At 71.0% G+C, this 461,373-nt stretch carries 397 protein-coding genes, 8 tRNA genes, 2 rRNA genes, 10 pseudogenes and 1 riboswitch (2 of these 418 cut by a window edge); of the genes and pseudogenes, 287 read left to right on the forward strand and 130 right to left on the reverse strand.

Annotated elements, in window-relative coordinates; genetic code table 11:
- The 4 genes and pseudogenes from OG210_RS26040 to OG210_RS26055 form a co-directional block, all read left to right on the forward strand.
- Window positions 1–2,288, forward strand: a 23S ribosomal RNA gene (locus OG210_RS26040); it begins 837 nt to the left of the window's first position.
- Between the two features lie 111 nt (window positions 2,289–2,399).
- Window positions 2,400–2,516, forward strand: a 5S ribosomal RNA gene (gene rrf, locus OG210_RS26045).
- Between the two features lie 99 nt (window positions 2,517–2,615).
- Window positions 2,616–3,554: pseudogene (locus tag OG210_RS26050) on the forward strand (hypothetical protein); the annotation flags it as partial.
- Window positions 3,555–4,064: 510 nt separating this feature from the next.
- The gene (locus OG210_RS26055) at window positions 4,065–4,781 is read left to right on the forward strand and encodes a tetratricopeptide repeat protein (protein ID WP_328325211.1); all 717 of its coding nucleotides are present in this window, start codon (window positions 4,065–4,067) and stop codon (window positions 4,779–4,781) included.
- Between the two features lie 116 nt (window positions 4,782–4,897).
- On the opposite strand, the gene OG210_RS26060 is transcribed toward OG210_RS26055, so the two are convergent.
- Window positions 4,898–6,220, reverse strand: coding sequence for a DUF1015 domain-containing protein (locus tag OG210_RS26060; RefSeq protein WP_328325209.1), 1,323 nt, complete (start codon window positions 6,218–6,220; stop codon window positions 4,898–4,900).
- Window positions 6,221–6,286: 66 nt separating this feature from the next.
- Between OG210_RS26060 and OG210_RS26065 the strand changes: the two genes are divergently transcribed.
- From OG210_RS26065 to OG210_RS26080, 4 genes are all read left to right on the forward strand, one after another.
- The gene (locus tag OG210_RS26065; protein ID WP_328325207.1) at window positions 6,287–7,315 is read left to right on the forward strand and encodes an HAD hydrolase-like protein; all 1,029 of its coding nucleotides are present in this window, start codon (window positions 6,287–6,289) and stop codon (window positions 7,313–7,315) included.
- A 79-nt stretch (window positions 7,316–7,394) separates the two neighbouring features.
- Entirely contained in the window at window positions 7,395–8,441 is a 1,047-nt protein-coding gene (locus OG210_RS26070; protein WP_328325205.1) for an iron chelate uptake ABC transporter family permease subunit, read from the forward strand.
- Window positions 8,438–9,475, forward strand: coding sequence for a FecCD family ABC transporter permease (locus OG210_RS26075; RefSeq protein WP_371538918.1), 1,038 nt, complete (start codon window positions 8,438–8,440; stop codon window positions 9,473–9,475). The genes OG210_RS26070 and OG210_RS26075 overlap by 4 nt, the downstream gene beginning before the upstream one ends.
- A 20-nt stretch (window positions 9,476–9,495) precedes the next feature.
- Entirely contained in the window at window positions 9,496–10,311 is an 816-nt protein-coding gene (locus OG210_RS26080; protein WP_328325201.1) for an ABC transporter ATP-binding protein, read from the forward strand.
- Here the strand turns inward: OG210_RS26080 and OG210_RS26085 are convergent.
- A complete protein-coding gene (locus tag OG210_RS26085; RefSeq protein WP_328325199.1) occupies window positions 10,295–10,642 on the reverse strand; it encodes an SCP2 sterol-binding domain-containing protein in 348 nt (115 codons plus the stop codon). The two genes, OG210_RS26080 and OG210_RS26085, sit on opposite strands and share 17 nt — an antisense overlap.
- Before the next feature lie 42 nt (window positions 10,643–10,684).
- Between OG210_RS26085 and OG210_RS26090 the strand changes: the two genes are divergently transcribed.
- The 6 genes from OG210_RS26090 to OG210_RS26115 all read left to right on the forward strand — a co-directional run bounded on the left by OG210_RS26090 (window position 10,685) and on the right by OG210_RS26115 (window position 16,758).
- Window positions 10,685–10,993: a hypothetical protein gene (locus tag OG210_RS26090; protein WP_328325197.1), complete on the forward strand. Its 309-nt coding sequence runs from the start codon at window positions 10,685–10,687 to the stop codon at window positions 10,991–10,993.
- 7 nt (window positions 10,994–11,000) lie between these two features.
- A complete protein-coding gene (locus OG210_RS26095; protein ID WP_327298416.1) occupies window positions 11,001–11,816 on the forward strand; it encodes a TlyA family RNA methyltransferase in 816 nt (271 codons plus the stop codon).
- 71 nt (window positions 11,817–11,887) lie between these two features.
- Window positions 11,888–12,805 (forward strand): NAD kinase, encoded by a 918-nt coding sequence (locus OG210_RS26100; protein ID WP_328335364.1) that lies wholly within the window; start codon window positions 11,888–11,890, stop codon window positions 12,803–12,805.
- 102 nt (window positions 12,806–12,907) lie between these two features.
- Entirely contained in the window at window positions 12,908–14,626 is a 1,719-nt protein-coding gene (recN, locus tag OG210_RS26105; protein WP_328335363.1) for a DNA repair protein RecN, read from the forward strand.
- Between the two features lie 94 nt (window positions 14,627–14,720).
- Window positions 14,721–15,491 (forward strand): hypothetical protein, encoded by a 771-nt coding sequence (locus tag OG210_RS26110; protein WP_328325195.1) that lies wholly within the window; start codon window positions 14,721–14,723, stop codon window positions 15,489–15,491.
- A 148-nt stretch (window positions 15,492–15,639) separates the two neighbouring features.
- The gene (locus tag OG210_RS26115) at window positions 15,640–16,758 is read left to right on the forward strand and encodes a glycosyltransferase family 4 protein (RefSeq protein ID WP_328325193.1); all 1,119 of its coding nucleotides are present in this window, start codon (window positions 15,640–15,642) and stop codon (window positions 16,756–16,758) included.
- A 39-nt stretch (window positions 16,759–16,797) separates the two neighbouring features.
- Here OG210_RS26115 and OG210_RS26120 read toward each other — a convergent pair whose 3' ends face one another.
- Together OG210_RS26120 and OG210_RS26125 are read right to left on the reverse strand one after the other, a co-directional pair.
- Entirely contained in the window at window positions 16,798–18,387 is a 1,590-nt protein-coding gene (locus OG210_RS26120; RefSeq protein WP_328325192.1) for a PucR family transcriptional regulator, read from the reverse strand.
- 36 nt (window positions 18,388–18,423) lie between these two features.
- The gene (locus tag OG210_RS26125; protein WP_328325191.1) at window positions 18,424–20,226 is read right to left on the reverse strand and encodes a glycoside hydrolase family 15 protein; all 1,803 of its coding nucleotides are present in this window, start codon (window positions 20,224–20,226) and stop codon (window positions 18,424–18,426) included.
- Window positions 20,227–20,674: 448 nt separating this feature from the next.
- Between OG210_RS26125 and OG210_RS26130 the strand changes: the two genes are divergently transcribed.
- The 16 genes from OG210_RS26130 to der all read left to right on the forward strand — a co-directional run bounded on the left by OG210_RS26130 (window position 20,675) and on the right by der (window position 38,246).
- Entirely contained in the window at window positions 20,675–22,333 is a 1,659-nt protein-coding gene (locus tag OG210_RS26130; RefSeq protein ID WP_328335362.1) for a CTP synthase, read from the forward strand.
- An 83-nt stretch (window positions 22,334–22,416) separates the two neighbouring features.
- Window positions 22,417–23,043: an NUDIX hydrolase gene (locus OG210_RS26135; protein ID WP_328325189.1), complete on the forward strand. Its 627-nt coding sequence runs from the start codon at window positions 22,417–22,419 to the stop codon at window positions 23,041–23,043.
- A gap of 214 nt (window positions 23,044–23,257) precedes the next feature.
- Entirely contained in the window at window positions 23,258–25,255 is a 1,998-nt protein-coding gene (locus OG210_RS26140; protein WP_371538925.1) for a tetratricopeptide repeat protein, read from the forward strand.
- A gap of 190 nt (window positions 25,256–25,445) precedes the next feature.
- On the forward strand, window positions 25,446–26,561 hold the full coding sequence (gene ald / locus OG210_RS26145) for an alanine dehydrogenase (RefSeq protein ID WP_328335360.1): 1,116 nt from the start codon (window positions 25,446–25,448) through the stop codon (window positions 26,559–26,561).
- A 328-nt stretch (window positions 26,562–26,889) separates the two neighbouring features.
- Window positions 26,890–28,059, forward strand: coding sequence for a ParA family protein (locus OG210_RS26150; RefSeq protein WP_327298425.1), 1,170 nt, complete (start codon window positions 26,890–26,892; stop codon window positions 28,057–28,059).
- The gene (locus tag OG210_RS26155; protein WP_328335359.1) at window positions 28,056–28,610 is read left to right on the forward strand and encodes a hypothetical protein; all 555 of its coding nucleotides are present in this window, start codon (window positions 28,056–28,058) and stop codon (window positions 28,608–28,610) included. Before OG210_RS26150 ends, OG210_RS26155 begins: the two co-directional genes overlap by 4 nt.
- Before the next feature lie 77 nt (window positions 28,611–28,687).
- Complete coding sequence (locus tag OG210_RS26160; protein ID WP_328325186.1) at window positions 28,688–29,842, forward strand: segregation/condensation protein A; 1,155 nt, start codon at window positions 28,688–28,690, stop codon at window positions 29,840–29,842.
- Window positions 29,839–30,450 (forward strand): SMC-Scp complex subunit ScpB, encoded by a 612-nt coding sequence (gene scpB, locus OG210_RS26165; protein WP_371538928.1) that lies wholly within the window; start codon window positions 29,839–29,841, stop codon window positions 30,448–30,450. Before OG210_RS26160 ends, scpB begins: the two co-directional genes overlap by 4 nt.
- On the forward strand, window positions 30,450–31,634 hold the full coding sequence (locus OG210_RS26170; protein WP_371538931.1) for a pseudouridine synthase: 1,185 nt from the start codon (window positions 30,450–30,452) through the stop codon (window positions 31,632–31,634). The genes scpB and OG210_RS26170 overlap by 1 nt, the downstream gene beginning before the upstream one ends.
- 198 nt (window positions 31,635–31,832) lie before the next feature.
- Window positions 31,833–32,570, forward strand: coding sequence for an NUDIX domain-containing protein (locus tag OG210_RS26175; protein WP_328325182.1), 738 nt, complete (start codon window positions 31,833–31,835; stop codon window positions 32,568–32,570).
- Entirely contained in the window at window positions 32,567–33,631 is a 1,065-nt protein-coding gene (locus OG210_RS26180) for an ADP-ribosylglycohydrolase family protein (protein WP_328325180.1), read from the forward strand. The genes OG210_RS26175 and OG210_RS26180 overlap by 4 nt, the downstream gene beginning before the upstream one ends.
- Window positions 33,632–33,784: 153 nt before the next feature.
- Window positions 33,785–34,147 (forward strand): chorismate mutase, encoded by a 363-nt coding sequence (aroH, locus tag OG210_RS26185; protein WP_266858461.1) that lies wholly within the window; start codon window positions 33,785–33,787, stop codon window positions 34,145–34,147.
- Window positions 34,144–35,229 (forward strand): prephenate dehydrogenase, encoded by a 1,086-nt coding sequence (locus OG210_RS26190; protein WP_328325177.1) that lies wholly within the window; start codon window positions 34,144–34,146, stop codon window positions 35,227–35,229. Before aroH ends, OG210_RS26190 begins: the two co-directional genes overlap by 4 nt.
- 157 nt (window positions 35,230–35,386) lie before the next feature.
- A complete protein-coding gene (cmk, locus tag OG210_RS26195) occupies window positions 35,387–36,091 on the forward strand; it encodes a (d)CMP kinase (RefSeq protein WP_371538936.1) in 705 nt (234 codons plus the stop codon).
- Between the two features lie 53 nt (window positions 36,092–36,144).
- A complete protein-coding gene (locus OG210_RS26200; protein ID WP_371540492.1) occupies window positions 36,145–36,732 on the forward strand; it encodes a lysophospholipid acyltransferase family protein in 588 nt (195 codons plus the stop codon).
- A gap of 65 nt (window positions 36,733–36,797) precedes the next feature.
- On the forward strand, window positions 36,798–38,246 hold the full coding sequence (gene der / locus OG210_RS26205) for a ribosome biogenesis GTPase Der (RefSeq protein WP_328325173.1): 1,449 nt from the start codon (window positions 36,798–36,800) through the stop codon (window positions 38,244–38,246).
- A gap of 41 nt (window positions 38,247–38,287) precedes the next feature.
- Here the strand turns inward: der and OG210_RS26210 are convergent, their stop codons facing one another.
- Both OG210_RS26210 and OG210_RS26215 read right to left on the reverse strand, forming a co-directional pair.
- Window positions 38,288–38,596 carry a hypothetical protein gene (locus tag OG210_RS26210; protein ID WP_328325171.1) on the reverse strand — a complete coding sequence of 103 codons (309 nt, stop codon included), beginning with the start codon at window positions 38,594–38,596 and terminating at the stop codon, window positions 38,288–38,290.
- Between the two features lie 178 nt (window positions 38,597–38,774).
- Window positions 38,775–39,566, reverse strand: a complete 792-nt coding sequence (locus tag OG210_RS26215; protein WP_328325170.1) for a hypothetical protein — start codon at window positions 39,564–39,566, stop codon at window positions 38,775–38,777.
- Window positions 39,567–39,829: 263 nt separating this feature from the next.
- On the opposite strand from OG210_RS26215, the gene OG210_RS26220 reads away from it, so the two are divergent.
- From OG210_RS26220 to OG210_RS26235, 4 genes are all read left to right on the forward strand, one after another.
- Window positions 39,830–40,405: a transglycosylase family protein gene (locus OG210_RS26220; protein WP_328325169.1), complete on the forward strand. Its 576-nt coding sequence runs from the start codon at window positions 39,830–39,832 to the stop codon at window positions 40,403–40,405.
- 126 nt (window positions 40,406–40,531) lie between these two features.
- A complete protein-coding gene (locus OG210_RS26225) occupies window positions 40,532–41,815 on the forward strand; it encodes a glycosyltransferase family 4 protein (RefSeq protein WP_328325168.1) in 1,284 nt (427 codons plus the stop codon).
- Window positions 41,812–42,636: a transferase gene (locus OG210_RS26230; RefSeq protein WP_371538940.1), complete on the forward strand. Its 825-nt coding sequence runs from the start codon at window positions 41,812–41,814 to the stop codon at window positions 42,634–42,636. The genes OG210_RS26225 and OG210_RS26230 overlap by 4 nt, the downstream gene beginning before the upstream one ends.
- A 330-nt stretch (window positions 42,637–42,966) precedes the next feature.
- The gene (locus OG210_RS26235; RefSeq protein ID WP_328325166.1) at window positions 42,967–43,182 is read left to right on the forward strand and encodes an I78 family peptidase inhibitor; all 216 of its coding nucleotides are present in this window, start codon (window positions 42,967–42,969) and stop codon (window positions 43,180–43,182) included.
- A 120-nt stretch (window positions 43,183–43,302) separates the two neighbouring features.
- Here OG210_RS26235 and OG210_RS26240 read toward each other — a convergent pair whose 3' ends face one another.
- Window positions 43,303–44,334, reverse strand: a complete 1,032-nt coding sequence (locus OG210_RS26240) for a phosphatase PAP2 family protein (RefSeq protein WP_328325164.1) — start codon at window positions 44,332–44,334, stop codon at window positions 43,303–43,305.
- 427 nt (window positions 44,335–44,761) lie between these two features.
- Here OG210_RS26240 and OG210_RS26245 point away from each other — a divergent pair, with 427 nt between their 5' ends.
- Together OG210_RS26245 and OG210_RS26250 are read left to right on the forward strand one after the other, a co-directional pair.
- Window positions 44,762–46,492, forward strand: a complete 1,731-nt coding sequence (locus OG210_RS26245; RefSeq protein ID WP_328325162.1) for an MFS transporter — start codon at window positions 44,762–44,764, stop codon at window positions 46,490–46,492.
- A 78-nt stretch (window positions 46,493–46,570) separates the two neighbouring features.
- Window positions 46,571–47,761, forward strand: a complete 1,191-nt coding sequence (locus OG210_RS26250) for an acyl-CoA dehydrogenase family protein (RefSeq protein WP_371538944.1) — start codon at window positions 46,571–46,573, stop codon at window positions 47,759–47,761.
- 88 nt (window positions 47,762–47,849) lie between these two features.
- Here OG210_RS26250 and OG210_RS26255 read toward each other — a convergent pair whose 3' ends face one another.
- Complete coding sequence (locus tag OG210_RS26255; RefSeq protein WP_371538947.1) at window positions 47,850–48,296, reverse strand: cell division protein SepF; 447 nt, start codon at window positions 48,294–48,296, stop codon at window positions 47,850–47,852.
- 296 nt (window positions 48,297–48,592) lie between these two features.
- Between OG210_RS26255 and OG210_RS26260 the strand changes: the two genes are divergently transcribed.
- Entirely contained in the window at window positions 48,593–49,795 is a 1,203-nt protein-coding gene (locus OG210_RS26260; RefSeq protein ID WP_328325156.1) for a DUF5685 family protein, read from the forward strand.
- 108 nt (window positions 49,796–49,903) lie between these two features.
- Here OG210_RS26260 and OG210_RS26265 read toward each other — a convergent pair whose 3' ends face one another.
- On the reverse strand, window positions 49,904–50,848 hold the full coding sequence (locus OG210_RS26265; RefSeq protein ID WP_328325154.1) for an ABC transporter substrate-binding protein: 945 nt from the start codon (window positions 50,846–50,848) through the stop codon (window positions 49,904–49,906).
- 602 nt (window positions 50,849–51,450) lie between these two features.
- Here OG210_RS26265 and OG210_RS26270 point away from each other — a divergent pair.
- The 8 genes from OG210_RS26270 (at window position 51,451) to OG210_RS26305 (ending at window position 59,792) form a co-directional block, all read left to right on the forward strand.
- Window positions 51,451–52,302 (forward strand): amino acid ABC transporter permease, encoded by an 852-nt coding sequence (locus OG210_RS26270; protein WP_328325152.1) that lies wholly within the window; start codon window positions 51,451–51,453, stop codon window positions 52,300–52,302.
- Window positions 52,299–54,062 (forward strand): FAD/NAD(P)-binding protein, encoded by a 1,764-nt coding sequence (locus OG210_RS26275; RefSeq protein ID WP_328325150.1) that lies wholly within the window; start codon window positions 52,299–52,301, stop codon window positions 54,060–54,062. Before OG210_RS26270 ends, OG210_RS26275 begins: the two co-directional genes overlap by 4 nt.
- A gap of 68 nt (window positions 54,063–54,130) precedes the next feature.
- Entirely contained in the window at window positions 54,131–54,883 is a 753-nt protein-coding gene (locus tag OG210_RS26280) for an amino acid ABC transporter ATP-binding protein (protein WP_328335357.1), read from the forward strand.
- Between the two features lie 14 nt (window positions 54,884–54,897).
- On the forward strand, window positions 54,898–55,950 hold the full coding sequence (locus OG210_RS26285; protein WP_328325148.1) for an LLM class flavin-dependent oxidoreductase: 1,053 nt from the start codon (window positions 54,898–54,900) through the stop codon (window positions 55,948–55,950).
- A gap of 17 nt (window positions 55,951–55,967) precedes the next feature.
- Window positions 55,968–57,248, forward strand: coding sequence for an NtaA/DmoA family FMN-dependent monooxygenase (locus OG210_RS26290; RefSeq protein WP_328335356.1), 1,281 nt, complete (start codon window positions 55,968–55,970; stop codon window positions 57,246–57,248).
- Between the two features lie 4 nt (window positions 57,249–57,252).
- The gene (locus OG210_RS26295) at window positions 57,253–58,080 is read left to right on the forward strand and encodes a DUF1684 domain-containing protein (RefSeq protein WP_328325146.1); all 828 of its coding nucleotides are present in this window, start codon (window positions 57,253–57,255) and stop codon (window positions 58,078–58,080) included.
- Between the two features lie 190 nt (window positions 58,081–58,270).
- A complete protein-coding gene (locus OG210_RS26300; protein WP_328325144.1) occupies window positions 58,271–59,170 on the forward strand; it encodes a S1 family peptidase in 900 nt (299 codons plus the stop codon).
- A 142-nt stretch (window positions 59,171–59,312) separates the two neighbouring features.
- Entirely contained in the window at window positions 59,313–59,792 is a 480-nt protein-coding gene (locus OG210_RS26305) for a hypothetical protein (RefSeq protein ID WP_328325142.1), read from the forward strand.
- A gap of 90 nt (window positions 59,793–59,882) precedes the next feature.
- Here OG210_RS26305 and OG210_RS26310 read toward each other — a convergent pair whose 3' ends face one another.
- Window positions 59,883–60,767 (reverse strand): DUF4231 domain-containing protein, encoded by an 885-nt coding sequence (locus tag OG210_RS26310; RefSeq protein ID WP_328325140.1) that lies wholly within the window; start codon window positions 60,765–60,767, stop codon window positions 59,883–59,885.
- A gap of 429 nt (window positions 60,768–61,196) precedes the next feature.
- Between OG210_RS26310 and fxsB the strand changes: the two genes are divergently transcribed.
- The 4 genes from fxsB (at window position 61,197) to fxsT (ending at window position 69,501) form a co-directional block, all read left to right on the forward strand.
- A complete protein-coding gene (gene fxsB, locus OG210_RS26315) occupies window positions 61,197–63,407 on the forward strand; it encodes a radical SAM/SPASM protein FxsB, inactivated metallohydrolase extension form (protein WP_328325138.1) in 2,211 nt (736 codons plus the stop codon).
- Window positions 63,397–64,164 carry an aminoglycoside N(3)-acetyltransferase gene (locus OG210_RS26320; RefSeq protein WP_371538958.1) on the forward strand — a complete coding sequence of 256 codons (768 nt, stop codon included), beginning with the start codon at window positions 63,397–63,399 and terminating at the stop codon, window positions 64,162–64,164. The genes fxsB and OG210_RS26320 overlap by 11 nt, the downstream gene beginning before the upstream one ends.
- A gap of 71 nt (window positions 64,165–64,235) precedes the next feature.
- On the forward strand, window positions 64,236–65,570 hold the full coding sequence (gene fsxC / locus OG210_RS26325; RefSeq protein ID WP_328325136.1) for an FxsC protein: 1,335 nt from the start codon (window positions 64,236–64,238) through the stop codon (window positions 65,568–65,570).
- Window positions 65,554–69,501 (forward strand): FxSxx-COOH system tetratricopeptide repeat protein, encoded by a 3,948-nt coding sequence (fxsT, locus tag OG210_RS26330; RefSeq protein ID WP_328325134.1) that lies wholly within the window; start codon window positions 65,554–65,556, stop codon window positions 69,499–69,501. The genes fsxC and fxsT overlap by 17 nt, the downstream gene beginning before the upstream one ends.
- Window positions 69,502–69,531: 30 nt before the next feature.
- Here fxsT and OG210_RS26335 read toward each other — a convergent pair whose 3' ends face one another.
- Window positions 69,532–70,398, reverse strand: a complete 867-nt coding sequence (locus OG210_RS26335; RefSeq protein WP_328335354.1) for an alpha/beta hydrolase — start codon at window positions 70,396–70,398, stop codon at window positions 69,532–69,534.
- 429 nt (window positions 70,399–70,827) lie between these two features.
- Between OG210_RS26335 and OG210_RS26340 the strand changes: the two genes are divergently transcribed.
- Window positions 70,828–71,913, forward strand: coding sequence for a S1 family peptidase (locus OG210_RS26340; protein ID WP_328325132.1), 1,086 nt, complete (start codon window positions 70,828–70,830; stop codon window positions 71,911–71,913).
- Window positions 71,914–72,044: 131 nt separating this feature from the next.
- Here the strand turns inward: OG210_RS26340 and OG210_RS26345 are convergent, their stop codons facing one another.
- Complete coding sequence (locus tag OG210_RS26345) at window positions 72,045–73,076, reverse strand: DUF3533 domain-containing protein (protein WP_328325130.1); 1,032 nt, start codon at window positions 73,074–73,076, stop codon at window positions 72,045–72,047.
- 151 nt (window positions 73,077–73,227) lie between these two features.
- On the opposite strand from OG210_RS26345, the gene OG210_RS26350 reads away from it, so the two are divergent.
- The 5 genes and pseudogenes from OG210_RS26350 to OG210_RS26370 form a co-directional block, all read left to right on the forward strand.
- Entirely contained in the window at window positions 73,228–76,716 is a 3,489-nt protein-coding gene (locus tag OG210_RS26350; RefSeq protein ID WP_328325128.1) for a DNA polymerase III subunit alpha, read from the forward strand.
- Window positions 76,713–77,708 carry a hypothetical protein gene (locus OG210_RS26355; RefSeq protein ID WP_328325126.1) on the forward strand — a complete coding sequence of 332 codons (996 nt, stop codon included), beginning with the start codon at window positions 76,713–76,715 and terminating at the stop codon, window positions 77,706–77,708. The genes OG210_RS26350 and OG210_RS26355 overlap by 4 nt, the downstream gene beginning before the upstream one ends.
- Window positions 77,709–77,905: 197 nt before the next feature.
- Complete coding sequence (locus OG210_RS26360; protein WP_328325124.1) at window positions 77,906–78,766, forward strand: alpha/beta fold hydrolase; 861 nt, start codon at window positions 77,906–77,908, stop codon at window positions 78,764–78,766.
- An 11-nt stretch (window positions 78,767–78,777) separates the two neighbouring features.
- A complete protein-coding gene (locus OG210_RS26365) occupies window positions 78,778–78,999 on the forward strand; it encodes an FAD-dependent oxidoreductase (RefSeq protein WP_328325122.1) in 222 nt (73 codons plus the stop codon).
- A gap of 62 nt (window positions 79,000–79,061) precedes the next feature.
- Window positions 79,062–79,640 (forward strand): annotated as a pseudogene (locus tag OG210_RS26370) (class I SAM-dependent methyltransferase); the annotation flags it as partial.
- A 132-nt stretch (window positions 79,641–79,772) separates the two neighbouring features.
- Here the strand turns inward: OG210_RS26370 and OG210_RS26375 are convergent.
- Complete coding sequence (locus tag OG210_RS26375; protein ID WP_328325120.1) at window positions 79,773–80,255, reverse strand: DUF402 domain-containing protein; 483 nt, start codon at window positions 80,253–80,255, stop codon at window positions 79,773–79,775.
- A gap of 155 nt (window positions 80,256–80,410) precedes the next feature.
- Between OG210_RS26375 and OG210_RS26380 the strand changes: the two genes are divergently transcribed.
- A complete protein-coding gene (locus OG210_RS26380; protein WP_328325118.1) occupies window positions 80,411–80,785 on the forward strand; it encodes a GntR family transcriptional regulator in 375 nt (124 codons plus the stop codon).
- A 26-nt stretch (window positions 80,786–80,811) separates the two neighbouring features.
- On the opposite strand, the gene OG210_RS26385 is transcribed toward OG210_RS26380, so the two are convergent.
- Window positions 80,812–81,906 carry a DUF5925 domain-containing protein gene (locus OG210_RS26385; protein ID WP_328325115.1) on the reverse strand — a complete coding sequence of 365 codons (1,095 nt, stop codon included), beginning with the start codon at window positions 81,904–81,906 and terminating at the stop codon, window positions 80,812–80,814.
- Between the two features lie 276 nt (window positions 81,907–82,182).
- Between OG210_RS26385 and OG210_RS26390 the strand changes: the two genes are divergently transcribed.
- Together OG210_RS26390 and OG210_RS26395 are read left to right on the forward strand one after the other, a co-directional pair.
- Window positions 82,183–82,992 (forward strand): SGNH/GDSL hydrolase family protein, encoded by an 810-nt coding sequence (locus tag OG210_RS26390; RefSeq protein WP_328325113.1) that lies wholly within the window; start codon window positions 82,183–82,185, stop codon window positions 82,990–82,992.
- Window positions 82,993–83,229: 237 nt separating this feature from the next.
- The gene (locus OG210_RS26395) at window positions 83,230–83,493 is read left to right on the forward strand and encodes a hypothetical protein (protein WP_164267539.1); all 264 of its coding nucleotides are present in this window, start codon (window positions 83,230–83,232) and stop codon (window positions 83,491–83,493) included.
- A gap of 240 nt (window positions 83,494–83,733) precedes the next feature.
- Here the strand turns inward: OG210_RS26395 and OG210_RS26400 are convergent, their stop codons facing one another.
- From OG210_RS26400 to hmgA, 5 genes are all read right to left on the reverse strand, one after another.
- Window positions 83,734–84,957: a type ISP restriction/modification enzyme gene (locus tag OG210_RS26400; RefSeq protein ID WP_328325111.1), complete on the reverse strand. Its 1,224-nt coding sequence runs from the start codon at window positions 84,955–84,957 to the stop codon at window positions 83,734–83,736.
- A 66-nt stretch (window positions 84,958–85,023) separates the two neighbouring features.
- Complete coding sequence (locus tag OG210_RS26405; protein WP_328325109.1) at window positions 85,024–86,184, reverse strand: hypothetical protein; 1,161 nt, start codon at window positions 86,182–86,184, stop codon at window positions 85,024–85,026.
- Between the two features lie 13 nt (window positions 86,185–86,197).
- Window positions 86,198–87,340, reverse strand: a complete 1,143-nt coding sequence (locus OG210_RS26410) for an SPFH domain-containing protein (protein ID WP_328325106.1) — start codon at window positions 87,338–87,340, stop codon at window positions 86,198–86,200.
- A 93-nt stretch (window positions 87,341–87,433) separates the two neighbouring features.
- A complete protein-coding gene (locus OG210_RS26415; RefSeq protein WP_328325104.1) occupies window positions 87,434–88,183 on the reverse strand; it encodes a GntR family transcriptional regulator in 750 nt (249 codons plus the stop codon).
- Window positions 88,184–88,256: 73 nt separating this feature from the next.
- On the reverse strand, window positions 88,257–89,648 hold the full coding sequence (gene hmgA, locus OG210_RS26420) for a homogentisate 1,2-dioxygenase (RefSeq protein WP_328325102.1): 1,392 nt from the start codon (window positions 89,646–89,648) through the stop codon (window positions 88,257–88,259).
- A 102-nt stretch (window positions 89,649–89,750) separates the two neighbouring features.
- Here hmgA and OG210_RS26425 point away from each other — a divergent pair, with 102 nt between their 5' ends.
- The 3 genes from OG210_RS26425 (at window position 89,751) to OG210_RS26435 (ending at window position 93,004) form a co-directional block, all read left to right on the forward strand.
- On the forward strand, window positions 89,751–90,356 hold the full coding sequence (locus OG210_RS26425; protein WP_328325101.1) for a TetR family transcriptional regulator: 606 nt from the start codon (window positions 89,751–89,753) through the stop codon (window positions 90,354–90,356).
- Between the two features lie 153 nt (window positions 90,357–90,509).
- Window positions 90,510–91,904: an aldehyde dehydrogenase family protein gene (locus OG210_RS26430; protein WP_328325099.1), complete on the forward strand. Its 1,395-nt coding sequence runs from the start codon at window positions 90,510–90,512 to the stop codon at window positions 91,902–91,904.
- A 17-nt stretch (window positions 91,905–91,921) separates the two neighbouring features.
- Complete coding sequence (locus OG210_RS26435) at window positions 91,922–93,004, forward strand: Zn-dependent alcohol dehydrogenase (RefSeq protein WP_328325097.1); 1,083 nt, start codon at window positions 91,922–91,924, stop codon at window positions 93,002–93,004.
- Between the two features lie 69 nt (window positions 93,005–93,073).
- On the opposite strand, the gene OG210_RS26440 is transcribed toward OG210_RS26435, so the two are convergent.
- A complete protein-coding gene (locus OG210_RS26440; protein WP_328325095.1) occupies window positions 93,074–93,730 on the reverse strand; it encodes a TetR family transcriptional regulator in 657 nt (218 codons plus the stop codon).
- A gap of 113 nt (window positions 93,731–93,843) precedes the next feature.
- Between OG210_RS26440 and OG210_RS26445 the strand changes: the two genes are divergently transcribed.
- The 3 genes from OG210_RS26445 (at window position 93,844) to OG210_RS26455 (ending at window position 96,090) form a co-directional block, all read left to right on the forward strand.
- Complete coding sequence (locus tag OG210_RS26445) at window positions 93,844–95,001, forward strand: acyl-CoA dehydrogenase family protein (protein WP_328325093.1); 1,158 nt, start codon at window positions 93,844–93,846, stop codon at window positions 94,999–95,001.
- 85 nt (window positions 95,002–95,086) lie between these two features.
- Window positions 95,087–95,374: a YiaA/YiaB family inner membrane protein gene (locus tag OG210_RS26450; protein ID WP_266858548.1), complete on the forward strand. Its 288-nt coding sequence runs from the start codon at window positions 95,087–95,089 to the stop codon at window positions 95,372–95,374.
- A gap of 92 nt (window positions 95,375–95,466) precedes the next feature.
- Complete coding sequence (locus tag OG210_RS26455) at window positions 95,467–96,090, forward strand: TetR/AcrR family transcriptional regulator (RefSeq protein WP_328325091.1); 624 nt, start codon at window positions 95,467–95,469, stop codon at window positions 96,088–96,090.
- A gap of 63 nt (window positions 96,091–96,153) precedes the next feature.
- Here OG210_RS26455 and OG210_RS26460 read toward each other — a convergent pair whose 3' ends face one another.
- Entirely contained in the window at window positions 96,154–96,615 is a 462-nt protein-coding gene (locus OG210_RS26460; protein WP_328325089.1) for a MaoC family dehydratase, read from the reverse strand.
- A 161-nt stretch (window positions 96,616–96,776) separates the two neighbouring features.
- Between OG210_RS26460 and soxR the strand changes: the two genes are divergently transcribed.
- Window positions 96,777–97,253, forward strand: a complete 477-nt coding sequence (gene soxR / locus OG210_RS26465; protein ID WP_328325086.1) for a redox-sensitive transcriptional activator SoxR — start codon at window positions 96,777–96,779, stop codon at window positions 97,251–97,253.
- Between the two features lie 28 nt (window positions 97,254–97,281).
- Here soxR and OG210_RS26470 read toward each other — a convergent pair whose 3' ends face one another.
- The gene (locus OG210_RS26470; protein WP_328325084.1) at window positions 97,282–97,893 is read right to left on the reverse strand and encodes a hypothetical protein; all 612 of its coding nucleotides are present in this window, start codon (window positions 97,891–97,893) and stop codon (window positions 97,282–97,284) included.
- Window positions 97,894–98,107: 214 nt separating this feature from the next.
- On the opposite strand from OG210_RS26470, the gene OG210_RS26475 reads away from it, so the two are divergent.
- Entirely contained in the window at window positions 98,108–100,885 is a 2,778-nt protein-coding gene (locus OG210_RS26475) for a penicillin acylase family protein (RefSeq protein ID WP_371538979.1), read from the forward strand.
- A gap of 92 nt (window positions 100,886–100,977) precedes the next feature.
- Here the strand turns inward: OG210_RS26475 and OG210_RS26480 are convergent, their stop codons facing one another.
- Complete coding sequence (locus OG210_RS26480; RefSeq protein ID WP_328325080.1) at window positions 100,978–102,228, reverse strand: DUF1343 domain-containing protein; 1,251 nt, start codon at window positions 102,226–102,228, stop codon at window positions 100,978–100,980.
- Window positions 102,229–102,346: 118 nt separating this feature from the next.
- Here OG210_RS26480 and OG210_RS26485 point away from each other — a divergent pair, with 118 nt between their 5' ends.
- From OG210_RS26485 to OG210_RS26495, 3 genes are all read left to right on the forward strand, one after another.
- Complete coding sequence (locus OG210_RS26485; RefSeq protein WP_371538983.1) at window positions 102,347–103,108, forward strand: SDR family oxidoreductase; 762 nt, start codon at window positions 102,347–102,349, stop codon at window positions 103,106–103,108.
- Window positions 103,105–104,778, forward strand: a complete 1,674-nt coding sequence (locus tag OG210_RS26490) for a class I adenylate-forming enzyme family protein (protein ID WP_371538986.1) — start codon at window positions 103,105–103,107, stop codon at window positions 104,776–104,778. Before OG210_RS26485 ends, OG210_RS26490 begins: the two co-directional genes overlap by 4 nt.
- 147 nt (window positions 104,779–104,925) lie before the next feature.
- Entirely contained in the window at window positions 104,926–105,522 is a 597-nt protein-coding gene (locus tag OG210_RS26495) for a TetR/AcrR family transcriptional regulator (RefSeq protein ID WP_328325076.1), read from the forward strand.
- Between the two features lie 101 nt (window positions 105,523–105,623).
- Here the strand turns inward: OG210_RS26495 and OG210_RS26500 are convergent, their stop codons facing one another.
- Together OG210_RS26500 and OG210_RS26505 are read right to left on the reverse strand one after the other, a co-directional pair.
- The gene (locus OG210_RS26500) at window positions 105,624–106,838 is read right to left on the reverse strand and encodes an acyl-CoA dehydrogenase family protein (RefSeq protein WP_328325074.1); all 1,215 of its coding nucleotides are present in this window, start codon (window positions 106,836–106,838) and stop codon (window positions 105,624–105,626) included.
- A 7-nt stretch (window positions 106,839–106,845) separates the two neighbouring features.
- Window positions 106,846–107,868, reverse strand: a complete 1,023-nt coding sequence (locus tag OG210_RS26505; RefSeq protein ID WP_328325072.1) for a phosphotransferase family protein — start codon at window positions 107,866–107,868, stop codon at window positions 106,846–106,848.
- Between the two features lie 357 nt (window positions 107,869–108,225).
- On the opposite strand from OG210_RS26505, the gene OG210_RS26510 reads away from it, so the two are divergent.
- On the forward strand, window positions 108,226–109,161 hold the full coding sequence (locus OG210_RS26510; RefSeq protein WP_328325070.1) for an NADP-dependent oxidoreductase: 936 nt from the start codon (window positions 108,226–108,228) through the stop codon (window positions 109,159–109,161).
- A 108-nt stretch (window positions 109,162–109,269) separates the two neighbouring features.
- Here OG210_RS26510 and OG210_RS26515 read toward each other — a convergent pair whose 3' ends face one another.
- Together OG210_RS26515 and OG210_RS26520 are read right to left on the reverse strand one after the other, a co-directional pair.
- Entirely contained in the window at window positions 109,270–109,806 is a 537-nt protein-coding gene (locus OG210_RS26515) for an NUDIX domain-containing protein (protein WP_328325068.1), read from the reverse strand.
- Window positions 109,803–110,690 (reverse strand): DMT family transporter, encoded by an 888-nt coding sequence (locus tag OG210_RS26520; RefSeq protein ID WP_328325066.1) that lies wholly within the window; start codon window positions 110,688–110,690, stop codon window positions 109,803–109,805. Before OG210_RS26520 ends, OG210_RS26515 begins: the two co-directional genes overlap by 4 nt.
- Window positions 110,691–110,849: 159 nt before the next feature.
- On the opposite strand from OG210_RS26520, the gene OG210_RS26525 reads away from it, so the two are divergent.
- Window positions 110,850–112,523 (forward strand): FAD-binding dehydrogenase, encoded by a 1,674-nt coding sequence (locus OG210_RS26525; RefSeq protein WP_328325064.1) that lies wholly within the window; start codon window positions 110,850–110,852, stop codon window positions 112,521–112,523.
- Window positions 112,524–112,621: 98 nt separating this feature from the next.
- Here the strand turns inward: OG210_RS26525 and OG210_RS26530 are convergent, their stop codons facing one another.
- Window positions 112,622–113,044 carry an ASCH domain-containing protein gene (locus OG210_RS26530; protein WP_328325062.1) on the reverse strand — a complete coding sequence of 141 codons (423 nt, stop codon included), beginning with the start codon at window positions 113,042–113,044 and terminating at the stop codon, window positions 112,622–112,624.
- Window positions 113,045–113,188: 144 nt separating this feature from the next.
- Here OG210_RS26530 and OG210_RS26535 point away from each other — a divergent pair, with 144 nt between their 5' ends.
- The 4 genes from OG210_RS26535 (at window position 113,189) to OG210_RS26550 (ending at window position 117,139) form a co-directional block, all read left to right on the forward strand.
- Entirely contained in the window at window positions 113,189–114,184 is a 996-nt protein-coding gene (locus OG210_RS26535; protein WP_371538994.1) for a hypothetical protein, read from the forward strand.
- A gap of 26 nt (window positions 114,185–114,210) precedes the next feature.
- On the forward strand, window positions 114,211–115,764 hold the full coding sequence (locus OG210_RS26540; protein ID WP_328325060.1) for an APC family permease: 1,554 nt from the start codon (window positions 114,211–114,213) through the stop codon (window positions 115,762–115,764).
- A gap of 123 nt (window positions 115,765–115,887) precedes the next feature.
- Window positions 115,888–116,553 (forward strand): molybdopterin-dependent oxidoreductase, encoded by a 666-nt coding sequence (locus OG210_RS26545; RefSeq protein ID WP_328335351.1) that lies wholly within the window; start codon window positions 115,888–115,890, stop codon window positions 116,551–116,553.
- Entirely contained in the window at window positions 116,495–117,139 is a 645-nt protein-coding gene (locus OG210_RS26550) for a cytochrome b/b6 domain-containing protein (protein ID WP_328325058.1), read from the forward strand. Before OG210_RS26545 ends, OG210_RS26550 begins: the two co-directional genes overlap by 59 nt.
- A gap of 84 nt (window positions 117,140–117,223) precedes the next feature.
- On the opposite strand, the gene OG210_RS26555 is transcribed toward OG210_RS26550, so the two are convergent.
- The 4 genes from OG210_RS26555 to OG210_RS26570 form a co-directional block, all read right to left on the reverse strand.
- The gene (locus OG210_RS26555; RefSeq protein WP_371538997.1) at window positions 117,224–118,249 is read right to left on the reverse strand and encodes an L-idonate 5-dehydrogenase; all 1,026 of its coding nucleotides are present in this window, start codon (window positions 118,247–118,249) and stop codon (window positions 117,224–117,226) included.
- Window positions 118,249–119,016, reverse strand: coding sequence for an SDR family oxidoreductase (locus tag OG210_RS26560; protein WP_328325054.1), 768 nt, complete (start codon window positions 119,014–119,016; stop codon window positions 118,249–118,251). The genes OG210_RS26555 and OG210_RS26560 overlap by 1 nt, the downstream gene beginning before the upstream one ends.
- Before the next feature lie 105 nt (window positions 119,017–119,121).
- A complete protein-coding gene (locus tag OG210_RS26565; protein WP_328325052.1) occupies window positions 119,122–120,516 on the reverse strand; it encodes a gluconate:H+ symporter in 1,395 nt (464 codons plus the stop codon).
- A 72-nt stretch (window positions 120,517–120,588) separates the two neighbouring features.
- Window positions 120,589–121,098 carry a gluconokinase gene (locus OG210_RS26570; RefSeq protein ID WP_328325050.1) on the reverse strand — a complete coding sequence of 170 codons (510 nt, stop codon included), beginning with the start codon at window positions 121,096–121,098 and terminating at the stop codon, window positions 120,589–120,591.
- A gap of 153 nt (window positions 121,099–121,251) precedes the next feature.
- Between OG210_RS26570 and OG210_RS26575 the strand changes: the two genes are divergently transcribed.
- The 4 genes from OG210_RS26575 (at window position 121,252) to OG210_RS26590 (ending at window position 125,539) form a co-directional block, all read left to right on the forward strand.
- Window positions 121,252–121,953, forward strand: a complete 702-nt coding sequence (locus tag OG210_RS26575; RefSeq protein ID WP_266858596.1) for a FadR/GntR family transcriptional regulator — start codon at window positions 121,252–121,254, stop codon at window positions 121,951–121,953.
- Between the two features lie 120 nt (window positions 121,954–122,073).
- On the forward strand, window positions 122,074–123,501 hold the full coding sequence (locus tag OG210_RS26580) for an amino acid permease (RefSeq protein WP_328325046.1): 1,428 nt from the start codon (window positions 122,074–122,076) through the stop codon (window positions 123,499–123,501).
- Window positions 123,502–123,812: 311 nt separating this feature from the next.
- Window positions 123,813–124,910, forward strand: coding sequence for an S-(hydroxymethyl)mycothiol dehydrogenase (locus OG210_RS26585; protein ID WP_328325044.1), 1,098 nt, complete (start codon window positions 123,813–123,815; stop codon window positions 124,908–124,910).
- On the forward strand, window positions 124,910–125,539 hold the full coding sequence (locus OG210_RS26590) for an MBL fold metallo-hydrolase (RefSeq protein WP_328325042.1): 630 nt from the start codon (window positions 124,910–124,912) through the stop codon (window positions 125,537–125,539). The genes OG210_RS26585 and OG210_RS26590 overlap by 1 nt, the downstream gene beginning before the upstream one ends.
- Window positions 125,540–125,593: 54 nt before the next feature.
- Here the strand turns inward: OG210_RS26590 and OG210_RS26595 are convergent, their stop codons facing one another.
- From OG210_RS26595 to OG210_RS26605, 3 genes are all read right to left on the reverse strand, one after another.
- On the reverse strand, window positions 125,594–126,400 hold the full coding sequence (locus OG210_RS26595; protein WP_328325040.1) for an SAM-dependent methyltransferase: 807 nt from the start codon (window positions 126,398–126,400) through the stop codon (window positions 125,594–125,596).
- A 91-nt stretch (window positions 126,401–126,491) separates the two neighbouring features.
- On the reverse strand, window positions 126,492–126,728 hold the full coding sequence (locus OG210_RS26600; RefSeq protein WP_328325038.1) for a DUF397 domain-containing protein: 237 nt from the start codon (window positions 126,726–126,728) through the stop codon (window positions 126,492–126,494).
- Complete coding sequence (locus OG210_RS26605; protein WP_328325036.1) at window positions 126,729–127,589, reverse strand: helix-turn-helix transcriptional regulator; 861 nt, start codon at window positions 127,587–127,589, stop codon at window positions 126,729–126,731.
- A 203-nt stretch (window positions 127,590–127,792) separates the two neighbouring features.
- On the opposite strand from OG210_RS26605, the gene OG210_RS26610 reads away from it, so the two are divergent.
- Together OG210_RS26610 and OG210_RS26615 are read left to right on the forward strand one after the other, a co-directional pair.
- Complete coding sequence (locus tag OG210_RS26610; protein ID WP_328325034.1) at window positions 127,793–128,251, forward strand: ATP-binding protein; 459 nt, start codon at window positions 127,793–127,795, stop codon at window positions 128,249–128,251.
- Complete coding sequence (locus OG210_RS26615) at window positions 128,227–128,583, forward strand: hypothetical protein (RefSeq protein WP_371539006.1); 357 nt, start codon at window positions 128,227–128,229, stop codon at window positions 128,581–128,583. Before OG210_RS26610 ends, OG210_RS26615 begins: the two co-directional genes overlap by 25 nt.
- Before the next feature lie 136 nt (window positions 128,584–128,719).
- On the opposite strand, the gene OG210_RS26620 is transcribed toward OG210_RS26615, so the two are convergent.
- Both OG210_RS26620 and OG210_RS26625 read right to left on the reverse strand, forming a co-directional pair.
- On the reverse strand, window positions 128,720–131,125 hold the full coding sequence (locus tag OG210_RS26620; protein ID WP_328325032.1) for a glycoside hydrolase N-terminal domain-containing protein: 2,406 nt from the start codon (window positions 131,123–131,125) through the stop codon (window positions 128,720–128,722).
- A gap of 255 nt (window positions 131,126–131,380) precedes the next feature.
- Window positions 131,381–131,689, reverse strand: a complete 309-nt coding sequence (locus OG210_RS26625; RefSeq protein WP_371539009.1) for a hypothetical protein — start codon at window positions 131,687–131,689, stop codon at window positions 131,381–131,383.
- Between OG210_RS26625 and OG210_RS26630 the strand changes: the two are divergent.
- Together OG210_RS26630 and OG210_RS26635 are read left to right on the forward strand one after the other, a co-directional pair.
- Window positions 131,647–131,913 (forward strand): annotated as a pseudogene (locus OG210_RS26630) (formylglycine-generating enzyme family protein); the annotation flags it as partial. The gene OG210_RS26625 and the pseudogene OG210_RS26630 sit on opposite strands and share 43 nt — an antisense overlap.
- Window positions 131,900–133,846, forward strand: coding sequence for a sulfatase-like hydrolase/transferase (locus OG210_RS26635; protein ID WP_371539012.1), 1,947 nt, complete (start codon window positions 131,900–131,902; stop codon window positions 133,844–133,846). The pseudogene OG210_RS26630 and the gene OG210_RS26635, both read left to right, overlap by 14 nt.
- Window positions 133,847–133,949: 103 nt before the next feature.
- On the opposite strand, the gene OG210_RS26640 is transcribed toward OG210_RS26635, so the two are convergent.
- A tRNA-Leu gene (locus OG210_RS26640) sits at window positions 133,950–134,037 on the reverse strand.
- Window positions 134,038–134,225: 188 nt separating this feature from the next.
- Between OG210_RS26640 and OG210_RS26645 the strand changes: the two genes are divergently transcribed.
- The 3 genes from OG210_RS26645 (at window position 134,226) to OG210_RS26655 (ending at window position 136,922) form a co-directional block, all read left to right on the forward strand.
- Complete coding sequence (locus OG210_RS26645) at window positions 134,226–135,560, forward strand: M20/M25/M40 family metallo-hydrolase (RefSeq protein ID WP_328325024.1); 1,335 nt, start codon at window positions 134,226–134,228, stop codon at window positions 135,558–135,560.
- A 160-nt stretch (window positions 135,561–135,720) separates the two neighbouring features.
- A complete protein-coding gene (gene chpH / locus OG210_RS26650; RefSeq protein WP_328325022.1) occupies window positions 135,721–135,954 on the forward strand; it encodes a chaplin ChpH in 234 nt (77 codons plus the stop codon).
- A gap of 167 nt (window positions 135,955–136,121) precedes the next feature.
- On the forward strand, window positions 136,122–136,922 hold the full coding sequence (locus OG210_RS26655) for a chaplin (RefSeq protein WP_328325020.1): 801 nt from the start codon (window positions 136,122–136,124) through the stop codon (window positions 136,920–136,922).
- A gap of 69 nt (window positions 136,923–136,991) precedes the next feature.
- On the opposite strand, the gene OG210_RS26660 is transcribed toward OG210_RS26655, so the two are convergent.
- Entirely contained in the window at window positions 136,992–137,180 is a 189-nt protein-coding gene (locus OG210_RS26660) for a DUF5703 family protein (RefSeq protein ID WP_030907692.1), read from the reverse strand.
- A gap of 47 nt (window positions 137,181–137,227) precedes the next feature.
- Between OG210_RS26660 and OG210_RS26665 the strand changes: the two genes are divergently transcribed.
- On the forward strand, window positions 137,228–137,944 hold the full coding sequence (locus OG210_RS26665; RefSeq protein WP_328325018.1) for a hypothetical protein: 717 nt from the start codon (window positions 137,228–137,230) through the stop codon (window positions 137,942–137,944).
- Window positions 137,945–138,029: 85 nt separating this feature from the next.
- Here the strand turns inward: OG210_RS26665 and OG210_RS26670 are convergent, their stop codons facing one another.
- Together OG210_RS26670 and OG210_RS26675 are read right to left on the reverse strand one after the other, a co-directional pair.
- Window positions 138,030–140,372, reverse strand: coding sequence for a helix-hairpin-helix domain-containing protein (locus OG210_RS26670; protein WP_371539017.1), 2,343 nt, complete (start codon window positions 140,370–140,372; stop codon window positions 138,030–138,032).
- Window positions 140,369–141,352: an aldo/keto reductase gene (locus tag OG210_RS26675; protein ID WP_328325014.1), complete on the reverse strand. Its 984-nt coding sequence runs from the start codon at window positions 141,350–141,352 to the stop codon at window positions 140,369–140,371. The genes OG210_RS26670 and OG210_RS26675 overlap by 4 nt, the downstream gene beginning before the upstream one ends.
- A gap of 129 nt (window positions 141,353–141,481) precedes the next feature.
- Here OG210_RS26675 and OG210_RS26680 point away from each other — a divergent pair, with 129 nt between their 5' ends.
- Window positions 141,482–142,531 carry an LLM class F420-dependent oxidoreductase gene (locus OG210_RS26680; RefSeq protein ID WP_328325012.1) on the forward strand — a complete coding sequence of 350 codons (1,050 nt, stop codon included), beginning with the start codon at window positions 141,482–141,484 and terminating at the stop codon, window positions 142,529–142,531.
- Between the two features lie 238 nt (window positions 142,532–142,769).
- A complete protein-coding gene (locus tag OG210_RS26685) occupies window positions 142,770–143,564 on the forward strand; it encodes a ferritin-like domain-containing protein (protein WP_371540495.1) in 795 nt (264 codons plus the stop codon).
- Window positions 143,565–143,688: 124 nt separating this feature from the next.
- Here OG210_RS26685 and corA read toward each other — a convergent pair whose 3' ends face one another.
- The gene (gene corA / locus OG210_RS26690) at window positions 143,689–144,681 is read right to left on the reverse strand and encodes a magnesium/cobalt transporter CorA (RefSeq protein WP_371539021.1); all 993 of its coding nucleotides are present in this window, start codon (window positions 144,679–144,681) and stop codon (window positions 143,689–143,691) included.
- A 159-nt stretch (window positions 144,682–144,840) separates the two neighbouring features.
- Here corA and OG210_RS26695 point away from each other — a divergent pair, with 159 nt between their 5' ends.
- The 4 genes from OG210_RS26695 to mshC all read left to right on the forward strand — a co-directional run bounded on the left by OG210_RS26695 (window position 144,841) and on the right by mshC (window position 148,365).
- Window positions 144,841–145,527 carry a histidine phosphatase family protein gene (locus OG210_RS26695; RefSeq protein WP_328325008.1) on the forward strand — a complete coding sequence of 229 codons (687 nt, stop codon included), beginning with the start codon at window positions 144,841–144,843 and terminating at the stop codon, window positions 145,525–145,527.
- Between the two features lie 73 nt (window positions 145,528–145,600).
- Window positions 145,601–146,191: a DUF3090 domain-containing protein gene (locus tag OG210_RS26700; RefSeq protein ID WP_266858628.1), complete on the forward strand. Its 591-nt coding sequence runs from the start codon at window positions 145,601–145,603 to the stop codon at window positions 146,189–146,191.
- Complete coding sequence (locus tag OG210_RS26705) at window positions 146,155–146,973, forward strand: SCO1664 family protein (protein WP_328325006.1); 819 nt, start codon at window positions 146,155–146,157, stop codon at window positions 146,971–146,973. The genes OG210_RS26700 and OG210_RS26705 overlap by 37 nt, the downstream gene beginning before the upstream one ends.
- A gap of 162 nt (window positions 146,974–147,135) precedes the next feature.
- The gene (mshC, locus tag OG210_RS26710) at window positions 147,136–148,365 is read left to right on the forward strand and encodes a cysteine--1-D-myo-inosityl 2-amino-2-deoxy-alpha-D-glucopyranoside ligase (protein WP_328325004.1); all 1,230 of its coding nucleotides are present in this window, start codon (window positions 147,136–147,138) and stop codon (window positions 148,363–148,365) included.
- A 145-nt stretch (window positions 148,366–148,510) separates the two neighbouring features.
- Here the strand turns inward: mshC and OG210_RS26715 are convergent, their stop codons facing one another.
- A complete protein-coding gene (locus tag OG210_RS26715) occupies window positions 148,511–149,533 on the reverse strand; it encodes a PAC2 family protein (protein WP_328325002.1) in 1,023 nt (340 codons plus the stop codon).
- A gap of 287 nt (window positions 149,534–149,820) precedes the next feature.
- Here OG210_RS26715 and OG210_RS26720 point away from each other — a divergent pair, with 287 nt between their 5' ends.
- From OG210_RS26720 to OG210_RS26740, 5 genes are all read left to right on the forward strand, one after another.
- Window positions 149,821–151,146, forward strand: coding sequence for an enolase C-terminal domain-like protein (locus tag OG210_RS26720; protein ID WP_328325000.1), 1,326 nt, complete (start codon window positions 149,821–149,823; stop codon window positions 151,144–151,146).
- Window positions 151,143–151,922 (forward strand): SDR family NAD(P)-dependent oxidoreductase, encoded by a 780-nt coding sequence (locus OG210_RS26725; protein WP_371539027.1) that lies wholly within the window; start codon window positions 151,143–151,145, stop codon window positions 151,920–151,922. The genes OG210_RS26720 and OG210_RS26725 overlap by 4 nt, the downstream gene beginning before the upstream one ends.
- A 98-nt stretch (window positions 151,923–152,020) precedes the next feature.
- Window positions 152,021–153,058 (forward strand): sugar ABC transporter substrate-binding protein, encoded by a 1,038-nt coding sequence (locus tag OG210_RS26730; RefSeq protein ID WP_328324996.1) that lies wholly within the window; start codon window positions 152,021–152,023, stop codon window positions 153,056–153,058.
- Window positions 153,059–153,060: 2 nt separating this feature from the next.
- Window positions 153,061–154,596, forward strand: a complete 1,536-nt coding sequence (locus tag OG210_RS26735; protein ID WP_328324994.1) for a sugar ABC transporter ATP-binding protein — start codon at window positions 153,061–153,063, stop codon at window positions 154,594–154,596.
- On the forward strand, window positions 154,593–155,627 hold the full coding sequence (locus OG210_RS26740) for an ABC transporter permease (RefSeq protein WP_328324992.1): 1,035 nt from the start codon (window positions 154,593–154,595) through the stop codon (window positions 155,625–155,627). Before OG210_RS26735 ends, OG210_RS26740 begins: the two co-directional genes overlap by 4 nt.
- 99 nt (window positions 155,628–155,726) lie before the next feature.
- On the opposite strand, the gene OG210_RS26745 is transcribed toward OG210_RS26740, so the two are convergent.
- Complete coding sequence (locus OG210_RS26745; protein WP_328324990.1) at window positions 155,727–156,398, reverse strand: FadR/GntR family transcriptional regulator; 672 nt, start codon at window positions 156,396–156,398, stop codon at window positions 155,727–155,729.
- A gap of 186 nt (window positions 156,399–156,584) precedes the next feature.
- Between OG210_RS26745 and OG210_RS26750 the strand changes: the two genes are divergently transcribed.
- Window positions 156,585–157,139, forward strand: a complete 555-nt coding sequence (locus tag OG210_RS26750; RefSeq protein WP_371539031.1) for a MarR family winged helix-turn-helix transcriptional regulator — start codon at window positions 156,585–156,587, stop codon at window positions 157,137–157,139.
- On the opposite strand, the gene OG210_RS26755 is transcribed toward OG210_RS26750, so the two are convergent.
- From OG210_RS26755 to OG210_RS26810, 12 genes are read right to left on the reverse strand one after another with little or no spacing between them, the layout of a single operon-like run.
- The gene (locus OG210_RS26755; RefSeq protein ID WP_371539034.1) at window positions 157,052–158,338 is read right to left on the reverse strand and encodes an MFS transporter; all 1,287 of its coding nucleotides are present in this window, start codon (window positions 158,336–158,338) and stop codon (window positions 157,052–157,054) included. The two genes, OG210_RS26750 and OG210_RS26755, sit on opposite strands and share 88 nt — an antisense overlap.
- Complete coding sequence (locus OG210_RS26760) at window positions 158,335–159,351, reverse strand: aromatic ring-hydroxylating dioxygenase subunit alpha (protein ID WP_328324983.1); 1,017 nt, start codon at window positions 159,349–159,351, stop codon at window positions 158,335–158,337. Before OG210_RS26760 ends, OG210_RS26755 begins: the two co-directional genes overlap by 4 nt.
- A 1-nt stretch (window position 159,352) precedes the next feature.
- Complete coding sequence (locus OG210_RS26765; protein WP_266858651.1) at window positions 159,353–159,577, reverse strand: recombinase-like helix-turn-helix domain-containing protein; 225 nt, start codon at window positions 159,575–159,577, stop codon at window positions 159,353–159,355.
- Between the two features lie 55 nt (window positions 159,578–159,632).
- Window positions 159,633–160,580, reverse strand: a complete 948-nt coding sequence (locus tag OG210_RS26770) for a PDR/VanB family oxidoreductase (RefSeq protein ID WP_328324981.1) — start codon at window positions 160,578–160,580, stop codon at window positions 159,633–159,635.
- Window positions 160,581–160,590: 10 nt separating this feature from the next.
- A complete protein-coding gene (locus OG210_RS26775) occupies window positions 160,591–162,216 on the reverse strand; it encodes a thiamine pyrophosphate-binding protein (RefSeq protein WP_328324979.1) in 1,626 nt (541 codons plus the stop codon).
- 10 nt (window positions 162,217–162,226) lie between these two features.
- Entirely contained in the window at window positions 162,227–163,015 is a 789-nt protein-coding gene (locus tag OG210_RS26780; protein ID WP_328324977.1) for an SDR family oxidoreductase, read from the reverse strand.
- A 17-nt stretch (window positions 163,016–163,032) separates the two neighbouring features.
- Entirely contained in the window at window positions 163,033–163,773 is a 741-nt protein-coding gene (locus tag OG210_RS26785; protein WP_328324975.1) for an SDR family oxidoreductase, read from the reverse strand.
- Window positions 163,773–164,294, reverse strand: coding sequence for a cupin domain-containing protein (locus OG210_RS26790; protein WP_328324973.1), 522 nt, complete (start codon window positions 164,292–164,294; stop codon window positions 163,773–163,775). Before OG210_RS26790 ends, OG210_RS26785 begins: the two co-directional genes overlap by 1 nt.
- A gap of 35 nt (window positions 164,295–164,329) precedes the next feature.
- Window positions 164,330–165,124, reverse strand: a complete 795-nt coding sequence (locus OG210_RS26795) for an alpha/beta fold hydrolase (RefSeq protein WP_328324971.1) — start codon at window positions 165,122–165,124, stop codon at window positions 164,330–164,332.
- Complete coding sequence (locus OG210_RS26800; protein ID WP_328324969.1) at window positions 165,121–165,909, reverse strand: aspartate dehydrogenase domain-containing protein; 789 nt, start codon at window positions 165,907–165,909, stop codon at window positions 165,121–165,123. Before OG210_RS26800 ends, OG210_RS26795 begins: the two co-directional genes overlap by 4 nt.
- A complete protein-coding gene (locus OG210_RS26805) occupies window positions 165,906–166,886 on the reverse strand; it encodes a VOC family protein (protein WP_371539041.1) in 981 nt (326 codons plus the stop codon). Before OG210_RS26805 ends, OG210_RS26800 begins: the two co-directional genes overlap by 4 nt.
- 23 nt (window positions 166,887–166,909) lie before the next feature.
- Window positions 166,910–168,412, reverse strand: coding sequence for an aldehyde dehydrogenase (locus tag OG210_RS26810; RefSeq protein ID WP_328324965.1), 1,503 nt, complete (start codon window positions 168,410–168,412; stop codon window positions 166,910–166,912).
- A gap of 276 nt (window positions 168,413–168,688) precedes the next feature.
- Here OG210_RS26810 and OG210_RS26815 point away from each other — a divergent pair, with 276 nt between their 5' ends.
- On the forward strand, window positions 168,689–170,089 hold the full coding sequence (locus tag OG210_RS26815) for an MFS transporter (protein ID WP_328324963.1): 1,401 nt from the start codon (window positions 168,689–168,691) through the stop codon (window positions 170,087–170,089).
- A gap of 95 nt (window positions 170,090–170,184) precedes the next feature.
- On the opposite strand, the gene OG210_RS26820 is transcribed toward OG210_RS26815, so the two are convergent.
- From OG210_RS26820 to OG210_RS26835, 4 genes are all read right to left on the reverse strand, one after another.
- The gene (locus tag OG210_RS26820; RefSeq protein ID WP_328324961.1) at window positions 170,185–171,792 is read right to left on the reverse strand and encodes a glycerol-3-phosphate dehydrogenase/oxidase; all 1,608 of its coding nucleotides are present in this window, start codon (window positions 171,790–171,792) and stop codon (window positions 170,185–170,187) included.
- Between the two features lie 5 nt (window positions 171,793–171,797).
- The gene (gene glpK, locus OG210_RS26825; RefSeq protein ID WP_328324959.1) at window positions 171,798–173,327 is read right to left on the reverse strand and encodes a glycerol kinase GlpK; all 1,530 of its coding nucleotides are present in this window, start codon (window positions 173,325–173,327) and stop codon (window positions 171,798–171,800) included.
- A 45-nt stretch (window positions 173,328–173,372) separates the two neighbouring features.
- Complete coding sequence (locus OG210_RS26830) at window positions 173,373–174,149, reverse strand: MIP/aquaporin family protein (protein ID WP_328324957.1); 777 nt, start codon at window positions 174,147–174,149, stop codon at window positions 173,373–173,375.
- A 283-nt stretch (window positions 174,150–174,432) separates the two neighbouring features.
- Complete coding sequence (locus OG210_RS26835; protein ID WP_328324955.1) at window positions 174,433–175,197, reverse strand: IclR family transcriptional regulator; 765 nt, start codon at window positions 175,195–175,197, stop codon at window positions 174,433–174,435.
- A gap of 239 nt (window positions 175,198–175,436) precedes the next feature.
- On the opposite strand from OG210_RS26835, the gene metH reads away from it, so the two are divergent.
- From metH to OG210_RS26850, 3 genes are all read left to right on the forward strand, one after another.
- On the forward strand, window positions 175,437–178,952 hold the full coding sequence (gene metH, locus OG210_RS26840; protein WP_328324953.1) for a methionine synthase: 3,516 nt from the start codon (window positions 175,437–175,439) through the stop codon (window positions 178,950–178,952).
- Window positions 178,953–179,102: 150 nt separating this feature from the next.
- A complete protein-coding gene (locus tag OG210_RS26845; RefSeq protein WP_328324951.1) occupies window positions 179,103–179,816 on the forward strand; it encodes an HAD family phosphatase in 714 nt (237 codons plus the stop codon).
- A 487-nt stretch (window positions 179,817–180,303) separates the two neighbouring features.
- A complete protein-coding gene (locus OG210_RS26850) occupies window positions 180,304–181,905 on the forward strand; it encodes an ABC transporter substrate-binding protein (protein ID WP_328324949.1) in 1,602 nt (533 codons plus the stop codon).
- 138 nt (window positions 181,906–182,043) lie between these two features.
- Here the strand turns inward: OG210_RS26850 and OG210_RS26855 are convergent, their stop codons facing one another.
- Window positions 182,044–182,718: a response regulator transcription factor gene (locus OG210_RS26855; RefSeq protein ID WP_164263912.1), complete on the reverse strand. Its 675-nt coding sequence runs from the start codon at window positions 182,716–182,718 to the stop codon at window positions 182,044–182,046.
- A 127-nt stretch (window positions 182,719–182,845) separates the two neighbouring features.
- Window positions 182,846–183,697 (reverse strand): RecB family exonuclease, encoded by an 852-nt coding sequence (locus tag OG210_RS26860; protein ID WP_328324946.1) that lies wholly within the window; start codon window positions 183,695–183,697, stop codon window positions 182,846–182,848.
- Between the two features lie 165 nt (window positions 183,698–183,862).
- Here OG210_RS26860 and OG210_RS26865 point away from each other — a divergent pair, with 165 nt between their 5' ends.
- The 3 genes from OG210_RS26865 to OG210_RS26875 all read left to right on the forward strand — a co-directional run bounded on the left by OG210_RS26865 (window position 183,863) and on the right by OG210_RS26875 (window position 186,832).
- Window positions 183,863–185,101, forward strand: coding sequence for a site-2 protease family protein (locus tag OG210_RS26865; RefSeq protein ID WP_328324944.1), 1,239 nt, complete (start codon window positions 183,863–183,865; stop codon window positions 185,099–185,101).
- An 18-nt stretch (window positions 185,102–185,119) separates the two neighbouring features.
- Window positions 185,120–186,079 (forward strand): tRNA (adenine-N1)-methyltransferase, encoded by a 960-nt coding sequence (locus OG210_RS26870; protein ID WP_371539049.1) that lies wholly within the window; start codon window positions 185,120–185,122, stop codon window positions 186,077–186,079.
- A gap of 165 nt (window positions 186,080–186,244) precedes the next feature.
- On the forward strand, window positions 186,245–186,832 hold the full coding sequence (locus OG210_RS26875) for a hypothetical protein (protein WP_371539052.1): 588 nt from the start codon (window positions 186,245–186,247) through the stop codon (window positions 186,830–186,832).
- A gap of 55 nt (window positions 186,833–186,887) precedes the next feature.
- On the opposite strand, the gene OG210_RS26880 is transcribed toward OG210_RS26875, so the two are convergent.
- Window positions 186,888–187,199: a ferredoxin gene (locus OG210_RS26880; RefSeq protein WP_266858698.1), complete on the reverse strand. Its 312-nt coding sequence runs from the start codon at window positions 187,197–187,199 to the stop codon at window positions 186,888–186,890.
- A 241-nt stretch (window positions 187,200–187,440) separates the two neighbouring features.
- On the opposite strand from OG210_RS26880, the gene arc reads away from it, so the two are divergent.
- From arc to prcA, 5 genes are all read left to right on the forward strand, one after another.
- A complete protein-coding gene (arc, locus tag OG210_RS26885) occupies window positions 187,441–189,207 on the forward strand; it encodes a proteasome ATPase (RefSeq protein ID WP_266858700.1) in 1,767 nt (588 codons plus the stop codon).
- A gap of 235 nt (window positions 189,208–189,442) precedes the next feature.
- Window positions 189,443–190,954: a depupylase/deamidase Dop gene (dop, locus tag OG210_RS26890; protein WP_328324937.1), complete on the forward strand. Its 1,512-nt coding sequence runs from the start codon at window positions 189,443–189,445 to the stop codon at window positions 190,952–190,954.
- A 192-nt stretch (window positions 190,955–191,146) separates the two neighbouring features.
- The gene (locus OG210_RS26895; RefSeq protein ID WP_164263898.1) at window positions 191,147–191,365 is read left to right on the forward strand and encodes a ubiquitin-like protein Pup; all 219 of its coding nucleotides are present in this window, start codon (window positions 191,147–191,149) and stop codon (window positions 191,363–191,365) included.
- A gap of 147 nt (window positions 191,366–191,512) precedes the next feature.
- Window positions 191,513–192,358 carry a proteasome subunit beta gene (prcB, locus tag OG210_RS26900; protein WP_266858704.1) on the forward strand — a complete coding sequence of 282 codons (846 nt, stop codon included), beginning with the start codon at window positions 191,513–191,515 and terminating at the stop codon, window positions 192,356–192,358.
- Between the two features lie 46 nt (window positions 192,359–192,404).
- Window positions 192,405–193,151: a proteasome subunit alpha gene (gene prcA, locus OG210_RS26905; protein ID WP_328324935.1), complete on the forward strand. Its 747-nt coding sequence runs from the start codon at window positions 192,405–192,407 to the stop codon at window positions 193,149–193,151.
- Window positions 193,152–193,304: 153 nt separating this feature from the next.
- On the opposite strand, the gene OG210_RS26910 is transcribed toward prcA, so the two are convergent.
- On the reverse strand, window positions 193,305–194,402 hold the full coding sequence (locus OG210_RS26910) for a LacI family DNA-binding transcriptional regulator (protein ID WP_371539058.1): 1,098 nt from the start codon (window positions 194,400–194,402) through the stop codon (window positions 193,305–193,307).
- A gap of 63 nt (window positions 194,403–194,465) precedes the next feature.
- On the opposite strand from OG210_RS26910, the gene OG210_RS26915 reads away from it, so the two are divergent.
- From OG210_RS26915 to OG210_RS26970, 12 genes are all read left to right on the forward strand, one after another.
- The gene (locus OG210_RS26915; protein ID WP_371539061.1) at window positions 194,466–195,725 is read left to right on the forward strand and encodes an MFS transporter; all 1,260 of its coding nucleotides are present in this window, start codon (window positions 194,466–194,468) and stop codon (window positions 195,723–195,725) included.
- A gap of 9 nt (window positions 195,726–195,734) precedes the next feature.
- Window positions 195,735–197,096: a Pup--protein ligase gene (gene pafA, locus OG210_RS26920; protein WP_328324929.1), complete on the forward strand. Its 1,362-nt coding sequence runs from the start codon at window positions 195,735–195,737 to the stop codon at window positions 197,094–197,096.
- 138 nt (window positions 197,097–197,234) lie between these two features.
- Entirely contained in the window at window positions 197,235–198,236 is a 1,002-nt protein-coding gene (locus OG210_RS26925) for an FKBP-type peptidyl-prolyl cis-trans isomerase (protein WP_328324927.1), read from the forward strand.
- A gap of 42 nt (window positions 198,237–198,278) precedes the next feature.
- Window positions 198,279–198,650 (forward strand): FKBP-type peptidyl-prolyl cis-trans isomerase, encoded by a 372-nt coding sequence (locus tag OG210_RS26930; protein WP_328324925.1) that lies wholly within the window; start codon window positions 198,279–198,281, stop codon window positions 198,648–198,650.
- Window positions 198,651–198,830: 180 nt separating this feature from the next.
- Window positions 198,831–199,787, forward strand: coding sequence for a WYL domain-containing protein (locus OG210_RS26935; RefSeq protein WP_328324923.1), 957 nt, complete (start codon window positions 198,831–198,833; stop codon window positions 199,785–199,787).
- A gap of 7 nt (window positions 199,788–199,794) precedes the next feature.
- Window positions 199,795–200,751, forward strand: coding sequence for a WYL domain-containing protein (locus OG210_RS26940; RefSeq protein ID WP_328324921.1), 957 nt, complete (start codon window positions 199,795–199,797; stop codon window positions 200,749–200,751).
- 23 nt (window positions 200,752–200,774) lie between these two features.
- The gene (locus tag OG210_RS26945; RefSeq protein ID WP_266858723.1) at window positions 200,775–201,020 is read left to right on the forward strand and encodes a hypothetical protein; all 246 of its coding nucleotides are present in this window, start codon (window positions 200,775–200,777) and stop codon (window positions 201,018–201,020) included.
- A gap of 9 nt (window positions 201,021–201,029) precedes the next feature.
- Entirely contained in the window at window positions 201,030–201,224 is a 195-nt protein-coding gene (locus OG210_RS26950; RefSeq protein WP_328324918.1) for a hypothetical protein, read from the forward strand.
- Between the two features lie 213 nt (window positions 201,225–201,437).
- Window positions 201,438–201,728: a Sec-independent protein translocase subunit TatA gene (tatA, locus tag OG210_RS26955; protein WP_328324916.1), complete on the forward strand. Its 291-nt coding sequence runs from the start codon at window positions 201,438–201,440 to the stop codon at window positions 201,726–201,728.
- Window positions 201,729–201,789: 61 nt separating this feature from the next.
- Complete coding sequence (gene tatC, locus OG210_RS26960) at window positions 201,790–202,752, forward strand: twin-arginine translocase subunit TatC (protein WP_328324913.1); 963 nt, start codon at window positions 201,790–201,792, stop codon at window positions 202,750–202,752.
- A gap of 18 nt (window positions 202,753–202,770) precedes the next feature.
- The gene (locus tag OG210_RS26965; RefSeq protein WP_328324911.1) at window positions 202,771–203,775 is read left to right on the forward strand and encodes a diacylglycerol kinase family protein; all 1,005 of its coding nucleotides are present in this window, start codon (window positions 202,771–202,773) and stop codon (window positions 203,773–203,775) included.
- A 58-nt stretch (window positions 203,776–203,833) separates the two neighbouring features.
- The gene (locus tag OG210_RS26970) at window positions 203,834–206,662 is read left to right on the forward strand and encodes a DEAD/DEAH box helicase (RefSeq protein ID WP_328324909.1); all 2,829 of its coding nucleotides are present in this window, start codon (window positions 203,834–203,836) and stop codon (window positions 206,660–206,662) included.
- A gap of 60 nt (window positions 206,663–206,722) precedes the next feature.
- On the opposite strand, the gene OG210_RS26975 is transcribed toward OG210_RS26970, so the two are convergent.
- Both OG210_RS26975 and OG210_RS26980 read right to left on the reverse strand, forming a co-directional pair.
- A complete protein-coding gene (locus OG210_RS26975) occupies window positions 206,723–207,664 on the reverse strand; it encodes an RluA family pseudouridine synthase (protein ID WP_371539068.1) in 942 nt (313 codons plus the stop codon).
- Between the two features lie 134 nt (window positions 207,665–207,798).
- The gene (locus tag OG210_RS26980; protein WP_328324906.1) at window positions 207,799–208,437 is read right to left on the reverse strand and encodes a fasciclin domain-containing protein; all 639 of its coding nucleotides are present in this window, start codon (window positions 208,435–208,437) and stop codon (window positions 207,799–207,801) included.
- 278 nt (window positions 208,438–208,715) lie between these two features.
- On the opposite strand from OG210_RS26980, the gene OG210_RS26985 reads away from it, so the two are divergent.
- From OG210_RS26985 to OG210_RS27005, 5 genes are read left to right on the forward strand one after another with little or no spacing between them, the layout of a single operon-like run.
- The gene (locus tag OG210_RS26985) at window positions 208,716–209,987 is read left to right on the forward strand and encodes an NAD(P)/FAD-dependent oxidoreductase (RefSeq protein ID WP_371539071.1); all 1,272 of its coding nucleotides are present in this window, start codon (window positions 208,716–208,718) and stop codon (window positions 209,985–209,987) included.
- Window positions 209,984–210,703 (forward strand): DUF1365 domain-containing protein, encoded by a 720-nt coding sequence (locus OG210_RS26990; RefSeq protein WP_371539074.1) that lies wholly within the window; start codon window positions 209,984–209,986, stop codon window positions 210,701–210,703. Before OG210_RS26985 ends, OG210_RS26990 begins: the two co-directional genes overlap by 4 nt.
- Window positions 210,700–212,028 carry a class I SAM-dependent methyltransferase gene (locus OG210_RS26995; RefSeq protein ID WP_371539077.1) on the forward strand — a complete coding sequence of 443 codons (1,329 nt, stop codon included), beginning with the start codon at window positions 210,700–210,702 and terminating at the stop codon, window positions 212,026–212,028. The genes OG210_RS26990 and OG210_RS26995 overlap by 4 nt, the downstream gene beginning before the upstream one ends.
- Window positions 212,025–213,332, forward strand: a complete 1,308-nt coding sequence (locus OG210_RS27000) for a cyclopropane-fatty-acyl-phospholipid synthase family protein (RefSeq protein WP_328324902.1) — start codon at window positions 212,025–212,027, stop codon at window positions 213,330–213,332. The genes OG210_RS26995 and OG210_RS27000 overlap by 4 nt, the downstream gene beginning before the upstream one ends.
- Window positions 213,329–214,135 (forward strand): DUF1295 domain-containing protein, encoded by an 807-nt coding sequence (locus tag OG210_RS27005; RefSeq protein ID WP_328324900.1) that lies wholly within the window; start codon window positions 213,329–213,331, stop codon window positions 214,133–214,135. Before OG210_RS27000 ends, OG210_RS27005 begins: the two co-directional genes overlap by 4 nt.
- 177 nt (window positions 214,136–214,312) lie before the next feature.
- Here the strand turns inward: OG210_RS27005 and OG210_RS27010 are convergent, their stop codons facing one another.
- Complete coding sequence (locus OG210_RS27010) at window positions 214,313–215,155, reverse strand: siderophore-interacting protein (protein WP_328324898.1); 843 nt, start codon at window positions 215,153–215,155, stop codon at window positions 214,313–214,315.
- 47 nt (window positions 215,156–215,202) lie between these two features.
- Entirely contained in the window at window positions 215,203–216,108 is a 906-nt protein-coding gene (locus OG210_RS27015) for a 5'-3' exonuclease H3TH domain-containing protein (protein WP_371540498.1), read from the reverse strand.
- Between the two features lie 222 nt (window positions 216,109–216,330).
- On the opposite strand from OG210_RS27015, the gene OG210_RS27020 reads away from it, so the two are divergent.
- The 4 genes from OG210_RS27020 (at window position 216,331) to OG210_RS27035 (ending at window position 221,964) form a co-directional block, all read left to right on the forward strand.
- A complete protein-coding gene (locus tag OG210_RS27020) occupies window positions 216,331–217,413 on the forward strand; it encodes a glycine betaine/L-proline ABC transporter ATP-binding protein (RefSeq protein ID WP_328324896.1) in 1,083 nt (360 codons plus the stop codon).
- Entirely contained in the window at window positions 217,406–220,033 is a 2,628-nt protein-coding gene (locus OG210_RS27025; protein ID WP_371539081.1) for an ABC transporter permease/substrate binding protein, read from the forward strand. The genes OG210_RS27020 and OG210_RS27025 overlap by 8 nt, the downstream gene beginning before the upstream one ends.
- 283 nt (window positions 220,034–220,316) lie before the next feature.
- Window positions 220,317–220,892, forward strand: a complete 576-nt coding sequence (locus tag OG210_RS27030; RefSeq protein WP_371539084.1) for a cupin domain-containing protein — start codon at window positions 220,317–220,319, stop codon at window positions 220,890–220,892.
- A 55-nt stretch (window positions 220,893–220,947) separates the two neighbouring features.
- Window positions 220,948–221,964, forward strand: coding sequence for a DUF2510 domain-containing protein (locus OG210_RS27035; RefSeq protein ID WP_371539087.1), 1,017 nt, complete (start codon window positions 220,948–220,950; stop codon window positions 221,962–221,964).
- Between the two features lie 75 nt (window positions 221,965–222,039).
- Here the strand turns inward: OG210_RS27035 and OG210_RS27040 are convergent, their stop codons facing one another.
- Entirely contained in the window at window positions 222,040–223,242 is a 1,203-nt protein-coding gene (locus tag OG210_RS27040) for an amino acid deaminase/aldolase (RefSeq protein ID WP_328324888.1), read from the reverse strand.
- Between the two features lie 588 nt (window positions 223,243–223,830).
- Between OG210_RS27040 and OG210_RS27045 the strand changes: the two genes are divergently transcribed.
- The gene (locus tag OG210_RS27045; protein ID WP_328324886.1) at window positions 223,831–224,655 is read left to right on the forward strand and encodes a hypothetical protein; all 825 of its coding nucleotides are present in this window, start codon (window positions 223,831–223,833) and stop codon (window positions 224,653–224,655) included.
- Between the two features lie 109 nt (window positions 224,656–224,764).
- Window positions 224,765–225,973 carry a type VII secretion-associated serine protease mycosin gene (mycP, locus tag OG210_RS27050; protein WP_328324884.1) on the forward strand — a complete coding sequence of 403 codons (1,209 nt, stop codon included), beginning with the start codon at window positions 224,765–224,767 and terminating at the stop codon, window positions 225,971–225,973.
- Here mycP and OG210_RS27055 read toward each other — a convergent pair.
- Window positions 225,948–226,658: a serine hydrolase gene (locus OG210_RS27055; protein WP_371539091.1), complete on the reverse strand. Its 711-nt coding sequence runs from the start codon at window positions 226,656–226,658 to the stop codon at window positions 225,948–225,950. The two genes, mycP and OG210_RS27055, sit on opposite strands and share 26 nt — an antisense overlap.
- A gap of 118 nt (window positions 226,659–226,776) precedes the next feature.
- Here OG210_RS27055 and OG210_RS27060 point away from each other — a divergent pair, with 118 nt between their 5' ends.
- Window positions 226,777–227,502: an SseB family protein gene (locus OG210_RS27060; RefSeq protein ID WP_328324880.1), complete on the forward strand. Its 726-nt coding sequence runs from the start codon at window positions 226,777–226,779 to the stop codon at window positions 227,500–227,502.
- An 87-nt stretch (window positions 227,503–227,589) separates the two neighbouring features.
- Window positions 227,590–228,414 (forward strand): MIP family channel protein, encoded by an 825-nt coding sequence (locus tag OG210_RS27065; RefSeq protein ID WP_328324878.1) that lies wholly within the window; start codon window positions 227,590–227,592, stop codon window positions 228,412–228,414.
- On the opposite strand, the gene OG210_RS27070 is transcribed toward OG210_RS27065, so the two are convergent.
- Complete coding sequence (locus tag OG210_RS27070; RefSeq protein WP_328324876.1) at window positions 228,405–228,785, reverse strand: DUF1844 domain-containing protein; 381 nt, start codon at window positions 228,783–228,785, stop codon at window positions 228,405–228,407. The genes OG210_RS27065 and OG210_RS27070 overlap by 10 nt on opposite strands.
- Before the next feature lie 362 nt (window positions 228,786–229,147).
- Between OG210_RS27070 and infC the strand changes: the two genes are divergently transcribed.
- The 10 genes from infC (at window position 229,148) to OG210_RS27120 (ending at window position 240,134) form a co-directional block, all read left to right on the forward strand.
- Window positions 229,148–229,834 carry a translation initiation factor IF-3 gene (gene infC, locus OG210_RS27075; protein ID WP_328324874.1) on the forward strand — a complete coding sequence of 229 codons (687 nt, stop codon included), beginning with the start codon at window positions 229,148–229,150 and terminating at the stop codon, window positions 229,832–229,834.
- Window positions 229,835–229,956: 122 nt separating this feature from the next.
- Complete coding sequence (gene rpmI, locus OG210_RS27080; protein ID WP_164266672.1) at window positions 229,957–230,151, forward strand: 50S ribosomal protein L35; 195 nt, start codon at window positions 229,957–229,959, stop codon at window positions 230,149–230,151.
- 105 nt (window positions 230,152–230,256) lie between these two features.
- Window positions 230,257–230,643 carry a 50S ribosomal protein L20 gene (gene rplT, locus OG210_RS27085; protein ID WP_266858771.1) on the forward strand — a complete coding sequence of 129 codons (387 nt, stop codon included), beginning with the start codon at window positions 230,257–230,259 and terminating at the stop codon, window positions 230,641–230,643.
- A gap of 184 nt (window positions 230,644–230,827) precedes the next feature.
- Window positions 230,828–231,685, forward strand: a complete 858-nt coding sequence (locus OG210_RS27090) for an RNA methyltransferase (RefSeq protein ID WP_328324872.1) — start codon at window positions 230,828–230,830, stop codon at window positions 231,683–231,685.
- A gap of 54 nt (window positions 231,686–231,739) precedes the next feature.
- The gene (locus OG210_RS27095; RefSeq protein ID WP_328324869.1) at window positions 231,740–232,882 is read left to right on the forward strand and encodes an ATP-binding protein; all 1,143 of its coding nucleotides are present in this window, start codon (window positions 231,740–231,742) and stop codon (window positions 232,880–232,882) included.
- A gap of 122 nt (window positions 232,883–233,004) precedes the next feature.
- Window positions 233,005–234,132, forward strand: coding sequence for a phenylalanine--tRNA ligase subunit alpha (gene pheS, locus OG210_RS27100; RefSeq protein WP_164266676.1), 1,128 nt, complete (start codon window positions 233,005–233,007; stop codon window positions 234,130–234,132).
- Entirely contained in the window at window positions 234,132–236,657 is a 2,526-nt protein-coding gene (gene pheT, locus OG210_RS27105; protein ID WP_328324866.1) for a phenylalanine--tRNA ligase subunit beta, read from the forward strand. The genes pheS and pheT overlap by 1 nt, the downstream gene beginning before the upstream one ends.
- Before the next feature lie 184 nt (window positions 236,658–236,841).
- Complete coding sequence (locus OG210_RS27110) at window positions 236,842–237,897, forward strand: PP2C family protein-serine/threonine phosphatase (RefSeq protein ID WP_328324864.1); 1,056 nt, start codon at window positions 236,842–236,844, stop codon at window positions 237,895–237,897.
- Window positions 237,898–238,211: 314 nt separating this feature from the next.
- Entirely contained in the window at window positions 238,212–239,552 is a 1,341-nt protein-coding gene (locus OG210_RS27115) for a transcriptional regulator (protein ID WP_328324862.1), read from the forward strand.
- 51 nt (window positions 239,553–239,603) lie between these two features.
- On the forward strand, window positions 239,604–240,134 hold the full coding sequence (locus OG210_RS27120) for an NUDIX domain-containing protein (protein ID WP_328324860.1): 531 nt from the start codon (window positions 239,604–239,606) through the stop codon (window positions 240,132–240,134).
- Window positions 240,135–240,235: 101 nt separating this feature from the next.
- Here OG210_RS27120 and OG210_RS27125 read toward each other — a convergent pair whose 3' ends face one another.
- Entirely contained in the window at window positions 240,236–241,096 is an 861-nt protein-coding gene (locus OG210_RS27125; RefSeq protein ID WP_328324858.1) for a 3-hydroxybutyryl-CoA dehydrogenase, read from the reverse strand.
- 142 nt (window positions 241,097–241,238) lie between these two features.
- Window positions 241,239–242,186, reverse strand: a complete 948-nt coding sequence (locus OG210_RS27130) for a DMT family transporter (RefSeq protein ID WP_328324855.1) — start codon at window positions 242,184–242,186, stop codon at window positions 241,239–241,241.
- Here OG210_RS27130 and OG210_RS27135 point away from each other — a divergent pair.
- Together OG210_RS27135 and OG210_RS27140 are read left to right on the forward strand one after the other, a co-directional pair.
- Window positions 242,185–243,621: a PLP-dependent aminotransferase family protein gene (locus OG210_RS27135; RefSeq protein WP_328324853.1), complete on the forward strand. Its 1,437-nt coding sequence runs from the start codon at window positions 242,185–242,187 to the stop codon at window positions 243,619–243,621. The genes OG210_RS27130 and OG210_RS27135 overlap by 2 nt on opposite strands.
- A 154-nt stretch (window positions 243,622–243,775) precedes the next feature.
- Window positions 243,776–244,351: a histidine phosphatase family protein gene (locus OG210_RS27140; protein WP_328324851.1), complete on the forward strand. Its 576-nt coding sequence runs from the start codon at window positions 243,776–243,778 to the stop codon at window positions 244,349–244,351.
- 39 nt (window positions 244,352–244,390) lie between these two features.
- Here the strand turns inward: OG210_RS27140 and OG210_RS27145 are convergent, their stop codons facing one another.
- Window positions 244,391–245,545: an FAD-dependent monooxygenase gene (locus OG210_RS27145; protein ID WP_328324849.1), complete on the reverse strand. Its 1,155-nt coding sequence runs from the start codon at window positions 245,543–245,545 to the stop codon at window positions 244,391–244,393.
- 157 nt (window positions 245,546–245,702) lie between these two features.
- Here OG210_RS27145 and OG210_RS27150 point away from each other — a divergent pair, with 157 nt between their 5' ends.
- Window positions 245,703–246,290, forward strand: a complete 588-nt coding sequence (locus OG210_RS27150; RefSeq protein ID WP_328324847.1) for a TetR family transcriptional regulator C-terminal domain-containing protein — start codon at window positions 245,703–245,705, stop codon at window positions 246,288–246,290.
- A 24-nt stretch (window positions 246,291–246,314) separates the two neighbouring features.
- Here OG210_RS27150 and OG210_RS27155 read toward each other — a convergent pair whose 3' ends face one another.
- The gene (locus OG210_RS27155) at window positions 246,315–246,788 is read right to left on the reverse strand and encodes an SRPBCC domain-containing protein (protein ID WP_328324844.1); all 474 of its coding nucleotides are present in this window, start codon (window positions 246,786–246,788) and stop codon (window positions 246,315–246,317) included.
- 236 nt (window positions 246,789–247,024) lie between these two features.
- On the opposite strand from OG210_RS27155, the gene OG210_RS27160 reads away from it, so the two are divergent.
- The gene (locus tag OG210_RS27160) at window positions 247,025–247,381 is read left to right on the forward strand and encodes a VOC family protein (RefSeq protein WP_328324842.1); all 357 of its coding nucleotides are present in this window, start codon (window positions 247,025–247,027) and stop codon (window positions 247,379–247,381) included.
- Window positions 247,382–247,511: 130 nt separating this feature from the next.
- Window positions 247,512–249,893 carry an ATP-binding cassette domain-containing protein gene (locus OG210_RS27165; RefSeq protein ID WP_371539103.1) on the forward strand — a complete coding sequence of 794 codons (2,382 nt, stop codon included), beginning with the start codon at window positions 247,512–247,514 and terminating at the stop codon, window positions 249,891–249,893.
- 80 nt (window positions 249,894–249,973) lie between these two features.
- Here the strand turns inward: OG210_RS27165 and OG210_RS27170 are convergent, their stop codons facing one another.
- Both OG210_RS27170 and OG210_RS27175 read right to left on the reverse strand, forming a co-directional pair.
- Window positions 249,974–250,708 (reverse strand): trypsin-like serine protease, encoded by a 735-nt coding sequence (locus OG210_RS27170; protein ID WP_371539106.1) that lies wholly within the window; start codon window positions 250,706–250,708, stop codon window positions 249,974–249,976.
- Window positions 250,709–250,893: 185 nt separating this feature from the next.
- Window positions 250,894–251,301, reverse strand: a complete 408-nt coding sequence (locus OG210_RS27175; protein ID WP_328324836.1) for a YciI family protein — start codon at window positions 251,299–251,301, stop codon at window positions 250,894–250,896.
- 324 nt (window positions 251,302–251,625) lie between these two features.
- Between OG210_RS27175 and argC the strand changes: the two genes are divergently transcribed.
- From argC to OG210_RS27200, 5 genes are all read left to right on the forward strand, one after another.
- Entirely contained in the window at window positions 251,626–252,654 is a 1,029-nt protein-coding gene (gene argC, locus OG210_RS27180) for an N-acetyl-gamma-glutamyl-phosphate reductase (RefSeq protein ID WP_328324834.1), read from the forward strand.
- Window positions 252,655–252,781: 127 nt separating this feature from the next.
- Complete coding sequence (gene argJ, locus OG210_RS27185; RefSeq protein WP_328324832.1) at window positions 252,782–253,933, forward strand: bifunctional glutamate N-acetyltransferase/amino-acid acetyltransferase ArgJ; 1,152 nt, start codon at window positions 252,782–252,784, stop codon at window positions 253,931–253,933.
- Window positions 253,930–254,853, forward strand: coding sequence for an acetylglutamate kinase (gene argB, locus OG210_RS27190; RefSeq protein ID WP_328324830.1), 924 nt, complete (start codon window positions 253,930–253,932; stop codon window positions 254,851–254,853). The genes argJ and argB overlap by 4 nt, the downstream gene beginning before the upstream one ends.
- On the forward strand, window positions 254,850–256,034 hold the full coding sequence (locus tag OG210_RS27195) for an acetylornithine transaminase (RefSeq protein ID WP_328324828.1): 1,185 nt from the start codon (window positions 254,850–254,852) through the stop codon (window positions 256,032–256,034). Before argB ends, OG210_RS27195 begins: the two co-directional genes overlap by 4 nt.
- Window positions 256,035–256,053: 19 nt before the next feature.
- On the forward strand, window positions 256,054–256,611 hold the full coding sequence (locus OG210_RS27200; RefSeq protein ID WP_266858807.1) for an arginine repressor: 558 nt from the start codon (window positions 256,054–256,056) through the stop codon (window positions 256,609–256,611).
- Between the two features lie 47 nt (window positions 256,612–256,658).
- On the opposite strand, the gene OG210_RS27205 is transcribed toward OG210_RS27200, so the two are convergent.
- The 6 genes from OG210_RS27205 to OG210_RS27230 all read right to left on the reverse strand — a co-directional run bounded on the left by OG210_RS27205 (window position 256,659) and on the right by OG210_RS27230 (window position 262,878).
- Window positions 256,659–257,360 carry a L,D-transpeptidase gene (locus tag OG210_RS27205; protein WP_371539110.1) on the reverse strand — a complete coding sequence of 234 codons (702 nt, stop codon included), beginning with the start codon at window positions 257,358–257,360 and terminating at the stop codon, window positions 256,659–256,661.
- A gap of 141 nt (window positions 257,361–257,501) precedes the next feature.
- Window positions 257,502–258,389 carry a bile acid:sodium symporter family protein gene (locus tag OG210_RS27210; protein ID WP_371540501.1) on the reverse strand — a complete coding sequence of 296 codons (888 nt, stop codon included), beginning with the start codon at window positions 258,387–258,389 and terminating at the stop codon, window positions 257,502–257,504.
- 250 nt (window positions 258,390–258,639) lie between these two features.
- Window positions 258,640–259,614: a PfkB family carbohydrate kinase gene (locus OG210_RS27215; protein ID WP_371539113.1), complete on the reverse strand. Its 975-nt coding sequence runs from the start codon at window positions 259,612–259,614 to the stop codon at window positions 258,640–258,642.
- Entirely contained in the window at window positions 259,611–261,074 is a 1,464-nt protein-coding gene (locus OG210_RS27220) for a cytosine permease (RefSeq protein WP_328324821.1), read from the reverse strand. The genes OG210_RS27215 and OG210_RS27220 overlap by 4 nt, the downstream gene beginning before the upstream one ends.
- A gap of 86 nt (window positions 261,075–261,160) precedes the next feature.
- A complete protein-coding gene (locus OG210_RS27225; RefSeq protein WP_328324819.1) occupies window positions 261,161–262,159 on the reverse strand; it encodes an ADP-ribosylglycohydrolase family protein in 999 nt (332 codons plus the stop codon).
- Entirely contained in the window at window positions 262,156–262,878 is a 723-nt protein-coding gene (locus tag OG210_RS27230) for a GntR family transcriptional regulator (RefSeq protein WP_328324817.1), read from the reverse strand. The genes OG210_RS27225 and OG210_RS27230 overlap by 4 nt, the downstream gene beginning before the upstream one ends.
- 158 nt (window positions 262,879–263,036) lie before the next feature.
- On the opposite strand from OG210_RS27230, the gene OG210_RS27235 reads away from it, so the two are divergent.
- The 3 genes from OG210_RS27235 (at window position 263,037) to OG210_RS27245 (ending at window position 266,860) form a co-directional block, all read left to right on the forward strand.
- Entirely contained in the window at window positions 263,037–264,230 is a 1,194-nt protein-coding gene (locus OG210_RS27235) for an argininosuccinate synthase (protein ID WP_371539117.1), read from the forward strand.
- 107 nt (window positions 264,231–264,337) lie between these two features.
- Window positions 264,338–265,765 carry an argininosuccinate lyase gene (argH, locus tag OG210_RS27240; RefSeq protein WP_328324813.1) on the forward strand — a complete coding sequence of 476 codons (1,428 nt, stop codon included), beginning with the start codon at window positions 264,338–264,340 and terminating at the stop codon, window positions 265,763–265,765.
- A gap of 123 nt (window positions 265,766–265,888) precedes the next feature.
- The gene (locus tag OG210_RS27245; protein ID WP_328324811.1) at window positions 265,889–266,860 is read left to right on the forward strand and encodes an aldo/keto reductase; all 972 of its coding nucleotides are present in this window, start codon (window positions 265,889–265,891) and stop codon (window positions 266,858–266,860) included.
- Window positions 266,861–266,891: 31 nt separating this feature from the next.
- On the opposite strand, the gene OG210_RS27250 is transcribed toward OG210_RS27245, so the two are convergent.
- Window positions 266,892–267,836, reverse strand: coding sequence for a ribose-phosphate pyrophosphokinase (locus OG210_RS27250; protein WP_328324809.1), 945 nt, complete (start codon window positions 267,834–267,836; stop codon window positions 266,892–266,894).
- Window positions 267,837–267,975: 139 nt separating this feature from the next.
- Here OG210_RS27250 and OG210_RS27255 point away from each other — a divergent pair, with 139 nt between their 5' ends.
- Both OG210_RS27255 and OG210_RS27260 read left to right on the forward strand, forming a co-directional pair.
- On the forward strand, window positions 267,976–268,527 hold the full coding sequence (locus tag OG210_RS27255; RefSeq protein ID WP_328324807.1) for a TetR/AcrR family transcriptional regulator: 552 nt from the start codon (window positions 267,976–267,978) through the stop codon (window positions 268,525–268,527).
- On the forward strand, window positions 268,524–270,053 hold the full coding sequence (locus OG210_RS27260; RefSeq protein WP_328324805.1) for an MFS transporter: 1,530 nt from the start codon (window positions 268,524–268,526) through the stop codon (window positions 270,051–270,053). The genes OG210_RS27255 and OG210_RS27260 overlap by 4 nt, the downstream gene beginning before the upstream one ends.
- 118 nt (window positions 270,054–270,171) lie before the next feature.
- On the opposite strand, the gene OG210_RS27265 is transcribed toward OG210_RS27260, so the two are convergent.
- Window positions 270,172–270,846 carry a lysophospholipid acyltransferase family protein gene (locus OG210_RS27265; RefSeq protein WP_327298611.1) on the reverse strand — a complete coding sequence of 225 codons (675 nt, stop codon included), beginning with the start codon at window positions 270,844–270,846 and terminating at the stop codon, window positions 270,172–270,174.
- A gap of 225 nt (window positions 270,847–271,071) precedes the next feature.
- Between OG210_RS27265 and OG210_RS27270 the strand changes: the two genes are divergently transcribed.
- The 3 genes from OG210_RS27270 (at window position 271,072) to OG210_RS27280 (ending at window position 273,359) form a co-directional block, all read left to right on the forward strand.
- Window positions 271,072–272,220, forward strand: coding sequence for a glycerophosphodiester phosphodiesterase (locus OG210_RS27270; protein WP_328324803.1), 1,149 nt, complete (start codon window positions 271,072–271,074; stop codon window positions 272,218–272,220).
- Window positions 272,221–272,324: 104 nt separating this feature from the next.
- Window positions 272,325–272,819, forward strand: a complete 495-nt coding sequence (locus OG210_RS27275; protein ID WP_328324801.1) for a sigma-70 family RNA polymerase sigma factor — start codon at window positions 272,325–272,327, stop codon at window positions 272,817–272,819.
- Between the two features lie 36 nt (window positions 272,820–272,855).
- Window positions 272,856–273,359 carry a GNAT family N-acetyltransferase gene (locus OG210_RS27280; protein ID WP_328335345.1) on the forward strand — a complete coding sequence of 168 codons (504 nt, stop codon included), beginning with the start codon at window positions 272,856–272,858 and terminating at the stop codon, window positions 273,357–273,359.
- Window positions 273,360–273,383: 24 nt separating this feature from the next.
- Here the strand turns inward: OG210_RS27280 and OG210_RS27285 are convergent, their stop codons facing one another.
- Window positions 273,384–273,797, reverse strand: coding sequence for a hypothetical protein (locus tag OG210_RS27285; RefSeq protein WP_328324799.1), 414 nt, complete (start codon window positions 273,795–273,797; stop codon window positions 273,384–273,386).
- Window positions 273,798–273,799: 2 nt separating this feature from the next.
- Complete coding sequence (locus OG210_RS27290) at window positions 273,800–274,159, reverse strand: hypothetical protein (RefSeq protein ID WP_328324797.1); 360 nt, start codon at window positions 274,157–274,159, stop codon at window positions 273,800–273,802.
- A 611-nt stretch (window positions 274,160–274,770) separates the two neighbouring features.
- Between OG210_RS27290 and OG210_RS27295 the strand changes: the two genes are divergently transcribed.
- The 8 genes from OG210_RS27295 (at window position 274,771) to OG210_RS27330 (ending at window position 285,942) form a co-directional block, all read left to right on the forward strand.
- The gene (locus OG210_RS27295; protein WP_328324795.1) at window positions 274,771–275,808 is read left to right on the forward strand and encodes an ATP-binding cassette domain-containing protein; all 1,038 of its coding nucleotides are present in this window, start codon (window positions 274,771–274,773) and stop codon (window positions 275,806–275,808) included.
- Window positions 275,805–276,476: a methionine ABC transporter permease gene (locus OG210_RS27300; RefSeq protein WP_328324793.1), complete on the forward strand. Its 672-nt coding sequence runs from the start codon at window positions 275,805–275,807 to the stop codon at window positions 276,474–276,476. The genes OG210_RS27295 and OG210_RS27300 overlap by 4 nt, the downstream gene beginning before the upstream one ends.
- 81 nt (window positions 276,477–276,557) lie before the next feature.
- Window positions 276,558–277,418, forward strand: coding sequence for a MetQ/NlpA family ABC transporter substrate-binding protein (locus OG210_RS27305; protein WP_328324791.1), 861 nt, complete (start codon window positions 276,558–276,560; stop codon window positions 277,416–277,418).
- Between the two features lie 142 nt (window positions 277,419–277,560).
- The gene (locus OG210_RS27310) at window positions 277,561–278,208 is read left to right on the forward strand and encodes a GNAT family N-acetyltransferase (protein ID WP_328324789.1); all 648 of its coding nucleotides are present in this window, start codon (window positions 277,561–277,563) and stop codon (window positions 278,206–278,208) included.
- A gap of 171 nt (window positions 278,209–278,379) precedes the next feature.
- A complete protein-coding gene (gene cbiE, locus OG210_RS27315) occupies window positions 278,380–279,558 on the forward strand; it encodes a precorrin-6y C5,15-methyltransferase (decarboxylating) subunit CbiE (protein WP_328324787.1) in 1,179 nt (392 codons plus the stop codon).
- A 310-nt stretch (window positions 279,559–279,868) separates the two neighbouring features.
- Window positions 279,869–283,528: a nicotinate-nucleotide--dimethylbenzimidazole phosphoribosyltransferase gene (gene cobT, locus OG210_RS27320; RefSeq protein WP_371539124.1), complete on the forward strand. Its 3,660-nt coding sequence runs from the start codon at window positions 279,869–279,871 to the stop codon at window positions 283,526–283,528.
- A 170-nt stretch (window positions 283,529–283,698) separates the two neighbouring features.
- Window positions 283,699–284,931: a uroporphyrinogen-III C-methyltransferase gene (cobA, locus tag OG210_RS27325; RefSeq protein WP_328324783.1), complete on the forward strand. Its 1,233-nt coding sequence runs from the start codon at window positions 283,699–283,701 to the stop codon at window positions 284,929–284,931.
- A 114-nt stretch (window positions 284,932–285,045) separates the two neighbouring features.
- On the forward strand, window positions 285,046–285,942 hold the full coding sequence (locus tag OG210_RS27330; RefSeq protein WP_328324781.1) for an RNA methyltransferase: 897 nt from the start codon (window positions 285,046–285,048) through the stop codon (window positions 285,940–285,942).
- A 125-nt stretch (window positions 285,943–286,067) separates the two neighbouring features.
- On the opposite strand, the gene OG210_RS27335 is transcribed toward OG210_RS27330, so the two are convergent.
- The gene (locus tag OG210_RS27335; RefSeq protein ID WP_371540504.1) at window positions 286,068–287,288 is read right to left on the reverse strand and encodes a protein kinase; all 1,221 of its coding nucleotides are present in this window, start codon (window positions 287,286–287,288) and stop codon (window positions 286,068–286,070) included.
- A gap of 648 nt (window positions 287,289–287,936) precedes the next feature.
- Here OG210_RS27335 and OG210_RS27340 point away from each other — a divergent pair.
- From OG210_RS27340 to OG210_RS27350, 3 genes are all read left to right on the forward strand, one after another.
- Window positions 287,937–288,143 (forward strand): hypothetical protein, encoded by a 207-nt coding sequence (locus OG210_RS27340; RefSeq protein WP_328324779.1) that lies wholly within the window; start codon window positions 287,937–287,939, stop codon window positions 288,141–288,143.
- 211 nt (window positions 288,144–288,354) lie between these two features.
- A complete protein-coding gene (locus OG210_RS27345) occupies window positions 288,355–289,329 on the forward strand; it encodes a phosphotransferase family protein (protein WP_371539127.1) in 975 nt (324 codons plus the stop codon).
- 38 nt (window positions 289,330–289,367) lie between these two features.
- A complete protein-coding gene (locus tag OG210_RS27350; RefSeq protein WP_328324777.1) occupies window positions 289,368–289,661 on the forward strand; it encodes a zf-TFIIB domain-containing protein in 294 nt (97 codons plus the stop codon).
- 71 nt (window positions 289,662–289,732) lie between these two features.
- On the opposite strand, the gene OG210_RS27355 is transcribed toward OG210_RS27350, so the two are convergent.
- From OG210_RS27355 to OG210_RS27375, 5 genes are all read right to left on the reverse strand, one after another.
- Window positions 289,733–289,804, reverse strand: a tRNA-Val gene (locus tag OG210_RS27355).
- A 60-nt stretch (window positions 289,805–289,864) separates the two neighbouring features.
- Window positions 289,865–289,936: transfer RNA gene (locus tag OG210_RS27360), tRNA-Val, on the reverse strand.
- Between the two features lie 32 nt (window positions 289,937–289,968).
- Window positions 289,969–290,040, reverse strand: a tRNA-Val gene (locus OG210_RS27365).
- Between the two features lies 1 nt (window position 290,041).
- A tRNA-Cys gene (locus tag OG210_RS27370) sits at window positions 290,042–290,115 on the reverse strand.
- A gap of 37 nt (window positions 290,116–290,152) precedes the next feature.
- Window positions 290,153–290,225, reverse strand: a tRNA-Gly gene (locus tag OG210_RS27375).
- Window positions 290,226–290,371: 146 nt separating this feature from the next.
- Between OG210_RS27375 and OG210_RS27380 the strand changes: the two genes are divergently transcribed.
- From OG210_RS27380 to OG210_RS27390, 3 genes are all read left to right on the forward strand, one after another.
- Window positions 290,372–291,436 carry a chorismate-binding protein gene (locus OG210_RS27380; protein WP_328324775.1) on the forward strand — a complete coding sequence of 355 codons (1,065 nt, stop codon included), beginning with the start codon at window positions 290,372–290,374 and terminating at the stop codon, window positions 291,434–291,436.
- The gene (locus OG210_RS27385) at window positions 291,433–292,254 is read left to right on the forward strand and encodes an aminodeoxychorismate lyase (RefSeq protein ID WP_328324773.1); all 822 of its coding nucleotides are present in this window, start codon (window positions 291,433–291,435) and stop codon (window positions 292,252–292,254) included. The genes OG210_RS27380 and OG210_RS27385 overlap by 4 nt, the downstream gene beginning before the upstream one ends.
- A 77-nt stretch (window positions 292,255–292,331) precedes the next feature.
- Entirely contained in the window at window positions 292,332–293,171 is an 840-nt protein-coding gene (locus tag OG210_RS27390; RefSeq protein WP_328324771.1) for a GNAT family N-acetyltransferase, read from the forward strand.
- Between the two features lie 171 nt (window positions 293,172–293,342).
- On the opposite strand, the gene OG210_RS27395 is transcribed toward OG210_RS27390, so the two are convergent.
- Complete coding sequence (locus OG210_RS27395; RefSeq protein ID WP_328324769.1) at window positions 293,343–293,858, reverse strand: DsbA family protein; 516 nt, start codon at window positions 293,856–293,858, stop codon at window positions 293,343–293,345.
- A 154-nt stretch (window positions 293,859–294,012) separates the two neighbouring features.
- Between OG210_RS27395 and OG210_RS27400 the strand changes: the two genes are divergently transcribed.
- From OG210_RS27400 to OG210_RS27410, 3 genes are all read left to right on the forward strand, one after another.
- A complete protein-coding gene (locus OG210_RS27400; RefSeq protein ID WP_328324767.1) occupies window positions 294,013–294,501 on the forward strand; it encodes a hypothetical protein in 489 nt (162 codons plus the stop codon).
- Window positions 294,502–294,677: 176 nt separating this feature from the next.
- A complete protein-coding gene (locus tag OG210_RS27405) occupies window positions 294,678–295,691 on the forward strand; it encodes a LacI family DNA-binding transcriptional regulator (RefSeq protein ID WP_328324765.1) in 1,014 nt (337 codons plus the stop codon).
- Window positions 295,692–295,806: 115 nt separating this feature from the next.
- Complete coding sequence (locus tag OG210_RS27410; RefSeq protein ID WP_328324763.1) at window positions 295,807–295,965, forward strand: hypothetical protein; 159 nt, start codon at window positions 295,807–295,809, stop codon at window positions 295,963–295,965.
- A 9-nt stretch (window positions 295,966–295,974) separates the two neighbouring features.
- Here OG210_RS27410 and OG210_RS27415 read toward each other — a convergent pair whose 3' ends face one another.
- Window positions 295,975–296,532: a CGNR zinc finger domain-containing protein gene (locus tag OG210_RS27415; protein WP_328324761.1), complete on the reverse strand. Its 558-nt coding sequence runs from the start codon at window positions 296,530–296,532 to the stop codon at window positions 295,975–295,977.
- A 194-nt stretch (window positions 296,533–296,726) separates the two neighbouring features.
- Window positions 296,727–297,140, reverse strand: a complete 414-nt coding sequence (locus OG210_RS27420) for an SsgA family sporulation/cell division regulator (RefSeq protein ID WP_003959770.1) — start codon at window positions 297,138–297,140, stop codon at window positions 296,727–296,729.
- A gap of 211 nt (window positions 297,141–297,351) precedes the next feature.
- Here OG210_RS27420 and OG210_RS27425 point away from each other — a divergent pair, with 211 nt between their 5' ends.
- The 3 genes from OG210_RS27425 (at window position 297,352) to OG210_RS27435 (ending at window position 298,314) form a co-directional block, all read left to right on the forward strand.
- Window positions 297,352–297,816, forward strand: coding sequence for a TIGR02611 family protein (locus OG210_RS27425; protein WP_328324759.1), 465 nt, complete (start codon window positions 297,352–297,354; stop codon window positions 297,814–297,816).
- A 72-nt stretch (window positions 297,817–297,888) separates the two neighbouring features.
- A tRNA-Val gene (locus OG210_RS27430) sits at window positions 297,889–297,960 on the forward strand.
- 282 nt (window positions 297,961–298,242) lie between these two features.
- A tRNA-Val gene (locus OG210_RS27435) sits at window positions 298,243–298,314 on the forward strand.
- A gap of 83 nt (window positions 298,315–298,397) precedes the next feature.
- On the opposite strand, the gene OG210_RS27440 is transcribed toward OG210_RS27435, so the two are convergent.
- A complete protein-coding gene (locus OG210_RS27440; protein ID WP_328324757.1) occupies window positions 298,398–299,123 on the reverse strand; it encodes a 3'-5' exonuclease in 726 nt (241 codons plus the stop codon).
- A gap of 182 nt (window positions 299,124–299,305) precedes the next feature.
- On the opposite strand from OG210_RS27440, the gene OG210_RS27445 reads away from it, so the two are divergent.
- The 3 genes from OG210_RS27445 (at window position 299,306) to thrS (ending at window position 303,448) form a co-directional block, all read left to right on the forward strand.
- Window positions 299,306–299,872, forward strand: coding sequence for a DUF4365 domain-containing protein (locus OG210_RS27445; RefSeq protein ID WP_327298636.1), 567 nt, complete (start codon window positions 299,306–299,308; stop codon window positions 299,870–299,872).
- Window positions 299,872–301,131 (forward strand): hypothetical protein, encoded by a 1,260-nt coding sequence (locus OG210_RS27450; protein WP_328324755.1) that lies wholly within the window; start codon window positions 299,872–299,874, stop codon window positions 301,129–301,131. Before OG210_RS27445 ends, OG210_RS27450 begins: the two co-directional genes overlap by 1 nt.
- Before the next feature lie 340 nt (window positions 301,132–301,471).
- A complete protein-coding gene (thrS, locus tag OG210_RS27455; protein ID WP_328324753.1) occupies window positions 301,472–303,448 on the forward strand; it encodes a threonine--tRNA ligase in 1,977 nt (658 codons plus the stop codon).
- Window positions 303,449–303,477: 29 nt separating this feature from the next.
- Here thrS and OG210_RS27460 read toward each other — a convergent pair whose 3' ends face one another.
- Complete coding sequence (locus tag OG210_RS27460) at window positions 303,478–304,143, reverse strand: potassium channel family protein (protein ID WP_328324751.1); 666 nt, start codon at window positions 304,141–304,143, stop codon at window positions 303,478–303,480.
- A gap of 67 nt (window positions 304,144–304,210) precedes the next feature.
- Between OG210_RS27460 and OG210_RS27465 the strand changes: the two genes are divergently transcribed.
- Window positions 304,211–304,768: an HIT domain-containing protein gene (locus tag OG210_RS27465; RefSeq protein WP_328324749.1), complete on the forward strand. Its 558-nt coding sequence runs from the start codon at window positions 304,211–304,213 to the stop codon at window positions 304,766–304,768.
- Between the two features lie 102 nt (window positions 304,769–304,870).
- On the opposite strand, the gene OG210_RS27470 is transcribed toward OG210_RS27465, so the two are convergent.
- Window positions 304,871–306,526 (reverse strand): hypothetical protein, encoded by a 1,656-nt coding sequence (locus OG210_RS27470; protein ID WP_328324747.1) that lies wholly within the window; start codon window positions 306,524–306,526, stop codon window positions 304,871–304,873.
- A 224-nt stretch (window positions 306,527–306,750) separates the two neighbouring features.
- A complete protein-coding gene (locus OG210_RS27475; RefSeq protein ID WP_371539137.1) occupies window positions 306,751–308,985 on the reverse strand; it encodes an elongation factor G-like protein EF-G2 in 2,235 nt (744 codons plus the stop codon).
- A 280-nt stretch (window positions 308,986–309,265) separates the two neighbouring features.
- On the opposite strand from OG210_RS27475, the gene pgsA reads away from it, so the two are divergent.
- From pgsA to OG210_RS27550, 15 genes are all read left to right on the forward strand, one after another.
- Window positions 309,266–309,940: a phosphatidylinositol phosphate synthase gene (gene pgsA / locus OG210_RS27480; RefSeq protein WP_328324743.1), complete on the forward strand. Its 675-nt coding sequence runs from the start codon at window positions 309,266–309,268 to the stop codon at window positions 309,938–309,940.
- Complete coding sequence (locus OG210_RS27485; RefSeq protein ID WP_328324741.1) at window positions 309,937–310,839, forward strand: phosphatidylinositol mannoside acyltransferase; 903 nt, start codon at window positions 309,937–309,939, stop codon at window positions 310,837–310,839. Before pgsA ends, OG210_RS27485 begins: the two co-directional genes overlap by 4 nt.
- Window positions 310,836–311,996, forward strand: coding sequence for a glycosyltransferase family 4 protein (locus OG210_RS27490; protein ID WP_328324739.1), 1,161 nt, complete (start codon window positions 310,836–310,838; stop codon window positions 311,994–311,996). The genes OG210_RS27485 and OG210_RS27490 overlap by 4 nt, the downstream gene beginning before the upstream one ends.
- 130 nt (window positions 311,997–312,126) lie before the next feature.
- Window positions 312,127–312,675 (forward strand): hypothetical protein, encoded by a 549-nt coding sequence (locus OG210_RS27495; RefSeq protein WP_328324737.1) that lies wholly within the window; start codon window positions 312,127–312,129, stop codon window positions 312,673–312,675.
- A gap of 131 nt (window positions 312,676–312,806) precedes the next feature.
- On the forward strand, window positions 312,807–313,727 hold the full coding sequence (gene pdxS, locus OG210_RS27500; protein WP_328324735.1) for a pyridoxal 5'-phosphate synthase lyase subunit PdxS: 921 nt from the start codon (window positions 312,807–312,809) through the stop codon (window positions 313,725–313,727).
- Complete coding sequence (pdxT, locus tag OG210_RS27505; protein ID WP_328324733.1) at window positions 313,727–314,317, forward strand: pyridoxal 5'-phosphate synthase glutaminase subunit PdxT; 591 nt, start codon at window positions 313,727–313,729, stop codon at window positions 314,315–314,317. Before pdxS ends, pdxT begins: the two co-directional genes overlap by 1 nt.
- A gap of 62 nt (window positions 314,318–314,379) precedes the next feature.
- Complete coding sequence (locus OG210_RS27510) at window positions 314,380–315,132, forward strand: YebC/PmpR family DNA-binding transcriptional regulator (protein WP_328324731.1); 753 nt, start codon at window positions 314,380–314,382, stop codon at window positions 315,130–315,132.
- A 184-nt stretch (window positions 315,133–315,316) separates the two neighbouring features.
- The gene (gene ruvC, locus OG210_RS27515; protein ID WP_328324729.1) at window positions 315,317–315,850 is read left to right on the forward strand and encodes a crossover junction endodeoxyribonuclease RuvC; all 534 of its coding nucleotides are present in this window, start codon (window positions 315,317–315,319) and stop codon (window positions 315,848–315,850) included.
- Window positions 315,847–316,467, forward strand: a complete 621-nt coding sequence (gene ruvA / locus OG210_RS27520; protein ID WP_328324727.1) for a Holliday junction branch migration protein RuvA — start codon at window positions 315,847–315,849, stop codon at window positions 316,465–316,467. The genes ruvC and ruvA overlap by 4 nt, the downstream gene beginning before the upstream one ends.
- 13 nt (window positions 316,468–316,480) lie before the next feature.
- Window positions 316,481–317,572: a Holliday junction branch migration DNA helicase RuvB gene (ruvB, locus tag OG210_RS27525; RefSeq protein ID WP_328324725.1), complete on the forward strand. Its 1,092-nt coding sequence runs from the start codon at window positions 316,481–316,483 to the stop codon at window positions 317,570–317,572.
- A gap of 165 nt (window positions 317,573–317,737) precedes the next feature.
- A complete protein-coding gene (yajC, locus tag OG210_RS27530) occupies window positions 317,738–318,229 on the forward strand; it encodes a preprotein translocase subunit YajC (RefSeq protein ID WP_328324723.1) in 492 nt (163 codons plus the stop codon).
- A 151-nt stretch (window positions 318,230–318,380) separates the two neighbouring features.
- A complete protein-coding gene (secD, locus tag OG210_RS27535; protein WP_328324721.1) occupies window positions 318,381–320,126 on the forward strand; it encodes a protein translocase subunit SecD in 1,746 nt (581 codons plus the stop codon).
- Between the two features lies 1 nt (window position 320,127).
- Complete coding sequence (secF, locus tag OG210_RS27540; RefSeq protein ID WP_328324719.1) at window positions 320,128–321,237, forward strand: protein translocase subunit SecF; 1,110 nt, start codon at window positions 320,128–320,130, stop codon at window positions 321,235–321,237.
- Complete coding sequence (locus tag OG210_RS27545) at window positions 321,234–321,782, forward strand: adenine phosphoribosyltransferase (protein WP_371539144.1); 549 nt, start codon at window positions 321,234–321,236, stop codon at window positions 321,780–321,782. The genes secF and OG210_RS27545 overlap by 4 nt, the downstream gene beginning before the upstream one ends.
- Window positions 321,783–321,966: 184 nt before the next feature.
- Window positions 321,967–324,531 (forward strand): RelA/SpoT family protein, encoded by a 2,565-nt coding sequence (locus OG210_RS27550; RefSeq protein ID WP_328324715.1) that lies wholly within the window; start codon window positions 321,967–321,969, stop codon window positions 324,529–324,531.
- Window positions 324,532–324,621: 90 nt separating this feature from the next.
- Here OG210_RS27550 and OG210_RS27555 read toward each other — a convergent pair whose 3' ends face one another.
- Together OG210_RS27555 and OG210_RS27560 are read right to left on the reverse strand one after the other, a co-directional pair.
- The gene (locus tag OG210_RS27555) at window positions 324,622–325,851 is read right to left on the reverse strand and encodes a DUF349 domain-containing protein (protein ID WP_328324713.1); all 1,230 of its coding nucleotides are present in this window, start codon (window positions 325,849–325,851) and stop codon (window positions 324,622–324,624) included.
- A gap of 222 nt (window positions 325,852–326,073) precedes the next feature.
- Window positions 326,074–326,856, reverse strand: coding sequence for a peptidylprolyl isomerase (locus tag OG210_RS27560; protein WP_328324711.1), 783 nt, complete (start codon window positions 326,854–326,856; stop codon window positions 326,074–326,076).
- Between the two features lie 157 nt (window positions 326,857–327,013).
- On the opposite strand from OG210_RS27560, the gene OG210_RS27565 reads away from it, so the two are divergent.
- From OG210_RS27565 to rpsD, 5 genes are all read left to right on the forward strand, one after another.
- Window positions 327,014–327,700 (forward strand): MBL fold metallo-hydrolase, encoded by a 687-nt coding sequence (locus OG210_RS27565; protein ID WP_328324709.1) that lies wholly within the window; start codon window positions 327,014–327,016, stop codon window positions 327,698–327,700.
- A gap of 10 nt (window positions 327,701–327,710) precedes the next feature.
- On the forward strand, window positions 327,711–328,973 hold the full coding sequence (gene hisS, locus OG210_RS27570) for a histidine--tRNA ligase (RefSeq protein ID WP_328324707.1): 1,263 nt from the start codon (window positions 327,711–327,713) through the stop codon (window positions 328,971–328,973).
- 536 nt (window positions 328,974–329,509) lie between these two features.
- Entirely contained in the window at window positions 329,510–330,136 is a 627-nt protein-coding gene (locus OG210_RS27575; protein ID WP_328335342.1) for a vitamin K epoxide reductase family protein, read from the forward strand.
- 115 nt (window positions 330,137–330,251) lie between these two features.
- Window positions 330,252–331,619, forward strand: a complete 1,368-nt coding sequence (locus tag OG210_RS27580; RefSeq protein WP_328324705.1) for a replication-associated recombination protein A — start codon at window positions 330,252–330,254, stop codon at window positions 331,617–331,619.
- Window positions 331,620–331,908: 289 nt separating this feature from the next.
- On the forward strand, window positions 331,909–332,523 hold the full coding sequence (gene rpsD, locus OG210_RS27585) for a 30S ribosomal protein S4 (RefSeq protein ID WP_164265384.1): 615 nt from the start codon (window positions 331,909–331,911) through the stop codon (window positions 332,521–332,523).
- Here rpsD and OG210_RS27590 read toward each other — a convergent pair.
- Window positions 332,511–334,670: an AAA family ATPase gene (locus OG210_RS27590; protein WP_328324703.1), complete on the reverse strand. Its 2,160-nt coding sequence runs from the start codon at window positions 334,668–334,670 to the stop codon at window positions 332,511–332,513. The two genes, rpsD and OG210_RS27590, sit on opposite strands and share 13 nt — an antisense overlap.
- 170 nt (window positions 334,671–334,840) lie before the next feature.
- On the opposite strand from OG210_RS27590, the gene OG210_RS27595 reads away from it, so the two are divergent.
- From OG210_RS27595 to OG210_RS27620, 6 genes are all read left to right on the forward strand, one after another.
- Window positions 334,841–335,269 carry a DUF948 domain-containing protein gene (locus OG210_RS27595; protein WP_328324701.1) on the forward strand — a complete coding sequence of 143 codons (429 nt, stop codon included), beginning with the start codon at window positions 334,841–334,843 and terminating at the stop codon, window positions 335,267–335,269.
- A 7-nt stretch (window positions 335,270–335,276) separates the two neighbouring features.
- On the forward strand, window positions 335,277–335,591 hold the full coding sequence (locus OG210_RS27600; RefSeq protein ID WP_266858937.1) for a DUF6167 family protein: 315 nt from the start codon (window positions 335,277–335,279) through the stop codon (window positions 335,589–335,591).
- Window positions 335,591–338,260 carry an alanine--tRNA ligase gene (gene alaS, locus OG210_RS27605; protein WP_328324697.1) on the forward strand — a complete coding sequence of 890 codons (2,670 nt, stop codon included), beginning with the start codon at window positions 335,591–335,593 and terminating at the stop codon, window positions 338,258–338,260. Before OG210_RS27600 ends, alaS begins: the two co-directional genes overlap by 1 nt.
- Window positions 338,260–338,724: a Holliday junction resolvase RuvX gene (ruvX, locus tag OG210_RS27610; protein ID WP_327298667.1), complete on the forward strand. Its 465-nt coding sequence runs from the start codon at window positions 338,260–338,262 to the stop codon at window positions 338,722–338,724. The genes alaS and ruvX overlap by 1 nt, the downstream gene beginning before the upstream one ends.
- Window positions 338,725–338,825: 101 nt before the next feature.
- Window positions 338,826–340,742: an endolytic transglycosylase MltG gene (gene mltG / locus OG210_RS27615; protein WP_328324695.1), complete on the forward strand. Its 1,917-nt coding sequence runs from the start codon at window positions 338,826–338,828 to the stop codon at window positions 340,740–340,742.
- A complete protein-coding gene (locus tag OG210_RS27620; RefSeq protein ID WP_371539152.1) occupies window positions 340,735–341,562 on the forward strand; it encodes a shikimate dehydrogenase in 828 nt (275 codons plus the stop codon). The genes mltG and OG210_RS27620 overlap by 8 nt, the downstream gene beginning before the upstream one ends.
- 43 nt (window positions 341,563–341,605) lie before the next feature.
- On the opposite strand, the gene OG210_RS27625 is transcribed toward OG210_RS27620, so the two are convergent.
- Complete coding sequence (locus OG210_RS27625) at window positions 341,606–341,980, reverse strand: hypothetical protein (RefSeq protein ID WP_328324692.1); 375 nt, start codon at window positions 341,978–341,980, stop codon at window positions 341,606–341,608.
- Window positions 341,981–342,249: 269 nt separating this feature from the next.
- On the opposite strand from OG210_RS27625, the gene aroC reads away from it, so the two are divergent.
- The 9 genes from aroC to OG210_RS27670 all read left to right on the forward strand — a co-directional run bounded on the left by aroC (window position 342,250) and on the right by OG210_RS27670 (window position 350,293).
- Window positions 342,250–343,434 (forward strand): chorismate synthase, encoded by a 1,185-nt coding sequence (gene aroC / locus OG210_RS27630; protein ID WP_328324690.1) that lies wholly within the window; start codon window positions 342,250–342,252, stop codon window positions 343,432–343,434.
- Window positions 343,431–343,988 carry a shikimate kinase gene (locus OG210_RS27635; RefSeq protein WP_328324689.1) on the forward strand — a complete coding sequence of 186 codons (558 nt, stop codon included), beginning with the start codon at window positions 343,431–343,433 and terminating at the stop codon, window positions 343,986–343,988. The genes aroC and OG210_RS27635 overlap by 4 nt, the downstream gene beginning before the upstream one ends.
- The gene (aroB, locus tag OG210_RS27640) at window positions 343,985–345,079 is read left to right on the forward strand and encodes a 3-dehydroquinate synthase (protein ID WP_328324687.1); all 1,095 of its coding nucleotides are present in this window, start codon (window positions 343,985–343,987) and stop codon (window positions 345,077–345,079) included. Before OG210_RS27635 ends, aroB begins: the two co-directional genes overlap by 4 nt.
- The gene (aroQ, locus tag OG210_RS27645; RefSeq protein WP_328324685.1) at window positions 345,076–345,516 is read left to right on the forward strand and encodes a type II 3-dehydroquinate dehydratase; all 441 of its coding nucleotides are present in this window, start codon (window positions 345,076–345,078) and stop codon (window positions 345,514–345,516) included. Before aroB ends, aroQ begins: the two co-directional genes overlap by 4 nt.
- A 101-nt stretch (window positions 345,517–345,617) precedes the next feature.
- Entirely contained in the window at window positions 345,618–346,469 is an 852-nt protein-coding gene (locus tag OG210_RS27650; protein ID WP_371539157.1) for a Pro-rich N-terminal domain-containing protein, read from the forward strand.
- A 61-nt stretch (window positions 346,470–346,530) separates the two neighbouring features.
- Complete coding sequence (locus OG210_RS27655; RefSeq protein ID WP_328324681.1) at window positions 346,531–347,637, forward strand: aminopeptidase P family protein; 1,107 nt, start codon at window positions 346,531–346,533, stop codon at window positions 347,635–347,637.
- 51 nt (window positions 347,638–347,688) lie between these two features.
- Window positions 347,689–348,255 carry an elongation factor P gene (gene efp / locus OG210_RS27660; RefSeq protein ID WP_328324679.1) on the forward strand — a complete coding sequence of 189 codons (567 nt, stop codon included), beginning with the start codon at window positions 347,689–347,691 and terminating at the stop codon, window positions 348,253–348,255.
- A 2-nt stretch (window positions 348,256–348,257) separates the two neighbouring features.
- Window positions 348,258–348,686, forward strand: a complete 429-nt coding sequence (gene nusB, locus OG210_RS27665; RefSeq protein ID WP_266858958.1) for a transcription antitermination factor NusB — start codon at window positions 348,258–348,260, stop codon at window positions 348,684–348,686.
- A 101-nt stretch (window positions 348,687–348,787) separates the two neighbouring features.
- On the forward strand, window positions 348,788–350,293 hold the full coding sequence (locus OG210_RS27670) for an aspartate aminotransferase family protein (RefSeq protein ID WP_371539161.1): 1,506 nt from the start codon (window positions 348,788–348,790) through the stop codon (window positions 350,291–350,293).
- Between the two features lie 148 nt (window positions 350,294–350,441).
- Here OG210_RS27670 and bldD read toward each other — a convergent pair whose 3' ends face one another.
- Window positions 350,442–350,942 carry a transcriptional regulator BldD gene (gene bldD, locus OG210_RS27675; protein WP_014157378.1) on the reverse strand — a complete coding sequence of 167 codons (501 nt, stop codon included), beginning with the start codon at window positions 350,940–350,942 and terminating at the stop codon, window positions 350,442–350,444.
- A gap of 217 nt (window positions 350,943–351,159) precedes the next feature.
- Here bldD and pyrR point away from each other — a divergent pair, with 217 nt between their 5' ends.
- The 13 genes from pyrR to metK all read left to right on the forward strand — a co-directional run bounded on the left by pyrR (window position 351,160) and on the right by metK (window position 365,733).
- Window positions 351,160–351,828 carry a bifunctional pyr operon transcriptional regulator/uracil phosphoribosyltransferase PyrR gene (pyrR, locus tag OG210_RS27680; protein ID WP_328324675.1) on the forward strand — a complete coding sequence of 223 codons (669 nt, stop codon included), beginning with the start codon at window positions 351,160–351,162 and terminating at the stop codon, window positions 351,826–351,828.
- 108 nt (window positions 351,829–351,936) lie between these two features.
- A complete protein-coding gene (locus tag OG210_RS27685; RefSeq protein ID WP_328324673.1) occupies window positions 351,937–352,914 on the forward strand; it encodes an aspartate carbamoyltransferase catalytic subunit in 978 nt (325 codons plus the stop codon).
- A gap of 2 nt (window positions 352,915–352,916) precedes the next feature.
- Window positions 352,917–354,203: a dihydroorotase gene (locus OG210_RS27690; RefSeq protein ID WP_371539169.1), complete on the forward strand. Its 1,287-nt coding sequence runs from the start codon at window positions 352,917–352,919 to the stop codon at window positions 354,201–354,203.
- Entirely contained in the window at window positions 354,200–354,838 is a 639-nt protein-coding gene (locus tag OG210_RS27695) for a hypothetical protein (RefSeq protein WP_371539172.1), read from the forward strand. The genes OG210_RS27690 and OG210_RS27695 overlap by 4 nt, the downstream gene beginning before the upstream one ends.
- Window positions 354,835–355,986, forward strand: coding sequence for a glutamine-hydrolyzing carbamoyl-phosphate synthase small subunit (gene carA / locus OG210_RS27700; RefSeq protein ID WP_328324668.1), 1,152 nt, complete (start codon window positions 354,835–354,837; stop codon window positions 355,984–355,986). The genes OG210_RS27695 and carA overlap by 4 nt, the downstream gene beginning before the upstream one ends.
- Window positions 355,979–359,290, forward strand: coding sequence for a carbamoyl-phosphate synthase large subunit (gene carB, locus OG210_RS27705; RefSeq protein WP_328324666.1), 3,312 nt, complete (start codon window positions 355,979–355,981; stop codon window positions 359,288–359,290). Before carA ends, carB begins: the two co-directional genes overlap by 8 nt.
- Window positions 359,291–359,385: 95 nt before the next feature.
- Window positions 359,386–360,492, forward strand: coding sequence for a quinone-dependent dihydroorotate dehydrogenase (locus tag OG210_RS27710; protein ID WP_371539175.1), 1,107 nt, complete (start codon window positions 359,386–359,388; stop codon window positions 360,490–360,492).
- Complete coding sequence (gene pyrF / locus OG210_RS27715; protein ID WP_328324662.1) at window positions 360,489–361,337, forward strand: orotidine-5'-phosphate decarboxylase; 849 nt, start codon at window positions 360,489–360,491, stop codon at window positions 361,335–361,337. The genes OG210_RS27710 and pyrF overlap by 4 nt, the downstream gene beginning before the upstream one ends.
- 315 nt (window positions 361,338–361,652) lie before the next feature.
- Window positions 361,653–361,976 carry an integration host factor gene (locus tag OG210_RS27720; protein WP_266858973.1) on the forward strand — a complete coding sequence of 108 codons (324 nt, stop codon included), beginning with the start codon at window positions 361,653–361,655 and terminating at the stop codon, window positions 361,974–361,976.
- A 38-nt stretch (window positions 361,977–362,014) separates the two neighbouring features.
- Window positions 362,015–362,608 (forward strand): guanylate kinase, encoded by a 594-nt coding sequence (gene gmk, locus OG210_RS27725; RefSeq protein WP_328324660.1) that lies wholly within the window; start codon window positions 362,015–362,017, stop codon window positions 362,606–362,608.
- Window positions 362,609–362,633: 25 nt separating this feature from the next.
- Window positions 362,634–362,906 (forward strand): DNA-directed RNA polymerase subunit omega, encoded by a 273-nt coding sequence (gene rpoZ, locus OG210_RS27730; protein ID WP_003970369.1) that lies wholly within the window; start codon window positions 362,634–362,636, stop codon window positions 362,904–362,906.
- 157 nt (window positions 362,907–363,063) lie between these two features.
- A complete protein-coding gene (gene coaBC, locus OG210_RS27735) occupies window positions 363,064–364,275 on the forward strand; it encodes a bifunctional phosphopantothenoylcysteine decarboxylase/phosphopantothenate--cysteine ligase CoaBC (RefSeq protein ID WP_371539185.1) in 1,212 nt (403 codons plus the stop codon).
- 240 nt (window positions 364,276–364,515) lie between these two features.
- Complete coding sequence (gene metK / locus OG210_RS27740; protein ID WP_328324656.1) at window positions 364,516–365,733, forward strand: methionine adenosyltransferase; 1,218 nt, start codon at window positions 364,516–364,518, stop codon at window positions 365,731–365,733.
- A gap of 94 nt (window positions 365,734–365,827) precedes the next feature.
- Here the strand turns inward: metK and OG210_RS27745 are convergent, their stop codons facing one another.
- From OG210_RS27745 to OG210_RS27765, 5 genes are all read right to left on the reverse strand, one after another.
- Window positions 365,828–366,535: a DUF4097 family beta strand repeat-containing protein gene (locus OG210_RS27745; protein WP_328324654.1), complete on the reverse strand. Its 708-nt coding sequence runs from the start codon at window positions 366,533–366,535 to the stop codon at window positions 365,828–365,830.
- Window positions 366,536–366,638: 103 nt separating this feature from the next.
- Window positions 366,639–367,322, reverse strand: coding sequence for a hypothetical protein (locus OG210_RS27750; protein WP_371539188.1), 684 nt, complete (start codon window positions 367,320–367,322; stop codon window positions 366,639–366,641).
- 53 nt (window positions 367,323–367,375) lie between these two features.
- Entirely contained in the window at window positions 367,376–368,233 is an 858-nt protein-coding gene (locus OG210_RS27755; protein ID WP_371540508.1) for a biotin-dependent carboxyltransferase family protein, read from the reverse strand.
- A gap of 59 nt (window positions 368,234–368,292) precedes the next feature.
- A complete protein-coding gene (locus OG210_RS27760; protein WP_328335340.1) occupies window positions 368,293–368,967 on the reverse strand; it encodes an allophanate hydrolase subunit 1 in 675 nt (224 codons plus the stop codon).
- Between the two features lie 83 nt (window positions 368,968–369,050).
- Window positions 369,051–369,800: a 5-oxoprolinase subunit PxpA gene (locus tag OG210_RS27765; RefSeq protein WP_328335339.1), complete on the reverse strand. Its 750-nt coding sequence runs from the start codon at window positions 369,798–369,800 to the stop codon at window positions 369,051–369,053.
- Window positions 369,801–369,979: 179 nt separating this feature from the next.
- Here OG210_RS27765 and OG210_RS27770 point away from each other — a divergent pair, with 179 nt between their 5' ends.
- From OG210_RS27770 to OG210_RS27790, 5 genes are all read left to right on the forward strand, one after another.
- Complete coding sequence (locus OG210_RS27770) at window positions 369,980–370,699, forward strand: GntR family transcriptional regulator (protein WP_328324651.1); 720 nt, start codon at window positions 369,980–369,982, stop codon at window positions 370,697–370,699.
- Between the two features lie 155 nt (window positions 370,700–370,854).
- The gene (locus OG210_RS27775; RefSeq protein WP_328324649.1) at window positions 370,855–371,586 is read left to right on the forward strand and encodes a DUF969 domain-containing protein; all 732 of its coding nucleotides are present in this window, start codon (window positions 370,855–370,857) and stop codon (window positions 371,584–371,586) included.
- Window positions 371,583–372,551 carry a DUF979 domain-containing protein gene (locus OG210_RS27780; RefSeq protein WP_328324647.1) on the forward strand — a complete coding sequence of 323 codons (969 nt, stop codon included), beginning with the start codon at window positions 371,583–371,585 and terminating at the stop codon, window positions 372,549–372,551. Before OG210_RS27775 ends, OG210_RS27780 begins: the two co-directional genes overlap by 4 nt.
- A 120-nt stretch (window positions 372,552–372,671) precedes the next feature.
- Window positions 372,672–373,757, forward strand: a complete 1,086-nt coding sequence (locus tag OG210_RS27785; protein WP_328324645.1) for a DUF2891 domain-containing protein — start codon at window positions 372,672–372,674, stop codon at window positions 373,755–373,757.
- 194 nt (window positions 373,758–373,951) lie between these two features.
- Window positions 373,952–376,093, forward strand: a complete 2,142-nt coding sequence (locus OG210_RS27790; protein ID WP_328324643.1) for a primosomal protein N' — start codon at window positions 373,952–373,954, stop codon at window positions 376,091–376,093.
- Window positions 376,094–376,366: 273 nt separating this feature from the next.
- On the opposite strand, the gene OG210_RS27795 is transcribed toward OG210_RS27790, so the two are convergent.
- A complete protein-coding gene (locus tag OG210_RS27795; RefSeq protein ID WP_328324641.1) occupies window positions 376,367–376,945 on the reverse strand; it encodes a hypothetical protein in 579 nt (192 codons plus the stop codon).
- 236 nt (window positions 376,946–377,181) lie between these two features.
- On the opposite strand from OG210_RS27795, the gene fmt reads away from it, so the two are divergent.
- From fmt to OG210_RS27815, 4 genes are all read left to right on the forward strand, one after another.
- Entirely contained in the window at window positions 377,182–378,114 is a 933-nt protein-coding gene (gene fmt, locus OG210_RS27800; RefSeq protein WP_328324640.1) for a methionyl-tRNA formyltransferase, read from the forward strand.
- 130 nt (window positions 378,115–378,244) lie between these two features.
- Window positions 378,245–379,711 carry an RsmB/NOP family class I SAM-dependent RNA methyltransferase gene (locus OG210_RS27805; RefSeq protein ID WP_371539193.1) on the forward strand — a complete coding sequence of 489 codons (1,467 nt, stop codon included), beginning with the start codon at window positions 378,245–378,247 and terminating at the stop codon, window positions 379,709–379,711.
- 143 nt (window positions 379,712–379,854) lie between these two features.
- On the forward strand, window positions 379,855–380,541 hold the full coding sequence (gene rpe / locus OG210_RS27810; protein ID WP_328324639.1) for a ribulose-phosphate 3-epimerase: 687 nt from the start codon (window positions 379,855–379,857) through the stop codon (window positions 380,539–380,541).
- 123 nt (window positions 380,542–380,664) lie between these two features.
- Window positions 380,665–381,681 (forward strand): sugar-binding domain-containing protein, encoded by a 1,017-nt coding sequence (locus tag OG210_RS27815; RefSeq protein ID WP_328335337.1) that lies wholly within the window; start codon window positions 380,665–380,667, stop codon window positions 381,679–381,681.
- A gap of 95 nt (window positions 381,682–381,776) precedes the next feature.
- On the opposite strand, the gene OG210_RS27820 is transcribed toward OG210_RS27815, so the two are convergent.
- Complete coding sequence (locus OG210_RS27820) at window positions 381,777–383,150, reverse strand: deoxyribodipyrimidine photo-lyase (RefSeq protein ID WP_371539196.1); 1,374 nt, start codon at window positions 383,148–383,150, stop codon at window positions 381,777–381,779.
- Between the two features lie 72 nt (window positions 383,151–383,222).
- A complete protein-coding gene (locus OG210_RS27825) occupies window positions 383,223–384,749 on the reverse strand; it encodes an SDR family oxidoreductase (protein WP_371539199.1) in 1,527 nt (508 codons plus the stop codon).
- Between the two features lie 151 nt (window positions 384,750–384,900).
- On the opposite strand from OG210_RS27825, the gene OG210_RS27830 reads away from it, so the two are divergent.
- The 3 genes from OG210_RS27830 to OG210_RS27840 all read left to right on the forward strand — a co-directional run bounded on the left by OG210_RS27830 (window position 384,901) and on the right by OG210_RS27840 (window position 388,955).
- The gene (locus OG210_RS27830) at window positions 384,901–386,145 is read left to right on the forward strand and encodes an NAD(P)/FAD-dependent oxidoreductase (RefSeq protein ID WP_328324634.1); all 1,245 of its coding nucleotides are present in this window, start codon (window positions 384,901–384,903) and stop codon (window positions 386,143–386,145) included.
- A 227-nt stretch (window positions 386,146–386,372) separates the two neighbouring features.
- On the forward strand, window positions 386,373–387,818 hold the full coding sequence (locus OG210_RS27835) for a GuaB1 family IMP dehydrogenase-related protein (protein ID WP_371539202.1): 1,446 nt from the start codon (window positions 386,373–386,375) through the stop codon (window positions 387,816–387,818).
- A 267-nt stretch (window positions 387,819–388,085) separates the two neighbouring features.
- Entirely contained in the window at window positions 388,086–388,955 is an 870-nt protein-coding gene (locus OG210_RS27840; protein WP_371540512.1) for an RNA polymerase sigma factor SigF, read from the forward strand.
- An 88-nt stretch (window positions 388,956–389,043) separates the two neighbouring features.
- Here the strand turns inward: OG210_RS27840 and OG210_RS27845 are convergent, their stop codons facing one another.
- Window positions 389,044–389,403 (reverse strand): ATP-binding protein, encoded by a 360-nt coding sequence (locus OG210_RS27845; protein WP_328324630.1) that lies wholly within the window; start codon window positions 389,401–389,403, stop codon window positions 389,044–389,046.
- Window positions 389,404–389,761: 358 nt separating this feature from the next.
- Between OG210_RS27845 and OG210_RS27850 the strand changes: the two genes are divergently transcribed.
- On the forward strand, window positions 389,762–390,559 hold the full coding sequence (locus tag OG210_RS27850; protein ID WP_328324628.1) for a carbon-nitrogen hydrolase family protein: 798 nt from the start codon (window positions 389,762–389,764) through the stop codon (window positions 390,557–390,559).
- Window positions 390,560–390,662: 103 nt separating this feature from the next.
- Entirely contained in the window at window positions 390,663–392,372 is a 1,710-nt protein-coding gene (locus OG210_RS27855; protein WP_328324626.1) for an NAD(P)/FAD-dependent oxidoreductase, read from the forward strand.
- 140 nt (window positions 392,373–392,512) lie between these two features.
- On the opposite strand, the gene OG210_RS27860 is transcribed toward OG210_RS27855, so the two are convergent.
- The 3 genes from OG210_RS27860 to OG210_RS27870 form a co-directional block, all read right to left on the reverse strand.
- Window positions 392,513–393,445, reverse strand: a complete 933-nt coding sequence (locus tag OG210_RS27860) for a TIGR03619 family F420-dependent LLM class oxidoreductase (RefSeq protein ID WP_328324624.1) — start codon at window positions 393,443–393,445, stop codon at window positions 392,513–392,515.
- Between the two features lie 42 nt (window positions 393,446–393,487).
- Window positions 393,488–394,192 (reverse strand): DUF5995 family protein, encoded by a 705-nt coding sequence (locus tag OG210_RS27865; protein WP_328324622.1) that lies wholly within the window; start codon window positions 394,190–394,192, stop codon window positions 393,488–393,490.
- Between the two features lie 81 nt (window positions 394,193–394,273).
- Window positions 394,274–395,707, reverse strand: coding sequence for a solute carrier family 23 protein (locus tag OG210_RS27870; RefSeq protein ID WP_328324620.1), 1,434 nt, complete (start codon window positions 395,705–395,707; stop codon window positions 394,274–394,276).
- A gap of 291 nt (window positions 395,708–395,998) precedes the next feature.
- On the opposite strand from OG210_RS27870, the gene OG210_RS27875 reads away from it, so the two are divergent.
- Window positions 395,999–397,315: an alginate lyase family protein gene (locus OG210_RS27875; protein ID WP_328324618.1), complete on the forward strand. Its 1,317-nt coding sequence runs from the start codon at window positions 395,999–396,001 to the stop codon at window positions 397,313–397,315.
- A 98-nt stretch (window positions 397,316–397,413) separates the two neighbouring features.
- On the opposite strand, the gene OG210_RS27880 is transcribed toward OG210_RS27875, so the two are convergent.
- A complete protein-coding gene (locus tag OG210_RS27880; protein ID WP_328324616.1) occupies window positions 397,414–398,643 on the reverse strand; it encodes an MFS transporter in 1,230 nt (409 codons plus the stop codon).
- A 128-nt stretch (window positions 398,644–398,771) separates the two neighbouring features.
- Between OG210_RS27880 and OG210_RS27885 the strand changes: the two genes are divergently transcribed.
- From OG210_RS27885 to OG210_RS27935, 11 genes are all read left to right on the forward strand, one after another.
- Window positions 398,772–399,947, forward strand: a complete 1,176-nt coding sequence (locus OG210_RS27885; protein ID WP_328324615.1) for an ROK family transcriptional regulator — start codon at window positions 398,772–398,774, stop codon at window positions 399,945–399,947.
- A 114-nt stretch (window positions 399,948–400,061) separates the two neighbouring features.
- Window positions 400,062–400,192: riboswitch (FMN riboswitch) on the forward strand.
- Between the two features lie 182 nt (window positions 400,193–400,374).
- Window positions 400,375–401,439, forward strand: coding sequence for a bifunctional diaminohydroxyphosphoribosylaminopyrimidine deaminase/5-amino-6-(5-phosphoribosylamino)uracil reductase RibD (gene ribD, locus OG210_RS27890; RefSeq protein ID WP_328335335.1), 1,065 nt, complete (start codon window positions 400,375–400,377; stop codon window positions 401,437–401,439).
- Window positions 401,440–401,444: 5 nt separating this feature from the next.
- On the forward strand, window positions 401,445–402,068 hold the full coding sequence (locus tag OG210_RS27895) for a riboflavin synthase (RefSeq protein ID WP_328324613.1): 624 nt from the start codon (window positions 401,445–401,447) through the stop codon (window positions 402,066–402,068).
- 1 nt (window position 402,069) lies between these two features.
- On the forward strand, window positions 402,070–402,723 hold the full coding sequence (locus tag OG210_RS27900; protein ID WP_328324611.1) for a nicotinamide mononucleotide transporter family protein: 654 nt from the start codon (window positions 402,070–402,072) through the stop codon (window positions 402,721–402,723).
- On the forward strand, window positions 402,720–404,003 hold the full coding sequence (locus OG210_RS27905) for a bifunctional 3,4-dihydroxy-2-butanone-4-phosphate synthase/GTP cyclohydrolase II (RefSeq protein WP_328324609.1): 1,284 nt from the start codon (window positions 402,720–402,722) through the stop codon (window positions 404,001–404,003). The genes OG210_RS27900 and OG210_RS27905 overlap by 4 nt, the downstream gene beginning before the upstream one ends.
- A 54-nt stretch (window positions 404,004–404,057) precedes the next feature.
- The gene (ribH, locus tag OG210_RS27910; RefSeq protein WP_328316403.1) at window positions 404,058–404,543 is read left to right on the forward strand and encodes a 6,7-dimethyl-8-ribityllumazine synthase; all 486 of its coding nucleotides are present in this window, start codon (window positions 404,058–404,060) and stop codon (window positions 404,541–404,543) included.
- Between the two features lie 34 nt (window positions 404,544–404,577).
- Window positions 404,578–404,850: a phosphoribosyl-ATP diphosphatase gene (locus tag OG210_RS27915; protein WP_164266345.1), complete on the forward strand. Its 273-nt coding sequence runs from the start codon at window positions 404,578–404,580 to the stop codon at window positions 404,848–404,850.
- Window positions 404,851–404,976: 126 nt separating this feature from the next.
- Window positions 404,977–405,825: an ATP phosphoribosyltransferase gene (hisG, locus tag OG210_RS27920; RefSeq protein ID WP_328324607.1), complete on the forward strand. Its 849-nt coding sequence runs from the start codon at window positions 404,977–404,979 to the stop codon at window positions 405,823–405,825.
- Between the two features lie 23 nt (window positions 405,826–405,848).
- The gene (locus OG210_RS27925) at window positions 405,849–406,316 is read left to right on the forward strand and encodes a PH domain-containing protein (protein WP_328324605.1); all 468 of its coding nucleotides are present in this window, start codon (window positions 405,849–405,851) and stop codon (window positions 406,314–406,316) included.
- Between the two features lie 214 nt (window positions 406,317–406,530).
- Complete coding sequence (locus OG210_RS27930) at window positions 406,531–407,874, forward strand: hemolysin family protein (RefSeq protein WP_371539213.1); 1,344 nt, start codon at window positions 406,531–406,533, stop codon at window positions 407,872–407,874.
- Window positions 407,871–408,971 (forward strand): hemolysin family protein, encoded by a 1,101-nt coding sequence (locus OG210_RS27935; protein ID WP_328324601.1) that lies wholly within the window; start codon window positions 407,871–407,873, stop codon window positions 408,969–408,971. The genes OG210_RS27930 and OG210_RS27935 overlap by 4 nt, the downstream gene beginning before the upstream one ends.
- Window positions 408,972–408,997: 26 nt before the next feature.
- Here OG210_RS27935 and OG210_RS27940 read toward each other — a convergent pair whose 3' ends face one another.
- Entirely contained in the window at window positions 408,998–410,899 is a 1,902-nt protein-coding gene (locus OG210_RS27940) for an AAA family ATPase (RefSeq protein ID WP_328324599.1), read from the reverse strand.
- 430 nt (window positions 410,900–411,329) lie between these two features.
- Complete coding sequence (locus OG210_RS27945) at window positions 411,330–411,911, reverse strand: hypothetical protein (RefSeq protein ID WP_328324597.1); 582 nt, start codon at window positions 411,909–411,911, stop codon at window positions 411,330–411,332.
- A gap of 172 nt (window positions 411,912–412,083) precedes the next feature.
- Between OG210_RS27945 and OG210_RS27950 the strand changes: the two genes are divergently transcribed.
- Complete coding sequence (locus tag OG210_RS27950; protein WP_328324595.1) at window positions 412,084–413,475, forward strand: peptidase C39 family protein; 1,392 nt, start codon at window positions 412,084–412,086, stop codon at window positions 413,473–413,475.
- Between the two features lie 339 nt (window positions 413,476–413,814).
- On the opposite strand, the gene OG210_RS27955 is transcribed toward OG210_RS27950, so the two are convergent.
- The 3 genes from OG210_RS27955 to OG210_RS27965 form a co-directional block, all read right to left on the reverse strand.
- Window positions 413,815–414,564, reverse strand: coding sequence for a sulfite exporter TauE/SafE family protein (locus tag OG210_RS27955; protein WP_328324593.1), 750 nt, complete (start codon window positions 414,562–414,564; stop codon window positions 413,815–413,817).
- 145 nt (window positions 414,565–414,709) lie between these two features.
- Window positions 414,710–416,074: an MBL fold metallo-hydrolase gene (locus tag OG210_RS27960; protein WP_328324591.1), complete on the reverse strand. Its 1,365-nt coding sequence runs from the start codon at window positions 416,072–416,074 to the stop codon at window positions 414,710–414,712.
- A gap of 250 nt (window positions 416,075–416,324) precedes the next feature.
- Window positions 416,325–417,014 (reverse strand): rhodanese-like domain-containing protein, encoded by a 690-nt coding sequence (locus tag OG210_RS27965; protein WP_328324589.1) that lies wholly within the window; start codon window positions 417,012–417,014, stop codon window positions 416,325–416,327.
- A 306-nt stretch (window positions 417,015–417,320) separates the two neighbouring features.
- Between OG210_RS27965 and OG210_RS27970 the strand changes: the two genes are divergently transcribed.
- A complete protein-coding gene (locus tag OG210_RS27970) occupies window positions 417,321–418,373 on the forward strand; it encodes an NAD(P)/FAD-dependent oxidoreductase (RefSeq protein WP_371539218.1) in 1,053 nt (350 codons plus the stop codon).
- A gap of 18 nt (window positions 418,374–418,391) precedes the next feature.
- On the opposite strand, the gene OG210_RS27975 is transcribed toward OG210_RS27970, so the two are convergent.
- A complete protein-coding gene (locus tag OG210_RS27975) occupies window positions 418,392–418,964 on the reverse strand; it encodes a helix-turn-helix domain-containing protein (protein ID WP_328324585.1) in 573 nt (190 codons plus the stop codon).
- 404 nt (window positions 418,965–419,368) lie between these two features.
- Here OG210_RS27975 and OG210_RS27980 point away from each other — a divergent pair, with 404 nt between their 5' ends.
- From OG210_RS27980 to OG210_RS28050, 15 genes and pseudogenes are all read left to right on the forward strand, one after another.
- Entirely contained in the window at window positions 419,369–419,614 is a 246-nt protein-coding gene (locus tag OG210_RS27980; RefSeq protein ID WP_371539220.1) for a hypothetical protein, read from the forward strand.
- Window positions 419,614–421,908: a heavy metal translocating P-type ATPase gene (locus OG210_RS27985; protein WP_371539223.1), complete on the forward strand. Its 2,295-nt coding sequence runs from the start codon at window positions 419,614–419,616 to the stop codon at window positions 421,906–421,908. Before OG210_RS27980 ends, OG210_RS27985 begins: the two co-directional genes overlap by 1 nt.
- Window positions 421,905–422,486: a copper chaperone PCu(A)C gene (locus OG210_RS27990; RefSeq protein ID WP_328324579.1), complete on the forward strand. Its 582-nt coding sequence runs from the start codon at window positions 421,905–421,907 to the stop codon at window positions 422,484–422,486. Before OG210_RS27985 ends, OG210_RS27990 begins: the two co-directional genes overlap by 4 nt.
- A 13-nt stretch (window positions 422,487–422,499) precedes the next feature.
- Complete coding sequence (locus tag OG210_RS27995; RefSeq protein WP_328324577.1) at window positions 422,500–423,195, forward strand: hypothetical protein; 696 nt, start codon at window positions 422,500–422,502, stop codon at window positions 423,193–423,195.
- Window positions 423,196–423,429: 234 nt separating this feature from the next.
- On the forward strand, window positions 423,430–424,035 hold the full coding sequence (locus tag OG210_RS28000; protein WP_371539226.1) for a sigma-70 family RNA polymerase sigma factor: 606 nt from the start codon (window positions 423,430–423,432) through the stop codon (window positions 424,033–424,035).
- Window positions 424,036–424,528: 493 nt separating this feature from the next.
- Window positions 424,529–424,974: pseudogene (locus tag OG210_RS28005) on the forward strand (AMP-binding protein); the annotation flags it as partial.
- A gap of 232 nt (window positions 424,975–425,206) precedes the next feature.
- Window positions 425,207–425,686 (forward strand): annotated as a pseudogene (locus OG210_RS28010) (phosphopantetheine-binding protein); the annotation flags it as partial.
- A 181-nt stretch (window positions 425,687–425,867) separates the two neighbouring features.
- On the forward strand, window positions 425,868–427,007 hold the full coding sequence (locus OG210_RS28015; RefSeq protein WP_328324573.1) for a thioester reductase domain-containing protein: 1,140 nt from the start codon (window positions 425,868–425,870) through the stop codon (window positions 427,005–427,007).
- Between the two features lie 93 nt (window positions 427,008–427,100).
- A complete protein-coding gene (locus OG210_RS28020) occupies window positions 427,101–428,138 on the forward strand; it encodes an ABC transporter substrate-binding protein (protein WP_328324571.1) in 1,038 nt (345 codons plus the stop codon).
- Between the two features lie 56 nt (window positions 428,139–428,194).
- Window positions 428,195–429,160, forward strand: coding sequence for an iron ABC transporter permease (locus OG210_RS28025; RefSeq protein ID WP_328324569.1), 966 nt, complete (start codon window positions 428,195–428,197; stop codon window positions 429,158–429,160).
- 4 nt (window positions 429,161–429,164) lie between these two features.
- Window positions 429,165–429,995 (forward strand): ABC transporter ATP-binding protein, encoded by an 831-nt coding sequence (locus OG210_RS28030; protein ID WP_328324567.1) that lies wholly within the window; start codon window positions 429,165–429,167, stop codon window positions 429,993–429,995.
- Window positions 429,996–430,216: 221 nt separating this feature from the next.
- Entirely contained in the window at window positions 430,217–430,420 is a 204-nt protein-coding gene (locus OG210_RS28035; protein ID WP_328324565.1) for a helix-turn-helix transcriptional regulator, read from the forward strand.
- Between the two features lie 129 nt (window positions 430,421–430,549).
- A complete protein-coding gene (locus OG210_RS28040) occupies window positions 430,550–431,092 on the forward strand; it encodes an RNA polymerase sigma factor (protein WP_328324563.1) in 543 nt (180 codons plus the stop codon).
- Window positions 431,093–431,094: 2 nt separating this feature from the next.
- Entirely contained in the window at window positions 431,095–431,790 is a 696-nt protein-coding gene (locus OG210_RS28045) for an alpha/beta hydrolase (RefSeq protein ID WP_371539231.1), read from the forward strand.
- Window positions 431,791–432,067: 277 nt separating this feature from the next.
- Window positions 432,068–433,002: pseudogene (locus OG210_RS28050) on the forward strand (IS5 family transposase).
- A 180-nt stretch (window positions 433,003–433,182) separates the two neighbouring features.
- Here the strand turns inward: OG210_RS28050 and OG210_RS28055 are convergent.
- A pseudogene (locus OG210_RS28055) lies at window positions 433,183–433,527 on the reverse strand (IS701 family transposase); the annotation flags it as partial.
- A 32-nt stretch (window positions 433,528–433,559) separates the two neighbouring features.
- Between OG210_RS28055 and OG210_RS28060 the strand changes: the two are divergent.
- A pseudogene (locus OG210_RS28060) lies at window positions 433,560–433,730 on the forward strand (YceI family protein); the annotation flags it as partial.
- 36 nt (window positions 433,731–433,766) lie between these two features.
- On the opposite strand, the gene OG210_RS28065 reads toward OG210_RS28060, so the two are convergent.
- Window positions 433,767–434,480: a TetR family transcriptional regulator gene (locus tag OG210_RS28065; protein WP_328324559.1), complete on the reverse strand. Its 714-nt coding sequence runs from the start codon at window positions 434,478–434,480 to the stop codon at window positions 433,767–433,769.
- 99 nt (window positions 434,481–434,579) lie between these two features.
- On the opposite strand from OG210_RS28065, the gene OG210_RS28070 reads away from it, so the two are divergent.
- From OG210_RS28070 to OG210_RS28080, 3 genes and pseudogenes are all read left to right on the forward strand, one after another.
- Entirely contained in the window at window positions 434,580–435,392 is an 813-nt protein-coding gene (locus OG210_RS28070; protein ID WP_328324557.1) for an SDR family oxidoreductase, read from the forward strand.
- A 410-nt stretch (window positions 435,393–435,802) separates the two neighbouring features.
- Window positions 435,803–435,943: pseudogene (locus OG210_RS28075) on the forward strand (peptidase C39 family protein); the annotation flags it as partial.
- 219 nt (window positions 435,944–436,162) lie between these two features.
- On the forward strand, window positions 436,163–436,873 hold the full coding sequence (locus tag OG210_RS28080; RefSeq protein WP_371539235.1) for a restriction endonuclease: 711 nt from the start codon (window positions 436,163–436,165) through the stop codon (window positions 436,871–436,873).
- Here the strand turns inward: OG210_RS28080 and OG210_RS28085 are convergent.
- The 4 genes from OG210_RS28085 to OG210_RS28100 are packed head-to-tail and all read right to left on the reverse strand — an operon-like array spanning window position 436,826 to window position 442,286.
- Window positions 436,826–437,740: an ABC transporter ATP-binding protein gene (locus OG210_RS28085; RefSeq protein ID WP_371539237.1), complete on the reverse strand. Its 915-nt coding sequence runs from the start codon at window positions 437,738–437,740 to the stop codon at window positions 436,826–436,828. The genes OG210_RS28080 and OG210_RS28085 overlap by 48 nt on opposite strands.
- Window positions 437,737–439,668, reverse strand: a complete 1,932-nt coding sequence (locus OG210_RS28090) for a dipeptide/oligopeptide/nickel ABC transporter permease/ATP-binding protein (protein WP_371539240.1) — start codon at window positions 439,666–439,668, stop codon at window positions 437,737–437,739. The genes OG210_RS28085 and OG210_RS28090 overlap by 4 nt, the downstream gene beginning before the upstream one ends.
- A 3-nt stretch (window positions 439,669–439,671) precedes the next feature.
- A complete protein-coding gene (locus OG210_RS28095; RefSeq protein WP_371539242.1) occupies window positions 439,672–440,679 on the reverse strand; it encodes an ABC transporter permease in 1,008 nt (335 codons plus the stop codon).
- Window positions 440,680–440,684: 5 nt separating this feature from the next.
- A complete protein-coding gene (locus OG210_RS28100) occupies window positions 440,685–442,286 on the reverse strand; it encodes an ABC transporter substrate-binding protein (protein ID WP_371539244.1) in 1,602 nt (533 codons plus the stop codon).
- Between the two features lie 666 nt (window positions 442,287–442,952).
- Between OG210_RS28100 and OG210_RS28105 the strand changes: the two genes are divergently transcribed.
- From OG210_RS28105 to OG210_RS28120, 4 genes and pseudogenes are all read left to right on the forward strand, one after another.
- Complete coding sequence (locus tag OG210_RS28105; protein ID WP_328324547.1) at window positions 442,953–443,279, forward strand: DUF5132 domain-containing protein; 327 nt, start codon at window positions 442,953–442,955, stop codon at window positions 443,277–443,279.
- A 141-nt stretch (window positions 443,280–443,420) separates the two neighbouring features.
- Window positions 443,421–443,618: pseudogene (locus OG210_RS28110) on the forward strand (HMA2 domain-containing protein); the annotation flags it as partial.
- 138 nt (window positions 443,619–443,756) lie between these two features.
- A complete protein-coding gene (locus OG210_RS28115; RefSeq protein WP_371540514.1) occupies window positions 443,757–445,778 on the forward strand; it encodes an ABC transporter ATP-binding protein in 2,022 nt (673 codons plus the stop codon).
- Window positions 445,779–445,991: 213 nt separating this feature from the next.
- Window positions 445,992–461,373, forward strand: the 5' portion of a protein-coding gene (locus tag OG210_RS28120) for a non-ribosomal peptide synthase/polyketide synthase (protein WP_371539247.1). 8,708 nt of this gene lie beyond the right edge of the window; 15,382 of the gene's 24,090 nt are visible here — the first part of the coding sequence; its start codon is at window positions 445,992–445,994; its stop codon lies off the right edge, out of view.

Here is a 461,373-nt window from a genome sequence, read left to right on the forward strand (position 1 = left end):
GAACCCACCAGGGTTGAAAACCTGGGGGATGACCTGTGGTTAGGGGTGAAAGGCCAATCAAACTCCGTGATAGCTGGTTCTCCCCGAAATGCATTTAGGTGCAGCGTCGTGTGTTTCTTGCCGGAGGTAGAGCACTGGATAGGCGATGGGCCCTACCGGGTTACTGACCTTAGCCAAACTCCGAATGCCGGTAAGTGAGAGCGCGGCAGTGAGACTGTGGGGGATAAGCTCCATGGTCGAGAGGGAAACAGCCCAGAGCATCGACTAAGGCCCCTAAGCGTACGCTAAGTGGAAAAGGATGTGGAGTCGCAGAGACAACCAGGAGGTTGGCTTAGAAGCAGCCATCCTTGAAAGAGTGCGTAATAGCTCACTGGTCAAGTGATTCCGCGCCGACAATGTAGCGGGGCTCAAGCGTACCGCCGAAGTCGTGTCATTCATACACATAGGGCTAACGCCTGTATGGATGGGTAGGGGAGCGTCGTGTGCCGGGTGAAGCAGCCGCGGAAGCGAGTTGTGGACGGTTCACGAGTGAGAATGCAGGCATGAGTAGCGATACACACGTGAGAAACGTGTGCGCCGATTGACTAAGGGTTCCTGGGTCAAGCTGATCTGCCCAGGGTAAGTCGGGACCTAAGGCGAGGCCGACAGGCGTAGTCGATGGACAACCGGTTGATATTCCGGTACCCGCTTTGAAACGCCCAATACTGAGCCCATTGATGCTAAGGCCGTGAAGCCGTCCTGGAGCCTTCGGGCAAAGGGAAGTGGTGGAGCCGCTGAACCAAGGTGGTAGTAGGTAAGCGATGGGGTGACGCAGGAAGGTAGTCCAGCCCGGGCGGTGGTTGTCCCGGGGTAAGGGTGTAGCCCGTTGTGTAGGTAAATCCGCACAACATTGAGGGTGAGACCTGATGCCGAGCCGATTGTGGTGAAGTGGATGATCCTATGCTGTCGAGAAAAGCCTCTAGCGAGTTTCATGGCGGCCCGTACCCTAAACCGACTCAGGTGGTCAGGTAGAGAATACCGAGGCGTTCGGGTGAACTATGGTTAAGGAACTCGGCAAAATGCCCCCGTAACTTCGGGAGAAGGGGGGCCATTCCTGGTGATGAGTCTTGCACTCTGAGCTGGGGGTGGCCGCAGAGACCAGCGAGAAGCGACTGTTTACTAAAAACACAGGTCCGTGCGAAGCCGTAAGGCGATGTATACGGACTGACGCCTGCCCGGTGCTGGAACGTTAAGGGGACCGGTTAGTGATCTTTCGGGGTTGCGAAGCTGAGAACTTAAGCGCCAGTAAACGGCGGTGGTAACTATAACCATCCTAAGGTAGCGAAATTCCTTGTCGGGTAAGTTCCGACCTGCACGAATGGCGTAACGACTTCTCGACTGTCTCAACCATAGGCCCGGTGAAATTGCACTACGAGTAAAGATGCTCGTTTCGCGCAGAAGGACGGAAAGACCCCGGGACCTTTACTACAGTTTGATATTGGTGTTCGGTTCGGCTTGTGTAGGATAGGTGGGAGACTTTGAAGCGGCCACGCCAGTGGTTGTGGAGTCGTCGTTGAAATACCACTCTGGTCGTGCTGGATGTCTAACCTCGGTCCGTGATCCGGATCAGGGACAGTGTCTGATGGGTAGTTTAACTGGGGCGGTTGCCTCCTAAAGAGTAACGGAGGCGCCCAAAGGTTCCCTCAGCCTGGTTGGCAATCAGGTGTTGAGTGTAAGTGCACAAGGGAGCTTGACTGTGAGACCGACGGGTCGAGCAGGGACGAAAGTCGGGACTAGTGATCCGGCAGTGGCTTGTGGAAGCGCTGTCGCTCAACGGATAAAAGGTACCCCGGGGATAACAGGCTGATCTTCCCCAAGAGTCCATATCGACGGGATGGTTTGGCACCTCGATGTCGGCTCGTCGCATCCTGGGGCTGGAGTCGGTCCCAAGGGTTGGGCTGTTCGCCCATTAAAGCGGTACGCGAGCTGGGTTTAGAACGTCGTGAGACAGTTCGGTCCCTATCCTCTGCGCGCGTAGGAATATTGAGAAGGGCTGTCCCTAGTACGAGAGGACCGGGACGGACGAACCTCTGGTGTGCCAGTTGTCCTGCCAAGGGCATGGCTGGTTGGCTACGTTCGGAAAGGATAACCGCTGAAAGCATCTAAGCGGGAAGCCTGCTTCGAGATGAGTATTCCCACCCCCTTTGAGGGGTTAAGGCTCCCAGTAGACGACTGGGTTGATAGGCCAGATGTGGAAGCCCGGTAACGGGTGGAGCTGACTGGTACTAATAGGCCGAGGGCTTGTCCTCAGTTGCTCGCGTCCACTGTGTTGTTCCCAGGCCACGAACTATCGTGTCGGCGGAACTTGTTTCACTTACTTAACTGAAGAGTGTGCTTGTTCGCTAGAGCCCAAATAGGGTTTCGGTGGTCATAGCGTTAGGGAAACGCCCGGTTACATTCCGAACCCGGAAGCTAAGCCTTTCAGCGCCGATGGTACTGCAGGGGGGACCCTGTGGGAGAGTAGGACGCCGCCGAACAATCTTTGAAGGACCTTTGGTCCCAGCGTTCAACGCTGGGACCAAAGGTCCTTTTTTTATTTCCCGAAGCGCGTCGGATCGCCGACTGCGTGAGAATGACTGCGGTACCCGAAGACAGGAGCCCCACCCATGTCCACCAACTCTCCCGACGACCGACCGGAGCGCGAGCCGCGTCGCCGGGACGGCGGTGACCAGGGCGGATTCCGCGGTGGTCGTGACAATCGATCCAGTGGTCCGAGCCGGGACAACGACCGTGGTGGCTTCCGTCGTGACGACAACCGCGGTGGCAGCGGTGCCAGTCGAGGCAGCGGCGCCGGTGCTGGTGGGTTCCGTGGCGGTCGTGACGACCGCTCGTCCGGCGGTCCGCGCCGGGATGACCGTGGTGGGCGCCCGGCCGGTGCCGGTGGTGGCTTCCGCGGTGGTCGTGATGACCGGCCGTCGGGTGGTCCCCGTCGTGATGACGATCGTGGTGGACGTCCCGGCAGCGCCGGCGGATACCGCGGTGGCCAGCGTGACGACCGTGGCGGCCGCCCTTCCAGCGGTGACCGTGGTGGGCGTCCGGGCGGCAGTGGCGGTGGGTTTGCGCGTCGTGATGACCGGCCGTCCTTCCGGCGTGATGACAGCCGTGGTGACCGTCGTGACGATCGTCGTGATGACAGCCGTGGTGGGCGTCCCAGTAGTGGTGGCGGTTTTGAGCGTCGCGACGATCGCGGTGGCCGTCCGTCCGGCGGTGACCGTGGTGGGTTCCGTGGCGGTCGTGATGACCGTTCGTTCGGCGGCCCGCGCCGTGACGACCGTTCCTCCGGTGCTCCGCGTCGGGATGATGAGCGCGGTGGCGGCTTCCGCCGCGACGACCGTCCCACCGGTGGCGGCTACGGCCGCCGCGACGACCGGGGCAGCGACCGCGGTGGGTTCCGTGGTGGCCGGGACGACCGGCCGTCCGGTGGTCCGCGCCGTGACGACGACCGTGGTGGGCGTCCGGGCGGCAGTGGCGGTGGGTTTGCGCGTCGTGATGACCGGCCGTCCTTCCGGCGTGATGACAGCCGTGGTGACCGTCGTGACGATCGTCGTGACGACAGCCGTGGTGGGCGTCCCAGTAGTGGTGGCGGTTTTGAGCGTCGCGACGATCGTGGTGGCGACCGTGGTGGCCGTCCGTCCGGCGGTGACCGTGGTGGGTTCCGTGGCGGTCGTGATGACCGTTCGTTCGGCGGCCCGCGCCGTGACGACCGTTCCTCCGGTGCTCCGCGTCGGGATGATGAGCGCGGTGGCGGCTTCCGCCGCGACGACCGTCCCACCGGTGGCGGCTACGGCCGCCGCGACGACCGGGGCAGCGACCGCGGTGGCCGCCCCACCGGCGGTGACCGTGGCGGGTTCCGCGGCGGCCGTGACGACCGGGACCGCGGTGGATACCGGGGTGGCCAGCGTGACGAGCGTGGCGGCGGTTTCCAGCGGGACGACCGCGACCGGGACCGCGAGCCCGTCAAGCGGCTTCCCATTCCGGAGGACGTCACCGGCCAGGAGATCGACAAGGACGTACGGCAGGAGCTCATGAGCCTGCCCAAGACCCTCGCCGAGGACGTCGCCAAGAACCTGGTGATGGTCGCCCGGCTGATCGACGAGGACCCCGACGAGGCGTACGAGTACTCGCGTATCGCCCTTCGGCTGGCCTCCCGGGTCGCCGCTGTGCGTGAGGCGGCCGGGTTCGCCGCGTACGCGACGCAGAAGTACACGGAGGCGCTCGCCGAGTTCCGTGCCACGAAGCGGATGACCGGCACAGTCGACCTCTGGCCCGTCATGGCCGACTGCGAGCGCGGTCTGGGCCGGCCCGAGCGGGCGATGGCGATGGCCGGAGAGCCCGAGGTGCAGAGGCTCGACAAGGCCGGACAGGTCGAGATGCGTCTGGTCGCCGCCGGTGCGCGCCGCGACATGGGACAGATCGACGCGGCGATCGTCACGCTGCAGAGCCCGGAGCTGGCGTCCAACTCCGTACAGCCGTGGACCGCGCGGCTGCGCTACGCGTACGCCGACGCGCTCCTCGCCGCGGGACGCGAGGACGAGGCGCGTGAGTGGTTCGCCAAGACCATCGAGTCCGACAAGGACGGCTCGACGGACGCATCGGACCGGCTCGCGGAGCTGGAGGGCGTCGAGTTCGTCGATGTCGAGGACGAGTCGGATGACGAGTCCGGCGACGAGTCCGGCGAGCACCGGGGCGAAGCACCGGACCGGAGTGCGGGCGACGACGGCGCGGCCGACGGCCGGGACTGACTGACAGCCCGCCGTCCGACCCTGGCCGATGGGTCAGTGAACTGACACGAGAAGGGCCGTACTCCGGGAAGCCGGGGTGCGGCCCTTCTCCGCGTGGTGCGGGGGCCGTGCGGTCCTCAGTCGATGGTGAGGCTGCGCAGCACGAGCCCGGTCGCCGGTTTCGGGCCGAACGAGGTCGACTTGCGGGGCATCGTCACCCCCTGGCGGGCCAGCTCCCGGACGACCTCCTCGCGTACCGGATGCATCAGGACCGCTGTGCCACCCTGCCGCTCGGCCTGTTCGACGGCCGCGTCCGTGGCATGGATGTACGCGATGTGCTCAGGCGCGTCGGGGACCGACCAGACCGTGTCCAGGAGCGTGTGGTGCAGGACGGTCGCGTCGAGGGTCTGCCAGGCCGCGGGGTGGTCCGTGGGGACCGTGCGGGCCAGCAGTTCCTCCGACGGACGGTCGATGAGATGGAACCGGCCGTCTCCGGCGAGCAGGAAGGCGTTGCCCGCGGCCGCCGCGTCGGCGAGGGCGGTCAGTGCCTCCGGGAGCGCCTCGATCGTGCGGACCCGGAAGGAGCCGTCGAGCGCCGTCAGCGCCTCGTGGACCGGCAGCCGGCGCAGTACCCGGTGGATCGCCCGGACCTGCAGCGGATAGTGGACCGTGTCGATGAGGAGCACCAGGCCGTACCCCCACGGGCCCGGCCCCGGGTGTTCGCCGCGCAGCCGGAGATAGGTCGCCCACCGGTGGTGCCCGTCGGCGATCAGGGCCTGGCGGTCGGCCAGGTCAGCCTGCGCCTCCGCGATCTCCGCCGGGTCGGTGACGGCCCACAGCCGGTGGCTGAAGCCGTCCTCGGTGGTCGTCGCGAGCAGTGGAGGGCGGGCTATGGTCCGCTCGATGACAGCCGTCGCGCCCGTCGAACCCGGTGTGTCCGGTGTCCCCGATGCGTCCGGTGTCCCCGTCGCGCCGCCGTCGGTGCGGTAAGTCAGCAGGAGCGGTTCGAAGTTGACGGCCGTGGTCCGCATCAGCGCCGCCCGGTCCGCGACGATGTCGGCCATCACATCCTCGTGCGGAAGGACCACGCCCTCCTCGGGTGTGGAGAGGGCCAGCGCGCCGATGAGACCGCGCTGGAGCACAGCTCCCTTGCTCTGCTCGTACACATACAGGGCGGCCTCGGGGTCGGCGGCCAGGATGCCGTCCCTGAGCCAGTCCGAGAGGGTCGCCGCGGCCTGCTCATTGCGGGCGGCCGGAGTGTCGGCCTGCGGCAGGATCAGCCTCACGATGTTGTGCGGATCGGCGGACTCCAGGTGCAGCAGCCCGTCCGGCCTGACGACGACGTCGTACGGCGGAGACGTGACGGCCGCGAGGCTGCCGACGCGTTCGGGAACGTAGCGCACTCCGCGGAAGGGGAAAAGACGCAGCCCGTTGTCCGCATGCCGACCACTTGAAGTCATTGGTGCATGGTATGTGGGGATCCGTCATACGGGATGATCGGGAGAGAACAGCTATCGAGGAGTGCGATGACCCGGCAGACCAGGACCAGCCCGGACGGTATGAGGACAGCGCTGAGTGAGACGTACGACACAGCCCTGCTCGATCTGGACGGGGTGGTGTACGCGGGCGGTGAGGCGATCGTTCACGCTGTCGCCTCGCTCGGGACCGCGCGGGACGGCGGGATGCATCTCGCGTACGTCACCAACAACGCGCTGCGGACGCCGGATGCGGTGGCGCGGCACCTCACCGAGCTGGGGGTGCCCGCGGAAGCCGCCGATGTCATCACCTCGGCCCAGGCGGTGTCCCGGCTGATCGCCGATCAGGTTCCGCGGGGAGCCAGGGTGCTGGTCATCGGCGGGGAGGGGCTGCGGGTCGCGCTGCGCGAACGCGGTCTGGAACCGGTGGACTCCGCCGACGACTCGCCGGTGGCGGTGGCTCAAGGGTACGGCGGTCCCGACATGACCTGGGCGCGGTTCGCCGAGGCGGGGTACGCGATCAACAGCGGTCTGCCATGGTTCGTTTCCAACACGGATCTGACCATTCCCAGCGCACGCGGGATCGCGCCCGGTAACGGCGCCGCGGTCGAGGTCGTCCGGATCGCCACCGGGGCCGAGCCGCAGGTGGCCGGGAAGCCGCTGCCCCCCATGCACCGCGAGACCGTGCTGCGGACCGGGGCCGAGCGGCCGCTGGTCGTCGGGGACCGGCTGGACACCGACATCGAGGGCGCGTTCAACGGAGGTGTGGACTCCCTGCTCGTACTGACCGGGGTGACGGACGCGGCGCAGCTGCTGGCCGCCCCGCCCGAGCACCGGCCGACCTATGTGGACGCGGATCTGCGCGGGTTGCTCACCGGTCAGCCCGAAGTGACGGGCGAGGGCGGTGAGTTCGGCTGCGGCGGCTGGACCGCTTCGGTACGCGGCGGAGAGCTGGCCGTGGACGGTGACGGGGGTGCGCTGGACGGGCTGCGGGCGCTGTGCGCGGCGGCCTGGACGCAAGCGGGCGACGGTACGTACGCGCGGGACGCGGGCAAGGTGATCTCCCGAGTCGGGCTCTGACGCCCGTCGGCACTCGCGTACGCCGGTACTGGCGAAGCCTCCTCATTGAAAGGTTGCCAGGGTAGGCTAACCTAACCACGTGTTGGTCGACAGTCCCTCCAGACAGAGCGCGGAACAAGCCCCCGCGCCCCCCAAACGCAACGCGGCGCGCGCGGCCGGGCTGCTGCTGTCGCTCGGATTGCTGCTCCTCGTCGTCGTGGCGAGCATCGCCCTCGGCGCCAAGGCGATGCCGCTCGGCGATGTGTGGCACGGCCTGGTGCACAGCTCGGGCACCGCCGACGACGTCCTGATCCGGGACGTGCGAATACCGCGCACCCTGCTGGGGGTTCTCGTCGGAGCCGCGCTCGGGGTCGCGGGAGCGGTGATGCAGGCACTCACCCGCAATCCGCTCGCCGAGCCCGGCATCCTCGGTGTCAACGCGGGCGCCTCCGCCGCCGTGGTCTCCGCGATGGCCTTTCTCGGCGTCAGCTCCTTCACCGGCTATGTGTGGTTCGCGTTCGCGGGCGCCGCGGTGGTCTCGGTGCTCGTCTACGTACTGAGCGGGAGCCGCGGCGCCACCCCGGTACGGCTCGCGCTCGCCGGCACGGCCGCCACGTACGCGATGTTCGGATACGTCAACGCCGTGGAGCTGCTGAACTCGGCCGCGCTGGACAAGATGCGCTTCTGGACGGTCGGTTCGCTGGCATCGGCGACATCGGGGACGGTCTCGCAGGTGTGGCCGTTCGTGGCGGCCGGTCTGCTGGTCGCGCTGCTGCTCGGCCGCCCTCTCAACGCCATGGCCCTCGGCGACGACACGGCCAGGTCGCTCGGCACGCATCTGACGCGCACCCGGGTGCTCGCGATGACCGCCGTCACGCTGCTCTGCGGTTCGGCGACCGCCGCCTGCGGGCCGATCGTCTTCATCGGGCTGATGGTTCCGCACATCGTCCGGGCCATCACCGGACCCGACATGCGCTGGACGCTGCCGTACGCGGCGGTCCTCTCGCCCGTCCTGCTGCTGGGCGCCGACGTCGTCGGCCGGATCGTCGCCCGGCCCGCGGAACTCCAGGTCGGCATCGTGACCGCGCTCATCGGGGGTCCCCTCTTCATCTTTCTCGTACGCCGCCGGAGGATGACTCAGCTGTGAAAGCGATCCACGTGATACGGACCCCGGGCGGGCTCTCCCTGCGGGTCGAGGCCAGGACGGCGGTCGTCGTCGTACTGCTGGCCGTGGTCGCCCTGGCGGCCGCTGTCGTACTCATCGGGAGCGGCGACTACCCGATCGCACCCGCGGACGTGATCCGGACCCTGCTGGGCAGCGGCACCACCGCCCAGGAGTTCATCGTCAGCGACCTGCGGCTGCCGAGAGCGCTCGTCGGCCTCCTCGTCGGGGCGGCGCTGGGCGTCGGGGGAGCGGTCTTCCAGTCCATCTCCCGTAATCCGCTCGGCAGTCCGGACGTGATCGGCTTCGGGCAGGGGGCCAGTGTCGGCGCGCTCGGAGTGATCGTGCTGTTCCACGGCGGGGCGACCGCGGTGGCCGGCGGAGCGATCGTCGGCGGTCTGGCCACCGGCATCGCCGTGTACATGCTGGCGTGGAAGCGCGGTGTGCACGGCTACCGGCTGGTCCTCGTCGGCATCGGCGCCGCCGCGATGCTCACCGCCTGCAACAGCTACCTGCTCACCAAGGCCAATCTGGTCGACGCGACCCGCGCCGTCGTCTGGATGACCGGCTCGCTCGACGGCCGCGACTGGTCGCAGGTCTGGCCGCTGCTGGTCACCTGTGTGGTCCTGATGCCGCTCGTCCTGGGGCACGGGCGCAACCTCAGGATGCTGGAGATGGGCGACGACGCCGCGTACGCCCTGGGCGTACGGGTCGAGCGGACCAGGCTGGTGCTGATGCTGGCCGCGGTCCTGCTCACCGCCGTGGCTACCGCCGCGGCGGGACCGATCGCCTTCGTGGCGCTCAGCGCGCCCCAGCTGGCCCGGCGGCTGACCCGCTCACCGGGCGCCAACCTCCTCCCGTCGGCCTTCATGGGCGCGGCCCTGCTGGTGGTCGCCGACTGGATCGCCCAGCGTGCCTTCGGGGACCGGCAGCTGCCGGTGGGGGTCGTGACGGGGGTGCTCGGCGGCTGCTATCTGCTGTGGCTGCTGGTCTCCGAACGCAAGGCAGGACGGATCTGATGACAACCAGGAGTACCCCCATGCAGCGACTCACCGCCGAATCGGTCACCCTCGGCTACGAGCAGCGGGTCATCGCCGAGAACCTCTCGGTCGAGATCCCCGACAACTCCTTCACCGTCATCGTCGGACCCAACGCCTGCGGCAAGTCGACCCTGCTGCGCGCCCTGTCGCGCATGCTGAAGCCCTCGCAGGGGCGGGTACTCCTCGACGGGCAGGCGATCGGCTCGCTGCCCGCCAAGAAGGTGGCCAGGACGCTGGGGCTGCTCCCGCAGTCCTCCATCGCCCCCGACGGCATCACGGTCGCCGCCCTGGTGGCCCGCGGCCGCTACCCGCATCAGGGCCTGCTGCGCCAGTGGTCGCCCGACGACGAGCGCATCGTCGAGGAGGCGATGGCCGCCACCCGGATCGGCGAGCTCGGCGACCGCTATGTTGACGAGCTGTCCGGCGGCCAGCGCCAGCGCGTGTGGATCGCGATGGCGCTCGCCCAGCAGACCCCGCTGCTGCTCCTCGACGAGCCGACCACCTTCCTCGACATCCAGCACCAGATCGATGTGCTCGACCTCTGCGCCGAACTGCACGAGACGCAGGGGCGCACGCTGGTGGCCGTACTGCACGACCTCAACCACGCCGCGCGCTACGCGACGCACCTCATCGCCATGCGGGACGGCGAGATCGTCGCCGAGGGAACGCCCGCCGACGTGGTCACGGCCGGTCTTGTGGAGAAGGTGTTCGGGCTGCGCTGCCAGATCATCGACGACCCCGAGACAGGGACACCGCTGGTGGTGCCCGCCGGGCGCCGGGCGCGTACCGCGGTGACGGCTACAGCAGTGTCCTGAGGCGCAGCAGATCGCGGAAGCCCGCTTCGAGCCGCACCCGGCCCGAGCCCCAGGCCTTCGCGAAGTTCAGCTCGCCGGCGACCAGGGCCACCAGATCGTCGCCCTTCATCGCGAGCCGGATCTCCGCCTTCGCGGGCGGCGGCCCTTCGACGGTGTCGAGCACCTGGATCCGGCCATCCACCAGACGCCCGGTGAAGGTGATGTCCAGGTCGGTGATGTGGCAGCTCAGCGAGCGGTCCAGTGCCGCCGCGCTGCGTACCTGGCTGTTCGCCTCTGTCATGTTGTCCGAGAGCCTGTCGAGGGCGCTGCGGCACTCTTCTGTCGTCGCCATCGTGATCGACCGTACCGCAGCGCTTCGGGGTAGCGTCTGGGCATGAGTGACGCGATGCCGGAGCCCTCCGGGGCGCAGGCCGGGAGCCAGGACGGTACGGAACACGCCCCGGCGCCGCTGGGAGTCGTCCGCACACCCACCGGGAACGGCGGGGTGGACCGGGTGCTCGGCCGGCTGGCCGACGCCGACCACCTCGCTGCCGACGGACATGTCGAGGTGTACGAAGATGTACACCGTGGGCTGCGTGACGCGCTGGACGCGCTGGACGCACCGCCCGGACCTCCGGTCCCGGCCCGTGGCCCCGCCCCGCACGACATCCCTCATAACGTCCCTCACAACAGCAGGAGCTGAACCGAACGTGGCAGGAGTGGCACGCCGGCGTCTCGACGCCGAGCTGGTCCGCCGGAGTCTCGCCCGCTCGCGGGAGCACGCGAGCCAGCTGATCGCGGCAGGGCGGGTGACCGTCAAGGGCGCCACCGCGACCAAGGCGGCCACCCAGGTCGAGACGAGCGCCGCCGTTGTCGTACGCAAGGACGACACGGATCCCGACTACGTCTCGCGCGGCGGGCACAAGCTCGCGGGCGCCTTCGCGGCCTTCACCCCGCTCGGCCTGCGGGTCGAGGGGCGTCGGGCGCTGGACGCGGGCGCGTCGACCGGCGGCTTCACCGACGTACTGCTGCGGGCGGGCGCCGCACAGGTCGTCGCGGTGGACGTCGGGTACGGGCAGCTCGCCTGGTCGCTGCAGAGCGACGACCGCGTCACCGTCAAGGACCGTACGAACGTACGCGAGTTGACGCTGGAGGACATCGGCGGAACACCCGTGGACCTCGTCGTCGGAGACCTCTCGTTCATCGCGCTGGGTCTGGTGCTGCCCGCTCTCGCGCGGTGCGCGGGGCCCGGCGCCGACCTGGTGCTCATGGTCAAACCGCAGTTCGAGATCGGCAAGGACCGGCTGGGCAGCGGAGGCGTGGTCCGCAGCCCCCAGCTGCGGGCGGAGACCGTGCGGACCGTGGCCGGGCAGGCGGCCGGGCTCGGACTCGGCGTACGGGGTGTCACCGCCAGCCCGCTGCCGGGGCCCTCGGGAAACGTCGAGTACTTTCTGTGGCTGCGGGCGGACGCGCCCGCGCTCGATCCGGCGGATGTGGAGCGTGCAGTGGCGGAGGGGCCGCAGTGACGGAGACAGCATCACCATCGGCAGCTGAACCGGCGGTACGGGGAGCGGCACCGGCAGAGGCGGCGGAGCCGCTGGAACCGGCGGCGGCGCCCCCCGGGGACCGTACGGTCTTCCTGCTCGCGCACACCGGGCGGCCCGCCGCCATCCGCAGCGCCGAGCGCGTCGTGGAGGGCCTGCTCAAGAACGGCCTGCGCGTCCGGGTCCTGGCGGCGGAGGCGGCCGACCTGCCGGTGCCGCCCTCGGTGGAACTCGTCGCCGAGGCGACACCCGCCTGCCTGGACGGCTGCGAGCTGCTGATCGTCCTCGGCGGCGACGGAACGCTGCTGCGCGGCGCCGAGTTCGCCCGCGCGTCCGGGGTGCCGATGCTCGGCGTCAACCTCGGCAGGGTCGGCTTCCTCGCCGAGGCCGAGCGCGACGACCTGGACAAGGTCGTCGACCGGGTGGTCACCCGGTCGTACGAGGTCGAGGAGCGGATGACCGTCGACGTCCTCGTACACAACAACGGCGACGTCGTGCACCGGGACTGGGCGCTCAACGAGGCCGCGGTGCAGAAGACCGAGCCCGAACGGATGCTGGAGGTCGTCCTGGAGATCGACGGCCGTCCGGTCACCGGATTCGGCTGCGACGGCGTCGTCTGTGCGACCCCGACCGGCTCGACCGCTTACGCCTTCTCGGCCGGCGGGCCGGTGATCTGGCCGGAGGTGGAGGCGCTGCTGATGGTCCCCATCGGCGCACACGCGCTGTTCGCCAAGCCGCTGGTGACCTCACCGGCCTCCGTCCTCGCGGTCGAGGTGCAGCCGAACACCCCGAAGGGCGTCCTGTGGTGCGACGGGCGCCGCTCGATCGGGTTGCCCGCGGGGGCGCGGGTCGTGGTGCGCAGGGGGGCCGTGCCCGTACGGCTGGCGCGGCTGCACCACGCGTCGTTCACCGACCGCCTGGTGGCCAAGTTCGCACTGCCGGTAGCGGGCTGGCGCGGCGCTCCGCACTGAGCTCCGTACTGAGCTCCGCACGCCCGGCCGGCGGCCCGTCCGGCCGGGGCACGTCGCACGGGACCCGGGAAACCTCGTATGGTCATGTGCGTGTTGGAGGAGATGCGGATACGGTCGCTCGGAGTCATCGACGATGCCGTGGTGGAGCTTTCACCCGGTTTCACCGCGGTGACAGGTGAGACGGGCGCGGGCAAGACCATGGTCGTGACCAGCCTCGGGCTGCTGCTCGGGGGGCGCGCCGACGCCGCCCTGGTGCGGCTCGGTGCCAAGTCGGCGGTGGTCGAAGGGCGGATCGCGCTGCCCGCGGGCGCGCCGGCCGCGGTACGGGCCGAGGACGCGGGCGCCGAACTCGACGAGGGCGCGCTGCTCATCAGCCGGACGGTCTCGGCCGAAGGGCGCTCACGGGCGCACATCGGCGGACGTTCCGTACCGGTCGGGCTGCTCGCCGAGATCGCCGACGAACTGGTCGCCGTGCACGGGCAGACCGACCAGCAGGGGCTGCTGCGCCCGGCCAGACAGCGCCAGGCCCTCGACCGGTACGCCGGTGAGGCGGTGGCGGGCCCGCACACCAAGTACGCGGCTGCCTACAAGCGGCTGCGTGCCGTCGCCGCCGAGCTGGACGAACTGACCACCCGGGCGCGGGAACGGGCCCAGGAGGCGGACCTGCTCCGCTTCGGGCTCGACGAGATCGCCGCGGTCGAGCCGCTGCCCGGCGAGGACGCCGAACTCGCCGCCGAGGCCGAGCGGCTGGGCCACGCCGAAGCGCTCGCGTCCGCCGCGTCCTCGGCGCACACCGCGCTCGTCGGCAACCCGGAGGACCCCGAGGGGATCGACGCGACGACCCTGGTCGCCGGGTCGGGGCGGGCGCTCGACGCGGTACGCAGCCACGACCCGGCGCTGGCCGCGCTCGCCGAACGGATCGGCGAGATCGGCATCCTGCTCGCCGACGTGTCGGGGGAGCTGGCCGGTTACGCGGACAACCTCGACGCCGATCCGCTGCGGCTCGCCGCCGTGGAGGAGCGCCGGGCCGCCCTGACCCAGCTGACCCGCAAGTACGGCGAGGACATCGCGGCCGTACTGGCCTGGGCCGAGGAGGGCGCGGCGCGCCTCACCGAGCTGGAGGGCGACGACGACCGGATCGGCGAACTGACGGCGGAGCACGAGGCGCTGCGCTCGGAGCTGTCCGGCCTCGCGCAGACGCTCACCGACGCGCGTACGGAGGCGGCCGAACGGTTCGCGGGCGCGGTCACCGCCGAACTCGCCTCGCTCGCCATGCCGCACGCCCGGGTGACGATCGACATCCGGCAGACCGACGACCCCGAAGGGGTGGAGGTCGGCGGGCGGACCGTCGCCTACGGCCCGCTCGGCGCCGACGAGGTGGAACTGCTCCTCGCCCCGCACCCCGGTGCGGCGGCCCGCCCCATCTCCAAGGGGGCGTCGGGCGGTGAGCTCTCCCGGGTGATGCTCGCGGTCGAGGTCGTCTTCGCGGGGTCCGATCCCGTACCGACGTATCTCTTCGACGAGGTCGACGCCGGGGTCGGCGGCAAGGCAGCCGTCGAGGTGGGCCGGCGGCTCGCCAGGCTCGCCAGGTCCGCGCAGGTCGTGGTCGTGACACATCTGCCGCAGGTGGCCGCCTTCGCCGACCGGCAGCTGCTCGTCGAGAAGACCAACGACGGCTCGGTGACCAGCAGCGGTGTCACGGTCCTGGAGGGCGAGGACCGGGTACGGGAACTGTCGCGGATGCTCGCGGGCCAGGAGGACTCGGAGACGGCCCGGGCGCACGCCGAGGAACTGCTGGCCACGGCACGGGCGGACGGCTGAACGGACAGCGGGGACGGCCGGGCGGTCAGCTCGTCCTGCCGTCTCGCCGGGGCTGCCCCCGGGCCCCCGCGGTACGCCGCCTAGGGTGGACCGTATGACCAGACACGGCGCCCGGACCACCGCACTTCTCGCCTCGTTCGGTGCGACCCGCGCTGCCGCGACGGAGCTGCGCCGCCGGTTTCCGGGCGGCGCGGCGCGCTGGGAGCGCACCAACTACGCCGGGCGCACGGTCGATCTCTGCGCCGGTCCCGCCACCACCGTCGGCGCGGCGCTCGGTGCGGTCGTCGGTACCCTGCCGCCCCGGGCGCGCGGGGCGGCCGCGCTGGCCGTGCTCACCGCGGGGGCCTGCGGGGCCTACGACGACACCGCCGGTGCGGGCGATCCGCGCCGCGGATTCCGTGCCCATCTCAGCGCGCTGGGCCGGGGCGAGATCACCAGCGGCACGGTGAAGCTCCTGGGTATCGGAGCGGCAGGTCTGGCCGCGGGCACGCTGCTCAAGGACCGCCCCGTCGACCGGGTTCTCGCCGGGGTCGTCGTCGCGGGCACCGCCCACTTCGTCAACCTGGTGGATATGCGCCCGGGGCGGGCCGCCGTCGCGGTGCTCGGTCTCGCGGCGCCCGGTCTGCTGCGGCGTGGTCCGGCCGGGGCGCTCGCCGCCGCACCGCTCGGAGCCGCGGCGGCGGTCGTCATCGACGACCTGGCCGAACAGACCATGCTCGGCGACGCCGGAGCGCACGCGCTCGGTGCCGCACTCGGCGTCGCGATCGTCGCGGGCAACGGGCGGGCCGGACTCGCCGCACATGCGGCAGCGGTGGTCGCCGCCGCCGCGTACGGTGACAAGGTGAGCCGCGCGGCAGCCGGTTGAGCCGCACCTCACCCATGCGGGTGACAGCTCAGGCGCGTTGACGCCACCGCACAGGGGCTCGGTCCCCCGGAGAGTGCCGGAACCCGTGTGCGGGCTGGCATCCTGGGGCGCACACATCCGTCCGACGCCGACTCAGGAGCTCCGGTCAGTGAGCAGCACCCAGGTCCCGCCGTACGGCCGTTCACCTCTCTGCGCCGTCCAGGTGCTGGGCGGCGGCAGCGCCGGCAGCAGCGCACATGTCCGGTCGATCACCGGGGGCCTGATCGAGCGGGGCGTGCACGTCACGGTGTGCGCCCCCGCCGAACTGGAGCGGACTTACGGCTTCAGCGAGGCAGGCGCGCACTTCGTGCCCGTACCCCGGCGCAGCGATCCGTCGTCCGTCGCCGCGCTGCGCGCCGCCTGTCTGCGGGCCGACATCGTCCACGCGCACGGGCTGAACGCCGCCGTGCGGACCTCACTGGCGCTCGGCGGACTGCGGCGGCCGCTCGTCGTCACCTGGCACACCCGCCCGCACGCCGAAGGCGCTCGGAGCCGCCTGCTGCGGCTGATGGAGCGAAGGGCCGCCAGAGCGGCGGCAGTTGTGCTCGGTACGTCGTCCGAACTGGTCGACAGGGCACGCAGCCGGGGGGCGCGCGACGCGCGGCTCGCGCCGGTCGCTTTCCCCGCACCCCGAGTGGCCGCGGACGGCACCGAGAGCAAGGCGCGCGCGGAACTGGGCGCGGTGGACCGGCCGTTGGTGATGACGGTGGGCAGCCTCGTCGCGCACCACGGTTACGGGGCGCTGCTGGACGCGGCCCGGCTCTGGCAGCACCTCGACCCCGTACCGCTGCTGGTGATCGCGGGCGAGGGCCCGGAGCGTGCCGCACTGCAGAGCCGGATCGCGGCCGACGCGCTCGCGGTCCGGCTCATCGGCAGCCGCGAGGATGTGACGGAGCTGCTCGCGGCCGCCGATGTCGCCGTACTGTCCAGCCGTTGGGAGGCGCGGTCCCTGCTGGCGCAGGAGGCGCTGCGGCTGGGGGTGCCCCTGGTCGCCACGGCGGTCGGCGGGGTGCCCGAGCTGGTGGGCGAGGCGGCCGAACTCGTTCCGTACGGCGACCCGGAGGCGCTGGCCGCACGGGTCACCGCGCTGCTGGCGGACCCCGCACGCCGGGACGGACTCGCCGCGGCGGGCCTGGCCCAGGCCGCAAACTGGCCGACCGAGGACGACACGGTGGCGCAAGTGCTCAGCGTCTACGACGAGTTGACCGAGCCCGCCGGCGGCAGCTGAGAACGGGCAGCGGAGCGCTCTGTGCCACAGGGCGGCCCGTCACGGGGTGTGCCTGCGGGCCCGCAGCGCCAGGCTCAGGGCGAGCACCGTCTGCGGGTCGTCCAGGTCGGTACCGAGGAGCTCGGCGATCCGCGCCAGCCGGTTGTAGAGCGTCTGGCGGTTGAGATGCAGCTCGCGTGCCGTCTCGGCCTTGCGGCCCGCGTGTGCCAGATAGGTCTGGAGCGTGGGGAGCAGCGCGGGCCGCGACGTGCGGTCGTGCTCGCGCAGCGGGCCGATCGCCCGGTCCACGAAGGCCGCCAGGTCCGGCTGGTCGCGCAGCCGCCAGAGCAGCAGGTCGATGTCCAGGCGCCGAGCGTCGTACCAGGGGCGGTCGGGCAGCCCCTGTGCGGCGGTCGCTGTCTCGGCGGCGTGCCGCAGCCCGGCCGATGCCGCGGCCCAGCCGCCCGCCACCCCCACCACGACGATCGGCGGATGCGCGCCGGCCCGCTCAAGGCCCGCGCGCGCCACACCGGCCCGCAGTGCGACGGCCACCCGGTCGGCCACGGTGGTGCGTTCCGACTCCGTACGCAGACCGAGGAGCAGCGGGACCCGGCCCTCCACCGGGCGTACGCCCAGGAGCACCGGCACCCCGACGGAGCTCAGTTCCTCCAGGACGGCGCGGGCCAGTACCGCCCAGTTGCCCGACGGCGACAGTTCGGCCGCCAGCCGCATCACCACGGGCAGCAGCGGACCCTCGCCCGGCCGGAAGCCGAGGACCCGGGCCTGGGCGGGAGCGTCGTGGGCGGACACCCGCCCCTCGGCAAGATCGGTCAGGAAGTCACCGCGCCCGCGAGCTGCCAGCTCCTCCTCCTGCCGGGCCTGCATCAGCACGACCGCGAGGATCCCCGCGGTCCGCTCGGCTGCCATCCGGTGTACCTGGGCCAGCGGCGCCGACACCGGGAGGAGCGCCAGCCTGGCCCGTACCGAACCGGTGCCCGAGCCGCCGCCCGCCACGTCCACCAGGACCGCGCCCGCCGGGCGGTGGCCGCGCAGCCCCTCCCACACCTGGAGCGGCTCGCCCTCGCCGGCGGCGTACAGCAGCTGCCCGTCGGGGGTCTCAAGGAAGACCGGGTTGGCGGTGAACTCGGCGAGGATGGAGAGTACTTGAGGCACCCCGCCGCCGCCGAGCAGCGCCTGGGTGCACCGCCGGTGCACCTCGTCGGCGCGCTGCACCAGGGCGTAGTGACCGTTGACGATCTCGGTGTGGACCTCCTCCGTCACCGAGACGAACGGAACCTCGCGGTGCAGCTGGACCAGCGGCAGCCCGGCCGCCCGAGCGGTCTCCACGAGCGTCGACGGCAGCCGCGAGAAGCGCGGGCCCAGCTCCACCACGAGGGCGGCGATCCCGCGGTCGGCGAGCCGGCGGACGAAGGCCCGCTGCTCGGCGGGGCGGGTGCCGAGACCCAGCCCGGTGGTGAGCAGCAGCTCGCCGCCCTTGAGCAGCGACGCGATGTTCGGCACCTCACCGGCGTGCACCCACCGGACCGTGCGGCTGAGCCGGTCGCCGCCCGCGACGACCTCGGGCAGTCCACCGCGCAGCCCCGGCAGCTCAAGCGCCCGCTGCACTGTGATTCCGCCCTGGTTCTCCATGAGGCCGGACGCTACCCGAAGCCGTCCGGCCGCAGGTCACCCTCCGTAGGCCCCCGAGGCCGTGAGCCGCAGCGCGGTGTCGATCAGCGGCACGTGGCTGAACGCCTGCGGGAAGTTGCCCACCTGGCGCTGGAGCCTGGGATCCCACTCCTCGGCGAGCAGCCCGAGGTCGTTGCGGAGCCCGAGCAGCTTCTCGAAGAGCTTGCGCGCCTCGTCCACCCGCCCGATCATCGCCAGGTCGTCGGCGAGCCAGAACGAGCAGGCGAGGAAGGCGCCCTCGTCGCCCTCCAGGCCGTCGACGCCCGCGGCGCCGCCGGTCGTCGGATAGCGCAGGACGAAACCGTCCGGTGTGGACAGTTCGCGCTGGATGGCCTCGACGGTGCCGATGACCCGCTTGTCGTCCGGCGGCAGGAACCCCATCTGCGGGATGAGCAGCAGGGACGCGTCCAGCTCCTTCGAGCCGTAGGACTGCGTGAAGGTGTTGCGTTCCTTGTCGTAGCCCCGCTCGCAGACATCGCGGTGGATGTCGTCGCGCAGCTCGCGCCAGCGCTCGATGGGCCCGTCGGCATCCCCGGACTCGATCAGCTTGATGGTCCGGTCGACGGCGACCCAGGCCATCACCTTGGAGTGCACGAAGTGGCGGCGCGGCCCGCGCACCTCCCAGATGCCCTCGTCGGGCTGGTCCCAGTGGTCCTCCAGATACCGGATCAGCTTGAGCTGGAGCAGGGACGCGTAGTCGCTGCGGGCGAGCCCCGTCATATGGGCGAGGTGCAGGGCCTCGGTGACTTCGCCGTACACATCCAGCTGGAGCTGTCCGGCTGCGCCGTTGCCCACCCGGACGGGGAGTGAGTTCTCGTAGCCCGGCAGCCAGTCCAGCTCCGCCTCGCCGAGCTCGCGCTCCCCGGCGATCCCGTACATGATCTGCAGGTTCTCCGGGTCGCCCGCGACGGCCCGCAGCAGCCACTCGCGCCAGGCGCGGGCCTCCTCGCGGTAGCCGGTGCGCAGCAGCGACGAGAGCGTGATCGCCGCGTCACGGAGCCAGGTGTAGCGGTAGTCCCAGTTGCGGGAGCCGCCGATGTCCTCCGGCAGTGAGGTCGTCGGCGCGGCGACGATGCCGCCGGTCGGCGCGTAGGTGAGTGCCTTGAGGGTGATCAGCGAGCGGACCACGGCCTCGCGGTACGGGCCGTGGTACGTGCACTGCTCGACCCAGTCGCGCCAGAAGTCCTCGGTGGCCACCAGCGAGTTCTCGGGCTCGGGCAGCGCGGGCGGGGCCTTGTGCGAGGGCTCCCAGCTGATGGTGAAGGCGATCCTGTCGCCCGGTCCGACGGTGAAGTCGGAGTACGTCGTGAGGTCCTCGCCGTAGGTGTCGGCCGAGGTGTCCAGCCAGACCGAGTCGGGTCCCGCGACCGCGACCGTGCGCCCGTCCACCTTGTGGACCCAGGGCGTCACCCGCCCGTAGCTGAACCGCATCCGGAGTGCGGAGCGCATCGGGACGCGCCCGCTCACCCCTTCCACGATCCGGATCAGCTGGGGTGCGCCGTCACGCGGCGGCATGAAATCCGTCACACGGACGGTGCCGCGTGGCGTGTCCCACTCCGATTCGAGGATCAGTGAATCCCCGCGGTAGCGGCGCCGGTCCGCGACCGGCGGACATGCCGAGGGGGCATGTGCGGGTCCCAGCCGCCAGAAACCGTTTTCCCCGGTCCCCAGCAGGCCGGCAAAGACGGCGTGCGAGTCGAAGCGGGGCAGGCACAGCCAGTCGGCCGTCCCGTCCCGGCAGACCAGGGCGGCGGTCTGCATGTCTCCGATGAGTGCGTAATCCTCGATGCGCCCGGCCACGTGCAATCTCCAGTCGAACGGCCACGTCGCCCCTCAGGGCGCTTGTGTTGCAGTCAGGGGCTTTTTGAACAGCGCTGACGAGCGCCGGCGGGCGCAAGTTCCGGAGAACGGGCGGGGGTGGTGCCGGCTTCCGGCCGTCTCGGCAGCGAGTGTCCGAGCAGGATACGACGCACCCAGGTGATCCGCATGACCTGCCAGGCACCGTGACTGGACCGAACGGGTGAGTGTTGGGTGACCGGGTTGCGGCCTTTCTGTGAAGGTTGAGCTGTGTGTGGCGGAGGGGGTGCTGTGCGTGGCCGGGAGCAGTCTCCCGCCGTCGCTGATACCCTGGTGGCCCGTGGACCGGTGGTCATTACGCCCCGAACCGCAGCGACGGCACCCCCGGAAATCTCCGGGCTCCGTGTCGGCACGCACTCCAGATCGCGACCACGGGAGCCCCCTCTTGGCCATGCAGGCCCGCAACTCAACATCCGCGACGACCAAGCACATCTTCGTCACCGGGGGTGTCGCCTCCTCCCTCGGCAAGGGTCTGACCGCCTCCAGTCTCGGTGCGCTCCTCAAGGCCCGCGGCCTGCGGGTCACGATGCAGAAGCTCGACCCGTACCTGAACGTCGACCCGGGCACGATGAACCCGTTCCAGCACGGTGAGGTGTTCGTCACCAACGACGGCGCCGAGACCGACCTGGACATCGGCCACTACGAGCGTTTCCTCGACGTGGACCTCGACGGTTCCGCCAACGTCACGACGGGCCAGGTCTACTCGACGGTCATCGCCAAGGAGCGGCGCGGCGAGTACCTCGGTGACACGGTGCAGGTCATCCCGCACATCACCAACGAGATCAAGCACCGCATCCGCCGGATGGCCACGGACGACGTCGACGTCGTCATCACCGAGGTCGGCGGCACGGTCGGCGACATCGAGTCGCTGCCGTTCCTGGAGACCGTCCGCCAGGTCCGCCACGAGGTCGGCCGGGACAACGTCTTCGTGGTGCACATCTCGCTGCTGCCCTACATCGGCCCCTCGGGCGAGCTGAAGACCAAGCCCACCCAGCACTCCGTAGCGGCCCTGCGCAACATCGGTATCCAGCCCGACGCGATCGTGCTGCGCGCCGACCGCGACGTACCGACCGCCATCAAGCGCAAGATCTCGCTGATGTGCGATGTCGACGAGGACGCCGTGGTGGCCTGCGTCGACGCCAAGTCGATCTACGACATCCCGAAGGTGCTGCACACCGAGGGGCTGGACGCCTATGTCGTCCGCAAGCTCGACCTGCCGTTCCGCGACGTCGACTGGTCCACCTGGGACGACCTGCTGGACCGCGTCCACAACCCCGACCACGAGGTCACCGTCGCGCTGGTCGGCAAGTACATCGACCTGCCGGACGCCTACCTCTCGGTCACCGAGGCCATCCGGGCCGGCGGTTTCGCCAACCGGGCCCGGGTCAAGGTCAAGTGGGTCACGTCCGACGACTGCCGGACGCAGGCCGCCGCGAAGAAGCAGCTCGGCGACGTCGACGCGATCTGCATCCCGGGCGGCTTCGGCGAGCGCGGGGTCGACGGCAAGGTCGGCGCGATCCAGTACGCCCGCGAGAACCGGGTCCCGCTGCTCGGCCTCTGCCTGGGCCTCCAGTGCATCGTCATCGAAGCGGCGCGGAACGTCGCGGGCATCCCCGACGCCAACTCCACCGAGTTCGACGCGGCCACCGGCCACCCGGTGATCTCCACGATGGAGGAGCAGCTGGCCTACGTCGAGGGCGCAGGCGACCTGGGCGGCACCATGCGGCTCGGCCTCTACCCGGCGAAGCTCGCCGAGGGCTCGCTCGTCCGTGAGGCGTACGAGGACCAGCCGTATGTCGAGGAGCGCCACCGGCACCGCTACGAGGTCAACAACACCTACCGCGCCGAGCTGGAGACGAAGGCCGGTCTGGTCTTCTCGGGCACGTCCCCCGACAACAAGCTCGTCGAGTACGTCGAGTACCCCCGCGAGGTGCACCCCTACCTCGTCGCCACCCAGGCCCACCCGGAGCTGCGCTCCCGGCCCACCCGGCCGCACCCGCTCTTCGCGGGCCTGGTGAAGGCCGCTGTGGCGCGCAAGACGGGCAAGTAGCACGCGGACACGGGCGTTACGGTTGACCGGGGCGGGGTTCTCATGAGCCCCGCCCCGGTTTCCGCATTTGAGAGGACGCTTCCATGGCCATCAGGGACACCGCAGAGGAGTGGCAGGTCACCGCGACCACCACCCCCTTCACCGGGAACAAGACCAGCGTCCGCACCGACGACGTGGTGATGCCCGACGGGACCGTCGTACACCGCGACTACCAGGTCCACCCCGGCTCGGTTGCCGTCCTCGCACTGGACGACGAGGGCAAGGTCATCGTCCTTCGCCAGTACCGCCATCCCGTACGGCAGAAGCTCTGGGAGATCCCGGCGGGGCTGCTCGACATCCCCGGCGAGAACCCGCTGCACGCCGCGCAGCGCGAGCTGTACGAAGAGGCACACGTCAAGGCCGAGGACTGGCGGGTGCTCGCCGATGTGTACCCGACGCCGGGCGGCTGCGACGAAGCCGTACGGATCTTCCTCGCCCGTGAGGTCTCCGAGGCCGAGGGCGCGCGCTTCGAGGTCTCCGAGGAGGAGGCGGACATGGAGCACGCCCGGGTCGAGCCCGCGGAGCTCGTACGGGGCGCGCTCGCCGGAGAGCTGCACAACACCTGCCTGGTCGTCGGGGTCCTGGCGCTCACCGCCGCCCTCAACGGCGACGGCCTGGACGCGCTGCGCCCCGCCGACGCCCCCTGGCCGGCCCGGCCCTTCGATGCGTAGAACCCTGGAACCCGTGGAACCCGTGGAACCCGTGGCACCCGATGCCGGGTCGGCATCCTTCGGCTTCTGATCTGATGATCTGTTGACCCGATTGAGGGACATGCCTACTGTGCTCGCCCCGCCCCACCTGGTTCGTCTGGATACGTGAACTACGCTCGGCACCGTCCCGTCCGGGCCCCCGGCGGGCCGGTGCGCAGGCGGACGGAGCGAGCCCGTGACGGATCAGGCGGTGGACGCGGTCGACCGGGTCACGACATCGGACGCCGACCGGACGGCTGGTCACTTCTTCGGCAGACAGCGGGAGTTGAAGGCGCTGCGCGCCGACATCGAGCGGGCAGGTCTGGACACCATGGCCGGCCGCAAGGGCGCCCGCCCCCGGGTGCTGCTCATCGCGGGAAAGCCGGGATCGGGGCGGAGCGCACTCGCCGCCGAACTGGCCGGACAGCTCACCGCCGACTACCCGGACGGGGTACTGAGCGTCCGGCTCACCACACCCGGGGGCGACCGGGTGCCCGACGGGGACACCGCACGCCGGCTGCTCGGCGCGCTCGGCGTCCCGGCCCCCGCGGGCGCCGCCGACGACGATCTCACCGAGCTGGTCCGCGAGGCACTGGCCGGGCGCCGGGTCCTGCTCGTCCTGGACGACGCGGCCGACGCCGGACAGGTCGATCCTTTCCTTCCCGATGTCTCGGACTCACTGGTCGTGGCCGTCTCCACCGGCCCGCTGACCGGTATCCCGGACGTCAGGCCCTGCACACTCGGCGGTCTGGACACCGGGTCCGCCGTCGGACTGCTGGGAGATTTCACGGGCGCTGTCCGCATCACCGTGGACCCGCGGACCGCCGAGGCGCTGTCCGAGGAGTGCGGCGGACAGCCCGCGGCGCTGGTGCTGCTCGGCGGCTGGCTCGCCGCCAGGCCCAAGCTGTCGGTCGCGGACGTCGCCCAGCAGTTCCGGAACCTGCCCGACGAAGCCGACGAGCCCGCGGCCGCCCGCCCGCTGGCCCGTGCCTTCCGCTTCGTCTACGGCTCCCTCCCGCAGCCGGCCGCCCGGATACTGCGGCTGCTCACCCTCGCCCCCGCCGGACTGGCCGACGCGCACACAGCCTCCGCGCTGGCCGGCTGTTCGGTGTCCGCCGCCCGGTCCACCCTGGAGGACTTCGCCGGGCTCGGCCTGTTGCGTGCCTGCCCGGAGGGGCAGTTCGAGGTGCCGGGCTGCCTTGCCCCGCTGCTCCGCGCGCTGATGGAAGCCCAGGACCGGCCCGCCGAGGTGCAGCTGGCCAGGGCGCGGCTGCTGGAGCGGACCGTGCGGCTGCTCCAGTCCTGCCGGGCGGTGACCGACCCGGACGGCTCGCCTTCCCGTAAGAAGCTGGCCGGGCTGCCTCGCACGCTGCGCTTCGCGAACGTTCCCGCCGCCGCCGAGTGGCTCCGGCTGCGGGAGCCCGCGCTGCTCGCGAGCGCACGGCTGGCCGTCGCGGACGGCGAGCTCGACACGCTGGCCAGACGGCTGGTCGCCGCGTTCGTACGGGCCCTGACCGCGCACCGCGGCGCCGAGGCGGCCGCCGCCGAGCTGTACGGGCTCCACCAGCTGGTCCTGGGCGTCGCCGAGCGTCGCGGGCTGCACCGGGAGCAGGCGGCGGCGCTGCTGAACCTCGCCGATCTCGACGCAAGGACCGGCCGCACCCGCGACGCCCTGACCCGCTACCGGGCCGCGCTGGACGCGGGACGCGCGGCGAACGACCCGTACGCGATCGGCCGGGCGACGGAATCCGTCGGCGGCGCCTACCAGGAGCTGGGGGACTGGCAGCGGGCCTGCGACTGGTACGGGCGGGCGCTCTCCCAGCGGCAGGCGCGGGGGGAGCCGGCGGACGAGTCCCGGCTCCACGGACGGCTCGGCACCGTGCACACGTACGCGGGCCACTACACCGAGGCGCTGCGCAGCTGGCGGGCCGCCGTGGCCGGGTACCGCAGGGCGGGGGACCTGCCGGCCCAGGCGCGGGCGCTCAGTGAGGTGGCCCGGGTGCAGGAGTACGCGGGGCGCCCCGACGAGTCGCTCCGCACCTGCACGGAGGCCGTGGAGTGGGCCCGGCGCGCCGATGACGTGCGGCTTCAGGCGGCGCTGCATCTGCGGCTCGCCGACACCCTGGAGCGGCTGGGCGACTCGGCGGCGGCGCAGCTGCACCGCGGTTCGGCTGAGAGATTGCTGGCTGATTAGAGATCTGCCTACGAAATCCGTGGTCGCTCGACTGAAGATTATTGCTTTGAAAGGCTAGACAGCGCGAAGTCCTTCATTAACACTGGTTTTCGTCGCGTCCATCCGGGATGCTTCCAGCTCTGCTGTGCACCGCCGGATATGTGCGTCATCTCCAGAACATCACCCCCCAGATTCAAGGACCGTGATCGACGTGCTGGTCGGCATCCCCCGCGAGGTCAAGAACAACGAGTTCCGGGTGGCCATCACCCCGGCAGGCGTCCACGAGCTGGTGCGCCATGGACATCAGGTCGTCATCGAGCAGAGCGCGGGCGTCGGCTCGGCGATCCCCGACGAGGAGTACGTGGCCGCAGGCGCGCGCATCCTCCCCACCGCCGACGAGGTGTGGGCCGCCGCCGATCTGCTGCTGAAGGTCAAGGAGCCGATCGCCGAGGAGTACCACCGCCTCCGCAAGGACCAGACGCTCTTCACGTACCTGCACCTCGCCGCTTCCCGCGCGTGCACGGACGCCCTGCTGGAGTCCGGCACCACGGCCATCGCGTACGAGACGGTCGAGACCGCGAACCGCCAGCTGCCGCTGCTCGCCCCGATGTCGGAGGTGGCCGGCCGGCTCGCCCCGCAGGTCGGCGCGTACCACCTGATGCGCTCGGCGGGCGGCCGCGGTGTGCTGCCCGGCGGTGTGCCCGGTACGGCGGCGGGCGAGGCGGTCGTCATCGGCGGCGGCGTCTCCGGCTGGAACGCCACCCAGATCGCCATCGGCATGGGCTTCCACGTCACCCTGCTGGACAAGGACATCAACAAGCTCCGCGAGGCGGACCGGATCTTCGGCACCAAGGTGCAGACGATCGCCTCGAACGCCTTCGAGCTGGAGAAGGCCGTCGTCGCCGCCGACCTCGTCATCGGCGCCGTGCTCATCCCCGGTGCCAAGGCGCCGAAGCTCGTCACCAACGCGCTCGTCGCCAAGATGAAGCCCGGAAGTGTACTTGTCGACATTGCGATTGATCAGGGCGGCTGCTTCGAGGACTCGCGTCCGACCACGCACGCCGAGCCGACCTTCCAGGTCCACAACTCGGTGTTCTACTGTGTGGCGAATATGCCGGGCGCAGTGCCGAGTACGTCGACTTATGCCCTCACCAACGCCACGCTCCCGTACATCGTGGAGCTCGCGAACCGGGGCTGGGAGGACGCCCTGCGCCGTGACCCCGCGCTCGCGCTGGGCCTCAACACGCATGACGGGCAGGTCGTTTACCGCTCGGTCGCCGAGGACCTCGGTCTTCCGCACATCGAACTGAGCACCTTGCTCGGCTGACCCGTCAACACGCGTCGTCAATCTCACGCAACCGGCCGGACCTTGCTCGCCGAGGTCCGGCCGGTTGCACGTCTGCCCCCTTTGCGCCCCTCGTTCAACTCGCCGCGAACGTAACCCTTTAGCCGTTTCGTACACCCGTGAAACCCGCCGAGTGATCCCTGTACGCCCTTGACACCGGGGTGTTCCGTTGCCGACACATCGGGCCGGGTCCGGCGGATTGTGTTGCTGAGGACCGGTGACACGCCATAGAGTCGCCCATCGTCGGCATGGTGCCACGCTGACCTATCGATAAAGTTTCCTGGTCACGTCCAAGGAGGTAAGACGACTTGTGAATGAGTCGACATTTACTCCCGGGGGTGGTCGATCAGGAACGCCTGCTCGGGGCCACGGCCCTGCGGGGCACGAGGCTGTCGGCTCCGTCGCTGTCCGTGCCTCCGTGAGCCACCAGACCCACCCGCACATGACGACAGCCCACCAGAGTATGGACGGCCTACACGTGAACGCCAGGGCCGGCGACCGGAGTGGCGATACGACCACCCATCTCGCCGTCTACAACGAGGTACCCGAGGGTCACTTCTACGACCCCGACGCCGAGTACGAGCCCGACCCGGAGTACGCGGCCACGCTCGCCCCGGACGCTGCCCGCCAGCGCCGCGAGCGGATCGGCCCGACCGGACGGCCGCTGCCGTACTTCCCGATCCCAGGACCGCTGACCGATCACGGTCCCGCCAAGATCATCGCGATGTGCAACCAGAAGGGCGGCGTGGGCAAGACCACGTCGACCATCAACCTGGGCGCAGCCCTCGCGGAGTACGGACGGCGGGTGCTGCTGGTCGACTTCGACCCGCAGGGCGCGCTCTCCGTCGGTCTCGGTGTGAACCCGATGGAGCTCGACCTCACCGTCTACAACCTGCTCATGGAGCGGGGCATGGCGGCGGACGACGTCCTGCTCAAGACCGCAGTGCCCAACATGGACCTGCTGCCCAGCAATATCGACCTGTCGGCCGCCGAAGTGCAGCTCGTCAGCGAGGTGGCCCGGGAGTCCACGCTCCAGCGCGCGCTCAAGCCGCTGATGCAGGACTACGACTACATCGTGATCGACTGCCAGCCGTCGCTCGGTCTGCTGACCGTGAACGCGCTGACGGCCGCGCACAAGGTCATCGTGCCGCTGGAGTGCGAGTTCTTCGCGCTGCGCGGGGTGGCCCTGCTGACGGAGACCATCGAGAAGGTCCAGGAGCGGCTCAACCCCGACCTGGAGCTCGACGGGATCCTGGCCACGATGTACGACTCCCGTACGGTGCACAGCCGTGAGGTGCTCGCCCGTGTCGTCGAAGCCTTCGACAATCACGTGTACCACACAGTCATCGGCCGGACCGTGCGCTTCCCGGAGACCACCGTCGCCGGTGAGCCCATCACGACGTACGCCTCCAACTCGGTCGGCGCGGCCGCCTATCGTCAGCTCGCCAGGGAGGTGCTCGCCCGGTGTCACGCCGAGTGAGTCTGCCGGGGGCCGACGAACTGTTCCGTACGACCGGGGGGATGGCGCTCCAGTCGTCGTCCCCGCGGCGGCCGGTCAACGGCGAGGCGCGGATCCCCGGACCCGCGGGCGAGAGCGACCCGGCCGCACCGGCCGCGCCGTCCGCCGAGCGGGCCGAGTCCGCGGCGGGGGAGCACTCCACCGCCGCGGCGGAGACCACCGAGTCCCGCAGCAGGACCGCCGAAGCGGAGGCGGCCGCGGGCCGCAGACCGCAGGAGGCGCGGCCCATGACCGCGCCGGCGGCCCCGGCAGGCCAGCAGCGCCGCCGGGGCGGCGGCAGGGGGGCCAACCGGCGCCCCACCGGGCGTGAGCGGCACGACGAGAAGATCACGGTCTATGTCTCGGCCGAGGAGCTGATGGACCTCGAACACGCGCGTCTGGTGCTGCGCGGCGAACACGGCCTCGCCGTGGACCGCGGGCGCATCGTCCGGGAGGCGGTCGCCGTGGTGCTCGCCGACCTGGAGTCGCGCGGCGACGCCAGCATCCTCGTACGGCGGCTGCGCGGGCGCTGATACGACGGCTGCGCGGGCGCTGAGCGGCTGCGCGCCGGTGGCCTTCCCGCGCCCGTACTTCCGTACCCTGGACCGCAATGCCTGCCGCCGACGATTCAGCCCCGACCCGCCGCCGCGCCCTGGGGCGTGGCCCGGGGGCCCCTTCCGCGGGGCGGGGGATGCCGGAGCCCGGCGGGGCGCCGGCGGAGGACGTCCGGGAGGCGCCCGTACATGCGCCGGATCCTGAGCCCGCGCCCGAGCCCGTTCCCGATCCTGAGCCTGCACCTGCGCCGTCCCCCGTTCTCGACCCCGTACCTGTGCCGGTGTCGGGGGCCGTGCCCGAGCCGGAGCCTGCGCCCGATCCCGGCTCTGTGCCCCTGCCCGATCCCGAACCCGGCCCCGTGCCCCTGTCCGCTCCGGCTTCCGCTCAGGCGGCGGCCGGTGATCCCGACGAGCCGCGCGACGGCCGGTTCACGGTGCGGCTCACCAACTTCGAGGGGCCTTTCGACCTCCTCCTCCAGCTGATCTCCAAACACAAGCTCGACATCACCGAGATCGCTCTGTCCAAGGTCACCGACGAGTTCATGGCGCACATCCGGGCCATGGGCGCGGAGTGGGATCTGGACCAGACCACGGAGTTCCTGGTGGTCGCCGCCACCCTGCTCGACCTGAAAGCGGCGCGGCTGCTGCCCGCGGCCGAGATCGAGGACGAGGCCGACCTCGCGCTGCTCGAAGCGCGGGACCTGCTCTTCGCCCGGCTGCTCCAGTACCGCGCGTACAAGCAGATCGCGGACATCCTCAGCGACCGGTTCGAGGCCGAGGGCAAGCGGTATCCGCGGACCGTGGGCCTGGAGCCGCACCACGCGGCGCTGCTGCCCGAGGTCGTCATCAGCATCGGCGCCGACGGCTTCGCGAAGCTCGCCGTAAAGGCGATGCAGCCGAAGGCCGCACCGCAGATCTACATCGACCACATCCACGCCCCGCTGGTCTCCGTGCAGGAGCAGGCCGAGATCGTGGTGGCCCGGCTGCGCTCGTGCGGCGAGGTGAGTTTCCACACCCTCACCGAGGACGCGGCTGACACCCTCACCGTCGTCGCCCGCTTCCTGGCCCTGCTGGAGCTCTACCGGGAGAAGGCGGTCGCCCTCGACCAGCCGGAGGCGCTCGGTGAACTGCTGGTGCGCTGGACCGGCGGTGACGGCGCGGAGCCCGTGGTGACCGACGAATTCGATCAAGTGGTGGAGGAGACGGCATGAGTGATCTCAAGCCCGAACTCGAAGCGGTCCTGATGGTCGTCGATGAGCCGGCCACCGAAGAACACCTGGCCAAGGTCCTGGACCGGTCCAGACGCGAGATCGCCGACGCGCTGCGGGCGCTGTCCGACGAGTACACCGTGCAGGGCCGGGGATTCGACCTGCGGCTGGTCGCGGGCGGCTGGCGGTTCTACACCCGCCCCGAGTACGCGGCGGCCGTCGAGAGCTTCGTCCTGGACGGACAGCAGGCCCGGCTCACCCAGGCCGCGCTGGAGACCCTCGCGGTGGTCGCCTACCGCCAGCCGGTCAGCAGGTCCCTGGTCTCCGCGGTCCGCGGAGTCAACTGTGACGGGGTCATGCGGACCCTCCTGCAGAGGGGTCTGGTGGAGGAGGCGGGCGCGGAACCCGAAACAGGTGCGATCCTGTACAGGACGACGAACTACTTTCTGGAGCGGATGGGCCTGCGAGGCCTGGACGAGCTCCCGGAGCTCGCGCCCTTCCTTCCGGAGGCGGATGCGATCGAGGCCGAGACACAAGAAGGTGTGCCGTCGTTCGATCCGGATGCACCGTACGGTCCGGACACCGACGCAGACGACAAGACGGAACTTTGATGCGAAGCAACGGCAGGAACAGCGGAACCGGCAGCCGGGACAACCGGGGTGCGGGCGGGAAGCCGCCCCGTCGGACGTCCGGCGGTGCCGGCGGTGCCGGCGGAGGGCGCGGCGACAAGCAGGAGGAGCGTCCGCGCCGGCCCCGCCCCGAGGAGCGGCGTTACGACGTCGGCACTGGTTCCTCCGACGACCAGGGCCGCAAGCCCGCGGGCGGCGGCCGGGGCGGCCCCGCCGGCGGCGGCAAGTCCGGCGGCAAGACCGCGGGCAGCCGGGGTGCGGCCGCGCGCGGCGGCGCCAAGGGCGGCCCGAAGAAGAGCCCGCAGAGCCAGCCCCCGCGCCGCGGCCCGCACGGCCAGCGGGAGCCCTCCAGGCCGCGCGAGCTCGACGCCAAGATCGAGGAGCGCAACCGGGAGCGGCACAACAAGCCGCAGGTGAAGACCCCCAAGACCTTCCCCGGTGCCGAGGAGGAGGGCGAGCGCCTGCAGAAGGTGCTGGCCAGGGCCGGTATGGGCTCGCGCCGCGCCTGCGAGGAGCTGATCGACCAGGCCAGGGTCGAGATCAACGGCGAGATCGTCATGGAGCAGGGCCGCCGGGTCCTGCCGAAGGACGAGATCAAGGTCGACGGCCTGACCGTCGCCACCCAGTCGTACCTCTTCTTCGCGCTGAACAAGCCGGCCGGTGTCGTCTCCTCGATGGAGGACCCGGACGGCCGCCAGAATCTGGGCGACTACGTCAACAACCGCGAGACGCGGCTGTTCCACGTGGGCCGTCTCGACACGGAGACCGAGGGCATCATCCTGCTCACCAACCATGGCGAGCTGGCCCACCGGCTGACCCACCCCCGGTACGGCGTGAAGAAGACCTATCTCGCCGCGATCCAGGGCCCGTTGCCGCGCGACCTCGGCAAGCGGCTGAAGGACGGCATCGAGCTGGAGGACGGCTACGCACGCGCCGACCACTTCCGCGTCGTCGAGAACACCGGCAAGAACTACCTGGTCGAGGTGACCCTCCACGAGGGCCGCAAGCACATCGTCCGCCGGATGCTGGCCGAGGCCGGATTCCCGGTCGAGAAGCTGGTGCGGGTCAGCTTCGGCCCGATCGCGCTGGGCGACCAGAAGTCCGGCTGGCTGCGCCGCCTCACCAACACCGAGGTCGGCATGCTGATGAAGGAAGTCGGCCTGTAACAGCGGCCGCAGACGTACCCGGAACCCGGTCCCCGCTCCGTGCGGGGGCCGGGTTCTCTCTTGTCACGCTCCACCCGGCTGCTTTATGGTCAAGATGACCATAAAGAGGGTGGGCGCGCGGCCGCCCGGTGCACCGGGCCCACGGGGGTGGACCGGAATCCGGGAGGCCGTGCGCCGGCGGTGCCGGAGGGGGCGCACATGGAGGAACACCAGCTCCGCGCCCCGTACGACCCCTATGCCTTCACGCCGTTCGCGGTCGCCGTCGACCTGGCCGTCTTCACGGTCCGGGAGGGCGCGCTGCACGTCCTGCTGATACGGCGCGGTGCGCACCCGTACCTGGGCGCCTGGGCGCTCCCCGGCGGGTTCGTCCTGCCGGACGAGTCGGCCGAGGAGGCCGCCAGGCGCGAACTGGCCGAGGAGACCGGGCTGTCCGGTGAGACCGCCGCCGCGCTCCATCTGGAGCAGCTGCGGACGTACAGCGAGCCCGGCCGCGACCCCAGGATGCGGGTCGTCTCCGTCGCGTACGCCGCGCTCGTACCGGATCTGCCGGAGCCCCGGGGGGGCGGCGACGCGGCTCACGCCCAGTGGATGCCCGCCGGCCCGGAGCGCGCCCTCGCCTTCGACCACGCCCGGATCCTGGCCGACGCCCACCGCCGGATCGGCGCCAGGATCGAGTACAGCTGCCTCGCGACCTCGTTCTGCCCGCCCGAGTTCACCCTCGGCGAGCTCCAGCAGGTGTACGAGACGGTCTGGGGCACCGTGCTCGACCGCCCCAACTTCCGCCGCAAGGTCCTCGCCAGCCCGGGTTTCGTCGAACCGGTGCCAGGGGCCGCGCGTCTGACGGGCGGCCGGGGCAAACCGGCCGCCCTCTACCGGGCGGGCCCCGCCACCGCCCTGCACCCACCTCTGCTGCGCCCGGAAGGACGATCCGAATGAGCCCTGTCAGCCGTACCAGCCGAAGCCCCGTCAGCCGTGCCGGCACCGTCACCGGTCAGGCCGCGACAGGCGCCCTCATCGGGCTCGCCCTCGGGGACGCGCTGGGCTACCCCACCGAGTTCGACGACATTCCGTCGATCCTCGCCAAGTACGGTCCCTGGCGGCAGTTGGAGCTGCCCCGCCGGGCTCTGGTCAGCGACGACACCCAGATGACGCTGGCTCTGGGGCGGGCCCTGCGGACCGTGATGGACCGCGGGCTCCTCGAACCGTCGGCGACGGCGGCGGCGGTCCGGCAGGAGTTCGTCGGCTGGTACCACTCACCTGAGAACAACCGCGCGCCCGGACGCACCTGCCTGACCGCCTGCGGGCTCCTCGACAGCGACCGGCCCTGGCAGCGGGCGAGCCAGCCGCAGTCCAAGGGGTGCGGGGCGAACATGCGGGTCGCGCCGCTCGGCCTCGTACCCGGACTGAGCACCGAACAGCGCGCGGGCGCAGCCCAGTTGCAGTCCGCGCTCACCCATGGCCACCCCACAGCCCTGGCCGCGAGCGACCTGACGGCGCACGCGGTGTTCCTGCTGGCACACGGGGCCGAGCCGACGGGTCTGGTGGGGCAGCTGCGTTCGTACGCCATCGAGAACCGCACGCGCTACCACGAGCGGTGGCTCGGCGACCTCTGGACGTACGCGGGAGCCGCCGGGAGCGCGACCCCCGCCCACTTCATGGCACGCGGCTGGGACGACTGCCTCGCCGTCCTGGACCGGCTCGTCGACGCGCTGCGCGCACCCTCGCCCGAGACGGACCCCTGCCTGGCCACGGGCGACGGCTGGATCGCGGAGGAGGCCCTGGCCACCGCGCTGCTCTGCTTCCTGCTCTTCCCGGACGAACCGCTCCTGGCGCTGCGCAGGGCCGCCTGCACCCAGGGCGACTCGGACTCGATCGCCTGCCTGGCGGGCGCCTTCGCCGGAGCGCGCCTCGGCCCCGGCGCCTGGCCGCGGGAGTGGGCGGAACGGATCGAGTACCACGGCGAGCTGCTGGCGCTCGGGGCGCTCTGGGACGCCTGAGCCGGCAGCCAGGACAGCACAGTGGGGCCGCCGGTGCCCGTCCCCGTCTCGCAGGACGGGCGCGGGGGCCGGATGTCCGTACGGCTGACTACTCTGGACGGAGCCGGTGCGGCAGACGCGCGGCGGACGTTTCACGGGAGCAGGGAGCAGGACGTGGCGGTACGAGCGGTCAGGGGAGCGGTCCAGCTGGAGCGGGACGAGGCCGGACACCTGGAGGACCAGGTCGCCGCCCTCCTCACGGCCATCCTGGAGCGCAACGGCCTCGCCGTCGACGACCTGATCAGCATCTGGTTCACCGCCACCCCCGACCTGCACAGCGCCTTCCCGGCGGCTGCCGCGCGCGGCCTCGGCATCGTGGACGTCCCGCTGATCTGCGCCCAGGAACTGGACATCGCCGGGGCCATGCCGCGCGTCGTGCGGATCCTCGCGCACATCGAGAGCGACCTGCCCAGGTCCGGGATCAACCACGTCTACCTCGGCGCCGCCGGGGCCCTGCGCAAGGACATCGCCCAGTGAGAACCGCCCTCGTCATCGGGACCGGGCTGGTCGGTACCTCCGCGGCCCTCGCACTCGCGGGCCGGGGGATCACGGTCCACCTCGTCGACCGCGACGAGGCCCAGGCCCGTACCGCGGCCGCGCTCGGCGCCGGAACCGACGAACCGCTCGAAGGGCGGGCCGACCTCGCGATCATCGCCGTACCGCCCGCCCATGTGGCGACCACGCTGGCCGACGCGATGCGCCGCGGCGCCGCCCGTGCCTACCTCGACGTGGCCAGCGTGAAGAGCGGGCCGCGCCGCGAGCTGGAGGAGATGGGCTGCGACCTGGCCCCGTACATCGGTACGCATCCGATGGCGGGCAAGGAGCGCTCGGGCCCGCTGGCCGCGACCGCCGACCTCTTCGAGGGGCGGCCCTGGGTGCTCACCCCGACCCGGGACACCGAGACCGAGGTGCTGAACCTGGCCCTGGAGCTGGTCGCGCTCTGCCGGGCGGTGCCCGTGGTGATGGACGCCGAGGCGCACGACCGGGCCGTGGCCCTGGTCTCGCACACCCCGCAGCTGATCTCCTCGATGGTCGCGGCGCGCCTGGAACAGGCCGACGAGACGGTCGTACGGCTCTGCGGCCAGGGCATCAGGGACGTGACCCGGATCGCCGCATCGGACCCCCGGATGTGGGTGGAGATCCTCTCGGCCAACCCCGGTCCTGTGGCGGACGTCCTGACCGGGGTCGCCGAGGACCTGGACGAGACGGTACGGGCACTGCGCGCCCTGCAGTCCGCCGACGACGAGAAGCGGTCCACCGGGGTCGCGGGCATCGAGGACGTGCTGAAGCGGGGCAACGCGGGCCGGGTCCGGGTGCCGGGCAAGCACGGGGCCGCGCCGGCCGCGTACGAGGTCGTGGCGGTCCTCATCAGCGACCAGCCGGGCGAGCTGGCCAGGATCTTCGCGGACGCCGGCCGTGCCGGGGTCAACATCGAGGACGTACGGATCGAGCACGCGACGGGACAGCAGGCCGGCCTGGTGCAGCTGATGGTGGAGCCGAGCGCGGCCCCCGCCCTGGCCGCGGCGCTCCAGGAGCACGGCTGGGCGCTGCGCCAGTAGCGCCGCCCCCGGCACCGCCTCCAGCAGCGCCCGGCGGCCGGGCGCGGCGCCGCCGCCGGACGGCGTAACGGGACGGTCGCCCCAGCCAGTAACCTTGTGCGGGGCGCACCGGCGTCCCGCACATACCGCCCCGTGAAGCAGGAAGGTGTCCGTCACCGTGGAAACCGCCGCCCGGAAGACTCCGGCAGCAGTGATTGTCGCCATCGACGGCCCCTCCGGCACGGGCAAGTCCAGCACGTCGAAGGCCGTCGCCGCCAAGCTCGGGCTGAGCTACCTGGACACGGGCGCCCAGTACCGCGCGATCACCTGGTGGATGATCAGCAACGGGGTCGACGTGCAGGACGCCGCCGCCGTCGCGAACGCCTCGGCCAAGCCCGACATCGTCTCGGGCACCGACCCGGCAGCCCCGACCATCACCGTCGACGGCGCCGACGCCTCGGGGCCCATCCGCACCCAGGAGGTCACCGCCAAGGTCAGCGCGGTGAGCGCGGTCGCCGAGGTGCGGACCCGGATCACGGAGCTCCAGCGGGAGATCGCCGCCGCGGCCGAGGGCGGCATCGTCGTCGAGGGCCGCGACATAGGGACGACCGTCCTCCCGGACGCGGACCTCAAGGTCTTCCTGACCGCTTCCCCCGAGGCGCGGGCCGCCCGCCGCAGCGGCGAGCTCAAGGGCAGCCAGGCCGCAGGCCTCGCCGCCACCAGGGACGCCCTCGTCAAGCGGGACGCGGCCGACTCCAGCCGTAAGACATCGCCCCTCGCCAAGGCGGACGACGCGGTCGAGGTGGACACCACGGAGCTGACCCTTCAGCAGGTCATCGAGTGCGTCGTCACCCTCGTCGAGGAGAAGCGGGCCGCCAGGTGACACCACCCGGGCCACGCGGTGCCGCGGTCGGGCGGGGCATCGGCATCGGGCTGATGTACGGCCTGTGGCGGCCCCGCGTCCTCGGTGCGTGGCGGGTCCCGGCGAGCGGGCCGGTCATCATGGCCGTGAACCACTCGCACAACATCGACGGGCCCATGCTGATGGGAACGGCGCCCCGGCCGGTGCACTTCCTGATCAAGAAGGAGGCGTTCACCGGTCCTCTCGACCCGTTCCTTCGTGGCATCGGGCAGCTGAGAGTGGACCGTGCGACCGCCGACAGGGCAGCGGTCACGGACGCCCTCGGGGTACTCGCCGGCGGGGGTGTGCTCGGGATCTTCCCCGAGGGCACCAGGGGCGAGGGCGACTTCGCCTCGCTGCGCGCGGGACTCGCGTACTTCGCGCTGCGGGCGGGGGCACCGATCGTCCCGGTGGCCGTCCTGGGCAGCACCGGGCGCGGCGGACGCCTCGTGAGGGCGCTGCCACCGCTGCGCACCCGGGTCGACGTCGTGTTCGGCGAGCCCTTCGACGCGGGGGACGGCAGCGGACGGCGTACGCGCAAGGCGCTGGACGAGGCCACCGTACGGATCCAGCAGCGGCTCACCGGCCACCTGGAAAGTGCCAGGCGCCTCACCGGGCGCTGAGCGAGACTTGAGTAGTGGACCGCGCAACCGCGGTCCATCGATGACGCAACAGAGGAACGGACTTCATGAACGACCAGCACGACCACGGAGCACTCGGCGACGCCGAGTACGCGGAGTTCATGGAGCTCGCCGCGGAAGAGGGCTTCGACGTCGAGGACGTCGAAGGCGCTCTTGAGGAGGCCTCGCACGGCCCCCTGCCCGTCCTCGCCGTCGTCGGCCGGCCGAATGTCGGCAAGTCGACCCTGGTGAACCGCATCATCGGCCGCCGCGAGGCAGTCGTCCAGGACAAGCCCGGTGTCACCCGCGACCGCGTCACGTACGAGGCCGAGTGGGCCGGCCGCCGCTTCAAGGTCGTCGACACCGGCGGCTGGGAGCAGGACGTCCTGGGCCTGGACGCCTCGGTCGCCGCGCAGGCCGAGTACGCCATCGAGGCGGCCGACGCCGTGGTCTTCGTGGTCGACTCGACGGTCGGCGCGACCGACACCGACGAGGCCGTCGTCAAGCTGCTGCGCCGGGCGGGCAAGCCCGTGGTGCTCTGCGCCAACAAGGTCGACGGGCAGAGCGGCGAGGCCGACGCCAGCACGCTCTGGTCGCTCGGCCTCGGCGAGCCGCACCCCGTCTCCTCGCTGCACGGCCGCGGCACCGGCGACATGCTGGACGCCGTACTCGAAGCGCTCCCCGAGGCGCCGGCGCAGACCTTCGGCAACACGGTCGGCGGCCCGCGCAGGATCGCGCTCATCGGCCGTCCGAACGTCGGCAAGTCCTCGCTGCTCAACAAGGTCGCGAACGAGGACCGTGTCGTCGTCAACGAGATGGCGGGCACCACCCGCGACCCGGTCGACGAGCTGATCCAGCTCGGCGGCATCGTCTGGAAGTTCATCGACACGGCGGGTATCCGCCGCCGGGTGCACCTCCAGGAGGGCGCGGACTACTACGCGTCGCTGCGTACCGCCGCCGCCGTGGAGAAGGCCGAGGTCGCGGTCGTCCTGATCGACGCCACCGAGTCCATCAGCGTCCAGGACCAGCGCATCGTCACCATGGCCGTCGAGGCGGGCCGGGCGATGGTCATCGCGTTCAACAAGTGGGACAACCTCGACGAGGAGCGGCGCTACTACCTGGAGCGGGAGATCGAGACCGAGCTCGGCCAGGTCGCCTGGGCACCCCGGGTGAACGTCTCCGCGCGCACCGGGCGCCACATGGAGAAGCTGGTCCCGGCGATCGAGACGGCCATCAAGGGCTGGGAGACCCGGGTCCCGACCGGCAGGCTCAACGCCTTCCTCGGCGAGATCGTCGCCGCGCACCCGCACCCGGTCCGCGGTGGAAAGCAGCCGCGCATCCTCTTCGGTACCCAGGCCGGGACGATGCCGCCGCGGTTCGTTCTCTTCGCGTCCGGCTTCCTGGAGGCCGGTTACCGGCGCTTCATCGAGCGCCGGCTGCGTGAGGAGTTCGGCTTCGACGGCACGCCGATCCACATCTCGGTCCGGGTGCGCGAGAAGCGCGGCCGCAAGAAGTAGTCAGCCGCCGGGCCGGTGGCGTTCCGCTGGCCCGGCAGCCGTCACAGGCCTCGGCGCGGGCCCGGCGGCAGCGCGGGCCGCGCCTGCCCGGTGTTGTACTGGCGCTGCCAGGACCCGGGGTTCTCCGGCGGACGCTGCGCGCCGCCGCCCGTGTGCATCCCGCCCCCGTGCATCCCCGTGCCATGCGTACCTGAGCCGTGCATCCCGGTGCCGAAGGCCGTGAAGCCGGTGTGCTCCTCGTTGTTCCGGTCGCCGGGGAGCGTACGGAACGATCTGCGGTACTCGGAGTAGAGCGCGTCGTAGATCGGTGTGGCGGAACGGTTCCTCGTCGGCTCCTGCGACGGGCGCATCGCGGGAATCGGAGTCTGGTACGGCTGGCGGCTCGGCTCGTATGGGTGCACACAGGGGCCAACGACCCCGGGGCTCATCGGATGCGGGTCGGAAGTAACGGAATTTCCCCCGCAAACATGCCGGTAACCCCCGAACCGGAAATGGCTGGGGGTTTACCGGCGTCCGGTCATCCGGGTCTCAGGTACCGGCCAGGGGAAGAGCGGCCGCCACCAGCGCGCCCCGCATCGCCGCCCGCTCCAGAGCGTCACGCAGCAGGTCCTCGCGGCCCTGCTGACCGATCGAGCCCACCGGGGCCGCGAAGACCAGCACCGTGTGCGACTTGTTGGCCGCCGTGCGCCAGCCGTCGGTGACATGGAGCGGCTGGTGCGCCTGCCACCAGGAGACGGGGCTGCCACCGCCCGTACCCGGCTGGAGGATGGCGTGCAGCTGGCCCATGGCGAGCAGTACGGACCAGCCCGGCAGGGCGCTCGGCACCTGCTCCAGATCCGCCACGGGCCGGAACCCCTGCTCGGTGAGGAGCTCCAGGAAGTCGTCGCCCGTGCCGGTGGAGCCGGGCCGGACGACCGGCGCGGTCGGCTCGACGACCAGCGCCGGGCAGAGCTCGCCCTGGATCAGTACGAGACCGCTGGTGATGCCGAGCACGGCCTGCTCAGGACCTGCCGGGACCGGCGGGGCCTGCTGCGCGTCGGCGCCCTCGCCCGTGATGCTCCGTACGGCGCCCTGGAGCTGTGTCTCGGAGACCTTGACGACCTGTGAGGGGATGCAGGTGGCGTGGGCGAAGGCGAGCACGGCGGTCTCGTCGCCGACGAACAGCACCGTGCTGGTGCGCTCCTGCTCGGAGTCCCCGGGGGTACGGCAGGAGGTGCAGTCGTAGCTGCCCGGGGCGTTGTCCCCGGCGAGCAGGAGATCGGCTTCTTCGTCGCCGATCTCGGCACGTACGTCCTGGCTGACGTCGAGCATGCGCGGCACGGGTGGCTCCTCGAACTCGGTTCGTGCGCCGGGCAGTTCCCGGCCAACAAGAGAACAACGGGAGACCGGCTTCCGGGGTCACGCGTAAAGGCGGACGGAAATAGACAGGGGGACAGGGAGACAGGAGGGACAGGGGCGAGGCCCCGGGCGCCGGACCGGAGGGGGCGTCCGGGAGGGGCGCGTGGGCCGCCGACCGGGTGGGACGGCCGCTGTCCGACGCGCGGCACGATCATCATCTGACCTGTTCTGCTTAGCGTGGCCCGATGCCGACCCCTCGCGTGTGGCCCGCCGCCCTGCTGGCCCTGCTGATCGCCCTGGCCCCGTCCGGTGCGCGGGCCACGGTGCCGCGAGTCGCCGCGGCCCCCGCCGGGGCTCCGGGTCCCGGGCCGGCGGCCTGCACCGGTGACCAGCGGCCCTGGGGGTGCATCGCGGAGTGCGAGAGCGGCGGCCACTGGGACGCCAACACCGGCAACTCCTTCTACGGCGGCCTGCAGATCCTCCAGTCGACCTGGGTCGAGTACGGCGGCCTCGCGTACGCCCCACGGGCCGATCTGGCCACCCGCGAGCAGCAGATCACCGTCGCGGAGCGGATCCTCGCCACCCAGGGCTGGGCGGCCTGGCCGGTCTGCTCCAAGCGGTACGGCTTCGACGGGCCCGGGGACCGGGTCCATGTCGTGACGGCAGGCGAGACCCTCAGCTCCATCGCCAGGCGCTACGAGGTCAAGGGCGGCTGGTCCGCGCTCTACCGGACCAACGCCCGCTCCGTCGGGGCACACCCGGACCGGCTCACCGTCGGCACCAGGCTGGCCCTGCCGGCCACGGCCCGGGGCTCCGGCTGAGGGACCCGCGGGCGCCGAGTAGAGTCCCTTCGCACGGCAGTCACGGGGGGATATCCGGGACACCGGGGGCGCCGGGGTGCCGCGGCCCCGGGCACACGGCGGCAACGCGGGGGACACGACGGCGACATGCACATCACTTTCATGCTCCACAACGCCTACGGCATCGGCGGCACGATCCGGACCACCTTCACGCTGGCCGGGACGCTGGCCCAGCAGCACGACGTGGAGATCGTGTCCGTCTTCCGGCACCTCGACCGGCCGACGCTGGGCGCTCCGGACGGCGTACGGATGAGCCATCTCCTCGATATGCGCAAGGGCAGCGCGGACTACGCCGGGGACGATCCGGAGCACGCCGGGCCGGCCACCGTCTTTCCCCGGGGCGACAACCGGTACCGCCAGTACAGCCGGCTCACGGACACCCGGATCGCCGGATATCTGAAGTCCCTGGAGGCCGACGTGATCGTCGGCACGCGTCCGGGGATCAATGTGCAGATCGCCCGCCAGGCACGGCGCGGACCGGTCCGGGTCGGCCAGGAGCACCTCACGCTCGACAGCCACAACGCCCTGCTGCGCCGCGAGATCAGGTACCGCTACGGTCTGCTGGACGCGGTCACCACGGTCTCCGAGGCCGACGCACACGCGTACCGCACCGGGCTGGCCCTCCCCGGCCTGCGGATCGACGCCATCCCCAACAGCGTTCCCGAGCCGCTTCTCCCGGTCTCCGACACCACGGCGAAGTGGGTCGTGGCAGCGGGCCGGCTGACCGAGACCAAGCGGTTCGACCTGCTGATCCGGGCCTTCGGGCAGGTGGTGGAGGTCCGCCCGGACTGGCGGCTGCGGATCTACGGCAGCGGCGACGCCAGCGGCAACGAGAAGAAGGCCCTGCGCGCCCTGATCGATGAACTCGGTCTGTACAACCACGTGTTCCTGATGGGCCCGGCCAACCCGATCGAGTCCGAGTGGGTCAAGGGTTCGGTGGCCGCCGTCACTTCGCGCCTGGAGTCCTTCGGTATGTCGCTCGTCGAGGCGATGCGCTCCGGGCTGCCGGTGGTCTCCACCGACTGCCCGCACGGTCCCCGCGAGATCATCAGCGACGGCGTCGACGGGCGGCTGGTGCCCGTGGGCGACACCAAGGCCATCGCGTCGGCCCTGCTCGAACTGATCGAGGACGACGCCCTGCGGGCCGGGATGGGCAGGGCCGCGCGCGACAGCTCGGCGCGCTTCGACCCGGCGCCGGTCGCGGCACGGCACGAGGCCCTCTTCACCGAACTGGCCGCCGGGCACGGCGGCGGGCCGTCCCGCGGCGCGCTGGGCGAAGGACTGCTGCGCGCCCGCGGCACGGCCGGGAGCAGGGCGTACGGACTGCGGCACCGGATCTCCGGTGCGGTGCGAAGGAGGAGGGCCGCATGACAGGGACCAGCGAGGACCGGCTGCCGTACGCGGTCGACTGCACGGCCGGCGCCGACGGAACCATCGGCTTCGCCGTCGCGGCGGCCGGCCCGACCGGACTGGTACTGAAGCGGCGCAAGTCCGGCGACCGGGTCCGGCTGGCGCTCACGGAGTCCCCGGGCGGACGGCCGTCCGCGGTCCTGGAGGCCGCCGCTGAGCTCGCCGAGGGGCGCTGGGACGTCTTCGCGGAGGGCGGACCGGCCGGCGAGCAGCGTGTCGAACCGGGTCTCAGGGACCTGCGGAAGCTGACCGACCGCACACCGCCTGCGGCGGCCACGACGGTGGTCGCCCGCGTCCCGTACCGCACGGCCGACGGGACGCTCGCGATCCGCAGCTGGTCCCGCTCACCGCACGCGGAAGCCGGTGAGCTCACCGTGCGGGCGGGTGCGCTGACCGTGCGGGGGCAGCTGTACGGGGCGGAGCTCGGTGCGGACGCGGTGGTCGAGGCGAGACTGCGCGGCGCACCGGGACAGGTGCACCGGGAGCCCGCGCGGGCCGGCGGGGACGGAGCGTTCAGCTGCACGCTGCGTTACGAGCCGCTGGCCGCGGGCGACGGCGAAGGGGCCCGGCTCTGGGACCTGTGGCTGCTGCCGGCGGGTGCGGAGGGGGGCGTTCCGGGCGTCCGGATCAGCCGGATCCTCGACGACATCGCCGACCGCAAGTCCGTCTTCGTCTACCCCGGTTCGCCGTGCGGCGACGGCGCGGTGCGGGCTGCCACGGCCACGCCGTACTACACGGTGGACAACGACCTCAGCGTGCGGCTCGACGCGCCGAAGGGCTGAGGGGCACGGATCCCGGTGGTGCGGATTCTGTAGGGAATTCGTGAATCAAACGGGTTCCTGCTATTTTCCTCCCCGCTCTATTCACCGGAAATTCGGCGCCCGTGTGCGGTCCGGTTCCCGCACAATTCGGGGGCGGTAATCAGCCCGCGGATCACCTTGAGTGCAATGAAGATTCGGCATGTACGGAACACCCCTTCGGGTGACGGACCACGGCCGAACAGGTGTGTTGTCGCTGTGACAGAAATGTGACAGCAGCCCGATGCCGGCGTGGTCCTGACACCGGCCCCGCCGGCCTTCCGCCACCCCGGCACGGGGCCTACGGTGGGTGTCATGGCACCCATTCCGACCCCTCCCGTACAGCCCGACGACGCCCCCGACAGCTATGTCGGCCTCGACGAGGAGCTCGCCCGGCAGCTGGCCAGGGAACGCGGCTGGTCCACCGTGAGAGCGCTGCCCACGGGCACGGTCATCACCATGGAGTTCCTGTCGGGCCGGCTCAACTTCGAGGTCGACGGGGGGAAGGTCGTCCGCTGCTGGCCGGGCTGATCCCCGCGTCCGCCGGTGCGGCGGCGCGCCCGTCCGCACGTACGAAGGCCCCGGCCGGGGAGACGATCCCGGGCCGGGGCCTTCGTACTGCGGGGGAGTCCGTGCGTACCGCCTCCGCTGTCAGGTGGAGCCGCCCGGGACCGGCCGTGTCTGGCCGGTGCGCGGGGTGCGGTCGGCGTGCGGGGGACGGCGGCTGCCGGCCGGAGTGACGGGTGTGCGGTCCGAGCGGGGGCCGTGCGCCCGCTGGAGCGAGGTGGGGTGTGTGCTGCTCCTCGGCGCACCGGAGGAGCGTCCCGCGATGCCCACAGGCTCCAGCGGCTGGCTCTCCTCGTCGGAGCCCTCGGCCCGCGGATGGCCGTGCGGGAACAGCGCGGGCTGGACGTCGACCGGTACGGGCGCGGGCGCGGCGGGCCTGCGGCGGGCGGCGCGCAGCTTCTCGCGCACCGCGAAGACCGCGGCCTCGGTGCGGCCGATCAGCGGCTCGAACCAGGGGAGGCCCAGCAGGACCAGCAGCCCGGCGGCCCAGCCGAGCAGCACATCGCTCAGCCAGTGCGTACCGAGGTAGACCGTGGTGGCCCCGACGCCCAGGGCCAGTGCGGCCGAGCCCACCGAGAGCCAGCGCCTGGCCAGCGGGGTGGTGGCCAGATAGGCCAGGATTCCCCAGGTCACGACGGCATTGGCGGTGTGACCCGAGGGAAATATATCGCCGCCGGCGAAGAGCTCGGCCGAGCCGATCTGGGTGGCGTAGTGCGGGCCGAGGCGGCCGAGGCCGAGCTTGACCGCGCCCACTGTGATGTTCAGCAGCAGCAGGGCTGCGCCGAGGGTCAGCAGGGGTCTGAGGGTGTGCTGCCGCCAGGAGCGCCAGCCTAGCCAGGCCGCGACCATCACCGCGGTGGGTCCGCGCTGGCCGAGCACCACGAAGTAGTCGAGGAAGGCATGCAGCTGGGGCCACTGCTGGTACGGCCGGAAGAGCATGACCTTCCAGTCCAGTGCCACGAGCCAGGACGTGGACAGCACTGCGACGACGATGGCCAGGTAGAAGGCCAGCGTCGAGCCGAGCAGGGCGATCCGGGTCCGGCTCATCCGCGGAATCTCTAGCTTCGGCGGTTCCGGCTCCCGGTCCAGGCGGGTAAAGATTCGGTCGATACGCACTCAATCGACGTTACAGCGAGTGAGTGACAAGGCTGGCCGATCCGGTCTCTTTGTGATGACGATGTGATGTGGACTATGTCTCACCCGCTTGTTTATTCCAACGAAATGTCGAATAGCGGTTCGGGGGTCTCGTTATATGCAAGAAGGCCCTTACGCTCGTGTTATCGGCCCTCTGGTAAAGAGTTTTGCGGTATGCGTTCGGTATTTACTTCCGGCTGCCGCTGCCGCGCCGTCGCCCCCGGAAGATCGTTTGAGCGGGTACCGCGCGGGCACGGACCAGTGCCCCGGGAGGTGACATGGGCCACGTGACCTGCGCGAGGTGTCGCGTACTCTGACGGCTCACTCGCCCGTCGAAGCCGGGCCCCGGAGTCGTACGCCCCCCGGGTCCGCCGAGCGCGAGGGACACACTGTTGTGGGAGGTACGCGCATGTCAGGGACGTCCACAGTCGGCAGGCGCCCCCGCGTCGCCGTCGCGGCCGGCGCCAACCGCTGGGTCGTTCTCGTCGTCCTGTGCGTCAGCCTGCTGCTCGTCGCGCTCGACGCGACCGTCCTGCATGTCGCGGTCCCCGCGCTCACCGAGGACCTGCGCCCCGGCGCCGTCCAGCTGCTCTGGATCGTCGACGCCTATCCGCTGGTCTGCGCCGCACTGCTGATCCTCTTCGGCACGCTCGGCGACCGAGTGGGCCGCCGCCGCGTCCTGCTGATCGGATACGGGCTGTTCGGCGCGGCCTCGGCCGTCGCGGCTTTCTCCGCCACCCCCGGGATCCTGATCGGGGCCCGCGCCCTGCTCGGTGTCGGCGGCGCGATGATCATGCCCGCGACGCTGTCCGTCCTCCGGGCCGTTTTCCCCGACCGCCGTGAACGCGCCGTCGCGATCGGGGTCTGGACCGCGGTCGCCGCGGTCGGCGCCGCCATCGGCCCGGTCCTCGGCGGATTCCTCGTGGAGCACTTCTGGTGGGGCTCGGTCTTCCTGATCAACCTCCCGCTGATGGCGGTGCTGCTGCCGCTGGCCCGCTGGGTGCTGCCCGAGTCGCGGGGCGGCACGGACGGTCCCTGGGACGTTGTCGGCGCGCTGATGGCGGCCGTCGGCGTACTCGGCGTCGTCTTCGGCGTGAAGCGCATCGGTGGCGGCGAAGGGGTCATCGGCGTCGAGACGCTCGCGCCGCTCGTCGCGGGCGCCGTGCTGCTGGTGCTCTTCGTCCGGCGGCAGCGGAGCCGGGAGCATCCGCTCATCGACATCCGGATGTTCTCCCGGCCCACCTTCACCACGGCGGTCGGCTGCATCGTCCTGGCCATGCTGGCGCTGGTCGGCCTGGAGCTGATCGCCGTCCAGTACCTGCAACTGGTGCTCGGCCTCAGCCCGCTCGCGACCGGCCTGCGGCTGCTTCCGCTCACCTTCGCCGCCATCACCTCCGGGGCGATGGGCTCTTCCGTGCTGCGCCGCGTCGGACCGCGCCGGATGGTCGGCTCCGGGTTCGTACTGACCGCGGTCGCCGTGCTCTGCCTGGTCGGGATGGGATCCCACGACGATCCGCCGCTGCTGACCGTCGCCTTCGTACTGCTCGGCTTCGGACTGCAGGCCACGCTCTTCGGGGCGTACGAGTCGATGCTCAGCGAGGCGCCCGCCGACCGGGCGGGCGGTGCGGCGGCGATCGGCGAGACCTCGTACCAGCTGGGCGCCGGTATGGGTATAGCGCTGCTCGGCAGTGTCATGAACGCGGCCTACGGACCGTCGCTCCGTTCGGTGTCCGGGGTTCCGGCGCGGGCGAGCCACCAGGCCGCCAACTCGCTGGGGGAGGCGTATCAGGTGGCCGCCCGGCTCGGCGGCCCCGCCGGGGCGGCGCTGCGCAGGGCCGCCCGCGACGCCTTCGTCCACGGGCTGCACGTCACCCTCCTGGTCAGCGCCGGACTGCTGCTGCTCGGTGCGGTCGCCGCGCTGCGGCTGCCCCGGGTGATGGAGTGCGCGGCCCTGCCAGGGGAGTGCGAGCGCGCCGACGGGTCACGCGTGCAACAGCCGGAACAGGAGGAAGAGGGCCGCGCGGCCGTCGGGCAGCCGGCGGACGGGCGGGCCCGGGAGGCCCTGCCGAAGGTGCCCGCCCCCGCCCTGGCGCGCCAGGTGTCCGCCGATGCGGCCGGGTCTGGACGACCGGGACGCTGAGCCGTAACGTCAGCGGCATCCCGTAGCTAACACTGCTAGTTTTATCCGTTGTCCGTGCGAGCCGCCGGAGGCACCCCCATGTCCGCACCGTCCAAGCTGCCACCCTTCGACGCCGCCGACCCCATCGGCCTGGACGACCTGCTCGGCGACGAGGATCTCGCGATCCGCGGCACCGTCCGCGCCTGGGCCGCCGACCGGGTCCTGCCGCACATCGCGGAGTGGTACGAGAAGGGGGAGCTGCCCGGCATCCGTGAGCTGGCCCGCGAACTGGGCTCTCTCGGCGCGCTGGGCATGTCGCTCGACGGGTACGGCTGCGCGGGCGCCACCGCCGTCCAGTACGGCCTCGCCTGCCTGGAGCTGGAGGCCGCCGACTCCGGTATCCGCTCGCTGGTCTCCGTACAGGGATCCCTCGCGATGTACGCGATCCACCGCTTCGGCTCCGAAGAGCAGAAGCAGCGGTGGCTGCCCGGCATGGCGGCCGGTGAGGTCATCGGCTGCTTCGGCCTCACCGAGCCCGACCACGGCTCGGACCCGGCCGGAATGCTGACGTACGCGAAGCGGAGCGGCGGCGACTGGGTGCTGACCGGCCGCAAGATGTGGATCACCAATGGCTCGGTGGCGGGCGTCGCCGTGGTCTGGGCGCAGACGGACGAGGGTGTACGCGGTTTCGTCGTCCCCACCGACACCGCCGGGTTCTCGGCCCCCGAGATCAAGCACAAGTGGTCGCTGCGTGCCTCGGTCACCAGCGAGCTCGTCCTCGACGAGGTCCGGCTCCCGGCCGACGCGGTACTGCCGGGGGTCACCGGACTCAAGGGACCGCTGAGCTGTCTGAGCCACGCCAGGTACGGGATCGTCTGGGGCGCGATGGGCGCCGCCCGCGCCAGCTTCGAGGCCGCGCTCGACTACTCCAGGACCCGCGAGCAGTTCGGCAGGCCGATCGGCGGCTTCCAGCTGACCCAGGCCAAGCTGGCCGACATGGCGGTCGAACTGCACAAGGGCATCCTGCTCGCGCACCACCTCGGCCGGCGGATGGACGCCGGCAGGCTCCGGCCCGAACAGGTCAGCCTCGGGAAGCTCAACAACGTGCGCGAGGCGATCGGGATCTGCCGCACCTCGCGGACGATCCTGGGCGCCAACGGGATCTCGCTGGAGTACCCGGTGATGCGGCACGCGACCAACCTGGAGTCGGTGCTGACGTACGAGGGCACCGTCGAGATGCACCAGCTGGTGCTGGGCAAGGCGCTCACCGGTCTCGACGCGTTCCGGTAGATCCGGACCCGCCGGCCGGCCCCGCCCGGTCCCGGTCGCTCCGTGCTCCGGGGGTGGTCCCCGGAGCACTGCCGGGCCCCGTCCCGGCTCAGCTCTGGTTGAAGAAGCCGCCCTCGGTGGACCGGCCCGCGGCCTCTCCGCTCACGATCTTCGTGTCGGACGGGGTCAGCAGGAAGACCCGGTTGGCCACGCGGTCGATCGAGCCGCGCAGCCCGAAGATCAGCCCGGCGGCGAAGTCCACCACGCGCTTGGCGTCGGCGGGCTCCATGGACGTGAGGTTGACGATCACCGGGACCCCGTCCCGGAACATCTCGCCGATGGCACGGGCGTCCCGGAAGCTGTCGGGCGTGATCGTCGCGATCCGCCGGCTCCTCGCCTCCCCCGCTTCGGCGGCGACCCTGACCCTGGGGTCGGTCACCCATGCCTCGGCCGGGGCCGGGGAGTCGGCGCCCTCCGTGTAATCGTCGTCGTAGTAGCGGTCTTCGTTGTCCTCGACGAGCCCCAGCCAGGCACTCGCCTTGCGTACCGATCCCATGGACGCCTCCTTTCGCCGCGGTCCTTCTGCGTTCCGCACCCCTATCGTCGTCCATGATGTGGATCGTTCGCCAAGTGGATAGTCGGCGTGCAGGGCATTCGTGACGTTACTGGTGCAGAAGTTGTGGCGGTTCGTCAGGATTCTTCCTACGTACGACTGCTGACAGAATGAAAATAGGATGTCTCCAGCCGTATGGGTGACGGTGGGGTCGTACGGGTGAGAGAGCCGCTCGCTACGATGCCTGAGGCGCCGTCACGCACCGTCCGGCACCGGTGAACGAGGCTCGGGGGAGCGCTGTGTTCGGAATCGTCAGGCCCTGTACGCACCGCCTCTCCGAGGGCCTGAAAGCGGAGTGGATGGCACATCTCTGCGGGCTCTGTCTGGCGCTGCGCGGCGATCACGGCCAGTTCGCCCGGGTCGCCACCAACTACGACGGCCTGATCGTCTCCGTGCTGACGGAGGCTCAGACGGAGCGCTCCACCGGCCAGCGGCGCACCGCCGGCCCCTGTCCGCTGCGCGGGATGCGCACCGCACCTGTCGCGCGGGGCGAGGGCGCCCGGCTCGCGGCCGCCGTATCCCTGGTGCTGGCATCGGCGAAGATGCGGGACCATGTCGCCGACCGCGACGGGCTCCTGGCGCGCAGGCCGGTCGCCGCCGCGGCCCGCCGCGTCGCCGCCCGCTGGGACCGCGCCGGTGCGCGGACCGGCGCCGATCTCGGGTTCGACACCGCGCTCCTGGTCGACGCCGTCGACCGGCAGAGCGGGATCGAGGCGCTCGCCGGACCCGGCACACCCCTGCTCACCGTCACCGAGCCGACCGAGACCGCCACCGCTGCGGCCTTCGCGCACACCGCCGTACTCGCCGGGCGACCGCGGAACGGGCCGCCGCTCGCCGAGGCCGGCCGGCTCTTCGGGAGACTGGCCCATCTGCTGGACGCCGTGGAGGACAGGGAAGCTGACGCCGCGTCGGGCGCCTGGAACCCGCTGGCCGCGACCGGCACCTCCCTCGAAGAGGCCCGCAGGCTGTGCGACGACGCCCTGCACGGGATACGTCTCGCGCTGCGGGATGCCGAATTCGCGGACGACCGGCTGGCACATGTGCTGCTCGCCCATGAACTCAGGCGCTCGGTGGACCGGGCGTTCGGCGGGAGCTGCGCGCACCAGGCGCCCGGACCGTTCGGCCCGCCGCCGCCGGGATTCGGCCCCGATGCGCCGGAACACGGCGGTCCGGGCGGGCCCGGCGGCCACGACGGGCACGGTCACCAGGGCGGCCCCAAGCGGGGCTTCCTGGCGGGGTGCGCCGTCGCAGCCGGGCTCTGCTGCACCTGCCGGGTCTGCTGCTCATCCGAGTTCGAGGGCCCTTGGTCGGGCCGCAAGCGCGAGGGCTGCTGCAACGACTGCGACTGCGGTGACTGCAGTGGCTGTGACTGCGGTGGGTGCGACTGCAGCGGCTGCGACTGTGACGGCTGTGACTGCTGCTGCCCCTGCGACGGCTGCTGACCTCGGCCGCCAGTGGTGTGGGCGGACAGTAGTGCGGCGCCGTCAGTGGTGTGCGTCGCCAGCAGTGAGGCGCCGTCAGTGGTGTGCGCCGTCAGCGGTGCGGCGCGGCTATCTGATCTCCGGCGGTGAGATCCGCGACTCCTTGATCCCGGACGGGACGGTGCCCCACTTCTTCAGAATGCGCCGGTATGTACCGTCCTTGATCAGCTGGTTCACCGCGGCCCGGAAGGCAGGCGCCAGCGGGGTCCCCTTCTTGAAGGCGAATCCGACATCGAGCCGGTGGAACTCATTGAGGAACTTCAGCCCCGGCTGCTGTTCGACGGCGAAGCGCAGGCCGTTGATCGTCGACATCACCACATCGCTGCGGCCCTGCTGGAGCGAGCCCCAGAGCGCGGCGGAGTCCGCATACGTCTGGACCTGGTAATCCTTCTTACCCGCCGCCGCGCACCGCTTCTTCGCCGCATCGAGTGTCGCCTCGAACGTGGTGCCCGCGCCGGTCGCCACCTTCAGGCCGCACAACTGCGTCAGATCGGTGACCTTGCCCAGACCGCTGTCCTTGCGTACGGCGAAGCCCTGGCCGTCGTTGATGTACGTGACGAAGTCGATCACCTTGCGGCGCTCGTCGGTCACCCCGAAATTGCCCACGCCCAGGTCGAATTTGCCGCTGTCGAGCGCGGGCAGAATCGTCTCGAAACCGGCGGCCTGGCGTTTCAGCCTCAGACCGAGCGTCCTCGCGGCGGCGTCCGCGAAGTCGATGTCCTGGCCCACCATGGTCCTGCCGTCGGGCAGATAACTGGTGCCGGGCGGGGCTCCGCCGACGGCGGTCGCCAGGGTGAGCGTGCCCCCTTTCCGTACGTCGGCGGGGAGCAGCGCGACGGCCGCCCGGTCCGGGCGGACGTCCGACACCACGTCGCGGGTCGGGAGTGCGGCCGACTTCGCCACGGACTTCGAGCCGCCGCCGGTGGCCGCCGGGTCGCCCGATCCGCAGGCCGTCAGGGCCAGGGCGGCCGCGGTGATCAGGGCTGAGGCAGCGCCTCTTCGGGTCTTGCTCATGACGTCGGTTTCTCCAGATGCGCACGGCACGACCGCCGTTCCGGCCCTGGTCCGCGAACCGCGCATGATGGAGTCACGGGTTCACGAAACCACCGGATCGCCGGCGCGACAGGGCAGGAGGGAACGGCGGAGGGGCCCACAGGGACAGGTGGACAGGGGAAAACGCGAGGGGAGTGGTGGGGAAAGCGCTGCGCGGGTGAAGGCGTGAGGGATCAGCGCGATGCCGCGGCGCGGGCGCGGGACGAGATCGCGTGAAAGAGGCCCGGAAAGGGCGCGGAAATGAGACCGGAGACGATACGCGGAGGAAGCACGCGCAGCGGGAGAGCGCGGGGGTCAGCTCAACAGGAGGAGGACCACACTCGACCGAAGTCGATGTGGGAGCGCGTGACCAGCCACTGCTGCGGATGCATGGCCTCAGTGGAACAGGCATCCGTAACCCCGTCAACTGCCGCCGGACGTAACGCCCACAGTGTGGACACCCTTGACAGCGCACCTGAACAGCGCCGTAATCTCGGCAGCGGACCGTGCTGAGGGGCTCGGTCCGCTGCTGCACCGCGTGAAGGCATCACCGTGTTCGATCTCTGTATCCACGGAGCCTTCTCATGTCCGCGTCGTCAGACACCCTTCCCCAGCTCTCCCAGGCACCACCGGCCGACGACGGCCCGGTGCCGCGCATCGTGCCGGTCCGCCGCACCGGCCAGTGGGCGGCGGCCGCCGTCGTGCTGGTGCTGCTCGCCGGCGCCCTCACCTCCGTCGTCCGCAACGACGCCTTCCAATGGGGCGTCGTCGGTGACTACTTCGCCACCACCGCCGTACTGCGCGGTCTCGGCCTGACCCTCTGGCTCACCGCCGCCGTCATGGTGCTCGGCTTCGCGCTCGGCACCCTGGTCGCCGTGGCACGGATGTCCGCCAACCCCGTTCTGCGCGCGGTCGGCTGGGGATACATCTGGCTCTTCCGGTCGACACCGATCCTGGTGCAGCTGCTGTTCTGGTTCAACATCGGAGCGCTCTACCCGCAGATCCTGGGCGTCCGGACCGTCGACCTCCTCGGCCCGGTCACCGTCGCCATCGTCGGACTGACCCTGCACGAGGCGGCGTACGCGGCAGAGGTCGTACGCGGCGGCATCCTCTCCGTCGGACGCGGCCAGACCGAGGCGGCCGAGTCGCTGGGGCTGGGCCGTTGGCGCAGGCTGCGGCGGATCGTACTGCCGCAGGCCATGCGGTCGATCGTGCCGCCCGCGGGGAACATGCTCATCGGCACGCTCAAGGGCACCTCGATCGTCTCCGTCATCGCCGTCCAGGACCTGCTCTACTCCGTGCAGCTCGTCTACCACCGCACGTACCAGGTCGTCCCGCTGCTGCTGGTCGCCACCCTCTGGTACGCGCTCGTCACCTCGGTGCTCAGCGCCGGGCAGCACTACATCGAGCGGTACTACGCGCGCGGTGCCCGGTGAGGGCGTCCGTTGCGGTGGTCGGAGCCGGTCCGCGCGGCACCGGATTCCTGGAGCGGCTCGCCGCCAACGCCCCCTCGCTGTACGGGAACCGGCCGCTCGACATCCATCTGATCGACCCGTACCCGCCGGGCGGCGGACGCATCTGGCGCCAGGACCAGTCCCCGCTGCTGTGGATGAACTCCATGGCGGCCGACGTCACCATGTTCACCGACGCATCCGCGCAGCCCCTGGAAGGCCCGGTACGTCCGGGCCCTGACTTCGCCGAGTGGTCCGGGGCCGACCCACGGTCCTTCCCCACCCGGCAGCAGCAGAGCGGCTATCTGCGCTGGGTGTACGAGGAGGCCGTGGCCGCGCTGCCGCCGGGCTCCGCCGTACGCCGGCACCGGACGCGCGCGGTACGGATCAGCGGCCCCGCCGACGGCCGCCAGCAGGTGTGGCTCGACGGGGAGGCCGAGCCGGTCATCGCCGATCTGGTGGTGCTGACCATCGGCCACCTCGACGCGGACCCCGACGAGGAACAGCGTGAACTGGCCAGGTTCGCCCGGCGGCACGGGCTCGTCCACCTGCCGCCCGCCTTCACCGCGGACACCGACCTGTCGGTGCTCGGCGCAGGTGAGCCGGTCGTCGTCCGCGGCTTCGGCCTCGCCTTCGTCGACCTGATGGTGCTCCTCACCGAGGGGCGCGGCGGCCGGTACGACGCACGGGGGGAGTATCTGCCCTCAGGCCGGGAGCCGGTCCTGTACGTCGGATCGCGGCGCGGAGTGCCGTACCACTCCAAGATCGGCTACGGCTGGACCGGTGAACGCCCGCCGCTGCCGCGGTTCTTCGGCCCCGAGCAGGTGGACGCCCTGCTCGCCGGGCCGGGACCGGTCGACTTCGACCGCGACGTACGGCCGCTCATCGACCGGGAGCTCGGATTCGCCCACTACCACCGGCTCTTCACCGCGCACCCCGGCCGCACCACCGTCGACTGGCCGGTCTTCGAGGAGAAGTACGCCGCCGCCACCGCGCCGGAACTGGCCGCGCTGGCCGAGGACGCCGTCCCGGACCCCGCCGACCGCTTCGACCCCGCGGCGCTCGACCGGCCGCTGGACGGCGTACGCCATGACTCCCTCGACGCGCTCCAGGAGAGCCTGCGCTGCCACATCGAGGCCGGCATCACCCGCCGCCACGACCCGGCGCACAGCCCGGACCTGGCGGTGTTCCTCGGACTGCTCTCGGTCTACGGGCAGTTGACCCGCCTCGGCGACACCGGTGAGGGCGGCGCCCGCTGGCACGGATTCTTCAGCTATCTGGCGTCGGGCCCGCCCGGCCCGCGGCTGCGCCGGCTCCTGGCCCTGTCCCGTGCCGGTGTGGTGCGGTTCCTCGGCGCGGGCATCACCGTCACCGCCGACGAGAGCCGCGGTGTGTTCAGCGCGGGCAGCGCGAGCGTTCCGGGGGAGCGCGTCGAGGCCCGCGCCCTGGTCGAGGCGAGGCTGCCCGCGCCCTCGCCCGCACGCACCCGCAGCGCCCTGCTGAACGGGCTGTACGAGGACGGGGCACGGTCCAGCGCGGCGGGACTGCTCGTCGTGGACCCGGCCGACGGGCGGGTCGTGGAGCGCGGCACGGGGCCGCATCCGCGGCGTTTCGCACTCGGCCCGCACACGACGGCCCGTTCGGCCGGCGCCTTCGCCAGGCCGCACACGAACGCCCCCGCATTCCGGCAGAACGACGCCACCGCGCGCGCCGCCCTCACCTTGCTCAAGGAGTCCGCACGATGACAGCGAGCCCGACGAAGGCCGGCCCGACGAAGGCCGGCCCGGCGAACGCATCGGACCAGGCCCCCGCCATGGTCGAGATCAGGTCCGTGCACAAGAGTTTCGGTCCTCTCGAAGTGCTGCGCGGGATCGATCTGACGGTCCGTACCGGTGAGGTGGCCGTCGTTCTCGGCCCGTCCGGTTCGGGGAAGTCGACCCTGCTGCGGACCATCAACCACCTGGAGAAGGTGGACCGCGGCTGGATCAGCGTGGACGGCGCCCTGGTCGGCTACCGCCGCTCCGGCGACCGCCTCCACGAACTGCCGGAGCGCGAGGTGCTCAAGCAGCGCACCCGGATCGGCTTCGTCTTCCAGAACTTCCATCTCTTCCCGCACCTGACCGTGCTGGAGAACATCACCGAAGCCCCCGTGGCCGCCCTCGGGAGGCCACGGAAGCAGGCCGAGGCGGCCGCGGCGGAGCTGCTGGCCCGTGTCGGACTCGCCGACAAGGCGTCCGCCCACCCGGGCAGGCTCTCCGGCGGACAGCAGCAGCGGGTGGCCATCGCCCGCGCGCTCGCCCTGGAGCCGAGCCTGCTCCTGTTCGACGAGCCCACATCCGCTCTCGACCCCGAGCTCGTCGGTGAAGTCCTCGATGTCATCAAGGACTTGGCCGCACGGGGCACCACGATGATCGTCGTCACCCATGAGATCGGCTTCGCCCGGGAGGCCGCCGACACGGTGGTCTTCATGGACGAGGGGCGGATCGTGGAGCAGGGCCCGCCCGCCGCCGTACTCGACCACCCCGAGCACGAGCGGACCCGCGCCTTCCTCTCCAAGGTCCTGTGAAAGGACTCCTGACCATGCCAGTGTCCCGACCCCTCCACCTCGCCGCCGAGATCGGCGGACGGCCGCAGTACGACGCCGGGTACTACACCGGCCTCGCGCGCCTCGCCGAGCGCGGCACCCTCGACTTCATCACCCTCGACGACTCCTTCGCACGGCCGGGACCCGACGCCCCGGCCGTGCTCGCCCGCGTCGCGCCGGCGACCGGACGGATCGGCCTCGTACCGGCCGTGACCACCACCCACACCGAGCCGTTCCACGTCTCGTCGGCCGTCGCCACCCTGGACTGGGTCAGCCGCGGCCGGGCCGGCTGGCGCGCCGCGGTGTCGGAGACCGCGGCCGAGGCCGCCCTCTTCGGACGGCGTGACGCCGCACCCCGCGCCGACCTCTGGCACGAGGCGGGCGAAGTCGCCGACGTGGCGGCCAGGTTGTGGGACAGCTGGGACGACGACGCGGAGATCCGCGATGTGGCCACCGGCCGCTTCATCGACCGCGACAGGCTGCACTACACCGACTTCACCGGCCGTACGTTCTCCGTCCGGGGACCCGCCATCGTGCCCAGGCCGCCCCAGGGCCACCCCGTCACGGTGGTCGACGGAACCGGTGCGGCGGCCCGCGAGGCGGCCGTCCGGCACGCCGATGTCGTACTCGTACGCGCCGACGACCCGCTCACCGCCCGTACGTTCAGGGAGGAGATCAGGAACCGGGCGGCCGCCCACGGCCGCAGCCCCGACCAGCTGCGCGTCCTGGTCTCGCTCCCGGTCGAACTGCACACCGGCGCCGACGCGGTGGGCCTCGCCCGGCTGATCGCCGACTGGTACGAGCAGGACGCGGCCGACGGCTTCCATCTGCTCCCGGCCGATGTGGAGCGCGACCTCCCGCTGATCGTCGACGGCACGGTCCCGGTGCTCCAGCACCACTGCCTGCTGCGCCGCTTCTATCCGGGCGCGACGCTCCGCGAGCATCTGGGGCTGGCGCGCCCCGCGGGCCGGTACGCACAGAACCCCGCGGGCCGGTACGCACAGAACCCCGCGGGCCGGTACGCACAGAACCCCGGGGGACGGCCGTGACCGCACAGCAGAAGCAGATGCATCTCGCCGCCCACTTCCCGGGCGTCAACAGCACCACCGTATGGACCGATCCCCGCTCGCGGAGCCAGATCGAGTTCTCCTCCTTCGAACATCTCGCCCGGACCGCCGAGCGCGGCAGGTTCGACTTCTTCTTCCTCGCCGAGGGGCTGCGGCTGCGCGAGCACCAGGGGCGCATCCACGATCTGGACGTGGTCGGCAGACCCGAGTCGATCACCCTGCTCAACGCACTGGCAGCCGTCACCGACCGGCTCGGTCTGGCCGCGACCGTGAACGCCACCTTCAACGAGCCGTACGAACTCGCCCGCAGGCTCGCCACCCTCGACCACCTCAGTGGCGGCCGGGCCGCCTGGAACGTGGTCACCTCGTCCGACGCCTTCACCGGCGAGAACTTCCGGCGCGGCGGCTATCTCGACCGGGCCGACCGCTACACCCGCGCCGCCGAGTTCGTCGCGGCGGCGCGTGAACTGTGGGACTCCTGGACCCCCGACGGCAGCCCGCGGCCCTTCGCCCACAAGGGCCCGCACTTCGACATCGCGGGCGAGTTCACCGTCCCGCGCTCCCCGCAGGGCCATCCTGTCGTCATCCAGGCAGGAGACTCGGACGAGGGCCGGGAGTTCGCGGCGTCGTCCGCCGACGTGATCTTCACCCGGCACGGCACGCTCGACGCGGGACGCGCGTTCTACGCCGACACCAAGCGGCGGCTGGCGAAGTACGGCCGTGAGCCGTCGGAGCTGAAGATCATGCCGGGTGTCAGCTACGTCCTGGGCGACACCGCGGCCGACGCGGAGGAACGGGCGGCGGTCATCCGCGAGCAGCAGGTCTCGCCGCAGAACGCGATCCTCGCCCTTGAGCAGATCTGGGGCCGGGACCTCTCCTCGTACGACCCGGACGGGCCGCTGCCCGAGATCGATCCCGATCCCGGTTCTGCTGTCGTGCAGGGGCGTGTCAGGGTGGCCGATCCGGTGGCCGTCGCCGCGAAGTGGCGGGCGCTCTCGCAGGAGAAGGGGCTGTCCATCCGGCAGACGGTGATCGAGACCACCGCGCGCCAGTCCTTCATCGGCACCCCGGACGCGGTGGCCGCCGAACTGCACGCATTCGTCCGGGCGGACGCGGCCGACGGGTTCATCCTCGTCCCGCATCTCACCCCGGGCGGACTCGACGACTTCGTCGGCCGGGTCGTACCGCTGCTCCAGGAGCGCGGGGTGTTCCGCACCGAGTACACCGGCCCGACGCTCCGCTCCCACCTCGGTCTCGCCGAGCCGGTATGGAAGGGTTGATCCCATGACAGAAGGAACGGGCAGTACCGATGGCCCCACGACTGCCGAGGACGCAGGACCGGCCGGCTGGCGGGCGTGGCACGAACAGCGCACGGCGACGGTCTCCGCGCCCTACGGTCCACTGGCCCTGACCGGCACCCACTGGCTCGACGACGCGCCCGACGGACGGATTCCGGGCGTGGCCGGCCACTGGGAGGCGGCCGGCGACGAGGTGGTGCTGACGGCCACCGCCGATGACGGGCTCTCCCTCGACGGGAAGCCGTTCACCGGACGCGCCGCGCTCACCGCCGACCACGCCCCGCCCGCGCAGGCCCGCATCGCCCAGGGCGGCCGGCGTCTGGTCGTGGTGCGCAGGGAAGGGCTGTGGGCGGTCCGGGTCTGGGACCCGGACTCCGCGAACCGGCGGGCGTTCGCCGGGATCGAGGCCACGCCGTACCACCCGGAGTGGGTGCTTCCGGGCCGCTACCGGCCGTACGGCGCGAGCCGCACCGTCCAGGTGCCCAACGCCGACGGCCGCGACCGCGGTCTCGGTCTCTCCGGCGAACTCGCCTTCCACGTGGAGGGCGACGAGCACACCCTCCAGGTCGCGCAGGAGGAGGACGGCTCGCTGTGGGCGGTCTTCGCCGACACCACCAGCGGGACGAGCAGTTACCGGTTCCGCTTCCTGCGGCCGTCCGCACCGGCGGCCGACGGCACGGTGAGTGTGGACTTCAACCGCACGCTGCTGCCGCCCTGCGCCTTCGCCGAGCACTTCATCTGCCCCTTCCCGCCGCCGGGCAACACCCTCCCGGTCGCGGTCACGGCGGGTGAACGCACAGCGCGTACACGCTGATCCGCCGCCTGGGGCCTCTCGCGCCGGCGGTGCCCGGCCGGGAGGCCCTCTTGCGCCCGACGGCCGGGGCACGTTGTACTCCGGGCAGCGCGTTTGTCAGGGACACGGCGGGAGTTCCGCCGTGTCCCGGCCTGCGCCTCATGGGTCCCCCCACCGAAGGACCCGCGGATTCCCCTCCGGAGGAACTGATATGAGGATCAAGCGCACCACCCCCCACAACGGCCCCGCGAGACGCGGCCGGCTGATCGCCGTGGCGTCGGGCCTGCTGGTCGCGGCCGCACTCACGGTCCCGACCGCCCACGCCGAGCAGTCCACGGCGTACAGCCCCCAGCAGCTGACAGCCGCGAGCAACGCCGTGCAGGGCGCTGATGTCGCGGGCACCGCCTGGTACGTCGACAAGGCGACCGGCACCCTTGTCGTCACCGCGGACAGCTCGGTCTCAGCGGCGGAGATCAGCCGGATCAAGCAGCGGAGCGGGGCCAACGCGGGCGCGATCCGCGTCGAGCGCACCTCCGGCACCTTCAGCAAGCTCCTCAAGGGCGGTGACGCCATCTACACCTCGCAGTGGCGCTGCTCCGTCGGCTTCAACGTACGCAGTGGCTCGACCTATTACTTCCTCACCGCGGGGCACTGCACCGAGGGTTCTCCCGCCTGGTACACCAACTCGTCGGACACGACGAGCATCGGCCCGACGGCCGGCACCAGCTTCCCCGGCAACGACTACGGCATCGTCAAGTACACCAACTCCGCCGTGCCGCACGACGGCACCGTCGGCAGCCAGGACATCACCAGCGCGGGCAACCCCACGGTGGGCCAGACCGTGACCAGGACCGGCTCCACCAGCGGTACCCACAGCGGCAAGGTCACCGCGCTGAACGCCACCGTCAACTACGGCGGTGGGGACGTCGTCTCCGGACTCATCCAGACGACGGTCTGCGCCGAGCCCGGTGACAGCGGCGGCCCGCTCTACTCGGGCACCAAGGCCCTGGGTCTCACCTCCGGCGGCAGCGGTGACTGCACATCGGGCGGTACGACCTTCTTCCAGCCCGTCACCGAGGCACTGAGCGCCTACGGGGTCAGCGTCTACTGACGGCCGGGCCCCCTCGGGTGGCTGTCGCCGCCCCCGCCGACACAGCGGCGCAAGAGCCTTCGTCCGGATTCCGGGCGGGGGCTCTTGCGTACTTTTGAGAGGATGTCAGGGGGAGCGGGGAGCTCACAGAAGGCGGGGGCGTATGAAGCGCATCGGAGTGACCGGACACCGCAGTATTCCGCCCGACGCCATCGCCCATGTGCGGGAGGCGCTGCGCACTCTGCTCGGCGGCCACCAGGGGCCCCTGGAGGTCCTCTCCAGCCTGGCCGCGGGCGCCGACCAGCTCTTCGCGTGCATCGCGCTCGAATGCGGCGCCGAGCTGACCGCGGTCATCCCCAGCGGGGACTACGAACTGGGCTTCTGCGACCCGGGCGAGCTGGCCGGCTACCACCGGCTCAGAGGCAGGGCGACCCAGGAGGTCCGGATGGACTTCCCGCACTCCACGGACGAGGCGTACTACGCGGCCGGCGCCTATATCGCCGACAACTGCGACCGTCTGGTGGCCGTCTGGGACGGCCTGCCCGCCCGCGGCCTCGGCGGTACGGGCGACATCGTCAGCTACGCACGGGAAGCGGGCAAGCCGGTGACCGTCATCTGGCGCGAGGGTGTGAAACGTGACTGAAAACGATCGCTGCCTCGAATCCGTACGGCGGTGACTGCGCGACGTCCGGCCGACTGCCGTGCGGCCGGGTCAACTGCCGTAGGTGTCGGGTCAACTGCCGTGCCGGGCAAGCCAGTCGGTGTACTGCGGTGAGACGACCCGCTCGGTCTCGTACACCGCGGCCGACCACTGCTTCTCGGTGAGGGGGCTCTCCATCTCCAGATGCAGCGCCTTGAGCTTCTCCTCCACCAGCGCGTGCGCCGCTATCAGCGGCTGGTGCCGGCGGAATTCGCTCCAGGCCACACCGGAGGCCGCGGCGGCCGACACCACCGCGGCGACCTCGGTGTTCTCGCTCAGCGAGAGGGCGCGCAGCACCCCGAAGGCCAGGGCGACCAGGGTGAGCAGGGCGAAGGCGCTGGACCACAGGAGGGTGGCACCGCGGGAGACTTCCTGCTTGCGCCGGTACCAGTTGCGCTGCTCGATCAGCCGGTCCCGTACGTAGGTCTCCTTGCGGACCTCGAACGACTTGGCCCGCAGCGAACGCATCTGAGGGGTGATCAGGTCGGTGCCCGGTGTCTCCTGGTCCCAGCCCACCGTGCGCAGTTCTTCCAGCTGCTCCCCGACGCGGCCGATGAACAGCTCGTCCACATCGGCCGATCCGGCGTCGAAGGGGGCGCCGTGGACGGCGTAGCGCCAGCACATGGACTTGATGAAGTCGGCTGCCGAGCGGTTGAGTTGCCACTGTGCCTTGGCCTTGCGGCGGGAGGTGCTGAAGGTCAGCAGCAGCACCCCGGCGTAGGCCAGCGTGCTCAGTACGCCGATGGCCTGGAAGCCGCCCCCGAGCTCCGCCCGCCAGGGCAGGGAAGCCGTCGCGGCGCCCACCACCAGGAGCACCAGCTGGGCCCGGGTGGAGCCCACGGCCTCGCCCTGTCTGGCGATGGCGTGGGCGTCGGCCCGGTGGAACAGCTCGGGCAGATCGGCACTCCGGAAGACCAAGCTGCGTTCTGGGCTCTGCCCTGGACCGGGAAACGCCGTCACATGAACCCCCGTCTGCGACTTCTGTCTTCACTCTTTAGGTGGAATGGCGTGTTCCGGAATTCTGGAGCACACTCTGTGCGACGTTCTTCCTGGCGTCCGGTCGCGCTCAGTTGCCTTCGGTCTGGTTGAGGGTAAAGTCGACCCGCCGACACTGCAACGGTGCAAGTATCGGCATTCCTGCCCATGTCCAGAAAACATCCCTCAAGGCGGCCTCACATGTCCGTAACTTCAGCCTCTCCCGCCGCTGTCAAGAAGCCGCGTGTCCCCCTGGCCGAGATCGATGTTCGCGGTACCGAGGCTGTCAAGCAGCTCGGCCGGGTTCTCTCCGCTTCGACCGGTCGCCCGATGAGGGCATCGACCTTCAATTCGGCGCTCTAGACTGGTGGAATGACAGGACCCCTGGTCCCATTCCGCGAGATCGTCCTCAAGGTCCACAGCAGATGCGATCTTGCCTGTGACCACTGCTATGTCTACGAACATGCCGACCAGAGCTGGCGCACCCGGCCCAAGACCATCTCTGACGAGGCGATCCACTGGACAGCTCTGCGACTGGCGGAGCACGCCAGAACCCATGACCTGCCCTCCGTGTCAGTGATCCTGCACGGAGGGGAGCCACTGCTGGCAGGTCCCGCACGACTGCGCCGCGTCTGCGAGGAGCTCACCGGGGCCCTGGAAGGGACCGCCGAGCTCGACCTCCGGATCCACACCAACGGCCTCCAGCTCAGCCCCCGGTACCTCGACCTGTTCGACGAGTTCCACGTCCGGGTCGGTATCTCCCTCGACGGGGACCGTGCGTCCAACGACCGGCACCGCCGCTTCGCCGACGGCCGCACCAGCCATCCGCTCGTCCTCAGGGCCGTCGAACTGCTCCGCCAGGACCGGTACGCCCATCTCGACCTCGGTCTGCTCTGCACCATCGACGTGCTGAACGACCCGGTCGCCGTCTACGACGCGCTGACCGAGCTGGGCCCGCCGCGCATCGACTTCCTGCTGCCGCACGCGACCTGGGACGACCCCCCGCACCGGCCCGCCGGATCGCCGACCGCCTACGCCGACTGGATCCTGACGGCCTTCGACCGCTGGGACGCACAGGGGCGGCAGCTCCCGGTGCGGCTCTTCGAGTCGGTCATCTCCACGCTGGGCGGCGGTCCCAGCCTCACCGAGTCGCTGGGTCTGGCCCCCACCGACCTGGTCGTCGTGGAGACCGACGGCACGCTGGAGCAGGTCGACTCCCTCAAGAGCGCCTACGAGGGCGCCGCGTTCACCGGGTTCGACGTCTTCAGCCACGCCTTCGACGAGGTCGCCGCCCACCCCGGGGTCCGCGCCCGCCAGCTCGGCCTGGCCGGGGTCGGCGAGAAGTGCCGGGAGTGCCCCGTCGTACGGTCCTGCGGAGGCGGTCTCTACACCCACCGCTACCGCGCGGGCTCCTTCGACCAGGAGAGCGTCTACTGCGCCGACCTGGAGGCGCTGGTCCGCGGCATCGAGACCCGCACCGCGGCGGCCGCCACCTCGCCCGCGCTCACCGATCCGCGGGAGCTGGACGCCGGACAGCAGGAGCTGACCCGCACTCTGCTCGCCGCGCTGCACACGGAGCTGGCGGGCCGCGGCGGCGAGGAGTGGGCGCGGGCCTGGGAGCTGGCGGGCGAGGTCGAGCAGCGGTCCGACGGGCTCGACACCGTGCTCGCCCACCCCTATGCCCGCAGCTGGCTGCTCAGCTCCCTGGACGCCCTGCGCCAGGGCCGGACCGGCGCCCCCGGCAGGCTGGCCGCCCATGTCGCGGCGGGGGCCCTGCGCGGCGGGCTCGACCTGCCCGTCACCGTGGCGTACACGGGCGGTCTGCTGCACCTGCCGACCTACGGGGCCTTACGTCTCACCGGGTCCGCCGCGAGCGGCAGCGCCGAGGTCCGCCGCGCCGAGAAGGGCTTCCTGGTCAGAAGCGCGGGCGCCGAACTGCGCGTGCCGCGCCCGGACGAGGCCACCGCCGACTGGCAGCCACTGCGCAGGACCGACTGCGACGGGGCCCCCGATCTCGCGCTGGACGACCTCGACCCGTACCGCGACTGCTTCGGTACGCCCGTCGCGGAGCGCCTCACCCTGGCCGGCGCCGCCGACTGGAGCCGGCGCTTCGCGCACACCTGGTCGGCGCTGCGCGCCGCCGTCCCCGCGCACGCCGAGGACGCCGCCGCCCGGCTCACCACGGTGACCCCGCTGACCGCAGGCGAGCCGGCCGTCGGCCGGCACGGACACGGAGCCATCGGTGTCTCGCCGGCCGGTCTCACCCCCGAGGGCCTGCTGCGCGCCCTGCGCCGGGCGAAGCTGCGCGCGCTCCTCGATGTCACCGATCTCTACGCCCAGGACGGCTCCTGGCCGCACCGGGTGCCCTGGCGGCAGGAACCGGTGCCGGTCTCGGAGGTACTGGCCGGCGCCTACGAGGGCGTGGCGCTCGCCGCGTACCCGGGAGAGAACCGTGCGCGCACCCTGGCGCACACCCGGCAGGCGCTGGAAGCTCTGGAGGGCGCGGCCGAACTGACCATCAGCGGCAGGAGCCTGGTCGCCGCCCTGTGGGACGAGTGGGAGGAGACAGCGCGTGGCCGATGAAGCCGGGCCGGCCGCCGAGCTGAGGGCGCTCGGAGTCATGGAGGGGATGACACTGCTGGTGCACTCCGCGCTCGGCGGCACCGGGCTGGACGCGCGGACGCTGCGGGACGCGCTCCTCGGCGTACTGGGCGAGGACGGGACGCTGGTGGTCCCGGCCTTCACCCCGGAGAACTCCACGACATCGGCGGCCCATCTGCGGCAGACCGCCGGACTCACCGAGGACGCCAGGGCCCGCTTCCTCGCCTCGATGCCCGCCTTCGATCCCGCCCGTACGCCGTGTCCCGGCATGGGCCGGCTGGCTGAATGTGTCCGGCTCTCCCCGGGCGCGGTACGCAGCAGCCATCCCCAGACCTCGTTCGCCGCGCTGGGCGCGCGCGCCGAAGAGCTGGTAAAGGACCATCCCGCCGACTGCCACCTCGGTGAGGAGTCCCCGCTGGGCAGGCTCGCCGCCGCCGGCGCGGAGGAATTGATGATCAATGTGGGATTCGGTGTGTGCACCTCGTTCCATCTCGCTGAATACCGGATTCCGGATAGCCCGACGCAGCTGTACCGCTGCGTGGTCGGTACGGGCGGGCGGCGTGAGTGGTTCGAATACCGGGACATCGAACTCGACGACAGCGATTTCGAACTGATCGGTGCGGATTTCCCCCGCGAGAGCCTGCGAGAGGGGAAGCTGGGGAACGCGGCCGCCATGGCGTTCCCGATCAAGGAAGCTGTGGCGCATGCGATGAACTGGATGACCGAAAAACGACGTTGATTGACCGAACGTCGACGGGGTGGGGACTCTTCGCTCCGGAATGATGTCTTCATGGACGACGGGGGGCCGAGTTGGCAGCATCGGAACAGCCGAGAGCGGCGAACCACAGGCCGTATTTTTTTCTCAGCTATGCGCACACTCCGAAACACGGAGCCGTAGGGCCCGACCCGGACATGTGGGTCGAGCGGCTCTTCCGTGACCTCTGCGCCCATGTGATGGCCATGACCAACCTGCCCGCGGGAGCGCCCGCGGGCTTCATAGACCGGGAGCTGCGCTCGGGGGAGGGCTGGTCGGAGCGGCTCGGCGAAGTCCTCGCCACCTGCCGGGTCTTCGTACCGCTCTTCTCGCCCCGCTATTTCGGCAGCGAGATGTGCGGCAAGGAGTGGTACGCCTTCGCCCAGCGCGCCATTCAGGAACAGGTCCGCAACAACCGCACGGCCGACGCGATAGTCCCCGCCCTCTGGGTCCCCGTGCCGCCGCACCAACTGCCGGGCCCGGCAGCCCGGTTGCAGTTCAACCACCGCGCCTTCGGCGAGCGCTATGTGACCGACGGGCTCTACGGACTCGTCAAACTGCGGATATTCGCCGAGGAGTACGAGCGGGCCGTCTACGAACTGGCCAAACGCATTGTGAGCGTCGCCGACGCATCGGACATCGGCCCCTGCCGCCCCGTCGACTACCGGGCCATACCCAGCGCCTTCGGCCCGCCCAGCGCGGGCCCGCGCCCGATGAAACTGACCGTCGCCGCACCCACCCGCCACGACCTTCCCGACGGCCGGCATTCCGAGTACTACGGAGACACCCCGCTGGACTGGAATCCGTACCACCCCGTCTCCGCGCAGCCGCTGTCCCGGCTCGCCGAGGACCTGGTCCGCTCGCTCAACTACCAGGCCACCGTCACCTCGTTCGACGAGGAAGTACTCCATCTCGACGGGAAGCAGCCTCCGTCACGCCCCGAGGTCCTGCTCGTCGACCGCTGGGCCCTGCACGACGACGAGCGGCGCCAGCGGCTCTCCGCCTTCGACTCCGAGCACCGCCCCTGGGTGAGTGTGGTGGTCCCCTGGAACCGCGACGACCACCAGAGCAGAGCCTCCGAGGCCGAACTCACCGGCCGTCTGGAGGACACCATGCCGTCCAAGATGCGGGAGGGGCGCGCCGCGTCGAGAGCCGCGGCCAAGGGCGTCCCCAGCATGGAGGCCTTCGGCCAGATCCTGCCCCAGGTGGTGGAGGCCGCCGCCCAGCAGTATCTGAAGCACGCAGCCGTCTACCCGCCGGGCGGCGGCGGCCACCACGAACGGCCCCGGCTCATCGGCCCGATGGCGACCGAACAGGCCGCCACCCGCTACATACCGGCTACTCAGGATCTCGCGCTCGATGCGGAGGACACGGATGACGGCAGGTCGTGACGGACGCATCGTCACCTTCTACTCGTACAAGGGAGGTACCGGCCGGACCATGGCCCTGGCCAACACCGCCTGGATCCTGGCCGCCAACGGCAAACGCGTCCTCGCGGTCGACTGGGACCTGGAGGCGCCGGGCCTCTACCGCTTCTTCCACCCCTTCCTCGACCCGTCCACGCTCGGCGCCACCACCGGGATCATCGACCTGATCACCGAGTACGCCTGGGCGGCCACCAGCCCCGTCCCGCGCCCCGACGACTGGCACCGGGACTACGCCCGTATCCAGCAGCACGCCGTCTCGCTGACACCGGAGACGCTGGGCTGGGAGTTCCCCGACGGCGGCACACTCGACTTCGTGTCGGCCGGCCGGCAGAACCGCGAGTACTCCGCCACCGTCTCCACCTTCGACTGGGACAACTTCTACGACCGGCTCGGCGGCGGCCACTTCTTCGACGCGCTGCGCGACGACATGAAGGCCAACTACGACTACGTCCTCATCGACAGCAGGACCGGCCTCAGCGACATCGCCGACATCTGCACCGTCCATCTGCCCGACGCCCTCGTCGACTGCTTCACCCTCAGCGACCAGTCCATCGACGGCGCCGCCGCCGTGGCCCGCCAGATCGACAAGCACGACGGCGGCCGGGGCATCCAGATCCTGCCCGTCCCGATGCGGATCGACGAGGGCGAGAAGGAGAAGGCGGACGCCGGACGGGCCCTGGCCAGGCTCCGGTTCGACGGGCTGCCGCGCGGGCTCACGGGCGAGGAGCTCACCGCGTACTGGGGAGCGGTCGAGATCCCGTACCGCCCCTACTACGCCTACGAGGAGACCCTGGCCACCTTCGGCGACGAGGCCGGGCTCACCAACTCGCTGCTCTCCGCCTTCGAACGGCTCGCCTCCGTGGTCACCGACCGGCAGATCACCTCGATGCCGCAGATCCCCGAAGAGGTCAGGCTGCGCATCAGGGACGCCTTCACCCGGCGCCGCCCCGCGCTCCCCGCCGATCTGCTGCTCAGCTATGTGGCGGAGAACCGGATGTGGGCCGACTGGATCGAGTCGGTGCTCACCCGCGCCGGATTCCGGGTGGTGCCGCGCGACGTGTCCGCCGAGGCGCCGCCGTCCGACGCGGAGACCGCGGCGGCCGACGGCGCGGCCCGTACCGTCGTCGTCCTCTCCAGCGCCTATCTCAAGTCGGCCCGCGCGGTGGAGGTCTGGCAGCGTTCGGCTGCCGAGGACCCCTCCGGGACCCGCAGGCATCTGCTGCCGCTGCGCGTCGGTGACGTACGGCTGACCACGCCGTACATCGACCGCAACCCGGTCGACCTGTTCCGTCTTGACGAGGTGCACGCCACCGCGGCGCTGCTGCGGTCGGTCGACCGGCCGGGCGGCCAGGCCGTCGACGGGGTGGCGCCGGGGCCGCGGTTCCCCGGCACCGTTCCGAAGATCTGGAACGCACCGGCCCGCAACTCCGGCTTCACCGGGCGTTCCCTGGTGCTGGAGCGGATGCGCGACCAGCTCGGCGGCGGGATGGCCGTGGTCCTGCCGCAGCCCCAGACGCTGTACGGCCTCGGCGGCGTCGGCAAGACCCAGGTGGCCCTGGAGTACGTGCACCGCTTCATGGCCGACTACGACCTGGTCTGGTGGATCTCCGCCGAACAGACCGACGACGTGATCGCCGGCCTCGCCGAACTCGCCGTCCGCCTCGGCACCCAGGGCGCCGACGACATGGCGTCCGCCTCGCAGGAGGCCATCGACCTGCTGCGCCGCGGGGTGCCCACCTCGCGCTGGCTGCTGGTCTTCGACAACGCGGACGACCCCGAGCAGCTGAAGCGCTTCTTCCCGCCGGGCGGCCCCGGCCATGTGCTGGTGACCTCGCGGAACCAGACCTGGTCGCAGTACGGGGACGCGCTGCCCGTCGACGTCTTCATGCGGGAGGAGTCCGTCGAGCACATCCAGCGCAGGGCGCCGGGGCTCTCCGCCGACGACGCGGCCCGGGTCGCCGAGGCGGTGGGCGACCTGCCGCTCGCCGTCGAGCAGGCGGCCGCCTGGATCGCCGAGACCGCCACCCCCGTCGACACCTATCTGGAACAGCTGGCCCAGGAGGCCGAGAGCGTCCTCGCCCTCAACCAGCCCGCCGGATACCCCGAACCGGTGGCCGCCACCTGGAACGTGTCCATCGCCCGCCTCAAGGAGCGCTCGCCCGCCGCGGTCCGGCTGCTCCAGCTCTGCGCGTTCTTCGCACCCGAACCGATCTCGGCGAAGCTCCTCTACAGCCGGGAGATGATCGACGCGCTCAAGCCGTACGACGCGACGCTCCAGGAGAAGCTGGTGCTCGGCCGGGTCATCCGGGAGATCGGCCGCTTCGCGCTCGCCAAGGTGGACCCGGTGGGCGGCTCCATCCAGGTGCACCGCCTGGTGCAGGCCGTGATCAAGGCACAGCTCAGCCACGCGGAGCGGGACGACGCACGGCACGCCGTCCACATGATCCTCGCGGGCGCCAGGCCCGACGGTGACGAGCCCATAGACAACCCCGGCACCTGGCCCGACTTCGCCCCCATCTGGCCGCACCTGGGCCCGTCGGAAGCCAGGCTCTGCAAGGAGCCGGAGACCCGCCGGCTGATGATCGACCGGGTGCGCTACCTGTGGAAACGCGGCGACTTCGTCACGGCGGCCGCGCTCGCGGGCGAGCTGCGCGAGGTATGGCGCGAACGCCTCGGCAACAACGACCTCCAGTACCTCTACCTCCGCTTCCACCTCTCCAACATCCTCCGCTCACGCGGCCGTTACGTGGAGGCCATGGAGCTGGACGAGGAGACCCTGCGGCGCCAGCGCGAGCAGCTCCCGGAGCTCGGCCCCTCGCATCCGCACACCTTCATGACCACCAGCGCCCTGGCCATGGACCTCGGGGCGGTCGGTGAGTACAGCAGGGCCATGACACTGGCGATCGAGGCGTACGAGGGGTTCAAGGAGATCTTCGACGAGTCGCATCCGAGGACCCTGGCCGCGGCCAACAACCTGGCGCTGAACCTGCGGATCGCCGGCCAGTACGCCCGCGCGCGCGAGATGGACCAGGACGTCTACGACCGGCGCACCGAAGTGCTCGGCCCGGAGCATCCGTACACCCTCTCGTCCGCGCAGAACCTCGCCCGCGACCTGCGCGAGGTCGGCCGGTACGAGGACTCCGTCGTGCTGCTCTCGCGGACGTACCAGATCTTCAAGGAGCAGCTGGGCCGGGCCTTCCCCGGTACGCTCGCGGCGGCCAAGAGCCTGGCCGTCTCGCTGCGCAGGGCCGGCCGCCCGGAGGACGCCAGGCGGCTGACCTCGGCCACCCGGGACCGGTACCGCATCAAGTACACGGTGGCGAACCCGGACTGGCTGGCCTGCGACCTCAACTTCGCGGCCGACCTGTTCGCCGCCGGGGACGCGGTGGGGGCGCGGGACACCGCGCAGGCGGTGGTCGACCAGTACATGAAGATGCCGGGGGAGCGGCATCCGTACACCCTCACCGCCATGAACAACCTCGGTATCTACCAGGGGGCCTGCGGGGCGCTGGACACCGCCGAGTCGGTGCTCGCCAGCACGATCAGGGCGATGAGCGACGTACTGAACCCCCGTCATCCGCATGTGCTGTTCGCGACCGTCAACCTCGCCAATGTCACGGCCGAGCTGGGCGATCTCCCCAAGGCCCTGGAGATCGAGCGCCGGGTGGTCGCGGCGCTGCGCGAGGTCGTCGGCGCCCATCATCCGGAGACCCTGGCCTGTGCGTCCAACATGTCGGTGACGCTGGACGCACTCGGGCGCAAGGAGGAGGCGCAGCTGCTGAGGGCGGAGACCGTCACCGAACTGCAGCGGCAGCTCGGTGACGACCACGACTACGTCGGGATCGCGGGCGACGCGCGGCGGTTCAGCCGGGACCTGGAGCCGCTCGTGGTGTGACGGTCCGGAAAGCGCCGCGCGCCCGGGTCCTCACTCGTCCAGCAGCCAGTTGAGGATGCGGGGGAGCGCGTGCAGCGCGTCGAAGTGCGCGGCGGCCGGTTCGAGTACGGCCGTCGCGCCCGGGATGCGCCGGGCCAGCCAGCGCGAGTGGCCGACGGGCGAGAAGACGTCCTTCACCCCGTGCCACAGCATGATCGGGCTGCGGATGTCGGCGGGGTCGAAGCCCCAGGGGCGGGAGAACGCCAGCGCGTCGTCGATCCAGCCGTACGGTGAAGTGCGCAGCGCCTCCTGGTAGTTGCGCAGCAGCATGGCCCGTACGCCCGCGTCGTTGACGACTCTGCGGTCGGAGTCGGTGAGGTCGCTGAACAGCTGGTCGAGCAGGCGGACGGGGTTCTTCCTGATCTCCGCCGAGCGCGGGATGAGCCGGGCCGCCAGCCCGTCGGGGTCGTCGGACGCGGTGGTGTACTCCCGGACGTTGGACGCGGCCATGCCATCGAACCAGTCGAGTCCGACGGCGTCCCGCGGGGCGAGCGTCACCAGGGCGGCCGCTCTGGTGACCCGGCCGGGGAGCAGGGCCGCGCAGGCCAGCGCGTGGGGTGCGCCGCCCGACCGGCCCGCGACGGCGAACTTCTCGATTCCCAGCGCGTCCGCGATCGCCCCGACGTCCTGGGCGACATCGGCGACGCTGCGTCCCGGCAGCCGGTCACTGCCCCCGTAGCCGGGGCGGTCGAAGGCGATGAGCTGCATTCTGCGCTGGTAGAGCACCATGCCGCGCGGGGCGGGCCCGAGTCTGCTGCCCGGGGTGCCGTGCAGCAGGAACACCGGCCTGCCGCGCGGATCGCCGAGGCGTTCCACTGTGAGATGACGTCCGTCCGGCGCGCGAACCCGCCCGCGCAGCCCCGGTCCCTCTGTGCCGTATGCATGCATCGTGTGCACTGGCATCCCCCTTCGTTCCGATGATTACCCATCAGCGCGCCTTCTGGGGTGGTGAGTTGCTGGGAAAGTGCGGATACGGCCGAGGGCGTGCCCGCAATCCGCCCGCAATCCGGTCGCAATGCGGTCGCAATGCGGTCCTCCGGCGGTGGATAGCGGACGGCGGCCGTCGGGCAACGGCTCTGATTTGTCGTCCGAAGCGGCATATCTCCGCTTGCGTCCCTCCGGGAGGTGCCCCATTCGTGAACGGAGTGCGGGTGCCTTGTTGGTGTCGTGTGCCCGTCCATGAGTCGACCTTGTGTGCGAGCTGTGACTGTCGGAATAGTGGGCGGCTCCATCCTCCGCTTCCGGTCACCCCACATGGCCGGAAGCGGCCCCCACAGGAGGTCGAAGTTGAAGCACCGACGCATACCCAAGCGCCGAGTGATAGCGGCGGCGACCGGCGCCGCCGCGCTGGTCGCCGCAGGCGTCACCTTCCAGACGGCCAACGCCAGTGAGGCAGCACCGGCCTCCCCGTTGAAGACGCTGTCCGTGACCGCGGCCGGGGACCTGGCATCGACGCTGACCCACACACTGGGCGCCGGCGCGGCCGGCTCGTACTACGACGCCAAGAGCAAGCACCTGGTGGTGAACGTCGTCGACGAGGCGGCGGCCCAGGGTGTGCGCAAGGCGGGCGGCCGGGCGAGAGTCGTCCAGAACTCGATGGCCGCGCTGACCGGTGCGCGCAAGACCCTGGCCGACAAGGCTTCGCTGCCGGGTACCTCGTGGGCGGTGGACCCGGTCAGTAACAAGATCGTCGTCACCGCCGACCGCACCGTCTCCGGTGCGAAGCTCTCGAAGCTGGACAGTGTCGTCAAGGGCCTCGGCTCCAAGGCCGAACTCAAGCGCAGCGCCGGGGAGTTCAAGCCCCTCATCGCGGGCGGCGACGCCATCTGGGGCTCCAGCGCCCGCTGCTCGCTCGGCTTCAACGTGGTCAAGGACGGCCAGCCGTACTTCATCACCGCCGGGCACTGCACCCAGGCCGTCAGCAGCTGGTCGGACTCGCAGGGCGGCTCCGAGATCGGCACCAACGCGGCCTCCGACTTCCCGGGCCACGACTACGGCCTGGTGAAGTACACGGCGGACACCCCGCACCCGAGTGAGGTCGACCTCTACAACGGCAAGACGCAGCCGATCACCAAGGCGGCCGACGCGACGGTCGGCATGGCGGTCCAGCGCAGCGGTTCCACCACGCAGGTGCACGGCGGCACGGTGAAGGGGCTCAACGCCACCGTCAACTACGGCAACGGCGATGTCGTCAACGGTCTCATCCAGACCGATGTCTGCGCCGAGCCCGGCGACAGCGGCGGCGCGCTCTTCTCGGGCGACAGCGCGATCGGTCTGACCTCGGGCGGCAGCGGTGACTGCTCCGCCGGCGGTGAGACGTTCTTCCAGCCGGTGCCCGCGGCGCTGGCTGCCTTCGGGGCGACGATCGGCTGACGCTCCCTCTCGTAAGGCGCTCCCTTTCGTAAGGCGTGTTCTGAAGTACACGTCCTGCGAACAGCAGCAGGGCCCGGCCCGTCCTCGTGACGGGCCGGGCCTCTGCCGTGGGGCCGCCCCCGGATCCGCCCTCAGCCCCGGGGCGTCTCCCGCGTCTCCTGGGCGGCGGCCGGCCTCCCGCGGAACATGGACATGCCGAGCGTGATCACCGTGCCCACCACCGCCCAGCCGGAGAGCACCAGCAGCGGCCCGGTGACGGAGCTGCCCCTGAAGTACGCGATGGAGCGCGCCGTCCAGGTGCCCGCGCCCGGGGGCAGCCAGGGGCCGATCGCGTGCCAGAACGGCGGCAGCATCGGCAGCGGGAAGGCGCCGCCCGCGCTCGGGTTGCCGGCGACCACCACCAGCAGGACGGCCAGGCCGATCCCCACGATGCCGGTGAGCGCCTGCAGGGCGAGAGTGATCGCGCCGACCCCGAAGACGACCAGCGCGCCGAGACCCCAGAGACCCAGGACGCTGCCGGGCAGCGCGCCGAGCACCGGACCGACGATGACCGCGCCCCCCAGCCCGCCCAGGACCGAGTAGAGCGCCATGGTGATGAGCCTGAGTGCGGCGCGCCGTCCGTTGGCGGCCCGGGAGCCCGCGCTGATCGCCAGGATCGACGCGCAGAGGTAGCCGCCGACGCACCATCCGACGACCAGGTAGAACGCGGAGAGCCCGTCGAAGTCCTGGGCCGAGGCCGGCGCCACGTCGACGGTCCGCACGCTCCGGCGCTGTGACTTCTCCACAGCGGTGATGATCCGGTCGAGCGATGCGGACAGTACGGTCCCGCCGCCGGACGCGACCAGGAGCGTGTCCTTCGAACCGTTGGGGCTGATGATCAGGGCGCCGTCGAGATCACGGTTCAGGATCTTGTTCCGGGCGTCGGCCGCGCCGGCGACCGTACGCGGGTCCAGCGGTCCGCCGGGGAGCCCCTTGAGTTCGCCGACCAGCCGTGGGGCCACCTGCGCCGGGGCGACGACCCCGAAGGGGACGTCCTTCGGCCTGGGATTGTGCAGAGCCCCCACATAGGACGCGATGAACAGCAGCTGCAGCACCAGCGTGCCGATGACCAGCAGCGCCGCTCGCGGAGTGACAGCGGTCTTCATCTCGTCCAGGAAAGTCATGGCCCCACGGTCCGGTAGAGGGGGTGTTTGCGCAGGTGGGACGGGCCCGAATGGCTGACACACCGTTAATCGCACAAGTATTCGAAAGTGGTCTATGGTGGAGCAAGGGGGTCAGGAACGGACTGGATCAGCGGAGCAGGAGGTGCGGCGGATGCCCGGTTTCACGCATCTCCACGCCGTCTCGGGGTTCTCCCTGCGGTACGGGGCCTCCCACCCGGAACGGCTCGCCGAGCGGGCCGCCGAGCGGGGTATGGACGCCATCGCGCTGACCGACCGGGACACCCTCTCGGGCACCGTCCGCTTCGCCAAGGCCTGTGCCGCGGCCGGGGTGCGGCCGCTGTTCGGAGCGCGGCTCGCGGTCGGCGGGCGGGCGCGGGCCGAGGGGCCCACGCACCGGATGCGCGCCCCCGTGCGCGGCGGGGTGTTCGTCGACGAGTCCGTGCCCCGCGTGACCTTCCTCGCCCGGGACGGCGCGGAGGGCTGGGCGGCCCTGTGCCGGCTGGTCACCGCGGCCCACGCGGGCGGGGAGCGGCCCCTGCTGCCCTGGGACGAGAACCACGGGGACGGTCTCGCCGTCCTGCTCGGCCCGGACTCCGACGTCGGCCGGGCACTCGCCGCCGGGCGCCCCGACCGGGCCGCTGTCCTGCTCGGACCCTGGCGGGAGGTGTACGGCGACGCGCTGTGCCTCGAAGCGGTCCACCACGGGCTGAGCGGCACCGGACCCGGCTCGCTCAGGCTCGCCGCCCGCACGCTCGGCTTCGCCGCCGAGCAGGGCGTACGCCCCGTGCTGACCAACGCCGTCCGCTACGCCGACCAGGGGCAGGGCCCCGTCGCCGACGTCCTCGACGCCGCCCGCAGACTGGTGCCCGTGGACCCGCGCAAGGGCCTCGACAGCGGTGAGCGCTGGCTCAAGGACGCCGGTGAGATGTTCCGCACCGCCGAGCGGATCGCCGAGGCGGCGGGCTTCCGCCGGGACACCGCGCACCGGCTGATCGACGAGACCCAGGCCCTGGCCGCCTCGTGCGGCGTCGACGCCGAGGACGACCTCGGCATGGGCACCGTCCACTTCCCCGAACCGCGTCTCGTCGGCGCCGTCCACCGCACCGCCCAGCGGGTGCTCGCCTCCCGCAGCGCCGCCGGCATGGTGCTGCGCGGCTACGACCGCAGGCGCGAGTACTGGGAGCGGATGCACCACGAGCTGGACATCATCGCCTTCCACGGCCACGCCTCGTACTTCCTGACCGTCGCCCGGGTCGTGGACGACGTGAAGGAGATGGGCATCCGGGTCGCGGCCCGCGGCTCCGGCGCGGGGTCCCTCGTCAACCATCTCCTTGGCATCGCCAGCGCGGACCCCGTCGAGCACGGGCTGCTGATGGAGCGCTTCCTCTCCCGGCGCAGGCTCGCGCTGCCCGACATCGACATCGACGTCGAGTCGGCCCGCAGGCTCGATGTCTACCGCGCGATCATCGGCCGGTTCGGCGCCGAGCGGGTCGCCACCGTGGCCATGCCGGAGACCTACCGGGTGCGCCACGCGATACGGGACGTGGGCGCCGCCCTGTCCATGGACCCGGCGGAGACCGACCGGCTCGCCAAGGCCTTCCCGCACATCCGCGCCCGCGACGCCCGTGCGGCGATGGCGGAGCTGCCCGAACTGCGCGCCGTGGCCGAGGAGTCGGAGCGCGGCGGCGGGAAGTACGGACGGCTGTGGGAGCTGGTCGAGGGGCTCGACGCGCTGCCGCGCGGAATCGCCATGCACCCGTGCGGGGTGCTGCTCTCCGACGCCTCCCTGCTGCGGCGCACGCCGGTGATGCCGACCAGCGGCGAAGTCCCCCACAGCCTTGAGGGCGTGGGAGGTGCCCCCATTCCCATGTCCCAGTTCGACAAGGAGGACGTGGAGGACCTGGGGCTGCTCAAGCTCGACGTGCTGGGGGTGCGGATGCAGTCCGCGATGGCCCACGCCGTCGCCGAGATCGGCCGGGCCACCGGGGAGCGCCTCGACCTGGACGATCCCGCACAGGTGCCGGCGGGCGACCCCGCGACGTACGAACTCATCCGCTCCACCGAGACGCTGGGTTGCTTCCAGATCGAATCGCCGGGCCAGCGCGACCTGGTGGGACGGCTGCAGCCCGCCACCTTCGACGATCTGGTCGTCGACATCTCGCTGTTCCGGCCGGGGCCGGTCGCGGCCGACATGGTGCGGCCCTTCATCGAAGCCCGGCACGGCCGCGCGCCGGTGCGCTTCCCGCACCCCGATCTGGCGGAGGCGCTGAGCGACACGTACGGGGTCGTCGTCTTCCACGAGCAGATCATCGAGATCCTGCGGATCATGACGGGCTGCGGCCGGGACGAGGCGGACCAGGCGCGGCGCCGGCTGTCCGACCCCGAGTGGCAGGGGCGCATCCGCGCCTGGTTCGCCGCGGCGACGGCGGAGCGCGGCTATGCGCCCGAAGTCACCGCGCGCACCTGGGAGATCGTCGAGGCGTTCGGCGCGTACGGTTTCTGCAAGGCGCACGCGGTGGCCTTCGCCGTGCCGACCTACCAGTCCGCCTGGCTCAAGGCGCACCATCCCGCGGCCTTCTACGCGGGGCTGCTCACCCACGACCCGGGGATGTACCCGAAGCGGCTGCTGCTGGCGGACGCGCGGCGGCGCGGGGTCCCGGTGCTGCCGCTGGACGTGAACCGGTCGGCGGTCGCTCACCGTATCGAACTGGTGTCCGGTAAACTCGGTGTCCGGCTCGCGCTCTCCGACGTCCACGGCATCAGCGAGGCCGAGGCCGAACGGATCGAGGCCGGCCGGCCCTACTCCTCCCTGCTGGACTTCTGGCAGCGCGCCCGGCCGGGGAAACCGGTCGCCCAGCGGCTCGCCCAGGTCGGCGCGCTGGACGCGTTCGGCGCGAACCGCCGGGATCTGCTGCTGCACATCTCCGAACTGCACGCGGGCCGCAGCGGATCCGCGCACAGCGGCCAACTCGCCCTGGGTGAAGGGCGGAAGACCGCATCGGCCGGACTGCCGGACCTCAGCGACACCGAGCGGATCAGCGCCGAACTCGGCATCCTCGGCATGGACTCGTCGCGCCACCTGATGGAGGACCACTACGCCTTCCTGAAGGAACTGGGCGCGCTCTCCGCTCGGCGGCTGCGCTCCGCCGAGCACGGGCAGAGCGTCCTGGTCGCGGGTGCCAAGGCTGCCACCCAGACCCCGCCGATACGCTCCGGGCGCCGGGTCGTCTTCACCACCCTGGACGACGGAACGGGCCTGGTCGACCTCGCCTTCTTCGACGACAGCCATGCCGCGTGCGCGTACACCGTCTTCCACTCCTGGCTGCTGCTGGTGCGCGGAGTGGTGCAGCGGCGCGGGCCGCGCAGCCTCAGCGTGGTCGGCTCGGCGGCCTGGAACCTGGCCGATCTGGTCGAACTGCGGCGTACCGGCGGTCTGGATGCCGTCGCCGCAGCCCTGGCGGCGCCCGCACCGGACGGAGGAGACGGGGCGGACGGAACGGAGGAACCGGGCGGCAACGGCCGCCGTATCCAGCTCTCCACCGGCTACGAGATGAACCCCTGGGCGGACCTCAAACCCGCCGGGGACCCGAACGCCACCGGGCGCAAGCTCTGGCACTCCAGCCAGGGGAGCGCGGGATGATCCTCTCCGTACGGTTCACGCCCGAGGCCCTGCCGCTCGGCCTGATCGAAGACCTCACCCCGGTGGTCCAGGCCTTCCCGCCCGACTCCGCGCTCATCGATGTGGGCGGCGCCCAGCGGTACTTCGGGCGGAGCGCCACCGAACTCGCCGCGCTGCTGCGGGTACGGGCGCTCGCGCACCACGGTCTCGACTGCGCGATCGGGGTGGGCGCCAATCCGCTGCTGGCCCGGATGGCCGCACGGGAGGCCCGGCCGGGAACGACCCTGGTGGCCGGTGACGGCAGGACGTTCCTCGCGGATAAACCCGCCGCCGCGCTCCAGGGGGTCGGGCCGAAGCTGGCCCGCACCCTCTGCTCGTACGGACTCGACTCCATCGGCAGGATCGCCGCCGCGCCCCTCGCCACCCTCCAGCGGATCGCCGGAGCACGCGCCGGGCGCGAACTCCAGGAACGGGCGCGCGGCATCGACCGTACGCGGGTCGTGCCGAACGCCGCCGCCCGCTCCATCTCGTCCGAACGGTCCTTTCCCCGCGACGAACTGGACCGCGACCGGCAGCGCGGGGCCCTGCTCTCGATCACCGAGGAACTGGGCGCCCGGATGCGCCGCGAGGGGCAGGTGTGCGGCTCGCTGACGCTCACCGTGCGGTACGCCGACCGGTCCACCACCACCCGCGGCCGCACCCTGCACGAGCGGACCGCGCACTCTGCGGCCCTCACCGCCGCGGCGTACGCGATCCATGACTCGCTCGGGCTCCAGCGCGCCAGGGTGCGCGGGATCGCGCTGCGCGCCGAGGGGATGACACCGGCCGGGCGCGCCGCCCATCAGCTGATGTTCGACCCCACCGACGACAAGGCGCGCCGCATCGAGGCGGTCGCCGACCGGGCGCGGGCACGGTTCGGACCCGGGGTGATCGTGCCGGGGACGCTTGCCGCGCAGGACCGGCGACACACGCGCCGTGCGGGCAGGCCGGTACGGCGGACCGCTGTACCGTGAGCCGCGAAGACCAGCGGACCGCGAAGGCCGGCTCCTGATCCTTCATCAGTTTTTACTGACGCGTAACTTCCCCCGCTACCTTACTCGTGCGTAATTTGGCGTGAGCAGTACACGCAGTACACGTAGAACACTCTGGTGGTCCGGGCCACAGGGCGAACATCCGTCGTCACTCCCTTGAGTCGCAAGGAGATCACCCGATGATGCCCTGGAAGCGTGCGCTCGGAGCCCTCCCCGCGCTGGCACTGGCGGTCACCGCCGCAGCGGTACCCGCTGCCACGACGGCACAGGCTGCCGCCCCCAGCAGCGGATGGAACAACTACTCCTGCAAACCGTCGGCTGCTCATCCCCGGCCGGTCGTCCTCGTCCCCGGCACCTTCGGGAACGCGGCCGACAACTGGCTGGTACTCGCCCCGTACCTGGTCAACCGCGGCTACTGCGTCTTCTCGCTCGACTACGGCCAACTGCCGGGCGAGACCCTCTTCGACGGGCTCGCCCCGATCGAGCAGTCGGCCGCCCAGCTCTCCACGTTCGTCGACAAGGTGCTCGCGGCGACCGGCACCCCGAAGGCCGACATCGTCGGCCACTCGCAGGGCGGCATGATGCCGAACTACTACATCAAGTTCCTCGGCGGAGCGGCCAAGGTGAACTCGATGACCGGCATCGCCCCCGACAACCACGGCACCACCCTGTCGGGGCTCACCAAGCTCCTGCCGTACTTCCCCGGCGCCGCAGACATCCTCGAGAAGGGCGCACCGGGCCTCAGTGACCAGGTCGCCGGCTCGCCCTTCGTCACCAAACTCAACTCGGTGCCCGACACGGTGCCCGGCGTGCACTACACCGTCATCGCCACCAAGTACGACGAGGTGGTCACCCCCTACAAGACACAGTTCCTCAGCGGCCCGGACGTCAACAACGTGCTGCTCCAGGACAAGTGCGCCGCCGACATCTCCGAGCACGTCACCATCGGCCTGACCGACCGGATCGCGTACCACGAGGTCGCCAACGCCCTCGACCCCGCGCACGCCACCCCCACCACCTGCGCCTCCGCCGTCAATTAGGAGGAGCGGGCGTGAAGCGGCCTGCACGCGTCGCTGTCATCGGAGTGGGCGTCATCGGAGTCGGCGTGGGCTGGAACCTGTCCCGGCACGGCGCCGAGGTGGTCCTCATCGACGAGGGCCGGCCGGGCGAAGGTGTCACCAACTGGTCCTTTTGTATACGAAGGCGCCGACGCGGGAGAACCGGGCCCCGCGTCCGCCGTACGGCTGTGAACTCCCCGAGCGGAGCCGGGTGATACACGTGTGTTTCGCCGGGCATGTGATCAGCCGGATTGTCGGTGGGAGCTGAGAGCATCGGATCATGACGATCAACTGGGATGCCGCCGCCGACACCTTCGACGAGGAGGCCGACGACCACGGCCTGCGCGACCCCGGGGTGCGCAACGCATGGGCGGCACGGCTGAGGAGATGGCTGCCGGGGGAGGGGACCGAGGTCCTCGACGTGGGCTGCGGCACGGGCAGCCTCTCCCTGCTCGCCGCGGAGCAGGGGCACCGGGTCACCGCGGTCGACCTCTCGCCCCGGATGGCCGAGCAGGCGCGCACCAAACTGGCCGGTGCGGACGCCGAGGTACTGGTGGGCGACGCGGCGCTGCCACCTGTCGGCGCGCGGACCTTCGACGTGGTGCTGGCCCGCCATGTGGTGTGGCTGCTCCCCGATTTCGAGGCGGCGCTCAAGCACTGGTGCTCACTGCTCAACCCGGGCGGCCGGCTGGTCCTGGTGGAGGGCGTCTGGGGCGGGGTCGGGCTCTCCGCGGGCCAGTTGATGGCGGCCCTCGACCCGCTCACCGCGTCCGTGCACCACGAACTGCTCTCGGCCGACCCCGCCCTCTGGGGCAAGGAGGTCGACGACGAGCGCTATGTCCTGGTGGCGCTGGCCTGAGGCACCTTCGGACCGAGACGCCTGAAGACGCCTGAGGTGCCTGAGGTGCCTGAGGTGCCTGAGGTGCCTGGGACAGCTGGGAAGTGGTGGTGGGGCCGGGTGAACACCGGCCCCGCTCCGCCGTACCGGTCAGTCGTGCGGCAACTGGCCGCGGGAGGCGAGCAGTTCCAGCTCGTCCAGTGCCTGTACGGCCTGCCGTACCGCCTCCGGGTCGCGCCCGGCCAGACCACTCGCCTCGAACTCGTCCTCGTCCAGCCGGAGGATCTCGGCCCCGTCCACCGACACCCACAGATCGAGATCCAGATCCTCCACGACCAGTTCGCCTTCCCGCAGCTCGGCCGGCCGGGTCACATCGCAGTACCAGCCCTTGAGTTCCCCTGCTCCGGTGCGGACCTCCTTGACGGCGTACCACCGGTCGCGCCAGTAGTGCTCGGTGAACACGTCACCGGGTTCGAACCGTACGAACCCGAAGTCCCGTACGCCCGCACCCGCCCACTCCGCCCGGACGGTCACCCGGGTGCCGTCGTCGGAGAGCAGCGTCGCCGGATAGCTGATCTTTGTGCTGCCCGTCTTCCGCAGGACGACCGTCACCTCGGCCGGACTCCCTGACATGCCGTACCTCCGTCGAGCACTCTCGTAGCAGGACCGTGCGGCGGCCGGCCGGTGCCCGGCCGCCGCCGCAGATTACGTGCGGCCCGGGCGGGCCGCCTCCCCTTTTCGGCCGGGCGCCGCCGGAGCGGTGGCCCTCCGTGGGGGAGAATCGCGGGGTGACTCTGAAGATCGCCATTGACACGGACGCCGCCACCGCCCCGTACGAGCAGCTGAGGGCCCAGATCGCCGGACAGGCACGCTCGGGGAAGCTTCCCGCGGGGTACCGGCTGCCGACGGTGCGGGGCCTGGCCGAGGAGCTCGGCCTCGCCGCGAACACGGTCGCCAAGTCGTACCGGGCGCTGGAGGCGGACGGTGTGATCGAGACGCGCGGACGCAACGGCACTTTCGTGGCGGCCGCCGGTGACGCGGCGGAACGCGAGGCGGCGGAGGCCGCGCAAGCCTTCGCCGAGCGCGCCCTGCGGCTGGGCCTCGCTCCGGACGCCGCCCGCGCCGCGGTCGACGACGCGCTGCGGGCGGTCTACGGGAAGTAGCTCCGGCAGGGGGCCCGCGCGGCCCCCTACAGGTACAGCCCCGCGTCCGCGCCCCGTTCCTGCGCCGGGACGGACGCCGGTCCCGCACCGCGCCGCAGCGCGTACAGCTCCGCGAGCGTCGTGCCGTCCCGGCCGACGCCCTCGTCCGTGCCCAGCCACGCCGTCGACTCCTTGCGGGTCAGCGGGCCGACCTCGATCCGGGCCAGACAGCGGCCCGGACGCACCACGGCGGGGTGCAGACGCTCCAGGTCCTCATTGGTGGTGACGCCCACCAGGACATTGCGGCCCTGGCCCAGCAGCCCGTCCGTGAGGTTCAGCAGCCGCGACAGCGCCTGCCCCGCGGTGTGCTTGGCCTCGCCGCGGATCAGCTCGTCGCAGTCCTCCAGGAGCAGCAGCCGCCAGCGGCCCTTCGCCGAACCGTCGTCCTCGCCGATGGCGATGTCCATCAGATAGCCGACGTCGTTGAACAGCCGCTCCGGGTCGAGCACACAGTCCACCTGGCACCAGTCGCGCCAGGACCGGGCCAGTGTGCGCAGCGCCGACGTCTTCCCGGTGCCGGGCGGACCGTGCAGCAGGAGCAGCCGGCCCGAGATGTCGTCCGGGGTGACCTTCATCAGGCCGTCCAGCGCATCGGCCACCGGCGCCGTGTAGTTGGCCCGCACCTCGTCCCAGGTGCCGGCCGCGATCTGCCGGGTGGTGCGGTGCGGACCGCGGCGCGGGGAGACGTACCAGAACCCCATCGCGACGTTCTCGGGCTGCGGTTCGGGCTCGTCCTGCGCATCGTCCGTCGACTGCTTCAGTACCTTCGTTGCCAGCTCCTCGCTGACCGCCGTGACGGTGACGTCGGCGCCGCGGTTCCAGCGCGAGACGAGCAGCGTCCACCCCTCGCCCTCGGCGAGCGTCGCGCTGCGGTCGTCGTCCCGGGCCGCCCGCAGCACGGTCGCGCCGGGCGGCAGCAGGGTGAGCCCCTTCTTGACGCGGTCGATCGAGGAACTGTGCGAGTACGGCTGCTCGCCCGTGGCGAAGCGGCCGAGGAACAGCGCGTCCACGACATCGGACGGCGAGTCGCTGTCGTCGACGTTGAGCCGGATCGGCAGGGATGCCTCAGGGTTTGCGGACATGCGCACATGATCCGGCACGGAGGCGGCGGGTGCACGCCCTTTGTGTCACGCGTTCTCCCCGGGCGGGGCCGCCGTACGGCCGTCCGGACCACTGAGGACATGTCACCGAAGGTGTGAATCAGGGCCGTTCGCGCCCGGAGCCGCCGAGTGCCGGGCTTCACTGACGACCAGGCGACTGTAAGCCGTCGATCCTCCGAATAGTTGGCATGAACACTTCCAGGAGAAGTTACGAGCTGGTACGACAGACGTGGCGGAAATCCCGCTCAAGGAGGTTCCATGAAATTGTCCAGATTTGTGACTTTCTCATCCTCTGTTCTGCTCGCCGTCGGACTCGCCCTCACCGGGGCGGGCGCGGCGCAGGCTGCCCAACCGGCCGCATCCACCAGCTATGTGGCCCTCGGTGACTCGTACTCGTCCGGTGTCGGATCCGGCAGCTACGACAGTTCGAGCGGGAGCTGCAAGCGCAGCAGCCTCGCGTACCCGAAGTTGTGGGCGGCGGCCCACTCGCCCTCGTCGTTCGCCTTCGTCGCCTGCTCGGGTGCCCGTACGAGTGATGTTCTCTCCAGTCAGCTCTCCGCACTGAATTCCTCGACCGGTCTGGTCTCCCTCACCATCGGCGGCAACGACGCGGGCTTCGCGGACACCATGACCACCTGCGTGCTGAAGTCCCAGGCGACCTGTCTCGCCGCCCTGGCGACAGCCAACACGTACATCGACTCGACGCTGCCCGGCCTGCTGGACAAGGTCTACTCGGCGATCACCGCCAAGTCCCCCTCCGCACATGTGGTCGTGCTCGGCTATCCGCGCTTCTACCAGCTGAACGGCACCTGCATCGCCGGGCTGAGCGAGACGGAGCGCAGCGCCATAAATTCGGCGTCCGACCACCTCAACGCGGTGACCGCCAAACGCGCCGCCGACCACGGCTTCGCGTTCGGCGACGTCACCTCCGCCTTCTCCGGACATGAGATCTGCTCGTCCGACAGCTGGCTGCACAGCGTGAACATCCTCGATCTGACCGAGTCCTACCACCCCACGGCAGCCGGCCAGTCCGGCGGCTATCTGCCCGTGCTCACCGCACAGGACTGACGCTCGCCGTCGGGTGAGGAGGCCCCGTGTCCGGGGCCTCCGTCCGGTTCCGTTCCCCCGTCCGGCAGGGCGGAACGGAACCGGCCAACTCTCCCCGGAACCAGATATATTCGGAGAGTTACCGTCAACCTCCGTATGGCAGAGGTGAATCCGGCGCCCGGGATACACGGGTGCCTCCGAGGGGCGATAGGGTTACTGTGCCCCGGGCCGGGTGCCCTCGTACGGGTGGGGAGTGACATGGAACAGATAACAGTGCGCAGCAGGCCACGAGTGCCTGCGATTACGTGCGGAAGCGGTGCGACCAGTTCGCGCCTCGACCGCCATCTCTCGGTGCTCGGCGGCCCTGTGGTCCCGCAGCGCGAGTCGGCAGAAGCGACATCCCTGATGCGTGAGCTCACCTCACGTGACGTCGCCCACTCCAGGACGGGCAGGGGCGCGCGGGTGAAGCTCTTCGCCCCGTTGCGACGGCTGCGCCGCTCGCTCTTCGGCAGCCGCGGCTGAAGCCTCGAACCAGCACGACCGGTCCACGACCGGGCGACCACACCGTCCCGGTGCGACGCTGCTCACGCCCCGCCCGTCATTCCCGGGGCGCACAGTGGCGCGCCGGTGTGCCCGTCGGGTCTGCGGCCGCCCTGACTCTCCGTAACCCTGCTGGCAGGCCCTTTTCGTCAGTAACCGGCTCGTCAGTATCCCGGCCCGTCAGTAAGCCCCCGGATCCCGCCCGGCAGCGTCGAACCAGCGTCACACCAGAGCGAACTGGCCTTCAGGGCCCTCCTCGTGGTGGTCGAGCACCGACGCGGGACGGCGGGCCGCCGCGGGTACCGGAAGGACGCCTGCCGCTTCCAGCTCGGTCCGCCCGATGCGCGGGCCCGACTCCAGCTTCCGCCGCAACTCGCCCTGCCCGGCACGGAGTCCGGCCAGCAGGGCCAGCACGGTGATCAGCTCCAGCAGCTCGGAGCTCCACTCCGGGGGCCAGTCGGCCGGCCGCAGAGCCTCCAGTGTGCCGGGCTGCGCCGCAGCGGTCCTGCGCCCGAACCAGAGGTCGAGCACCCGGACACCACCCACCGTGAAGTCCCAGGCCTCGGCCGGTACCGGCGAGATGCGCCCGGTGCCGAGCAGCAGAGCCTCCTCGCCGGGGTCGTACGCGAGTGTGCCGGGCCGGGGCGGGACCGCGGCCCGCACATAGGGGCGGCGGCCACCGGGCAGCCGGGGCCGTTCACCGCCGCGCGCCCCGCGCAGCTGGATCCGCAGCAGTCGCCGCCCCAGTTCGGTCCCGGACGACCAGAGCTCCCGGTCGGCGGTCAGCGGTACGGCGCACCCGCCGGGCGCCGGCCCGGCCGCCGCTACCGCCCAGGCGAGTATCTGCCCGGGGGTGACCTCCTGCCCGTACCGCGCGCCGAGCAGATCCGCCAGCCCCGGCGCGATGTTGGGCTCGGCCCCGCCGGGCCTGCGGTGCAGCGGCCTGATCCGGCCGGGCCGGCCCACCGGGGAACGGCCGTCCGGGAGCACGGCGGAGACCAGCAGCGCCGGGCCGCTGTCCTGGGCCGCGCTGTCTTCCGCGGCCCCGGCCTGTTCGACGACGAAGAGCTGGTGCTCGTCGGCGACCCGCCACAGCTCCGGGCGGGCGGCGTCCAGCAGCCGGTGGTCCGGGATCAGCCACTGCTCGTCGAACGGGCCGCATCCGAGCCGTACCGGTGCGGGGCACGGGCCCGACTCACGGCTGAAGCGGCCCGTCCCGGTGGGCTGTCCCGGCAGTGCGGGTACGGAACTCTTCGGCGTCCTGGCCCTGGTGGGGCGGAACAGCCGCTCCCGTTCCGGCCCGTCGGCCCGAACCAGGGTGTCCCAGCGCGCCTTCAGCGAACGGGCGTCGGGCGCCACTACCCAGTCGCGCCCCAGCCGCGGGGACCCCACCGACCAGGGCATCAGATCGTCGAGCAGGGGAGCGTCATCCGTCACGGTCCGCATGCTAGTGCCGCCGCGGCAGGCAAGGCTGCCCCGTCGCGACGGGGCAAGCACTCGCCGGCAGGACGATCACCGCTGTCTGACCACCACCAGGACGATCGCCGCGATGACGACCAGGGCGGCCACCACCGCGGCGGCGATCTTGCCCTTGCTGTACGGGCGTTCGCCGATGACCTCGGCGGTCCGTGCGTTGACCATGACCTGCCAGCTCTTGCCGGCGTAGAGATAGGTCAGGAACCACACGGGCAGCAGCATCAGCTTGAAGGTGAGCCCGGAGTACCGGGTGTCCACCGAGTGCACCCGCTGCTCGTCCCCGCCGATGTCGGACTTGCAGTCGCGCGTGATGACGTCGGCCATCCGCTCCTTGGCCGTCACCAGCCCGTCCTCGGGCTCCACGTCGTACCGCACGGTCTGGAAACCGGCCAGGTACTCCGGCTGGAAGGGCTTCGCCTCCTCCAGCGGCCAGGGCGTCAGCTTGTCCAGCTGCTTCGTGGCCACGTGGTTGGTCCCGGCGACCAGCACATCGTCGAAGTCGCGGCTGACCGTCCCGGACGCCGGGAACCAGCGCGTGCGCCGCACCTGACGGGTCTTGGTGACGGTCTGGCCGTTCTCCTCCGTCGTGTACGTCTCGGTCACGTAGTAGTACTCACCACGCTGGCCCCGGTAGTCCGAGACCGTCTCCGCGTCATACGTCCAGTGCGGCAGATAGCTGCCCTTGAACGTCTCCGCCTCGCTGACCTTCTTCAGGCTGGAAGGGGCGAACCAGCGGGACGACGTCCACTTGCGCAGCGCCTCGCGGGCGTTGTTGCGGTCCAGGCCGAAGGGGACCACCGCCTCCGGAGTCACACGTTCGGTGGCGTCCGGCTCCGCGACCAGTGCGGTCGCGCAGAACTGGCAGCGGGCGGAGAGGTCGTCGGTCTCGGTGTGGGCGCCGCAGCCGGGGCAGACATAGGCCCGCACGCCCGCGGGCACGGAGCCCCGCGGCTTGGCGGGCAGCGCCGCCAGCTCGTCCCAGCTGTGCTCGCGCACCTGGCGGGGTACGGAGGTGACCGCCTGCTCCTGACCGCAGTACGGGCAGCGCATCGCGTCGGAGCCGGGAGCGAACTCCACGGTGGCGCCGCACGCCTGGCACGGGTAGGCGAGGGAAGCGGTACCGGACGCGGCGGCCCCCGTGCCCGGATCAGCGGCGGGTCCGGTGGGTGCGCCTGAGTACTGATCGTCGGTCGTCATCGTCGTCCCGGCCTCAGCCCTGCTGCGGGAACGGCGGCGGAACGGACCCGAAGAGTCCGCTGACCCCGGGCACCTGGTCGGCGGGGAGCCAGCCCGGCATCCCGTCCTTCCAGACGAGCGTCTCGCGCGTCAGGGTGCCCGCGCCCACCAGGCCGCTCAGCGCGGCGCTGTCGTACGGCCCCTGCTGGGCGCCGTTGACGCCGACGAACCACTGCTCCTGCGCGGGCAGCGGCGGCGGACCTGCCGACGGCGCGGGAGCCGCGGCCGGTGCGGGCGCTGCGGGAGCCGCCGCGGGCTGCTGCGGGGCGAGCCCGGCGGCCATCCGCTGCCCGGCGGCCATCCCGAGGCCGAGCCCCATGCCCTCGCCGACACCGCTGCCGGGGGTCCGCGCACCCGCGCCGAGCGCGTCGGCCGCCTGGAACTGGGTGTACTGGTCGAGATTGCCCGCGATGCCCATCCGGGAGCGGGTGTCGATCGCCTGCTCCACCTCCGGTGGAAGCGAGATGTTCTCGATGATGAACTTGGGGACCGCGATACCGACCGACGTCAGCTCCTGGGTGAGCACACCCGCCAGCTTCACGCCGATGGCCTCCTGCTGGGTCGCCAGATCCAGCATCGGCACGCCCGAGTTGGCCAGCGCGCTGCCCAGTTTGCCGACGATCAGCTGGCGCAGGTACTCCTGCACCTCCTCGGTGCGGAACTGCGGGTCGGTGCCCGCCAGTTCGCGCAGCAGCGCGGCCGGATCCACCACCCGCGCGGCGTAGGCGCCGAAGGCCCGGAGCCGCACCATGCCGAACTCGGCGTCGCGGACGATGACGGGGTTCTGCGTGCCCCACTTCATGTCGGTGAACTGGCGGGTGGTGACGAAGTACACCTCGGCCTTGAACGGCGAGTTGAACCCGTACTTCCAGCCCTTCAGCGTGGAGAGCAGCGGCAGGTTCTGTGTCTCCAGTGTGTAGGTGCCGGGCTGGAAGACATCGGCTATCCGGCCCTCGTTGACGAAGACCGCCGTCTGCGACTCGCGCACGACGAGCCTGGCACCCATCTTGATCTCGTTGTCATGACGCGGGAATCGCCACACGATGGTGTCCCGGCTGTCGTCGGTCCACTCGACGATGTCAATGAATTCTCCGCGGATGCTGTCGAACAGCCCCATGGAACCTCCCCCGCTCTCGGTCGCACGCCTTTCCTGACACGCCTGGGAACGATAGCAACCGGTTCGGACACCTGGTCGGGCCCCCGCAACAGGTCAGGGGGCTTCCACCGTCACGGAGAAGGAGAACCTGTCGCCCCGGTACCGGATCCGGGCCACATCCACGACCTGCCCCGCCTCGTCGTACGTCACGCCCGTGTAGTGCAGGATCGGCGAGAGCAGCGGAACCCGGAGCAGCTCGGCCGTCACCGGGTCCGCGAGCCGGGCCTCGACCGTGTCGGTGATCCGGCTGATCCGCACCCCGACCCCGTCGCGCAGGACCTTGGTCATCGGCCAGCGCTCCAGATCGCTGATCCGGACTGCGGCGGCGATCTCCGGACGGAGCGCGTTCTCCGCCCAGTTGGTCGGCTCGCCGCTCTCGCCGTCACAGCGCAGCCGGGTGTAGTCGACTATCTCGTCCAGACCGGGGAAGTGCTCGGCGAGCTCGCCCGGTACCGGGGCGGGGCCGTGGCTGAGTACGGTCGTCCGCTCGCCCGACTGCTGGGCGACGATCGCGTCGATCGACCCCAGCAGGCGGCGCGGAGCGCTCGGCCGAGCGCCGGGGTCGATGAAGGTGCCGCGCCGCCGGTGCCGGGTGATCAGGCCCTCCGTCTCCAGCTCCTTGAGGGCCTGGCGCATGGTGAGCACGCTGACGCCGTAGTGCCCGGCCAGCTGCTCCTCGGTCGGCAGCCGCAGCGGATCCTGCGGACGGCGGCCCAGTATCGAGGCCCGCAGCGACTGCGAGACCTGGTACCAGAGGGGCAGCCTGCGGTTCAGGACCAGCGAGTCGGGCGCGAAGGCGGTCACGTGGTCCTCCGTACGTACGACAGTCGGCCGTACTGGCACCGGACGGCGGCCGACCGCGGTGTCCGAGTATCCCTCAGCCCTCCCAGTGCCTGGCCAGCCCCTGCCACACGTTGTCATAACCGGTCTGCAGATGCCCGGCCTCCGCCGCCTGCGCGGTCGCGGTCACCGGCCAGCGCGTCTCGAACATGAAGGCGAGCCCGTCATCGATCTTCTGCGGTTTGAGCTCGGCGGCGCCGGCCCGCTCGAAGGTCTCCCGGTCCGGCCCGTGCGCGGACATCATGTTGTGCAGGGAGCCGCCACCCGGTACGAATCCGCCCTTGCCCGCCGTCTTCGCGTCGTACGCGCCCTCGATCAGCCCCATGTACTCGCTCATCACGTTGCGGTGGAAGTACGGCGGCCGGAACGTGTCCTCACCGACCAGCCAGCGCGGCGCGAAGACCACGAAGTCGACACCGGCGAGACCCTCGGTGTCGGACGGGGACGTCAGCACCGTGAAGATCGACGGGTCCGGGTGGTCGTAGCTGATGGACCCCATCACATTGAACCGGTGCAGGTCGTAGACGTACGGCGCATGGTTGCCGTGCCAGGCCACGACGTCCAGCGGCGAGTGGTCGTACTCCGCGGCCCAGAGGTTGCCGCAGTACTTGTTGACCACCTGGACCGGGCGCCCGTCGGCCCCGTCGTCCTCGAAGGCGGCCACCGGGGCCAGGAAGTCCCGTGCGTTGGCGAGGCCGTTGGCCCCGATCGGGCCGAGGTTGGGGAGCTGGAAGGGGCGGCCGTAGTTCTCGCAGACATAGCCGCGGACCACCTCGTCCAGCAGCTCGACGCGGAACCGGACCCCGCGCGGGATCAGCGCGACCTCACCGGGCCGCGCGCTCAGCAGCCCCAGCTCGGTACGGATGAGGAGCCCGCCGCTCTCCGGGACGATCAGCAGCTCGCCGTCGGCGTCGCTGAACACCCGGTCGGTCATGGGGGAGTCGGCGTGGTAGAGGTGCACCGCCATCCCGGAGCGCGTGGTCGCGTCGCCGTTGCCGCCCAGGGTCCACAGGCCGGCCAGGAAGTCCGTGCCGGGGGCGGGCTCGGGCATCGGGTCCCAGCGCAGCCGGTTGGGGTCGGGGACCATCTCGGTGAACGGCGCACCGCGCACCGTGCCGTTGTCGATCCGTGCGAAGGGCGGGTGGGCGGCGGACGGCCTGATCCGGTAGAGCCACGAGCGGCGGTTGTGCGCGCGGGGCTCGGTGAACGCGGAGCCACTGAGCTGTTCCGCGTACAGCCCGAGCGGGGCGCGCTGCGGCGAGTTCCGGCCGTGCGGCAGGGCGCCGGGCACCGCCTCCGTGCTGTGCTCGTTGCCGAAACCCGACGAGTACGTCAGCGCCCCGGCCGTCTCCCTGGCCTGCTCGACTGCCCCGGCCCGCTCAGTCTCCCCGGCCCGCTCGATCTCTCTGGCCTGCTCGGTGGTCGTCATCGCTAGCTCCCCGGTGCCGAAAGAATCCTATGCTCAACAGTAGGATTGCGCTTACCGCGCGTCAACGGGGGGAAACCGGGGGCGACACCGCGTCGGGGCATCATGGAGCGCATGGCCGATCCGAACGCGCTCCGGCGCGTCCCCGTACAGCAGCGCAGTGCCGAGCGGCTGACCCGGATACTCGACGCCTGCGCGGAAATCCTCGACGAGGACGGCTACGAGCGGCTGACCACCCGCGCCGTCGCCGCGCGGGCGGCCGTCCCCATCGGCTCCGTCTACCGCTTCTTCGGAAACAAGCGCGCGATGGCGGACGCCCTGGCACAGCGCAATCTGGACGGCTACGCGGCCCGGATCACCGAGCGGCTCACCGGGCTCCCCGCGGCTGACTGGCGCGGGGTGATCGATGCCGTACTCGACGAGTACCTCGCCATGCGGCGGACCGTCCCCGGGTTCGCCTTCGTCGACTTCGGCGGCCCCGCGCCACTGGACGAACCCAACCCGAAGGTCGCCGACCGCCTCACCGGACTGCTCGCGTCCCACCTCGGCAGGGCCGCCGACGACACGCTGCGCCGCAAGGTACTCGTCGGTGTCGAGGCGACCGACGCACTGCTCCAACTCGCCTTCCGCACCGAGCCGTCGGGGGACGCGGGGCTGATCGGGGAGGTCCGGGAGCTGCTGCACGCGTATCTCGGACCCGTACTGGACTGAGCGCGTCCGGGGTGCGCGTCCGTTCCCGCACGCCTGTGCCGGGGGCCCTGGCGCCGGAAAACTAACGGCGCTAGTTTGGCTGGTGACGGTCACCGCCCGGCCCCGCACGGCGCCGTGCCGGTGCGGCGACACCGCAGGCTCTGGAGGAGTGCGATGAAGGCCCACGACGGCATGTACATCGGAGGCGAGTGGCGGCCCGCGGCGGGCCCGGACACCATCGCGGTGGTGAATCCGGCCGACGAGCAGGTCATCGGCCATGTCCCGGCCGGTACCCCGGAGGACGTCGACGCGGCGGTACGGGCGGCCCGTGCGGCTTTCCCGGCCTGGGCGGCGACGGCGCCCGCCGAGCGCGCCGCCAGGATCGGGGCTCTGCGCGACGTGCTGGTCGCGCGCCGGGACGAGATCGCCGAGACCGTCACCGCGGAGCTGGGTGCGCCCCTGCAGTTCTCCCGGCTCGTGCACGCGGGCGTGCCCGCGCTGGTCGCGGGTTCGTACGCGGAACTGGCCGCCACCCACCCCTTCGAGGAGACGGTCGGCAACTCCACCGTCCTCTCCGAACCGGTCGGCGTCGTCGGCGCGATCACCCCCTGGAACTACCCGCTGCACCAGATCGTCGCCAAGGTGGCCCCAGCGCTCGCCGCGGGTTGCACGGTCGTCCTGAAGCCGGCCGAGGACACCCCGCTGACGGCGCAGCTGTTCGCCGAGGCGACCGCGGAAGCGGGGCTGCCCGCCGGGGTCTTCAACCTGGTGACCGGCGTCGGTTCGGTCGCGGGCCAGGCGCTGGCCGGGCACGACGGCGTCGACCTGGTCTCCTTCACCGGCTCCACCGCGGTCGGCCGCCGGATCGGCGCGGTCGCCGGAGCGGCGGTCAAGCGCGTCGCCCTTGAGCTCGGCGGGAAGTCCGCCAACGTGATCCTGCCGAGCGCCGACCTGGCCAGGGCGGTGGGTGTCGGCGTCGCCAACGTCATGGGCAACTCCGGCCAGACGTGCAGCGCCTGGACCCGGATGCTGGTCCACCGCGACCAGTACGACGAGGCGGTCACCCTCGCGGCAGCCGCCGCCGCCAAGTACGCCCCGGGCGAGCGGATGGGACCGCTGGTCAACGCCAAGCAGCTGGAGCGGGTCCGCGGTTACATCGAGAAGGGCGTCGAGGAGGGGGCCAGGCTCGTCGCGGGTGGCCCCGAAGCGCCGCTGGAGCGGGGGTACTACGTCAGCCCGACCGTCTTCGCCGATGTCACCCCCGATATGACCATCGCGCAGGAGGAGATCTTCGGCCCGGTCGTCTCGGTCATCGCCTACGAGGACGAGGAGGACGCCCTGCGGATCGCCAACGGCACCGTCTACGGCCTCGCGGGCGCGGTCTGGGCCGGTGAGAAGAGCGAGGCGGAGGCCTTCGCACGGCGGATGGACACCGGCCAGGTCGACATCAACGGCGGCCGTTTCAACCCGCTCGCACCCTTCGGCGGTTACAAGCAGTCCGGCGTCGGCCGCGAGCTCGGCTCGCACGGCCTCGCCGAGTACCTCCAGACCAAGTCCCTGCAGTTCTGAGCCCGGGAGTACCGCACATGGTCCGCGCAGCTGTCCTGTCCGCCGTCGGTTCCCCTCTGGAGATCACCGGCATCGACCTGCCCGAGCCGGGCCCCGGCCAGGTCCGGGTCCGTCTCGCCGCAGCCGGGGTCTGTCACTCCGACCTCTCGCTGGCGAACGGCACCATGCGGGTGCCGGTCCCCGCGGTCCTCGGCCACGAGGGCGCGGGCACCGTCGTCTCCGTGGGTGAGGGCGTCACCCATGTCGCCCCCGGTGACGGTGTCGTCCTCAACTGGGCGCCGTCCTGCGGGACATGCCATGCCTGCTCGCTCGGGGAGGTGTGGCTCTGCGCCGACGCGCTGTCGGGGGCCGGCCGTATCCACGCCCGTACCGCCGACGGCACCGAGCTGCATCCCGGCCTGAACGTCGCGGCGTTCGCCGAGGAGACGGTCGTCGCCGCGAACTGCGTCCTGCCGGTGCCCGACGGTATCCCGCTCACCGACGCGGCGCTGCTGGGCTGTGCGGTCCTCACCGGGTACGGCGCGGTCCACCACTCGGCTCGGGTACGCGCGGGGGAGACGGTCGCGGTCTTCGGGGCGGGCGGCGTCGGCCTCGCGACGCTGCAGTCCGCACGGATCGCGGGCGCGTCGGTGATCATCGCCGTGGATGTCTCCCCGGCGAAGGAGGAGCTGGCGCGGGCCGCCGGTGCCACCGAGTTCGTGGTGGCGTCCGGGACGACGGCCAAGGACATCCGCCGGCTGACGGGCGGCCAGGGCGTGGACGCCGCGGTCGAGTGCGTGGGCCGCGCGGCGACGATCCGTACGGCCTGGGAGTCGACGCGGCGCGGCGGCCGCACGACGGTGGTCGGCATCGGAGGCAAGGACCAGCAGGTCACCTTCAACGCTCTGGAGCTCTTCCACTGGGGCCGTACGCTCTCCGGCTGCGTCTACGGCAACTCCGACCCGGCGCAGGACCTGCCGGTGCTCGCCGGGCACATCAGGGCGGGCCGGCTCGACGTCGGGTCGATGGTGACGGAGCGGATCGGTCTGGAGGGGATTCCCGGGGCGTTCGAGAACATGCTGGCGGGCAAGGGCGGACGCGCGCTGGTGGTCTTCGAGTAGGGCCTCCGGGCACCGGGAGGGTGTCCCGGGCGGCCCCGGACAGCAGCCGGCGTACGCGCACCGGGTGCGTCAGCTGCCGTCCGGGACCGGCCGGACGGCCGCGAACTGGAGCGCCAGGCCGTCCACCAGGGCCCTGAGGCCGGTCTCGAAGGCGCCGTTGTCGACCTTCTGCCGGCGGTCGGCGAGCAGATGCGCCTGCCCGAGGTGCGGATAGTCGGCGGGGTCGTAGGCGGCCTCGTCGTCGACGAAGCCGCGCGCGAACGAGCCGAGCGCCGAGCCGGTGATGAAGTACCGCATCAGCGCCCCGATGTACGTCGCCTGGGCGGGGGGCCATCCCGCGCGGACCATCGCGCCGAAGACCGCGTCGGCCACCCGCAGCCCCGCCGGGCGCCTGCCGGGGCCGCGGGCCAGCACCGGGACGATATTGGGGTGGTCGCTGAGGGCCTCCCGGTAGGAGACGGCCCAGTCGTGCAGCGCGGTGCGCCAGTCGCGGCCGTCGGTCTCGTCGAACATCGACAGGTCGATCTGCGCCGAGACAGCGTCGGCGACCGCTTCGAGGATCTCGTCCTTGGTGCGGAAGTGGTTGTACAGCGAGGGCCCGCTGACCCCCAGCTCGGCGGCGAGCCGGCGGGTGGAGACGGCGGCGAGCCCCTCGGAGTCCACGAGCGCGCTCGCGGTGGTGACGATGCGCTCCCTGCTGAGGAGGGGCTTGCGTGGGCGGGCCATGGCGCACATAGTAGGGCCTGCCACCCAGAAACTAGCAGTGCTAATTTAATTGATCCGGCTGCCGGGCCGTCCGGCTGATCCGGGTGATCCGGCTGATCAAAAAGAGGTGCCCCATGAATCTGGAGCTCAGTGAGGAGCAGTCCGCGGTACGGCGGCTCGCCGAGGACTTCGTCGCCCGGGAGGTCACGCCGCACGTCGCCGAGTGGGACCGGGCGGAGAGCGTCGACCGCTCCCTGGTGCGCAAGCTCGGCGCGCTGGGCTTCCTCGGACTGACCGTGCCCGAGGAGTACGGCGGCTCCGGCGGCGACCACCTCTCGTACTGCCTGGTCACCGAGGAGCTCGGCCGCGGGGACTCGTCGGTGCGCGGCATCGTCTCGGTCTCGCTGGGCCTGGTGGCCAAGACCGTCGCGCACTGGGGCGACGAGGAGCAGAAGCGGCGCTGGCTGCCCGGCCTCACCTCCGGCGAACTCATCGGCTGCTTCGGCCTCACGGAGCCCGGCACCGGCTCCGACGCGGGCAACCTCACGACGAAGGCCGTCCGGGACGGCGACACCGGTGACTACCTCGTCAACGGCTCCAAGATGTTCATCACCAACGGCACCTGGGCCGATGTGGTGCTCCTGTTCGCCCGCTCCACCGATGCCCCGGGCCACCGGGGGATCTCGGCGTTCCTGGTCCCCACCGACACCCCGGGGCTCACCCGCCGTGCCGTCCACGGCAAGCTCGGGCTGCGCGGCCAGGCGACGGCCGAGCTGGTCTTCGAGGATGTACGGGTCCCGGCGTCCGCGATGCTGGCGCCCGAGGGCAAGGGCTTCTCGGTCGCCATGTCGGCGCTGGCCAAGGGGCGGATGTCGGTCGCCGCGGGCTGCGTGGGCATCGCGCAGGCGGCGCTGGACTGCGCCGTGAAGTACGCGACCGAGCGCGAGCAGTTCGGCAGGACGATCGCTCACTACCAGCTCATCCAGGAGCTGATCACCGACATCTCGGTGGATGTGGACGCGGCCCGGCTGCTCACCTGGCGGGTGGCCGATCTGATCGACCGCGGCGAGCCCTTCGCCACCGAGTCGTCCAAGGCGAAGCTCTTCGCGTCGGAGGCCGCGGTACGGGCCGCGAACAACGCGCTCCAGGTCTTCGGCGGCTACGGGTACATCGACGAGTACCCGGCGGGGAAGCTGCTGCGCGACGCCCGGGTGATGACGCTGTACGAGGGCACCAGCCAGATCCAGAAGCTGGTCATCGGCCGTGCGCTCACCGGGGTTTCCGCCTTCTGACCCGTCGGCGGACGCACGGGATGAGTACCCGCGCTGAGTAGCTGTGCGGATGTGGCCGGTGCCACATCCGCACGATGCTGTCCCCATGAGTGACACACCGGTCAGACAGCAGAACACCGCCGCCTACTACGGCCAGGCCGTCGCGTCCTTCGCGGTCGCACTGGCGGCCATGGCCCTGGGCATCCTCAACCTGGACGTCAATGTCTGGGTCCGGGCCTTCCTCGGGCTCGGGCTCCTCTACCTCACGACATCCGCCTTCACCCTCGCCAAGGTCATCAGGGACCGCCAGGAGGCCGGCCAGATCGTGACCCGGGTCGACCAGGCCCGGCTGGAGAAACTGCTCGCCGAGCACGACCCGTTCCAGAAGCTCTGACAGCCGCTGCCGACGTTCTAAGCGCTTGCTCACCCTCGGGGTATGGTGTGCGTCCTGCAGCAGCGCTGCGTCATGGGCGGAAGGGGCGAGCAATGAGCACGGCGGAGGAGACGGCGGGCGGCGATGAGCCGTGGGCGGAGGTCGGCCCCGAGGCCGCCAGGCGGCTGCTCGTCGCCGCGGTCGAGGCCTTCGCCGAACGCGGCTACCACGCGACGACGACCCGCGACATCGCGGGCCGCGCCGGCATGAGCCCGGCCGCGCTCTACATCCACTACAAGACCAAGGAAGAGCTGCTCCACCGGATCAGCCGGATCGGCCACGAGAAGGCCCTGGAGATCCTGGAGACGGCGGCCGACGGCCCCGGCACGGCCGCCGAACGGCTCGCGGCGGCCGTCCGCTCCTTCGTCCGCTGGCACGCCGGGCACCACATGACGGCCCGGGTCGTCCAGTACGAACTCGACGCGCTCGGCGCCGAACACCGCACCGAGATCGTCGGACTCCGCAAGCGCAGCGACGACGCCGTGCGCCGCATCATCGACGACGGTGTGCTCACGGGGGAGTTCGACGTCCCGTACGTCGCGGGGACCGCGCTGGCCGTGCTGTCGCTCTGCATCGACGTGTCGCGCTGGTTCAACGTGGAGGGGCGCAGCACGCCCGACGAGGTCGGCGTGTTCTACGCCGACCTCGTCCTGCGGATGGTCTCCGCCCGCACGTAGCGCGGACCCTGCGGCGGCCCGCCGCCGTAGTGGTTCAGTGGTGCGGCAGCTCAGCGGCCGGCATCAGAAGTAGTAGCGGGAGACCGACTCCGCCACGCACACCGGCTTGTCCCCGCCCTCGCGCTCCACCGTGACGGCGGCCGTCACCTGCACGCCCCCGCCCGCCTCGGACACGTCCGTGAGGACCGCCGTGGCCCGCAGCCGGGAGCCGACCGGCACCGTGGCCGGGAAACGCACCTTGTTGGTGCCGTAGTTGATGCCCATCTTCATCCCCTCGACCCGCATGATCTGCGGGACCAGCGTGGGCAGCAGCGACAGGGTCAGATAGCCGTGCGCGATGGTCGTGCCGAACGGTCCCGCCGCGGCCTTCGCCGGGTCGACATGGATCCACTGGTGGTCGCCCGTGGCGTCCGCGAAGAGATCGATCCGCTTCTGGTCGATCTCCAGCCAGTCGCTCGGCCCCAGCGGCTCGCCGATTCCGGCGCGCAGCTCATCGGCGGATGTGAAGATCCTCGGCTCTGCCATGCGTGATCCTGCCTTTCCCAACAGTCCCGGCGGCCGGCGGCGCTCCGGCGGCCCCAGTGAAGTGTCCAAGCGCTTGCTCAGCATTGTCGGGTGCGCCCGTCCCTGTCAACGACCGGCCTCACCAGGGACCGTTGAGCGGGACGGGCAGTAGGCTTCGCGGAGTGCCGCACATTCCAGAGACGATCCATGAGCTCACGGTCGGCCAGCTCTCCGCCCGGAGTGGCGCCGCCGTCTCCGCCCTGCACTTCTACGAGAGCAAGGGCCTGATCACCAGCCGCAGGACGAGCGGCAACCAGCGCCGCTACACCCGGGACGCGCTGCGCCGCGTCGCCTTCGTCCGCGCGGCGCAGCGGGTGGGCATCCCGCTCGCCACGATCAGGGGCGCGCTCGCCGAACTGCCCGACGAGCGCACACCCAACCGCGAGGACTGGGCGCGCCTCTCCGCCACCTGGCGCTCCGAGCTCGACGGACGCATCGGCCAGCTGGCGCGCCTCCGCGACCATCTCACCGACTGCATCGGCTGCGGCTGCCTGTCGCTGGAGAACTGCGTCCTGTCCAACCCGGACGATGTGTTCGGCGACCGGATGACCGGTTCGAGGCTGCTCCCCGGTCCGGCTCCGGAGAGCGGGACCGGCTGACGGCCGCGCCGGTTCCCCGGCCCGGTTCTCAGGCCGCCGGTGCCAGGGGTGAGTGCCGGGCGCTCCTCGCGCGGGCCAGCGCGGTGGAGGTGAGGACCGGCTGCGGCACGAGGATCCCGCAGCGGCTGCAGACCGGGCCCGACCACGGCTCCCGGCCGCCTCGTGAGGTCCAGGTGATTGTCTTCTCGGTACATACCGGGCAGGCGCCGGCCGGTTCGGTCCTGAGGGCGGAAATCAGCCGCTGCAGAACCTCCGCCAGGGGCCGGGACGGGTGCACGGCGGGGTCGCCGCACCAGGCGACACCGCAGCCGCCCCAGGTGCGCCGGTGCCAGTCGTCGAAGGTGCCGGGACGCCGTATCCCGTCGTGCTTCTCCCGCTTGCGCCGCTCCGCGAACTCCGCCTCGTAGGCGAGCCAGACGGTCCGCGCCTCTTCCAGTTCGTCGAGCGCGGCCACCAGCCGCGCCGGGTCCGGGGCCCGGTCCTCGGGCCCGATGTGATGTCTCGCACACAGATGATCCCAGGTCGCCCTGTGTCCGTACGGGGCAAACCTCTCCAGACACTTGCGCAGCGAATACCGCCGCAGGGCAAGGTCGTGGTGGGGATCGCGCACCTGTCTCGCGAGACTCCGGAAACCGGCCATCGCACTGCCACCTCCGTCGCTGAATACTCCTGCGTCAGTGAATGGACGTACGGCTACCCGATCCGGCTCCATCGAATTCCCGATGGGTGCCATCACTCATGCGGCAGCTCCCGCACCTGTGTGGTGATTCGGAAAAGGTGACGCATGTTCACCTTACTGACGGGTTGCCTCGCCAGTAACGTCCGTCTCATCGGCTTCCCCCTCAGGAGCATTCATGCGACGACGCACCGGAAAGCTCAGAACTGCCATCGCCGTAGCGGTGTTCGCGCTCGGCGCCGGCCTCATCACACCCGCGCCGCAGGCGACCGCCTCGGCCGCGGACCCCGTCACCGACTACTGCGGGAGTCAGTGCAACGACATCCTGCCGCCGGGCGAGAACGGCAACGCCACCCTCGCCCAGATCCTCGCGCACCGTGCGCTGGGCACCCGTCCCGAACACAGCGCCGACCAGCTCGGACCGTACGACGCGCTGCCCGCCGGGGCCCCGTCGCTCACCGACTCCACCCTGAACAACTTCTTCAACGACGCCTCGTTCGGCGTCCCCGACGACCAGGTCGCCTCGGTCACCAAGCCCCGCGACGACGTCAGCATCACCCGGGACAAGAAGACCGGCGTACCCCACATCAAGGGGACCACGCGCTACGGAACCGAGTTCGGCGCCGGATACGCGGCGGGCCAGGACCGGCTCTGGCTGATGGACCTCTTCCGGCACATCGGCCGCGGTGAGCTCACCTCCTTCGCCGGCGGCGCACCCGCCAACCAGGGCCTGGAGCAGGAGTTCTGGCCGCAGGCCCCGTACACCGAGCAGGACCTCCAGGACCAGGCCGACCGGATAGCGGCCCAGGGCGCGCGGGGCAAGCAGGCCATGGACGACGCACAGGCGTACGTCGACGGCATCAACGCCTACCGGCAGAAGTCGAAGGACGGCCGCTACTTCCCCGGCGAGTACGTACTCACCGGGAAGATCAACGCGATCACCAACGCCGGTGAGATCGAACCGTTCAAGATCACCGACATGATCGCGCTCGCCTCGGTCGTCGGCGGCCTCTTCGGCGGCGGCGGTGGCGGCGAGGTCCAGGCCGCGCTGTCGCTGCTCTCCGCCCAGCAGAAGTACGGCGTCACCGAGGGCAGCAAGGTCTGGGAGTCGTTCCGGGAGCGCAACGACCCGGAGGCGACCCTCACCGTCCACGACGGCACCAGCTTCCCGTACGCGGACAAACCCGCGGACCCCAAGGGCACCGCGATGCCCGACCCGGGCTCGGTGAAGGCCGAACCGCTGGTCTACGACCGGACCGGCGGCGCCAAGACCGAGGCGAAGACCCCGGTCAAGGCCCCCGAGAAACTCAAGCCCATGCAGGGCATGTACGACAACGGGGTGCTGCCCGCCGACCTGTTCAGCAGCAAGAAGGGCATGTCCAACGCCCTCGTCGTCTCGGGCCAGCACACCGCGAGCGGAAACCCCGTCGCCGTGTTCGGACCGCAGACCGGGTACTTCCTGCCGCAGCTGCTGATGCTCCAGGAACTCCAGGGGCCGGGCATCAGCGCCCGCGGTGTCTCCTTCGCCGGTGTCGGCATGTACATCCAGCTGGGCCGCGGCCAGGACTACGCGTGGAGCGCCACATCGGCGGGCCAGGACATCACCGACACCTACGCGGTGGAGCTCTGCCAGGACGACACGCACTACCTCTTCCGGGGCGTCTGCACCCCGATGGAGAAGATGGAGCGGACCAACTCCTGGACGCCCACCGTCGCCGACTCGACGGCGGCCGGCTCCTACCGGATGCAGGTCTACCGCACCAAGTACGGCATCGTGACGCACCGCGCGACCGTCGACGGCAAACCCGTCGCCTACACCTCGCTGCGCAGTACGTACGGCCATGAGGCCGACTCGATAGTCGGCTTCCAGATGATGAACGACCCCGGTTACGTGAAGGACGCCAAGACCTTCCAGCAGGCGGCCAGTCACATCGGCTACACCTTCAACTGGTTCTACGCCGACTCCCGCCAGGCCGCCTACTTCAACAGCGGCATGAACCCGGTGCGCGCGGCCGGGGTGGACGCCTCGCTGCCCGTCAAGGCCGAACCGGCCTACGAGTGGAAGGGCTTCGACCCCGACCACCACACCACCGACGTGACCCCGTCCACCGAACACCCGCAGTCCGTGGGCCAGGACTACTACGTCTCCTGGAACAACAAACAGGCCAAGGACTACTCATCGGCCGGGTTCGGCAACGGCTCGGTGCACCGGGTCGACCTGCTCGGCGACCGGGTGGCGAAACTGGTCGCCAAGGGCGGTGTCACCCGTGCCGCACTGACCCGTGCCATGGCCGAGGCGGCCGTCACCGATCTGCGCGGCGAGGACGTCCTGCCCGAACTGCTCGACGTCGTACGGAGCAAGCCGGTCACCGACCCGGCCGAGGCCAAGGCCGTCGAGCAGCTGGAGGCCTGGGTGGCCGACGGCACCCAGCGCAAGGAGAACGCCCAGAGCTCGCACGTCTACACCCACCCGGACGCCGTGCGGATCATGGACGCCTGGTGGCCGCTGCTGGTGGAGGCCGAGTTCAAACCGGGGCTCGGTGACGACCTCTACTCGGCGCTCACCGCCAACCTCTCCATCGACGAGTCGCCGTCGGCGGGCCACGGACCCACCGGGGCGCACGCCGGATCCGCCTTCCAGTACGGCTGGTGGAGCTATGTCGACAAGGACATCCGTACGGTCCTGGGGCGCCCGGTGCAGGGCAAGCTGGGCAAGACGTACTGCGGTGGGGGAGACCTGAGCTCCTGCCGCGACGCCCTGCTCTCGACCCTGGGCCAGGCCGCGGCCAAGACCCCGGCGCAGGTCTATCCCGGCGACGCCAGCTGCGCCGCCGGTGACCAGTGGTGCTCGGACGCGATCATCCACCGTCCGCTGGGCGGGCTGCAGTTCTGGCCCATCCAGTGGCAGAACCGGCCCACGTACCAGCAGGTCGTGGAGTTCCCCTCGCACCGGTAGACGGAGCAGGGGTAACAGAGCAGGGGTAACAGAGCAGGGGTACGGGGCCGCGGGCCGGAACGGGCAACTCCGTTCCGGCCCGCGGCGGTTGTTCAGCGGTACGCCAGATACCGCTCGCGGACAGCCCGGAAGGCGGCGAGTTCGCCCTGCCAGGCCGCCACCACCTCGTCCGTGCCGGCGCCCTTGTCGATCATGGTGCGGACCTGCGCGGACCCGGTCAGCTTGTCGATCCAGTCGTCGGAACGCCAGGCGAACCCGGACCAGACGCGCTTCGCCGTCACCAGCAGCCCGATGGCGGTCCGTACTGGGTCGAACGCCGCACGGTCCTGGACATGGAGCTGCACACCGCCCGCGGTCTTCCCCTCGAACTTGGAGAACACCGGCGCGAAGTACGCCTCGCGGAAGACGACGCCCGGCAGACCGAGCGCGTTGGCCGCCTCGGCCCACCGCCGGTCGATCCCCTCGGCCCCCAGCAGCTCGAACGGCCTGGTGGTACCCCGCCCCTCGGAGAGGTTCGTCCCCTCGAACAGACAGGTGCCCGAGTAGACGAGAGCGGTGTCGGGGGTCGGCATGTTCGGGCTCGGCGGCACCCAGGGCAGTCCCGTCGCGTCGAAGAAGTCGCCGCGCCGCCAGCCGGACATCCGGACGGTCTCCAACTCGACCGGCTTCGGGAGGAATTCACCGTTGAAGAGCCGTGCGAGCTCCGTCACTGTCATCCCGTGCGCCTGGGAGACGGGCTGCCGCCCGACGAAGGTCGCGAACTCCTTGTGCAGCACCGGGCCGAGCGCGGCCCGCCCGGTGACCGGGTTCGGCCGGTCCAGCACCACGAAGCGCAGGCCCGCCATCGCCGCCGCCTCCATGCAGTCGTACAGCGTCCAGATGTACGTGTAGAAGCGGGCCCCCACGTCCTGGATGTCGAAGACCACCGTGTCCACGCCGGACTTGGTGAAGATGTCCGCGAGGGGCTGCCCGCTCCTGGTGTACGTGTCGTACACCGGAAGCCCGGTCGCCGGGTCGTCGTACCGCCCCTCCGAACCGCCCGCCTGCGCCGTGCCGCGGAACCCGTGCTCCGGGCCGAAGACGGCGGTGAGGTTCACGTTCCGGTCGGCGTGCATGACATCGACGATGTGCCGGACGTCCTGGGTGACGCCGGTCGGGTTGGTGACGATCCCGACGCGTTCCCCGTGGAGCAGGCTGTATCCGTCGGCGGCCAGCCGGTCGAATCCGGTACTCACCCGGGCGCGCTTCCCGTGCGCGGCGGCCGGCCCGGCCGCGGCGCCCACGGCTCCCAGCGCACCCACGGCTCCGCTCGCGGCCAGCAGTCCCCGTCTGGACAGGTTCATCGGGCTACCTCCATGATCTCGCCGAGTGTCATGGCCACGCAGGCTAACTCTCGCCCCTTCCCCTGCCACATACCGACTGGTTAGTCTGCTCGTGCATTCAACGGAGAGGCAGGTCCTGATGGGTACGGTCGACGGCGCGGGTGTAGTGGTCACAGGGGCGGGCGGCGGTATCGGCGCGGCGCTGGCCCGGCGGTTCGCCGCGGAGGGAGCGCGTGTCGTCGTCAACGACCTGGACGGCGGCAAGGCCCGTGCGGTGGCCGACGGGATCGGCGCGACCGCGGTGCCGGGCGACGCCTCGACGATCGTGGACGCCGCCCGTGAAGCCCTCGGCGGACGCGTCGACGTCTACTGCGCCAACGCCGGTCTCGGCTCACCCGGCGACCCCTTCGCCGACGAGGACGTCTGGGCCGCCGCCTGGGACGTCAACGTGATGGCTCATGTCCGCGCCGCCCGCGCGCTGCTGCCCGACTGGCTGGAGCGCGGCGAGGGCCGGTTCGTCTCCACCGTGTCCGCCGCCGGGCTGCTCACCATGATCGGTGCGGCGCCGTACAGCGTCACCAAGCACGGCGCGCTCGCCTTCGCCGAATGGCTCTCGCTGACCTACCGCCACCGCGGGCTGAAGGTCCACGCGATCTGCCCCCAGGGCGTACGGACCGACATGCTCACCTCGGCGGGGTCCGCGGGTGAACTGGTGCTCGCGCCAACGGCGATCGAGCCCGACGATGTCGCCGACGCGCTCTTCGCCGCCATCGACGACGACCGGTTCCTGGTGCTGCCGCACCCCGAGGTCGCCGGGTACTACCAGGCGCGGGCCGCCGAGCCCGACCGGTGGATCGGCGGGATGAACCACCTCCAGCAGAAGTGGGAGGCCGGGCGGTGAGCACCTCGATCTACGCGGCCAAGCCCTGGCTCGGCGTGCTCAGCGAGGCCCAGCGCCGCCCGGTGCACCCGCACGCCAGCCTGGTGCACGCCTTCCGCGACGCCGTGGCCCGTGCACCCGAACACCCCGCCCTCGCCTACTTCGACGGGCGGCTCACCTACCGCGAGACCGACACGCTCTCCGACTCGGTCGCCGGACACCTCGCCGCCAGGGGGGTGGGCCGCGGCGACCGGGTCGCGGTCATGCTGCAGAACTCGCCGCACTTCGTGCTGGCGCTGCTCGGCGCCTGGAAGGCGGGCGCCACGGTCGTACCGCTCAATCCGATGTACAAGTCGGCGGAGGTCGGCCATGCCCTGCGGGACGCCGGTGTCACGGCACTGGTCTGCTCCGACCGCGCCTGGGAGTCGTATCTGCGGGAGGTGTCCACGAGCATGGCCGGCTCCCCGCTGCGGTTCGCACTGACCGCCTGCGAGCGCGATCTGCAGAGCCGCGACGACGAACGGGTCCTCGGCTTCGAGCGGCTCCCGTGCCCCGCCGACACCGACGATCTGGTGGCGGTCGCCCGGCAGGGGCTCCCGGCCCCGGCGGACCGCGTTCCGCGCGCCACCGACGTGGCACTGATCAGCTATACGTCGGGCACCAGCGGGACTCCCAAGGGCGCGATGAACGCGCACGCCAACATCATGGTGAACGCCGAGCGTCAGCGCACCGGCCACTCCGTCGCGGAGGGCTCGGCGTACTTCGCGCTCGCTCCTCTCTTCCACATCACCGGGATGGTCTGCGAACTCGCCGCGTGCGTCGCCAACGCCGGAACTCTCGTCCTCGCCTACCGGTTCCACCCCGGAGTGGTCCTCGACGCGTTCGCCGAACACCGTCCCGCGTACACCGTCGGTCCCTCCACGGCTTTCATGGCGCTCGCAGCCGACCCGTCGGTCACCCCGGACCACTTCGCCTCCTTCAAGGTGATCTCGTCGGGCGGCGCACCACTGCCGCCCGCGCTGGTGGAGGGCTTCCGCGAGCGGTTCGGCCCGTACATCCGCAACGGCTACGGACTCACCGAGTGCACCGCCCCGTGCGCCTCGGTGCCGCCCGAGCGGGAGGCGCCGGTCGACCCGGTGTCGGGCACGCTCTCGGTCGGTGTGCCGGGACCCGACACCGTGGTGAGGATCGTGGACGCCAAGGGCGACGAGGTGCCCTTCGGGGAGCAGGGCGAGATCGTGGTGAGCGGGCCGCAGGTGGTCTCCGGTTACTGGGAGCGTCCGGAGGCCACCGCCGACACGTTCCCCGGCGGCGAGCTGCGCACCGGGGACATCGGTTTCATGGACCGGAACGGCTGGCTCTATGTCGTGGACCGGATGAAGGACATGATCAACGCCTCCGGTTTCAAGGTGTGGCCGCGCGAGGTCGAGGACGTCCTCTACACCCATCCCGCCGTACGGGAGGCCGCTGTGGTCGGGATCCCCGACCCCTACCGGGGCGAGTCGGTCAAGGCCTATGTGAGCCTGCGGCCCACGGAGTCCGGGGCCGCGGCGACACCGGAGGAGCTGGCGGCCTACTGCAAGGAGCGGCTCGCCGCGTACAAGTACCCGCGCGAGGTCGAGATCCTGCCCGAGCTGCCGAAGACAACCAGTGGGAAGATCCTGAGGCGGGAACTGCGTTCCCCGCAGTGAACGCCGCGGGCCCGGGCACGCACAGCCCGCATGTTTGCAGGGCTGCTACGTGCACGGCCCGCATGTTCACAGGGCACACGTGCACGGCCCGCACGTAGCAGCCCGCACACGTACAACGAGCTCATGAACGGACGGAAGGTGGCGGCGATGGCAGCCAGAACGACCGACGGGAACGGTGTCCCCGTCCCGCAGAGGCTGCTGGCCGCCGCCACCCGGCTGTTCGCCGAGCGCGGCTACGACCGGACCTCCGTCCAGGAGATCGTCGAGGCGGCGGGGGTCACCAAGGGCGCCCTCTACCACTACTTCGGCTCCAAGGAGGATCTGCTCCAGGAGGTCTACTCCCGGGTGCTGAGGCTCCAGCAGGAGCGGCTCGACGCGTACGCGGACGCCGACGCGCCCGTCGAGGAGCGGCTGCGCGAGGCCGCGGCGGACGTCGTCGTCACGACCATCGACAACCTGGACGACGCTTCGATCTTCTTCCGCTCCATGCACCATCTGAGCCCCGAGAAGAACAAGCAGGTACGGCTGGAACGGCGCCGCTACCACGAGCGCTTCCGGGCCCTGGTGGAGGAGGGCCAGCGAACCGGGGTGTTCTCGACGGCCACCTCGGCGGATCTGGTGGTCGACTACCACTTCGGGTCCGTGCACCATCTGTCGACGTGGTACCGCCCGGACGGCCCGCTGACTCCGCGCGAACTGGCCGAGCAACTGGCCGATCTGCTGCTGAGGGCACTGCGGCCGTAGGGCCCGGCTCCGCCGGTCCCGGCCGGGGCTGGGACGTACCCCGCCCCGCCCTGCCCCGGCCCGGCCCGGCCGGGACCGCCCCGGCGACATCATCCCGCCCGCTACAGGTACTTCTTCAGCTCGCGCCGCGCCAGGGACCGCTGGTGCACCTCGTCCGGCCCGTCGGCGAGCCTCAGTGTCCGTGCCCCGGCCCAGAGTTCGGCCAGCGGGAAGTCCTGGCTCACCCCGCCAGCGCCGTGCAGCTGCACCGCGTTGTCGATGATGTCGATCACCGCGCGCGGGGTCGCGATCTTGATGGCCTGGATCTCCGTGTGCGCACCGCGGTTGCCCACCGTGTCCATCAGCCAGGCTGTCTTGAGGACCAGCAGCCGCAGCTGCTCCACAGTGACCCGGGCATCCGCGATCCAGTTCTGTACGACACCCTGCTGGGCCAGCGGCTTGCCGAACGCGGTGCGGGACACCGCCCGCCTGCACATCAGCTCGATGGCGCGCTCCGCCATACCGATCAGCCTCATGCAGTGGTGGATCCGGCCCGGTCCGAGGCGGGCCTGGGCGATGGCGAAACCGCCGCCCTCCTCACCGATCAGGTTCGACGCGGGGACCCGGACGTTGTCGAAGACCAGCTCGGCGTGACCGCCGTGGGAGTGGTCCTCGTATCCGTACACCTGCATGGCGCGGCGGACTTCGAGTCCCGGGGTGTCACGCGGGACCAGGATCATCGACTGCTGGCGGCGGGCGTCGGCGCCGTCCGGGTCGGTCTTCCCCATCACGATGAAGATCTTGCAGTCGGGGTTCATCGCCCCGGAGATGTACCACTTGCGGCCGTTGATGACGTACTCGTCGCCCTCGCGCGCGATACGGGTCTCGATGTTCGTCGCGTCGGACGAGGCGACCTCCGGCTCCGTCATGGCGAAGGCCGACCTGATCTCACCGGCGAGCAGCGGCTCCAGCCACTGCTTCTTCTGCTGCTCGGTCGCGAACTGGAACAGCACCTCCATATTGCCCGTGTCGGGGGCGGCGCAGTTCAGCGCGGTGGGTGCCAACTGCGGTGAGCGTCCGGTGATTTCGGCCAGCGGCGCGTACTGGAGGTTGGTCAGTCCCGCGCCGTACTCCGCGTCCGGCAGGAAGAGGTTCCACAGGCCCTGGCGGCGCGCCTCCGCCTTCAGGTCGCCGACCACGGCCGGGGTGTCCCAGGGGGAGGCGAGCCGCGCGCGCTGTTCGTGGGCGACGGCCTCGGCGGGCAGGACGTGCTCGTCCATGAAGGCGAGGAGCTTGCCGCGCAGCTCTTCGGTGCGCGCGTCGAATGCGAAGTCCATGGGGTGTTCAGCCTTCCTGGAGGGTGGTGAGACCGTGCTCGATGAAGACGGGGACCAGTGAGCCGATCTGGTCGAAACCGGCTCCGACGGTCTGGCCGAGGGTGTAGCGGTAGTGGATTCCTTCGAGGATCACGGCGAGCTTGAACCAGGCGAACGCCGTGTACCAGGCGATGGCGGAGGTGTCCCGGCCTGAGCGGGCCGCGTAGCGCTCGACCAGCTCGGCGGGCGAGGGGTGGCCCGCCGCACCGCTGGTGGTGGAGACCGGTGACTCGGGGATGCCCAGATCGGAGCTGTACATCACGAGCAGCCCCAGGTCGGTGAGCGGGTCGCCGAGCGTCGACATCTCCCAGTCCAGGATCGCGTTGATTCTTTCGTCGTCACCGAGCAGCACGTTGTCCAGGCGGTAGTCGCCGTGCACGACGGTGGGAGCCGGGGAGCGGGGCAGGTCACGGCCGAGAGTGGCGTGCAGCTCGTCGATGCCGGCCAGTTCGCGGTTGCGCGAGGCGTCCAGCTGCTTGCCCCAGCGGCGCAGCTGCCGGTCGAGGAAGCCCTCGGGGCGCCCGAAGTCCGCAAGACCCACCGCCTCCTGGTCCACGGCATGCAGATCCACGAGCGTGTCGACCAGTCCGAGCACCGCCGCACGGGTCCGCTCGGGGCCGAGGGGTGCCAGCTGGGCGGCCGTACGGTACGGAGTGCCCTCGACGAACTCCATGACGTAGAACGGCGATCCGATGACCGACTCGTCCTCGCACAGCAGCACCGGGGCCGGCACCGGAACCCCCGTCGGGTGCAGCGCGCTGATCACTCGGTGCTCGCGCTTCATGTCGTGCGCGGTGGCGAGGACATGGCCCAGCGGGGGCCTGCGGACGACCCACCGGCCGGTCCCGTCGCTCACGGTGTACGTCAGATTCGACCGCCCGCCCTCGATGAGCCGCGCGCTGAGCGGTCCGCTCACCAGGCCGGGCCGCACCCGGTCGAGATGACCGCGCAGCGCCTCGGGGTCGATTCCCGGTGGTTGGACTGCGCTCATGGGGCACCTCCGTGTGTAGGGGCGGACCGTCCCGGGTGGACCGTCGCGCTGTTGTCTGCTGGAACGCTCGCGGTGACGTCCGCGTCCATCATGCCGACCAGTCGGTATGTCGTCCACCCCCGGCCCGGTTCCGGCAGCCGGTGCGCGGTCGGCACCTCGGTGGTCGTCGCGGCCGGCACCTCTCTGGTTGTCTCTGGTCGTCTCTGTGCGGTCGTCACATCTCTGATACACCGCCCGGAGGCTCCCGGTTCCCGTCCGGCGGCTTCCGGTTCCCGCCCGGCCGGGCCGGTACCGCCGCCCTCCCGTTTGCACGGGGTCCGGTTGCGCGAGGCTGGGCCTGACCAGAGGCTCGTAGGCATGAAGGCGATCAGCTACAGCCGTTACGGCGGCCCCGAGGTCCTGGAGTACGGCGAGCGCCCCGAGCCCAAGGTCGGGCCCGACTCCGTGCTGGTGAAAGTACGCGCGGCAGCCGTCAACCCGGTCGATGCGCACGCCCGCGAGGGGCATCTCGACGCGGGACTCGACGCCGTCTTCCCGGTCGTGCCCGGCTGGGACGTCTCCGGTGTGGTGGTGCAGCCGGGGGTGGCCGTCACCGAGTTCGCCGTCGGGGACGAGGTCATGGGGTACGTACGGGAGGACTTCCTCTCCCGCGGCACCTTCGCCGAGTACGTGGCGGCCCCGGTGCGCACCCTGGCCCGCAAGCCGCTGCGGCTGAGTTTCGAGGAGGCCGCCGGGCTGCCGCTGACCGGACTGACCGCCTACCAGGCCCTGCGCGCGCTCGAAATCCGTTCCGACGACACCGTTCTCGTGCACGCGGCGGCGGGCGGGGTCGGTTCGATGGCCGTACAGCTCGCCCTGCACTCGGGAGCACGGGTCATCGGCACCGCGAGCACCCACAACCACGACCATCTGCGCACGCTGGGCGCGGAACCGGTGGCCTACGGCGACGGGCTCGCCGACCAGGTGCGGGCCCTGGCGCCCGACGGGGTGGACGCGGTCCTCGACACGGTCGGCGGGGACACCCTGCGGCTCTCGGCGAACCTGCTCGCCCCGGAGGGCCGGCTCGCGTCGATCGTGGACGGCGACGTCGTCGAGTTCGGCGGCCGCTATGTCTTCGTACGGCCGGACCCTCTCGATCTGCATGTCCTGGGCGAACTCGCCGACCAGGGGGAGATCTCGGTCCACGTCGACCGGGTCCTCCCGCTGGAACAGGCGGCAGAGGCGCAGCGGCTCAACTCCGAGGGCCACACCCGCGGCAAGATCGTCGTCACGGTCGACTGGGACGCGGCCTGACCCGGACCCGCACCGGACACCTCCGTGGGAGGCCGTCGGCGGCGAACCCGGCCTGATCCAAACGAAAAGCCCTGACCGACGCGCCGGCGGGAGGACCGCCGGCCGCCGTCACCCCGGGTGCGGAGCGGTCAGCCGGCGGTACGCCGCGAGGCCGTCGGGAACCCACTCCCAGGTGCCGATACGGAGCGCCAGCTCCTCGTCGGAGAGGAAGCCGTGCCAGGCGACCTCCTCCACCTGCGGGTTCACCGGAAGCGTGCAGCGCACCTCGTACACCCAGGACCACCAGCCCTGCCCGGCACCCTCGTACAGGAACTTGAAGAGCGGTACGGGCGCGGGCAGCCCGGAGACGCCCAGCTCCTCCTCGGCCTCCCGCAGCGCCGCCGCGTCGTAGGACTCGCCCGCGCCGACCACCCCGCCGACGAACATGTCGTACAGCGAGGGGAAGACCAGCTTCACCGGTGTCCGCCGGTGGACGAAGATCCGGTCTTCGGCGTCCCGGGCGAGGACGAAGACGCAGCGGTGCCGCAGACCCTTCGCGTACACCTCGCCCCGCGGGGCCTGCCCGGTCACCCGGTCGGACGCGTCCACCACATCGAGGATCTCGTCGGCGGGGGACGCGGGGGGTTCAGGGTTCGCAGCGGTCATGCGGCCATCTTCTCGCGCGGCGTCCGCGCCGAACCGGAGGGCATCGCCGGATGCCGCCCCAGCAGCACGATCCCCACGACGATCGCCGCGAGTCCGGCCGCCTGCCAGGCCAGGGCCCCGGTGTCGGTACGCAGCCGGTCGCCCAGGAACCCCACGCCGCAGGCGATGCCCGCGAGCGGCTGTGCCGCGGTGAGCGCGGGCAGCGAACTGCGCAGCGGCGCGGCCTCGAAGGCGCTCTGGACCAGGACCAGGCCGGTCACCCCCAGCACGATCACGGCGTACGGCTCCCAGCCCGTCACCAGCGCCGGCCAGCCGCCGTGCTCCAGATGCTGGCCGCTGACCCGGGTCAGGGCGTCCTGGAGCCCGTAGAGCAGACCCGCGCCGAGTGCGAGGAGCGCGGGCCCCACGGTCAGCCGGGTCCGTTTGGCGCAGACCGCCAGCAGCATCGCGGTACCGGCCACCACGCCGATGATCAGCCAGTGCCGCAGTTCGTTCACCGAAGCGGCACCGGCCTTCGGCTGGCCCGCCAGGATGAAGGCCGCGACTCCGCCCGCCAGCAGCGCGAGACCGCCCCAGCCCTGCCGCCCCAGCGGCTGTCCGGTCTGGTGCCGGGAGAGTGCCATGGCGAAGAGCAGGTTCGTCGCGAGCAGAGGTTCGACCAGCGAGATCTCGCCGTGCCCGAGCGCCAGGGCCCCCAGCACCATGCCGCAGACCATCAGCGCGATGCCGCCCAGCCAGAGTGGCACCCGCACCAGGTCCAGCAGCAGCCGGAAGGAGAGGAAGTCCTTCATCGGGGCGTGCCGGGCCGCTCTCTGCTGGAGCACGAAACCGAAGCCGAGACAGCAGGCCGCGGCCACCGAGAGCGCGACGACGAGTACCGACACGTGATCAACCTCAAGACCGGCCAGAAGGGGCGGGGTCCTGGCGACGATAGCGCCTGGGGGTGCACCTGTACCCGTTGAGTGCACCGAACGGGACGGTTGACGCAGCTTCGGGACGAACTGAAGATGTGACCCACAAGTAACCTGGCAGGGATGGGGCTCATGGCGGACGACGCTGACGTGATCGTGATCGGGGCCGGGCTCGCCGGTCTGGTGGCCACCGCCGAGCTGGTGGACGCGGGGAAGAAGGTGATCCTCCTCGACCAGGAGCCCGAGCAGTCGGCGGGCGGGCAGGCCCACTGGTCCTTCGGCGGTCTCTTCTTCGTCGACTCGCCCGAACAGCGGCGCTTCCGCATCAAGGACAGCCGTGAGCTGGCGATGCAGGACTGGCTGGGCACCGCCGGTTTCGACCGGCCGGAGGACCACTGGCCGCGGCAGTGGGCCGAGGCGTACGTGGACTTCGCGTCGGGCGAGAAGCGGGCCTGGCTGCGCGCCCAGGGGATGCGTTTCTTCCCGGTCGTCGGCTGGGCGGAGCGCGGCGGGTACGACGCGACCGGCCACGGCAACTCCGTACCGCGTTTCCACATCACGTGGGGGACCGGGCCCGGTGTCGTGGCGCCCTTCGAACGCCGGGTGCGGGAGGGCGTGGCGCGCGGTCTGGTGCAGCTCAGGTTCCGCCACCGGGTCACCGGCCTCGCCCGCAGCGCCGGCGCGGTGGACACGGTGACCGGTGAGGTGCTGGAGGCGAGCGGGGCCGAGCGGGGCACCGCCAGCAGCCGCGCGGTCACCGGCGAGTTCACCTACCGGGCGCAGGCGGTCATCGTCACCTCCGGCGGGATCGGCGGCAACCACGACCTCGTAAGGGCCCAGTGGCCGGAACGGCTCGGCACCCCGCCCGCGCACATGCTGTCGGGGGTGCCCGCCCATGTGGACGGGCTCATGCTGGGCATCGCGGAGGCCGCGGGCGGCAGCCAGATCAACCGGGACCGGATGTGGCACTACACGGAGGGCATCCAGAACTGGAACCCGATCTGGGCGAAGCACGGCATCCGCATCCTGCCGGGGCCCTCGTCGCTCTGGTTCGACGCGCGCGGCAAGCGCCTGCCGGTGCCGCTCTTCCCCGGCTTCGACACCCTGGGCACGCTCGACCACATCATGAAGTCGGGCCACGCCTACACCTGGTTCGTCCTCGACCAGCGCATCATCGGCAAGGAGTTCGCGCTCTCGGGCTCCGAGCAGAACCCGGACCTCACCGGGAAGTCCGTCCGTGACGTCATCGGGCGGGCGCGGGCCGACGTACCCGCGCCGGTGAAGGCGTTCATGGACAACGGCGCGGACTTCGTCGTCGAGAAGGACCTGGCGTCGCTGGTTCGGGGGATGAACAAGCTCACCGGGCAGCCGCTGATCGACGAGGCCGGGCTGCGCCGGGAGATCGTCGCCCGCGACCGGGAGATCAGCAACCCCTTCACCAAGGACCTCCAGGTGATGGCGGTCCGCGGCGCCCGGAAGTATCTGGGCGACAAGCTCATCCGTACGGCCGCGCCGCACCGCATCCTCGACCCCGCGGCGGGTCCGCTGATCGCGGTGAAACTGCACATCCTGACGCGCAAGTCACTGGGCGGCCTGGAGACGGACCTGTCGTCCCGGGTCCTCGCGGAGCCGGCCGGCGGTACGGACAGGGGCGCGCCCGTGCCCGGTCTGTACGCGGCGGGGGAGGCGGCCGGGTTCGGCGGTGGCGGGGTGCACGGCTACCGGTCGCTGGAGGGCACGTTCCTGGGCGGCTGCATCTACTCGGGGCGGGTCGCCGGGCGGGCAGCGGCCCGGGCAGTGGGGTAGCGGGACAGTGGGAGGCGCGGTTCAGCGGGCGGCGGTGCGGTTGAGCGGGCGGTGCGGTTCAGCGCGCGGCGGGGCGGCCCGGCCCGGTGCGGCCCGTCCTACAGCCGTTCCACCACCCGGAACCTCTCGGCCACGATCATCGTGTCGTCGTCCACGGTGAACTCCGGGTCCCGCAGCGCCTCCCGCATGTCGTCCCCGTGCCAGAACCGCTCGTGCCCCGCGCGCCACCCGGCGACCGACGTATATCCCTCGCCCTCGTCCAGTGCGTGCTGGAGGCCGACGTCACCCAGCCGCAGCACCCGTACCTCGGTCACCTCGACCACCGCGACCTCGCGGCCGTCCGAGTCGATCAGCGCGGAGCGCTCGCCGACGGGGGGCAGTTCCTCCTGCTCCGCCTCGTACTCGGCGAGCAGTCCGCTGGTCGAGACCTTCTCCCCGCGCAGCACGGCGTCGACGAGCTGATCGCGGAGCGGGCCGGGAAAGGCGAGCAACAGGGGCTTGAGGGGTTCGGGACCGGTCATGGCACCAGCGTACGCACACGGGCAAAGCGTGGCGGTGCAAAGGGAGTTGGGGAGGATATGGCGTCTGTGCGGCCTTGACGTGGAGCCATCAGTACCGGTTTGCTGGGCGTGATCATTGCTCCCGGCGCCCTGAGGATCCCGCGGATGCCCCCACTCCTCGGCCGCTCCCGAAGACGGGCCGGCCAACTCGCCGACCCGGCCCTCGACGACGTCGAACTCGCAGAAGTACGGACCCAGTTGGCCCAGGGCCGCTGGGCAAGCGTCAGTTCCCTGCTCACCGCGACCGCTGACGACTGGGACCGCCGGGGCCACCGTCTCGTCGTACTCGCCGAGGGTTCGGGGTCGGCGGCCTGGGCGGAGGACTGGCTGCTCGCCGAGCCGGATAGCGCGGACGCCGCCGCCCTGCTGGCCTGCGCCAAGGTCCTGCGGTCGCTGCACGGCAAGGACGGCAGGGGAGGCAGGACGGACAAGGTGGGCAGGGCGGGCAGGGCCGCCAAGGACGAGGAGGACGCGGCCCGCGAGGCCTGCCGGGCCGCTGCCCGGCTGGCGCCATCGGACCCGACGCCCTGGCTCGGTCTGCTGATCCTCGCCCGCAGCCGCGGCACCGAGGAGGAGGTCAGCCGCCTCTTCGACGAAGTGCGCTCACGCCACCCCGAGCACCACCATGCCCACCATCTGATGGCGGCGCGGCTCGCCGAGCGCCATCCGGGAGCCGGCCAGGACCCGCTCCACGAGGTGTACGACTTCGCGGCCTGGGCGGCCGAACAGGCGCCCGCCGACTCACCGCTCGCGGTGCTGCCGGTGGTGGCCCATGCGGAGCGCTACCGGGTGCTCGCCGTCGCGGGCAGCGAACCGGACGATCCCGCACGCTCCGCGCACTGGACGGGCCGGCGGGCCCGCCAGGTGATGAAGGCCGCCTTCGACTGGTGGCTGGAGTGGGAGCGCGAGGACCATCCGCGCAACCGCGTCGACCTCAACTTCCTGGCTCACGCGAAGTTCTGCGAGGGCCGGCCGGCGGAGGCCGCCGCACTGTTCCACCGCATTGGAGAGCACTTCACGCCAGCCCCCTGGGCGTACCCCGACCGGGACCCGTACCAGGCGTTCAGCGCCGCGCGCGGTGCCGCGCTCGGCTCCGTCTAACTCCTCACCGAAGGGACCGACCCGCCATGCCGCCGGGCAGTTCGAGCACGAGCGAGATCAACAAGATCAGCACGTTCAAGGGCCAGGACCAGGCACTGCGCGCCGGCCGTCTGGGGACGGCGGGCCTGCTGCTCTCCGTACTCGCGGCCAGTGCTCCCCTGATGGTCGTCGCGGGCGTCATGCCGACGATCTTCGGACTGATGGGGATCGTGGGACAGCCGATCCTCTACGTCATCCTGGCGGTCGTCCTGGCGCTGTTCAGCGTCGGTTACGCGGAGATGAGCCGGCACGTCCACAACGCCGGGGCCTTCTACGCGTACATCGCCCGCGGCCTGGGCTCCACCGCGGGAGCCGGTGCCTCCTTCGTCGCCCTGGTCGCCTACAGCGCCATGCAGGTCGGCATCTACGGCATCTTCGGCTTCGAGGTCTCCGGCCTCTTCGACACCTATCTGAGCACCGAACTGGCCTGGTGGGTGCCGGCGTTGGTGGCCGTCGCGGTCGTCGGGGTGCTCTCCTGGCTGAAGATCGACCTCAACGCGAAGGTCCTCGGGGTGCTGCTGCTCATCGAGTGCGCCCTCGTGGTGATCTTCGACATCGCGTCGGTCGCGAGCCCCGCCAAGGAGGGGCTCTCGCTGCACGCCTTCAACCCCGGCACCCTCACCGGTGCGGGCTTCGGCACCGCGCTCTGCTTCTGCATCGCCGCGTTCGTCGGTTTCGAACAGGCCCCCGTCTACGCCGAGGAGACCAGCAGGCCGCAGGTGGTCGTCCGCCGGGTGATGTTCCTCGCCGTCGGCTTCGTCGCACTGTTCTTCGCCGTCAGCTCCTGGGCGCTGACCGTGGCCGCCGGACCGTCGGCGATCAGCGCCCAGGCCGGCAAACTCGGCCCGGGTCTGCTCTTCGGCCTCAGCGAGGGCGTACTCGGCAAGTCCTTCACCGATGTGCTCCACGTCCTCTTCGTCACCGGCATGTTCGCCGCGATGCTCAGCTTCCACAACGTGGTCGCCCGCTATGCCTTCGCGATGGGACGCGAAGGGCTGCTGCCCGCCGCTTTCGGCCGTACCAACAGGTCCAGCGGCGCGCCCGGCACCGGCTCGCTGCTCCAGACCGTGATCTCCCTCGTCGTCGTCATCGCGTTCGCGGTGACCGACAGCAAGCCGCACGGCGACCCGACGGCGCCCGTCCTGCACCTCTTCACCTGGATGGGGAACATCGGCGCCCTCGGCATCATCCTGCTGATGGCCGCCGCATCGGTCGCGGTGATCGCCTTCTTCGTACTGCGCGGGGCGGCCCGTGCGCAGATCTGGCGGCTGACCGCTTCGGGCCTCGCCTGCCTCGCCCTGCTCACCATCGCCTTCATGACGGTCAAGGACTTCGACGTGCTGGTCGGCGCGGGCCCCGGGTCGGTGCTGAGCTGGCTGTTGCCCGGGATCATCGGGCTCGCGATGATCGGCGGTCTGGTCTACGGACTGGTGCTGCGCTCGGGCCGGCCCGATGTGCACGCCAGGATCGGGCTGGGCAACGAGGCGTTCCAGCTCGACAAGGCCGCCGAGGCGCGGGCCGGAGCAGGCGCGGACATATGACGGAATTCTGACGGGCACCCGCGGTTGCTGGCTTCTGGCGCCCGCGGGTGTTCGAATCGTTGGGTGAAACATGAACCATCCAGCCAGGACGGCGCGCCGGTCGGGCGCCGCCTCGTCCTCGGGATGCTCGGCCTGGGCGCGGCGGGTCTGGTCACCGCGCCCTACATCCAGCGCGGGGTCGACTCGGCGCTGGGGGCGGTCTCGGGCAAGGACCCCACCGGCCTGACCGGTCTGCTGCCCAACGGCGGCGGATTCCGCTACTACTCGGTCACCTCGTCGGTGCCCCGCAAGGACGCCGGGAACTACCGGCTCACCGTGGACGGCATGGTCGAGCGGCCCACCTCGTACACCCTCGGCTCGCTGCGCAGGCTCCCGCAGACCAGGCTGGTGCGCGATGTGCAGTGCGTCACCGGCTGGCGGGTGCCCGGCACGCCCTTCGAAGGCGTCCGGCTCTCCCGGCTGCTCGACGCGGCGGGCGTCCGGCCCGGGGCCGGTGCGGTCCGCTTCACCTGCTTCGACGGCGCGTACAGCGAGAGCCTCACCCTGGACCAGGCGCGCCGTGCGGACATCCTGGTGGCACTGCGGATGCAGGACCAGCCGGTGAGCCACAACCACGGCGGACCCGTCCGCCTCTATGTCGCGCCCATGTACTTCTACAAGTCGGCGAAATGGCTGTCGGGGATCACCGTCACCCGTGACGTGCGACGCGGTTACTGGGAGGAGCGCGGCTATGACATCGACGCCTGGGTCGGCAAGTCCAACGGACGCGATGACCACCCCACGGTCTGAGCTGCGCCGCTTCACCCGGCCGGTGCGGTGGGTGCACCGCACGACGTCGGCCCTGATGCTGGTGTGCATCGCGTCGGCGGGCTGCCTGTACGTCCCGCAGCTCGCGGAGCTGGTCGGCCGCCGCTATCTGGTCGTGACCGTCCATGAGTGGTCCGGGCTGCTGCTGCCGGTGCCGGTTCTGGCCGGCCTCGTCTCGCGTGCGCTGCGGGCGGACCTGGGCCGCCTCAACCGCTTCGCGCCGTACGACCGCGCCTGGCTGCGGTCGGCGCTGCGCAGGGACGGATCACCGCGCACGGCGGGCAAGTTCAACGGCGGCCAGAAGATCTACGCGGGGTGGATCGCGGGCGCCACGCTGGTGATGCTCGGCACCGGGCTGCTGATGTGGTTCACGCATCTGGCGCCGCTGGTCTGGCGGACGAGCGCCACCTTCATCCACGACTGGCTGGCGCTGGCCGTCGGCATCGTGATCGCCGGACACATCGGGATGGCGCTCGGCGACCCGGAGGCCCGGCGGGGGATGCGGACCGGCCTGGTCGGGCGCGGCTGGGCGCGGCGGGAGCACCCGCTGTGGCTGGACGAGGAGTGAGGCGCCGGGCCGGGCTCCGCGAAGCCCCGGCCGCACGGGCGGCCGGAGGCGGCTCCGCGGACCGGGCCCGGCGCCGCGCGGCCGTCAGCCGCCGAAGTCCAGCAGCACCTTGCAGGACTGCGAGCGGTCAGCCGCGAGCGCGAACGCCTCCGCGGCCCGCTCCACCGGCACCACCGCACTGACCAGCGCGTCGAAGGAGTCCTCCCGGGCCAGCAGCTCGATCGCCGCGTCGAACTCCACGTCGAAGCGGAGCGCCCCGCGCAGCTCGATCTCCCGGCTCACCACCAGATTCCCGGCGAACGGGCTCATCCCCGGTGGCAGCATCCCCAGCTGCACGACGGCCCCGCCCCGCCGCACCGACCGCAGACACGTGTCCAGACCGGCCGCCGACCCGGACGCCTCGATCGCGGTGTCGACCTCGTCCGGCAGGCCGGGACCGGCCGGGTCGCCGACCGGTACGAGCGTCGTCGCGCCCGCGGCGGCCGCGAACTCCAGGGCCTTCGGCAGCAGATCGGTGACCGTGACGGCCGCGGCGCCCGCGGCCCGCAGCGCGGCCACCACCAGGGAGCCGATCGGCCCCGCACCCGTGACCAGGACGTGCCTGCCCTCGACGGGACCGGCCCTGCGCACCGCGTGCAGCGCGACCGCCAGCGGTTCGGCCAGTGCGGCCCTGCGCAGCCCGAGACCCGCAGGGAGTGCCCTCAGCTGACCGGCGGGCACCGCGATCCGGGCCGCGAAACCGCCCTGCACGTGCGGGGTGCGGGCCGCGCTGCCCAGATAGCGGGTGTCCCGGCAGACGTTGGCCCGCCCGTCCAGGCACTCCGGGCAGGTGCCGCACGGCGTCGCCGGGTGCACGGCCACCGGGGTGCCGGGCGCGGGGCCTTCCGCGCCCTCGCCGTACGCGACCACGGTGCCGACCACCTCGTGGCCCAGCACCATCGGCTCGCGCAGCAGGAAGTCACCGACCCCGCCGTGCCGCCAGTAGTGCAGATCCGAGCCGCACACTCCGCCGTACCGCACCGCGACGACGGCCTGGCCGGGCCCGGCCACCGGCTCGGGCAGCTCGTCGACCCGCAGGTCGTCCACTCCGTGGATCACACATCCGCGCATCACAGCACACTCGTCATTCCGCCGTCGACGTACAGGATCTGGCCGCTCACGAAGTCCGCGGCCGGTGAGGCGAGGTAGAGCACGCCGCCCACCAGGTCGTCGGTGCGCCCCCAGCGCCCGGCCGGGGTACGGCCGCGCACCCAGGAGCTGAACTCCTCGTCCTCCACCAGCGGCCGGGTCAGCTCTGTCTCGATGTAGCCCGGCCCCAGGCCGTTGACCTGGATGCCGTACTGACCCCAGTCGGCGCACATGCCCTTGGTGAGCATCTTCAGGGCGCCCTTGGTGGCCGCGTACGGAGCGATACCGGGGCGCACCACCTCGCTCTGCAGCGAACAGATGTTGATGATCTTTCCGTGACCGCGCGGGACCATCCGCCGGGCGGCCTCGCGGCCCACCAGGAAGGCGCTGGTGAGGTTGGTGCCGACGATCCGGTGCCAGTCGTCGTCGGCGAAGTCGAGCAGCGGGGCGCGCAGTTGCATTCCGGCGTTGTTGACCAGGATGTCCAGCGGGCCCGCCTGCTCCTCGGCCGCGGCGATCCCGGCGGCGACCGAGGGTCCGTCGGTGACGTCGAAGGCGGCGGTGAGCACCGTGCCCCCGGTGTCGGCGAGTCCGGCGGCGGCCGCCTTCAGCCGGCCCTCGTCCCGGCCGTTGATGACGACGGTGCAGCCCGCCTCCAGCAGACCGCGGGCGAGCGCGTGCCCGATGCCGCGGCTGGCCCCGGTGACCAGCGCCGTACGGCCGCCGATCTCGAACAGTGGATGTGCCATGAGATGTGTCCTTCTCCCGTGCGGGCGGCGGGCCGTCCTCCTCGGGCCGCTGCTGGTGCCTGTCGTCAAAGCGCCGCAGCGGGCCGTACTCCTGAGTCCGCGGTACTAGACAACCAGCGAGAGCAGCAGGATGAAGAGCAGCGAGACCACCGAGATGATGGTCTCCATCACCGACCAGGTCTTGATCGTCTGGCCGACGTCCATCCCGAAGTACTCCTTCACCAGCCAGAACCCCGCGTCGTTCACATGGCTGAAGAAGAGCGAGCCGGCGCCGATGGCGAGCACCAGCAGTGCCACGTGCGCCGTCGACATGTCCGCGGCCAGCGGCGCGACCAGACCGGCGGCGGAGACCGTCGCCACCGTGGCGGAGCCGGTCGCCAGGCGCATCACCACGGCGATCAGCCAGGCCAGCAGCAGCGCGGGGATCGACCAGTCCTTGGAGATGTCCAGCACCATCTGACCCACACCGGAGTCGATCAGGGTCTGCTTGAAGCCGCCGCCGGCGCCGACGATCAGCAGCACACTCGCGATCGGGGCGAGCGATTTCTCGACGGTCGCCGACATCCGGCCCTTGCTGAATCCGGCCGCCCGGCCCAGCGTGAACATGGCGACGATCACCGCGGCCAGCAGGGCGATCAGGGGCGAGCCGATGACGTCGAACGCGCGCTGGACCGTGTCCGTGGGGTTGTCGATCACGATGTCGACGAGCGCCTTGGCCAGCATCAGCACGACGGGCAGCAGCACGGTCGCCACGGTGGCACCGAAACCGGGCCGCTTCTCCAGGTCCTCCGACGGGCGCTGCGGCACCATCCGGTCGGGCGCCTGGATGTCCACCCAGCGGGCCGCGTACCGGGAGAAGACCGGACCGGCGATGATCACGGTCGGAATGGCCACCAGGACACCCAGCGCGAGCGTCACACCGAGGTTGGCGTGCACGGCGGCGATGGCCACCAGCGGACCGGGGTGCGGCGGAATCAGACCGTGCATCACGGACAGGCCGGCCAGCGCCGGGATACCGATCCGCATCAGCGAGAAGTTGCCGCGCTTGGCGACCAGCAGGACCACCGGGATCAGCAGCACGATGCCGATCTCGAAGAAGAGCGGCAGGCCGACGATCGCCGCGATCAGCACCATCGCCCACGGCATACCGCGCCGGCTCGCCTTCGAGAGGATGGTGTCGACGATCTGGTCGGCGCCGCCGGAGTCCGCGAGGAGCTTGCCGAGGATGGCACCGAGCGCGATCAGGACACCCACGCTCGCGGTGGTGGAACCGAGGCCCGTGGTGAAGCTGGTGATGACCTTGTCGAGCGGAGCACCCGCAACCGCTCCCAGGACGAGCGATCCGATGGTCAGCGACAGAAACGCGTGGAGCTTGGTCTTCGTGATGAGCAGGACGATGACGGCGATGCCCGCGAGGACGGCGATCCCCAGCTGGGCATGGCCGGCCGACGATATCGGCGCTACGTCCGCTGCCAGCATCTCGACACTGAGACTGGACACGGTGGATTCCTTCGGTTCGTAAGAGTGGTTCGTCAGGCGGTGAGCGGTGTGCGGTAAGGCGTGACGGTGGAGCTACTTGCCGATGCCGCGCAGTGCGGCCACGGCCCGTCCGGTGATCTCCTCGGGGGTTCCGGAGATGTCGACGGCGGCGCCCGCCTCGTCCCGGCCCAGCGGCTGGAGCGTGGCGAACTGCGAGTCGAGGAGCGCGGTGGGCATGAAGTGCCCCTTGCGCTCCGCCATCCGCTTCTCGATCAGCTCCCGGTCGCCCGTCAGGTGCAGGAAGACGACGCCGGGGGCCTCGGCCCGCAGCCGGTCGCGGTAGGAGCGCTTGAGCGCGGAACAGCTGACGACGCCGCCCCGGTCGGCGCGGTCGTGCGCCCACCGGCCGATCGCGTCCAGCCAGGGCCACCGGTCGGCGTCCTCAAGGGGCGTCCCGGCCGACATCTTGGCGATGTTCGCCGCGGGGTGGAAGTCGTCCCCCTCGGCGTACGCGACGCCCAGTGCGGCGGAGAGCAGCGGACCGATCGTGGTCTTGCTGGTCCCTGCCACGCCCATCAGGACTACGACTCGGGGGGTGCTCATCGGTGGTGCCTCGCTGTCTTCTTCGACATGACTTCGACGGGGCTTTCATGAATCCGTCGCGCTACTGAAACCCATTAGGTACGACTTATTCAAGAGTCTGTGACCTAAAAGTCATACGTAATAGCTCCGGCGGATGCCCCGTAGGGTGATGCCATGACCACTCAGGGCCCGGGGCTCCACGCCCACGTGCTGGAAAACCTCGGTCCCTCGATCACTTCGGGGGAGTACCCGCCGGGCAGTGTGCTGCGCACCGACGAGCTCGCCCAGCGCTTCGACGTGTCCCGCACGGTGATCCGTGAGGCCGTCCGGGTCCTGGAGTCGATGCACCTGGTGGAGTCGCGGCGCCGGGTCGGCGTGACCGTACGTCCCACCGAGGAGTGGAACGTCTACGACCCGCAGGTCATCCGATGGCGGCTGGCCGGCGCCGACCGGTCCAGGCAGCTCCGCTCACTGACCGTCCTGCGGTACTCCGTGGAGCCGGTGGCCGCCGGGCTGGCGGCCCGGCACGCCACCGCCGAGCAGTGCGCCGCCCTCACCGAGCAGGCGCTCGGCATGGTCGCCACGTCCCGCGGCCACCAGCTGCCCGCGTACCTGGTGCACGACATCGCCTTCCACCGCCTCGTCCTGCGCGGCTCGGGGAACGAGATGTTCGCCCGGCTCGGCGACGTGGTCGCCGAGGTCCTCGCCGGACGCACGGAGCACCAGGTGATGTTCGACGACCCCGACCCGGCCGCCGTGACCTTGCATGTGCAGGTGGCGGAGGCCGTACGGGAAGGCGATGCCGACCGGGCGGAGGAACTGACCAGAGAGATCGCGGTCGGCGCCCTGAAGGAGCTCGACGTTCTGGCGCCCTGACCGGTGCAGTTCCAAACCTTTTTGTGACATAGATTTCATTCGGTTCACGTGCCCGACGTGTCCGCTTTACGCTGACGCCTTGATCGGCCGCCACCTCCCCCACGTAAGGCGACGCACCCCATGACCAACCCCACCATCACTGCGGCAGAACCCACACCGCACGTCGATGCCGGTGACGAGGGCTACAGCAAAGACCTGAAGTCCCGCCACATCAACATGATCGCCATCGGTGGGGCCATCGGTACCGGCCTCTTCCTCGGCGCCGGCGGCCGGATGGCAGGTGCGGGCCCCTCACTCGCCATCGCCTACGCCGTCTGCGGAGCCTTCGCCTTCTTCGTCGTACGGGCCCTGGGCGAACTCGTCCTCTACCGCCCCTCGTCCGGCGCCTTCGTCAGCTACGCCCGTGAGTTCATGGGGGAGAAGGGCGCCTACACGGCGGGCTGGCTGTACTTCCTCAACTGGTCGACCACCGCGGTCGCCGACATCACGGCCGCCGCCACCTACGCCCACTTCTGGTCGATGTTCAGCTCGGTCCCGCAGTGGGTCTGCGCGCTCGTCGCCCTGGCCGTCGTCCTGACCGCCAACCTGATCTCGGTCAAGTACTTCGGCGAGACCGAGTTCTGGTTCTCGATCATCAAGGTCACCGCGCTGGTGGTCTTCATGTGCATCGGCATCTACCTGGTGGTCACCCAGCACTCGGTCGACGGCCACACCCCCGGGATCGCCACCATCGGTCACAACGGCGGCTTCTTCCCCAAGGGCGTGATGCCGATGCTGCTGGTCATCCAGGGCGTCGTCTTCGCGTACGCGTCCGTCGAGCTGTGCGGTGTCGCGGCAGGCGAGACCAAGAACCCCGCGAAGATCATCCCCAAGGCGATCAACTCGATCATGTGGCGGGTCGGCATCTTCTACGTCGGCTCCGTGGTGCTGCTCGCGCTGCTCCTCCCGTACACCGCGTACTCCGACGGCGAGAGCCCCTTCGTCACCGTGCTGTCGAAGATCGGCGTCCCCGGCGCGGCCGGCGTGATGAACCTGGTCGTCCTGACCGCGGCGCTCTCCAGCCTCAACTCCGGCCTGTACTCAACCGGCCGCATCCTGCGCTCGATGGCGCTCGCCGGGTCCGCCCCGCGTTTCACCGGCCGGATGAACAAGGGCCACGTGCCCTACGGCGGCATCCTGCTCACCGCGGCCTTCGGGGTGCTGGGCGTCGTGCTCAACTACCTGGTCCCCGGCAAGGCATTCGAGATCGTCCTCAACTTCGCCTCCATCGGCATCCTCGGCACCTGGGGCATGGTCATGCTCTGCTCGCTGCTCTTCTGGCAGCGGTCGAAGGAGGGCCGGGTCACCCGTCCCTCCTACCGGCTGCCGTGGGCGCCGTACACCCAGATCGTCACCCTCTGCTTCCTGGTGGCCGTCGCGTTCCTGATGTGGTGGGGCGGGGGAGTGGGCCGTACCACCGTGGAATGCCTGCCGCTGATCGCCGCCCTGCTCGTCGGCGGCTGGTTCGTAGTGCGCGGCCGGGTCGCGTCCATCGCCGCGGAGCGCTAGGGCCTTCCGTTTGGATCGGGCCGGGCTCGCGGGGTCTGGCACGCGCATCTGCGGCGTTGTCGTCAATCACCATGGCTCCTTCCCCAAGTTCTCGGCTTCGCTCGAACAGGGGAGGCCCCAGTTGCCTCAATCCTCCGCCTTGCAGCTGCGCTCGGCATCCAAAGGGCAATCAAAGAGCCGAGACGAAGTGAGCGAAGCGAACGCAGTGCACCAGACCCCGCTCCCTGATCCGGCCTGATCCAAACGAAAGGCCCCGGAGCCTGGAAGACTGAGCCGACACACCGCTCGGTTACAGGAAGGCTGTTGACGGCATGGCGCAGCAGGTTCAAGGGGTCGTGGCCCCCGGCAGGAACCAACCCGTCCGCGTGGAGACGATCCTGGTCCCGGACCCGGGGCCCGGCGAGGCCGTGGTGCGGATCCAGGCCTGCGGGGTCTGCCACACGGACCTCCACTACAAGCAGGGCGGGATCAACGACGACTTCCCGTTCCTGCTCGGCCACGAGGCCGCGGGCACCGTGGAGTCCGTCGGCGCGGGCGTCACCGATGTCGCGCCCGGCGACTTCGTGATCCTCAACTGGCGTGCCGTGTGCGGCCAGTGCCGGGCCTGTCTGCGCGGCAGGCCGCAGTACTGCTTCGACACGCACAACGCGAAGCAGAAGATGACCCTGGCCGGAGGCCCAGGGGGAGGGACGGAGCTCTCCCCGGCGCTGGGCATCGGTGCCTTCGCCGAGAAGACCCTGGTCGCCTCCGGCCAGTGCACCAAGGTCGACCCCGCGGTCTCCCCGGCCGTCGCCGGTCTGCTCGGCTGCGGAGTGATGGCGGGGATCGGCGCGGCCATCAACACCGGACAGGTCGGCCGCGGCGACTCGGTGGCGGTCATCGGCTGCGGCGGCGTCGGTGACGCCGCCGTCGTCGGGGCCCGGCTGGCCGGGGCCGCGAAGATCATCGCCGTCGACATCGACGACAAGAAGCTCGCCACCGCGCGGCGGATGGGCGCCACCCACACCGTCAACTCGCGTACCTCGGACCCGGTCGAGGCGATCCAGGAGCTCACCGGCGGCTTCGGCGCCGACGTGGTGATCGAGGCGGTCGGCCGCCCCGAGACGTACAAACAGGCCTTCTACGCCCGCGACCTGGCGGGCACGGTCGTCCTGGTGGGCGTCCCGACGCCGGAGATGCAGCTGGAACTCCCGCTCCTCGACGTCTTCGGCCGCGGCGGAGCGCTCAAGTCCTCCTGGTACGGGGACTGCCTGCCCTCACGCGACTTCCCGATGCTCATCGATCTGCACCAGCAGGGGCGGATCGACCTCGCCGCGTTCGTCACCGAGACGATCGGGCTCGACGAGGTCGAGAAGGCCTTCGAGCGGATGCAGGACGGCGATGTGCTGCGCTCGGTGGTGGAGTTCTGATGGCGGCCCGTATCGACCATCTCGTCACCTCCGGCACGTTCTCGCTCGACGGCGGCAGCTGGGACGTCGACAACAACGTCTGGATCGTCGGCGACGACAGCGAGGCGATCGTCATCGACGCCGCCCATGACGCCGCCGAGATCGAGGCCGCCCTCGGTGGCCGTACGCTGCGCGCCATCGTCTGCACGCACGGGCACAACGACCACATCGACGCGGCGCCCGCCCTGGCCGCGGCGACCGGGGCGCCCGTCCTGCTGCACCCGGACGATCTGCCGCTGTGGCGGATGACCCACCCCGGCTGCCTCCCGGACGGCGAACTCAAGGACGGGCAGACCCTGACGGTGGCGGGGACCGCGCTGACAGTGCTGCACACGCCGGGCCACGCGCCGGGCGCGGTCTGCCTGTACGCCCCCGGCCTGGCCACGGTCTTCACCGGCGACACGTTGTTCCAGGGCGGCCCCGGTGCGACCGGCCGGTCGTTCTCGGACCACCCGACGATCGTCGCGTCGATCCGGGACCGGCTGCTGACGCTGGACCCGGAGACCGTGGTCCGTACCGGCCACGGCGACTCCACCACGATCGGCGCCGAGGCCCCCGGCCTGCCGGAGTGGCTGGCGCAGGACAGCTGAACCGCAGCGGGGTGCTCCCTCCGGAAGAGAAACCGGCCGGAGCACCCCCAGGGCTCAGTGCTTGCGCGCGACGCCCACCCAGCCGGGGATCGGCTCGTCACCGGGGACAGGCACCCGTTCACCGAGCTCGGGCCGCCACTCGGCGGCCAGCGAGACCTCGGGGGCGAGGAGCTCGAAGCCCTCGAAGAACCGGGCGGTCTCGGCGCGTGAACGGGGCCGCAGGGTCAGACCGCGGCCCCGGTACATCTCGACGGCCTTCGCCGACCCCTCCGGGTCGAAATCCCCGGTGACATGCGAGAGGACGAGGCAACTGCCCGGCGCCAGCGGCTCCATCAGCCGGTTCACCAGCTCGTACGCTTCCTCGTCGGCGACGAAGTGCAGCAGAGCCACCAGCGAGAGCGCGACCGGCCGGCCGAAGTCCAGCAGCTTCCCCGCCGCCTCCAGAATGGTGGAGGGCTCCCGCGCGTCCGCCTGGATGTAGTCGGTCGCGCCCTCCGGCGTCGAACGCAGCAGCGCGGCGGCGTGCGCCAGCACGATCGGGTCGTTGTCGCAGTAGACGACGCGGGAGTCCGGCGCCGACCGCTGGGCGATCTGGTGCAGATTGGGTTCGGTCGGTATACCCGTGCCGATATCCAGGAACTGGCGGATGCCGCTCTCCGCCAGACAGCGGGTGGCGCGGTGCATGAACGCCCGGTTGACGCGCGCCATCTCCCGGCCCCGCGAGTCGAGGGCGAGCAGCTGCTCGGCCATCTCCTGGTCGACCGGATAGTTGTCCTTGCCGCCCAGGAACCAGTCGTACATGCGGGCGGGGTGCGGCTTGCTGGTGTCGATCTGGATGTGCGCGGGGTCTGCTCCGGTCATGGGACGCTCCAGCTGGTAGGTCGACAACGACGGCAGTGACAACGACGGCAATGACAACGACGGACGACGGCGCAAACGGCAACGGTGCTGGTCAGGTGAGGAGGAAGTCCGCCTGGCCGGACTTCGCCCCCTGGATGAAAGCGGCGATTTCGCCGGTGGAGTAGATGAGTGCGGGGCCGTCAGGGTCTGCGGACTGGCGTACGGCGACCCTGCCGTCGGCCAGTTTCATGGCCTCGATGCAGTTGCCGCCGTTGCCGCCGCTCCACGGCTTGTGCCAGCCCTCGGCGCCGAGGTCCGTGGCAGGCATGCCGTTGTATATGCGATCCATTTACAGCTCCTTGCGGAAATCCTTGAGGATCTCCTTCGTGCGTTGTGCAGTTGCGGCCTGAGCCGCCATGCGGTCCATGACTTCGAGGTGGGCGGCAACCTCGGGGCGCGCGTCCAGATAGACGGCGCCAGTCAGGTACTCGCTGTAGACCATGTCGGGCAGTTCGGGCATCGCAAAACGGAAGAGGACGAAGGGGCCGTAGGTCCCCGGGTGGTGACCGCTGGAGAACTCCGCGATCTGCAGCGTGACATGCGGCAGATCGGCGGCCCGCAGCAGGCGGTCGATCTGGCCGCGCATGACGTCGCGGCCGCCCGCGTGCCGCCGCAGCACCGTCTCGTCCATCACGACCCAGAGCGTCGGTGCGTCGGGCCGTGTCAGCAGGGACTGCCGTTCCATCCGCAACGCGACGTGCCGGTCGATGTCCTCGGGGCTGGTCTCGCCGACCGCGCCGCTCATCATGATCGCGCGCGCGTACTCCTCGGTCTGCAGCACGCCCGGCACGAAGTGCGGCTCGTACTGCCTGATGAGCGAGGCGGCGCCCTCCAGGCTGACGTACATGCTGAACCAGTCGGGCAGGATCCCGTGGAACCGCTGCCACCAGCCTGGCTGGTTGGCCTCCTCGGTGAGTTCGACGAAGGCGTCGTTCTCGGCCTCGGTGATCCCGTATGCCTTCAGCAGCAACTGCACATAGGGGATCTTCAGCGCCACCTCGGCGGTCTCCATCCGGCGGATGGTGGCCTGGGCGACCCTGAGCACCTTGGCAGCCTGTTCGCGACTCAGGCCGGCTCGCTCGCGCAGTTCTTGCAGGCGCTTACCGAGCACGACCTGGCCAACGGTCGGGGCGGACCGCGGCTCACTCAACTGAGACCTCCACTTGGGCAGTTGTCCAGCAGTGTGCCATGCCCGCCCCATCGGTGAAACGCCACTCTGAACTTTACAAAGTGCCTCTTGCCAAGGTGTCTGTTACGGAGGACAGTAGACGCGTGAACCAGTTCACGCGACTGGCGCATACCCATGGGGGATGGTGTGGCAGTCGCGGTACCCCCACCGTGAGGATTTCGGCTGTGGCTCCAGGCACCGCGCTCATCCCCCAGCTCATCGATCAGTGTCCCGGCAGTGACGTACGGCGGTACGCGTTCGAATTACCGGCACGTACCGATTCCGTGGCACGCGCCCGCCGCCTGACCCGGAACCGGCTCGCCTGCTGGGACTTCTCGGAAGACGTCTGCGACACCGCGCTGCTGATCGTCTCGGAACTGTTCACCAATGCGGTCGTCCATACGGCGGGCGACCACATCGCCTGCGAACTGCGCGACGACAAGGGCCAGTTGCGCATAGCGATACAGGACCAGGGACACGCGGCCGTGGGCCCGCAGCTGTGCCGTTCCCCGCAGGGGGAGCACGGCCGCGGACTGCTGCTCGTCGACGCTGTCAGCAGCGCCTGGGGCGTCCGCGAGGCGACGCACGGGCCGGGACGGCTGGTCTGGGCGGAGCTGGAGTGCCACGCGGGGCGGCCGTGCTGAGGAACGCGCTCGCGCGCGTCCCTGCCCTCTCGACACCGCTGGGCTGCGATGCGGTGGGTGTGCCCGAACACCACGGCTTCCGGCTGCTCGCCAGGCTGCCCAAGCCCGGCTGCGTCTTCGTGGACGACGACTGGTGGTGGTGGATCGTCCCCGCCGGATCCGACCACGAACTCGCCTGGCCGGACCGGGTGCGCTACGCCCCCGGCGCGTATGTGCCGACGGCCCGTCCCCGGCTGCTCCACTGGCCGCAGGACTCCTTGCCCTACACCCCGCCGATCCCGCTCTACCTCATGGTGTGCCAGCTCATGGGCGAAGTGCCGGAGTGGGCGTAGGGCCTTTCGTCTGGATCAGGCCGGATCAGGGCCTCAGGGCCGGCCGTCCGGATCATGCCGGGCCCACTCCGGAGGGCGCTGCGGATCCCCGCACCGCCCTCCGGAGTTAGCTGTCCATCCGCGGGACGCGTGACCGCTACGGTCGGAGCGTGACCGCCCGGCCCGGCCTCAGCCGCACCGTCCGGTGCCAGTCCCCGGCCCGCACCTCGGTCGTCGTGCTCACCGTCGAGCGCAGCACCGCGCTGGTGACCTTCCCGGCGCGCCACTCCAGATCGACGGTGACACCGCCGCGCGCGCCGACCCCGGTGATCCGGCCCGCCGCCGCCCAGGCGCCGGGCAGCGCCGGAAGCAGCTCGATCACGCCCGGTCTGGAGTAGACCAGCATCTCGATCATCGCGGTCGGGGTGCCGAAGTTCGCGTCGATCTGCAGGGTGGCGCGTGACCCCAGGTCGTACATGTCGAAGAGGTTCTGCGAGGTGCCGTTGCTGGCGCCGGTGGACGGCGCCATGACCGTACGGACCAGCTGGTACGCCTTGTCGGCGTCCTTGAGCCGTGCCCAGCTCGCCGCGCGCCAGGCGCAGCCCCAGCCGAAGCTCGACATTCCGCGGGCCGTGAGCAGATTGCGCGCGCCGGTGACCAGCTCGGCCGGGCTGTCCTCCGGGGTGATCCGGTCGCCGGGGAAGAGGCCGATCAGCGGTGACAGATGCCGGTGCGTGGTCTCGCCCAGGTTCTTGGGGGTCATCCACTCCTCCAGCCAGCCGGTCTCCGGGCTGACCTGCGGGAGGTAGAGGCGGGACTGGAGTCCGGCGATGGTCTTCGCGTATCCGGCGTCCGTGGCGAGCAGGGCGGCCGCCGTGCGGTACGAGGCGAAGAGGTCCCGCACGAGCTCCTGCGCGTAGGTGATGCCCTTGGCGTCGGTCGGCCCCTGCTCGGGCGACCAGTCGCTGTCGTCGATCAGGACCTGCCGGGACGCGCCGGTGGCCGGGTCGGTGACGGTCGTGGTGACCAGCCGCGCCTCCCAGAACTCGCAGGCGCCCTTGAGCAGTGGGTAGATCTTCTTCAGCTCGGTGCGGTCCTGGGTGTACTCGTAGTGCTGCCAGAGCGAGTTGCACAGCCAGGCGTTTCCGGCCGGGTGCCACCACCAGCCCATCCCGCCGTGGACGTTGGTGGAGATGGCCGTCGTCCAGCCCGCGACCTTCCCGCTGGAGTTGCGGAATCCGTTGCGCGGGTCGTTGAACCGCGCGGCGGTGGTGCGGGTCCAGGACGGCACCTGGGCGAGGCAGTAGTCCAGGAAGGCGCCGAAGCAGTCGGAGAGGCCGGCCCGATCGGCCAGCCAGTAGTTCATCTGGACGTTGATGTCCGTGTGGTAGTCGCCCATCCAGTCCGGGTCCGTGCGGTCGATCCACAGACCCTGGAGGTTGAGCGGCACACTGTCGCGCGAACCGCTGATCATCAGATAGCGGCCGAACTGGAGGTAGGCGGCCTCCAGTTCGGGGTCCGGCGGCGCGCCGGCCGCGCCCAGAGCGGTGAGCCGGGACCAGGTGTCGAGTGAGCGCTGCGCGTCGGTCGACTTCCCGAGCTCGACCGTCATCCGGTCGTACAGCGGCTGGTAGTCGGCGAGATGGGTGCTGAGCAGCGCGGGGCCGCCCGCCTTCGCCGCGGCGCGCAGCCGGCCGGCCGCGATGGCGTGCGGGTCCGCGCCGGGGTTCCGGTAGCCGGTCGCGGGGTCCAGCGCGTAGTTCGTACCGCCGGCTATGACCACCAGTACCTCGGAACACCCGGCGAAGGTGACGTCGGCGCCCTTGACGGCCACGGTGCCGGTGCGGCTGGTGACACCGGCCGCCGCCGCGTACGTCAGCCCGTTGGGGAACGCACCCGTGAACGAGGCGGTACGGGTGGCGCCGTCCGCCGCGGCCGTCTCACCGTGCCATCCGGCGAGCGAGAGCGAGCCGGTGTAGGTGCCGCCGCCGCTCTGGGTGAGGCGTACGACGACGACCTCGTCGGGGTGGCTGGCGTACACCTCGCGGCGGTAGGTCACCCCGCCGAGCCGGTAGGTGACCGTGCTGAGCCCGTTGCTGAGATCGAGGGTGCGGCGGTAGCCGGTCACGGCGGACAGCTCATGGCCCGGGAGGTCGACCGACGCCTTCGCGAGCAGTGTGAAGCTGCCGAAGTCGTCCGCCCCGTAAGGGAACTGACCGTCGCTCTGGAGGCTGTCGTTCAGCCCGCCGGTCCACAGGGTGGCATCGGTGAGATAGAGCACATCGTGCGCGGGGTCGCCGGTCAGCAGGGCGCCCATGCGGCCGTTCCCGATCGGCAGCCCCTGCTGGATGATCAGGCTCTCGCTCGCGGGCGCCGGGTAACGCAGCTCGGTGGCGGCAGATTCGGGTACGGGACGGGCTCCGTGGTCTCCCCGGCGCGGCACGGCGGCGGCAGCGGTGAAGGGACGGAACCCACCCAGCGCGATGCCTGCGGCGAGGGTTCCACCCGCTGTTCCCAGAACGCTGCGACGCGACGGTGCGGGTTGTTCCGGGGCATGGGTCATCTACCGGTCCCTTCGATGTGGTGTGCCATGACGGCACCTCAGGAAGCGACGGAAACGTACGATGTCTGCTGGGGTGTGTCAACGTTCTGGGCGGATTTCACGCTCGGTAGAGGCCCTGTGGTGCTGCAACATCCGATGTGTGGCCGCTGTCGGGCACCGCAGCGCTACATATCACTGCCGACGAAGGCCCGACGGATGGTCAGGTCGACGACCGTGGTGTCGAATTGGACGACGGAGTAGACGACGGGGGCGCCGTCAGCGGTGAAGCAGGTCTGCGCGATCTGCACCAGCGGGAACGGCTGCGCCGGTCCGCCCCTTGGTGAAGACGTCGTCGGCGAGCGCGGCTTGGATCTTCCCCTCCAGCCGCTGGAGCGTCTCGCCCGTCTGGGTCCTGACGAGGCTCCTGAGGTCGACTTCGACATCGTGCAGCGGTTCGAGGTCCACCGGTTTCCCGCCGATCACCTTCAGGCTCCAGTCGCGCTTGCCCGCGACGTTGTAGAGGCCGTAGCCGTTGGGGCGGGTGGGAGTGGTGCGCGGACCGGTGGAGCACCAGTTGGCACGCACAGGACACACCGCGGACCCGGGAAGACCCCCAGGGCCCGGACAGCGGCGACGCCCGGGTCATCCGCGGCGGCTCGTATCTGTGCCACGCCTCGTACTGCAACCGCTACCGCGTGGCGGCCCGCACCTCCAACACCCCGGACACCAGCACCGGACACACCGGTTTCCGGTGCGCCGCCGACACAGACACCACCAGCACTACTGGAGGCAACCATGACACCGGCTGACGCCACACCGCCCGGGCGCACCGCCGCGGAATCGACCCCGTGGTGGCCCGCACCGCCGACCGGCGCCTCGCCCAGCATCCTCACGGTGATCCTGGACGACACCGGCTGGTCCGACTTCGGCTGCTTCGGCTCGGAGATCCGGACGCCCACCATCGACGCGCTGGCGGAAGGCGGGCTGCGGTACACCAACTTCCACGTCACGCCGATGTGTTCACCCACCCGGGCCTGTCTGCTCACCGGCCGCAACAACCACAAGCTCGGTATGCGCTTCATCGCGGACACCGACACCGGATTCCCCAACTCACGCGGCAGGATCGACCCCGGCGTCCCCCTGCTCCCCAGCCACCTGCGCCCCTCCGGCTACGGCTCGTACCAGGTCGGAAAGTGGCACCTGGCCCCCGGACACGAAGTCACTCCGGCAGGACCGTTCGACAACTGGCCGCTGCACCGCGGCTTCGACCGCTTCTACGGCTTCATGGGCGGGGCCACCGATCAGTACGCACCCGAGCTGTACGAGGACAACCACCAGGTCCAGCCTCCGCGCAGCCCCGACTACCACCTCTCGGCCGACCTGGCCGACCGGGCCATCGACTACCTGCGCGACCACCGCACCTACCGGCCCGGCAGCCCCTTCTTCCTGAATCTCGCACTGGGTGCGACCCACGCACCCTTCCAGGCACCGAGGGCGTACATCGAGCGCTACCTTCACCCACCTGCAGGCCGTCTACGCCGGCTTCCTGGAACACGCCGACGCCCAGCCGTCGACGTGAACGCCCCCTACAACGGCATCCCCCAGACCATCGCTCAGGAGCTGGCCCGCCTGAACCGGCTCGGCGGCCCCCAGGGACCGGCGCACTACCCGGAAGGCTGGGCAGCTGTCGGCAACACCCCCTTCCGCCTGTACAAGCAGTACACCGACCTCGGAGGCGTACGCGTCCCGCTGGTGGTGCACTGGCCCCGCGGCATCACCGACCCCGGCGGTATCCGCGAGCAGTTCGCCCACGCGATCGACATCGCATCGACCCTCCTGGACGCGGCCGCAATCCCTTACGACGAGGGACAGTTCGACGGCCGTACCATCGCCGGCACCTTCGCCGATGCCGCGGCCCCGCACCACGGAACACCCAGCACTTCGAAATGCTGGGGCACCGGGGGCATCCTGCACGAAGGCTGGAAAGCCGTGACGACCCACCTCCCCGGCACCCCCTACGAGGACGACGTCTGGCGTCTGTACGACACCAACCGGGACTTCTCCGAATGCCACGACCTGGCCGCCGGAGAGCCGGAGCGCGTCGCCGCGCTGTGCGAACTCTGGGAGGAACAGGCCGCGGAACACGGTGTCTTCCCCCTCGACGACCGCCCGCTCAAGGACCTGCTCTCCCTCGGCACCGGGCAGGGGCTGCACAGCGCCGAGCGGGTCGTGCTGGAAGCAGGGGCCGGCCACATGCCGGCAGCCTGCCGTACGACGGGCAGTAACAGGTCGATGCGGGTGACGGCGCGCCTGCGCCGCAGGGCCGACGGAGTCATCCTGGCCAGCGGCACCAGCGCGGGCGGTTACGTCCTGTACACCCACCACGACCACCTGGTCTTCGAGCACCATCTGCTCGGCCGGCGCATCTGCCGGACCTCGCCCCAGCCGCTCCCTTCTGGGCCGGCCACGGTCGGCTTCCGCCTCCAGTGCCGCGCCGACCGATCCGCACGGTTCACGCTCGAAGTGGAATCACAAGCCGTCGCGGAGGCCGACATCCCCAGGACCGCCTCCCGGCTCTCCGGGTTCGGCCTCGATGTCGGGCGGGACACACAGAGCCAGGTCTCCACCGCCTACACAGATGAATTCCCGCAGCCCGACGGAGCACTGATCGACGTGGAGCTTCAGTTCACCGGCCCGGAAGACATCGGCGAACTCGCCGACGCCCTGGAAGCCACGGAGTGACAGTCCGCCCACGCTGCCTCTGCCTCCCGGAGGGGCCGGCCGCGTGGGTGGTCACGCCACTGCCCGGAAACGCAGAAGACCCCTGGTGAACAGGGGTCTCAGCTGGTGTCCGAGGGGGGACTTGAACCCCCACGCCCGATAAAGGGCACTAGCACCTCAAGCTAGCGCGTCTGCCATTCCGCCACCCGGACAAGGTGTCTGTCTCGCGGCCCTGGGCCGTTCCGACGTGGAAAACCATAGCAAACATTGGGAGGTGCTCGATCACGCGCCGGAGTCTGTGAACCGTGTATGACGACCGGTCCCCGCGCTTGGGTCCCGGGGGTGGCGAGGGCGAGTATGGGGCAGGGGACCACCAGCAGCGACAGCGGGAGGAAACAGCGTGAGCGAGCCCAACAGGACAGGCACGGAACGGGGCGTCTCCGGTGAGGACGAGGTCGTCGACCTCTGTCGTGACCTGATCCGGATCGACACCAGCAACTACGGTGACCACTCGGGGCCGGGTGAGCGGGCCGCTGCCGAGTACGTGGCGGAGAAGCTCGCCGAGGTCGGTCTCGAACCGCAGATCTTCGAGTCCCACCCCGGGCGCGCGTCCACAGTGGCCCGGATCGAGGGGGAGGACCGGTCCAGGCCCGCGCTCCTCATCCACGGCCACACCGACGTCGTCCCGGCGAACGCCGACGACTGGACGCACCACCCCTTCGCAGGGGAGGTCGTGGACGACTGCGTCTGGGGCCGCGGCGCGGTCGACATGAAGGACATGGACGCGATGACCCTCGCGGTCGTACGGGACAGGCTGCGCACCGGCCGCAAGCCCCCGCGCGACATCGTCCTCGCCTTCCTGGCCGACGAGGAGGCGGGCGGCACCTACGGCGCGCGCCACCTCGTGGACAACCACCCTGATCTCTTCGAGGGCGTCACGGAGGCGATCGGCGAGGTCGGCGGCTTCTCGTTCACCGTCAACGAGAATCTGCGGCTGTATCTCGTGGAGACGGCGCAGAAGGGGATGCACTGGATGCGCCTCACCGTGGACGGCACCGCCGGCCACGGCTCCATGACCAACACCGACAACGCCATCACCGAGCTCTGCGAGGCGGTGGGACGCCTCGGACGCCACCAGTGGCCGGTGCGGGTCACCAAGACCGTGCGGTCCTTCCTTGACGAGCTGTCCGACGCGCTCGGCACCCCGCTGGACCCCGAGGACATGGAGGCGACGCTCGCCAAGCTCGGCGGCATCGCGAAGATGGTCGGTGCGACACTGCGCAACTCGGCCGCGCCCACCATGCTCGGCGCCGGTTACAAGGTGAACGTCATCCCCGGACAGGCGACGGCCCATGTCGACGGCCGCTTCCTGCCCGGCTACGAGGAGGAGTTCCTGACCGACCTCGACAAGCTCCTGGGCCCCCGGGTCAGGCGCGAGGACGTGCACGGCGACAAGGCGCTGGAAACGGGCTTCGACGGGGACCTGGTCGATGCCATGCAGGTGGCGCTGAAGGCCGAGGACCCGATCGCGCGGGCGGTGCCGTACATGCTCTCGGGCGGTACGGACGCCAAGTCGTTCGACGACCTGGGAATCCGCTGCTTCGGCTTCGCGCCGCTGAAGCTGCCGCCCGAGCTGGACTTCGCCGGAATGTTCCACGGGGTCGACGAGCGGGTGCCGGTCGACGGTCTGAAGTTCGGCGTACGGGTACTCGACCGCTTCCTGGACAACTGCTGACCGGACAAGTGCTGAAACGACTTTCCAATTAATCGGCCGTACGTGCGTATGCGACCGGAAAGAGTGAATGGGGCGACTGGTTCGTAGCCCCGCCGGGTTCTCCTCGTTACACGTGGTGCGGTCCGCAGTCTGGACCGCATTTGCCGACTAGGAGGAACTAATGATCAAGAAGGTCGTCGCCGCTGCGGCAGTCACCGGTGGTCTCGTGCTCGCGAGTGCGGGCATGGCCGTCGCCGACTCTGGCGCTGAGGGTGCCGCTGTGCACTCGCCCGGTGTGATCTCGGGCAACGTTGTTCAGGTGCCCGTTCACATCCCGGTGAACGTGTGCGGCAACACGGTCTCTGTGATCGGGCTGCTCAACCCCGCCTTCGGCAACACCTGCGTCAACGCCTGATGTTGTGCCTCTGACCCGCGAGGGTCGGAGCCCCGCCGGCCCGCGAGGGTCGGAGCCCCGCCGGCCTCGGAGCGCGCGCCATGCGCTCCGGGGCCGGAGAGGCATTCGGCCCAAGGGCAACGACGTCCGCGGGCATTTCCGGAAGGTAGAAGGCAGGAAACGAACCTATGCGCCAGGTCACGAAGAAAGGCCTGATCACCGTTGCGGCCGCGGGTGGAGTACTCGCCCTGAGCGGTGGCTACGCGTACGCGGACTCGTCGGCTGACGGGACCGCAGCGAATTCGCCCGGAGTGCTCTCCGGCAATTCGATCCAGGCACCGGTGCACGTGCCGGTGAACGTCTGTGGCAACACCGTTGACGTGGTCGGACTGCTCAACCCCGCGTTCGGCAACAGGTGCAGCAACGGGCCGTCCGGCTCCGGAACGTCCCACACCGGGAGCCGGCACGAGGGCCGGGACAGCGGCCGCCACCGCGCCCCCGGCGAAAACGGCGGCAGCCACGACAGCGGCACCGGCAGCCACAGCGGCGGCGGAGCGACGGCAGAGGGTCACACGAGTGGCTCGCCCGGCGTTCTCTCCGGCAACAACGTGAAGCTTCCGCTCGACGTACCCGTGAACGCCTGCGGCAACAGCGTCGATGTCGTCGGCCTGCTCAACCCGGTCTTCGGCAACCACTGTGCCAACGACGAGAGCGTCCCGCCGCCGGTCCACGTCCCGCACCACCCGGTCCACCCCGGTCACCCGGGTCACCCGGCGCAGCCGGGAACGCCGCGCGGCCACACGCCGAGCGCTCCGAAGCCCGCGGCGCCGCACGCCCCGGCCCCGGTCACGCAGGCCGTCTCGGTGCCCTCGGGCACCGAGCAGCTCGCGCACACCGGTTCTGCCCCGCTCGGGCTGATCATTCCGGCGAGTGCCGGGATGGTGCTCGGAGGGATCATCCTGTACAGGCGGTCCCGGGCAGCCGCGTAACGGGCTGTTGAGCCCTGCGCGTACGCATGGAAGGGAGCGGGTTCCGCAGTCGCGGGACCCGCTCCCTCTTCACCATGTGGCGCGCACTTGGCGAATGATGCGCCGGCGCAGCCGCACTCTGCGGCTGCCGTCCCGGTGCAGACTCAGTCGGTCCAACTCCCAGTGTCCGTACTCGGCATGGTCGGTGAGCAGGCGCGTCGCGTCCTTGCGGGAGACCCCGCGCGGTACGTACACGTCGACAAATTCGTATTCCGGCATCGCATCTATTGTGCGGGCAGAGGCCCGGTACGGATAGCGTCTGCCCTATGTCTGATGCTGCGCAGCCCACGGCTGCCGAGGTACGCGCCGCCGCCGAGGCGGTCAAAGCCGCGCTGGACCGTCACCTCGACGCGGTCGAAGCCCGTACGGGAGAGGACGACCCGGCCGTTTACGACGCGTTCAACGCGCTCGCCGCGGCCGCCGAGACGTACGACGAGAGGCTCTACGACCGGTACGACGAGGTCACCCCCTTCGAGATCCCCGCTGCGGACGACGCACTGCCGCCGTACGCGGGCCCCGACGACCCGCACGCGCTCACGGTGCTCATCCGCCGCGACTACGCGGTGGCCCAGCCGCAGCGGCTGCTCGGGCAGGCGCAGCGCATCGTGGACCTCGACCCGGAGGCGGACGGCGGACCGGGCGTGGGGGCTGTCGTGGGCAGCAGTGTGCACGCCGCTCTGGGGGTGCTGTTCGGTGAGTACGAACCGGACGAAATCGCCTCACGGCACAAGGAGTTCGGCCTTGAGGAGGGCGACTCCACGCTCTGGGTCTCGGCGGCGGACGACCTGCCCGAGCCGGGGGAGTGGCTGAGCACTCCGTTCGACCAGGCGGACCCGCAGCAGATCGTGTGCCGGTTCGACGTCAGTTCCGTCTTCGACGACGAGGAACTGCTCGATGGTGATGAGGAAGACGACGACGGCGCCGACGACGACGTCGCTGACGAATCCTCCGCGCACGGGGACCCGGAGGACGAGCGGGTCTGATCGGGCGCGGGACATCCGGGATGCGGTACGGCGGCGGCCGGGGCTCCTGCCCCGGCCGCCGGCCGTTGCCAGTCCGCCGGTCTTGCTAGTCCGCTGCCGGCCGCAGCAGGGTGCGCAGCCGCGTGGTGCGTGGCTGTGCGGGGACTTCGGCCACCGCGTGCGGCAGTGCCTGATCGACTCCGTGCACCACCGAGAGATGCCGTTCGCCGCGGCCGAACGCGGTGTAGACCCACGGCCTGCTCAGCCCGCCCGCCGCGTCGCCGGGCAGCACCACGACCACCGCGGGCCACCGCAGCCCGGCAGCCTGGTGCGCGGTGAGCGCCCAGCCGTGCCGTACCGACGCCTCAACACGGTCCCTCGGTACGACGACGGGCGTGCCTGCACAGTCCAGATGCAGGCCGTCGCCGTCGGCCGAGACGACCGTGCCGGGCAGGGTCCTGCCGGGCGCCGGGGTGTACGCGGCCCGGTCGCCCGGATCGAAACCGCCGAAGCGGCCGGGGCCCGGGTTGAGGCGCTCCTTCAGCGCAGCGTTGAGCGCGCGGGTACCGGCGGGGCCGCCGTGTCCCGGGGTGATGACCTGGGTGTCGGACACCGGCACGCCGATGGCTCGGGGTACGGAGTCGGCGACGAGCTGCACAGCGCGGTGCACCGCCTCACCGGGGTCTTGGACGGGGACGATCACGACTTCCTTGCCGGGCGCCGCGACCTGGTTCAGCTCGCCGATCCCGATTCCCGAGACCAGCTCGCCGATGGGGCCGGGATCGGGGGTGCGGGAGGCCAGTTGCGGGCAGGCTCGCGCGGCGAGGACATCGGTGAACACCTGCCCGGCGCCGGCGGAACCGAGCACCCCGGGATCCCCGCTGAGGATCAGGCGGCCCCCGTCGGCCAGCGACTCGACCAGCATGGCCGCGCTCTCGACATCCAGCTGAGGGGCGTCCACGACGGCCAGCAGATCGAGCGCCAGAGCGCCCTCGCCGTCCCGTCCCGGCCCCTCCGAACCGGTCAGCAGCCCGGAGACGGTGACGGCCGCCGCCGGATCGTCCAGGGCGGCGGCCAGCCGCCGCCTCCCGTCGGGGGTGTGCGCGGCCGCGTACGCCCGCAGGCCCAGCGCGCGCGCCGCCGTGACCACCGCGGCCGGTTCGTCGCGGGCGGCCTCGCCGCCGGTGTGGGCGACCAGGCCGTTGCGCGCGACCGTCCGGATCAGTTCGGCGGCCGACGGGGACGGGGCGTCCGCCGCTGCCTGTTCCCAGTCGGCCTGTTCGCCGCCGGGGGCGAGGGTGCCCGCGTTCACCAGCCGGGCGAGCCCGTCCGCCAGGCTCTCCTCCGCGAGTGCGTACCGGTCGAGACCCAGCAGGACCCGCACGGGCTGCGGCGCCGCTTCGGCCTCGTTCCCGGAGCCGTCGTCGTCCTGCGGGGCTTCCTGCGGGGCTTCCTGCGGGGCGGGTGCCCCGGATGGGGTGTCCAGCGCGTCCTGGAAGACCAGCACGGCGCCGTCCGCGACCGCGCTCTGCAGCGCCTCGTCGGGGTCCGGCACGGAGCGCTCCGCGAGCGCCGCACGGACCGTGTCCGACTCCAGTGCGGTGTGCCCCTGGAGCGCGGCCCGCTCAAGGAGCCAGCTCACCAGCGCGGCAGCCCGCCGCTCGTCGGCGGGTCCGCACTCCGCGCCGAGCAGTGCACGGGCGAAGCCGTCCGCCTGCTCCGGCCGCACCCCGGGAACCGACAGCAACTGCCAGGGGTCATCGCGCAGGGCGTCGGCCGCCTGCTCGCCGAGCGTCTCGGCGGTCCGTACGGCCAGTGACTCGGGGGCGCCGCCCGCGGCCAGGACGGCCCGCACGGACGACACGCTCTCCGGCGCCGCGCCGGTGGGCGCGGCAGCCGGACGGACCGCGGGGCGTGGCTCGGCCTGAGGGGCGGGCGCGGGGCGGCGCGGCTCGGGTGCCGGGGGAGGGAAGTGCGCGGACGGCTTCTCGCCGCCCTCCACCGCCCTGACCGCGGCGAGCAGATCGGCGGCCCGGCCGCTCAGCTTCGTGCCGGCCTGGATGGGCCCGTCCTTCTCGGCCTTGCGCTGCTCGATTCTGGCCCGCAGCTCGCGCTGGGCCGCCAGTTCGGCTTCGGCCTCCGACAGGACGGGTGCCCCGGCCGTCCCGGCGCCCTCCGCCGCAGCCGCCTCGGCCCCGGTCCCGGCCTCAGCCTCGGCGTTGGTCTCGATATCGGTCCCGGCCTCAGCCTCAGCCCCGGCACAGACCTCAGCGTCAGCCCCGGCACCGACCTCGGCGTCAGCCTCCGCCCCGACCTCCGCGTCAGCCCCGGCCTCAGCCCCGGTGTCGGGCGCCGTTTCCGTTTCCGATTCCGTCTCCGGTGCGGCTTCGGCGCCGGGAGCGGCCTCGGCCTCGGTGCTGGCCTCGGTGTCGAGGCGATCCGTACTCACAGCTCGGTCCAGTCCTGGTCGGGATAACGGTGAACGGGCTCCGACACATCGTCGAGCGCCCGGCAGATCTCGTCAGGAAGACTAAGCGTCTCCACTGACAATGCCGCCGCGAGCTGCTGCGCGTTGCGCGGGCCGATGATCGGGGCGACCACCCCGGGCCGGTCGCGGACCCAGGCCAGCGCGACCTCCAGCGGCGTGGTCGCGAGCCCGTCGGCCGCCGTGGCGACCGCGTCGACGATCCTGCTCGCGGCGTCGTCCAGATAGGGCGCGACGAAGGGCGCCAGCTGCTCCGACGCCCCGCGCGAGTCCATCGGAGTCGCATGGCGGTACTTGCCGGTGAGCACCCCGCGTCCCAGCGGTGACGACGGCAGCAGCCCCACCCCCAGGTCCACCGCGGCCGGCAGTACCTCACGCTCCACCCCGCGCTGGAGCAGCGAGTACTCCATCTGCGTACTGGCGACGCGGGTCCGGACCCCCGGCGCCGCGAGCTGCCAGGTGGCGGCCTTGGCCAGCTGCCAGCCGGAGAAGTTGGACAGCCCCGCGTACCGCACCCGCCCGCTGGAGACCGCGATGTCCAGCGCCTGGAGCGTCTCGTCCAGCGGGGTCTCCGGGTCGAAGGCGTGCACCTGCCACAGATCCACGTAGTCGGTCCCCAGCCGCTCCAGCGACGCGTCGAGCGCCGCCAGCAGATGCCCGCGCGAGCCGTCGAACCGGCGGTAGGGGTCGGGCACGCTGCCCGCCTTGGTGGCGATGACGAGATCGCGGCGGGGTATCAGCCGTTCGCAGAGCTGCCCGAGCAGATACTCGGCGTCTCCGTCGCCGTACACATCGGCCGTGTCGACGAGTGTGCCGCCGGCCTCCCAGAACACCTTCAACAGGTCGGCGGCGTCATGCTCGTCGGTACTCCGCCCCCAGGTGAGGGTGCCGAGTCCGATCCGGGATACGCGCAGGCCCGTGCGGCCGAGATGCCTCTGCTCCATGGGCGCTGACAGTACTGGCCACGGGGCCGCCCGGTGGAAGCCTGTGGACAACCACCCCCTGACGGATGCCGCCGGCGCGCGCTAGAGTCCCCGGAAACAGGGACGTTACTCATTGGTAAGGGAGCGGTCATGCGGCTCGGAATCAACCTCGGCTACTGGGGTGCCGGGATGGACGGCGACAACCTCGCCGTGGCTCAGGAGGCCGACCGGCTCGGCTATGACGTCTGCTGGGCGGCCGAGGCGTACGGCTCGGACGGGCCGACCGTGCTCTCCTGGGTAGCCGCCAGGACCGAGCGGATCGATGTGGGCTCCGCGATCTTCCAGATCCCCGCGAGGGCGCCCGCGATGACGGCGATGACCGCGGCCACCCTCGACTCGCTCTCCGGCGGCCGCTTCCGGCTCGGACTCGGCGTCTCGGGGCCGCAGGTCTCCGAGGGCTGGTACGGCGTCAAGTTCGACAAGCCCCTCTCGCGCACCCGTGAGTACGTGGAGATCGTCCGCAAGGCGATGTCGCGCGAGCGCCTCTCGTACGAGGGCGAGCACTGGACGCTGCCGCTGCCCGGGGGCCCGGGCAAGCCCATCAAGCTCACCGTCCACCCGCAGCGCGAGCACATCCCGCTCTACATCGCGGCGATCGGCCCCAAGAACCTGGAGCAGACCGGTGAGATCGCCGACGGCGCACTGCTGATCTTCCCCTCGGCCGAGCACCTGGAGTCCACCGCGATCAGCCCGCTGCGGGCCGGCCGGGAGAAGGCCGGGCTCACGATGGAGGGCTTCGATGTCTGCCCGACCCTGCCGCTCGCGGTGGGCGACGACGTACACGCGCTGGCCGACACGTTCCGGCCGTACACCGCCCTGTACGTGGGCGGTATGGGCAGCCGCAAGCAGAACTTCTACAACAAGCTCGCGCAGCGCATGGGGTACGAGAAGGAGGCCGCCGAGATCCAGGAGAAGTACCTGGGCGGCGACAGGGACGGTGCGGCCGCCGCCGTACCGCACGAGCTGATCGACCGGACGACGCTGCTCGGGTCCGTGGAGCGGATCGCCGACCGGATGCAGGCCTACGCCGCGGCCGGGGTCACCACGCTGACGCTGGCCCCGGCCGGGTTCACGCTCGACGAGCGGGTGGCCGGACTGCGGGCCGGTACGGAGGCGCTGGAGCGGGCCGGGCTCGCGTAGCCGGGTCACAGCAGCCACCGGGATTCCCGGGAGAGGTCTGCGGCCGTGGTGGGGGCTCGGGGGGTCTTCCCCGCCACGGCCGTCGTGCTGAACAACGCCTCAGGGGCCCCTCGGTTACGCCTCCGGGCCGTGGGCGGGCGTTCCGCCTTTCGGCCGAACAGGTCAGGGGTACACATTGCCGGTCAACCGATATCGCATTTGACTCATAACGTCAGATATCGGCATGGAGGTGGCAGTGATGCTTTCGGCGCGGAGCATTTTCCAGGAGATCGTCGACAGCGACGACGCCTTCCGGCTCTTCTGCTCCATCGCGGCCGGCGGGGAGGCCCAGGGCGGCTGGGAGAACGGCCGGATCTCCGCCCTCGCCCCGGAGAGCATGAGCGCCCTCGCCCCGAAGATCGCCCGGCACGGTGCCGATGAGGACAAGCACGGCCGGATCTTCCGCGCCCTGCTCAAGAAGCGCGGGCTCGACCTGGTGGAGGTGCCCGAGGCGACCGACTACACGATGCTGCTCGAACGCCGGGGCATCGGCCTGAGCCACCGCAGGCTGCGCGGCAGCGAGCGGCTGACCGAGCGGGAGATCGTCGTCTACCTCGCGCACAGCAGGGTCACCGAACAGCGCGCTTCGGAGCAGATGAACACCCTGGTGCGGTACCTCGGCGACCAGCCGGACATCGGCCGGGCCGTGCGCATGATCTGCCGGGACGAGGACAACCACCTCGCCTACTGCCACGAGGAACTGCTGCGCCTGGCCGCACAGGGCCACGCCCGCACCATCCACTCGGTCCTGCGGGAGAGCGCGCTGGAGGAGATCCGCGTCTACCGGGAGGTGGGTCTTGCCGTGATGGAGCGGATGGGCGCCATCCTCGGCTGGCCGAGGGCCAAGTCGGCGGTGCTGGCCGCGGGCGTGCAGGGGCTGTACGGGTACGAGCGGGCAGGCGGCTGGCGCCGGTCGGTGAGCCTGGCCATGCCCGAACGGCGCGACGCGCTCGGCGGGCCGCCCCCCGCGCCCCACGCGGCGGAGTTCGCCTGAGCCGTCCCCGCCCGCCGCGACAGCCGCTGGAGCCGTCCTGTCCCGCCTCGGAGCCGGCCGGACGGCGGTGCCCCGCCCGTCCCGTCTCAGAGCCGGCCGGACAGTGGCACCCGCCCGTCCCGTCTCAGAGCCAGCCGCGCCGTTTGAACTGCCGGTGCAGGGCGAAGACGACCGCGACCATCAGCGCGATCACCGCCGGATAGGCCCAGGTCCACTTCAGCTCCGGCATGTGCTGGAAGTTCATGCCGTAGATACCGGCGACCATGGTCGGCACCGCCGCCATCGCCGCCCAGGCCGAGATCTTGCGCATGTCGTCGTTCTGCCGGACGCCCATCTGCGCCAGATGCGCGGAGAGGATGTCGGACAGCAGCCGGTCCAGCCCTTCCACCTGCTCGTTGGCGCGGGTCAGATGGTCGCCCACATCCCGGAAGAACGGCTGCGAGTGTTCGTGCACGAACGGCACCCCCGCCCCCGCCAGCCGGGCCATGGGAGCCGCCAGGGGGCCGCTGGCACGGCGGAATTCGAGTACCTGCCGCTTGAAGGTGTAGATCCGCGACGCGATGTTCTTCGAATCGCCGCCGTTGGGCGCGAAGACCTCGGCCTCCAGCTCCTCCAGGTCGGTCTGGAGCTCCGCCGCCACGTCGATGTAGTGGTCGACGACGGTGTCGCTCACCGCGTACATGATGGCGGTGGGGCCGTGCTTGAGCACATTGTGCTCCTCCTCCAGCCGCTTGCGTACGGCGGCGAGCGGGGCGCCCGCACCGTGCCGCACCGTCACCACGAAGGAGTCGCCGAGGAAGAGCATCAGCTCGTCGGTGGTCACGGTGTCGCTGTCCGCGTCGTACATCACCGGCTTCAGCACCATGAAGAGCGTCTCGTCGTAGACCTCGAGCTTGGGCCGCTGGTGGGCCCGCAGGGCATCCTCCACCGCCAGCTGGTGCAGCTTGAACTCGCTGCTGACCAGGTCGAATTCCTCCTGCGTCGGCTCGTGCAGCCCGACCCAGAGAAAGGCGTGCCCGTCCGCGCGTGCCTCGGCGAGGGCGTCGGAGAGGTCCGGCGGCCCCTCTATGCGGCGTCCGTCCCGGTAGATGGCGCAATCGACAATCACGGCGCGCATTCTTCCCTGACCGGGCCGCCCGCGCACGCGCGGGGGGCCGCATCCGCGCCGCACCGGGTGCCACCGGCCGGCCGGTGAGCCCCGGGGACTTCCGCCCGGACCGGGCCAGGACCCGGCGGCCCCGGCCCGATCCGAACGCACGGCATTAGGCTGGCCGCCATGGCCACGCTGATTCTTGTACGGCACGGACGCTCCACCGCCAACACCTCCGGAGTGCTCGCGGGCCGGACGCCGGGCGTCTCCCTCGACGAGCGGGGTGCCACCCAGGCGGCCGGGCTGCCGGACCGGCTGGCCGGGCTGCCGCTCACCGCCGTCGTCACCAGCCCGCTGCAGCGCTGCCGCGAGACCGTCGCACCGCTGCTGGCCGCCAGGCCGGAGCTGACGCTCCACACCGAGGACCGGATCAGCGAGTGCGACTACGGCGACTGGGCGGGGCGCAAACTCGCCGAACTCAACGACGAGCCGCTGATGAGGACCGTGCAGCAGCACCCGTCTGCCGCCGCGTTCCCGGGCGGCGAGTCGATGCGCGCTATGCAGGCCCGCGCCGTCGACGCCGTACGGGACTGGAACGCCCGGATCGACGCCGAGCACGGCGAAAACGCGGTGTACGCGATGTGTTCGCACGGCGACATCATCAAGTCGGTGATCGCCGACGCCCTCGGGATGCATCTCGACCTCTTCCAGCGGATCCACGTCGACCCGTGTTCCCTCACGGCCATCCGCTACACCGAGGTGCGGCCCTTCGTCCTGCGGCTCGGCGACACCGGCGAGTTCGGCTCGCTGGCGCCGCGCGAGAGCGCTCCGGGATCGGACGCCGCCGTCGGTGGTGGCGCGGGCGCGCCGTGATCGCTCCGCGCAGTAGGGTGGGCGGGCCGTAAACCGGACCACCCCGCAGCCGAACCCCCATGGAGATCAGGACGTGTCCCGTCAGGTGTACTTCTACGACCCGCCGGACCGCTTCGTTGCCGGTACGGTCGGGCTGCCTGGGCGCCGTACGTTCTTCCTGCAGGCGTCGTCCGGCCCCCGCACCACCAGCGTCGCGCTGGAGAAGACCCAGGTGGCCGCGCTCGCGGAGCGCATCGACGAACTGCTCGACGAAGTGGTGCGCAGGACCGGGGGCAACTCCCCGGTGCCCGCGGTCGCTCCGTCCGACGCCGGCGACACCGCCCCGCTGGACGCCCCGGTCGAGGAGGAGTTCCGCGTCGGCACGATGGCGCTGGCCTGGGACGGCGACGAACAGCGCATGATCATCGAGGCTCAGGCCCTCGTCGAGCTGGACGCGGACACCGACGAAGACCTCGCGGAAGCCGAGGAACGGCTCCTCCAGGACGACGAGAACGGCCCGCCGATGCTCCGCGTGCGGCTGACCGGCGCGCAGGCCAGGGCCTTCGCCAAGCGCGCACTCGACGTCGTGAACGCGGGACGGCCGCCGTGCCCCCTGTGCAGCCTGCCGCTCGACCCGGAGGGACACGTATGCCCGCGCCAGAACGGATACCGCAGGGGGGCGTGACGGCCACCCGGCTCCTCCTGGAGGGGGAGCTGACGGTACGCGGACGGGTGCGTGAGGCATCCAACGCGGTGCTGTACTGCTCGGTCGCGTACGAGGGCCGGGAAGCGGCCTGCGTGTACAAGCCGGTCGCCGGTGAACGGCCGCTGTGGGACTTCCCCGACGGGACGCTCGCCCAGCGCGAGGTGGCGGCATACGAGGTCTCCGAGGCGACGGGGTGGGGATTCGTCCCGCCCACGGTGCTGCGCGACGGTCCGTACGGCGAGGGCATGTGCCAGCTGTGGATCGAGTCCGCCGCCGAGCCGTCGCTGCTGGGCCTCGTCGAGGAGGAGGAGCCCGCCGACGGCTGGAAGGCCATCGGCTTCGCCGAAGTGGGCGAGGGCAGGACGGCGCTGCTGGTGCACGCGGACGACGAGCGGCTGCGGCGGCTCTCGGTGCTCGACGCTGTGATCAACAACGGCGACCGCAAGGGCGGTCATCTGCTGCCGACCGACGAGGGGCGGCTCTACGGCATCGACCACGGAGTCACCTTCAACGCCGACGACAAACTGCGGACGCTGCTGTGGGGGTGGGCGGGTGAACCGCTGACGCCCGAGACGGCCGGGGTACTGGACAGGCTCACCGTGGAGCTGGCGCCCGGTACGGGGCTCACGGAGCGGCTGGCGGGGCTCATCACCGGCACGGAGCTGGAAGCGCTGCGGGGGCGCGTGGGGGCGCTGCGGGAGGCCGGCCGGCACCCCGTACCCAGCGGTGACTGGCCGGCGATCCCCTGGCCGCCGGTGTAGGGGGCACGGATCCGGCCGCAGGTCCCGCGGGACCGGATCATTCAGCCCCGGATCACGCAGGCCGGTACCACTCAGATACCCCACTGACGCAAGAGTGCCGATTCGGCCAAGGTGGGCACTCCGGTTCGTTGTCGGAACTGACGTCCGGTTACGCTCGTGTACATGTATGCCTGGCCCGCTTCTGAGGTTCCCGCCCTGCCCGGCAAGGGCGCCGACCTTGAGATCCACTCCACCGCGACCGGCGGACGAGTCACCCTCGACCCCGGCCCCGTCGCCCGCATCTACGTCTGCGGCATCACGCCGTACGACGCGACGCACATCGGTCATGCGGCGACCTACAACGCGTTCGACCTCGTTCAGCGCGTGTGGCTCGACACCAAGAGGCAGGTCCACTACGTCCAGAACGTGACCGACGTGGACGATCCGCTGCTGGAGCGGGCCGTGCGCGACGGTGAGGACTGGGCCGAGCTCGCGGCGCGCGAGACGGCGCTCTTCCGCGAGGACATGACCGCGCTGCGGATGCTCCCGCCGAAGCACTTCATCGGAGCGGTCGAGGCCATACCGGGCATCGTGCCGCTCATCGAGCGGCTGCGGGACTGCGGTGCCGCCTACGAACTCGAGAACGACATCTACTTCTCCGTGGAGAGCGACCCGCACTTCGGTGAGGTGTCGAACCTGGACGCGGAGGCGATGCGGCTGCTCTCGGCCGAGCGCGGCGGCGACCCCGAGCGGCCCGGCAAGAAGAACCCGCTCGACCCGATGCTCTGGCTGGGGGCCCGCGAGGGCGAGCCGAGCTGGGACGGCGCGTCCCTGGGCCGCGGCAGGCCCGGCTGGCACATCGAGTGCGTGGCCATCGCCCTCGACCACCTCGGGATGGGCTTCGACGTCCAGGGCGGCGGCTCCGACCTCGCCTTCCCGCACCACGAGATGGGTGCCTCGCACGCCCAGGTGCTGACCGGCGAGCACCCGTTCGCCCAGGCCTATGTGCACGCCGGCATGGTCGGCCTGGACGGCGAGAAGATGTCCAAGTCGAAGGGCAACCTGGTCTTCGTGTCGAAGCTGCGCCACGACGGCGTGGACCCGGCCGCGATCCGGCTCGCCCTGCTGGCCCACCACTACCGCTCGGACTGGGACTGGACGGACGAGGTCCTCCAGGACGCCGTGGAGCGGCTCGGCCGCTGGCGCGCTGCTGTTTCCCGGCCCGACGGACCGTCCGCCGACGCCCTGATCGAGGAGATCAGGCAGGCGCTCGCCGACGACCTCGACGCGCCCGCCGCGCTGCGTGCCGTCGACCGCTGGGCGGCCCTCCAGGAGTCCGGCGGCGGTACGGACGAGGGCGCGCCCGGCCTGGTGTCGCGCGCCGCCGACGCCCTGCTCGGAGTGGCCCTGTAGGGCGCCCCGCTTTCCCTGTCGCCCCCGGACCCCGCAGCGGAGTCCGGGGGCGATTCTCTTCCGTCCTGAGGGACACGGCCTGAGTTCCAGGACGGACACGCCCTGGGTTCCCGGACGGACACGGCCCGGGTTCCCGGAGGCCCGGTCACTCCTCGGGGGAGTCCTCCGGGCCGTTCTCGTCGTCCGTCGGCTTGTCGTTCCCCGGGTCGGGCCGCTGCGGCTTCGGTGGCCGTGAGCGGCTGCCCGGACCGGAGCTGTCCCGCCGGTAATTGCTGCCCTCGCCGCCGTCCGTGGCATGTCCGCCGCCGGCCTGGCCCGGGCCGGGACCGCCGTCGCGGCGGCGCAGATAACGCTCGAACTCCCGCGCGATGGCTTCGCCGGACGCCTCGGGAAGCTCCGCGGTGTCGCGTGCCTCCTCCAGCGTCTGGACGTACTCCGCCACCTCGCTGTCCTCCGCGGCCAGTTGGTCCACGCCGACCTGCCAGGCCCGTGCGTCCTCGGGCAGTTCGCCCAGCGGGATCCGCAGATCGATCAGGTCTTCCAGCCGGTTCAGCAGAGCGAGCGTCGCCTTCGGGTTGGGCGGCTGCGACACATAGTGCGGGACGGCGGCCCAGAGGCTCACCGCGGGCACACCGGCGTGGGTGCACGCCTCCTGGAGGATGCCGACGATGCCGGTCGGCCCCTCGTACCGGGTCTCCTCCAGATCCATCGTCCTGGCCAGATCCGCGTCCGACGTGACTCCACTGACCGGCACCGGCCTGGTGTGCGGGGTGTCGCCGAGCAGTGCGCCCAGGATCACCACCATCTCGACGCCCAGCTCATGGGCGAAGCCCAGGATCTCGTTGCAGAACGAGCGCCAGCGCATGGACGGTTCGATCCCCCGGACCAGCACCAGGTCGCGGGGCTTGTCGCCGGTCACCCGGATCACGGAGAGCCGGGTCGTCGGCCAAGTGACCTTGCGTACCCCGCCGTCCAGCCACACCGTGGGCCGGTTGACCTGGAAGTCGTAGTAGTCCTCGGCGTCGAGCGCCGCGAACACCTCGCCCTTCCACTCCCGGTCCAGATGGGCGACCGCGGTGGAGGCTGCGTCGCCGGCGTCGTTCCAGCCCTCGAACGCGGCCACCATGACCGGGTCGATCAGCTCGGGAACTCCCTCGAGCTCGATCACCCAGTGCCTCCCTCCGAAGTTCTTCTCTTACGCACCAACCTTACGGCTTTCCGGGTACCCGGACGCAGCCCTTCTGCACGCCCTCCTGTACATCCTGGCGGCAGCCCGGCGTGCGTCCCGGCGGCCGGCCGAGCCGTTCCGACAGTCTGCCCATATCGAACCTATTCATCCGAGCTGTACCGGCAAATTTCGTCTCACCCCTGGACGGTATGGCATGTGCGGGGCTATACATCGGATGACAAATTAAAGGTCCGATGTTCTTACCAGTTCTTACCAAGGGAGTGTGGATGAGTCCGACCGTCACGGGGTTCGAGGTCCACGACATCCGATTCCCCACCTCGGAACAGCTCGACGGCTCGGACGCCATGAACCCGGACCCCGACTACTCAGCGGCCTATGTGGTGCTCAGCACCGATGTGCCGGGCGGTGTCGCGGGACATGGCTTCTGTTTCACCATCGGGCGCGGCAACGACGTCATCGCCGCCGCCATCGAAGCGCTGCGGCCCTACGTGGAGGGGCGGCCAGCGCCGCTCACCGCCGCCGGGCTCGCGGAGCTCCACCACGATCTCACCCACGACTCGCAACTGCGCTGGCTCGGCCCCGAGAAGGGGGTGATGCACATGGCGGCGGGCGCGGTCATCAACGCCGCCTGGGACCTGGCGGCCACCGCCGCCGGCAAGCCGGTCTGGGAGTTCCTGGCAGGTATGACACCGGAGGAGCTCGTCTCGCTGGTCGACTTCCGCTATCTGACCGACGCCCTCACCCCCGACGAGGCCCTCGCCATCCTGCGCGCCGCCGAACCGGGCCGCGCCGAACGGGCCGCCCTGCTGCGTACCGACGGCTACCCCGCGTACACCACGTCGCCCGGCTGGCTCGGCTACTCCGACGAGAAGCTGGTGCGGCTCGCCCAGGAGGCGGTCGGCGCCGGCTTCGGGCAGATCAAGCTGAAGGTCGGCGCCGACCTGGACGACGACGTCCGCAGAATGAAGCTGGCCCGCGCGACCGTCGGCCCCGGCATCCGGGTCGCCGTGGACGCCAACCAGCGCTGGGACGTAGCGGACGCGCTGCGCTGGATGGAGGCGCTCGCCCCGTACGACCCGCACTGGATCGAGGAGCCGACCAGCCCCGACGACATCCTCGGCCACGCGGCGGTCAGGTCCGGACAGCCCGTGAAGGTCGCCACCGGTGAGCACGTCGCCAACCGGGTCGTCTTCAAGCAGCTGCTCCAGGCGGGCGCCGTCGACTTCGTACAGATCGACGCGGCCCGGGTCGCCGGGGTCAACGAGAACCTCGCGATCCTGCTGCTCGCCGCCAAGTTCGGCGTCCCGGTCTGCCCGCACGCGGGCGGCGTCGGGCTGTGCGAGCTGGTCCAGCACCTGGCGATGTTCGACTTCGTCGCCGTGTCCGGCAGCCGGGACGACCGCGTCATCGAGTACGTGGACCATCTGCACGAACACTTCACCGACCCCGCGGTGATCGAGGGCGGACGCTACCGTGCGCCCAGCGCGCCGGGCTTCTCCGCCCGTATGCACCCCGCTTCCCTCGCCGCACACCGCTACCCCGACGGGCCCGTCTGGCAGGCCCGCCGCACCACCGAGGAGGTCAACTCGTGACCACTGCACGCGACTTCGAAGGGCTCGGCGCCCTGGTCACCGGCGGAGCTTCCGGCATCGGAGCCGCCATCGCCACCGAACTGCTCGCCCGGGGCGCCCGGGTCGCCGTACTCGACCGCGAGACCGACGGAGCGCCGGACGGCACCCTCGCGCTCAAGGCGGACGTCACCGACGACGGCGCGGTACGGGAGGCGGTCGACGCGGCGGCGGCCGAGTTCGGCGCCCTGCACACGGTGGTCTCCAACGCGGGCATCGGCGCCGTCGGCACGGTCGCCGACAACCCCGACGACGAGTGGCAGCGGGTCCTGGACATCAACGTCCTCGGCATGGTCCGCACCGCCCGCCACGCACTGCCGCATCTGCGCCGTTCGGCCGCCGAGCGGCCGGGCTGCGTCTCCGTCACCCACACCTGCTCGATCGCCGCGACCGCAGGCCTGCCGCAGCGCGCGCTCTACAGCGCCAGCAAGGGCGCGGTCCTCTCGCTGACCCTGGCCATGGCGGCCGACCACGTACGGGAGGGCATCCGGGTCAACTGCGTCAACCCCGGCACCGCGGACACCCCGTGGGTCGGGCGGCTGCTCGGTCAGGCCGACGACCCGGCCGCCGAGCGCGCGGCGCTCAACGCCCGCCAGCCCACCGGCCGGCTTGTCACCGCCGAAGAGGTGGCGGCGGCCGTCCTCTACCTCGCGAGCCCCGCGGCGGCGGCCGTGACCGGTACGGCACTCGCGGTCGACGGCGGAATGCAGGGACTGCGCCTGCGCTCCGCCGCCGGCTGAGCGGACGCACCGGGCCCACGCACCGAACAGACGCACCGAGCACACCAGGCCGCACGGCCGACAGAGCATCAAGCGCCACTATCAAGGACGGGACACCAATGAGAGTGCGTACAACGAGTGCGGCGGCCTGCGCCGTACTGCTGGCCGTGACTGCGCTCGCGGGCTGCAACCGCGACTCCGGCAGCGGCTCGGAGGACAAGAAGGTCGGCATCGACCTGCCGCGCAGCGACAGCGACTTCTGGAACTCCTACCAGCAGTACATCAAGCAGGGCGTCGCGGCCGGTGAGGTCAAGGCGCTCCCGCTGACCAACTCGCAGAACGACATCGGCAAGCTCGTCGCCAACGTGCAGACGTTCAGCGACCAGGGCGCCAAGGCCGTCGTGATGGCGCCGCAGGACACCGGGGCCATCGCCTCGACGCTGCAGAACCTCAACAAGAAGAAGATCCCCGTCATCAGCGTCGACACCCGCCCCGACAAGGGCGACGTCTACATGGTGGTGCGCGCCGACAACCGTGCGTACGGCGAGAACGCCTGCAAGTACCTCGGGCAGCAGCTGAAGGGCAAGGGCAAGGTCGTCGAGTTCCAGGGCGACCTGTCGTCGATCAACGGCCGGGACCGCTCCGTCGCCTTCAAGTCCTGCATGACCAAGAACTTCCCCAAGATCAAGCTCTTCGAGCTGGCCACCGACTGGAAGGGCGACGTCGCGTCGGCCAAGCTCCAGTCCACGCTGGCCGCCAACCCCGACATCAACGGGATCTACATGCAGGCGGGCGGTGTCTTCCTGCAGCCCACGCTCGCGCTCCTGGAGCAGAAGAAGCTGCTGAAGCCGGCCGGCACCAAGGGCCACATCACGATCATCTCCAACGACGGCATCCCGGAGGAGTTCGACGCGATCAAGGCAGGGAAGATCGACGCGACCATCTCCCAGCCCGCCGACCTCTACGCGAAGTACGCGCTGTACTACGCCAAGGCGGCCGTCGACGGCAAGAAGTTCAAGGTGGGCCCGACCGACCACAACTCCAACATCATCAAGATCCCGAACGGCTACGAGGACCAGCTCCCCGCGCCGCTCGTGACCAAGGACAACGTGAACGACCCGAAGCTGTGGGCCAATCAGCTGGGGAAGAAGAACTGACGATGCCCGATGCACCCGCGGTTCATGCGCAGGGCATCGTCAAGCGCTTCGGTCCCACCGTCGCACTCGACGATGTCCGCCTGACAGTCCAGCCCGGTGAGTCGCACGCCCTGGTCGGGCGCAACGGCGCCGGAAAGTCCACCCTCGTCAGCGTCATCACCGGGCTCCACAAGCCGGACGCGGGGACGGTCACCTTCAGCGGTGAGCCCGCGCCCGCCTTCGGCGACACCATGGCCTGGCAGTCGAAGGTCGCCTGCGTCTACCAGAAGTCCATGGCCGTCCCCGATCTCACCGTGGCCGAGAACCTCTTCCTGAACAACTTCGGCACCGGCCGCGGTGCGGCGGGCGGCCGCTGGATCAGCTGGTCCGGACTGCGCAAGCGGGCCGCGGCGCTGCTCGCCGAGTACGGGGTGAACATCGACCCCAGCACCCGCGCGAAGGACCTCTCCGTCGAACAGGTGCAGTTCGTGGAGATCGCCCGCGCGCTGTCCTTCGGCGCCCGGCTGATCATTCTCGACGAACCCACCGCGCAGCTCGACGCACGGGGGATCCAGAGCCTGTTCACCAAGCTCAGGGACCTCCAGAGCCAGGGCGTGGCGTTCCTCTTCATCTCGCACCACCTCCAGGAGGTGTACGAGCTGTGCACCGCGGTCACGGTCTACCGCGATGCCCGGCACGTGCTGACGGCGCCCGTCGCCGAACTGGGCAAGGCCGATCTGGTCGCGGCCATGACCGGCGAGTCCGCGACGGGCCCGGTGGCCTGGCACGCGGCCTCCGGTGCGGGGCCGGCGGCCGTGACCGGGGCGGCCGAGCCCGTCCTGCGGACCGAAGGGCTCGCCGTCGACGGCGAGTTCGAGCCGCTGGACATCGAGGTGCACCCCGGTGAGGTGCTCGGTATCGCGGGTGCGGCGGCCAGCGGCAACACCGCGCTGGGCGAGACGCTCGTCGGTATGCGCAAGGCCACATCCGGGCAGGTCTCGGTCCGCGGCCGCGCCGTCAGACCGGGCAGCGTGCCGCACGCCCTGAACGCGGGGATCGGCTATATCCCGGAGGACCGGCACCGCCAGGGCCTGGTCCTGGAACGCAGTGTGGCGGAGAACGCCACCCTGACGGTCGCCGACCAGCTGGGGCCGTGGGGGACAGTACTCCCCTCCCGTACCCGGGAGTTCGCGAGGACCATGATCTCCTCGCTGGACATCAAGACCACCGGACCCGACCAGAAGGTCTCCGGGCTCTCCGGAGGCAACCAGCAGAAGGTGGTGGTCGCGCGGGCGCTGGCCCGCAACCCCAGCACGCTGGTGGCGGTACGGCCGACGGCCGGTGTGGACATCAAGTCCAAGGACTCGCTCCTGGGCGTGGTGCGGCAGGTCGCCGACGAGGGCAACGCCGCCGTGATCATCTCCGACGAACTCGACGACCTGCGGGTGTGCGACCGGGTGGTCGCGCTCTTCCACGGGCGGGTCGTCGCCGAATACGACAGTGGGTGGACGGACGGGGAACTGGTCGCCGCCATGGAAGGTGTGGGGGAGCGGGCATGACCGACACGATCCGGCCGGCAGCGGCCGAGGGGACCAAGGGGCAGGTGAGCCCGGTACGCGCCAGGCTGGCGCTGGTCCGCTGGAGCGACTTCTCGCTCGTGCCGGTGATCCTGGTGCTGATGGTGATCGGATTCATCGTCTCACCGGTGTTCCTGACGTCCCAGAACCTGATCAACGTCATCCAGCAGTCGTCCGAACTCAGCCTGCTGGTACTGGCCCAGGCCTTCATCCTGATCTGCGGGCGGATGGACCTGTCACTGGAGTCGACGATCGGTATCGCGCCGGTCATCGCGCTGTGGCTGGTCCTGCCCTCGTCGGGCGACCGGTTCACCGGCCTCGGGCTGCTGCCCTCCTGGACGGCGATCCCGCTCTGCCTGCTCGCGGGTCTCGCGATCGGCGCGTTCAACGGCTTCCTGATGCTCAAGCTGCGCGTCAACGGCTTCATCGCGACGCTGGGCATGCTGATGATGCTCCGCGGGCTGCACATCGGGATCACCGAGGGGAAGTCGATCATCGACGTCCCGTCCTCGTTCAGCTACCTGGGCGGGGCCTCCTGGCTCGGCGCCCCCGCCGCGGTCTGGATCTGCCTGGCGCTGTTCGCCGTCGGCGGGGCCGCGCTGGCCTGGACCCGGCACGGCCGGTCGCTGTACGCGATCGGCGGCAACCCGGAGGCGGCCCGCGCGGCCGGTATCCGGGTGGACCGGGTCACCTGGATCGTGCTGGCGATCGGCGGGCTGCTCGCGGCCTTCGCCGGGATCCTCTACACCGGCCACTACGGTTCGGTCGGTGCCGCCCAGGGCAAGGACATGATCTTCCAGGTCATGGCGGCCGCGGTCATCGGCGGTATCGGGCTGAAGGGCGGCCGGGGCACCATCTTCGGCGCGCTCACCGGTGTGCTCGCCCTGCAGCTGGTGGTCAACGTGATGACGCTCGCCGGGGTGCCCGGCCAGTGGGAGACGTTCCTCAACGGCGCGATCATCATCATCGCGCTGATCGCCTCCCGCTTCGCGAGCGGTGAGGAGCAGGACTGACGGACGCGCCCCAGGCTCCATGACACGGGGCCCAGGGCGCGCGGCTCCAGGACACGGGGCCCAGGACCGGTCCCGGCGGCCCGGTCCTGGGCCCCGTACTCACAGGGTCGAGCGCAGCCACTGCTCGACGCTGGCGATGTGCACCGTCGCCCAGGACCGGGCCGCTTCGGCGTCCCGGTCCCTGAGCGCTGTCAGGATGGCGCGGTGCTCGTGGAGCGTACGGCTCACCGCGTCCTCCTGGGTCAGTCCCCGCCATACCCGGGCGCGGGTGGTGGGCCCGGAGAGGCTGTCGAGCAGTGAGCAGAGCACCGAGTTCCCCGAGCTCTGCACGATGCCCCGGTGGAACTCCAGGTCGCAGGCGACCAGTTCCTCCACGGAGGGCTGCGGGCCGAGCGCGTCCAGCTGGGCGCTGAGCGTCTCCAGCTCCTCCTCGCCGATCCGGTGCGCGGCCATCGCCGTCGCGGCCGGCTCCAGGATGCGGCGTACGGCCAGGAACTCCAGCACGGTGTCGTCCCGGTGGAAGTCCACGACGAAGCTCATCGCTTCGAGCAGCAGCTGGGGATCGAGACTCGTGACGTACGTGCCGTCGCCCTGCCGCACGTCGAGGATGCGGATCAGCGAGAGCGCGCGCACCGCCTCGCGCAGCGAGTTGCGCGACAGACCGAGATCCGCGGCGAGTTCACTCTCCTTGGGCAGCCGGTCGCCTGGCCGCAGTGCGCCCGAGACGATCATTTCCTTGATCTTCTCGATGGCCTCGTCGGTCACAGCCATGGGAACCTCGCCTCAACAGACATCCGATGTATCTGCTGATTATGGCTCCTCCGGGGCCTCTCGCGCACGCGGGTCCGGGTAACCCGCCGGACCGGGCCGTGCGACACCTGTGCGGAGCGATATATTTCAGGGCTAAGGTTTCATCCTTGTACGACTTTGTGAGCGGTGACAGGGAGGCTGCGGCGCATGGCCGGGAAGAAGACGGTGGGGGCACATCAGGATGCTGTCGCGTCCATTGTGGGGGACTGGGCGAGGGAGCGTCCCGAGCTGGACACCGCGCCCCTGGAGGTCCTCGCCAGACTGCACCGCACCTTTCTCAGGTACAGCACCAGGCTCACCAGCGCGATCGACCAGCACGGGCTCTCGGTGGCGGGCTTCGACGTACTGACCGCGCTGCGCAGGGCCGGTGCGCCCTACCGGCTGACGGCGGGCCAGCTCGCCGACTCGGGCCTGGTGTCGTCGGCCGGGGTGACGCTCCGGATCGACCGGCTGGAGAAGGACGGCCTGATCGTCCGGGAGCGCGACGCCGAGGACCGCCGCGTCGTCTACTCGCGCCTCACCGACGCCGGACTCGCCAAGGTGGACGAGGTGTTCGCCGAGCATCTCGACAACGAACGCCGGATGCTCGGCGGCCTCACCCCCGCGGAGTGCCGTCAGCTGGCACGATTGCTGTCCAGGCTGGAGCGGTCCATCACCGGATCGGACGCCGATGAGCCGGAACCGGACTCCGCCTCGGGCTGAGGGACCGGCCGGAGCAGCAGCCGGACGCCGCACACCAGCGTCACGGCCTGGGTGGCGGCCAGCAGCGCGTAGCCGGCAGCGAACCCCTGACCCCCGAGCAGCCCCATCACGGCGCCCATCGCCATCGGCATGAACGCCGAGACGAGATTGCCGATCCCGTTCACCACCCCGTAGGCACTGCCGACGGAGCCGGCGGGCGCCCCCTGCTGCACCAGCGTCGGGATCGCCGGACCCTGCAGACCCCAGAATCCGTTGGCGAGCACAAGACCGGTGGCGGCGAGCCAGGCGGAGTCCGCTCCGATGACCAGCAGGACACAGCCCCCGGTCCCGATACTGCCCACGACGAACAGCAGCGGGAGACGGCGCGGGGGCAGCCGGTCCAGCAGCCAGCCGCCCAGAAAGCCGGAGGCGAGGCTCAGCAGGAACGGCAGGGACGCCACCGCCCCCATCTCGGCCAGCGAGAAGTGGCGTTCCTGGAGCAGGTACGACGGCAGCCAGGCGCTGCTTCCCCAGAGATACGCGAGGGTGGCGATCTCTATCAGCAGGATGCTCCCGAGCCGCGGGGTGCGCAGGGCCTGTCCGAGCGTCGCCCGGAAGGACTGCCGCTCCGCCGTCCGCCGGATGCCCCGTCCCCGGACGAAGAACGCGATCAGCGGCAGCCCCACCACCGCGTTCAGGGCGGCGAGCAGCAGGAACGAGCTGTGCCAGTCGAAGCGGTTGACGAGATACGTGATCAGCGGCAGCCCCACCGCGGTCCCCAGCGAGACCCCCATCGAGGTCACCGCGTTGGGCTTGCCCACGGCTCCGGGCGTGAAGTGCTCACTCACATACATCGTCTTGAGCGAGAACAGCGGTCCCTCCGCCGTGCCGAGAAAGGCGCGCAGGACGACCAGCACGACCGCGCCCAGTGCGTACGGCGAGACCAGGGTGAGCACCGACCAGAGGGCGACGCTCACCAGGAGACCGCGGCGCACACCCAGGAGGGACTCGTACAGCGGGGTGAGGAAGAACGCGGCCAGCCCGTACCCGACGAGGAAGGCCGTCATCAGGGCGCCCTGCGCCACCCGGTCGCCAGTGATCCCGAAATGACCGGTGAAGGCCCGGTCGGTGATCAGCACCGACACATTGACCCGGTCGATGTACGAGATCAGCACGATGACCAGGAGGCTCAGGACACCCAGCCAGCGGCGGGTGATCACCGCGGCAGCGCCTGTTCCGCCGCCTGTGCCTCGGCCTCCGCCCGGTACATCCGGCGGAGCCGGACCACGCCCAGGTCGTGCTGGTACAGGTTCTCCCGCTGGTCGGCGTCGGCCGGCATGGCCTCCAGCATCACCCGGTCCTGTTCGAGCACCTCCCAGTGGCGCTTCTCGATCAGGGTCCGGTAGAGGAAGCGCCAGCTGTCCCGCTGCCAGCCCTCGACCTTGCGGTAGCGCCAGAAGAAGACACCCGTACGGTTCTCGTCCACCGGGCAGACCATCCCGACGATGCCGAACGGGCCGCCGGGGCCGGCCGACGGGGGATAGGGGATCGACAGGTCGACCCAGTCGACGCCGGTCCTGCACAGCTCGACCCAGTCGAAGTTGACGCCGCGCTGGTCGGTCTTCTCGAAGAAGTAGCCGCGCCCGGTCTCCCGGATGCGGAACTTGGCCGTGGTGTCGCCGTCGAACATCGTGTGCGACTCGTGGTGCAGGAACGCGCCGTGCATCGGGTCGAGCAGGTTCTCCACCGCGTACCGCCAGGGGCCGTTCCACTCCGCGTAGCAGAGGAACGAGTCGGTGCCCGGGTCGGTGAGCGGCTCCGGCAGCGTCAGCGGCGCAGGTTCGGGGTGCTCGTCGTCGCCGAAGTACGCGAGCACCGCCCCGCCCACCTCGCGTACCGGCAGGCTCCTGACGAGCTTCTTGCCCTCCAGGTTGCAGCCGGGCAGTCCCGGCACCGAGGAGACCGTGCCATCGGTCTCGATCTCAAGGCCGTGGTACCAGCAGGCCACCCGGTCGCCCAGGTGCTTGCCCAGCGAGAGCGGCGCGCCGCGGTGCGGACAGCGGTCGGCGAGCATGCTCAGCGTCGAGTCGGAGCGGCGGAACAGCAGCCACTCCTCACCGAGCACGGTGACCTTGCGCATCGCGCCCGGCGCCACGAAGCGGGAGGGCACGACGGGGTGCCACTGGTTGCGCAGTCCGGTGGCGTAGATGTGGTCGGCGGTCAGAGTGGTCATGTCACGCTCCCAGTCGGTTGATCTCGTCGCGGAAGGACTGCTCGGTCCACGGGGCGCCGTCGGGGGAGTGCACCTGGCGGGCGTTGAGCCCCCGTACGACGTCGGCCAGTTCATGGCCCTCGTGGGTGAAGACCTCTTCGAGCGCCGAGGCGAGCCGGTACTCGTAGGGGGTGGGCTCATGGGTGCGTGACTGATGTACGTCCAGGTAGGGCCAGTCGGTGGTCACAGTGCCTCCAGGAGGGGTTCGGGGTTTTCACGGCCTCCGCCGCGACAGGGGGTCATCAGAGGTCGAGTACGAGAGGTCCCGAGGCACAGCGCGACACGCAGATCATCATGGTCGCGTTCGACGCGTGCTCGGTCTCGCTGAGTACGAAGTCCCGGTGGTCCGGGGTGCCTTCGAGCACCCGGGTCTCGCAGGTCCCGCAGATGCCGTCCCGGCAGGAGCTGCCGACGCGGATGCCCGCGGCCTCGACGGCCGCCAGGACGGAGGTGCCGCTGCCGACCGCGACGGTGACACCGGACGCACGGCACTCCACGTCGAAGGCCGTGTCGTCCCCGGCCGGTTCGACGGCCGGTGCGGCGAACCGCTCCACCCGCAGCAGCCCGGCGGGGCAGACCGCCTCCACGGCATTGAGCAGCGGCTCCGGCCCGCAGCAGTACACCAGCGTGCCGGGGCCCACACCGTCCAGCGCCGCCGCCAGGTCGATGTGCCCCAGCTCGTCCTGCGGATGACGGAGCACGTCCCCGCCGCCGAGCGCCGCCAGCTCGGAGCCGAACGCCATGGATGCCCGCGTCCGGCCGCCGTGCACCAGGGTGTACGGAACGGACCTGCGCCCGGCCTCCCGGGCCATCGGCAGGATCGGGGTGATGCCGATGCCGCCCGCGATGAAGACGTAGCGCTCCGCTTCGTCCAGCGCGAAGTGGTTCCTCGGCCCGGCGGCGGTGACCCGCTGGCCGGGGCGCAGCCGGGTGTGCACATACCGTGAACCGCCGCGCGACGACGGCTCGTCGAGTACGCCGATGCGGTACCCGGACAGGTCGTGCGGGTCCCCGCAGAGCGAGTACTGCCGGGTCAGCCCGCCGACCTCCAGATCGAGATGGGCGCCGGGCTCCCAGGCCGGCAGTGGTTTGCCGTCCGGGTGGACGAGACCGACCGAGAGGACCCCGTCGGCCTCCAGGGTCATGGTGCGGACAAGAAGTTCGAGCCGGGATTCGCCGGTCGTGTCCATGGTGGCCTCCCTACGCCGTGGGGATCGTGACGGGCGGGGTGAACGGGTTCTTCATCGGGCCGAGTTCGGCCAGGTCGACCTCGACGAGCACCGGCCCGCCGGACGCCACCGCGTGCTCGAGCACCGGGAGCGCGTGCTCGGCGGCCGCTATCCGGGCGTACGGGAGGCCGCAGGCGCCCGCCAGTTGCTCGAAGTCCGGGGTGGTCAGATCGACGCCGGACCGCCGCTCGCTGTAGCGGTCCTGCATGTTGCGGAGCACGCCGTAGCCGCCGTCGTTGAAGACGACGAGGGTCAGGGCCGGGCGCTCCTGGGCGAGGGTGAGCAGCTCGCCGAGGTGGACGGCGAGGCCGCCGTCGCCGGCCAGCACCACGGTGGGGGTGTCCGGCCGGGCGAGCGCCGCCCCTATGCCCATGCCGAGGCCCTGGCCGATGCCGCCGCCGCGCGGGAAGACATTGGACCGGGGGTCGTACATGTCGAGGAGCCGGTTGCCCCAGCTGCTGGAGGCGATGGTGACATCGCGGGCGACGACCGCCTCGCGGGGCAGCACGGCCCGCAGCGCGTCGCAGACCGCGGCCTGCGGGCCGATGGAGTCGTGCAGCAGGGCCCGTACCTCCTCGCGTACGGCCGTGACCCGGTCCGTCCACTCCGGCTCCACCCGGCGCGCGTACGGCAGCAGGGACTCCAGCACATCGGCCGCGCGCCCGTGCAGGGCGTGCCGCGCCGGGTAGACGCGGCCCGGTGCGGCCGGGTCGACATCGAGCTGGATGTGGGCCGCGGGCAGTTCGAGGGTGTAGTCGGCGGTCTCGTTGGACCGGAAGTGCGTGCCGACGGTGAGCAGTACGTCCGCGTCGGCGAGCAGGGCGCGCCCGGCCGGCGTGGTGGCGAAGTTGCCGATGACCGCCGGGTGGTCCTCCGGCACCGCTCCCCGCCCCGAGTTGGACGTCAGCAGGCCCGCGCCGGTCGCCGCGAGCAGCGCCGTGAGCTGCGGTCCGGCTCCGGTCGCCCCGCCGCCCGCCCAGATCAGCGGGCGCCGCGCGGACGCCAGCAGCGCGGCGGCGGCGGCGAGTGCGGCCGCGTCGGGCACCGGATGCGGGACCTCGGTGGGCGCCGCACCGGAGTCGGTCTGCGCCGCGTACTGGAGATCCACCGGCCACTCGACGCTGCCGGGCCCGCCCGGAGCGGTCAGCGCGGCGCGGGCCGCCTCGCGCAGCAGCCGCCCCGCGTCATCGGCCGATGTGACGGTCGCGGCGTACGCGGAGACCGCACGCAGCATCGACAGCTGGTCCTTGGTCTCATGGATGAAGCCGCGCCCGCTGCCCAGGTAGGCGCTGTCGATCTGCCCGGTGACGTGCAGGACCGCGGTGCCCGAGCTGAGCGACTCGATGAGCGAACCGGCCGCGTTGCCCGCGCCGGTGCCCGTGGAGGTGAGCGCGCAGCCGATCGAGCCGCGCGCCCGGCCGTAGGCATCGGCGGCGCTGACGGCGGTGGCCTCGTGCCGCACGGGCACGAAGCGCAGCTCCCGGTCGACGGCCTCGACCAGCGGCAGGTTGTGCACGCTGACGATGCCGAAGACCGTGTCGATGCCGAGTTCACGCAGGACGGCGACGAGGAGATCGCCTCCGGTGGTGTAACGCATGGTGGTCTCCTCAGAGGATGGAGCGGCCGACGCCGCCGCAGACGTCGATGCCGGTGCCGGTGATGTACGAGGCGCGGGGCGAGAGCAGGGACACCACCGCGTAGGCGACCTCCTCGGCACGGCCGAGCCGGCCGAGCGAGATCCCGCGGTCGGCGGCCAGCTCCGCCTGCCACCGCTCGTACGGCAGCGAGGTGCCGGACGACGCGTGGCGGCGGGTCCACTGCCCGGTGTCGACCAGGCCCAGGCAGACGGAGTTGACCCGGATGCCGTCCGGGGCGAGCTCCTGCGAAAGGGACTTGGAGAGGTTGAGGATCCCGGCGCGGGCGGCGCTGGTGGTGATGAGCCGGGGTTCGGGCTGCTTGGCGAGTACCGCGTTGATGTTGACGACCGATGCGACCGGCGAGGCACGCAGCAGGGCGAGCGCCGCGTGCAGCGGGTTGAGGACGCCGGCGAACTTCAGCTCCAGCTCGTCCCGCCAGTCCTCCGCCGTGCTCTCGGCGAAGCCCTTCATCCGCGACTGGCCGGCGTTGTTGACGAGCCCGTCCAGCGCGCCGAAGTGCTCGGCCGTGCGCTCGGTGAAGCGGCGGACCGCTTCGGCGTCCCGGACGTCGCAGACCCCGGTGAGCAGCCGGTCGCCGCCCGCGCCGAGACCTGCGGCGGCCGCCGCGAGCCGGTCCGTGTCACGGCCGCAGGTGGCGACGTTGGCGCCCTCGTCGAGCAGGGCGCGGACCGTGGCCAGGCCGACGCCCGAGCTGCCGCCGGTCACCAGTACGGTGCGGTCGGCGAGGCCCAGATCCATATCAGTTGCTCCGATGGTCAGTTCATGGTGAAGCCGCCGTTGACGGCGATCACCTGTCCGGTGAGGTAACGGGACTCGGCGCCCAGCAGGTACGAGACGAGCCCCAGCAGATCGTCGGGGCGCTGCGGGCGTGAGATGGCCCGGTTGGCGCGGTACAGCTCATGGCGCTCGGCCGGTACGGACTCGGTGGCCTCGCCCTCGGTGATGCCGGGCGCCACCGCGTTCACGGTGATGCCGCGGTCGCCGAGTTCCCTGGCCATCGCCCGGGTGAGCGCGATCACGGCGCCCTTGGACGTGACGTAGTGGGCGAGCCGTGCGGAGCCGTACAGGGCGGCGTCGGACGCGAGATGGACGATGCGCCCGCCGTCGCCGTGCGCGAGCAGCTGGGGCAGCAGCGCTCGGGAGACCAGCCAGGGGGAGCGGGCGTTGACGGCCATCAGCCGGTCCCACTCCTCGACGGTGATGTCCTGGAACTCCTTGCCGCCCACGCCGTTGGCGAGCGCCGCGTTGTTGACGAGGCCGTGCAGCGGGCCGAGTCCGGCGACGGCCGACGCCAGGGCGTCGACCGATGCGGGGTCCGCCACGTCGCACTGTACGAAGTGGGCGTCCAGGCCCTCGTCGCGGAGCGCGCGGACCGCGGACTCGCCGCGTTCCCGGTCCAGTTCGGCGACGACGGCGCGGAAGCCGTCCCGGGCCGCCCGGCGGGCCATGGCCAGTCCCAGGCCACGGCCGGCGCCGGTGATGACGACAGTGCGCATCAGTCGCGGGTCACGCCGTGCATCGGCGAGTGCTCGGGGTAGGTCGGGACCTGCGGCTTCTGCGTGCCGATGACGACGCAGAACAGCGCGTCGGTGTCGCCCTCGTTCTTCAGCGAACGCGCCACGCCCGCCGGGACCACGATCATGTCGCGGTAGCCGAGCGTGCGGTACTCCGCCTCCTTGTCGCCGCGGTGGATCCCGACGCGGACCTTGCCCTCCAGGACGAAGAAGGCCTCCTCGACGTCGTGGTGGGTGTGCTCGGGGCCCTCGGCGCCGGGCGGCAGCAGCATGTTGGAGAAGGTGAACCCGCCGGACGGCAGGATCCTGTTGTCGCCGTCGTGGTTGCCGGTCGCGCCGGAACCGACGTAGCGGATCTGCGCGCGCCGGTACTGGTCACCGGCCTTGGCCTGGAACGCCAGGGTGTCCCAGTCGGGCTCGCGGGAGTCCTTCGTGGCGATCAGGGAGTCGGTGTAGCCGGCGAGGTCGCCGCCGTTGTCGTACTCGGTGGTGGTGACGGGCATGACGTGCTCCTTCTGCGCGGTACTGCTCGGGTGGGTCATTCGGGGATCTGTGCGGTGATCCGGAGGTGGGAGAGGACCCAGGCGTTGAAGGCCCGGGGCTGCTCCTGGTTGGCCAGGTGACCGGCGTCCTTGACGATCACGTAGGCGGACTTGTGGAGGGAGCCCGCGATGAGCTGGCTCGCCTCGACGCCGGTGACCCGGTCATGGTCGCCGCAGATGACCAGGGCGGGGGCGGTGATCGCGGTGAGTTCGGTACGGAGGTCGGCTGCGGCCATCGCCTCCGCCGCGTAGCCGTAGCCGGGCAGCCGGACGGCGCCGGCCATGGTGTCGACGACCCGCCGCACCAGGTCCTTCGGCGCCGCTCCGGAGACGAGCCGCGGTCCGCGCTGCTCGGCGAAGGCCCGCGGCCCGGCGGTCGCGAGCTCCGCCGCCCGTCCGCGCATGGCTGCCGCCTTCGCCGGGTCGGTGCCCGAACCGGCGCTGGAGTCGGCGACGATCAGCGAGGCGACGAGCCCCGGGTGGCGGGCGGCCAGCCGCAGTGCGATGACCCCGCCCCAGGAGACGCCCAGCACATGGGCGCTGCCGCCGCGCTCCTCGATGAGCGCCGCCGCCGCGTCCGCGTAGCCGTCGAGCGTCAGCGGGCCCTGCGGGTCGGGTGACGCCGCGTAACCCGGCGCGTCCCAGGCCACCACCCGTACGTACGCGGAGAGTTCCGCGAGCTGCGGGGCGAAGGCGGCGGACGACGAGCCGATGCCGTGCAGGCAGAGCAGCAGCGGTCCTTCGGTCCCGGCCTCCGTGACATGCGGGGCGGCCGACGGCGCGGCGGTCACAGGATCTGCCCCGTCCGCCCGGCGACGGCCGCGATGCTGCGCAGCACCGCGTACGGCACGATCTGGCTGGTGGCTGGGTTGCCCGGGTCCGGCAGATGTGTGACCTCGAAGCGGTACGCCCCCTGCGGGCCCTCCGCCTCGATCAGATGGCGGGTACGGTCGGCGCCCGGGTCGGCGACCACCCGGACCCGTACCGCGTCCAGGTCCCCCACGGCGAGGGCCACCGAAGCGGCCACATTGGTCGACTTGGGGAATTTCACCGGGATGTCGCGTGCGGTGCCCGACATGACCTCGACCGGACCGGTCGCCGTCCGCATCCGGGTCAGCAACTCCTCGTCCATCCAGGGCTGTTCCAGGGTGGACGGCAGTTTGGTGGTGGTCAGCCGGATGTCGTGCAGCGGTCCGAGGCCCCGGGCGGCCTGGAGCAGGTCGAGACCCCCGACGGCGCCCGATGTGAAGTACACCCGGCCGGGGCCCGCTTCCAGCAGCCGTTTCGCCAGCTCCTCGTCGGTGAGTGCCCCGGTCGACGCGATCAGCAGATCGGTCCCGGACCGCAGGATGCGCTCGGCCCACTCCCGTACGACGCCCTGGCCCGCGGCCTCCACGATCAGATCGCAGCGCTCCAGGGCCTCCTCGAACGTCAGCTGGGGGGCGGGTGCTTCGCCGATCACGCGGTTGTCCACCACACAGACCAGCTCGGCGCCTTCGACGGTGCCTGCGGCGAGTGCGGTGCCCACGGTGCGGCCGATGGCGCCCCAGCCGACGAGTCCCACGCTGCGGGTCATACCGGAATCTCCTCGGTGTCGGTGTCGGTGTCGGTGTCGGTGCTGGTGTTGGTGCCGGGGGCCGCGGGGGCGGCGAGCGGGCCGGGGTCGGGGGTGCCCGCCATCCGGTCGCGGATCTCCGCCGACGGCGGCCCGGCCGTGCCCCAGAGATCGGACAGTTCGGGGGTCCGCCGCCAGACCCGCGCGATCCAGGCGTCCTCCACGATCTGCGCGACCTCCGACGTGTACTCGCAGACGAGCCCCGACGGGTCGGTGAAGTACGAGAAGGTGTTGTCGCCCGGGCCGTGCCGGCCGGGGCCCCACTGCGGGACGATGCCGTGGTGACGCAGGCGGCCGAGCCCGCGCATGAAGTGGTCGACCGAACTCATCTCGTACGCCACGTGGTTCAGCGACGCCCACTCGGCCTGGTTGAAGGCGATGCAGTGGTGGTCGGCGTTGCACCGCAGGAACGCCATCTGGTGCTCGGACCAGTCGGAGACCCGCAGGCCGAGCACATCGCGGTAGAAGGCGACGGACGCGTCGATGTCGGTGGTGTTGAGCACGGTGTGGGTGATGCCGACCGGCACCGAGCCGTCCCGGCCGCGCGGTGCGACCGCCTCGACCTCGGCGCTGATCTCGATCAGCCGGTGCTCCGGGTCGGTGAAGCGCAGCCCGTAGCCGCCGCCCACCTGGTCGAGCGGTCCCGGGCCCGCGACCGGGGTGATGCCCCGGGCGAGCAGCCGCCGGGCGGCCTCGTCCACCTCGGCGGGTGTGGCCACGGCGAAGGCGATCCGACCGAGGCCGGTGCGGTCGGCGCGGGTGAGGTGCAGGACGTGGTGCTCGGTGCCGGTGCCGCGCAGCCAGCGCGCACCGGGGCCGGACTCGACGCTCTCCAGACCCCAGACCTCCTGGTAGAAGTCGGCGGTCTCGGAGAAGGCGGGGGTGAAGAGCTCGACGCTGCGCAGTGACCGCAGCCGGCCGATGGGGGGTTGGGGCATGACTGTCTCCAAACGAAAGACCCCTAGGGGGCGGCCCAGGGGAGGGGGGCGTCCGATGTGCCCCAGTACAGGGACTTCTGACGCTGGTAGGCGCGGATGCCGTCGCGGCTCTTCTCCCGCCCCAGACCGCTGTCCTTGAGGCCGCCGAAGGGGGTGGCGATGCTGAACTGCTTGTACGTGTTGATCCAGACCGTGCCGGCCTCCACCCGTCGGGCGATCCGCCAGGCGGCCCGGTGGTCACGGGTCCAGATGCCGCAGGCCAGCCCGTACACCGAGGCGTTGGCCCGCCGGACGAGGTCGTCCTCGTCGTCGAACGGCAGCGCGGCGAGCACCGGCCCGAAGATCTCCTCCTGGCAGGTGCGCGAGGAGTTGTCCAGTCCGTCCAGGACGGTCGGCAGGTAGTAGGCGCCGTCCCGGTACTCGTCGCCCGGCGGGACCGAGCCGCCGCAGAGCACCCGGGCCCCCTCGGCGCGCGCCAGGTCGACCCGGGCCGCGACGGAGTCCCGGTGCCGGTGGTGCACCAGCGGCCCGACCTGGGTGTCCGGCGCGGTGCCCGGGCCGACCCGCAGTTTCCGGGTGCGCTCGACGAGTTCACCGACGAAGGCGTCATAGATCTCACGCGCCACGAAGAGCCGCGAACCGGCGATGCAGGACTGGCCGCTGGAGGAGAAGACCCCGAACATCACGCCGGCCAGGGCCTGTTCGATGTCGGCGTCGGCGAGCACGATGGTCGGTGACTTGCCGCCGAGCTCCAGCGAGACGGGCATGATCTTCTCGGCCGCGGCATGCGCGATCGTCCGTCCGGTGTCGGTACCGCCGGTGAAGCTGACCTTTCCGGTACGGGGATGGCGCACGATGGCGTCGCCCACGACGCTGCCGCGCCCGGGGAGCACCGAGAGCAGCCCGGCGGGCAGTGCGAGTTCACCGAGGGCGCGGCTGATCAGCCGGCCGAGCGCGAGCGACACCAGCGGGGTCCACTCGGCGGGCTTCAGCAGGACCGCGTTGCCCCCGGCGAGGGCGGGCGCGAGCTTCTGCGCGTCGCTGGCCACCGGGGAGTTCCAGGGGTTGATCGCGCCGACGACGCCGATCGGTTCGTAGGTGCTCATCGTGAGGTAGTCGCCGCGCGAGGGGGTGATCGCCTCCTCGGCGGTCTCCAGCGCGGCGGCCGTGTACCGGAAGGTCCCGGCCGCGCTGGCCACCAGGGCGCGGGTCTCGGTGAGGGCCTTGCCCGTGTCGGCGGTCTGGAGCGCGGCGAGGTGTTCCGCTGCGCCCTCGGTCAGCTCGGCGATCCGGTACAGCAGCCGGGCGCGCTGGTGGGGGAGGAGTGCGCGCCAGGCAGGGTCGACGGCGGCGCGGGCGGCGCCTTCGGCGGCCTCGTCGACCTCCGCCGGGGTCACGGCGTGCACGGTGGCGAGCACCTGGCCGGTGGCCGGGTCGACGGTCTCGGCCGGCGCACCGGCGCCGCGGCGCCACACGCCGGCCACGAGCGCTTCGTCGGGTACTTCGGCAGCAGGGGACCGGGGCATTCGGGAGCCTCCTGGCTGAACGGGGTTGGGTGGGGGCTGCTTTGGGTGAGGGCTAGAAATCTAAGGGCTTAAATATCTCGACGCAACCCCTAATTGTTTGGTGATTTACCTGTGCAGACCCTTGACGCCGTCCGGTGCGCAGGCGATACAACTTAAGCGCTAAGAAACTTTGGCCTAACGCGCTTCGTAGTCCGGGTTGCGGACAACCTCCGTGGGACACCGCGTTCTTCTCGCCTCGCCCTCGCCCCTCAGCCGTGGAGTCGGAGGACCCTGCATATGACGATCGACGCTTCAGCGGACCGAGCGGTCCGGGCGGCCGTAGCCGCCCGTTTCGAACGGCTCCCGATGAGCCGCTGGCATGTCACCGTCCGGCTCATCGTGGGCGCCGTCACCTTCTTCGAGGCGTTCGACCAGCTTCTGATCGCGTACGCGATGCCCCAGCTGCGCCACGAGTGGCACCTGACCGATTCCGCCTCCACCTGGCTGCTCACCGTCGGCTCGGTCGGGATGCTGATCGGTGCGGTGCTCTCCGGCCGGCTCGCCGACCGGATCGGCCGTGTCAAGGTCATCGCCCTGTGCGTGGCCGTCTCCAGCCTCGCCAACCTCGCCCTGGCCGCGACCCAGTCGTCCGGCTCTTTCATGGCGGTGCGCTTCGTCCAGGGACTGGCCATCGGCGGCGAGGTCCCGGTGGCCGCCACCTTCATCGCCGAGATCACCCGCAGCCACCGGCGCGGGCGGTTCGTCCTGCTCTACGAACTGGTCTTCCCGGCCGGACTCACCGTGGGCGCGCTGGTCGCCGCCTGGGTGGTGCCGCTGCTCGGCTGGCGCTGGATGTATGTGCTGGCCGCCGTGCCCGGGGTGCTGTGCGTCCTGGTGCAGCGCGCCGTACCGGAGTCGCCGCGCTGGCTCGCCGAACACGGCAGGGTCCAGGAGGCGGCCGATGTGATGGCCAGGATCGAGGCCGCGGTCCAGCACGCCACCGGGAAACCGCTGCCACCGGTCACCGACCCGCCGGCGGACGAGGCGGGCACGGCGCCCCGAGCGGTCCCGGAAGCCGGGACGAGCGGTCTGCGCGGGCTGTTCACCGGCCGCTACCGCCGCCGCACCCTGGTGATCGGCGCCCTCTGGTTCACCGGCTACTTCGTCAACTACGGCATCACGTCCTGGCTGCCGACGATCTACCAGAACCGCTACGGCCTCTCGCTCTCCGACGCGCTCCTCTACTCGACCGTCACGGCCTGCGCGGGACTCGCGGGCTGTCTGGCCGCGGCCCTCACCGTGGACAGCGCCGGACGCAGGCGCGTCATCACGGTCTGCCTGTCCGGAGCCGCCGTGATGCTCTTCGTACTCGCGTACCTCGGCGCCCGGACACCCGTCCAGGTGCTGGTGTGGACCTCGCTCGCCGCGGTCTTCTTCTTCGGCTCCAACATCTGCCTCTACCTCTACACACCCGAACTCTTCCCGACCCGGATGCGGGCCCTGGGCAGCAGCATGGGCGGCGCGATGAACCGGCTGGGGGTGATCCTCGGCCCCATCGCCGTCGGCATGGTGTACGCGGGGGGCCATGTCTCCCCGGTCTTCGTGGTGCTGGGAGCGGTGGCCCTGGCGGGCGCCGCCGTCGCGGTGGTCGGCGCGGAGGAGACGGCGGGGCGGCGCCTGGAGGAGGTCTCGCCCTGAGGCGCTGCCGCACCGGGCAACCGGATGACACGAGTGAGGGGCGGCCCGCCAGGACCGCCCCTCACCGCTGTGCTGCTTTCACCGCAGCGCAGTCACTACTTCTTGCCGAGCACGTCCTCGACCTTCGCCCGGACGTCGTCCGTGGCCAGACCCCGGATCGTCAGCGTCGTACGGCGGCGCAGCACGTCGTCGGCCGTCTCGGCCCACTCGTGGTCGCGCGCGTAGACGACCTGCGCCCAGATCTCCGGGGCGTCCGGGTGGACCCGCTCGGCCAGCGCCGGGTCCTCGTTCGCCAGCCGCGCGATGTCGAAGGAGAGCGAGCCGTAGTGCGTGGCCAGGTGGCGGGCGGTGTCCGCCGCCATCCGCGGCCCCGGCGTCCCGCCGTCCACCAGCAGCCGGTGCGCGACCGCGTGCGGGTTGGCGATGCCGGGCAGCGGCTGCTTCTTCGGCAGGTGCGAGATCGGCTCCATGTCGTCGCCGAGCGGGTGGCCGGGCAGTGCGGCCAGCTTGTTCATGACCGTACGGCCGATGTGCCGGAAGGTCGTCCACTTGCCGCCCGCCACCGACAGCATCCCGCCGCGCCCCTCGGTGACGACCGTCTCGCGCTTGGCCTTCGAGGTGTCACCGGGGCCGCCGGGCAGCACCCGGAGCCCGGCGAAGGAGTACGTGATCAGATCACGCGAGAGCTGTTGGTCCCGTACCGAGAAGGCGGCCTCGTCCAGGATCTGCGTGATGTCCTTCTCGTTGACCGAGACATCGGCCGGGTCGCCCTCGTACTCCTCGTCGGTGGTCCCGAGCAGCAGCTGGTCCTCCCAGGGGAGGGCGAAGGTGATCCGGTACTTGTCGATCGGCGTCGCCAGCGCGGCACGCCAGGGCGCGGTGCGCTTGAGCACCAGGTGTGCGCCCTTGGAGAGCCGGATGGAGGGCGCCGCGTTCGGGTCCTCCAGCTTGCGCAGGTGGTCGACCCAGGGGCCGGTGGCGTTCAGTACGAGCCGGGCGCTGACGCCGAACTCGCTGCCGTCGAGCCGGTCCTTGAGCTCCGCGCCGGTCACCCGGCCCTGCGTGAAGCGCAGCCCGGTGACCTCGGCGTGGTTGAGCACGGTGGCGCCGGACTCGACGGCGGCGCGCACCGTCATCAGGGCCATCCGGGAGTCGTTCATCTGGTCGTCGCCGTAGACCGCGACGGCCTTGAGGTTGTCGGTGCGCAGCTCGGGCACGTCGCGCTGCGCCTTCGCCGCGGAGATGACGTGGCCGACACCGTCGCCGAAGGCGGAGAGCGCGGAGTAGGCGAAGACGCCCGCACCGAGCTTGGCCGCGCCGTGCGGGCCGCCCTTGTACACCGGCAGGTAGAACGTCAGCGGGTTGGCCAGGTGCGGGGCCACGTCACGGGAGACGGCGCGGCGCTCGAAGTGGTTCTCCGCGACCAGCTTCACGGCCCCCGTCTGGAGGTAGCGGAGGCCGCCGTGCAGAAGCTTGGAGGAAGCGGACGAAGTGGCGCCGGCGAAGTCACCGGCGTCCACCAGGGCCACCCGCAGCCCGGACTGCGCGGCGTGCCAGGCGGTGGAGATGCCCAGGATTCCGCCGCCGATCACCAGGAGGTCGTACGTCGCCTTGGAAAGCTGCTCCCGAGTCTCGGCGCGGCTCGGAAGGGAGCCGGAGGCCGGGTGCGTCCCGAGGGCCGGGACGCTCTGCAGGGTGGTCATATTGGTTACTCCTCGTCTTCGAGCCAGCCCATGGTCCGCTGTACGGCCTTGAGCCAGTTCTTGTACTCGCGGTCACGGACGGCCGCGTCCATCCGGGGTGTCCACTCGGCGGCCCTGCGCCAGTTGGCGCGCAGTGCGTCGGTGTCCGGCCAGAAGCCGACGGCGAGACCGGCGGCGTAGGCAGCGCCGAGGCAGGTCGTCTCGGCCACCATCGGGCGCACCACGGGTGCGTCGAGGAAGTCGGAGAGCGTCTGCATCAGCAGGTTGTTGGAGGTCATACCGCCGTCGACCTTGAGCGAGGTCAGCTCGACGCCGGAGTCCTTGGTCATGGCGTCGCTGATCTCACGCGTCTGCCAGGCGGTGGCTTCGAGCACGGCACGGGCGATGTGCGCCTTGGTGACGTAGCGGGTCAGACCGGCGATCACGCCGCGCGCGTCGGGACGCCAGTAGGGGGCGAACAGACCGGAGAAGGCCGGCACGAAGTACGCGCCGCCGTTGTCCTCGACCGATGAGGCCAGGGTCTCGACCTCGGCGGCACTGTTGATCATGCCCATCTGGTCGCGCAGCCACTGGACGAGCGATCCCGTGACGGCGATCGACCCCTCCAGGGCGTACACCGGCTTCTGGTCGCCGATCTGGTAGCCGACGGTCGTCAGCAGGCCGTTGTACGAGTTGACGGGCGTGCCACCGGTGTTCATCAGCATGAAGGTGCCGGTGCCGTACGTCGACTTGGCCTCGCCCTCGGAGAAACAGGTCTGGCCGAACAGGGCCGCCTGCTGGTCGCCGAGCGCGGAGGCGACGGGGACCCCGGCGAGCACGCCCGCGCCGGCCGTGCCGTACACCTCGGCGGACGAGCGGATCTCCGGCAGCACGGCCGCCGGGATGTCGATGGAGGCGAGGATCTTCGGATCCCACTTCATCGTGTGCAGGTTCATCAGCAGCGTGCGGGAGGCGTTGGTGACGTCCGTGACGTGGACGCCGCCGTTCACCCCGCCCGTGAGGTTCCAGATGACCCAGGAGTCCATGGTGCCGAAGAGGATGTCGCCGGCCTCGGCGCGCTCGCGCAGCCCCTCGACGTTGTCCAGCAGCCAGCGGATCTTCGGCCCGGCGAAGTACGAGGCGAGCGGCAGGCCGGTCTCACGGCGGAAGCGGTCCTGGCCCACGTTGCGGCCGAGCTCGCGGCAGACCGCGTCGGTGCGGGTGTCCTGCCAGACGATGGCGTTGTGGACGGGCTCACCGGTGTTCTTGTCCCAGAGCAGCGTGGTCTCGCGCTGGTTGGTGATGCCGATGGCCTTGACGTCGGCCGCTGTGATCCCGGCCTTCCCGACCGCGCCCGCCACGACTTCCTGGACGTTGGTCCAGATCTCCGCGGCGTCGTGCTCGACCCAGCCCGGCTTCGGGAAGATCTGCTCGTGCTCCTTCTGGTCGACGGCGACGATCCGTCCGTCCCGGTCGAAGACGATGCAGCGGCTGGAGGTGGTGCCCTGGTCGATGGCCGCGATGAACGGCCCGGTGGTGTGAGCGTCAGTGGTCACGGTGTGCTCCGAGAGTCTGAGGGGGTGGTCGTCGGTGCCGGGAGCTCACGCGAAGGCGAGGTTGTACAGACCGCCTGCGAGAGCGCCGCCTATGAGGGGGCCCGCCACGGGTATCCACGCGTAGCTCCAGTCCGAGCTGCCCTTGTGGGGGAGCCGCAGCAAGGAGTGGACGATACGCGGGCCGAGGTCACGGACCGGGTTGATGGCGTAACCGGTCGGACCGCCGAGCGAGAGGCCGATGGACACGACGACCAGCGAGGTGATCAGAGCGCCGATGATGCTCAGGCCCTTGCCGTCCGCGCTCAGACCCTGGGTCAGGATCGCCAGGACGAGGACCATGGTGCCGATGATCTCGGTGGCCAGGTTCTGCACGACGTTGCGGATCTCGGGCGCGGTGAAGAAGACACCGCCCACCGGGCCGGGGCCCGGCTCGCTCTTCCCGGTGCTCTTGGCCGGCGCCGCGATCTCCGGGTCCCTCAGGTGGGCCTGGAAGTGTCCGTAGTACGCCACCCAGACCAGCGTCGCGCCGATCATGGCGCCGAGCAACTGCGAGCCGAGGTACAGGGGTACATCGCCCCACGGGGTGTCGCCCTTGATGGCCAGGCCTATGGTCACCGCCGGGTTCAGATGAGCGCCGGAGACACCGGTGGAGATGTAGGCGGCGGTCAGTACGGCGAATCCCCAGCCGAACGTGACGGCCAGCCAGCCCGCGTCCTTGGCCTTGGAGCGCTTGAGTGTTACGGCGGCGCACACACCGGCGCCGAGCAGTACGAGTACGGCGGTCCCGATGGTCTCGCCGATGAAGATGTCGGAGCTGGACACCCGCGACTCCTTTGTCCTTCGTCCAGGGGAAGCCGGACACCGGTTTCCTCCGGTCGTCCGCGCCCTCAGGTGAGGGCGTTGCCGGCCCTTGGCACTGTCACACCTTAACGCGTATTTCCGTTAAGTGTTCGACAATGCCGACCGATGAACGGCAGTTTTGTCCTGAGGTCGGTAAAACGTCAAGGGGCTGTGACGTGAAACTCGAAGAGGACTTCCCGTGGGGCCGTGCCGGGGCCGGGCCGGGACCTTGCCGGGGCCCCGAGGCCGTACCCCCGGCGACGCCTCAGAAGCGGCCGGCGCCCAGATCGCGCGAGACGGAGCGGGCGCAGTCGCGCACCGCGGCCACCAGCTCCGGACGCAGCTCCCCGTCCACGCAGACCCGCTCGACCGCACCGGTCACCGCGATGGCGCCCAGCGGCATCCTGCGCCGGTCGTGGATGGGGGCGGCCACCGATGCCACGCCCTCCCAGGTCTCCTCGACATCGGAGCCCCAGCCGCGCGCCCTGGTGAGGTCGAGCACCGACTCGAACTGCTCCGGGTCGCTGATCGTGCGGGGGGTGAAGATCTGCCGCTCGGTCTCCATGGCCTCGCTGTGCGCCACCGGGTCGTACGCCGAGAGCACCTTGCCGAGGGCGCTGGAGTGCAGTGGCTGCATGGCTCCGACCTCCAGCACCTGCCGGCTGTCGTCGGGGCGGAAGACATGGTGGACGATCAGGACGCCCCGCTGGTGCAGGACGCCCAGATAGACGCTCTCACCGCTGGAGCGGGCCAGGTCGTCGGTCCAGACGAGGGCGCGCGCCCGCAGCTCGTGCACATCCAGATAGCTGTTGCCCAGGCGCAGCAGCTCGGCCCCCAGCTGATAGCGCCCGGATGCCGGGTCCTGCTCCACGAAGCCCTCCTGCTGGAGGGTCCGCAGGATGCCGTGGGCGGTGCCCTTGGCCAGGTCGAGGGAGGAGGCGATGTCGGACAGGCCGAGCCGCCGCTCGCCGCCCGCGAGCAGCCTCAGCATCGCAGCCGCCCGCTCCAGGGACTGAATGTTCTTCGCCATTGCTGGGCCACCCTCCACGCTGTTCGGCAATGCTGAACACTATCGGTCCATGTCGACCAAGTGTCACGCGGAGTGCGGCCGGGTGACACCGGACGCCACCCGCGGAGCCGTGGTGGCAGAGGTGTCCGTCCCGTGGAACACCCGCCCCGATCGGCGCCGTCCCCGTTACCCTGGCCTGGTGCGCCATCCTGCCGGAAGGCGCAAAGCCGACAGCCGTCGCATCCCAGGGAGTACATTCCATGGCCTCGTCGCCGACCCCTTCCGCTGACAGCCGGACCCGAGCCGACGCACTCCGAGAGGCACTCGCCACCCGTGTGGTGGTGGCCGACGGTGCGATGGGCACGATGCTGCAGGCGCAGGATCCCACTCTCGAGGACTTCCAGCAGCTGGAGGGCTGCAACGAGATCCTGAACGTGACCAGGCCGGACATCGTCCGCTCGGTGCACGAGGAGTACTTCGCTGTCGGCGTCGACTGCGTGGAGACGAACACCTTCGGTGCGAACCACTCGGCGGCGAACGAGTACGAGATCGCCGACCGGATCACCGAGCTGTCCGAGGCGGGCGCCCGCCTCGCCCGCGAGGTCGCCGACGAGTTCGGTGCGAAGGACGGCCGCCAGCGCTGGGTCCTCGGCTCGATCGGCCCCGGCACCAAGCTGCCGTCCCTCGGCCACACCACGTACGACGTCCTGCGGGACGGCTACCAGCAGAACGCCGAGGGGCTGCTCGCCGGCGGTGCGGACGCCCTGATCGTGGAGACCACCCAGGACCTGCTGCAGACCAAATCGAGCCTGATCGGCGCCCGCCGCGCGATGGACGCGCTCGGCGTCAGCGTTCCGCTGATCTGCTCGCTCGCCTTCGAGACGACCGGCGTCATGCTGCTCGGCTCCGAGATCGGCGCCGCGCTGACCGCCCTGGAGCCCCTGGGTATCGACCTGATCGGTCTGAACTGCTCGACCGGCCCGGCCGAGATGAGCGAGCACCTGCGCTATCTGGCCCGCCACTCGCGTACGCCGCTGATGTGCATGCCGAACGCGGGCCTGCCCGTGCTGACCAAGGACGGCGCGCACTTCCCACTCGGCCCCGAGGGTCTGGCGGACGCGCAGGAAGCATTCGTGACCGACTACGGTCTGTCCCTGATCGGCGGCTGCTGCGGTACGACGCCCGAGCATCTGCGACAGGTCGTCGACCGGGCCCGCGCCCTCACCCCCACAGCCCGCGAACCGCGCCCCGAGCCGGGCGCCGCCTCCCTGTACCAGAGCGTGCCGTTCCGCCAGGACACCGCGTACATGGCGATCGGCGAGCGCACCAACGCCAACGGCAGCAAGAAGTTCCGCGAGGCCATGCTGGAGGCGCGCTGGGACGACTGCGTGGAGATGGCGCGCGACCAGATCCGCGAGGGCGCGCACATGCTCGACCTGTGCGTCGACTACGTGGGCCGCGACGGGGTGGCCGACATGACCGAGCTGGCCGGCCGCTTCGCCACCGCCTCGACCCTGCCGATCGTGCTGGACTCCACCGAACTGCCCGTGCTGCGGGCGGGGTTGGAGAAGCTGGGCGGCCGGGCCGTCCTCAACTCGGTCAACTATGAGGACGGCGACGGTCCCGAGTCACGCTTCGCCAAGGTCACGGCGCTGGCGGTCGAGCACGGCGCCGCGCTGATCGCGCTGACCATCGACGAGGAGGGCCAGGCCCGTACCGCCGAGCACAAGGTCGCCATCGCCGAGCGGCTGATCGAGGATCTGACGGGCAACTGGGGGATCCATGAGTCGGACATCCTCATCGACACCCTGACCTTCACGATCTGCACCGGTCAGGAGGAGTCGAGGGGCGACGGCCTCGCCACCATCGAGGCGATCCGCGAGCTCAAGCGCCGTCACCCGGACGTCCAGACCACGCTGGGCCTGTCCAACATCTCCTTCGGCCTCAACCCCGCCGCCCGCGTCGTCCTCAACTCCGTCTTCCTCGACGAGTGCGTGAAGGCGGGACTGGACTCGGCGATCGTGCACGCCTCCAAGATCCTGCCGATCGCCCGGCTGGAGGAGGAGCAGGTCAAGGTGGCCCTCGACCTGATCTACGACCGCCGCGCCGAGGGGTACGACCCCCTGCAGAAGCTCATGGAGCTCTTCGAGGGCGTCAACATGAAGTCCATGAAGCAGGGCAGGGCCGAGGAACTCATGGCCCTCCCGCTGGACGAGCGTCTGCAGCGCCGGATCATCGACGGCGAGAAGAACGGCCTGGAGGCCGACCTCGACGAAGCACTCCAGGACCGGCCGGCCCTGGAGATCGTCAACGACACCCTCCTGGAGGGAATGAAGGTCGTCGGCGAACTCTTCGGCTCCGGCCAGATGCAGTTGCCGTTCGTGCTGCAGTCGGCCGAGGTCATGAAGAGCGCGGTGGCCCATCTGGAGCCGCACATGGAGAAGACCGACGCCGACGGCAAGGGCACCATCGTGCTGGCCACCGTCCGCGGCGACGTCCATGACATCGGCAAGAACCTCGTCGACATCATCCTGACCAACAACGGCTACAACGTCGTCAACCTCGGCATCAAGCAGCCCGTCTCCGCGATCCTGGAAGCCGCCGAGGAGCACAAGGCCGACGTCATCGGCATGTCCGGCCTCCTCGTCAAGTCCACAGTGATCATGAAGGAGAACCTGCAGGAGCTCAACCAGCGCAAGATGGCGGCCGACTTCCCCGTCATCCTCGGCGGCGCGGCGCTGACCAGGGCGTACGTCGAACAGGACCTGCACGAGATCTACGAGGGCGAAGTCCGCTACGCCCGCGACGCGTTCGAGGGCCTGCGCCTGATGGACGCGCTGATCGGCGTCAAGCGGGGCGTCCCCGGCGCCGTACTGCCCGAGCTCAAGCAGCGCCGGGTACCGAAGCGGGACACGGCCGCCGTCCTGGAGGTGGACGAGCCCGCGGGTTCCGTGCGCTCGGATGTGGCGGTCGACAACCCGGTCCCGGAGCCGCCGTTCTGGGGCACCCGCGTCGTCAAGGGGATCCAGCTCAAGGAGTACGCGTCCTGGCTGGACGAGGGCGCCCTCTTCAAGGGGCAGTGGGGGCTCAAGGAAGCCCGCAAGGGCGAAGGCCCCACCTACGAGGAGCTGGTGGAGACCGAGGGGCGTCCGCATCTGCGCGGCTGGCTGGACCAGCTGCACACCAAGAACATGCTCGAAGCGGCCGTCGTCTACGGCTACTTCCCCTGCGTCTCCAAGGGCGACGACCTGATCCTCCTCAACGAGGACGGCAGCGAGCGGACCCGCTTCACCTTCCCCCGCCAGCGCCGCGGCCGCAGGCTCTGCCTGGCGGACTTCTTCCGCCCCGAGGAGTCCGGCGAGCGGGATGTGATCGGTCTTCAGGTGGTCACTGTCGGCTCGCGGATCGGCGAGGCCACGGCCGAGCTGTTCGAGGCCAACTCCTACCGTGACTACCTCGAACTGCACGGCCTGTCGGTGCAGTTGGCGGAAGCACTCGCCGAGTACTGGCACGCCAGGGTCCGTTCCGAGCTCGGCTACGCCGGCGAGGACCCCTCGGACGTCCAGGACATGTTCGCGCTGAAGTACCGCGGTGCGCGCTTCTCGCTCGGCTACGGTGCCTGCCCGGATCTGGAGGACCGGGCGAAGATCGCCGAGCTGCTCCAGCCCGAGCGGATCGGCGTACACCTCTCCGAGGAGTTCCAGCTGCACCCCGAGCAGTCCACCGACGCGATCGTGATCCACCACCCCGAGGCGAAGTACTTCAACGCCCGGTAGGTCCGGCAGTCCGCCACCGGACCACGGGTGCGCCGCATCGCAGCGCGTGCCGGACCGTCCCGACGTACACTGGTCGGTCCGGTGCAGGCCGGTTGTCCTCCCAGCAGGATGGGCGACCGGCCTTCGTGTCCCTCCAGGAGGTGTCCCCGTATGACCAGTACGGTCGCCGCGCTCAACACCCGTATGGCCGAAGGCGCAGCCCTGCAGGCAGTCCTGCTCGACATGGACGGCACGCTGGTGGACACCGAGGGCATCTGGTGGGACGCCGAGGTGGAGGTATTCGCCGACCTCGGCCACCGGCTCGACGAACGCTGGCGCGACACCGTGGTGGGCGGGCCCATGACCCGCAGCGCCGGATACCTCATCGAGGTCACCGGTGCGGACATCGCGCTCCCCGAGCTGACCACGCTGCTGAACGACCGGTTCGAGGAGCGGATCTCGGGCGGGGTGCCGCTGATGCCCGGGGCGCTGCGGCTGCTCACCGAACTGGCCGCCCACGGTGTACCCACGGCCCTGGTCTCCGCCTCGCACCGGCGGATCATCGACCGGGTCCTCAAGTCGCTCGGCCCCGACAACTTCACCCTGACGGTCGCGGGCGACGAGGTGGCGCGGACGAAACCGCACCCGGAGCCCTATCTCGCCGCCGCGGCGGGCCTGGACGCCGATCCGGCGCGCTGCGCGGTCATCGAGGACACCGCGACCGGGGTGGCGGCGGCGGAGGCCGCAGGCTGCCGCGTGGTGGCCGTGCCGTCCGTGGCGCCGATCGCCGCGGCTGCCGGCCGGGTGGTCGTCGGATCTCTGGAAGAAGTCGATCTGGGCTTTCTCAGGGCACTGGTCCACGGAATGCACCGGGCCGGATACTGACCGTGTTCCTTTCGTTCTGAAGGGAATCGGCGTCCGTCATCCACCTGTATTTACGTGAGCATGAAGAGAGTGCTTCCTGCTTTACGAAAGGCGGGACCGGAGTGACGTTCATCACCTGACGAAACGTCGACACGGGGGCATATGCGTGCTGCGACCGGCGTGCCACGGCTCCGCACATGCCCATGTGTCCCGATTGGTGAAGCGGTGTACGAATCATTTCGGTGGTCGGATATTGACGCTCCGCTATTCGTGAAGATGGTGTGGATCCCACCCAAGTCGCCCCCGGTCCAGGTTTCCTGACGTTCCCCACTAATCTCATGGCGAGAACTTCGCCGTACACTTCTGTGCCCCCGGTGCCCACCAAGCGGCCGGGATCACTGGACTGATCGCTCTGTACCCGGCCCGATCGCCCCGCCCCGATCGGGCGGTAGCGGCGGAGTGTCTGTACATCGCTGTATCCCAGTGCCGGATGAGGAGAACGTCCAGAATGAACCGCAAGACTCTGGTGCTGCCGGCGATAGTTTGCCTGCTCGCTCCGGTACTCGCCGCGTGCGGCGGCACAGGCAGCGGCGGCGACGGCGGCAAGGCCATCGTCGTGGGCACGACGGACTTCATCGAGTCGGGCAAGAAGGCTCCGGCTCCTCTCGACCCCGCCTACACCTATGACACCGGCGTCTGGAACTTCCTGCGCCCGACCCTCCAGTCGCTCATGGCGATGCCGCGTGGTGGCGGCCTGCCCATACCGGACGCCGCCAGCGACTGCCGTTTCACGGACACCGAGAACGAGAGCTACCGCTGCAAGCTCCGCAGCGGGCTCCAGTTCGCCAACGGCGACCCCCTCACGGCCGCCGATGTGAAGTACTCGATGGAACGCGTCACCAACATCGACGACCCGAACGGCCCGGCCGGTCTGCTGGAGAACATCGACACCATCGAGGCCGTGAGCTCTCACGAGCTGGTCTTCCACCTCAAGACGCCCGACGCCACCTTCCCGTACAAGCTGGCCACGCCGGCCGCGGGCATCGTGGAGAAGAAGACGTACGCGCCGAAGAAGCTGCGCAAGGGCTTCGTGATCGACGGCTCCGGCCCGTACACCTTCAAGGCGCAGGTCAGCAACAACCGCCTGCAGAAGGCCATCTTCACCAAAAACCCCCACTACAAGGGGGCGCTGAAGCTGCAGAACGACAAGGTCGAGATCGATTCCTTCGCGGATGCCGCGGGCATGGGCTCCGCGCTGAAGTCCGGGAAGATCGACATGATGGGCCGGACCCTCTCCCCGCAGCAGATCAAGCAGTTCTCGGACGGTTCGTCGCCGAGCATCAACTTTGTCGAGAGCCCCGGCCTCGAGATCCGCTACCTCGCCTTCAACACCAATGACCCGGCGGTGAAGAACAAGGCGGTCCGGCAGGCGATGGCCGCGCTCGTCGACCGTGGTCAGATCGCCAGCCAGGTGTACGGCGCCACGTCCGACCCGCTCTACTCGCTGATCCCCACCGGCATCGGCGGACACACGAATTCGTTCTTCAACAAGTACGGCGACCCGAGCAAGACCGAGGCCGCCCAGATCCTGCACGACGCCGGGATCACCAACAAGGTCCGGCTGACGCTGGATTACACGAGCGACCACTACGGGCCGGGTACGGCGAAGGAGTTCGCGCTGCTCAAGCAGCAGCTGAACGCCTCCGGGCTCTTCGACGTGAAGACCCAGGGCCACAAGTGGGCGGAGTTCCGCCCCGACGCGGTGAAGGGCGACTACGCGGTCTACGGCATGGGCTGGTTCCCGGACTTCCCCGACGCGGACAACTTCATCTCGCCGTTCCTCAGCAAGGGCAACTTCCTCAACACGCCCTACGCGAACACCACCATCCGCGACAAGTACATCCCGGAGTCCCGGCGCGCCGCGGACCGCACCACGGCGGTGGTCCCGCTCCAGAAGATCCAGGACATCGTCGCGGACGACGTTCCCGTGCTGCCGCTCTGGCAGGGCAAGCAGTATGTGGCCGCCCGGGACGACCTGACCGGTGCGGAGTGGGCGCTGAGCAACTCGTCCGCCCTGCAGATCTGGGAGCTCGGCCGCGGCGTCAGCTGACGACCGGCGGACGACAGCGCACCGGCCGGACGTCCGGCCGGTGCGCTGCCGCCCGGAGCCGACGCGGTGGATGCCGCGGGGCGATGCCGCGGGTCGATGCCGCGGAGTGGCGCCGGAGTACGGGCGGGGGCCCGGGAACTACTGCTGGGCTCCCGGGCGTACCAGACCGCTCTCGTAGGCGTAGACCGCCGCCTGGACCCGGTCGCGCAGCCCCAGCTTGGTCAGTACATGGCCCACGTGCGTCTTGACCGTGGTCTCGCTGACGAACAGGTCGGCGGCGATCTCGGCGTTGGACAGGCCCCGCGCGACCAGCTTGAGCACTTCCACCTCGCGCTCGGTCAGCGTGTGCAGCGTGTCGGGAACGGGATCCTCGCCGGACGGCAGGTGGTCCGCGTACTTGTCGAGCAGCCGGCGGGTGATGCTCGGCGCGAGCATCGCCTCGCCCCCCGCCACCACCCGGATCGCCTGGACCAGCTCATTGGCGGGCGCGTCCTTGAGCAGGAAGCCGCTCGCCCCGGCCCGCAGGGCCTCCACGACGTACTCGTCCAGGTCGAAGGTGGTCAGCACCAGGACCTTCGCCGGGCCGTCCCGGCCCGGGCCGGTGATCTGGCGGGTGGCCTCGACCCCGTCCATCCGGGGCATCCGGATGTCCATCAGCACCACATCGGGCTGCAGCGCCCGGACCTGGTCGAGGGCCTGCAGACCGTCCCCGGCCTCACCGACCACCGCGAGGTCCTGCTCGGCCTCCAGGATCATCCGGAAACCGGTGCGCAGTAGCGGCTGGTCGTCGACCAGTAGGACGCGGATCGCCACGGGAACTCCTTAGCTAGACCGGCCCCATTCTGCCCTGACCGGCGCCCCGGGACGCCGCGGGGCGTACCGGGGGAGTCCCGGACGGATCAGGCGCTGCGGGGGTGGCGGGGACGGAGCCCGCCGGATCTCACTGCTCCCCGGCCCCGCGCACCGCTTCGGCCCCGCGCACCACTTCCAGCGGGTAGACCGGCGGGGTGCCGCCGAATTCCGGACAGACCGCCTGGTGGTCGCACCAGCCGCAGAGCTTCGTCGGCCGCGGCTGCCAGTCGCCGCTCTCCGTGGCCTTCCTGATCGCCTCCCACAGCGCCAGCAGCTTGCGCTCGACCCGCTCCAGATCGCCCTCGACCGGGTCGTACGTCACCACCTCGCCGCTCCCCAGGTACACCAGCTGGAGCCGGCGCGGCACGATCCCCTTCAGCCGCCACACGACCAGTGCGTAGAACTTCATCTGGAACAGCGCGCCCTCCGCGAACTGCGGGCGCGGCGCCTTGCCCGTCTTGTAGTCGACGATCCGGACCTCGCCGGTCGGCGCCACATCGACCCGGTCGATGATCCCGCGCAGCCGCAGCCCCGACGCCAGCTCCGTCTCGATGAACAGCTCCCGCTCGGCCGGTTCGAGCCGCGTCGGGTCCTCCAGCGTGAACCACCGCTCGACCAGCGACTCGGCCTCCGCGAGCCACTTCGCCAGCTGCTCGCCCCCGGGGTCGTCCGCGAACAGTTCACCCAGCTCGGGCTTGGCCGACAGAAGCCGGTCCCACTGGCCGGGGACCATGCCCCGGGCTCGCGGAACCGTCCGCTCCGCCGCCGGGTCGTCGAACATCCGCTCCAGCACCGCATGCACCAGAGTGCCGCGCGTCGCCGCAGGACTGGGCTTCTCCGGCAGCTTGTCGATCACCCGGAACCTGTACAGCAGCGGACACTGCATGAAGTCGCTCGCCCGCGACGGCGAGAGTGAAGTGGGCTGCTGGGCGGTAGTCATGTCCCAGACCCTACGACCCGCCACTGACACCGAGCCGCATACCATCGACGGTAGACCTCCTCGCACTGCATGATCAGGACACCGTGGAAAGCGGTGCCGGACCGGCGGTGGTGCGGAACGCATACCGAACGGCATGAACGACACGGAACGACACGAAGGGACACCGTGAACGAGAGCGGCGACAGCGGGCGCCCGCAGCCCGGCGCGGACGGGTCGGGGCCCGGCCCCGCGCCCGATGGCGGCAAGCCGCAGCGCCGGGACTCACCGGGCGGCGGCATCCTGATGGGCCGCCCCTTCGGCGTTCCGGTGTACGTCGCCCCCAGCTGGTTCCTGGTGGCAGCCCTCATCACCTGGGTCTTCGGCGGCCAGCTCGACCGGATCCTTCCCGAACTGGGCAACGCCCGGTATCTGGTCTCCCTCTTCTTCGCGGTCGCCTTCTACGCCTCCGTACTGGTCCACGAACTGGCGCACACCGTCGCCGCACTGCGGTTCGACCTCCCGGTGCGCCGCATCCAGTTGCAGTTCTTCGGCGGTGTCTCGGAGATCGAGAAGGAGTCCGAGACCCCGGGCCGTGAGTTCGTCCTGGCCTTCGTCGGACCGCTGCTCTCGCTGATCCTCTCCGGCCTCTTCTACCTCGGGATGAAGGCGGTGGAGCCCGGCACGGTCCCCGGAGTGCTGCTGGCCGGCCTGATGATCTCCAACCTCATCGTGGCGGCCTTCAACCTGCTGCCCGGGCTGCCGCTGGACGGCGGCCGGATGCTCCGCGCCGTCGTCTGGAAGATCACCGGCAAGCCGATGAGCGGCACCATCGCCGCCGCCTGGTTCGGCCGGGCGCTCGCCGTCTCGGTCCTGATCGGCCTCCCGCTGCTCACCCACACCGGCTCCGACGCCGACGTGGGCGGCATGGAGACGGTCATGGACGCGCTGCTCGCCGCGATCCTCGCCGCGATCATCTGGACCGGCGCGGGCAACAGCCTGCGGATGGCCAGGCTGCGCGAACACCTCCCGGAGCTCCGCGCCCGTACGCTCACCCGGCGCGCCGTCCCCGTGGAGACGACGACACCGCTCTCCGAGGCGCTGCGCAGGGCCAACGACGCCGGTGCCCGCGCCCTGGTCGTCGTGGACAGCCAGGGCGACCCGACCGCCCTGGTCCGGGAGGCGGCCATCGTCGGAGTGCCGGAGCACCGGCGCCCCTGGGTCGCGGTCAGCGGACTCGCCCAGGACCTCACCGAGGGGATGCGGGTCCCGGCCGAGCTGGCGGGCGAGGCGCTCCTCGACAAGCTGCGGGCCAGTCCGGCCACCGAGTACCTGGTCGTCGAGGAGACCGGCGCGATCTACGGAGTCCTCTCCACCGCCGACGTCGAACGGGCATTCGTCCAGGCGATGGCGCGACCCGGTTCCTGAGGCCGGTAGTCTGCTCGTATGTCCGAACCGACCGGTGCCGCCCGCCGACGTGGGCCCTTCAAAGTCGGGGACCAGGTCCAGCTCACCGACCCCAAGGGACGCCACTACACCTTCACGCTCGAAGCCGGGAAGAACTTCCACACCCACAAGGGTTCTTTCCCGCACGACGAGCTGATCGGTGCTCCCGAGGGCAGTGTTGTCCGTACCACGGGAAACGTCGCCTACCTCGCGCTGCGCCCCCTGCTCCCCGATTTCGTCCTGTCCATGCCCCGCGGCGCCGCCGTGGTCTACCCGAAGGACGCGGGCCAGATCCTGGCCTTCGGGGACATCTTCCCCGGCGCACGGGTCGTCGAGGCGGGTGTGGGGTCCGGCGCGCTCAGCAGCTTCCTGCTGCGTGCCATCGGCGAGCAGGGGATGCTGCACTCGTACGAGCGCCGTGAGGACTTCGCGGAGATCGCCACGCAGAACGTGGAGCGCTACTTCGGCGGTCCGCACCCCGCCTGGCAGCTCACCGTCGGCGACCTCCAGGACAACCTCTCCGACACGGATGTCGACCGTGTGGTGCTGGACATGCTCGCTCCCTGGGAGTGCCTGGACGCCGTCTCCAAGGCGCTCGTCCCCGGCGGCATCCTCTGCTGCTACGTGGCCACCACCACCCAGCTCTCGCGCACCGTCGAGTCGATCAGGGAGATCGGCTGCTTCGCCGAGCCGCAGCCCTGGGAGTCCATGGTCCGCAACTGGCACGTCGAGGGGCTGGCCGTCCGCCCGGACCACCGGATGATCGGCCACACCGGCTTCCTCGTCACCGCCCGCCGTCTCGCCGACGGTGTGGAGGCCCCGCTGCGCCGCCGCCGGCCGTCCAAGGGCGCGTACGGCGAGGACTACAGCGGTCCCGGAAAGAGCACCGTCCAGCCGAAGGCCGGAACCGGGGACGACTCGGCCGGGGACGACTCGACCGGGTCCGACGAGACCGCCTGACAGCGACAACGCACCGACGCCGCCGCGGAGTTCCCCCAGCACACCGGGGAACTCCGCGGCGGCTTCTTTACGTTGGCCTTACGGACCCCGGCGTTCCGATCCCCTGTGACGTGTGGCACTATTCTGGCCACCCCCTCCGGCACTGCCCCACAGGAGACCTCTCGCGTGCAGCCCTCCGCGCTCCCGGACCTCGTACTCCCGGACCTCGCGCACAACAGGACCAGTCCGGTCCACTGGCTGGCCACGGCCACTGCGATGGCCGGCGTCATCGCCCTGGCGGGCGTTCTCACGCCCGATCCGGCCACCGCGTCCCAGCCCGGCGGGAAACCGGCACGCCCGCATGTGGCCGCACCGAATCCGGCGGCCGTCACCTTCCCGCTGAAGTGCGGAGGCGCGGGCACCACCGTCACCAGGAAGGCGTCCGGCGATCTCGACGGGGACGGCAGCTCCGAAACGGTGGCAGCGGTGCGCTGCGACGCCGGATCGGGCACACCGCCCAGCGGGATCTACGTGCTCACCCGGCCCGGGACCGGTGAAGGCCCGCCCCGGATCGTCGCGACACTGGTGAGCCCGGCGGATCAGCAGAGCGTGGGCGCCCTCGCGATAGGGGACGGCGCGGTGACCGCGACGCTCCTCGGCTACTCCTCGCCCGATGTGCCGCGCTGGAATCCGGACGTGCGGCAGCAGGTCAAGTGGCGCTGGCAGGGCGGCAAGTTCGTACGCTCGGTGCCCTCGCAGGCGCGGAGCGTATGACGGCGGTGGGCGTATGCCGGCGGCGCGTACACGCGCACGCCGGGCGCGGGACGTCCTACTCGGCAGCGGGGCCGTAGACCTCGACGCTGTCCGAAACGCGACGCACATGGATGCAGTCGCCCGGGCACTCCTTCGCCGAGTCCACCACGTCCTGGAGGAGCGGCAGCGGCACGGGCGTTGTGGCGCCGACCGCCTGGAGCAGCTCGTCGTCCGCGCTCTTCACATAGGCCAGCCCGTCGATGTCCAGCTCGAACACCTCGGGCGCGTACTGGGCGCAGATGCCGTCCCCGGTGCAGAGATCCTGGTCGATCCAGACCTCCAGCGCCTGGGCGCCGTCGCTGGTGGGAGCCTCGTCCTGCACGGTCATTTCTCCTGCCGTTCCTGCGCGGTTGAGCCAATTGAAGCCACCCCTGACGGGTGTTGAACACTTCGACGATACAACCGGCCGCTTTCCGATGTTGTTGGGTGGGTATTCCCAAGGCGTGAGGGAGTACGCAAGGGTGAAGATCAGACACACCCCGACGGTCTTTGTGATCTAGGGGTTTCAATCACCAGCCGCCCAGGTAGGGTCAGGAAGCGTCCAGCTCCCCTTGGAGGAGGTGAGGACCGTGGCAGCCCACGACGACGACATCAACCGCGGCACCCGGCCCGCGCGAGGGTCCGAGGACCCCGCCGGCCAGGTTGCCTATCTCGAGCAGGAAATCGCCGTCCTGCGCCGCAAGCTCGCCGACTCTCCGCGTCATACGAGGATTCTCGAAGAGCGGATCGTCGAGCTGCAGACCAACCTGGCAGGCGTGTCCGCGCAGAACGAGCGGCTCGCCAATACACTCCGTGAGGCCCGCGACCAGATCGTGGCTCTCAAGGAGGAGGTCGACCGGCTCGCACAGCCGCCGGCCGGCTTCGGTGTCTTCCTGCAGGCCAATGAGGACGGGACCTGCGACATCTTCACCGGGGGCCGCAAGCTCCGGGTGAACGTGAGTCCCAGCGTCGAGCTCGAAGAGCTCAGGCGTGGCCAGGAAGTCATGCTCAATGAGGCGCTCAACGTGGTCGAGGCCATGGAATTCGAGCGCGCCGGGGACATCGTCACCCTCAAGGAGATCCTTGAGGACGGCGAGCGCGCCCTGGTGATCGGGCACACCGACGAGGAACGGGTGGTGCGGCTCGCCGAGCCGCTGCTGGACATCACCATCCGCCCCGGCGACGCCCTGCTGCTCGACTCCAGGTCCGGTTACGTCTATGAAGTGGTGCCGAAGAGCGAGGTCGAGGAGCTCGTCCTCGAAGAGGTCCCGGACATCGACTACGACAAGATCGGCGGCCTGGGCGACCAGATCGAGCTGATCCGCGACGCGGTCGAGCTTCCGTACCTCCACCCCGACCTCTTCAAGGAGCACGAACTGCGGCCGCCGAAGGGCATCCTGCTCTACGGCCCGCCCGGCTGCGGCAAGACTCTCATTGCCAAGGCCGTCGCCAACTCCCTTGCCAAGAAAGTCGCCGAGGTCACCGGCCAGCCCGCGGGGAAGAGCTACTTCCTCAACATCAAGGGTCCCGAGCTCCTCAACAAGTACGTCGGTGAGACCGAGCGGCACATCCGCCTGGTCTTCCAGCGTGCCCGGGAGAAGGCGAGCGAGGGCACCCCCGTCATCGTCTTCTTCGACGAGATGGAATCCCTCTTCCGCACCCGTGGATCAGGCGTCAGCTCGGACGTGGAGAACACCATCGTCCCGCAGCTGCTCGCCGAGATCGACGGTGTGGAGGGCCTGGAGAACGTCATCGTCATCGGCGCGTCCAACCGCGAGGACATGATCGACCCGGCGATCCTGCGGCCCGGCCGGCTCGACGTCAAGATCAAGATCGAGCGTCCGGACGCGGAGGCGGCGAAGGACATCTTCGCCAAGTACCTGCGGTCGTCGCTGCCGCTGCACACGGACGACCTGGCCGAACACCGGGAGAACCCCGACGTCACGGTCAGCGCCATGATCCAGTCCGTCGTGGAGCGGATGTACACGGAGTCCGAGGAGAACCGCTTCCTCGAAGTCACGTACGCCAATGGCGACAAGGAAGTCCTCTACTTCAAGGACTTCAACTCCGGCGCGATGATCCAGAACATCGTCGACCGGGCCAAGAAGATGGCCATCAAGGCCTTCCTCGACCAGGGACAGAAGGGTCTGCGGGTCTCCCACCTCCTCCAGGCATGCGTGGATGAGTTCAAGGAGAACGAGGACCTGCCGAACACCACCAACCCCGACGACTGGGCCCGTATCTCCGGTAAGAAGGGCGAGCGGATCGTATTCATCCGCACCCTTGTCACCGGAAAGCAGGGCGCGGACACCGGGCGCTCCATCGACACGGTGGCGAACACCGGTCAGTACCTGTAAAAGACAGGGCGGCTGCGGGTCCCCCGGCGGGCACCCGCAGCCGCTGTGTTTTCCGGCCTTCGGCCGCAAGGACAGCAATGCCTGTAATGATCTCCCCAGCGGCGCAAAGGCGTTCTACGCTCTTCGGTATCACCGAGTCGCGCGGTGCGGGGAAGGGCAACCGCACACGCACCGGAGAAGCAGCGGTACTTGAGCGACGTTCCCGCGAGGGGCGCTGCCGGGCAAGGAGGGCCGCATGACCGTACGGCGGGTAATGGGCATCGAGACGGAGTACGGCATCTCTGTTCCGGGCCACCCGAACGCCAATGCCATGCTCACCTCGTCCCAGATCGTCAACGCCTACGCGGCGGCGATGCACCGGGCGCGCCGCGCCCGCTGGGACTTCGAGGAGGAGAATCCGCTGCGGGACGCGCGAGGCTTCGACCTCGCCCGGGAGACCGCGGACACCAGCCAGCTGACCGACGAGGACATCGGCCTGGCCAATGTGATCCTCACCAACGGGGCACGCCTCTACGTCGACCACGCCCACCCGGAGTACAGCTCCCCGGAGATCACCAATCCGCGCGACGCCGTGCTCTGGGACAAGGCGGGCGAGCGGATCATGGCGGAGGCCGCAGAACGGGCCGCGGAGATCCCGGGCGCCCAGCCGATCCATCTGTACAAGAACAACACCGACAACAAGGGTGCCTCGTACGGGACGCACGAGAACTACCTGATGAAGCGGGAGACCCCCTTCTCGGACATCGTGCGCCACCTGACCCCCTTCTTCGTCTCCCGCCAGGTGGTGACCGGGGCCGGCCGGGTCGGGATCGGCCAGGACGGCCACGAGCACGGCTTCCAGATCAGCCAGCGCGCGGACTACTTCGAGGTCGAGGTCGGCCTGGAGACCACGCTCAAGCGGCCGATCATCAACACCCGCGACGAACCGCACTCGGACGCCGAGAAGTACCGCCGCCTCCATGTGATCATCGGCGACGCGAACCTTTCGGAGATCTCGACCTACCTCAAGCTGGGCACGACCTCGCTGGTGCTCGCGATGATCGAGGACGGGTTCATCAATGTGGACCTCGCGGTCGACCAGCCGGTGCGCACGCTCCACCAGGTCTCGCACGACCCCGGCCTGCAGCAGCTGATCACGCTGCGCAGCGGCCGCACCCTCACCGCCGTACAGCTCCAGATGGAGTACTTCGAGCTGGCGCGGAAGTACGTCGAGGAGCGGTACGGGGTGGACGCCGACGAGCAGACCAGGGACATCCTGGGCCGCTGGGAGGACGTGCTGAACCGGCTGGAGAACAACCCGATGAGCCTGTCGGGGGAGCTGGACTGGATCACGAAGCAGGAGATCCTGGAGGGCTACCGCCGCCGGGACGGTGTCGACTGGGACGCGGCCAGGCTCCATCTGGTGGACCTGCAGTACGCGGACGTACGGCCGGAGAAGGGGCTGTACAACCGTCTGGTGGCCCGCGGGAAGATGAAGCGGCTGCTGGACGAGCCCGCGGTCGTACGGGCCGCCGCGAACCCGCCGGAGGACACCAGGGCCTATTTCCGGGGCCGCTGTCTGGAACAGTACGCGGACGATGTCGCCGCGGCCTCCTGGGACTCCGTGATCTTCGATCTGCCGGGCAACGACTCGCTCCAGCGGGTGCCCACGCTGGAGCCGCTGCGCGGGACCCGCAACCACGTCAAGGAGCTGCTGGACCGCTGCCGGACGGCGGAGGACCTGGTCCGGGTGCTGCAGGGCGGCTGAAAAGCCCCGGCGGTGGGAATCATCAGGGTAGGTCCCGGACGTTGAGGAAAGTGCGGGGCCAATGTCGGACCCCGCTTGTAGTGTCTGATCAAGCGGATCCGATCATGCTTCTGACCGGGTCGGGCCGATTCGGTCCGGTCAGCTCCAGTCTGTTTCAGCTTCAACAACATCGAACCGAGCGGGGTGAGGTAGATGGCGACCAAGGACACCGGCGGCGGGCAGCAGAAGGCGACGCGCTCCACCGAGGAGACCGAGGAGCAGGCGCCTGAGGCGCAGGGCTCCGAGGACCTCAAGGAGCGTCAGGAGAAGCTCTCGGACGACGTCGACTCCGTTCTGGACGAGATCGACGACGTGCTTGAGGAGAACGCCGAGGACTTCGTTCGGTCCTTTGTGCAAAAGGGTGGCGAGTAGCCCCTGTTGTCCGTAGCCGGTGCGGCCGGCGGAAGCCGATCGCACCGGGGCGGATGACCGGCGCGGGCACGGGTAAGGTCCGTTCACAGTCCGCAAGATCGGCCCGGCCTCCAGAAGGCGGGCCGCCGCCCATCCGGAAGGAAACGCGTGGAAGCCAACCCTCGTAGCACCGGGCGTCTGCCGGCCGCTTTCCTGACGCCGGGGTCCTCCTCGTTCATGGACTTTCTGTCCGACCACTCGCCGGAAATCCTGCCGGGCAGGCGGCCGTTGCCGCCCACCCAGGGGCCGGTCGAGGCGCCGCACGGGACGACCATCGTCGCCGCGACCTTCCCCGGCGGGGTCGTCCTCGCCGGAGACCGGCGCGCGACCATGGGGAACATGATCGCCCAGCGCGACATCGAAAAGGTCTTCCCGGCCGACGAGTACTCGGCGGTCGGGATCGCGGGTACGGCCGGTCTCGCCGTCGAGATGGTCAAGCTGTTCCAGCTCGAACTGGAGCACTTCGAGAAGGTCGAGGGCGCCACGCTCTCCCTGGAGGGCAAGGCCAACCGGCTCTCCACGATGATCCGCGGCAACCTCTCCATGGCGATGCAGGGCCTCGCCGTGGTCCCGCTCTTCGCCGGGTACGACGTCGACCGGGAGGAGGGCCGGATCTTCTCCTACGATGTCACGGGCGGCCGCTCCGAGGAGCGCGGCTACGCCTCCACGGGCTCCGGCTCGATCTTCGCGCGCGGCTCCATGAAGAAGCTCTACCGCGATGACCTGACGGAGCAGCAGGCCACCACCCTGGTCGTACAGGCGCTGTACGACGCGGCCGACGACGACTCGGCGACCGGGGGGCCCGACGTGGCCCGCCGGATCTATCCGATCGTCACGGTCATCACCGACGAGGGCTGCCGCAGGCTCACCGATGAGGAGGGCTCCGAGCTCGCCCGTTCGATCCTGGCGCGGCGTCTCGAACAGCCCGACGGCCCGCGCGCCGAGCTGCTCTGAGGCCCTTCCGATGCACTCGTCACTGACAGAAAGGGACGGATAGCCGGTGTCGACGCCGTTCTATGTCTCACCTCAGCAGGCCATGGCCGACCGGGCGGAATACGCCCGGAAGGGCATCGCCCGTGGTCGCAGCCTGGTCGTGCTGCAGTACGCCGACGGCATCGTCTTCGTCGGCGAGAACCCGTCCCGTGCGCTGCACAAGTTCAGCGAGATCTACGACCGGATCGGCTTCGCGGCCGCCGGTAAGTACAACGAGTACGAGAATCTGCGGATCGGCGGTGTGCGCTACGCGGATCTGCGGGGCTACACCTACGACCGCGACGACGTGACGGCCCGCGGGCTGGCGAATGTCTACGCGCAGACACTGGGCACGATCTTCTCCAGTGCGGCCGAGAAGCCGTACGAGGTGGAGCTGGTCGTCGCCGAGGTCGGGTCCGAGCCCGACGGCGACCAGATCTACCGGCTGCCGCACGACGGATCGATCGTGGATGAGCACGGTTCGGTCGCGGTCGGTGGCAACGCCGAGACGATCAGCACCTTCCTGGACCAGCAGCACCGCGAGGGGATGACGCTCGCCGAGGCGCTCAAGCTGGCCGTGCAGGCGCTGTCCCGCGACACCAACGGAGGCGAGCGGGAGATCCCCGCCGAGCGCCTCGAAGTGGCGGTGCTGGACCGGACCCGGCCGCAGCAGCGCAAGTTCAAGCGCATCGTCGGCCGCCAGCTGGCCAGGCTGCTCGACGCGGACGACGCGGCGGCCGCCGAGACGGACGCGCCGTCGGACGAGGACGAGTAGCCCTGGCTGCCGCCCGGTCCAGTCCGTGCCCCGGTCCGCCTGTGCGGTCCGGGGCACGCGCATGTGGCTCAGCGGGGCACCCGCAAACCGGAGCACGCACGAGCGTGCACCCGCAAGCCCCGGTGCCACGCGGTTCCGCTGGGGGCCAGGCCCTCAGCCCGGTACGGCTGCCGGGGCCGTCGAGCCGCGTACGAGGAGGTCCACCGGCAGATCGCCGCCCTCGGGCCTGCGGCCGTCGAGGACGGCGAGCAGGGCCGCCATTCCGCGCCGGCCGATCAGTTCCGCGGGCAGGGCCACCGTCGTCAGCTCCGGTTCGATCGCGGTCGCGAGCGCCAGATCGTCGAAACCGGTGACGGAGAGGTCCTGGGGGACCCGCAGTCCCAGCCGCCGCGCCGCCTTGCAGGCACCCGCGGCCAGGATGTCGTCGTCGCAGATCACCGCCGTCGGCCGGGGGCCGGGGCCGGTGAGCGCGTCCTCCGCCGACTGCCGCGCGGCATCCACCGCCAGCGGGGCGGTGACGGTGCGGACCTCCGCACCCCGCAGAGCCGACCGCAGGGCGGCGGCCCGGACATCGAAGGTCCAGGAGTCGATCGCTGGTGCGAGATGGACGAATCTGCGGTGTCCCAGCGCGAGCAGATGGTCCGTCACCTGGCGCATACCGTCCGCGATGTCCAGATTCACATGGGCCGCCGCCCCCGACTGGTCCGGATCGCTGTCCAGCATGACCAGCGGCAGACCGGACTCCTGGATCGCGGCCAGCGCGCCGACAGCCATCGACGAGGCGATGACCCCGTCCAGTGCGGTCCGCGCCGAGCCGAAGGGATCCCGGGCCGGCCCCACGCCGTCGGGGGAGGGATAGAGCACCACCCCGAAGCCGTGCTCGGCCGCCGTCGCCGCGGCGCCCGTGTAGACGCGGGCGAAGAACTCGGTGGTCAGCGCGGGGACGACCAGCAGCACGGTCCGGGTGCTGCCCAGACGCAGATCGCGGGCGGCGAGATTCGGGCGGTAGCCGAGCTGCCCGGCCGCGTCGCGCACCAGCCCCGCCGTGCGCTCGGAGACCCGTCCACGCCACTTGTCGCCGAGGACCAGCGAGACGGTGGCCTGCGAGACACCTGCGGCGCGGGCCACGTCGCGGCTGGTGGGGCGGGCCGGCACCACTGGTTCCGGGCTCGTCGCTCGGGCGTCCACTCGGGCCTCCGTCCGGCCTGTTCCCCCCGACCGCGGCCATCTGGACTCACGGTCTGCGCACATGGTACGTATGAGCTGCAGGTTATACGTAACACTCCGGTCAGGGCCGGGAGACAAGGGGCGGACATGGCCGCGGGATACGCGGAACTCTTCGGCACCAGGCATGTGACACGGCTGCTCACCGGCACCCTCGTCGGCCGGCTGCCGAACGCGACAGCCGCCATCGCCGTGGTGCTCTTCGTCCGCGCCGAAGGCGGCAGTTACTCGCTCGCCGGGGCGCTCTCCGCCGTCTACGGGCTGGCCACCGCCGTCGGCCAGCCGCTGCTCGGCCGCGCCGTCGACCTGTACGGACAGCCCCGGGTGATGCTGCCATCGGCGCTGGTGTCGGCCCTCGGCATGGCGCTCTTCGCCGCCGTCGGCACCGGTCCGCTCGCGCTCGCCGTCACCGCGATGCTGATCGCCGGGCTCTTCACACCGCCCCTGGAGGGCGGGCTGCGCGCCCTGTGGCCCAGCGTCCTGAAGCGCGAGGACCGGGTGCACGCCGCGTACGCGATGGACGCGGTGGCCCAGGAGGTGATGTTCACGGTCGGCCCGCTGCTGATCACCCTGGCGGTCTCGCTGTGGTCGGCGGCGACCGCCCTGGTGGCCGTCAACGCACTCGGGGTGCTCGGCGCGCTCTCCGTCGTCGTCTCGGAGCCCTCGCGCAACTGGCGCTCGGCGCCCCGCGAGGCCCACTGGCTGGGCGCCCTGCGCTCGCCCGGACTGCTCGCGCTCCTCGGGGCCTTCTTCTTCGTGGGCCTCGCCCTGGGCTCGATCACGGTGGCCGCGATCGCCTACTCCGACGGGCACGGCGGCGACTCGGCGTACGGCGTGCTGATGGCGGCCATCGGACTCGGCGCGCTCATCGGCGGGCTGCTGTACGGCGCGCGGCAGTGGCCGGGCGCCGCGGAGAAGCGGCTGCGCGTCATCGTCGGCGCGCTGGCGCTCTGCTACCTGCCGCTGATGCTGGTGCCCGGGGTGACCGCGATGTCCGTGCTGATGACGGTGGCCGGTGTCTTCCTCGCTCCCGCCATCGCCTGCGCCTTCATCGTCGTCGACCGGCACGCCCCGCGGGGCACGGTCACCGAGGCGTTCTCCTGGCTGGTGACGACCTTCGGCGTCGGCGCCGCACTGGGTACGGCTGTCGCCGGACCGGCCGTCGAGGCCGGCGGGGCGCCCGCCGGGTTCGCCGCCGCGGGAGGCGGGGGGATCGCCGCGCTGCTCGTCCTGCTGGCCACTCAGCGGGTCCTCGCAGCTCCCGGCGGTACCGGCTCCGTCGTGGCCGGTTCCGAAAATGATCGGAACGGGGCCGTCGAACCCGGTTTCAGGACAGGCCATCAGGCGTAATGTTCAGTCATGGACCGCCGCATTTTCGGGCTGGAGAACGAGTACGGCGTCACGTGCACATTCAGGGGACAGCGCCGACTGTCACCTGACGAAGTGGCGCGCTACCTCTTCCGCCGTGTTGTGTCATGGGGCCGCAGCAGCAACGTCTTTCTGCGGAACGGCGCCCGCCTCTACCTCGACGTGGGATCGCATCCGGAATACGCAACTCCCGAATGCGACAACGTGGCTGAACTGGTCACACACGACAAGGCGGGCGAGCGCATTCTCGAAGGCCTGCTCGTCGACGCCGAACGCCGCCTGCACGAGGAGGGAATCGCGGGCGACGTCTATCTCTTCAAGAACAACACCGACTCGGCGGGAAACTCCTACGGCTGCCACGAGAACTATCTCGTCGCCCGCCATGGGGAGTTCTCGCGGCTCGCGGACATTCTCATCCCCTTCCTCGTCACCCGCCAATTGCTCTGCGGTGCCGGAAAGGTGCTGCAGACACCGCGCGGAGCGGTCTTCTGCGTGAGCCAGCGGGCGGAGCACATCTGGGAGGGCGTCAGTTCCGCGACCACCCGTTCCCGTCCCATCATCAACACCCGTGACGAACCGCACGCGGACGCCGAGCGCTACCGCAGGCTGCACGTCATCGTCGGTGACTCGAACATGTCCGAGACGACCATGCTGCTGAAGGTCGGCGCGACCGACCTCGTCCTGCGCATGATCGAGGCGGGCACGGTGATGCGCGATCTGACCCTGGAGAACCCGATCAGGGCCATCCGCGAGGTCAGCCACGACACCACGGGCCAGCGCAAGGTGCGCCTCGCCAGCGGGCGGGAGGCCTCGGCGCTCGAAGTCCAGCGCGAGTACTACGAGAAGGCCGTGGACTTCGTGGACCGCCGCGGCATCCGTACGGGTCAGGTCGAGCAGGTCCTGGAGCTCTGGGGCCGCACACTCGACGCGATCGAGGAGGAGGACCTCGACAGGATCGGCACCGAGATCGACTGGGTCATGAAGTACAAGCTCATCGAGCGGTACCGGGACAAGCACAACATGACCATGTCGAATCCGAGGGTCGCTCAGATAGACCTCGCCTACCACGACATCCACCGCAGGCGCGGGCTGTACTACCTGCTGGAGAAGCGCGGGCAGGCCGCGCGCATCTGCGACGACCTGAAGATCTTCGAGGGCAAGTCGGTGCCCCCGCAGACCACCAGGGCGCGGCTGCGCGGGGACTTCATCCGCCGGGCCCAGGAGCAGCGCAGGGACTTCACCGTCGACTGGGTCCATCTCAAGCTCAACGACCAGGCGCAGCGCACCGTGCTCTGCAAGGACCCGTTCCGGTCGGTCGACGACCGGGTGGAGAAGTTGATCGCCGGGATGTGACCGTCCTCACCCCGGTCGCGCGAGGGCCCCGCACACGATCTGGTGCGCGGGGCCCTCGCGCATGCCGTGAGCCCACATGGGGGACGCGGAGTCGTAGAGTGGCGGCCACTGACACCCCCACTACCCCCGAGGACCACTGTGCGACGCCGTTTTGCTGCCTTGCTCATCGTGCCGGCCCTGGTGCTGACCGCCTGCGGAGGTGGGTCGTCCAAGAAGACGGATGACTCCTCCTCACCGCCAGACCAGTCCGCCGCCACGGCCGTGCCCAAGCCTGTCGATTCGGCGTCCCCGCTGCCGACGGTCTCGGGCGCCGCGGGCAAGAAGGCGACCATCACGGTTCCCAAGAAGGACCCGAGCGGCAAGTTCGTCATCCACACTGTCTCCGAGGGCAGTGGCGCCGTGGTCAAGAAGAACGACCTGGTGATGGCCGACTTCACAGGCAAGGTCTGGAAGAGCGGCAAGGACATCGGCAGCTCGTTCGACAAGGGCGGCGCCCCGCAGCTCATCACCGCCGGTTCCAAGACGATCATCCCGGCCTTCGCCGACGCCGTCACCGGCCAGAAGATCGGCAGCCGGGTCCTGGTCGTCGCTCCGCCCAGTGCGGCCTTCGGCAGCCAGGGCCAGCAGCAGCTCGGTGTCACCGGCAAGGACACCCTGGTCTTCGCGCTGGACATCCAGAAGGTGATCCCGAAGAAGGTCGAGGGCACCCAGGCCCCCACCTCGTCCGACCTGCCGCAGATCAAGGCGGACAAGGAAGCGCCGGCCACCATCTCCGTACCGAAGAGCGACCCGCCGAAGGACCTGGTCGACAAGGAGCTCATCCAGGGCAAGGGCGCCACGGTCAAGAAGGGCCAGACCGTTTACATGCAGTACAGCGGTGCTGCCTGGAAGCCCAACGAGGGCAAGCCCACCGCGACCCTGTTCGACTCGTCCTGGAAGAGCGGCACGCCGTTCCAGACGGCCATCGGCGAGGGCGCCGTCATCAAGGGCTGGGACCAGGGAATCGTCGGCAAGAAGGTCGGCAGCCGAGTCATGCTGGTGATCCCGCCGTCGCTGGCGTACGGCTCCAAGGCCCAGGGCACGACCCTGCCGGCCAATTCGACGCTGGTGTTCGTCGTCGACATTCTGGCGGCAGTGTAAGACTGTCCCGGTTGCCCAGTACCAAGAAGTAGGAGCAGTTACGTGAGCATCGAGAAGCCCGAGGTCGACTTCCCGGGCGGCGAGCCGCCGGCCGACCTGGAGATCAAGGAGATCTGGGAGGGCGACGGCGCCGTCGCCAAGGCCGGGGACAAGGTCAAGGTCCACTATGTGGGCGTGGCCTTCTCCACCGGTGAGGAGTTCGACGCGAGCTGGAACCGCGGCACCCCGCTGGAGTTCCAGCTCGGCATCGGTCAGGTCATCGCCGGCTGGGACCAGGGTGTCCAGGGCATGAAGGTCGGCGGACGTCGTCAGCTGACCATCCCCGCGCACCTCGCGTACGGCGACCAGGGCGCCGGCGCCCGTATCAAGCCGGGCGAGGCGCTGATCTTCGTCTGTGACCTGGTCTCTGTCTGACCGGAACTGATCGTTTCCGAGGGTCCATGCCTGCCGGCATGGGCCCTCGGCTTTTGACCGGGCACTCCGGAGCGGTACGGTCGGCGGTCGTGGAACGTGCTGTGTTCTGCGTGCTGTGTTCTGCGTTTCTTCCCGGGGAATCGCCCCGGCGGACACTCCCGGACCCCAGAGAGGGCGTCGATGGCGATTGCCAAGGCCGAGCGGCTCATGAATCTGGCGCTGTGCCTGCTCGGAACCAGGCGACCCCTCAGCAAGCGTGAACTGCGGGGGTCCATCGAGGCGTATCTGGAAGCGGGATCGGACGAGTCCTTCAACCGGATGTTCGAACGCGACAAGGACGATCTGCGTGAACTCGGCCTGGTCATCGAGACGGTCGAGAGTCTGGACGGGGACACCGGGTACCTGGCCCGCCGCGACAGCAACAGGCTTCCCCCGGTCGCGCTCGACGCCGAGGAGGCGGCGGCGCTCGGGCTGGCCGCCAAGGTCTGGCAGCAGGCGCGGCTGGCCGGCGCCGCCAGCGGCGCCCTGCAGAAGCTCCGGGCCGCCGGAATGCCCGAGGCAGAGGACCCGTACGCCGTGCAGCACGGCGCGCTGGAGCCGCGCATCCCGGTGCACGAGGCCGCGTTCGAGCCGCTGATGCTGGCCTGCCGCGACCGCCGCCCGGTCGTCTTCGACTACCGCAAGGCCAACGCGGCCCGCCCCGAGGCCCGTCAGGTCGAACCCTGGACGCTGGAGTGCTGGCGCGGCCACTGGTATCTCGCGGGCTGGGACCGCGAGCGCGGCGCCGAGCGGGTGTTCCGGCTCTCCCGTATCACCGGCAAAGTCCGTTCCAGGCCCGGCGCGTTCACCGCCGACGTGCCGGACGTGGTGACCGTACGCGAGACCGTGGAGACCTGGGCGGGCGAGACGGCGACCCGCAGCGCGCGGATCCGGCTGCGCTCGGGCGCCGGATACCCGCTGCGCTCACGCGCCACCGCCGTCCGGGAACTCGGCGACGGGTGGGACGAGTTGGAGATTCCGTACGGACACGGCCTGGATGCCTGGCTGGTGGAGTTCGGCCCCGACGTGATCGTGCTGGGCCCCGCGGACCTGCGGGCCGATGTGGTGGACCGGCTGCGCGCCGTGGCCAAGGACTGAGGAACACGTGGCTACGAACGCGATCGACCAGACCCGCCGGATGCTGTCCCTGGTGACCTATCTGCGCGAGCGCCCCGGCGCCCGTGTCGGGGATGTCGCGCGCGCCTTCGGCATCACCGAGGACGAGCTGATCTCGGACCTGGACGTACTGCCCATGTGCGGGACGAGCTTCCGCGGCGGCGACCTCCTCGACATCGACACCGACGGCGAGTCCATCTGGTGGCACAACGCCGACGACGTCGCCGCGCCGCTGCGGCTCGCCGCCGACGAGGCCACGGCCCTGCTGGTGGCCGCGCGCGCCGTGGCGACCCTGCCGGGGCTCCGCGAGGGCGACCGGCAGGCGCTGCTGCGGGCCACCGCGAAGCTGGAGGCCGCGGCCGGCGAGGTGGCGGGCGCCAGCTCCCGGCTCTCGGTGACCTTCGAGTCCGAGGGCGGTGTGTTCGCCGATGTCGACCGGGCCATCTCGGAGCGGCGCAGGCTCTGGCTGCGGTACTACTCGCCGGCGCGCGACGAGCTCACCGAGCGCGAGGTCGACCCGATCAGGCTCTTCGCCGTCGGCCATACGTACATGGAGGCGTGGTGCTACCTCTCCGAGGCCCGGCGCACCTTCCGGCTGGACCGGGTCGCCGAGATCAGGCTGCTCGACGAGCCCTCGGCCCCGCCCGAGCTCGAACTGCGCGACCTGTCGGCGGGGCTCGTCCAGCCCGCGGCCGAGGACCCGGAGGTCGTGGTCGAGACCGGCCCCGGCGGCCGCTGGGTCGCCGAGTACTACCCCCACGACAGCGCGGAGGAACTCGCCGACGGCGGGCTGCGCATCACTCTGCGCACCCCCGACCCCGCCTCGCTGCGCAGGCTCGCCCTGCGGCTCGGCCGGGACGGGCGCATCGTCTCGCCGGGTGACCTGGCAGCCAGCGCACAGCTCGCGGCCCGTGAGGCGCTCGCCGCCTATGACGGGCAGGAGTAGAGGAGTTGAGGAATATGTCGGTTATGCCCGGATTCTCCGCGCAAGTGGGCCCGGTCATCTTCCGGGCCGCCTGCCCGGACTGCCGCAGCCGGTTCGAGCTGGCCGCGGGCGCGCTCCGGCTGGCGATCGGCGCCAGCCGGCGTACCACCTTCTACTCCTTCACCTGCCCCGACTGCGGGTCGTCGGTGCGCAAGCCGGCCGGTGAGCGGATCGTCGAACTCCTCACCGGCGGAGGCGTGCGGACGCTGCGCCTCCACTCCACTGTCTAGGGTGCTCACATGTTCTGGCCGATGACCGCGATCGTTCTGGGGTTCCTCGGAATCGCCGTGCTCGGTGTGCTCGCCATCAGGGTTTTCGTCGAAGCTCAGCGCCTCGGCAGCCAAGTGGCGCGCGCCACACAGCAGATCAGCCAGGCCGCCGACGGGCTGGAGCGCGCGGCGACCGGGCTCGCGCGGAGCGGTGAAAGTTTGTGATAGAGGCCCTCGGCACTGCTGCCGGGGCGTTTCGAGCGGTACGCTGCTGGTCGCGGGCCCGGGAGCGAGGTGCGGGCCGCCAGCGCGAGTCCGCACAGGGATTGCCCTGCGTTTACCCCCGCGGGTTACGATCGCTGCCAGCACGACTACCGGACGCCTGTCCGATCGGTCGGGCAGCCCCACCCCAGCCGCCTCGGTGAGAAGGTACAGCTTATGTTCGGAAGGCTCGGCGCCCCCGAGATCATCCTGATCCTCGTCGTCATCGTCCTGCTGTTCGGTGCGAAGAAGCTTCCGGACATGGCCCGTTCGCTGGGCAAGTCCGCCCGCATCCTCAAGAGTGAGGCCAAGGCGATGAAGTCGGAGGGCCAGCAGACCGCCCCCACCGACCCGCCCGCGCAGGACACCAACGCCCAGACCGGCGTCCCGCGTACGATCCAGGCCGCTCCGGGAGACGTGACCAGCGCCCGTCCTGTGACCGAGCCGTCGGACTCGACCAAGCGCTGACAACCGGGCCGGAGCGGGCAGCGCGGTGAGCGGCTGCCCGCCGCACAGATGAGGACGTGGGTTGCTCGTGTCTGCCCGCAATAAGGAGAAGGACTCCGAGGGGCGCATGCCCCTGGTGGAGCACCTGCGTGAGCTGCGCAACCGGCTGGCCAAGGGCCTGCTGGGGATCGTTGTCGTCACGATCGCCGCTGCCTTCTTCTACAGGCACATCATTGAATTCTTCACCAACCCGGTGCTGCACGCGGTGGGCTGCGAGTCGAGCTTCTCGGAGCTCGCCCACAAGCGGGACGGGACCTGCGCACGGATCGTCCTGAACGGCCTTCTCACGCCGTTCACACTCGCCCTCAAGGTCTCCTTGATGTCGGGTGTGGTGCTCTCCTCGCCGATCTGGCTCTACCAGCTCTGGGCCTTCATCGCGCCGGGCCTGCACAAGCACGAGCGCAAGTACACGGTCGGCTTCGTGGCCGCGGGCTTCCCGCTCTTCCTGGCCGGCGGCTTCTTCGCGTACAAGACGCTCCCCACGATGGCGAAGGTCCTTCTCCAGCTCTCCCCGGCCCATCTCGACAACCAGCTGCCACTCGACGACCTGCTCGACTTGATCACCCGGATGGTGGTCGTCTTCGGGCTCTCCTTCGAACTGCCGCTGCTGCTCGTCATGCTGAACTTCGTCGGGATCATCACCGGCAAGCGGATGGCCGGCTGGTGGCGCGGCATGATCATGGGCATCACGGTCTTCGCCGCGGTCGCCACGCCCAGCACCGACCCGCTGAGCATGCTGGCTCTCGCCGGGCCCATCTGGGTCCTGTACGGCTTCGCCACGGTCATCGCCCTGCTGAACGACCGCCGCAAGGCGCAGCGTGCCGCAGCGGGCCCGGGCGACGACGAGGCATCCGACATCGACCTCACTCCTGAGGCCATAGACGAGGTCGAGACCGTGCCCGCCTCCCGGGTACCGGGGCAGGCCGGCAGTGAGACGGACAGTTCCAAGGCCAGTGGTCCGGTCGGTTACGACGACGTGACCTGACCTTGTAGGGTCCGGCGGGTGACCAGCGAGATCACCCTCTTCGTCAATCCCACCGCAGGACGCGGCCGGGGCGCGCACGCCGCGCAGCCGGCCGCTTCCGCGTTGCGGGACGCAGGTTTCTCCGTACGCACGGTGCTCGGCAGCGACGCGCCCGACGCGCTGCGCCGGGCACGGGAGGCGGTGCGGGGCGGGACCGGCGCCCTGATAGCCGTCGGCGGGGACGGCATGATCAGCCTCGCCCTCCAGGCCGTGGCGGGCACCCGCACCCCGCTGGGCGTGGTGGCCGTCGGAACCGGCAACGACTTCGCCCGCGGGCTCGGGCTGCCGGTGCGGGACCCGGCCGCTGCGGGCCGCTCGGTGGCCGGCGCGCTCAAGGGCGGGAACATCAGGGAGATCGACCTCGGCCGGGTCGTCCGGGGCGACGGTGCCGGGCCGGTCGGTGGTGCCGGGCCGTGCGATGGTGCCGGGCCGGGAAGCGGTGCGGATCCGGCGGACCGCGCGGACGGCACCGGCGTCCGGCCTGCCGGGGAGCGCTGGTTCGGGAGCGTGCTCGCCGCCGGATTCGACTCGCGGGTCAACGACCGCGGCAACCGGATGCGCTGGCCCTCGGGCCGGCTGAAGTATGACCTGGCGATGGTCGCCGAACTGGCCGCCTTCCGGCCGCTCCCGTACCGGCTGGTGCTCGACGGGGGACCGGCGCGCGAGATCGAGGCCACGCTCGTCGCCGTCGGCAACGGGCCGTCCTACGGCGGCGGCATGAAGATCTGCGCAGGCGCGGAGCTGGACGACGGTCTCCTCGACATCACGGTGGTCGGTGCCTGCTCCCGCACCACCCTGGTCAAGGTCTTCCCGAAGGTCTACCGGGGCACCCACCTCGGCCATCCCGCGGTCACCTCGTACCGGGTGCGCAGGATCGAGCTGCGGGCCGCCGGGGTCACGGGGTACGCGGACGGGGAGCCGCTGGGCGCGCTGCCGCTGACCGCCGAGTGCGTGCCGCGGGCGGTCCGGGTCATCGGCTGTTGAAATGCTGAAATAAAGATCGCGCTGACTGTCGGAGGCGGCGGGTAGGCTCGTTGACAAGATGACCGAGGACCTTTCGCCCGCTGAGCGTTATGCAGCCGCCCGCATCCGCGCCGTCGAAGAGGCCACTTCGCTGGCCCCCTTCCGCGGCATGTACGACTTCGATCTCGATCCGTTCCAGATCGAGGCGTGCCGGGCCCTGGAGGCGGGCAAGGGTGTGCTCGTCGCGGCACCCACCGGCTCGGGCAAGACGATCGTCGGCGAGTTCGCCGTGCACCTGGCCCTGGAGCAGGGCCGCAAGTGCTTCTACACCACCCCGATCAAGGCCCTGTCCAACCAGAAGTACGCGGACCTGGCGAGGCGGTACGGGGCGGACAAGGTCGGCCTGCTCACCGGTGACAACAGCGTGAACGCGGACGCCCCGGTGGTCGTCATGACCACCGAGGTCCTGCGGAACATGCTGTACGCGAGCTCGCAGGCGCTCCTGGGGCTCGGCTATGTGGTGATGGACGAGGTGCACTACCTCTCCGACCGCTTCCGCGGCGCCGTGTGGGAGGAGGTCATCATCCACCTGCCGGATTCGGTGACCCTGGTTTCGCTCTCCGCGACCGTGTCCAACGCCGAGGAGTTCGGTGACTGGCTGGACACCGTCCGCGGCGACACCGAAGTGATCGTCTCCGAGCACCGGCCGGTCCCGCTCTGGCAGCACGTGCTCGCCGGGCGCCGGATGTACGACCTCTTCGAGGAGTCGACGGACCACGGCGGCCGGGGCGGCGCCAAGCGGGAGGTCAACCCGGACCTGCTGCGGATGGCCCGGCAGGAGAACCAGCGCACGTACAACCCGCGGGACCGCCGCCGCGGCAAGATGGTGCGCGAGGCGGACCGCGAGCGTGAGCGGCGCTCCCGCAGCCGGATCTGGACCCCCAGCAGGGCCGAGGTCATCGCCCGGCTCGACGCCGAGGGGCTGCTGCCCGCCATCACCTTCATCTTCAGCAGGGCCGGCTGCGAGGCCGCGGTCCAGCAGTGCCTCTACGCGGGGCTGCGGCTCAACTCCGAGGAGGCGCGCTCCACGGTCCGTGAGATCGTCGAGGAGCGCACCGCCTCCATCCCGCGCGAGGACCTTCACGTCCTGGGGTACTACGAGTGGCTGGAAGGCCTGGAGCGGGGCATCGCCGCGCACCACGCCGGGATGCTGCCGACCTTCAAGGAGGTCGTCGAGGAGCTCTTCGTACGCGGGCTCGTGAAGGCCGTGTTCGCGACGGAGACCCTGGCGCTCGGCATCAACATGCCCGCCCGCACGGTGGTCCTGGAGAAGCTCGTCAAGTGGAACGGCGAGCAGCACGCCGACATCACCCCCGGCGAGTACACCCAGCTGACCGGCCGGGCCGGGCGGCGCGGCATCGACATCGAGGGCCACGCCGTGGTGCTCTGGCAGCGCGCCATGGATCCCGGCGCGCTCGCGGGCCTCGCCGGTACCCGTACCTATCCGCTGCGCTCCAGCTTCCGGCCCTCGTACAACATGGCCGTCAACCTGGTGCAGCAGTTCGGCCGGCACCGTTCGCGGGAGCTGCTCGAAACGTCCTTCGCGCAGTTCCAGGCCGACAAGTCGGTCGTCGGGATCTCCAAGCAGGTGCAGAAGAACGAGGAGGGCATCTCCGGCTACCGCGAGGGGATGACCTGCCATCTCGGGGACTTCGAGGAGTACGCGCGGCTGCGCCGCGACCTCAAGGACCGCGAGACGGAGCTGGCCAAGCAGGGGGCCGTGCAGCGGCGGGCCGCCGCCGCTGACGCCCTGGAGAAGCTCAGGCCGGGCGATGTCATCCATGTGCCGACCGGCAAGTTCGCCGGCCTCGCACTGGTCCTCGACCCGGGGCTGCCGGCCGGCCGGGCCAACGGGCACCGCGGCTTCGAGGCGTACGACGGGCCCCGGCCGCTGGTGCTCACCGCCGAGCGGCAGGTCAAGCGGCTCGCCTCGATGGACTTCCCGGTGCCCGTCGAGGCCCTGGACCGGATGCGGATCCCGAAGTCGTTCAACGCGAAGTCGCCCCAGTCCAGGCGCGATCTGGCGTCCGCTCTGCGCACCAAGGCCGGGCACATCGTGCCCGACCGGCACCGGAAGCCGCGGGCCGCTGCCGCCGACGACCGGGAGATCGCCCGGCTCCGCACCGAGCTGCGCGCGCACCCCTGCCATGGCTGCGACGAGCGGGAGGACCACGCCCGCTGGGCCGAGCGCTACCACCGGCTGCAGCGCGACACCCGGCAGCTGGAGCGCCGGATCGAGGGGCGGACCAACACCATCGCCCGCACCTTCGACCGGATCTACGCCCTGCTGACCGAGCTCGACTACCTCAGGGGCGACCAGTCGACCGAGCACGGCAAGCGCCTCGCCCGGCTCTACGGCGAGCTGGACCTGCTGGCGTCGGAGTGTCTGCGGGCCGGTGTCTGGGAAGGCCTCAGCCCCGCCGAACTGGCCGCGTGCGCCTCGGCGCTGGTCTTCGAGGCGCGCCAGTCCGACGACGCCGTCGCGCCCAAGGTCCCCGCCGGTGCGGCGAAGACCGCGCTGGGCGAGATGGTCCGGATCTGGGGCAGGCTCGACGCCCTTGAGGAGGACTTCAAGATCAACCAGACGGAGGGCGTGGGCCAGCGCGAACCCGACCTCGGCTTCGCCTGGGCGGCCTACCAGTGGGCGTCCGGCCGTGGCCTCGACGAGGTGCTGCGCGAGGCCGAGATGCCGGCCGGTGACTTCGTCCGCTGGTGCAAGCAGGTCATCGACGTCCTGGGCCAGATCGCTGCGGCGGCCCCCGGCGAGAACAGCACGGTCTCGCGCAATGCCCGCAAGGCGGTCGACGCGGTGCGGCGGGGCGTGGTGGCGTACAGCTCGGTGGGCTGACCGCGCTCAGCGTGCCGTACGGCCCCTGCGGGAGCACATCCTGCGGGGGCCGTACGTGTCTCAGCGGCCTGCCGCCCACGCGTCGTACGCCGTCCAGGCCTGGAGCGAACGGCCGCTCTCGAAGCGGTGCTCGGCGCCGGTGACCGGGTCGGTGAACTCCAGTACCCGGGCGAGGAGTTGCAGCGGTCTGCGGAAGTCGTCCGGCGGCGGGTCGGTGACCACCGGGAAGAACGGATCGCCCAGCAGCGGGACGCCCAGCGCGTTCATATGGACGCGCAGTTGGTGCGTACGGCCCGTGACGGGGGTGAGCCGGTAGCGGGCGAGATCCCCCCTGCGGCCGGCCGCTTCGATCCGGGTCTCGCTGTTCGGCTCGCCGGGTGTCTCGAAGGCGGCGACGATCCCCGGCACCTTCTCGATGCGGCTGCGTGAGACGTGCGGAAGTTCAAGGCCGGCCAGGTACGGGGCGACGCCCTCGTACTCCTTGCGTACTTTCCGGTCCCGGAACAGCGTCTGGTACGCGCCGCGTTCCTCGGGCCGTACGGAGAACAGCACCAGCCCCGCGGTCAGCCGGTCCAGCCGGTGGGCCGGGCTCAGCGCGGGCAGCCCGAGATCCTTGCGGAGCCGTGCCAGCGCGGTCTGGGTGATGTGCCTGCCCCGCGGGGTGGTGGCCAGGAAGTGCGGTTTGTCGGCGACGACTATGTGCTCGTCGCGGTAGCGCACCTCGATGGCGAACGGCACGCGCACCTCGTCGGGGAAGTCCCGGTGGAACCAGACCGAGGCGCCCGGCAGATAAGGGGTGTCGGCCAGGACCGGCCCGTCCGCCCCGACGAACGCGCCCCTCAGCAGCATGGCGTCGACCTCGGCGGCGCCGCCCGGCAGCCGCTCGGCCAGGTGCTCCCTGACGGTGGTCCACGCACCGTCCACGGGAAGCCGCAGCCGCACCGCGTCGATGCCCTCGCGCTGGGGCAGGGGGCCCGGAAGCCGGGAAGTCTTACGTCTCATCGTGGCTCAAGAGTACGAGCGGCGGGGCGCGGGCGCAGCCGTCCCGCACGCACGGCGCGGGCCGCCGCCCACCAGGTGTGCGGCGGCCCGCGCCGTGGGACGCTGGAGGTGGTACGTGTACCGGCTCGCCGCGACTACTCCGGCATCAGCACCGAGTCGACGATGTACACCGTGGCGTTGGCGGTCGGGACATTGCCGCAGACCACGTTCGAGGCGTCGTCGACCTTGTACGAGACGCCGGAGCCCGCGGTGGTGAGCTTGCTCTTCTCCAGCGTCGGGTAGCTGCCGTTCTCCAGCATCTTCGGCGTGAGCTTCCGGCCGACGACGTGGTACGTGAGGATTTTGGTCAGCATCGCCTTGTCGTTGAGGACCTTGTCCAGCCGGGCCTTCGGGATCTTGTTGAAGGCGTCGTTGGTCGGGGCGAACACCGTGACGTTCTCGGCGTTGTTCAGGGTGTCGGCCAGACCGGCCTTCCTGACCGCGGTGACCAGTGTGGACAGCGCCGGGTTGTGCGAGGCGGCGGTGGCGACCGGGTCCTTGGCCATGCCGTTGAAGCTGCCCGCACCGTTCTTCGGGACCGTGGCACAGCCGGGGCCGAACGGCTTGCCGGCGTCCAGGGCGTTCGACTTCGCGGCCGCGGCCGGAGGCGCCTTGTCCGAGCTCGCCTTCGCGTCGCCCTTCGAGCCGTTGGAAGAACACGCGGAGAGCGCCATCGGAAGGGCGACCGCGCCGACGACGGCGAGGGCGATGCGGGGGAAGCGGTTGGTGCGCATGGGGTTCGTTCTCCTAGCGGAAGGGGTTGCCCGGAACGTCTGCAAGGGGTGGGGCACAAGCGGAGTGAGCCGCCGCCACACAGCGCGTCGCGCCGCGGGTGTCCTGTCCGGAACCCGGTGCCGCATCTCTCCGAAGTGCACTCACGTCGGCTGTTCGGGGCCGGTGCGGTCGCGGATTGGTCCGTCATCCGATCGTGTGACGGACCAATCCGAGTGGACTCCGGCCGCGAATACCTGGTGAGGGGCTGTGCCCGACACGACTTACCGGAGGGAGCGGCATGGCGGACCAGAGGCGTCGGACCGCAGTGGTGGGAAGCGGCATCGCGGGGCTGACCGCCGCGCATGTCCTCCAGCGCGCGCATGAGGTCTCGCTGTACGAGGCGGACGACCGGCTCGGCGGCCATGCGCACACCCACGACATACCGTCGGCCGACGGCCGGGTGCACGCCGTCGACTCCGGGTTCATCGTCCACAACCGGCGCACCTATCCGCACTTGCTGCGGCTCTTCGACGAACTGGGCGTCGAGACCCAGGAGTCGGAGATGAGCATGTCGGTGCGGTGCGAGGGGTGCGGTCTCGAATACGCCGGTGCGCGCGGCCTTTCCGGAATCCTCGCCCAGCCGCGCAACGGCTTCCGCGGCCGCTATCTGCGGATGCTCGCCGAAGTGCCGCGCTTTCACCGCTGGGCCCGGAGTCTCCTGGCGGCCGGCGCGGGCGCCGAGGCGCTGACCCTGGGCGAGTTCCTCCACCACGGCGGCTTCTCCCCTTATTTCACCGCGCACTTCATGACACCGCTGGTATCGGCGGTGTGGTCCTGCGACCCGGTGACCGCGCTGGACCACCCCGCAGTACCGCTCTTCCGCTTCCTGCAGCACCACGGCCTCCTCTCGGTGACCGGATCCCCGACCTGGCGCACGGTGACCGGCGGTTCGCGTACGTACGTCGAGCGGGTCGGCAAGGAACTCACCGTGCTGCACACCTCGACCCCGGTCCGCAGCGTCCGGCGCGTCTCCGGCGGCGCCGAGATCACCACGGACGACGGGACGACCGAGCGGTACGACTCGGTGGTCGTCGCCGTCCACCCCGACCAGGCGCTCGCCCTGCTGGCCGACCCGACCGAGCAGGAGAGCAGCGTCCTCGGCGCCTTCCGCTACTCCCGCAACCCCACCGTGCTGCACACGGACACCACGATCCTGCCGCGCAGCCCGCGGGCCCGCGCCGCCTGGAACTACCTGATGCCGCAGTGCGCCGCCGGGGCCGACCGCGTCCAGGTCAGCTACGACATGAACCGCCTCCAGCGCCTCGACGCGCCGGAGACCTATGTCGTCACCCTGAACGCCGCCGACCGGATCGCCGAGGACCAGGTGCTCGACCGCATGACGTACGAGCACCCCGTGTTCAGCGCCGGATCGGTGGCCGCGCAGCACCGGCTGCCCGCACTCAACGGCCCGGTCACCGCCTACGCGGGCGCCTACCACGGCTCGGGTTTCCACGAGGACGGCTGCCGTTCCGGTGCCGCCGCCGCACAGGCACTGGGGGTGACCTGGTGAACGCTGTCTACCCGTGCACGATCACGCATGTGCGGACCGCGCCGAAGCGGCACACCATGCACCACCACACCTATATGTGGCTGATCGACCCCGACACGCCGCCCCGGCTGCCGCGCGTACTGCGGCCGCTCGCCCGGTTCGACGGCCGCGACCACTTCGGCGGTGACCGCACGATCCGCGAGGGGCTCGACAAGTTCCTGGCCGCCCGCGGGGTCGACCTCGGCGGCGGCAGCGTGCTGATGCTCGCCCACGCCCGGGTGCTCGGCCATGTCTTCAATCCGCTGACCGTCTACTGGTGCCGCGACGCGGCAGGCCGTCCGCTGTGCGTCGTCGCCGAGGTGCACAACACCTACGGCGAGCGGCACTGCTATCTGCTGCGCCCCGACCCGGCCGGCCGTGACGTCGTACGGAAGGAGTTCTACGTATCGCCGTTCTTTCCCGTGGACGGTGACTACCGGATGCGGCTGCCCGAACCGGGCGAGCGGCTGAGCCTCGCGGTGCATCTGGAACGCGGCGGCGCGCGCCCGTTCACCGCGACGGTACGGGGGGAACGCCGGGCCGCCACCCCGGCCGTTCTGCTGCGGTCGGCGCTGTGCCATCCGTGGTCGACCATGGCCCTCTCCCTCGGGATCCGGGTACATGGCTTCTGGCTGTATCTGCGCGGGCTGCCCGTCCAGCGCCGTCCCCGTCACCTGCCCCAGGAGGGCGTCAAGTGAGTGTGTCCGTCTCCCCGGCGTCTCCCGGATCCGCAGGATCGCGCGGACCCGCCAGCCCCGCGACAGCACTGCCAGCGCCGCCCCGCACCGCGGTCGACGCCGAGCGCTGGCCGGACGTGGCCCGGCTCCCGGACGCGTCCTGGCTGCGTACCGCCATCGCGGAACGCGTCGTCCGGCGGGCGCTCGCCGGACTTCCGCTGCGGGTCCGCCTCGCCGGCGCCGAGACGCTCGGGCTCGGGGGGCCGTTGCTCGATGTGCGCGACCCCAGCGCGTTCTTCCGCCGGATCGGCGCGGGCGGCCTGATCGGCTTCGGCGAGTCCTGGATGGCGGGCGAGTGGGAGGCCACCGACCTGGTCGGCGTCCTGACCGTGCTGGCCGAACGGGCCGGGACCCTGATCCCGGCGCCGCTGCAGAGACTCCGTACCGTCTGGGCCAGGAAGCAGCCGACGGCCCAGCGCAACACTCCCGAGGGCTCGCGGGAGAACATCAGCCACCACTACGACCTCTCCAACGATCTGTTCGCGCTCTTCCTGGACGAGACGCTCTCGTACTCGGCGGCGCTCTTCCGCGGTTTCCCCGCCGACCGGTCGCTGCTGGCCGCCGCCCAGCACCGCAAGATCGACCGGCTGCTCGACGAGGCCGGGGCCGGCCCCGGCACCAGACTCCTGGAGATCGGCACCGGCTGGGGCGAACTGGCCGTCCGGGCCGCCGCGCGCGGCGCCCGGGTGCGTACCGTCACTCTCTCCGGGGAGCAGCGCCGACTGGCCGTCGAGCGCATCCGCGCCGCGGGACACGAGGACAGCGTCTCGGTGGAGGTCCTCGACTACCGCCGGGTGGAGGGAAGTTACGACGCGATCGTGAGCGTCGAGATGATCGAGGCCGTCGGCGCCGAGTTCTGGTCCGAGTACTTCACCACCCTGGACCGCCTCCTGGCGCCGGGCGGCAAGATCGCGCTCCAGGCGATCACCATGCCGCACGAACGGATGCTGGCCAGCAAGGACACCTTCACCTGGATCCAGAAGTACATCTTCCCCGGTGGTCTGCTGCCGTCGACCGAGGCCATCGAGCAGATCACTGCCGGGCACACGGCGCTGCGTGTCCGCAGGCGCGAGGAGTTCGGCCCGCACTACGCCGAGACCCTCAGGCTCTGGCGCGAACGGTTCGAGGAGCAGGCCGACGAGGTCGGGGCACTCGGCTTCGACCGGACCTTCCGGCGGCTGTGGACCTTCTACCTCGCCTACTCCGAAGCGGGATTCCGCTCCGGCTACCTCGATGTGCAGCAACTGCTGCTCTCCAAGGACTCCAAGGAGGAGACCTCCCGATGACGCGCCTTCAGACCCGGACCGGCGCCGCCCAGCAACTGTTCCCGCTGGTGGAACAGCTCATCGGCGGCCGGTTTCCGCTGCGCCTGCGCGCCTGGGACGGCTCCACCGCGGGCCCCGACGGCGCGCACGTCGTGGTCCTGCGCTCCCGCCGCGCACTGCGCCGGCTGGTCTGGCAGCCCGATGAACTCGGCCTGGCCCAGGCCTACATCACCGGCGAACTGGACATGGAAGGCGACCTCGCCGACGGGCTGCGCACCGTGTGGAGCGCGGTCCGGGCCCGCCGGCTGCGCCCGCCGCAGCTCACCGTCGCCGACCGGGCCCGCGCGCTGCGTACCGCAGTGCGGCTCGGCGCGGTCGGCCCGCGCCCCGCGCCGCCGGCCGCCCAGGCCAGGCTGCGCGGCGTGCTGCACAGCAGGGCCCGCGACCGGGCCGCCATCAGCCACCACTACGACCTCTCCAACGAGTTCTACGCCCTGCTGCTCGACGAGACGATGGCGTACTCCTGCGGCTACTGGACCAGCGACAAGCCGGAGTACGGCGCGGCCGACGCCCAGCGCGACAAGCTGGAACTGATCTGCCGCAAGCTCGCGCTGACCCCCGGCGCCCGGCTGCTCGACATCGGCTGCGGCTGGGGATCCCTCACCCTGTACGCGGCGCAGGAGCACAAGGTGAAGGTCACCGCCGTCACCCTGGCCGCCGAGCAGGCCGAGTACGTCAGGCGCCAGGTGGTGGAGCGTGGACTCACCGATCTGGTGGAGGTCCGGCACTCGGACTACCGCGACATCACGGGCGGCGACTACGACGCGGTGTCCACCGTCGAGATGGGCGAGCACGTCGGCGACGAGCAGTACCCCGGTTTCACCGCCACACTGTTCGGGATGCTCCGCCCGGCGGGCCGGGTGCTGGTCCAGCAGATGTCCCGCGGCGCGGTCGCACCGGGCGGCGGCGCCTTCATCGAGGCGTACATCGCGCCCGACATGCATATGCGCCCGCTGGGCGAGACGGTCTCGCTGCTTGAGGGCGCGGGACTTGAGGTACGGGCCGTGGAGTCGATGCGCGAGCACTACACCCGGACCGTCGCGGCCTGGGAGCGGACGCTGGAGGAGCGCTGGGAGGAGTTCCGCGCCCTGGTCGGTGAGGAGACCGCCCGGGTCTGGCGGCTCTATCTGGTGGGCGGGCGGCTCGCGTTCGAGGAGCGCCGGATGGGCGTGGACCAAATTCTTGCCGTACGGCCCGACGACAGCGGCGACAGCGCGATGCCCGCCACCCTGCACGACTGGTACGCCGCGGACGCCCGCCGGTGAGCGGCTACCCGTGGGGCGCCTTCGGCCAGGGGGTCGGTGCGGCGGCCGTCACCGCGTTCGCGGTCCTGCTGCTCACCTTCGCCGTCGCCGTGGTGAAGGGACTGCACCGGATCGTCGACATCGTCTGGGGGCCGGCCTTCGCCGCGGTCGCGGTGGTCTCGTATGCCGTATCGGCGGGGGAGGGCGGCGACGGGGTACGGCGGCTCGTGATCACCGCGCTGACCGTCGTCTGGGGGCTGCGGCTCGGCATCCACATCGCGCGGCGCGGCCGTGGCCACGGCGAGGACGCGCGCTACGAGGCCATGCTCGCCAGGGCCCCGGGCAACCGGAACCTGTACGCGCTGCGCATGGTCTACCTGCTCCAGGGCGTCCTCGTCCTGCTCGTCTCGCTGCCGGTGCAGGCCGCGCAGTACCTGCCGGGGGCGATGGGGCCCGCCGGATACACGGGCTGCGCGGTATGGCTGGCCGGCCTGCTCTTCGAGGGGGTGGGGGACTGGCAGCTGGCCCGCTTCAAGGCCGATCCGGCGCACCGGGGGCAGATCATGGACCGGGGCCTCTGGTCCTGGACCAGGCACCCGAACTACTTCGGTGACTTCTGCGTCTGGTGGGGGCTCTTCCTGCTCGTCTGCGACGACCCCGTGGTGGCCGGCGCCACCGTGCTGAGCCCGCTCGTGATGAGCTACCTGCTGATCGCCGGAAGCGGGAAGCGGCTCCTTGAGCGGCACATGGCCCACCGTCCGGGCTTCGCCGAGTACGCCGCGCGGACCAGCGGTTTCTTTCCGCTGCCACCGAAGCGGAGCTGACACGGCCTGCGGAGCGGCGGAACGTGAAGGGCGGAACGTGAGGGGGGCCCGGCCGGGACCCCCCTCACGTACTCACTTCTGCCCTGTCAGGCCGCGAAATCCATCAGGGCGATGGGGTTCGTGGTCGGCGACTTCGAGCCGCCGGCCGGACCCGCCCCGCTGTGGTGCGGACACGGGTCAGCCCGCCTGCTCCTGTTCGGCCTCCACCTGGGCGTTCCACTCGCGCTTCGCCGCGCGCCAGGTCTCGTCGTTCTGCCCCAGCCGCCAGTAGCCCGAGATGGACAGCTGCTCGCGGGGGATGCCGCGGTCCAGCCGCAGGTGGCGCCTCAGCTCCTTCACGCAGCCCGCCTCGCCGTGCACGAAGGCGCTGACCTCACCGGCCGGGAAGTCCAGCGCCTGCACGGCCTCGGTCAGGGCCTCGCCCGCCGGGCGGGTGCCGCGGTGCAGCCAGCGCACCTCGACGCCGTCGGGTGCCGCGATCTTCTGCTCCTCGTCGGGGCCCGACACCTCCACGAACGCGTGCACCACGGCGCCCGCGGGCATCCGCTCCACCGCGGCCGCGATGGCGGGCAGCGCGCTCTCGTCGCCTGCCAGCAGGTGCCAGCCGGCGGCCGGGTCCGGGGCGTAGCCGCCGCCGGGGCCGAGGAAGCGCATCGTGTCACCGGGCCGGGCGGCGGCCGCCCACGGACCGGCGAGACCTTCGGTGCCGTGTACGACGAAGTCGACCACCAGTTCGCGCAGCGCCGCATCCCAGGACCGCACCGTGTACGTCCGGGTGACCGGCCACTGCTCGCGCGGGAACTCCTCGCGGATACGGGCCATGTCGAACGGTTCCGGGTAGCTCACGCCCTCGGGCGCGAAGAGCACCTTGATGTAGTGGTCGGTGAACTCCGACGCGTCGAACGCGTCCAGCCCCTCACCGGCGAGGACCAGACGGACCATGTGCGGGGTGATCCGCTCGGTACGGACCACCTGCGCCTCGTGGGCCTGCGGTGTCTTACGGGCCGGTGCTTCCGCCACGGACGGCTCCCCTGATCGCTATGGTTAGGCTCCCCTAAGTTAGCACCTCAGCCCTGGAGAGTGGAGAGCAGCCGCTGAAGCGATCCGCCCAGGCCCCACAGAGTGCCCTGCTGTTCCAGAGTGGCGGGATCGCGCGGCTCGTTGGGCAGGGCCGGGTCGAACGGCGGGAGCGGTACGTCCGAAGCGACCCGCACCACCTTCGGCGCCACCGCGACATAGGGCCGCGCCTCGTCGAGCCTCCTGCGCTGCGAGGGGGTGAGCCGGGACGCCGGGTCGTCGACCGCGGCCATGATCCCGGCCAGGTCACCGAACGCGTCGAGCAGCTTCGCCGCGGTCTTCTCACCGATCCCCGGAACGCCGGGCAGCCCGTCGCTGGGGTCGCCCCGCAGCAGCGCCAGGTCCACATACCCCTGGCCGGTCACCCCGTACTTCTCGCGCAGCAGTGCCTCGTCGGTGAGCTGGAGGTTTCCGACGCCCTTCAGTGGATAGAGGACCCTGATGCCGCGTGCGTCGTCCACCAGCTGGTACAGGTCGCGGTCCCCGGTGACGATGTCGACGGGACCGGTGGCCCGGCCGGCGAGGGTGCCGATCACGTCGTCCGCCTCGTACCCCTCGACGCCGACCCGGGCGATGCCCAGGGCGTCGAGCACCTGCTCGATCATCGGCACCTGCGGGGCCAGGGTGTCCGGGGTGTCCTCCTCGTCGGGACCCTGTTCGGTCTCCTGTGCCACCCGGTGCGCCTTGTACGAGGGGATCAGGTCGACCCGCCACTGGGGGCGCCAGTCCGCGTCCATGCAGGCGACCAGGGAGTCCGGGCGGTGGTCCTGTACCAGCCGGGCGATGAAGTCGAGCAGCCCGCGCACGGCGTTGACCGGGGTGCCGTCCGGGGCCCGTACGGTGTCGGGGACCCCGAAATAGGCCCGGTAGTAGAGGGAAGCGGTGTCGAGGAGCATCAGGCGTCGGGTCACACACCGATCATGCCGTACGCCACTGACAGTCACCCGAAGTGAGCTGGGTCACTCTTCTGTTTGGGCCGCATAAAGGTGGGCAGGCGCCGCCACGGAGCGGAACCAGTAGCAGATTCAAGTATTGCGAGGGTGAAGCGGACCGATACCGCGCCGCTCCACGACCTGTCGGCACGGGGGTGACGGGTCGTATTCGTTTCAACGCGTGAGGTGTATGTGTCCAGGCTGCAAGCCGACCGCTTGTACAAAGTGTTCGGCAGACGACCCGATGAAGCCGTGCGGAAACTCGAGAACGGCACCGGCCGCGATGAGCTGCGCGGTGAAGGGACGACTGCTGCGGTCATCGACGCATCCTTCACCGTCGAGCCGGGCAACATCTTCGTGGTCATGGGTCTCTCGGGATCCGGTAAGTCCACGCTGCTGCGCATGCTCAACGGACTGCTCGAGCCGACGTCGGGCCGGGTGCTCTTCGACGGCCAGGACCTGACCGCTCTCAGCGACAGCGAGCTGCGCGGGGTGCGCTCGAAGAAGATCAGCATGGTCTTCCAGCACTTCGCGCTCTTCCCCCACCGCAGTGTCCTGGAGAACGCGGGCTACGGCCTGGAGGTCCAGGGTGTGCCCCGCGCCGAGCGCGACAAGCGGGCGGCCGAGGCCCTGGAGATGACGGGTCTCGCGGGCTGGGAGAACTCCTGGCCCGACGAGCTGTCCGGCGGTATGCAGCAGCGTGTGGGCCTGGCCCGCGCGCTCGCCACCGACGCCGACCTGCTGCTGATGGACGAGTCCTTCAGCGCGCTCGACCCGCTGATCCGACGCGACATGCAGGACCAGCTCCTCGAACTGCAGAAGCGGCTGAAGAAGACGATCGTCTTCATCACCCACGACCTCAACGAGGCCATGCGCCTCGGCGACAGCATCGCGGTCATGCGCGACGGTGAGATAGTCCAGCTCGGCTCCGCCGAGGACATCCTCATCACGCCGGCCAACGACTACGTCGCCTCCTTCACCAAGGACGTGGACCGCACGCGCGTCCTCACCGCCGCGGCGATGATGACCGACGACCACCGCCCCGACGCGGGCACCTGCGGCTGCGAGACCGTCACCCCCGACACGACCTTCGCCGACCTGTGCGGCGTGAGCGCGCGTGTCCCGCACGACGTGACCGTGAAGAACGCCAAGGGCGACATCGTCGGTGTCGTACAGCAGTCCCGTCTCATAGGATTCCTCGGCGAGTACGCCGAGGCCCCGCTGGCCTGCGACGCAGCCCCCAAGAACAAGGCGGTCGCCAGTGCCTAGGTTCCATTTCGGCGACTGGGTCGAAAACATAGTCAAATGGCTGACGGACAACGTCGGCTGGCTCTTCGACGCCATCAACAGCGTGCTCACGCACATGTACAACGGCGTCGACGCGGTACTGGGCGGCGGTGAGCCGCTGCTGATGGCGGGCATCTTCGCCGTCCTCGCCTTCTGGCTGCGCGGACTGATACCGGCGGTGCTGACTTTCGTCGGCTTCGCCCTGATCGACTCCCTCTCCCTCTGGGACGACGGGATGCAGACGCTGTCGCTGGTGATCGTCGCGGCGGTCATCACGATCGTGATCGCGGTGCCGCTCGGTATCTGGGCCGCGCGCAACGCGAAGGTCGGCGCCGTGGTCCGCCCGGTGCTCGACGTCATGCAGACGATGCCCGCCTTCGTCTACCTGATCCCGGGCGTCATGTTCTTCGGCGTCGGTGTGACCCCCGGCGTGATCGCCACGATCGTCTTCGCGATGCCCCCGGGCGTCCGTATGACCGAGCTCGGTATCCGGCAGGTCGACGGCGAACTGGTCGAGGCCGCCGAGGCGTTCGGCACCACCCCGCGCAACATCCTGCGCCGGGTCCAGCTGCCCCTCGCGCTGCCGACGATCATGGCTGGTGTCAACCAGGTCATCATGCTCGCGCTCTCCATGGTCGTCATCGGCGGTATGGCCGGTGCGGGCGGTCTCGGTGAGAAGGTCTACGCGGCCATCACCCAGCTCCAGGTCGGTCTCGCCGCCGAGAGCGGTGTGGCCGTGGTCATCCTCGCCATCTACCTGGACCGGATGACCGGCGCCCTCAACCAGCGCGTCTCCCCGCTCGGCCGGCGGGCCGCCGCGAAGGCGGCCTCCATGGCCCAGAAGTGGAGCTTCACGCACTACCGCCCCGGCACCACCGTCGCCGTGATCGGCGTCGTGATCCTGGGACTCGTCGCGGGCGGCATGAACCTCGGTTCGGCCTCCGACAAGAGCTCGTCGCAGGCGGGCTCGGACGTCGGCCACGGCAAGCAGATCAAGATGGGGTACATCCCCTGGGACGAGGGCATCGCCTCCACGTACCTGTGGAAGGAGCTGCTGGAGGAGCGCGGCTACACGACCGACGTCAAGCAGCTCGACGCCGGCCCGCTCTACTCCGGTGTGGCCCGCGGCGATGTCGACTTCCAGACCGACTCCTGGCTGCCGACGACCCACAAGGACTACTGGAACAAGTACAAGTCCCAGCTCGAGGACATGGGCACGTGGTACGGCCCGACGTCCCTTGAGCTGACTGTGCCTTCGTATGTCAAGGGTGTGAAGTCCCTGGCGGATCTGAAGGGCAAGGGCAAGGAGTTCAACGGCAAGATCATCGGTATTGAGTCGAGTGCCGGTGAGATGGGGCTGCTGAACAAGAAGGTCCTGAAGGCCTATGGGCTGCAGGGTGAGTATCAGGTGGTGTCGTCGAGTACGTCGTCGATGCTGGCGCAGCTGGCCCGCTCCATCAAGAAGAAGGAGCCGGTCGTCGTGGTGCTGTGGTCGCCGCACTGGGCGTACGGCAAGTACGACCTGACGAAGCTCAAGGACCCGAAGGGTGCCTGGGGCAAGAGCGACTCCATCCACACCGTCGCGCACAAGGGCTTCGACAAGAAGGACCCGACGGTCGCGAAGTGGCTCAAGGACTTCAAGCTCACCGAGGGCCAGCTGACCAGCCTGGAGAACTCGGTCCAGAGCGCCGGCGAGGGCCATGAGCAGGACGGTGTGCGTGCCTGGCTGAAGAAGAACCCGGACATGGTCTCCAAGCTCGCGCCCGTCGCGAAGGGCGCGGGCGCCCCGCAGAAGGGCAAGGACGCGGGCAAGAGCGTCAACCTGGGCTTCTTCCCGTGGGACGAGGCCATCGCCTCCACGTACCTCTGGCAGAACATCCTGGAGGACCGCGGCTACAAGCCCAACGTCAAGCAGCTCGACCCCGGGCCGCTGTACACCGCGCTGGCCCAGGGCCAGGAGGATGTGCAGTTCGACTCCTGGCTGCCGACGACCCACAAGCAGTACTGGGACAGATACAAGAACCAACTCACCGATGTCGGTTCCTGGTACGGACCCACATCCCTTGAGCTGTCCGTGCCTTCGTATGTCAAGGGTGTGAAGTCCCTGGCGGATCTGAAGGGCAAGGGCAAGGAGTTCAACGGCAAGATCATCGGTATTGAGTCGAGTGCCGGTGAGATGGGGCTGCTGAACAAGAAGGTCCTGAAGGCCTATGGGCTGCAGGGTGAGTACCAGGTGGTGTCGTCGAGTACGTCGTCGATGCTGGCGCAGCTGGCCCGCTCCATCAAGAAGAAGGAGCCGGTCGTCGTGGTGCTGTGGTCGCCGCACTGGGCGTACGGCAAGTACGACCTGACGAAGCTCAAGGACCCGAAGGGTGCCTGGGGCAAGAGCGACTCCATCCACACCGTCGCCCGCAAGGACTTCGGCAAGGATCTGCCCGAGCTGAACGGCTGGCTGAAGAACTTCAAGCTCAGCGAGGACAAGCTCAACTCCCTGGAGGTCGCGATCCAGGACGGCGGTGCGGGCAACGAGAAGAAGTCCGCTCGCAAGTGGCTCGACTCCAACCCGGGCCTGGAGGACAAGCTGGCGCCTGTCGGCAGCTGATCCACTCTCCCGCGGGATCTTCCGCGGAAGGCTCTCCCGCAAGGGGCGGGCAACGCCAACGGCGTTGCCCGCCCCTTGCGGCGTTCCGGGCACTGCTGTCAACTTCGCACCACGGAACAGAACTTGGGGGCAGCGGGTCCGCGCGGTGCCGGTGGGGGCGCGCGCTTGTACGGCGGAAAGGTTGTACGACGCGGGTGTGGCAGGAGCGCCCTCCCGTGGCCCGAAGCTGCGTAAGGTGCTTGCAGACACGACGGGCGACAGGGCAAGGGGAGGGGAACCAGGGATGGACGCTAACGAGAAGGAGGCGTTCCGGGTGGGCGCCGCGGTCCGCAGGCGCCGCCGCACGCTGGGACTCACCCTCGCCAAGGTCTCCGCGCGCAGCGGGCTCTCGGTGCCCTTCCTCAGCCAGATCGAGAACGAGCGGGCCCGGCCGAGCGAGCGCTCGCTCCAGCGGGTCGCCGACGCGCTGGAGACCACGGCCGTGGAGCTGCTGGCCGCGTCCGACGCGGGACGCACGGTCGACGTCGTCCGCGCGACGGCCGGCACCGGGGCCGTCCCGGACCCCGAGCCGCAGATCCGGGACCTGGTACGCGGACACCACCAGCTGCACGCCATGGAGTTCACGGGTGAGCAGGAGACCGGGCGCGAGTTCCAGCACCGCAATGACGAGGTGCTGTACGTGGCCGAGGGCGCGGCCGAGGTGGAGGCCGAGGGCCGGGCGTACCGCCTGGGGCGCGGCGACAGCCTGTTCCTCTCCGGGGGAGTGCGGCACCGCTGGCGTGCCACGGCGCCCGAGACCCGGATCGTCGTCGTCGCCGTCGCCGAACACGTCGACGCGACTGCCGCCCCGCGGTGCTAGCTGCTGGGGTCGGGCCCGGCGCCGGGCGCCAGGGGCCTGACTCTGGAGTGAACGGATGACCCACACGACCCCGCCCGGCTGGTACCCGGACACCGGCCTGACCGCCACCGAGCGGTGGTGGGACGGCGCGGCCTGGACCGCTCACACCCGCCCGCTCGACGCCGTACCGCAGCAGTCCGGTCCGGCGCCGCAGGGCACCGGGGGCTTCGGCCCGCCGCAGCCGGGAACGCACCCCGTACCGCACGGCTTCGGTCCGCCGCCCGCGCCGGTGCCCGCGCCGGTGCCCGCGGTCCGGCGTGGGCCCGGCGGGCTGCCGCGCGCGGTGCCGATCGCCGTCGGCGCGGTGGCCGCCGCCGCCCTGGCCGTGACGGTGGTGGTCGCTGTGGTCAACAGCGGCGGTGACAGCGGAACGGCGCCCGCCCCGGCCGCGACCGGCGCGCCCGCCTCGCGCCCCGCCACGGCCGCCGGGAAGCACGGGTCGAAGGCCGGCGCGCCGCCGGCCGACGACCCCTCGCTGCTCGTCGACGAGCTGAACGGCATCACCCTGCCGGTCCCGGACGGCTGGGAGAAGCCGACGAGCACGGTCGACGACGTGACGACCATGGAGACCAGCCACTCCTACGAGTGCCCGGGCGACTCGGCCTCGTTCTGCTACCACGGCAGGGTGACCTCACGCACCGCCGACGAGACCGAACTCCCCTCGGCGGAGGCCGTGGCCAAGGCGGACATCAAGGACGCCGCCGACAGCTCGTACGACAGGGACCTCGTCGGAGATCTCAACTACGACGGCATCACCTCGCACACCCGGCTCGAGTCCCGGTCCGTGACCGTCGCGGGCCGCACCGGCTATCTGGTGCGCTGGCGGGTCAGGACCGGTGCGGGGCCCGGCGGTTACGTCCAGACCGTGGCCTTCCCGTCGCCGCTCGGCTCCGAGTCGATGGTGGTGGTGCGCCTCGCCTTCGACGCCGGGCCGGACGGACCGCCGCTCGGCGGGATGGACACCATCACCAGCGGGATCCGCCCCGTCGGCGATGCCACCAGCGGCGGCGTGGGCAGCAGCATCGGCCACTGACGCCACGTCATGCCACGTCATGCCACTTCGTGCGCTGCCGGGACCAGCCGCTGCGGGGACCGGCTGCTGTGGCGGCTACAGGAAGGTGTGGCCCTCACCGCGGTACGTCGGCGCCGTCCCGGTCACCCGGTCGCCCTCGATCAGCTGGAGTGCGTCGAACCGCTCGCACAGCTCACCCGACTTCGCGTGCCGGAACCACACCTTGTCGCCGATGAGCAGATCGTCGGCGGGCGAGCCCAGCAGCGGTGTCTGGACCTCGCCCGGCCCCTCCTGCGGGTCGTAGCGCAACCCCTCCGGAAGGTACGGGACGGGCAGCCGGTCCGGGCCCGCCGCACCCGACGCCGGGTAGCCGCCGCCGAGCACGGTCACCACGCCGACGCCCGGCCTGCGCACCACCGGCATGGCGAAGAGGGCCGCGGGACGCCCGGTGAACGAGGTGTAGTTGTCGAAGAGCCGCGGCACATAGAGACCGGAACCGGCCGCGATCTCGGTCACCGCGTCCTCGGCCGCCGTGTGCTGGACGCTGCCCGTCCCACCGCCGTTGACGAACTCCAGGCCGGGCGCCACCGCCCGCACCGCCCGCACCACGGCGGCCCGCCGGGCGGCAAGCTCCCTGCGGGCCGCCGACTGCATCAGCCGCACCGCGCGGGAACGCACCGGCCGCCCGGCGACCGAGTCGCCCACCCCGGCGATATGACCCTCGTACGCCATGAGACCCACCAGCCGGAACCCCGGACGGCGCGCCACCGACCGTGCCAGCTCGGCGAGTTGGGCGGGCTCGCGCAGCGGTGACCTGAGTGCTCCGATCCGTACCCGGCCGGCGAGCATCCGGAGCGAGGTGTCCAGCTCCAGGCAGACCCTGATCTCCTCGCGGCCGCCGTCGCGTGCGCGGTCGATCAGTTCGAGCTGGGCCGGATCGTCCACCATGACGGTCACGGCGGCGGCGAGCTTGGGGTCGCCCGCCAGCTCGGCGTAGCCACCGCGGTCGGCCGACGGGTACGCGAGGAGTACGTCATCGAAGCCCGAACGCGCCAGCCACAGCGACTCCGCCAGGGTGAAGGACATCAGCCCCTCGAACCCGTCCCGCTCCAGCACCCGTTCCAGGAGCGCCCGGCAGCGAACGGACTTGCTGGCCACCCGGACCGGTTTGCCGGCCGCACGGCGGACCAGGTCGTCGGCGTTGGCGTCGAAGGCTTCGAGGTCGACGATCGCCAGCGGGGCATCGAGAGCAGCGGTGGCCCGGTCGTACCGGGTCCGGTCAGCAGCACGGGGCGTCATGGCCGAAGCCTGCCAGACATGATTACCGGAGGGTAGGGGGATGTTCTGGGCAGATACCCCGTGCGTACCGTCCGGGTTCCCGCAGGTCCCCTGCCAGCCCGTAGAGTGACCGACGGACCAGCCAGGAAGGCGAATTCGGGCGGACGCACAGGGGGGCGGATGAGTACTGAGGCGCGACGTGCCCCCTTCCCGTCCTTCCCGCCCCGCCCGAAGGAACCGCCGCCCGCGCGGGCCGGCAAGGGGGAGCCTCCGGACGGGACCCCCACCGAGACCCCTACCGAGACGACGACCCGGCTGCGCCCTGTCGTCGACTCACCGGACTCACCTGAATCTTCGGCACCCTCTGCATCCCCGGAATCCGCAGCGTCCTCTGCACCCCCTCCATCCCCCGCATCTCCTGAGTCTCCCGAACCGCCCGGCACGCCCGCCGGTTCACCGGCCGGCCCGCCGCCCGGCGTCCCGCCCCGGCCCGGCACCGCGCCGCCCGCGCCGCCCGCGTTCCCGCCCCGGCCCCCGGTGCCCCCGCCCACCCGCCGCCGTCCGGTCGGCGCTGTCGATCTCACCCCGCGGCCGGGTGCGGGAGGCCCGGTGATCCGTACGCAGCCGCGTGCGGCCGCCGAGGAGATGCCGGTGGAGACCACCACCCGGCTGCGGCCCGTTCCGGCCCGGCACCCCGCCAGAGCCATGGGCGCCGCGGCCTGTGTGGTGCTCGGGCTCGGACTGCTCGGCGGCGCGGCCGCCGGGAGCATGCTCAGCGGTGACAGCGCCGCGGCCGGCCCCAGCGACGGGTTCACCGCATCGCGCGGCCTGTGGCACAGCACCCCGGTCGACACCCTCTTCCCTCCGACGCTCAAAGGCACCGGCGCGGGCCCCGGCGGCGCCGACCGCACCTGGACCAGGGTGGGCGTCGCACCGGACAGCACATGTACGGGCCGGCTCGACCCTCTGCTGCTGCGGGCGCTCCAGCCGGTGGGCTGCACCAGGATGGTGCGCGCGACGTACACCGATGCCACCAGCAGCAGCGTGACCACGGTCGGGATGGTCTTCACGGAGGCCGGCCCGGCGGCGATGGCCGCCCTGCACAAGAGGTTCGCGGCCGAGGGGCTCGACCGGCGCACCGATCTGATGCCCGGCACCTACCCGGTGAAGTCGACGGACGCCGCCTCCTTCGGCGACCGGCAGCGGGCGAGCTGGACGGTGAGCATCCTGACGGACGCGCCCGTGGTCATGTACGCGGTCTCGGGGTTCGCCGACGGGCGGACGGTCACCGACCCGCAGCCCGCCGCCCTGGCCATGGAGGAGTCGCAGACGACCGCCGCGGCCCAGGCGGGACTCGGCCATGAGGCCAAGGGCATCGAGGAGCGCGTCGAGCGGGCGCTGCGCAGGAACGTCGCCGCCACGGAGAAGCCCTGAACAGCGTCGCCGCAACGGAGAAGCCCGAACGGCAACCGACGGGCAGCCCTGAACCGCACACCGAAGCCTTGACCGTACGAGAGGCCCTGACCTGCACGGAGGAGCACCGATGAGACGCCGAGGCCCGACCGTGCTCACGGCCGTGCTGGCCGCCGCGGCCTTCACCGTGCTGCCCGCCGTCCCCGCCCGCGCCGACTCCATCCGCGCCCAGCAGTGGGAACTCGACGCCATGCACACCCAGCAGGCCTGGCGTACGACCAAGGGCCGGGGCGTCACCGTCGCCGTGCTCGACACCGGAGTCGACAGCGCCAACCCCGACCTCGCAGGGCAGGTGCTGCCCGACAAGGACCTGATCGGCTTCGGCGCGAAGCGCGGCGACCGGTCCTGGGCCCGGCACGGCACCGCGATGGCGGGCATCATCGCCGGACACGGTCACGGCCCGGGCCACGCGGACGGCGTCCTGGGCGTCGCACCCGAGGCGCACATCCTGCCGGTCCGGGTGATCCTCGAAGGCAGCGACCCGGCGATCAAGAAGGCCCGTGCCTCGCGCGGCGGCGCCCTGGCCACCGGCATCCGCTGGGCGGCCGACCACCACGCCGATGTCATCAACCTCTCCCTCGGCGACGACAGCGCGTCCGCCCGCCCGGAGCCCGGCCAGGACGCCGCCGTCCAGTACGCCCTCTCCAAGGGCTCGGTCGTGGTCGCGTCGGCGGGCAACGGCGGCGAGGACGGGGACCACATCTCCTACCCGGCCGCCTACCCCGGGGTGATCGCGGTGACCGCCGTCGACCGGTACGGCACCCATGCCTCCTTCTCCACCCGCCGCTGGTACGCCACCGTCAGCGCCCCCGGTGTCGACGTCGTGATCGCCGACCCCGACCGCAAGTACTACGAGGGCTGGGGCACCAGCGCGGCGTCCGCCTTCGTCTCGGGCGCGGTCGCGCTGGTGCGCGCCGCGTACCCGGACCTCACTCCGGCGCAGATCAAGAAGCTGCTCATGGACACCGCCCGGGACGCCCCGCAGGGCGGCCGCGACGACTCCCGCGGATACGGCATGGTCGACCCGGCGGCAGCGCTCGCGGCGGCGGCGAAGCTCGCCCCGGCGCAGATCCGTACGGAGGCCGCCGGGTACGGGAAGAAGTACTTCGGGCCGGGCCCCGACGCGGAGTCGAACGGCGGAGAGGCCGGTGTCTGGGTCGTCCCGCTGGCGGGCGGCGCGGGGGTGCTGCTGCTGGCCGGCGCGCTGCTGCTGTGGCGCCGGGGACCGTCCAGGAGCCCGCGTGGCGCCGGTTTCAGCCGGTTCCGCCGGTCGCTGTGACCGCGGCCCGCGCCGCCGCCTCGGTGACCGCGATCCCCGCCGGAAGGGTCGCGTGCCCGTCGGAGAGCACGGCGATCAGCCGGCCGCGGCCCTCCGCGGTCACCCGCCCGATGCTGTTGACGGTCCAGCGGGCGGCGGCGCCGCGCGGGAGCCAGCCGTTCTTCAGCGCCCAGCTGGTCCCCGCCGCCGAGACGCCCCACGCCTGACCGGGCACCACCTTCGCCATCAGCGACGTGAGGACGTCGCGCGAGGCCGGTTCCAGTGCGGAACCGCTGCCGAACACCGCCCGCAGCAGCGTCAGTTGGTCCCCGGCGGTGGTGCGGGTGAGACCCCACTCGCCGTTGGTTCCGCCCCGGGTGCGGGTGAGCCCGAGCCGCCGGACACCCGAGTCGAACCCTCGCGCACCGCCGATCGCCTTCCACAGGGCGGTGGCCGACGCGTTGTCGCTGTGCTCGATCATCGACGCGGCGAGAGCCTGCTCCGCAGCGCCGGGACCGCGTCCGGCGTCCTGCGCACGCAGCAGCAGCGTCGCGAGGATGCCCACCTTCACGATGCTGGCCGTGTGGTAACTGCCGCTCCCGTACGCGGCGGTGGCACCGGTCGCCGTGTCCAGCACCGCGACCGACAGCGAGGCGTCCCCCGCGACGGAGAGCAGTGCACGGGCCAGTGCCGCGTCCGGATCCACTTCGGGCCCTCCCGGGGCTGCTCGGCGCCGCCCGCCGCGGCGGGCGACGGGCGCCGCCGACGATACGGCCGTGCGGCCCGGCAGCCGGGTGCGGCCCCGCGACGGATAGGGTCGGAGCGTGGCGCTCAAGAACATTCCGGACTCCGGATTCTCCGACGACGACGGCACCGCCGACCCCCGGCTGACCGAGGCGCTCGCCGCCTGGTCGCAGGACAGGGCGGCCGAGCCGAAGGTGCTCGAAGCCCTCAAGGACGCCCGGCTGCTGGTGCCGGTCGTCGCGATGCTGGGCGAGGCCGAGACGGGCGAGGACGGGCTGCGCCGCGAGAAGTCCAGCGACATGGCGGTCCCCACGCTCCAGGCCGGTGACCGCAGGGCGCTCCCGGCGTTCACGTCGACCGCGTCGCTGGCCCGCTGGGACCCGCAGGCCCGCCCGGTCGCCGTACCGCTGCACCAGGCGCTGCAGGCCGCCGCCCATGAGCGCGCCGACACCCTCGTACTCGATCTGGCGGGCCCGGTCCCGTACGAGCTCAGGGGCGCCGCGCTGCTCGCCCTGGCGGAGGGGCGCACCACGGCCGACCCGCTGGACGACCCGGCCGTGGTGGAAGCGGTACGCGATGTCGTGGCCGCGCACCCGGCGGTGCTCCGCGCCCACCTGGGCCCCGGCCGGGCCGACGGCACCCTGGCGCTGGTCCTGGCACCCGGTGCGGACCAGTCGGCCGCCACCGCCGTCGCCACGGACCTGGCCGCCCACGAAGTGCTCAGGGCCCGGCTGGTGCAGGGGCTCGACCTGGCCCTGCTGCCCGCCGGGACACCGGCCCCGAACACGCCGCTCTTCGCGCGCTGACCCCCGGTCCCGGAGCCCCGGGAGGCAGTCTGGGCGCTTCCGACGAATAATTGCGGAGAAATCCGACAATCTTCGTGAGGTGAAGCTATGGAGACGGCGGAGACGCGGAGGATAGCCGCGGAGTTCCTGGGGACTCTGCTGCTGGTGTTCATCGCGGTGGGGTCCGTGGTGCTCGCCAGCGAGTACATCGGTGCCTTCGGTATCGCGCTCGCGTTCGGCTTCACCATGCTGGCGCTGGCCTACTCGCTCGGTGCGATCTCGGGCTGCCACATCAACCCGGCCGTGACGCTGGGCATGCTGCTGGCCGAACGCATCGACCTGCGCAGGGCGGTGGAGTACTGGATCGCGCAGTTCCTCGGCGGCATCGTCGGAGCCGCGCTGCTCTTCCTGCTCACCAAGCAGGTGCCGGGAATCAAGACCGACGGCCTGTTCGGCAGCAACGGATACGACAGCCGCTCGGCCGTCCACATCAACCTGGGCGGCGCCTTCCTGGCGGAACTGGCGCTGACCTTCGTCTACGTCTTCGTCGTGCTGGCCGTGACCCACAAGGTGGCCGTCGTGGGCTTCGACGGCCTGCCCATCGGTCTGGCGCTCGCGGCGGTCCATCTGATCGGCATCCCGCTGACCGGTACCTCGGTGAACCCGGCGCGGAGCCTCGGCCCGGCCCTCTTCGCCGGCGGCGCCGCGCTCTCCCAGCTGTGGCTCTTCATCGTGGCGCCGCTGGTCGGCGGGGCGCTCGCGGCCTACGCGCACCAGTTCACGCACCCTGTGGGGCTCACCGGCCACGAGGACGGGGACCTGAACGGCGGACCTGCCGGTGGCGCCCCCGCCGACGGCTCCCTGGGCGGTACCTCCCGGCCCGGCCCCCGGGGAACCTCGTGGATCCGGCGCGGGCCCCGCTCTCAGCCGTAGACCGGCCCGGTGAACTTCTCACCCGGCCCCTCGCCCGGCTCGTCGGGCACGGTGGAAGCCTCGCGGAACGCCAGCTGGAGCGACTTCAGGCCGTCGCGCAGCGGAGCCGCGTGGAAGGAGCTGATCTCCGTGGCGCTCGCCGTGATCAGTCCGGCCAGTGCCTGGATCAGCTTCCGGGCCTCGTCCAGGTCCTTGTGCTTCTCGCCGTCCTCGGCCAGGCCCAGGTTGACGGCGGCCGAGCTCATCAGATGCACCGCGACCGTCGTGATCACCTCGACCGCGGGGACGTCCGCGATGTCACGCGTCATGGAGTCGAAGCCGGGGGCTTCTTCGGGTTCTTCGGGGGTGGGGGAGGGGGTCGCGTCGCTCATGACGCACACGATATGCGGTGGTCCCGGTGCCCCCGCGCGGAGGCTGCCGCGCACCGGTTCGCCGCACCGGGTCCGGGGTGCTAACCTTGTGTAACGACCGGCCGGACACCTGTGTGCCCGGCCCACAAGTGGAGGCTCCGATCTCCCACCTGACCGTCCTCACGGACGGCGGGTCACCGGTCAGGCGGCGCCCATCGTTCCGTACGGACGATGGAAGCCACCCGATGTGCGCCCCGCGGTCGACGCGGCGGTGCTCCGGTATGTGAGGAGCTCCCGCCTGTGTCCCGTCCGGGGCGTTTTTCATGTTCCAGGTGCGGTTGGTCTGTCTAAACAGACGTTACGCGGCTGTCTGCCAGAGAGCCGTGTGGTGCTACCGAGGAGGATCCATCAGCGCCGAGCCCCGCATCAACGACCGGATTCGCGTTCCCGAGGTGCGACTTGTCGGACCCAGCGGCGAGCAGGTGGGCATTGTCCCGCTCGCGAAGGCCCTGGAACTGGCACAGGAGTACGACCTCGACCTGGTCGAGGTCGCGGCGACCGCCCGTCCGCCCGTGTGCAAGCTCATGGATTACGGGAAGTTCAAGTACGAGTCGGCCATGAAGGCCCGTGAGGCGCGCAAGAACCAGGCGCACACGGTCATCAAGGAGATGAAGCTCCGGCCGAAGATCGACCCGCACGACTACGACACCAAAAAGGGTCACGTCGTGCGCTTCCTCAAGCAGGGCGACAAGGTCAAGATCACGATCATGTTCCGCGGTCGCGAGCAGTCCCGCCCCGAACTGGGTTTCCGGCTGCTGCAGCGTCTCGCTTCGGACGTCGAGGACCTCGGGTTCATCGAGTCGAACCCGAAGCAGGACGGCCGAAACATGATCATGGTGCTTGGCCCGCACAAGAAGAAGACCGAGGCCATGGCCGAGGCGCGCGAGGCCCAGGCCGCCCGCAAGGCGGAGCGCCAGGGCTACGCGACCGAGGGGTCCGCGGACGAGGTCGCCGAGGCTCCGGCCGAGGCAGAGGCCGAAACGACGGCCGAGACCACCTCCGAAGCGTGACCGGACGGGCCACCAGCCAGGCGGCCCCGGGGTCCCGCCCGGAACACATACCAACGATCTGACGCTCCCGGTCTCCGGTGCCCGCACCGGGGGAGCGCCACTGACGAGGAGAGTACGGCGCGATGCCGAAGAACAAGACGCACAGCGGCTCCAGCAAGCGCTTCAAGATCACCGGCTCCGGCAAGGTGCTCCGTGAGCGCGCCGGCAAGCGCCACCTGCTGGAGCACAAGTCGTCCAAGAAGACGCGTTCGCTGACCGGCACCGTCGTGGTGGCCCCGGCCGACGCCAAGAAGATCAAGAAGCTTCTCGGCAAGTGACCTCGCGGCCCCCGGTCACCACCGGGGGCGCGAAGTCGGGACCGGGACCAATTCGTTTCCGGGCCGTGTGAGTTCACCCACGGCCCCGCTACAAGGAGTCAACAAGTGGCACGCGTCAAGCGGGCAGTCAACGCCCACAAGAAGCGCCGGGCAATTCTCGAAGCGGCCAAGGGCTACCGCGGTCAGCGTTCGCGCCTGTACCGCAAGGCCAAGGAGCAGGTCACCCACTCCCTGGTCTACAACTACAACGACCGCAAGAAGCGCAAGGGCGACTTCCGTCAGCTGTGGATCCAGCGCATCAACGCCGCTGCCCGCGAGAACGGCATGACGTACAACCGCCTCATCCAGGGTCTGAAGGCCGCCAACATCGAGGTGGACCGCAAGATCCTCGCCGAGCTGGCCGTCAACGACACCAACGCGTTCGCCGCGCTGGTCGAGGTCGCGCAGAAGGCGCTCCCGAGCGACGTCAACGCGCCGAAGACCGCTGCCTGATCAGGCACGCACTTCAGCCGGGAGACCGGCCGGCAGGACCCGCAGGCGCAAGCCGCCTGCGGGTCCGCTGTGTTCCGCAGACCGGTTGTACCCCCGCATGCCCCCTGTAGAACGACCGGGCTCCGGTGCCCAGCAGCCCGGACGTGCCGCAGTTCCGTACGTGAATAAGGTGAAAACGCCGACCATGGGCACCCCCGCCGAGCTGATCTCCCCGCGCTCCCCGCGCGTCGCCGCCGCCAAGCGGCTCGCCCGGCGCAACTTCCGTACCAAGGAACGCCGGTTCATCGCCGAGGGGCCACAGGCCGTGCGCGAGGCCGTGCAGCACCGGGTCGGCGGCGAGCCGACGCTCGTGGAGCTGTTCACCACCGTGGAGGCCGCCGAGCGGTACGCGCCCATCGTCGCCGCGGCGCGGGACGCCGGAGCGCGGATCCATCTCGCGGGCGACGACGTACTCGCCGAACTCTCCCAGACCATCACCCCGCAGGGCCTCGTCGGCGTCTGCCGCTTCCTGGATTCGCCCTTCGAGGAGATCCTCGCGGCGCGGCCCCGGCTGGTGGCCGTGCTCGCGCATGTCCGCGACCCCGGCAACGCCGGGACGGTGCTGCGCTGCGCCGACGCCGCGGGTGCCGACGCCGTCGTCCTCACCGACGCCTCCGTCGACCTGTACAACCCCAAGTCCGTACGCGCGTCGGTCGGTTCGCACTTCCATCTGCCCGTCGCGGTCGGCGTCCCCGTCGAGCGGGCCGTCGCCGGGCTGAAGGCCGCCGGGGTACGGATCCTCGCAGCCGACGGCGCGGGCGATGACGACCTCGACGCAGAACTCGACGCGGGCACCATGGGCGGTCCGAGCGCCTGGGTGTTCGGCAACGAGGCATGGGGGCTCCCCGAGGAGACCCGGGCCCTCGCCGACGCCGTGGTCCGCGTCCCCATCCACGGCCGGGCCGAGAGTCTCAATCTCGCCACGGCCGCCGCCGTCTGCCTCTACGCGTCCGCGCGTGCGCAGCGCGCTTCCGGAGGGTGCCGCTCCGTCACCTCCAGCTAGTAGGGTGACGAGTTCGGGGGCCCACTGCGCTATTCGGAGAGGTGGGATACGGGGATGGCTGTCTCATCGGGCAGTGCGTCATCGCACGGACACGGATCGCCGCTGAACGGAACCGGCGGGTCCGTCGGCCCCGGCGGTCCCACCGGATCCGGGGTCGACCCCGACGAACTCCCCGACGGTCTGGTCGTCGCCGACGAGCACGGCCGGATCATCTGCTTCAACACCGCCGCCGCACGGATCACCGCCGTACCGCGAGCCGCCGCACTCGGCCGCCCACTGGAGCAGGCGCTGCCCCTGGAAGACCTCAAGGGGCGCCGCTGGTGGACCCTGACCGACCCGTACGGCGGGCTCGCCATCCGCTACGGCCAGCCCGAGCGCAATCTGCTGCTGCCCGGCGGTCGCGAGGTGCTGGTCTCCGCGCGGTACATACGGGAGCACCCCACCGGGCCGGTACGGCGGGTGGTCGTCTCGCTCCGCGGCACCGAGGCGCGCCGCCGCACCGAGCGCAGCCACGCCGAGCTGATAGCGACCGTCGCGCACGAACTGCGCTCCCCGCTGACGTCGGTCAAAGGATTCACCGCGACCCTGCTCGCCAAATGGGAGCGCTTCACCGACGCACAGAAGCGGCTCATGCTGGAGACCGTCGACGCCGACGCCAACCGGGTCACCCGGCTGATCGCCGAACTCCTCGACATCTCGCGCATCGACTCGGGCCGGCTGGAGCTGCGCCGCCAGCCCGTCGACATCGCCGCGGCCGTCGACCGGCACATCCAGGCCCACACCGCTTCCGGCCAGGACCCCGACCGGTTCCTGGTCCGGATCCAGCAGCCGCTGCCCGATCTCTGGGCCGACCCCGACAAGATCGACCAGATCCTCGGCAACCTGCTGGAAAATGCGGTGCGCCACGGCGAGGGAACCGTCACCATCGAGGTGGCGGCAGCCGCCGCGAAGAACGACGAGAAGGGGACGGGCGTCACGGTGACCGACGAGGGCCCCGGTATCCCCGAGGAGTCGATGAGCCGCGTCTTCACCCGCTTCTGGCGGGGCAGCAAGCGCGGCGGCACCGGGCTCGGCCTGTACATCGTCAAGGGCATCGTCGAGGCGCACGGCGGGACGATCACCGTCGGCCGCGGGGCGGGCGGCGGAGCGGAGTTCCGATTTATCCTGCCCGTGGGTGCCCCGGCCTACCTGGCTTAGAGGACCTGCGGGCTTCTTCGACCTCCTGCGACCTCTAGAATCGACCTTTGGCACGTTTGCGTCCTTGACGTCGCTGTCGGCGAGCAGGTCGCCTCAGCCAGAAATCGGAAGTACGGGAAGAGATGTCGGCACCGAACAAGTCGTACGACCCTGTTGAGGTCGAGGCACTGAAACCGGAAGAGATCGAGCGGATGCGGAGCGAGGCGCTCGCCGCCTTCGCCGCCGCGGGCGATCTCGACGCGCTCGCGCACGCCAAGACGGCCCACACCGGCGGTACCTCGCCGCTGGCGCTCGCCAACCGCGAGATCGGCGCGCTGCCGCCGCAGGCCAAGGCCGACGCGGGCAAGCGCGTCGGTATGGCGCGCGGCGCCGTGAACAAGGCCCTCGCGGCCCGCCAGGCGGAGCTGGAGACCGAGCGCGACGAGCGGGTCCTGGTCGAGGAGGCAGTGGATGTCACGCTGCCCTACGACCGCACCCCGGCCGGCGCCCGCCATCCGCTGACCACCTTCATGGAGCGGGTCTCGGACATCTTCGTGGCCATGGGCTACGAGGTCGCCGAGGGCCCGGAGGTCGAGGCGGAGTGGTTCAACTTCGACGCCCTGAACTTCACGCCCGACCACCCGGCCCGGCAGATGCAGGACACCTTCTTCGTCCAGGGCCCCGAGGGCACCGAGGGCGACGAGTCCGGTGTCGTGCTGCGGACGCACACCTCGCCGGTCCAGGCGCGCACCCTGCTCGACCGCGAGCCGCCCGTCTACGTCGTCTGCCCGGGGCGGGTCTACCGCACCGACGAGCTGGACGCGACGCACACGCCGGTCTTCCACCAGATCGAGCTGCTCGCCGTGGACGAGGGCCTCACCATGGCCGACCTCAAGGGCACCCTGGACCACATGGTGCAGGCACTCTTCGGCCAGGACATGACGACCCGGCTGCGCCCGAACTACTTCCCGTTCACCGAGCCGTCCGCCGAGATGGACATGCAGTGCTACGTCTGCCGCGGCGCATCGGTGGGCAACCCCGACCGCCCCTGCCGTACCTGCTCCAGCGAGGGCTGGATCGAGCTGGGCGGCTGCGGGATGGTCAACCCCAAGGTGCTCACCGCCTGCGGTGTCGACCCCCAGAAGTACAGCGGATTCGCCTTCGGGTTCGGCATCGAACGGATGCTGATGTTCCGCCACAACGTCGAAGACATGCGAGACATGGTCGAGGGTGACATCCGGTTCACCCGGCCGTTCGGGATGGAGATCTGATGCGGGTCCCGCTTTCCTGGCTGCGGGAGTACGTCGATCTCCCCGCCACCGAGACCGGTCGTGACGTACAGGCCAAGCTGATCGGCGTCGGCCTGGAGGTCGAGACCGTCGAGCAGACCGGCGCGGGCCTCAAGGGTCCGCTGGTCGTCGGAGAAGTACTGACCATCGAGGAGCTGGAGGGCTTCAAGAAGCCCATCCGCTTCTGCACCGTCGACGTCGGCACCGCCAACGGCACCGGCGCTCCGCAGGAGATCGTCTGCGGCGCCCGGAACTTCGCCGTCGGCGACAAGGTCGTCGTGGTCCTGCCCGGCGCGGTCCTGCCCGGCGACTTCGCCATCGCCGCGCGCAAGACGTACGGCAAGACCTCGCACGGCATGATCTGCTCCGGCGACGAGCTGGGCATGGGCGACGACGGCACGCACGGCATCATCGTGCTGCCGCCCGGCCATGAGCCCGGCACCGACGCCATCGCGCTGCTCGAACTGGTCGACGAGGTGCTCGACATCGCCGTCACCCCCGACCGCGGCTACGCGCTGTCGATCCGCGGCGTCGCACGCGAGACCGCGACCGCCTACGGGCTGCCGCTGAGCGACCCGGCGCTGCTCGACGTGGCACCGCCCAACGCGTTCGGCTACCCGGTGAAGATCGCTGACCCGAGCGGCTGCGACCGCTTCACCGCCCGTACGGTCACCGGCCTCGACGTCGAGGCCCGGACGCCGATCTGGCTCCAGCGCCGGCTGCAGAAGGCCGGTATGCGGCCGGTCTCGCTCGCCGTCGACATCACCAACTATGTGATGCTGGAGCTCGGCCAGCCGCTGCACGCCTACGACCGCACCCGGATCGAAGGGCCGATCGGCGTACGCAGGGCCGTGGCGGGCGAGAAGTTCACCACGCTCGACGGTGCCGCCCGGGTACTCGACGCCGGTGACCTGGTCATCACCGACGACCGCGGCCCCATCGGCCTGGCCGGGGTGATGGGCGGGGCCAACACCGAGATCGCCGACGTCACCACCGACCCGGAGACCGGACAGCTCCGCGGCACCACCGACGTCGTCATCGAGGCGGCGCACTTCGACGCGCTCTCCATCTCGCGCACCGCACGCCGCCACAAGCTGGCATCCGAGGCGTCCAAGCGCTTCGAGCGGGGTGTCGACCCGGAGGCCGCTTCGGCGGCCGCCCAGCGGACCGCCGACCTCCTGGTGCTGCTCGCCGGCGGCACCGTCGAGGCCGGGGTCACCGAGGTCGTCGCGCCGTCGGCGCCGCGCACCCTCCAGATGCCCGCCGACCACCCGGACAAGGTGGCGGGTGTCGCGTACGGCCGGGAGACCGTCGTACGCCGCCTCCAGCAGGTCGGCTGCGACGTCTACGGTCAGGACGAGCTCATCGTCACCGTGCCGTCCTGGCGCCCCGACCTCGCGTACCCCAACGACCTGGCCGAAGAGGTCATCCGTCTCGAGGGATACGAGAACCTCCCGTCGACGCTGCCGAGGCCCCCGGCGGGCCGCGGGCTCACCGAGCGGCAGCGGCTGCACCGCAGGGTCGGCCGCGCGCTGGCCGGCGCGGGCTTCGTCGAGGCACTGAACTACCCGTTCACCGGCGACGCCGCGTTCGACCAGCTCGGGCTGGCCGCCGATGACCCGCGCCGCGCCACGGTCAAGCTGGTCAACCCGATCTCCGACGAGGAGCCCGCGCTGCGCACCACGCTGCTGCCGGGGCTGCTCGGCGCGCTGCGGCGCAACACCGGACGCGGCTCGCACGACCTGGCGCTCTTCGAGACCGGTCTGGTCTTCCGGCCGACCGGTGAGGAGCGGGTGCCCGCACGGCTGCCCGTCGACCGCAGGCCCACCGACGAGGAGATCGCCGGGATCACCGCCGCGCTGCCGCGCCAGCCGCGCCGGGTCGCGGCCGTCCTGGCCGGTGCGCGCGAGCAGGCTGGCTGGTGGGGCAAGGGCCGCCCGGCCGACTGGGCGGACGCCGTCGAGGCGGCCCGTACCGTCGCCCGCGAGGCCGGTGTGGAGCTGATCGTCCGCGGTGGCCGGCACGAGCCGTGGCACCCCGGCCGGTGCGCCGCGCTGTACGTCGTCGTGGACGGCGCGGAAGTCCTCGCCGGGCACGCGGGCGAGCTGCACCCGCGCGTCATCAAGGCGTTCCACCTCCCCGAGCGCAGCTGCGCCATGGAGCTGGAGCTCGATGTGGTGGAGCGGGCCGCCATCACGCTCGTCGCGCCCCGGATCTCCTCCTTCCCGGTGGCGACCCAGGACGTCGCGCTCGTCGTTCCCGCCGGGGTACCGGCCGTGGACGTCGAGGCGGCGCTGCACGAGGGCGCGGGTGAACTCCTCGAATCGCTGCGGCTGTTCGACGTCTTCACCGGTGAGCAGATCGGCGAGGGCAAGAAGTCCCTGGCGTACGCGCTGCGCTTCCGCGCGGCCGACCGCACGCTGACCGTCGACGAGGCGACCGCCGCGCGGGACGCCGCCGTCGCGCTCGCGACGGAGCGGACCGGGGCGGTGCTGCGCGGCGCGTAACCGCCGTTCCGCGTACGGGAACCACCGAGGGGCGTGTCCGGATCTCCGGGCGCGCCCCTCACTCGTTCGGGTGAGAACCACTGCGGATGTACGCCAACGAGTCCGCACCGCCGACAGAATCGATCCGCCCGATCATCGGCCGCCCCCCATTGCCGGACGGTCTCAAGTCGAGGGGGCCGGCGGCATGATCCGTACGAGGGCCGTGATCCGTACCAGGGGATGGCGGGGTGCGGTCGTCTTCGGCCTCCCCGTGCTCGGGCTGGCCGTCGTGATCGGCTGGGAGCTGGTCGGCTCGCCGGCCGGCGACGACAGCATCACCGTCCGGCTGGCCTTCAGTGCCGCGCTGCTCTCGCTGGCGGGCTATGCGGTCGCGGGTGTCCGGCTGGGCCCGGTACGGGAGTTGAGGCAGGCGCGCGCCGTCGCGTACGCCACCCAGCGGGTGCTGCTCAGGCCGCTGCCCGCGCGGATCGACGGTCTCGCCGTCGCCGCGAGCCAGCTCTCGGCCTCCGGGGGCGCGATGGTCGGCGGGGATCTCTACGACGCGCTGGCCACCGTGCACGGGGTGCGGCTGGTGATCGGTGACGTGCGCGGCCACGGGCTGGCGGCGATCGGGGCGGTCGCGGCAGTGCTGGGCAGCTTCCGGGAGGCCGCGCACGACGAACCCGGACTGCCCGGTGTGGCAAGGAGACTGGAACGGGCGCTGGAACGGCACCTGCGGGAGCGGTCCCGGCAGGAGCACCCGGCGGCGGGCGGAGCCGCGCCGGGCCATCCGTCGGCCGAGGAGTTCGTGACCGTGCTGCTCCTGCAGATCGACGGGGAGGGCGGGATGACCGCGGTCAACTGCGGGCATCCGTGGCCCTACCGGCTGGGTAAGTCGGCCGGACCGCTCTGCGGGGGCGAACCGCTGCCCCCGCTGGGGACGTTCCCGCTGCCCGCCGCCGTCGAGGCGGACCGGTGCGGCCGGCTGCTGCCCGGTGACGCGCTGTTCCTGCACACCGACGGGGCGACCGACGCGCGGGACTCGGCCGGCCGGTTCTTCCGCCTGGAGGAGGCGCTGTCCGACGCGGCAGCCGACGGCGTTCCCGCGCCGGCCCGGGTGATCCAGCGGGTGCACGGGGCGCTGCTGCGGCACACCGGCGGCCGCATCACCGACGACGTGGCGCTGCTCGTCCTGCGCAACGACCGCCGCAGGACGCTCGGCAGGCCGGACCCGGTCCGCACCGCACGGTCAGCCCTCTGAGGTGCGAGGAGGCCGGGCTGTGCCGTGGGGGAGCGGTGGGGTGCGGGAGTTGCGCGGTGTGCGGGGCGGTGTGCGCCACCCGTCCTGTCGCGGAGCGCCGGGCAGTTCCGGCAGGGCGGGTGGCGCCGGGAGCGGGCCGCCGCACTGTACGAGGGGGAGCCGACGGCCCGGCCGCCTCCTGGGAGGCAGTTCAGTCAATCGCCCGTGCTCTCCCGGCGGAAGGGACCGTGGCGCCCCGGTCCGGGCGTTCCGTTCACACCCCGTGTGAACCGCGCTCCACTACGCTGTCCCGCACTCGGCCACCGGAGGGCCCCATGCTGCCGAACACCCAGCTCGACGCCCTGCTCGACGAGGCCGGGATGTCCCATGCGGGCCTCGCCGTCCGGGTCAACAGGGCGGGCAGGACCCGTGGACTGTCCCTGCGCTACGAACACACCGCCGTGGCCCGCTGGTTGAAGGGCCAGCGGCCGCGCGGCCAGGTGCCGGACCTGCTCTGCGAGGTCCTGGGGGCCCGGCTGCGCCGTACGGTGACGCTGGACGACATCGGCCTCGGCGTACCGGGCGCACCGGCGCCTGTGCACACCACCGCGCTCTGCGGGTTCGTGGAGCGGGCGGCCGCGCTGTGGCGCTCCGACGCCCAGCAGCGCCCGCATCTGCGGGGCGCGGCACCGGTGACCGGGACCCCGGCGGTGCTGCCGGTCTGGGAGTGGGAGAACCCGCCCGAGGACACCGATGTCTCACGCAGCGGCGGTCGCCGGGTCGGCCGCGCCGACACCGGCACGCTCCGCGCGGCCCGGACGCACTACGAGCAGATGTACCGGAAGGCGGGCGGTGTCGCGACCCGCGCCCGGATCGTCGGATTCCTCCACTCCGGGACGGCGCCGCTGCTGCGCGGCTCCTACAGCGACGCCACCGGACGGGAACTGCTGCGTGCCACGGGCGGACTGGTGGCCATCGCCGGGATCTGCGCCTACGACTCCGACGAACAGGGCCTGGCCCAGCGCTACTTCCACCAGGCACTGCGGCTCGCCAAGGCGAGCGGCGACCGGGCGCTCGGCGCGTATGTCGTCGCGCTCCTCGTCAACCAGGCGCTCTTCATGCGGGAGTACCGGCAGGCCGTCGCCTTCGCCGAGGCGGCGCTGCGGACGGCCGGCCGCGAGCTCACTCCGGCGCTCGGCAGCGATCTGCACGCGATGCAGGGGAAGGCGTACGCCTATCTCGGCGACGCCGGCAGTGCGCTGGCCTGCATCGGACGGGCGGAGGAGGCCGCCGGGCGGATCAGGCCGGGCGCCGAACCGGACGAGACCGGCTATGTCCAGCCCGGGCTCGTCAATGTGCAGGTGGCGGAGGCGCTGCTCAGGCTGGGTGATCTGCCGGCCGCCAGGGCCCAGGCGGTCGCCGCCGCCGCGGCCCCCGCGCACGACCGGGGCCGGGTCCACCGGCTGGCGATGCTCGCCCGGATCGAACTGCGCCAGGGGGACGCCGACCGCGGCGTGGCCACCGCGGTCGAAATGGCGGTCCAGGCACGGGGGATGGAGTCGCGCCGGCTCCGGGACCGGCTGCGCGATGTGCGCGACGATCTGCGGGAGACCCGGTCCGGCGGGGCCGGTGAGGCCGCCGCTCTGATCGAGGGGGCGCTGAGCGTTCCCCTGTGACCGTGCGCCTGCTGCCATATTGCCATCGACCTGTCGGAAGGTGGCAGAACTGTGCAGTGGACGAACATAAGCGAACGGAATGTGTACAAGAACCCCTGGTTCCAGGTCAATCTGGCGGATGTCGCACTCCCGGACGGCACCCGGCTCGACCACTATGTGATCCGGCAGCGGGCCGTCGCGGCGGCGACCGTCGTCAACGAGGCGAACGAGGTGCTGCTGCTCTGGCGCCACCGGTTCATCACGGACAGCTGGGGCTGGGAGCTGGCCGCGGGGGTGGTCGAGGACGGCGAGACGGCCGAGGCGGCGGCGGCCCGCGAGATGGAGGAGGAGACGGGGTGGCGGCCGGGTCCGCTGCGCCATCTGCTCAGCGTCGAACCGTCCAACGGCCTCTCCGACGCCCGGCACCATCTGTACTGGTCGGAGCGGGGAACCCGGACGGGCGGCCCGCAGGACGCGTTCGAGTCCTCGCGCCGTGAGTGGGTGCCCCTGAAGCTGGTGCCTGACATGATCGCGCGCGGCGATGTCCCGGCGTCCAACATGGCGGCGGGGCTGCTGATGCTGCACCATCTGCGGCTCGGCTGACCGGACTTGACGACGGGCGGGGGTGTGCCCGGCGGCGGGGTGTGCGGGGCGGCGCGTACCGCCCCGCACACTGCGACGGGTCCGTCCGGCGTACGTACAGCTCAGTCGTACGGGTAGAAGCCCGAGCCGGTCTTACGGCCGAGCCGTCCCGCGTCGACCATGCGCTGCAGCAGCGGGGGAGCGGCGTACAGCGGCTCCTTGAACTCGGCGTACATGGAGTCCGCGACGGACGCGACGGTGTCGAGACCGATCAGGTCGGCGAGCTTCAGCGGGCCCATCGGGTGGGCGCAGCCCATCTCCATGCCGTTGTCGATGTCCTCGCGGCTCGCGATGCCGGACTCGAACATCCGGATCGCGGAGAGCAGGTACGGGATGAGCAGGGCGTTGACCACGAAGCCCGAGCGGTCCTGAGCACGGATCGCGTGCTTGCCGAGTATGCCCTGCACCAGCGACTCGGAGCGCTTGACCGTCTCCTCGGACGTGGTCAGCGCCGGGATCAGCTCGACGAGCTGCTGCACGGGTGCGGGGTTGAAGAAGTGGATGCCCATGACCTGGTCGGGCCGGGACGTCGCGACGGCGAGCTTCACCAGCGGGATCGACGAGGTGTTGGACGCGAGGATCGCGTCCGGCCGGGTCACCACCTGGTCGAGCACCTGGAAGATCTCCGTCTTCACCTGCTCGTTCTCCACGACGGCCTCGATGACGAGGTCGCGGTCGGCGAACTCCCCGAGGTCGGTCGTGAAACTCAGGCGGCCGAGCGTCGCGTCGCGCTCCTCCTCGGTGATCTTGCCGCGCTCGGCGGCCTTCGAGAGGGAGTTGTGGAGCCGGGTGCGGCCGATTTCCAGAGCCTCGCCAGTGGTCTCGGCGACCATCACCTCAAGGCCGCTGCGGGCGCAGACCTCTGCGATCCCCGCGCCCATCTGGCCACAGCCCACCACTCCGACGCGTTCGATGTCGGTCACATCCAGCCTTTCGCAGATCGTCGCGGGCGAGTACCCCGTATGGTTCCGGCGCCCGCCCGGCCCTCAGACGTTACCCCCGACCTGCGGGTGTCGGGGGTGCCGGGTTAACCACCGCTCACTTCGCAAATAACGACTTTTCGTCCTATCTCGTCCTGGAACGCTGAGTGACCGCGATGCAGACGAGGACCGCGACGGCGGCGACGGGAGCGGCCACCGGGAGGTGCTCGCCGAGCAGCAGGACCGACCAGACCAGGGTCAGCAGCGGCTGTGCGAGCTGGAGCTGGCTGGCCCTCGCGACGCCGATCTCCGCCATGCCGCGGTACCAGACCACCAGCCCCAGGAACTGGGAACCCGCCGCCACCCAGAGCACCCCGGCGATGCTGTGGCCGGTGAGGTGTACGGGTTCGAGCGCCAGTGCCACGGCGGTGGCGGGCACGGCGAGCGGCAGGCAGAGGACCAGTGCCCAGCCGATCACTCGCCAGCCGGGCATCTCGCGGGCCAGCCGCCCGCCCTCGGTGTATCCGGCGGCGCAGATCAGCAGAGCGCCGAAGAGATACATGTCACCAGTGGATACGGCGCCGCCGGACTGCTGCACGGTGAACACGATCACCACGGCCGCCCCGGCCAGGGCCGCGGCCCAGAAGGCGCGGGACGGCCGCGAACCGGTCCGCAGGGCCGAGAAGGCGGCCGTGGTGAGCGGCAGCAGCCCCACCACCACGGCGGCGTGCGAGGTCGTGGAGGTCTGCAGGGCGAGCGTGGTCAGCAGCGGGAAGCCCAGGACCACCCCGGCGGCCACCACGGTCAGACCGGCCCAGTGGCGCCGGTCGGGGACGGGGACGCGCAGGGCGAGCAGGGCGCCGCCCGCCAGCAGGGCTGCGAGCACGCAGCGTACGGAGACGAGCGACCAGGGCCCGAAGCCCTCAAGGCCCCAGGCGGTCGCGGGGAACGTGAGTGAGAAGGCGACGACCCCGAGTCCGGCGAGCAGGGTGCCGTTGCGGCTCGCGTGGCCGGTCCTGCCCGCGGTGCCGTCACCTCTGCTGCCGGCGACTGCTATCGATGAATCGGCGGTAGCGCTATTCTTTACTGTCATGTACGAGCGTAGCAGCGTGGCCGAACTGGTGAAATCCCTGAAAGCGGAGCTCGATCGCTATCCGGTTGATGGAAAGCTGCCGTCGAGCCGGGCCATGGTCGAGTCCTACCGGGTCAGCCCGGTGACCGTGTCCAGGGCGCTCGCCCAGCTCGCGGCCGAGGGGCTCGTCGTGACCCGTCCGGGCGCCGGGGTGTTCCGGGCGCGGCCCCGTGAGGACACCCCGGCACCCGGCGACACCTCCTGGCAGGAGATCGCGCTCAGCGCCGACGGCGCCACCGACGCCGCTCCGCGCGCGGTGGACGCGTCCGGGGTGCTGGTCACGCTCGCCGCGCCGCCGCCGGGCGTCATCGAGTTCAACGGCGGCTATCTGCACGCCTCGCTCCAGCCGGAACAGGCCATGGCCGCCGCCCTCGCCAGGGCGGGCCGCAGGCCCGGCGCGTGGGGGCGGCCCCCCGTCGACGGGATTCCCGAGCTGCGCGAGTGGTTCGCGCGAGGGATCGGCGGACCGGTCACGGCGGCGGACGTCCTGGTCACCGCGGGCGGTCAGAGCGCCCTGAGCACCGCCCTGCGCGCGCTCGCCCCGCCCGGCGCATCCGTACTCGTCGAATCTCCGACCTATCCGGGGATGCTGGCGGTGGCCCGCGCGGCGGGGCTGCGGCCGGTGCCGGTGCCGGTGGATCCCGACGGCGTACGCCCCGGGCTGCTCGCCGACGCGTTCCGCGCCACCGGGTCCCGGGTCTTCGTCTGCCAGCCGCTCTTCCAGAACCCGACCGGTGCGGTCCTCAGTGACGCCCGCCGCCCGGAGGTGCTGCGCATCGCCAGGGAGGCGGGGGCGTTCGTCATCGAGGACGACTTCGTACGCAGGCTCGTCCACGCGGACGCGGGACCCCTGCCGATACCGCTGGCCACCGACGACCACGACGGTGTGGTCGTCCATGTCTGCTCGCTCACCAAGGCGACCTCGCCCAGCCTGCGGGTGGGGGTGCTGGCCGCTCGCGGCCCGGTGTTCGAACGGCTGCGCTCGATCCAGGTCGTCGACAGCTTCTTCGTCCCGCGGCCGATACAGGAGGCCACCGTCGAGCTGGTCGGATCGCCCGCGTGGAACCGCCATCTGCGGTCCGTCTCCGGGCAGTTGAAGGACCGCAGGAACACCCTCACCGCGGCGCTCCGCAGCAGTCTTCCCGAACTGGACCTCCCGTACATCCCCAGCGGCGGCTACCACCTCTGGCTGCGGCTGCCCGACGGCACGGACGAGGCGGCGGTGGTCTCGGCGGCTCTCCGTGCGGGCGTCGCCGTCGCGCCGGGCCGCCCGTACTTCTCCGCCGAACCGCCCGCTCCGCATCTGCGGCTGAGTTTCGCGGGGGTGGCGGGGCAGGGCGAGATCGCCGAAGGGGTACGGCGGTTGCGTACGGCGTGCGACGAGGCGCTGGGCTGAGATACCCGGGTGAGATGACCGGCGGAGGTGCTCGGCTGAGGCGGCACTGTGACGACAGGCCTGTGACGACAGGCCCTGCGCCGGTCTGCGCTCCTGTGCGCCGGTTCGCCGCCGCCTCTTGACCCGTCGGGGTTTCGGTCGCACGATCGCGGCCATGAGCGTTCGCGTCACGCTGGTCGCCGCCGCACGCAGTTCCTCCCGGCTCGCCGAGCGCTTCGACGACGACCGGCCTCTCGACCACGCCGGCTGGCACGAGGTGCAGCTCTCGGCGAGTTTCCTCGTCCCGCTGGCAGCGGCCGAGCTGCGCTACTGCTCGCCCACCGCCCGCAGCCGTGCCACCGGCGACGCCCTCGGCTTCGCGCCGCTGCTCCAACCCGCCCTGAGCGACTGCGACATGGGCCGGTGGCGCGGCCTCACCCTGGCGGAGGTGACGGCACGCGAACCCGCGGCCGTCGACGTCTGGCTCTCCGACCCGCGCTCGGCCCCGCACGGCGGCGAGTCGCTGATGGGCTTCATCTCGCGGATCGGGAACTGGCTGGAGACCCGCCCCCCGTGCGACGGCTCCATCGTCGCGGTCGCCGAACCGTCCGTCGTCCGGGCCGCCCTGGTCTACGCACTCAAGGCGCCGCCGTCGACGTACTGGAACGTCGACGTGCCTCCGCTCTCCACGGCGACCCTGACCGGTCTGCCGGGACGCTGGAGCCTGCGCCTGGAGACAGCTGCCCGCTGACCTGGAGCCGGGCTCGACGACCGGTGAGAAACTGTCCCGTCAGGGCGGCGGCGGTGTCCAGTCGGCGTGCCGCAGGATCATCCGTACCGCTGCGCCGGACGGGGCGATCCTGAGCGCCGCGTTGCGCAGGGACACGGCGAACGGATGCGTGAGCTGCTGCCCCATCCGGCCTGCCTGCCGGGCGGCCCGGGCCACCGACTGGCTGCGGGGGCGGCGTTCGGCGTCGTACCAGCTGAGCGCGGACTCCACCGTCGTCGCACGCGCGAGCGCGGCGGCGAGGGTGACGGCATCCTCCAGCGCCTGGCAGGCGCCCTGGCCGAGATGAGGGGTCATGGCGTGTGCGGCATCGCCCAGCAGGGCGACGCGGCCCACGGCGTACGAGGGCAGCGGGGCGGCGAGTTCACCGACGTCGTGGTGCAGGACGGCGTCCGGCCGGGTCGCGTCCAGCAGGGCGGGGATGGGGTCGTGCCAGCCGCCGAACCGGCGCCGCACCTCGGCGAGCGGGTCCGTATGACGCACCCCGGCCGGGGAGTTGACCACCGCGTGCCACTCGGCCCGGCCGTCGGCGAACGCGATGTGGCCGAACTCGGCGCCGCGCCCCCAGGTGAGTTCGAAGTCGGACCGCAGATCGACCGGGTGCTCCGTGATGGCGCGGAGCACGGCCGAACCGGAGTGGACGGGGCCCGGGTGCCCGGGGAACAGCTCGGCGCGCACCCGGCCGCCGAGACCGTCGGCCGCCACGACCAGATCCGCTTCGAGCACGGTGTCTCCGTGGCCCACCAGGACCCGGGCGGGACCGGAGCGGTCGAGTGCGGTCACTTCGGCGCCCACGACCAGGGACCCGGGAGGCAGGGCCGCCCGCAGCAGCCGGTGCAGTGCGGCGCGGGGGATGCCCACGATCGGGGTGCCCAGCGCGCGCTCCAGGGCGGCGCCGTCCATCCGTGCGAGCCAGGCGCCGTCCGGCCGCCGGGTGCCACCGGTGTACTGCGGCCGGGCCGCGTCGCGCACCGCGTCGCCCACCCCCAGGGCGTCCAGGGCGCGGAGACCGTTGGCCGCGAGGGAGATTCCGGCGCCCGCATCGTCCAGGACCGGCGCTCGCTCGACGACCGTCACCTCCCAGCCGGTACGCCGCAGGCCGATCGCCGCGGCCAGCCCGCCGATCCCCCCGCCGATCACCACCGCGCTGTTCCCCATGCCGGCCCCTCCCTCGGTCTCCGCCACCCGGCCGCCCCGCGGCCCGTCATGGCCTGCGTCTCCGCCTTCTGCCGCCCGTCCGCCGTCTTCTACAGCTGTAGAAGACGGCAGACGGGGGGAGCGTACTACGGTCCTTCTACGGGTGTAGAAAAGGGGGATGACTGGAGATCGACGCACGGTCCTCGCCGACGCGGCCATCGGGGTACTCGCCGACGAAGGAATGCGCGGTCTGACCCACCGCGCGGTGGAGCGGGCCGCCGGTCTGCCGGCCGGCACCACATCTGCGTACTTCCGCAGCCGGAAAGCGCTGCTCACCGCACTGGTCAGCAGGCTTGTCGAGCTGGACCAGGCGGAGCTTCAGGCGGTGGGGGAGGCGGCGCCGGTGCCACGGGACGCCGGTGAACTGGTGGAAGCCATCGCGGTGTTCGCCGAAGGGCGTCTCGGCGGTGAGGGCCGCCGGCGGTCGCTCGCCCGGTTCGCCTGCGCCGTCGAGGGCGTACGCCACCCGGAGCTGCGGGAGATTCTGGTACCGCATGAGAACGCGGCACGTGACGCCGTACGGGCATTCCTCACCGCGCAGGGCGTCGCCGATGCCGAAGGGCGCACCCTGACCCTGCTGGCCTGTGTGGACGGGCTGGTCTTCGACCGGCTGGTGGGCGGCGGGAGCGTGCCGCGCGAGGAGATCCAGGGGCTGGTCGCCGCGGCGCTGCGCCCGGGCTGTGCGTCCGGACCGGGCCGGGGGTGAACCGGCCGGTCCGGTGCCGTCGCCTCAGCCGGCCGGCGCGGTCTGCCGGTCGAGCTGTTCGAGGATCAGGGGCCAGGCGTCGGCGGTGCGCTCGCAGGACTCCTCGTCGGCGAAGCCCGCATGGGTGAGCGTCAGCAGGGTGCCGTCCCCCTCCGGCGTGAGCTCGACGGTGACGACGGTCTCGGCCCCCTCGGTGCCGCCCGCACCCGTGACCCAGGTGAGTTCGACGAGCCGGTCCCGCTCCAGCCGCAGGAACCGGCCGTAGTGCGGGTGCCGGACGACCGGGCCGCCCGGTTCGGGCGCGTACTCCGTCTCGAAGAAGAACGGCGCGCTCTCCTCGGGCGTCATCCGTACCGAGCCGGGGGCCGCGAACCACTGGTCGAACCGCTCGGTCCAGGCCAGATAGAGGACCCCGGGGGCGGCGGCCATGGGGTGCCCGGTCGTCAGCCGGAAGGGCCTGGACGTCAGATCCGGACTGCGGAAGGGTTCCTTGGACATGCCGAATGCCTCTTTCCACGGCTGGATTCCACGGCTGGTTCTACGGCTGGACAACAGGGCGGTCGTCCCCATCGGATCACATGCGCGCGCCCGGCGCCCCGCGCGGGCCGGTCACGGGCCGGCCGCAACCGGTCAGGAATCGAGAAGCACGGGTCGGCGGGCCGCATTAGCGTGATTTCCATGGACGTCGGCATCCGCGCACTGGCTGGATGCGACCCACCACACGAGGAGTGACCATGAGCGGCTCAGCGACCCAGGGAATCAAGACCGTGCTGCACCCCGTCTCCGACCTGGCGGCGGCCAAGTCGGTCTACACCGCCCTCCTCGGCGTGCCGCCGGTGGCGGACGAGTCGTACTACGTCGGTTTCGAGACCGGCGGCCAGCACATCGGGCTGGTGCCGGGCGGCGCGGAGCAGGGCATGACCGGGCCGGTGACCTACTGGCAGGTGCCCGACATCGAGGCAAAGCTGGCCGAGGTGACCGCCGCCGGTGCCGTGGCGAAGGAGCCCGCGCACGACGTCGGCGGGGGCCGCCTGGTGGCCACGGTCACCGACCCCGACGGTAATGTCCTGGGGCTGCTTCAGGACAAGTGAGCGCCGGCCCCCTTTCGCTTCCGCGCCGCGGGAGGGCCGGACCGCCCTACCGGAGCGGGTCCGGCCGGGCCGGTGACACCGGCGGAGACCGCGAGGGCGGCGCCGCCCGACAGATGGAGAACCGATAAGCATGGCCAGGAAGACGGGCGCACAGCCGCCTGCGCACGTTGCCGACAGCCACGGCCTGATCCGCGTGCACGGCGTGCGGGTGAACAACCTCAAGGACGTCAGCGTCGAGATCCCGAAGCGCCGGCTGACGGTGTTCACCGGGGTCTCCGGCTCGGGCAAGAGCTCCCTGGTCTTCGGCACGATCGCCGCGGAGTCCCAGCGGCTGATCAACGAGACCTACAGCGCCTTCGTACAGGGCTTCATGCCGACGCTGGGGCGGCCCGAGGTGGACGTACTCGAAGGGCTGACGACCGCGATCATCGTCGACCAGCAGCGGATCGGTGCCGACCCGCGCTCCACGGTCGGCACCGCGACCGACGTCAACGCGATGCTGCGCATCCTCTTCAGCCGGCTCGGGAAGCCGCACATCGGCTCGCCCCAGGCCTACTCCTTCAACGTCGCCTCGGTCAGCGGAGCGGGCGCGGTCACGATGGAGCGCGGCGGGGAGACCGTGAAGGAGCGGCGCAGCTTCAGCATCACCGGCGGTATGTGCCCGCGCTGCGAGGGCCGGGGCTCGGTCACCGACATCGACCTCACCCAGCTCTTCGACGACTCCAAGTCGCTCGCCGAGGGCGCGATCACCGTCCCCGGCTACAAGGCGGGCGGCTGGAACTACCGGCTCTACAGCGGGTCCGGCTTCTACGACCCGGACAAGCCGATCCGCAAGTACACCAAGAAGGAGCTGCACGACTTCCTCCGCCGCGAGCCGACCAGGATGAAGATCGAGGGCATCAACATGACCTACGAGGGGCTGATCCCCCGGGTCCAGAAGTCGATGCTCTCCAAGGACCGGGAGGCGATGCAGCCGCACATCCGGGCGTTCGTGGACCGGGCGGTCACCTTCACCGTCTGTCCCGAGTGCGACGGCACCCGGCTCGCCGAGGCGGCCCGGTCGTCGCGGATCGGGAAGACCAGCATCGCCGACGCGTGCGCGATGCAGATCAGCGACCTGGCCGAGTGGGTCCGCGGCGTCGATGACCCCTCGGTCGCGCCGCTGCTCGTGAAACTGCGGCAGACCCTCGACTCGTTCGTGGAGATCGGCCTCGGCTATCTCTCGCTCGACCGGCCGTCGGGCTCGCTGTCGGGCGGCGAGGCGCAGCGCGTCAAGCTGATCCGCCACCTCGGCTCCTCGCTCACCGACGTCACGTACGTCTTCGACGAGCCCACCATCGGTCTGCACCCCCACGACATCCAGCGGATGAACGACCTGCTGCTGCGGCTGCGGGACAACGGCAACACGGTGCTCGTCGTGGAGCACAAGCCGGAGACGATCGCGATCGCCGACCATGTGGTCGACCTCGGCCCCGGCGCCGGTACGGAGGGCGGCACCGTCTGCTTCGAGGGCACCGTCGAGGGGCTGCGGGCCGGCTCCACCCTCACCGGCCGCCATTTCGACGACCGGTCCACCCTCAAGGAGAAGGTGCGTACGCCCACCGGCACGCTGGAGATCCGCGGCGCGACGGCGCACAACCTGCGCGAAGTCGACGTCGACATCCCGCTCGGGGTGCTGGCCGTCGTCACCGGCGTCGCGGGCTCCGGGAAGAGCTCGCTCGTACACGGGTCGATCCACGCCGATGAGGGTGTGGTGTCGATCGGCCAGGAACCGATCCGCGGCTCACGGCGGAGCAACCCGGCGACGTACACAGGACTGCTCGAACCGATCCGCAAGGCGTTCGCGAAGGCCAACGGCGTGAAGCCGGCGCTGTTCAGCGCCAACTCCGAGGGCGCCTGCCCCAACTGCAACGGCGCGGGCGTCATCTACACCGACCTGGCGATGATGGCCGGCGTCGCCACCGTCTGCGAGGAGTGCGAGGGGAAGCGGTACCAGGCGTCGGTGCTCGACCACCACCTCGGCGGACGCGACATCAGCGAGGTGCTCGCGATGTCGGTGGCCCAGGCCGAGGAGTTCTTCGGCGCGGGCGATGCGCGCACACCGGCCGCGCACGCCGTCCTCACCAGGCTCGCCGATGTCGGGCTCGGCTACCTCAGCCTCGGACAGCCGCTCACCACGCTGTCCGGCGGCGAGCGGCAGCGGCTCAAGCTGGCCACGCACATGGCCGAGAAGGGCGGCGTCTACGTACTGGACGAGCCGACCGCCGGGCTCCACCTCGCGGATGTCGAGCAGCTGCTCGGCCTGCTCGACCGGCTCGTGGACTCGGGCAAGTCGGTGATCGTCGTCGAGCACCACCAGGCGGTGATGGCGCACGCCGACTGGATCATCGACCTCGGTCCCGGCGCGGGCCACGACGGCGGCCGGATCGTCTTCGAGGGCACCCCCGCCGATCTGGTCGCCGCCCGCTCCACCCTCACCGGTGAGCACCTCGCGGCGTACGTGGACGCCTGACGGCACGGGGCGACGCCCTTCGCGTACCTGCCCCGTGTCCTCCCGGCCGGGGAGCCGCCCTCAGTCGCTCTCCGCGCGGCTCACGGCTTCGCGTGGAGATGGATCCACTTGAGCTGCTGGGAGATCTCTCCGGCCCCCGCGAAGCTCTCCCGGTCGGAGCCGAAGAAGACGCCGATGAGGGTTTCGGTGCCGCGGGGCCCGGTGGTCATCACCGGGCCTCCGGAGTCGCCGCCGGCCGGAATTCCGGACACCTTCTCCGCGCAGAAGTCCGTTCCGCCCGGCACGGCGTAGCCGTCGCACCGCGGGTCGTCCGACCGCAGGACACGCAGTTCCGACTGCTTGAGCACAGGGGACTGGCAGGTGTTCTCGTCCCCCGAGCAGGTGGCGCCCCACCCGTACTGGCGCACGAGTTGGCCCGGGCGGGCCCCGGCCGTGGCGAGACGCGCCACCCGGACCTTCATCGGCGAGACCTTGATCAGCATCATGTCGGCCTTCGGGTTGCCCACCCGGCTGCCCCGTACGGGTCGCACCGTGGTGCCCTTGCGCTCGTCGAGGCTGCCGACCCGGAACGAGATCCGCGAGTCGGCGACCGGCTGCGCCTGCTCGAAGAAGCAGTGCGAGGCGGTGATGATCCACTGTGAGGTGATCGCGGTGCCGGTGCACTCCGGCTTGCCGTCGATCACCATGCGCACCGCCCATGGGCCGTAGGTGCTCACCGACCCGCCGATGACGGCGGAGGCCGGCCCGGCCGGCATCAGGACGCCCGCCAGCAGCAGCGAGACGGTCAGCAGGAGAAAACGAACACGGTGCAGCATGCGAGGGGACTCCTCTGCTCGCGCAAGGCAGCTGCCCCAGCGGCGCGTGCCCTGCTCCATCCATCTCCGAATGGGATGACGCTGACCCGCCTGAAGTTCCGTACGGCAGGCGACGGCCGAGCTGTCCGGTGGCACCGGCCCCGGCCGGGCCACTGGACAGCCCCGCCGGGAGGTCTCCTGCGAGGTCACTCCTTGACGCTGGGAGGCGTGGTCAGGAACGGGCGCACCTCCAGCCACTCGTGGATCGGTTCCCCGCCCCTGCCGGGGGCCGCCGACAGCTCGCCGGCCAGCTCGACGGCGCGCTCGAAGCTGTCGACGTCGACCACCATCCAGCCGGCGATGAGGTCCTTCGTCCCGGCGAACGGCCCGTCGGTGACCGGCGGCCGGCCCTCCCCGTCGTACCGGACCCAGGCTCCCTCGGGCGCGAGCGCCTGAGCGTCCACGAACTCGCCAGTCCCTTCGAGCCGGGCCGCGAGGTCCTGCATGTACTGCACGTGGGCCGCGATCTCCGCCGGGGCCCACTTGTCCATGGGTACGTCGTTGACCGGAGCCGGAGCGCCACGGTAGTGCTTGAGCAGCAAGTACTTGGGCATGGTGAATCTCCTCGGTGCTGGTGCGGGCGCCCATTCTGGCCGCCTTCACCGCTTGCCGATGAGGTGGTCCCGATGACGGTCACAAGACAGGACACGGATGGCGTACCGGCGCTCCAGCGGATGCTTCAAGGGCAGGAGGGCAGCCATTCGTCCGTGCGGCTGCGGGCCGCTCTCGCGAACCCCGGCGCCGTGGTCCGGGGGGTGGCGGACCTGGCGCCCGGTCGCGTCGGGCGCCCGCAATCTCTCTGCGCGGGCGACCCCTCCCTTCCCTTTGCATAAAAGTGCAGCCTTGCGTATAGTCATGCCATCGACGAGGAGGTTTCGGTGGCGGTACGTGCAGCGGTGGCAGGGGCAAGTGGATACGCCGGCGGGGAGCTCCTCCGTCTGCTGCTGGGCCACCCGGATGTCGAGATCGGTGCACTCACCGGCAACACCAACGCGGGCCAGGCGCTCGGCGCCCTGCAGCCGCATCTGCGGCCACTGGCCGGGCGGGTGCTCCAGCCGACCACCGCGGACGTTCTCGCCGGTCACGACGTTGTCTTTCTCGCGCTGCCGCACGGGCAGTCCGCCGCCGTCGCCGACCAGCTCGGTGACGATGTCCTCGTCGTCGACATGGGCGCCGACTTCCGGCTGAAGGACGCCGGGGACTGGGAGCGGTTCTACGGCTCCCCGCACGCGGGGACCTGGCCGTACGGTCTGCCCGAGCTGCCCGGCGGACGGACCGGCCTCGCCGGGGCGAAGCGGATCGCCGTTCCCGGTTGCTACCCGACTGCGGTGTCCCTCGCGCTCTTCCCGGCGTACGCGGCCGGTCTCGCCGAGCCCGAAGCGGTGATCGTCGCCGCCTCCGGCACGTCCGGCGCGGGCAAGGCGGCCAAGCCGCACCTGCTCGGCTCCGAGGTGATGGGCTCGATGTCGCCGTACGGGGTCGGCGGGGGCCACCGGCACACCCCCGAGATGATCCAGAACCTCAGCGCGGCGGCCGGCGAGCCGGTCACCGTCTCGTTCACGCCGACCCTCGCGCCCATGCCGCGCGGCATCCTCGCCACCTGCACCGCGAAGGCGAAGCCCGGTGTGAGCGCCGGGACGCTGCGTGCGGCGTACGAGAAGGCCCTCGCGGACGAGCCGTTCACCGAGCTGCTGCCCGAGGGGCTGTGGCCGTCGACCGGAGCCGTTCACGGCTCCAACGCGGTGCAGATCCAGGTCGCGTACGACGACGCCGCCGACCGGATCGTCGTCATCAGCGCGATCGACAACCTCACCAAGGGCACCGCGGGCGGCGCCCTGCAGAGCATGAACATCGCACTCGGACTCCCCGAGGACCGAGGGCTTTCCACGATCGGACTGGCGCCGTGAGCGGCGCCCACACGGCCGCCGGCCGGGCAACCGCCGGACGGCGCCATCGGACCGGGACCGCGCCGCAGCGCAGCGCGGCCGGCAGTGACACGAGCCGCCACACCGGCGGGGCGAACGAGGAGATGCAGTGAGCGTCACGGCAGCGAAGGGATTCACGGCGGCGGGCATCGCCGCCGGAATCAAGGAGAGCGGCGGACCGGACCTGGCCCTCGTGGTCAACGCCGGCCCCCGACTGGCCGCCGCGGGAGTCTTCACCTCGAACCGCGTCAAGGCCGCACCGGTCCTCTGGTCCGAGCAGGTACTCAAGGGCGGGACCGTCGGGGCCGTGGTCCTCAACTCCGGTGGCGCCAACGCCTGCACCGGACCCAAGGGCTTCCAGGACACCCACGCCACCGCCGAGAAGGCCGCCGATGTCCTCGGCGGGAACGCGGGCGAGGTCGCGGTCGCGTCGACCGGGCTCATCGGTCTGCTCCTGCCCATGGACAAGCTGCTGCCCGGCATCGAGCGGGCCGCCGCCGCACTCTCCCCGCACGGCGGCGAGAAGGCCGCCATCGCCATCAAGACCACCGACACCGTCCACAAGACCGCCGTCGCGGGCGGGGACGGCTGGACCGTCGGCGGGATGGCCAAGGGCGCGGGCATGCTCGCCCCCGGCCTCGCCACCATGCTCGTCGTGCTCACCACCGACGCCGACCTGGAGAGCCCGGTCCTGGACCGGGCGCTGCGCGCCGCCACCCGCACGACCTTCGACCGGGTCGACTCCGACGGCTGCATGTCCACCAACGACACCGTGCTGCTGCTCGCCTCGGGCGCATCCGAAGTGGTGCCCGGTGAAGCGGAGTTCGCCGAGGCCGTCCGTACGGTCTGCGCCGACCTCGCCCGCCAGCTGATCGGCGACGCGGAGGGCGCCAGCAAGGACATCCGGATCGAGGTGGTCAACGCCGCGACCGAGGACGACGCCGTCGAGGTGGGCCGCTCCATCGCCCGTAACAACCTGCTGAAGTGTGCCATCCATGGCGAGGACCCCAACTGGGGCCGGGTGCTCTCCGCCATCGGCACCACGTCCGCCGCCTTCGAGCCCGACGAGCTCAACGTCGCCATCAACGGCGTCTGGGTCTGCAAGAAGGGCTCCGTCGGCGAGGACCGCGACCTGGTCGACATGCGGTACCGCGAGGTCACGATCACCGCGGACCTGGCGGCGGGCAGCGAGTCGGCCGTGATCTGGGCCAACGACCTCACCGCCGACTACGTCCACGAGAACAGCGCGTACAGCTCATGAGCACCCGCAAGCACACCGCGCTCCCCAAGGCGCAGACCCTCATCGAGGCGCTGCCCTGGCTGACGCGGCACCACGGAAAGACCGTCGTCATCAAGTTCGGCGGCAACGCCATGATCGACGAGGAGCTGAAGGCCGCCTTCGCCCAGGACGTCGTCTTCCTGCGGCACGCCGGGCTCAGGCCGGTCGTCGTGCACGGCGGCGGCCCGCAGATCAGCGCACAGCTCGACCGGCACGGCCTGGTCAGCGAGTTCAAGGCAGGGCTGCGGGTGACGACGCCCGAGGCGATGGACGTCGTACGGATGGTCCTCGCGGGCCAGGTGCAGCGCGAACTCGTCGGGCTGCTCAACCAGCACGGCCCGTTCGCGGTCGGCATGACCGGCGAGGACGCGAACACGATCACCGCCGTCCAGCACTTCCCGCAGATCGACGGCGAGGCCGTCGATATCGGCCGGGTCGGCGAGATCACCGGGATCGACATCGGCGCGATCGAGGCGCTGCTCGACGACGGCCGTATCCCCGTCGTCTCCTCCATCGCCCGCAGCGCCGATGACAACCACGTCTTCAACGTCAACGCCGACACCGCGGCCGCCGCCCTGGCCGCCGCGCTCAATGCCGAGACGCTGATGGTCCTCACCGACGTCGAGGGCCTCTACGAGGACTGGCCGAACAGCGACGACGTCATCAGCAGGCTCACGGCGAAGCAACTGGAGAAGCTCCTCCCCGAGCTGGCCAGCGGCATGGTCCCGAAGATGCAGGGCTGCCTCTTCGCCGTACGCAACGGCGTCACCACCGCCCGCGTCATCGACGGGCGGGTCCAGCACGCGATCCTGCTGGAGATCTTCACCGATGAGGGAATCGGCACGATGGTCGTGCCGGACACCGAGACGGAAACCACCGGCGCCACCGAGGGGGAGTCATGAGCAACCAGGAACTCGCACAGCGCTGGCAGGGCGCTCTGATGGACAACTACGGCACGCCGAAGCTCTCCCTGGTACGCGGCGAGGGCGCCACCGTGTGGGACGCCGACGGCACCGCGTACACCGACTTCGTCGGCGGCATCGCGGTCAACGCGCTCGGCCACGCCCACCCCGCGGTCGTCGAGGCCGTCTCGCGGCAGATCGCGTCGCTCGGCCATGTGTCCAACCTCTACATCGCCGAACCGCCCGTCGCGCTCGCCGAACGGCTGCTCCAGGTCTTCGGCCGCGCGGGCCGCGTGTACTTCGCCAACTCGGGTGCCGAGGCCAACGAGGCGGCTTTCAAGATCGGCCGGCTCACCGGGCGTACGCACATGGTCGCCACCCAGGGCGCCTTCCACGGCCGGACCATGGGCGCGCTCTCGCTCACCGGGCAGCCCGCCAAGCAGAACGGCTTCGAGCCGCTGCCGGGTGTGGTCACCCATGTCCCGTACGGCGACGCGGAAGCACTGCGCGCGGTCGTCACGGAGAACACCGCCTTCGTCATCATCGAACCGGTCCAGGGCGAGAACGGCGCCGTCGTACCGCCCGCCCACTACCTCAGGGCCGCCCGGGAGATCACCCGCGCCACCGGCACGCTGCTGGTACTCGACGAGGTGCAGACGGGGATCGGGCGCACCGGCCACTGGTTCGAGTACCAGGCGCACGAAGGGGTCGACCCCGATGTCGTCACGCTCGCCAAGGGGCTCGGCGGCGGGCTCCCGCTGGGCGCGACCGTGGCGTTCGGGGCGGCTGCCGAGCTGCTGCAGCCCGGTCAGCACGGCTCGACCTTCGGCGGCAACCCGGTGGCGTGCGCCGCCGGACTCGCCGTGCTCGACACGATCGCGGCGGACGGAATCCTCGACCGGGTGAAGCGCACGGGCGAGAAGCTGCGCACCGGAATCGAGGCGCTGGCGCACCCGCTGGTCGGGCAGGTCCGCGGTGCCGGACTGCTGCTGGGTATCGTGCTCACCGAGTCCCGCGCACACCGGGTGCAGCAGGCGGCTCAGGACGCAGGCTTCCTGGTGAACGTGACCAGCCCCGATGTCGTACGGCTGATGCCGCCGCTGATCATCGGTGACCACGACGTGGACGCGTTCCTTCAGGCGCTGCCCGGCGTTCTCGACCAGGCCAACGGGGAAGAGTGATCCGCAGAGTGAGGCGACGATGACCGAGGCGCAGCAGACCGAGCACGAGGCGCAGGACACCGAGCACGGCGGGCCGTCGGTCCCGCAGACCCGGACCGCGCGCCACCGCCGGATCGTGGACATCCTCAACCGGCAGCCGGTGCGCTCGCAGAGCCAGCTCGCCAGGCTCCTCGCCGACGACGGGCTGAGCGTCACCCAGGCGACGCTCTCCCGCGACCTCGACGAACTGGGCGCCGTGAAGATCCGCAACACCGGTGGTGAGCTGATCTACGCGGTGCCCAGCGAGGGCGGCTACCGCACACCCCATGCGCCGCTCGGCGAGTCCGCCAAGGAGGAGCGGATGCGCAGGCTCTCGTCCGAGCTGCTGATCTCGGCGGAGGCCTCGGCCAATCTGGTGGTGCTGCGCACACCGCCGGGTGCCGCCCAGTTCCTCGCCTCGGCCATCGACCAGGCCGAACTGCACGACATCCTGGGCACGATCGCCGGGGACGACACGCTGATGCTGATCAGCCGGGACCCGGCGGGCGGCCAGGCGCTCGCGGACCATCTCCTGCGGCTGGCACAGAACCCGCGCTGAGGCGCGCCGAGCACCTGCGGCCCGGGGCGCCGGCCCGGGCCCTGGCGTCAGTAGCGGGTCAGGGCGGTCGGCCCCGAACGGGTGCCGATCGCGATGTGCGGACGGCGCCCGGGCGCGGCCCAGGTGAGGATCCGGTCGACCGCGGACGCCGGTACGGACACGCAACCGTCGGTCGCACCACGGCCGTTGACATGCAGGAAGATCCCGGCGCCCCGGCCGTGCACCGGCCGCGCGTAGTTGAACCCGATGACGAGCGCACGGGCGTACTGCGTCGGATAGGTGCTCAGCCGCTCCGCGTCACCGGCCCGGCAGTCCGCCGGAAGCGGGTCCACCCAGCGGTTGTACGCACGGGACGCGTTGTCCTCGCACCACCACGAACTCCCGTTGACCGCCCGGTAGGGGTAACGGGTCCCGGCGGGGGCCGCCTTGATCCCGAAGGCGTACGGCAGGTCGTAGATGCCGGTGGGTGTGGTGGCCGTGCCCTGTCTGCGCGTCGCGCCGTCGGCCAGCCCCTTCGCGCCGAAGCGGGCCGCCGCGGAGCCTGCCTCGTGCCAGCTGCCGTCGCGCAGGTCCCACCAGGTCAGGGTGCCGGTGGTGGAGTGCAGGGTCGCGGCTTCCGCGGTGATCAGCTGGGAGCCGCCGCCGGTGTCGGCGACCTGTTCGGGCAGCGGACCGTCACCGGCGGGATCGGCCGCGAGGGAACCCGCGACGGCCAGCAGAACCGAACCTGCCACCAGGAATCTGCGCATGGTCCGGACCGTATGCGGCAGCCGGGCGCCCCGCCCGCGCTGCTGCTCCGTACGGTCCACAGTGACGGTCCAGTGGCAGTGACAGTGACGTTCCAGTGGCAGTGACGGGGCTGGCCCCGGCGCCTCCGGGCCCGGGCCGGGCTACTGGACGGTGCCGGCCTTCCGGGACCGGTACGACATCCAGGCCGCGACCAGGGCCCCGGAGACGTTGTGCCAGACCGAGAAGATCGCCGCGGGCAGCGCCGCCAGCGGGCTGAAGTGTGCGGTGGCCAGGGAAGCGGCCAGGCCCGAGTTCTGCATGCCCACCTCGAAGGCCATCGCCCGGCTCCCCGGCTTGCCGAGACCGGCCGCCTTGCCCGCCCCGTACCCGAGCAGCAGCCCGAGGCCGTTGTGGAGGACCACGGCCAGCAGCACCATCGCCGCAGCCGACTTGATCGCCGTCGCGCTGCCGCCCACCACGACCGCGACGATGACCGCCACGGTGACGGCGGAGAGCCAGGGCAGCGCACCCAGCACCCGGTCCACGTAACGGCCCGCCAGGAACCGCACCGTCAGCCCCGCGAGGACCGGCAGCAGCACCGTCTTGAGGATGTCGGTCATCATCGAGCCCGCGTCGACCGGCAGATAGGCGCCCGCGAGCAGCAGCGTGAGCGGCGGTGTGACCAGCGGAGCGAGGACCGTCGAGACGGTGGCCACCGAGACGGAGAGCGCGACGTCGCCGCGCGCCAGATAGGTGACCACGTTGGACGCCGTGCCGCTCGGCGCGCAGCCGACCAGGATGACTCCGGCCGCCAACTGCGGCGAGAGGCCGAGGACATGGGCGATCAGCCAGCCGAGTCCCGGCATGATCACATAGTGGGCGACCAGCCCGAGCGCCACGGCCCACGGCCGTTTCGCCACCCCCTGGAAGTCCACCTTGGTCATGGTCAGCCCCATGCAGAACATGACCACGCCCAGCAGATACGGGACGGAGACGCTCCACCCCGCGAAGGTGCCCGGTGACGCGAGGCCTATCGCGCCCGCCACCAGGACGAGTACGGGGAAGACCGTGACCGCGCGGCGGGCCGCACGGTCGGTGGCGCCGGATCCGGCCGTACCGGACTCGGTCGTACCGGATTCGGGCGCACCGGACTGGGTCGTGCCGGAGTCGGGCGTACCGGTGGGACCGGTGGGACCGGCGGATTCCTGGATCACTTGTTCGTTCTGCTGTTCGTTCTGCACCTGAGTGATGCAACGCTGCTCGCGCACTCCGCCGCAATCCCGTCTCGTTATGTGGTCTTTACATCGATGGTGCGGGCGGGGCGGCCAGCCGCTCGGCGAGCGGGTCGTCACCGAGGAAAGCGACCAGCTCCGCGAGGCCGGGCGCGGTCGCCGGGCCGCGCCGGGTCACCGCGAAGGCAGCCGACGCGTTGGCGCCGCGCGCTGCCGACAGCGGGTCGAGACCCCGGCCGAGCAGGGCGAGGAAGGCCCCGACATGGGCGTCGCCTGCCCCGTTGCTGTCGACCGCGTCCACCGGGAAGCCCGGAACGTGGACCGGCTGTGCACCGGGCGCCGCCAGCCAGCAGCCGTCCTTGTCGGCGCGCACCAGCACCCCCGCGCCGGGTGCGAGCCGCTCGCGCAGCGCGGCGGCGGCCGGGCGCGGATCCTCGTGCCCGGTCAGCAGCCGCCCCTCGCGGGCGTTGCAGCTGAGCCAGTCGGCCCGCGCCAGGACCGGGCTGAGGATCTCCCCGGGGATGTCGGCGGCCAGCGGCCCCGGGTCGAAGCAGACCGTGACCCCGGCGGGCAGCCCGGCGGTGAAGCGGGCGAGCAGCGGGCCGTTCACCGGCATCACCAGGCCGTACCCGGAGAGCTGAACCATGTCGCCGTCCCTGAGCCGCCCGGTCACGACGGCCAGTTCCGCCGCGGTCAGCCGTGCGTCGACCCCGAAGCTGGTCACGAACGTCCGCTCGCCGCCGGCGTCCACCAGCGCGACACAGAAGCCGGTGTCGCCGTCCTCGCGGACCGGCAGCACGGTGCGCACGCCCTCCGCGGCCAGCGCCTCCCGTACGAGATCGCCGTGCGGGCCCGTACCGTGCAGTCCCGCGTACACCGCGTCGGTACCCAGCCTGCGCGCCGCGACCAGGGTGTTGAACCCGCCGCCCGCCGTCCGGGACGCGTATGAGCCGATGACGTCGCCGCCCCGCTCGGGCAGTGCGGGGATCCCGATCACCAGATCGACGATGACATTTCCGGCGAGGACCAGACGGGGATTCATCGGACGGCCTCCTCAAGGGCGGGCTCGGGGGCGGCGGTCACCGGGGAGCGGCGGCCGGCCAGGAAGTAGACGGCGGCGCCGACCACCATGGAGACGGCCCAGCCCAGTCCGTTGGTGCCGAACCAGCTCCCGGCCAGCGGGCCGGCGAACCAGACGTCGTCCTTGCCGGTGGACGCCTCGGTGAAGAGCAGCCCGGCCACGATCGCGGCGGCCCAGGCGAGCACCGCGGGCAGCCGGAAGCCGCCGGTGTACCAGTAGCGGCTGGTACGGGTGGTGTCCATCAGGGCCTCGTCGTCGTACGTACGGCCGCGCAGCGTGTCCACCGCGATCACCCCGATCCACGCCGAGATCGGCACGGCCAGCAGGGTCAGGAAGGTGGAGAAGGGGCCGTAGAAGTCACCGGCGATCAGCATGAAGTAGATGCCGCCGAGGAACATCAGGACGACGTCGACGAGCACCGCCGCGGCCCGCGGCACCCTCAGCCCCAGCGTGATCATCGTGAGGCCGGCCGAGTAGGTGGAGAGGTGGTTGGACATCAGGAGTCCGCCGAACGCCGCGATCAGGTACGGGATCGCCATCCAGGACGGCAGCATCGCGTTGATGGCGGCGACCGGGTCCGACGCCGTGGCGAGCGTCGGATCGCCCGCGGTCAGCAGCGATCCCAGTGAGATCAGCAGGACCAGCGGGATACCGGCGCCGAAGGCGGACGCGCTGATCAGCCGGGAGCCCGGCACCGAGCGCGGGAGGTAACGGGCGTAGTCCGCACCCGCGTTGGCCCAGCCGATGCCGGTGCCCGCGGCGATGAAGCCGATCCCCGCGATGACACCGCTGGCGGGTCCGGCCGGAGTGTGCAGCACCTTGGACCAGTCGACGGTCGCCACCAGGAAACCCATCACGACCAGGTTCAGCACACCGAAGAGGACCGTGGCCCACTTGTTGATCCACATGATGGTGGCGTGACCGAGGCCGCTGATCAGCAGGGTGCAGGCGATGAAGACCAGCAGGCAGACCACGGTGAGCGCGGTGTTCCTGTGCACCCCGAAGGCGACCCCGAGCAGCGCCAGCAGGGCGTACGCGGCGGTGGTCGTCGTGATCGTCTCCCAGCCCACCCGGCTCAGCCAGGTGATCAGGGTCGGACCCGCGTTGCCGCGCTGCCCGAAGACCGCCCTGGACAGCGTGAGCGCGGGGGCTCCGCCCTTCTGGCCCGCGATACTCAACGCGCCGACCAGCGCGAACGAGCCGAACGACCCCACGACGGCGACCAGCGCCGCCTGCCAGATGTTCAGGCCGCGGAAGGCGACCAGCGTCGCACCGAGGGGGAGCCCCAGGAGCGAGATGTTGGCGGCGAACCAGGTCCAGAACATCTGGCCCGCGTGGCCATGGCGTTCACTGTCGGGGACCGGTTCGATGCCCCGGGTCTCCACGGTGCCGACGCGATCGTTCTTCGTTGAAACGGCCATGACGGGACCTCCTTGCAGGGTGCGTAGCGGGAAGGGGTGCGGTGCGTTGGGGGAGTGGGAAGTGGGGACTGGAGTGGGGCAAGGCCTCAGCGGAGCGCGAGCAGCCGCTCGGTCAGCGGCTCCAGTGCGAGCCCGTTGACGGCCCGGAGCGTGGTCACGGCGTCGGCGGGCAGCCCCGCCAGCCCGCTCACGGACCCGGCGACGGCGCCCGCGATGGCCCCGATCGTGTCGCTGTCACCGCCGAGATTGGCGGCGAGCAGGGTGCTGCGCCAGGGGTCGCCACCGGTCAGCGCGAGGACGGCGAAGGCCGCGGGGACGGACTCCTGGCTGGCCACGCTGGTGCCGATGAGCGCGACGATACGGTCGAGGGCCTCGGCCTCGTCCAGTCCGCGCACCAGCTCGCGGGCCCAGGAGATCCGGGCGGATATGTCCGCCCCGGCGATCCAGTTGCCCCGTGCGGCGCCCGCGCGGGCCGCGGTAACCGCCGCCGCGAAGGCGTCGTCGAGCGTACCCCCCGCGACACCGGTGCTCACCGCTGCCGCGACGGCCGCCGCGCCCGCGATACCCACGTTCGTGTCGTGCGTGACCTGGCAGGACTCCACGACCCGGTCGAGGAAGCGCGGCAGCGGCTCCAGGGCGGTCGCGATGCCGACGGGGGTGACGCGCATGGCGGAGCCGTTGGTGGTGCCGTATCTGCCGGCCTCCTTGATGTCGGCTCCGCCCGCCACCGCGTCGAGAGCCGCCTTGGTGGAGGGGCCCAGCAGGTCGAAGGAGCCCTTGGCCTTCATCTCCTTCTCCCAGGCGAGCAGCTCGGCGGCGAACCGGAGCGGGTCGATGTGCCCGCCCCCCTCCACGAGCAGCCGGCCCACGATGACCGCCTGGTCGGTGTCGTCGGTGACCGAGCCCGCGGGCATCCCGGCGCTGACCGGGTTGTCGTGCTGTGCGGGTTCGAAGCCGGTGATGCTGCCGTAGACCCGTACGACGTCCTCGCGGGACATCACCTGGGTGGGCATACCCAGAGCGTCCCCGAGCGCGAGGCCGTAGAGGGCGCCGAGGGCGCGGTCGAGCAGGTGCGGGTCGGTCATGCGTGGCCTCCTCGGCCGGTCGTGCGGACGTGCAGCTGGAACCTGGACGGGTCGAGCAGGCTGGTGACCTGCTCCACGACGGAGCCGTCCGCGGCCCGGAACACCTGGGACTGGTGGAGGAACGCCTCACCGGGCGGGCGGTGCAGCGTCGCGGCGTCGGTCCCGCTGATGCCGGAGACCGAGATCCGGGCCTCGCCGGAGTCGGCGATCCGGCCCGCGGCGACGAGCGCCTTGTGGAGCGAACCGTCCTCCAGGCCGCGTTCGGGCAGCCCGGCGAGTGTGCCGACCGCGGGCACGCGGCTGCGCTCCAGTGAGATGCCGTGCCCGTCGGGCAGCCGCCTCACCCGGTCCAGCGCGATGAACTCGGCCGTCGCCAGGCCGAGTTCGGCGGCGAGCGGCTGATCGGTGACCGTCTCGAACCGGAGCACCTCGGTGGTCAGCTCGGTGCCCCGGTCGGCGAGGGCCTGGGTCCAGCCGAGCCGGTTGTCCAGGGGTGTCCCGTCGAAGGTGACGAACGAGCCGATTCCGGCGTGGGTGGCGATCAGACCCTGCTCGCCGAGCTCGTTCAGGGCCTGCCGCACGGTGGTGCGGCTGACTCCGAAGCGCTCCCGGAGGGTGTGCTCGCCCGGCAGCTTGCTGCCGTCGGCGTGCACCCCCGCGCGGATCTCCTCGGCGAGGATGCGCGAGATGCGGTGATGTTTATGAACCTGTCCAGGCATGTCTAGAAGCTAAGCGGAGCATGCCCCTCCAGTCCATGGTTCGCGGCGAAAACTTTTCTGGACCTCCTTCGGGAACCCTCTTCACCTGCAGTTTTGACAAGGCATACGGAGAACCGCATAGTTATGCCTACCAGTGATCGCACCGTAAGGAGAAGCCCGTGACCGAGCGCGTCGTACTCGCCTACTCGGGAGGTCTGGACACCTCTGTCGCCATCGGCTGGATCGCCGAGGAGACGGGCGCCGAGGTCATCGCCGTCGCCGTGGACGTCGGTCAGGGCGGCGAGGACCTGGACGTCATCCGCAAGCGCGCGCTCGCCTGCGGTGCGGTCGAGGCGGAGGTCGCCGACGCCAAGGACGAGTTCGCCGAGGAGTACTGCCTCCCGGCCATCAAGGCCAACGCGCTCTACATGGACCGCTACCCGCTGGTCTCGGCGCTCTCGCGGCCGACCATCGTCAAGCACCTGGTCGCCGCCGCCAGGAAGCACGGCGCCAGCACGGTCGCCCACGGCTGCACCGGCAAGGGCAACGACCAGGTGCGCTTCGAGGCGGGCATCACCGCGCTCGGCCCCGACCTCACGTGCATCGCGCCGGTCCGCGACTACGCGATGACCCGCGACAAGGCCATCGCCTTCTGCGAGGCGAAGAACCTCCCGATCGCGACATCCAAGAAGTCCCCGTACTCCATCGACCAGAACGTCTTCGGACGCGCTGTCGAGACGGGCTTCCTGGAGGACATCTGGAACGCGCCGATCGAGGACGTGTACGAGTACACGGCGAACCCGGCGGAGCCGCGCGAGGCCGACGAGGTCGTCATCTCCTTCGATGCGGGCGTCCCGGTCGCCATCGACGGCAGCCCGGTCACCGTCCTGCAGGCGATCCAGCAGCTCAACGAGCGGGCCGGGGCGCAGGGCGTCGGCCGGATCGACATGGTCGAGGACCGGCTCGTCGGCATCAAGTCCCGGGAGATCTACGAGGCGCCCGGCGCCATCGCGCTGATCACCGCGCACCAGGAGCTGGAGAACGTCACGGTCGAGCGCGAACTGGCCCGCTACAAGCGGCAGGTCGAGCAGCGCTGGGGCGAGATGGTCTACGACGGCCTGTGGTTCTCCCCGCTCAAGCGCGCCCTGGACGGCTTCATCAACGAGGCCAACCAGCACGTCACGGGCGACATCCGGATGACGCTGCACGGCGGCCGCGCCACCGTCACCGGCCGTAAGTCCAGTGAGTCCCTGTACGACTTCAACCTGGCGACCTACGACTCGGGCGATACTTTCGACCAGTCCAAGGCGCAGGGCTTCATCGAGATCTTCGGCCTCTCGGCGAAGATCGCCGCCAAGCGCGACCTGGCCTGACCCGAGCCGAGCCGACCCGACCGACCCGACTCGTACGGCGGCGGCCTCCCCGATCCTCCGCGGCGGGGAGGCTGCCGCGCATTCCGACCCTCTTGAGGAGCAACTCAGTGAGCAGCAACACCGGTGACGTCCGGCTCTGGGGCGGCCGATTCGCCGACGGCCCCGCCGAGGCGCTGGCCCAGCTGTCCGCCTCCGTCCACTTCGACTGGCGGCTCGCCCCGTACGACATCGCCGGCTCCCGCGCCCACGCCCGCGCGCTGCACACGGCCGGGCTGCTCACGGTGGACGAACTGGACCGGATGCAGGACGGCCTCGACCGGCTGGCGGCGGACGTCGCCGACGGATCGTTCACCGGTACCGTCGCCGACGAGGACGTCCATACCGCACTGGAGCGGGGACTCCTGGAGCGCGTCGGCCCCGACCTCGGCGGCAAGCTGCGGGCGGGCCGGTCCCGTAACGACCAGATCGCCACCCTCTTCCGGATGTACCTCCGCGACCACGCCCGGACCATCGGCGGTCTGATCGCCGGTCTCCAGGACGCGCTGGTCGGCCTCGCCGAGGCGCACCCGGACGTGGCGATGCCCGGCCGCACCCACCTCCAGCACGCCCAGCCCGTCCTCTTCGCCCACCATGTGCTGGCCCACGTCCAGTCGCTGGCCCGGGACGCCGAGCGGCTGCGCCAGTGGGACGACCGCACCGCGGTCTCGCCGTACGGATCGGGGGCACTCGCCGGGTCCTCGCTGGGGCTCGACCCGGAGGCGGTCGCCGCGGACCTCGGCTTCGAGCGCGGCTCGGCCGGCAACTCGATCGACGGCACCGCCTCGCGGGACTTCGCCGCCGAGTTCGCCTTCATCACGGCGATGATCGGTATCAACCTCTCGCGGATCGCGGAGGAGATCATCATCTGGAACACGAAGGAGTTCTCCTTCGTCACCCTCCACGACGCCTTCTCGACCGGCTCGTCGATCATGCCGCAGAAGAAGAACCCGGACATCGCGGAGCTGGCGCGCGGCAAGTCCGGCCGGCTGATCGGCAATCTGACGGGGCTGCTGGCCACCCTCAAGGCGCTGCCGCTCGCGTACAACCGCGACCTCCAGGAGGACAAGGAGCCGGTCTTCGACTCCTGCGACCAGCTGGAGGTCCTGCTGCCCGCCTTCACCGGCATGATGGCGACCCTGACCGTGCACCGTGAGCGTCTTGAGGAGCTGGCCCCCGCGGGCTTCTCGCTCGCCACCGACATCGCCGAGTGGCTGGTCAGGCAGGGTGTGCCGTTCCGGGTCGCCCACGAGGTCGCCGGTGAGTGCGTCAAGGAGTGCGAGCGGCACGGCGTCGAGCTCGACCAGCTCACGGACGAGCAGTTCGCGAAGATCTCCGAGCATCTGACCCCCGAGGTCCGTACGGTGCTCGATGTCCCCGGCGCGCTGGCCTCCCGCAGCGGCCGCGGCGGCACCGCACCGTCGGCGGTCGCCGCACAGCTCATCGAGGTCAAGGCGAATCTGGTCATCCAGCACGCCTGGGCCACGGCCAAGAAGTAGCCGCCCCGCACCATCGGGCCTGACAGCGCCCGGCACCTCCACCCGGGTGCCGGGCGCTGTCGTGCGCGATCGCGGGTAGAGGTGTCAGGGACCGCATCCACCGAACCGCGCAGGGAGCCCCCGATGCCCTTCGCCCGCCTCACGGCAGCGACCACCCCCACGGCCCACATCGGACTCGGTCTGGCAGCCGTGGGCAGGCCGGGCTACATCAACCTCGGCCGCGACCAGGACCTGCCCGCCGACCGCACCCCGGAGACCCTGCTCGCCCGTACGCATGAACTCCTGGACGCCGCCTACGCGCAGGGCGTGCGCTACTTCGACGTCGCACGCTCCTACGGCCGTGCCGAGGCGTTCCTCGCCGAGTGGCTGCACGCCAGGCCCGCCGTCCAGGACGTCGTGATCGGCAGCAAGTGGGGCTACACCTACACCGCCGACTGGCGCACCGACGCCGAGGTCCACGAGGTCAAGGACCACAGTGTCGCCACCTTCGAACGGCAGCGCACCGAGACCGGCACGCTGCTCGGGAAGCGGCTCGACCTCTACCAGATCCACTCCCTGACCGCCGACAGCCCGGCCCTGACCGACACCGAACTGCACGCCCGGCTGGCCGCGCTCGCGGCGGACGGGGTGACGATCGGCTTCTCCACGAGCGGCCCCGCCCAGGCGGACACCGTCCGGGCCGCGCTCGGGGTCACGGTCGACGGCGAACCGCTCTTCCGCGCGGTGCAGAGCACCTACAACCTGCTGGACCCCTCGGTGGGAGAGGCGCTGGCGGAGGCCCACGAGGCGGGGCTCTCCGTGATCGTCAAGGAGGCGGTGGCCAACGGCCGTCTCGCCGGCAGCGCCGCGCCGGCCCCGCTGCGGGACGTCGCCGATGAGACCGGTACGACCCCCGACGCCGTCGCGCTGGCCGCGATCCTGCGCCGGCCCTGGGCGACGGTGGTGCTCTCCGGGGCGGCCACCGCCGTACAGCTGTCGGCCAATCTGCACGCGGCGGTGGCCGATGTCGGTGACGAGCAGCTGGAGCGGCTGGCCGGACTGCGGGAGGAGCCCGCCGCGTACTGGCAGGAGCGGGCGGAACTGCCCTGGCACTGACTGCCCGGGACCGGGTGTCCGCCCCGCGGGCTCAGGACGGATCGAAGAGCGAGCTCACCGATTCGCCGTTGTGGATCCGCCGCATCGCCTCGGCCAGTGCCGGGGCGATGGACAGGACGGTGAGCTTGTCGGTGTGCTCGCGGGGCGGTATCGGCACGGTGTTCGTGCAGACGATCTCCAGCACGTCGGGCTGGGCCGAAAGCCGCTTGAGCGCTCCGGCGGCGAAGAGACCGTGCGTACAGGCCACCCGGATCGACCTGGCTCCCAACTCGCGGAGCCGGTCGAGGAGTTCCAGTACGGTGCTGCCCTTGGCGATCTCGTCGTCCAGGACGATGATGTCGCGGCCCGCGACCTCGCCGATGACGGAGCTGATGGCCACCCGGTCGTCGGCGAAGCGCTGCTTGGCTCCCGCCGCCACCTGTACGCCCAGCATCCGCGCGAAGGCCGCCGCCTCCTTGGCGTTGCCGAGGTCGGGCGAGACGACCGTGGTGCGCGAGAGATCGTAGCCGCGGAAGTGCTCGGCCAGCTCGCGCAGGGCGTGCAGATGGTCCACCGGGACCGAGAAGAACCCGTGCACCTGGGGTGAGTGCAGTGTCAGTGCCAGCACCCGGCTCGCCCCGGAGTTCACCAGCAGGTCGGCCACCAGCCGGCCCCCGATGGAGATCCGCGGCGCGTCCTTCTTGTCCGAACGGGCGTAGGCGTAGTGCGGCATCACCACGGTGATCCGGGCCGCCGAGGCCCCGCGCGCCGCGTCGCACATCAGCAGCAGCTCGACGAGGTTCTCCTGCACCGGGGTGACCAGGGGCTGGATCAGGAAGACGTCACGCTCACGGCAGTTGGCCTGGAGCTGGACCTCCAGGCAGTCGTTGGCGAACCGGTTGACCCGCACCGGGCTCAGGGGTACGCCCAGATGCGCGGTGACCTCCTCGGCCAATTCGGGGTGGGCGCTGCCGCTGAACACAGCGATGTCTCGCACGAACCGCTCCTTGATGGGTCGAGTTCCGTCGAAGTGCCGGCGATGTCCCGTCGATGTTCCGTCGAACCGGCACGCGGCGCCCATGCTACTGGCCCTTATTGATGAGACATAGCTGTCTCATTGTGGTTATGTTTGTCTCATGACTGTCGACCGGGACCAGGTGCTGCGCACCGCCGCCACCCTGCTCACCCGCAAGGCGACCGCCACCATGGACGAGGTCGCCAGGGCCGCCGGCATCGGCAGGGCCACCCTCCACCGGCACTTCGCCGGCCGGGACGCGCTGGTCAGGGCCCTGGAGGAGTTCGGCATCGCGGAGTTCGAGGCGGCGCTCGACGCGGCCAGGACCGACGAGGGGCCGGCCGTGGAGGCGCTGCGGCGCCTGATCGCCGAAGTCCAGCCCGCCGCCGGGCTGCTCGCCTTCCTCGTCACCGAGAACGAACTCTTCGAGGGCGATGGGGTGAACGAGGGCTGGGACCGGCTGGACGCCCGGGTCTGCGCCCTCTTCCGGCGCGGCCAGGAGGCCGGGGAACTCCGGATCGACCTCACCCCCGCCTGGCTGACCGAGGCGTTCTACGGGCTCATCGGTACCTGCGCCTGGGCGATACAGGACGGCCGGGTGGCGGCCAATGACTTCTCTTACATGATCGCCGAGTTGCTGCTCGGCGGCGCACAACGGAGCGTGGAGAAATGACCGGTACCACCCGGCGGACGAACGACTCAGGGACCACTCGCGGTCCCGGCCGCTGGCTCGCCCTCGCCGTGCTCGTCCTCGCCGTGCTGCTGGTCGCGGTCGACGCGACGGTGCTCGGCCTGGCGACACCCTTCCTGAGCGAGGATCTCAAGCCATCGGGCACCCAGCTGCTGTGGATCGGCGACATCTACTCGTTCGTCATCGCGGGGCTGCTGGTCTCCATGGGCAGCCTCGGCGACCGGATCGGCCGCAAGAAGCTGCTGCTCAGCGGTGCTGTCGCCTTCGGCGGGGTCTCCGTACTGAACGCCTACGCGAACAGCCCCGAGATGATGATCGCCGCCCGGGCACTGCTCGGCGTCGCGGGCGCCACGCTGATGCCGTCCACCCTCGCGCTGATCCGCAACATCTTCCACGACCCGAAGGAGCGCAGCCTCGCCGTCGGGATCTGGGGCGCGGCGGCTTCGGCCGGTACCGCGGTCGGCCCGGTGGTCGGCGGATTCTTGCTGGAGAACTTCTGGTGGGGCTCGGTCTTCCTCATCAACCTGCCGGTGATGCTGGTGCTCGTCCTGGTCGGCATGAAGGTGCTGCCCGAGTCGCGCGACCCGAACCCCGGCCCGTGGGACCTGCCCAGTGTGGGCCTCTCGCTGGTCGGCGTGATGGCCGTGGTGTACGCGGTGAAGGAGGCGGCGGCCAACGGCTTCCACTGGGACAACCTGGCGGCCGGGGTCGTCGGTGTGCTGGCCCTGCTCTGGTTCTCCCGTCGCCAGCTGACCCTGGAATCGCCGCTGCTCGACATGCGGCTCTTCCACCACCGCGGTTTCTCCGGCGCGGTCCTGGCCGATCTGCTGACCATCCTCGGCCTCTCCGGACTGGTGTTCTTCCTCTCGCAGTTCCTCCAGCTGGTGCAGGGGCGCTCCCCGCTGGCGGCCGGGCTGATCGAACTTCCCGCCGCGGTGGGAGCGGTCGGCACCGGGCTGATGGCCGGCTACGTGGCGCGCCGCGCATCGGTCCGCAGCGCGGTGGCCGGTGGTCTGGCGGCGGTCGCGGTGGCCCTGGCGGGCTGTGTGTGGGTCAGCGCGTCGACCGGTGTGGTGGCCCTGGGCCTCGCCCTGTTCTTCGGCGGTCTCGGAGCGGGCCTGGCCTTCACCGTGACCTCCGACGTCCTGCTCTCCAGCGTCCCCAAGGACCAGGCGGGCGCGGCGTCCGCCGTGTCCGAGACCGCTTACGAACTGGGTACCGCTCTGGGTATCGCCCTGCTCGGCTCGGTGGTCACCGGGATCTACCGGGACTTCTCCATCCCGCACGGGGTCCCCGCCGACGCCGCCGTCGCGGCCCATGAGTCGCTGGGCGGCGCCGTCGAGGCGGCGAAGAGCCTCCCGCACGACCAGGCCACCGCCCTGATCTCCTCCGCCCAGGAGGCCTTCACACACGGCTTCCAGGCGGCGGCCGCGGTCGGATCGGTCGTCCTGTTCGCCACCGCGGTGACGTCGTGGTTCCTGCTCAGGGGGCAGAAGCTCGGCGTCTGACGGACACCGGCGCCGTGACGGGGACGGCCCGGCGCATACGGCGGAGGGCCACCCCGGAACGTTCCGGGGTGGCCCTCCGCCGTATCAGGCCGTATCAGGCCGTATCAGGGGCGCCGGGTCAGGCGGCGGCCTTCGCCTTCGTGGCGTAGATGTCGACGTACTCCTGACCGGAGAGGCGCATGACCTCGGCCATCACCGAGTCCGTGACTGCGCGCAGCACATAGCGGTCGCGGTCCATGCCGTCGTAGCGCGAGAACTCCATCGGCTCACCGAAGCGGACCGTGACCTTGCCGGGCCGCGGCAGACCCGAGCCGTTCGGCTGGAGCTTGTCCGTACCGATCATCGCGAACGGCACCACCGGCGCGCCCGTCATCAGCGTGAGACGCGCGATGCCCGTACGGCCGCGGTACAGCCGTCCGTCGGGGGAGCGGGTGCCCTCCGGGTAGATCGAGAACGCCTTGCCGTCCTCCAGCACCTGGCGGCCGGTCATCAGGGCGGCGACACCGCCGCGTCCGCCGTCGCGGTCCACCGGGATCATCCCGACACCGGTGAAGAACCAGGCCATCAGACGGCCCTTCAGTCCCTTGCCCGTGACGTACTCGTCCTTGCCGATGAAAAAGACCTGCCGCTGGAGGCAGATCGGCATGATCATCGAGTCGATGAACGTGAGGTGGTTGCCGGCGAGGATGACTGGACCCGTCCCGGGGATGTTCTCGGCGCCCTCCACCCGCGGGCGGAACATCAGACGCATGATCGGTCCGAGCACTGCCTTGATGAGTGCGAGTCGGGACAACGGTTCCTCCGGAGTCGGGGCTGGGCGGCCACGGTGAAGTATGTGCAGGTCGGTACGGTACTCGCGCGCTGTGGCAGGGCGCACATCGGGTTCACCCCATTGATACGCCGTGTTGACGCGAGTTCGAGCCGTGTTCTGTGCGGTACCACCCCACGTTAGGCGCAACTCCCTACCATCGGGCCCTTCAGCGTTGGCAGGTGCGGGACATCACAGCGAGGAGTGCCCATGTCGCAAGGCGGACAGACAGGACCCGGACGGCGCACACTGCTCGGCGCGGCGGTGCTCGGCACGGCCGTGCTGGGACTCTCCGGTACGGCGAACGCCGCAGCGCCGGGCGCCGGCCGCGGCACCTCGTACAAGGACCTGCCCGTGCCCACGGTCATCGGTCACCGTGGGACGGCCGGCTACCGCCCCGAGCACACGCTCGGTTCGTACCAGCACGCTCTCGACCTCGGCGCCGACATCATCGAGCAGGACCTGGTGCCCACCAGGGACGGGCACCTCGTCTGCCGCCATGAGAACGACATCTCCGCGACCACGGACGTCTCGGCGCACCCGGGGTTCGCCGACCGCAGGACCACGAAGTCGGTCGACGGGACAGCCGTCACCGGATGGTTCACCGAGGACTTCACCCTCGCCGAACTCCGCACGCTGCGGGCCAAGGAGCGCATTCCGGCCAACCGCCAGCACAACACGCTCTACGACGGCCGCTGGCCGGTCCCCACCTTCGAAGAGGTGCTGCGCTGGGCGGAGCAGCAGGGCCGCGAGCGCGGCAGACCGGTCTGGCTCTACACCGAGACCAAGCACCCCACCTACTTCCGCGGGCTCGGCCTCGGTCTTGAGGAGCGCCTGGCCCTGCTGTTGCGCAAGTACGGCCGGGACCGGCGCGGTTCCCCGCAGTTCGTCCAGTCCTTCGAGCCGGGTTCCATCCAGCGCCTCGCCCGGCTCGCCGGCACCCCGGGCATCGTGCTGCTCGCCGATCCGGCGAGCCGGCCCTGGGACTTCGTGCAGTCGGGGGACCCGCGCACGGTCGCCGACCTCCAGACCCCGGCGGGGCTGAAGTGGATCGCCTCGTACGCGCAGGGCATCGGACCCACACTCGACTCGGTCATTCCGAAGGACCGGGACGGCCGGCTCACCGAGCCGACCACCCTGGTGCGGGACGCCCATGCGCAGGGCCTGCTCCTCCACCCGTACACGATGCGCAACGAGAACACCTTCCTGCCCGCGGACTTCCGGCGCGGTACGGACCCGAACGCCTACGGCGACGCATTCGGCGCGTTCCGGGCGTACTTCGCGACGGGTATCGACGGGGTCTTCTCCGACAACGCGGACACGGCGCTGCTCGCGGCGGCCGACCACCGCGGCAGGTAGTTCCGGAGCAGCCACCAGTAGCCGCGGTCCGCCCGGTCTTCCCGTACGGGTGAGATACCGCCGCCGGGGCAACCGTGCCCGGCGGCGGCTGCGTCCCGCCCGGCATGGATCTCGTCACCGAACTGAGCCCGCTGCTCGCGGCCGAGGCGGCAGCCGAAGCCGCCGCGGCCGGAGTGGACCCCGCCGATCTCGAACAGGCCGTCTGGGTCCGGCTGCTGGAGCAGACCCCGGCCGAACCCCGGCGCTGGGTCCGCTCCGCCGTACGGGCCGAGGCGCGCCGGGCGCGGCGGCAGGCCGGGCGGGAACTGCCGTACGCCGTCGAGCCGTACGCGGACCCCGAGGCACGGCCCGAGCGCGCCGTGCTCGCCGCCGAGCGGCGCCGCGCGGTGCGGGACGCCGTGAGCCGGACGCCCGGGCGCTGCCCCCGGCTGCTCACCGCGATGCTCTCGCCCGCCGACCCCACCTACCGGGAGATCGCGGGGGAGTTGGGTATGTCACAGGGGAGTCTGGGGCCGGTTCGTTCCCGATGTCTGGGATGTCTGCGGAGAATGCTGACGGCGGAGGTTGCGGGCGGGGACCGGTGGGGAAAGGAGCGTTAGACATCCGGTGAACAGGTGAGCGGGAGGCATGCGCACATGGGCATGAGCGTGACCATCTCAGCGGCGACCGCGCAGGACGCCGAGCAGATTCTGAAACTCCAGTACCTGTGTTACCAGAGCGAGGCCGAGCTCTACGGTGACTACTCCATCGAGCCGCTCACCCAGACACTCGACGCGCTGCGGGCCGAACTGGCCGGAGGCCACGGGCTGGTGGCGCGCCTGGGCGACGAGGTGGTGGCCTCGGTACGCGGCGGGGTGGACGCGTCGGGCACGGCCCGGATAGCCAAGCTGATCGTGCATCCGAGGATGCAGCGGCACGGCATCGGCGGCCGGCTGCTCACCGCCATCGAGGGCAAGTTCGCGGCGGACCCGGCCGCCCGGCGCTTCCAGCTGTTCACCGGCCACCGGAGCGAGGGCAGTCTGCGGCTGTACCGCAGCCATGGATACGTACCGGTCTCGACCGAGCGCACCGGCGGCGCGGTCCCGGTGGTGACGCTGGAGAAGGAGGCCGGGGGGCGCGCGTATGTGAAGAGCGCCTGACCCGGGCCGTCCTGCGCGGGGGCGTCAGTGCCTGGCGGCCCTGCGCAGCCACAGCATGCCCAGCACCGGAAGGATCACCGGGATGAAGAGGTAGCCCATCCCGTAGTCCGACCAGACCGTGGCGTCGGGGAACGAGCCGGGGGCGGCCAGCGTCCAGCTGCCGACGACCAGGACGAAGACCAGCTCGGCGGCGCAGCACACCAGCGCCGCCCGGCGGGCCTTCTCGCCGCCGCGCACCAGCGAGTAGGTGATGAAGCCGTACACCAGGGCCGCCACGGCCGAGAGCGAGTAGGCCAGCGGCGCCTTCCCGAAGTCCATGATCATCTGGACGACCGAGCGGGAGGCCGCCGCGACCGTGAACACCCCGTAGAACCAGACGAGTACCCGGCCGGGACCGGTGCCCAGCTCGTACCGGGGCTTCTCCTCAGCGGTGGTCATCGTCAGTTTCCCCAGATGTCGTAGAGCCGGACTTCCAGCACGGCCAGGACCACCGCGCCCGCGACGACCGTCACCGATCCCCAGCGGGTCCGCTCGGTCAGCGAGAGGAACCCGGCCGCGGGCACAGCGGCGAAGGCGCCGATCAGATACGCGATGAAGATCGCCTTGCCCTGTTCGGGCTGCTGGCCGCGGGCCAGCTGCACGATGCCGGTCACCAGCTGCGCCAGGGCCAGGACCGAGACGACGGCCATCCCGATGAAGTGCCAGTCCTTCGTGGGCTGGTCCCGGTAGGCGGCGTAACCGCACCAGGCGGCGAGGGCGAGCGCGGCCACGGTGACCGCGACCGTCAGGGCGAAAAGCATGGACCTGAGGGTATTACGGCGCGGGGCGCCCCCCGCGCGCGGCCCCGGGGCGGTGCCCGTCCGCTCGCTCTCCCCGTGATCGCGGGATCCTCCCCGCGCGGCCCCGGGGCCCGGCCGCGATCAAGCCCGTGGCCTTGGCCACAGCGCGGGCCCCCGCCGTCCGTGCGCGAGAACAGCCCGCGCTCCGCTCCGTACGGTGTCGCCGCAGGTCGGAGCCGTTTCGCGGGTGGTGGCCTACTGTCCAGGAGCGCGTCCACGGCCGTCCGTTATACGGACAAGCGTGCTCGGGCCGTCCTCACTTCTGCTTTACTTGCCGCATGACCACGACGAGCAGCCGCACCCTTGCGACCGAGGCGATCAGCACGCCCGGTGCTCGTTGTATGTGTCGAATGCGCGCCTTCTGAGGGTCCCTGCCCGCGCCCCGAAGCGGGACCGAGAGCCGGGCCGCCCGCCTCCGCGCCCCTGCGGACACGGCAGCCGCCCGGCCACGCGCACGAAAGCCTTCCGGTCACCACCGTTACGGCCGTGCCGCGCTTCCAGACGAATGCACCCAGACGAACGCACCGTGCCGGCGGACACCGCGCCGCGCACTCGACAGTGACGGAAACTCTGTGATCACCACTACCGGCCTGACGAAGGTCTATGCCTCGCGCGGCCGTGAGGTCACCGCCCTGGACGGCGTCGATCTGCACGTCCGCGAAGGCGAGGTGTTCGGCGTCATAGGCCAGAGCGGCGCCGGGAAGTCCTCGCTCATCCGCTGCGTCAACCTCCTCGAACGCCCCACGTCCGGCACCGTGACCGTCGACGGCACCGACCTCACCGCGCTGGCCGGCCGCGGCAGCCGCGCCGGCCGGGAACTGCGCGCGGCCCGCAGCCGGATCGGTATGGTCTTCCAGCACTTCAACCTGCTGTCCTCGCGCACCGTGCAGGACAACGTCGAACTGCCGCTGGAGATCCTCGGGGTCAACGGCCGGGACCGCGCCCGCAAGGCGCTCGAACTGCTCGACCTCGTCGGCCTCGCCGACCGCGCGAAGTCCTACCCCGCGCAGCTCTCCGGCGGCCAGAAGCAGCGCGTCGGCATCGCACGCGCACTGGCGGGCGACCCCAAGGTGCTGCTCTCCGACGAGGCGACCTCCGCACTCGACCCCGAGACCACCCGGTCGATCCTGCAGCTGCTGCGGGACCTCAACCGGCAGCTCGGTCTCACCGTGCTGCTCATCACGCACGAGATGGACGTCGTCAAGACCGTCTGCGACTCGGCCGCGCTGATGAAGAGCGGCAGGGTCGTCGAGTCGGGAACCGTCAGCGAACTCCTGGCGACGCCCGGCTCCGAACTCGCCCGCGAGCTGTTCCCGGTGGGCGGCCCGCTGCCGGGCACCGACCGTACGGTCATCGACGTCACCTTCCACGGGGAGAGCGCGGGCCGCCCCGTGATCTCCCAGCTCTCCCGTACCTACAACATCGACATATCGATCCTTGGCGCCGCGATGGACACCGTCGGCGGCAACCAGATCGGCCGGATGCGGATCGAACTGCCCGGCCCCTTCGAGGAGAACGTCGTGCCGATCGGATTCCTCCGCGAACAGGGCCTCCAGATCGAAGTGGCAGGCGCCGAGCACCCCGCACTGGTCAAGGAGGACGCCAAGTGAACTGGTCCGAGATGCAGCCGCTGCTCTCCCAGGGCACCACCGACACCCTCTACATGGTCCTGTGGGCCACCCTCGTGACGGTCCTCGTCGGACTGCCGCTCGGTGTGCTCCTCGTCCTCACCGACAAGGGCGGGCTGCTCCAGAACCGCCCGGTGAACAAGGTCGTCGGCGTGATCGTGAACATCGGGCGCTCGCTGCCCTTCATCATCCTGCTGATCGCGCTGATCCCCTTCACCACCTTCGTCGTCGGCACGTTCATCGGCCCCACCGCGATGATCGTCCCGCTGGCGATCGGCGCCGTCCCGTTCTTCGCCCGGCTCGTCGAAACGGCCGTACGCGAGGTCGACCACGGCCTGGTCGAGGCGGTCCAGTCGATGGGCGGCAGTGTTCCGGCCATCGTCAGGAAGGTGCTGCTGCCGCAGGCGCTGCCGTCCCTGGTCTCCGCGGTCACCACCACCGTCATCGTGCTCATCGGGTACTCGGCGATGGCCGGCGCGGTCGGCGGCGAGGGACTCGGCTCCAAGGCGATCACCTACGGATACCAGCGCTTCGACAACAGCTTCATGATCGCGACCGTGATCGTGCTGGTCGTGATCGTCACCGTGATCCAGCTGATCGGCGACGGAGCCGTACGCCTGCTGGCCCGCCGCGGACGTACCTCCGCATAGACCCCGCATAGACCTTCTCCGCTCACAGCCCGCACTCCTTGTCCGGGCGACATCCCGCACCACTGGAAAGAGGCACTTTTCGTGCGCAACTCCCGCAAGATATCCGCGTCCGCAGCCGCCGTCGCCGCTCTGGCCATCGGCCTCACCGCCTGCGGCACCTCGTCCGACCCGTCGAGCAAGCCCGAGGGCGCGAAGGCCGACACGAGCAAGCCGCTCGTCGTCGCGGCCTCGCCCGTCCCGCACGCCGACATCCTCAACTTCGTGAAGACCCACCTGGCGGCCAAGGCCGGGCTCAAGCTCCAGGTCAAGGAGTTCACGGACTACGTCCTGCCCAACACGGCCACCCAGACCGGCCAGGTCGACGCCAACTTCTTCCAGCACAAGCCGTATCTCGACGACTTCAACAAGAAGAACCACACCGACCTGGTCCCCGTCGTCAGCGTGCACCTGGAGCCGCTGGGCCTGTACTCCAAGAAGGACAAGGACCTCAAGTCCATCAAGTCCGGGCAGACCGTGGCCGTCCCCAACGACACCACCAACGAGGGCCGCGCGCTCAAGCTGCTCGCCGACAACGGGCTGATCACCCTCAAGAGCGGTGTGGGCAGCGAGGCCACGCTCGCCGACATCAAGGACAGCAAGGGCCTGAAGTTCAAGGAGCTGGAGGCCGCCACGCTGCCCCGCGCCCTGGACAGCGTCGACGCCGCCGTCATCAACGGCAACTACGCGATCGACGCCAAGCTCAAGCCGTCCAAGGACGCGCTCGTCCTGGAGAAGGCGGCCGGCAACCCGTACGCCAACATCCTCGTCGTCAAGAAGGGCAGCGAGAAGGACCCGCGCGTCGAGAAGCTGGCGAAGCTCCTCAACTCCCCGCAGGTGAAGAAGTTCATCGACGACAAGTACCAGGGCGCGGTCGTCCCGGCGTTCGGGGCCGTCAAGCCCTGACGCCCGTACGGTCCCTGCCGGCGCGGGCCCCGCGTACCCTCACGTGGTATGCGGGGCCTCTCGCCGCCACCCGGCCATGCGGTGCCCGGTCCCCATGCTGCATGCTGTGGCTTTACGTCGGTCCCTGGCCATGGAGCAGCGCATGACGACCACCTTCCCGGACATCTCCATCAGCACGGACCGGCTGGTGCTGCGCCCCTTCGAGGAGGCGGACATCCCGCCGCTGGCCGACATGATGAACGACGAGGCGGTCACGGCCTGGACCGGGGCGCCCCATCCCTACCAGCACATCGACGGTGAGCGCTGGGTGCGCCGGATCGCCCCCGGGGAGCGCACCGCGGGGCGCGGGATCGTCCTCGCCGTCACGGAGTTCCTCACCCACCGGCTGGTCGGCACCGTCCAGCTGCGCGCCACCAACTGGCGCACGATGGCCACCGAGGTCCGCTACATCACCGCCCCCTGGGCGCGCGGCGAGGGATACGCCACCGAGTCGGTGCTCGCCGTCGCGCAGTGGCTCTTCCGCGACCAGCGGTTCGAGCGCATCGAGCTGCGCACCCCGGCGGACAACACCGCGGCGCAGCAGGTCGCGCAGAAGATCGGCTGCATCAGCGAGGGCGTACTGCGCAACGCCTGGATAGCGCGCACCCGCACCGAGAACGGCACGGACGGCGGCTGGACCGACATCCGCACCGACCTCATCGTCTGGAGCCTGCTCCCCGAGGACCTGGAAGGGGTCGCCGACCAGCTGGCCGACGCCAACGGGTACGGCACCTTCAACGACTGGAACTGACCCACTCGTCGGGCACCGGCCGCAGCGGGTAACCTCGCGGGTGCTCGCTGTTCCGCCCCGCAGCCCCGGTTCATCCCTGGCCCGACCAGCACATGTCCGCGCTGAACTGCTGCCGGGGCACCGGCAGAACGCCTGAACCCGCCGCGCGACAACACCAGGAGACTGACGACGATGGCCGACCGGATCACGGTGATCGGCTGGGACGGCTCGCCCCTGACCGCAGCCGCCAGGTCCGCTCTCTCCGCGGCCACGCTGGTGGCCGGAGCCGCCCACCACCTCGCACTCCCCGAAGTGCCGCCCGGCGCGGAGCGGATCCGGCTCGGCAGCGTGAGCCTGGCCGCCCGCCGGATCGCCGGACACCGCGGCAGCGCCGTGGTACTCGCCGACGGCGACCCCGGCTTCCACGGAGTCGTCCGCACCCTGCGCGCCCCGGAGTACGGCCTGGAGGTCGAGGTCGTCCCGGCCGTCTCGTCCGTCGCGGCGGCCTTCGCCCGCGCCGGGATGCCGTGGGACGACGCCGAGGTCGTCGTCGCCCACCCGCGTACGCTGCGGCGCGCGGTCAACGTCTGCCGGGCGCACCCCAAGGTCGCCGTACTCACCTCGCCCGGCGCGGGCCCCGCCGAGCTCGCCCTGCTCCTCGAAGGGGTCCACCGCACCTTCGTCATCTGCGAGGAACTGGGCACCACGCGCGAGCAGGTCACCGTCCTCACCTCCGACAAGGCCGCCGACCACACCTGGCGCGACCCCAACGTCGTCATCGTCATCGGCGGCGGCGCTCCCGCGGACGCCCCTGCGGTCCGCGGCTGGGCGCTGCCTGCCGCCGAGTACGGCGAAGGACTCAGCGAGGGCGAGCACGCCGGACTGCGCGCCGCCCAACTGGCCAGGCTCGGCCCGCGCACCGGAGACCTGGTCTGGGACATCGGCTCGGGCAGCGGGGCGCTGGCCGTCGAGGCGGCCCGGTTCGGCGCCGCCGTCATCGCGGTCGACGCCGACCGCGAGAGCTGTGTCCGTACGGACGCGGCCGCACACCGGTTCGGGGTCCAGCTCCAGGTCATCCACGGGCAGGCACCCCAGGTACTGGAGCGGCTGCCGGAGCCCGACGTGGTCCGGATCGGCGGCGGGGGAGTGGCAGTTGTCACCGGCTGTGCCGACCGCAGACCCGGACGCATCGTCACCCACGCGTCCACCCGCGACGAGGCCGAGGCGCTCGGGGCGGCCCTGGCGGAGGGCGGCTACCTGGTCGAGTGCGCGCTGCTGCAATCCGTCGACCTGGACACCCGCTCCTGGGCGGAGCGCGAGCGCTCGGTCGTCTTCCTGGTGTCGGGCCGCCGTCCGGACAGTGGCCCCTGACCCTGCTCCGGGACCGCGCGGGGTAGGCTGGCCGACTGTTGTACCGCAGCTGGAGGTTCGGCGCTTCGTTCGCCAATGTCCGGAAAAAGGAACCGTTTTGGGTCCGGTGTGGTACGGCGGCACCGGGGGACGCGCAACGTGGCGCAGCCCACAGCGGACCGTGGCAGGAATCCCTGCGCGGCGTCGAACGGCCGTGACAATACTGAGTGTCCGCAGGCCTTTCGCACCGCACGGCGTGCCCGCTCGTTGTCTCAGTACGGGCGACCCGGTAAAGGGCTGAAGGAGCACTATGGATGGGCAAGGGGTACGCATGACCGACACCGGCCAGGTCCCGGGCGAGGGACAGCCGGGGAACGCAGGCATGGTGGAGCAGCAGGGCCTCCCCGCCCCCGGTGCCTACACCTTCCCCGACTCCCCGGAGAGCCCCGCCGAAGACGACGATCTGCTGCTGATGCCCGGCGCGCAGGGTGCGTGGAGTGAGCCGCACCAGCCGCAGGGGCAGCCGCAGTTCCAGGCCCAGTTCCAGCCGCAGGCCGCCGCTCAGCTGCCCGAACCGGGTGCGCACGAGACCGGTGGACGCGACTCGGGCTCCGTGGACGTGGGCGCCGTGCGCGCCCAGGCCGAGGCCCAGCCGACCCCGCCGCCGCGCAGGCCGCTGCACATGGGGCCGCCCGTGCCCGACGCCACCGGTGGTGTGGTGCGCTCGCTGGCCGACCGCGGCCCGACCACGGCGCCGCCGCAGCCCGCTCCGGTGTCCGACGGCGGTCCTCAGACGCTCGGGCCCGAGTATCTGGACTTCCCGCGTGACGAGGCCGAGGCACTGCCCGGACCGCAGTTGGGGGAGATCCCGCCGCAGGCCGCTCCGTGGACGCCGCGGCCCGAGCCGGTGGCGCAGGACCCGGCCGCCGCCGTGCAGCCCGGACAGCCCGCCCCGACACCTCAGCCCGAGCAGCAGTCCCATGAGTTCCCCGCGGCCCCGGCCGGCACGGCGGAATCGGTCGCTCCCGAGCCGGTCGCCGCGCAGGCCCAGGCCGCTCCGGCGCCGGTGCTGCCGCAGGCCCCGGACGGGCCCGCCACCGCGCAGGACTCGATGGGCCGCTTCGTCCCGGTCGAGGGTTCACTGCCGTCCGCGCCGCATCTGGCCCCGACACCGGTCGCCGTCGCGACGGCACCGGAGCCCGCCCCGGCGGAGCAGCCCGTGGCCGAAGCGGCACCGGGCGCCGCAGAGACAGCTGGACAGGCTGCCGGACCGCAGCCGGAAGCGGTCCCGGCCGAGTCGGCCGTACCGGTTCCGGATGCGGAATCCCCGGCAGTGGTGGAACCGGCAGTGGTGGAACCGGCGGTGGAGCCGGTGGCCGGTCACGCCGCAGGACAGGCGCCCGGCCCGGTGGCGGAGCCCGTAGCGGAGCCGGTTGCGGAGCAGGCGCCGGAAGCCGTGGCCGCACCGGCCCCGGAGCCCGTGCCCCAGGCCCTGCCGGAGCCGGTCGCCGCCGTGGAAGCGGAGGCGGCAGCAGCCGGTACGGACGTGGTGGAGCCGGAGAGCGCCGTGGCGCCCGTACCCGCCGCCGAATCCCTCCCCATAGAGGCCGGGGAGCAGCTTCCCCGCACCGCGGCCATGGCCCCGGTGCCCGCCCCCCGCAACAGCGCGACCGCTGAGCAGCAGTTGCCCGCAGCCGAGCCGCAGACGGACCCCGCAGGGGAGGCCGGACCGCAGGCGCCGACCGGACCGGACGTACCGGCCGAGGCGCAGGCACCCGCCGACGCACCGGACGCTGCCGTCGCCGACGAGCCGGCCGCCCACTCCGCCACCGCGGCCGCTCAGGCCGCAGCAGAGCCCGCGGAGCCCGCAGCACCCGCCGCCGAAGCCCCGGCGGCAGTCGGAACGGAAGCCGTCCCCGACGCGGCCCCCGCGTCCGCCGCCGAGGCGACCGCGCCGGTCCCGGCCGCCGAGCCCGTACCGGCCCCCGAAGCCCAGCCGTTCCCCGCCGACGCGCAGCCCGAAGCGGCGCCCGTCGCCGAACAGCCCGCAGGGGCGCAGCCCGTAGCCGCAGCGGCGCCCGTCCAGGAGAGCCCCGTCCAGGAGAACCCCGTCGACGTACAGCCCGACGCGGCCCCCGGCACGGTACAGCCCGGCGCCGAGCAGCAGCCGACCGAGAACGCCGACCAGCAGCCGTCCCAGAACGCCGACGAGGCCGAAGCCGCCGGTGCCGCCGAGCAGCAGCCGACCGAGCCCGTCACGGCCGCCGCCCCCGGCTACGACGACGCCGAGCGCGAAGCCGTCCTGCGGGTCATGCGGGAACGCCGTGACATCCGTAACGGTTTCCGCAGCGACCCCATCCCGCACGAGGTCCTGCTGCGGGTGCTCGAAGCCGCGCACACCGCGCCGAGCGTCGGCCACTCCCAGCCCTGGGACTTCGTCGTCATCCGCTCGGCCGAGACCCGCCGTTCCATGCACGAACTGGCCCAGCGTCAGCGCGAGGCGTACGCCAAGTCCCTTCCCAAGGGCCGCGCCAAGCAGTTCAAGGAACTGAAGATCGAGGCGATCCTCGACACCCCGGTCAATATCGTCGTCACCGCCGACCCGACCCGGGGCGGCCGCCACACCCTCGGCCGGCACACCCAGCCGCAGATGGCGCCGTACTCCTCCGCCCTCGCCGTCGAGAACCTCTGGCTCGCCGCCCGCGCCGAAGGCCTCGGCGTCGGCTGGGTCAGCTTCTTCGACGAGCGCGAGATGGTCCGCGCCCTCGGCCTGCCCGAACACCTCGAAGTCGTCGCCTACCTCTGTGTGGGGTACGTCGACGAGTTCCCCGAGGAGCCCGAGCTGATGCAGGCGGGCTGGTCCAAGCGCCGCCCGCTCTCCTGGGTCGTCCACGAGGAGACGTACGGCCGCCGCGCACTGCCCGGCGAGGACCCGCACGACCTGCTCCAGGACACCATCACCAACATCCGGCCGCTGGACGCCAAGGCGCTCGGTGAGGCGTGGGACCGCCAGAAGCGGATGACCAAGCCCGCCGGAGCGCTGGGGATGCTGGAGATCATCTCCGCACAGCTCAGCGGCCTCTCCCGGATGTGCCCGCCGCCGATCCCCGAACCCGCGGCGGTCGCGATCTTCGCCGGGGACCACGGGGTGTACGCCCAGGGCGTCACCGCATGGCCGCAGGAAGTGACCTGCCAGATGGTGGCCAACTTCCTCGGCGGGGGCGCGGTCTGCAACGCCTTCGCCAACCAGGTCGGCGCCGAGGTCTGCGTCGTGGACGTCGGTGTGGCCGGTGAACTCCCGGCCACACCGGGCCTGTTGCCGCGCAAGGTGCGCGCAGGGACCGCCGACTTCACCACTGGCCCGGCGCTCACCCGCGAGGAAGTGCTCTCCGCGATCGAGGTCGGCATCGAGACGGCCCGCGATCTGGTCGCAGCGGGCAACAAGGTGCTGCTCACCGGTGAGATGGGTATCGCCAACACCACCGTCTCCGCCGCGCTGATCTGTGTCTACACCGGCCAGGACCCCAGCGAGGTCACCGGCCGCGGCACCGGCATCAACGACGAGATGCACGCACGCAAGGTCGATGTCGTACGGCGCGGGCTTGAGCTCCACCAGCCCGACCCGGCCGACCCGATCGGCGTCCTCGCGGCGGTCGGCGGCCTCGAACACGCCGCGCTGGCCGGATTCCTGCTCGGCGGCGCCTCGCTGCGTACGCCGGTGATCCTGGACGGCGTGAGCGCCGGAGCCGCCGCACTGGTCGCCCGCGCCATCGCGCCCGAGGCACTGGCCGCCTGCATCGCGGGCCACCGCAGCGCTGAGCCCGGCCATGTCGCCGCGCTCAACAAGCTGGGCCTGCGCCCGCTGGTCGATCTCGACCTCCGCCTCGGCGAGGGAACCGGCGCACTGCTCGCGCTGCCCGTCGTCCAGAGCGCGGCCAGGGCGATGCACGAAGTGGCCACCTTCGACTCCGCGGGTGTCACCGAGAAGTAGCCGCAGTGAACGGGGTTGAGGGGCCGGGATCGCTGATCCCGGCCCCTCAACCCCGTCAGGACCGCCCAGGACCGTACAGTTGTCCCGGGGAGCCGACCCCTCTCCCACCAGCCGCTTCGCCGTCGCAGCGGTACACAGCCCCACTCCCCGCGCGAGGAGCCAGCCACGCCATGGCCGAGAACGCCGATCACCCCGCCTACCCCGTAGGACTCCGTCTCTCCGGCCGGCGCGTCGTCGTCATCGGCGGCGGGCAGGTCGCACAGCGCCGCCTCCCCTCGCTCATCGCGGCCGGCGGCGACATCCTGCTCATCTCGCCGTCCGCCACCCCTTCCGTCGAGGCGATGGTGTCGGCGGGCGAAATCGCCTGGGAGCGGCGCGCCTACGCGGAGGGTGACCTCGCCGGGGCCTGGTACGTGCTGATCGCGACCGGCGACACGGCGGCCAACGAGGTGGCGTCCGCCGAGGCCGAGCGCCGCCGGATCTGGTGCGTACGCAGCGACGACGCCGCTGCCGCCACCGCCTGGACGCCCGCCACCGGCCGCAGCGAAGGCGTGACCGTCGCCGTACTCACCGGCCACGACCCGCGCCGGTCGGCCGCCGTGCGCGACGCCATCGTGGAGGGCCTGCGGGACGGCACACTCGCCGCCCCGCGCAACCGCGACCGCGCCCCGAGCGTCGCCCTGGTCGGCGGCGGCCCCGGCGACCCCGACCTGATCACGGTGCGCGGACGGCGCCTCCTCGCCGAGGCGGACGTCGTCATCGCCGACCGGCTGGGCCCGCGCGACCTGCTCGACGAACTGCCCCCGCACGTCGAGGTCATCGACGCCGCGAAGATCCCGTACGGCCGGTTCATGGCGCAGGAAGCCATCAACAACGCGCTCATCGAGCACGCCAAGGCCGGAAAAGCCGTCGTACGGCTCAAGGGCGGCGACCCGTTCGTCTTCGGCCGGGGCATGGAGGAGGCCGAGGCCCTCGCCGCCGCCGGTATCGCGTGCACGGTGGTGCCCGGCATCTCCAGCTCCATCAGCGTCCCGGGAGCAGCCGGGATCCCGGTCACCCACCGCGGCGTCGCCCATGAGTTCACCGTCGTCAGCGGCCATGTCGCCCCCGACGACGAGCGGTCCCTGGTCGACTGGGCCGCCCTGGCCACGCTGCGCGGCACCCTCGTCGTGCTGATGGGGGTCGACAAGATCGGCGCCATCGCCGAGGCCCTCATCGGGCACGGCAAGAGCCCGGACACCCCCGTGGCGCTCGTCCAGGAAGGAACCACGGCCGCTCAGCGCCGGGTTGACGCCACGCTCGCGACGGTGGGGGAGAAGGCCAGGTCCGAGGGGGTACGACCGCCCGCCGTCATCGTCATCGGCCCCGTCGTCGGGATCGGACCGGCGAACGGCCGGTCCTAGGGCCTTTCGCTGGGTCGGACCCCGCTCCCTGATCCGGCCTGATCCGAACGGAAGGCCCTACCGTTTCCGTGCCCAGCCGTTGGCACCTCATCCAGGACAAGGCAGTATCACCCTGTGGCTGATCTCATCACCGTCGATGACCCCGAAGACCCGCGTCTGCGTGACTACACGGGCCTGACCGATGTCGAGCTCCGGCGCAAGCGCGAACCCGCCGAGGGCCTCTTCATCGCCGAGGGTGAGAAGGTCATCCGCCGGGCCAGGCTCGCCGGGTACGAGATGCGGTCGATGCTCCTGTCGGCCAAGTGGGTCGACGTCATGCGCGATGTCATCGACGAGGTCCCGGCCCCGGTGTACGCCGTCAGCCCCGAGCTCGCCGAACAGGTGACCGGCTACCACGTGCACCGCGGCGCCCTCGCCTCGATGCAGCGCAAACCGCTCCCGGACTCCGGCGAACTTCTCGCCAGGGTCGGCGGAACCGTCGTCATGGAGTCGGCCGGGGGCCACACCGGTGTCGGTGCGGCGTTGCCTTCGGATCTGCGGGACCCTGCGGCCCGGCGCGTCGCCGTGTTCGAGGACATCGTCGATCACGCCAACCTGGGGGCTGCCTTCAGGAACGCCGCCGCCCTCGGCGTCGACGCGGTCTTCCTCACGCCGGGCTGTGCCGACCCTCTCTACCGGAGGTCGGTGAAGGTCTCGATGGGCGGCGTCTTCCAGGTGCCGTGGACTCGTTTCGAGTCCTGGCCCGGGGGCGTCGAGGCCCTGCGCTCCGAGGGGTTCACGGTCGCCGCGCTGTGCCTGAGTGAGCGGGCGATCACCCTCGACGAACTCGCCGCGCGGAACGACCAGAACCTTGCCCTGGTCTTCGGCACGGAAGGCGTCGGCCTCACTCCCAGGACACTCGCCGCTGTCGACGAGCACGTCCGCATCCCGATGGACGCCGGTGTCGACTCCCTCAACGTGGCCGCGGCCTCGGCTGTCGCCTTCTACGCCACCCGGCCGCGAGGCGCCTGAACCCGGCGTACCGGCCGTGTGAGGTGGACGGCCCTTGACCGTACCGTTCGCCGCGTACGCCGCCGCGGGCTCTCGTCGCCGCCGACCGGTGGGTACGGATCCCGCCGGGCCCACCGTGCCCCGGCTCAGAACTGCTGCGCCGCCGCGATCCCGAGCAGGACGATCAGCGTCACCACGACGAAGACGATCAGACGCTGCCGCATCATCCGCGGGCTCGGTCCGGTCCTGCGGCCGGCCGCAGTCGGACGTCCGGTGCCCGATCTGGCCCCCGGCCGGCTGTTCGTACGGCCCCCCGAGCGTGTGGTGTTGCGCGGCGGCCCCGGCCGGGCACCGCTGTGCGGCGGCCCCTGCCGGGCACCGCTGTGCGGAGCCGACGGGCGCGGCGCCTGCGGCCTGGGCGTCTGGGCGCCCTCCGCGCGGCGTGGCGGGGCGTGCTGCTCGGTCTGGGGTGCGGCGAGCCGTCCCGTCGGCCGGTCCACCTCCTGCTCGCGGCGCTGCGCGGGGGTGCGCCCCTCGGAGAGCCCCTGAGCCTCCCGGGCGGCGATCTCCTTGAGCCGCATGGAGAGTTGGAGGGTGGAGGGACGGTCCTCGGGGTCCTTGGCCAGGCAGGCCCGCACCAGCGGCGCCAGGGCGTCGTGCACGTCGTACAGATGCGGCTCCTCGTGCACCACCCGGTAGAGCATCACCTCGGAACTGCCGTGCCCGAAAGGCGAGTCGGCCGTCGCGGCGTACGCGAGCGTGGCGCCCAGCGCGAAGACGTCCGTCGCCGGGGTGACCGCGGCGCCGCGCACCTGCTCGGGCGCGAGGAAGCCCGGCGAACCGACCGCCGTACCGACATGGGTGAGGGTGCTCGCTCCGGTCGCCCACGCGATACCGAAGTCGATGATCCGGGGGCCCTTCGGCGAGAGCAGGATGTTCGACGGCTTCAGGTCGCGGTGGACGACACCCGCCTCGTGGACCGCCACCAGACCCTCGGAGAGCGCGGCCCCGATGGACGCCACCTCGGCTGCCGACAGCGGTCCTTCATCGGCCACCTTGTCGTGCAGGGAGGGGCCGGGTACGTACTGCGTCGCGAACCACGGCCGGTCCGCCTCCAGGTCGGCGGCGACCAGCCGGGCCGTGCACCCGCCCCTGATCCGCCGTGCGGCCGACACCTCACGGGCGAACCGCGACCGGAACTCCTGGTCCTCGGCCAGATCCGGCCGGATCACCTTGAGCGCCACCCGCTGCCCGCGCCGGTCGGAGCCGAGGTAGACGACGCCCATGCCGCCCGCACCCAGCCGCCGGTGAAGCCTGAACGAGCCGACGACACGCGGATCCTCGCGCCGGAGCCGCATCATCGTCATGTCCATCCCCGCTGCCCGGTCCGTCTGACGAGGCACAGCTTACGTACCCGCGGGCCGGTGTGCTCATAGGCCGCGCCCTCTCGCTCGTATCGATTGCCCGGCCCGGCCGGTCGTGGTGAAGCCCGGTCAGCTCGGGGCGTATCCGGCCGCCTTGGCGCGGGCCGCGTCTCAAAGATCCCTCACAGGACGGAGATTGAGCCCTTCCCGGCAGCCGTCCGGTACGGGGCACGGGTACGGCGGGCACCGTCCGTACCCGTGCCGCGGCGCCCGCCGGGGGAGGTCCGCGGGTGGTGGCAGCGGACCGCGGAGGGCCCGGGACGTGAGTGAAGTCACCGGCCGCGGGTCGTCCGGAGCCGCAGGCTGAGCGCCCCCGCCGGTTCGCCGGGCGGGGTGCGGCTGCCGTTCCGCGGTGGGTCCGGGCGGCCTCTCCCCTCGGGGAAGACCCGCAGGCGTACTCCCGGGTTCTCCACCCAGGGGAGTAGACCGGCACGCGGAGGCTCATCCTCCTGGAGGCCCGGTATTCGGTACGCGGGCATGACGACCTGGACCCGCTCCGCCCCTAGATTTGAGGTCAAGCGGCGGGTGCAGCACTCGTCCCCCGAGGTCAGTACTCGCCGCTTGCCGAACCGACAGGAGAGGGACGGGTCCATGGCCGGCACCGCAGCGCGGACGATGCTCCGCACGCAGGGACGCAGGGCGCACACCGCGCTCGGCGTCCGCAGCTCCGGTACCCGCCACCCGCTGGTGGCGACCGCCATGGTCCTTCCCCTCGCCGCACTGCTGATGTTCGTCTTCGGAGGCTGGCAGGCAGTGGTCACACAGGCGTCGTCCGTGGGCGTGATGCTGGGGCGCTGAGCGGCGCCCCGGGTCCGGGAGAGCGGTCCGGGCCAGGGACATCCGGCCAACAACCCCGTGGGGACGGGGGTGCGGCGGACGGCAGCGTTTGTCCGGTCAGCTGGGGAGCTGGCCGGACATCGCGCTGTCCGGGGCCTTACCGGTCGTCCCCGCACACCCCGGAGCGCCGCGTAGGCTCCCGGCGCACACCGACCCACCGACGGGGGAGACCGTGATCCCGACCGCCCGGATACGCGCGCTCGGCGCCGCCGCCGCACGCGCCGCCCACCCCCGCGGTGCCGGACACCCGCCGCACGCGCCCTGCCCCGACTGCGGCCGCGAGGCCACCGTCCTCACCGACCGCCCGGACGGCGCCGTCGTCCGGCACGGCACCGCCGTGGCCAAGGCGCACGCCACGGACACGGATCCGGCCGCCCTCGCGGTACGGGTGGCTGTCGCCGCACACCCCCTCCTGGCCGGCATCCTGCTGCCGCCGCTCACCGGCCCGGCGTGGGGCGCGGCCGGAGCCGTCACCGTGTGGCCCCGCGGCACCCCCGTCGACCCCGGGGCCCCCGGCGCGGCGCCCTGGGAAGAGGCCGCCGCCCTGCTCGCCCGGCTGCACTCGGTACCGCCCGCGGCCCTGCCCGCTCCGCTGCCCCCGATGCGGGGCCCGGCCAAGGCGGCCCGCGCTCTGGCCCGGATGCGGGACGCGCGCCCGGGGCCTGCGGCCGGGACCGTGCTGAGCGCCTGGCACGGTCTGCCCGCCTGGGCACGTGACGAGGAGCCCGCGCCCCGCGACTCGTTCCTCTGCCACGGCGATCTGCACCTCGGACAGCTCGTCCGGCACCCGGCGGACCGTGGCCCGTGGCAGCTGATCGACGTGGACGACCTCGGCCGGGGCGACCCCGCCTGGGACCTGGCCCGCCCCGCGGCCTGGTACGCGGCCGGGCTGCTGGCGCCCGACGCATGGGCGCGGTTTCTCGCCGCGTACCGGGCGGCGGGCGGCCCCGCCGTGTGCCAGGACGGCGACCCCTGGCCCGAACTGGACGTACCCGCAAGGGCGCTGACCGTTCAGACCGCCGCTCTCGCCCTGGCCAAGTCGGCGGCAGCGAACAGACCGCTCGACGAGGCCGAGCGGATGATGCTCGATTCATGCGCCCGAATCGCAGGTGTCCCGGCGGAGTTGGCGCCCGGAGCGGCATCGTAGGCTGAGCCGTCCTGATCCAACGGCGAGGAGTTGAACCGGTGCAGTGTCCCAAGTGCCATGCCCCGATGCACACGTACAACCGCAATGGCGTCCAGATCGAGCAGTGCAGCGGGTGCCGGGGGATATTCCTCGACTACGGGGAGCTGGAATCGCTGACCCGTCTTGAATCCCAGTGGGGCCAGCAGCCGCCGCCGCAGGCCTATCCGGCCCCGCCGCAGGCGCCGGTCTGGGGCGCCCCGCAGCAGCACGGCGGCCACTACGGCGGTGGCCACCATGACAGCCATCACGGCCACCACAACAGGGGCTTCGGGCACATGCTCTTCTCCTCCTGACCGCGGAGGGCGGGAGCCGGCCCAACAGAAGAACCCCCGGCCGTGGAAACGGCCGGGGGTTCCTGTTCCGGTGCGCGATACTGGGATTGAACCAGTGACCTCTTCCGTGTCAGGGAAGCGCTCTCCCGCTGAGCTAATCGCGCGGGACTTTCCGATGGTGCTCGTACCGCGAACAATCACGGGTACGTTCGGACATTACTGCGTGCGCGATACTGGGATTGAACCAGTGACCTCTTCCGTGTCAGGGAAGCGCTCTCCCGCTGAGCTAATCGCGCGGGACGGAAACCCGGCCGAAGCAAGGATCCAGTGGACGATACTGGGATTGAACCAGTGACCTCTTCCGTGTCAGGGAAGCGCTCTCCCGCTGAGCTAATCGTCCTTGGAGGTGGAGACGGGATTTGAACCCGTGTAGACGGCTTTGCAGGCCGTTGCCTCGCCTCTCGGCCACTCCACCAGGAGTACGGGGGTCGGGAAGATCCCCCGGTCCTGCGAGCGGACGACCAGGTTCGAACTGGCGACCTCAACCTTGGCAAGGTTGCGCTCTACCAACTGAGCTACGTCCGCTTGTCATTCCCGCGGCGCTTGCGCGCCCCGGCGACATGTTGAACTCTAGCGGATTCCCGGGCCAGCACAAAAACGCGTTTCCGCAGCGTGCTGCGGTGCGTTCGTGCCGGAGCGGCTTTGCGGCGGCCCGTCCTAGACTCGCCGGTGTGGACCGCCTCCCTCCCCTTGCCCGCTTCGGCGGCCGCGTCGCCTGTGACCTGCGCGATGTCACCAGCGACCCCGCCGCCCTGGACTCCACCGGCTTCTGGGCGGTGGCCGCGGATTTCGAGGGCGGGCTGGTCTGCGCCCGCTTCGGGGACGTACGTACGGAGCCGGTGCCCGCGGCCGTGCCCGGCCGGTGGCAGGGGCCGGCGGCCGGTGACTGGACGTCCTCGCTCGACCACGACGCGTACACGGCGGGGGTCCGCCACATCCGTACGCAGATCGCCGCGGGCGAGGTGTACCAGGCCAATCTCTGCCGGGTGCTCACCGCGCCGCTGCCCGGTCCTGACACCGCCGACATCGACGCCCTGACCGCTCTGCTCGCCCGGGGCAATCCGGCGCCGTACGCCGGGACGATCAGGCTGCCCGCGCACGGGGTGGAGATCGCGACCGCGTCCCCCGAGCTGTATCTGCGCCGCTCGGGACGGACCGTCGAGTCGGGCCCGATCAAGGGGACCGGGCGCACCGCCGCCGACCTCCTGGAGAAGGACCACGCGGAGAACGTGATGATCGTGGACCTCGTACGCAACGATCTCGGCCAGGTCTGCGCCACCGGCACGGTCGAAGTGCCGCGGCTCTGCGCGGTCGAGCAGCACCCCGGTCTCGTCCATCTCGTCTCCACGGTCCGCGGGGAACTGGCCGGGGGGACCGGCTGGAGCCGCCTGCTGGCGGGCACCTTCCCGCCGGGATCGGTGACCGGGGCGCCCAAGTCGAGCGCGCTGCGCATCATCGAGGCGCTGGAGACCGCGCCGCGCGGGCCGTACTGCGGAGGCATCGGCTGGGTCGACGCCGACCGCGGCACGGCCGAGCTGGCTGTCGGCATCCGGACGTTCTGGATCGACCGCACCGGCGACGGCAGCGGCGGGCCGGTGCTGCGCTTCGGCACCGGCGCCGGGATCACCTGGGGCTCCGACCCGGAACGCGAGTGGGACGAGACGGAGCTCAAGGCAGGCCGCCTGCTCGCGATAGCGTCCGGGACGAACGAGACGATCGGAAGGACCACTCCATGAAGATCTGGGTCAACGGCGGGCTGCGGGATGCGGACGCCGCCCTGGTCTCTGTCCTCGACCACGGGCTGACCGTGGGCGACGGCATCTTCGAGACGGTGAAGGCGACCGGGGGACGCCCGTTCGCGCTCACCCGTCACCTGGACCGGCTGACCCGCTCGGCCCGCGGACTCGGCCTGCCCGATCCCGATCCGGACGAGGTGCGCCGCGCCTGTGCGGCCGTGCTCGACGCCAACCCGGTGCCGCTGGGCCGCCTGCGGATCACGTACACCGGCGGGCTCTCCCCGCTCGGCTCCGACCGCGGCGACGCGGGCCCGACCCTGGTCGTCGCACTCGGCGGTACGAAGCGCCGCCCCGACACCACCGCCGCGATCACCGTCCCCTGGGCACGCAACGAACGCAGCGCGGTGGCCGGGCTGAAGACCACCTCGTACGCGGAGAACGTCGTCGCGCTCGCGCGCGCCCATGAACAGGGCGCCACCGAGGCGCTGTTCGCGAACACCACAGGCGCGCTGTGCGAGGGGACCGGCTCCAATGTCTTCGTCGTGGTCGACGGCGAACTGCACACCCCGCCGCTCTCCTCCGGCTGTCTGGCAGGCATCACCCGTGCGCTGGCGGTCGAGTGGACCGGAGCCCGGGAGAGCGAGCTGCCGCTGGACGTCCTGGAACGGGCCGACGAGATCTTCCTGACCTCGACGCTCCGCGATGTGCAGGCCGTCCACCGGATCGACGGACGCCAACTGGCCGACGCACCGGGCCCGGTGACCTCGAAGGCCATGCGGATCTGGGACGAGCGCGCGGCGGAGCGGCTGGATCCCTGAGCCGTACGCCGGGCCGTGCATCCCCGGCATCCCCGAACTCGGATGACGCGGGGCCGCAGGACGGGTACAACTCCCTGATGACCACCACCCTGCGGCCGACCGGGCCGCTTCAGCAGGGCGCCGACGGCGCCAAGGCACGCTCCTACGAGGTCTGCGTGAACAGCCGCCCGGTGGGCGCCGTCGACCTCCGTACGGACCCCGCGTTCGGGCCCGCCGGCGGTGTGATCGGCGGGCTGCGGATCGACGAGCCCGACCGGGGGCGCGGCCGGGGCACCGTGGCCGCGCTCGCCGCCGAGGAGGTGCTGCGCGGCTGGGGGTGCGACCGGGTGCGGATCGGCGTACCGGCCGGTGCCGCGGCAGCGCTGCGGATGGCCGATGCGCTCGGCTACACCCTGCTCAACAGCCACCTGCTGAAGGAACTGCCGGAGCAGCCGCCGGAACTGCCCTCCGGGGTGGAGGGCCGCCGGATGCGCGAGGACGAGTTCCCGGCCTGGCTGGCCAGGGCCGTCGACGGCTACGCCCGGTCCTGGGCCGAGCGTGGAATGCCGGAGGACCGGGCCCGCGCCAAGTCCGAGGCCGACCACCGGGAGAACCTTCCCGACGGCCTGACGACCCCCGGCACCGCCATCGACGTCCTGGTCGAGGGCGGTGGGGTGGTCGGGTACGTCTGGATCGCCGAGAGGGAACTGGATCCCGGCCGGCGCGGCGCCTTCGTCTTCGACGTGGAGGTGGCCGAGGAGTACCGCGGGCGGGGCCACGGCCGTTCGCTGATGCTGCTCGCCGAGCGCGAGGCGCTGGCGGCCGGGGACCGGCTGATCAAGCTGAGCGTGTTCGCGGCCAACACCCCGGCGGTCCGGCTCTACGCGTCACTCGGCTACCAGGAGGTCGACCGCTTCTACGCCAAGCGGCTGCTCTGAGCCTTTGGGGCTTCCCGTGACGGCTGCTTTTCGTGACGGTGGCTTTCTGTGACGGTGGCCTTCTGTGACGGTGGCTTTCCGTGATGACGGCTTTCCGCGATGACGCATTTTCCGGCCGCGGAGGCCGCGGAGGCCTCAGGCGCCGGAGGGAGCAGCGGCTCGGCGGTCCCTTCAGGCTTCGGCGGCGAGCAGCCGGTCGGCGATCTCCTCGATCCGCTCCCGCAGACCTTCCTGGCTCTTGCCGCCGTCCAGCCGTTCGCCGCCGATGACATAGGTCGGAGTGCCGGTGACACCGATCGCCTTGCCCTCGGCCTGGTCGGCGTCGACGGTCAGCATGTGCCGGCCGTCGATCAGTACGGTGTCGAACTCATCGGTGTCCAGGCCGAGTTCACCGGCGGTCTCCAGCAGGACCGGCTCGCCCCGGGAGGTCAGCTCCGCGGTGCGGGCGAGCACGGCCTCCGTGTACGGCCAGCCCTGCCCCTGCTCGAAGGCCTCCTCCGCCGCCTGGGCCGCCGCGTAGGCGTGCCGGTGCTTCTCCAGCGGGAAGTGGCGCAGTCGCAGGTCGAGACGGTCGCCGTAGCGGGCGCGCAGCGCGCGTACGTCGTCCAGGGCGCTGTGGCAGTCGGGGCACTGGAGCTCGCACCAGACGTCCAGGACGACGCGGCGGGAGGCGGAGGAGTCACTCATGGCGCCAGTCTCCCAGCCGTACGCGGTACGGCCCAACCGGGACCTGAGGAGGATCCGCCCCCGAGATGTCCCTGAAGTCGCACCGGGACGTGGCCCGCGCACCCCACTCCGGTGCAGGATGGAGGGAAGCGAACCCATGGCTGGAGGAGACCGGATGATTGCCGAGACCGTCTGTTCCGCGGTGTCCGCGGCAGGGCTGGGCATCGCCGCGATCACGGCGTACCGCAAGCGATTCCTGGCGGCGACCCGCATTTTCGCGTACTCGCTCGTCCCGGTGGGACTGGTGCTGACGGGGGTCGTCGGCTGGGTGGCCGACATCGCGTTCAAGCCGTCGGTCTGGCTCGGCTTCGCGATGCTCGCGGTCGCCTGGCTGCTGTTCATGACCACCAGGGCTGTCGAGCGCCGCTCCGGCGGCACCCGCAAGGAACGCAGGGCCGCTGCCAGGGCGGCCGAGCAGGACGCGGTCGCCCCCGCGGCCCCGGCGCCCTCGTTGCCGGGCCGTACCGGAGCGCAGCCGCAGGCCGCCGCGCGGCCCGAGCCGCAGGCCAAGGGGGCCGCGTCCAAGGCCCCGGCGCCCAAGACCGCCGCACCCACCGAGGACTTCTCCGACATCGAGGAGATCCTCAAGAAGCACGGCATCTGACCGCAGGGCCACGGCATCCGACCACGGCCGGGTGCGGGACGGGCCCGCCGGGCCCGGGGATACGCCCGTCTCGCCCGGGCGGGGGCGCGACCGTACGATGAGCGCACTCCGTGCGGGCGGCCGGAGATCACCCGGGGACGGCCCGGACACAGCCAGGTACAGCAGGCGGGACAGACGTGGCAGGCATCAAGGACGTGGCCAGACGTGCGGGCGTCTCGGTCGGCACCGTGTCCAACGTCATCAACCGGCCGGCCTCCGTCTCGTCGGAGACCCGTGCCCGTGTGCAGGCCGCCATCGCTGAACTCGGCTATGTACGGAGCGAGTCGGCCAGGCAGCTGAGGGCGGGCAGCAGCCGGATCGTGGCGCTGCTCGTGCTCGACATGGGCAATCCCTTCTTCGTGGACATCGCCCGCGGGGCGGAACGGGCCGCCCGCAGTGCCGGGCTCGGGGTCATGGTCTGCAACAGCGACCAGAGCGCGGCGGAGGAAGCCGCCTACCTCTCGCTCTTCGCCGAGCAGCGGGTGCTGGGTGTACTGGTCACCCCGGCCGACCCCACCGGGAAGAGCCTGGAGGACTTCGGCCGGCACGGCATCCCCTCGGTCCTGGTCGACCGGGTGGCGTCCGGCGCCGACTCCTGCGCGGTCTCGGTCGACGATGTCCACGGCGGCACCCTGGCCGTACGCCATCTCGTCGCCGCGGGGCACCGGTCGATCGCCTTCGTCACCGGGCCGCCGGAACTGCGCCAGATCCAGGACCGCAGGAAGGGCGCGCTGGCCGCGCTCCACGAGGCGGGGCTCCCGCCCGAGGCCCTGGTGGAGATCTCCACGGGCCGGCTCGACGTGGCGGCGGGCCGGGACGCCGGTGCCCGGCTGGTCGGTCTTGGGCCGCGGCCGACCGCCGTCTTCTGCGTGAACGACCTGCTGGCGCTCGGCGTGCTCCAGTCGCTGTATGCCGCGGGCGTCAAGGTGCCGCAGGACATGGCCATCGTCGGCTATGACGACATCGAGTTCGCGGCGGCGGCCGCCGTACCGCTGACGTCGGTACGCCAGCCCGCGGTGCTGATGGGGCGGATGGCGGCCGAACTCCTCCTGGAGGAGGCCGGGTACGCGGGCGACGGCGAGCATCTGCACCGCGGTGTCATGCTCCAGCCCGAGCTCGTCGTCCGGGCGTCCAGCATTCTGCCGCACTGACGTCCGGCCGGGGCACGGACGGCCGGGCGGACTGTCACGGGATTCAGCGAACTGGCCAGCGACAGATGCGTGTTGACCGGCGAAAACGGCTCCGCTGCGTCATCATCGGCCCGAGATGCCGGATACCTTCCGGGACGATGTCGCCGTCCCTACCCCTGCCCCCGAGCCGCGTGGCTGCCTCTTCGCGCTCTCCCAGCCGCCCCTGATGATCTTCCTCGGGGTGATCTGCTGTCTGCTGCTCATGGCGGCCGTGCACGATCTGTTCCTGCTGTGAGGGCGGACGTCAGCCCGCGGCCGCCTTCCGTCTGGCGCGGTAGGCGGCGACATGCAGGCGGTTGCCGCAGGTGCGGCTGTCGCAATACCGGCGGGAGCGGTTGCGCGAGAGATCGACGAAGGCGTGTCCGCAGTCCGGTGCCTCGCAGCGGCGCAGCCGCTCGTGCTCGCCCGCCACGACGATGAAGGCGAGCGCCATCCCGCCGTCGGCCGCGAGGTGGTCGGCGACCGAGGCGCCGGGCGCGAAGTAGTGCACATGCCACTCGTAACCGTCGTGGTCGGTGAGTTGCGGAGTCGTGCCCGCGGACGCGACGAGCCGGTTGACGAGCGCTGCCGCTTCGTGGGGACCCGGTGCGGCGAACACCTCGGCGAACTGCCGGCGCACCCCGGTCACGGCCTGCCGGTCGTCCTCGCCGAGATGCCCCACGCCGCTCACGTCGTAGTCGCGCACGAAGGCGTACAGCCCCTCGATGTCGGCGAGCGGGTCGGTGTCCGCACCCTCCGGCGTGGTGTTCACCAGACCGACCACCATGTTGAGGGCGATCCGGGTGTCGTGGGGGATCAGCACGATGCACTCCCTGGCCTGCGACGGGCCGGCGCCCGCCGATGCTGGCCGACTCTAGCCGCTCCCGTCCCGGACGCACCGGGGCGCCGTCCCCGCGGTGGATTCCGCGGGGACGGCGCCCGGCTTCTGGCGTATGTCATTGTCTGCGCGGTGCCGTCGCCCCGAGTCGGACGGCGCCGGGCCTCTCGCGGCCTGGCTCAGCTTTCGGCCAGAATGTGCGAGAGCTCGGTGTCGAGGTCGAAGTGACGGTGTTCCGTACCGGGTGGCACGGCGGCGTCGGTCCGCTTGAGGAACGACTCCAGAGCCCTCGCAGGGGCTTCGAGCAGCGCTTCTCCTTCCGGGGAGCTCAGGGCGATACAGACCACGCCCTGGCCGTGACTGCGCGACGGCCAGACTCGGACGTCGCCGGTGCCGGTGGGCCTGTGCAGACCCTCTGCGAGGAGATCGCGGGCGAATACCCACTCCACGGTCTCCTCGGCTCCGGTGTGGAAGGTGGCATGCACGGCATAAGGATCGGCCGTGTCATACCGCAGGCCCGCGGGTACAGGCAGTGATGACTCGCTCGACACAACGAGGCGCAGGTGCAGCTCGCAGCTGACCGTGGTGTTCATAAGCGCCAGGGCCTTTCGCTCAGTGTGCGCTCGGGGATTCGCACGTCGGCGAAATCGACATGCCACCTACGGTGCCGTTGTAAACCCCTCTGACCGATTTGTGGCTCTTAAGGTCGCCTGTACGGCGGAGTGTGGGTTTGTACGGTTACGGCAAATGGGTGACGCCCCGCGCGACGGCTCCGGCGCCGGCCGGTCCCGTAGGTTGGAGTGCATGAATGCGGAGAGTGACGGGCGGGGTGGAGTCGCCGCGGCGGACTCCGCGGGAGACGGAACGGGCGTGAGCGGCGCAGGGGCGCCCTCGGAGCGCGTGCGCGGGTCCCGGGCCCCCGCCTTCGTCGGGAAGTCCAGGGCGCTGCGTCTGGGCTGGCAGGCGGGCGTCTTCCTGGTGGGCCTCGCCGTGGTGGCCGCGGGTGTCGTCATGCTGCCGCTGCCGGGTCCCGGCTGGCTGGTGATCTTCGGGGGCATGGCGGTCTGGGCGACCGAGTTCGTCTGGGCGCAGCTGGTGCTCCGCTGGACCAGGCGGAAGGTGGCCGGGGCGGCGCGCAAGGCGCTCGACCCCCGGGTCCGGCGCCGGAACCTGATCCTGCTCACGGCCGGTCTGGTGATCGTCGCCGTACTGCTCGCGATCTACGTCGGGCAGTACGGGGCCGTGATGCCGTGGAAGATCCGCGAGTGACCGAAGATCCACGAGTGGTTCCGGGGTGGTCCGGAACGGCCCGGGCCATGCGGTAATGTTTTCCCTGCGCCTGGGCGATTAGCTCAGTGGGAGAGCGCTTCGTTCACACCGAAGAGGTCACTGGTTCGAACCCAGTATCGCCCACCGTCCGGTTCCGATGGCCCGGAGGCTTTTCCAGCCTCCGGGCCATCGGCGTTCCCCGGTGACGCCAAGCCGTCGACGGCTGATCCTTTCCCTTGGCGCCCTTCCCGGCTGTCTTCCTTAAAACGATTCATCCCCGGACGGGGACGAATCGTGATCCTCCGCGGTCCACGGCGGCCGGTGCCGCGCCGAGCCCGTGCGGGGTGCTGCTCCGGGGCGGTGGCCGTACCCGCCGTAAGAGTTTGAACCAGGACCGGCGGGCCCTGTATGGTTCAGTCCGTTCCCGGGCGATTAGCTCAGTGGGAGAGCGCTTCGTTCACACCGAAGAGGTCACTGGTTCGAACCCAGTATCGCCCACCGGGTCAGGCCGGTCCGTCACCGCGGACCGGCCTTTCTGTTTGCCGCACATGCCGTGTGCCGGTTGTCTTCTGTGCCGACGGTCAGGCCACGGCGGACAGTTCGGGCCGCAGCGGCCACGACGGATCCACGGCCTCCGGTGTGCCCTGCCGGGCGAACCATGCCTGCAGTCCGCGCGCCTGCGCCGCATGCCAGGTCGTCTGCAGCGTGTGCAGCTCACCGGGCGTCAGGCGCTCGAGCCGTCCCGCGAACCGGCGCCCTATCGCCCGTACGAGCTCCAGTGAGGCCAGTGCGTCCGCGGCCGCGTCATGGGCGCCGTCCAGCCGAACCTCGTACTGCTCGCAGAGATCCGTCAGGGTGCGGTGGCCCTTGCGGTACCGGTCCAGGTGTTTGTCCAGGACGCGCGGGTCCAGCACCCGCAGCGGCGACTCCCCGAGGTACTGGCCGAGCGACGAGGCGCGGTGGCGCTTCAACTCCCGGTCGAGCAGGGTCAGATCGAAGGGTGCGTTCATGACCACCAGCGGCCGGCCCGCCGCGCACTGCTCGGCCAGCGCCCTGGCTATCTCCGCCACCACGGGCGACGGCCAGCGGCCGTTGCGCTGCAGATGGAGATCGGTCAGACCATGGATCTCGGTGGCGCCCGCGGGCACCGGGATGCCCGGATTCACCAGCCAGCGGGTGGTGCGCGGCCGCCCTCCCGCGGCGTCCTGCACGACCAGTGCGGCGGACACGATGCGGTCGTCCTCGACGTCCACGCCCGTCGTCTCGGTGTCAAAAGCTGCCAGGGGTCCTTCGAACCAGCACGGCATGTCCCAACTCCTCGCACTCACTTGGCAGATGGCGTGCGACATCCGCCCGATTCGGTGATACCCGGCTGTTTGCGACATACGCCGACCGGAGACAACACAGGTGACGGGCGAGGACATTGACGGCCCGTCGCCGGAAATGGACCGGCCCGGTATCGGCACAGTCCGGAAGGCACACCACAGCCATGGCGCTCACGCAGCCCGAACGGGGCCCCCTGGTGCCCGAGCGGCTCGCGCTGCTGCGCGGTTCGCTCGCCACCACCGCCTGTATGGAGACCTTTCAGGTGGGATATCTGCACGCGGTCGCGGCCGCTTCGGGATGTTCGCTGTCCCAGCCCTTCCCGGACAACGGGATCGACTGGCATGTGAGCCACGGAGCTCCGGACCACACCGTGGACGACGAAGTGACGATCAAGGTGCAGCTGAAATGCACCTACCAGATCGCCCCGGACCCGCCAGGCGCGGCCTTCTCCTTCACGCTCGACAACGCCCATCTCGTGAAGCTCGCCCGTACACCGGTCTCGGTGCACAAGATCCTCGTCGTGATGCTGGTGCCGCGGACCCGGGACGACTGGCTGCGGGCCGGTCACGACCGGCTCGATCTGCGGCACTGCTGTTACTGGACCAACCTGGCAGGCCACCCGGTGACGGGCCGGCACAGGACCACCGTGCGGATCCCGACCTCGCGGATATTCGACGACCGAGCACTCTGCGAGATCATGACCCGTGTCGGGGCCGGAGGGAGACCTTGATGCAGCACCGCCCGCTCGACGAACCCGTACGTCCCCACCCGGTCGAAGGACCGGGGGTCCGGGACGGCGGCGAGGGCCCCGACCCCGCGCGGGTCGACCCCGCGGTACTCGGCGCGCTGCTCGGCCGGCACGGCTGGCTCCGCCGCGGCGGAGCCGCCGGCCGCTATGCCCGCTGGACGCCCCCGGGCCCCGTCGGCCGGGGTACGAGCGTCCTCGTCCCCGAGAGCCGCTCCTTCCCCGACAGCGACGACCTGCTGGCCGAGGCGCTCACCGCGCTCACCCGCTGCGCCGCGCCGTCGGCCCGTGAGGTGCTGGTCGCGCTGGCCGTGCCGAGCGACGAGATCCGCTGGTCACGGGAGACCGCCGACGACCTCTCCGGGGTGGCCCCCTGGACCGTCCAGGAGCAACTGCGGTCGGCCGCACGCCAGATGCTCACCGCGGGCGCGCTGGCGGCGGCCCGCAGCGCCGGGTATCACGGCGCCCGCCACCGCAGGCAGGCCGGTGCCGCGCTGGACGGCGTGCTGGCCGGGCCGGCACCGGACGGGCGCGGGCTCACCGCCTTCGTCCCCGTGGAGCCTGGCCGGCCCGCCGTGGTCCGGCTGCACCACGCGCTCCACGCCGCCAGGGAGGCGGTGGACTACCAGCGGGCGACCGGCGGGATGGACGCGTTCGACGCCGCCGTCCGCGCCGGGGTGAGCCGCGAGCTGACCGAGGCGGTTGTCGCGCTCGTACGGGGCACCGAAGGGGTGTCGGTCGCGCTGGCCTGGGCGCCCGCGGCCGGGGTGCCCGAGGGGTGCGCGGCCAGGCCGGAACCGGTCGGGTTCTCGCCGGGCGACCTTCCCGCGCTGCGGGCGGCCGGCGCACGCTATCTGCGCTCGGAGCCCTCCCTGCCGGTCCGCGTCACGGGCGCGGTCGTACGGATGCGCCGCTCGGCGCCGGGCGGCCCCGGCACGGTGCGGCTGCGGGTGCTGGCCGGCGCCGAGGTCCCGTACGTCCGGATGGTGCTCGACGAGGAGGCGTACCGGATCGCGGGCCACGCGCATCTGGTCGGGCTGCCGGTCAGGGTGCAGGGCAGGCTGGAGAGCCGCAGCGGCTTCCGCCGGCTGACCGGCGCCGAAGGCGTGGTCCCCGTCCAGGTGGACGAGGCGGAGCGGGACCGGCTGATGAAGGCGCTCCAGGAGAACCTCGACTTCTTCGAGGAGGCCTGCGCGGGGGAGCGGACACCCGGTGCGGAGGGGACCGGGAGGGGGGACGCTTAGGGGCTTTCGTTTGGATCAGGCCGGGTCAGGGAGCGGGTCTGGTGCACTGCGTTCGCTTCGCTCACTTCGTCTCGGCTCTTTGATTGCCCTTTGGATGCCGAGCGCAGCTGCAAGGCGGAGGATTGAGGCGATTGGGGCCTCCCCTGTTCGAGCGAAGCCGAGAACTTGGGGAAGGAGCCATGGTGATTGACGACAACGCCGCAGATGCGCGTGCCAGACCCCGCGAGCCCGGCATGATCCAAACGAGAGGCCCTAACCGTTTCGCAAACCATGCCCCGGGCTCGGTACGATTCAGGCGCGCCGGGATCCGTCGGCGCACCCCCTGAGTCAGGAGAGACCGGTGTCAGACGTCCGTGTGGTCATCCATCGCGATTCCGAGCGGGAAGAGCGCGTGGTGACGACGGGCACTACGGCAGCCGAGCTCTTCCCCGGCGAGCGCACCGTCGTCGCGGCCCGGGTGGCCGGTGAGCTGAAGGACCTGGCCTACGCACTGGCCGACGGCGACGAGGTCGAGCCCGTCCTGATCTCCTCCGACGACGGCCTCGACATCCTGCGCCACTCCACCGCGCATGTGATGGCACAGGCCGTGCAGGAGCTCTTCCCCGACTCGAAGCTCGGCATCGGCCCGCCGGTCAAGGACGGCTTCTACTACGACTTCGACGTCGAGCGGCCGTTCACCCCCGAGGATCTCAAGGCCATCGAGAAGAAGATGCAGGAGATCCAGAAGCGCGGGCAGCGCTTCTCGCGGCGTGTGGTGACCGACGAGGACGCCCGCGCCGAGCTGGCATCCGAGCCGTACAAGCTGGAGCTCATCGGGATCAAGGGCTCCGCTTCGGCGGACGACGGGGCGGACGTGGAGGTGGGCGGCGGCGAGCTGACCATCTACGACAACCTCGACCCGAAGACCGGCGAGCTCTGCTGGAAGGACCTCTGCCGCGGTCCGCACCTGCCCACCACCCGGTTCATCCCCGCCTTCAAGCTGATGCGGAACGCCGCCGCGTACTGGCGCGGCAGCGAGAAGAACCCGATGCTGCAGCGCATCTACGGCACCGCCTGGCCCACCAAGGACGAGCTCAAGGCGCACCTGGAGTTCCTGGAGGAGGCCGCCAAGCGCGACCACCGCAAGCTCGGCAACGAGCTGGACCTCTTCTCGTTCCCGGACGAGATCGGCCCCGGCCTCGCGGTCTTCCACCCCAAGGGCGGCATCATCCGGCGCGCCATGGAGGACTACTCGCGCAAGCGGCACGAGGAGGAGGGCTACGAGTTCGTCTACTCGCCGCACGCCACCAAGGGCAAGCTCTTCGAGAAGTCCGGCCACCTGGACTGGTATGCGGACGGCATGTACCCGCCCATGCAGCTCGACGACGGGGTGGACTACTACCTCAAGCCGATGAACTGCCCGATGCACAACCTGATCTTCGATGCGCGCGGCCGCTCCTACCGTGAACTGCCGCTGCGCCTCTTCGAGTTCGGCACGGTGTACCGGTACGAGAAGTCGGGTGTCGTGCACGGTCTGACCCGCTCGCGCGGCTTCACCCAGGACGACGCGCACATCTACTGCACCAAGGAGCAGATGGCGGACGAGCTGGACACGACGCTCACCTTCGTCCTGAACCTGCTGCGCGACTACGGTCTGACCGACTTCTACCTGGAGCTGTCCACCAAGGACCCGGAGAAGTTCGTCGGCTCGGACGATGCCTGGGAAGAGGCCACCGAGACGCTCCGCCAGGTTGCCGAGAAGCAGGGCCTGCCGCTGGTCCCGGACCCGGGCGGCGCCGCGTTCTACGGGCCGAAGATCTCCGTCCAGTGCAAGGACGCCATCGGGCGCACCTGGCAGATGTCGACCGTCCAGCTCGACTTCAACCTGCCGGAGCGCTTCGACCTGGAGTACACGGGACCCGACGGCACCAAGCAGCGCCCGGTCATGATCCACCGCGCCCTGTTCGGTTCCATCGAGCGCTTCTTCGCGGTGCTCCTGGAGCACTACGCGGGTGCGTTCCCGGTCTGGCTGGCGCCCGTCCAGGCGGTCGGTATCCCGATCGGCGACGCGCACATCCCGTACCTCCAGGAGTTCGCCGCCACGGCACGCAAGCAGGGGCTGCGGGTCGAGGTGGACGCGTCGTCGGACCGGATGCAGAAGAAGATCCGCAACCAGCAGCGCGCCAAGGTGCCCTTCATGATCATCGCGGGCGACGAGGACATGGCCAACGGCGCCGTCTCCTTCCGGTACCGCGACGGATCGCAGGAGAACGGCATCCCGGTGGACGACGCCATCGCCAAGATCGCGCAGGCCGTCGCGGACCGCGTACAGGTCTGATCCACCCGGCTGTTGAGGCCCCCGGAGAGTCAGCTCTCCGGGGGCTTCTCGTCGCTGTCCCGCCGGAAGGTCTGCAGCAGCCAGGACGAGAAGGAGCCCGTCACGGCGCCCAGCAGGGCGATGCCGCACGCCATCATGGCCACCGCGATCAGCCGCCCGAGCAGCGTCACGGGGACCACGTCGCCGTAGCCGACCGTCGACAGCGTGGCTGCGGCCCACCACAGGGCGTCCCCGAAGGTCCGGATCGTGGCGCGGGGCGCGGCGCGCTCGGCGCTGTAGACGGCGAGCGACCCGGCGAACGCGAGCAGCAGGGCCGAGACCCCCGCATACGCGATCACCCGGCCGTGCAGACCCAGCCGGGGCTGCGCCCTCTTCTGCTGTACGACGTTGTAGAGCTGCACCATGCGCAGCAGCCGCAGCAGCGGCAGGACCACCACGACGGTGTCCATCCGGTGCGTACGCGGGAAGCGCATCCCCTGGCCGCTCAGGACGAGCCGCACCGCGTAGTCCAGGATGAAGACCAGCCAGACCGCGAGGGACAGTGCGAGCGCGACGTCCCGCAGCAGGGGATCGGGGCCCTGCGCCAGTACATGGACCGCGTAGCAGGCGAGGAAAATCAGCGCGGCCGCGAAGAGCGGCACCTCCGTGCGCTCCTCCCAGCGGCGCAGCCGCTCGTCGGGGTTCAGGGCGTCCATCGGCCCAGCATCGCCGCGACGGGCACCGCCCGCGCCCCGGCGACACGTCGCGAACGGGGGAAGTCATATGCTGCACAGCATGACGAGTGAGCCGGAGCAGCAGATCGGAGTGGGGACGCAGGACGCGTTCCAGCGCCTGTGGACCCCCCACCGGATGGCGTACATCCAGGGGGAGAACAAGCCGAGCGGACCGGGCTCGGAGGACGACTGTCCGTTCTGCTCGATCCCGTCGAAGTCCGACGAGGACGGCCTTGTCGTGGCGCGCGGCCGGCATGTGTACGCGGTGCTCAACCTCTACCCGTACAACGGCGGACACCTCATGGTCGTGCCGTTCCGCCATGTCGCCGACTACACGGAGCTGGACGCGGCCGAGACCGCCGAGCTGGCCGAGCTGACCAAGCGGGCGATGACGGCACTGCGGACGGCTTCCGGTGCGCACGGCTTCAACATCGGCATGAACCAGGGGGCGTCGGCGGGGGCGGGCATCGCCGCGCATCTGCACCAGCACGTGGTGCCGCGCTGGGGCGGTGACACCAACTTCATGCCGGTCGTCGGGCACACCAAGGTGCTGCCGCAGCTGCTGGCCGACACCCGCGCGATGCTGGCCGGGGCCTGGCCGGCCTGAGCGCCGGCCGGCGCCGCGCGGGTACGAGGGCATAGCCCGTGCGCATGCGAACGACAGGACCCCGGCTGGTGCCCGGGGCCCTGTCGTTCGCGTGCGCCGTGTTCAGGCGTCGTAGACGTCGGCCTTGCGCGGTGTCGGGTCCTGCACCAGTCCGCTGAGGACCATCGAGCGGTTGGTGAAGGAGTCGGTGTTCACGCCGTGCTCGTCGAGCACCCGCATCGCCGCCGTGTGCACGGCGCGCAGCACCGGAGTGGCCGCCCGCATCGCGTCGTCCGCCATGAAGCGGTGCCGCCAGGGCTTGTCCGCCCAGGCGTGCCGCATCCCGAACGGCTCGGGCAGCGTGATCTTTCCGCCGCAGAAGTCGAGGACGGGCGGGAACCAGGTGAGCGGGGCCCGCGCTGCCAGCCGCACCACCTCGGGGGTCTCCACCAGCGGCAGGTTCACCTCCCGCGTCTCCCAGAACTTGACCGCCTTGTTGACCTGCTTGGTCTTGGCCGCCGGCTTGGTGGTGAAGAGCGAGTGCACCGGGCCGAGCGCATGGCCGGTGACCTCGATCCGCAGCGTCTCGTGGAGCACGGTCACGGTGATCATCATGGTGATCACCAGCTGTCCGTCCCAGAGTGTGAACTGCACGCCCAGATAGTGGCGGTTGCCGCTGCCGAACTGCTGCTCGTTGCAGATCCGCTGTATCTCGTGGCCCTTGATCTGGAAGGCCTCCACGTCCTCCCCGTCGGGCCGGCTGACCTCGCCCGCGTTCTCACCGACGGGTGCCACGATCCAGTGCTTCACGGACGGGGTGGGGAAGCCGCCGGTGTGCAGCGGGCCCCGCTCCAGCATCCGCAGCCGGTCGTGGATGGCCCGGATGACGTCCCAGCTGCGGAAGCCGTGGATCTCGGTGCCCGCCTCACGGGGTACGAGCTCCTCGGCGAGCTGCCAGCTGCCCCAGCGGGTTCCCATGCCGAGTATCCCCTTGGGGCCCGCGTAGAACACCGAGTTGGACTGCTGCTCGGCCGTCAGCCTGGCCAGGGACTGGCGCAGTTGCTCGGCCGCGGTCTCGGTGGGGTTGCGCGGTACGGCCTCGGGGATCTTCGGCCCGATGCCGCCGCCGGACAGCAGACTCTCCCAGCGGGACCGCAGATCCACTGCCGTCTTCTCGCAGATCCGCTTGGCCAGCACCCAGCCGATGACCGGCGCGACCAGCATGAGCCGCAGATACAGCGCCCCGATGCCACCGAACGGCAGCTTGACGAGGAAGAGCACCACGAGCCCGCCGACAGCCACCAGGAGTGCGGTGCCCAGGGCTCCCATGCTGCGGTTCCGGGATCCGGAGAGGGTGCGCCGCAGTTGGAAGACGGCGAGCCAGATCAGCAGCCCGGGGAGGAACACGAGTCCGAAGACGGCCATCACGACGGTCAGCCTGGTGTCGCGCTGCTTACGGATGCGGGTCGCCGCCAGGCAGTGTTCGACCACCGTCTGGGGCTCGGTCCCGAAGGACTGGATGAGCGCCTTCCGGGTGCCCCCGAGCATCCGCACCTGGACGGCACGGGAGAAGGATTCGCCCAGATTCGGCTCGAAGAGCGAGAACTTGCCCTTCTTCACCTCTGTCTTGTGCCACTCGCTGTTGGCTTTGAGTATGTCCTCGACCGGACTGTCCCGGTAGGCCGCCGACGCGAGGGCGTGGGTCGCGGCGGTCTGACCCGCTGAACCCTGGAGCGGAACCTGTGCCCCGGGAATGAAATCGAATCCGTCGTTCGCCACCGCTGCCCCCATCGCCGCACCAACCGCTGCTGCGGCTGTTCCCAACTACCGTGCCCCGCACACCTGCTGCACCGGATCCGGGCCGCCCTGCACCTTCCGTCCGTGCCGTGACCTCAGCGTATCCGTGGTGCTCCCCGCGCGTCACGGGACAACGGAAGGCTGTCCGGCGCAGGGGGGCGCGCGGCCGGATACCGCCCAGCCGCGCGGCCGGTGGCCAGGGCCCGCTACGAACCGCTGTGCGCCTCTTCGCGCACCCGGTCGGCCACGTGCTGCGGCATCGGCTCATGGCGTACGTACGAGCGCGTGAACTGCCCGGTGCCGTGCGAGAGCGACCGGAGATCGACGGCGTACCGCCCGATCTCGATCTCCGGGACCTCGGCCCTGACCAGGGTGCGGCCCGGCACCGTCTGCTCGGTGCCCACCACCCGGCCGCGCCGTCCGGCGAGATCGCTCATCACCGGGCCCACGAAGTCGTCGGGCACCAGGACCCGGACCGAGACCACGGGTTCGAGCAGATGGATCGGGACCCGGTCCGCCGCCTCCCGCAGGGCCAGCGCGCCCGCAGTCTGGAACGCCGCGTCCGACGAGTCCACGGAGTGGGCCTTGCCGTCCCGGAGAGTGATACGGACATCGACGAGCGGGTGCCCGGCCGCGACACCCCGGGCCGCCTGCGCGCGTACGCCCTTCTCGACGGACGGGATGAACTGCCGGGGCACCGAACCGCCGACGACCCGGTCGACGAACTCGATCCCCGATCCGGAGGGCAGCGGGTCCACCTCGATCGCGCAGATCGCGAACTGGCCGTGGCCGCCCGACTGTTTGACATGCCTGCCGCGCCCCTCGGCCGGCTCGCCGAACGTCTCGCGCAGCGACACCCGGTACGGCTCGGCGTCCACCCGGACCCCGTACCTGCCCTGCAGCCGTTCCAGTGCCACGTCCCGCTGTGCCTCGCCGAGACACCAGAGCACCAGCTGGTGGGTGTCCGGATTCTGCTCCAGGCGCATGGTCGGATCCTCGGTGACCAGCCGGGTGAGCCCCGTCGAGAGCTTCTCCTCGTCCGCCTTGCCATGGGCGGCGACGGCGAGCGGAAGCAGCGGATCCGGCAGCGTCCATGCCTCCATCACCAGCGGGTCGTCCTTGCCGGACAGCGTGTCACCGGTCTCCGCCCGGCTCAGTCCCGATACGCAGGCGATGTCTCCGGCGATGCACTCGTGCAGCGGGCTCTGCCGCCGCCCGAAGGGTGCCGAGAGCGCGCCGACCCGCTCGTCCATGTCGCGGTCGTCGCGGTCCTCCCGGCCGGTCAGGCCGGCGCGGCCGTGGCCCGCCTGGCTGTGGCCGGCCATATGAACCGTCTCGTCGGGCCGCAGGGTCCCGGAGAAGACCCGCACCAGCGAGAGCCGGCCCACATAGGGATCGGACGCCGTCTTGATCACTTCGGCGAGCAGCGGCCCGCACGGGTCGCAGTCCGCGGAGGCGTGCGGGGCGCCCTCCGGGGTGGTGACCGCCGGGGCCTCCCGCTCGGGCGGTGCGGGGAAGCCGCGGGTGATCAGTTCGAGCAGTTCGACGGTGCCGAGCCCCTGCCGTCCGCCGGACACCGCGGGCGCGGCGGCGAGCACCGGGTGGAAGACACCGCGGGCGACCGCCCGCTCCAGATCCGCGATCACCGTCGCGACGTCGATCTCCTCGCCGGCGAGATAGCGGTCCATGAGGGTCTCGTCCTCGCTCTCGGCGATGATCCCCTCGATCAGCCGGTTGCGGGCTTCCTCCATCGGCGGCAGCTCGGCCTCGCCGGGCTCGCTCTCCGTACGCTCTCCCGAGTCGTAACCGGACAGCCGCCGGGTGAGCAGCCCGGCAAGTCCTGTCACCGGGGCGTGCCCGTCCGGCCCGGGCGGTCCGTACAGCGGGAGGTACAGGGGGAGCACCGCGTCGGGGTCGTCGCCGCCGAAGATCCGGCCGCACAGCCGGGTCAGTTCCGCGTAGCCGGTACGGGCCGTGTCCAGGTGGGTGACCACGATGGCCCGCGGCATCCCGACGGCCGCGCACTCCTCCCAGACCGTGCGCGTCGCGCCGTCGACGCTGTCCGCGTCCTGGGCGGCCGACACGACGAAGAGGGCCGCGTCCGCCGCGCGCAGACCGGCCCGCAGTTCGCCGACGAAATCGGCGTAACCGGGTGTGTCCAGCAGATTGATCTTGATGCCGTCCCACTCGACGGGGACGAGCGAGAGCTGTACCGACCGCTGCCTGCGCTGTTCGATCTCGTCATAGTCGGAGACGGTCTGGCCGTCCTCCACCCGGCCGGCCCGGGTGACCGCCCCCGCGGTCAGCGCCAGGGCCTCGACCAGCGTGGTCTTGCCGGATCCGCTGTGGCCGACCAGGACCACGTTCCGTACGGAAGCGGGCCGGCCGGCCGTCGTCACTCTGCCGGCGGCCCCGGGGTGTGTGCTCGCCTTGTCGCTCATGAGTGTGCCTCCCGTGTGATGAGGGACGTTGCACGGTGAGAACGGTGAGAAACGGAGCGGACACAGGGCCACGAAGCGTGGCGGCACCGGTGACGCCCGCGGTCATTCGAGCTTTCCACTCGGGCCGCGGCGCGTCCATACGTGCGGCCCCGGCGTGTGCCCGGCAGCCGCTCCGCCACCGCCGGGACAGGGCCCGGCGGTGGAGGTCCGCGGTCCTGGCTACGATGGGCCCGCCGGGTAGCCAGTGGGGCCGCGCGGCCCACCAACCCCCGGGAAGGCCATGCTGAACAAGTACGCGCGTGCATTCTTTACGCGTGTCCTCACGCCGTTCGCCTCGTTCCTGCTGCGGATCGGGGTCAGCCCCGACGCGGTGACGCTGACCGGTACGGCCGGGGTGATGGCGGGTGCGCTGGTCTTCTTCCCCAGGGGAGAGTTCTTCTGGGGCACAGTCGTCATCACCCTCTTCGTCTTCTCCGACCTCGTCGACGGCAACATGGCGCGCCAGGCCGGGATTTCGAGCCGCTGGGGGGCCTTCCTCGACTCGACCCTCGACCGGGTCGCGGACGGGGCGATCTTCTCCGGGCTCGCCCTCTGGTACGCGGGCAACGGTGACAACAACCTGCTGTGCGCGGTCACCCTCTTCTGCCTCGCGAGCGGCCAGGTCGTCTCGTACACCAAGGCCCGTGGCGAGTCGATCGGGCTTCCGGTCGCGGTGAACGGGCTGATCGAGCGGGCCGAGCGGCTGGTCATCTCGCTCGTCGCCGCCGGGCTCGCCGGGCTGCACACGTTCGGAGTGCCCGGGATCCAGATCCTGCTGCCGATCGCGCTGTGGATCGTGGCGGTGGGCAGCCTGATCACCCTGGTGCAGCGGGTGGTCACGGTACGCAGGGAGTCCGCCGAGGCCGACGCCGCGGCAGCCGCCGAAGCCTCCGCGCACGGCGGCGGGACGGTATGAGGGAGCGGTTGACGGACGCCCTGTACGGACTCGGCTGGGGCGCGGTGAAGAAGCTGCCCGAACCGGTCGCCACCGGGCTCGGCAGGCGGATCGCGGACACGGTCTGGAAGCGGCGCGGCAAGAGCGTGCTGCGTCTTGAGTCCAATCTGGCCAGAGTGGTGCCCGGCGCCGGTCCCGCCCGGCTCGCCGAGCTGTCCCGGGCCGGGATGCGCTCGTACATGCGGTACTGGATGGAGTCCTTCCGGCTGCCCGCGTGGAGCGCCGACCGGGTCCGCGGCGGCTTCGACCCCGAGGACCTCCACCATCTGACGGACGGCCTGGCCACCGGGAAGGGCGTCATACTCGCCCTCCCGCACATGGGCAACTACGACCTCGCGGGCGCCTGGGTCACCACGAAGCTGGGGGTGCCGTTCACCACGGTCGCCGAGCGGCTCAAGCCCGAGACCCTCTACGACCGGTTCGTCGCCTACCGCGAGGGCCTGGGCATGGAGGTCCTGCCGCACACCGGCGGTTCCGCCTTCGGCACGCTGGCCAGGCGGCTGCGGGACGGCGGTCTGGTCTGCCTGGTCGCCGACCGCGACCTCTCCGCCTCGGGCGTCGAGGTCCAGTTCTTCGGCGAGGCGACCCGGATTCCCGCGGGGCCCGCGCTGCTCGCCCAGCAGACCGGAGCGCTGCTGCTGCCCGTCACCCTCTGGTACGACGGTTCGCCGGTGATGCGGGGCCGTGTCCATCCGCCCGTGGACGTACCCGATTCGGGTACGCGCCCCGAGAAGACCTCGGTGATGGCGCAGGCGCTCGCCGACGCCTTCGCCACCGGAATCGCCGAGCACCCGGAGGACTGGCACATGCTCCAGCGCCTCTGGCTCGCCGACCTGGAGCGCCGTCAGGAGCCTTCGTGAAGATCGGCATCGTCTGCCCGTACTCCTGGGACGTCCCGGGCGGGGTCCAGTTCCACATCAGGGACCTCGCCGAGCATCTGACCGGCCTCGGCCACCAGGTGTCGGTGCTGGCCCCGTCCGACGACGAGACACCGCTGCCGCCGTACGTGGTCTCCGCGGGCCGGGCCGTCCCCGTCCCGTACAACGGCTCGGTCGCCCGGCTCAACTTCGGCTTCCTGTCGGCGGCCCGGGTGCGGCGCTGGCTGCACGACGGCACCTTCGACGTGATCCACATCCATGAGCCCACCTCGCCGTCGCTGGGGCTGCTCACCTGCTGGGCCGCGCAGGGACCGATCGTGGCGACCTTCCACACGTCCAACCCGCGCTCACGGGCGATGATCGCCGCGTACCCGATCCTGCAGCCCGCGCTGGAGAAGATCTCGGCCCGGATCGCGGTGAGCGAGTACGCGCGCAGGACCCTGGTCGAGCACCTGGGCGGCGACGCGGTGGTCATCCCCAACGGCGTCGACGTCGGATTCTTCGAGCGCGCCGAGCCCAAGCCGGAGTGGCAGGGGGGAACCATCGGGTTCATCGGGCGGATCGACGAGCCGCGCAAGGGGCTGCCCGTGCTGATGCGGGCGCTGCCGAAGATCCTCGCGGAGTGCCCGGATGCCCGGCTGCTCGTCGCGGGGCGCGGTGACGAGAAGGAAGCGGTCGCCACACTGCCGAAGGAGATGCGGCAGCGGGTCGAGTTCCTCGGCATGGTCAGCGACGAGGACAAGGCACGGCTGCTGCGCAGCGTCGACGTCTACGTCGCGCCGAACACCGGCGGTGAGAGCTTCGGGATCATCCTCGTCGAGGCGATGTCGGCCGGTGCGCCGGTGCTCGCGAGCGACCTCGACGCGTTCGCCCAGGTCCTGGACCAGGGTGCGGCGGGCGAGCTCTTCACCAACGAGGACGCGGACGCGCTGGCCGCGTCCGCCGTGCGGCTGCTGGGCGACAGCGAGCGCCGGGAGGGGCTCCGCCGGCGGGGCAGCGCGCATGTGCGCCGCTTCGACTGGTCGACGGTCGGTGCGGACATCCTGGCGGTGTACGAGACGGTGACCGACGGCGCCGCTTCGGTCGACACCGACGAACGGGTCAGCCTGCGGGCCCGGTTCGGCCTGGCCAGGGACTGACAGGGCGCCGGGGAAAGCCGCCTGACGGGCCATCAGTTCTGCAGGTGGCCATGTACCGCGGTCCGGGGGCGGTCCGCTGCGTTCGCCGTGGCGGGCATGCGGCCGTGCCGGACCGGTAGCCTTTCGGCCCGTGACCGTATCCCTGATCATCTGGATCGTCCTCGCGTTCGTCGCGGTCGGCCTGTACCTGAGCTGGACCGCCGGCCGACTCGACCGGCTGCACGCGCGGATCGACGCCGCCCGCGCCGCCCTCGACGCCCAGCTGCTGCGCCGCGCTTCGGTCACCCAGGAGCTGGCCACGTCCGGAGTCCTCGACCCCGCTGCCTCGATGGTCCTGTACGAGGCGGCGCACGCGGCCCGGCAGTCCGACGAGGAGCAGCGCGAGGTGGCCGAGAGCGAGCTCAGCCAGGCGCTGCGGGCGGTCTTCGGCGAGACGGCGCAGGTCGGGGCCGTACGGTCGGCGCCCGGGGGCGAGGAGGCGGCCGACGAGCTGGCCGCTGCCGTACGGCGGGTCCCGATGGCCAGGCGCTTCCACAACGACGCGGTACGGGCCGCCCGCGCCCTGCGCACGCACCGCAAGGTCCGCTGGTTCCGGCTCGCGGGACACGCGCCGTTCCCGCTGGCGTTCGAGATGGACGACGAGCCGCCGGTGGCGCTGGCCGACCGGCCGGGTACTTAGGGTCTCTCGTTCGGATCAGGCCGGGACGTCTGCCAGAACGATCCACCGGCTGTTCATTGGCCCTTGCAGTGGACTGGTTCACAGGAGTTTGCTCATTGGGCAAGAACTCTCTTCCCCGAGCGAGGTAGCCCGTGTCCAGTACGCACCCCACCACTTCCCCCGCCGAGACCCCGGCGACCGGCACCGCGCGCGTCAAGCGCGGCATGGCCGAGCAGCTCAAGGGCGGCGTGATCATGGATGTGGTCGACGCCGAGCAGGCGAAGATCGCCGAGGACGCGGGCGCCGTGGCCGTCATGGCACTGGAGCGGGTCCCCGCCGACATCCGCAAGGACGGCGGAGTGGCCCGGATGTCCGACCCGAACATGATCGAAGAGATCATCGCGGCCGTCTCCATCCCGGTCATGGCCAAGTCGCGTATCGGCCACTTCGTCGAGGCCCAGGTGCTGCAGTCGCTCGGCGTCGACTACATCGACGAGTCCGAGGTGCTGACCCCGGCCGACGAGGTCAACCACAGCGACAAGTTCGCCTTCACGACGCCGTTCGTCTGTGGCGCCACCAACCTGGGCGAGGCCCTGCGCCGGATCGCCGAGGGTGCGGCCATGATCCGCTCCAAGGGCGAGGCCGGCACCGGCAACGTCGTCGAGGCCGTCCGTCACCTGCGCCAGATCAAGAACGAGATCGCCCGGCTGCGCGGCTACGACAACAACGAGCTCTACGCGGCGGCCAAGGACCTGCGCGCCCCGTACGAGCTGGTCAAGGAGGTTGCCGGGCTCGGCAAGCTGCCCGTCGTCCTCTTCTCGGCCGGCGGTGTCGCCACTCCCGCCGACGCCGCGCTGATGCGCCAGCTCGGCGCCGAGGGCGTCTTCGTCGGCTCCGGCATCTTCAAGTCCGGCGACCCGGCCAAGCGCGCCGCCGCCATCGTCAGGGCCACCACGTTCTTCGACGACCCGAAGGTCATCGCGGACGCCTCCCGCAACCTGGGCGAAGCCATGGTCGGCATCAACTGCGACACCCTTCCCGAGTCCGAGCGTTACGCGAACCGGGGCTGGTGATGGGCACTCCCGTCATCGGCGTCCTCGCTCTCCAGGGCGACGTACGGGAGCACCTGGCCGCGCTGGGTGCCGCCGGCGCCCAGGCAGGTCCGGTCCGGCGTCCCGAGGAGCTGGACGAGCTCGACGGCCTGGTCATCCCGGGCGGCGAGTCCACCACGATGTCCAAGCTGGCCACCCTGTTCGGGATGCTGGAGCCGCTGCGCGAGCGCATCGCGGCCGGACTGCCGGTGTACGGGACGTGCGCCGGGATGATCATGCTCGCCGACAAGATCCTCGACCCCCGGTCGGGCCAGGAGACCTTCGGCGGGATCGAGATGATCGTCCGGCGCAACGCCTTCGGGCGCCAGAACGAGTCCTTCGAGGCGGCCGTCGACATCCCCGGGATACCCGGCGGCCCCGTCGACGGCGTCTTCATCCGGGCTCCCTGGGTCGAGTCGGTGGGCGCCGGGGTCCAGGTCCTCGCGGAGCACGGCGGCCATATCGTCGCGGTGCGCCAGGGCCGCGTCCTGGCCACGTCGTTCCACCCGGAGCTGACCGGTGACCACCGTGTGCACCGGTACTTCGCGGACATGGTGCGCGACGCCCGGTGACCGGCGCCCGGTAGGATCTCTGGCGTTCGTCCAGGAAATGGTTACGCGAAGGAGACAGGCAGATGTCCGGCCACTCTAAATGGGCTACGACGAAGCACAAGAAGGCCGTGGTTGACGCCAAGCGCGGCAAGCTCTTCGCGAAGATGATCAAGAACATCGAGGTCGCGGCCCGCACGGGCGGCGCCGACGTGTCCGGCAACCCGACCCTCTTCGACGCCATCCAGAAGGCCAAGAAGAGCTCGGTGCCGAACAAGAACATCGACTCCGCGGTCAAGCGTGGTGCCGGTCTCGAAGCCGGTGGCGCCGACTACGAGACGATCATGTACGAGGGCTACGGGCCGAACGGTGTCGCGGTGCTCATCGAGTGCCTCACCGACAACCGCAACCGTGCCGCGTCCGACGTGCGCGTGGCGATGACGCGCAACGGCGGCAACATGGCCGACCCGGGCTCCGTGTCGTACCTGTTCAACCGCAAGGGCGTCGTGGTCGTCCCCAAGAGTGAACTCACCGAGGACGACATCCTGGGCGCGGTGCTCGACGCCGGCGCCGAGGAGGTCAACGACCTGGGCGAGTCCTTCGAGGTGCTCTCCGAGGCCACCGACATGGTCGCGGTCCGCACCGCGCTCCAGGAAGCGGGCATCGACTACGACTCGGCCGAGGCCAACTTCATGCCGACCATGCAGGTCGAGCTGGACGAAGAGGGCGCACGCAAGATCTTCAAGCTGATCGACGCGCTGGAGGACAGCGACGACGTGCAGAACGTCTTCGCCAACTTCGACGTCTCGGACGAGGTCATGGAGAAGATCGACGCCTGACGGGTGCTCAGCACCACGGGTACGTACGGACGGGCCGCCGGGGACACACCCCGTCGGCCCGTCCGTGTTCTCGGTGTTGTCGGTGCCACCCGATAGCCTGCGACAACGCAGGAACACATGGTCGAACGGTGCCACCCGTTCGACCAGGCACCGGACAGGCATCAGGTATGAGGGAGGGGGCACCGTGCGGGTACTCGGCGTGGACCCGGGGCTGACGCGCTGCGGCGTCGGCGTCGTCGAGGGCGTGGCCGGCCGGCCGCTCACCATGCTCGGTGTGGGGGTCGTCCGGACGCCCGCCGACGCGGAGCTGGGGCTGCGGCTGGTCGCCATCGAGCGCGGCATCGAGGCGTGGCTGGACGAGCACCGGCCCGAAGTCGTCGCCGTGGAGCGGGTGTTCAGCCAGCACAATGTCAGTACGGTGATGGGCACCGCACAGGCCAGCGCGGTCGCGATGCTCTGCGCGTCCCGCCGCGGCATCCCCGTCGCCCTGCACACCCCCAGCGAGGTCAAGGCCGCCGTCTCCGGCAGCGGCAGGGCCGACAAGGCCCAGGTCGGGGTGATGGTGACCCGGCTGCTGCGGCTGGACGCAGCGCCCCGCCCGGCCGACGCCGCCGACGCGCTGGCACTCGCCATCTGCCACATCTGGCGCGCCCCGGCCCAGAACAGGCTCCAGCAGGCCGTCGCCGCCCACCGCACGCTGAAAGGCCGTACCGCATGATCGCCTTCGTCTCCGGACCGGTGGCCGCCCTGGCCCCGACCACCGCCGTCATCGAGGTCGGCGGGATCGGCATGTCGGTCCAGTGCGCACCCAACACGCTGTCCGCCCTGCGCATCGGCCAGCAGGCCAAGCTCGCCACCTCCCTCGTCGTACGGGAGGACTCCCTCACGCTCTACGGCTTCGCCGACGACGACGAACGCCAGACCTTCGAGCTCCTCCAGACCGCGAGCGGCGTCGGCCCCCGGCTCGCCCAGGCCATGCTCGCCGTGCACTCGCCGGACGCCCTGCGGCTCGCGGTCTCCAGCGGTGACGAGAAATCGCTCACCGCCGTACCGGGCATCGGCAAGAAGGGCGCCCAGAAGCTCCTCCTGGAGCTCAAGGACCGGCTCGGAGCCCCGCTCGGCACCGGCGGCGCCCACCTCGCCGCGCAGCGCACCGCGTCCGGACCCGCGCCGTGGCACGAGCAGCTGCACTCCGCGCTGGTCGGCCTCGGTTACGCGCCGCGTGACGCGGAGGAGGCCGTCGCCGCCGTCACCCCGCAGGCCGAGGCCGCCGCCGAGCCCAACGTCGGCGCGCTCCTCAAGGCCGCCCTGCAGACCCTCAACCGCGCCCGCTGATCGAGAGACCCGCATGCTGCCTCCTCAGAACGAGTGGGACGACACCGCCCCCGACACCGAAGAGCGCCTGGTGGGAGCCGACGCCGACGGTGAGGACCAGGCTGTCGAAGCCGCACTGCGCCCCAAGGACCTGGACGAGTTCGTGGGCCAGGAGAAGGTCCGGCTCCAGCTCGACCTGGTGCTGCGGGCGGCCAGGCAGCGCGGCGCCACCGCCGACCACGTGCTGCTCTCCGGCGCCCCGGGCCTCGGCAAGACCACCCTTTCGATGATCATCGCGGCCGAGATGGGCGCTCCCATCCGGATCACGTCCGGCCCCGCGATCCAGCACGCCGGGGATCTCGCCGCGATCCTCTCGTCCCTCCAGGAGGGCGAGGTCCTCTTCCTCGACGAGATCCACCGCATGTCCAGGCCCGCCGAGGAAATGCTCTACATGGCGATGGAGGACTTCCGGGTCGACGTCATCGTCGGCAAGGGGCCGGGTGCCACCGCCATCCCGCTGGAGCTGCCGCCCTTCACCCTGGTCGGCGCGACCACCAGGGCGGGCCTGCTGCCGCCGCCGCTGCGCGACCGCTTCGGCTTCACCGGGCACATGGAGTTCTACGAACCGGCCGAGCTGGAGCGCGTCATCCACCGCTCGGCCCGGCTGCTCGACGTCGAGATCGGTGAGGACGGCGCCGGGGAGATCGCCGGACGCTCCCGCGGCACCCCCCGGATCGCCAACCGGCTGCTGCGCCGGGTCCGCGACTACGCCCAGGTGGAGGCCGATGGGGTGATCACCCGGGAGATCGCCCGTACGGCGCTCGCGGTGTACGAGGTTGACGCCCGCGGACTCGACCGGCTGGACCGCGCGGTGCTCCAGGCCCTGCTCAAGCTGTTCGGGGGCGGACCCGTGGGACTCTCCACGCTCGCCGTGGCGGTGGGGGAGGAGCGCGAGACGGTCGAGGAGGTCGCCGAGCCGTTCCTGGTCCGTGAGGGGCTGCTGGCCCGCACCCCGCGCGGCCGGGTGGCCACCCCGGCGGCCTGGGCGCACCTGGGACTCGTACCCCCGCAGAGTGGTGCGGGAGGCGCTGCGGGAAAGGGACAAGCGGGTCTGTTCGGGGCGTGAGAAGGCGCGGGAGTGCACGCGGCGGAACCCCGGTGCCATGCTGGGCGTTGTTCCATTGATGCGGACTCGCCTAGACTCCGCCGATGCCGCCCTTCCCGGTCGGCATGCCCCGCCCCCGAAGATCAGGCCGCGACCAGCGCGGTCGTGCGAAGGAAGTTCCCTCCCGTGAGTCTCGTGACCCTCCTCCCCTTCATCGTGCTCATCGGGGCCATGTTCCTGATGACCCGGTCCGCCAAGCGCAAGCAGCAGGCGGCTGCAACGATGCGCAATGAGATGCAGCCCGGCACCGGCGTCCGGACGATCGGGGGCATGTACGCCACCGTCAAGGAGATCAACGAGGACTCGGTCCTCCTGGAGATCGCGCCCGGCGTCCACGCCGTCTACGGCAAGAACGCGATCGGCGCGGTCCTGGACGACGCGGAGTACAACCGCATCGTCCACGGCGAGACCGCCATCGTCCCCGACGACGCGTCCTCGCTGACCGAGCTCGACGACGCCGCCAAGGTCGACCTGGGCAAGCACGACACCCCGGACGCCGACGCCGCCTCCTCCGACGATGCCGAGGACGCCGACAAGGCTGAGGCCGCGTCCGATGACAAGGCCGAGAAGGCCGACAAGGCCGAGAAGAAGAACGACGGCGAGGGCGAAGCGAAGTAGCACATCCGGGGACCGCCGGTGCTGCCCGACGGCAGCACCGGCGGTCCCCGAGACCGTGCACTGCTACAAGCGGAGCAGGTCCCCCACATCACTTCGTGGCCGCTCACAGCGCATACCCGGCGCGGGCGGTAGGACAGGGAGAATCGACAAGGTGGCAGCACCGAACAAGGGCCGAAGGCAGACGGGAGCCCAGGGCAAGCCCGGGCGGTCCCTGGCCCTGATCCTGATCGCCATGGTTGCGCTCGTCGGCGGGATGTTCTGGGCTAAACAGGTCACGCCGCGTCTCGGCATCGACCTCGCGGGCGGTACGAGCATCACGCTCCAGGCCAAGCCTCAGCCGGGCAAGCCCAACGCGATCAACCAGAAGAACATGGACACCGCGGTCAGCATCATCGAGCGCCGTGTCAATGGACTCGGGGTCTCCGAGGCCGAGGTGCAGACGCAGGGCAAGGACCAGATTCTCGTCAACATCCCCAAGGGGACGAACGAGAAGCAGGCCAGGGAGCAGGTCGGTACCACCGCCCAGCTGTACTTCCGCCCTGTGGTGACGGTCGCAGCGGGCAAGCCGACGCCGACCAAGCCCTCCACCACGCCCTCCCCGAGCGCCTCGTCGAAGGCCACGGACAAGTCCAAGGCCACGGACAAGCCGTCCTCGTCGTCGAAGAAGACCCCCTCGTCCCCCCAGGGCCGTGCGGTCACCGACGCGCTGAAGACCGGCCCCACGCCCAACCCGTCGTCGCCTCCCCAGTCCAGCCCCTCCCCGTCGCCCGCCGACACGGCGGCCGCCGCCAAGCTGGAGAAGAAGTTCGCCGCGCTCGACTGCTCCACCAAGGCCGGCCGCGCGAAGGCCGGCGGCGACAACGTCAAGCCCAGCGACCCGACCGTGGCGTGCAGCCAGTCCGGTGACGCGAAGTACATCCTCGACGCCGCCGCCGTGGACGGCACCGACGTCTCCGGCGCCAAGGCCGTCATCGACCAGCAGCAGGGCGGCCAGTGGATCGTCCAGATGGACTTCACGAGCAAGGGCTCGAAGAAGTTCCAGGCGATCACCAGCAAGCTCTCGAAGCAGCAGTCCCCGCAGAACCAGTTCGCCATCGCGCTGGACGGCGCCGTCGTCTCGGCCCCCAGCGTGAGCCAGACGCTCAGCGGCAGCGCCCAGATCTCCGGCAGCTTTACCCAGCAGTCGGCCGAGGACCTCGGCAACGTGCTCTCCTACGGTGCGCTCCCGCTCTCCTTCAAGGAGGAGACCGTCACCACCGTGACCGCGGCGCTCGGCGGCGAGCAGCTCCAGGCGGGCCTCATCGCCGGTGCGATCGGCCTCGCGCTGGTCATCATCTACCTGGTGGCCTACTACCGCGGCCTGTCGTTCATCGCGATCCTCAGCCTCCTGGTCTCCGCGATCCTCACGTACTCACTGATGTCGCTGCTCGGCAAGGGCATCGGCTTCGCACTCAACCTGCCTGCGGTGTGTGGTGCGATCGTTGCGATCGGTATCACCGCGGACTCGTTCATCGTCTACTTCGAACGCATCCGTGACGAGATCCGCGAGGGCCGCACGCTGCGGCCCGCCGTCGAGCGCGCCTGGCCGCGCGCCCGGCGCACCATCCTGGTCTCGGACTTCGTGTCGTTCCTCGCCGCGGCTGTGCTGTACATCGTGACGGTCGGCAAGGTGCAGGGCTTCGCGTTCACTCTGGGTCTGACCACGCTGCTCGACGTCGTCGTGGTCTTCCTCTTCACCAAGCCGATCATGACGCTGCTGGCCCGCAGGAAGTTCTTCTACAGCGGCCACCCGTGGTCCGGACTGGACCCGAAGCGGCTCGGCGCCAAACCGCCGCTCCGCCGCTCGCGCGGTGCCACCACCGCCTCCTCCGCTCCCACCGACCCGAAGGAGGCGTGAGATGTCGCGACTCGGCAGCATGGGCGCCCGGCTGTACCGCGGCGAGGTCGGCTACGACTTCGTGGCCAAGCGCAAGATCTGGTACGGCATCTCGATCCTGATCACCATCACGGCCATCGTCGGCCTGGCGGTGCGCGGTCTGAACCTGGGCATCGAGTTCCAGGGCGGTGCGGTCTTCACCACCACCCAGAGCAGCAGCGTCTCCGTGACGCACGCCCAGGACGTGGCGGAGAAGCTCTCCGGACATGACGCGTCCGTCCAGAAGCTCGGCAACGGCGGCATGCGGATCCAGGTCTCCGGGATCGACACCGGCACGGCCGACAAGATCCACGGCTCGCTCGCCAAGGACCTGCACCTCCCGATCGACAAGATCGCCGCCGACCTGGTCGGACCCAGCTGGGGACAGACGATCGCCACCAAGGCCTGGGAGGGCCTGGCGATCTTCATGATCCTGGTGGTGGTCTATCTGGCCATCGCCTTCGAGTGGCGAATGGCCCTCGCCGCCCTGGTCGCCCTGATCCACGACCTCACGATCACGGTCGGGATCTACGCACTCGTCGGATTCGAAGTCACCGAGGGCACGGTGATCGGTCTGCTGACCATCCTCGGTTACTCGCTCTACGACACCGTGGTCGTCTTCGACGGTCTCAAGGAAGCGTCGAAGGACCTCAAGAAGCAGACCCGCTTCACCTACAGCGAGATCGCCAACCGCAGCCTCAACGGCACCCTGGTGCGTTCCATCAACACCACGGTCGTCGCCCTGCTCCCGGTGGCGGGCCTGCTCTTCATCGGCGGCGGTTTCCTCGGCGCCGGCATGCTGAACGACATCTCGCTCGCGCTGTTCGTGGGTCTCGCGGCCGGTGCGTACTCCTCGATCTTCATCGCCACCCCGCTCGTCGCCGACCTCAAGGAACGCGACCCCGCGATGCAGGCCCTCAAGAAGCGGGTGCTCGCCAAGCGGGCCGCCGCTGCGAAGGGCGAGCCGTCCGACATGGACGACGACACCCTCCAGCCGCAGGACGGCGCCCCGGCCCCGGCCGGCGCCGTGGCCGGCGGCCGGCGCGCCCCGGCCCCGCGGGGCCGAGGGCGCACCCCGGGGAAGCGCCGATGACCAGCACCCGGAGCACCCAGGACCTGCTGCTCAGCAGGATCAGGGATGTGCAGGACTATCCGCAGCCAGGCGTGGTGTTCAAGGACATCACCCCGCTCCTCGCGGACCCGGAGGCCTTCACAGCGCTGACCGACGCCCTCGCGGAGCTCTGTCTGCGGCACGGCGCCACGAAGATCGTCGGACTGGAGGCGCGCGGCTTCATCCTGGCCGCGCCGGTCGCGGTCCGCGCCGGAATCGGCTTCATCCCGGTCCGCAAGGCTGGGAAGCTGCCGGGCGCGACGCTCTCCCAGACGTACGACCTGGAGTACGGCAGCGCCGAGATCGAGGTGCACGCCGAGGATCTCAGCGCCGACGACCGCGTCATGGTCATCGATGACGTGCTCGCCACCGGCGGCACCGCCGAGGCCTCGCTCGACCTGATCCGGCGGGCCGGTGCGGAGGTCATCGGCGTGGCCGTACTGATGGAGCTGAGCTTCCTCGGCGGGCGTGCCCGGCTGGAGCCCGCGCTGCGCGGAGCCCCGCTGGACGCCCTGATCACGGTCTGATCCGTACGCCGTACCGCTGAGGCGGGCCCCCGGAACCCCGGGCGGCCCGTCTCTCGCGTACGGTGCCGGCACCGGCCCGGGGCGAGCGGATCGCCCGGGATCGTTACCATGGGCTTCCGGACCTGACACGGGGACCCGGACCCTCCCCCAGGCTCCGTCCGGGGGGACCCCCAGAGGAGTGCCCTTGCCAGACGAGGACCGGCCCGCAGCCGCCGCACAGCCCGAGAAGCAGGACCAGAAGGCCGCGGCGGCCCCAGCGACGCCCGAGAAGCCGCCTGCCGGGCAGCCGAAGCCCTCGGCTCCCGTGGTGCGCCCCGGCGGCGCAGCCCCCCTCTCCACGCCCAAGCCCGCCGCCCAGGCGCCCGCGCCGGGACCGGCCGCGCAGGGAGCCACCGCGCGCTCCGCCCCGCAGAGCCCCGCCCCGCAGAGCCCGGTGGCGCGCTCCGGTGGCTCGTCCAACCGGGTCAGGGCCAGGCTCGCGCGGCTCGGCGTGCAGCGCTCCTCGCCGTACAACCCGGTGCTGGAACCGCTGCTGCGGGCCGTGCGGGGCAACGACCCGAAGATCGAGTCCGCGACGCTGCGGCAGATCGAGCGCGCCTACCAGGTGGCCGAGCGCTGGCACCGCGGGCAGAAGCGCAAGAGCGGCGACCCGTACATCACGCACCCGCTCGCCGTCACCACGATCCTCGCCGAGCTGGGCATGGATCCTGCCACCCTGATGGCGGGTCTGCTGCACGACACCGTCGAGGACACCGAGTACGGCCTGGACACCCTGCGCCGCGACTTCGGCGACCAGGTCGCCCTCCTCGTCGACGGCGTCACCAAGCTCGACAAGGTCAAGTTCGGTGAGGCCGCGCAGGCCGAGACCGTACGCAAGATGGTCGTCGCCATGGCCAAGGACCCGCGCGTCCTGGTCATCAAGCTCGCCGACCGGCTGCACAACATGCGCACCATGCGGTATCTCAAGCGGGAGAAGCAGGAGAAGAAGGCCCGCGAGACCCTGGAGATCTACGCGCCGCTCGCCCACCGCCTGGGCATGAACACCATCAAGTGGGAGCTGGAGGACCTCGCCTTCGCGATCCTCTACCCGAAGATGTACGACGAGATCGTGCGGCTGGTCGCCGAGCGGGCGCCCAAGCGCGACGAGTACCTCGCCATAGTGACCGACGAGGTCCAGTCGGATCTGCGCGCCGCCCGTATCAAGGCCACCGTCACCGGGCGCCCCAAGCACTACTACAGCGTCTACCAGAAGATGATCGTGCGCGGCCGTGACTTCGCGGAGATCTACGACCTGGTGGGCATCCGCATCCTTGTCGACACCGTCCGCGACTGCTACGCGGCGCTCGGCACCGTCCACGCCCGGTGGAACCCGGTCCCGGGGCGGTTCAAGGACTACATCGCGATGCCCAAGTTCAACATGTACCAGTCGCTGCACACCACGGTCATCGGTCCCAGCGGCAAGCCCGTCGAGCTCCAGATCCGCACGTTCGACATGCACCGCCGGGCCGAGTACGGCATCGCCGCGCACTGGAAGTACAAGCAGGAGGCCGTCGCGGGTGCCTCCAAGGTGCGCACCGACGTGCCGAAGAGTCCGGGCAAGGGCTCCCGTCAGGACACCGTCAATGACATGGCCTGGCTGCGGCAGCTGCTCGACTGGCAGAAGGAGACCGAGGACCCCAGCGAGTTCCTGGAGTCGCTGCGCTTCGATCTGTCGCGCAACGAGGTCTTCGTGTTCACGCCGAAGGGCGACGTCATCGCGCTGCCCGCCGGTGCCACTCCCGTCGACTTCGCGTACGCCGTCCACACCGAGGTCGGCGACCGGACCATAGGAGCACGGGTCAACGGGCGGCTCGTCCCGCTCGAATCCACCCTCGACAACGGCGATCTGGTCGAGGTCTTCACCTCCAAGGCCGCGGGCGCCGGACCTTCCAGGGACTGGCTGGGCTTCGTCAAGTCGCCCCGGGCCCGCAACAAGATCCGCGCCTGGTTCTCCAAGGAGCGCCGCGAGGAGGCGATCGAGCAGGGCAAGGACGCCATCGCGCGGGCCATGCGCAAGCAGAACCTGCCGATCCAGCGCATCCTCACCGGCGACTCGCTCGTCACGCTGGCGCACGAGATGCGCTACCCGGACATCTCCTCGCTGTACGCGGCGATCGGCGAGGGCCATGTCGCCGCGCAGGGCGTCGTACAGAAACTGGTGCAGGCACTCGGCGGCGAGGAAGCGGCCAACGAGGACATCGCCGAGAGCACACCGCCGTCGCACGGCCGCAGCAAGCGGCGCGCCAACGCGGACCCCGGCGTGGTCGTCAAGGGCGTCGACGACGTCTGGGTGAAGCTCGCCCGGTGCTGCACACCGGTCCCCGGCGACCCCATCATCGGGTTCGTCACCCGGGGGAGCGGGGTCTCCGTGCACCGCGCGGACTGCGTCAACGTGGACTCGCTGTCGCAGCAGCCCGAGCGGATCCTCGAAGTCGAATGGGCACCCACCCAGTCCTCGGTCTTCCTGGTCGCCATCCAGGTCGAGGCCCTGGACCGCTCGCGGCTGCTCTCGGACGTCACCCGCGTCCTCTCCGACCAGCACGTCAACATCCTGTCGGCGGCGGTCCAGACCTCCCGCGACCGGGTGGCCACCTCACGCTTCACCTTCGAGATGGGCGACCCGAAGCACCTCGGACACGTCCTGAAGGCGGTACGGGGCGTGGAGGGCGTCTACGACGTCTACCGGGTGACATCGGCCCGCAGGCCCTGACACCGGGCCGCCGCACCGGACATGGGTGAGGGCCCTCCGCTCGGCGGAGGGCCCTCACCCATGTCCGGGAGACCGGCTGCTTCAGGCCTCTCAGCCGCCGAACTCCTCCAGGCCCTTCATCGCCTGGTCGAGCAGCGCCTGCCGCCCCTCGAGCTCACGGGCGAGCTTGTCGGCCCTGGCGTTGTTGCCGGCCGCACGCGCGGTGTCGATCTGCTTGCGCAGCTTGTCGACCGCGTCCTGCAGCTGCCCCGTCAGACCCGCGGCTCGCGCACGCGCCTCCGGGTTGGTGCGCCGCCACTCGGTCTCCTCGGCCTCCTGGAGCGCCCGCTCCACCGTGTGCATCCGGCCCTCCACCTTCGGCCGGGCGTCACGCGGTACGTGGCCGATGGCTTCCCAGCGCTCGTTGAGCGCCCGGAACGCGGACCTGGCCGACTTGAGATCCCGTACCGGGAGCAGCTTCTCGGCCTCGACCGCGAGCTCCTCCTTCAGCTTGAGGTTCTCGGACTGCTCGGCGTCCCGCTCGGCGAAGACCTCGCTGCGGGCGGCGAAGAAGACGTCCTGGGCGCCGCGGAAGCGGTTCCACAGGTCGTCCTCGGACTCGCGCTGGGCGCGGCCCGCGGCCTTCCAGTCGGTCATCAGATCGCGGTAACGGGCCGCCGTAGCACCCCAGTCGGTCGACCCGGAGAGCGACTCCGCCTCGGCGACCAGCTTCTCCTTGGCCTTGCGGGCGTCCTCGCGCTGGGCGTCCAGCGACGCGAAGTGCGCCTTGCGCCGCTTGGAGAACGCCGACCTGGCGTGCGAGAAGCGGTGCCACAGCTCGTCGTCGGACTTCCGGTCGAGCCGGGGAAGGCCCTTCCACGTGTCCACCAGCGCCCGCAGCCGCTCACCCGCGGACCGCCACTGGTCGCTCTGCGCGAGCTCCTCGGCCTCCACGACCAGGGCTTCCTTGGCGTGCTTCGCCTCGTCGGTCTGCTTGGCCTTATGGACCTTGCGCTCCTCACGGCGCGCCTCGACCGTCGAGACCAGCCCGTCCAGCCGCACCCGCAGAGCGTCCAGGTCGCCGACGGCATGGTGCTCATCGACCTGCCCGCGCAGGTGGTCGATCGCGGTCTGGGCGTCCTTGGCCGACAGATCGGTGGTCTTCACCCGGCGTTCGAGGAGGCCGATCTCGACGACCAGGCCCTCGTACTTGCGCTCGAAGTAGGCCAGGGCCTCCTCGGGAGAGCCTGCCTGCCAAGAACCGACGACCTTCTCGCCATCGGCCGTACGCACGTATACGGTGCCGGTCTCGTCGACACGGCCCCACGGGTCGCTGCTCACAGCGCCTCCATCCACATGATGCCTGCGGAGACTTGTGGGCCCCCGGGCATCGTCCACAGTTTCTTCGGCCGGGCTGCCTGCGCCCCGCACACCGCCAACATAGGCGAACGGCGGGGCGGCTGTCCGCATCCGGCCCATCCGAATATCCCCATATCCCCTGTCCCCGTTCCCTGGTTCCCCCGTGTTCCCCCGTTTCCCCGTTGTTCAGGGAGGGCTCCGGGCTCAGTCCTTCGTGACGGTGGCCTTCGAGATCGTGACGGCCTTCTTGGGCGCCCCGTCCTGGCTCCCGCCGGTCACTCCGGCCTTGGCCACGGCCTTCACCGTCTTCAGTCCCGCTGCGTCCATCGTCCCGAACGGGGTGTAGGTCGGGGGCAGTTTGCTGTCCTTGTACACAAGGAAGAACTGGCTGCCTCCGGTGTGCGGCTGGCCGGTGTTGGCCATCGCCACCGTGCCGGCCGGGTAGGTCACCGTACCGTCGCTGCCCGCCTTGCCGAGCGCGGTCAGGTTCTCGTCCGGGATCGTGTAGCCGGGCCCGCCCGAGCCGTCTCCCTTGGGGTCGCCGCACTGGAGCACGTAGATACCGCTGGTGGTGAGGCGGTGGCACTTGGTCTTGTCGAAGAAGCCCTTGTCCGCCAGTGACTTGAAGGAGTTCACGGTGTGCGGGGTCTTCGCCGCGTCCATGACCAGGGAGACCGCACCCTGGTTCGTCTTGAGGGCGAAGGTGTACTTCGCCTTCTTGTCGATCTTCATCGCGGGCTCGGGCGGACCGGTGCTGCTCGCCGACGGCGACGGGTCCGCGGCCTTGGCGGGGGCGGCCTTGCCGTCGTCGCCCTTGAAGGCCCCGGCTCCCCACGCGATACCGCCCGCCACGACCACCACGGCGACCGCCGACGCGATCACCGTGTTGCGGCGCCGTGCGTTGCGCCGGGCGGTGATGCGGCGCTCCTGCTGCCGCTCGAACTTTTCCCTGGCGAGCTGCCGCCGCCGCTGATCGCTGTTGACCACCGGGTGTTCTCCCTCGTCCGTATGCATGCGTGATGCGCGCGTGTCCGATACCTGTCCGGGCTAGGCCGTACCGTATATGGGTTCGCTGTGTGGTGAGCGGCGCCGGTAGGCTCTCATCTGCTGCATTCTCCCGCTGGACCGACATTTAAGGACGATCGTGCTCATTGCCGGGTTCCCCGCCGGGGCCTGGGGGACCAACTGCTATCTGGTCGCCCCCGCCGCCGGTGAGGAGTGCGTGATCATCGACCCGGGCCACCAGGCGGCCCAGGGAGTCGAGGACGCGCTCAGGAAGCATCGGCTCAAGCCAGTGGCGGTCGTTCTCACCCATGGCCACATCGACCATGTGGCATCGGTCGTCCCGGTGTGCGGAGCGCATGACGTCCCGGCGTGGATCCACCCCGCCGACCGCTTCATGATGAGCGACCCGGAGGAGGGCATCGGCCGTTCCATCGGGATGCCGCTGATGGGCGAACTGACCGTCGGCGAACCGGACGACGTCAAGGAGCTGGCCGACGGGAGCGAGCTGACCCTCGCCGGCCTGGAGTTCGCCGTCTCGCACGCGCCCGGCCATACCAAGGGGTCGGTGACGTTCAGGATGCCCGAGGCGGCGGACATTCCGCAGATTCTCTTCTCGGGCGACCTGCTCTTCGCCGGCTCCATCGGCCGCACCGACATGCCCGGTGGCGACCACGCCGAGATCCTTGAGTCGCTGGCCCGCGTGTGCCTGCCGCTCGACGACTCGACCGTGGTGCTGCCCGGTCACAACGAGCAGACGACCATCGGCCGCGAGCGCGCCACCAACCCGTATCTGCGGGGCCTGGCAGCTCCCCGACGAGGAATGTGACGACTTTTCCGTGAGTACTTTCCAGGCCCCCAAGGGCACGTACGACCTTCTGCCGCCCTCGTCCGCGAAGTTCCTCGCGGTACGCGCGGCGCTCGCCGCCCCGCTGCGGAACTCCGGCTACGAGTACATCGAGACGCCCGGCTTCGAGAACGTCGAGCTCTTCTCGCGCGGGGTCGGCGAATCCACCGACATCGTCTCCAAGGAGATGTACGTCTTCGAGACGCGCGGCGGCGACCGGCTCGCGCTGCGCCCCGAGGGCACCGCTTCGGTACTGCGTGCCGCGCTGGAGGCCAACCTCCACAAGGCCGGGAACCTGCCGGTCAAGCTCTGGTACTCCGGCTCGTACTACCGCTACGAGCGCCCGCAGAAGGGCCGCTACCGCCACTTCTCGCAGGTGGGCGCCGAGGCGATCGGCACCGAGGACCCCGCGCTCGACGCGGAGATGATCATCCTCGCCGACCAGGCCTACCGCTCGCTCGGCCTGCGGCAGTTCCGCATCCTGCTCAACTCGCTCGGGGACCGCGAGTGCCGTCCGCTCTACCGTGACGCGCTCCAGGGCTTCCTGCGCGGGCTCGACCTGGACGAGGACACCCAGCGGCGGGCCGAGATCAACCCGCTGCGGGTGCTCGACGACAAGCGGGCCGACGTACAGAAGCAGCTGACCGGCGCACCGATGCTGCGGGACTACCTGTGCGAGGCGTGCAAGGCGTACCACGAGGAGGTCCGCGCCCTGCTGACCGCCGCGGGCGTCGCGTACGAGGACGACGTGAAGCTGGTACGCGGCCTCGACTACTACACCCGCACCACCTTCGAGTTCGTCCACGACGGACTCGGCTCGCAGTCCGCGGTCGGCGGCGGCGGCCGCTACGACGGGCTCTCCGAGATGATCGGCGGCCCCGCGCTGCCGTCGGTGGGCTGGGCGCTCGGCGTGGACCGCACGGTGCTGGCGCTGGAGGCGGAGGACATCGAGCTCGAACTGCCCGCCACGACCAGCGTGTTCGCGGTGCCGCTCGGCGAGGAGGCCCGGCGGGTGCTCTTCGGGGTGGTCACCGAGCTGCGCAGGGCGGGCGTCGCCACCGACTTCGCGTACGGCGGGCGCGGTCTCAAGGGCGCGATGAAGAGCGCCAACCGCAGCGGGGCCCGCTTCACCGTGGTCGCGGGTGAGCGGGATCTCGCCGAGGGCGTCGTCCAGCTCAAGGACATGGAGTCCGGCGAGCAGAGCGGGGTGCCGCTCGACGCCCTCGTCGAAGAGGTCCGCAAGCGGCTCGGCTGAAACCGGCCCCACTGCTGAACCCGGCACACCCTGCGGCCCGGGCGGAGACTCTCCGCCCGGGCCGCAGGCGCAGGACCGCCACGAAAATCCTGCCCATTCGGGACGAGAGGGGCGGAGACGTCAACCCGGCGTGTGCCCATTCGTTCTGCCGGGCAATTGCGACACATGATCGCCGGGTACGGTTCACGGCCCCCGGACAGCCCGCGCGCGGGACGGCTCCGGCGGCGCCCCGGGGGCGAGGACCTGCGGCCACCCGGTCACGTCGGCCCCTGCCTGCCCTCCCGTGCACGCGCTCCCGGACACATGGCCCGGGCCGAATGCGCAGGTCGCAGCGGGTCCGCCGGGACGGCACTGTGATACGCCGGGTGCCGCCCGCGTCCGCCGGCCGGGCCCGCCACCCGGCCGGAAGGCCTTCCGGCGGGCGGGCCGCCCGGCACAGGCGTCCGCACCTCCTTATCTCCATCGAACAGTGCGAACCCCGCGCGGTGCGGCACAATGAGCCTGCCCACAGGCCACAGGAGCGATGGATCGGCATGATGACGACGACAGTGGTTGACGACGTGTCCGCGCAGCAGGACGGGAAGACCGGCGCGAGCCGTGCCTTCGGCTGGCTTCTGGTGATCACCGGAGCCGCCGGGCTGGTCGCGGCGTGGTTCATCACGCTCGACGAGTTCAAGCTCCTGAAAGACCCGAACTTCACCCCCGGCTGCAGCCTCAACCCGGTGGTGTCCTGCGGCAACGTGATGAAGAGCGCGCAGGCCTCGGTCTTCGGCTTCCCCAATCCGATGCTGGGGCTGGTCACCTACGCGGTCGTGATCGGCGTCGGCATGAGCCTGATCGCGGGCGGGCGCTACAGCCGCTGGTACTGGCTGACGTTCAACGCGGGCTGCCTCTTCGGCGTCGGCTTCGTCACCTGGCTCCAGTACCAGTCCCTGTACAACATCAACTCGCTCTGCCTCTGGTGCTGCCTGGCCTGGGTGGGCACGATCACCCTCTTCTGGTACGTCACGTCGCACAACATCCGGCACGGTCTGCTGGCCGCCCCCGGCTGGCTGCGGAGCTTCTTCGACGAGTTCACCTGGGTACTGCCCGTCGTGCACATCGGGATCATCGGCATGCTGATCCTCACCCGCTGGTGGGACTTCTGGACCGGGGCGCACTGACCCCGCGGAGGCCGGTGACCCCGAGGAGGCCGGTCCCGGGCGGGCCGGTCCCGGCCGGCGGCAGCGGCCCGGCGGCCTTGTCAGCCGCGTGACTGGTCTGGCATAGGGTTTGTACGTGGAACCCGATCTGTTCACCGCCGCGGCCGAAGAGCGCCAGGAGAAGGACCCGTCCAGCAGCCCCCTGGCTGTACGGATGCGTCCGCGCACCCTGGACGAAGTGGTGGGCCAGCAGCATCTCCTGAAGCAGGGCTCACCACTGCGACGGCTCGTCGGCGAGTCCGGCGGCGGACCTGCCGGGCCCTCGTCCGTGCTGCTCTGGGGGCCGCCGGGCATCGGCAAGACGACCCTCGCCTACGTCGTGAGCCAGGCCACCCGGAAGCGGTTCGTCGAGCTCTCCGCCATCACGGCGGGCGTCAAGGAAGTCCGCGCCGTGATCGACGGCGCGCGCAGGGCCTCGGGGGGATACGGCAAGGAGACCGTCCTCTTCCTCGACGAGATCCACCGTTTCAGCAAGGCCCAGCAGGACTCACTGCTTCCCGCGGTGGAGAACCGCTGGGTCACGCTGGTCGCCGCGACCACCGAGAATCCGTACTTCTCGATCATCTCGCCGCTGCTCTCCAGATCCCTGCTGCTGACGCTCGAATCGCTCACCGACGACGACCTGCGGTCGCTGCTGCACCGGGCACTCACCGAGGAGCGCGGGCTCGGCGGCGCCGTCACGCTGGCGCCCGCGGCCGAGGCGCATCTGCTGCGGATCTCCGGCGGTGACGCCCGCCGCGCCCTCACCGCACTCGAAGCGGCGGCCGGCGCGGCCATGGCCAAGTCCGAGCCGGAGATCACGCTCGGGACGCTGGAGGAGACGGTCGACCGCGCCGCGGTGGCGTACGACCGTGACGGCGACCAGCACTACGACGTGGCGAGCGCCCTGATCAAGTCGATCCGCGGCTCCGACGTGGACGCGGCCCTGCACTATCTGGCCCGCATGATCGAGGCGGGGGAGGACCCGAGGTTCATCGCCAGACGGCTGATGATCTCCGCCAGCGAGGACATCGGACTGGCCGATCCCACCGCGCTGCCGACCGCGGTCGCCGCCGCCCAGGCGGTCGCCCTGATCGGCTTCCCCGAGGCCGCGCTCACCCTCAGCCACGCCACGATCGCGCTGGCGCTGGCCCCCAAGTCGAACGCGGCGACGACGGCGATCTCCGCCGCCCGCGCCGATGTGCGCGCGGGCCTTGTCGGGCCGGTTCCGGCGCATCTGCGCGACGGGCACTACAAGGGCGCCGCCAAGCTCGGCCACGCCCAGGGCTACGTCTATCCGCACGACGTCCCGGGCGCCATCGCCGCCCAGCAGTACGCCCCGGACTCCGTGCGGGGCAAGCGCTACTACGAGCCCACCCGGTACGGCGCCGAGGCACGCTACGCGGACGTGGTCGAGAAGGTGCGGGAGCGGCTGTCGGGCGAAGGCACGGACGGACGCCAGTGACGACGCCGGCCGGGTGCGGTCGGGGCCGCTCCGACCCCGGTCATCAGCACTACCGCGGAGCAGGTACTCTGTACGAGAGTTCGTGTGCGCTCGGCTGCTGACGGCATCCGGGCGGTTTCAAGTCCGCTGGGACGCGGCTGACCACGATCTGATCGGACCTCCGTCGCGTCGACGCCCAGAGCGTCGGCCTTCTTTGTGTTGTCCGTGATGTGACTGGTTGTTCCCCGGGCGAGACATGCGATCTCCATTGAGCAAGGTGAGTCGAACCAACCATGGAGGTCTGGAGAACGTGCCTAACCAGTCGCGTCCCAAGGTCAAGAAGTCACGCGCGCTCGGTATCGCGCTGACGCCGAAGGCTGTCAAGTACTTCGAGGCCCGTCCGTACCCGCCGGGCGAGCACGGCCGTGGCCGCAAGCAGAACTCGGACTACAAGGTCCGTCTGCTGGAGAAGCAGCGTCTGCGCGCCCAGTACGACATCAGCGAGCGCCAGATGGCCCGCGCCTACGACCGCGCCAAGAAGGCCGAAGGCAAGACGGGCGAGGCGCTGGTCGTCGAGCTCGAGCGCCGTCTCGACGCCCTGGTCCTGCGTTCGGGCATCGCCCGCACCATCTACCAGGCCCGCCAGATGGTCGTCCACGGTCACATCCAGGTCAACGGCGGCAAGGTCGACAAGCCGTCGTTCCGCGTCCGTCCCGACGACGTCGTGATGGTCCGCGAGCGCAGCCGCGAGAAGGTCCCCTTCCAGGTTGCCCGTGAGGGTGGCTACGACACCGAGGGCGAGACCCCGCGCTACCTCCAGGTGAACCTGAAGGCCCTGGCCTTCCGCCTGGACCGCGACCCGAACCGCAAGGAGATCCCGGTCATCTGCGACGAGCAGCTGGTCGTCGAGTACTACGCCCGCTGATCCGGACGTACCTCGCGCTTCACCGCTTCGGCCCGTCGTCCCCTCGCTCCTCGCGGAGCAGGGGGCGGCGGGTCTTCGCGTGCCGCCGGGCCGTGCAGCGCACGCGCGACCGCGGCGTCCCGGCCGAGCTGTGCACCCCGCGACAGGAAACTCTCGTAGACCTCGGGCCCCAGCTTGCGGCGGGCCCCTTCCTCGCACCGCTGATGCGGCGCGTTGTAGTACGCCGAGCCGAAGAGCGGCAGCCCCACCGATGACCAGAGCCGCCCGGCCGCGCCCTGCAGCAGCGCGGCCTCCGTGGCCTCGCCGCCCTCCAGGGCGAGCAGCGCCATCAGCTCCAGGGCGAGCACCGTGCCCAGCTGGTCGTGGAAGGCGTGGCTGGTCGTGAGGCACTCGGACAGCAGCTCGCGGGAGCTCGCCGCCCGGCCGTCGGACCAGGCCTCGAAGGCCAGTACATACAGCGCGTAGGCCCGCGCCCAGCGCTCGCCGTGGTCCTCGCAGACCGCCACGACGTCCTGGCAGATGGCGGCCGCCTCGGCGAGCCGGCCGCGGAAGCACACCGCCATCGCCAGCTCGACCTGCCCCATCAGGACGTTACTGTTGAGTTCGCCGAGCTCCCGGTACTGCCCGATCGCCTCGCGCAGCAGTTCCTCCGCGCGCGGCATGTCATCGGTGACCAGCGCCAGACAGCCGGTCCTGTGCAGCGCGTACGCGGCCGCCACCGGGTCACCGGTGTGCTGTGCCGCCTCGTGGCACTCGTGGAGAGCGGCCACCGCGGCCACCGCGTCGCCCTGGAGCACCGCCACGTATCCCAGGACCCAGAGCGCCTTGAGCCGTGCGCCGTCGGGCCCGCCCTCGGCCTCCAGCACATGCTCCAGCCAGTGCCGGCCCTCGGCGAGACGCCCGCAGCCCGCCCAGTAGAACCAGAGCGTTCCCGCCAGGTACTGCGCCAGATGGACGTCCCCGGAGTGTTCGAGCGAGAACTCCAGCGCGCCCCGCAGATTGGGCAGTTCACTGTCCACGCGGGCCGCGATCCCGGCCTGCCGGGGGCTGAACCAGTCCAGCTCGCACCAGGTGGCCAGCCCCAGGAACCAGTCGCGGTGGCGCCGCCGGAGCCGCTCGGTGTCCCCGGTCGCGGCGAGCCACTGCGCCCCGTAGTCCCGGATCGTGCCGAGCATCCGGTAGCGGACGCCCGCCGGGGTGTCCTCCCGTACCAGTACGGACTGCGCGAGCAGCTCGTCCAGCACCTCCAGGATGCCGTCGGGGGGCAGTTCGGGGCCGCCGCAGATGTACTCGGCCGCCTCCAGGTCGAACTGCCCGGGGAACACGGAGAGCCGCGCCCAGAGCAACCGCTGCTCCGGGGTGCACAGTTCATGGCTCCAGCCGATCGCCGTGCGCAGCGTCCGGTGGCGCGGCAGCACGCCCCTGCCGCCCCCGGTCAGTAACCGGAACCGGTCGTCGAGCCTGCCCAGCAGCTGCTCGACCGAGAGGGCCCGCATCCGTCCCGCCGCCAGTTCCAGCGCGAGCGGGATCCCGTCCAGCCGCCGGCACACCTCCGCCACCTGCGCGGCGTCGCTCCGGGCGAACCGGAATCCGGGCCGTCCCGCCGAGACGCGGTCGGTGAAGAGCCGTACGGCGTCCCGGTCCCGCATCGGCCCCAGCGGGAGGGTCAGCTCGCCCTCGATCGCCAGGGGCCGCCTGCCGACCGCGATCACCCGCAGTCCCGGTGCGCCGCGCAGCAGGGCGAGGAGCAGTCCGGCGCACGCGTCGACCAGGAAGTCGAAGCCGTCGACCACCAACAGCAGCTCCCGCCCGGCGAGATGGCGGGTCAGCACCTCCTGCGGCGGCCTGCTCGTGTGGTCGGTCAGCCCCAGGGCCTCGACCAGCGTGTGCTCGATCAGCTCCGGGTCGCGCAGTGCGGACAGCTCGGCCAGCCACACTCCGTCGCAGAACCGTTCCTGCAGCGTTCCCGCCACCTGCGTCGCCAGCCGTGTCTTGCCCACGCCGCCGACTCCGACCACGGTGACCAGCCGGGACGATCCGACGAGTCTCGCCAGCTCGGCGGTTTCGGCTCTGCGCCCCATGAACCGGCTGAGCTCTGCCGGAAGGCTGCCGGGTGCGGTCCGATGGCCGGTCGAGTCGCTTCGCATAGAACACGGAGAGTACGCGGAGGTAAGCACTACGTACAATCCGATACCGGAAGTCCCGGCGCGCACAGCGGATATCCGGTACAGGGGCGGAGTTCCGGCGCGATAGGCTCGGAACCCGCAATCGACGTGACCCAACGACGTGACTTCCGACGACCAGAGAGCGGTGCAACGTGTCCGGTGGAGAGGTGGCCGGCATCCTGGTGGCCGTCTTCTGGGCGATCCTGGTCTCCTTCCTCGCCGTGGTGCTTGTGAGGCTGGCCCAGACGCTCAGGACGACCACCAAGCTGGTGGCGGACGTGACGGAGCAGGCCGTGCCCCTGCTCGCCGACGCCTCCACGGCCGTCCGGTCGGCGCAGACCCAGCTGGAGCGGGTCGACGCCATCGCGACCGATGTGCAGGAGGTCACCTCCAACGCGTCGGCGCTCTCCACGACCGTCGCATCGACCTTCGGTGGACCGCTGGTGAAGGTCGCGGCCTTCGGCTACGGCGTCCGCCGGGCCCTCGGGCGCAGGGACGGGGCGGAACCGGAGAGCCCGCGCCGCCCGGTGATCGTCGGCCGCACGGTGCCGGCCCCACGGCGTAGGAAGCGGAAGGGCTGACGCTGCAATGTTCCGCCGTACGTTCTGGTTCGCCACCGGCGCCGCAGCCGGTGTGTGGGCCACCACCAAGGTCAACCGCAAGATCAAGCAGCTGAGTCCGGAGAGCCTCGCGGCGCAGGCGGCGAACAAGGCCGTCGACGCGGGTCACCGGCTGAAGGACTTCGCCGTCGACGTGCGGGCCGGAATGGTCCAGCGCGAGGCGGAGCTGGGGGAGGCGCTCGGCATCGACGCGCAGCCCGGACCGGCCGAGCTTCCTGCGCGGCGACGTCTCGCCGCCATCGAATACACCAAGCACTCGCACAACCGGAATGAGGACCACTGATGGAGTCGGCTGAAATTCGCCGCCGCTGGCTGAGCTTCTTCGAGGAGCGCGGGCACACCGTCGTCCCTTCGGCGTCGCTCATCGCGGACGACCCGACTCTGCTCCTTGTGCCCGCGGGCATGGTCCCGTTCAAGCCGTACTTCCTCGGCGAGGCCAAGCCGCCCGCCCCGCGCGCCACCAGCGTGCAGAAGTGCGTGCGTACACCGGACATCGAAGAGGTCGGCAAGACCACCCGGCACGGCACGTTCTTCCAGATGTGCGGCAACTTCTCCTTCGGCGACTACTTCAAGGAAGGCGCCATCCAGTACGCCTGGGAGCTGCTCACCAGCTCCGTGGCGGACGGCGGTTACGGTCTTGAGCCCGAGCGGCTCTGGATCACGGTCTACCTGGACGACGACGAGGCCGAGCAGATCTGGCGCGAGAAGATCGGCGTACCGGCCGAGCGCATCCAGCGGCTGGGCAAGAAGGACAACTTCTGGTCCATGGGCGTCCCCGGACCCTGCGGACCGTGCTCCGAGATCAACTACGACCGCGGCCCGGAGTTCGGCGTCGAGGGCGGCCCCGCCGTCAACGACGAGCGCTACGTGGAGATCTGGAACCTGGTCTTCATGCAGTACGAGCGCGGCGCCGGAGACGGGAAGGAGGACTTCCCGATCCTCGGCGACCTGCCGTCCAGGAACATCGACACCGGCCTGGGCCTCGAACGCCTGGCGATGATCCTCCAGGAGGTGCCGAACCTGTACGAGATCGACACCTCGCAGGTCGTCATCGACAAGGCCACCGAGCTGACCGGCGTCAGGTACGGCCAGGCCGAGGGCTCGGACGTCTCGCTGCGGGTCGTCACCGACCACATGCGTACGTCCGTCATGCTCATCGGCGACGGCGTGACCCCCGGCAACGAGGGCCGCGGCTACGTCCTGCGCCGTATCATGCGCCGGGCCATCCGCAACATGCGACTCCTGGGCGCCACCGGACCGGTCGTCGCCGAGCTGGTCGACGTCGTGATCAACACGATGGGCCACCAGTACCCGGAGCTCATCACCGACCGCAAGCGCATCGAGACCGTCGCCCTCGCCGAGGAGGCCGCCTTCGTCAAGACGCTGAAGGCCGGCACCAACATCCTCGACAGCGCCGTCAGCGAGACCAAGGCCGCCGGCGGCCGGATCCTCGCCGGTGACAAGGCGTTCCTGCTCCACGACACCTGGGGCTTCCCGATCGACCTCACCCTGGAGATGGCCGCCGAACAGGGCGTCTCCGTGGACGAGGACGGCTTCCGGCGGCTGATGAAGGAACAGCGCGAGCGGGCCAAGGCCGACGCCAGGTCCAAGAAGACCGGCCACGCCGACCTCTCCGCCTACCGCGCCGTCGCCGACAGCTCGGGCGCCACCGAGTTCACCGGATACACCTCGACCGAGGGCGAGTCGACCATCGTCGGGCTGCTCGTCGACGGGGTGCCCTCGCCCGCCGCCACCGAGGGCGACGAGGTCGAGATCGTCCTCGACCGGACCCCGTTCTACGCCGAGGGCGGCGGCCAGCTCGCCGACACCGGCCGGATCAGGCTCGGCTCGGGCGCCGTCGTGGAGGTCCGCGACGTCCAGCAGCCGGTCCCCGGGGTCTCCGTGCACAAGGGCTCGGTCCAGGTGGGCGAGGTGACGGTCGGCGCCGCCGCCTACGCCGCCATCGACCAGCGCCGCCGCCGGGCCATCGCCCGCGCCCACAGCGCCACCCACCTCACCCACCAGGCGCTGCGCGACGCCCTCGGCCCGACAGCCGCCCAGGCCGGTTCGGAGAACTCGCCCGGCCGCTTCCGCTTCGACTTCGGTTCGCCCAACGCCGTTCCCGGCACGGTCCTCACCGACGTCGAGCAGAAGATCAACGACGTCCTCGCCCATGAACTCGACGTCCACGCCGAGGTCATGTCCATCGACGAGGCCAAGAAGCAGGGCGCCATCGCCGAGTTCGGCGAGAAGTACGGCGAGCGCGTCCGTGTCGTCACCATCGGGGACTTCTCCAAGGAGCTGTGCGGCGGGACGCATGTCCGCAACACCGCCCAGCTGGGCCTGGTGAAGCTGCTCGGTGAGTCCTCGATCGGCTCCGGTGTGCGCCGGATCGAGGCCCTGGTCGGCGTCGACGCGTACAACTTCCTGGCCAGGGAGCACACGGTCGTCGCCCAGCTCCAGGAGCTGGTGAAGGGCCGTTCCGAGGAACTGCCCGAGAAGATCTCCGGGATGCTCTCGAAGCTCAAGGACGCCGAGAAGGAGATCGAGAAGTTCCGCGCGGAGAAGGTCCTCCAGGCCGCCGCCGGTCTCGCCGCCGGGGCCAAGGACGTACGCGGTGTCGCCGTGGTGACCGGCCAGGTCCCCGACGGCACGGGCGCCGACGACCTGCGCAGGCTCGTTCTCGACGTACGGGGCCGCATCCAGGGCGACCGCCCCGCCGTGGTGGCCCTCTTCACCACGGCCAACGGCCGCCCGCTGACGGTCATCGCCACCAACGAGGCCGCCCGGGGCCGCGGTCTCAAGGCCGGTGAGCTGGTCCGTACGGCTGCCAAGACGCTCGGCGGAGGCGGTGGCGGCAAGCCGGACGTCGCCCAGGGCGGCGGACAGAACCCGGACGCCATCGGCGACGCCGTGGCCGCCGTCGAGCGCCTGGTCGGAGAGACCGCCTGATGCGACGTGGCCGCCGGCTCGCGATCGATGTCGGGGACGCCCGGATCGGGGTCGCCTCGTGCGACCCCGACGGGGTCCTCGCCACACCGGTGGAGACCGTGCCCGGACGTGATGTCCCGGCCGCCCACCGGCGGTTGAGGCAATTGATCGCCGAGTACGAACCGATTGAGGTCGTGGTCGGCCTTCCCCGTTCCCTGAATGGGGGAGAGGGCCCGGCGGCCGCCAAGGTCCGCGGATTCGCCCAGGAACTCGCTCGTGGTATTGCGCCCATTCCGGTGCGACTGATCGACGAGAGGATGACCACAGTAACGGCGAGTCAGAGTTTGCGGGCCTCAGGCGTAAAGTCCAGAAAGGGTCGTTCTGTCATCGACCAGGCTGCGGCTGTTGTCATCCTGCAGAATGCACTGGAGTCCGAACGGGCGTCAGGCGTTGCTCCAGGTGAGGGCGTCGAAGTGGTTGTCTGACCGGGTTACGGTAACGTTCCGCGCCATGCGGCGGTTTTCGAACAGCTGCCGCACGGCACAAGAGGCGGACCGTCCGGAGGCCTCGCGGCTCTAGGGGACCGATGACTGAGTATGGCCGGGGCGCAGGCTCCGAACCGTGGCATCCCGAGGACCCGTTGTACGGGGACCAGGGATGGGGAGGTCAGCAGGACACCTCCGGTCAGACGCCGTACAACGGCCAGGCGCAGCAGTACGCCCAGGGGCAGCAGTACGACCAGTACGGCAACCCGGTGTACAGCCGGCCGCAGGACCCGTATCAGCAGCAGTACCCGCAGCAGCAGGGGCAGTACCCGCAGGGCCCGCAGCAGCACGGGGCGGGCCAGGGCCAGTACGACCGCGCCCAGTACGGCCAGGACCAGGGACACGTTCAGTACGGCGGGGCCCAGCAGCAGTACCCGCAGGACCCGAACCAGCAGCAGTACGCGCGGAATCCGGACCCGCAGCAGTACCCGCAGGCTCCGCACCAGCAGACCCCCCAGCAGCAGACGCAGTACCAGCAGCAGTACGCGCAGCCCCCGTACCAGCAGGACGCGTACCCGCAGCAGAACGGCGGCTGGGAGGGTGCGGCGCAGAGCGGTGTGGTGTACGGGGCGGATCCGCACATGCCGTACGGCGGACAGCCGGTGCACCACAACGGGGAGAACCCCGACTTCTACCGGACGCCCGACGCCTATCCGCCGCCGCAGCCCCCCGGGCGCCGGGACGAATGGCAGCAGGAGCCGCCCGCGGAGGCCGAAGCCGAGGCCGAGCCGCAGCACGAGCCCGAGACGCATCCTTTCTTCACCGGCGCCGACGGTCCTGTCGGCGGCGGTGGCGGTGATGATGACGACGACTACGACGACGACCCCGCCGAGACACGTGACGGCACCCGGGACCGCCGGGGCAAGAACGGAAAGCCCAAGCGCCGCAACGGCTGCGCCTGCTTCGTGATCTCGCTGGTCCTGATCGGCGGCATCGGCGGCGTGGGCTATGTGGGTTACAACTACTACCAGTCCCGCTACGCGCCGCCGCCGGACTACACCGGCATCGGCAGTTCGCCGGTCGAGGTCGAGGTCCCGCAGGGCACGGGCGTCGGGGGGATCGGCCGGCTGCTGAAGCAGAAGGGCGTCGTCAAGAGCGTCCAGGCGTTCGTCACCGCGGCCGGGAAGAACCCGAAGGGCAAGGCGCTCCAGGCCGGTGTGTACAGCCTCAACCAGCGGATGTCCGCGGCGAACGCGGTCACCGCGATGGTGGACCCGAACAGCCTGAACCAGCTCATCATCCCGCCGGGCTGGCGGAACGCCACCGTGTACGCGGCCATCGACAAACGGCTCGAACTGAAGGCCGGGACCACCGCCGGTGTCGCCAGGTCGGAGTCCGGCAAACTGGGGCTGCCCAGCTGGGCCGAGGGGCACAAGAACCTCAAGGACCCGCTGGAGGGCTTCCTCGCGCCGGCGAGCTACCCGATCGCCAAGGGCATGAAGCCGGAGGACCTCCTCAAGAAGATGGTCGGCCAGGCGGACAAGGTGTACGGCGACGAGAACCTCACCGCAGCGGCGCACCGGCTGGGGCTCAAGGACTCGTTCCAGGTCGTCACCGTGGCGAGCATGCTCCAGGCCGAGGGGAAGACGAACGACGACTTCCGGCGGATGGCCGAGGTCATTTACAACAGGCTGAAGCCCAGCAATCTCCAGAACACCAATCAGCGGCTCCAGTTCGACTCCACGTACAACTATCTCAAGGGCCAGAGCAAGATCAATATCGGCTCGGCGGAGATCAACAAGAACACGGACCCGTACAACACCTATAAGCAGAGAGGGCTTCCCCCCGGGCCCATTGGGAATCCGGGTAAGGACGCCATGGCGGCGGCCCTGAATCCGACAAAGGACGGCTACTACTTCTTTGTTTCGATCGACGGGCACCAGACCGAATTCGCCAAGACGTATGCGGAGTTCATGAAGTTGAAGACGCAGTTCGATGCCAAACAGAGCAATGGCTGAGGCCCGCAGGGCGGCCGTTCTGGGCTCGCCGATCGCACACTCGCTCTCCCCGGTGCTGCACCGCGCCGCGTACCGGGAACTCGGCCTCGGCGACTGGTCGTACGACCGTTTCGAGGTGGACGAGGCGGCCCTCCCGGCGTTCGTCGACGGGCTGGGCGTGTCCTGGGCCGGGCTCTCGCTGACCATGCCGCTCAAGCGGGCGGTCATCCCGCTGCTCGACGAGGTGACCGCGACGGCCGCATCCGTCGAAGCGGTCAACACGGTGGTGTTCACCGCCGACGGGCGCCGGGTGGGCGACAACACCGACATCCCGGGGATGATCGCCGCGATGCGTGAGCGCGGGGTCGAGAAGGTCGAGTCCGCCGCCGTGCTCGGCGCGGGCGCCACCGCGTCGTCCGCGCTCGCGGCCCTCTCCCTCATCTGTACGGGCCCGGTCACCGCCTACGTACGCAGCGCCGCCCGCGCCCGGGAGATGCGCGGCTGGGGCGAGCGGCTGGGCGTCGACGTGCGCACGGCCGACTGGTCGGAGGCCGCCGGGGCGTTCGACGCGCCGCTGGTCATCGCGACCACCCCGGCCGGCACCACCGACGCGCTCGCCGCCGCCGTTCCTGGTGCGCCCGGCACGCTCTTCGACGTGCTGTACGAGCCGTGGCCGACACCGCTCGCCACCGCCTGGCAGTCCCGCGGCGGGGCCGTCGTCGGCGGCCTCGATCTGCTGGTGCACCAGGCGGTGCTCCAGGTCGAGCAGATGACCGGCCTGACGCCCGCACCGCTGGCCGCCATGCGGGAAGCGGGAGAGCGCGCGCTCGCCTCGCGGTGAGCCCCGGCCGGGGCCTGTACGGGGGAATCCGGCGTCCGGCGGGTCAGCCGCGGTGCCTGAGGCCGATGCCGGTACCGGCCGCGTAGTCCTGGGTCCAGCTGCGGCCAGCGTCGGACTTCCAGGTGACCTGGACGGTGTCGCCCAGGGCCCTGACGCGCTCCACCGTCATGGAGCGGTCGCTGTCCCTGACATCGCCGCGGCGCAGCTCCCGCGCCTCCACGGTGACGCGCTCGGCGGGCTGTGCGCGCTCTGCCTCGCCGGCCGCCTGCACCAGGGCGGCGGCCAGCTCCCTGGCCTGCGCGGGGGAGCAGTGCAGCACGGTCTCCGGGGCCTGCGGCGACGGTCGCGCGCTGAGCCGTACTCCGGCGGGGCCCGCCGCCAGGGTCACCCCCGCGCCGTCTGCGAGATCCAGTTCCACGCGCTCTCCGTCTCTCTCCGGCAGCCGCGTCCGGGGCCGCCCCGGTGTCCGGTGACCTCCGCATTGGAGCACACCGCGCACCCCTGCCCCGGCGCCGGACGCCGGGTCCTGCGGCCTCCCGGACGGGCCGTTCCGGGGCCGGGCCGACGTCCGCCAGCTGGACCCGTGACCGTCCGGCGCCCCGGCCGTGGGAGGATCGGGTCAGGCGGGCCAGGGCCGCGCACCCGGTCGCGCCGTCGCAGATCGAGGCGCGAGCATGAGGAGCACCGTTGAGCAGGTTGCGTTGGCTGACCGCGGGGGAGTCGCACGGACCCGCACTGGTGGCGACGCTGGAGGGGCTTCCCGCCGGCGTCCCGGTCACCACGGACATGGTGGCGGACGCGCTCGCCCGGCGGCGGCTCGGATACGGCCGCGGCGCCCGGATGAAGTTCGAGAAGGACGAGGTCACCTTCCTCGGCGGGGTCCGGCACGGGCTGACCATGGGCGGCCCGGTGGCCGTCATGGTCGGCAACACCGAGTGGCCCAAGTGGGAGAAGGTCATGTCGGCCGACCCGGTCGACCCCGACGAGCTGGCCCAGCTGGCCCGCAACGCCCCGCTGACCCGCCCCCGCCCCGGCCACGCGGACCTCGCGGGGATGCAGAAGTACGCGCTGGACGAGGCCCGGCCGATCCTGGAGCGCGCCAGCGCCCGTGAGACGGCGGCCCGCGTCGCACTCGGCACGGTGGCCCGCTCCTACCTGAAGGAGACGACGGGCATCGAGCTCGTCTCGCACGTCGTGGAGCTGGCCGGGGCGAAGGCCCCGTACGGCGTCGTCCCGGTCCCCGCCGACGAGGCGCGGCTGGACGAGGACCCGGTGCGCTGCCTGGACGCGGACGCGTCGAAGGCGATGGTCGCCGAGATCGACCAGGCCCACAAGGACGGTGACACCCTCGGCGGTGTGGTCGAGGTGCTCGCCTACGGCGTACCCGTCGGCCTCGGTTCGCATGTGCACTGGGACCGCAGGCTCGACGCCAGGCTCGCCGCCGCCCTCATGGGCATCCAGGCGATCAAGGGCGTCGAGGTCGGCGACGGCTTCGACCTGGCCCGGGTGCCGGGATCCAAGGCCCACGACGAGATCGTGCCGACCGCGGAGGGCGTACGCCGCACATCGGGCCGCTCCGGTGGCACCGAGGGCGGTATGTCCACCGGTGAACTGCTGCGTGTCCGGGCCGCGATGAAGCCGATCGCGACCGTGCCCCGCGCACTCGCCACCATCGACGTGGCCACCGGCGAGGTCGCCGCCGCGCACCACCAGCGCTCGGACGTCTGCGCGGTGCCCGCCGCCGGGATCGTCGCCGAGGCCATGGTCGCGCTGGTCCTGGCGGACGCGGTCGCGGAGAAGTTCGGCGGCGACAGCGTCGGCGAGACCCGCAGGAACGTCCGGTCGTTCCTCGACAACCTGCAGATCCGATGACCGGGCCGCTGGTCGTCCTCGTCGGCCCGATGGGCGTCGGCAAGTCCACTGTCGGCGAACTGCTCGCGGAGCGGCTCGGAGTGGGCTACCGCGACACCGACGCCGACATCGTGGCGGCCGAGGGCCGCACCATCGCGGACATCTTCGTCGACGACGGCGAGGACCACTTCCGCGCCCTGGAACGTGCCGCGGTGCGCGAGGCGGTGGCCGGGCACACCGGCGTACTGTCGCTCGGCGGCGGCGCGATCCTCGACCCGGCCACCCGCGAGCTCCTCGCCGGCCGCCCTGTCGTCTACCTCTCGATGGACGTCGACGAGGCGGTCAAGCGGGTCGGGCTCAACACCGCGCGCCCGCTGCTCGCCGTCAACCCGCGCCGCCAGTGGCGTGAGCTGATGGACGCGCGGCGGCCCCTCTACACCGAAGTCGCCCGTGCCGTCGTCGCCACCGACGGCCGGATCCCCGAAGAGGTCGCCGAGGCGGTCCTCGACGCCCTGGAGCTCCGGCTCCCCGCAGGGGACACCACCCCGCCCCCCGGCCAGGAGAAGACCGTATGACGCAGGACGCCCCCATCCGTATCCAGGTCGGCGGCACGGACGGCCACGATCCGTACGAGGTGCTGGTCGGCCGTCAGCTGCTGGGCGAGCTGCCCGCGCTGATCGGCGAGCAGACCAGGCGTGTCGCCGTACTGCACCCCGAGGCGCTGGCCGAGACCGGCGAGGCGGTCCGCCAGGACCTCGCCGACCAGGGGTACGAGGCCATCGCGGTCCAGCTGCCCAACGCGGAGGAGGCCAAGACCGTCGAGGTCGCCGCCTACTGCTGGAAGGCACTGGGCCAGAGCGGTTTCACCCGCACCGACGTCATCGTCGGTGTCGGCGGCGGCGCGACCACCGACGTGGCCGGGTTCGTCGCGGCGACCTGGCTGCGCGGGGTGAGGTGGATCGCCGTCCCCACCACCGTGCTCGGCATGGTGGACGCGGCCGTCGGTGGCAAGACCGGCATCAACACCGCCGAGGGCAAGAACCTGGTGGGCGCCTTCCACCCGCCCGCCGGGGTGCTCTGCGACCTCGCGGCGCTGGACTCGCTCCCGGTCAACGACTACGTATCCGGGATGGCCGAGATCATCAAGGCCGGCTTCATCGCCGACCCGGCCATCCTCGACCTCGTGGAGTCCGACCCGGAGGGGGCCCGTACGCCCGCCGGACCGCACACCGCCGAGCTGATCGAGCGGTCCATCCGGGTCAAGGCCGAGGTCGTGTCGAACGACCTCAGGGAGTCGGGCCTGCGGGAGATCCTCAACTACGGCCACACGCTCGCCCACGCCATCGAGAAGAACGAGCGCTACAAGTGGCGGCACGGCGCGGCCGTCTCGGTCGGCATGGTGTTCGCCGCCGAACTGGGCCGCCTCGCGGGCCGCCTCGACGACGCGACCGCGGACCGGCACAGCGCCGTACTCGCCTCCGTCGGGCTGCCGCTGACCTACCGGGGCGACCAGTGGCCCAAGCTGCTGGAGACGATGAAGGTCGACAAGAAGTCCCGGGGCAACGTCCTGCGCTTCATCGTCCTCGACGGACTCGCCAAGCCGACGGTCCTGGAGGGCCCGGACCCGGCCGTCCTGCTCGCCGCGTTCGGGGAGGTCTCCGCGTGAGCGCCCGCGTCCTCGTGCTCAACGGCCCCAACCTGGGCCGTCTGGGCTCCCGCGAGCCCGATGTCTACGGAGCGACGTCGTACGCGGGACTCGTCGAAGCCTGCACCCTGCTGGGCAAGGAGCTCGGTCTCGACGTCGAGGTGCGGGAGACCAACGACGAGGGCGAGATGATCCGCTGGCTGCACGAGGCGGCCGACGGCGCGCTCCCCGTCGTGATCAACCCCGGTGCGTTCACGCACTACTCGTACGCGATGCGGGACGCGGCGGCCCAGCGCACCGCCCCGCTCATCGAGGTGCACATCTCGAATCCGTACGCCCGCGAGGAGTTCCGTCACAACTCCGTAATCGCCGCGGTCGCCAGCGGCACCGTCGCGGGCTTCGGGATCGGCTCCTACCGCCTCGCCCTGCGGGCGCTGGCCGGGGAACTCCCCGGCTGAGGCTGCCCGGTGGTCCTCCCCGGCCGTTCACACCGGGCCGGCCGGGGAGGGTACCGTTCGGTACGGCAGACAGTCGGCTGAGCGAGACGGAGTGGCACCGGATGCAGCACCCTGTGGGAGCTCCGCCGCCGCCCCCTCCGGGCGCCGCGGGCTGGGGCCAGAGCGCCCAGCACCCCGGCCGGCCCCCGGGCTGGGTGGCCCCCAACCAGCCGGCTCCCAACCAGCCGGCTCCCAACCAGCCGGCTCCCCCACAGCCGGTGGCCCCGCCCGCGCCGCCGCCCCACCTGCCGCCCGCGCCGCCGTCCATGGAGACGACCGGCCACATCCAGCTGCCGCCCGGCGGCCCGGTCCCGCTGCCGGCGCCGCCCGTCGCCAGCTCCCCGGCCGACACCGGCAACACCACGCTCGCCGTGCTCCTCATAGGGCCGGCGGGCGCGGGCAAGACCACCGTCGCCCGGCACTGGGCGCGGAGCCGCCGGATGCCCACGTCGCACATCAGCCTCGACGACGTACGCGAGTGGGTCTGCTCGGGCTTCGCCGACCCCCAGAGCGGCTGGAACGACCACTCCGAGGCCCAGTACCGCCTGGCCCGCCGCACCTGCGGCTTCGCCGCGCGCAACTTCCTGGCCAACGGCATCTCCTGCATCCTCGACGACGCGGTCTTCCCCGACCGCCCGGTCGTCGGTCTCGGCGGCTGGAAGCGCCATGTGGGCCCCGGTCTGCTGCCCGTGGTGCTGCTGCCGGGCCTGGAGGTCGTCCTGGAGCGCAACGCGGCCCGCAGCGGCAACCGGCGCCTCAGCGACGAGGAAGTCGCCCGGATCCACGGACGGATGGCCGGCTGGTACGGCTCGGGGCTGCCGATCATCGACAATTCGGGGTACGACGTGGCCACCACCGCCCAGGTGCTCGACGACGTACTCGCCCGCTCCATCGCCTCCCCTCCGACCTGGTGAAGCTCCCCGGTCGGACGCGCTGAAACAGCCGAGTGCCGCTGCCGCTCCTAGGCTCGGGACCATGGCAGAGGTGTTTGCGGTCCGCCGGGCAAGGCTGCGTGACCGGTGCCTGGCAGCGGGCAGCGGCGCCGCCCTGGTCTCCCGGCCGGCCAACGTCCGGTATCTCGCCGGTGCGGCCCCGGCGGGTGCGATTCTGCTGCTCGGCCCCGAAGGCGACGAGCTCCTCTGCCCTGCCGGGCCCCCCGGCGATCCCCAGGACGGCCGTCCCGACGAGCACCTGCGGCTCACGGTGCTCCCGGCGCCGGGCGGCGACCCGGCCGTGGCCGCCGCCGGCCGGCTCAGCTCGGTGGGCGCCGTGACGCTGGCGGTGGAGGAGCACCATCTGACCGTCGCCCGGCACCGGGCCCTGCACTCGGTGGCGCCGCGGCTGCGTCTCGCCGACCTCGCCCGCGCCGTCGAGCAGCAGCGGATCATCAAGGACGAGGACGAGATCCGCTGTCTGCGCACCGCCGGGGAGATCACCGACCAGGCGCTGGGGGAGCTGCTCGAATCGATCCTCGTCGGGCGCACCGAGCGTCATCTCGCCCTGGAGCTGGAGCGCCGTCTGGTCGACCACGGAGCCGCCGGGCCGTCCCTGCCGACCTCGGTGGCCACCGGGCCCAACGCCGGACTGAGCGGCCACCGCCCGTCCGACCGCCGGGTCGAGGAGGGCGATCTGCTCTCCGTCCGGCTCGGGGCGGTGTACCGCGGATACCGATGTGAGATCGGCCGGACATTCGTCATCGGGACCGCGCCGGCGGACTGGCAGATCGAGCTGTACGACCTGGTCTTCGCCGCACAACGGGCAGGTCGGGAGGCACTTGTGCCCGGTGCGGCGTGCCGGGACGTGGACCTCGCGGCCCGCCATGTACTGGAGGCCGCGGGCCACGGCGAGACCCTCGGTCCTTCGACCGGACACGGTGTCGGGCTCGAAATCGACGAGGACCCGCAGCTGGCACCTGCGGCCATGGGTAAACTGGACGCTTGCGTGCCGGTCACTGTCGAACCGGGGGTCCACCTCCCTGGCCGGGGCGGAGTCCGGATCGATGACACGCTCGTCGTACGCCCTGAGGCGGACGGCGGACCCGAGCTACTCACCATTACGACCAAGGAGCTGCTCGCCCTCTAGTGGCGCGCACCCGCGGTCCCACACACGCTGCAGTCCAGGAGAACCTCAACCGTGGCTTCCACGAACGACCTCAAGAACGGCCTGGTGCTCAAGCTCGACGGGGGCCAGCTCTGGTCCGTCGTCGAGTTCCAGCACGTCAAGCCCGGCAAGGGCCCGGCTTTTGTGCGCACCAAGCTCAAGAACGTGCTTTCCGGCAAGGTCGTCGACAAGACGTTCAACGCCGGTGTGAAGGTCGAGACGGCCACCATCGACCGCCGTGACATGCAGTTCTCGTACATGGACGGCGAGTACTTCGTGTTCATGGACATGACCACCTACGACCAGCTGATGGTCGACCGCAAGTCGGTCGGCGACGCGGCCAACTTCCTCATCGAGGGCTTCACCGCCTCGGTCGCCCAGTACGAGGGCGAGGTGCTCTACGTCGAGCTCCCGGCCGCGGTCGAGCTGACGGTCAAGCACACCGACCCGGGTGTCCAGGGCGACCGTTCCACCGGTGGCACCAAGCCCGCCACCCTGGAGACCGATTACGAGATCGGTGTCCCGCTGTTCATCACGACCGGCGAGAAGATCAAGGTCGACACGCGAACCGGTGATTATCTCGGCCGGGTGAACAGCTAACCGTGGCTGCCCGGAACACGGCGCGCAAGCGCGCCTTCCAGATCCTCTTCGAGGCCGATCAGCGCGGGGCGTCCGTGCAGACGGTCCTCGCGGACTGGATCCGTCACGCCCGGACCGACGACCGGCAGCCACCGGTCAGTGAGTACACGATGGAGCTCGTCGAGGGGTACGCGGAGCACGCGGACCGTATCGACGACCTCATCGCCACCTACGCGGTGGGCTGGACCCTCGACCGGATGCCGGTCGTCGACCGCAACATCATCAGGCTCAGCGCCCATGAGCTGGTGTGGGTCGACGGAACGCCGGACGCCGTCGTGATGGACGAGGCGGTGCAGCTCGCCAAGGAGTTCTCCACCGACGAGTCGCCGGCCTTCATCAACGGTCTGCTCGGCCGGTTCAAGGACCTCAAGCCGAGCCTGCGCCGCGACTAGGCCCGGTCACGGAACCTGCTCATCCAGGCCCGGAGCGGAAGATGAACAATCTTCTGCTCCGGGCCTGGTGCGTTCCGCGGGCCGTGGCCTAGGTTGCGCGCATGGCTGACCCCGGTGAATTGACCAGCGAGCCAGGCCCCGCAGGGACCGGTTCGTACGCGCCCGCCGACCGGCGCATCCTCGACAGGCTCGGCGCCCTGCGCGCGGCCGATCTGCCCGTCAGGGGCGGACACACCATGGCGTACGTCTACGACTCGGGCCTGCCGGGCATCGAGGAGCTGGCCAACGCGGCGGCCGCCGCTTTCGCGGGCGTCAACGGCCTCGACATGACGGCCTTCCCCAGTGTGGTCTCCCTGGAGAACGACATCGTGGCGCGCACCGCCCGGCTGCTCGGCGGCGGTCCGGACACCGCGGGCACCTTCACCAGCGGCGGTACGGAGAGCTGTCTGCTCGCCGTCCTCACCGCGCGCGAACACGCGCTGCGCACCCGTGGCGTCACCGAACCCGAACTGGTGCTGCCCGAGACCGCGCACGCGGCCTTCCACAAAGCCGCCGCGCTCTTCGGGCTCAGGACCGTGGTGGTCCCGGTGGACCCGCTGACCTACCGGGTGCGCGCCACCGACCTCGCGGCCGCAATCACCGACCGCACCGCGCTTGTGGTGGTCTCCGCGCCCTCGTATGCGCACGGGGTGATCGACCCGGTCGCGGAAGCCGCCGCCGAGGCGGCCCGGCACGGCGTGCTCTGCCATGTCGACGCATGCATCGGCGGCTGGTACCTGGGTCATCTGCGGCTCGGCGCCGACGCACCGGCGCTGCCGCCGTTCGACCTCGCCGTGCCCGGGGTCACCTCACTCTCGGTCGACCTGCACAAGTACGGCTACACGGCCAAGGGCGCGTCGGTCCTGCTGTTCAGGGACGCCGAACTCCGCAGGCACGGCTGGTTCGCGCATGCCTCGTGGCCCGGTTACCCGGTGGTCAACGCCACCCTCCAGGGCACCAAAGCGGCCGGGCCGCTGGCTGCCGCCTGGGCGGTGCTGGAGCGGATCGGTACCGACGGGTACACGGCGCTGTCGCTGCGCGTCCACGGGGCGGTGACGGCGCTCGTGGCGGGCATCGGCGACATCGACGGGCTCCGGGTGCTCGGCAGCCCGGACTCCTCGCTGCTCGCGATCGCCGCCGACGGGCCGGGCATCGACCCGTTCGTGGTGGCGGACGAGATGCGCGGGCTGGGCTGGTACGTACAGCCGCAGCCCGCCTTCGCGGGCTCACCGGCCAATCTGCATCTCACCGTGACGGCGGCGATGGCGGGGGAGGAGACCGTACGGAAGCTTCTCACCGCGCTGACCTGCGCGGTCGCCGCGGCCGCGCTCACCGGGCCGGCCGAGGCCGGTCCCGCGCTGCTCACGGCTGCCACGGCACTCGACCCGGAGACCCTCACCCCCGAGGAGGCGGCGCTCGCGGTCGACTTCGCCGGAGTGGGGAAGCAGGGGGAGCTGCCCGAGCGGATGGCGCCCGTCCTCGCGGTGCTCCAGGCGCTCCCGCCGAAGCTCGCCGAACGGCTGCTGCCCGAACTCGTCGGCCGGCTCTACCGGCCCACGGGGGACTGACGGCAGGGCACTGACGGCGGGGACCGGCGGCGGGGGCTGATGACGGGCCGACCGCCACGGGAGCCGGAGAGCCGAAAGGCGGCCACCGGCATATGCGGGGCCGCCCTTCGGACGAGACGTTTCTTCTGTTGAACGATCCGCGAGAGGCTCAGCCCTCGTCGTGCGCGACCGCGCGACGTGCGTCCGCGTCCAGCACGCCCCAGCTGATCAGCTGCTCGGTGAGCACCGAGGGGGACTGGTCGTAGATGACGGCGAGTGTGCGCAGGTCGTCCTGGCGGATCGACAGCACCTTGCCGTTGTAGTCGCCGCGCTGGCTCTGGATCGTGGCCGCGTAACGCTGGAGCGGCCCGGCCTTCTCCGGCGGGACGTGGGCGAGGCGCTCCAGGTCCAGGACGAGCTTCGGCGGCGGCTCGGCCGCTCCGCCCGGCGTCGTGCCCGGCAGCAGTTCCTGCACCGGAACCCCGTAGAAGTCCGCCAGCTCGGCGAGGCGCTGGACGGTCACGGCGCGGTCGCCACGCTCGTACGAACCGACCACTACGGCCTTCCACCGGCCCTGGGACTTCTCCTCGACACCGTGGAGGGAAAGGCCCTGCTGGGTGCGGATGGCACGGAGCTTGGCTCCGAGCTGTTTTGCGTATTCGCTGGACATATGGCTCCCCGGACGCTGAGATGCACTGCGGCTCCGCCGCGCGGCTGGTAACTCACTGTGAGGTTACGCAGCGTTACTTGGATGCGTCAAGCCGAATGGTCCGGACCGCCCCCGGACCTGGGCGGGAACGCCCGGTGCGCCCCTGGTACGGTGGCTGTTGTAATTCCGGCGTCCTTTAAGGTCCGTCCCGTGAGGCGGAGAAGGAGGTCCGTTTCATATGGACACCAGCAGTGCAAGTTCAGCCAATACAAGTTCAGCCAGTGCGGGTTCAGCCAGTGCCGAATCGAACAGTGCCGGCTCGGGCAGTGGCTCCGCCGACAGCGGTGGTTCCGGCGCGCGCCCCGTTCTGGAGGCCCCGGACATCGCTCGGGTACTGACCCGTATCGCTCACGAGATCGTCGAACGCGCCAAGGGCGCCGAAGACGTCGTGCTCCTCGGCATTCCGACCCGCGGTGTGTTCCTGGCCCGCAGGCTCGCGGCCAAGCTCGAAGAGATCACCGGCCGCACGATCCCGGTCGGCTCCCTGGACATCACCATGTACCGCGACGACCTGCGGATGCGGCCCGCCCGCGCGCTGGCCCGTACGGACATCCCCGCGGACGGCGTCGACGGACGCCTGGTGGTCCTCGTCGACGACGTGCTCTTCTCCGGCCGTACGATCCGTGCCGCGCTGGACGCCCTGGGCGACATCGGCCGCCCGCGCGCCGTGCAGCTCGCCGTCCTCGTCGACCGCGGCCACCGTGAACTCCCGATCCGCGCGGACTACGTCGGCAAGAACCTCCCCACGTCGCTGCGGGAGACGGTCAAGGTCCAGCTCGCCGAGGAGGACGGCCGCGACACGGTCCTGCTCGGTACCGAGCGGACCGCCCCGGCCGGCGGCCGTTAGCTCCTCATCCCGTACGGCCCGCGACCCGGGCCGCAGAGCTGTGCCCGCCCGCCTGCCACATGTCCGAATCCTGCGCGCCCTCCCCGCGAAAACATGGAGAACACCCAGATGAAGCGCCACCTCATCTCGGCCGCCGATCTCACCCGCGACGACGCCGTCCTGATCCTCGACACCGCCGAGGAGATGGCCCGGGTCGCCGACCGGCCGGTCAAGAAGCTTCCGACCCTGCGCGGCCGGACCGTCGTCAACCTCTTCTTCGAGGACTCGACCCGGACCCGTATCTCCTTCGAGGCCGCCGCCAAGCGTCTCTCCGCCGACGTCATCAACTTCTCCGCGAAGGGCTCGTCGGTCTCCAAGGGCGAGTCCCTCAAGGACACCGCGCTGACCCTGGAGGCGATGGGCGCCGACGCCGTCGTCATCCGGCACGGCTCGTCCGGGGCCCCGTACCGGCTCGCCACATCGGGCTGGATCGACGGCGCGGTCGTCAACGCCGGCGACGGCACTCACGAGCACCCCACCCAGGCGCTCCTCGACGCGTTCACCATGCGCCGCAGGCTGGTCGGGGCCGACACCGGCATAGGCCGCGACCTCGAAGGCCGCCGCATCACCATCGTCGGTGACGTGCTGCACAGCAGGGTCGCCCGGTCCAACGTCCATCTGCTGCACACCCTCGGCGCCCGGGTGACGCTGGTCGCGCCGCCCACCCTGGTGCCGATCGGCGTCGAGCACTGGCCCTGTGAGGTCTCGTACGACCTCGACCGGGTGCTCCCCGACTCCGACGCCGTCATGATGCTGCGCGTGCAGCGCGAGCGGATGAACGCGGCCTTCTTCCCCACCGAACGCGAGTACTCACGCCGCTACGGCCTGGACGGCGACCGCATGGCGCGGATGCCCGGCGACTCCATCGTCATGCACCCCGGACCGATGAACCGCGGGATGGAGATCACCGCCGACGTCGCCGACTCGGACCGCTGCACCGCCGTGGAGCAGGTCGCCAACGGCGTCTCGATCCGGATGGCCGTCCTCTATCTGCTGCTGGGCGGCTCAGAGCCCGCCACGACTTCCCGTACCGAGGAGAGCAAGTAATCATGAGCAAGACCCTGATCCGTGGTGCGAAGGTGCTCGGCGGCCTGCCGCAGGACGTCCTGATCGACGGCGAGACCGTCGCAGCGGTGGGCTCCGGCCTCTCCGCCGACGGCGCCGATGTCATCGAGGCGGACGGCCGGATCCTGCTGCCCGGCCTGGTCGACCTGCACACCCATCTGCGTGAGCCGGGCCGTGAGGACTCCGAGACCGTGCTGACCGGTACCAAGGCCGCCGCCGCCGGCGGCTTCACCGCCGTCCACGCCATGGCGAACACCTTCCCCGTCGCTGACACCGCCGGCGTGGTGGAGCAGGTCTGGCGCCTGGGCAAGGAGTCCGGCTACTGCGACGTGCAGCCCATCGGCGCCGTCACCGTCGGCCTGGCCGGCAAGCAGCTCGCCGAACTCGGTGCGATGCACGACTCCGCCGCGGCGGTCCGCGTCTTCTCCGACGACGGCAAGTGCGTGGACGACGCCGTGATCATGCGCCGCGCCCTGGAGTACGTGAAGGCCTTCGACGGCGTCGTGGCCCAGCACGCCCAGGAGCCCCGGCTCACCGAGGGCGCCCAGATGAACGAGGGCGCCGTCTCCTCCGAACTGGGGCTCGGCGGCTGGCCCGCCGTCGCCGAGGAGTCGATCATCGCCCGCGATGTGCTGCTCGCCGCCCACGTCGGCTCCCGGGTGCACATCTGCCACCTGTCGACAGCCGGTTCCGTGGAGATCGTCCGCTGGGCCAAGTCCAAGGGCTGGAACGTCACCGCCGAGGTGACCCCGCACCACCTCCTCCTCACCGACGAGCTCGTCCGTACGTACAACCCCGTCTACAAGGTCAACCCGCCGCTGCGCACCGAGGCCGATGTGATGGCCCTGCGCGAGGCGCTCGCCGACGGCACGATCGACTGCGTCGCCACCGACCACGCCCCGCACCCGCACGAGGACAAGGACTGCGAGTGGGCCGCCGCCGCCATGGGGATGGTGGGCCTGGAGACCGCGCTCTCCGTCGTCCAGCAGACGATGGTCGACACCGGGCTCGTCGACTGGGAGACCGTCGCCGACCGGATGTCCTTCCGCCCCGCTGCCATCGGCCGCCTCGCGGGCCACGGCCGGCCGATCGCCGCCGGTGAGCCCGCGAACCTCACGCTGGTCGACGCGGCTTACCGTGGTGAGGTGGACCCCGCGGGCTTCGCCTCCCGCAGCCGCAACACCCCGTACGAGGGCCGTGAGCTGCCGGGACGCGTCACCCACACCTTCCTGCGGGGCAGGGCAACGGTCGTGGACGGGGAGCTGGCGTGACACCTCTCATCAATCTTCACCTCGCAGCGGAGCAGAAGTCGGCGGACGTCACCGACTGGTCGGGCCGCATCGGCTGGATCGTCGGCCTGCTGCTCTTCGTCGCGCTCGTCTACTGGCTGATGCGCGAGGGGTGGAAGTGGCGCGGGACGCTCCAGAGCGACCTGCCCGAGCTGCCCACAGTGCCGGACGCGCCCGGCCCCGCCAGACTGGAGATGAGCGGCCGCTACCACGGCTCGACCACGGCCGGGCAGTGGCTCGACCGGATCGTCGCGCAGGGCCTGGGCACCCGTAGCAAGGCCGAGGTGACGCTCACGGACGAGGGTGTGGACGTCGTACGCCCCGGGGCGAGCGACTTCTTCATCCCGGCGGCGCAGCTCCGCGAGGCCCGGCTCGACAAGGGCATCGCGGGCAAGGTCCTCACCGAGGGCGGCCTGCTGATCATCACCTGGCAGCACGGAGACAAGCTCATCGACTCCGGTTTCCGCTCCGACCGGGCAGCGGAACAGGCCGCCTGGGTCGAGGCCGTCAACGCCATGAGCCACCCGGCGGGCAGCACCACTCCCACTGACAGCGCCAGCACCAGCACCACCAGCACCACGCACCACCCGATCACGACGGAAGGCACCGCACGATGACGATCTCCAGCCCGGGGAACGCCCCGGAGAGGAAAGCGGCATCCCCCGCCGTACTCGTCCTGGAGGACGGCCGGTTCTTCCATGGCCGCTCCTACGGGGCCACCGGGGAGACCTTCGGTGAAGCGGTGTTCAACACCGGGATGACCGGTTACCAGGAAACCCTCACCGACCCCTCCTACCACCGCCAGGTCGTCGTGATGACCGCCCCGCACGTGGGCAACACCGGCGTCAACGACGAGGACGACGAGTCCGCGAAGATCTGGGTCGCCGGCTACGTCGTACGCGACCCCGCCCGTATCCCGTCCAACTGGCGCTCACGCCGCTCCCTCGACGACGAGCTGGTGAAGCAGGGCATTGTCGGCATCAGCGGCATCGACACCCGGGCCCTCACCCGGCATCTGCGCGAGCGCGGCGCGATGCGCGTCGGCATCTTCTCCGGCAACGCGGTCTCCGACGAGGGCATGCTCCTCGCCAAGGTCCGGCAGGCGCCCGAGATGAGCGGCGCCGACCTCTCCGCCGAGGTCGCCACCACCGAGGCGTACGTGGTCCCGGCCGTCGGCGAGAAGAAGTTCACCGTCGCCGCCATCGACCTCGGCATCAAGGGCATGACCCCGCACCGGATGGCCGAGCGCGGCATCGAGGTGCACGTCCTGCCCGCGACCGCCACCGCCGACGACGTGTACGCGGTCGCCCCCGACGGAGTGTTCCTCTCCAACGGCCCCGGCGACCCCGCCACCGCCGACCTGACCGTCATCAAGGCCGTCCTGGAGCGGAAGACCCCGCTCTTCGGCATCTGCTTCGGCAACCAGCTGCTCGGCCGCTCGCTGGGCTTCGGCACCTACAAGCTCAAGTACGGCCACCGCGGCATCAACCAGCCCGTGCAGGACCGTACGACCGGCAAGGTCGAGGTCACCGCGCACAACCACGGCTTCGCCGTCGACGCGCCGCTCGACCAGGTCTCCGACACGCCCTACGGCCGCGCCGAGGTCTCCCACGTCTGTCTCAACGACAACGTGGTCGAAGGACTCCAGCTGCTCGACCAGCCGGCCTTCAGCGTCCAGTACCACCCCGAAGCAGCCGCAGGCCCGCACGACGCCGCGTACCTCTTCGATCGCTTCGTATCTCTGATGGAGGGCCAGCGTGCCTAAGCGCACCGATATCCAGTCCGTCCTGGTCATCGGGTCCGGGCCGATCGTCATCGGCCAGGCCGCCGAGTTCGACTACTCCGGTACCCAGGCCTGCCGGGTCCTCAAGTCCGAGGGCCTGCGGGTCATCCTGGTCAACTCCAACCCGGCCACGATCATGACCGACCCGGAGATCGCCGACGCCACCTACGTCGAGCCGATCACCCCGGAGTTCGTCGAGAAGATCATCGCGAAGGAGCGCCCGGACGCCCTGCTGCCGACCCTCGGCGGGCAGACCGCGCTCAACACCGCCATCTCGATGCACGAGAAGGGCGTCCTGGAGAAGTACGGCGTCGAGCTGATCGGCGCCAACGTCGAGGCGATCAACAAGGGCGAGGACCGCGACCTCTTCAAGGGCGTCGTGGAGGCCGTGCGCGCGAAGATCGGGCACGGTGAGTCCGCCCGCTCGGTCATCTGCCACTCGATGGACGACGTCATCAACGGCGTCGGCGAACTCGGCGGCTACCCGGTCGTCGTCCGCCCCTCCTTCACCATGGGCGGCGCCGGTTCCGGCTTCGCGCACAACGAGGAGGAGCTGCGCCGGATCGCCGGCCAGGGCCTCATGCTCTCGCCGACCACCGAGGTGCTCCTGGAGGAGTCCATCCTCGGCTGGAAGGAGTACGAGCTGGAGCTGATGCGCGACAAGCACGACAACGTCGTGGTCGTCTGCTCCATCGAGAACTTCGACCCGATGGGCGTGCACACCGGCGACTCGATCACCGTCGCCCCGGCGATGACGCTCACCGACCGCGAGTACCAGCGGCTGCGCGACATCGGCATCGCGATCATCCGTGAGGTGGGCGTCGACACCGGTGGCTGCAACATCCAGTTCGCCGTCAACCCCGACGACGGCCGGATCATCGTCATCGAGATGAACCCGCGGGTCTCGCGCTCGTCCGCGCTGGCATCCAAGGCGACCGGATTCCCGATCGCGAAGATCGCGGCCCGGCTCGCCGTCGGCTACACGCTGGACGAGATCCCCAACGACATCACGGAGAAGACCCCGGCCTCCTTCGAGCCGACGCTCGACTACGTCGTCGTGAAGGTGCCGCGGTTCGCCTTCGAGAAGTTCCCGGCCGCCGACGCCACCCTCACCACCACCATGAAGTCGGTGGGCGAGGCCATGGCGATCGGCCGCAACTTCTCCGAGGCGCTCAACAAGGCGCTGCGCTCGCTGGAGAAGAAGGGCTCGCAGTTCACCTTCGTGGGCGACCCCGGCGACAAGGCCGAGCTCCTGGAGACCGCCAAGGTCCCCACCGACGGCCGGATCAACACCGTCATGCAGGCCATGCGGGCCGGCGCGACCCCGGCCGAGGTCTTCGACGCCACGAAGATCGACCCGTGGTTCGTCGACCAGCTGTTCCTGATCCTGGAGCACGCCGACGAGCTCGCCGCCGCCGAGAAGCTGGACCCCCAGCTGCTCGCCGACGCCAAGCGCCACGGCTTCTCCGACGCCCAGATCGCCGGGATCCGGGGTCTGCGCGAGGACGTCGTACGCGAGGTGCGGCACGCGCTGGGGGTGCGCCCGGTCTACAAGACGGTCGACACCTGCGCCGCCGAGTTCGCCGCGAAGACCCCGTACTTCTACTCCTCGTACGATGAGGAGAGCGAAGTCGCACCGCGCGAGAAGCCCGCCGTGATCATCCTCGGCTCGGGCCCCAACCGCATCGGCCAGGGCATCGAGTTCGACTACTCCTGTGTCCACGCCTCCTTCGCGCTCAGCGACGCGGGCTACGAGACGGTGATGGTCAACTGCAACCCGGAGACGGTCTCCACCGACTACGACACCTCCGACCGGCTCTACTTCGAGCCGCTCACCCTGGAGGACGTGCTGGAGATCGTGCACGCCGAGACGCTGGCCGGACCCGTCGCCGGTGTCATCGTCCAGCTGGGCGGCCAGACCCCGCTGGGCCTGGCACAGGCGCTCAAGGACAACGGCGTGCCGGTCGTCGGCACACCCCCCGAGGCGATCCACGCCGCCGAGGACCGCGGCGCGTTCGGCCGGGTCCTCGCCGAGGCCGGACTGCCCGCGCCCAAGCACGGCACCGCCACCACCTTCGACGAGGCCAAGGCCATCGCCGACGAGATCGGCTACCCGGTCCTGGTCCGCCCCTCGTACGTGCTCGGCGGCCGCGGCATGGAGATCGTGTACGACGAGACCCGCCTCTCCTCGTACATCGAGGAGTCGACCGAGATCAGCCCCACCCGCCCGGTGCTGGTCGACCGCTTCCTCGACGACGCGATCGAGATCGACGTCGACGCGCTCTACGACGGCACCGAGCTCTACCTCGGCGGCGTCATGGAGCACATCGAGGAAGCCGGGATCCACTCCGGCGACTCCGCCTGCGCGCTGCCCCCGATCACCCTCGGCGGCTTCGACATCAAGCGGCTGCGCATCTCCACCGAGGCCATCGCCAAGGGCGTCGGCGTCCGCGGACTGATCAACATCCAGTTCGCGCTGGCCGGCGACATCCTCTACGTCCTGGAGGCCAACCCGCGCGCCTCCCGTACCGTGCCCTTCACCTCGAAGGCCACCGCGGTCCCGCTGGCCAAGGCCGCGGCCCGCATCTCGCTCGGCGCGACCGTCGCCGAGCTGCGCGCCGAGGGCATGCTCCCGGCGGCCGGCGACGGCGGCACCCTGCCGCAGGACGCGCCGATCTCCGTCAAGGAGGCCGTGATGCCGTGGTCGCGCTTCCGCGACATGCACGGACGCGGCGTCGACACCGTCCTCGGCCCGGAGATGCGCTCCACCGGCGAGGTCATGGGCATCGACTCGGTCTTCGGCACCGCATACGCGAAGTCGCAGGCCGGGGCGTACGGGCCGCTGCCCACCAAGGGCCGCGCGTTCATCTCGGTCGCCAACCGGGACAAGCGCTCGATGATCTTCCCGGCCCGTGAGCTGGTCGCGCACGGCTTCGAGCTGCTCGCCACCTCCGGTACCGCCGAGGTGCTGCGCCGCAACGGCATCAACGCCACCGTGGTCCGCAAGCTCAGCGAGGGCGAGGGCCCGGCCGGTGAGCGGACCATCGTCCAGCTCATCCACGACGGGGAGGTCGACCTCATCGTCAACACCCCGTACGGCACCGGCGGCAGGCTCGACGGCTACGAGATCCGCACCGCGGCCGTGGCCCGCTCGGTGCCCTGCCTCACCACGGTCCAGGCGCTCGCCGCGGCCGTCCAGGGCATCGACGCACTCAACGGCGGCGACGTCGGCGTCCGCTCCCTCCAGGAACACGCGCGCCATCTGACCGCCGCACGCGAGGTCTAGGCCCACGAGGGGGACACCGGGAACGGTGTCCCCCTCTTCATGAGCTCCCCCCGTTCGTGAGTTCCCGCCCGGGGGCTCGTCATGAGGAAAGCCGGATGTACAAACTCTTCTTCGACCTGGTCTTCAAGCGGATGGACCCCGAGGCCGCCCACCACCTGGCCTTCCGCTGGATCCGCACCGCGGTGCGGATCCCGGTGCTGCGCACGTTCGCGGCCGCCGCGCTCGCCCCCCGCCACCAGGAGCTGCGTACGGAGGCCTTCGGCCTGCGGATGCACGGCCCCTTCGGCCTCGCCGCCGGCTTCGACAAGAACGCGGTCGCCATCGACGGCATGACCATGCTCGGCTTCGACCACGTCGAGATCGGCACGGTCACCGCGCAGCCGCAGCCCGGCAACCCCAGGAAGCGGCTCTTCCGCCTGGTGGCGGACCGCGCGCTCATCAACCGCATGGGCTTCAACAACGAGGGCTCCGGCGCCGTGGCGGCCCGTCTGGCGGCCCGCAACCCCGTCTTCAGGACCACCGTCGGCGTCAACATCGGCAAGACCAAGGTCGTCCCCGAGGAGGAAGCCGTCGGCGACTACGTCACGTCGACCGAGCGGCTGGCCCGCCACGCCGACTACCTGGTCGTCAACGTGTCGTCGCCGAACACCCCGGGCCTGCGGAACCTCCAGGCCACCGAAGCGCTGCGCCCCCTGCTGACCGCCGTGCGCGAGGCGGCCGACCGCACCGTCACGGAGCGGCGGGTCCCGCTCCTGGTGAAGATCGCCCCCGACCTGGCCGACGAGGACGTGGACGCCGTCGCCGACCTGGCGGTCGAACTGGGCCTGGACGGCATCATCGCCACCAACACCACCATCGCCCGCGACGGCGGCCTGCGGTCCGCCCCCGCGCTCACGGGGGAGACCGGCGGACTCTCGGGCGCACCGCTCAAGGAACGCTCCCTGGAGGTCCTGCGCCGTCTGTACGCGCGCGTGGGCGGCGACCTCACCCTGATCGGGGTCGGCGGCATCGAGACCGCCGAGGACGCCTGGCAGCGGATCCTGGCGGGGGCCACGCTGGTCCAGGGTTACAGCGCCTTCATCTACGAGGGCCCGTTCTGGGCCCGCGCGGTGCACAAGGGCCTCGCGGCCCGGCTGCGCAACAGCCCGTACGCCACTCTCGCCGAAGCCGTCGGCGCCGACACCCGGAAGGTCACCCGATGACGCCCCAGCAGCCACTCGAACCGTTCGGCAGCAGGCTGCGCCGGGCGATGGACACCCGCGGGCCGCTCTGCGTCGGCATCGACCCGCACGCCTCCCTGCTGACCGCCTGGGGCCTCGGCGACGACATCGCCGGCCTGGAACGTTTCACGCGTACGGTCGTGGAGGCGCTGGCCGACCGGGTCGCGGTGCTCAAGCCGCAGTCCGCGTTCTTCGAGCGGTTCGGCTCGCGCGGCATCGCGGTCCTGGAGAAGGCCGTCGCCGAGGCACGTTCGGCCGGGGCCCTGGTGCTCATGGACGCGAAGCGCGGCGACATCGGCTCGACCATGGGCGCCTATGCCGCGACCTATCTGGACCAGGACTCGCCGCTCTTCTCGGACGCGGTGACCCTCTCGCCGTACCTCGGCTTCGGCTCGCTGCGGCCGGCCCTGGACGCGGCGGTGCTCAGCGGTGCGGGCGTCTTCGTCCTCGCGCTGACCTCCAACCCGGAGGGCGCCGAGGTCCAGCGGGCCACGGCACCCGACGGCCGGGCGCTCGCCCGGGTGATGCTCGACCACATGGCGGCCGAGAACGAGGGCGCCGACCCGCTCGGCCCGGTGGGCGCTGTCGTCGGTGCGACGCTCGGCGACCCGGGGGTACGCCTGGACATCAACGGCCCGCTGCTCGCCCCCGGCATCGGCGCCCAGGGCGCGACGCCCGCGGATCTGCCCCGGGTGTTCGGTTCGGCGGTCGGCAACGTGGTGCCGAGCGTCAGCCGGGGAGTCCTGCGCCACGGGCCCGATATCGCGGCCTTGCGCGATTCGGCCGCCCGGTTCGCCGACGAAGTGCGTACGGCGGTCGCCGGGTAGAGCGCGTCGGCCGGTCAGCGAGGTCCGGGGCCGGGCCGGGGGGGAAACCCCGGGCCGGGATCCCGGGGCGGTGCGGCGAGAATCAGCCAGTTCCGCGCCGGTGGGCCGAAAACCGGGGTGTTATGCCCTAAATATCCCGTCAGGCAAAGGCTGACCAGGACTTTTCGTCTGTTCTCGCTGACTGGAGCGGCCGTGGCCGCTAGTCTCCGTCGAGAGCCGACGTGCAATTCTCTTGCTCGTCGCTCCGCAGGTGTGGGGCGATCAGGTTCCTCACCGGTCCGTATCCGACAGTTCGACATCCGAGGTGACGTAGGCGTGGCTCTTCCGCCCCTTACCCCTGAACAGCGCGCAGCCGCGCTCGAAAAGGCCGCCGCGGCTCGCCGGGAGCGGGCCGAGGTCAAGAATCGACTCAAGCACTCCGGCGCCTCCCTGCACGAGGTCATCAAGCAGGGCCAGGAGAATGGCGTCATCGGGAAGATGAAGGTCTCCGCCCTCCTTGAGTCCCTGCCCGGTGTGGGCAAGGTCCGCGCCAAGCAGATCATGGAGCGGCTCGGCATCTCCGAGAGCCGCCGAGTGCGCGGTCTCGGCTCCAATCAGATCGCCTCTTTGGAGCGCGAGTTCGGTGGCGGCGCTGCCTGACGTCCCGGGCACCCCCGGGAAGCTGGAATAATCGCCGCATGGCTGCAACACCCCGGGGGACGACCCCCGTACCCCCGGACCCCAATCCGCGGTTGACCGTGCTCTCCGGCCCCTCCGGGGTCGGCAAGAGCACGGTCGTCGCCCATATGCGCAAGGTTCACCCCGAGGTCTGGCTCTCGGTGTCGGCGACGACCCGCAAGCCGCGCCCCGGTGAGCGCCACGGCGTCCACTACTTCTTCGTGGACGACGAGGAGTTCGACAAGCTCGTCGCCAACGGTGAGCTGCTGGAGTGGGCCGAATTCGCGGGCAATCGCTACGGCACCCCGCGCCGGGCCGTCCTGGACCGCCTGGAAGCGGGGGAGCCGGTGCTCCTGGAGATCGATCTTCAGGGCGCCCGGCTCGTACGGAATTCGATGCCCGAGGCCCAGCTGGTCTTCCTGGCACCGCCCAGCTGGGACGAGCTGGTCCGCCGGCTCACCGGGCGGGGGACCGAAGCGCCCGATGTCATCGAACGCAGGCTGGCGGCCGCGAAGATCGAACTGGCCGCGGAGCCGGAGTTCGATACGACTCTTGTCAATACCTCCGTCGAGGACGTGGCCCGCGAGCTGCTAGCCTTGGTCAAGGTTCTTTGATTTTCACTCCATCGGAAGGCAGAGAGTGTCCTCTTCCATCACCACGCCCGAGGGCATCATCAACCCGCCGATTGATGAGCTCCTTGAGGCAACCGACTCCAAGTACAGCCTTGTGATCTACGCCGCCAAGCGCGCGCGCCAGATCAACGCGTACTACTCGCAGCTCGGCGAAGGCCTGCTGGAGTACGTCGGTCCGCTGGTGGACACTCACGTCCACGAGAAGCCCCTCTCGATCGCGCTCCGCGAGATCAACGCGGGTCTGCTGACCTCCGAGGCCATCGAAGGCCCCGCGCAGTAACGCAGACAGTGATTTCTCTCACTGAGTTTTTTCACTTCGGGCCCGGCAGCACAGCTGCCGGGCCCGAAGTGTTTCCCGGGGTCCCCCGGACCGCCGCCCCGCCCGTGATGCAGCATGGGGGTGTACGAATCCGAATGCGGAGCGAAGCCGGGGAGACGTGGACGTGGCGGAGAAGCCGAAGGTCGTTCTGGGGGTCAGCGGAGGCATCGCCGCGTACAAGGCGTGCGAGGTGCTGCGCAGGCTGACCGAGTCCGGTCATGACGTACGGGTCGTGCCGACCGATTCCGCCCTCCACTTCGTCGGCGCCGCGACCTGGTCGGCGCTCTCCGGGCACCCGGTGTCCACCGAGGTCTGGTCCGACGTCCACGAGGTCCCGCACGTACGGATCGGGCAGGGCGCGGATCTGGTGCTGGTCGCCCCCGCCACTGCCGACCTGCTCGCGAAGGCCGCCCACGGGCTCGCCGACGACCTGCTCACCAACACGCTCCTCACGGCCAGATGCCCGGTGGTCTTCGCCCCGGCGATGCACACCGAGATGTGGGAGCACCCGGCCACCCAGGAGAACGTGGCGACACTGCGCCGCCGCGGCGCCGTCGTGATCGAGCCGGCTGTCGGGCGCCTCACCGGCGTGGACACCGGCAAGGGCAGGCTGCCCGACCCCGGCGAGATCTTCGAGACCTGCCGCCGGGTACTCACCCGCGGGACCGCGGAGCCGGACCTCGCGGGCCGCCATGTCGTCGTCAGCGCCGGCGGCACCCGTGAACCGCTCGACCCGGTCCGCTATCTGGGGAACCGCTCATCGGGCAAACAGGGGTACGCCCTGGCCCGTACGGCTGTCGCCCGCGGCGCCAGGGTGACCCTGATCGAGGCCAACACCGGACTGCCCGCACCGGCCGGGGCCGATGTGGTGCACGTGGGCACGGCGGTGCAGCTGCGGGAGGCTGTCCTGAAGGCCGCGGCCGACGCCGACGTGGTGGTCATGGCGGCAGCGGTGGCCGACTTCCGGCCCGCGGCCTACGCGCAGGGCAAGATCAAGAAGCGGGACGGCCAGGAGCCCGCGCCGATCGCACTGGTGCGTAATCCGGACATCCTCGCCGAGGTCTCCGCGGAGCGCGCCACGCCCGGACAGGTCGTCGTCGGATTCGCGGCGGAGACGGACGACGTCCTCTCCAACGGACGGCACAAGCTGCGGCGCAAGGGCTGTGATCTGCTCGTCGTCAACGAGGTCGGGGAGCACAAGACCTTCGGCTCCGAGGAGAACGAGGCGGTCGTCCTCGATGCCGGGGGCGGCGAGACCGCCGTGCCGCATGGCTCCAAGGAAGCTCTTGCCGATACCGTCTGGGATCTGGTGGTATCGCGCTTCGGATGAAAATCTGGTGTCATCCACCGGACCGGAGGAAGCCGGTGGTAGCCGCTTTCCACCCCATTTCGGCGGTCGTAAGGCCGTACCGCCAGTGCAGTGCCTCAGGTCACACGGCTCCCACGGAGCGAGACACGTGCCCCGTTGGCCGGAGGCGACCGATAAACTGGTCACGGAATGAGCCGGGCGCAGCCCCCGGCCCACTCCACCCATGATCAGCCAGCAGCCGCTGCAACCCCAGGGAGCGTTGTGTCCCGTCGTCTGTTCACCTCGGAATCTGTCACCGAGGGCCACCCTGACAAGATCGCTGACCAGATCAGCGACACGATTCTCGATGCGCTTCTGCGTGAGGACCCCGCTTCCCGTGTGGCAGTGGAGACACTGATCACCACGGGCCAGGTGCATGTGGCCGGTGAGGTCACCACGAAGGCGTACGCGCCGATCGCGCAGCTCGTGCGCGAGAAGATCCTGGAGATCGGTTACGACTCGTCGAAGAAGGGCTTCGACGGTGCCTCCTGTGGCGTGTCGGTGTCCATCGGGGCGCAGTCCCCCGACATCGCGCAGGGAGTCGACACCGCGTACGAGAAGCGGGTGGCCGCCGCCGGCACCGAGGACGACGACCTCGACAAGCAGGGCGCCGGCGACCAGGGCCTGATGTTCGGCTACGCGTGCGACGAGACGCCCGAGCTGATGCCGTTGCCCATCCACCTGGCCCACCGGCTCTCGCGCCGTCTCTCCGAGGTCCGCAAGAACGGGACCATCCCGTACCTGCGCCCCGACGGCAAGACCCAGGTCACCATCGAGTACGACGGTGACAAGGCGCTCCGGCTGGACACGGTCGTGGTCTCCTCGCAGCACGCGAGCGACATCGACCTGGACTCGCTGCTCGCACCCGACATCCGCGAGTTCGTCGTCGAGCACGTGCTGAAGCAGCTGATCGACGACGGCATCAAGCTGGACACCGAGGGCTACCGGCTGCTCGTCAACCCGACCGGCCGCTTCGAGATCGGCGGCCCGATGGGCGACGCCGGCCTGACCGGCCGCAAGATCATCATCGACACGTACGGCGGCATGGCCCGGCACGGCGGCGGCGCCTTCTCGGGCAAGGACCCGTCGAAGGTGGACCGCTCGGCGGCGTACGCGATGCGCTGGGTCGCGAAGAACGTGGTGGCCGCGGGCCTCGCCACCCGCTGCGAGGTCCAGGTCGCGTACGCGATCGGCAAGGCCGAGCCGGTGGGCCTGTTCGTCGAGACCTTCGGCACCGCAGCCACGGACGTCGAGAAGATCGAGCACGCCATCTCGGAGGTCTTCGACCTCCGCCCGGCCGCGATCATCCGCGACCTGGACCTGCTGCGCCCGATCTACGCCGAGACCGCCGCGTACGGCCACTTCGGCCGCGAGCTGCCGGACTTCACCTGGGAGCGCACCGACCGCGTGGACGCACTGCGCAAGGCGGCGGGGCTGTAGGGCCCGCCAGTCCCTGACACAGCACTGCCCGGCCCCTCCCACCGGAGGCGCCGGGCAGTGCTGTGCTGTCGATCAGTGGCCTCTCTGAAGAAGGTCACTGACCTGCCGACTCCACAGTCAAGTCACCGTTGTTTGTCGACAGATCCAAGCGGTACTTGCCCGACGGGTCGTTCTTGAACGCCACCTTTTTGTCGCCGTGGGAGTCGTTCGCTGAGATCTGGTAGCTGGCGGGCGGGGCCGTGACCGTGAGGCTGCCGCTGGTCGTGCGGGCCCTGATGTTCTGCGCCGTTGCCGTCTGGATCGTCACCTCGCCGTTCGACGTCTGCGTGTCGATGTCGCCGCCCTTGGCGTCCTTGACGTTCACGTCACCGTTGGACGTGCGCAGCTTCACCGGGCCCGTCGTCTTGTCCACCGCGATCTCGCCGTTGCTCGTGTGCACGTCGACCAGGCCGACATCGGTCAGTGTGAGACTGCCGTTGGAGGCGCCTCCCGTCACCGCGAGACCGGCGGGCACCTTGACCACGTAGTCGACGCCGCAGTTCTTGCCGCAGCCGGAGAGCGTCAGGACGCCGTTCTCGACACTGAACGAGGTGCCACTCGGCTTGTCACCACGGTAGTTGACCTTGCGGTGCACGGAGGTCGTTGAGATATCCGCCGAGGCGTCCACCTTCACCCCGCCGTTCCCGCTGTCGAGACGGATCGAGGAGATCTTCTGGGGCACCTTGGCATCGTCCTCGAAGGTCTTCTGGCCGAGGGCCGAGCATGCGGAGAGCCCGCCGACGGTGAGGGCAGCGAAAGCCACCGTTGCAAGGAGACGCGTCCGTAGGCCTCGCATGAAGTTCCCCCGTCTGGAGCGAGTTGGATCGGTGATCAGTCACTGCGACCTTATGCAGCCACAGTCCCGCTCACGATGGGGAAAACCCCCCAATGTGCGGATAGCCGGTCTCCGTGATGTCTCCTGCCAGGTCGGCCAGCGTGATCCCTGGGTTCAATGCACGGACCACTCCTTCGGCCAGCGGAAGCGAGGAAAGGATGTGCTGAACGGCCGCCAAGTCGACCGAGAGCTCGTAGTAGTCCTCGGCCCATCGCTGAAATGCTTCCGCAGAGCGATCTGCCAGCAGACTGAACAAGTACGCAGCGCCGTCCGGGTCCCCCGTGGTTGCTTCGGGGAAGTCGATCGTTCCAGTCTTCCAGTGATCGTCTCCCGCCTCTCGCCACATGCAGGCAGTGACGACAGGCATCCCGTCCTCGTCTGTGAAGGCCGGTTCCTCGACACACGGCTGGAAGACATCGGGCACGTCATCGAGCACGCCGGGCCATGGCCCGTCCTCGGCATAAGGACTCATGGGTGACTCGTGCGCGAACCCGCGCACATAGGCTCCGGCGGCCGAGAACACGATCGAGTACTCGTCACCCGACCCATTGCCCATCGAGGCCATGGCCTCCGTCCCGGACCAGTGGGCGTTGAAGGAGTAGCAACGGTCCGGCCACTCAGGGCTCAGGATCGCCTCCAGCATGGCCATCGAACGGCAGTGATCTCGGAGGGCAGCTATCCCGGGCAGCTGTCGGGCAATGTCATGAACGGTCACGCGCACATCCAAGCGCACGCCTCTGACACTCCGGGGCGGACCGAGGGGTCGGCTCAGCGGATCAGGGTGAAACGGAGTTCCGTTCCGGGTGCTGCCTGGGCGGCTGCGGACAGGGACGGTTCCGGGACGACGCCGATCACCGGGTAGCCGCCCGTCGTCGGGTGGTCGTTGAGGAAGACCACCGGGCGGCCGTCCGGCGGGACCTGGACCGCGCCCAGGACGACGCCCTCGCTGGGGAGTTCGCCGTGCCGGGACCGTTCCAGGGCGGGGCCGTCGGTGCGCAGGCCGATGCGGTTGCTGTGCGGCGACACCCGGTATTCGGCCGTCGCCAGGGTGCGCAGGGCGTCCGGTGTGAACCAGTCGTGGCGGGGCCCGGGCCGCACCGGCAGCACCAGGGAGGCGGGGATGCCGGGCCACGGGGCGGTGTCCGCGCCCGGGGGAGTTCCGTGGTCCCGCGGTGTGCCGAGCGGGAGGGCGTCGCCGTCGCGCAGGGGGGCCGGGCCGAGACCCGAGAGCAGGTCGGCCGAGCGGCTGCCCAGTACGGGCTCGGGGCACAGGCCGCCACCGAAGGCCAGATAGCTGCGGACCCCGTGCTGCGCCGGATGCGCTTCGAGCACCGCACCGGCGGGCACCACGACCGGGGCGCCCCAGGGCGCCGGCCGCCCGTCGACCGTCACCCGGCAGGGCGCACCTCCGACGACCGCGGTCACCGCCCGGGTGGGGCGGACCGCGCAGCCGGTGAGCGTGGTCTCCAGTACGGCGGCGTCCGCCGGGTTGCCGGTCAGCCGGTTGGCCAGCTGCCGGGCCGGGTCGTCCAGGGCGCCCGCTCGCGGGACGCCGAGATGGGCGTACCCGATGCGGCCGCCGTCCTGCACCGTGGTCAGGGCGCCCGCGCGGACCACCTGGAGCACGGCCGGTACCGCCGGTACCGACGGCGTCTCCGGTGTCCCTGGCGTCACTGTCGTCCTCGTCACCGGGCTGCCTCCTCCGTACGTGTTCCGGCAGCGCGGTGGCGGTCCGAGGTCTCCACAAAACGGACCCGGGTGCCCGGTGTCAGCAGTGCGGCGGGGTCGCGGTCCTGGTTCCAGAGGCAGTCCGGGTCGGGTGTCCGGCCGATGAGCTGCCAGCCGCCCGGCGACGCGCGCGGGTACACGCCGGTGTACGGACCGGCCAGCGCCAGCGATCCGGCGGGGACCCGGGTGCGCGGGGTGGCGCGGCGGGGCACCCGGAAGTGTTCCGGGAGACCGGTCAGATAGCCGAAGCCGGGAGCGAAGCCCGAGAAGGCGACCCGGAATTCGATGCCGCTGTGGACCCGGGCCACGTCGCCGGGTTCGACGCCCCACACGGCGGCCACATCGACGAGGTCGGGTCCGTCGTACACCACGGGGACCTCGACGGCCGGGCCGGCGTCGCGCGGCAGCGGCGGTATCCGCCAGGAGACGAGTGACCGGGCCAGGCGCTCGGGAGCGCCGGGCGGACCGTCGGTGATGCCGTCGAGCAGGACGGTCCTGGCGCCCGGAACGATCTCGCGTACGGCGGGGAGTCCGCCGAGGGCGCGACGGCGCAGCAGTTCGGCGTGGAACGCCTCGGCGGCCGCCCCGGTGGGGAGTTCCACGAGCAGGCCGTGGCGCCCTGCGGGCAGCACCCGGATGCTGTCGGTGTCGCTCGCCCTGGTGGTTGTGGTCGGGCCGGTGCCGGGTGCTTCGGCCGCGGTCCGCTCCTTCGCGTTCACGCGAACGCCCCGACCCGGACACCGGCTTCTTCGAGCGCCGCTCTGATCCGGCGGGCGACGCCGGCCGCGCCGGGGGTGTCGCCGTGCACGCACAGGGAGCGGGCGCCGACCGGCACCTGGCTGCCGTCGACGGCGGTGACCGTACCGTCGACAGCCATCCCGACGGACCGGCGCACGACCGTTCCGGCGTCCTCGACCACCGCGCCGGGTTCGCGGCGTGGCACGAGGGTGCCCTGAGGGGTGTACGCGCGGTCGGCGAAAGCCTCCTCGACCGCGGGCAGGCCCGCCGCCCGGGCGGACGCGAGCAGCCGTGAGCCCGGCAGGCCCAGGACCGCGAGGCCGCCGCCCGCGAGGCGGATGCCTTCGACGACCGCCGCGGCCTGCTCCTCGTCATGGACGGTGCGGTTGTAGAGGGCGCCGTGCGGTTTGACGTACGAGACATCCGGCCCGGCGGCCTCCGCGAAGACCCGCAGCGCGCCGATCTGATAGGCGACCTCGGCGGCCAGTTCGCCGGCCGGCACATCCATGGAGCGGCGGCCGAAACCGGCGAGATCCCGGTACGAGACGTGGGCGCCGATACGCACGCCGCGCGCGGCGGCCGTATCGCACACCCGGCGCATCACGGAGGCGTCGCCCGCGTGGAAACCGCAGGCGACGTTGGCGCTCGTCACACAGGAGAGCAGGGCCTCGTCATCGGTGAGCTGCCACCGGCCGAAGCCCTCACCGAGGTCCGCGTTGAGATCCATCACGCACGTACGCTAACTAATTGTTGAACAATCTGACAAGGGTGATGAGAGAGCGGACCGGGCGCGGTCCGGGGAGGCGGCCGGGGCGGCTTGGGCGCCGGTGCCCGTCTGCGGTTGACTTGGCGGCGCTGCCCGGCGTGGGGCGGAGCGGCGAACGACTGATGGACAGGGGTCGAGACATGGCGGGGACAGCGGGCCGGACTTCTCCGGATCTCTCGGAGCTGACGGCGGGCGGTGCCGCTCCGGCCGGCACGGGCGCGGGCACCGCGGAGCGGGTGGCGGCGATCCTGCGGGAGCGGATCACCGAGGGGTACTTCCCGCCCGGCAGCCGCCTGTCCGAGGAGAGCCTCAGTGCCGCGCTCGCGGTGTCCCGCAACACGCTGCGGGAGGCGTTCAGGCTGCTCACCCATGAGCGGCTGCTGGAGCACCGGCTGAACCGGGGTGTCTTCGTCCGTGTCCTGGCGGTCGAGGACCTCGTCGACATCTACCAGGTCAGGCTGCTGGTCGAGTGCGCCGCGCTCCGTGCGCTGGGGGAGCCGCCGTACCGGCTGGACGACGTGGAGGCAGCGGTGGCCACCGGGGAGCGGGCGGCGGCCGTGGACGACTGGGCGGCCTGCTCCACCGCCAACATCCGGTTCCACCAGGCGCTCGCGGCGCTCGCGGGGAGCCCCCGGGTGAACGAGCTGATGCGCAATGTGCTGGCCGAACTGCGTCTCGCCTTCCATGTGATGGCGGACCCGCGGCGCTTCCACGAGCCCTATCTCACCCGGAACAGGCAGCTCGTGGACCGGCTGGCCGCTGGTGACGCGGCGGGCGCCGAACGGATGCTGGGCTTCTATCTGGAGGACTCCCGCCGCCAGCTCGCCGAGGCCTACGCGATGCGCCTCGCCGCGGAGTGAGCGGACCGCGGGAGCGGTGACTGCTCGCGCTTCCGTCCGCCCCGTACTCGGTGACGAACACCTCTTGTGTGTTTGTTGAACAATCGCCTAGGGTCTCGCGCAGCATCCCCGTCTGATCAGGGCCGTCAGGTCCATGCGCGGAAGAAGGCCGACGCGTGATCGTTCTCCTCGGCGTGCTTGTGGTGATCCTCGGATTCGCCACGCGCCGCAATCCCCTCCTCGTGGTGGGCGCCGCCGGCATCGTGACCGGACTGCTCGGCAAGATGTCGCCGCAGGAAGTGCTGGCCGCGTTCGGCAACAGTTTTGCCTCGTCCCGTTCCGTGACCGTCTTCGTCATCACCCTCCCGGTCATCGGACTTCTGGAGCGCTACGGCCTCCAGGAACAGGCCCGCAACCTCATCGGACGGCTCGGCGCGCTGACGACCGGCCGCTTCCTCGCGATCTATCTGCTCATCCGCCAGCTGACCGCCTCCGTCGGACTGACCAGCATCGGCGGCCCGGCGCAGAGCGTGCGCCCGCTGATCGCCCCGATGGCCGAGGCCGCCGCCGAGACCAGGGCGGGCGGACCGCTGCCGAAGCGCCTCCGCGAGAAGATCCGCTCGCACGCCTCGGGCGCCGACACCATCGGCATGTTCTTCGGTGAGGACTGCTTCATAGCCATCGGCTCGATCCTGCTGATCACCGGCTTCGTCAACTCGACGTACAACCAGCACCTCGAACCGCTCAGCCTCGCCCTCTGGGCGATCCCGTCCGCGATCTGCGCCTTCCTCATCCATGGCGCGCGGCTGCTGCATCTGGACCGTGTGCTGGAGCGCGAACTGGCCGTCGTCGCCGCCGAGAACGAACTTGCCGCCCATACCGCCCGCCGCCCCGAGGACCTCAAGTGATCAAGTCCGAGTACTTCTTCTGGCTGGTCGGCGCGGTCTTCCTGGTGATGGCGGCGCAGATGGCCGGCGACCGCACCAACCCGAAGCGCTTCGGTTCGGCGTCCTTCTGGGGCCTGCTGGGCGCCTCCTTCTTCTACTCGACCGGTGTGGTCGACAAATCGCTTCCTGCCGAGCCGCTCGGTGCCGCCGTCCTGGTGCTGATCGTCCTCGGCGGCTTCGGCCTGACCGGCAAGGGCACACCGCACACCCCGCCCCGCGAGGAGCGGGCCGCTTCGGCCGCGCGGCTCGGCAACAAGCTGTTCCTCCCGGCCCTCACCATCCCGGTCGTCGCGATGCTCTGCGCGACGCTGCTGAAGGAGGTGAAGATCGGCGGCGAACCGGTCCTGGAGCCGGGGTACGAGACGATCCTGGGCCTCGGCATCGGCGCGATCGCCGCGCTGGTGGTCGGCATGGTCGTCCTGCGGGAACGCCGCGTCACGGTCCCCCTGCACGCCGGGCGCAGCATGCTCGAATCCATGGGGTGGGCCCTGGTGCTGCCCCAGCTGCTCGCGGTGCTCGGGTCCATCTTCCAGACGGCGGGCGTCGGCGACCAGGTCGGCAGGATCACCGAGGCGATCCTGCCGGACGGCCAGCGTTTCGTCGCGGTGCTCGTCTACTGCTGCGGCATGGTCCTGTTCACGATCGTCATGGGCAACGCCTTCGCGGCCTTCCCCGTCATGACGGCGGCGGTCGGCTGGCCCGTCCTGATCCAGCAGATGCACGGCAGCATCCCGGCGATCCTCGCCATCGGGATGCTGTGCGGCTTCTGCGGCACCCTCGTCACACCCATGGCCGCCAACTTCAACCTGGTCCCGGCCGCGCTGCTGGAACTGGACGACCAGTACGGCCCCATCAAGGCCCAACTGCCCACGGCGGCGGCTCTGCTGGTCTGCAACATCGCCGTCCTGGCGCTGTTCGCATTCTGACCGTCCCGCCTTCTGGCCGAGCCGCGTTCTGACTACCCGTCTCGCCCTGCCCCGCTCCGTCTCGACCCGCCCCGCCCCGCCCCGCCCCGCCCCGCCCCGCCCCGCTCAAGGAGTACCGCCATGCCCCCCACCCCGCCGGTCCCGGCCTCCGTTCTGCCGAGTGAGTACGCGCGTCCGTTCGCGGAGCTGGCGCTCCACAACGTGGTGCGCGAGTACCCGAACGCCCCGGCCCACCTGTACGCCGGCCCCGAGGAGATCGTCGCGCCGCGCGAGCTGCACCCCGCGTTCTACGGGTCCTACGACTGGCACTCCACCGTGCACATGCACTGGCTGCTCGTCCGGCTGCTGCGCCGCTTCGGCCCGGCCACGACTGCCGGGGACCCGAGTGGCGCGGACGCGCTGCCCGCAACCCTCGCGATCCGGATCACCGAGGTCCTGGACACCCATCTGACCCCCGCCAACATCGCCGTGGAGGCCGCCTACCTGCGCCGCCGCCCGTCGTTCGAGCGCCCCTACGGCTGGGCCTGGCTGGTGGCGCTCGCCGCCGAATGCCGGGCGCTGGGTGGCGCGGTGGGCGACCGGTGGGCCGACGCGCTCGCCCCCGCCGTGGACGCCGTCGGCGATCTGCTCCAGTCCTGGCTGGCCAAGGCGACGTACCCGGTCCGGCACGGCGTGCACAACAACAGCGCCTTCGCTCTCGGGCTCGTCCTGGACGCGGGCGAGCGGGCCGGTCTCGCCCGTCCGGTGCTGGACGCGGCGGCCGGCCGGCTGACCGACTGGTTCGCCGGGGACCACGACGCGCCGCTCCACTGGGAACCCTCCGGTCAGGACTTCCTGTCGCCCGCGCTGACCGAGGCGCACGCGATGCTGCGCGTCCTGCCGGCCGCTGACTTCCCCGGCTGGCTCGCCGGATTCGTACCGGCGCTCACCAGCGGCGACCCGTGCTCCCTGCTCACCCCGCCGGTGATCTCGGACTACTCCGATCCGCAGATCGGGCATCTGCTCGGCCTCACCCTGAGCCGGGCGGCGGGGCTGCGCGCCGTCGCGGCCGCGCTGCCCGCGGGACCGGCGCGCGAGGCCGTGGAGGAGTCGGTCGCGGCCCATCTGGCTGTGGGGCTCCCGGCCGTCTCGTCCGGCGAATTCAATTCCGACCACTGGCTGGCGACGTACGCCGCGCTGGCCCTGGACACAGCGCCCGGACACTGAACGCCGACCCGGATCACCCGCTCTGGATCATCCGCACTGGATTATCCGCGCCGGATCACCCGCGCCGGATCACCCGCCCCGGATCCCCGGCGCTTGTCGCCGGCCCGGAGCGCCGCGGCGGCACTCCTGTGCCTGCTGCGCAGCCCGTCCCTCCGACAGGCCCGATGTCAGAGGGGTCTGGTAGGAATTTGGCTGTGAGCAGCGACGACGAGCAGCCCGGGACCCCCGCCGACGGGGGCCCCGAGCAGCTTGCCCTCATCCGGGAGACCGTACGCCGCACGAAGGTGCCCCGGGCCAAGCCGCGCACCTGGCGCGGGGCCGCTCTCGCCAAGGAACTGCCCGTGGCGCGGGTCGTCGTGAACAAGGGTGTGCTCCACCTCGACCAGTTCTTCGACTACGCCGTACCCGAAGAGCTCGACGAGGCGGCACAGCCGGGTGTGCGGGTGCGGGTCCGCTTCGGCGCGGGCAGCCGCAATGTGCGCGACGGCCGCCGTGAGGGCGGTGGGCTGATCGACGGTTTCGTGGTCGAGCGCCGGGCCGATACGGACTACTCGGGACCGCTCGCGGCGCTGGCCGGGGTGGTGTCGCCCGAGCCCGTCCTCAGCCCTGAGCTGCTCGGGCTCGCGCGGGCGGTCGCCGACCGGTACGCGGGCAGCCTCGCCGACGTACTGCAACTGGCCGTGCCGCCGCGGAACGCACGGGCCGAGAAGAAGCCGTCCCCCGAGCCGCTGGCACCACCGCCCGCACCGGAGCCCGGCACCTGGGCCCGGTACGGACAGGGGCCGGGCTATCTGCGGGCGCTGGCGTCCGGCGGGGCGCCGCGGGCCGTGTGGACCGCGCTGCCGGGACCGCACTGGCCGCAGGAACTGGCGCTCGCCGTCGCCGCCGCGCTGTCCTCGGGGCGGGGCGCGCTCGTCGTGGTGCCCGACGGGCGTTCGGCGGCCAGGGTGGACGGCGCGCTCACGGCGGTCCTCGGCCCGGGACACCACGCGCTGCTCACCGCCGACGCCGGGCCCGAGAAGCGGTACCGGCAGTGGCTCGCGGTGCGGCGCGGCGCCGTGCGGGCCGTGGTCGGCACCCGGGCCGCGATGTTCGCGCCCGTCCAGGATCTCGGCCTGGCCGTCATCTGGGAGGACGGGGACGACAGCCACAGCGAGCCGCACGCACCGCTGCCGCACGCCCGCGAGGTCCTGCTGCTCCGCGCCGCGCACGACAAGTGCGCCTTCCTGCTGGGCAGTACGAGCTGCACGGTGGAGGCCGCCCAGCTCGTCGAGACCGGCTGGGCCGCCCCGCTCGTCGCGGACCGGGAGCAGGTGCGGGCGGCCGCTCCCCTCGTACGGACCGTGGGCGACCTCGATCTGGCGCGGGACGAAGGGGCCAGGGCTGCCAGGCTGCCCAGCCTGGCCTGGCAGGCCGTGCGGGACGGCCTCAAGAGCGGCCCGGTCCTGGTGCAGGTGCCGCGCAGAGGCTATGTACCGAGACTCTCCTGCGAGCGCTGCCGTACGCCCGCGCGGTGCGCGCACTGCTCGGGCCCCCTGGAAGCACCGGACGAGCGCGCGCTGACCTGCGGCTGGTGCGGACGCGACGCGACCGGCTGGCACTGCCTGGAGTGCGGCCATACGAGGCTGCGCGCGCAGGTCGTGGGCACGCGGCGGACGGCCGAGGAGCTGGGCCGGGCCTTCCCGGCCGTGCCTGTACGGACGTCGGGGCGCGACCATGTGCTGGACACCGTGGACGGGCGGCCCGCCCTGGTGGTGAGCACGCCGGGCGCCGAACCGGTCGCCGAAGGCGGTTACGCGGCGGCGCTGCTCCTTGACGGCTGGGCGATGCTCGGCCGGCCCGACCTGCGCGCGGGCGAGGAGGCGCTGCGCCGCTGGATCGACGCGGCGGCGCTCGTACGGGGCCAGAGCGAGGGCGGCACCGTGGTGGTCGTCGCCGAGCCGACGCTCCGCCCCGTCCAGGCGCTGGTCCGCTGGGACCCGGCCGGGCACGCGGTGCGTGAGCTGGCCGACCGGGCCGAGCTGGGCTTCCCGCCGGTCTCGCGGATGGCCGCGGTGTCGGGGCGGGCGCAGACACTGGAGGAGTTCCTCGAAGCGGTCAGGCTGCCGCAGGACGCCGAGGTACTGGGACCCGTGCCGCTCGTCCCCACCGACCCCAACAGGCCCCGCAGGCCCGGCGATCCGCCACCGGGCGAGAGCTGGGAGCGTGCGCTGGTCCGGGTGCCGCCGGGGAGTGGAGCGGCGCTCGCCTCGGCGCTGCGGACGGCGCAGGCGGCGCGGCTGACGCGGGGCGGCGATCCGGTACGGATCAGGGTCGACCCGCCTGATATCGGCTGACACCGAACGGCCCACCAGTGCTTGCCGGTTGGGTTGCTTGCGTCACCTGCCACAACCGCATCACCTGCGTCACATGCGCCACCGTGCCGATGCCGATGCCCGGCCCCGGATTTCCATACTCCTGCCGGTACTTGCTTCCGTACCTCTACTTACTTCCGTACCTCCGCCACGAACTCCGCGCTCCCGGCGCGCGACTGCCCCCGGCGCGGTCCGGCGCGAGGGGCAGTTGATGCGGGGCGGGCAGCGGCGAAGTGCTTGGAACCGAGCGGCCGGTCAGCCGTTGCGCGGCCCGGGGAAGGCGCTCGGGCGTGCCTCCTCGCGCAGCGCGTGGCCGCCCGGCGTGGGCTGGGGCGGCATCGAGCGCGCGGCGGGCACCGACGGCAGGGCCGGTGACACCGGCAGCGCGTGCGGCGGAGCGGCCTCCTGGCTGTCCTCGTCGGTGTCGGAGCTCTCCGGCTCGTCGTTCGCCGCTGCCGCGACAGCCGCGACAGCGGCGGCTGCCGAAGCCCGCCGCGTGCCGTATCTGCGGTGCACCGCCTGCTTGGTGACTCCGAGCGCCGAGCCCACCGCGTCCCACGAGAAGCCCAGCGATCGGTCGAAGTCCACCGCGGCTGTCACCAGGGTCTCGACGCTGTCCCGGAGTTCCTGGGCCAGGCGGACGGTCGGGGCGGGGGCCCGGCCGTAGACGACGAAGCCCGTGGAAGGGCCTGAGCGGCGCGGGCGGTAGACATTGCCCAGCTGAGCGGTGAGGGTGCGCAGTGCGTCCACCTGTCGGCGGACCCGCTCGATGTCTCTGACCAACAGGTGCAGGCTGGCCCGCGCTTGGGCGTCGTGGGTTGCGTGGTCGGCCATGAACAAGCCTCTCGAACCGGCGTTGAAAAGGATCGGGCCGCGCATACGGCCCACTTCATTTCGGTCAATCTCCTTTGACCAACGCTCCATCCGCTGTTCTGGTCACGCTGCGGGGGCGTATGGGCATATGCGAGGGGCGCGCGGCGGTGCGTACGCCCCCTCGGAACGGGCCCGTAGACTGGTGCGCTGCTCGTAGTCGTGTCGTAGTCGTGCGCAGTCGGTCCGAGAGGCATCCAGTGAAACTCGTCTTCGCAGGCACCCCCGAGGTCGCCGTCCCCGCTCTGGACGCCCTGATCGCATCCGACCGGCACGAGGTGGCCGCGGTGGTGACCCGCCCCGACGCCCCCGCCGGACGCGGCCGCAGGCTGGTGGCGAGCCCGGTCGCACAGCGCGCCGAGGAGGCCGGCATCGAGGTGCTGAAGCCGGCCAGGCCGCGGGACGAGGACTTCCTGGCACGGCTGCGGGAGATCGGTCCCGACTGCTGCCCGGTCGTGGCGTACGGGGCGCTGCTGCCCAAGACCGCCCTCGACGTGCCGGCGCGTGGCTGGGTCAATCTGCACTTCTCGCTGCTGCCGGCCTGGCGCGGTGCGGCGCCCGTGCAGCACTCGATCATCGCGGGCGACGAGGTGGCCGGTGCGTCGACCTTCCTGATCGAGGAGGGGCTCGACTCGGGTCCGGTCTACGGGGTGCTCACCGAGGAGGTGCGCCCCACCGACACCAGCGGCGATCTGCTCACCCGGCTGGCCTTCGCGGGATCGGGCCTGCTGGTGGCGACCATGGACGGGATCGAGGACGGCACCCTGCACGCGGTGCCCCAGCCGGCCGAAGGGGTCTCGCTCGCACCGAAGATCACCGTCGAGAACGCCAGGGTCGACTGGTCAGCCCCCGCGATGCGCGTGGACCGTCTGGTGCGCGGCTGCACACCGGCGCCGGGTGCCTGGACCGTCTTCCGGGACGAGCGCCTCAAACTGGTTTCCCTCGCCCCGGTCACCGACCGCACGGACCTGGCCCCCGGCGAACTGGCCGTCGCCAAGAACAGCGTGCACGCGGGCACCGGCTCGCACGCCGTGGAGCTGCTCTGGGTCCAGCCCCAGGGCAAGAAGCCGATGCGCGCGGCCGACTGGGCGCGCGGTGTACGGATCGTCGCCGGCGAACTGCTCGGCGAGTAGCGCGCTCGGCGAGCAGCGCGCGTACGGCGCGGCCCGTCCCGTACGAGGGAGCGCCCGGGTGACCGGCCCGCCGCGCCGGACGTACGCTGAGAGGGTTCGTCCCCCTCACCCTCAGCGGAGCACCTTTCACGTGACCGACCAGCCTCGCCGCCGTCCCGCCCAGCAGCCGGGACAGCAGCCGAAACAGCACTCGAAGCCCTACCGCCGCCCGCAGAAGGACCCGGTGCGGCTCCTCGCCTTCGAAGTGCTGCGGGCGGTCGACGACCGGGACGCGTACGCCAACCTCGTGCTGCCGCCCCTGTTGAAGAAGGCCCGCGAGAAGCCGGACTTCGACGGGCGGGACGCGGCGCTCGCCACCGAGCTGGTGTACGGGACGCTGCGCAGGCAGGGCACGTACGACGCGGTCATCTCGGCCTGTATCGACCGCCCGCTGCGGCAGGTCGATCCGCCGGTGCTCGACGTGCTGGCACTCGGCGCGCACCAGCTGCTCGGTACCCGTATCCCCACCCACGCCGCGGTCTCGGCGAGTGTGGAACTGGCCCGGGTCGTTCTCGGCGACGGGCGGGCCAAGTTCGTCAACGCCGTGCTGCGCAAGGTCGCGGCCGACGACCTCGACGGCTGGCTGGAGCGGGTGGCCCCGCCCTACGACGACGACGCGGAGGCCCATCTCGCCGTGGTGCACTCGCACCCCCGCTGGATCGTCTCCGCGCTGTGGGACTCGCTGGGCGGCGGTCGCGCCGGGATCGAGGACCTTCTCGAAGCGGACAACGAACGCCCCGAGGTGACCCTGGTCGCCCGGCCCGGCCGCTCCACCACCGACGAGCTGATCGAGACCGTCGGCGAGGACTCCGCGCTGCCCGGCCGCTGGTCGCCGTACGCCGTCCGGCTCGCGGAAGGCGGTGAGCCCGGTGCGATCGAAGCGGTGCGCGACGGGCGCGCCGGGGTCCAGGACGAAGGCAGCCAGCTCGTCGCCGCCGCCCTGGCGAACGCACCGCTGGAGGGCCGCGACGAGCGCTGGCTCGACGGCTGCGCGGGCCCCGGCGGCAAGGCCGCCCTGCTGGCCGCGCTCGCCGCGCAGCGCGGCGCCGCGCTGCTCGCAGCCGAGAAGCAGCCGCACCGGGCCCGGCTCGTGGAGCGGACGCTCGCGGGCAACCCGGGCCCATACCAGGTGATCGCCGCCGACGGCACCAGGCCGCCCTGGCTGCCCGGCTCCTTCGACCGGGTGCTGATGGACGTGCCCTGCACTGGGCTCGGAGCGCTGCGGCGCAGGCCCGAGGCCCGGTGGCGGCGGCGCCCCGAGGACCTGGAGGGATTCGCTCCGCTGCAGCGCGGGCTGCTCCGGGAGGCGCTGAGCGCGGTACGGGTCGGCGGTGTCGTCGGATACGCGACCTGCTCACCGCACCTCGCCGAGACGCGGATCGTGGTCGAGGACGTCCTGAAGGGCCGCGGCGGACAGCCCGTCGAGGCCGAGTGGATCGACGTCAGGCCGCTGATGCCGGGCGTCGCGGCGGTGGGCGAAGGACCCGACGTACAGCTGTGGCCGCACCTGCACGGCACCGACGCGATGTACCTCGCACTGCTGCGGCGCACCGCCTGACGGTGCGGACGGCGGCCCGGACGGAGCTCCGGGCCGCCGCGGGCACCGGCGAATGCGAGGTTTGCGCGGTGTGTGCGGATCCCTGACCCCCTCCGGTCCCTGCCGTGGCGGGCAACTGCGCCGGGGCATGGCAGGCTTGGGGCATGGCCGTGCAGATCAACCCCAGCATCCTGTCCGCCGACTTCTCCCGACTCGCGGAGGAGGCGAAGGCCGTCGAAGGTGCCGACTGGCTCCACGTCGACGTGATGGACAACCACTTCGTCCCCAATCTGACCCTCGGGGTCCCCGTGGTGGAAGCGCTCAGCCGGGCCACGGACACGCCGCTGGACTGCCACCTCATGATCGAGGACGCGGACCGCTGGGCGCCGCAGTACGTCGAGGCGGGCGCGGGCTCCGTCACCTTCCACGTGGAGGCCGCCGCCGCGCCCGTACGGCTCGCCCGCGAGATCAGGGCCAAGGGCGCACGCGCCTCCATGGCGCTGAAGCCCGCGACGCCCATCGAGCCCTACGAGGACCTGCTCCCCGAGCTCGACATGCTGCTGATCATGACGGTGGAGCCGGGCTTCGGCGGCCAGTCCTTCCTGGACATCATGCTGCCGAAGATCCGCCGCACCCGTGAGCTGATCTCCAAGCACGGACTCGAACTCTGGCTCCAGGTCGACGGAGGGGTGTCCGCGTCGACGATCGAGCGGTGCGCGGAGGCCGGCGCGGACGTCTTCGTCGCGGGCTCCGCGGTGTACGGCGCCGACGACCCGGCGGCGGCGGTCCGGATGCTCCGCCACCAGGCGCAGGAGACGTCGGCGACGGCGGCCTGGGCTTGCGGCCACTGAGCGGCCAGGAGATGAACGCGGCCTTTCGGGGCTGATCAAGTTGGGCCGGGTCTGACAGGATGGCGGGTCCGGGAGCGAAGAGCAGTAGCGAACAGCAGTAGTGAGGAGATCGCGGTGTCTGCAATGTCGGCGGGCAGATCAGCCCTGCGGATGGGACCCGCGGAGCTGGTGCAGGCGGCGGCCATGGCCCGTCGCTTCTACCTGGAGGGAAAGTCCAAGATCCAGATCGCCGAGGAGTTCGGCGTCAGCCGGTTCAAGGTCGCCCGGGTCCTGGAGACGGCGCTGGAGCGCGATCTCGTACGGATCGAGATCCGGGTCCCCGCGGAGCTGGACGCGGAGCGCTCCGACGCACTGCGCGCCCGGTACGGGCTGCGCCACGCGGTCGTCGTCGAGTCCCCGGCGGACGCGGCGGACGACGCCCCCGACCCGGAGAACCTGGGTGAGGTCGCCGCCGATCTGCTCGGCGAGCTGGTCACCGAGGGGGATGTGCTGGGCCTCGCCTGGGGGCGCTCCACCATCCACATGGCGGCGGCGCTCAATTCGCTCCCGCCGTGCACGGTGGTCCAGCTGACCGGTGTGTACGACGCGGGGACCGCCGAGCGCGGCTCCGTCGAGGCGGTACGGCGCGCCGCCCAGGTCTCCGGGGGAGAGGCGCACCCCATCTACGCCCCCATGCTGCTGCCGGACCCGGCCACCGCCGCCGCGCTGCGCAACCAGACAGGCATCGCGCGCGCCTTCGAGTACTTCGACAAGGTGACCGTGGCCGCGGTGTCCATCGGCTCCTGGGAGCCGGGCATCTCGACGGTCCACGACATGCTCAGCGACGCCGAGCGGGCGCACTACGCCTCGCTCGGGGTCGCCGCCGAGATGTCCGCGCACCTCTTCGACGCCGAGGGGCGGCGGGTCGGGCGCGACCTGGGCGAGCGGTGCATCACCGTCGAGGCCGACCGGCTGCGGCGCATCCCCGAGGTCGTGGCCATCGCGGGCGGCCAGCGCAAGGCGGCGGCGATCGGGGCCGTCCTGAAGTCGGGCCTCGTCACCAGCCTGGTCACCGACACGGCGGCCGCCGACTTCCTGCTGACGGAGACCGGGCCCGGACCGCGCCCGGCGCTGGACCGCGCGGACCCCGACGGGGTCTGACCCCGGACGGGAGCGGTGGCCGCCGGGGCCGGTTGAACGAACCCGCTGCCGGGTTCAGGTCCCGCGGCAGCCCGGTCAGGCCCGGTGAACCTCTGTCAGGCCCGGCCGCGGGCCTGCTTGAAGCGGGCCAGGCCGTCGGAGAGTTCGAGCAGGGGTCCGGGGTAGTCGTACGCGGCGCGCTCGGGCCCCCGGAGTTTCCACGGCTCGTGCACGGCCGCCCCCGGGAGACCGGCCAGCTCGGGCACCCAGCGGCGGACGTAATCCCCCTGCGGGTCGTACCGCTTGCCCTGGGTCACCGGGTTGAACACCCGGTTCGGCCTGCTGTCCGTGCCGGTGCCCGCCACCCACTGCCAGTTGAGCTGGTTGTCGGCGACATCGCCGTCCACCAGCAGCTCCAGGAAGTACCGGGCGCCGACCCGCCAGTCCACGTACAGCGTCTTGGCGAGGAAACTCGCGGTGAGCAGCCGCCCCCGGTTGTGCATCCAGCCCTCGTGCCGCAGCTGCCGCATGGCGGCGTCGACCACCGGATATCCGGTGCGTCCCTCCTTCCAGGCCGTGATCTCCCGCGCGGCGGACCGCTCGGAACGCCAGTGGTCGTGCTGCGAGCGGTAGTCGGCGGAAGCGGCCGCCGGGCGCGCGGCCAGCACCTGGTGGTGGAAGTCCCGCCAGCACAGCTGCCGTACGAACGCGTCGGCGCCCGCACCGCCCCTCCGGGACGCGCCGTGCACCAGCTCGACGGGGGAGAGGGTGCCGAAGTGCAGATGCGGCGAGAGCCGGGACGTCAGATCGCCCGGCAGGTCGTCGTGGTGGTCCTCGTACCCGGCGAGCCCGTTCCGCTGCCAGGCCGACCAGCGGGCGCGGCCCTCGCGCTCGCCGCCGGCGGCGAGCCCTTCCGAGACCCCGGACACGTCGGTCCGGGACGGCAGTCGGTCTGACCGGGCGGCCTCGGGCACCCGCACCGTGCGCGGCGCGCCCTGGACGGTGCGCTGCCGCTGCTCGGACCAGCGCCTGAAGTACGGGGTGAACACCGCGAAGTGGTCCGAGGACGCAGGGGTGACCGCACCAGGCGGCACCGCGGTGATCACCGCGTCATGGACGCGCAGACGCCTGCCGTCCGCCTCAAGCGCCGCGCGCAGCCGCTCCTCCCGATGCTGTGCGTACGCGCTGACCCCGGCCGCCATGTGCACCTCGGCGGCGCCCGTCTCCGCGGCCACCCGGCAGACCTCACCGGTCACGGCGCCCGACCGTACGACGAGCCGGCCGCCGCGCTCCCGCAGCCCCGCGTCGAGGCCGGCCAGGCAGTCGGCCAGGAACGCCTGCCGGTTGGGTGTGGCGAAGCCCGCCGACTCGATGGCCCGGTCGCGGACGAACAGCGGCACCACCTCGTCCGCCGAAGCGAGGGCCGCGCGCAGCGGCGGATTGTCGTGCAGCCGGAGGTCGGAGGTGAACAGGACGACCGACACGCTCATGTGCCACTCCTCGTCGTGGAATTCGTCCGGGCCGGGCCGGGTTGAGCCGGGCCGGGCCGGGCTCGTCGGGGTCTATCGGGGGACCGGCCGGCTCGCGCGGTCCGCCGCCCCGGCGATATTGCGGGCCATCCCACCGAAGACCACGGCATGGAAGGGCGCGACACTCCACCAGTACGCGTGTCCGAGCAGCCCCCGGGGGTGGAAGAGGGCGCGCTGCCGGTAGCGGGTGCGCCCGCGGGCGTCCTGGTCCACGGACATCTCCAGCCAGGCGAGCCCGGGCAGCCGCATCTCGGCCCGCAGCCGCAGCAGCCGGCCGGGTTCGATCGCCTCGACCCGCCAGAAGTCCAGAGAGTCGCCGACCCTGAGCCGCTGGGCGTCCCGCCGCCCGCGGCGCAGACCGACCCCGCCGGCCAGCCGGTCCAGCCAGCCGCGCACGGCCCAGGCGAGCGGGAAGGAGTACCAGCCGTTGTCGCCGCCGACGCCCTCGACGATCCGCCAGAGTGCCTCCGGCGGTGCGTCCATGGTGAGTTGGCGCCGGTCCGTGTAGAGACTGCCGCCCGCCCAGCCGGGGTCGGTGGGCAGCGGATCGCTCGGGGCGCCGGGCAGCGAGGCGGACGACCAGCGGGTGGTGACCTGGGCGTCCTGGACCCGCTGGAGCGCCAGTTGGAGCGCCCGGTCGAAGCTGAACGGCACACCGGGCCCGTCCGGCACATACCGCGCGATGTCGTGTTCGCCGCACACGACTTCGTAGCGCAGCGACTCGGCGAGCGGCCGGGCGAGCGAGCGCGGAACGGGGGTGACCAGGCCGATCCAGTGACTGGACAGGCGCGGCGAGAGCATCGGCACCGGCAGGATGAGCCGGTCCGGGAGACCGGCGACCGCGGCGAACCGGCGCATCATGTCGCGGTACGTCATGATGTCGGGGCCGCCGATGTCGAAGGCGCGGTGCACATCGCCCGGCATCAGGGCGCTGCCGACCAGATACCGCAGCACGTCCCGGACGGCGATCGGCTGGATCCGGGTGCTGACCCAGCTCGGCGTGACCATGACCGGCAGCCGCTCGGTGAGATACCGCAGCATCTCGAAGGACGCGGAACCGGAGCCGATGATGACCGCGGCGCGGAGCACGGTGGTCGGCACCCCCGATTGGAGGAGGATGCGGCCGACCTCGGCCCGTGAGCGCAGATGCGGTGAGAGCTCCTGCTCCGGTACGCCGTCGGGCGTGAGGCCGCCCAGATAGACGATGCGCCGGACCCCCGCGGCCCGGGCCTGCTCGCCGAAGATCCTGGCCGCGCTGCGGTCCGTCTCCTCGAAGCCGGAACCGGTGTTCAGCGCGTGCACCAGGTAGTACGCGACGTCGATGCCCCGCATGGACGCGGCCACCGACGCGGCATCGGTGACATCGCCCCGAACGGCCTCCGCCCGTCCGGCCCAGGAGTGGTCCCGCAGTCTCTCCGGGTTCCTGGCCAGACAGCGGACGCGGTGGCCGGCGTCGAGAAGCTCGGGCACCAGCCGGCCGCCGATGTAGCCCGTCGCCCCGGTGACCAGGCAGTGCAGTGCGGGTGAGCCGGGGGTGGGTGCCGCTTCGCCGTCGCTCATGGAGGCCTCCGAGCCGTGTCGGTTTCATGCTCTTTTGTGTCGCTCTCTTCCTCTACTGTCCCTGCTTCTTCCCGGCAGGGGCGTCCGGCGAGAGAAATACGCCCCGAGGACGTCTACTGAGAAGTCCGGACGAGCGAAGGGTCGACACCCCATGACGGACCACCGGGGCCGCCGCCGCGATGTCATCGTGATCGGCGCCGGTCTTGCCGGCCTCGCCTGTGCCGCCGATCTGTGCCGGGAGGGCCTGTCCGTGAGCCTGCTGGAGGCATCGGACACGCCCGGCGGCAGAATGCGCACGGACCGGCACGAGGGATTCCTCCTCGACCGGGGCTTCCAGGTCTTCAACACGTCGTACCCCCAGGTCAAACAGCGGATGTGGCTCCGCGGGCTACGGCTGCGCCCCTTCACGCCCGGAGCGCTGGTGCACACGCCGTCGGGGCGGCTGCGGTTCAGCGACCCGACCAGGCGGCCCGGCGTGGCGGTGGATCTGCTGTCACTGCGGCCGGTCGCGGGCCGCCGCGACCTCCTGGCGCTCGGGCTGCTCTCCGCGCGCGATCTGTTCGGCCCGGTCAGCGCGGTGAAGCGCTCGGCGGACCGTACGACCCGGACAGCCCTCGCCGACGCCAGGATCTCCGAGGAACTGATCGACGTGTTCTTCCGGCCCTTCCTCTCCGGTGTCTTCCTGGAGGACAGCCTCGAAACCTCGTCGCGCTTCTTCCATCTGCTCTGGCGCAGCATGCTCCGGGGCACCCAGTGCCTGCCCGCGGCCGGGATCGGCGCCGTACCGGCTCAGCTCGCGGGCGCGCTGCCGCCAGGGGTGCTGAGCCTCGGCACCCCGGTGCGGGCGCTCACGGACGAGGGCGTCGAGCTGCTCGACGGCACCGAGCTGCGCGCTCCCCGTGTGGTGGTCGCGACCGGGGCGGACACGGCGGCCCGGCTGCTGCCCGGCCTCGTCGTACCGGACACCCGCACCGTCACGACCTACTACCACGCGGCCCCGCAGCCGCCGCTGCACGAGCCGACCCTGCTGGTCGACAGCGCGCGGCGCTTCCTCAACACCTGCGTGCCGAGCGAGGTCGCCCCCACCTACGCCCCGGCCGACCGCTCCCTGATCGCCACATCGGTCCTCGGCCCCGGCGGGCCGGGGGAGGAGGAGGAGCTGCGCGGCGTGCTCGACGAGGTGTACCGCACCGACACGTCGTCCTGGGAACTCCTCGCCCGGTACACGGTGGAGGGCGCCCTGCCCGCCATGACGGCGCCATGGCCGCTGAGCCGCACGACACGGGTGTCCCCCGGGCGCCATGTGTGCGGAGACCACCGCGCCACCGGGTCCGTGCAGGGCGCGCTCGCCTCCGGGGCGCGTGCCGCGCGGGAGGTGCTGGAGGACCGGAGCTGATCCCACGCACCGGTCCGGGCCCCGCACCGGCGCCGCCCCGGCCGGTTCGGCTGAACCTACAAGCCGCTCCACCCTGTCCCTGGTGGAAGCCACAGAAGAGGGGGCGCGCATTCGCCAGCCAGGGTCCCATCGGCGATGATGGCCTAGGAGCCGCAGCCTGATCCTGTGCCGGACGGCGCTGACTTCCCGCCCGCCCATTCTGTATAACCGCAGGTGAGAGAGTTAGTATGCGTTTCCTCAATGACCTGAAGCCGCCGTACGACCTGACGTACGACGATGTGTTCATGGTGCCGAGCCATTCCGCTGTCGGCTCCCGTCAGGGCGTCGACCTGTCCGCCCCTGACGGCACCGGCACCACCATCCCGCTCGTCGTCGCGAACATGACGGCCATCGCGGGCCGCCGGATGGCCGAGACCGTCGCCCGGCGCGGCGGCCTGGTCGTCATCCCGCAGGACATTCCGATCGAGGTCGTCACCGACGTCATCTCCTGGGTGAAGACGCGTCACCTCGTGCTGGACACGCCCATCGTGCTCGCCCCGACGCAGACCGTCGCCGACGCGCTGTCCCTGCTGCCCAAGCGCGCCCACAACGCGGGTGTCGTGGTGGACGAGGACAGCCGGCCGGTCGGTGTCGTGACCGACGAGGACCTGGCGGGCGTCGACCGCTTCACCCAGCTGTCCGAAGTCATGTCGTCCAAGGACCTGGTGCTCCTCGACGCGGACATCGACCCGCGTGAGGCGTTCAACCGGCTCGACGGTGCCAACCGCCGCTACGCCCCCGCCGTCGACACGGACGGCAGGCTGGTCGGCATCCTGACCCGCAGGGGCGCCCTGCGCGCCACTCTCTACACCCCGGCCGTCGACGCACAGGGCAGGCTGCGCATCGCCGCCGCCGTCGGTATCAACGGCGATGTCGCGGGCAAGGCCAAGCAGTTGCTCGACGCCGGTGCCGACACGATCGTCGTGGACACCGCGCACGGCCACCAGGAGTCGATGATCGCCGCGGTCAGGGCGGTGCGGGCACTCGACCCGCGGGTGCCGATCGTCGCGGGCAACATCGTGGCCGCCGAGGGCGTACGCGATCTCATCGAGGCCGGCGCCGACATCATCAAGGTCGGCGTGGGCCCCGGCGCCATGTGCACCACCCGGATGATGACGGGCGTGGGCCGCCCGCAGTTCTCCGCCGTACTCGAATGCGCCACGGAGGCACGGAAGTTCGGCAAGCACGTCTGGGCCGACGGCGGGGTCAGGCACCCGCGTGACGTGGCGATGGCGCTGGCCGCCGGTGCGTCGAACGTCATGATCGGCTCCTGGTTCGCCGGGACGTACGAGTCCCCGGGCGACCTCCAGCAGGCTGTTGACGGCCGCTGGTACAAGGAGTCGTTCGGGATGGCGTCGGCCCGCGCCGTCCGCAACCGTACGAGCGAGGAGTCGGCCTACGACCGTGCCCGCAAGGGCCTGTTCGAGGAGGGCATCTCCACCTCGCGGATGTTCCTCGACCCGGCCCGCCCGGGTGTCGAGGACCTGATCGACTCGATCATCGCGGGCGTCCGCTCCTCCTGCACCTACGCCGGTGCCAACACCCTGGACGAGTTCGCCGAGAAGGCGATCGTCGGGGTGCAGAGCGCCGCCGGATACGCCGAGGGCAAGCCGCTGCACGCCAGCTGGGGCTGACCGTACCGACGCCGGAGCCGGCCCCCTTCGCACGCGCGGGGGCCGGCTCCGGCGTTTCCGTGCTCCGCCCGTCTGCGTGCTCCGCCGCGCCTCTCGTATCCCCCGTGCTTCCTCTCGTATCTCCCGTCGCGCTGGTGTCCCGGTCCCCGGCCGGGTGCCGGTCGCCGACAGCGCAATGGCCGGATTCCCGCGTATGGAGTGCCCCGTACCGGGTAGCCGGGAACTGCGGAAGCTGCCGGAGAACGAGAGAGGGAGTCCACCGTGCCCCTGGCGACCACAGTCCCGGCCGGACCCGCCCCGCACCTCGGCCACCCGCCCGGCCGGACTCCGGGACAACTCCCGTACGTGGAATGCCCGTCGAAGGTCGCGTCGTGCGAGGCGCGGGAACTCTCCCGGCTCTTCTTCGTCACCCTCGACACCGCCGAGGAGGGCACACACGAGCACCAGTACGCGCGCAACACCCTGATCGAGCTGAACCTCTCGCTGGTCAGGTTCGCGGCCACCCGCTTCCGCAGCCGCTCGGACCAGATGGAGGACATCGTCCAGGTCGGCACCATCGGGCTGATCAAGGCGATCGACCGGTTCGAGCTCTCCCGCGAGGTGGAGTTCGCGACGTTCGCGATGCCCTGCATCATCGGCGAGATCAAGCGCTTCTTCCGCGACACCAGCTGGTCCGTCCATGTTCCCCGGCGCCTCCAGGAACTGCGGATCACGCTGGCCAAGGCGTCCGACGAGCTGTACCAGACCCTGGACCGTTCCCCGACGCCCGCCGAACTGGCCGGGCACCTCGGGATGGACGCGGACGAGGTCGTCGAAGGCCTGGTCGCGGCCAACGGATACACCGCCGGTTCCATCGACTCCACCGTCGAGGACGGCGCGGACAGCGGCGCCAGGACCCTGGCCGACCGGCTCGGCGAACCCGACAGGGGCCTGGACCGCGTCGAGAACCTCACCGTGCTGAAACCGCTCATAGCCCGGCTCGGCACCAGGGACCGGCGCATTCTGCGGATGCGGTACGGCGACGAGCTGACCCAGTCGCAGATCGGAGCCGAACTGGGCGTCTCCCAGATGCATGTGTCCCGGCTGCTGGCGCGGATCACCGCACAGCTGCGGACGGAGCTGCTCGGACCGGAGTGACCACCAGGAGCGGGGGAAGCCGGGGTGAGTCCGGCACCTCGGCCGCACAACGTCCCGCAGGTCTGTCCCGGCCGATGGCAGATCTGTCTCAGCCGACCGCGGGCCCGGCCGGCGGATGCGACCAGATCGCCCGGACCGTCTTGCCGGACGGGCGAGGGCTGATCTCGACCCGCCCGGCAAGACGCAGCACCATGTGCCACCCGAACCCGCCGCCTCCCGTGAAGTCGGGCTCACGGGCGACGGGGTGCGCCGGACTGTCGTCGTCCATCTCCACCATCAGCACGCCGGGCTCGGCGCTCAGCCGCAGGTGCCACCAGCCCGCGGTGTGACGCGCGGCGTTGGCGACGAGTTCGCTGATCACGAGCAGCACAGCGTCGGCATCGGCCCAGGGGCAGTTCTGGGACAGAAATCGGCTGGCGGCATCGCGGGCCGTGGCACTGTCTGCCAACGGCGAATCCATGACAACCACGGGCGGCTCCTCAGTCCTCACGCTCGCTTACCCCGCCTGCGCCAGTCCATCACTCCGGAGTTCCGGGTTCGCCCCCAGCGGAATCGGATGCGCCGCGGAGCCCTGACCTGCTGCACCGGTGGCCGCTGGGTACGACCCAGCCGCGACCGCCGCCGTGCACTGTCCCCCGCCCTCCGGAGGCCCGCATCACGGGCACGCAACAGATCGCCGTCAGTGGGCATCCGGACGCAACGAATCGTACGCGGATGCGCAATGGACGCGCCTTGTCCGTACGGAGCCGCTGAACGTACCGTCGGTCTGTCCCCAGAATCCCCTTCTGTACCGTCCGAGGTCTGCCATGCCGCCGCTGCGCACCGCCCTGCTCCAGAGTTCCGGCCGTCCCGGCGACGTGGCGGGGAACCTCACCGCCCTGGACGAGGCGGCGGGCCGCGCCGTGGCCTCCGGCGCCGGACTTCTGGTCTGCCCCGAGCTCTTCCTGACCGGGTACGCGATCGGTGACGACGTGCCCCGGCTGGCCGAGCCCGCCGACGGTGCGAGCACGCGGGCCGTCGCGGACATCGCGGTACGCCACGGGATCGCGGTGCTCTACGGCTATCCCGAACGCCACGGCGAGCAGATTCACAACGCGGCCCAGCTGATCGGCGCCGACGGCCACCGCCTGGCCAACTACCGCAAGACCCATCTCTTCGGCTGCTTCGAGCAGAAGTGGTTCACACCGGGGGACACCCCCGTCGTCCAGGCGGAGCTGTCCGGGCTCCGGATCGGGATCATGATCTGCTACGACGTGGAGTTCCCGGAGAACGTCCGGGCGCACGCACTCGCCGGTACCGATCTGCTGCTGGTCCCCACCGCGCAGATGCACCCCTTCCAGTTCGTCGCCGAGTCCCTGGTGCCGGTCCGCGCCTTCGAGAACCAGCTGTACATCGCGTACGTCAACCGCACAGGCCCCGAGGGCGACTTCGAGTTCGTCGGACTCAGCTGCCTGGCGGGCCCCGACGGGACCGTACGCGCCCGTGCCGGACGCGGCACGGAGCTGATCACCGGCGACGCCGACCCCGCGCTGCTACGCGCCTCGCGCGAGAACAACCCGTATCTCCGCGACCGCCGCCCGGACCTCTACCACTCGCTGGTCTGAGCCCCGCCCGGCCCGCCCCCCCTCACTGCAGTACTTCAGTACTTCAGAACTTCGGCTGCTTCAGCCGCCTCCGCGACTCTTCCGTGCAAGGAGCCCGTACCCCATGACGTCCACGGTGCCCAACCCCGCCGTTCAGCACGCCGACGGCCAGCCGCCGATCACCATGTTCGGACCGGACTTCCCCTACGCCTACGACGACTTCCTCGCGCACCCGGCGGGCCTCGGCCAGATACCCGCCACCGCGCTCGGCACCGAGGTCGCCGTCATCGGCGGCGGGCTCTCGGGGATCATCACCGCGTACGAGCTGATGAAGATGGGCCTCAAGCCGGTGGTGTACGAGGCGGACCGGATCGGCGGGCGGCTGCGCACCGTGGGCTTCGACGGCTGCGACCCGTCGCTCACCGCCGAACTGGGAGCCATGCGCTTCCCGCCGTCGTCCACGGCGCTCCAGCACTACATCGACCTGGTGGGTCTTGAGACGAAGTCCTTCCCCAACCCGCTGGCCCCCGGCACCCCTTCGACGGTGGTCGATCTCAAGGGCGAGTCGCACTACGCCACATCCGTGGACGACCTTCCGCAGGTCTACCGCGATGTGATGCACGCCTGGAACGCCTGTCTGGAGGAGGGCGCAGACTTCTCCGACATGAACCGCGCCCTGCGCGAGCGCGACGTACCGCGGATCCGGGAGATCTGGGCGCGGCTCGTCGAGCAGCTGGACGACCAGACGTTCTACGGTTTCCTCTGCGGGTCGGAGGCGTTCTCCTCGTTCCGGCACCGGGAGATCTTCGGCCAGGTCGGCTTCGGGACGGGCGGCTGGGACACCGACTTCCCCAACTCCATCCTGGAGATCCTCCGGGTCGTCTACACCGAGGCGGACGACCACCACCGCGGGATCGTCGGGGGCTCGCAGCAACTGCCGCTGCGGCTCTGGGAGCGCGAACCGCAGAAGACCGTCCACTGGCCCTCCGGCACCTCGCTCGCGTCGCTGCACGGCGGGGAGCCCCGCCCGGCGGTGACCCGGCTGCACCGCACAGCGGGCAACCGCATCACCGTCACCGACGCGTCCGGCGACATACGCACCTACCCGGCCGCGGTCTTCACCGCACAGTCCTGGATGCTGCTCTCCAAGATCGACTGCGACGACGCGCTCTTCCCCATCGACCACTGGACGGCGATGGAGCGCACCCACTACATGGAGTCGTCCAAGCTGTTCGTCCCGGTGGACCGGCCCTTCTGGCTCGACGAGGCGCTGGACGACAACGGGAACCCGACCGGCCGCGACACCATGTCGATGACACTCACCGACCGGATGACGCGCGGCACCTATCTGCTGGACGACGGCCCGGACCGGCCCGCCACGATCTGCCTCTCGTACACCTGGTGCGACGACAGCCTGAAGTGGCTGCCGCTCTCCGCGCACGAGCGGATGGAGGTCATGCTGAAGTCGCTCGGCGAGATCTACCCGAAGGTGGACATCCGCAAGCACATCATCGGCAACCCGGTCACCGTGTCCTGGGAGGACGAGCCCTACTTCATGGGCGCGTTCAAGGCCAACCTGCCGGGCCACTACCGCTACCAGCGGCGGCTGTTCACCCACTTCATGCAGGACCGGCTTCCCGAGGACCGGCGCGGGCTGTTCCTCGCGGGCGACGACATCTCCTGGACGGCCGGCTGGGCCGAGGGCGCCGTACAGACCGCGCTCAACGCGGTCTGGGGCGTCATGCACCACTTCGGCGGTACGACCGACGCGGCCAACCCCGGGCCCGGCGACCTGTACGACGAGATCGCGCCGGTCGAACTGCCCGAGGACTGAGCCCTCGGGGGAGAGAGTGCCACGGCGGTCCCCGCCGGAGCCCCCTGAGCCGCTTCCTGAGCTCCCCTGACCCGGGGATTCCGGGGAGACTCGGGGGGTGGCTGTGATCCGTCCGCCCGGGGCCGGTCAGCCGGGTCCGGTCAGATCCCGGCCGCGCGGGTCACCGCGTACACCTCGGCGGCCACATCGGTCAGTTCGTGCGCGTCACGCTTCGTGCTCTGGAGGTCGAGCAGGAACTCGGTGGCCACCCCGGTCTCCGCATGGGCCGCCAGATCCTCGACGATCTGCGCGGTGCTGCCCTGGAACGGCTTGCGGTCCTTGCCCTCGTACGGCTTCGCGCTGTGCGTCGCGTTGACCCGGACCGTCGCGTTCAGCGGGCGCTCGCGTCCCCGTTCGCCCGCCAGATCCTGGATCTTCCGCCACTCATCGGCCAGGGCGCCGGGCCCCAGGGCGACCGGCATCCAGCCGTCCGCCCGGTCGACCAGCCGCCGGATCGCGCGCGGGCCGCCGGCCGGCAGCCGGACCGGGATCGGGCGGGCCGGTTTGGGGCCGACCACGGCGGGCGCGATGGTGGTGAACTCCCCTTCGTACGCCACTGGATCGGGGCCCCACACCGCGTCGAAGACATCGAGCAGTTCGTCCAGGAACGCGCCTCGCTTCGCGAACGGGGCCACGGCCGCCGCCGCGTACTCGTCGCTCGACCAGCCCGTCCCGATCCCGGCCACGACCCGGCCGCCGCTCGCCGCGTCGAGCGAGGCGAGGGAGCGGGCCAGCTGGAAGGGCACATGCAGCGGCGCCACCAGCACACTGGTGCCCAGCCGCGCCCGGCCGGTCGCCGCGGCGGCCAGTGTCAGGGTCACCAGGGGGTCGGCCACCGAGCGGTACTGCTCGGGCCAGGGCAGCCCCGGGATGCCGTACAGCCCCTGGGTCGCGGGCTCCGGGAAGAGGATCCGCTCGAAGACCCACAGCGACTCGAAACCGGTCTCCTCGGCCGCGCGCGCCACCGCCGGGACATCACGCCCGATGGCGTACTGCTTCATCTGAGGAAGGCCGAGACCGAGCGGGATCGCCATGGGTGTGCTCCTTCGTCGGGAGAGCCGCGCTGCCGGGTGGGGTCAGCGCAGGGGAGTGAGCAGATACCGGCCGACCAGGCCGGCACTCGCGTCCGTCCCCTCTCTGAACTCCTCAGCCAGTACAGGTAGTTCCCGCAGGCTCCAAAGGATCCGGGCGGCCGACCAGGCGGCGTCGCGTGCGCGCTCCAGACTCCACGAGCCGATCAGATGGGTGAGCGGGTCGATGATCTCCAGGAGGTCCGGCCCCGGCATCAGCTCCTCGCGGATCCGCTCCTCCAGCCGTTCGAGGATCTCGCCCACCCGGTGGAAGTCCCCTTCGAGCGCGGCGGGTTCGCAGTCGAGGAGACGGCAGGCGTCGATGACGGCGAGCGCCAGATCATGGCCGATATGCGCGTTGATGCCCGCGAGCGCGAACTGCAGCGGCCGTACGCCGGGATGATGGCGGTACTGGAAGAGCGGCCGCCAGCAGGCGGGCGGTCGGTGACCGCCGGCCACCGCGTCGACCGCGGCCAGATAGCGCTCCGCGAACACCACGTCGAGCGCCGTGGCGCGGTGCGGATCGGGGAACTGCCGTCCCTCGATGCGCTGTCCGACCTCTTCGGTGACCGTCAGATAGATGTTGTTGAAGACCGCCACCCCGTCCGTGGCCGGCCACGACGAGCGCAGGGCCCGCATCCTGGCCGCCACCCCGTCGACCGAGTGCTGGGCGGGGACGGTCCGGGCCGCGCGCTGTTCCGTCTGTGTCATGAGGGGCAGCCTGGCAGCAGCGGGCCTCCGGACGGCGGCATCACGCCCGTACTTCCTCAGAACGGGCGAAGCGGAAAGACCCTAGGCGTCGTTGCCGGGCTCGCCGGGCTCCGGCCCGGTGCCGTCCTCCGTCTTCTCGTACGAGGAGGTGCCCGAGTCCAGCAGCGGCGTCTGCGACTTGAGGTGCGGCGGTGCCATGGCCCGCAGCGCGTGGTAGCCGGTGATGACCACGATGGTGCCGAGCGCGATCCCGCTGAGCTGGAAGTTGTTCGTGATCTTCAGTGAGACACCGCCGACACCGATGATGATGCCCGCGGCCGCCGGTACGAGATTCAGCGGATTGCGCAGATCCACCTTGCCGTTGATCCAGATCTGCGCGCCGAGCAGGCCGATCATGCCGTAGAGGATCACGGTGATCCCGCCGAGCACGCCGCCCGGGATCGCGGCCACGACGGCGCCGAACTTGGGGCAGAGGCCGAAGAGCAGGGCGAAGCAGGCGGCCGCCCAGTACGCGGCGGTGGAGTACACACGGGTCGCGGCCATCACGCCGATGTTCTCGGAGTACGTGGTGTTGGGGGGACCGCCCAGACCGGTGGAGAGCATGGAGGCGACACCGTCGGCGGCGATGGCGGTGCCCAGCTTGCCGTCCAGGTTCGAGCCGGTCATCTCACCGACGGCCTTGACGTGCCCGGCGTTCTCGGCGATCAGCGCGATGATGACGGGCAGCGCGACGAGGATCGCCGACCACTGGAAGCTCGGGGCGTGGAAGGACGGCAGCCCGACCCAGTCCGCGTGGCCCACGCCGGAGAGGTCGAGACGCCAGTGGTCGGTGACCTTGCCGGCCGAGTCGACCGAGTGGATCTTCCCGAAGACCTGGTCGGACAGCCAGGAGAGGCCGTATCCGAATACCAGCCCCAGGAAGATCGCGATCCGGGACCAGAAGCCGCGCAGGCAGACGACGGCGAGACCGGTGAAGAGCATCACCAGGAGCCCTGTCCACTGGTCCTGCGGCCAGTACGTGGACGCCGTCACCGGCGCCAGGTTGAAGCCGATCAGCATGACGACCGCACCGGTGACCACCGGCGGCATCGCGGCATGGATGATCCGCGCGCCGAACCGCTGGACGGCGAGACCCGCCGCGAAGAGGACGGCACCGACGACGAAGACCGCACCGGTGACGGTGGCGCTGCTGCCTCCGGTGGCCCGGATGGTCGCCGCGACTCCCACGAACGAGAGCGAACAGCCCAGATAGCTGGGGACCCGGCCGCGGGTGGCGAGCAGGAAGATCATGGTCGCGACACCGGACATCATGATCGCGAGATTCGGGTCGAGCCCCATCAGGACGGGCGCCACGAACGACGCACCGAACATCGCCACGACATGCTGTGCGCCGAGTCCGGCGGTGCGCGGCCAGGTCAGCCGTTCGTCGGGCCGTACGACCGCCCCCGGAGCGGGTGTCTTCCCGTCCCCGTGCAAGGTCCAGCGCACGCCCAGGCCGCCCATGATCGCTCCCATTCGTTCAGTTCTCTGCTGATTCTCTGTCTCGCCTGGCAGCTGATCGTGCACTTCGCGGCAGAAATGGCCAGAGCAATGTTAATCCGGCCCCCGGTCCTCCCTTTACCGCCGGGAATGAGGCTCCGGTCACCGCCGGGAAAGGGGCTCCGGTCCGCCCTGTTCGGTCCGGAGCCTTGTCGGTCCGGAGCCTTGTCGGTCCGGGGCATTGCCACGCGGGGCGGGCGCCTCTACGCTCACGACGGTTTCGTTCATGAACGCTGTTCATATACGTGACGTGTGATGGGAGTTTTGATGGAACTGTCCGACGCGGGCGTCACCACGAGCCGAAGGCCCCGAAGGCGCCTGGGCGCCCTGATCACCGCCGCGGTCACGCTGGCCGCCGTGCTCGTCCCGGCCGCCTCATCGGCCGCGGTCCCCCACCACAGCCCCGCACCGAAGGTCCCCAGGACCTCCGTGATGGACGGCCGGCGGCTCCAGCAGGCCAAGATCCGCCTCGACCACGGCGACCCCGCGCTCCGGAAATCGGTCAAGGAGCTGACCGCGACGGCGGACAGCTGGCTCGGCCAGGGGCCGTGGACGGTCACCGACAAACCGAAGCCCGCACCCGGCGGCGACCCGCACGACTATCTGAGCCAGGCCCCGTACTGGTGGCCGTCCCAGCCGAAGACCGCCGACAACCCGTGGGGCTGCCCGTACGTCCAGCGCGACGGCGAACGCAACCCCGAGGTCGACACCGGCACCGACCGGCCCGACCTCGGCAAGGTCTTCAACTCCGTCACCAGCCTCAGCCTCGCCTGGTACTACACCGGCCGTAAGGAGTACGCCGAGCACGCCGCCGAGATCCTGCGCACCTGGTTCGTCGACCCCGCGACCCGGATGAACCCGAACCTCGACCACGGGCAGTTCATCCCCTGCAAGTACGACGGCCGGGCCATCGGCATCATCGACTTCTCCCAGCAGTACACCAGCGTCCTCGACGCCATCGCGGTCCTCGACACCGGCGCCCCGGGCTGGACCGCGGGCGACCGGACCGGGATGAGCAGCTGGAACAAGGACTTCCTCGGCTGGCTCACCGGCTCGGACTTCGGCAAGGAGGAGTCGGCGGCCGAGAACAACCACGGCACCTTCATGGACATGCAGGTCGCGGGGCTCGCCCTGGCCACCGGCGACCGGGCGCTGGCCCGCAGGACCGTCCTGGACGCCCGGCACCAGCGGATCGACGCCCAGATCGCGGCCGACGGAACCCAGCCGCAGGAACTCGCGCGGACCCGCAGCTGGCACTACTCGACCTTCGACCTGGTGGCCTACACGCGGCTCGCGGCCATCGGGCAGCATGTCGGAGTGGATCTCTGGGACTACCGGGGGCCGCAGGGGCAGACCCTGTTCAAGGCGGTCGATCTGCTGCTTCCCGCCGCCACCGGGACGTCCGCCTGGCCGTACCCGGAGCTGGACTTCCAGCGGTACGCGGCGAGCGACATCGTGCACGCCGCCGCCGACGCCGGTGACGCCAAGGCCAGGGCGGCCCTCCCGCACCTCCAGACCCCGCCCGGCGGCGACCTGTGGGCACTGCGGCCCGCCGCCGAACAACTGGACTCGATCGCGGGCTGAACCCACGGGCCGGTTCGATGAGTTGAACGCTCAGGCCGAGTCCACGGGCTGAACCCTTGGGCTCGGCCGGTGCGTTCAGTACGGCCCCTTCGTCCGGGTCAGGCCGGGCCCGCGGCGCCGGGGTCGCGGGCCCCCTGCTCCGCCCCGGCCGTCCCGGCCGCCACCACCCGGTTCGCCGAGCGCAGCACACCCGCGGCAAGCACCAGGCCGAACGCCAGCACGGTCACCAGGATGAAGGAGCCCACCAGCGAGGTCGCGTTGGCGATCCCGCCGATCGCCGACGGTGCGATGAGCCCCGAGGTGTACGTGATGGTGGCGACGCCCGCGATGGCCTGGCTGGGATGGGGGCCGCTCCGCCCGGCCGCCGCGAAGGCCAGCGGGACGACCACCGCGACCCCGAGACCGATCAGCGCGAAACCGCCCATCGCCACCCAGGGGATGGGAGCCAGTACCACCAGCAGCCCGCCCAGCGTGGCCAGGACCCCGCCCGTGCGGACCGTACGTACCGCGCCGAAGCGGTCGACCACCCGGTCCCCGGCAAGTCTGGCCACCGCCATGGTGAGCGTGAAGGCGGTGGTGGACCCGGCGGCGACGCCCGCCGATGTGTCCAGCGTGTCCCGCAGGAAGACCGCCGACCAGTCGAGGCTCGCGCCCTCGGCGAAGACCGCGCAGAAGCCGACAGCGCCGATGACCAGCGCGAACCTGGGCGGCAGCGCGAAGCGCGGCGGCGGTGTGTCGTGCGCGGTGCTCCGCAGGTCGAGTACCCCCTGGCAGGCGGCGAGCCCCAGCACGGTGAGGGCTGCGGCGGCGATGCAGTGGTGGAGCCGGGCATCGCTGCCCAGATGGGCGGCGACCGTGCCCGCGGCCGACCCGATCAGGGCACCCGCGCTCCACATGCCGTGCAGCCCGGACATGATGGACCGGCCGAGCCGGTTCTCCGTCTCGACCCCCAGCGCGTTCATCGCCACGTCCGCCATGCCCGCGGCGGCGCCGTAGAAGAAGAGCACGGCGCAGAGCGTGACCAGGTTCGGTGCGAACGCGGGCAGCGCCAGTGCCAGCGTCCACAGCGCGAGCAGTCCGCGCAGCGCGTTGCGGGCCCCGAACCGGTGGGTGACCGCACCCGAGACCGGCATCAGCAGCGACGATCCGATCGCGGGAAAGGCCAGTGCGAGGCCGAGCTGTCCCGCGCTCAGCCCGGCGTGCTCCTGGATCCAGGGGACGCGGGTCGCGAAGCTGCCGGTCACCGCGCCATGCACGCAGAACACGGCAGCCAGGGCGTACCGCGCCCGCTTCACTCTCCGCAGGCCGAAGCCCGCCTCGCCGGTCATGCGCCCTCCCCGAGCGTCGTATCGCTGTCCCGTACCCCTGATGCGGCTCCCGGTACCACTGGGTGCCTGGGCCGGTCGTAAACTATCAGGCAACCTGCCTGATAAATAGATCTGGAAGGATCCCGGCCATGCCCGCATCCTCGATCACCGCCCGGGCCGTCAACGACCGCATCGCCCTTGGTCTGCTCCAGGAAGAGGGCCCGTTGACGGCCGGGCAGCTCAAGACGCTCACCGGGCTCTCCCGGCCGAGCGTCGCCGACCTGGTGGAGCGGCTGCAGGCGGCCGGGCTGGTCTCCGTCGTCGGCGAGGCGGGCGCGGAGCGGCGCGGTCCGAACGCCCGGCTGTACGGGATCGTCGCCGACCGGGCGCACCTCGCGGCCCTGGACGTACGGACCGGAAGCGTCGCCGTGGTCGTCACCGACCTGCTCGGCGCCGTACTCGCCGAGGCCACGCTGCCCGTCGGCGACGGCGCGGGACCCGGCCCCGCCGACGCCGTGGAGGAGGCGGCCGCCCTGCTGGAGCGCACCGTGCGGCAGGCCGGCGCCGCCCGGCTGCACAGCGTCGGGATCGGGGCCCCGGGCCTCATCGACCCGGCCACCGGTGAACTCCGCGACTCCAGCGGCCTGCCCGCCTGGCACCGCAGCCTGGTCGGCGCGCTCCAGGAACGGCTGCCCGCCACGGTCCTGGTCGAGAACGAGACCAACCTCGCCGCACTCGCCGAGCAGCGGACCGGCGCCGCCCGCGGGCTCGGCACCTTCGTCCTGCTCTGGCTCGGCCACGGCGTCGGCGCCGCCCTCGTCCTCGAAGGGAAACTGCGCCGGGGCGTGTCGGGCGGCGCGGGGGAGATCGGTTTCCTCCCGGTGCCCGGCAGAGGGCTCCCGTCGGCCACCGACTGCGGAGACGGGTTCCACGGTCTGGCCGGCAGCGCCGCGATCTGCGCGCTCGCCGACCGGCACGCCGTCACGGCGGTGCCGGAGGGACGGGAACCCGCGGCGGCCGCCGCCGTACGGGCCGCTCCGTCGGCGGGCCGGCGCGGCGAGGACTTCCTGGAGGAGCTGGCCGCACACATCGCCCTCGGTGCCGCAGCCGTCGTGGCCGTGGTCGACCCCGGCTGTGTGGTGCTGGGCGGCGAGATCGGCCACGCTGGAGGTGCGGACCTCGCGGCCCGGGTGGAACGGCACCTGGCCGCCCTCTCCCCGCTCCGTACCGAAGTGCGCGCGGGGACGCTCGGCGGCGCGGCGGTGCTGCACGGCGCACTGCTGACCGCGCGGGACGCGGCGCAGGACGATCTGTTCGGCGGCTGACCGGCCGCCCGGCACGGACTGTGACCGGACCGTCGCAGTACCTGTGAGCCAGGCCACATGAGGTCGCCCGCATGGCCGACGGCCGGACGTGGCAGACTTGCCCTGTACCAGCAGCAGCGCACTCCGGGGTCGGTGTAATTCCGAACCGGCGGTTATAGTCCGCGACCCGTCCGCATCCAGTGGGCGGTTGACCAGGTGTAATTCCTGGACCGACGGTGAAAGTCCGGATGGGAGGCAGTGCGCGGCGGGCCGTATTGGTACGCCGTAACCGGTGGTGTGTCGTCCCGACACAACCGTCCTCCGGCCCCGGCGTTCCTGTGTGGTCCCGCTCTCTGTCGTCATCGACAGGCCCCGGAGTCCGTGCCCGAAGAGGCAGGAGGACCCGGTGGCCACCGCAGCCGTTCCGTCGCCGCAGGCGGTCGACGCCATGCGCCGAGCCATCGCGCTCGCAGCGCGCGGACTCGGATCCACCAGCCCCAACCCCGCCGTCGGGTGCGTCATCCTCGACGCGTCGGGCGAGCCGGCGGGCGAAGGCTTCCACCAGCGGGCCGGCGGTCCGCACGCCGAGGTCAACGCACTCGCGGCGGCAGGTGACCGAGCGCGCGGCGGCACCGCGTACGTCACGCTCGAACCCTGCAACCACACCGGCCGCACCGGCCCCTGCGCCCAGGCGCTCATCGACGCCGGTGTCGCCCGCGTGGTGTACGCGGTCGGAGACCCCAACCCGCAGGCCACCGGCGGCGCGGACACCCTGCGCGCGGCCGGGACCGCGGTGACGGCGGGCGTGCTCGCCGATGAGGCCGAAGCGGGCAACGCCGCCTGGCTCACCTCGGTGCGCCTCGGCCGCCCCCATGTGACCTGGAAGTACGCGGCGACGCTCGACGGCCGTATCGCGGCCGCCGACCGGACGAGCCGCTGGATCACATCGGCCGAGTCCCGCGCCGACGTCCACCGGCTGCGCGCCGAGTCCGACGCGGTCCTCGTCGGCTCGGGAACCCTGCGCACCGACGACCCGCACCTCGCCGTCCGCGGTATCGAGGGCGCCACCCAGCCGCTGCGGGTGGTCCTGGACACCCACGCCCGCTCCCTCACCCCCACCGCCCGGGTCCTGGACGACGCGGCACCGACGCTGGTCGTCGTCGGCCGGGGCGTCGCCGCGCCCCCGCTCCCCGGAACAGGCGGCGCCGAGGTGGCGCAACTGCCGTACGACGGGGCGGGTATCGCCGTCGACGCCCTGCTCGCCGAGCTGTACGGGCGCGGTGTCCGCTCCGTACTCCTCGAAGGGGGACCGACGCTGGCCGGCTCCTTCGTCGCGGCGGGCGCCGTCGACCGGGTCGTCGGCTATCTCGCCCCCGTCCTCCTCGGCGCGGGCCCCGCGGCCCTCGCCGACGCCGGAATCACCACCATCACCGAAGCGTTGCGACTCGACGTCACCGAGACCGTCCGCATCGGCCCCGATCTGCGGATCACCGCCACCCCGAAGGAGCGCTGAGCGCCGTGTTCACCGGAATCGTCGAAGAACTGGGTGAGGTCACCGCCGTCGAGAACCTCGGCGACGCCTCCCGCTTCCGCCTGCGCGGACCGGTCGTGACCGAGGACGCCAAGCACGGCGACTCCATCGCCGTCAACGGTGTCTGTCTCACCGTGGTCGACTCCGGCGGCGGCGAGTTCACCGCCGATGTCATGGCCGAGACACTCAACCGCTCCAGCCTCGGCGCGCTCGCCACGGGCTCCCGGGTCAACCTCGAACGTCCCATGGCGCTCGGCGGCCGCCTCGGCGGACACCTCGTACAGGGCCATGTGGACGGCACCGGCACGGTCGTGGAACGCAAACCGTCCGACCACTGGGAGATCGTGAAGATCTCGCTCCCGGCCGGCCTCTCCCGGTACGTCGTGGAGAAGGGCTCCATCACCGTCGACGGAGTCAGCCTCACCGTCGTCGACGCCGGACCCGACTACTTCACCATCAGCCTCATTCCCACCACCCTCGCCCTGACCACCCTCGGCATCAAGCAGGCGGGCGACCCGGTCAACCTCGAAGTGGACGTACTCGCCAAGTACGTCGAGCGGCTGCTCGGCGCCGACGGCACCCGAGCCACACCCGGACCGGAGGGCAGCTGAAGTGAGCGCACTGACCTGGCTGAACACCGAGGCGTTCACCGTGCTCGGCCAGCACATCCTGTGGTCCGACATGATCGGCAACACCATCGGACTGATCGCGCTCGCCCTCGGCTGGCGCCGCTCGGTCCTGACGTGGCCGGCGCAGTTCCTCTCCGGCGTCATCCTCGTCGGCGCGTACTCCTCGGCCCATCTCAGCGGCGGAGTCGGCAAACAGCTGCTGGTCATCGGGGTGGCCCTGTGGGGCTGGCGGGCCTGGACCCGGGGCAGACAGCAGGCCCAGGACGGCAGTATCGCCGTGCGGTTCGCCAGTTGGCGCGAGCGCGGACTGCTGCTGGCGGGCGCCGTGGTCGGCACCGTCGCCGTGGCCTCTCTCTTCCTCGCCGTCCCCTCCCTGTCCTGGAGCCCGTGGGCCGACGCCTACATATTCGTCGGCACCCTGGTCGCGATGGTCGCCCAGGCGCGCGGTCTCGTCGAATTCTGGTTCGCGTGGCTGCTCGTCGACCTCGTCGGCGTCCCCCTCGCCTTCCACAGCGGCCTGGCCTTCTCCGGCCTGGTCTACGTGGTCTACTTCGCGCTCGTCCTCTGGGGCCTGCGTGACTGGTGGCTGCGCTCCCGTACGAGCGTCAAGCCCGCCCTGGAAGGAGCAGCAGCATGACTGCCGAGCCCGTCTGGTACTCGACCGACAACGTTGAGGACCTCTCACTCGACCCCGTGGAACAGGCCATACGCGACATCGCGGCGGGCCGCCCCGTGGTGGTCGTCGACGACGAGGACCGCGAGAACGAGGGCGACCTCGTCATCGCCGCCGAGAAGGCCACCCCCGAGACCGTCGCGTTCATGATGAGCGAGTGCAGGGGGCTGATCTGCGCACCCATGGAGGGTGACGAGCTGGCCCGGCTCGACCTCCCGCAGATGGTCGAGAACAACACCGAGTCGATGAAGACGGCCTTCACCGTCTCCGTCGACGCGGGCCCCGCGCACGGGGTCACCACCGGTATCTCCGCTGCCGACCGTGCGACCACCCTGCGGCTGCTCGCCGACGGCCGGGCCGGCGCCGGGGACTTCGTACGCCCCGGGCACGTCTTCCCGCTGCGGGCCAGGCCCGGCGGGGTGCTCGTGCGCAACGGGCACACCGAGGCGGCCGTCGACCTGGCCCGGCTGGCCGGTCTGCGCCCGGCCGGCGCGATCGTCGAGATCGCGGGGGAGGACGGGGTGATGCTGCGGCTGCCCGAGCTGGTGCCGTTCGCACGCAAGCACGGCCTCACGATCATCTCCATCGAGGACCTGATCGCCTACCGCCGCAGCTCCGAACCGCTGGTCCGCCGCGAGGCGACCGTCCGCCTCCCCACCGCCTACGGCGAGTTCACCGCGTACGGCTACCGCTCCATCGCCGACGGCATCGAGCATGTCGCCCTGGTCCACGGGGAGATCGGGGACGGCGGCGACGTCCTGGTGCGGATCCACTCCGAGTGCCTCACCGGCGACATCTTCCACTCGCTGCGCTGCGACTGCGGCCCCCAGCTGGAAGCCTCCATGGAGCGTGTCACCAGCGAGGGCCGGGGCGTCGTCGTCTACCTGCGCGGCCACGAGGGGCGCGGCATCGGACTGCTGTCCAAGCTGCGCGCCTACGAGCTCCAGGAGCGCGGCCGCGACACCCTGGACGCCAACCTGGAACTCGGACTCCCCGCCGACGCGCGCGACTACGGCGCCGGCGCCCAGATCCTGGCGGACCTCGGGGTGCGCAGCCTGCGGCTGATGACCAACAACCCCGAGAAGACCGCCGCCCTCGTCCGGCACGGCCTGGATGTCACCGGGCGGGAGGCCATGCCCGTCCAGGCGGGCGAGCACAACCTCCGGTACCTGCGCACCAAGCGGGACCGGATGGGACACGACCTGCCCTGGCTGGACGCCTCGTCCGCCTGCGGCAACCAGTAGGACCGGGACAGCAGAAGGACCAGCCGGTCCGAGAAGCACGAGAGAGAGACAGACATGAGCGGCAAGGGCGCACCCGAACTCACCGTGAAGAACTGCGGCGACCTGCGCGTGGCCGTCATCGCGGCCCAGTGGCACGAGAAGGTCATGGACGGCCTCGTCGACGGCGCACTGCGCGCCCTGGGCGAGCTGGGCATCGACGAACCGACCCTCCTGCGGGTCCCGGGCAGCTTCGAACTCCCGGTGGTCGCCAAGGTCCTCGCGGGCCGCGGCTACGACGCGATCGTCGCTCTCGGCGTCGTCATCAGGGGCGGCACCCCGCACTTCGACTATGTCTGCCAGGGCGTCACGGGCGGCCTCACCCAGGTCTCGGTCGAGACCGGCGTCCCGATCGGTTTCGGCGTGCTGACCTGCGACACCGAGGAGCAGGCGCTGGACCGGGCCGGTCTCGAAGGATCCAACGAGGACAAGGGGCACGAAGCAGTCACCGCGGCTGTCGCCACCGCGACAACACTGCGCACGGTCAGTGAACCCTGGCGCTGAGTGCGGACGGGGACCCCGTACTCTTAGCAGCATCATGGCGAACAAAACCTTCGAAGAGCTCTTCTCCGAGCTCCAGCTCAAGGCCGCCAACGGCGACCCTTCCACTTCCCGTACCGCCGAACTGGTGGGCAAGGGCGTGCATGCCATCGGCAAGAAGGTCGTCGAGGAGGCAGCCGAGGTGTGGATGGCAGCCGAGCACGAGGGCAAGGAAGCCGCCGCCGAGGAGATCTCGCAGTTGCTGTACCACGTTCAGGTGATGATGGTCGCCCGTGGGATCTCACTCGACGACGTCTACGCCCACCTCTGAGCACCCGCCTCACTCACCGCACGTCCCGCACTCTCCGCGTACGTCAAGACACTCAGCACCCCGCAGTCACCAGCACTCTGCAATCACCAGCACTCCGCACACACTCCGCACGAAGGAAGCGACCTCATGCTGCGCATCGCCGTCCCCAACAAGGGTTCTCTCTCCGGGCCTGCGATGGCGATGCTCCATGAGGCCGGCTACCAGCAGCGCAAGGAGTCCAAGGAGCTCGTCCTCGTCGACCCGGTGAACCAGGTCGAGTTCTTCTACCTCCGCCCGCGCGACATCGCGATCTACGTCAGCTCCGGCAAGCTCGACATCGGCATCACCGGCCGCGACCTGCTGCTGGACTCCGGGGCCGATGCGGAGGAGATCCTCCAGCTCGGCTTCGCCCGCTCGACCTTCCGGTATGCCACCAAGCCCGGCACCGCGAAGGGGCCGGAGGACTTCGGCGGCCTGACGATCGCTACCTCCTACGAGGGAATCGTCGCCAAGGCCCTCGCCGACCAGGGCGTCGACGCGTCTGTCGTCCACCTCGACGGCGCCGTCGAGACGGCCATCGAGCTGGGCGTCGCCCAGGTCATCGCCGATGTCGTGGAGACCGGCACCTCACTGCGGAACGCCGGACTCGAAGTCATCGGCGAGCCGATCATGAAGTCCGAGGCCGTCGTCATCCGCCGGACCGGCGCCGAGGCCGACGAGCCCAAGGTGCAGCAGTTCCTGCGCCGCCTCCAGGGCGTCCTGGTGGCACGGAGCTACGTGATGATGGACTACGACTGCCGGGTCGAGCACCTGGAGCAGGCCGTGGCCCTCACCCCCGGCCTGGAGTCGCCGACCATCTCCCCGCTGCACCACGAGGGATGGGTAGCCGTCCGCTCGATGGTCGCGGCCAAGGAAGCCCAGCGGATCATGGACGACCTCTACGCACTCGGCGCCCGCGCCATCCTCACCACGGCCATCCACGCCTGCCGTCTCTGACCAGTACTAAGGACGCACGGATCATGACCGCCCCCGAACTTCCCGCCCTCCCGGTCACCTTCAGGCCGACCCGTACCCGGGTGGTGCTGCTGTCCGTGGGGACGGTCATGTTCGTCGTCCTCACGGTCGTCTCCCTGATGCTGGAGACCCTGAACCCCGGTGAACGCGTCTCGTTCATCTTCACCGCCGCGGTCTTCTTCGGGGTGCTGGCACTGCTCAGCCGTCCCAAGGTCGTCGCGGACGAGGACGGCGTCACCGTCGTCAATCTCACATCCAGGCGCCGACTGGCCTGGCCGGAGATCCTGCACGTCAACCTGCGCCCCGGCGACGCCTGGGTCTTCCTCGACCTCAGCGACGGCACCAGCCTCCCCGCCCTCGGTATCCAGCCCGGTATCGGCAAGGCCCAGGCCATCCGCGACGCCCGCGCCCTGCGCGCCCTGGCGGACTCACGCGGCCCCGCCGCCCCCGACCTGATCGCGCCGGCGGAGTAGCCCGGCCCGCCGGCCGGACAGGTGCGGCGGCTGAGCCCCTGACGCATCGGGCCGCTGTTTGATTATTCTGGAGCGGGGCGCCAGGTGCGCCCCGCCCCGCATCTGTGACCCCCGTGGTCCGCGGGGCACCCCTGCGACATGAGGAGTGATTCCTTCCAGCAATGGACGGATCATCCGGTAGTACGTGCGCCGCCCCCCTCCTGGAGGCGGCGGCATGACCATTCCCCTTCTGCTCCTCGGAGCGGCTTTCCTCCTGATCCTCGCCAACGGATTCTTCGTCGCGGCCGAATTCGGCCTCGTCACCGTGGAGCGGCCGGACGCCGAACGCGCCGCCGCGGACGGCGACCGGCGGGCCCGCACCGTCGTACGGGCCCTGCGGGAACTCTCCTTCCAGCTCTCCGGCACCCAGCTCGGCATCACCATCACCTCGCTGGTGGTCGGAATGCTCGCCGAGCCCGCGCTCGCGGAGCTGCTCACCGGACCGCTCACCGCCACCGGACTGCCCGAAGAGGCCGTGTCCGGGATCAGCGTGGTGCTCGGCATGATGCTCGCCGCCGCCGTGCAGATGGTGGTCGGCGAACTCGTTCCGAAGAACTGGGCGGTGTCCAGGCCGCTCCAGGTGGCCCGGTTCGTCGCCGGTCCCCAGCACCTCTTCTCGACCGCCTTCCGGCCGGTGATCAGTCTGCTGAACACCGTCGCCAACCGGCTGGTCCGGGCGCTCGGCGTCGAGCCCGCCGACGAGCTGGCCTCGGCCCGCACCCCCGGCGAACTCGTCTCGCTGGCCCGCCACTCGGCGCAGGCCGGCACGCTGGAACAGGACACGGCGGACCTCTTCGTACGGACCCTCTCGCTGGCCGGACTCACCGCCCAGCACGTCATGACCCCCCGGGTGAAGGTCAGCGCGCTCCAGTCGTCGGCGACGGCGGCCGACGTACTGAACCTCACCCGCGCCACCGGCCTCTCCCGCTTCCCCGTCTACCGGGAGCGCATCGACGAGATCGTCGGCATGGTCCATCTGAAGGACGCGCTTGCCGTCGCGGTACAGGCCAGGCACCGGACCTCGGTGGGACGGGTCGCCGTCGCACCGCTGCTGGTGCCCGAGACGCTGCCGGTGCAGCAGCTCCTGGAGCGGCTGCGCACCGAGCAGCCGATCGCCGTGGTGGTGGACGAGTACGGCGGCACCGCCGGAGTCGTCACTCTGGAGGACATCGTCGAGGAGCTGGTCGGGGAGGTCAGGGACGAGCACGACGGCGCCGACGCCGACCGCCCCGAGCTGTCCCAGGCCCCCGCCGAGGACGGCAACCCCGCCTGGGAGGCCGACGGCAGCTGCCGGGTCCTCACGCTGCAGCGGATAGGTCTTGAGGTCCCCGAGGGCCCGTACGAGACCGTCGCCGGCCTCGTGGCCGACCTGCTGGGACGCATCCCCGCCCCGGGCGACCGGGCGGAACTCCCCGGCTGGCGGCTCTCGGTCCGCAGGGTCGAGCGCTACCGTGCCGAGCGGGTGCGGCTGGTCCGTACCGCCGATGTGCCCGTCCCGGTCATGGAGGGCGTGCGATGAGCTTCCTCCAGCTCCTCTTCGCCGTCGCCCTGGTACTCGCCAACGGTTTCTTCGTCGGAGCCGAGTTCGCGCTCGTCTCCGTACGCCGCAGCCAGGTCGAGCCACTGGCCGCCGAGGGCTCCGCACGGGCCCGCAAGGTGCTGTACGGCCTGGAGAACCTGCCGCGGATGATGGCTGCCGCGCAGTTCGGCATCACCGTCTGCTCCCTGACACTGGGCGCCGTCGCCGAGCCGACCGTCGCCCACCTCCTCGAACCGGTCTTCCAGGCGGTCCGGCTGCCCGGCGGCCTGGTCCATCCGCTGGGGTACGCGATCGCTCTCGCGCTCGTGGTCTCGCTGCATCTGGTCATCGGCGAGATGGTCCCGAAGAACCTCGCCATGGCCGCACCCGAGAAGACCGCGCTCTGGCTCAGTCCCGGACTCGTCGGCTTCGCCCGGCTCTGCCGCCCGGTGACCGTGGCGCTCGGGGCCTGCGCCCGACTGGTGCTGAAGCTCTTCGGCGTCGAGCCCAAGGACGAGGTCGAGGCGGTCTTCACCAGCGAGCAGCTCAACCGGCTCGTCGAGGACTCGGGCCAGGCCGGCCTGCTGGACTCGGAGGCCCAGGAGCGTCTGGAGGACGCGCTGGAGCTGGGCAGCAGGCCGATCGCGGACGTGCTGATCGCCCGCGCCGACCTGATCACGGTGGCCCCCTCGGTCACCCCTCTGGCGATCGAGGAGCTGACCGTGCGCACCGGCTACTCGCGCTTCCCCGTCTGCGCGGACAGCGGTGCCTTCATGGGCTATCTGCACGTCAAGGACGTGCTCGACCTGGAGGACCGGGAACGGGCCGTCCCCCAGCAGGTCTGGCGCCCGATGGCGACGCTCCGCGCGGAGCTGCCGCTGGACGACGCGCTGACCGTCATGCGGCGCGCGGCCACCCATCTGGCCCAGGTCGCCGACGGATCGGGGAAGGTGCTCGGTCTGGTGGCGCTGGAGGACGTGCTGGAGAAGCTGGTCGGTGAGGTACGGGACCCGGCGCACCGGGAAGTCCCTGCACCGCAGGTGACCCGGGTGTCCGAGCCGCGCACCGACCGCAGCGAACAGGCGCTGGCCGGGTAGGTCCGCCCCCCCGGGGCGGGGACCGTTCAGAGCGGCGGCTCCTGCTGCCCGCGACCGACCGGTCCCCGCCCCGAGAGCACCTCCCCGTACGCCTGCATCAGGTCCGGCAGCCGCAGCGTCGACAGATCGTCCCGGCCCGGTGTCGTCGCGTACCCGGTCAGCCGTAGGTCCCGGTACGCGCAGCTTTTCTCGTACAGCGTGCGCAGGAACCGGCCGTTGCCCAGCTCGTCGATCCACCCCTGGTCCACCACATGGCCGGCGATCGAGCGCAGCTCGTCCAGCGACTCCGCGTCCCACACGTCGCCGTTCTCGGTCGCCAGTACCTCGCCGATGGCGGTCAGTTCCAGCGGCCGGTAGCTCGGGAAGTCGACCCGTGAGGTGAACCGCGACGAGAGCCCCGGATTGGTGGCGAGGAGACGGTCCATGCCCTCGGGGTAGCCGGCCAGGATGACCACCAAGTGGTCGCGGTTGTCCTCGGCCCGTTTCAGCAGGACCTGGAGCGCCTCGTCGCCGTAGGCGTCGCCCTTGCTGTAACCGGAGTTGGAGAGGCTGTACGCCTCGTCCACGAAGAGCACCCCGCCGAGCGCGGAGTCGATCAGCTCGTTCGCCTTCACCGCGGTCTGTCCCAGGAACTCGCCGACCAGATCGGCGCGCTGGGCCTCGATGAGATGGTCGCCGCCGAGCAGCCCGAGTGCGTAGAACACCCGGCCCAGGATGCGGGCCACGGTCGTCTTGCCGGTGCCCGAGGGGCCCGAGAAGACGAAGTGGCGCTTCGGCGGCTGCACGGGCAGCCCCTGGCCGGCCCGCAGCCGGGCCATGTTGAGCTGCGCGGACAGCGCTTTGACCTGACGTTTCACCGGTTCCAGGCCGACCATGCCCTCCAGCTCGTCCAGCGCACGCGCGAGCAGTTCGGGGTCGGTGGGCCCGGCCGGCAGATCCGGCGGGAACTGCCCGGCCGGGGAAGGATCCCGGTCCCGTACGGTGCCGGAGGGCGGAGCGGAGCCGCCGAGCGGATCGCCGCCCGGACTCCCCGGGCTCCCGGGCCTGGGGTCCCGCCCCTCCGCCGGATCGCCCTCCGCGAAGGCGCTGTCGGCCTGCCCGTCCACGGCGTCCTGCCCGAAACCGGCCAGCGAGACCGCGGCGTAGTCCACCGCGTCGTCGAACCCGTCGCCCTCGGAGATCGCGGCGAGCCGGGCAGCGGTGTCCATGAACGCCGGATCCACCCGGTGCACCGCCCGGTACAGCGGCAGGGCAGCGGCGCTGCGCCCGGTGCCCTCGTGAGCGCGGGCGAGCCAGTAGCGCAGCTCCTTGCGCTGCGGCTGCTCGCTGCGGCAGCGCATCAGCGCCGCCGAGAGCAGCGGTTCCGCCTGCCCGTACATCTCCAGGCGCACCCGCGCCATCCCGCCGAACAGTCCCGCCTCGATCCCCAGGACCGGATCGTCGACCAGCGAAGCGGTGTACCGCACCAGCCGCTCCCAGTCCTTGGCGAGGTACGCGCGGCACGCGTGCAGGAACCGCACCTGCGGATCGGTATCGACCGGCGGCAGCCCCGCCAGCGCCCGGTCCAGCTCCGGCACATGGCGTCCGTCCAGCCAGTGCGAGGCGTGCGCGAGGAGCAGATCGCGCGGGCTCTCCAGTACCGGCTGCACCCACCAGCCCAGCCAGTACCAGGAGTTGAGGGTGCGGCAGAGCCTGCCGCGCTGCTCGCCGAACCGCTCCCGGTGCCGGAACATCCGCAGTAACGCCGTGGTGGTGTCCACCCGTAGCGCATGCAGTCCGAGCCAGCCGTCGGCCATCCCCGGATCGAGCCGCACCGCGGCCCGGAACTCCTCCTCCGCCTGTGGATACGCCCCCATCGTGTAGGCGTCCACGCCTCTCAGCCAGGCGAGATCGGCCGGGGCGTGCGAGCCCTGCGTGCCGAAATCCATCACGTCCCCCACAGACCGTGCCCCCGTACCGTGCCGCCGGGCTCAGCGCCCTGCGGCCTGTGAACCGCCATGCAGCGGACGGGAATTGACCGGCGCCGCCCGAAGGGCATCGTACCTGCGCAGAGGCCCGGTACCGAAGGGTGCCGGAGCACTGGCTGCCCTGGGGGTGGGGCTCGCTCACGGTGACCGAGGGTGAGCGATCAGCGAGGCAGGCAGTCCGTTTGGGGCGGGAATGGGCAGAACGAAGCCCCCGATCACGGGGGAACAACCGGGGGCTTCGCGTCTGCGGCGGCTTCGAAAAGCCGCACATTGAGAACGTAAGACCTGTACGGGCCCTGGGTCAAGCGGAGTTGAAGCACTGGAAGGGCGGTTTTCCGCCGGGCGGAGGCCCTGGGGAGAGGTCATGACTATGTGTGACCAAATGGATCGCTCACGCGGTCACTGAGGGGGCCGGGAACCACTCGTAACCCTTGTGACACTCACGTACCAGCAGATCCGCGAATGGCCGGGAAGGGTCCCCGGCGAAGTGCCGGGTCTCCGCCGCCGTCCAGCCGTCCCAGAAGTCCGTCAGGGTCGGTCCGTCGCGGTGGCGGCCCCGCGCCCAGGACGCGGCCGCGCCCCGGTCCATCCAGAACAGCTGGGCGAGGTACGGGCGCAGGGCCCGGCGGCCCGCTCCCACCCCTTCCACAATGACGACGTCAGTCGCGCCGATGGTCCGCTCCGGGCCGAAGCGGCGCAGCGTCCAGTCGTACGGCGCGTACTCTGCGGGCTCGCCGCGGGTGAACGGCCCGATCACCTGCGCGTGCAGCCGCCCGGTCCAGTCGAACAGCTCCTGGTGGGTGGCGAGATCGTCCAGATGGAGTACGGGCGCACCCCCCAGCGCTTCGGCGAGCTTGGCCGAGAACGTGCTCTTCCCCGAGCCCGCGTGGCCGTCGACCGCGATCAGCCGAACCGGCCCGCAGGAGACGGGCCGTGCACGGATCGCGGCGGCGAGGCGGTCGAGGTCTTCCATGGGGTCAGCCTAGGAGTAGTCGGCGGGGCCGCAGGTCACGCCAGTGGTCGAGACCAATATTGGTCGCAGGACGCGAGGCGAATCACTGGCAGAAACGCGTCGTGAGCCGGGATAGTTGCCCCACTGTCGTGCAGTCGTCGCCCCATCCGTATCCGACTGGGGGTCCACCAACGTGACCAGTACCACTCCGCGCAGAACCGTCCTCGCCGCAGCGGTCGCCGCCGCCGCCGCGGCCGCAGCTGCCGCCGCCCCGGCCGTCGCCGCCCCGGCCGCCCCGAACGGCGTGCCGGCCGCCCCGCCCACCCCGCAGGCCGCCGGGGGAGGGCCCGTGACCCCGCTCGTGGACAACAGCGTCTGGGCCTCGTACACCGACTGGCGCTGCGGTACGGCCGACGGCACCAAGGCTGTTCCCGGCCACCGCTCCGGGCTGGTCATCGCGGCCCCCGCGGGCCGCACCGACTACACCGATCCGCACACCGGGAAGACCACGGCCTGGGAGTACGCGACCTGGACCTCGCCGGTCCACCACTCACAGGTCCCGGCCACCGAGGCCGTCGCCTCCTGGAACGCGCACACCCCGGCAGGCACCTGGATCCAGGCCGAACTGCGTGGCAGCTACACCGACGGCACCGAGACCCCCTGGTACGTGATGGGCCGCTGGGCCTCCGGCGACGCGGACATCCGGCGGACCTCCCTCGACGGCCAGGGCGACGGCAAGAGCTCCATCTCGACCGACACCTTCGCCATCGGCGACGCCGCGAGCGGGCTGCGGCTGGTCTCCTACCAGCTGCGGCTGACGCTGTACCGCACCCCGGGCACCCGGCTCACACCCACCGTCCGGCGGGTCGGGGCGATGGCATCGGACATCCCGGACCGGTTCACCGTCCCGCCGTCGGTCCCGCGGATCTCCCGCGAACTGACCGTCCCGCGCTTCTCGCAGAACATCCACGCGGGCCAGTACCCCCAGTACGACAACGGCGGCGAGGCCTGGTGCAGCCCCACCTCGTCCTCGATGATCATCAAGTACTGGGGGCGCGGGCCCACCGCCGCCGACCTGGCCTGGATCGATCCGTCGTACGCCGACCCCGAGGTCTGCCAGGCGGCCCGCTACACCTACGACTACCAGTACGAGGGCTGCGGCAACTGGCCCTTCAACGCCGCCTACGCGGCGACGTACGAGGGCATGAGCGCCGTGGTCACCCGGCTGGGATCGCTCGGTGACCTGGAGACCCTGATCAGCGTGGGTATCCCTGTCATCACCTCGCAGTCCTTCCTCAAGGAGGAGCTGACCGGCGCCGGTTACGGCACGTCGGGCCATCTGATGACGGTGATCGGCTTCACGGCCGACGGCGATGTGATCGCCAACGACCCCGCCTCGCCGAACGACGACGCGGTCCGCCATGTGTACCGGCGCGCCGAGTGGGAGAACATCTGGCTCCGCACGAAGCGGTACGACGCGAAGGGCAAGGTCACCAGCGGTACGGGCGGTGTCTGCTACCTCTACTGGCCCGCTGATCCGACACGGAGTCAGCGCCGGGTTCTGGAGTCGCTCGGCCTGCTGTGAGCATGTGCGGCGCTACGGCCGCCTCCACCACCTGACGGCGGCGTTCCCGGCCGTCCTGGGTGAGCTGGCCGTACTTGTCCACCGTGACCTTGATCGAGCGATGTCCGAGCCAGCGAGATACTTCGTGGATGGACACGCCGCTCGTCAAGGTCACGGTGGTCCATTGGGTCTGATGCAGAGTCGGGTGACAGGTGTGGTCACGCGGCCCTGCATGACGGCACGGAGCGCGGGCGATACCTCGGCAGGCCAGGTCAACCGGAGAGGAGGGCCGGTTGGCGGCCGGGGACACCCGGCGGATGCGGGCCCGCCTGGACAAGTTGTCGCCGGTCCGGGCTGCTGTCACGTCACGGTGTCGACGAGCATGAAGGCGGCCACGGCCAGCAGGACCACGGCGAATATGCGCTGCAAGTGGGGCGTGGAGACCTTCGCGGCTATGCGCTTTCCGTCCCAGGCGCCCAGGATCGCGGTTCCGATGAACGGGCCGATCAGCGCCCAGTCGACCGAGGCAGCGGTGCCGGAGCGAGTGGCCAGGGAGGCCAGTGAGTTGGCCGTGATGATCAGCAGGCTGGTGCCGACTGCGGCATCCATCTCGAAGGCCAGGACGGTGACCAGGGCGGGGACGGCGAGAAAGCCGCCGCCCACACCGAGCAGTCCGGTCAGCGTGCCGAGTGCGGCACCGGCCCCGGCTGCCTTGCCCGGCCGTACACCGCCGTCTCTGGGGCGGGCGGTGTCAGCGGGCCGGAGCATTTTGACGGCGGAGAGGGCGGCTATGGCGGCGAAGGCGAGGGTGAGGACGGCTTGAGGCAGGTGGGCGGAGGCGGCCCCAGCGACAGCCGCCGGAAGAATCCCGGCGGCTGCGAATGCCGCTCCGGCCTTCCACCGCACCCGCCCGGCCCGGGCGTGCGCGTACAGGGCGGTCAGAGACGTGGCGGTGACGATGATCAGGCTGGCGGTGGTGGCTGAGGCGGGGGTGAAGCCGAGCAGGTAGATCAGGGCGGGCACCGCCAGGACGCTGCCGCCGCCGCCGAGGGCGCCGAGCATCAGGCCGACAACGGCTCCTGCAATCAGGGCCAGGATCAGGGCGGTCACGCTATTCGCCCACTGTGTCTGCTGTCGCCGGCCGACGGCATCGCGGTACCGGTGACGCGGGGGTGGGCCTGTACGGGGCCGAGGCAGCCAAGAGCCTGGCGGTAGAGGAACATCACGTGCCTTCTGTGCAGATGGAGCAAGGGATTCAGGATTGGGTGAGGCTCAGGCCCGCGTCGGCGGCCGCCTCGAAGCTGTCATCGATGGCGACGACCTGTCGTCCGGCCGCGTCCAGGAGAGAAGCGGCGATCGCCGCGCGCATCCCGCCGGCGCAGTGCACCCACACCGTGCCGTCCGGCACGTCGCCGACCCGGCCGTGCAGTTCGTGGAGCGGAATGTGCACGGAGCCCTCGATGAAGCCGTTCGCACGTTCGGAATCCCGGCGCACATCCAGCACCACCGCGTCCTCGCCGCGCTTGTGCGCAGCGGCGAGGTCGGCGAAGCCGGCGCGGAGGAAGAAGGCGAGCCGTTCCCCCTGACGGACCCAGGCGGCCGGATCACCGGTGGCGGCGGCGGCAGGGCGGTCGATACCGACCCGGGTCAGCTCCCGCTGCGCCTCGGCAATCTGCGCCGGGGTGTCGCCGAGCAGGGTGACCGGCTTGCCCCACGGGATCAGCCAGGCCAGATAGGTGGCCAGCTTGCCTGTGCCCTCGAAGTTGAACGATCCGGCCACATGGCCGTCGGCGAAGGCGACCCGGCTGCGCAGGTCCACCACCCACTCACCCGCCGCCAGCCGTTCGGCGATCTGTGCGGCGTCGGCGGGCTCGGGCGGGGTCAGGTCGACGGGCCCGGGTCCGGCGGCGTTGGCCGGGCCCATGTGCGTGTAGTAGGCGGGCACGTTCTCCAGCCCGGCCAGGACCCGCTTCACGAAGTCGTCGACATCCAGGGTGAATGCGTCGTTGCCGGCGCGTTCCTGGCCGATCGTGCTTGCATCGCCCTCGGCTTGGGAGGAGGAGCAGAAGCTGCCGAAACCGTGCGTGGGCAGCACCGGCACCTCGTCGTCGAGTGTCGCCGCCAACCGGTGGACGGAAGCGTGCTGGGCACGGGCCAGTTGCTCGGTCAGCCGCGGGTCCACCAGGTCCGGTCGTCCCACGGAGCCGATCAGCAGCGAGCCGCCCGTGAAAGCAGCCACCGGCCTTCCCTCCTCCTCCAGGACGTACGAGGTGTGGTGCGGGGTGTGGCCCGGGGTGGCTATCGCGCGCAGCACCAGGTACTCGTCCACCTCGGACACGTCCCCGTCCGCGACAGGAGTGCGAGGGAAGGAGACGCGGGCCCCGACCGGGACGAGGTAGCGGGCGCCGGTGAGGCGGGCCAGTTCCAGCCCCCCGGTGATGTAGTCGTTGTGCACGTGCGTCTCCGCCACGTAGGCGATGCGCACCCCTCGCCGCGCAGCGAGGGCGATCACCTGATCGACGTCCCGCGGCGGATCGACCACGACCGCAGCTCTCCGACCCCCTGCCAGATAGCTACGGTTGCCCAGCCCCTCGAACTCCAGGGTGTCGACAAAAAACATGACGTGACTCCTCTTCGGGCTGGTGTACCCGGTTAATTCTGTTTCGGGAAGCCGCCGCCGAAGCTCCGGAACCGTTGCGCCACTCCGAACCGCTCACGATATTCGCGGTTCTCATTTCCTGGGCCATCGCGCAAACGGTCACCGTCTGGAATGGCGGTAGCGAATTTTCCGAAGACTGCGGCGGGCGGCGTATCCGGCCGGCCTCATGCCGGCGGACGTATGGGACGGTTATCTGCCGGTTCTGCTTTCGTCAGCCCTCGCGTACCGCATCTGCGACGCGATCGCCGTTGTTCTCGGCGCTTTCGCTCCCGGGAAGGACGACCGGCAGCCCCGCTGCTTCCCACGCCTCAAGGCCGCCCGCCACGCTGTAGACGGAAGACCGGCCCGCGCGGATCGCCTGCACGCCGCCCTGCGCGCTGCGGTTGCCTGTGCGGCAGACGAAGGCCAGTGGGCCGTCAGGCAGATCCGACAGCGACGCCGGCAATGTGCTGAGCGCGGCGTGGACGGCGCCGGCCGGGTGGCGCGCTGCCCATTCATCGTCTTCACGGACATCGACCAGTGTGAGTTGCCCATCCTCGGCGCGGCGACGCGCCTCAGCAGGAGACAGGTCAGCGGGCATGCGACCGTCGCCGGAACTCAGGCTCTGCGTGGGCAGGACCGTCCTGATCGCCTCGTAGTTCGAGGCATGGGCGACGGCTATCTGCTGTCCCATCATCGGGCAGACATTCATTGCCTCTTCCCAGTGACGGGTGGACTCCCATTCCGCCACGTTGACGAGAGAGAATTTGCTCCCCGGAACGATCGTGCGGAACATGTACGTCCGAATGAAACCGGGCTGCGCCGCCATCACCTCCGCAGCATCTTGCCATGCGGCGAGATAAGAGGCTTCCTTCTCCTCATCGATCTCGATCGGAATGATCACGACGTGTCGATTTTCCATCTGCTGCTTCCTCAAGTATTTCAACTACCGGCATGCCGCTCGATCCGGAGCAATTCCCAACGAATGCGGGAACACGACCGAGTCCTGGGGATACCGGCTTTCAGTTGGGGGCCGGAACCATCTGGACGCAGCTTGCACACACGGATCCGCAGGCGACGAAACCCTCTTGCTGGAATGGCAAGGCGCTCGGCGTGGTCCGGGGTCATCGGCCAATCGTCGAGCCATCCCCGGCGGTGAGAGCCAGCGCGTCTTGCCAGGACAGCATGAACCGATGCGGCATCCGTGGCGCCGTCGCACGCTGATGGCATGAGCGAGTTCGAGTTGATACGAGATGGTGAACAGACCTGGGACGTCGTGGTGGTCGGGGGTGGGACCGCCGGCCTTTCCGGGGCTTTGAATCTGGCCCGGGTGCGCCGGTCGGTTCTGGTGATCGACAAGGGGGAGCCCCGCAATGCTCCGGCTGCCGGCGCCCATGGTGTGCTCGGCCGCGAGGGCATCTCTCCTCTGGAGCTACTGCGGCTCGGGCGCGAGGAGGTCGCTTCGTACGGCGGTCGTGTCGTTTCGGGGCAGGTCACGCGGATCTCCCGGGACGGCGCAGGCTTCCGGGTTGTCACCGAGGAGGGGCAGCACCTACGGACACACAGAGTGCTGGTGACCACTGGTTTGGTCGATGTGCTGCCGGACGTGCCGGGGCTGGCCGAACGGTGGGGGCGGGACGTGCTGCACTGCGTGTACTGCCACGGCTGGGAAGTCCGGGACAAGGTCATCGGGGTGCTCGGCAACTTCCACCAGGCACTGTTGTTCCGTCAGATGTCCAAGGACGTCACGCTGTTCCTGCACACCGCAACGGAACTGACCGACGAACAGTGGGAGCAGCTGGCTGCTCTCGGTGTCGGTGTGGTCGACGGTGAGGCCACCGGGCTCGAGGTCGACAGCCAGGACCAGCTGGCGGGCGTGCGGCTGGCATCGGGAAAGGTGGTGGCGGTCCAGCAACTGGTGGTCGCCCCCCGGTTCCTCGCGCGCGCGGGTTTCCTGCGCGAGCTGGCCGTGACGATGCGGGAACACCCGATGGGCCTGGGGGAGCAGCTCCAGGTGGACGCCTCCGGGTTCACCGGAGTGCAGGGCGTGTGGGCCGCGGGGAACGTCAGCGATGTACTGGCCGGGGTTCCCGCCGCGGCAGCAGCCGGCACCACCGCGGCCGCCGCGATCCACATGGACCTGCTGAAGGCCGATGCGGAAGCCGCCGCCCGTGCGGCGAAGGACGGTGAAGTGTTCAGCGGGGCGATGGAGGCCGAGGTGTCGCGGCGGGTGCAGGGCAGCCGTGCGCACGGACTGGGCTCCCTCCCCGGCGGGAACTGAGCCCTTACCGCGACCTGGTCAGGTGGCGCGGACCCGGAGATGGGCCCGTTCTCCCTGGCGTCCAAGCAGGATGAGAAGTTCAACGGCCTGGTCGCCGTCGGCGCCGATCCAGTGCGGCACGTGCGTGTCGAACTCCGCGGCCTCGCCCGGCTTGAGGCTCAGGCTCTGCTCGCCCAGCAGTAGCCTGAGCCGTCCGGCGAGCACATAGAGCCACTCAAAACCGTCGTGAGTCTGCAGCTCCGGCTCGCTCTGGGACGTGGGTGAAATGAGAAGCTTATAAGCTTGGGCGCCGCCAGGATCGCTCAGCGGCACCAACGTCATGCCTCCCCGGGTCACCGGGCGCAGGTGAATGCGTGGGTCTCCCGTACGGGGCGCGCCCACGAGATGGTCGAGGGGCACCGCGTACACCTCGGCGAGTGGCAGCAGCAGCTCCAAAGTCGGCTTGCGACTGCCGCTCTCCAGACGAGACAGCGTGCTCTCGCTGATCCCGGTCCGCTGGCCAAGCTCAGCCAGCGTGATCCCCCGCCGGCGACGCAGCTCCCGCAGACGGGGCCCGACCGCATCCAGAACGTCCTTCTTCGCGCTGTTCACACCCTGATACTGCCCGAACCGGCATGGCCCCTTCCAATTCGAGTTCGAGCAGCAACTGAGCAAGATGTCAGCGAGGCGCACGTTTTGTCAGTGCGGAACGGACCCCGGTGTGACTGCGGCCAACTACGGCCACCGGCACCGCCCGGGTGGCGGGGCCGGTGAAGGACGAGAAGCCAAGGAGAGCGAAGCTGATGGCGCGTGGACCCGCTGTCCGCAAGCAGTTCACCGGCATGCGGGCCGGCCTGACGTTGTCGGTCTCAGACGCATGCATCCCTTGTTGTACATGTGGCACAAGTCACGATTAGGCGCCGGAACTCGACGCTCTGCCGACTCGACTACTGGAGAGGTACGGCTACAACTGCCGTCTCTCGCAAGACGGTTCGATGCGACCAGGAAGGTCGGGCATGGCCGATATTCCCTTGTCACCCCCCGCCGCCGACAGGGGCGCCCGCAGACTGCTGCCGGCTCCCGCGCTGTACGGGCTCCTGCTTCTGCTGGTGGTGTTCTCGGTGTCCTACGCCGTCGGGTCGGCGGCCGGGCCGGTGGCGCCGGGTATGCACGGCACCGGGAGAACCGGGAGCGATGGCGGGAACGACGGCGGCGGCGGTATGGACGACGTGCCCGGGATGGGCCATGGGAGCGGTGAGTGATGGCGGCCGAACCGCTGGCGAGCCTCGGGGTCACGGACGTGACCGTGGGCGGGATGACCTGCGCGGCCTGTGTCCGGAGGGTGGAGAGGAAGCTCGCCAAGCTGGCGGGCGTGACGGCCACGGTCAATCTGGCCACGGGTCTCGCGCGGGTCAGTCATCCGGCCGCTGTGGCGCCCGAGGATCTCGTCACCGCGGTCGAGCAGGCCGGATACGAGGCCGCGCTGCCCGTGCGTGAGGACGAGGAGCCGACCGGGGAAGCGGCCGAGGCCGCGGCCGACGAGGCCCGTCGCGAGCGGGAACGGATCGTGGTCACCGCTCTGCTCGCGGTGCCGGTCCTGGTGCTGTCGATGGTGCCGGCCCTGCAGTTCCGTAACTGGCAGTGGCTGTGTTTCGTGCTGGCCGCGCCGGTGGCGGTGTGGAGCGCCTGGCCCTTTCACATCAGGGCGTTGCGGGGGCTTCGGCATTCCACGGCCACCATGGACACCCTGGTTTCGCTGGGGGTGGTGGCGTCGTTCTCCTGGTCGGTGTACGCGCTATTCCTGGGCGGAGCGGGCGAGCCCGGGATGCGGATGTCGTTCAGTCTGGTGCCGTCCGCGTCGGATGGCATCGCGCACCTGTATCTCGAAGCCGCCGTGAGTGTGCCGCTGTTCGTGCTGACCGGGCGGTTTCTGGAGGCGCGGGCGCGGCGGGGGACCGGGGCGGCGCTGCGGTCGCTGGCCGAGCTGGCGGCCAAGAAGGTGTGGGTCCGCGACGGGCACGGTGAGCGGTCGATCCCCATCGAGCAGCTGCGGGTGGGGCAGGTCTTCGTGGTGCGTCCCGGTGAGCGGGTGGCCACCGACGGGCGGGTGACGGAGGGCAGTTCGGCGCTGGACCTTTCGCTGGTCACCGGCGAGAGTGAACCCGTGGAGGTGTCTCCCGGCTCGGCCCTGGTCGGCGGGGCCGTCAACGCGGGCGGGATGCTGCTCGTCGAGGCGACGGCGGTCGGCGCGGACACGCAGCTGGCCCGGATCACCCGGCTCGTGACGGAGGCGCAGGCGGGCAAGGCGCGGGCGCAACGGCTGGCCGACGCGGTCGCGGGAGTCTTCGTTCCCGTGGTCCTGGCGATCGCGGTGACCGTTATCGGGTTCTGGCTGGGCGCCGGGGCCGACCCGCAGGCGGCGCTCACCGCCTGTGTGGCCGTCCTGGTCGTGGCCTGTCCGTGCGCGCTGGGGTTGGCGACGCCGACCGCGCTGATGGCCGCCACCGGGCGGGGGGCGCAGCTGGGCGTGCTGGTGAGCGGGCCGCAGACGCTGGAGGCTCTGCAGCACGTGGACACGGTCGTGCTGGACAAGACCGGGACGCTGACCACCGGCCACATGACGGTGTCCAAGGTCACCGTGCTGCCGGGCTCGCTCGGGCAGGACGCGGTGATGAGGCTGGCCGGGACGGTGGAGCGCGGCTCCGAACATCCGATCGGCCGGGCGGTCACTGCGTACGCGTGCCGCACCGAGGCGCCCGGACCCTTGCCGGACGTGGCGGATTTCGCCGCGGTGCCGGGACACGGTGTGAGCGGCCGGGTGGACGGCTTCACGGTGGAGGTGGGCGCGCCGGACGGCAAGCTGCCGCGCGCGCTGGCCAAAGCGCTGGCCGAGGCGGAGGAGGCCGCGCACACGCCGGTTCTGGTGACGGTCGACGGCCGGGCCAAGGCGCTCATCGCCGTCGGCGATCTGGTACGGCCCGGCAGCTACCGGGCCGTGGCGCGGCTGCGTCGGCTCGGTATCCGCCCGGTGCTCGCCACCGGCGACCGCAAGGCGCCCGCCGACGCCGTCGCCGCCGCACTGTGTATCGACGAGGTGCGCGCCCGCTGCACCCCCGAGGACAAGGCCGCCCTCGTACGGGAGTTGAGGGAGGAGGGCGCCCGGGTGGCGGTGGTCGGCGACGGGGTGAACGACGCCGCCGCGCTTGCCGCCGCGGACCTGGGCATCGCCATGGGCAGTGGCACCGATGTGGCGATCGGCGCCGCCGACCTCACCCTGGCGCGCGGTGACATCGAGGCGCTCGTCGACGCGGTCCTGCTGGCCCGGCGCACGCTGGGTACGATCCGGGCGAACCTGGTGTGGGCGTTCGGCTACAACGTTGTCACCGTACCGCTGGCCATGGTCGGTCTGCTCGATCCGATGTTCGCCGCCGCGGCGATGTCGGTGAGTTCCGTGCTGGTGGTCGTCAACAGCCTGCGGCTGCGCACCTGGCAGCCGTCTCCGGCCCGCGGGCGGAGCCACCCCGGGACGTGGGGCGCGAAGGCGGGTGTCCGGTGAAGCGGATCACGGACCCGTTGTCCTCACTGAAGCGACTCGACCGGCGGCGGCTGCTGGACGGAGCGCTCGCCGCTCTCGTGCCCGTCGTTGCGTGCAGTGTGGCGCTGGCCGGCCTGACGACCTGGGCCGGCACGGGCCGGGCCGGCAGCCCGGCGGTCATCCGGGTCACGGGCGGGAAGGTCCTGCTGCCGTCCGACGGAGTCCCGGAGACGGCGGCTTTCTTCCACATCGCCAACGAGGGCGGCTCGACCGACACCCTGGTCCGGGTCACGGCACGTCACGTCGCCGGTGAGATAGCGCTCTCGCGCCATCGCATGCAGCAGGGCAACGCGGCCTACCGGTCCGCGATCGACTCCGTCTCCGTCGCCGCGGGCGACAGCCTCGCCATGTCGCCGAGCGGGGTGGACCTGACGGTGCCCGTGCCCTCGGCCGGGTGGGAGTCGGGTGATCTCGTGTCGTTCACCCTGGAGTTCCGGCACAGCGGCCGGGCGAAGGCCCTGGCCGTCGTGGTGCGACCGGGTTCGGTCCCGATCGGGTACTCGCCCCCGCCGTCCCCGAGTTCCCTGCGCCTGGTGTGAGGATGAGCGGGCTATGACTGTCCGAGGGTGGTGCCGCGTGCTGCGGGCCGGCGTGTTCGCCGCCGCCTGCGTGCTGCTCGCCGCCCTCGGTCACGTGACCATGTCGGGAGCCCCCGTTCCCTGGTGGGCGATGGCCGCCGGTGCGACCGCGACCGGCGCGGCCGGCTGGCTGCTGGCCGGCCGGGAGCGTGGCCGCGCGTCGATTGTCGTGGTCGTGACCGCCGCGCAGGCGGTGCTTCACGAGACATTCACCCAGGCGCAGAAGCTCGCGTCGGCGCCGGAGCCGGCCGTCATGCCCGGCTCCGGTGGCTCGACGGGCACGAGCACCATGGACATGGGCTCGATGGGATCGATGGACATGGGGTCGACCGTGCACGCGGTGCACGGTATGGCCGGTGCCGGACACATGCACGGCATGTCCGGCATGAGCGGTACGGCCTCGGTCGGCATGTTCGCCGCGCACCTGCTGGCCGCGGTGTTGTGCGGGCTGTGGCTGGCCCATGGTGAGCGGGCCGTGTTCCGTGTTCTCAGGGCCGCGGCGGCCTGGCTGGCGGCGCCGCTGCGGCTGCTGCTGCCGGCCCTGCCCGCACCACTGGGCCGCCCGTCCGTGCGCGGGCTCTGCGACTTCGCCTGTCCGGCTCCGGTACGGCTGCTGCTGTGTTGTTCTCTCACCTTCCGTGGGCCGCCCGCGGGTGCCGCTGTCATCTGAGACAGCCGGATCCACCCGGGGCCCGACCTTGTGGCTCCCGCCGTCCTGCGGCCCACTCGCGCGCAGGTCTGCCGACGGTCTCCTCGCCGCGACCCGCTCACGCGCCTCCGCGGGCAGGCGGTCCCTCACGGGCCCCGGGCATCGCCGTACCTCTCGCGTACGGACGCACCCACTGTGCCGGTGAGCCGTGCCCTCGTGCGGGCCCGGCCCCGCAAGACCTGAGAAGGACATCACGTGATGATCTCCGTCCTGCCCGCTCCCCGCGCGGATCGTGCCTCCGCGGACGCGTCGGCGACCGCCTGGGCACTGGCCGCCCGCGGCGGCGACCTCGACGCGGCCGACCACTTCGTCCGTGCCCTGCACGGTGACGTGCTGCGTTACGTGGCTCACCTCAGCGGCGATCCCCAGACCGCACACGACCTGACCCAGGACACCTTCGCGCGGGCGTTCGGCAGCCTGCACCGCTACGAAGGCCGCGCCTCGGCCCGGACCTGGCTGCTGTCGATCGCCCGGCGCGCGGTCGCCGACAGCCTGCGCCGTGCCGCGGTCCGCCCCCGGATCGCGGACGCCGTCGAGTGGCAGACGGCGGTGGAACGCTCCCAGCCGTGCGGCCTGCCGGGCTTCGACGAAGGCGTGGCCCTGCTCGACCTGCTGGAGAGCCTGCCCGACGAACGCCGGGAAGCGTTCGTGCTGACCCAGGTGGTCGGACTGTCGTACGAGGAGACGGCCGGGTCCCTCGGCTGCCCCGTCGGCACGGTCCGCTCCCGGGTCAACCGCACCCGTGCCACCCTGGAACTGCTGCTGCGGGAGGCCGATGCACCGAGCGCCCTCGTGGCCTGACCACAGGGCACTTCCCCGGTGGCGCGGTCCTGAGACGCGGGCCGTGCCGCCGGGAACTCGACGGCCCGAGCGGGCGACTGCTGGGACGTGACAGTCAACAGCGAGCGATCCCACCTCCGGTACCGCGGTTGTGGCCGCTCGCGGCCGATCCGGTCGCACTGGACGTAGAACTGAGGGCCGTGCGCTGCGCGGGGGCCCAGGAGCTGTCTCTGGACGTCGCGGCCGGCGAACGTGTCGTACCTGAGCGGCCGGGACGGGGCGACGGGGACGGCGCTCCTGCGTGCGGGGGCCGGGCTGAACCTACCGGCGGGTGGGTACGGTGCCCGATCACCCCGGCTCGCTTCACCCCTCGCGACCGGCGGCTGCTCCAAGTCCAGTGCTGGTCAGCAGAATTGACGGAGCATCGCGGGAACTCCCCGGCTTCTTCCCCCGACTACTACTGCGACACCGGCTCGTCAGCCGACCACGGCGGTAACGGCCAGGAGGGGCCTGCATGATCGGCCACGGGGCGCTGGCCCACTTCGTCGCCGCGGCCACGCACCGCTACGGGCTGCGCCGCGAGGACCGTGTCCTGCAGTTCGCGCCGCTGCACTTCGACGCCAGCGTGGAGGAGATCTTCCTGACCCTGTGCGCGGGGGCCACCCTGGTGTTCCGGACCGACGGCATGACCGAGTCGGTGCCGGGCTCCTCGACGCTTGCGCCCGGCTGAGGGTGACCGTCCTCGACCTGCCCACCGCCTACTGGCACGAACTCGCCTACACGGTCTCCACCGGCACCGCCGCTCTGCCTGAGGCCGTACGCACCGTCGTCATCGGAGGGGAGGCGGCCCTACCCGAACGCGTTGAGCGCTGGCGCAAGGCGGTCGGCACCTCGGTCGCGCTGCTGACCACCTACGGCCCGACCGAGGCGACCGTGGTCGCCACCGTCGCCGACCTGCACGTCCCCGGCCTCGCTGCCGGAGACGTCCCCATCGGCCTGCCCCTGCCCGGCTCCCGGGCGGCGGGTGGTCGACGGCGAGCTGTACCTGCTCGGCCCTGCCCTCGCGGACGGCTATCGTCCGGAGGTACCCGACAGCGCGCGCTTCGCCCCGCTCACCGCTCTCCCGGAGGCCCCGCGCGCCTACCGCACCGGGGACCTGGTCCGCATCGGCGAGGACGGGCAACTGCGCCACATGGGCAGGGCCGACACCGAGTTCAAGACCAGCGGACATCGGGTGCAGCCCGCCGAGGTGGAGAGCGCCCTGCTCGCCCATCCCGGGATCCGGGAAGTGGCCGTCGCCGGACAGGTCCTCCCGGACGGCACCCGGCGCCTGCTCGCCCACCTGGTGGCCGAGGGCCCGGCACCGTCCGCCACCGACGTGCGGGAGCGCGTGCGGGCCAGGCTGCCCGCCGCGATGATCCCCTCCGCCGTCGAGTTCGTGGAGCGGCTGCCCCGTACCAGTTCGGGGAAGAGCGACCGGGCCCTGCTCGCCGAGCCGCCCGAGCACCGGGCACCGGCCACCGGAAGCCCGCTGGAGCGGACCATCACGGGCGTCTGGCGGAGCCTCCTCGGTACCGGGACCGTGGCGGTCGACGACGACGTGTTCGACCTGGGCGCCCAGTCCCTCCAAGCCATCCAGGCCGCCAACCGGCTCTGCGTGGAACTCGGCCGCGAGGTGAAGGTCGCCTGGCTCTTCCAGCACCCCACCGCCGTGGCCCTGGCCCGGTTCCTCGCCGACGCGGAACGGCCGGGCGCCGCCGCGTCCGCCGGGCTCCCGCCGGCTCTCCTGGCCGACACCCGGCTCGACCAGGGCATCCGGCCCGGCATCAGCCGCGCCGCCCACGACACCCCCCGTGCGCATCCTGCTCACCGGCGCCACCGGATTTGTGGGCGCGCACCTGCTGGCGCGGCTGCTCGCCGACACGGAGGCCGAGATCGTCTGCACGGCACGGGCCGCCGACGTCCCCGAGGCGACCGCCCGCATCCACGCGACCCTCACCCGCCACGGCATCACGCCCGACGCCCGCGCGTCGGCCCGTCTGACGGTTCTGCCCGCCTACCTCGCCCGCACTGATCTCGGCCTGCCCCGGGAGACCCTGGCCGACCTCGCCGCGGCCTGCGACGCGATCTTCCACAACGCGGCGACCGTCAGCATCATGCGCGACTACGCCACCCTGCGGGCCGCCAACACCGAGTCCACCCGGCAACTGCTGCGCCTCGCCGCCGTCAACACGACACCCCTGCACTACGTCTCCACTCTCTCCGTGGCCCCGCCCGTGAGCCACAGCTCCGAGGTGCCGGAGGCATTCCTGCCGCCCCACGAGGACCTGCGCTACGGCTACCAGCAGTCCAAGTGGGCCTCGGAACGGCTGCTGGAACAGGCGGCCGAACGCGGCCTGCCTGTCACCGTCCACCGGCTCGGCCGCGTGGTGGGACCCGCCGGCACGGGTTACGTCAACGAGCGGGACTTCCTGTGGAGTGTGCTCCGCGCGGGCATCCCCGAGGGCATCGTCCCGGAGCTGTTCGAGGACGAGATCTGGACTCCGGTGGACTTCGTGGCCCGTTCTCTCGTCCACCTGTCCCTCGTCCCGGACGCGACGGCTACCGGCCAGGTCTTCAACCACGCCACCCTGCCCCGCGTACGGCTCTCGGACGTCTACGACTGGGTGCGGGAGTACGGCTATCCCGTACGCTCCCTGCCGCTGGCGCGCTGGCGGGAGCAACTGCCCCGCTCGGCCGACGCCGCAGCCACGACGCTCGCCTTCTTCGACTCCGCGGACGACGTATTCGCCGACCGGACTCGCGCGGCCGACCTGCGTCTCGGCCACGTCCGCGCCGACCGGGTCCGCGCCGGCCTGGCGGGCACCGGCATCACCTGCCCGCCCGTCGACCGCGACCTGTTCTTCCGCCACCTGGACCACTGCGTGACGGCGGGTGTGCTGCCCGCCCCCGCCCGGCCGTCGGTGCCCCGCTCCGGGGTGGCCGCGAAATAGTCCGCAACTGCTGGGAACTCACGGTCACTTCACCCCGACTACTGCAACGGAACCCGTCAGCCGATGAGCATGTCCCTCATGCAAGGAGCCCGCATGTCGATCAACCGGCCGGCCGTCACCGCCCTGGCCGCAGCCCTCTGCCTCCTCACGGCGGCATGCGGCTCCTCTTCCGACGACAAGGCGAGCGACACGACGACCGAGGCCGCCGCCTCGAAGACCGGCTACCCGGTGACCCTCGACAACTGCGGCCAGAAGGAGACCTTCAAGAAGGCCCCCAGCCGGGTCGTCGTCATGAACGGCGCCTCCGTCGCCGAGGTCTCCACCCTTCTCGCCCTCGGCCTAGGTGACAAGATCGTCGCCAACCAGCAGACCTACGGCATGTCCGAGGTCGCGGGCCGGGCCGCCGCCATCAAGAAGCTGCCCACCGGCGACGTGAAACTCAACGACGCCTACGACATCCCCCGCGAGGCCATGTTCGGCCTGCGCCCGGACCTGGTGCTGTCCACCACCTCGTACGGTTTCGACGAGAAGAACGGCTTCGCCACCCGCGACCAGCTCAAGGACGTCGGCGCCAACAGCTACGTCTCCCCCCAGGGCTGCGACCAGGACACCTCCAAGATGACCATCGCCGACAGCTACCAGCTGCTGCGCGACATGGGCAAGGTCTTCAACGTCAGCGACAGGGCCGACAAGCTGATCGCCGCCTCCGAGAAGAACATCGCGGCCGTCACGGACACGGTGAAGGGCGAGACGCGGCCCAAGGTCATGGTGCTCTTCTCCAACATGTCCATGGGCGGCAACGACTTCAGCTCCGTCGTCGCCAAGGGCATCTACAACGACATCCTCACCAAGGCCGGCGGCGCCAACGCCTTCGAGAACGCCTCCAGGACCTCCTTCGCCGACCTGAGCAAGGAGAAGGTCGCCGCCACCGACGTCGACGCCCTCGTCGTCATCGCCTACAACGACCCGAACCCGGCGGCATACGCCAAGAAGCTGCTCAAGGAGTTCCCCCAGTGGCCGGCCGCCAGGAACCACACGTACGTGACGCTGTCCGACTCGATGTACCTCGGCCCCAGCAACGACCTGGCCGTGCAGAAGGTCGCCAAGATGCTGCACCCGGACGCCGTCTGACCCGGCTGAAGGTCCCGCTGACGTTCACGCTGCTGCCCGTCGCGCTGATCGCCACCATGATCGTGGCGATCAGTATCGGAGCCGTCAACGTCCCGGTGGCCGACGTGTGGGGGATCGTCCTCCACCATGTCACCGGGGCGGGGCCGGCCCCTTCGGATCCCGCGCTGGACCAGATCGTGTGGAACTTCCGCACCCCGCGGGTGGCTCTGGCGGCCCTGGTCGGCGCGGGCCTGGCCGTGACCGGAGCGGTTCTGCAGACCGTGGTGTCCAACCCGCTGGCCGACCCCGTCGTCCTCGGTTTCTCCTACGGCGCCACGCTCGGCGCGGTCCTCGTCATCACCCTGGGCGGGGGCGTGGCGCTGGCCGGGCTGGGGGTGTCGGCGGCGGCCTTCCTCGGCGCGGTGGCCGCCGGAGCCCTGGTCTTTGCGCTCGGCCGGCGCCAGGGACGGCTGGCTCCGACCCGGCTGGTCCTGGCGGGTGTCGCCATCGGCTATGTCTTCCTCTCCGCGACCAGCTATGTCCAGCTCCAGGCGACGCCCACCGAGCTGCGGACGGTCATGTTCTGGATGCTGGGCAGCGTCGCGGGCGCCCAGTGGGAGCAACTGCCCACGGTCGCCGTCGTGGTATTGGTGACGACCGTGCTGTTGTCGCTGTTCGGCCGTCGGCTCAACGTGCTGCTGGCCGGGGACGAGTCGGCCACCGCTCTCGGCGTCGACGTCAGCCGGCTGCGGGCCGTCCTGCTGGTCCTCAGCGCGCTGCTGACCGGCACGGTCATCGCGGTCGCGGGCGGTATCGGTTTCGTCGGCCTGATGATCCCGCATCTGGTGCGGCTGACCATCGGCGCCGACCACCGTCGGCTGCTGCCTCTGACGGCCTTGCTGGGCGCCGTCTACCTGGTCCTCGTCGACCTGCTCTCCCGCACCCTCAACCGTCCCAACGAACTGCCGCTGGGCATCCTCACCGCCCTGCTCGGCGCCCCCTTCTTCCTGTGGCTGCTGCGCCGCAACAAGGGCCTGGACTGACAGCATGAAACTCATCGTCGACCGACTCCACGTCATTCTCGACCACACCCCGATCCTGCGCGATGTGAGCCTTGAGGCCCGCGTGGGTGAGATCGTCGGCCTCGTCGGCCCCAACGGCAGTGGCAAGTCCACCCTGCTGCGCACCGTCTACCGCTCTCTGCGCCCGGCCGAGGGGGTGGTCAGGGTGGGCGAGGACGACGTGTGGGAACTGTCTCCCCGGGCTGCGGCCCGCCGTACGGCGGCTGTCCTCCAGGACGCGGGCGGCAGCACCACCGGCCTGACCGTGGGCGAGATCGTCGCCCTGGGCCGTTCCCCTCATCACGGGCTGCTCGGCCGCGACGGTCCCCAGGACCACGAGGCGGTGTCCGCAGCCATCGACCGCTGCGGTGTACGACTCTTCGCGGACCGCGATTACGCCTCTCTCTCCGGGGGTGAGCGCCAACGTGTCCTGCTGGCCCGGGCGCTGGCCCAGGACCCCAGGCTCCTTGTGCTGGACGAGCTGACCAACCACCTCGACATCCGGGCCCGGTTCGAGCTCCTGGACCTGATCCGCGCCACTGGTGTCACCACGCTCGCCGTGCTGCACGACCTCGATCTCGCCGCCCGCCTCTGCGACCATCTGGTCGTCCTGCACGGCGGCGCCGTGGCAGCGGCCGGGCCGGTCCTGGACGTCCTCACCCCCGGCCTGCTCGCCGATGTCTTCGGCGTCAACGCCAGTACCGAACGGCACGCCGACGGCGTCGTCCGGATCACCTACGATGCCCGGCCCCTCGCGCACGGTGAGAATCCCGAGGACGCCGCTGCCGCCCTCCTGGCCGAGACCGCCGACCGCTGAACCGGCGGTGAGCGGGAGTCACGTCACTCTTAAAATGCTCAAACGCCAGATGTTCGGCCGGGCCGGCTTCGCCCGCCTCAGAGACGAGTACACGGGCATCAAGGCGGACCCCAGCAGGTCACAGAAGCACAGTCCGGGCATCCCACCACACGCCACGGACATCACACTCAGTCAGCCCTCCACGGAAAGTGAGCCAGAACCTGTGTTTGTGCTGCTGGGCAGTGCACTTTTGGTGGCCTGGGCGGAGCCTCACGCCGCGCGAGCGGGACGTCCTGGAGAGGGTCGTCGCCGGTCTGCCCTCGCGCACCATCGCCATGGAACTGCATATCACCGCAGCCACCGTGCAGGACCACCTGAAGAGCGTCTTCGCGAAGACCGGTGTCCGCAGCCGACGCGAACGGGTAGCGACCATGCTGGACTTGTGAGCGGACCGTTTTCACGGTTCCGCTTGCCGCGATCCAACTCGTCTGAATCCTTTGCCCCGGCCACCGGCTCTTATGAACGTAAGGGCAAGCGGCCATACGGCCGAAGAGTCGAGGAAGGGTGGGAGAACCGTGGCCCAGTTCACCAGGAGCTCATGGCCGGGTGACCAACTCGTCAGCGCCGCACAGCGCGGCGACGAGGCGTCGATCGGGGTGCTGATATCCGGCGTGTACCCGCATGTCCGGCGGTTTGCGTTCTCGTTGTGTGCCAGCAGTCAGGACGCCGAGGACGCGGCGCAGGAGGCGATGATCGTCCTGTTCCGCAGGATCGGGACACTGAGGGCCACCGCCGCGCTCGCCTCATGGATGTTCCGGATCGTGCGCAACGAGTGCTTGCGGCGCACGCGGAGCCTCGTGCATCGCCCGGAAACGGCCGTCGACACGACTGTGTCCTCGGCCGAGGACGACGTGCTGGGCCGGCTGGAGACCGAGCGGCTGGCCGCCGTGATCGCATCCCTGCCGGACGATCAGCGCCGCGTCCTCATCATGCGGGACATCCAGGGGCTGCCGGGGAAGACCGTCGCCTCGGCGCTCAGGCTGAGTACGCCGGCGATGAAGTCCCGGCTGCACCGCGCCCGCCGCGCGGTGCGTGAGGGGCTGGGTGAGCCGGAGTGAGCGTGAACACCTCCCCGGCCGGGCCCCGAGGAGTGCTCCTCGTACACGGCGCCTGGCACAGCGGCAAGGCGTGGAACGGCGTCGCCGGCAGGCTGCGTGCGCAGGGCGTTCCTGTGGCCGTCGCCGAGTTGCACCGAGGCTCACTGGCGGGGGACGTCGCCGCCGCCGAAACCGCACTGGACGAGATCGCCGAGTCCGGTCCCGTCGTCGCCTGCGGCCACTCCTACGGCGGCGCCGTCATCAGCGGTCTGCCGCCGCGGAAGGTGGCGCATCTCGTGTACCTGGCCGCGATGATGCCCGATGTCGGCGAGACCAGCTTCGGGCTGCTCGCCCAGGCACCGCCGAGCGACTTGGGCGCGTGCATGATCGGTGACATCGCCGGCACCACCACGATCGACCCGGCCCGTGCCGGTGAGCTGTTCCACGGCCGGCTCGATACGGACCGGCAATTGCCTCACGTCGCCGAGTTGGTCCCACAGGTCATGGCGGCCGGCCACCAGGCGGCCGTGACCGCGGTCTGGCGCTCACGGCCCAGCACCTACGTCCGCTGCACCGACGACCGGGTCATCCACCCGGAACTGCAACGCCGCTTCACGCAGCGCGCCACCCACACGGTCACCTGGCACAGCGACCACGGCGCCTTCGCTTCCCACGAGTCGGACACCGTCGCCCTGCTGTCCCGGCTCGCCCGGCTCTGAACCACCGCGCTCACCACCACACCGCTCGCTACGGGCACCGCACACACGACAAGAGGGAACCTTCGGCCCCGGCTCAGCGCTCTCCCATGGAGCGGAGCGAAGAGCCACGGGCGGAATGGGCGACGTGCAACTCCTCGGCGACCACCACCGGCTCGGCTCGATGCCATTGATCAAAGACCCCGCTCCGGCCGCCTATTGATCACAACTCGATACGCGCCCTAGGCATTGTTTCTCGGATCTCCTGACGTGGGTGGGGTGTTGGGGTGAGGCTGGTTCCATGGGTCGTGGAGATCTGACGAATGCGGAGTGGGATCGGCTGGCGTCGTTCTTTCCTCGTGGTGGTGCGCGTGGTGGTCGGTGGAGTGACCACCGGCGGGTGATCAATGGGATTCTCTACCGGGTGCGGACCGGCGTGCAGTGGCGGGATCTGCCCGAGCGGTTCGGTCCGTGGGAGACGGTCTACAAACGACATCGTCGCTGGTCAGCTGATGGGACCTGGGAGATGCTGCTGTCCCGCATTCAGGCGGCTGAGGACGCGGCGGACGGGATCGACTGGGACGTGTCGGTGGACTCGACAGCAGTACGAGCCCACCAGCACGCCGCTGGCGCGAGGAAGGTGTCCCCGGCCGCCGTTCCTCAAAAGGGGGCCAGGCAGGGGACGAACCAGGTCGATCCGGTTCTGCGGAAACTGGTCGCCCGGTTGGAGGAGGTGGTCAGCTCGGCGAATGCCTGGGACGTTCCCGCGGCGGATTCACCACCAAGATCCACCTTGCCGCCGACGGGCGATGCCGACCCCTCGCGTTCGTCCTGACACCCGGACACTACGGTGACGGACCCCAGCTCGAGCGGGTCCTGGAGCAGATATCCGTGAGCCGAACCGGAGTCGGCCGGCCTCGCACCCGACCCAACCGCGTCCTGGCGGACAAGGCCGCCTACACGTCCCGCAGAAACCGCCGCTACCTGCGACGACGCGGCATCCCACACACGATCCCCGAACGCCTCGACCAGCAAAGACACCGCAAGAACCGAGGCTCCCGAGGCGGTCGGCCCACCGGCTTCGACAGCGAGCGCTACAAGAAGCGCAACACCGTCGAACGCACCATCAACCGCCTCAAAGGCTTCCGCGCCGTCGCCACCCGCTACGAGAAACGCGCCTACATCTACCTCGGCACCGTCACACTCGCAGCCCTCGTCATCTGGCTCCGAACATGATCCAAGAAACAGTGCCTAGTACTGCAACGGTGCTTGCCATGACTGATGGCCAGTTCAGGGGCTGTGTCCGCGCCGTGTGTAGTGACTCAGGCGGGCCTGGTGTGGTCGTCGTCGGCGCCAGGTCGGCCAGTGCAGGATGTGCTCTACGGGTGTGGGACGGCGGGTCGGTGAGGCGGGTGATCAGCCGCCGTATTTCGGCGAGGCTGAGGTGGATGAGTTGGGAGGGTCCGTTTCTGCTTTCCCGGTATCAAGCTCCCGGGCTCGCAGGACGGTGAGGCAGGCGTGGGCGGCCAGGGCCAGGGCCAGGGTCATGCGGCGGTGCCAGCCGGGGTAGCGGCGGATCTGGTAGTCGTCCAGGCCGCATTCCTGTTTCGCGCTCTGGAAGCATTCCTCGATCGCCCACCGGCTGCCCGCGACGCGGATCAGGTCGTCAAGCGTGGTCTCGGCGGGGCAGTAGGCGATGTAGTAGGACAGCTCATCCCGCCGGCTGACGCTGCGGCGGGCGATCACCCAGTGGCAGCGGTCACCTGTACGGCTCCGTGTTCCCCACCGTCCTCCCGGGCGAGTGGGAGATCGAGCCGATGCACTCGCAGATCAGCTTCACCGCCCGCCATATCGGACTGGCCCGTATCCACGGCCGGTTCAACACCTTCGCGGGCGTGGTCAGGATCGCGGATCACATGGAGGACTCCGCGATGCACGTCATCATCGACGCGGCGTCCATCGACCCTACCGGTCTCGCCCTCGTCGAAGGCGGCGCCGCGTCAGACCCCTCTGGGGCCGTCAGACCCCTCCGGGCCCCGGGCCGCGGCGGCTGCCAGCGTGCGGGCGGCCTCGATGACGGATGTGCGGCGGCGTTCCAGCGCGGCCGCCTCCGTCTCCTCGCCGAGGGTCACACGACAGGTCCGCGGCACCGCGAAGTTCCACGAGATCAGGCTCATGACGGAGAACAGCAGGTCCTGGGCGACGCGAAGGCGGACGTCCTCGGATGCCCGCCGGTCACCTGCGCGGGCGAGGCGCACGGCCTTCGCGTGGAAAGCGTCCCGGCGCCCGGCCTCGGGGGCGGAGTCGGCCTCGGGAGCGGAGTCCGGTTCGGGTTCCCCATGCCCGCCCGCCGTCGAGGCGCCCGCGCTGTCCGACCCCGTCGCCCCCGTGGGCCCGGTCGATTCCAGGGCCTCCCACAGGAGCAGCCGGATCAGCTCGGGGTGCTCGCGGTGCCAGTCGAAGATCTGGCCGACCGACTCGGCGACGTCGTCCGGGTCGATGGAGATCGCGGCCCCGACCTCGTCCAGCTTCGCGTGCACCACGGCGGCGAACAGCCGTTCCTTGTCGCCGAAGTAGAGGTAGATGGCCTGCTTGTTGGCGCGGGCGGACCGCGCGATCCGGTCCACGCGGGCGCCCGCCAGGCCCCGCTCGGCAAACTCCGCGGCTGCCGCCGCGAAGATCCGCCTCCTGGTGTCCTCCGCGTCGTAGGCCATGACCGTATTAAACCATCCGGTTGACTCCGGTCATCGCGCGAGGCACTATCGCAGCAAGAGAAAAACAACCAGATGGTTTATTACCTGGAAAGGCATCCCATGAGCACCGACGCCGCCGCGGCAACTCCCGCCCCCGTCCCGGCCACCGCCGTTCCGCTCCCTCAGTCCCTCGCCGGTGCGACCGTCATGATCGCCGGCGGCAGCTCCGGCATCGGGCTGGCCGCGGGCACGCTGCTGCGCACGGTCGGCGCCCGCGTCGTACTGGTCGGCCGGGACCCGGACCGGCTGGCGGCCGCCGCCGACCGGGTACGGAAAGCCGGCCCGGCGGGGGAGGGCGACGCCGTACTCACCGTCGCCGGTGACGCCGGGGACGAGCGCACCCTCGCGGAGGTCTTCGACGCCGCAGGCCACGTCGACCACGCCTATGTCACCGCCGGCGGCCACGCCGCCCCGGGGCTCCTGGGTGAGCTGTCCGACGAGGGGATCCGTGCGGCGGTCGCCGGCGGCATGGGGCGGACGTTCGCCCTCGCCCGCGCCGCGGCGAGGTGGCTGCCCGCGGGCGGGTCACTGACCCTCAGCTCGGGCGTCCTGCTGGCCCGCCCCGTGCCAGGGCTGTCCGTCACGCTGGCCGCGGGCGGCGCGGCGGAAGCGCTGACCAGGGCGCTCGCCGTCGAACTGGCCCCAGCGCGGCAGCGCGTGAACGCCGTCCGCTACGGCGCGATCGACACCCCGCTGATGCGCTCGCTGCCCGGCATGGAGACGGACGAGGCCATCTCCGCCGCCGGTGCATCGGTGCCGCTGGGCCGGTTCGGGACGGCGGAGGAGGCCGCAGCGGCGGCGCTTTTCCTGATGTCGAACCCGTACGTCACCGGCCAGATCATCACCGTCGACGGCGGCCACGTCCTCGGCTGAGCGGAACCGTCCACCGAGGCCGTTCGGCTGACGCACCGCCAGGACAGTGTCTTCGGCGCCCCGCCCTGGCGCAGGCTCCCGGCGGTGTCCACGACTGTCGTACCGGTGGGGCAGTGCGGCGACGGCCTCCGGGAAGCTCGGGCGGGCGCCTCCTCTGGCGGTACGGCTACCTGGCATGGCGGACGCAGCACACCCCCGCCAACGCGCTGGAGACAGTGCGCGGGGTGGCGCTCCACCTCCAGTACGGTCTCCAGCGCGCTGCACCCGAACGGACCGGAACGGGCTCCAGTGGAACCAGCACCGGGTCAGCACGAGGAGATCTGTGTCTGAGGAGGCTGGAGCGCCCCCAGCCTGTGACCTGCATGTCTGTGTGGGAGGGCGGTACGTGTTACATAGCGCCCTCCCATTTGGAGAACATCTGGCTCCGCACGAAGCGGTACGACGCGAAGGGCAAGGTCACCAGCGGTACGGGCGGTGTCTGCTACCTCTACTGGCCCGCTGATCCGACACGGAGTCAGCGCCGGGTTCTGGAGTCGCTCGGCCTGCTGTGACCTGGTGCGGCGCGCTGACCGGCCGCGCGGTATCCGGCCAGGGCCGATGGCTTCATGCCATTCATCCGCAACGTACCTCCGGCGACACACAGGCCCGGCTACACAAGAGGGTCGGGGCGGTCTTCCGCTGCCCTCTTGGGAGAGCGTCGTGCTCTGGTGGGAGGTCCGGCGGTTGCTGACGATCAATGTGGCGGCGAGCGGCGTCACCCGGGCCGGCCGATGAGCCCCCGTGCGAAGGCCAGGCGTCCGACGGCTCGGCGGCGCCGCAGGCCCGGCAAGCGGCGGCAGCGCAAGGACGAGCGGCTGATCGGCGTCGTCGTGGCTGCGGCCCTGGCCATCACCCTGGTGGCAGCCGCCATCAACTGGCTGCTGGCCCACTCATGGGTCCTGATCGTCATCGGCACGCTCGCGGTACTGGCCGGCGGAGGCTGGTTCCACCGGCAGCAGCGGAGGGCCCGGTGGGAGGCGGTGCGCGCCCGGGGCCTGCGCTACGAGCTGCTCCAGCTGGACGCCCTGCACCACTCCCGGTTCGAGGACGCGGTACGGGACCTGATGCACCGTGACGGCTGCCGGGACGCGGTCCGCGTCGGGGGCGGCGGGGACCTGGGTGCGGACGTGAAGGCCACCGACCCCTACGGGCGACGCTGGGTGATCCAGTGCAAGCACCGGCGCAACGGCCCGGCCGGCTCGGCCGTGGGTACGCCGGACCTTCAGGTACTCAACGGCACAGCCCGGCAGGTCCACGGCGCCGACATCGCGGTGATCGTGACCAACGGCCGGGTCACCGCGCCGGCCGTGGCGTTCGCCAGGCAGCAGCGCCTGCATGTGGTCGACCGCCAGACCCTCGCCGTGTGGGCAGCCGGCTCGCGCCCCTTGTGGGAGCTACTGCGAGCCGTCCCGCCGCCCCGCAGGCCGACTGCCCTGTCCTGATGAGCTTGGCCGTCCAGCCTCATCAGGAGGTGCCGACGGGCCGGGACCGCCGGAGTACGGGTGCGGTGAGGCGGGCAGACGGGGACGGGGCACACAGCCCGCCAGGGTCGGTTCCGCGTCCAGGAGGATCCGCGTGTACGGGTGCCGGGGTGAGCGGAACAGCTCGTCGGCCGCGGAGTGTTCCACGATCCGGCCCAGGTACATGACGGCGACCTGGTCCGACATCTGCCGGACCGCCTTGAGGCTGTGGCTGATGAACAGGACGGTCAGGCCGAGCCGGCCCTGAAGTTCCCGCAGGGTGCCCAGCACGGCGGCCTGCGCCGGGGCGTCCAGGGCCGAGGTGATCTCGTCCGCGATCAGCACCCCGGGCGCGACGGCCAGGGCCCGGGCGAGGGCGACCCGCTGGCGCTGGCCGCCGGACAGCTCCCGGGGCAGCCGGGCCGCGATCCCCGTGTCGAGTCCGACGAGATCCAGCAACTCCGCCACACGGAGGTCGCGTGACCGCCGGTCCGGTCGGTGCAAGGCGGTCGCGGCCTCGGTCAGGGTCCGACGGACCGTCATCCGCGGATCGAGCGCCGTGTCCGGGTCCTGGAAGACCATCTGTACCTGTCCGGCCTGCCACCTGCGCTCTCTGCCGGTACGCACGCGCAGGGGACGTCCTCCGACCAGAACGCTGCCGCCGTACGACGGGCACAGGCCGACGATCGCGCGGGCGAGCGTCGACTTCCCCGAGCCGGATTCCCCCACCAGAGCGGTCGTACGGCCGACGGGCAGCCGAAGGCTCACCCGGTCCACGGCGGTGACAGGACCGCGCGGCCCGCGGTAGCGGACGGACAGGTTACGGACTTCGAGTGCCGGTGCGGTCATGGAGTCTGTGCCTGCTTCGGGTCGCGGGGGAGAGGGACAGCAGGCGGGTACCAGCACGCGACCTGGTGCTCCGCCCCGGTCCTGGCGAGGGGCGGCCGCTCACTCGCGCACCGGTCGTGGCGGTACCCGCAGCGGGCCCAGTACGGGCAGCCCGTTTCGGCCGGCTCCGGCGCCGTGGCCGTGGATGTGGCCTCCGCCGACGGCAGCGGAGCGGTCGCTGAGGCGATGAGTTCCCGGGTGTACGGATGGACGGCGTCCGCCACGAGGCGCGCGGCGGGCACGCTCTCGACCAGCCTTCCCCGGTACATGACCAGGACCCGGTCGCACAGCTGGGCCACCAGGGCGAGATCGTGACTGATGAACAGGACCGCCATGCCGGTGTCACGGCGCAGCGTGGACAGCAGCTCGATGACCTGCCGTTGCACCGTGGCGTCGAGTGCGGTGGTCGGCTCGTCCGCGATGAGGATTCTGGGACCGGTCATCAGCGCCGCCGCGATCAGAACCCGCTGCCGCTGGCCGCCGGAGAGCTCGTGTGGGCGGACCTTCAGTAAGCGGGAAGGGCTCGGCAGGGCCACCTGGCGCAGCGCGGACAGCGCCTTCTCCGTGGCCTCCGCACGGCTCAGGCCCAGATGTGCGCGAGCGGCCTCGGTCAGCTGCGTACCCACGGACAGAGCCGGGTTGAGGGCGGACGCCGGATTCTGGAAGACCGTCGCCATGCCGGTCGCGAGGAGCCTGTCGCGCTCCTTGGCGGTGAGGGCTTCCAGGTCGTGGCCGAGGAAGCGGTAGCCGGTCCTGCGCACCTGGACATGCGGCGGCAGGAGATCGGCCAGGGCGAGGGCCGTGAGCGACTTGCCGGAGCCGGATTCACCGACCATTCCGACGAGTTCGCCCGGGTGGACGGCGAGTGTGACTCCGTCGACGGGACAGGCCGTGCCGTGCCGGGTGGGGATACGAACGGTGAGATCCGTGACGGACAGGAGCGCGTCGTGTGCTGGCTCGCCCGCGCCGGCCGGGACGTGCGCGTTGTCGGAGCGTTCACCAGGTGCCGGGCCCGGCACCTGCCGCCCGGCGAGCCGGCCCGCGGCCGCCTCTCCGAGGAGCGCGAACGCCAGCCCCGCCCAGAGGATGGCCAGGCCCGGGGCGAGGGCGGGCACCGGATCGGTGTAGATACGGCCGAGTCCCTGGCTGAGCAGCACGCCCCAGTCGTACCCCGGTGGCTGTACACCCAGCCCGAGGAAGCTGAGTCCGGACAGCGCGACGAGCGCGGCACCCGCCGACACGGTGGCCTGCAGGACCAGGGGTTCGGCGATGTTCGGCAGGACGTGACGCACCAGCACTCGTCGGCGGCGCAGCCCCAGGAGCCGGGCGGCCTGCAGGAAGTCCTGGTCCGCGACGCCCGCGGCCAGGGTCTGCGCGATCCGTGCGAAGCTCGGGACCATGGCCACGGCGAGCGCGAGCGTCGCGCCGCGCGCTCCCGCTCCGAAGATGATGGCGAAGAAGACCGAGACCAGGATCGCCGGAAAGGCCAGCAGGAGCTGGATCACGAACGCCAGGGCGCGGCGCGCGCGGTCTCCCACGACGGCGGTGGCCGCGCCGAGGATCACACCGGGCACCCCGCCCAGGAGGGTCGCCGCCAGCGCCAGGAGCAGCGAGGGCCGCGCGCCTGCCAGGACCCGGGCCAGCAGGTCGCGTCCGAGGTGGTCGGTGCCGAACGGATGGGCGGCGGACGGCTCGCGCAGCACCTGTGCGGGGTGCGGGCGCGCTGCCTCCGTCCCGCAGAGAACCGGGCCGAGGAGCGCGACGACGACGAGCACGCCGAGCATGGCTACGGCGACCAGGGCTGTCGGTGTCGTGAAGCGGGCACACCTGGCGCGGAACCGGCTGTGTGTCCCGGGCCTGCGCGAGGACCGTGCCGTTGACGTCTCCATGGATCAGCTCTCCCCGAGCGTCGAGCGCGGATCGAGCAGGGCCAGGGCCAGGTCCACCAGGAGGTTGACGGTGAGCACGGCCGCGCTCAGGACGAGGACTGTCGCCTGCACCACCGGGTAGTCCTCCGCGACGACGGACTGGGCTATCGCCGACCCCAGTCCTGGCCAGGCGAACACCTTCTCCACCAGGGCGGTTCCGCCGACGAGCGCAGGCAGCATGTTTCCGGCGACGGCGAGGGAGGCGGTGAGCATGTTGGGCAGCGCGTGGCGGACGTACTGCGTGAGGGCGGGGAGCCGTTTCGCGCGCGCGGTGCGCATGTAGTCCTCCGCCAGGACCTTGAGCGCCTCCACACGCACGATCCGGGTGAGCATCGCGCAGGGTGCGAGCGCGAGCGCGGTGACCGGCAGTACGTACGCCGTGATGCCCGTACCGCCCGCGACGGGGAACAGCGGCAGGCCGATCGCCAGGGCGGCGGTCAGCCCCGCCGCCAGGACGAAGTCGGGTACGCCGATGAGCACCGAGGCCGTGGTGGTGAACGCGAGATCGGCGCGCGGTCGGCGGCCGTCCCTGATCCAGGCGGCGGCGAGCAGACCGATGGGCACCGCGACCGAGATGATCACGGCGAACGCGAGCCCCGCGAGCCGCAGCGTCGCGGGCAGGCGCGTGGCGACCAGCTCGGTCACGGGTTCGCCCGTCACCAGGGAGGTGCCCAGATCGCCGTGGAGCAGAGCGTCGATGAAGTGCCGGAACTGGACCGGAAGCGGCTGGTCGAGGCCGAGTTGGTGACGCCGGGCCGCCACCAGGGCGGGGGGTGCGTCCACGCCGAGGGCGGCCCGCACCGGGTCGCCGGGGATGAGCCGGATCATCGCGAACGTCCCGGTGGCCACGAGCACGAGCGATACGGCACACCGAGTCAGACGGCGTACGAGAAAGGTCGTCCAGCGACGGTGATGACGCCGTCCGCGGTCCGCGCGGGCCACCAGCGGTACCCCCTGGAGTACACGGCGCATCCGGTTCACCGTCCGGCGCCCCTGCCGGAGTCCGTCCGGAAACTGGCCGGCATGAGCTGGCCGCCGTCCCCCACGTCGAACCGCACGCCGCGTCCGTACAGGACCTTGCTGCCGTCCGCGACGGGCAGGGCATCGGCAGCGTGGAGCAGCGCCTGCGCCGCCCGGTTCCACAGCGCGCAGCCCGACGTATCGGGGCTGCGCAGCGCCTTCCGGGACAGGTCGGTGTAGCGGGAATTGCGGATGTGGGCGAAGTTGAGTCCGGCCGGCGGAGGCGGGCCTGAGAAGAAGGGGACCAGCTGTGCCGGAACCGGGGGGCCCGGCGCGCTCCCCATGACGACGTCGAAGTCGCCGTCCTCGTACATGGCCTTCACCAGGGCCGGAAGGCTCTCGCTGACGAGATCGGTCCGCACCCCGAGTTCCTGCCAGGTCACGGCCATGAGTTCGGCCACGGCCGGCAGAGTGGATCCGCTCGCCGGGCTGCTCACGATGCGCAGCCGCAGTTGGCGTCCGTCGCCTGCCCTCCGGAGACGTCCGTCCGCCGCCCGCCGCCAGCCCGCCTCGCGCAGCAGGGACAGGGCGGCCGGGCCGGAGAGGTGAGGCGCCGTCAGGTGCGTGTGGCAGACGGTGCCCCGCGCCGTGAGGTGCCCGGCCGGTCTGCCGTTGCCGCCGATCGCGACATCGGCCAGCCCCTCGCGGTCCAGGGCGCCCACCAGAGCTCTGCGCACGGCCGGGTCGCCGAGTGGGTGGCCCGGCGCCTCGTTGAAGAAGCTGAGCCCCACCACGGTGGGGACCACGGCCTCGTACAGTCCACGCTCGGTGAGCCGGGCCCGGTCGGATCCGCCGACAGCGGCGATGTCGAGGCCACCGGTCAGCAGGAGGTTGGTGGCAGTCGACTCCTCGGGGATCACTGTCAGCCTGATGCGCGCCGGTACCCCCGCGGTACCCGTGCGCGCGCCTCCCGGACCCCAGGCGTACCCACGGCGCCGTGTGAACACGTACGGACCTCCCGGCCTGGAGGCGCTGAGCACATAGGGGCCTGTGCCGTGCGTCGCCCGGACCAGGGAACGCGGATCGTCCAGTCCGGCGGGACAGATGACGGGGAGCAGGCCGACGGTGCGGACCAGGAAGCCGAACGGGGACGCCGTCGAGACCGTCACCACTCTGTGCGCGTCGTCGGCGGTAACGGTCAGCGGCACGTCGGGCAACGCCTGTTGGGCCGCGGTGAAATGGTTCTTCGGGTCGGCGGCGTACGTCAGCGAGCGCGCTACGTGGGACGCCTTGAGCTCCGTTCCGTCGGAGCAGGTCACCCCCTTGCGCAGGGTGAACGTGGCCGAGGTGGCGTCGGTCCGCCAGCGGACGGCGAGTCCTGACCGCACCCGCCCGGCCCCGGAGAGGTGGACGAGAGAGTCGTAGGCGTACGGGGCGGCCGTCGCACCGGACGTGGAGTAGGGGTGGAAGCTCGGGATGTCCGACGGCACGGCCACGCGTACGCCTCCTGGGGCGGCGTGGTCGTCGGCCGGCGTCGCGGCGCACCCGGACAGGACGCAGGCCGCGGCGGTTCCGGCAACGGCGGTGCGGTGAAGGAGAGTCAGACGTCTGCGGGGCACTCGCCCATGGTGCGCCGCTGCTCCCAGGTGCCGGCCGGCTCGAACTGGCCGGATCGCGCCCCCTGAGCAGGCGGTGGACGTGGCGCCTGGGGTGCCGCGCCCAGTGTGGACGGCCCGGACCGGGGTCTTTCTATTCCAGTCGCGGGTTCCTGGCATGGCGGAAATCGATCCCCGAGATCACCCTTCCGAGTAAACGTTCCGAAATTGGTGCGGCGAAGATCGACAGCGAATGGCCAAAAACAACCGACACGCCTGGTGAATTCCTGGGTAAAGATCGTCTACGGGGGCCTTGATTCAGGGCTTCGACGCCGCAGTTCTCCATACCGCGATGGCCCGGTACCTGGCCGGAACCACACCGGCCAAGTGGCTCCCCGTACCCGTTCGGGTGAACGTGCACGAAGCAGCGTGGTTCCGTCCGGGCGGCTCGACTACGCTTTCTTGTGTTGCCGAATTCAGCCCGAGGAACTCACCGGCCGACTGGAGTCGGAAGCCCCATTTCCGGATCGATTTCCTTTTCGGTCCTGCTACATTCGGATCTCCTTCTCTGTGGAGCCCGGCGGGGATTCGACTCCTGGTCGCCTTCACTGTTTGTCTCATCGGTCGAAATGCACCTCCAGACCGAACAACCATCACACAGCCCAGAACCCGAGAAATGGATGCCGAATCATGCCGCCTGTAGTCCCGCCGTTTCTCATCGGTCTCATCGTCGCCCCGCTGGCCAAGCGATTCGTCACTCCGCTGGTGAAGGGGGTTCTCAAGACCTCGGTCGGACTGGTCATGGAGGTGAAGCGTGCCGCTCACGAGGCGAACGAGGGGTTGCATGACCTCGCCGCCGAAGTGACCACCGAAGTCATGGCCGCACAGTTCGCCGCCGAGGGCGCCACCGTCAGGGCTCCGGCGCCGGCACCCGCCGAGGAGACGGCTCACGCGGTTGCCGCAGAGGTCCGGACGCCCCCGAAGGCACGCGCAGGCGGGTCCGAAAAGGCGCGCTGATTCTGCCGCAGGACCGCATTCTCCGCGTAACTCAAGCCAACGGCCCGGCGAAATTCGAAGCGTTCCGCCGGCCGTTGCCCGGGGTCTTGGTGAACGGCGCCCTCGTCAGGGCGCCGTCGAGAAAATTGGAACATTCCTGAAATGGCACTACTGGTGGGGGCGGCGGGCGTGGACCAGCCTGTCCGCGGGGACGTCAGAATGCGCTCCAGCGTACCCGGGCGACAGCGCTGGAACATTCCCGAAATGGTCGGTAAACCGCACTTCGCGGACGTGCTCGCTGCCGCATTGCAGGAAATCCGCGGAATTAATTCGGTGCGCGCCAGTTCCGTCACCGGAAGCGTCCTCGTTCTTCACGGACCGGCTGTGGGAAGCGCGGATATCGGTGCACTTCTGAGAAATGCTCTGGCTCTGATCGCCGGGAATGCCACCCGCCACCGCGAGGAAACCGGCCCTTCGGGAATCCCTGCCACGCCACCTGTGACCGAAGCCGAACCCACCAGGAGGGCGCTCCACCCCGCCCTCGCGGTCACCGGAGGTGTGGCAGGGGCAGCCGCCCTCGCGTTCGGGCCCGGCAAGCTGTTGCGCAAGCCGCTGGTGGCGCTCGGCGTGGTCGTGACCGCCACGATCGTCGTCGTACGCCGTGCCGTGTCCGGAGACATCGCGCCGACGGGCTCCCGCACCACGACAGGCACCGTGCCCGGCGCCACCGTGCCCGGCGCGGCGCCTGCGTCCCGGCCCTCGCTGCGCTCCCTGCTGGACATCGTCGGCCGGCACAGACCCCGCCTCGCTCTCGCCACCGGTCTGTCCGGCGTGTGCCAGCTCGCCGAGGTCGCGTGCGGACTGTTCCTGGGCTGGATCGCACTGGTGCTGATCAAGGGCTCCTGTCCGCCGCTGCTCGCACTCGGCCTGACCACCGCCTCGGCGCAGCTGTGGTTCCTGGCGGGAGCAGCGGCCGTGGCATGCGCCGCCGTCGCCGGACTGTCGTACGCCGCGACCGTCGCATGGCGCAAGCTCGGGCAGAACATCCAGCACGACTGGCGCAACAGCACGTACGCCCACGTGCAGCGCCTCGAACTGGGCAATCTGGAGGGCGAGCGCACCACGCGCGTCGCGGGCGTCCTGACCGACGACGTCACCCAGCTCGGCGCCTTCTTCGCGACCAGCGCGAACGACATCGTCCAACTCGCCACGAGCTTCCTGGTGCTGGTCCCCGCCTTCCTGGTCCTCGCCCCGCAGATCGCGTGGATCGCCTTCCTGCCCATGCCGATCGTGGCATGGCTGTCGTTCCGCTATCAGGACCGCGTGGGCGCCGACTACGCCGTCTCCAGCGAGCACCGGGCGGAGCTGCACAGCCAGTTGGTCAACAGCCTCCAGGCAGGGGCCACCGTCAAGAGCTTCTGCACCGAGGAGTACGAGGCCGAACGCGTGGACCGGCTCGGCGAGAAGTGCCTGCGGAGCAACGAGCGCACCGACCGCAGCACCGTCCGCCACGCGGAGACCATCCGCGCCTGCACCACCGCCTCCATGGTCGGCATGCTCCTCCTGGGCGGCCGGTCGGTCCTCGACGGCGCCCTGCCCTTCGAAGTCTTCAGCCCGCTGATCGGACTGCCCCAGCAGGTCCTGGTCCGGCTCACCAGGCTCGGCACCATCGTCGACCAGTACCAGCGGACCCTGACCGCCTACGACCGCGTACGCCACCTGCACGCCCTGCCCACCGAACCCGTGGGCGAGGAGCAGCCTCTCGACGCGACCGAGGTCCGGGGGGCCATCGCTCTGGAACGGGTCACCTTCGCCTACGCCGGCCGGCCACCCGTGCTCAAGGACTTCTCCCTGGACATCGCCCAGGGGCAGGTGACCGGCATCGTCGGCGCGACAGGATCGGGCAAGACCACCATCGCCAAACTCCTCATGCGGTTCCAGGACGCCGAGTCCGGCCGTGTCCTGCTCGACGGGCGCGACGTACGCGACCTCGCCCGCCGCGATCTGCGCGGCGCGGTCGGGTTCGTGGCACAGGACCCGTTCCTCTTCGACGGCACCATCGCCGACAACATCCGCTACGGCAGTTTCGACGCCTCCGACGAACAACTGGAGCGCGCGGCCCGTACGGCCGAGGCGCACCCGTTCATCGAAACGCTCCCCGACCGGTACGACACGATGATCGGTGAACGCGGCGCCGCACTCTCCGGCGGCCAGAAGCAGCGCATCGCGCTGGCCCGGGCCATCCTGAAGGACCCTCCCGTCGTCATCCTCGACGAGGCCACATCCGCTGTGGACAACGAGACCGAGGCAGCCATCCAACGCGCGCTGCGCAGTTTCGCCGAGGACCGCACCCTCGTCGTCATCGCGCACCGGATGTCCACCATCCGCAACGCCGACCGGATCTACGTCCTCGACAGGGGCGGCGTCGTGGCCGAGCGCGGCACCCACGCCGAACTGCTCGCCCGGGACGGGCTGTACGCATCGCTGTGGGACCTCCAGGCCGGCGAGAGGGCCGCGTAACTCTCACCACCCGACGCACCCGCTGCGCACTCGATTCACCCGATGCACTCCACGTCCTTCGTAAGTCCCACCCCCTCTTTCTCTGTAAGTCCCACCCTCTGACGACCCGTCGTCCGGCTTGGCCGCCTGCGGCCGGACGAGGTTGTCGCACGCCCTGGCAGCGCCGCCCCCGGCGCCCGGGCGCCACCTTTCATGCACCTTCGGAGGTACCCCATGTCTTCCCGCGACGGAGCCGGCGCGCTGTCCCTCACGGCGGCCCAGCGCGAAATCTGGCTCGCCGAACAGCGGACGGCCGGAGTACTCCCGGTCTACCGCATCGGCGAATACCTGGACATCCGCGGGCCCGTCGACCCCGATCGGTTCGAGGCCGCGCTGCGGCAGGTCGTCGCAGAGAACGAGGCCCTGCGCGTGGGGTTCTCCGACAGCGCCGACGGGCCGCAGCAGATCCTGCGGGAGACGGTCGAGTGGAGCATGCACCGGCTCGACCTCAGCGCACAGAAGGACCCGCTCGCCACCGCCCTGCAGTGGATGCACACCGAGCGTCTGCGTCCCCTCGACCTCTCCCGTGACCCGCTGTTCAGCTACGCGCTGATCAGACTCTCCGACAGCCGTCACATCTGGTGTCAGACCTACCACCACCTGGTCATCGACGGTGTCGGACTGACTCTCGTGGCAGAGCGGGTGTCCGAGATCTACACCGCGCAGGCCGGGGAACTGCCGCTGGGCGACACCCCGTTCCCGCCACTGCGGGACCTCGTGGAGCGGGACCTCGCCTACCGTTCCTCAGCGCGCTTCGCCACCGACCGGGCCCACTGGCAGGCACATCTCGACGGGCTGCCCGAGCCCGTCCGGCTCGGCCGTGCGATGGGGGACCCGACCGCCAGGCCGCGCAGGACACCGATCACCGCCGAGGCCGGCCACGGGTCGCTGCAGGCCGCGGCCGAGCGCACAGGTGCGCGCTGGTCCCGGGTCCTGATCGCGGCCACGGCGCTGTATCTGCACCGTGTCACCGGTGTGCGGGACCTCGTCATCGGCCTCCCCGTCACCGGCCGTGTCTCCGCCGATCCCGTCCTGACCTCCACACCCGGTCTCGTGGCCAACGTCGTGCCGCTGCGCCTGGCCGTAAGCCCCCTCCAGACCTGGTCGGCACTGGTCGATCAGGTCTGGAGCGAAGTCACGGCGGCGCTGCGGCACCAGCGCTACCGGGGCGAGGACGTGCTCCGCGACGCCGGTCTGCCGGGCGGCACCGGACCGGCCTGGTCCGCGGTCGTCAACATCCGTTCCTTCGCCCGCGGTCTGTCCTTCGCCGGGCACCCTGCCCTCGTGCACGACCTGGCCGAGGGCTCCGCCGCCGACCTGGCCCTGTGGGCCGTGGACCGGCACGACGGCCGGGGGCCGCAGGCCGAGCTGCACGCCGCGGCAGGCGCCGGGGAGGAGGACGAGCACGAGGACCACGCGCGCGCCCTGGCCACCCTCCTGGACAACCTCGCCGGGACCGACGCGAACCAGCGCCTGGACCGTGTTCCCCTGCTGCCCGCGCCGCACACCGGACACCACTCCCCGACGGCCGGTCAGGGCACCGCGGCAGCGCCCGCGCCTCCAGCGGCGCACCTCGCCGCCCTGTTCCAGCAGCAGGTACGCCGGACTCCGGACGCGGTCGCCGTCGTAGCACAGGACGCCACTCTCACGTACGCCGAACTGGACGCCCGCGCCAACCGCCTGGCCCACCTGCTGATCAGCGACGGCGCCGCCAGGGACCGGCTGGTGGCCCTCGCCCTGCCCCGCACGGCGGATCTGGTGGTCGCCGTCCTCGCGGCCCTGAAGTCGGGCGCGGGTTACGTCCCGCTCGATCCCGACCACCCGGCGGCCCGTCTCGCCCAGCTGCTCGACGACACCCGTCCCGCCGTCCTGGTCACGGACGGCGCCACGCGCGAGCGGCTGCCCGGCACCCTGTCCGCCGAACTCCTCGTACTGGACGCTCCCGAGACCGCCGACCGCTTCGCCGACGCGCCGTCGACCGCTCCCGCGCTGTCCTTCGACGCACGCCAGACCGCGTACGTCATCCACACGTCCGGTTCCACCGGCAGGCCCAAGGGCGTGGTGGCCACCCACGCCGGTCTGCTGAATCTGGTCCACCACCAACGCGCCGCGCTGTTCCCGCAGGTGGGATCCGGGCGGGAGGCCGATCAGCGGATGCGGGTGCCGCTGACGACATCCGTGTCGTTCGACGCTTCCTGGGACCAGCTCGGGTGTCTGTTCTCCGGCCATGAGCTGCATGTCATCGACCGTGCCGGCTGGGCCGACCCTGACGTCTTCCTGGCGTACCTGCGCCGTCACCGGCTGGACCTGGTCAACGCCACCCCCTCGTATCTGCGTGCCCTCGTGGACCACGGGCTGCTCGACGCGGAGCACTGGCGGCCTTCCGTGATCGTCGCGGGCGGCGAGGCCCTGCCGGAGCAGCTGTGGCAGGAGCTGCGGGGCGCCGACGGCGTGCGCTGCCTCAACTTCTACGGCCCCACCGAGTGCACCGTGGACGCGGTCACGGCCACCGTCACCGACGCACCGCGCCCGGTGATCGGCCACCCCGTTCCGGGCACCCGCGCCGTGGTGCTCGACAGTGCCCTGCAGCCGGTGCCCGACGGAGTACGCGGTGAGCTGTACCTCGCCGGCCCCGGCCTGGCCCGCGGCTACCTCGACCGGCCCGCGCTGACAGCCGTACGGTTCGTCGCCGACCCGTACGGGCCGCCCGGCGGCCGCATGTACCGCACAGGCGATGTGGTGCGGCGGACGGCGGACGGCGCCCTGATGTACCTCGGCCGCGCCGACGAGCAGGTCAAGGTGCGCGGCTTCCGCATCGAACCGGGCGAGATCGAGGCACAGTTGACCGCGCACCCGGCAGTGGCCGCGGCAGCCGTGGTCCCCCGTGCCGCCGACGGGGAGGCCGTGTCCCTGGTCGGGTACGTGATTCCGGCAGACGGCATGGCTCCGCAGCCCGAGGAGTTGCGGAGCCGGCTGCGGGAGCTGCTGCCCGAGCACATGGTTCCCGCCGTCCTCGTCACGCTCGACGCGCTGCCGCTGACCCCGGCCGGCAAGCTGGACCGGGCCGCTCTGCCCGCACCCGCCCCGACGACGGACGCCAGGACGGGCCGGGCGCCCCGCACGGTCCGCGAAGAGCTCCTGTGCGGGTTGTTCGCCGATGTGCTCGACGTACCCGAAGCGGGCGCGGACGACGACTTCTTCGCCCTCGGCGGGCACTCGCTGCTGGCGATGCGGCTGCTGGCCCGTGCCCGGTCCGCCTTCGACGTCGACCTGCGGCTGGCCGACCTGTTCGACGCCCCGACACCGGCCGGACTGGCCGCCGTCGTGGACACCCGGGCGGTGAGCGGTGACCGCCCCGGCCGGCTCGCCCTCGTTCCGTACGAGCGGCCCGCGACGGTGCCGCTCTCGTCGGCCCAGCGACGCCTGTGGTTCCTGCAGCGCATGGAGGGAACCGGCGCCACGTACAACATCCCGCTCGCCCTGCGGATGTCCGGGGCCCTGGACCGTACGGCGCTGGAGCAGGCGCTCGCCGACGTCGTCACCCGGCACGAGAGTCTGCGCACACGATTCCCCGACGACCGCGGAGTACCCTGCCAGCGCATCCTGCACCCCGCCGAGGCCGCACTCCGCCTGACCGGAGCCCCCACCACCGAGGAGGCGCTGCCGGAGCGGCTGCTCGCCGCCGCGCGCCGCACCTTCGACCTGTCCGCCGAACTCCCGCTCCGGGCAGAGCTGTTCGAGCTGGCGGCGGACGATCACGTACTGCTGCTGGTGCTCCACCACATCGTCGGTGACGGTTGGTCGGTCGGTGTGCTCGCCCAGGACGTCACCCGGGCGTATGCGGCCCGTTGCCGTGGGGAGGAGCCGGTGTGGGCGCCGCTGCCGGTGCAGTACGCCGACTACACCCTCTGGCAGGACCAACTCCTCGGCGACGCCGCCGACCCCGACAGCCTGGCAGCCCGCCAACTGTCCTTCTGGGCCGAGAACCTGGCCGGACTGCCGGAACAGATCGACCTGCCCTTCGACCGTCCGCGACCCGCCGCGACGACCTACCGGGGTGACCAGCTCCCGCTGCGGCTGGATGCCACCCTGCACCAGGGCCTGCGGGACCTGGCACGCCGAAACGGGGCGAGCCTGTTCATGGTGCTCCAGGCCGGTCTCGCCGCCCTGCTGGCCAAGCTCGGCGCCGGACACGACATCCCCATCGGCACCCCCGTCGCCGGCCGCACCGACGAGGCGGCCGACGACCTGGTCGGCTTCTTCGTCAACACCCTGGTACTGCGCGCCGACACCTCGGGCGACCCGGACTTCACCGAACTGCTGGGCCGGGTCCGGCACAACGCCCTGTCCGCCTACGCCCATCAGGACCTGCCGTTCGAGCACCTGGTGGAGGAGCTGAACCCCACCCGGACGCTCGCGCACCACCCCCTCTTCCAGACCATGCTCGCATTGCAGAACGCCCCGCTCGGCGAGTTCGAGCTGCCGGGCCTGCAGGTCACCGCCGGCCTGGTCGCCACCCGCACCGCCAAGTGCGACCTCACCTTCAACCTGGCCGAGCGCACGGACCCGGACGGCACCCCGGCCGGCCTGGCGGGCGTCGTGGAATACAGCACCGATGTGTTCGATCCTGAGTCTGTTTCGGTGATGGTTGATCGGTGGGTGGGTTTGCTGCGGTCTGTGGTGGCGGATCCGGGGTTGCGGTTGAGTCGGGTGGATGTGTTGTCGGGGGCGGAGCGGGCGATGTTGTTGCCGTCGCCTTTGGTGGGGGAGGTGTCTGCTGGGTCTGTTCCGGCTGTGTTTGAGGCGCGGGTGGGGGAGTGTCCGGATGCGGTGGCTGTGGTGTCGGGTGATGTGCGGCTGTCGTATGGGGAGTTGAACAGGCGGGCGAATCGGGTTGCTCATTGGTTGATCGGGCGTGGGGTGGGGCGGGGGGATCTTGTTGCTCTTGCGTTGCCGCGTTCTGTTGATCTTGTTGTTGCGGTTCTTGGTGTTCTGAAGTCGGGTGCTGCTTATGTGCCGGTGGATCCGGATTATCCGGCTGCGCGGCGGGAGTTCTTGGTGGGGGATGCCGGGCCGGTGTTGGTTCTGGATGATCTGGCTGCGCTTGACCTGGGGTCGGAGTGTTCGGAGTCGGAGTGTCCGGGTACGGATTCGGATCCGGGGGTGGTGTTGAGTCCTGGTGATGCGGCGTATGTGATTTATACGTCGGGGTCGACGGGGCGTCCGAAGGGTGTGGTTGTTCCGCATTCGAATGTGGTGCGGTTGTTCACGCAGACTGATCAGTGGTTCGGGTTTGGTCGGGATGATGTGTGGACGCTTTTCCATTCGTATGCTTTTGATTTCTCGGTGTGGGAGTTGTGGGGTCCGCTGTTGCATGGTGGGCGGTTGGTGGTGGTTCCTTTCGAGGTGTCGCGTTCGCCTGAGGCTTTTCTGCGGTTGTTGGTTGAGGAGCGTGTGACGGTTCTCAGTCAGACGCCGTCGGCGTTTCTTCAGTTGATGCAGGCTGACCGGGAGAGCCCTGGTGCTGATCTTGCGTTGCGTACTGTTGTGTTTGGTGGTGAGGCTCTGGAGCCGGCGCGTCTTGCGGACTGGTACGACCGTCATGCGGATGATGCTCCGGTTCTGGTGAATATGTATGGCATCACGGAGACGACCGTGCATGTCACCTATGCGGCGCTGACTCGTGACACGGCTCGGATGGGTATGGCGAGTGATATCGGAACGGCCATTCCGGATTTGCGTGTCTATGTTCTCGACGAGCGTCTGTGTCTTGTTCCGCCTGGTGTTGCGGGTGAGTTGTATGTGGCGGGGCCGGGTCTTGCTCGTGGTTATCTGAACCGCCCCGATCTGACTGCGTCGCGTTTTGTGGCGGATCCGGGTGGGCTGCCGGGGACGCGTATGTATCGCACGGGTGATGTGGTGCGTTGGGGCAGGCGCGGCACTCTGGAGTTTGTGGGCCGGGCGGATCAGCAGGTGAAGGTGCGTGGTTTCCGTATTGAGCTCGGTGAGATCGAGGCTGTGCTCGCCGCGCATCCTGAGGTGGCCCAAGTCGCTGTTCTGGCGCGGCAGGACCGTACCGACGACACCCGGCTCGTCGCCTACACCGTTCCTGCGCCAGGGTGCACCGCGAACTCGGCGGACCTGCGCGAGCACGTTCGCGAGCGGCTGCCGGAGTACATGGTTCCGGCCGCGTTCGTCGCACTGGACGTGCTGCCGCTGACCGTCAACGGCAAGCTGGACAGCCGGGCGCTGCCCGAGCCGCAGGTGGGCACTGTCGGCTCCGGCCGTGCTCCGCGTACCCCGCAGGAGCAGATCCTCTGCGAGCTGTTCGCCGAGATCCTGGGGGTGGCCGAGGCCGGCGTGGAGAGCAGCTTCTTCGATCTGGGCGGGCACTCGCTGCTCGCCACCCGGCTCGTCGCCCGCGTCCGCGCCACCCTCGGCGTCGAACTTGAGCTGAGGACCCTCTTCGAGACGCCGACCCCGGCCGGGCTCGCGGCGAGTCTCGCGGTCGCCGGGCAGGCCCGTCTCGCGCTCACCGCCCGGCAAGAGCGGCCCGAACTGGTCCCGCTGTCGTTCGCCCAGCGACGTCTGTGGTTCCTGCACCAGTTGGAGGGGGCCAGCGCCAACTACAACATCCCGCTGGCCTGGCGGCTGACCGGTCCGCTGGACCGTGCGGCGCTGGAGCTGGCGTTCGCGGACGTGGTCGCCCGGCACGAGAGCCTGCGCACGGTCTTCCCGCAGAACGACGGCACCCCGTACCAGAGGATTCTCGCCCCTGGCGAGGTCCGGCTGCCTCTGCTGGTGCGCCGTACCACGGAACACGAGTTGGACACGGTCCTCGCCGCGGCCCTGCGCTACGCCTTTGACCTTGCCGTCGATCTGCCGCTGCAGGCGCAGCTGTTCGAGCTCGGTCCCGACGAGCACGTGCTGCTGCTCGTGATCCATCACATCGCGGGCGACGGCTGGTCGCTGGGTCCGCTCGCCAGTAATCTCGCGGACGCCTACGTGGCCCGTTGCCGTGGGGAGGAGCCGGTGTGGGCGCCGCTGCCGGTGCAGTACGCCGACTACACCTTCTGGCAGCACCAGCTCCTCGGCGACGCCACCGACCCCGGCAGCCTTTTCGCGCGGCAGGCCGCGTACTGGACGGAGGCCCTGGCCGGACTGCCGGAACAGATTCAGCTGCCCACCGACCGCCCCCGCCCGGCTGTCGCCTCGCACCACGGTGGCTTCGTCCGTGTCCGGCTCGACGCCGCACTCCACCACGATCTGCGTGAGCTGGCCCGGGACCACGGCACCAGCCTGTTCATGGTGCTGCACGCCGGGCTGGCGGGTCTGCTGAACAAGCTGGGCGCGGGCGACGACATCCCCGTGGGCAGCCTCATCGCCGGCCGCACCGACCAGGCCCTCGATGACCTGATCGGATATTTCGTCAACACCCTCGTCCTGCGCACCGATACCTCCGGCGACCCGGACTTCACCGAACTCCTGGGCCGGGTACGGAACTCGGCGCTGGCCGCCTACGCCCACCAGGACCTGCCGTTCGAGCACCTCGTCGAGGCCCTCAACCCGACCCGCTCTCTCTCCCACCACCCGCTGTTCCAGGTCATGCTCGTGCTGCAGAACGCGCCCCGGGCCGACTTCGCCCCGCCCGGCCTGACAGCGAGTGGCGTCCGGCTGACAACGACCACTTCCAAGCTCGACCTGATCTTCTCCATGTCCGAGCGGCACACGGGGGACGGGGCGCCGGAGGGCATCGACGGATTCGTCGAGTACGCCAGTGATCTGTTCGATCCTGAGTCTGTTTCGGTGATGGTTGATCGGTGGGTGGGTTTGCTGCGGTCTGTGGTGGCGGATCCGGGGTTGCGGTTGAGTCGGGTGGATGTGTTGTCGGGGGCGGAGCGGGCGATGTTGTTGCCGTCGCCTTTGGTGGGGGAGGTGTCTGCTGGGTCTGTTCCGGCTGTGTTTGAGGCGCGGGTGGGGGAGTGTCCGGATGCGGTGGCTGTGGTGTCGGGTGATGTGCGGCTGTCGTATGGGGAGTTGAACAGGCGGGCGAATCGGGTTGCTCATTGGTTGATCGGGCGTGGGGTGGGGCGGGGGGATCTTGTTGCTCTTGCGTTGCCGCGTTCTGTTGATCTTGTTGTTGCGGTTCTTGGTGTTCTGAAGTCGGGTGCTGCTTATGTGCCGGTGGATCCGGATTATCCGGCTGCGCGGCGGGAGTTCTTGGTGGGGGATGCCGGGCCGGTGTTGGTTCTGGATGATCTGGCTGCGCTTGACCTGGGGTCGGAGTGTTCGGAGTCGGAGTGTCCGGGTACGGATTCGGATCCGGGGGTGGTGTTGAGTCCTGGTGATGCGGCGTATGTGATTTATACGTCGGGGTCGACGGGGCGTCCGAAGGGTGTGGTTGTTCCGCATTCGAATGTGGTGCGGTTGTTCACGCAGACTGATCAGTGGTTCGGGTTTGGTCGGGATGATGTGTGGACGCTTTTCCATTCGTATGCTTTTGATTTCTCGGTGTGGGAGTTGTGGGGTCCGCTGTTGCATGGTGGGCGGTTGGTGGTGGTTCCTTTCGAGGTGTCGCGTTCGCCTGAGGCTTTTCTGCGGTTGTTGGTTGAGGAGCGTGTGACGGTTCTCAGTCAGACGCCGTCGGCGTTTCTTCAGTTGATGCAGGCTGACCGGGAGAGCCCTGGTGCTGATCTTGCGTTGCGTACTGTTGTGTTTGGTGGTGAGGCTCTGGAGCCGGCGCGTCTTGCGGACTGGTACGACCGTCATGCGGATGATGCTCCGGTTCTGGTGAATATGTATGGCATCACGGAGACGACCGTGCATGTCACCTATGCGGCGCTGACTCGTGACACGGCTCGGATGGGTATGGCGAGTGATATCGGAACGGCCATTCCGGATTTGCGTGTCTATGTTCTCGACGAGCGTCTGTGTCTTGTTCCGCCTGGTGTTGCGGGTGAGTTGTATGTGGCGGGGCCGGGTCTTGCTCGTGGTTATCTGAACCGCCCCGATCTGACTGCGTCGCGTTTTGTGGCGGATCCGGGTGGGCTGCCGGGGACGCGTATGTATCGCACGGGTGATGTGGTGCGTTGGGGCAGGCGCGGCACTCTGGAGTTTGTGGGCCGGGCGGATCAGCAGGTGAAGGTGCGTGGTTTCCGTATTGAGCTCGGTGAGATCGAGGCTGTGCTCGCCGCGCATCCTGAGGTGGCCCAAGTCGCTGTTCTGGCGCGGCAGGACCGTACCGACGACACCCGGCTCGTCGCCTACACCGTGCCCACTGAGGGCGCCATCGCGGAGCCGGACGCGCTACGGGCGCATCTGCGGCTGCAGTTGCCCGACTACATGGTTCCGGCGTCGTTCGTGGCGCTCGACGCGCTGCCGCTGACCGTCAACGGCAAGCTGGACCGTGCCGCCCTGCCCGCGCCCGAGGCCACGCAGGCCGCCGAAGTGCGTGCGCCGCGCAACCCGCGGGAGCAGGTCCTGTGCGAGCTGTTCGCCGAGGTGCTGGGCATCGAACGGGTGGGTGTCGAAGCCGACTTCTTCGACCTCGGCGGGCACTCGCTGCTCGCCACCCGGCTCGTCGCCCGCGTCCGCGCCACCCTCGGCGTCGAACTTGAGCTGAGGACCCTGTTCGAGAACCCGACCGTCGCCGGGGTGGCGGCCGGCGTGGCTGAGGCCGGTGCGGCCCGGCCGGCGCTCGTCCCCGCCGAACGGCCGGGACGGATGCCGCTGTCGTCGGCGCAGCGCCGCCTGTGGTTCCTGCACCAACTGGACGGCGGCAGCGCCGCGTACCACATCCCGATGGCCTGGCGGCTGACCGGCCCGCTGGACCGTGCGGCCCTGGAGCAGGCGCTCGCGGACGTGGTGGCCCGGCACGAGACCTTGCGCACGGTCTTCCCGCTGGTCGACGGCGCTCCGTACCAGCACGTCCTGGGTGCCGAGCAGGCCCGGCCCGCCCTGGTCTGCACCGGTTCCAGCGAGCAGGAGGTCGCCGGCAGGATCGGCCGGGCGCTGGCGCAGCCGTTCGACCTTGCCCAGGACGTTCCGTTGCGCGCCGAGTTGTTCACCACGGCGCCCGAGGCACACGTCCTGCTCGTCGTGGTGCATCACATCGCAGGGGACGGCTGGTCGCTGGGTCCGCTCGCCGGCAATCTCGCGGACGCCTATGTGGCGCGCTGTCGTGGGGAGGAGCCGGTGTGGGCGCCGCTGCCGGTGCAGTACGCCGACTACACCTTCTGGCAGCACCAGCTCCTCGGCGACGCCACCGACCCCGGCAGCCTTTTCGCGCGGCAGGCCGCGTACTGGACGGAGGCCCTGGCCGGACTGCCGGAACAGATTCAGCTGCCCACCGACCGCCCCCGCCCGGCAGCCCCCTCGTTCCGTGGCCGACAGTTGCCCGTGCAGCTGGATGCGGACCTGCACGCCCGTCTCCTCGGCCTCGCACGGGAGCGCGGCGCGAGCCTGTTCATGGTGCTGCAGGCGGGTCTGGCCGCCCTGCTGACCAAGCTCGGTGCCGGGGACGACATCCCCGTAGGCAGCCTCATCGCCGGACGTACCGATCAGGCCCTGGACGACCTGGTCGGCTTCTTCGTCAACACCCTCGTCCTGCGTACCGACACCTCCGGCGACCCGAGTTTCGCCGAACTCATCGGCCGTGTCCGCGACACCGCCCTGTCCGCCTACGCCCATCAGGACCTGCCGTTCGAGCACCTGGTCGAGACGCTGAACCCGACCCGCTCGACGTCCCGGCAGCCGCTGTTCCAGGTCCTCTTCGCCCTGCAGAACGTGCCGCGCGGCGGTTTCGAACTCCCGGGCGTGCAGGCCGAGATCCTTCCGGTGCACACCCCCGCTGCCATGTTCGACCTGTCCTTCCACCTCCTGGAGCGCGGCGCGGGGCAGGCCGGGGGAATCCACGGGTACGTCGAGTACGCCACCGACCTGTTCGACGACGTGACGGTCGAAAAGGTCCTCGCCCGCTGGGTGGGACTGCTCAAGGACGTAGTGGCCGACCCGGACCGGCCGCTGAGCCGTGTCGACGTACTCCTCGACGGCGAGCGCGAACGGGTGCTCGCACTGGACGAAGCGGCGGCCGAAGGGGCGGACGAAGCGACGGGCGAAGCGGCCATCGAAGGGAAGGTTGAAGGGGCCACGCGTCCGTTCGTGAGCCTGCCGGACCTGTTCGAAGCCCGGGTGCGAGCCACGCCGGAGATGCCCGCGGTGGTCTTCGAGGACACCGTGCTGACCGGTGGCGAACTCAATGCCCGCGCCAACCGGCTCGCCCATGCGCTGATCGCCCGGGGTGTCGGCCCCGAGGACATCGTGGCGCTCGCCCTGCCGCGCTCGGCCGAGGCCGTCGTGGCGACCCTCGCCGTTCTGAAGGCGGGGGCCGCCTATCTGCCCGTCGACCCCGAGTACCCTGCGGCGCGCCGTGCGTTCATGCTGGACGACGCCCGGCCCGCCCTGGTGCTCGACGACCCGGCCGCCGTCGACCCCGGGCCCGGGTACCCGGACACCGACCCCGTGGTGGACCACGCCCCGCAGCACCCGGCGTACGTCGTCTACACCTCCGGCTCGACCGGCCGACCCAAGGCGATCGTCATGCCCGCCGGGGCGCTGGCCAATCTGCTGCACTGGCACCACACCGCCGTCGGCGGCGCCCCGGGCGCCCGGGTCGCCCAGTTCACCGCGGCCGGCTTCGACGTCGCCGTACAGGAGACGCTGTCCGCGCTGCTGTTCGGCAAGACGCTGGTCGTGCCCACCGACGAACAGCGGCGCAGCGCCGAGCTGTTCACCGCGTGGCTCGAACGGCACCGGGTCGAGGAGCTGTACGCGCCCACCCTGATGCTGGAGGCCGTCGCGGAAGCGGCCGATGAGCACGGCCGTGTACTGCCCGACCTGCGGACGATCGCCCAGGCGGGCGAGGCGCTGCGGCTCGGCGGCGCGCTCCGCCGCTTCCTGGCCAGTAGCCCCGGGCGGCGGCTGCACAACCACTACGGCCCGGCGGAGACCCACGTCGCCACGGCGTACACGGTGCCCGCCGACCTCGACGTCTGCCCTCTGCCGGTGCCGATCGGCCGGCCCGTCGACCACACGCGGGCCTACGTCCTGGACGCCGCCCTGCGGCCCGTGCCGCCCGGGGTGCCGGGAGAGCTGTACCTGGCCGGGCGCTGCCTGGGCCGCGGCTATCTGAACCGGCCGGGCCTGACCGCCGAGCGCTTCGTCGCCGGCCCCTACGGCCCGCCCGGCACCCGTATGTACCGCACCGGTGACCTCGCCAGATGGCGTGCGGACGGCGAGCTGGAGTTCCTCGGACGCGCCGACCACCAGGTGAAGGTGCGCGGCTTCCGCATCGAGCCGGGCGAGGTCGAGGCCGCGCTCGCCGACCACCCGGCCGTGGCACAGGCCTCGGTCCTGGTACGGGACGGTCGCCTCACCGCCTACGTCGTCCCGGCCGCCGGAGCGGACCCCGTTCCGGCGGTGCTCCTCGCCCACCTGCGCGACCGCCTGCCGGACTTCATGGTCCCGTCAGCCGTCGTCGCCCTGGGCGCGCTGCCCCTGACGCCCAACGGCAAGCTGGACCGCGCGGCGCTTCCGGCGCCCGCGCCGGACACCGGAGCCGGACGTGCACCGCGCGACATGCGGGAACACCTCCTGTGCGAGCTGTTCGCCGAGGTACTCGGTGTCGAACAGGCCGGTGTCGACTCCGACTTCTTCGAGCTGGGCGGGCACTCCCTGCTCGCCACCCGCCTGATCTCCCGCATCCGCGCCACCCTCGGAGCAGAGCTCGAACTGCGCGCCCTGTTCGAGGCGCCCACGCCCGGCGGTCTGGCCGGCCGGCTCGCCGCGGCGGGGCAGGCCAGGCCGGCCCTGGAGCGGCGGGAGCGGCCGGACGTGCTGCCGCTGTCGTTCGCCCAGCGCCGCCTGTGGTTCCTGCACCAGATGGAGCGGCAGACGGAGGGCTCCGGCGCGACGTACCACATGCCGCTGGCGCTGCGGCTGCGCGGCAGCATCGACAGGGCTGCTCTGCAGGCCGCGCTCACGGACGTCGTGGCCCGGCACGAGGCCCTGCGCACGGTGTTCCCGCAGACCGACGGTGTGCCGTACCAGCGGGTCCTGCCGGTGTCCGGAGCCCGGGTGCCGCTGGCCGTGTCCGAAGCGAGCGAGGACGGTCTGCCCGGCCTGCTCACCGCTTCGGCCCGGTGCGCATTCGACCTCACCACCGAACTCCCCTTGCGGGCACATCTGTTCACTCTCGCCGAGGACGAGAACGTTCTGCTGCTCCTGCTGCACCACATCGTGGGTGACGGCTGGTCCCTGCGCCCGCTCGCGCGGGATCTGGCGACCGCGTACGCGGCCCGCCGCCGGAGCGACGAGCCCGTGTGGGCGGCGCTGCCGGTGCAGTACGCCGACTACACCCTCTGGCAGCGCGAGCTGCTGGGCGAGGAGTCCGACAGCGCCAGCGCGTTCGCCGGCCAGACGAGTTACTGGCGTGAGGCGCTGGCCGGACTGCCCGAGCAGCTGAGCCTCCCCGCCGACCGGCCGCGGACGGCCGACGCCACCCACCGCGGCGGTCTGCTGACCGCCACTGTCGGCGCCGGGCTGCACTCCACGCTGAGCGACCTGGCACGCAGCAACGGGGCGAGCCTGTTCATGGTGCTGCAGGCGGGTCTTGCCGCGCTGTTCACGCGGCTCGGTGCGGGTACGGATATCGCGGTCGGCAGCCCTGTGGCCGGCCGTACGGACCAGGCTCTGGACGACCTGGTCGGCTTCTTCGTCAACACCCTGGTGCTGCGTACGGACACGTCGGGTGATCCGGGGTTCGCCGAGCTCCTCGGCCGTGTGCGGGAGACCGCGCTGTCCGCCTATGCCCACCAGGACGTGCCGTTCGAGCACCTGGTCGAGGTGCTCAACCCGGCCCGGTCCCTCTCCCACCACCCCTTGTTCCAGGTCATGCTGGCCCTGCAGAACGCCCCCGACGGCGACTTCTCGCTCGATGGCCTGCACACATCACCGGTCTCGGTGGGAACCGGCACCGCGCGCCTCGATCTGGCCATCGGCGTCACCGAGCGCCGTCGGCCGGACGGTACGCCGGACGGTCTGACCGTGGCCGTGGAGTACAGCGCCAGCCTGTTCGACGAGGACTCCGTACGTACCCTGCTCGACCGCTGGGTGCGGCTGCTGACCGCCGCCGTCGCCGAGCCGCGACGGCCGATCGGCACCCTCGACGTACTCGACGCGGCGGAGCGCCGTGCCCTGCTGCACATGTCCGACGCCACCACGCGGCAGGTGCCCGACGCCGTCCTCCCCGAACTGTTCGCGCGGCAGGCGGCCCGGCGGCCGGACGCACCGGCCGTCGTCCACGGCGGCACCACCGTCTCCTACGCCGAACTCAACGCGTCCGCCAACCGGTTCGCGCACGCGCTGATCTCGCAGGGCATCGAACCCGAGGACGTGGTGGCTCTCCGGCTGCCCCGCTCCGCGGAACTCGTCGTCGCTGTCCTCGGTGTGCTGAAGGCCGGGGCCGCGTACCTGCCTATCGACCCGGTCCACCCGGAGGCGCGGGTCGCCCACATGCTCGACGACGCGCGACCCGCCCTCGTCGTCGGCGACCCGGCTACCGTCACCGCCACCGGTCACCACCCGGAGACGGACCCGCCGGTGCGGGCGCAGCCGTTCCACCCCGCCTACGTGATCTACACCTCGGGCTCCACCGGCCGCCCCAAGGGCGTCGTCGTCACCCACGCCGGTGTGCCCAGCCTGGTGGCCGCCCAGACCGAACGTCTCGGCATCGACGACAGCAGCCGCGTCCTGCAGTTCACCTCGACCGGTTTCGACGCCTCCTTCTGGGACCTGTGCAGCGCACTGCTCACCGGGGCCTGCCTGGTCCTGGCCCCGGCCGACGCGCCGGTGCCGGCTCTGACGGACCCCGGAGCGGGTGTCACCCACGTGACCGTGCCGCCGTCCGTGCTGGCGTCGCTCGACGCCGGCGAGCTGACCGCCACGACCCTGGTGGTGGCGGGTGAGGCGTGCAGTCCGGAGCTGGTGGCCCGGTGGGCTCCAGGACGGCGGATGATCAACGCGTACGGTCCGACCGAGACGACGGTGTGCGCGACGATGAGCGCACCGCTCGCCCCCGCGGGGCACATCCCGCCCATCGGCGGCCCGATCGCGGGGACCCGCGTCCATGTGCTCGACGCCGGACTCCAGCCGGTGCCCCCGGGTGTCCCGGGAGAGCTGTACGTGGCGGGGGCGGGGCTGGCCCGCGGATACCTCCACCAGCCGGGTCTGACGGCCGAGCGCTTCGTCGCCGCCCCCTACGGCCCGCCCGGCACCCGCATGTACCGCACCGGTGACCTGGTGCGCTGGACGGCCGGCGGCGAGCTGGAGTTCGCCGGGCGCGCCGACGACCAGGTCAAGATCCGCGGCTTCCGCGTCGAACCCGCCGAGATCGAGACCCAGTTGGCCCACCACCCCGCGGTGGCGCACGCCGTGGTGGCGGTACGGAGCGACCGGCTCGTCGGCTACGTCGTCGCCCGGCCGGGCTCCGACCCGCACC

The organism is Streptomyces sp. NBC_00466, from assembly GCF_041433995.1.
Taxonomy (GTDB): Bacteria; Actinomycetota; Actinomycetes; order Streptomycetales; family Streptomycetaceae; genus Streptomyces.

Bases quoted from the DNA above. Each gene is read 5' to 3' on its own strand.
- OG210_RS26055 (WP_328325211.1), top strand. From the start codon at position 4,065: ATGAGCCTGCCCAAGACCCTCGCCGAGGACGTCGCCAAGAACCTGGTG.
- OG210_RS26060 (WP_328325209.1), bottom strand. From the start codon at position 6,220: ATGACTTCAAGTGGTCGGCATGCGGACAACGGGCTGCGTCTTTTCCCC.
- OG210_RS26065 (WP_328325207.1), top strand. From the start codon at position 6,287: ATGACCCGGCAGACCAGGACCAGCCCGGACGGTATGAGGACAGCGCTG.
- OG210_RS26080 (WP_328325201.1), top strand. From the start codon at position 9,496: ATGCAGCGACTCACCGCCGAATCGGTCACCCTCGGCTACGAGCAGCGG.
- OG210_RS26085 (WP_328325199.1), bottom strand. From the start codon at position 10,642: ATGGCGACGACAGAAGAGTGCCGCAGCGCCCTCGACAGGCTCTCGGAC.
- OG210_RS26090 (WP_328325197.1), top strand. From the start codon at position 10,685: ATGAGTGACGCGATGCCGGAGCCCTCCGGGGCGCAGGCCGGGAGCCAG.
- recN (WP_328335363.1), top strand. From the start codon at position 12,908: ATGCGGATACGGTCGCTCGGAGTCATCGACGATGCCGTGGTGGAGCTT.
- OG210_RS26110 (WP_328325195.1), top strand. From the start codon at position 14,721: ATGACCAGACACGGCGCCCGGACCACCGCACTTCTCGCCTCGTTCGGT.
- OG210_RS26120 (WP_328325192.1), bottom strand. From the start codon at position 18,387: ATGGAGAACCAGGGCGGAATCACAGTGCAGCGGGCGCTTGAGCTGCCG.
- OG210_RS26130 (WP_328335362.1), top strand. From the start codon at position 20,675: ATGCAGGCCCGCAACTCAACATCCGCGACGACCAAGCACATCTTCGTC.
- OG210_RS26135 (WP_328325189.1), top strand. From the start codon at position 22,417: ATGGCCATCAGGGACACCGCAGAGGAGTGGCAGGTCACCGCGACCACC.
- OG210_RS26160 (WP_328325186.1), top strand. From the start codon at position 28,688: ATGCCTGCCGCCGACGATTCAGCCCCGACCCGCCGCCGCGCCCTGGGG.
- scpB (WP_371538928.1), top strand. From the start codon at position 29,839: ATGAGTGATCTCAAGCCCGAACTCGAAGCGGTCCTGATGGTCGTCGAT.
- OG210_RS26170 (WP_371538931.1), top strand. From the start codon at position 30,450: ATGCGAAGCAACGGCAGGAACAGCGGAACCGGCAGCCGGGACAACCGG.
- OG210_RS26175 (WP_328325182.1), top strand. From the start codon at position 31,833: ATGGAGGAACACCAGCTCCGCGCCCCGTACGACCCCTATGCCTTCACG.
- OG210_RS26180 (WP_328325180.1), top strand. From the start codon at position 32,567: ATGAGCCCTGTCAGCCGTACCAGCCGAAGCCCCGTCAGCCGTGCCGGC.
- OG210_RS26200 (WP_371540492.1), top strand. From the start codon at position 36,145: ATGTACGGCCTGTGGCGGCCCCGCGTCCTCGGTGCGTGGCGGGTCCCG.
- der (WP_328325173.1), top strand. From the start codon at position 36,798: ATGAACGACCAGCACGACCACGGAGCACTCGGCGACGCCGAGTACGCG.
- OG210_RS26210 (WP_328325171.1), bottom strand. From the start codon at position 38,596: ATGCGCCCGTCGCAGGAGCCGACGAGGAACCGTTCCGCCACACCGATC.
- OG210_RS26220 (WP_328325169.1), top strand. From the start codon at position 39,830: ATGCCGACCCCTCGCGTGTGGCCCGCCGCCCTGCTGGCCCTGCTGATC.
- OG210_RS26225 (WP_328325168.1), top strand. From the start codon at position 40,532: ATGCACATCACTTTCATGCTCCACAACGCCTACGGCATCGGCGGCACG.
- OG210_RS26230 (WP_371538940.1), top strand. From the start codon at position 41,812: ATGACAGGGACCAGCGAGGACCGGCTGCCGTACGCGGTCGACTGCACG.
- OG210_RS26235 (WP_328325166.1), top strand. From the start codon at position 42,967: ATGGCACCCATTCCGACCCCTCCCGTACAGCCCGACGACGCCCCCGAC.
- OG210_RS26245 (WP_328325162.1), top strand. From the start codon at position 44,762: ATGTCAGGGACGTCCACAGTCGGCAGGCGCCCCCGCGTCGCCGTCGCG.
- OG210_RS26250 (WP_371538944.1), top strand. From the start codon at position 46,571: ATGTCCGCACCGTCCAAGCTGCCACCCTTCGACGCCGCCGACCCCATC.
- OG210_RS26255 (WP_371538947.1), bottom strand. From the start codon at position 48,296: ATGGGATCGGTACGCAAGGCGAGTGCCTGGCTGGGGCTCGTCGAGGAC.
- OG210_RS26265 (WP_328325154.1), bottom strand. From the start codon at position 50,848: ATGAGCAAGACCCGAAGAGGCGCTGCCTCAGCCCTGATCACCGCGGCC.
- OG210_RS26270 (WP_328325152.1), top strand. From the start codon at position 51,451: ATGTCCGCGTCGTCAGACACCCTTCCCCAGCTCTCCCAGGCACCACCG.
- OG210_RS26280 (WP_328335357.1), top strand. From the start codon at position 54,131: ATGGTCGAGATCAGGTCCGTGCACAAGAGTTTCGGTCCTCTCGAAGTG.
- OG210_RS26285 (WP_328325148.1), top strand. From the start codon at position 54,898: ATGCCAGTGTCCCGACCCCTCCACCTCGCCGCCGAGATCGGCGGACGG.
- OG210_RS26290 (WP_328335356.1), top strand. From the start codon at position 55,968: ATGCATCTCGCCGCCCACTTCCCGGGCGTCAACAGCACCACCGTATGG.
- OG210_RS26295 (WP_328325146.1), top strand. From the start codon at position 57,253: ATGACAGAAGGAACGGGCAGTACCGATGGCCCCACGACTGCCGAGGAC.
- OG210_RS26300 (WP_328325144.1), top strand. From the start codon at position 58,271: ATGAGGATCAAGCGCACCACCCCCCACAACGGCCCCGCGAGACGCGGC.
- OG210_RS26305 (WP_328325142.1), top strand. From the start codon at position 59,313: ATGAAGCGCATCGGAGTGACCGGACACCGCAGTATTCCGCCCGACGCC.
- fxsB (WP_328325138.1), top strand. From the start codon at position 61,197: ATGACAGGACCCCTGGTCCCATTCCGCGAGATCGTCCTCAAGGTCCAC.
- fxsT (WP_328325134.1), top strand. From the start codon at position 65,554: ATGACGGCAGGTCGTGACGGACGCATCGTCACCTTCTACTCGTACAAG.
- OG210_RS26345 (WP_328325130.1), bottom strand. From the start codon at position 73,076: ATGACTTTCCTGGACGAGATGAAGACCGCTGTCACTCCGCGAGCGGCG.
- OG210_RS26350 (WP_328325128.1), top strand. From the start codon at position 73,228: ATGCCCGGTTTCACGCATCTCCACGCCGTCTCGGGGTTCTCCCTGCGG.
- OG210_RS26355 (WP_328325126.1), top strand. From the start codon at position 76,713: ATGATCCTCTCCGTACGGTTCACGCCCGAGGCCCTGCCGCTCGGCCTG.
- OG210_RS26360 (WP_328325124.1), top strand. From the start codon at position 77,906: ATGATGCCCTGGAAGCGTGCGCTCGGAGCCCTCCCCGCGCTGGCACTG.
- OG210_RS26375 (WP_328325120.1), bottom strand. From the start codon at position 80,255: ATGTCAGGGAGTCCGGCCGAGGTGACGGTCGTCCTGCGGAAGACGGGC.
- OG210_RS26385 (WP_328325115.1), bottom strand. From the start codon at position 81,906: ATGTCCGCAAACCCTGAGGCATCCCTGCCGATCCGGCTCAACGTCGAC.
- OG210_RS26390 (WP_328325113.1), top strand. From the start codon at position 82,183: ATGAAATTGTCCAGATTTGTGACTTTCTCATCCTCTGTTCTGCTCGCC.
- OG210_RS26395 (WP_164267539.1), top strand. From the start codon at position 83,230: ATGGAACAGATAACAGTGCGCAGCAGGCCACGAGTGCCTGCGATTACG.
- OG210_RS26400 (WP_328325111.1), bottom strand. From the start codon at position 84,957: ATGCGGACCGTGACGGATGACGCTCCCCTGCTCGACGATCTGATGCCC.
- OG210_RS26405 (WP_328325109.1), bottom strand. From the start codon at position 86,184: ATGACGACCGACGATCAGTACTCAGGCGCACCCACCGGACCCGCCGCT.
- OG210_RS26410 (WP_328325106.1), bottom strand. From the start codon at position 87,340: ATGGGGCTGTTCGACAGCATCCGCGGAGAATTCATTGACATCGTCGAG.
- hmgA (WP_328325102.1), bottom strand. From the start codon at position 89,648: ATGACGACCACCGAGCAGGCCAGAGAGATCGAGCGGGCCGGGGAGACT.
- OG210_RS26425 (WP_328325101.1), top strand. From the start codon at position 89,751: ATGGAGCGCATGGCCGATCCGAACGCGCTCCGGCGCGTCCCCGTACAG.
- OG210_RS26430 (WP_328325099.1), top strand. From the start codon at position 90,510: ATGAAGGCCCACGACGGCATGTACATCGGAGGCGAGTGGCGGCCCGCG.
- OG210_RS26435 (WP_328325097.1), top strand. From the start codon at position 91,922: ATGGTCCGCGCAGCTGTCCTGTCCGCCGTCGGTTCCCCTCTGGAGATC.
- OG210_RS26440 (WP_328325095.1), bottom strand. From the start codon at position 93,730: ATGGCCCGCCCACGCAAGCCCCTCCTCAGCAGGGAGCGCATCGTCACC.
- OG210_RS26445 (WP_328325093.1), top strand. From the start codon at position 93,844: ATGAATCTGGAGCTCAGTGAGGAGCAGTCCGCGGTACGGCGGCTCGCC.
- OG210_RS26450 (WP_266858548.1), top strand. From the start codon at position 95,087: ATGAGTGACACACCGGTCAGACAGCAGAACACCGCCGCCTACTACGGC.
- OG210_RS26455 (WP_328325091.1), top strand. From the start codon at position 95,467: ATGAGCACGGCGGAGGAGACGGCGGGCGGCGATGAGCCGTGGGCGGAG.
- OG210_RS26460 (WP_328325089.1), bottom strand. From the start codon at position 96,615: ATGGCAGAGCCGAGGATCTTCACATCCGCCGATGAGCTGCGCGCCGGA.
- OG210_RS26470 (WP_328325084.1), bottom strand. From the start codon at position 97,893: ATGGCCGGTTTCCGGAGTCTCGCGAGACAGGTGCGCGATCCCCACCAC.
- OG210_RS26475 (WP_371538979.1), top strand. From the start codon at position 98,108: ATGCGACGACGCACCGGAAAGCTCAGAACTGCCATCGCCGTAGCGGTG.
- OG210_RS26480 (WP_328325080.1), bottom strand. From the start codon at position 102,228: ATGAACCTGTCCAGACGGGGACTGCTGGCCGCGAGCGGAGCCGTGGGT.
- OG210_RS26485 (WP_371538983.1), top strand. From the start codon at position 102,347: ATGGGTACGGTCGACGGCGCGGGTGTAGTGGTCACAGGGGCGGGCGGC.
- OG210_RS26495 (WP_328325076.1), top strand. From the start codon at position 104,926: ATGGCAGCCAGAACGACCGACGGGAACGGTGTCCCCGTCCCGCAGAGG.
- OG210_RS26500 (WP_328325074.1), bottom strand. From the start codon at position 106,838: ATGGACTTCGCATTCGACGCGCGCACCGAAGAGCTGCGCGGCAAGCTC.
- OG210_RS26505 (WP_328325072.1), bottom strand. From the start codon at position 107,868: ATGAGCGCAGTCCAACCACCGGGAATCGACCCCGAGGCGCTGCGCGGT.
- OG210_RS26510 (WP_328325070.1), top strand. From the start codon at position 108,226: ATGAAGGCGATCAGCTACAGCCGTTACGGCGGCCCCGAGGTCCTGGAG.
- OG210_RS26515 (WP_328325068.1), bottom strand. From the start codon at position 109,806: ATGACCGCTGCGAACCCTGAACCCCCCGCGTCCCCCGCCGACGAGATC.
- OG210_RS26525 (WP_328325064.1), top strand. From the start codon at position 110,850: ATGGCGGACGACGCTGACGTGATCGTGATCGGGGCCGGGCTCGCCGGT.
- OG210_RS26530 (WP_328325062.1), bottom strand. From the start codon at position 113,044: ATGACCGGTCCCGAACCCCTCAAGCCCCTGTTGCTCGCCTTTCCCGGC.
- OG210_RS26535 (WP_371538994.1), top strand. From the start codon at position 113,189: ATGCCCCCACTCCTCGGCCGCTCCCGAAGACGGGCCGGCCAACTCGCC.
- OG210_RS26540 (WP_328325060.1), top strand. From the start codon at position 114,211: ATGCCGCCGGGCAGTTCGAGCACGAGCGAGATCAACAAGATCAGCACG.
- OG210_RS26545 (WP_328335351.1), top strand. From the start codon at position 115,888: ATGCTCGGCCTGGGCGCGGCGGGTCTGGTCACCGCGCCCTACATCCAG.
- OG210_RS26550 (WP_328325058.1), top strand. From the start codon at position 116,495: ATGACATCGACGCCTGGGTCGGCAAGTCCAACGGACGCGATGACCACC.
- OG210_RS26555 (WP_371538997.1), bottom strand. From the start codon at position 118,249: ATGCGCGGATGTGTGATCCACGGAGTGGACGACCTGCGGGTCGACGAG.
- OG210_RS26560 (WP_328325054.1), bottom strand. From the start codon at position 119,016: ATGGCACATCCACTGTTCGAGATCGGCGGCCGTACGGCGCTGGTCACC.
- OG210_RS26570 (WP_328325050.1), bottom strand. From the start codon at position 121,098: ATGAGCACCCCCCGAGTCGTAGTCCTGATGGGCGTGGCAGGGACCAGC.
- OG210_RS26575 (WP_266858596.1), top strand. From the start codon at position 121,252: ATGACCACTCAGGGCCCGGGGCTCCACGCCCACGTGCTGGAAAACCTC.
- OG210_RS26580 (WP_328325046.1), top strand. From the start codon at position 122,074: ATGACCAACCCCACCATCACTGCGGCAGAACCCACACCGCACGTCGAT.
- OG210_RS26585 (WP_328325044.1), top strand. From the start codon at position 123,813: ATGGCGCAGCAGGTTCAAGGGGTCGTGGCCCCCGGCAGGAACCAACCC.
- OG210_RS26590 (WP_328325042.1), top strand. From the start codon at position 124,910: ATGGCGGCCCGTATCGACCATCTCGTCACCTCCGGCACGTTCTCGCTC.
- OG210_RS26595 (WP_328325040.1), bottom strand. From the start codon at position 126,400: ATGACCGGAGCAGACCCCGCGCACATCCAGATCGACACCAGCAAGCCG.
- OG210_RS26600 (WP_328325038.1), bottom strand. From the start codon at position 126,728: ATGGATCGCATATACAACGGCATGCCTGCCACGGACCTCGGCGCCGAG.
- OG210_RS26620 (WP_328325032.1), bottom strand. From the start codon at position 131,125: ATGACCCATGCCCCGGAACAACCCGCACCGTCGCGTCGCAGCGTTCTG.
- OG210_RS26635 (WP_371539012.1), top strand. From the start codon at position 131,900: ATGACACCGGCTGACGCCACACCGCCCGGGCGCACCGCCGCGGAATCG.
- chpH (WP_328325022.1), top strand. From the start codon at position 135,721: ATGATCAAGAAGGTCGTCGCCGCTGCGGCAGTCACCGGTGGTCTCGTG.
- OG210_RS26655 (WP_328325020.1), top strand. From the start codon at position 136,122: ATGCGCCAGGTCACGAAGAAAGGCCTGATCACCGTTGCGGCCGCGGGT.
- OG210_RS26660 (WP_030907692.1), bottom strand. From the start codon at position 137,180: ATGCCGGAATACGAATTTGTCGACGTGTACGTACCGCGCGGGGTCTCC.
- OG210_RS26665 (WP_328325018.1), top strand. From the start codon at position 137,228: ATGTCTGATGCTGCGCAGCCCACGGCTGCCGAGGTACGCGCCGCCGCC.
- OG210_RS26675 (WP_328325014.1), bottom strand. From the start codon at position 141,352: ATGGAGCAGAGGCATCTCGGCCGCACGGGCCTGCGCGTATCCCGGATC.
- OG210_RS26680 (WP_328325012.1), top strand. From the start codon at position 141,482: ATGCGGCTCGGAATCAACCTCGGCTACTGGGGTGCCGGGATGGACGGC.
- OG210_RS26685 (WP_371540495.1), top strand. From the start codon at position 142,770: ATGCTTTCGGCGCGGAGCATTTTCCAGGAGATCGTCGACAGCGACGAC.
- corA (WP_371539021.1), bottom strand. From the start codon at position 144,681: ATGCGCGCCGTGATTGTCGATTGCGCCATCTACCGGGACGGACGCCGC.
- OG210_RS26695 (WP_328325008.1), top strand. From the start codon at position 144,841: ATGGCCACGCTGATTCTTGTACGGCACGGACGCTCCACCGCCAACACC.
- OG210_RS26705 (WP_328325006.1), top strand. From the start codon at position 146,155: ATGCCCGCGCCAGAACGGATACCGCAGGGGGGCGTGACGGCCACCCGG.
- mshC (WP_328325004.1), top strand. From the start codon at position 147,136: ATGTATGCCTGGCCCGCTTCTGAGGTTCCCGCCCTGCCCGGCAAGGGC.
- OG210_RS26720 (WP_328325000.1), top strand. From the start codon at position 149,821: ATGAGTCCGACCGTCACGGGGTTCGAGGTCCACGACATCCGATTCCCC.
- OG210_RS26730 (WP_328324996.1), top strand. From the start codon at position 152,021: ATGAGAGTGCGTACAACGAGTGCGGCGGCCTGCGCCGTACTGCTGGCC.
- OG210_RS26735 (WP_328324994.1), top strand. From the start codon at position 153,061: ATGCCCGATGCACCCGCGGTTCATGCGCAGGGCATCGTCAAGCGCTTC.
- OG210_RS26740 (WP_328324992.1), top strand. From the start codon at position 154,593: ATGACCGACACGATCCGGCCGGCAGCGGCCGAGGGGACCAAGGGGCAG.
- OG210_RS26745 (WP_328324990.1), bottom strand. From the start codon at position 156,398: ATGGCTGTGACCGACGAGGCCATCGAGAAGATCAAGGAAATGATCGTC.
- OG210_RS26750 (WP_371539031.1), top strand. From the start codon at position 156,585: ATGGCCGGGAAGAAGACGGTGGGGGCACATCAGGATGCTGTCGCGTCC.
- OG210_RS26760 (WP_328324983.1), bottom strand. From the start codon at position 159,351: ATGACCACTCTGACCGCCGACCACATCTACGCCACCGGACTGCGCAAC.
- OG210_RS26770 (WP_328324981.1), bottom strand. From the start codon at position 160,580: ATGGACACGACCGGCGAATCCCGGCTCGAACTTCTTGTCCGCACCATG.
- OG210_RS26775 (WP_328324979.1), bottom strand. From the start codon at position 162,216: ATGCGTTACACCACCGGAGGCGATCTCCTCGTCGCCGTCCTGCGTGAA.
- OG210_RS26780 (WP_328324977.1), bottom strand. From the start codon at position 163,015: ATGGATCTGGGCCTCGCCGACCGCACCGTACTGGTGACCGGCGGCAGC.
- OG210_RS26785 (WP_328324975.1), bottom strand. From the start codon at position 163,773: ATGCGCACTGTCGTCATCACCGGCGCCGGCCGTGGCCTGGGACTGGCC.
- OG210_RS26790 (WP_328324973.1), bottom strand. From the start codon at position 164,294: ATGCCCGTCACCACCACCGAGTACGACAACGGCGGCGACCTCGCCGGC.
- OG210_RS26800 (WP_328324969.1), bottom strand. From the start codon at position 165,909: ATGACCCGCAGCGTGGGACTCGTCGGCTGGGGCGCCATCGGCCGCACC.
- OG210_RS26805 (WP_371539041.1), bottom strand. From the start codon at position 166,886: ATGCCCCAACCCCCCATCGGCCGGCTGCGGTCACTGCGCAGCGTCGAG.
- OG210_RS26810 (WP_328324965.1), bottom strand. From the start codon at position 168,412: ATGCCCCGGTCCCCTGCTGCCGAAGTACCCGACGAAGCGCTCGTGGCC.
- OG210_RS26815 (WP_328324963.1), top strand. From the start codon at position 168,689: ATGACGATCGACGCTTCAGCGGACCGAGCGGTCCGGGCGGCCGTAGCC.
- OG210_RS26820 (WP_328324961.1), bottom strand. From the start codon at position 171,792: ATGACCACCCTGCAGAGCGTCCCGGCCCTCGGGACGCACCCGGCCTCC.
- OG210_RS26835 (WP_328324955.1), bottom strand. From the start codon at position 175,197: ATGGCGAAGAACATTCAGTCCCTGGAGCGGGCGGCTGCGATGCTGAGG.
- metH (WP_328324953.1), top strand. From the start codon at position 175,437: ATGGCCTCGTCGCCGACCCCTTCCGCTGACAGCCGGACCCGAGCCGAC.
- OG210_RS26845 (WP_328324951.1), top strand. From the start codon at position 179,103: ATGACCAGTACGGTCGCCGCGCTCAACACCCGTATGGCCGAAGGCGCA.
- OG210_RS26850 (WP_328324949.1), top strand. From the start codon at position 180,304: ATGAACCGCAAGACTCTGGTGCTGCCGGCGATAGTTTGCCTGCTCGCT.
- OG210_RS26860 (WP_328324946.1), bottom strand. From the start codon at position 183,697: ATGACTACCGCCCAGCAGCCCACTTCACTCTCGCCGTCGCGGGCGAGC.
- OG210_RS26870 (WP_371539049.1), top strand. From the start codon at position 185,120: ATGTCCGAACCGACCGGTGCCGCCCGCCGACGTGGGCCCTTCAAAGTC.
- OG210_RS26880 (WP_266858698.1), bottom strand. From the start codon at position 187,199: ATGACCGTGCAGGACGAGGCTCCCACCAGCGACGGCGCCCAGGCGCTG.
- dop (WP_328324937.1), top strand. From the start codon at position 189,443: ATGACCGTACGGCGGGTAATGGGCATCGAGACGGAGTACGGCATCTCT.
- OG210_RS26895 (WP_164263898.1), top strand. From the start codon at position 191,147: ATGGCGACCAAGGACACCGGCGGCGGGCAGCAGAAGGCGACGCGCTCC.
- OG210_RS26910 (WP_371539058.1), bottom strand. From the start codon at position 194,402: ATGTGCGCAGACCGTGAGTCCAGATGGCCGCGGTCGGGGGGAACAGGC.
- OG210_RS26915 (WP_371539061.1), top strand. From the start codon at position 194,466: ATGGCCGCGGGATACGCGGAACTCTTCGGCACCAGGCATGTGACACGG.
- pafA (WP_328324929.1), top strand. From the start codon at position 195,735: ATGGACCGCCGCATTTTCGGGCTGGAGAACGAGTACGGCGTCACGTGC.
- OG210_RS26935 (WP_328324923.1), top strand. From the start codon at position 198,831: ATGGCGATTGCCAAGGCCGAGCGGCTCATGAATCTGGCGCTGTGCCTG.
- OG210_RS26945 (WP_266858723.1), top strand. From the start codon at position 200,775: ATGCCCGGATTCTCCGCGCAAGTGGGCCCGGTCATCTTCCGGGCCGCC.
- OG210_RS26950 (WP_328324918.1), top strand. From the start codon at position 201,030: ATGTTCTGGCCGATGACCGCGATCGTTCTGGGGTTCCTCGGAATCGCC.
- tatA (WP_328324916.1), top strand. From the start codon at position 201,438: ATGTTCGGAAGGCTCGGCGCCCCCGAGATCATCCTGATCCTCGTCGTC.
- OG210_RS26970 (WP_328324909.1), top strand. From the start codon at position 203,834: ATGACCGAGGACCTTTCGCCCGCTGAGCGTTATGCAGCCGCCCGCATC.
- OG210_RS26975 (WP_371539068.1), bottom strand. From the start codon at position 207,664: ATGAGACGTAAGACTTCCCGGCTTCCGGGCCCCCTGCCCCAGCGCGAG.
- OG210_RS26980 (WP_328324906.1), bottom strand. From the start codon at position 208,437: ATGCGCACCAACCGCTTCCCCCGCATCGCCCTCGCCGTCGTCGGCGCG.
- OG210_RS26985 (WP_371539071.1), top strand. From the start codon at position 208,716: ATGGCGGACCAGAGGCGTCGGACCGCAGTGGTGGGAAGCGGCATCGCG.
- OG210_RS27000 (WP_328324902.1), top strand. From the start codon at position 212,025: ATGACGCGCCTTCAGACCCGGACCGGCGCCGCCCAGCAACTGTTCCCG.
- OG210_RS27015 (WP_371540498.1), bottom strand. From the start codon at position 216,108: ATGCTCCTCGACACCGCTTCCCTCTACTACCGGGCCTATTTCGGGGTC.
- OG210_RS27030 (WP_371539084.1), top strand. From the start codon at position 220,317: ATGGACGCTAACGAGAAGGAGGCGTTCCGGGTGGGCGCCGCGGTCCGC.
- OG210_RS27035 (WP_371539087.1), top strand. From the start codon at position 220,948: ATGACCCACACGACCCCGCCCGGCTGGTACCCGGACACCGGCCTGACC.
- OG210_RS27040 (WP_328324888.1), bottom strand. From the start codon at position 223,242: ATGACGCCCCGTGCTGCTGACCGGACCCGGTACGACCGGGCCACCGCT.
- mycP (WP_328324884.1), top strand. From the start codon at position 224,765: ATGAGACGCCGAGGCCCGACCGTGCTCACGGCCGTGCTGGCCGCCGCG.
- OG210_RS27065 (WP_328324878.1), top strand. From the start codon at position 227,590: ATGGAGACGGCGGAGACGCGGAGGATAGCCGCGGAGTTCCTGGGGACT.
- OG210_RS27070 (WP_328324876.1), bottom strand. From the start codon at position 228,785: ATGAGCGACGCGACCCCCTCCCCCACCCCCGAAGAACCCGAAGAAGCC.
- rpmI (WP_164266672.1), top strand. From the start codon at position 229,957: ATGCCGAAGAACAAGACGCACAGCGGCTCCAGCAAGCGCTTCAAGATC.
- OG210_RS27090 (WP_328324872.1), top strand. From the start codon at position 230,828: ATGGGCACCCCCGCCGAGCTGATCTCCCCGCGCTCCCCGCGCGTCGCC.
- OG210_RS27095 (WP_328324869.1), top strand. From the start codon at position 231,740: ATGGCTGTCTCATCGGGCAGTGCGTCATCGCACGGACACGGATCGCCG.
- pheS (WP_164266676.1), top strand. From the start codon at position 233,005: ATGTCGGCACCGAACAAGTCGTACGACCCTGTTGAGGTCGAGGCACTG.
- pheT (WP_328324866.1), top strand. From the start codon at position 234,132: ATGCGGGTCCCGCTTTCCTGGCTGCGGGAGTACGTCGATCTCCCCGCC.
- OG210_RS27110 (WP_328324864.1), top strand. From the start codon at position 236,842: ATGATCCGTACGAGGGCCGTGATCCGTACCAGGGGATGGCGGGGTGCG.
- OG210_RS27115 (WP_328324862.1), top strand. From the start codon at position 238,212: ATGCTGCCGAACACCCAGCTCGACGCCCTGCTCGACGAGGCCGGGATG.
- OG210_RS27135 (WP_328324853.1), top strand. From the start codon at position 242,185: ATGTACGAGCGTAGCAGCGTGGCCGAACTGGTGAAATCCCTGAAAGCG.
- OG210_RS27130 (WP_328324855.1), bottom strand. From the start codon at position 242,186: ATGACAGTAAAGAATAGCGCTACCGCCGATTCATCGATAGCAGTCGCC.
- OG210_RS27140 (WP_328324851.1), top strand. From the start codon at position 243,776: ATGAGCGTTCGCGTCACGCTGGTCGCCGCCGCACGCAGTTCCTCCCGG.
- OG210_RS27145 (WP_328324849.1), bottom strand. From the start codon at position 245,545: ATGGGGAACAGCGCGGTGGTGATCGGCGGGGGGATCGGCGGGCTGGCC.
- OG210_RS27150 (WP_328324847.1), top strand. From the start codon at position 245,703: ATGACTGGAGATCGACGCACGGTCCTCGCCGACGCGGCCATCGGGGTA.
- OG210_RS27155 (WP_328324844.1), bottom strand. From the start codon at position 246,788: ATGTCCAAGGAACCCTTCCGCAGTCCGGATCTGACGTCCAGGCCCTTC.
- OG210_RS27160 (WP_328324842.1), top strand. From the start codon at position 247,025: ATGAGCGGCTCAGCGACCCAGGGAATCAAGACCGTGCTGCACCCCGTC.
- OG210_RS27165 (WP_371539103.1), top strand. From the start codon at position 247,512: ATGGCCAGGAAGACGGGCGCACAGCCGCCTGCGCACGTTGCCGACAGC.
- OG210_RS27170 (WP_371539106.1), bottom strand. From the start codon at position 250,708: ATGCTGCACCGTGTTCGTTTTCTCCTGCTGACCGTCTCGCTGCTGCTG.
- OG210_RS27175 (WP_328324836.1), bottom strand. From the start codon at position 251,301: ATGCCCAAGTACTTGCTGCTCAAGCACTACCGTGGCGCTCCGGCTCCG.
- argB (WP_328324830.1), top strand. From the start codon at position 253,930: ATGAGCACCCGCAAGCACACCGCGCTCCCCAAGGCGCAGACCCTCATC.
- OG210_RS27195 (WP_328324828.1), top strand. From the start codon at position 254,850: ATGAGCAACCAGGAACTCGCACAGCGCTGGCAGGGCGCTCTGATGGAC.
- OG210_RS27200 (WP_266858807.1), top strand. From the start codon at position 256,054: ATGACCGAGGCGCAGCAGACCGAGCACGAGGCGCAGGACACCGAGCAC.
- OG210_RS27205 (WP_371539110.1), bottom strand. From the start codon at position 257,360: ATGCGCAGATTCCTGGTGGCAGGTTCGGTTCTGCTGGCCGTCGCGGGT.
- OG210_RS27215 (WP_371539113.1), bottom strand. From the start codon at position 259,614: ATGAATCCCCGTCTGGTCCTCGCCGGAAATGTCATCGTCGATCTGGTG.
- OG210_RS27220 (WP_328324821.1), bottom strand. From the start codon at position 261,074: ATGGCCGTTTCAACGAAGAACGATCGCGTCGGCACCGTGGAGACCCGG.
- OG210_RS27225 (WP_328324819.1), bottom strand. From the start codon at position 262,159: ATGACCGACCCGCACCTGCTCGACCGCGCCCTCGGCGCCCTCTACGGC.
- OG210_RS27230 (WP_328324817.1), bottom strand. From the start codon at position 262,878: ATGCCTGGACAGGTTCATAAACATCACCGCATCTCGCGCATCCTCGCC.
- OG210_RS27245 (WP_328324811.1), top strand. From the start codon at position 265,889: ATGCCCTTCGCCCGCCTCACGGCAGCGACCACCCCCACGGCCCACATC.
- OG210_RS27255 (WP_328324807.1), top strand. From the start codon at position 267,976: ATGACTGTCGACCGGGACCAGGTGCTGCGCACCGCCGCCACCCTGCTC.
- OG210_RS27260 (WP_328324805.1), top strand. From the start codon at position 268,524: ATGACCGGTACCACCCGGCGGACGAACGACTCAGGGACCACTCGCGGT.
- OG210_RS27270 (WP_328324803.1), top strand. From the start codon at position 271,072: ATGTCGCAAGGCGGACAGACAGGACCCGGACGGCGCACACTGCTCGGC.
- OG210_RS27275 (WP_328324801.1), top strand. From the start codon at position 272,325: ATGGATCTCGTCACCGAACTGAGCCCGCTGCTCGCGGCCGAGGCGGCA.
- OG210_RS27280 (WP_328335345.1), top strand. From the start codon at position 272,856: ATGGGCATGAGCGTGACCATCTCAGCGGCGACCGCGCAGGACGCCGAG.
- OG210_RS27285 (WP_328324799.1), bottom strand. From the start codon at position 273,797: ATGACCACCGCTGAGGAGAAGCCCCGGTACGAGCTGGGCACCGGTCCC.
- OG210_RS27290 (WP_328324797.1), bottom strand. From the start codon at position 274,159: ATGCTTTTCGCCCTGACGGTCGCGGTCACCGTGGCCGCGCTCGCCCTC.
- OG210_RS27310 (WP_328324789.1), top strand. From the start codon at position 277,561: ATGACGACCACCTTCCCGGACATCTCCATCAGCACGGACCGGCTGGTG.
- cbiE (WP_328324787.1), top strand. From the start codon at position 278,380: ATGGCCGACCGGATCACGGTGATCGGCTGGGACGGCTCGCCCCTGACC.
- cobT (WP_371539124.1), top strand. From the start codon at position 279,869: ATGACCGACACCGGCCAGGTCCCGGGCGAGGGACAGCCGGGGAACGCA.
- cobA (WP_328324783.1), top strand. From the start codon at position 283,699: ATGGCCGAGAACGCCGATCACCCCGCCTACCCCGTAGGACTCCGTCTC.
- OG210_RS27335 (WP_371540504.1), bottom strand. From the start codon at position 287,288: ATGACGATGATGCGGCTCCGGCGCGAGGATCCGCGTGTCGTCGGCTCG.
- OG210_RS27340 (WP_328324779.1), top strand. From the start codon at position 287,937: ATGGCCGGCACCGCAGCGCGGACGATGCTCCGCACGCAGGGACGCAGG.
- OG210_RS27385 (WP_328324773.1), top strand. From the start codon at position 291,433: ATGAAGATCTGGGTCAACGGCGGGCTGCGGGATGCGGACGCCGCCCTG.
- OG210_RS27390 (WP_328324771.1), top strand. From the start codon at position 292,332: ATGACCACCACCCTGCGGCCGACCGGGCCGCTTCAGCAGGGCGCCGAC.
- OG210_RS27395 (WP_328324769.1), bottom strand. From the start codon at position 293,858: ATGAGTGACTCCTCCGCCTCCCGCCGCGTCGTCCTGGACGTCTGGTGC.
- OG210_RS27400 (WP_328324767.1), top strand. From the start codon at position 294,013: ATGATTGCCGAGACCGTCTGTTCCGCGGTGTCCGCGGCAGGGCTGGGC.
- OG210_RS27410 (WP_328324763.1), top strand. From the start codon at position 295,807: ATGCCGGATACCTTCCGGGACGATGTCGCCGTCCCTACCCCTGCCCCC.
- OG210_RS27420 (WP_003959770.1), bottom strand. From the start codon at position 297,140: ATGAACACCACGGTCAGCTGCGAGCTGCACCTGCGCCTCGTTGTGTCG.
- OG210_RS27425 (WP_328324759.1), top strand. From the start codon at position 297,352: ATGAATGCGGAGAGTGACGGGCGGGGTGGAGTCGCCGCGGCGGACTCC.
- OG210_RS27440 (WP_328324757.1), bottom strand. From the start codon at position 299,123: ATGCCGTGCTGGTTCGAAGGACCCCTGGCAGCTTTTGACACCGAGACG.
- OG210_RS27445 (WP_327298636.1), top strand. From the start codon at position 299,306: ATGGCGCTCACGCAGCCCGAACGGGGCCCCCTGGTGCCCGAGCGGCTC.
- OG210_RS27450 (WP_328324755.1), top strand. From the start codon at position 299,872: ATGCAGCACCGCCCGCTCGACGAACCCGTACGTCCCCACCCGGTCGAA.
- OG210_RS27460 (WP_328324751.1), bottom strand. From the start codon at position 304,143: ATGGACGCCCTGAACCCCGACGAGCGGCTGCGCCGCTGGGAGGAGCGC.
- OG210_RS27465 (WP_328324749.1), top strand. From the start codon at position 304,211: ATGCTGCACAGCATGACGAGTGAGCCGGAGCAGCAGATCGGAGTGGGG.
- OG210_RS27475 (WP_371539137.1), bottom strand. From the start codon at position 308,985: ATGAGCGACAAGGCGAGCACACACCCCGGGGCCGCCGGCAGAGTGACG.
- pgsA (WP_328324743.1), top strand. From the start codon at position 309,266: ATGCTGAACAAGTACGCGCGTGCATTCTTTACGCGTGTCCTCACGCCG.
- OG210_RS27485 (WP_328324741.1), top strand. From the start codon at position 309,937: ATGAGGGAGCGGTTGACGGACGCCCTGTACGGACTCGGCTGGGGCGCG.
- pdxT (WP_328324733.1), top strand. From the start codon at position 313,727: ATGGGCACTCCCGTCATCGGCGTCCTCGCTCTCCAGGGCGACGTACGG.
- OG210_RS27510 (WP_328324731.1), top strand. From the start codon at position 314,380: ATGTCCGGCCACTCTAAATGGGCTACGACGAAGCACAAGAAGGCCGTG.
- ruvA (WP_328324727.1), top strand. From the start codon at position 315,847: ATGATCGCCTTCGTCTCCGGACCGGTGGCCGCCCTGGCCCCGACCACC.
- ruvB (WP_328324725.1), top strand. From the start codon at position 316,481: ATGCTGCCTCCTCAGAACGAGTGGGACGACACCGCCCCCGACACCGAA.
- secF (WP_328324719.1), top strand. From the start codon at position 320,128: ATGTCGCGACTCGGCAGCATGGGCGCCCGGCTGTACCGCGGCGAGGTC.
- OG210_RS27545 (WP_371539144.1), top strand. From the start codon at position 321,234: ATGACCAGCACCCGGAGCACCCAGGACCTGCTGCTCAGCAGGATCAGG.
- OG210_RS27575 (WP_328335342.1), top strand. From the start codon at position 329,510: ATGACGACGACAGTGGTTGACGACGTGTCCGCGCAGCAGGACGGGAAG.
- OG210_RS27590 (WP_328324703.1), bottom strand. From the start codon at position 334,670: ATGCGAAGCGACTCGACCGGCCATCGGACCGCACCCGGCAGCCTTCCG.
- OG210_RS27600 (WP_266858937.1), top strand. From the start codon at position 335,277: ATGTTCCGCCGTACGTTCTGGTTCGCCACCGGCGCCGCAGCCGGTGTG.
- alaS (WP_328324697.1), top strand. From the start codon at position 335,591: ATGGAGTCGGCTGAAATTCGCCGCCGCTGGCTGAGCTTCTTCGAGGAG.
- ruvX (WP_327298667.1), top strand. From the start codon at position 338,260: ATGCGACGTGGCCGCCGGCTCGCGATCGATGTCGGGGACGCCCGGATC.
- mltG (WP_328324695.1), top strand. From the start codon at position 338,826: ATGACTGAGTATGGCCGGGGCGCAGGCTCCGAACCGTGGCATCCCGAG.
- OG210_RS27620 (WP_371539152.1), top strand. From the start codon at position 340,735: ATGGCTGAGGCCCGCAGGGCGGCCGTTCTGGGCTCGCCGATCGCACAC.
- OG210_RS27635 (WP_328324689.1), top strand. From the start codon at position 343,431: ATGACCGGGCCGCTGGTCGTCCTCGTCGGCCCGATGGGCGTCGGCAAG.
- aroB (WP_328324687.1), top strand. From the start codon at position 343,985: ATGACGCAGGACGCCCCCATCCGTATCCAGGTCGGCGGCACGGACGGC.
- OG210_RS27650 (WP_371539157.1), top strand. From the start codon at position 345,618: ATGCAGCACCCTGTGGGAGCTCCGCCGCCGCCCCCTCCGGGCGCCGCG.
- OG210_RS27655 (WP_328324681.1), top strand. From the start codon at position 346,531: ATGGCAGAGGTGTTTGCGGTCCGCCGGGCAAGGCTGCGTGACCGGTGC.
- OG210_RS27670 (WP_371539161.1), top strand. From the start codon at position 348,788: ATGGCTGACCCCGGTGAATTGACCAGCGAGCCAGGCCCCGCAGGGACC.
- bldD (WP_014157378.1), bottom strand. From the start codon at position 350,942: ATGTCCAGCGAATACGCAAAACAGCTCGGAGCCAAGCTCCGTGCCATC.
- pyrR (WP_328324675.1), top strand. From the start codon at position 351,160: ATGGACACCAGCAGTGCAAGTTCAGCCAATACAAGTTCAGCCAGTGCG.
- OG210_RS27685 (WP_328324673.1), top strand. From the start codon at position 351,937: ATGAAGCGCCACCTCATCTCGGCCGCCGATCTCACCCGCGACGACGCC.
- OG210_RS27690 (WP_371539169.1), top strand. From the start codon at position 352,917: ATGAGCAAGACCCTGATCCGTGGTGCGAAGGTGCTCGGCGGCCTGCCG.
- carA (WP_328324668.1), top strand. From the start codon at position 354,835: ATGACGATCTCCAGCCCGGGGAACGCCCCGGAGAGGAAAGCGGCATCC.
- OG210_RS27710 (WP_371539175.1), top strand. From the start codon at position 359,386: ATGTACAAACTCTTCTTCGACCTGGTCTTCAAGCGGATGGACCCCGAG.
- pyrF (WP_328324662.1), top strand. From the start codon at position 360,489: ATGACGCCCCAGCAGCCACTCGAACCGTTCGGCAGCAGGCTGCGCCGG.
- gmk (WP_328324660.1), top strand. From the start codon at position 362,015: ATGGCTGCAACACCCCGGGGGACGACCCCCGTACCCCCGGACCCCAAT.
- OG210_RS27765 (WP_328335339.1), bottom strand. From the start codon at position 369,800: ATGGATCTCAACGCGGACCTCGGTGAGGGCTTCGGCCGGTGGCAGCTC.
- OG210_RS27770 (WP_328324651.1), top strand. From the start codon at position 369,980: ATGGCGGGGACAGCGGGCCGGACTTCTCCGGATCTCTCGGAGCTGACG.
- OG210_RS27785 (WP_328324645.1), top strand. From the start codon at position 372,672: ATGCCCCCCACCCCGCCGGTCCCGGCCTCCGTTCTGCCGAGTGAGTAC.
- OG210_RS27795 (WP_328324641.1), bottom strand. From the start codon at position 376,945: ATGGCCGACCACGCAACCCACGACGCCCAAGCGCGGGCCAGCCTGCAC.
- rpe (WP_328324639.1), top strand. From the start codon at position 379,855: ATGGCCGTGCAGATCAACCCCAGCATCCTGTCCGCCGACTTCTCCCGA.
- OG210_RS27815 (WP_328335337.1), top strand. From the start codon at position 380,665: ATGTCGGCGGGCAGATCAGCCCTGCGGATGGGACCCGCGGAGCTGGTG.
- OG210_RS27820 (WP_371539196.1), bottom strand. From the start codon at position 383,150: ATGAGCGTGTCGGTCGTCCTGTTCACCTCCGACCTCCGGCTGCACGAC.
- OG210_RS27825 (WP_371539199.1), bottom strand. From the start codon at position 384,749: ATGAGCGACGGCGAAGCGGCACCCACCCCCGGCTCACCCGCACTGCAC.
- OG210_RS27830 (WP_328324634.1), top strand. From the start codon at position 384,901: ATGACGGACCACCGGGGCCGCCGCCGCGATGTCATCGTGATCGGCGCC.
- OG210_RS27835 (WP_371539202.1), top strand. From the start codon at position 386,373: ATGCGTTTCCTCAATGACCTGAAGCCGCCGTACGACCTGACGTACGAC.
- OG210_RS27850 (WP_328324628.1), top strand. From the start codon at position 389,762: ATGCCGCCGCTGCGCACCGCCCTGCTCCAGAGTTCCGGCCGTCCCGGC.
- OG210_RS27855 (WP_328324626.1), top strand. From the start codon at position 390,663: ATGACGTCCACGGTGCCCAACCCCGCCGTTCAGCACGCCGACGGCCAG.
- OG210_RS27860 (WP_328324624.1), bottom strand. From the start codon at position 393,445: ATGGCGATCCCGCTCGGTCTCGGCCTTCCTCAGATGAAGCAGTACGCC.
- OG210_RS27865 (WP_328324622.1), bottom strand. From the start codon at position 394,192: ATGACACAGACGGAACAGCGCGCGGCCCGGACCGTCCCCGCCCAGCAC.
- OG210_RS27870 (WP_328324620.1), bottom strand. From the start codon at position 395,707: ATGGGAGCGATCATGGGCGGCCTGGGCGTGCGCTGGACCTTGCACGGG.
- OG210_RS27875 (WP_328324618.1), top strand. From the start codon at position 395,999: ATGGAACTGTCCGACGCGGGCGTCACCACGAGCCGAAGGCCCCGAAGG.
- OG210_RS27880 (WP_328324616.1), bottom strand. From the start codon at position 398,643: ATGACCGGCGAGGCGGGCTTCGGCCTGCGGAGAGTGAAGCGGGCGCGG.
- OG210_RS27885 (WP_328324615.1), top strand. From the start codon at position 398,772: ATGCCCGCATCCTCGATCACCGCCCGGGCCGTCAACGACCGCATCGCC.
- ribD (WP_328335335.1), top strand. From the start codon at position 400,375: ATGCGCCGAGCCATCGCGCTCGCAGCGCGCGGACTCGGATCCACCAGC.
- OG210_RS27905 (WP_328324609.1), top strand. From the start codon at position 402,720: ATGACTGCCGAGCCCGTCTGGTACTCGACCGACAACGTTGAGGACCTC.
- ribH (WP_328316403.1), top strand. From the start codon at position 404,058: ATGAGCGGCAAGGGCGCACCCGAACTCACCGTGAAGAACTGCGGCGAC.
- OG210_RS27915 (WP_164266345.1), top strand. From the start codon at position 404,578: ATGGCGAACAAAACCTTCGAAGAGCTCTTCTCCGAGCTCCAGCTCAAG.
- hisG (WP_328324607.1), top strand. From the start codon at position 404,977: ATGCTGCGCATCGCCGTCCCCAACAAGGGTTCTCTCTCCGGGCCTGCG.
- OG210_RS27925 (WP_328324605.1), top strand. From the start codon at position 405,849: ATGACCGCCCCCGAACTTCCCGCCCTCCCGGTCACCTTCAGGCCGACC.
- OG210_RS27930 (WP_371539213.1), top strand. From the start codon at position 406,531: ATGACCATTCCCCTTCTGCTCCTCGGAGCGGCTTTCCTCCTGATCCTC.
- OG210_RS27935 (WP_328324601.1), top strand. From the start codon at position 407,871: ATGAGCTTCCTCCAGCTCCTCTTCGCCGTCGCCCTGGTACTCGCCAAC.
- OG210_RS27940 (WP_328324599.1), bottom strand. From the start codon at position 410,899: ATGGATTTCGGCACGCAGGGCTCGCACGCCCCGGCCGATCTCGCCTGG.
- OG210_RS27945 (WP_328324597.1), bottom strand. From the start codon at position 411,911: ATGGAAGACCTCGACCGCCTCGCCGCCGCGATCCGTGCACGGCCCGTC.
- OG210_RS27960 (WP_328324591.1), bottom strand. From the start codon at position 416,074: ATGTTTTTTGTCGACACCCTGGAGTTCGAGGGGCTGGGCAACCGTAGC.
- OG210_RS27965 (WP_328324589.1), bottom strand. From the start codon at position 417,014: ATGGAAAATCGACACGTCGTGATCATTCCGATCGAGATCGATGAGGAG.
- OG210_RS27970 (WP_371539218.1), top strand. From the start codon at position 417,321: ATGAGCGAGTTCGAGTTGATACGAGATGGTGAACAGACCTGGGACGTC.
- OG210_RS27980 (WP_371539220.1), top strand. From the start codon at position 419,369: ATGGCCGATATTCCCTTGTCACCCCCCGCCGCCGACAGGGGCGCCCGC.
- OG210_RS27985 (WP_371539223.1), top strand. From the start codon at position 419,614: ATGGCGGCCGAACCGCTGGCGAGCCTCGGGGTCACGGACGTGACCGTG.
- OG210_RS27995 (WP_328324577.1), top strand. From the start codon at position 422,500: ATGACTGTCCGAGGGTGGTGCCGCGTGCTGCGGGCCGGCGTGTTCGCC.
- OG210_RS28020 (WP_328324571.1), top strand. From the start codon at position 427,101: ATGTCGATCAACCGGCCGGCCGTCACCGCCCTGGCCGCAGCCCTCTGC.
- OG210_RS28025 (WP_328324569.1), top strand. From the start codon at position 428,195: ATGATCGTGGCGATCAGTATCGGAGCCGTCAACGTCCCGGTGGCCGAC.
- OG210_RS28030 (WP_328324567.1), top strand. From the start codon at position 429,165: ATGAAACTCATCGTCGACCGACTCCACGTCATTCTCGACCACACCCCG.
- OG210_RS28065 (WP_328324559.1), bottom strand. From the start codon at position 434,480: ATGGCCTACGACGCGGAGGACACCAGGAGGCGGATCTTCGCGGCGGCA.
- OG210_RS28070 (WP_328324557.1), top strand. From the start codon at position 434,580: ATGAGCACCGACGCCGCCGCGGCAACTCCCGCCCCCGTCCCGGCCACC.
- OG210_RS28080 (WP_371539235.1), top strand. From the start codon at position 436,163: ATGAGCCCCCGTGCGAAGGCCAGGCGTCCGACGGCTCGGCGGCGCCGC.
- OG210_RS28085 (WP_371539237.1), bottom strand. From the start codon at position 437,740: ATGACCGCACCGGCACTCGAAGTCCGTAACCTGTCCGTCCGCTACCGC.
- OG210_RS28090 (WP_371539240.1), bottom strand. From the start codon at position 439,668: ATGGAGACGTCAACGGCACGGTCCTCGCGCAGGCCCGGGACACACAGC.
- OG210_RS28095 (WP_371539242.1), bottom strand. From the start codon at position 440,679: ATGCGCCGTGTACTCCAGGGGGTACCGCTGGTGGCCCGCGCGGACCGC.
- OG210_RS28105 (WP_328324547.1), top strand. From the start codon at position 442,953: ATGCCGCCTGTAGTCCCGCCGTTTCTCATCGGTCTCATCGTCGCCCCG.